Annotated in this window: 409 protein-coding genes, 3 tRNA genes and 2 pseudogenes (1 of these 414 only partly in view); 232 read left to right on the top strand and 182 right to left on the bottom strand. The window is 67.1% G+C overall.

Annotation, left to right across the window (positions count from 1 at the left end):
* A protein-coding gene (locus BLS81_RS08470; RefSeq protein WP_093223080.1) for a putative bifunctional diguanylate cyclase/phosphodiesterase crosses the window boundary here: on the top strand, nt 1-1821 show its 3' portion. The gene continues 162 nt to the left of window position 1, outside the view; 1821 of the gene's 1983 nt are visible here — the last part of the coding sequence; the start codon falls outside the window, past its left edge; its stop codon occupies nt 1819-1821.
* A 62-nt stretch (nt 1822-1883) separates the two neighbouring features.
* On the opposite strand, the gene mgrA is transcribed toward BLS81_RS08470, so the two are convergent.
* Both mgrA and BLS81_RS08480 read right to left on the bottom strand, forming a co-directional pair.
* Complete coding sequence (mgrA, locus tag BLS81_RS08475; RefSeq protein ID WP_093223081.1) at nt 1884-2960, bottom strand: L-glyceraldehyde 3-phosphate reductase; 1077 nt, start codon at nt 2958-2960, stop codon at nt 1884-1886.
* 124 nt (nt 2961-3084) lie between these two features.
* On the bottom strand, nt 3085-3942 hold the full coding sequence (locus BLS81_RS08480; protein WP_093223083.1) for an oxygenase MpaB family protein: 858 nt from the start codon (nt 3940-3942) through the stop codon (nt 3085-3087).
* Nucleotides 3943-4221: 279 nt separating this feature from the next.
* Here BLS81_RS08480 and BLS81_RS08485 point away from each other — a divergent pair, with 279 nt between their 5' ends.
* The 3 genes from BLS81_RS08485 (at nt 4222) to BLS81_RS08495 (ending at nt 12070) form a co-directional block, all read left to right on the top strand.
* Nucleotides 4222-6558 (top strand): TonB-dependent receptor, encoded by a 2337-nt coding sequence (locus BLS81_RS08485; RefSeq protein ID WP_176787088.1) that lies wholly within the window; start codon nt 4222-4224, stop codon nt 6556-6558.
* Nucleotides 6559-7116: 558 nt separating this feature from the next.
* The gene (locus tag BLS81_RS08490; protein WP_093223084.1) at nt 7117-9417 is read left to right on the top strand and encodes a TonB-dependent receptor; all 2301 of its coding nucleotides are present in this window, start codon (nt 7117-7119) and stop codon (nt 9415-9417) included.
* A gap of 28 nt (nt 9418-9445) precedes the next feature.
* Complete coding sequence (locus tag BLS81_RS08495; RefSeq protein WP_093223086.1) at nt 9446-12070, top strand: M14 family metallopeptidase; 2625 nt, start codon at nt 9446-9448, stop codon at nt 12068-12070.
* Nucleotides 12071-12106: 36 nt separating this feature from the next.
* Here BLS81_RS08495 and hutC read toward each other — a convergent pair whose 3' ends face one another.
* Nucleotides 12107-12817 (bottom strand): histidine utilization repressor, encoded by a 711-nt coding sequence (gene hutC, locus BLS81_RS08500; protein ID WP_093223087.1) that lies wholly within the window; start codon nt 12815-12817, stop codon nt 12107-12109.
* Nucleotides 12814-14199: a formimidoylglutamate deiminase gene (locus tag BLS81_RS08505; RefSeq protein ID WP_093223089.1), complete on the bottom strand. Its 1386-nt coding sequence runs from the start codon at nt 14197-14199 to the stop codon at nt 12814-12816. The genes hutC and BLS81_RS08505 overlap by 4 nt, the downstream gene beginning before the upstream one ends.
* Before the next feature lie 107 nt (nt 14200-14306).
* Between BLS81_RS08505 and hutI the strand changes: the two genes are divergently transcribed.
* From hutI to BLS81_RS08530, 5 genes are read left to right on the top strand one after another with little or no spacing between them, the layout of a single operon-like run.
* Nucleotides 14307-15506 (top strand): imidazolonepropionase, encoded by a 1200-nt coding sequence (gene hutI, locus BLS81_RS08510; protein WP_093223091.1) that lies wholly within the window; start codon nt 14307-14309, stop codon nt 15504-15506.
* Nucleotides 15503-17032, top strand: a complete 1530-nt coding sequence (gene hutH, locus BLS81_RS08515; protein WP_218123105.1) for a histidine ammonia-lyase — start codon at nt 15503-15505, stop codon at nt 17030-17032. The genes hutI and hutH overlap by 4 nt, the downstream gene beginning before the upstream one ends.
* On the top strand, nt 17029-17835 hold the full coding sequence (gene hutG, locus BLS81_RS08520) for an N-formylglutamate deformylase (RefSeq protein ID WP_093223093.1): 807 nt from the start codon (nt 17029-17031) through the stop codon (nt 17833-17835). The genes hutH and hutG overlap by 4 nt, the downstream gene beginning before the upstream one ends.
* A 15-nt stretch (nt 17836-17850) precedes the next feature.
* Nucleotides 17851-19518 carry a urocanate hydratase gene (gene hutU, locus BLS81_RS08525; RefSeq protein WP_093223095.1) on the top strand — a complete coding sequence of 556 codons (1668 nt, stop codon included), beginning with the start codon at nt 17851-17853 and terminating at the stop codon, nt 19516-19518.
* Entirely contained in the window at nt 19515-20087 is a 573-nt protein-coding gene (locus tag BLS81_RS08530; protein ID WP_218123106.1) for a HutD/Ves family protein, read from the top strand. Before hutU ends, BLS81_RS08530 begins: the two co-directional genes overlap by 4 nt.
* A gap of 15 nt (nt 20088-20102) precedes the next feature.
* On the opposite strand, the gene BLS81_RS08535 is transcribed toward BLS81_RS08530, so the two are convergent.
* The 4 genes from BLS81_RS08535 to BLS81_RS08550 all read right to left on the bottom strand — a co-directional run bounded on the left by BLS81_RS08535 (nt 20103) and on the right by BLS81_RS08550 (nt 24459).
* Nucleotides 20103-21017 carry a LysR family transcriptional regulator gene (locus BLS81_RS08535; RefSeq protein WP_093223097.1) on the bottom strand — a complete coding sequence of 305 codons (915 nt, stop codon included), beginning with the start codon at nt 21015-21017 and terminating at the stop codon, nt 20103-20105.
* Nucleotides 21014-22357 carry an FAD/NAD(P)-binding protein gene (locus BLS81_RS08540; RefSeq protein ID WP_093223099.1) on the bottom strand — a complete coding sequence of 448 codons (1344 nt, stop codon included), beginning with the start codon at nt 22355-22357 and terminating at the stop codon, nt 21014-21016. Before BLS81_RS08540 ends, BLS81_RS08535 begins: the two co-directional genes overlap by 4 nt.
* A 119-nt stretch (nt 22358-22476) precedes the next feature.
* Nucleotides 22477-23649, bottom strand: a complete 1173-nt coding sequence (gene pip, locus BLS81_RS08545) for a prolyl aminopeptidase (RefSeq protein WP_256326140.1) — start codon at nt 23647-23649, stop codon at nt 22477-22479.
* Nucleotides 23650-23709: 60 nt separating this feature from the next.
* Nucleotides 23710-24459: an SDR family oxidoreductase gene (locus BLS81_RS08550; protein WP_093223100.1), complete on the bottom strand. Its 750-nt coding sequence runs from the start codon at nt 24457-24459 to the stop codon at nt 23710-23712.
* 99 nt (nt 24460-24558) lie between these two features.
* Here BLS81_RS08550 and BLS81_RS08555 point away from each other — a divergent pair, with 99 nt between their 5' ends.
* The gene (locus tag BLS81_RS08555; RefSeq protein WP_093223102.1) at nt 24559-25461 is read left to right on the top strand and encodes an AraC family transcriptional regulator; all 903 of its coding nucleotides are present in this window, start codon (nt 24559-24561) and stop codon (nt 25459-25461) included.
* A gap of 87 nt (nt 25462-25548) precedes the next feature.
* On the top strand, nt 25549-27369 hold the full coding sequence (locus BLS81_RS08560; RefSeq protein WP_256326141.1) for a DUF885 domain-containing protein: 1821 nt from the start codon (nt 25549-25551) through the stop codon (nt 27367-27369).
* A gap of 1 nt (nt 27370) precedes the next feature.
* Here the strand turns inward: BLS81_RS08560 and BLS81_RS08565 are convergent, their stop codons facing one another.
* Together BLS81_RS08565 and BLS81_RS08570 are read right to left on the bottom strand one after the other, a co-directional pair.
* Nucleotides 27371-28546: an MFS transporter gene (locus tag BLS81_RS08565; protein WP_093223698.1), complete on the bottom strand. Its 1176-nt coding sequence runs from the start codon at nt 28544-28546 to the stop codon at nt 27371-27373.
* Between the two features lie 10 nt (nt 28547-28556).
* Nucleotides 28557-29591: pseudogene (locus tag BLS81_RS08570) on the bottom strand (aldo/keto reductase).
* Nucleotides 29592-29720: 129 nt separating this feature from the next.
* Here BLS81_RS08570 and BLS81_RS08575 point away from each other — a divergent pair.
* Nucleotides 29721-30584, top strand: coding sequence for a LysR substrate-binding domain-containing protein (locus BLS81_RS08575; RefSeq protein ID WP_371128274.1), 864 nt, complete (start codon nt 29721-29723; stop codon nt 30582-30584).
* 34 nt (nt 30585-30618) lie between these two features.
* On the opposite strand, the gene BLS81_RS08580 is transcribed toward BLS81_RS08575, so the two are convergent.
* The 4 genes from BLS81_RS08580 to BLS81_RS08595 all read right to left on the bottom strand — a co-directional run bounded on the left by BLS81_RS08580 (nt 30619) and on the right by BLS81_RS08595 (nt 39108).
* On the bottom strand, nt 30619-33255 hold the full coding sequence (locus tag BLS81_RS08580; protein WP_093223700.1) for a glycosyl hydrolase 115 family protein: 2637 nt from the start codon (nt 33253-33255) through the stop codon (nt 30619-30621).
* An 86-nt stretch (nt 33256-33341) separates the two neighbouring features.
* Complete coding sequence (locus BLS81_RS08585; RefSeq protein ID WP_176787089.1) at nt 33342-36485, bottom strand: TonB-dependent receptor; 3144 nt, start codon at nt 36483-36485, stop codon at nt 33342-33344.
* Between the two features lie 368 nt (nt 36486-36853).
* Complete coding sequence (locus BLS81_RS08590) at nt 36854-37993, bottom strand: hypothetical protein (protein ID WP_093223109.1); 1140 nt, start codon at nt 37991-37993, stop codon at nt 36854-36856.
* On the bottom strand, nt 37990-39108 hold the full coding sequence (locus BLS81_RS08595; protein WP_093223111.1) for a hypothetical protein: 1119 nt from the start codon (nt 39106-39108) through the stop codon (nt 37990-37992). Before BLS81_RS08595 ends, BLS81_RS08590 begins: the two co-directional genes overlap by 4 nt.
* Nucleotides 39109-39162: 54 nt before the next feature.
* Here BLS81_RS08595 and BLS81_RS08600 point away from each other — a divergent pair, with 54 nt between their 5' ends.
* On the top strand, nt 39163-40500 hold the full coding sequence (locus BLS81_RS08600) for a lipopolysaccharide biosynthesis protein (protein WP_093223113.1): 1338 nt from the start codon (nt 39163-39165) through the stop codon (nt 40498-40500).
* On the opposite strand, the gene BLS81_RS08605 is transcribed toward BLS81_RS08600, so the two are convergent.
* Nucleotides 40475-41386, bottom strand: a complete 912-nt coding sequence (locus tag BLS81_RS08605; RefSeq protein WP_093223115.1) for a glucosamine inositolphosphorylceramide transferase family protein — start codon at nt 41384-41386, stop codon at nt 40475-40477. The two genes, BLS81_RS08600 and BLS81_RS08605, sit on opposite strands and share 26 nt — an antisense overlap.
* A 116-nt stretch (nt 41387-41502) precedes the next feature.
* On the opposite strand from BLS81_RS08605, the gene BLS81_RS08610 reads away from it, so the two are divergent.
* The gene (locus tag BLS81_RS08610) at nt 41503-42027 is read left to right on the top strand and encodes a DUF2141 domain-containing protein (protein WP_093223117.1); all 525 of its coding nucleotides are present in this window, start codon (nt 41503-41505) and stop codon (nt 42025-42027) included.
* Nucleotides 42028-42063: 36 nt separating this feature from the next.
* Here BLS81_RS08610 and BLS81_RS08615 read toward each other — a convergent pair whose 3' ends face one another.
* The 6 genes from BLS81_RS08615 to adh form a co-directional block, all read right to left on the bottom strand.
* Entirely contained in the window at nt 42064-42738 is a 675-nt protein-coding gene (locus BLS81_RS08615) for an HAD family hydrolase (RefSeq protein ID WP_093223119.1), read from the bottom strand.
* Entirely contained in the window at nt 42735-43478 is a 744-nt protein-coding gene (locus BLS81_RS08620) for an NTP transferase domain-containing protein (protein WP_093223121.1), read from the bottom strand. Before BLS81_RS08620 ends, BLS81_RS08615 begins: the two co-directional genes overlap by 4 nt.
* Nucleotides 43475-44389 carry a hypothetical protein gene (locus tag BLS81_RS08625; RefSeq protein ID WP_093223123.1) on the bottom strand — a complete coding sequence of 305 codons (915 nt, stop codon included), beginning with the start codon at nt 44387-44389 and terminating at the stop codon, nt 43475-43477. Before BLS81_RS08625 ends, BLS81_RS08620 begins: the two co-directional genes overlap by 4 nt.
* Nucleotides 44386-45318 carry a diacylglycerol/lipid kinase family protein gene (locus BLS81_RS08630; protein WP_176787090.1) on the bottom strand — a complete coding sequence of 311 codons (933 nt, stop codon included), beginning with the start codon at nt 45316-45318 and terminating at the stop codon, nt 44386-44388. Before BLS81_RS08630 ends, BLS81_RS08625 begins: the two co-directional genes overlap by 4 nt.
* 298 nt (nt 45319-45616) lie before the next feature.
* Nucleotides 45617-46648, bottom strand: coding sequence for an alcohol dehydrogenase AdhP (gene adhP, locus BLS81_RS08635; RefSeq protein WP_093223127.1), 1032 nt, complete (start codon nt 46646-46648; stop codon nt 45617-45619).
* A gap of 77 nt (nt 46649-46725) precedes the next feature.
* The gene (gene adh, locus BLS81_RS08640) at nt 46726-48237 is read right to left on the bottom strand and encodes an aldehyde dehydrogenase (protein WP_093223128.1); all 1512 of its coding nucleotides are present in this window, start codon (nt 48235-48237) and stop codon (nt 46726-46728) included.
* A 292-nt stretch (nt 48238-48529) separates the two neighbouring features.
* On the opposite strand from adh, the gene BLS81_RS08645 reads away from it, so the two are divergent.
* On the top strand, nt 48530-49618 hold the full coding sequence (locus BLS81_RS08645; protein ID WP_256326143.1) for a sigma-54-dependent Fis family transcriptional regulator: 1089 nt from the start codon (nt 48530-48532) through the stop codon (nt 49616-49618).
* Nucleotides 49619-49693: 75 nt separating this feature from the next.
* Here BLS81_RS08645 and BLS81_RS08650 read toward each other — a convergent pair whose 3' ends face one another.
* A complete protein-coding gene (locus tag BLS81_RS08650) occupies nt 49694-50167 on the bottom strand; it encodes an SRPBCC family protein (RefSeq protein ID WP_093223132.1) in 474 nt (157 codons plus the stop codon).
* A 36-nt stretch (nt 50168-50203) separates the two neighbouring features.
* On the bottom strand, nt 50204-51067 hold the full coding sequence (locus BLS81_RS08655; RefSeq protein WP_093223133.1) for an SDR family oxidoreductase: 864 nt from the start codon (nt 51065-51067) through the stop codon (nt 50204-50206).
* A gap of 120 nt (nt 51068-51187) precedes the next feature.
* Here BLS81_RS08655 and BLS81_RS08660 point away from each other — a divergent pair, with 120 nt between their 5' ends.
* The gene (locus BLS81_RS08660) at nt 51188-52081 is read left to right on the top strand and encodes a LysR family transcriptional regulator (RefSeq protein ID WP_093223135.1); all 894 of its coding nucleotides are present in this window, start codon (nt 51188-51190) and stop codon (nt 52079-52081) included.
* A 51-nt stretch (nt 52082-52132) separates the two neighbouring features.
* Here the strand turns inward: BLS81_RS08660 and BLS81_RS08665 are convergent, their stop codons facing one another.
* On the bottom strand, nt 52133-53545 hold the full coding sequence (locus tag BLS81_RS08665; protein ID WP_371128258.1) for a helix-turn-helix domain-containing protein: 1413 nt from the start codon (nt 53543-53545) through the stop codon (nt 52133-52135).
* A 106-nt stretch (nt 53546-53651) separates the two neighbouring features.
* Here BLS81_RS08665 and BLS81_RS08670 point away from each other — a divergent pair, with 106 nt between their 5' ends.
* The 3 genes from BLS81_RS08670 (at nt 53652) to BLS81_RS08680 (ending at nt 57603) form a co-directional block, all read left to right on the top strand.
* The gene (locus tag BLS81_RS08670; RefSeq protein WP_093223136.1) at nt 53652-55247 is read left to right on the top strand and encodes an isocitrate lyase; all 1596 of its coding nucleotides are present in this window, start codon (nt 53652-53654) and stop codon (nt 55245-55247) included.
* An 89-nt stretch (nt 55248-55336) separates the two neighbouring features.
* The gene (locus BLS81_RS20725; protein ID WP_093223138.1) at nt 55337-55519 is read left to right on the top strand and encodes a hypothetical protein; all 183 of its coding nucleotides are present in this window, start codon (nt 55337-55339) and stop codon (nt 55517-55519) included.
* Nucleotides 55519-57603 carry a malate synthase G gene (locus BLS81_RS08680; protein ID WP_093223140.1) on the top strand — a complete coding sequence of 695 codons (2085 nt, stop codon included), beginning with the start codon at nt 55519-55521 and terminating at the stop codon, nt 57601-57603. Before BLS81_RS20725 ends, BLS81_RS08680 begins: the two co-directional genes overlap by 1 nt.
* Before the next feature lie 249 nt (nt 57604-57852).
* Here the strand turns inward: BLS81_RS08680 and BLS81_RS08685 are convergent, their stop codons facing one another.
* Nucleotides 57853-58323 carry a winged helix-turn-helix transcriptional regulator gene (locus tag BLS81_RS08685; protein ID WP_093223142.1) on the bottom strand — a complete coding sequence of 157 codons (471 nt, stop codon included), beginning with the start codon at nt 58321-58323 and terminating at the stop codon, nt 57853-57855.
* Between the two features lie 34 nt (nt 58324-58357).
* Here BLS81_RS08685 and BLS81_RS08690 point away from each other — a divergent pair, with 34 nt between their 5' ends.
* Entirely contained in the window at nt 58358-59293 is a 936-nt protein-coding gene (locus BLS81_RS08690; RefSeq protein ID WP_093223144.1) for an aromatic alcohol reductase, read from the top strand.
* A 30-nt stretch (nt 59294-59323) separates the two neighbouring features.
* Here the strand turns inward: BLS81_RS08690 and BLS81_RS08695 are convergent, their stop codons facing one another.
* Nucleotides 59324-60061, bottom strand: coding sequence for an SDR family oxidoreductase (locus BLS81_RS08695; RefSeq protein ID WP_093223703.1), 738 nt, complete (start codon nt 60059-60061; stop codon nt 59324-59326).
* A 94-nt stretch (nt 60062-60155) separates the two neighbouring features.
* The gene (locus BLS81_RS08700; RefSeq protein ID WP_218123107.1) at nt 60156-62141 is read right to left on the bottom strand and encodes a glycoside hydrolase family 84 protein; all 1986 of its coding nucleotides are present in this window, start codon (nt 62139-62141) and stop codon (nt 60156-60158) included.
* Between the two features lie 146 nt (nt 62142-62287).
* Here BLS81_RS08700 and BLS81_RS08705 point away from each other — a divergent pair, with 146 nt between their 5' ends.
* The 3 genes from BLS81_RS08705 to BLS81_RS08715 all read left to right on the top strand — a co-directional run bounded on the left by BLS81_RS08705 (nt 62288) and on the right by BLS81_RS08715 (nt 69007).
* Nucleotides 62288-63217, top strand: coding sequence for an ROK family protein (locus BLS81_RS08705; protein WP_093223146.1), 930 nt, complete (start codon nt 62288-62290; stop codon nt 63215-63217).
* A 118-nt stretch (nt 63218-63335) separates the two neighbouring features.
* The gene (locus BLS81_RS08710; RefSeq protein ID WP_218123108.1) at nt 63336-66344 is read left to right on the top strand and encodes a TonB-dependent receptor plug domain-containing protein; all 3009 of its coding nucleotides are present in this window, start codon (nt 63336-63338) and stop codon (nt 66342-66344) included.
* A gap of 86 nt (nt 66345-66430) precedes the next feature.
* The gene (locus tag BLS81_RS08715; RefSeq protein WP_093223708.1) at nt 66431-69007 is read left to right on the top strand and encodes a glycoside hydrolase family 3 C-terminal domain-containing protein; all 2577 of its coding nucleotides are present in this window, start codon (nt 66431-66433) and stop codon (nt 69005-69007) included.
* Nucleotides 69008-69023: 16 nt separating this feature from the next.
* Here BLS81_RS08715 and BLS81_RS08720 read toward each other — a convergent pair whose 3' ends face one another.
* Nucleotides 69024-71501: a glycoside hydrolase family 31 protein gene (locus BLS81_RS08720; protein ID WP_093223148.1), complete on the bottom strand. Its 2478-nt coding sequence runs from the start codon at nt 71499-71501 to the stop codon at nt 69024-69026.
* Between the two features lie 113 nt (nt 71502-71614).
* Between BLS81_RS08720 and BLS81_RS08725 the strand changes: the two genes are divergently transcribed.
* A complete protein-coding gene (locus BLS81_RS08725) occupies nt 71615-75088 on the top strand; it encodes a glycosyl hydrolase 2 galactose-binding domain-containing protein (protein ID WP_176787091.1) in 3474 nt (1157 codons plus the stop codon).
* Nucleotides 75089-75094: 6 nt separating this feature from the next.
* On the opposite strand, the gene BLS81_RS08730 is transcribed toward BLS81_RS08725, so the two are convergent.
* The 3 genes from BLS81_RS08730 to BLS81_RS08740 are packed head-to-tail and all read right to left on the bottom strand — an operon-like array spanning nt 75095 to nt 78288.
* Nucleotides 75095-76432, bottom strand: a complete 1338-nt coding sequence (locus BLS81_RS08730) for a GntT/GntP/DsdX family permease (protein WP_176787092.1) — start codon at nt 76430-76432, stop codon at nt 75095-75097.
* Nucleotides 76433-76825: a RidA family protein gene (locus tag BLS81_RS08735; RefSeq protein WP_093223153.1), complete on the bottom strand. Its 393-nt coding sequence runs from the start codon at nt 76823-76825 to the stop codon at nt 76433-76435.
* 14 nt (nt 76826-76839) lie between these two features.
* Complete coding sequence (locus BLS81_RS08740) at nt 76840-78288, bottom strand: N-acyl-D-amino-acid deacylase family protein (RefSeq protein WP_093223155.1); 1449 nt, start codon at nt 78286-78288, stop codon at nt 76840-76842.
* Between the two features lie 78 nt (nt 78289-78366).
* Here BLS81_RS08740 and BLS81_RS08745 point away from each other — a divergent pair, with 78 nt between their 5' ends.
* Nucleotides 78367-79602 (top strand): amino acid deaminase, encoded by a 1236-nt coding sequence (locus BLS81_RS08745; protein WP_218123109.1) that lies wholly within the window; start codon nt 78367-78369, stop codon nt 79600-79602.
* A gap of 37 nt (nt 79603-79639) precedes the next feature.
* Here BLS81_RS08745 and BLS81_RS08750 read toward each other — a convergent pair whose 3' ends face one another.
* Together BLS81_RS08750 and BLS81_RS08755 are read right to left on the bottom strand one after the other, a co-directional pair.
* Complete coding sequence (locus BLS81_RS08750; protein ID WP_256326144.1) at nt 79640-81955, bottom strand: GH92 family glycosyl hydrolase; 2316 nt, start codon at nt 81953-81955, stop codon at nt 79640-79642.
* 26 nt (nt 81956-81981) lie between these two features.
* Nucleotides 81982-83373, bottom strand: coding sequence for a glycoside hydrolase family 125 protein (locus tag BLS81_RS08755; RefSeq protein ID WP_256326145.1), 1392 nt, complete (start codon nt 83371-83373; stop codon nt 81982-81984).
* Nucleotides 83374-83710: 337 nt separating this feature from the next.
* Between BLS81_RS08755 and BLS81_RS08760 the strand changes: the two genes are divergently transcribed.
* Nucleotides 83711-84940, top strand: coding sequence for an ROK family transcriptional regulator (locus tag BLS81_RS08760; protein WP_093223159.1), 1230 nt, complete (start codon nt 83711-83713; stop codon nt 84938-84940).
* An 89-nt stretch (nt 84941-85029) separates the two neighbouring features.
* Here the strand turns inward: BLS81_RS08760 and BLS81_RS08765 are convergent, their stop codons facing one another.
* Both BLS81_RS08765 and BLS81_RS08770 read right to left on the bottom strand, forming a co-directional pair.
* Nucleotides 85030-85803, bottom strand: a complete 774-nt coding sequence (locus BLS81_RS08765; protein WP_093223160.1) for a hypothetical protein — start codon at nt 85801-85803, stop codon at nt 85030-85032.
* 122 nt (nt 85804-85925) lie between these two features.
* Complete coding sequence (locus tag BLS81_RS08770; RefSeq protein WP_176787093.1) at nt 85926-86669, bottom strand: helix-turn-helix domain-containing protein; 744 nt, start codon at nt 86667-86669, stop codon at nt 85926-85928.
* Nucleotides 86670-86897: 228 nt separating this feature from the next.
* On the opposite strand from BLS81_RS08770, the gene BLS81_RS08775 reads away from it, so the two are divergent.
* Nucleotides 86898-87617, top strand: coding sequence for an outer membrane protein (locus BLS81_RS08775; RefSeq protein ID WP_143023326.1), 720 nt, complete (start codon nt 86898-86900; stop codon nt 87615-87617).
* A 230-nt stretch (nt 87618-87847) separates the two neighbouring features.
* Complete coding sequence (locus BLS81_RS08780) at nt 87848-88369, top strand: cupin domain-containing protein (RefSeq protein WP_093223165.1); 522 nt, start codon at nt 87848-87850, stop codon at nt 88367-88369.
* 120 nt (nt 88370-88489) lie between these two features.
* On the opposite strand, the gene BLS81_RS08785 is transcribed toward BLS81_RS08780, so the two are convergent.
* Together BLS81_RS08785 and BLS81_RS08790 are read right to left on the bottom strand one after the other, a co-directional pair.
* Nucleotides 88490-89272, bottom strand: a complete 783-nt coding sequence (locus BLS81_RS08785; RefSeq protein ID WP_093223167.1) for an anti-sigma factor family protein — start codon at nt 89270-89272, stop codon at nt 88490-88492.
* Nucleotides 89269-89781: an RNA polymerase sigma factor gene (locus tag BLS81_RS08790; protein ID WP_093223713.1), complete on the bottom strand. Its 513-nt coding sequence runs from the start codon at nt 89779-89781 to the stop codon at nt 89269-89271. Before BLS81_RS08790 ends, BLS81_RS08785 begins: the two co-directional genes overlap by 4 nt.
* A 144-nt stretch (nt 89782-89925) precedes the next feature.
* On the opposite strand from BLS81_RS08790, the gene BLS81_RS08795 reads away from it, so the two are divergent.
* From BLS81_RS08795 to BLS81_RS08835, 9 genes are all read left to right on the top strand, one after another.
* Nucleotides 89926-91002 (top strand): catalase family peroxidase, encoded by a 1077-nt coding sequence (locus tag BLS81_RS08795; RefSeq protein ID WP_093223169.1) that lies wholly within the window; start codon nt 89926-89928, stop codon nt 91000-91002.
* Nucleotides 90999-91562, top strand: a complete 564-nt coding sequence (locus BLS81_RS08800) for a cytochrome b (protein WP_093223171.1) — start codon at nt 90999-91001, stop codon at nt 91560-91562. The genes BLS81_RS08795 and BLS81_RS08800 overlap by 4 nt, the downstream gene beginning before the upstream one ends.
* Nucleotides 91563-91894: 332 nt before the next feature.
* Complete coding sequence (locus tag BLS81_RS08805; RefSeq protein WP_256326146.1) at nt 91895-92647, top strand: response regulator; 753 nt, start codon at nt 91895-91897, stop codon at nt 92645-92647.
* A 5-nt stretch (nt 92648-92652) separates the two neighbouring features.
* Complete coding sequence (locus BLS81_RS08810) at nt 92653-93663, top strand: cytochrome-c peroxidase (RefSeq protein WP_218123112.1); 1011 nt, start codon at nt 92653-92655, stop codon at nt 93661-93663.
* A gap of 59 nt (nt 93664-93722) precedes the next feature.
* A complete protein-coding gene (locus tag BLS81_RS08815) occupies nt 93723-96083 on the top strand; it encodes a DAHL domain-containing protein (protein ID WP_176787094.1) in 2361 nt (786 codons plus the stop codon).
* 137 nt (nt 96084-96220) lie between these two features.
* Complete coding sequence (gene tssK / locus BLS81_RS08820; protein ID WP_093223175.1) at nt 96221-97564, top strand: type VI secretion system baseplate subunit TssK; 1344 nt, start codon at nt 96221-96223, stop codon at nt 97562-97564.
* Complete coding sequence (gene icmH, locus BLS81_RS08825) at nt 97561-98901, top strand: type IVB secretion system protein IcmH/DotU (RefSeq protein WP_256326147.1); 1341 nt, start codon at nt 97561-97563, stop codon at nt 98899-98901. Before tssK ends, icmH begins: the two co-directional genes overlap by 4 nt.
* Before the next feature lies 1 nt (nt 98902).
* On the top strand, nt 98903-102286 hold the full coding sequence (gene tssM / locus BLS81_RS08830) for a type VI secretion system membrane subunit TssM (protein ID WP_093223177.1): 3384 nt from the start codon (nt 98903-98905) through the stop codon (nt 102284-102286).
* Between the two features lie 70 nt (nt 102287-102356).
* Nucleotides 102357-103172, top strand: a complete 816-nt coding sequence (locus BLS81_RS08835) for a PP2C family protein-serine/threonine phosphatase (protein ID WP_093223179.1) — start codon at nt 102357-102359, stop codon at nt 103170-103172.
* On the opposite strand, the gene tagH is transcribed toward BLS81_RS08835, so the two are convergent.
* From tagH to BLS81_RS08850, 3 genes are all read right to left on the bottom strand, one after another.
* Complete coding sequence (gene tagH / locus BLS81_RS08840) at nt 103093-104433, bottom strand: type VI secretion system-associated FHA domain protein TagH (RefSeq protein WP_093223181.1); 1341 nt, start codon at nt 104431-104433, stop codon at nt 103093-103095. The two genes, BLS81_RS08835 and tagH, sit on opposite strands and share 80 nt — an antisense overlap.
* The gene (locus BLS81_RS08845) at nt 104430-104930 is read right to left on the bottom strand and encodes a DUF6931 family protein (RefSeq protein WP_093223183.1); all 501 of its coding nucleotides are present in this window, start codon (nt 104928-104930) and stop codon (nt 104430-104432) included. Before BLS81_RS08845 ends, tagH begins: the two co-directional genes overlap by 4 nt.
* 80 nt (nt 104931-105010) lie before the next feature.
* Nucleotides 105011-106948, bottom strand: a complete 1938-nt coding sequence (locus BLS81_RS08850) for a type VI secretion system Vgr family protein (RefSeq protein ID WP_093223184.1) — start codon at nt 106946-106948, stop codon at nt 105011-105013.
* A 125-nt stretch (nt 106949-107073) separates the two neighbouring features.
* Here BLS81_RS08850 and tssA point away from each other — a divergent pair, with 125 nt between their 5' ends.
* From tssA to BLS81_RS08910, 12 genes are all read left to right on the top strand, one after another.
* Complete coding sequence (tssA, locus tag BLS81_RS08855) at nt 107074-108081, top strand: type VI secretion system protein TssA (protein ID WP_093223186.1); 1008 nt, start codon at nt 107074-107076, stop codon at nt 108079-108081.
* Nucleotides 108082-108402: 321 nt separating this feature from the next.
* Nucleotides 108403-108921, top strand: coding sequence for a type VI secretion system contractile sheath small subunit (gene tssB / locus BLS81_RS08860; protein ID WP_093223188.1), 519 nt, complete (start codon nt 108403-108405; stop codon nt 108919-108921).
* Nucleotides 108922-108964: 43 nt separating this feature from the next.
* Entirely contained in the window at nt 108965-110458 is a 1494-nt protein-coding gene (gene tssC, locus BLS81_RS08865; RefSeq protein ID WP_093223189.1) for a type VI secretion system contractile sheath large subunit, read from the top strand.
* 36 nt (nt 110459-110494) lie between these two features.
* Nucleotides 110495-110980, top strand: coding sequence for an Hcp family type VI secretion system effector (locus BLS81_RS08870; RefSeq protein WP_093223190.1), 486 nt, complete (start codon nt 110495-110497; stop codon nt 110978-110980).
* Nucleotides 110981-111029: 49 nt separating this feature from the next.
* Complete coding sequence (locus BLS81_RS08875; RefSeq protein ID WP_143023329.1) at nt 111030-112580, top strand: hypothetical protein; 1551 nt, start codon at nt 111030-111032, stop codon at nt 112578-112580.
* Between the two features lie 49 nt (nt 112581-112629).
* On the top strand, nt 112630-113436 hold the full coding sequence (locus BLS81_RS08880; RefSeq protein ID WP_256326148.1) for a type VI secretion system accessory protein TagJ: 807 nt from the start codon (nt 112630-112632) through the stop codon (nt 113434-113436).
* The gene (gene tssE, locus BLS81_RS08885; RefSeq protein WP_093223193.1) at nt 113433-113966 is read left to right on the top strand and encodes a type VI secretion system baseplate subunit TssE; all 534 of its coding nucleotides are present in this window, start codon (nt 113433-113435) and stop codon (nt 113964-113966) included. The genes BLS81_RS08880 and tssE overlap by 4 nt, the downstream gene beginning before the upstream one ends.
* Nucleotides 113966-115840, top strand: a complete 1875-nt coding sequence (tssF, locus tag BLS81_RS08890; protein WP_093223195.1) for a type VI secretion system baseplate subunit TssF — start codon at nt 113966-113968, stop codon at nt 115838-115840. Before tssE ends, tssF begins: the two co-directional genes overlap by 1 nt.
* Nucleotides 115804-116847 carry a type VI secretion system baseplate subunit TssG gene (gene tssG / locus BLS81_RS08895; RefSeq protein WP_256326149.1) on the top strand — a complete coding sequence of 348 codons (1044 nt, stop codon included), beginning with the start codon at nt 115804-115806 and terminating at the stop codon, nt 116845-116847. Before tssF ends, tssG begins: the two co-directional genes overlap by 37 nt.
* On the top strand, nt 116844-119498 hold the full coding sequence (gene tssH, locus BLS81_RS08900; protein WP_093223199.1) for a type VI secretion system ATPase TssH: 2655 nt from the start codon (nt 116844-116846) through the stop codon (nt 119496-119498). Before tssG ends, tssH begins: the two co-directional genes overlap by 4 nt.
* Nucleotides 119495-121813, top strand: coding sequence for a serine/threonine-protein kinase (locus BLS81_RS08905; protein WP_093223200.1), 2319 nt, complete (start codon nt 119495-119497; stop codon nt 121811-121813). The genes tssH and BLS81_RS08905 overlap by 4 nt, the downstream gene beginning before the upstream one ends.
* Nucleotides 121814-122049: 236 nt before the next feature.
* Entirely contained in the window at nt 122050-122970 is a 921-nt protein-coding gene (locus BLS81_RS08910) for a LysR family transcriptional regulator (RefSeq protein ID WP_093223202.1), read from the top strand.
* A gap of 50 nt (nt 122971-123020) precedes the next feature.
* On the opposite strand, the gene BLS81_RS08915 is transcribed toward BLS81_RS08910, so the two are convergent.
* The 6 genes from BLS81_RS08915 to BLS81_RS08940 all read right to left on the bottom strand — a co-directional run bounded on the left by BLS81_RS08915 (nt 123021) and on the right by BLS81_RS08940 (nt 130342).
* A complete protein-coding gene (locus BLS81_RS08915) occupies nt 123021-123848 on the bottom strand; it encodes an alpha/beta fold hydrolase (RefSeq protein WP_093223204.1) in 828 nt (275 codons plus the stop codon).
* Nucleotides 123849-124011: 163 nt separating this feature from the next.
* Nucleotides 124012-124878, bottom strand: a complete 867-nt coding sequence (locus BLS81_RS08920; RefSeq protein ID WP_256326150.1) for a proline iminopeptidase-family hydrolase — start codon at nt 124876-124878, stop codon at nt 124012-124014.
* 248 nt (nt 124879-125126) lie between these two features.
* On the bottom strand, nt 125127-125888 hold the full coding sequence (locus BLS81_RS08925; protein WP_093223208.1) for a response regulator transcription factor: 762 nt from the start codon (nt 125886-125888) through the stop codon (nt 125127-125129).
* 87 nt (nt 125889-125975) lie between these two features.
* On the bottom strand, nt 125976-127592 hold the full coding sequence (locus BLS81_RS08930; RefSeq protein ID WP_093223719.1) for a GMC family oxidoreductase: 1617 nt from the start codon (nt 127590-127592) through the stop codon (nt 125976-125978).
* 427 nt (nt 127593-128019) lie between these two features.
* Nucleotides 128020-129102, bottom strand: coding sequence for a GAF domain-containing protein (locus BLS81_RS08935; protein ID WP_093223210.1), 1083 nt, complete (start codon nt 129100-129102; stop codon nt 128020-128022).
* Between the two features lie 118 nt (nt 129103-129220).
* Nucleotides 129221-130342 (bottom strand): ROK family transcriptional regulator, encoded by a 1122-nt coding sequence (locus tag BLS81_RS08940; RefSeq protein WP_256326151.1) that lies wholly within the window; start codon nt 130340-130342, stop codon nt 129221-129223.
* Between the two features lie 113 nt (nt 130343-130455).
* Here BLS81_RS08940 and BLS81_RS08945 point away from each other — a divergent pair, with 113 nt between their 5' ends.
* The 3 genes from BLS81_RS08945 to BLS81_RS08955 are packed head-to-tail and all read left to right on the top strand — an operon-like array spanning nt 130456 to nt 136240.
* Nucleotides 130456-132996: a TonB-dependent receptor gene (locus tag BLS81_RS08945; protein ID WP_093223214.1), complete on the top strand. Its 2541-nt coding sequence runs from the start codon at nt 130456-130458 to the stop codon at nt 132994-132996.
* Nucleotides 132993-134207 carry a YdcF family protein gene (locus BLS81_RS08950; RefSeq protein WP_256326152.1) on the top strand — a complete coding sequence of 405 codons (1215 nt, stop codon included), beginning with the start codon at nt 132993-132995 and terminating at the stop codon, nt 134205-134207. Before BLS81_RS08945 ends, BLS81_RS08950 begins: the two co-directional genes overlap by 4 nt.
* Before the next feature lie 35 nt (nt 134208-134242).
* The gene (locus BLS81_RS08955) at nt 134243-136240 is read left to right on the top strand and encodes a glycoside hydrolase domain-containing protein (protein WP_256326153.1); all 1998 of its coding nucleotides are present in this window, start codon (nt 134243-134245) and stop codon (nt 136238-136240) included.
* 47 nt (nt 136241-136287) lie between these two features.
* On the opposite strand, the gene BLS81_RS08960 is transcribed toward BLS81_RS08955, so the two are convergent.
* From BLS81_RS08960 to BLS81_RS08990, 7 genes are all read right to left on the bottom strand, one after another.
* A complete protein-coding gene (locus BLS81_RS08960; RefSeq protein WP_176787095.1) occupies nt 136288-137496 on the bottom strand; it encodes a retropepsin-like aspartic protease family protein in 1209 nt (402 codons plus the stop codon).
* A 326-nt stretch (nt 137497-137822) separates the two neighbouring features.
* Entirely contained in the window at nt 137823-138554 is a 732-nt protein-coding gene (locus BLS81_RS08965; RefSeq protein WP_093223220.1) for an aspartate/glutamate racemase family protein, read from the bottom strand.
* Complete coding sequence (locus tag BLS81_RS08970; RefSeq protein ID WP_371128259.1) at nt 138554-140017, bottom strand: FAD-containing oxidoreductase; 1464 nt, start codon at nt 140015-140017, stop codon at nt 138554-138556. Before BLS81_RS08970 ends, BLS81_RS08965 begins: the two co-directional genes overlap by 1 nt.
* Before the next feature lie 2 nt (nt 140018-140019).
* Nucleotides 140020-140445, bottom strand: coding sequence for an organic hydroperoxide resistance protein (locus tag BLS81_RS08975; protein ID WP_093223224.1), 426 nt, complete (start codon nt 140443-140445; stop codon nt 140020-140022).
* Between the two features lie 61 nt (nt 140446-140506).
* Nucleotides 140507-141088, bottom strand: coding sequence for a DUF308 domain-containing protein (locus tag BLS81_RS08980; protein ID WP_093223225.1), 582 nt, complete (start codon nt 141086-141088; stop codon nt 140507-140509).
* 112 nt (nt 141089-141200) lie between these two features.
* Complete coding sequence (locus tag BLS81_RS08985; RefSeq protein WP_093223227.1) at nt 141201-141842, bottom strand: NrsF family protein; 642 nt, start codon at nt 141840-141842, stop codon at nt 141201-141203.
* On the bottom strand, nt 141832-142335 hold the full coding sequence (locus tag BLS81_RS08990; protein WP_093223228.1) for a sigma-70 family RNA polymerase sigma factor: 504 nt from the start codon (nt 142333-142335) through the stop codon (nt 141832-141834). The genes BLS81_RS08985 and BLS81_RS08990 overlap by 11 nt, the downstream gene beginning before the upstream one ends.
* Nucleotides 142336-142616: 281 nt before the next feature.
* Here BLS81_RS08990 and BLS81_RS08995 point away from each other — a divergent pair, with 281 nt between their 5' ends.
* The gene (locus BLS81_RS08995; protein WP_093223230.1) at nt 142617-143477 is read left to right on the top strand and encodes a LysR family transcriptional regulator; all 861 of its coding nucleotides are present in this window, start codon (nt 142617-142619) and stop codon (nt 143475-143477) included.
* A 5-nt stretch (nt 143478-143482) separates the two neighbouring features.
* On the opposite strand, the gene BLS81_RS09000 is transcribed toward BLS81_RS08995, so the two are convergent.
* From BLS81_RS09000 to BLS81_RS09025, 7 genes are all read right to left on the bottom strand, one after another.
* A complete protein-coding gene (locus BLS81_RS09000; RefSeq protein WP_093223232.1) occupies nt 143483-144475 on the bottom strand; it encodes an alpha/beta hydrolase in 993 nt (330 codons plus the stop codon).
* A 45-nt stretch (nt 144476-144520) separates the two neighbouring features.
* Nucleotides 144521-145051 carry a VOC family protein gene (locus tag BLS81_RS09005; RefSeq protein ID WP_093223233.1) on the bottom strand — a complete coding sequence of 177 codons (531 nt, stop codon included), beginning with the start codon at nt 145049-145051 and terminating at the stop codon, nt 144521-144523.
* A 35-nt stretch (nt 145052-145086) separates the two neighbouring features.
* A complete protein-coding gene (locus BLS81_RS09010; RefSeq protein ID WP_093223722.1) occupies nt 145087-145935 on the bottom strand; it encodes an alpha/beta fold hydrolase in 849 nt (282 codons plus the stop codon).
* A gap of 26 nt (nt 145936-145961) precedes the next feature.
* The gene (locus BLS81_RS21055; protein ID WP_256326154.1) at nt 145962-146213 is read right to left on the bottom strand and encodes a hypothetical protein; all 252 of its coding nucleotides are present in this window, start codon (nt 146211-146213) and stop codon (nt 145962-145964) included.
* Nucleotides 146213-147103 (bottom strand): NAD(P)-dependent oxidoreductase, encoded by an 891-nt coding sequence (locus BLS81_RS09015; RefSeq protein WP_093223235.1) that lies wholly within the window; start codon nt 147101-147103, stop codon nt 146213-146215. Before BLS81_RS09015 ends, BLS81_RS21055 begins: the two co-directional genes overlap by 1 nt.
* Nucleotides 147104-147188: 85 nt before the next feature.
* A complete protein-coding gene (locus BLS81_RS09020) occupies nt 147189-147536 on the bottom strand; it encodes an EthD family reductase (protein WP_218123113.1) in 348 nt (115 codons plus the stop codon).
* Between the two features lie 36 nt (nt 147537-147572).
* On the bottom strand, nt 147573-147872 hold the full coding sequence (locus tag BLS81_RS09025; RefSeq protein WP_143023330.1) for an EthD family reductase: 300 nt from the start codon (nt 147870-147872) through the stop codon (nt 147573-147575).
* A 247-nt stretch (nt 147873-148119) separates the two neighbouring features.
* Between BLS81_RS09025 and BLS81_RS09030 the strand changes: the two genes are divergently transcribed.
* Both BLS81_RS09030 and BLS81_RS09035 read left to right on the top strand, forming a co-directional pair.
* Complete coding sequence (locus BLS81_RS09030) at nt 148120-149568, top strand: NAD(P)/FAD-dependent oxidoreductase (RefSeq protein ID WP_256326155.1); 1449 nt, start codon at nt 148120-148122, stop codon at nt 149566-149568.
* Nucleotides 149565-151043 (top strand): MFS transporter, encoded by a 1479-nt coding sequence (locus BLS81_RS09035; RefSeq protein WP_093223237.1) that lies wholly within the window; start codon nt 149565-149567, stop codon nt 151041-151043. The genes BLS81_RS09030 and BLS81_RS09035 overlap by 4 nt, the downstream gene beginning before the upstream one ends.
* A 277-nt stretch (nt 151044-151320) precedes the next feature.
* Here the strand turns inward: BLS81_RS09035 and BLS81_RS20730 are convergent, their stop codons facing one another.
* On the bottom strand, nt 151321-151782 hold the full coding sequence (locus BLS81_RS20730; protein ID WP_176787096.1) for a hypothetical protein: 462 nt from the start codon (nt 151780-151782) through the stop codon (nt 151321-151323).
* 324 nt (nt 151783-152106) lie between these two features.
* Between BLS81_RS20730 and BLS81_RS09045 the strand changes: the two genes are divergently transcribed.
* From BLS81_RS09045 to BLS81_RS09050, 3 genes are all read left to right on the top strand, one after another.
* Nucleotides 152107-152313 carry a DUF5818 domain-containing protein gene (locus BLS81_RS09045; protein WP_093223240.1) on the top strand — a complete coding sequence of 69 codons (207 nt, stop codon included), beginning with the start codon at nt 152107-152109 and terminating at the stop codon, nt 152311-152313.
* 144 nt (nt 152314-152457) lie between these two features.
* Nucleotides 152458-152652, top strand: a complete 195-nt coding sequence (locus BLS81_RS20385; protein ID WP_143023332.1) for a hypothetical protein — start codon at nt 152458-152460, stop codon at nt 152650-152652.
* Between the two features lie 139 nt (nt 152653-152791).
* A complete protein-coding gene (locus BLS81_RS09050; RefSeq protein ID WP_256326156.1) occupies nt 152792-153616 on the top strand; it encodes a Crp/Fnr family transcriptional regulator in 825 nt (274 codons plus the stop codon).
* Between the two features lie 33 nt (nt 153617-153649).
* Here the strand turns inward: BLS81_RS09050 and BLS81_RS09055 are convergent, their stop codons facing one another.
* The 4 genes from BLS81_RS09055 to BLS81_RS09070 all read right to left on the bottom strand — a co-directional run bounded on the left by BLS81_RS09055 (nt 153650) and on the right by BLS81_RS09070 (nt 155737).
* Nucleotides 153650-153973: a hypothetical protein gene (locus BLS81_RS09055; protein ID WP_093223243.1), complete on the bottom strand. Its 324-nt coding sequence runs from the start codon at nt 153971-153973 to the stop codon at nt 153650-153652.
* A 97-nt stretch (nt 153974-154070) separates the two neighbouring features.
* Nucleotides 154071-154244, bottom strand: a complete 174-nt coding sequence (locus BLS81_RS09060; protein WP_176787097.1) for a hypothetical protein — start codon at nt 154242-154244, stop codon at nt 154071-154073.
* A 456-nt stretch (nt 154245-154700) separates the two neighbouring features.
* Complete coding sequence (locus BLS81_RS09065) at nt 154701-154943, bottom strand: DUF6894 family protein (protein ID WP_093223246.1); 243 nt, start codon at nt 154941-154943, stop codon at nt 154701-154703.
* A gap of 68 nt (nt 154944-155011) precedes the next feature.
* Nucleotides 155012-155737 (bottom strand): Crp/Fnr family transcriptional regulator, encoded by a 726-nt coding sequence (locus BLS81_RS09070; protein ID WP_093223728.1) that lies wholly within the window; start codon nt 155735-155737, stop codon nt 155012-155014.
* Between the two features lie 361 nt (nt 155738-156098).
* Here BLS81_RS09070 and BLS81_RS09075 point away from each other — a divergent pair, with 361 nt between their 5' ends.
* Together BLS81_RS09075 and BLS81_RS09080 are read left to right on the top strand one after the other, a co-directional pair.
* A complete protein-coding gene (locus tag BLS81_RS09075) occupies nt 156099-157148 on the top strand; it encodes a DUF1176 domain-containing protein (RefSeq protein ID WP_093223247.1) in 1050 nt (349 codons plus the stop codon).
* Between the two features lie 173 nt (nt 157149-157321).
* Nucleotides 157322-157507 carry a hypothetical protein gene (locus tag BLS81_RS09080; RefSeq protein WP_093223248.1) on the top strand — a complete coding sequence of 62 codons (186 nt, stop codon included), beginning with the start codon at nt 157322-157324 and terminating at the stop codon, nt 157505-157507.
* Nucleotides 157508-157615: 108 nt separating this feature from the next.
* Here the strand turns inward: BLS81_RS09080 and BLS81_RS09085 are convergent, their stop codons facing one another.
* Genes BLS81_RS09085 through BLS81_RS20390 form a run of 7 tightly spaced genes read right to left on the bottom strand, consistent with a single transcriptional unit; the run spans nt 157616 to nt 163149 of the window.
* A complete protein-coding gene (locus tag BLS81_RS09085; RefSeq protein ID WP_093223250.1) occupies nt 157616-158035 on the bottom strand; it encodes a c-type cytochrome in 420 nt (139 codons plus the stop codon).
* Complete coding sequence (locus tag BLS81_RS09090) at nt 158025-158921, bottom strand: cytochrome c oxidase assembly protein (protein WP_176787098.1); 897 nt, start codon at nt 158919-158921, stop codon at nt 158025-158027. The genes BLS81_RS09085 and BLS81_RS09090 overlap by 11 nt, the downstream gene beginning before the upstream one ends.
* Nucleotides 158918-159259, bottom strand: a complete 342-nt coding sequence (locus BLS81_RS20735; RefSeq protein WP_176787099.1) for a hypothetical protein — start codon at nt 159257-159259, stop codon at nt 158918-158920. The genes BLS81_RS09090 and BLS81_RS20735 overlap by 4 nt, the downstream gene beginning before the upstream one ends.
* The gene (locus tag BLS81_RS09095) at nt 159250-159864 is read right to left on the bottom strand and encodes a cytochrome c oxidase subunit 3 (protein ID WP_093223729.1); all 615 of its coding nucleotides are present in this window, start codon (nt 159862-159864) and stop codon (nt 159250-159252) included. The genes BLS81_RS20735 and BLS81_RS09095 overlap by 10 nt, the downstream gene beginning before the upstream one ends.
* On the bottom strand, nt 159861-161732 hold the full coding sequence (locus tag BLS81_RS09100) for a cbb3-type cytochrome c oxidase subunit I (protein ID WP_093223252.1): 1872 nt from the start codon (nt 161730-161732) through the stop codon (nt 159861-159863). Before BLS81_RS09100 ends, BLS81_RS09095 begins: the two co-directional genes overlap by 4 nt.
* On the bottom strand, nt 161729-162709 hold the full coding sequence (locus tag BLS81_RS09105; RefSeq protein ID WP_176787100.1) for a cytochrome c oxidase subunit II: 981 nt from the start codon (nt 162707-162709) through the stop codon (nt 161729-161731). Before BLS81_RS09105 ends, BLS81_RS09100 begins: the two co-directional genes overlap by 4 nt.
* Nucleotides 162706-163149 carry a c-type cytochrome gene (locus BLS81_RS20390; RefSeq protein WP_143023333.1) on the bottom strand — a complete coding sequence of 148 codons (444 nt, stop codon included), beginning with the start codon at nt 163147-163149 and terminating at the stop codon, nt 162706-162708. Before BLS81_RS20390 ends, BLS81_RS09105 begins: the two co-directional genes overlap by 4 nt.
* A 171-nt stretch (nt 163150-163320) precedes the next feature.
* Between BLS81_RS20390 and BLS81_RS21275 the strand changes: the two genes are divergently transcribed.
* Together BLS81_RS21275 and BLS81_RS09115 are read left to right on the top strand one after the other, a co-directional pair.
* Complete coding sequence (locus BLS81_RS21275) at nt 163321-163542, top strand: hypothetical protein (protein WP_371128260.1); 222 nt, start codon at nt 163321-163323, stop codon at nt 163540-163542.
* Nucleotides 163543-164388: 846 nt separating this feature from the next.
* Nucleotides 164389-165120, top strand: a complete 732-nt coding sequence (locus BLS81_RS09115) for an SIMPL domain-containing protein (protein WP_093223256.1) — start codon at nt 164389-164391, stop codon at nt 165118-165120.
* 25 nt (nt 165121-165145) lie between these two features.
* On the opposite strand, the gene BLS81_RS09120 is transcribed toward BLS81_RS09115, so the two are convergent.
* Nucleotides 165146-166255, bottom strand: coding sequence for a serine hydrolase domain-containing protein (locus tag BLS81_RS09120; protein ID WP_218123114.1), 1110 nt, complete (start codon nt 166253-166255; stop codon nt 165146-165148).
* On the bottom strand, nt 166195-166998 hold the full coding sequence (locus BLS81_RS09125) for a helix-turn-helix domain-containing protein (protein WP_176787101.1): 804 nt from the start codon (nt 166996-166998) through the stop codon (nt 166195-166197). Before BLS81_RS09125 ends, BLS81_RS09120 begins: the two co-directional genes overlap by 61 nt.
* Before the next feature lie 219 nt (nt 166999-167217).
* On the opposite strand from BLS81_RS09125, the gene BLS81_RS20740 reads away from it, so the two are divergent.
* The 4 genes from BLS81_RS20740 (at nt 167218) to BLS81_RS09145 (ending at nt 170440) form a co-directional block, all read left to right on the top strand.
* On the top strand, nt 167218-167835 hold the full coding sequence (locus tag BLS81_RS20740) for a porin family protein (protein WP_176787102.1): 618 nt from the start codon (nt 167218-167220) through the stop codon (nt 167833-167835).
* 99 nt (nt 167836-167934) lie between these two features.
* The gene (locus BLS81_RS09135; protein WP_218123115.1) at nt 167935-168600 is read left to right on the top strand and encodes a response regulator transcription factor; all 666 of its coding nucleotides are present in this window, start codon (nt 167935-167937) and stop codon (nt 168598-168600) included.
* The gene (locus BLS81_RS09140) at nt 168597-169922 is read left to right on the top strand and encodes a sensor histidine kinase (RefSeq protein WP_218123116.1); all 1326 of its coding nucleotides are present in this window, start codon (nt 168597-168599) and stop codon (nt 169920-169922) included. Before BLS81_RS09135 ends, BLS81_RS09140 begins: the two co-directional genes overlap by 4 nt.
* Before the next feature lie 44 nt (nt 169923-169966).
* Nucleotides 169967-170440, top strand: a complete 474-nt coding sequence (locus BLS81_RS09145; RefSeq protein ID WP_143023335.1) for a Crp/Fnr family transcriptional regulator — start codon at nt 169967-169969, stop codon at nt 170438-170440.
* 54 nt (nt 170441-170494) lie between these two features.
* On the opposite strand, the gene BLS81_RS09150 is transcribed toward BLS81_RS09145, so the two are convergent.
* Nucleotides 170495-171007 (bottom strand): hypothetical protein, encoded by a 513-nt coding sequence (locus BLS81_RS09150; RefSeq protein ID WP_093223262.1) that lies wholly within the window; start codon nt 171005-171007, stop codon nt 170495-170497.
* An 82-nt stretch (nt 171008-171089) separates the two neighbouring features.
* Nucleotides 171090-171719 carry a lipase family protein gene (locus BLS81_RS20745; protein ID WP_176787103.1) on the bottom strand — a complete coding sequence of 210 codons (630 nt, stop codon included), beginning with the start codon at nt 171717-171719 and terminating at the stop codon, nt 171090-171092.
* 327 nt (nt 171720-172046) lie between these two features.
* Between BLS81_RS20745 and BLS81_RS20750 the strand changes: the two genes are divergently transcribed.
* The 6 genes from BLS81_RS20750 (at nt 172047) to BLS81_RS09180 (ending at nt 179898) form a co-directional block, all read left to right on the top strand.
* Nucleotides 172047-172400 carry a hypothetical protein gene (locus BLS81_RS20750; protein WP_176787104.1) on the top strand — a complete coding sequence of 118 codons (354 nt, stop codon included), beginning with the start codon at nt 172047-172049 and terminating at the stop codon, nt 172398-172400.
* On the top strand, nt 172388-172888 hold the full coding sequence (locus BLS81_RS09160; RefSeq protein WP_256326157.1) for a lytic transglycosylase domain-containing protein: 501 nt from the start codon (nt 172388-172390) through the stop codon (nt 172886-172888). Before BLS81_RS20750 ends, BLS81_RS09160 begins: the two co-directional genes overlap by 13 nt.
* A 531-nt stretch (nt 172889-173419) precedes the next feature.
* Nucleotides 173420-174136: an RNA polymerase sigma factor gene (locus BLS81_RS09165; protein ID WP_256326158.1), complete on the top strand. Its 717-nt coding sequence runs from the start codon at nt 173420-173422 to the stop codon at nt 174134-174136.
* On the top strand, nt 174133-175119 hold the full coding sequence (locus BLS81_RS09170) for a FecR family protein (RefSeq protein ID WP_176787105.1): 987 nt from the start codon (nt 174133-174135) through the stop codon (nt 175117-175119). Before BLS81_RS09165 ends, BLS81_RS09170 begins: the two co-directional genes overlap by 4 nt.
* Nucleotides 175120-175374: 255 nt before the next feature.
* Entirely contained in the window at nt 175375-177777 is a 2403-nt protein-coding gene (locus BLS81_RS09175; protein WP_176787106.1) for a TonB-dependent receptor plug domain-containing protein, read from the top strand.
* Nucleotides 177778-177780: 3 nt separating this feature from the next.
* The gene (locus BLS81_RS09180) at nt 177781-179898 is read left to right on the top strand and encodes an Atxe2 family lasso peptide isopeptidase (protein ID WP_093223270.1); all 2118 of its coding nucleotides are present in this window, start codon (nt 177781-177783) and stop codon (nt 179896-179898) included.
* Here BLS81_RS09180 and BLS81_RS09185 read toward each other — a convergent pair.
* The 8 genes from BLS81_RS09185 to BLS81_RS09210 form a co-directional block, all read right to left on the bottom strand.
* Entirely contained in the window at nt 179886-181628 is a 1743-nt protein-coding gene (locus BLS81_RS09185) for an asparagine synthase-related protein (protein ID WP_093223271.1), read from the bottom strand. The two genes, BLS81_RS09180 and BLS81_RS09185, sit on opposite strands and share 13 nt — an antisense overlap.
* Nucleotides 181628-182329 carry a lasso peptide biosynthesis B2 protein gene (locus tag BLS81_RS09190; RefSeq protein WP_093223272.1) on the bottom strand — a complete coding sequence of 234 codons (702 nt, stop codon included), beginning with the start codon at nt 182327-182329 and terminating at the stop codon, nt 181628-181630. The genes BLS81_RS09185 and BLS81_RS09190 overlap by 1 nt, the downstream gene beginning before the upstream one ends.
* A gap of 4 nt (nt 182330-182333) precedes the next feature.
* On the bottom strand, nt 182334-182465 hold the full coding sequence (locus BLS81_RS20405) for a benenodin family lasso peptide (RefSeq protein WP_176787107.1): 132 nt from the start codon (nt 182463-182465) through the stop codon (nt 182334-182336).
* A gap of 238 nt (nt 182466-182703) precedes the next feature.
* Nucleotides 182704-182835: a benenodin family lasso peptide gene (locus tag BLS81_RS20410; protein ID WP_143023338.1), complete on the bottom strand. Its 132-nt coding sequence runs from the start codon at nt 182833-182835 to the stop codon at nt 182704-182706.
* Nucleotides 182836-182944: 109 nt separating this feature from the next.
* A complete protein-coding gene (locus BLS81_RS09195; RefSeq protein WP_176787108.1) occupies nt 182945-183547 on the bottom strand; it encodes a GntR family transcriptional regulator in 603 nt (200 codons plus the stop codon).
* Nucleotides 183544-184422, bottom strand: a complete 879-nt coding sequence (locus BLS81_RS09200) for a phytanoyl-CoA dioxygenase family protein (RefSeq protein ID WP_093223738.1) — start codon at nt 184420-184422, stop codon at nt 183544-183546. Before BLS81_RS09200 ends, BLS81_RS09195 begins: the two co-directional genes overlap by 4 nt.
* A gap of 12 nt (nt 184423-184434) precedes the next feature.
* Entirely contained in the window at nt 184435-185079 is a 645-nt protein-coding gene (locus BLS81_RS09205; RefSeq protein ID WP_371128261.1) for an acyl-homoserine-lactone synthase, read from the bottom strand.
* Nucleotides 185080-185105: 26 nt separating this feature from the next.
* Entirely contained in the window at nt 185106-185873 is a 768-nt protein-coding gene (locus BLS81_RS09210; protein ID WP_256326159.1) for a LuxR family transcriptional regulator, read from the bottom strand.
* 259 nt (nt 185874-186132) lie between these two features.
* On the opposite strand from BLS81_RS09210, the gene BLS81_RS21280 reads away from it, so the two are divergent.
* A complete protein-coding gene (locus tag BLS81_RS21280) occupies nt 186133-186549 on the top strand; it encodes a transcriptional regulator domain-containing protein (protein ID WP_371128262.1) in 417 nt (138 codons plus the stop codon).
* Nucleotides 186449-186919 carry a DNA -binding domain-containing protein gene (locus BLS81_RS09215; protein ID WP_176787109.1) on the top strand — a complete coding sequence of 157 codons (471 nt, stop codon included), beginning with the start codon at nt 186449-186451 and terminating at the stop codon, nt 186917-186919. Before BLS81_RS21280 ends, BLS81_RS09215 begins: the two co-directional genes overlap by 101 nt.
* Before the next feature lie 480 nt (nt 186920-187399).
* On the opposite strand, the gene BLS81_RS09220 is transcribed toward BLS81_RS09215, so the two are convergent.
* Nucleotides 187400-187768 (bottom strand): DUF1413 domain-containing protein, encoded by a 369-nt coding sequence (locus tag BLS81_RS09220; RefSeq protein WP_093223280.1) that lies wholly within the window; start codon nt 187766-187768, stop codon nt 187400-187402.
* Between the two features lie 853 nt (nt 187769-188621).
* On the opposite strand from BLS81_RS09220, the gene BLS81_RS09225 reads away from it, so the two are divergent.
* The 9 genes from BLS81_RS09225 (at nt 188622) to BLS81_RS09265 (ending at nt 195965) form a co-directional block, all read left to right on the top strand.
* Entirely contained in the window at nt 188622-189701 is a 1080-nt protein-coding gene (locus BLS81_RS09225; protein WP_093223281.1) for an ArdC family protein, read from the top strand.
* Complete coding sequence (locus BLS81_RS09230) at nt 189698-190114, top strand: DUF2958 domain-containing protein (protein ID WP_093223283.1); 417 nt, start codon at nt 189698-189700, stop codon at nt 190112-190114. Before BLS81_RS09225 ends, BLS81_RS09230 begins: the two co-directional genes overlap by 4 nt.
* Before the next feature lie 83 nt (nt 190115-190197).
* Nucleotides 190198-192060: a ParB/RepB/Spo0J family partition protein gene (locus BLS81_RS09235; RefSeq protein WP_093223284.1), complete on the top strand. Its 1863-nt coding sequence runs from the start codon at nt 190198-190200 to the stop codon at nt 192058-192060.
* Nucleotides 192061-192224: 164 nt separating this feature from the next.
* The gene (locus BLS81_RS09240) at nt 192225-192545 is read left to right on the top strand and encodes a hypothetical protein (RefSeq protein ID WP_093223286.1); all 321 of its coding nucleotides are present in this window, start codon (nt 192225-192227) and stop codon (nt 192543-192545) included.
* 611 nt (nt 192546-193156) lie between these two features.
* On the top strand, nt 193157-193477 hold the full coding sequence (locus BLS81_RS09245) for a DUF736 domain-containing protein (protein WP_093223287.1): 321 nt from the start codon (nt 193157-193159) through the stop codon (nt 193475-193477).
* A 333-nt stretch (nt 193478-193810) separates the two neighbouring features.
* Nucleotides 193811-194104, top strand: coding sequence for a helix-turn-helix transcriptional regulator (locus BLS81_RS09250; RefSeq protein ID WP_371128263.1), 294 nt, complete (start codon nt 193811-193813; stop codon nt 194102-194104).
* Nucleotides 194097-194669: a S26 family signal peptidase gene (locus tag BLS81_RS21060; protein WP_256326160.1), complete on the top strand. Its 573-nt coding sequence runs from the start codon at nt 194097-194099 to the stop codon at nt 194667-194669. Before BLS81_RS09250 ends, BLS81_RS21060 begins: the two co-directional genes overlap by 8 nt.
* Entirely contained in the window at nt 194657-195271 is a 615-nt protein-coding gene (locus tag BLS81_RS09260) for a lytic transglycosylase domain-containing protein (RefSeq protein ID WP_371128264.1), read from the top strand. Before BLS81_RS21060 ends, BLS81_RS09260 begins: the two co-directional genes overlap by 13 nt.
* A 376-nt stretch (nt 195272-195647) precedes the next feature.
* A complete protein-coding gene (locus tag BLS81_RS09265; protein WP_256326161.1) occupies nt 195648-195965 on the top strand; it encodes a hypothetical protein in 318 nt (105 codons plus the stop codon).
* 380 nt (nt 195966-196345) lie between these two features.
* On the opposite strand, the gene BLS81_RS09270 is transcribed toward BLS81_RS09265, so the two are convergent.
* Nucleotides 196346-197389, bottom strand: a complete 1044-nt coding sequence (locus tag BLS81_RS09270) for a nucleotidyl transferase AbiEii/AbiGii toxin family protein (protein ID WP_093223290.1) — start codon at nt 197387-197389, stop codon at nt 196346-196348.
* Nucleotides 197389-198033, bottom strand: coding sequence for a DUF6088 family protein (locus tag BLS81_RS09275; protein ID WP_093223292.1), 645 nt, complete (start codon nt 198031-198033; stop codon nt 197389-197391). Before BLS81_RS09275 ends, BLS81_RS09270 begins: the two co-directional genes overlap by 1 nt.
* A gap of 267 nt (nt 198034-198300) precedes the next feature.
* On the opposite strand from BLS81_RS09275, the gene rlxS reads away from it, so the two are divergent.
* Together rlxS and BLS81_RS09285 are read left to right on the top strand one after the other, a co-directional pair.
* Nucleotides 198301-200313 carry a relaxase/mobilization nuclease RlxS gene (gene rlxS, locus BLS81_RS09280; protein ID WP_176787110.1) on the top strand — a complete coding sequence of 671 codons (2013 nt, stop codon included), beginning with the start codon at nt 198301-198303 and terminating at the stop codon, nt 200311-200313.
* Nucleotides 200314-200481: 168 nt separating this feature from the next.
* Nucleotides 200482-202575, top strand: a complete 2094-nt coding sequence (locus BLS81_RS09285) for a hypothetical protein (protein ID WP_093223293.1) — start codon at nt 200482-200484, stop codon at nt 202573-202575.
* Here BLS81_RS09285 and BLS81_RS09290 read toward each other — a convergent pair.
* Nucleotides 202572-203714 (bottom strand): 5-methylcytosine restriction system specificity protein McrC, encoded by a 1143-nt coding sequence (locus tag BLS81_RS09290; protein WP_176787111.1) that lies wholly within the window; start codon nt 203712-203714, stop codon nt 202572-202574. The genes BLS81_RS09285 and BLS81_RS09290 overlap by 4 nt on opposite strands.
* Nucleotides 203711-206224 carry an AAA family ATPase gene (locus BLS81_RS09295; RefSeq protein ID WP_093223296.1) on the bottom strand — a complete coding sequence of 838 codons (2514 nt, stop codon included), beginning with the start codon at nt 206222-206224 and terminating at the stop codon, nt 203711-203713. The genes BLS81_RS09290 and BLS81_RS09295 overlap by 4 nt, the downstream gene beginning before the upstream one ends.
* 201 nt (nt 206225-206425) lie before the next feature.
* On the opposite strand from BLS81_RS09295, the gene BLS81_RS09300 reads away from it, so the two are divergent.
* The 7 genes from BLS81_RS09300 (at nt 206426) to BLS81_RS09330 (ending at nt 215856) form a co-directional block, all read left to right on the top strand.
* Nucleotides 206426-207532 carry a DNA cytosine methyltransferase gene (locus BLS81_RS09300; protein WP_093223297.1) on the top strand — a complete coding sequence of 369 codons (1107 nt, stop codon included), beginning with the start codon at nt 206426-206428 and terminating at the stop codon, nt 207530-207532.
* A gap of 21 nt (nt 207533-207553) precedes the next feature.
* On the top strand, nt 207554-208630 hold the full coding sequence (locus tag BLS81_RS09305; RefSeq protein WP_093223299.1) for a DUF262 domain-containing protein: 1077 nt from the start codon (nt 207554-207556) through the stop codon (nt 208628-208630).
* Complete coding sequence (locus BLS81_RS09310; protein ID WP_093223300.1) at nt 208627-209379, top strand: MAE_28990/MAE_18760 family HEPN-like nuclease; 753 nt, start codon at nt 208627-208629, stop codon at nt 209377-209379. Before BLS81_RS09305 ends, BLS81_RS09310 begins: the two co-directional genes overlap by 4 nt.
* Complete coding sequence (locus BLS81_RS09315; protein WP_256326182.1) at nt 209333-209785, top strand: very short patch repair endonuclease; 453 nt, start codon at nt 209333-209335, stop codon at nt 209783-209785. The genes BLS81_RS09310 and BLS81_RS09315 overlap by 47 nt, the downstream gene beginning before the upstream one ends.
* Before the next feature lie 175 nt (nt 209786-209960).
* The gene (locus BLS81_RS09320) at nt 209961-211100 is read left to right on the top strand and encodes a sigma-70 family RNA polymerase sigma factor (RefSeq protein ID WP_093223303.1); all 1140 of its coding nucleotides are present in this window, start codon (nt 209961-209963) and stop codon (nt 211098-211100) included.
* Nucleotides 211097-214150 carry a helicase C-terminal domain-containing protein gene (locus tag BLS81_RS09325; RefSeq protein WP_093223305.1) on the top strand — a complete coding sequence of 1018 codons (3054 nt, stop codon included), beginning with the start codon at nt 211097-211099 and terminating at the stop codon, nt 214148-214150. Before BLS81_RS09320 ends, BLS81_RS09325 begins: the two co-directional genes overlap by 4 nt.
* The gene (locus BLS81_RS09330; protein WP_093223306.1) at nt 214147-215856 is read left to right on the top strand and encodes a hypothetical protein; all 1710 of its coding nucleotides are present in this window, start codon (nt 214147-214149) and stop codon (nt 215854-215856) included. Before BLS81_RS09325 ends, BLS81_RS09330 begins: the two co-directional genes overlap by 4 nt.
* Here the strand turns inward: BLS81_RS09330 and BLS81_RS09335 are convergent.
* Together BLS81_RS09335 and BLS81_RS09340 are read right to left on the bottom strand one after the other, a co-directional pair.
* On the bottom strand, nt 215853-217442 hold the full coding sequence (locus BLS81_RS09335) for a nuclease-related domain-containing DEAD/DEAH box helicase (RefSeq protein ID WP_143023340.1): 1590 nt from the start codon (nt 217440-217442) through the stop codon (nt 215853-215855). The two genes, BLS81_RS09330 and BLS81_RS09335, sit on opposite strands and share 4 nt — an antisense overlap.
* A 23-nt stretch (nt 217443-217465) precedes the next feature.
* The gene (locus BLS81_RS09340; protein WP_093223309.1) at nt 217466-218647 is read right to left on the bottom strand and encodes a Fic family protein; all 1182 of its coding nucleotides are present in this window, start codon (nt 218645-218647) and stop codon (nt 217466-217468) included.
* 221 nt (nt 218648-218868) lie between these two features.
* On the opposite strand from BLS81_RS09340, the gene BLS81_RS09345 reads away from it, so the two are divergent.
* The 14 genes from BLS81_RS09345 (at nt 218869) to BLS81_RS09410 (ending at nt 231981) form a co-directional block, all read left to right on the top strand.
* Nucleotides 218869-219789: a HEPN domain-containing protein gene (locus tag BLS81_RS09345; RefSeq protein ID WP_093223311.1), complete on the top strand. Its 921-nt coding sequence runs from the start codon at nt 218869-218871 to the stop codon at nt 219787-219789.
* 171 nt (nt 219790-219960) lie between these two features.
* Nucleotides 219961-221985: a conjugal transfer protein TraG gene (locus BLS81_RS09350; protein ID WP_093223312.1), complete on the top strand. Its 2025-nt coding sequence runs from the start codon at nt 219961-219963 to the stop codon at nt 221983-221985.
* 7 nt (nt 221986-221992) lie between these two features.
* Nucleotides 221993-222397: a CopG family transcriptional regulator gene (locus tag BLS81_RS09355; RefSeq protein ID WP_093223314.1), complete on the top strand. Its 405-nt coding sequence runs from the start codon at nt 221993-221995 to the stop codon at nt 222395-222397.
* On the top strand, nt 222394-223398 hold the full coding sequence (gene trbB / locus BLS81_RS09360) for a P-type conjugative transfer ATPase TrbB (RefSeq protein WP_093223315.1): 1005 nt from the start codon (nt 222394-222396) through the stop codon (nt 223396-223398). The genes BLS81_RS09355 and trbB overlap by 4 nt, the downstream gene beginning before the upstream one ends.
* Nucleotides 223399-223415: 17 nt before the next feature.
* Complete coding sequence (locus tag BLS81_RS09365) at nt 223416-223751, top strand: TrbC/VirB2 family type IV secretion system protein (RefSeq protein ID WP_093223317.1); 336 nt, start codon at nt 223416-223418, stop codon at nt 223749-223751.
* The gene (locus tag BLS81_RS09370) at nt 223748-224023 is read left to right on the top strand and encodes a VirB3 family type IV secretion system protein (protein WP_093223318.1); all 276 of its coding nucleotides are present in this window, start codon (nt 223748-223750) and stop codon (nt 224021-224023) included. Before BLS81_RS09365 ends, BLS81_RS09370 begins: the two co-directional genes overlap by 4 nt.
* Complete coding sequence (trbE, locus tag BLS81_RS09375; RefSeq protein WP_093223320.1) at nt 224017-226455, top strand: conjugal transfer protein TrbE; 2439 nt, start codon at nt 224017-224019, stop codon at nt 226453-226455. Before BLS81_RS09370 ends, trbE begins: the two co-directional genes overlap by 7 nt.
* A gap of 32 nt (nt 226456-226487) precedes the next feature.
* On the top strand, nt 226488-227207 hold the full coding sequence (trbJ, locus tag BLS81_RS09380; protein ID WP_256326162.1) for a P-type conjugative transfer protein TrbJ: 720 nt from the start codon (nt 226488-226490) through the stop codon (nt 227205-227207).
* A gap of 131 nt (nt 227208-227338) precedes the next feature.
* Nucleotides 227339-228643, top strand: a complete 1305-nt coding sequence (gene trbL / locus BLS81_RS09385; protein WP_093223323.1) for a P-type conjugative transfer protein TrbL — start codon at nt 227339-227341, stop codon at nt 228641-228643.
* Nucleotides 228644-228662: 19 nt separating this feature from the next.
* On the top strand, nt 228663-229463 hold the full coding sequence (gene trbF, locus BLS81_RS09390; protein WP_093223324.1) for a conjugal transfer protein TrbF: 801 nt from the start codon (nt 228663-228665) through the stop codon (nt 229461-229463).
* Nucleotides 229460-230320, top strand: a complete 861-nt coding sequence (gene trbG / locus BLS81_RS09395; RefSeq protein ID WP_093223326.1) for a P-type conjugative transfer protein TrbG — start codon at nt 229460-229462, stop codon at nt 230318-230320. Before trbF ends, trbG begins: the two co-directional genes overlap by 4 nt.
* The gene (locus BLS81_RS09400; protein WP_093223327.1) at nt 230317-231546 is read left to right on the top strand and encodes a TraB/TrbI/VirB10 family type IV secretion system protein; all 1230 of its coding nucleotides are present in this window, start codon (nt 230317-230319) and stop codon (nt 231544-231546) included. Before trbG ends, BLS81_RS09400 begins: the two co-directional genes overlap by 4 nt.
* A gap of 1 nt (nt 231547) precedes the next feature.
* Nucleotides 231548-231778 carry a DUF2274 domain-containing protein gene (locus tag BLS81_RS09405; RefSeq protein WP_093223329.1) on the top strand — a complete coding sequence of 77 codons (231 nt, stop codon included), beginning with the start codon at nt 231548-231550 and terminating at the stop codon, nt 231776-231778.
* A complete protein-coding gene (locus BLS81_RS09410) occupies nt 231775-231981 on the top strand; it encodes a MerR family transcriptional regulator (RefSeq protein WP_093223330.1) in 207 nt (68 codons plus the stop codon). The genes BLS81_RS09405 and BLS81_RS09410 overlap by 4 nt, the downstream gene beginning before the upstream one ends.
* Before the next feature lie 67 nt (nt 231982-232048).
* Here BLS81_RS09410 and BLS81_RS09415 read toward each other — a convergent pair whose 3' ends face one another.
* On the bottom strand, nt 232049-233323 hold the full coding sequence (locus BLS81_RS09415; RefSeq protein WP_093223332.1) for a tyrosine-type recombinase/integrase: 1275 nt from the start codon (nt 233321-233323) through the stop codon (nt 232049-232051).
* A 176-nt stretch (nt 233324-233499) separates the two neighbouring features.
* A tRNA-Leu gene (locus tag BLS81_RS09420) sits at nt 233500-233586 on the bottom strand.
* 103 nt (nt 233587-233689) lie between these two features.
* On the opposite strand from BLS81_RS09420, the gene BLS81_RS09425 reads away from it, so the two are divergent.
* The 8 genes from BLS81_RS09425 (at nt 233690) to BLS81_RS09460 (ending at nt 243751) form a co-directional block, all read left to right on the top strand.
* Nucleotides 233690-234625 carry a complex I NDUFA9 subunit family protein gene (locus BLS81_RS09425; RefSeq protein ID WP_093223743.1) on the top strand — a complete coding sequence of 312 codons (936 nt, stop codon included), beginning with the start codon at nt 233690-233692 and terminating at the stop codon, nt 234623-234625.
* Between the two features lie 65 nt (nt 234626-234690).
* Complete coding sequence (locus BLS81_RS09430) at nt 234691-235500, top strand: undecaprenyl-diphosphate phosphatase (protein WP_093223333.1); 810 nt, start codon at nt 234691-234693, stop codon at nt 235498-235500.
* A 161-nt stretch (nt 235501-235661) separates the two neighbouring features.
* Nucleotides 235662-237104, top strand: a complete 1443-nt coding sequence (locus BLS81_RS09435) for an NAD(P)-dependent oxidoreductase (protein WP_093223335.1) — start codon at nt 235662-235664, stop codon at nt 237102-237104.
* Between the two features lie 227 nt (nt 237105-237331).
* A complete protein-coding gene (gene gltB, locus BLS81_RS09440; RefSeq protein ID WP_093223336.1) occupies nt 237332-241846 on the top strand; it encodes a glutamate synthase large subunit in 4515 nt (1504 codons plus the stop codon).
* 63 nt (nt 241847-241909) lie between these two features.
* Nucleotides 241910-242203 (top strand): hypothetical protein, encoded by a 294-nt coding sequence (locus BLS81_RS09445; RefSeq protein WP_093223338.1) that lies wholly within the window; start codon nt 241910-241912, stop codon nt 242201-242203.
* Nucleotides 242200-242652, top strand: a complete 453-nt coding sequence (locus tag BLS81_RS09450; RefSeq protein ID WP_143023341.1) for a hypothetical protein — start codon at nt 242200-242202, stop codon at nt 242650-242652. Before BLS81_RS09445 ends, BLS81_RS09450 begins: the two co-directional genes overlap by 4 nt.
* Before the next feature lie 40 nt (nt 242653-242692).
* On the top strand, nt 242693-243364 hold the full coding sequence (locus BLS81_RS09455) for a glutathione S-transferase family protein (protein WP_093223341.1): 672 nt from the start codon (nt 242693-242695) through the stop codon (nt 243362-243364).
* Nucleotides 243365-243379: 15 nt separating this feature from the next.
* A complete protein-coding gene (locus BLS81_RS09460; protein WP_093223342.1) occupies nt 243380-243751 on the top strand; it encodes a tRNA-binding protein in 372 nt (123 codons plus the stop codon).
* Nucleotides 243752-243915: 164 nt separating this feature from the next.
* On the opposite strand, the gene pepN is transcribed toward BLS81_RS09460, so the two are convergent.
* Nucleotides 243916-246513 (bottom strand): aminopeptidase N, encoded by a 2598-nt coding sequence (gene pepN, locus BLS81_RS09465; protein ID WP_093223344.1) that lies wholly within the window; start codon nt 246511-246513, stop codon nt 243916-243918.
* An 87-nt stretch (nt 246514-246600) separates the two neighbouring features.
* Here pepN and BLS81_RS09470 point away from each other — a divergent pair, with 87 nt between their 5' ends.
* Both BLS81_RS09470 and BLS81_RS09475 read left to right on the top strand, forming a co-directional pair.
* Entirely contained in the window at nt 246601-248238 is a 1638-nt protein-coding gene (locus BLS81_RS09470) for a M28 family metallopeptidase (RefSeq protein ID WP_093223346.1), read from the top strand.
* A gap of 3 nt (nt 248239-248241) precedes the next feature.
* The gene (locus BLS81_RS09475) at nt 248242-249069 is read left to right on the top strand and encodes a Rossmann-fold NAD(P)-binding domain-containing protein (RefSeq protein ID WP_093223347.1); all 828 of its coding nucleotides are present in this window, start codon (nt 248242-248244) and stop codon (nt 249067-249069) included.
* On the opposite strand, the gene BLS81_RS09480 is transcribed toward BLS81_RS09475, so the two are convergent.
* The 4 genes from BLS81_RS09480 to BLS81_RS09495 form a co-directional block, all read right to left on the bottom strand.
* The gene (locus BLS81_RS09480; protein WP_093223349.1) at nt 248979-249890 is read right to left on the bottom strand and encodes a DMT family transporter; all 912 of its coding nucleotides are present in this window, start codon (nt 249888-249890) and stop codon (nt 248979-248981) included. The genes BLS81_RS09475 and BLS81_RS09480 overlap by 91 nt on opposite strands.
* A gap of 66 nt (nt 249891-249956) precedes the next feature.
* Nucleotides 249957-250961, bottom strand: a complete 1005-nt coding sequence (locus BLS81_RS09485) for a threonine aldolase family protein (protein ID WP_093223351.1) — start codon at nt 250959-250961, stop codon at nt 249957-249959.
* 42 nt (nt 250962-251003) lie between these two features.
* Nucleotides 251004-253109 (bottom strand): transglycosylase domain-containing protein, encoded by a 2106-nt coding sequence (locus tag BLS81_RS09490; protein WP_093223352.1) that lies wholly within the window; start codon nt 253107-253109, stop codon nt 251004-251006.
* Between the two features lie 127 nt (nt 253110-253236).
* Nucleotides 253237-254106, bottom strand: coding sequence for a 3-hydroxyacyl-CoA dehydrogenase NAD-binding domain-containing protein (locus tag BLS81_RS09495; protein WP_093223354.1), 870 nt, complete (start codon nt 254104-254106; stop codon nt 253237-253239).
* An 87-nt stretch (nt 254107-254193) separates the two neighbouring features.
* Here BLS81_RS09495 and BLS81_RS09500 point away from each other — a divergent pair, with 87 nt between their 5' ends.
* Complete coding sequence (locus BLS81_RS09500; protein WP_093223355.1) at nt 254194-255195, top strand: DUF1176 domain-containing protein; 1002 nt, start codon at nt 254194-254196, stop codon at nt 255193-255195.
* A gap of 3 nt (nt 255196-255198) precedes the next feature.
* Here BLS81_RS09500 and egtD read toward each other — a convergent pair whose 3' ends face one another.
* The 5 genes from egtD to gluQRS all read right to left on the bottom strand — a co-directional run bounded on the left by egtD (nt 255199) and on the right by gluQRS (nt 259520).
* Complete coding sequence (gene egtD, locus BLS81_RS09505; RefSeq protein ID WP_093223357.1) at nt 255199-256176, bottom strand: L-histidine N(alpha)-methyltransferase; 978 nt, start codon at nt 256174-256176, stop codon at nt 255199-255201.
* Nucleotides 256176-257435: an ergothioneine biosynthesis protein EgtB gene (gene egtB, locus BLS81_RS09510; protein WP_093223744.1), complete on the bottom strand. Its 1260-nt coding sequence runs from the start codon at nt 257433-257435 to the stop codon at nt 256176-256178. Before egtB ends, egtD begins: the two co-directional genes overlap by 1 nt.
* A 59-nt stretch (nt 257436-257494) precedes the next feature.
* The gene (locus BLS81_RS09515; protein ID WP_093223358.1) at nt 257495-258067 is read right to left on the bottom strand and encodes a cob(I)yrinic acid a,c-diamide adenosyltransferase; all 573 of its coding nucleotides are present in this window, start codon (nt 258065-258067) and stop codon (nt 257495-257497) included.
* Nucleotides 258068-258080: 13 nt separating this feature from the next.
* Nucleotides 258081-258314 carry a twin transmembrane helix small protein gene (locus tag BLS81_RS09520; RefSeq protein ID WP_371128265.1) on the bottom strand — a complete coding sequence of 78 codons (234 nt, stop codon included), beginning with the start codon at nt 258312-258314 and terminating at the stop codon, nt 258081-258083.
* 342 nt (nt 258315-258656) lie between these two features.
* Nucleotides 258657-259520, bottom strand: a complete 864-nt coding sequence (gluQRS, locus tag BLS81_RS09525) for a tRNA glutamyl-Q(34) synthetase GluQRS (RefSeq protein WP_093223361.1) — start codon at nt 259518-259520, stop codon at nt 258657-258659.
* A gap of 93 nt (nt 259521-259613) precedes the next feature.
* Between gluQRS and BLS81_RS09530 the strand changes: the two genes are divergently transcribed.
* Nucleotides 259614-260180, top strand: coding sequence for an HNH endonuclease (locus tag BLS81_RS09530; RefSeq protein WP_093223363.1), 567 nt, complete (start codon nt 259614-259616; stop codon nt 260178-260180).
* Nucleotides 260181-260314: 134 nt separating this feature from the next.
* Here the strand turns inward: BLS81_RS09530 and BLS81_RS09535 are convergent, their stop codons facing one another.
* Entirely contained in the window at nt 260315-260650 is a 336-nt protein-coding gene (locus BLS81_RS09535; protein WP_093223364.1) for a hypothetical protein, read from the bottom strand.
* Nucleotides 260651-260732: 82 nt separating this feature from the next.
* Between BLS81_RS09535 and ppc the strand changes: the two genes are divergently transcribed.
* Nucleotides 260733-263405 carry a phosphoenolpyruvate carboxylase gene (gene ppc, locus BLS81_RS09540; protein WP_093223365.1) on the top strand — a complete coding sequence of 891 codons (2673 nt, stop codon included), beginning with the start codon at nt 260733-260735 and terminating at the stop codon, nt 263403-263405.
* A 644-nt stretch (nt 263406-264049) separates the two neighbouring features.
* Here the strand turns inward: ppc and BLS81_RS09545 are convergent.
* Together BLS81_RS09545 and BLS81_RS09550 are read right to left on the bottom strand one after the other, a co-directional pair.
* Nucleotides 264050-264586, bottom strand: a complete 537-nt coding sequence (locus BLS81_RS09545; protein WP_093223367.1) for a superoxide dismutase family protein — start codon at nt 264584-264586, stop codon at nt 264050-264052.
* 69 nt (nt 264587-264655) lie between these two features.
* The gene (locus BLS81_RS09550; protein WP_093223368.1) at nt 264656-267271 is read right to left on the bottom strand and encodes a TonB-dependent receptor; all 2616 of its coding nucleotides are present in this window, start codon (nt 267269-267271) and stop codon (nt 264656-264658) included.
* Nucleotides 267272-267409: 138 nt separating this feature from the next.
* On the opposite strand from BLS81_RS09550, the gene BLS81_RS09555 reads away from it, so the two are divergent.
* From BLS81_RS09555 to BLS81_RS09600, 10 genes are all read left to right on the top strand, one after another.
* A complete protein-coding gene (locus BLS81_RS09555; protein ID WP_093223370.1) occupies nt 267410-268270 on the top strand; it encodes a non-homologous end joining protein Ku in 861 nt (286 codons plus the stop codon).
* A 129-nt stretch (nt 268271-268399) separates the two neighbouring features.
* The gene (gene ligD, locus BLS81_RS09560) at nt 268400-270922 is read left to right on the top strand and encodes a DNA ligase D (RefSeq protein ID WP_093223371.1); all 2523 of its coding nucleotides are present in this window, start codon (nt 268400-268402) and stop codon (nt 270920-270922) included.
* 96 nt (nt 270923-271018) lie between these two features.
* Nucleotides 271019-273499 carry a circularly permuted type 2 ATP-grasp protein gene (locus tag BLS81_RS09565; RefSeq protein WP_176787112.1) on the top strand — a complete coding sequence of 827 codons (2481 nt, stop codon included), beginning with the start codon at nt 271019-271021 and terminating at the stop codon, nt 273497-273499.
* 22 nt (nt 273500-273521) lie between these two features.
* Complete coding sequence (locus BLS81_RS09570) at nt 273522-274415, top strand: transglutaminase family protein (protein WP_093223373.1); 894 nt, start codon at nt 273522-273524, stop codon at nt 274413-274415.
* A 160-nt stretch (nt 274416-274575) separates the two neighbouring features.
* A complete protein-coding gene (locus BLS81_RS09575) occupies nt 274576-275499 on the top strand; it encodes a DnaJ C-terminal domain-containing protein (RefSeq protein WP_093223374.1) in 924 nt (307 codons plus the stop codon).
* A 6-nt stretch (nt 275500-275505) separates the two neighbouring features.
* Nucleotides 275506-276453 (top strand): YihY/virulence factor BrkB family protein, encoded by a 948-nt coding sequence (locus BLS81_RS09580; RefSeq protein ID WP_093223376.1) that lies wholly within the window; start codon nt 275506-275508, stop codon nt 276451-276453.
* A 19-nt stretch (nt 276454-276472) separates the two neighbouring features.
* The gene (gene fabI, locus BLS81_RS09585) at nt 276473-277276 is read left to right on the top strand and encodes an enoyl-ACP reductase FabI (RefSeq protein ID WP_093223377.1); all 804 of its coding nucleotides are present in this window, start codon (nt 276473-276475) and stop codon (nt 277274-277276) included.
* Nucleotides 277277-277339: 63 nt separating this feature from the next.
* Entirely contained in the window at nt 277340-277753 is a 414-nt protein-coding gene (locus BLS81_RS09590) for an endonuclease domain-containing protein (RefSeq protein ID WP_093223379.1), read from the top strand.
* Nucleotides 277750-278829: a chorismate synthase gene (aroC, locus tag BLS81_RS09595; protein ID WP_093223380.1), complete on the top strand. Its 1080-nt coding sequence runs from the start codon at nt 277750-277752 to the stop codon at nt 278827-278829. Before BLS81_RS09590 ends, aroC begins: the two co-directional genes overlap by 4 nt.
* A 94-nt stretch (nt 278830-278923) precedes the next feature.
* Nucleotides 278924-279229 (top strand): hypothetical protein, encoded by a 306-nt coding sequence (locus tag BLS81_RS09600; RefSeq protein ID WP_093223382.1) that lies wholly within the window; start codon nt 278924-278926, stop codon nt 279227-279229.
* A gap of 127 nt (nt 279230-279356) precedes the next feature.
* Here the strand turns inward: BLS81_RS09600 and BLS81_RS09605 are convergent, their stop codons facing one another.
* From BLS81_RS09605 to BLS81_RS09615, 3 genes are all read right to left on the bottom strand, one after another.
* A complete protein-coding gene (locus BLS81_RS09605) occupies nt 279357-280646 on the bottom strand; it encodes an adenylosuccinate synthase (RefSeq protein ID WP_093223384.1) in 1290 nt (429 codons plus the stop codon).
* 82 nt (nt 280647-280728) lie between these two features.
* Nucleotides 280729-281187: a DoxX family protein gene (locus tag BLS81_RS09610; RefSeq protein WP_256326163.1), complete on the bottom strand. Its 459-nt coding sequence runs from the start codon at nt 281185-281187 to the stop codon at nt 280729-280731.
* On the bottom strand, nt 281172-282011 hold the full coding sequence (locus tag BLS81_RS09615) for a DUF1134 domain-containing protein (RefSeq protein WP_093223385.1): 840 nt from the start codon (nt 282009-282011) through the stop codon (nt 281172-281174). The genes BLS81_RS09610 and BLS81_RS09615 overlap by 16 nt, the downstream gene beginning before the upstream one ends.
* Before the next feature lie 159 nt (nt 282012-282170).
* Here BLS81_RS09615 and BLS81_RS09620 point away from each other — a divergent pair.
* Nucleotides 282171-282260, top strand: a tRNA-Ser gene (locus BLS81_RS09620).
* Nucleotides 282261-282308: 48 nt separating this feature from the next.
* On the opposite strand, the gene BLS81_RS09625 is transcribed toward BLS81_RS09620, so the two are convergent.
* Nucleotides 282309-282968 carry a TetR/AcrR family transcriptional regulator gene (locus BLS81_RS09625; RefSeq protein ID WP_256326164.1) on the bottom strand — a complete coding sequence of 220 codons (660 nt, stop codon included), beginning with the start codon at nt 282966-282968 and terminating at the stop codon, nt 282309-282311.
* A 101-nt stretch (nt 282969-283069) separates the two neighbouring features.
* On the opposite strand from BLS81_RS09625, the gene BLS81_RS09630 reads away from it, so the two are divergent.
* The 8 genes from BLS81_RS09630 (at nt 283070) to BLS81_RS09665 (ending at nt 292724) form a co-directional block, all read left to right on the top strand.
* Nucleotides 283070-284254, top strand: a complete 1185-nt coding sequence (locus BLS81_RS09630; protein ID WP_093223388.1) for an efflux RND transporter periplasmic adaptor subunit — start codon at nt 283070-283072, stop codon at nt 284252-284254.
* A gap of 6 nt (nt 284255-284260) precedes the next feature.
* Nucleotides 284261-287461, top strand: a complete 3201-nt coding sequence (locus tag BLS81_RS09635; RefSeq protein WP_093223390.1) for an efflux RND transporter permease subunit — start codon at nt 284261-284263, stop codon at nt 287459-287461.
* A 6-nt stretch (nt 287462-287467) separates the two neighbouring features.
* Nucleotides 287468-289015 (top strand): efflux transporter outer membrane subunit, encoded by a 1548-nt coding sequence (locus BLS81_RS09640; RefSeq protein WP_176787124.1) that lies wholly within the window; start codon nt 287468-287470, stop codon nt 289013-289015.
* 109 nt (nt 289016-289124) lie between these two features.
* Entirely contained in the window at nt 289125-289430 is a 306-nt protein-coding gene (locus BLS81_RS09645; protein WP_093223393.1) for a hypothetical protein, read from the top strand.
* 133 nt (nt 289431-289563) lie between these two features.
* Entirely contained in the window at nt 289564-290595 is a 1032-nt protein-coding gene (locus BLS81_RS09650) for an aldo/keto reductase (protein ID WP_093223749.1), read from the top strand.
* The gene (locus BLS81_RS09655) at nt 290592-291572 is read left to right on the top strand and encodes a 2-hydroxyacid dehydrogenase (protein WP_093223394.1); all 981 of its coding nucleotides are present in this window, start codon (nt 290592-290594) and stop codon (nt 291570-291572) included. The genes BLS81_RS09650 and BLS81_RS09655 overlap by 4 nt, the downstream gene beginning before the upstream one ends.
* Nucleotides 291562-292383, top strand: coding sequence for an AAA family ATPase (locus BLS81_RS09660; RefSeq protein ID WP_093223396.1), 822 nt, complete (start codon nt 291562-291564; stop codon nt 292381-292383). Before BLS81_RS09655 ends, BLS81_RS09660 begins: the two co-directional genes overlap by 11 nt.
* Nucleotides 292380-292724 carry an L-rhamnose mutarotase gene (locus BLS81_RS09665; RefSeq protein WP_093223398.1) on the top strand — a complete coding sequence of 115 codons (345 nt, stop codon included), beginning with the start codon at nt 292380-292382 and terminating at the stop codon, nt 292722-292724. The genes BLS81_RS09660 and BLS81_RS09665 overlap by 4 nt, the downstream gene beginning before the upstream one ends.
* Before the next feature lie 13 nt (nt 292725-292737).
* Here BLS81_RS09665 and BLS81_RS09670 read toward each other — a convergent pair whose 3' ends face one another.
* Nucleotides 292738-293457 carry a GntR family transcriptional regulator gene (locus BLS81_RS09670; protein ID WP_093223399.1) on the bottom strand — a complete coding sequence of 240 codons (720 nt, stop codon included), beginning with the start codon at nt 293455-293457 and terminating at the stop codon, nt 292738-292740.
* A 282-nt stretch (nt 293458-293739) separates the two neighbouring features.
* Between BLS81_RS09670 and BLS81_RS09675 the strand changes: the two genes are divergently transcribed.
* The 12 genes from BLS81_RS09675 (at nt 293740) to BLS81_RS09730 (ending at nt 308790) form a co-directional block, all read left to right on the top strand.
* Nucleotides 293740-296595 (top strand): TonB-dependent receptor, encoded by a 2856-nt coding sequence (locus tag BLS81_RS09675; protein ID WP_093223401.1) that lies wholly within the window; start codon nt 293740-293742, stop codon nt 296593-296595.
* Nucleotides 296596-296677: 82 nt separating this feature from the next.
* On the top strand, nt 296678-297787 hold the full coding sequence (locus BLS81_RS09680) for an enolase C-terminal domain-like protein (RefSeq protein ID WP_093223402.1): 1110 nt from the start codon (nt 296678-296680) through the stop codon (nt 297785-297787).
* Nucleotides 297784-299067 carry an MFS transporter gene (locus BLS81_RS09685; protein ID WP_093223404.1) on the top strand — a complete coding sequence of 428 codons (1284 nt, stop codon included), beginning with the start codon at nt 297784-297786 and terminating at the stop codon, nt 299065-299067. The genes BLS81_RS09680 and BLS81_RS09685 overlap by 4 nt, the downstream gene beginning before the upstream one ends.
* Nucleotides 299064-299906: an amidohydrolase family protein gene (locus BLS81_RS09690; RefSeq protein ID WP_256326165.1), complete on the top strand. Its 843-nt coding sequence runs from the start codon at nt 299064-299066 to the stop codon at nt 299904-299906. The genes BLS81_RS09685 and BLS81_RS09690 overlap by 4 nt, the downstream gene beginning before the upstream one ends.
* Complete coding sequence (locus BLS81_RS09695) at nt 299896-301983, top strand: right-handed parallel beta-helix repeat-containing protein (protein WP_093223407.1); 2088 nt, start codon at nt 299896-299898, stop codon at nt 301981-301983. Before BLS81_RS09690 ends, BLS81_RS09695 begins: the two co-directional genes overlap by 11 nt.
* Nucleotides 301984-302019: 36 nt before the next feature.
* Complete coding sequence (locus BLS81_RS09700; protein ID WP_093223408.1) at nt 302020-302751, top strand: SDR family oxidoreductase; 732 nt, start codon at nt 302020-302022, stop codon at nt 302749-302751.
* 10 nt (nt 302752-302761) lie between these two features.
* The gene (gene lldD / locus BLS81_RS09705) at nt 302762-303934 is read left to right on the top strand and encodes an FMN-dependent L-lactate dehydrogenase LldD (RefSeq protein ID WP_093223410.1); all 1173 of its coding nucleotides are present in this window, start codon (nt 302762-302764) and stop codon (nt 303932-303934) included.
* Complete coding sequence (locus BLS81_RS09710) at nt 303931-304788, top strand: fumarylacetoacetate hydrolase family protein (protein WP_093223411.1); 858 nt, start codon at nt 303931-303933, stop codon at nt 304786-304788. Before lldD ends, BLS81_RS09710 begins: the two co-directional genes overlap by 4 nt.
* A 240-nt stretch (nt 304789-305028) precedes the next feature.
* A complete protein-coding gene (locus tag BLS81_RS09715) occupies nt 305029-305304 on the top strand; it encodes a hypothetical protein (protein ID WP_093223413.1) in 276 nt (91 codons plus the stop codon).
* 92 nt (nt 305305-305396) lie between these two features.
* A complete protein-coding gene (locus BLS81_RS09720) occupies nt 305397-306182 on the top strand; it encodes a hypothetical protein (RefSeq protein ID WP_256326166.1) in 786 nt (261 codons plus the stop codon).
* A gap of 70 nt (nt 306183-306252) precedes the next feature.
* Nucleotides 306253-307641, top strand: a complete 1389-nt coding sequence (locus tag BLS81_RS09725; RefSeq protein ID WP_093223414.1) for a glycosyltransferase — start codon at nt 306253-306255, stop codon at nt 307639-307641.
* A gap of 9 nt (nt 307642-307650) precedes the next feature.
* The gene (locus BLS81_RS09730; protein WP_093223416.1) at nt 307651-308790 is read left to right on the top strand and encodes a GNAT family N-acetyltransferase; all 1140 of its coding nucleotides are present in this window, start codon (nt 307651-307653) and stop codon (nt 308788-308790) included.
* A 326-nt stretch (nt 308791-309116) separates the two neighbouring features.
* On the opposite strand, the gene BLS81_RS09735 is transcribed toward BLS81_RS09730, so the two are convergent.
* Complete coding sequence (locus BLS81_RS09735; RefSeq protein ID WP_093223417.1) at nt 309117-311180, bottom strand: S9 family peptidase; 2064 nt, start codon at nt 311178-311180, stop codon at nt 309117-309119.
* Between the two features lie 128 nt (nt 311181-311308).
* On the opposite strand from BLS81_RS09735, the gene BLS81_RS09740 reads away from it, so the two are divergent.
* Complete coding sequence (locus tag BLS81_RS09740) at nt 311309-313105, top strand: aminopeptidase P family protein (protein WP_093223419.1); 1797 nt, start codon at nt 311309-311311, stop codon at nt 313103-313105.
* Here BLS81_RS09740 and BLS81_RS21065 read toward each other — a convergent pair.
* Nucleotides 313095-313229: a hypothetical protein gene (locus BLS81_RS21065; RefSeq protein WP_256326167.1), complete on the bottom strand. Its 135-nt coding sequence runs from the start codon at nt 313227-313229 to the stop codon at nt 313095-313097. The two genes, BLS81_RS09740 and BLS81_RS21065, sit on opposite strands and share 11 nt — an antisense overlap.
* A 63-nt stretch (nt 313230-313292) precedes the next feature.
* Here BLS81_RS21065 and BLS81_RS09745 point away from each other — a divergent pair.
* Nucleotides 313293-313367: transfer RNA gene (locus BLS81_RS09745), tRNA-Thr, on the top strand.
* 23 nt (nt 313368-313390) lie between these two features.
* Here BLS81_RS09745 and BLS81_RS09750 read toward each other — a convergent pair.
* Both BLS81_RS09750 and BLS81_RS09755 read right to left on the bottom strand, forming a co-directional pair.
* The gene (locus BLS81_RS09750) at nt 313391-314470 is read right to left on the bottom strand and encodes a DUF2252 family protein (protein WP_093223420.1); all 1080 of its coding nucleotides are present in this window, start codon (nt 314468-314470) and stop codon (nt 313391-313393) included.
* A 28-nt stretch (nt 314471-314498) separates the two neighbouring features.
* A complete protein-coding gene (locus tag BLS81_RS09755; RefSeq protein WP_093223422.1) occupies nt 314499-316133 on the bottom strand; it encodes an alkaline phosphatase D family protein in 1635 nt (544 codons plus the stop codon).
* Between the two features lie 79 nt (nt 316134-316212).
* On the opposite strand from BLS81_RS09755, the gene BLS81_RS09760 reads away from it, so the two are divergent.
* Complete coding sequence (locus BLS81_RS09760; RefSeq protein ID WP_093223423.1) at nt 316213-317655, top strand: DUF2029 domain-containing protein; 1443 nt, start codon at nt 316213-316215, stop codon at nt 317653-317655.
* On the opposite strand, the gene BLS81_RS09765 is transcribed toward BLS81_RS09760, so the two are convergent.
* Genes BLS81_RS09765 through BLS81_RS09775 form a run of 3 tightly spaced genes read right to left on the bottom strand, consistent with a single transcriptional unit; the run spans nt 317642 to nt 320314 of the window.
* Entirely contained in the window at nt 317642-318832 is a 1191-nt protein-coding gene (locus BLS81_RS09765) for a glycosyltransferase (protein ID WP_093223425.1), read from the bottom strand. The two genes, BLS81_RS09760 and BLS81_RS09765, sit on opposite strands and share 14 nt — an antisense overlap.
* Before the next feature lie 5 nt (nt 318833-318837).
* Nucleotides 318838-319374 (bottom strand): DUF2141 domain-containing protein, encoded by a 537-nt coding sequence (locus BLS81_RS09770; RefSeq protein ID WP_093223426.1) that lies wholly within the window; start codon nt 319372-319374, stop codon nt 318838-318840.
* Nucleotides 319361-320314 (bottom strand): hypothetical protein, encoded by a 954-nt coding sequence (locus BLS81_RS09775; RefSeq protein WP_338061561.1) that lies wholly within the window; start codon nt 320312-320314, stop codon nt 319361-319363. Before BLS81_RS09775 ends, BLS81_RS09770 begins: the two co-directional genes overlap by 14 nt.
* A 199-nt stretch (nt 320315-320513) precedes the next feature.
* On the opposite strand from BLS81_RS09775, the gene BLS81_RS09780 reads away from it, so the two are divergent.
* Nucleotides 320514-321695, top strand: a complete 1182-nt coding sequence (locus BLS81_RS09780; RefSeq protein ID WP_093223428.1) for a glycosyltransferase — start codon at nt 320514-320516, stop codon at nt 321693-321695.
* A gap of 40 nt (nt 321696-321735) precedes the next feature.
* On the opposite strand, the gene BLS81_RS09785 is transcribed toward BLS81_RS09780, so the two are convergent.
* The 5 genes from BLS81_RS09785 to pyrE all read right to left on the bottom strand — a co-directional run bounded on the left by BLS81_RS09785 (nt 321736) and on the right by pyrE (nt 325631).
* Nucleotides 321736-322821 carry an AI-2E family transporter gene (locus BLS81_RS09785; protein ID WP_093223429.1) on the bottom strand — a complete coding sequence of 362 codons (1086 nt, stop codon included), beginning with the start codon at nt 322819-322821 and terminating at the stop codon, nt 321736-321738.
* Complete coding sequence (gene lepB, locus BLS81_RS09790; RefSeq protein WP_093223431.1) at nt 322818-323699, bottom strand: signal peptidase I; 882 nt, start codon at nt 323697-323699, stop codon at nt 322818-322820. The genes BLS81_RS09785 and lepB overlap by 4 nt, the downstream gene beginning before the upstream one ends.
* Nucleotides 323700-323703: 4 nt before the next feature.
* Nucleotides 323704-324114 (bottom strand): holo-ACP synthase, encoded by a 411-nt coding sequence (acpS, locus tag BLS81_RS09795; protein ID WP_093223432.1) that lies wholly within the window; start codon nt 324112-324114, stop codon nt 323704-323706.
* A gap of 106 nt (nt 324115-324220) precedes the next feature.
* A complete protein-coding gene (locus BLS81_RS09800; RefSeq protein WP_093223434.1) occupies nt 324221-324949 on the bottom strand; it encodes a pyridoxine 5'-phosphate synthase in 729 nt (242 codons plus the stop codon).
* 97 nt (nt 324950-325046) lie between these two features.
* Entirely contained in the window at nt 325047-325631 is a 585-nt protein-coding gene (gene pyrE, locus BLS81_RS09805; protein ID WP_093223436.1) for an orotate phosphoribosyltransferase, read from the bottom strand.
* Nucleotides 325632-325845: 214 nt separating this feature from the next.
* Here pyrE and coxB point away from each other — a divergent pair, with 214 nt between their 5' ends.
* The 10 genes from coxB (at nt 325846) to BLS81_RS09850 (ending at nt 334800) form a co-directional block, all read left to right on the top strand.
* Nucleotides 325846-326943 carry a cytochrome c oxidase subunit II gene (gene coxB / locus BLS81_RS09810; RefSeq protein ID WP_093223437.1) on the top strand — a complete coding sequence of 366 codons (1098 nt, stop codon included), beginning with the start codon at nt 325846-325848 and terminating at the stop codon, nt 326941-326943.
* Nucleotides 326944-326946: 3 nt separating this feature from the next.
* Complete coding sequence (gene ctaD / locus BLS81_RS09815; RefSeq protein WP_093223438.1) at nt 326947-328638, top strand: cytochrome c oxidase subunit I; 1692 nt, start codon at nt 326947-326949, stop codon at nt 328636-328638.
* An 84-nt stretch (nt 328639-328722) separates the two neighbouring features.
* Entirely contained in the window at nt 328723-329628 is a 906-nt protein-coding gene (locus BLS81_RS09820; protein WP_093223440.1) for a heme o synthase, read from the top strand.
* Nucleotides 329628-329762, top strand: a complete 135-nt coding sequence (locus tag BLS81_RS21070) for a hypothetical protein (RefSeq protein WP_256326168.1) — start codon at nt 329628-329630, stop codon at nt 329760-329762. The genes BLS81_RS09820 and BLS81_RS21070 overlap by 1 nt, the downstream gene beginning before the upstream one ends.
* A complete protein-coding gene (locus BLS81_RS09825; RefSeq protein ID WP_093223441.1) occupies nt 329759-330292 on the top strand; it encodes a cytochrome c oxidase assembly protein in 534 nt (177 codons plus the stop codon). Before BLS81_RS21070 ends, BLS81_RS09825 begins: the two co-directional genes overlap by 4 nt.
* A 34-nt stretch (nt 330293-330326) precedes the next feature.
* Complete coding sequence (locus tag BLS81_RS09830) at nt 330327-331241, top strand: cytochrome c oxidase subunit 3 (protein ID WP_093223443.1); 915 nt, start codon at nt 330327-330329, stop codon at nt 331239-331241.
* A 10-nt stretch (nt 331242-331251) separates the two neighbouring features.
* Nucleotides 331252-331635: a DUF983 domain-containing protein gene (locus BLS81_RS09835; RefSeq protein ID WP_093223444.1), complete on the top strand. Its 384-nt coding sequence runs from the start codon at nt 331252-331254 to the stop codon at nt 331633-331635.
* Complete coding sequence (locus tag BLS81_RS09840) at nt 331632-332249, top strand: SURF1 family cytochrome oxidase biogenesis protein (RefSeq protein ID WP_256326169.1); 618 nt, start codon at nt 331632-331634, stop codon at nt 332247-332249. The genes BLS81_RS09835 and BLS81_RS09840 overlap by 4 nt, the downstream gene beginning before the upstream one ends.
* 159 nt (nt 332250-332408) lie before the next feature.
* A complete protein-coding gene (gene thrC / locus BLS81_RS09845; RefSeq protein ID WP_093223446.1) occupies nt 332409-333809 on the top strand; it encodes a threonine synthase in 1401 nt (466 codons plus the stop codon).
* A gap of 127 nt (nt 333810-333936) precedes the next feature.
* Nucleotides 333937-334800, top strand: a complete 864-nt coding sequence (locus tag BLS81_RS09850; protein WP_093223447.1) for an RsmD family RNA methyltransferase — start codon at nt 333937-333939, stop codon at nt 334798-334800.
* Nucleotides 334801-334833: 33 nt separating this feature from the next.
* Here the strand turns inward: BLS81_RS09850 and BLS81_RS09855 are convergent, their stop codons facing one another.
* On the bottom strand, nt 334834-335478 hold the full coding sequence (locus BLS81_RS09855) for a heme exporter protein CcmB (protein ID WP_371128267.1): 645 nt from the start codon (nt 335476-335478) through the stop codon (nt 334834-334836).
* Nucleotides 335475-336065 (bottom strand): heme ABC exporter ATP-binding protein CcmA, encoded by a 591-nt coding sequence (gene ccmA, locus BLS81_RS09860; RefSeq protein WP_093223449.1) that lies wholly within the window; start codon nt 336063-336065, stop codon nt 335475-335477. Before ccmA ends, BLS81_RS09855 begins: the two co-directional genes overlap by 4 nt.
* Before the next feature lie 46 nt (nt 336066-336111).
* Here ccmA and BLS81_RS09865 point away from each other — a divergent pair, with 46 nt between their 5' ends.
* Both BLS81_RS09865 and hisN read left to right on the top strand, forming a co-directional pair.
* Nucleotides 336112-336411 (top strand): 4a-hydroxytetrahydrobiopterin dehydratase, encoded by a 300-nt coding sequence (locus tag BLS81_RS09865; RefSeq protein ID WP_256326170.1) that lies wholly within the window; start codon nt 336112-336114, stop codon nt 336409-336411.
* A 538-nt stretch (nt 336412-336949) separates the two neighbouring features.
* Nucleotides 336950-337732, top strand: a complete 783-nt coding sequence (hisN, locus tag BLS81_RS09870; RefSeq protein WP_093223452.1) for a histidinol-phosphatase — start codon at nt 336950-336952, stop codon at nt 337730-337732.
* 183 nt (nt 337733-337915) lie between these two features.
* Here the strand turns inward: hisN and BLS81_RS09875 are convergent, their stop codons facing one another.
* Nucleotides 337916-340057, bottom strand: coding sequence for an AsmA family protein (locus BLS81_RS09875; protein ID WP_093223453.1), 2142 nt, complete (start codon nt 340055-340057; stop codon nt 337916-337918).
* A gap of 157 nt (nt 340058-340214) precedes the next feature.
* Here BLS81_RS09875 and rpmI point away from each other — a divergent pair, with 157 nt between their 5' ends.
* From rpmI to BLS81_RS20420, 8 genes are all read left to right on the top strand, one after another.
* Nucleotides 340215-340418 carry a 50S ribosomal protein L35 gene (gene rpmI, locus BLS81_RS09880; RefSeq protein ID WP_093223455.1) on the top strand — a complete coding sequence of 68 codons (204 nt, stop codon included), beginning with the start codon at nt 340215-340217 and terminating at the stop codon, nt 340416-340418.
* 18 nt (nt 340419-340436) lie between these two features.
* On the top strand, nt 340437-340802 hold the full coding sequence (rplT, locus tag BLS81_RS09885; protein ID WP_093223456.1) for a 50S ribosomal protein L20: 366 nt from the start codon (nt 340437-340439) through the stop codon (nt 340800-340802).
* 196 nt (nt 340803-340998) lie between these two features.
* Nucleotides 340999-341619 (top strand): LysE family translocator, encoded by a 621-nt coding sequence (locus tag BLS81_RS09890; RefSeq protein WP_093223458.1) that lies wholly within the window; start codon nt 340999-341001, stop codon nt 341617-341619.
* Between the two features lie 56 nt (nt 341620-341675).
* Nucleotides 341676-342758 (top strand): phenylalanine--tRNA ligase subunit alpha, encoded by a 1083-nt coding sequence (gene pheS / locus BLS81_RS09895; protein ID WP_093223459.1) that lies wholly within the window; start codon nt 341676-341678, stop codon nt 342756-342758.
* 106 nt (nt 342759-342864) lie between these two features.
* A complete protein-coding gene (pheT, locus tag BLS81_RS09900) occupies nt 342865-345240 on the top strand; it encodes a phenylalanine--tRNA ligase subunit beta (RefSeq protein ID WP_093223461.1) in 2376 nt (791 codons plus the stop codon).
* Between the two features lie 11 nt (nt 345241-345251).
* Nucleotides 345252-346121: an aldose 1-epimerase family protein gene (locus BLS81_RS09905; RefSeq protein WP_093223462.1), complete on the top strand. Its 870-nt coding sequence runs from the start codon at nt 345252-345254 to the stop codon at nt 346119-346121.
* Nucleotides 346122-346207: 86 nt separating this feature from the next.
* The gene (locus BLS81_RS09910) at nt 346208-347122 is read left to right on the top strand and encodes a KPN_02809 family neutral zinc metallopeptidase (RefSeq protein ID WP_093223464.1); all 915 of its coding nucleotides are present in this window, start codon (nt 346208-346210) and stop codon (nt 347120-347122) included.
* 94 nt (nt 347123-347216) lie between these two features.
* Nucleotides 347217-347363: a lmo0937 family membrane protein gene (locus tag BLS81_RS20420; RefSeq protein ID WP_130155495.1), complete on the top strand. Its 147-nt coding sequence runs from the start codon at nt 347217-347219 to the stop codon at nt 347361-347363.
* A gap of 130 nt (nt 347364-347493) precedes the next feature.
* Here BLS81_RS20420 and BLS81_RS09915 read toward each other — a convergent pair whose 3' ends face one another.
* The 3 genes from BLS81_RS09915 to BLS81_RS09925 all read right to left on the bottom strand — a co-directional run bounded on the left by BLS81_RS09915 (nt 347494) and on the right by BLS81_RS09925 (nt 351458).
* Entirely contained in the window at nt 347494-348825 is a 1332-nt protein-coding gene (locus BLS81_RS09915; protein WP_093223465.1) for a dihydrolipoamide acetyltransferase family protein, read from the bottom strand.
* A gap of 94 nt (nt 348826-348919) precedes the next feature.
* On the bottom strand, nt 348920-349924 hold the full coding sequence (locus tag BLS81_RS09920) for an alpha-ketoacid dehydrogenase subunit beta (protein ID WP_093223467.1): 1005 nt from the start codon (nt 349922-349924) through the stop codon (nt 348920-348922).
* Nucleotides 349925-350171: 247 nt separating this feature from the next.
* Nucleotides 350172-351458: a 3-methyl-2-oxobutanoate dehydrogenase (2-methylpropanoyl-transferring) subunit alpha gene (locus tag BLS81_RS09925; protein ID WP_093223469.1), complete on the bottom strand. Its 1287-nt coding sequence runs from the start codon at nt 351456-351458 to the stop codon at nt 350172-350174.
* A 212-nt stretch (nt 351459-351670) separates the two neighbouring features.
* Between BLS81_RS09925 and BLS81_RS09930 the strand changes: the two genes are divergently transcribed.
* The 4 genes from BLS81_RS09930 (at nt 351671) to BLS81_RS20425 (ending at nt 358557) form a co-directional block, all read left to right on the top strand.
* Nucleotides 351671-352381 carry an ImuA family protein gene (locus BLS81_RS09930; protein ID WP_093223756.1) on the top strand — a complete coding sequence of 237 codons (711 nt, stop codon included), beginning with the start codon at nt 351671-351673 and terminating at the stop codon, nt 352379-352381.
* Entirely contained in the window at nt 352287-354479 is a 2193-nt protein-coding gene (locus BLS81_RS09935) for a DUF6504 family protein (protein WP_256326171.1), read from the top strand. The genes BLS81_RS09930 and BLS81_RS09935 overlap by 95 nt, the downstream gene beginning before the upstream one ends.
* A gap of 10 nt (nt 354480-354489) precedes the next feature.
* Nucleotides 354490-357768, top strand: coding sequence for an error-prone DNA polymerase (locus BLS81_RS09940; protein ID WP_093223470.1), 3279 nt, complete (start codon nt 354490-354492; stop codon nt 357766-357768).
* 171 nt (nt 357769-357939) lie between these two features.
* Nucleotides 357940-358557 carry a hypothetical protein gene (locus tag BLS81_RS20425; RefSeq protein ID WP_176787114.1) on the top strand — a complete coding sequence of 206 codons (618 nt, stop codon included), beginning with the start codon at nt 357940-357942 and terminating at the stop codon, nt 358555-358557.
* Nucleotides 358558-358824: 267 nt separating this feature from the next.
* Here the strand turns inward: BLS81_RS20425 and BLS81_RS09945 are convergent, their stop codons facing one another.
* The 7 genes from BLS81_RS09945 to BLS81_RS21240 all read right to left on the bottom strand — a co-directional run bounded on the left by BLS81_RS09945 (nt 358825) and on the right by BLS81_RS21240 (nt 366689).
* Nucleotides 358825-359139: a DMT family transporter gene (locus BLS81_RS09945; RefSeq protein WP_093223472.1), complete on the bottom strand. Its 315-nt coding sequence runs from the start codon at nt 359137-359139 to the stop codon at nt 358825-358827.
* Between the two features lie 105 nt (nt 359140-359244).
* Nucleotides 359245-360930, bottom strand: a complete 1686-nt coding sequence (gene treF, locus BLS81_RS09950; protein ID WP_093223473.1) for an alpha,alpha-trehalase TreF — start codon at nt 360928-360930, stop codon at nt 359245-359247.
* Nucleotides 360931-360967: 37 nt separating this feature from the next.
* Nucleotides 360968-361972, bottom strand: coding sequence for a fumarylacetoacetate hydrolase family protein (locus tag BLS81_RS09955; RefSeq protein WP_093223475.1), 1005 nt, complete (start codon nt 361970-361972; stop codon nt 360968-360970).
* Nucleotides 361973-362068: 96 nt separating this feature from the next.
* The gene (locus BLS81_RS09960; protein WP_093223476.1) at nt 362069-364186 is read right to left on the bottom strand and encodes a sodium-translocating pyrophosphatase; all 2118 of its coding nucleotides are present in this window, start codon (nt 364184-364186) and stop codon (nt 362069-362071) included.
* Between the two features lie 105 nt (nt 364187-364291).
* Nucleotides 364292-365224 carry a thiamine-phosphate kinase gene (gene thiL / locus BLS81_RS09965; protein WP_093223477.1) on the bottom strand — a complete coding sequence of 311 codons (933 nt, stop codon included), beginning with the start codon at nt 365222-365224 and terminating at the stop codon, nt 364292-364294.
* Between the two features lie 55 nt (nt 365225-365279).
* Nucleotides 365280-365786, bottom strand: a complete 507-nt coding sequence (locus BLS81_RS09970) for a thioredoxin family protein (protein ID WP_093223479.1) — start codon at nt 365784-365786, stop codon at nt 365280-365282.
* A 114-nt stretch (nt 365787-365900) separates the two neighbouring features.
* Nucleotides 365901-366689, bottom strand: a complete 789-nt coding sequence (locus BLS81_RS21240; protein WP_093223480.1) for a cold-shock protein — start codon at nt 366687-366689, stop codon at nt 365901-365903.
* Between the two features lie 348 nt (nt 366690-367037).
* On the opposite strand from BLS81_RS21240, the gene BLS81_RS09980 reads away from it, so the two are divergent.
* The 5 genes from BLS81_RS09980 to rpoN all read left to right on the top strand — a co-directional run bounded on the left by BLS81_RS09980 (nt 367038) and on the right by rpoN (nt 371319).
* Nucleotides 367038-367658, top strand: a complete 621-nt coding sequence (locus BLS81_RS09980; protein ID WP_093223482.1) for a ribonuclease D — start codon at nt 367038-367040, stop codon at nt 367656-367658.
* Between the two features lie 7 nt (nt 367659-367665).
* Nucleotides 367666-368304, top strand: coding sequence for an LPS export ABC transporter periplasmic protein LptC (lptC, locus tag BLS81_RS09985; protein ID WP_093223483.1), 639 nt, complete (start codon nt 367666-367668; stop codon nt 368302-368304).
* 5 nt (nt 368305-368309) lie between these two features.
* A complete protein-coding gene (locus tag BLS81_RS09990) occupies nt 368310-368792 on the top strand; it encodes an LptA/OstA family protein (RefSeq protein ID WP_093223485.1) in 483 nt (160 codons plus the stop codon).
* Nucleotides 368793-368927: 135 nt separating this feature from the next.
* Nucleotides 368928-369704 (top strand): LPS export ABC transporter ATP-binding protein, encoded by a 777-nt coding sequence (gene lptB, locus BLS81_RS09995; RefSeq protein ID WP_176787115.1) that lies wholly within the window; start codon nt 368928-368930, stop codon nt 369702-369704.
* A 115-nt stretch (nt 369705-369819) separates the two neighbouring features.
* Nucleotides 369820-371319 (top strand): RNA polymerase factor sigma-54, encoded by a 1500-nt coding sequence (gene rpoN / locus BLS81_RS10000; RefSeq protein WP_093223486.1) that lies wholly within the window; start codon nt 369820-369822, stop codon nt 371317-371319.
* Nucleotide 371320: 1 nt separating this feature from the next.
* On the opposite strand, the gene BLS81_RS10005 is transcribed toward rpoN, so the two are convergent.
* Entirely contained in the window at nt 371321-371809 is a 489-nt protein-coding gene (locus BLS81_RS10005) for a hypothetical protein (RefSeq protein WP_093223488.1), read from the bottom strand.
* A gap of 112 nt (nt 371810-371921) precedes the next feature.
* A complete protein-coding gene (locus tag BLS81_RS10010; RefSeq protein WP_093223489.1) occupies nt 371922-372920 on the bottom strand; it encodes a ligase-associated DNA damage response exonuclease in 999 nt (332 codons plus the stop codon).
* A 140-nt stretch (nt 372921-373060) separates the two neighbouring features.
* Here BLS81_RS10010 and BLS81_RS10015 point away from each other — a divergent pair, with 140 nt between their 5' ends.
* Both BLS81_RS10015 and BLS81_RS10020 read left to right on the top strand, forming a co-directional pair.
* A complete protein-coding gene (locus tag BLS81_RS10015; RefSeq protein WP_371128268.1) occupies nt 373061-375466 on the top strand; it encodes a ligase-associated DNA damage response DEXH box helicase in 2406 nt (801 codons plus the stop codon).
* 248 nt (nt 375467-375714) lie between these two features.
* A complete protein-coding gene (locus BLS81_RS10020; RefSeq protein ID WP_093223492.1) occupies nt 375715-376665 on the top strand; it encodes an aspartyl protease family protein in 951 nt (316 codons plus the stop codon).
* A gap of 2 nt (nt 376666-376667) precedes the next feature.
* Here BLS81_RS10020 and BLS81_RS10025 read toward each other — a convergent pair whose 3' ends face one another.
* From BLS81_RS10025 to BLS81_RS10035, 3 genes are read right to left on the bottom strand one after another with little or no spacing between them, the layout of a single operon-like run.
* Nucleotides 376668-377891, bottom strand: a complete 1224-nt coding sequence (locus BLS81_RS10025) for an SAM-dependent methyltransferase (protein ID WP_093223494.1) — start codon at nt 377889-377891, stop codon at nt 376668-376670.
* Nucleotides 377892-377909: 18 nt separating this feature from the next.
* Complete coding sequence (locus BLS81_RS10030; RefSeq protein WP_093223495.1) at nt 377910-378668, bottom strand: molybdopterin-dependent oxidoreductase; 759 nt, start codon at nt 378666-378668, stop codon at nt 377910-377912.
* On the bottom strand, nt 378665-379408 hold the full coding sequence (locus BLS81_RS10035; protein ID WP_093223759.1) for a cytochrome b/b6 domain-containing protein: 744 nt from the start codon (nt 379406-379408) through the stop codon (nt 378665-378667). The genes BLS81_RS10030 and BLS81_RS10035 overlap by 4 nt, the downstream gene beginning before the upstream one ends.
* A gap of 91 nt (nt 379409-379499) precedes the next feature.
* Here BLS81_RS10035 and BLS81_RS10040 point away from each other — a divergent pair, with 91 nt between their 5' ends.
* On the top strand, nt 379500-380117 hold the full coding sequence (locus BLS81_RS10040; RefSeq protein ID WP_093223497.1) for a flavin reductase family protein: 618 nt from the start codon (nt 379500-379502) through the stop codon (nt 380115-380117).
* Here BLS81_RS10040 and BLS81_RS10045 read toward each other — a convergent pair.
* The 4 genes from BLS81_RS10045 to BLS81_RS10060 all read right to left on the bottom strand — a co-directional run bounded on the left by BLS81_RS10045 (nt 380114) and on the right by BLS81_RS10060 (nt 383456).
* Nucleotides 380114-380869 carry a sulfite exporter TauE/SafE family protein gene (locus BLS81_RS10045; protein ID WP_093223498.1) on the bottom strand — a complete coding sequence of 252 codons (756 nt, stop codon included), beginning with the start codon at nt 380867-380869 and terminating at the stop codon, nt 380114-380116. The genes BLS81_RS10040 and BLS81_RS10045 overlap by 4 nt on opposite strands.
* A 75-nt stretch (nt 380870-380944) precedes the next feature.
* Entirely contained in the window at nt 380945-382129 is a 1185-nt protein-coding gene (rlmN, locus tag BLS81_RS10050; protein WP_093223500.1) for a dual-specificity RNA methyltransferase RlmN, read from the bottom strand.
* A gap of 8 nt (nt 382130-382137) precedes the next feature.
* Nucleotides 382138-382848 carry an NYN domain-containing protein gene (locus BLS81_RS10055; protein ID WP_093223501.1) on the bottom strand — a complete coding sequence of 237 codons (711 nt, stop codon included), beginning with the start codon at nt 382846-382848 and terminating at the stop codon, nt 382138-382140.
* Between the two features lie 128 nt (nt 382849-382976).
* Nucleotides 382977-383456: a hypothetical protein gene (locus BLS81_RS10060; protein WP_093223761.1), complete on the bottom strand. Its 480-nt coding sequence runs from the start codon at nt 383454-383456 to the stop codon at nt 382977-382979.
* Between the two features lie 177 nt (nt 383457-383633).
* Here BLS81_RS10060 and BLS81_RS10065 point away from each other — a divergent pair, with 177 nt between their 5' ends.
* From BLS81_RS10065 to BLS81_RS10075, 3 genes are all read left to right on the top strand, one after another.
* The gene (locus BLS81_RS10065; RefSeq protein ID WP_093223503.1) at nt 383634-384308 is read left to right on the top strand and encodes an outer membrane protein; all 675 of its coding nucleotides are present in this window, start codon (nt 383634-383636) and stop codon (nt 384306-384308) included.
* A gap of 155 nt (nt 384309-384463) precedes the next feature.
* Nucleotides 384464-385576: a DNA polymerase III subunit beta gene (gene dnaN, locus BLS81_RS10070; RefSeq protein ID WP_093223504.1), complete on the top strand. Its 1113-nt coding sequence runs from the start codon at nt 384464-384466 to the stop codon at nt 385574-385576.
* Between the two features lie 67 nt (nt 385577-385643).
* On the top strand, nt 385644-386255 hold the full coding sequence (locus BLS81_RS10075) for a response regulator (protein WP_256326172.1): 612 nt from the start codon (nt 385644-385646) through the stop codon (nt 386253-386255).
* A gap of 19 nt (nt 386256-386274) precedes the next feature.
* Here the strand turns inward: BLS81_RS10075 and BLS81_RS10080 are convergent, their stop codons facing one another.
* Genes BLS81_RS10080 through argH form a run of 4 tightly spaced genes read right to left on the bottom strand, consistent with a single transcriptional unit; the run spans nt 386275 to nt 389919 of the window.
* The gene (locus BLS81_RS10080; protein WP_371128269.1) at nt 386275-387060 is read right to left on the bottom strand and encodes a precorrin-2 dehydrogenase/sirohydrochlorin ferrochelatase family protein; all 786 of its coding nucleotides are present in this window, start codon (nt 387058-387060) and stop codon (nt 386275-386277) included.
* Nucleotides 387045-388307, bottom strand: coding sequence for a diaminopimelate decarboxylase (gene lysA / locus BLS81_RS10085; RefSeq protein ID WP_093223506.1), 1263 nt, complete (start codon nt 388305-388307; stop codon nt 387045-387047). The genes BLS81_RS10080 and lysA overlap by 16 nt, the downstream gene beginning before the upstream one ends.
* An 11-nt stretch (nt 388308-388318) precedes the next feature.
* Nucleotides 388319-388555, bottom strand: coding sequence for a hypothetical protein (locus tag BLS81_RS10090; RefSeq protein WP_093223507.1), 237 nt, complete (start codon nt 388553-388555; stop codon nt 388319-388321).
* Entirely contained in the window at nt 388552-389919 is a 1368-nt protein-coding gene (gene argH / locus BLS81_RS10095; protein ID WP_176787126.1) for an argininosuccinate lyase, read from the bottom strand. The genes BLS81_RS10090 and argH overlap by 4 nt, the downstream gene beginning before the upstream one ends.
* Nucleotides 389920-390037: 118 nt before the next feature.
* Between argH and BLS81_RS10100 the strand changes: the two genes are divergently transcribed.
* Nucleotides 390038-390568: a TlpA family protein disulfide reductase gene (locus tag BLS81_RS10100; RefSeq protein WP_371128271.1), complete on the top strand. Its 531-nt coding sequence runs from the start codon at nt 390038-390040 to the stop codon at nt 390566-390568.
* A 200-nt stretch (nt 390569-390768) separates the two neighbouring features.
* Here BLS81_RS10100 and BLS81_RS10105 read toward each other — a convergent pair whose 3' ends face one another.
* From BLS81_RS10105 to BLS81_RS10115, 3 genes are read right to left on the bottom strand one after another with little or no spacing between them, the layout of a single operon-like run.
* Complete coding sequence (locus tag BLS81_RS10105) at nt 390769-391233, bottom strand: RidA family protein (protein WP_093223512.1); 465 nt, start codon at nt 391231-391233, stop codon at nt 390769-390771.
* Nucleotides 391230-391826: a hypothetical protein gene (locus BLS81_RS10110; RefSeq protein WP_093223765.1), complete on the bottom strand. Its 597-nt coding sequence runs from the start codon at nt 391824-391826 to the stop codon at nt 391230-391232. Before BLS81_RS10110 ends, BLS81_RS10105 begins: the two co-directional genes overlap by 4 nt.
* A 44-nt stretch (nt 391827-391870) precedes the next feature.
* A complete protein-coding gene (locus BLS81_RS10115) occupies nt 391871-392155 on the bottom strand; it encodes a DUF3572 domain-containing protein (protein WP_093223513.1) in 285 nt (94 codons plus the stop codon).
* A gap of 44 nt (nt 392156-392199) precedes the next feature.
* Here BLS81_RS10115 and BLS81_RS10120 point away from each other — a divergent pair, with 44 nt between their 5' ends.
* A complete protein-coding gene (locus tag BLS81_RS10120) occupies nt 392200-392568 on the top strand; it encodes a response regulator (RefSeq protein WP_093223767.1) in 369 nt (122 codons plus the stop codon).
* 104 nt (nt 392569-392672) lie between these two features.
* On the opposite strand, the gene rpmG is transcribed toward BLS81_RS10120, so the two are convergent.
* The gene (gene rpmG, locus BLS81_RS10125; protein WP_069203621.1) at nt 392673-392840 is read right to left on the bottom strand and encodes a 50S ribosomal protein L33; all 168 of its coding nucleotides are present in this window, start codon (nt 392838-392840) and stop codon (nt 392673-392675) included.
* 207 nt (nt 392841-393047) lie between these two features.
* Here rpmG and BLS81_RS10130 point away from each other — a divergent pair, with 207 nt between their 5' ends.
* Together BLS81_RS10130 and BLS81_RS10135 are read left to right on the top strand one after the other, a co-directional pair.
* On the top strand, nt 393048-393602 hold the full coding sequence (locus BLS81_RS10130) for a TMEM165/GDT1 family protein (RefSeq protein WP_256326173.1): 555 nt from the start codon (nt 393048-393050) through the stop codon (nt 393600-393602).
* A gap of 99 nt (nt 393603-393701) precedes the next feature.
* Nucleotides 393702-394193, top strand: coding sequence for a Dps family protein (locus BLS81_RS10135; RefSeq protein WP_093223516.1), 492 nt, complete (start codon nt 393702-393704; stop codon nt 394191-394193).
* A gap of 27 nt (nt 394194-394220) precedes the next feature.
* Here BLS81_RS10135 and BLS81_RS10140 read toward each other — a convergent pair whose 3' ends face one another.
* Entirely contained in the window at nt 394221-395051 is an 831-nt protein-coding gene (locus BLS81_RS10140) for a metallophosphoesterase (RefSeq protein WP_093223517.1), read from the bottom strand.
* A 66-nt stretch (nt 395052-395117) separates the two neighbouring features.
* On the opposite strand from BLS81_RS10140, the gene BLS81_RS10145 reads away from it, so the two are divergent.
* Entirely contained in the window at nt 395118-396710 is a 1593-nt protein-coding gene (locus BLS81_RS10145; RefSeq protein ID WP_093223519.1) for a cisplatin damage response ATP-dependent DNA ligase, read from the top strand.
* A gap of 210 nt (nt 396711-396920) precedes the next feature.
* Here the strand turns inward: BLS81_RS10145 and nusB are convergent, their stop codons facing one another.
* From nusB to hisG, 3 genes are all read right to left on the bottom strand, one after another.
* Nucleotides 396921-397385 carry a transcription antitermination factor NusB gene (gene nusB, locus BLS81_RS10150; RefSeq protein WP_093223520.1) on the bottom strand — a complete coding sequence of 155 codons (465 nt, stop codon included), beginning with the start codon at nt 397383-397385 and terminating at the stop codon, nt 396921-396923.
* Nucleotides 397386-397503: 118 nt separating this feature from the next.
* Nucleotides 397504-398787 (bottom strand): histidinol dehydrogenase, encoded by a 1284-nt coding sequence (gene hisD / locus BLS81_RS10155; RefSeq protein ID WP_093223522.1) that lies wholly within the window; start codon nt 398785-398787, stop codon nt 397504-397506.
* A gap of 117 nt (nt 398788-398904) precedes the next feature.
* Nucleotides 398905-399567 carry an ATP phosphoribosyltransferase gene (hisG, locus tag BLS81_RS10160; protein ID WP_093223523.1) on the bottom strand — a complete coding sequence of 221 codons (663 nt, stop codon included), beginning with the start codon at nt 399565-399567 and terminating at the stop codon, nt 398905-398907.
* Between the two features lie 58 nt (nt 399568-399625).
* Between hisG and BLS81_RS10165 the strand changes: the two genes are divergently transcribed.
* Nucleotides 399626-400669: a DUF2332 domain-containing protein gene (locus tag BLS81_RS10165; RefSeq protein WP_093223768.1), complete on the top strand. Its 1044-nt coding sequence runs from the start codon at nt 399626-399628 to the stop codon at nt 400667-400669.
* 258 nt (nt 400670-400927) lie between these two features.
* Here BLS81_RS10165 and bla read toward each other — a convergent pair whose 3' ends face one another.
* The 3 genes from bla to BLS81_RS10180 all read right to left on the bottom strand — a co-directional run bounded on the left by bla (nt 400928) and on the right by BLS81_RS10180 (nt 404783).
* Nucleotides 400928-402028 (bottom strand): class A beta-lactamase, encoded by a 1101-nt coding sequence (bla, locus tag BLS81_RS10170; protein WP_371128272.1) that lies wholly within the window; start codon nt 402026-402028, stop codon nt 400928-400930.
* A 139-nt stretch (nt 402029-402167) separates the two neighbouring features.
* A complete protein-coding gene (gene nadB, locus BLS81_RS10175; protein WP_093223525.1) occupies nt 402168-403754 on the bottom strand; it encodes an L-aspartate oxidase in 1587 nt (528 codons plus the stop codon).
* A gap of 102 nt (nt 403755-403856) precedes the next feature.
* Entirely contained in the window at nt 403857-404783 is a 927-nt protein-coding gene (locus BLS81_RS10180; protein ID WP_093223771.1) for an ABC transporter ATP-binding protein, read from the bottom strand.
* Between the two features lie 88 nt (nt 404784-404871).
* Between BLS81_RS10180 and BLS81_RS10185 the strand changes: the two genes are divergently transcribed.
* Nucleotides 404872-405105 carry a zinc-finger domain-containing protein gene (locus BLS81_RS10185; RefSeq protein ID WP_093223526.1) on the top strand — a complete coding sequence of 78 codons (234 nt, stop codon included), beginning with the start codon at nt 404872-404874 and terminating at the stop codon, nt 405103-405105.
* 57 nt (nt 405106-405162) lie between these two features.
* Complete coding sequence (tldD, locus tag BLS81_RS10190) at nt 405163-406593, top strand: metalloprotease TldD (RefSeq protein WP_093223528.1); 1431 nt, start codon at nt 405163-405165, stop codon at nt 406591-406593.
* Between the two features lie 21 nt (nt 406594-406614).
* Here the strand turns inward: tldD and BLS81_RS10195 are convergent, their stop codons facing one another.
* Both BLS81_RS10195 and BLS81_RS10200 read right to left on the bottom strand, forming a co-directional pair.
* Complete coding sequence (locus BLS81_RS10195) at nt 406615-407292, bottom strand: hypothetical protein (protein WP_093223529.1); 678 nt, start codon at nt 407290-407292, stop codon at nt 406615-406617.
* Between the two features lie 40 nt (nt 407293-407332).
* Complete coding sequence (locus BLS81_RS10200; RefSeq protein ID WP_093223531.1) at nt 407333-407635, bottom strand: hypothetical protein; 303 nt, start codon at nt 407633-407635, stop codon at nt 407333-407335.
* Nucleotides 407636-407862: 227 nt separating this feature from the next.
* Between BLS81_RS10200 and BLS81_RS10205 the strand changes: the two genes are divergently transcribed.
* From BLS81_RS10205 to BLS81_RS10220, 4 genes are all read left to right on the top strand, one after another.
* Nucleotides 407863-408801 carry a DUF5996 family protein gene (locus tag BLS81_RS10205; protein WP_093223532.1) on the top strand — a complete coding sequence of 313 codons (939 nt, stop codon included), beginning with the start codon at nt 407863-407865 and terminating at the stop codon, nt 408799-408801.
* Nucleotides 408801-409004 carry a putative signal transducing protein gene (locus BLS81_RS10210; RefSeq protein ID WP_093223773.1) on the top strand — a complete coding sequence of 68 codons (204 nt, stop codon included), beginning with the start codon at nt 408801-408803 and terminating at the stop codon, nt 409002-409004. Before BLS81_RS10205 ends, BLS81_RS10210 begins: the two co-directional genes overlap by 1 nt.
* Before the next feature lie 142 nt (nt 409005-409146).
* Complete coding sequence (locus tag BLS81_RS10215; protein ID WP_093223534.1) at nt 409147-409485, top strand: P-II family nitrogen regulator; 339 nt, start codon at nt 409147-409149, stop codon at nt 409483-409485.
* A 26-nt stretch (nt 409486-409511) separates the two neighbouring features.
* The gene (locus tag BLS81_RS10220) at nt 409512-410840 is read left to right on the top strand and encodes an ammonium transporter (RefSeq protein ID WP_093223774.1); all 1329 of its coding nucleotides are present in this window, start codon (nt 409512-409514) and stop codon (nt 410838-410840) included.
* A 171-nt stretch (nt 410841-411011) separates the two neighbouring features.
* Here BLS81_RS10220 and BLS81_RS10225 read toward each other — a convergent pair whose 3' ends face one another.
* Together BLS81_RS10225 and BLS81_RS10230 are read right to left on the bottom strand one after the other, a co-directional pair.
* The gene (locus BLS81_RS10225) at nt 411012-411500 is read right to left on the bottom strand and encodes a GNAT family N-acetyltransferase (RefSeq protein WP_093223535.1); all 489 of its coding nucleotides are present in this window, start codon (nt 411498-411500) and stop codon (nt 411012-411014) included.
* 93 nt (nt 411501-411593) lie between these two features.
* Entirely contained in the window at nt 411594-412856 is a 1263-nt protein-coding gene (locus BLS81_RS10230; protein ID WP_093223537.1) for a NupC/NupG family nucleoside CNT transporter, read from the bottom strand.
* A gap of 204 nt (nt 412857-413060) precedes the next feature.
* Here BLS81_RS10230 and BLS81_RS10235 point away from each other — a divergent pair, with 204 nt between their 5' ends.
* From BLS81_RS10235 to BLS81_RS10255, 5 genes are all read left to right on the top strand, one after another.
* On the top strand, nt 413061-414407 hold the full coding sequence (locus BLS81_RS10235) for a S41 family peptidase (protein WP_093223776.1): 1347 nt from the start codon (nt 413061-413063) through the stop codon (nt 414405-414407).
* Nucleotides 414408-414410: 3 nt separating this feature from the next.
* Nucleotides 414411-414896, top strand: coding sequence for a disulfide bond formation protein B (locus BLS81_RS10240; protein WP_093223538.1), 486 nt, complete (start codon nt 414411-414413; stop codon nt 414894-414896).
* A complete protein-coding gene (locus tag BLS81_RS10245; protein ID WP_093223540.1) occupies nt 414893-415429 on the top strand; it encodes a demethoxyubiquinone hydroxylase family protein in 537 nt (178 codons plus the stop codon). The genes BLS81_RS10240 and BLS81_RS10245 overlap by 4 nt, the downstream gene beginning before the upstream one ends.
* Nucleotides 415430-415457: 28 nt before the next feature.
* Complete coding sequence (locus BLS81_RS10250; RefSeq protein WP_176787116.1) at nt 415458-415871, top strand: hypothetical protein; 414 nt, start codon at nt 415458-415460, stop codon at nt 415869-415871.
* A 78-nt stretch (nt 415872-415949) separates the two neighbouring features.
* Nucleotides 415950-417407, top strand: coding sequence for a hypothetical protein (locus tag BLS81_RS10255; RefSeq protein ID WP_093223541.1), 1458 nt, complete (start codon nt 415950-415952; stop codon nt 417405-417407).
* 84 nt (nt 417408-417491) lie between these two features.
* On the opposite strand, the gene BLS81_RS10260 is transcribed toward BLS81_RS10255, so the two are convergent.
* Nucleotides 417492-418121: a DedA family protein gene (locus BLS81_RS10260; RefSeq protein ID WP_093223543.1), complete on the bottom strand. Its 630-nt coding sequence runs from the start codon at nt 418119-418121 to the stop codon at nt 417492-417494.
* A 123-nt stretch (nt 418122-418244) separates the two neighbouring features.
* Here BLS81_RS10260 and rpiA point away from each other — a divergent pair, with 123 nt between their 5' ends.
* The 5 genes from rpiA to BLS81_RS10285 all read left to right on the top strand — a co-directional run bounded on the left by rpiA (nt 418245) and on the right by BLS81_RS10285 (nt 424163).
* On the top strand, nt 418245-418925 hold the full coding sequence (gene rpiA, locus BLS81_RS10265; protein ID WP_093223778.1) for a ribose-5-phosphate isomerase RpiA: 681 nt from the start codon (nt 418245-418247) through the stop codon (nt 418923-418925).
* A 109-nt stretch (nt 418926-419034) separates the two neighbouring features.
* Nucleotides 419035-421119, top strand: a complete 2085-nt coding sequence (gene tkt, locus BLS81_RS10270; protein ID WP_093223544.1) for a transketolase — start codon at nt 419035-419037, stop codon at nt 421117-421119.
* Nucleotides 421120-422244, top strand: a complete 1125-nt coding sequence (gene tal, locus BLS81_RS10275; protein WP_093223546.1) for a transaldolase — start codon at nt 421120-421122, stop codon at nt 422242-422244. It begins immediately after the preceding gene.
* Nucleotides 422245-422367: 123 nt separating this feature from the next.
* Nucleotides 422368-423351 (top strand): phosphogluconate dehydrogenase (NAD(+)-dependent, decarboxylating), encoded by a 984-nt coding sequence (gnd, locus tag BLS81_RS10280; protein ID WP_093223547.1) that lies wholly within the window; start codon nt 422368-422370, stop codon nt 423349-423351.
* Nucleotides 423348-424163, top strand: a complete 816-nt coding sequence (locus BLS81_RS10285) for a Cof-type HAD-IIB family hydrolase (protein WP_093223549.1) — start codon at nt 423348-423350, stop codon at nt 424161-424163. Before gnd ends, BLS81_RS10285 begins: the two co-directional genes overlap by 4 nt.
* A gap of 143 nt (nt 424164-424306) precedes the next feature.
* Here BLS81_RS10285 and BLS81_RS10290 read toward each other — a convergent pair whose 3' ends face one another.
* Nucleotides 424307-425515, bottom strand: a complete 1209-nt coding sequence (locus tag BLS81_RS10290; protein ID WP_093223550.1) for a PQQ-dependent sugar dehydrogenase — start codon at nt 425513-425515, stop codon at nt 424307-424309.
* Between the two features lie 164 nt (nt 425516-425679).
* Between BLS81_RS10290 and rimP the strand changes: the two genes are divergently transcribed.
* From rimP to pnp, 13 genes are all read left to right on the top strand, one after another.
* Entirely contained in the window at nt 425680-426276 is a 597-nt protein-coding gene (rimP, locus tag BLS81_RS10295) for a ribosome maturation protein RimP (RefSeq protein WP_093223552.1), read from the top strand.
* Nucleotides 426276-427895, top strand: a complete 1620-nt coding sequence (nusA, locus tag BLS81_RS10300) for a transcription termination factor NusA (protein WP_093223553.1) — start codon at nt 426276-426278, stop codon at nt 427893-427895. Before rimP ends, nusA begins: the two co-directional genes overlap by 1 nt.
* A gap of 6 nt (nt 427896-427901) precedes the next feature.
* Nucleotides 427902-428138, top strand: a complete 237-nt coding sequence (locus BLS81_RS10305; RefSeq protein WP_093223555.1) for a tautomerase family protein — start codon at nt 427902-427904, stop codon at nt 428136-428138.
* Complete coding sequence (locus tag BLS81_RS10310; RefSeq protein WP_093223556.1) at nt 428119-428982, top strand: DUF448 domain-containing protein; 864 nt, start codon at nt 428119-428121, stop codon at nt 428980-428982. Before BLS81_RS10305 ends, BLS81_RS10310 begins: the two co-directional genes overlap by 20 nt.
* Nucleotides 428983-431760, top strand: a complete 2778-nt coding sequence (infB, locus tag BLS81_RS10315; RefSeq protein WP_093223557.1) for a translation initiation factor IF-2 — start codon at nt 428983-428985, stop codon at nt 431758-431760. It abuts the gene before it with no gap.
* Between the two features lie 135 nt (nt 431761-431895).
* Entirely contained in the window at nt 431896-432294 is a 399-nt protein-coding gene (gene rbfA, locus BLS81_RS10320) for a 30S ribosome-binding factor RbfA (protein WP_093223558.1), read from the top strand.
* Nucleotides 432295-432325: 31 nt separating this feature from the next.
* Nucleotides 432326-432598 carry an AbrB/MazE/SpoVT family DNA-binding domain-containing protein gene (locus BLS81_RS10325; RefSeq protein ID WP_176787117.1) on the top strand — a complete coding sequence of 91 codons (273 nt, stop codon included), beginning with the start codon at nt 432326-432328 and terminating at the stop codon, nt 432596-432598.
* A complete protein-coding gene (locus BLS81_RS10330; protein WP_093223561.1) occupies nt 432580-432987 on the top strand; it encodes a type II toxin-antitoxin system VapC family toxin in 408 nt (135 codons plus the stop codon). Before BLS81_RS10325 ends, BLS81_RS10330 begins: the two co-directional genes overlap by 19 nt.
* Nucleotides 432988-433566 (top strand): thymidine kinase, encoded by a 579-nt coding sequence (locus BLS81_RS10335; protein ID WP_093223562.1) that lies wholly within the window; start codon nt 432988-432990, stop codon nt 433564-433566.
* 28 nt (nt 433567-433594) lie between these two features.
* Entirely contained in the window at nt 433595-434017 is a 423-nt protein-coding gene (locus BLS81_RS10340) for a DUF6491 family protein (RefSeq protein ID WP_143023345.1), read from the top strand.
* A 47-nt stretch (nt 434018-434064) separates the two neighbouring features.
* Nucleotides 434065-435018 carry a tRNA pseudouridine(55) synthase TruB gene (gene truB, locus BLS81_RS10345; RefSeq protein WP_093223565.1) on the top strand — a complete coding sequence of 318 codons (954 nt, stop codon included), beginning with the start codon at nt 434065-434067 and terminating at the stop codon, nt 435016-435018.
* Between the two features lie 20 nt (nt 435019-435038).
* Entirely contained in the window at nt 435039-435308 is a 270-nt protein-coding gene (rpsO, locus tag BLS81_RS10350; protein ID WP_093223567.1) for a 30S ribosomal protein S15, read from the top strand.
* A gap of 234 nt (nt 435309-435542) precedes the next feature.
* A complete protein-coding gene (pnp, locus tag BLS81_RS10355; protein WP_093223568.1) occupies nt 435543-437888 on the top strand; it encodes a polyribonucleotide nucleotidyltransferase in 2346 nt (781 codons plus the stop codon).
* Nucleotides 437889-437965: 77 nt separating this feature from the next.
* Here pnp and BLS81_RS10360 read toward each other — a convergent pair whose 3' ends face one another.
* Nucleotides 437966-438322, bottom strand: coding sequence for a response regulator (locus BLS81_RS10360; RefSeq protein ID WP_256326175.1), 357 nt, complete (start codon nt 438320-438322; stop codon nt 437966-437968).
* A 266-nt stretch (nt 438323-438588) separates the two neighbouring features.
* Here BLS81_RS10360 and BLS81_RS10365 point away from each other — a divergent pair, with 266 nt between their 5' ends.
* The 4 genes from BLS81_RS10365 to BLS81_RS10380 are packed head-to-tail and all read left to right on the top strand — an operon-like array spanning nt 438589 to nt 441292.
* Nucleotides 438589-439986 carry a DEAD/DEAH box helicase gene (locus BLS81_RS10365; RefSeq protein ID WP_093223570.1) on the top strand — a complete coding sequence of 466 codons (1398 nt, stop codon included), beginning with the start codon at nt 438589-438591 and terminating at the stop codon, nt 439984-439986.
* 54 nt (nt 439987-440040) lie between these two features.
* Complete coding sequence (locus tag BLS81_RS10370) at nt 440041-440472, top strand: PaaI family thioesterase (protein WP_093223571.1); 432 nt, start codon at nt 440041-440043, stop codon at nt 440470-440472.
* A complete protein-coding gene (locus BLS81_RS10375) occupies nt 440472-440849 on the top strand; it encodes a PaaI family thioesterase (protein WP_093223573.1) in 378 nt (125 codons plus the stop codon). Before BLS81_RS10370 ends, BLS81_RS10375 begins: the two co-directional genes overlap by 1 nt.
* The gene (locus BLS81_RS10380) at nt 440846-441292 is read left to right on the top strand and encodes a hypothetical protein (protein WP_093223574.1); all 447 of its coding nucleotides are present in this window, start codon (nt 440846-440848) and stop codon (nt 441290-441292) included. The genes BLS81_RS10375 and BLS81_RS10380 overlap by 4 nt, the downstream gene beginning before the upstream one ends.
* A 109-nt stretch (nt 441293-441401) precedes the next feature.
* Here the strand turns inward: BLS81_RS10380 and BLS81_RS10385 are convergent, their stop codons facing one another.
* Both BLS81_RS10385 and BLS81_RS10390 read right to left on the bottom strand, forming a co-directional pair.
* Nucleotides 441402-441650, bottom strand: a complete 249-nt coding sequence (locus BLS81_RS10385) for a hypothetical protein (protein WP_093223576.1) — start codon at nt 441648-441650, stop codon at nt 441402-441404.
* A 9-nt stretch (nt 441651-441659) separates the two neighbouring features.
* A complete protein-coding gene (locus tag BLS81_RS10390; RefSeq protein WP_371128275.1) occupies nt 441660-442772 on the bottom strand; it encodes a glycerophosphodiester phosphodiesterase in 1113 nt (370 codons plus the stop codon).
* Between the two features lie 110 nt (nt 442773-442882).
* On the opposite strand from BLS81_RS10390, the gene BLS81_RS10395 reads away from it, so the two are divergent.
* From BLS81_RS10395 to BLS81_RS10405, 3 genes are read left to right on the top strand one after another with little or no spacing between them, the layout of a single operon-like run.
* Nucleotides 442883-443803: an XdhC family protein gene (locus tag BLS81_RS10395; protein WP_093223578.1), complete on the top strand. Its 921-nt coding sequence runs from the start codon at nt 442883-442885 to the stop codon at nt 443801-443803.
* Nucleotides 443790-444416: a nucleotidyltransferase family protein gene (locus tag BLS81_RS10400; RefSeq protein ID WP_093223579.1), complete on the top strand. Its 627-nt coding sequence runs from the start codon at nt 443790-443792 to the stop codon at nt 444414-444416. The genes BLS81_RS10395 and BLS81_RS10400 overlap by 14 nt, the downstream gene beginning before the upstream one ends.
* On the top strand, nt 444416-445387 hold the full coding sequence (locus tag BLS81_RS10405; RefSeq protein WP_176787118.1) for a quinone oxidoreductase family protein: 972 nt from the start codon (nt 444416-444418) through the stop codon (nt 445385-445387). The genes BLS81_RS10400 and BLS81_RS10405 overlap by 1 nt, the downstream gene beginning before the upstream one ends.
* Nucleotides 445388-445551: 164 nt before the next feature.
* On the opposite strand, the gene BLS81_RS10410 is transcribed toward BLS81_RS10405, so the two are convergent.
* The 4 genes from BLS81_RS10410 to BLS81_RS10425 form a co-directional block, all read right to left on the bottom strand.
* The gene (locus BLS81_RS10410) at nt 445552-445740 is read right to left on the bottom strand and encodes a hypothetical protein (RefSeq protein WP_093223582.1); all 189 of its coding nucleotides are present in this window, start codon (nt 445738-445740) and stop codon (nt 445552-445554) included.
* 321 nt (nt 445741-446061) lie between these two features.
* Complete coding sequence (locus BLS81_RS10415) at nt 446062-447846, bottom strand: AMP-dependent synthetase/ligase (RefSeq protein WP_093223584.1); 1785 nt, start codon at nt 447844-447846, stop codon at nt 446062-446064.
* 75 nt (nt 447847-447921) lie between these two features.
* Nucleotides 447922-449661 carry a gamma-glutamyltransferase gene (gene ggt, locus BLS81_RS10420; protein ID WP_093223585.1) on the bottom strand — a complete coding sequence of 580 codons (1740 nt, stop codon included), beginning with the start codon at nt 449659-449661 and terminating at the stop codon, nt 447922-447924.
* A 43-nt stretch (nt 449662-449704) separates the two neighbouring features.
* On the bottom strand, nt 449705-450754 hold the full coding sequence (locus BLS81_RS10425; protein ID WP_093223587.1) for a quinone-dependent dihydroorotate dehydrogenase: 1050 nt from the start codon (nt 450752-450754) through the stop codon (nt 449705-449707).
* Nucleotides 450755-451034: 280 nt separating this feature from the next.
* Between BLS81_RS10425 and BLS81_RS10430 the strand changes: the two genes are divergently transcribed.
* Nucleotides 451035-451892 carry a helix-turn-helix domain-containing protein gene (locus BLS81_RS10430; protein ID WP_093223588.1) on the top strand — a complete coding sequence of 286 codons (858 nt, stop codon included), beginning with the start codon at nt 451035-451037 and terminating at the stop codon, nt 451890-451892.
* Between the two features lie 142 nt (nt 451893-452034).
* Here the strand turns inward: BLS81_RS10430 and BLS81_RS10435 are convergent, their stop codons facing one another.
* From BLS81_RS10435 to BLS81_RS10475, 9 genes and pseudogenes are all read right to left on the bottom strand, one after another.
* Entirely contained in the window at nt 452035-452388 is a 354-nt protein-coding gene (locus BLS81_RS10435; RefSeq protein WP_093223590.1) for a HesB/IscA family protein, read from the bottom strand.
* Nucleotides 452388-452849 carry an SUF system Fe-S cluster assembly protein gene (locus BLS81_RS10440; RefSeq protein WP_093223591.1) on the bottom strand — a complete coding sequence of 154 codons (462 nt, stop codon included), beginning with the start codon at nt 452847-452849 and terminating at the stop codon, nt 452388-452390. Before BLS81_RS10440 ends, BLS81_RS10435 begins: the two co-directional genes overlap by 1 nt.
* Nucleotides 452846-454111, bottom strand: a complete 1266-nt coding sequence (locus tag BLS81_RS10445; RefSeq protein ID WP_093223593.1) for a cysteine desulfurase — start codon at nt 454109-454111, stop codon at nt 452846-452848. The genes BLS81_RS10440 and BLS81_RS10445 overlap by 4 nt, the downstream gene beginning before the upstream one ends.
* Complete coding sequence (locus tag BLS81_RS10450; protein WP_176787119.1) at nt 454108-454932, bottom strand: SufD family Fe-S cluster assembly protein; 825 nt, start codon at nt 454930-454932, stop codon at nt 454108-454110. Before BLS81_RS10450 ends, BLS81_RS10445 begins: the two co-directional genes overlap by 4 nt.
* A gap of 145 nt (nt 454933-455077) precedes the next feature.
* Nucleotides 455078-455917 (bottom strand): Fe-S cluster assembly ATPase SufC, encoded by an 840-nt coding sequence (gene sufC / locus BLS81_RS10455; RefSeq protein WP_093223594.1) that lies wholly within the window; start codon nt 455915-455917, stop codon nt 455078-455080.
* A complete protein-coding gene (locus tag BLS81_RS10460; protein WP_093223596.1) occupies nt 455904-456215 on the bottom strand; it encodes a hypothetical protein in 312 nt (103 codons plus the stop codon). Before BLS81_RS10460 ends, sufC begins: the two co-directional genes overlap by 14 nt.
* Nucleotides 456212-457684 carry a Fe-S cluster assembly protein SufB gene (gene sufB, locus BLS81_RS10465; RefSeq protein WP_093223598.1) on the bottom strand — a complete coding sequence of 491 codons (1473 nt, stop codon included), beginning with the start codon at nt 457682-457684 and terminating at the stop codon, nt 456212-456214. Before sufB ends, BLS81_RS10460 begins: the two co-directional genes overlap by 4 nt.
* A 188-nt stretch (nt 457685-457872) precedes the next feature.
* Nucleotides 457873-458271: pseudogene (locus BLS81_RS10470) on the bottom strand (SUF system Fe-S cluster assembly regulator); the annotation flags it as partial.
* Between the two features lie 95 nt (nt 458272-458366).
* Nucleotides 458367-461255, bottom strand: a complete 2889-nt coding sequence (locus tag BLS81_RS10475; RefSeq protein WP_256326176.1) for a M16 family metallopeptidase — start codon at nt 461253-461255, stop codon at nt 458367-458369.
* Between the last annotated feature and the right edge of the window lie 118 nt (nt 461256-461373).

Consider the following 461373-nt stretch of genomic DNA (forward strand, 5'->3'; position numbering starts at 1 on the left):
TTGACGTTGGGTGTCGCCGGGCTGCTCATCACGGTGTCTTGCTGGCGACTGTTGATCTGGGCGTTCGCGCCGCCCGTCGTCGCGATCGATGCGACCGTTGCCCGCCGCACGTTGCGCAGGACGACGATTCTCGCCGCGCCGCTCTGCGTCGCGTTCGTGAGCTGGTCTCTCGCGTTGTACCAATATGGCGGCCCGTTGGAGCAAGCGCATGTCGCCCTGTTCATCGCGGTCACGGTGATCGGTTGTATTTTTTGCCTTATCAGCGTTCCCCAAGCGGCGCTTCTCGTCACCGTGACGGTGATGAGCCCCTATCTCGTTTACAATTTTTTCCACGGCAACGCGGTCTTCACCGCCATGGCGCTCAACATCGCCCTGGTGACGGGTGTGATGATCCGCGTGCTGCTGAACAGCTTCGCGGGCTTCGCGACGCTCATTCGCTCGCAGGTGAGTCTCGCCGCGGAGCAGGCGGAGGCCGAGCGGTTGAGCAGCGAGAATGCGCGTCTGGCGCTGACCGATGTGTTGACCGGGCTGCCCAACCGGCGACACTTCTTCGCGCAACTCGACAGCGTGTTGAGGTCGCGCAAGATGACGGGGGAACGGTTCGCGGTCGGGGTTCTCGATCTCGACCGTTTCAAGCCGGTGAACGATACCTATGGACACGTCTTCGGTGACCGGCTCCTCGCCGCCGTGGGGGCGAGGCTCGCGAGCCGCGCCACTGACGCGTGCGAAGTGGCCCGGCTGGGCGGCGACGAGTTCGGCATTCTCATCCTGGACGATATCGATCGCGCCCGCGAGATCGGCCAGCGGATCTGCGACCTGCTGACCGAGCCGTTCGATATCGAAGGGCAACGGATCGTACTCGGCTGCTCCGGCGGGGTCGCGACTTTCCCGGATGCTGGCTCCTCCGTCCATCAACTGTTCGACCGGTCGGACTATGCGCTGTATCACGTCAAATCGCTCGGCCCCGGCGTGTGCGCGCTCTTTTCGGCGGAACACGAGACGCTTATCCGGTCCGAACGCGCGATCGAGGCGGCGATGCACACCGCCGATTTCGACACGGAACTGCATGTCCAGTTCCAACCCATATTCTGCACCGAGACCATGGCCGTGCTCGGCGTCGAAGCGCTGGGGCGCTGGACCAGCCCGACGCTCGGCGCGATAAAGCCCGACCAGTTCATCATGGCCGCCGAACGGCTCGGTTTCATGCACGCGATCACCGCGAGCCTGTTCCGCAATGCGCTGGCGTGCTTCGCCCGAATGCCCGAGCATATCGGGCTTTCGTTCAACCTGTCGGCGCGCGACATCGTTTCCACCGACACGATCGACCTGCTGATCGAGATCATCGAGCGTGGCGATATCGATCCTAAGCGGATCACGTTCGAACTGACCGAGACCGCGCTGATGCGCGATTTCGAGGCGGCGGTCGCCAGCATCAAACGTTTGCGCGCGCTCGGGATACGGATCGCGCTGGACGATTTCGGTTCGGGATATTCGAGCCTGAGCTACCTGCATCGGCTTCCGCTGGACAAGGTCAAGGTCGATCGCAGCTTCATCGCGGACATGGATGAAGCGTCCGGCCGCAACATCATTTCCGCGATCCTCGGGCTTTGCCAGACGCTCGGACTCGACTGCATCATCGAGGGAGTCGAGACGGACGGGCAGCTCCAGCAGTTGCGCGACATCGGCTACAGAATGGCGCAAGGCTATCTCTTCGCGCGACCGATGGGGCTGGAAGCCTTCCTGAAATCGTTCGACCGTGGCTGGGCCGCTGATTTTCGACCAATGTCGCCCGGCAAGCCGAAACTACAAATCGTGGCGTGACCGGGCGCTGAAAAAGACCGAAGGCGCGGCGCGAGACCGCGATCGCGCCTTCGGCCCGCGTATCAGGCGGGTACGCCTTGCGCCGGCGGCAGTGTCGAGATTTCGGAAGAGCCCGACCAGATGTTGATCCCGCCATCCTCGGCGGCGGCATCGATCGCCGCAAGTTCGTCGGCGGTGAAGTCGGCGGCTTTTACGGCATCGAGCGAGTCGTCGAGCTGCTCGACGGTGCGCGCGCCGATCAGCGCCGAGGTGATGCGCGGATCGCGCAGAACCCAGGCGATCGCCATCTGCGCGAGCGTCTGGCCACGGTGCCTGGCAATCGTGTCGAGCGCGCGGATCGCGGACAGGTTCCGCTCGGTCAGCAGCGTCTGGGACAGCGACCCTTTCCGGCTGGCACGCGCGTCGTCCGGCACGCCACCGAGATATTTGGCGGTCAGCATGCCTTGGGCGAGCGGCGAGAAAGCGATGCAGCCGGTGCCGAGATCGTCCAGCGTGGCGAGCAACGCACGCTCGATCCAGCGGTTGAGGATCGAATAGCTCGGCTGATGGATGAAGAGGGGAACCTTCTCCTCGGCCAGGATCGCGGCGGCCCGCCGGGTCAGGCCGGGTTCGTATGACGATATCCCGACATAGAGCGCCTTGCCCTGCCGATGGAGCTGAACGAGCGCGCCCATCGTCTCCTCGAGCGGCGTAGCCGGATCGACCCGGTGCGAATAGAAGATATCGACATAGTCGAGCCCCATCCGCTTGAGGCTCTGGTCGCAGCTCGCGATCAGATATTTCCTGGAGGAGCCGATGTCGCCATATGGCCCGGGCCACATGTCCCAGCCCGCCTTGGTCGAGACGATCAGCTCGTCGCGGTGGGCCGCGAAGTCCGACGCGAACACGCGCCCGAAATTTTCCTCCGCCGAGCCGTAGGGCGGGCCGTAATTGTTGGCGAGATCGAAATGGGTGACGCCGCGATCGAACGCCCGGCGCAGGATCGCCCGGCCCGTCTCGAAGACGTCCGCACCCCCGAAATTCTGCCACAGCCCGAGGCTGATCGCCGGCAGTCTCAGCCCGCTCCGGCCGGTGCGACGATAGGGCATGCGTCCGTCATAGCGAGCGGGATCAGGCACATAGGGAGCGGGATACGGCATGAGTGACCTCCTCGGCGAAGGCGCCGTGTCTAGCCGCGTTTGCGATCCCGACCAACCCGCATGACATCGGATCGCCGCGGCGGAGCTCGGAATATCGGCCCCACTTCGATCACTCTGTTCCGCTTCAGAGATCGCCGAACGCCCAACGCAGCGTCGTCGCAAGGCCGAGCGCCCCCGTGCTGATCAGCGGCCTCGCAAGCGACGGGGAGGCCGGCAGGCCGTGCATGCGCCGCGCCCATGCCGGCAGCAGGTCCACCGCCGCCTGCATCGTCACGCGCTGCAGCGGAATGGCGAGCGGGTTGTCCGGCATGTGGCCGAGAACCAGCCGGGCCACCTCGCGGGCGCGATCGTCCGCGATGAGCTGCGGTCGTCTGGCCTGGAGCGCGCGGTCGGTGCCGGCCGTGTCGGTCGGGAGCGGGGTTGCCCCGAGCGCGCGGCCAATCACCGCGAAATCCGCACAGTATAGATCGGCCTCGGTGCGCGACAGCCGGCGGCCGCCATAGCGTTGCCACGCGGCGAGGAAACTCCACGCCTCCGTGACATGCACCCAGCCTAGCAGATCGGGATCGTCCGCCCGGTAGCGCGTGCCGTCGGACAACACTCCCGTCACGCGGGCGTGAATCGCGCGGACATGCGCGATCGCGGCGGCCGCCTCCGCCCTGTCTCCGTAGGTGGTGATAGCGACGAAGCGCGCCGTGCGCCGGAGTCGCCCCAGCATGTCGGCGCGGAAGTCCGAATGATCCCAGACGCCCGCGAGCACCGCAGGATGGAGCATCTGGAGCAGCAGCGCCGATACCCCGCCGATCAGCATCGTCGTGACGTCGCCGTGGACGCGCCAGATGGGTGAGGCCGAATCGAACAGCGCGGCGTCGCTGCGGGCGACGGGGCGCTCGCCATGTGCCTGATCGTTGAACAACGCCTCCACGCGACGCACGATGCCCTGCCGGGCGCGACGGTGAAGATACGAAGCCGGGCCGATCATTCACACGTGAACGCATCGACGCCGATTTGGTCGCGGTTGTATCGCGGCCTGCACGCCACTTCGTTGGAACTGCCATCGCTGTCACGCGGCCGTCACGCATCTTCATCATAGCGCACGGGGAGGCGGCTGGGAAATCGCAAAGCGATTCGATGCCGGAACGATGCGCGACGAGGCGGCGGTGCGGAGCGTGTGACGCTCCGGGCGGCAGCCGCTCAGGAGCGGCTCTTCGACATAATGCGACATGGACTCCGGCAACCGGGGCCGAAAAGGGATACTGACATGCGTATTTCCAAGACCGTTCTGCTCGCCGGTTCGATGCTGAGCGCGCTGCTGGCGCCGCAAGTGGCCCTCGCCGAAACGACCCCCGCGCCCGAGAACGCGCCCGCCGCGCCCGAGGCGCCCGCGAATAGCGACGCCAGCACCGACAGCCCCGACATCGTCGTGCTCGGCTTCGGCCGCAGCCGTCAGGTGCAGACCGTCGATGCGCTCGACATCTCGCGCATCGTGCCCGGTGCCAGCCCGCTCAAGGCGATCGAGAAGCTCCCCGGCGTCAACTTCCAGTCGGCCGACGCCTTCGGCAATTACGAATGGGCGGTCCGCATCAGCTTGCGCGGCTTCAACCAGAACCAGCTCGGCTTCACGCTCGACGGCATCCCGCTCGGCGACATGAGCTACGGCACCGCCAACGGCCTCCACATCAGCCGCGCGATCATCTCCGAGAATATCGGCAGCACCGACGTCGCGCAGGGCGCCGGCGCGCTCGGCACCGCCTCGACCAGCAATCTCGGCGGCACGATCCAGTTTCATAGCGACGATCCCAAGGACACGGCGAACGTGACCGGCTCGGGCACCTACGGCTCCGCCAACACCTGGCGCGGCGTCGCGCGGCTCGATTCCGGGCTGATCGGCGATACCGTGAAGGGCTATGTCAGCTACGCTTACTACAAGACCGATAAGTGGAAGGGCTACGGCCAGCAGCGGCAGCATCAGGTCAACGCCAAGGTCGTCGCCGATCTCGGCCCGCTCGGGGACATCTCCGCCTATTTCGCCTTCTCCGACCGGCGCGAGAACGATTATCAGGATCTCAGCCTCGACATGATCAAGCGCCGTGGTCTGCGGCTCGACAACATCAGCGACAATTATCCGCTCGCGATCGCGATCGCGACCGCGGCGCAGACCGGCCAGCCGCTCCCCGGCGGCGGCACGCTCGACGACAGCTATTACGACGCGGGCGGTCTGCGCCGCGACTATCTGGGTGGCCTCACCTTGAACGCCAATCTCGCGCCCGGCGTCACCGTCAAGACCACCGGCTATTATCACGAGAACAAGGGCCAGGGTTCCTGGATCACGCCGTACAACCCGACCCCCGTCGGCGCGCCCAACGCCGACGGCACGCCGATCACCAACCCCGCGCCGCTGTCGTTCCGCACCACCGAATATGGCCTCAAGCGCGGCGGCATCATCAGCGCGCTGCGTTACGAAGCGGGTGCGAACACCTTCGGCTTCGGCGGCTGGTACGAGACGAGCACGCTCAACATCGCCCGTCGCCTCTACGGCATGGCGCTGGGAACGACGCCCAACCGCGCCACGCTCGCCTATCAGAGCAATCCCTACTCGACCGCCTGGGACGGCAATTACGACACCGAGACGTTGCAATATCACGTCGAGGACACGCTCAAGCTGGCCGGCGACACGGTTGAAATCTCGGGCGGCTGGAAAGGCGTGCAGGTCATCAACACCGGCAAGCTGCGGGTCGGCACGCTCGCGCAAGGCCGGATCAAGGCGCGCGACTGGTTCCAGCCGCAAGCCAGCGTGCTGTTCCGCGCGACGCAGAACGTCGAACTGTTCGCCGACTATACCGAGAATATGCGCGCCTTCATCGGCTCGGCCGCGGGCGGCCCGTTCGCGACCAGCCAGGCGCTGTACGACGCGGTGAAGAACACGCTCAAGCCGGAGCGATCGAAGACCGTCGAGGGCGGCGTTCGCCTGCGCAGCGGCGGGTTCCAGGCGTCGGCGGTCGGCTATTACGTCGATTTCAGCAACCGGCTGCTGTCGGTGGCGAACGGCGTCGGCATCCTCGGCAACTCGCCCACGCTCAACAACGTGGGCAGCGTCCACACCTATGGCGGCGAGTTCTCGATCAACTACCGGATCGTCCAGCCGCTCTCGATCTTCGCGAGCTATTCGTACAACCATTCGCAATATCAGGACAACGTCAAGACCGCGGTTACGCCCGACTACCCGGATGGCCTCATCCATACTGCGGGCAAGACCGTGGTCGACAGCCCCGAGCATATGCTGAAGGGCGAGATCGTGTACGATCAGTACGGCATCACCGCGCGCGTGGGCGCCGACTATATGAGCAAGCGCTACTTCACCTACCTCAACGATCAGTCGGTGCCCGGTCGTGTCACGCTGGATGCCAGTCTCGGCTACCGCTTCGACGGCGACGGCCCGCTGCACGGCTTCGCGATCGTCGGCAACGTCACCAACCTGACCGACAAGAAGTATATCGGTACGATCGGCTCGAACGGCTTCATCAACAGCGGCGACAACCAGACGCTGCTGGCCGCCGCGCCGCGCCAGTTCTTCGTGACCGTGAAGAAGGGCTTCTAACGCGCGGGCGATCGGCGGCGCGCCGCCGTCGATCGCCTGCTCGGGCGGTGGCTTTCGAGCCCGGCGAGGGGCTCTGGCGCGGTCCCACCGCCTCCGCCACAGACAGACCGAGAGTGCCGGGCGAGGCCCGACCCGCAGCGGACGCGCGGACGGCTTCGTCCGCCTGCCACAATCGCACATGACCTCGCCGAGCCTCTTTTGCGGGTCGCGTCCCGCGTCAGGCACGCGGCGGCGCGACGCGCCCGGCGTCGCGCACGCACCGACCGGATCGCGACGACCGCGATCGACAGGTGACCCCCTCCTCCACATCTGCGGTGTGACGCATTCGAGCGTCCGGCCGAGCCTGTCGGTGGCCAATGCCCGCGACACGGCCACGCAAGTATAATGCGAAGCGCATGTTCTGCTTAAAATATGAGCAACGTTCTGCCGCGCTGCTCATATCATAGGCAATAATATTTCTTGTCTATACATTATTTTTCTCGCATCATTGGAGTCGAGAAGCGCCCCGAGAGGCGAAACCCGCAGGAGAGCGGTAGCAACGAAAATAAGGGGACTCCTATGCGTATGATCTCGGCAAAATTGCGCGTGCTGGGTTGCACGGCGACACTGGCTCTTTCGATCGGCTTTGCCGCCAGCGCCCGCGCGCAAACCAACGACACGCCGGCGGCCGCTTCCGCCGTCAACGAATCGGGAGAGCCCGATGGCGATATCGTCGTCACCGCGACCCGGCGCGACACCTCGCTGCAACGGACGCCGATGGCGATCACGGCGTTGACCGGCCAGACATTGACCAACGCCGGCGTCACCAACATCGCGGATTACGCCAAGTTCGTGCCGAGCCTGCGCATTCAGGACAATGGACCCGGCCAGCGCCGCGTCAGCCTGCGCGGCGTGCAGACCTCCGGCGAGGCCACGGTGGGCGTCTATTATGACGACACGCCGGTGACCGGTTCGGTGGGCGTATCGAGCGACGCGGCCGGACGTACCGCCGATTTCACGTTGTTCGACGTCAATCGGATCGAGGTGCTGCGCGGCCCACAGGGCACTTTGTACGGCGCAAGCTCGATGGGCGGCGCGATCCGGGTCATCCTCAACAAGCCGACGCAGGACTATGAGGGCAAGATCGAGTCGCAGATCGCCGGAACCAAGGGCGGCGGCTTCGGCTATTTCGTCCAGGGCATGGTCAACGTGCCCCTCGTCACGGATTTGGTGGCGGTGCGCGCGGTGCTGTATCGGCGCGACGCCGACGGCTATATCGACAACAGCTTCCTCAAGCGCAAGAACGTCAACGATTATACCGCGACGGGCGGCCGGCTGATGGTGCGCGTGACGCCCTCGTCGAACCTGACGATCGACGGGTCGGCGATGATCGAGAATACCGATGCGTATTCGGCGAGCTGGAACCCCGCCGTCGGCGACTATAAAGCCGCCACGCAGGTGATGCTGCCCTACACCGACCGATCGCAGATCTACAATCTCACCGGCAAACTCGATCTTGGTGCCGCGTCGATCACGTCGATCACGTCCTATCAGCATCGCCGCTCCGCATATGCGGCGGACGACAGCTATTATATCGGCAGCTACCGCACCGCCGCGCGGTGCGCGGCCTATGTCAATGCGGGCGGCGCCTGCTCGGCCGATCAGCTTACCAGCTATTACGGCTATATCGACAGCCTGAGCCCGGCGGCGATCTACTATCCGGGAACGACCAAGGACTTCACGCAGGAGGTGCGGATCAGCTCGAACGGAACGCATCTTTTCGACTGGACGATCGGCGGCTTCTACCAGAACCGCAAGAATGACGTGACATCGGAGGACGTGCGCGCCGACAAGGCGACCGGCGACATCATCACGCCCAATCAAATCTTCTATCGCCGCGAGATCTTCGACAAGCTCGAACAATATGCCGCGTTCGGCGAGGGCACGTTCCATCCCACGCCGACGATCGGCCTGACCGCGGGTATCCGATACTTCAGCTACAACAAGACGGTGCAAGGCTTCACCGACGTGGCCTGGACGCTGATCGGCGCGCCGGCGCGGCCGCTGTCGTCGGTCGATTCTTCGGAAAGCGGCACGTTGCTCAAGTTCAACGCGTCCTGGCAGGCGAACGCCGACATGATGTTTTACGCCACCGCGTCGCAGGGCTTCCGCCCGGGGGGTGCCAACCAGGTGATCGGCCTGTCGGCGGACCTGACCCCGTACAAATCGGACAGCCTGTGGAATTACGAGATCGGCGCCAAGCTCGGCCTGCTCGACCGCAAGCTGACGCTGAACCTCGCCGCGTATCAGATCGACTGGACCAACATCCAGGTCAGCGGCCGCACGACCAACGGCGCGTTCAGCTTCCTGTCCAATGCCGGTGCCGCCCGTATCCGGGGTGTCGAAGCCGAAGCGTTCCTCCGCCCGATGCGCGGACTGCAACTCACCGTGTCGGGCAATTACATCGACCCGCGCTTGACGCAGGACCAAGTGAACGACTCGGTCGTCGCCGCCGGCCGGGTGGGTGACCGCATTCCTTATATACCGAATTGGGCCGGCTCGGCCGGCGCGGAATATACCAGGCCGCTCAGCAGCGGGCTCGACTTCTTCGCCCGCGCGGACGTGAATTATGTCGGATCGTCGTTCTCGGAATTCCGCCCCACCAACGTCTATCGCGTGAAGATGGCGGCATATTCGCTGACGAACCTGCGTGTCGGTGTCGATCTCAAGCAGAGTGATGCGGGCGTCTATCTGTTCGTCAACAACCTGTTCGATGCGGTCGCGATCAACCGCGCGTCGCAATCGTCAACCGCGAACTCCTATTCCGCCACCTCCGCCGCGCCGCGTACGATCGGCATCAACGTGCGCAAGAGCTTCTGAACGCCCTTCCAGACAAAGGTACATCCCCATGACCAGATCGCTGTCGCGCGCGATACGCGTGTTGTTCCTGACCTCGGCGCTCGGACTGTGCGCGCCCGCCTTGGCGCAAACCGTGCCGAGCCCGAAAGCGGTGCTGGGGCATGACCCCGGCGACGATTATTACCTCGCCAATTACGAGGACTCGATCCGGTATTTCCGCGCGCTCGCGGCGGCGTCGGACCGGATCAAAATGTTCGACGCCGGCAAGACGACGCAGGGGCGCACGATGACCTATGCGGTGATCTCCTCGGCCGCCAATCTCGCGGATTTCGAGAAGTACAAGGCGATCTCGAAACGGCTCGGCGATCCGCGCGGACTCACCGACGCGCAGGCGCGCGAGCTCGCCAAGAGCGGCAAGATCATCGTTCACATCGATGGCGGCATGCACTCGAGCGAAGTCTCCGACCATCAATTGCCGCTCGCGCTCGCCTACAAACTGCTGTCGGCGAAAAACGACGCCGAGATCGATGCGATCTTGGACAAGGTCATCCTGGTGCTGTGGCCGACGCTCAACCCGGACGGGCAGGACATGGTGGTCGACTGGTACCGGAAACAGCGCGGTACCAAATGGGAAACGAGCCGAACGCCCTGGCTGTACCAGGAATATGTCGGCCACGATAACAACCGCGACGGCTACATGCTCAACATGAAGGAAAGCCAGGTCGTCGTCGCGGCCGAGCAGACCTATTCGCCGGTGATCTGGTATTCGCAGCACCAGACCGCACCGTTCCCGGCGCGAATCTGGGTGCCGCCCTTCGCCGACCCGGTATCGTCGAACATCAGCCCGTACATGCGAATCTGGACTAACGCGCTCGGCACCAACATCATGACACGCATGCAGGCCGAGCAGAAGCCCGGCGCGATCGCGCAGGCGCGTTTCGACAATTGGTACGCGGGCTTCCTCGATTACATTCATGTGTTCCGCAACACGATCTCCTTCTTCACCGAGACGGCGCATGACAGCGCCACGCCGATGACCACCAAGGTCTCGGACTTTCCGGCGAACATGCGCGATCTCAAGGCGCAGATCATGTATCCGGACCCGTGGCGCGGCGGCGAATGGCACCTCAAGAACTCGGTCGATTATATGGTGACCGCGTCGATGGCGGTGCTCGACACCGCGCAGAAATATGGCGAGACACTGCTGTACAATCGCTATCAGGCCGGGCGTGACATGGTCGCGGCGTCGGCCAAGGACGGCCCGGCCGCCTATGTCATCCCGGCCGGCCAGACCGACATGCCCGAAGCGGCGTCGCTCGCGCAGTTGATGCTGAGCCACGGGCTCGATGTGCTCCAGATCGACAAGCCGGCGCTGATCGACGGCCATACGTATGACGCGGGCAGTTGGATCGTGCCGACGGATCAGCCCTTCGCCGGGCTGGCGCGCGAATTGTTCGAGAAGCAGACCTATCCCGACGCAATCCTCGACGGCACCGGCAAACCCGTGGATCTGCCCTATGACGTGACGGGGTGGACGCTGCCGATGCAGATGGGCGTGCGGGTCGATCGCGTCGTCCAGCCGCTCGCACCCGAACTGCGCGCCGGCATGCGCAAGATCAGCACGGCCACCCCGCCGGCCGGCGCGATATCGGGGACGGGGACGACGTTCCTGGTGAGCCGCCGCGTCAATAACAGTTACCGCGTACTCAACAGCGCGCTCGCGGCGGGCGGCAAGGCGGTGTGGACAAGCGCAGCGCTGAAACCCGGCGCGGCCCCCGAGGATGCGATCGCGATCACCGGCATGGCCGCGCCGGCGATGTCCAAGATCGCGGCGGATTTCAGCGCGGCGGTGACGGCTTCGCCGGACAAGGTGAGCGGCCCGGCCGTTCGCAAGGGGCGTGTGGCACTGTATCGCCCGTGGGGATCGAACATCGACGAAGGCTGGACGCGCTGGCTGCTCGAACACTATGATTTCCAGCCGAAGAGCGTTCACAACGCCGACGTGAAGGCCGGGCTGGCGGGCAAGTACGACACGATCATCATCCCGGACATGAGCGCGCCCAGCAAGGGGCGCCCCGGCGATACGGCGCCGGCTCCGGACGTGATCTCCGCGTACAAGGGGCCGCTCGGCACTCTGATGGACGGCTTTGCCCCCAGCCAGATGCCGGCGCCTTATGCCGGCGGGATCGGCAAGGACGGCGCCGCGAAACTGATGGCGTTCGTCCGCGAAGGGGGTACGCTGGTGGCGCTCAACAATGCCTCGGACGCGATCATCGATCTGTTCGATCTGCCGGTCACCAATATCCTGAAGGACGTGAAGAGCGAGCAGTTCTTCTGCTCCGGCGCGTTGCTGGCGGTCGAGCTCAAGCAGGGGGCGTCGGCGACGGCGGGCATGCCGGCGAACCCGATCGTCATGTTCGAGCGCGGGCCGGCGTTCGCGCCCAAGGCCGGGTTCCAGGGCGAGATCCTCGCGTCCTATCCCGCAACGGGCAATCCGCTGCGCAGCGGCGTGCTGCTCCACCCCGAAATGATCCAGGGCAAGGCGGCGGCAGTGTCCGTCTCGTACGGCAAGGGCAAAATCTACCTCTTTGGCTTCAAGCCGCAATGGCGTGCGCAGTCGCACGGCACTTACAAGCTCCTGTTCAACACGCTTTATCCCAGCACCGCCCAGTGACGTGCGGCGCTCCGGTCCCGCTCGGGACCGGAGCGCTCACCGCGTCGCGCCGAAACGGGCGACGAGATCGTAGCTGTTTCCGACGAACAATTGCCGCACATAGGTGATGCGGTCGCTGCTGCGCCACGTCCGGCGTTCGACGCACAGGCAAGCCGAGCGCTGCGGAATGCGTAACAGCCGGGCTTCCTCCGCCGTCGCTTCGAGCGCGGAGATACGCGTTTCCGCCTCCGTCCAGGGAACGTGCTTCAACAGCCAACTGCCCGGCGAGATCGCCTCGATATCCGTCGCGTCGCTGATGTCCGGCACCGCCTGCACGCTGATGAGCCGATATTCCAGCGCCAGCGGAATGCCGTCGGCAAGGTGCAGCCCTTCGAGCTCGAACAGATCGCCGCCACCGGCAAGCTGCATCTCGTCGTCGAGGCTGGGGACGGGTGGCCGCAGCCTGTGGCCGATGGGTTCATAGGCATAGGCTTGCCCACGTTCGCGGATCTGCGATGGCAGATCGGGAACATCGAGCACCATCGAATGCATGCGCGGCCGCGCGACGAAGGTGCCCGCGCGCTTGCGCCGGTCGATCAGTCCAGCCGACAGCAACGCGGACAGCGCCTTGTTCACCGTCATGCGCGCGCAGCCATAATGCTGCATCAACTCCTGCTCGATCGGCAGGCGGTCGCCGGGGGCGAGCTCGCCCGACAGGATGCGGGCCTCGAAGTCGGACCGGATCCGTTCGTGCAAGGGCTGTCTCATGCCGAAAGCGTCTCCAGCACACGGCGATAGCGCGCGATGATCGCCGCGCGCGCGCGATGCCTGCCACCGCTAACCAGCTTTGTGCCATGTCGCCAGATGCAATCGATCCCGCCCCGTCCGGCGGCGAAAACCAGCCCGTCGATCAGTCCATCGGCGGTACGCGCGGCCAGTGACGGGTGGGCGAGATCGAGGCTGACGAGATCGGCGGACACGCCGACCGCGAGCCCGGAGGTGACGCCCAACGCCGATGCGCCTCCGGCCAGGGCGGCGGTGTAGATATCGCGGCCGGTCGATCGCCCGGTGTCGTTCGCGAGCATGTTGCGGCCGCGATGCGCCAGTCGCTGCCCATATTCGAGCAGGCGCATTTCCTCGGTCGCGTCGATCAGCACGTTCGAATCGCTGCCGATACCATAGCGCCCGCCGGCGGCGAGGAACGGGGCAGCGGGGAAGATGCCGTCGCCAAGATTGGCTTCGGTGATCGGACACAATCCGGCGACCGCGCCCGATCGCGCCATCGCTTCCGCTTCGGCGTCGGTCATGTGCGTGGCGTGGACGAGGCACCATCGGGGGTCGACCTCGGCGTGGGCGAGGAGCCATTCGACCGGCCGCTGCCCGCTCCAGGCGAGGCACGCCTCGACCTCGCCGGTTTGCTCGGCGATGTGGATGTGAATCGGGCTGCGCTCCGCCATGGCGATCAGCGACGCGAGCTGTTCGGGCGACACGGCGCGCAGGCTGTGCGGGGCGACGCCGACGACGGCGTCGGGCAACGCCCCCGCCGCGACCTCGGCGGCGGTTGCGAACAGGCGAGCATAGCCATCGAGATCGTGGACGAAGCGTGCCTGATTGACGCGAGGCGGCTGCGCGCCGAAGCCGGCATGGGCATAGAACACCGGCAGCAAGGTGAGGCCGATCCCGCTTTCCGCGGCGGCGGCGATGATGGCGCCGCTCATCTCGGCGGGGTTGGCGAAGCGCTGCCCGTCGCGATCGTGATGCAGATACTGGAACTCGCCGACGCGCGTGAAGCCGCTCTCGAGCATCTCGACATAGGCGAGCGCGGCGATCGCCTGCACGTCGTCCGGCGTCATGCGGGCGACGAAGCGATACATGACGTCGCGCCACGTCCAGAAACTGTCCTGCGCTGGCCCGCGCGTCTCGGCGCGGCCGGCCATGCCGCGCTGGAAGGCGTGGCTGTGGAGGTTGGGAAGGCCGGGCAGGGCGCATCCGTGCCGTTCGTCGTCCGGCGCGGGAGCGCTGCCGGGTGCGAGCGCGGCGATCCGCCCGTCGGCGACGGTGATCCGCACGTCGCGCGCCCAGCCTTCGGGCAACAACGCGTGCTGGAAAAAGAGCGAAGCGCGTCCAGCGGACGGGCGGCGTGTTGGCATGGGAGCATCCCTGTCCTGTCGGTGTGATTTTTGTCTATACATTAAGCGAGAAGGGTGCAATCACCCTCGCCGCGAACGCGGATGCGCAACCACGAGGTGACGGTCAGGTGCGATGTGACACGCTATGGACGCATGCGCGGCTGGTGACGTGCGCCGGGGCCGGGCTGGGGCTGGTCGAGCGCGGGTGCGTCGCCGCGCGGGGCGGCATGATCGTCTTCGCGGGGCCTGCCGCCGACGCACCGATGATCGAGGCGACGCGGACGATCGACTGCGCGGGGCGCTGGATCACCCCCGGGCTGATCGACTGCCACACGCATCTCGTCCATGGCGGTGGCCGGTCGCACGAATTCGAATTGCGGCTGGCGGGTGCGTCCTATGAGGCGATCGCGCGCGCCGGAGGGGGCATCGTCTCGACGATGCGGGCGACGCGCGCCGCCAGCGAGGACGCGCTGGTCGCGAGCGCGCTGCCACGCCTCGACGCGCTGATCGCCGAGGGCGCGACGACGGTGGAGATCAAATCGGGCTACGGCCTCGACGCGGCGAGCGAGCTGCGCATGCTCCGGGCAGCGCGGCGGCTGGGGCAAGAGCGGCCGGTTCGGATCGCCACGACCTTCCTTGGCGCGCACGCGCTGCCGCCCGAATTCGCCGATGATGCCGATGGCTATATCGCGATGCTGTGCGACGAGCTGCTGCCGCAGGTCGCGGCGGCGGGACTCGCCGACGCGGTCGACGCCTTTTGCGAGGGCATCGGCTTTTCGCCCGCGCAGACCGAACGCATGTTCCAGGCCGCCGCTGCGCATCGCCTGCCGGTCAAACTCCACGCCGAGCAATTGTCCAACCTGCACGGCGCCGCGCTCGCCGCGCGCCACGGCGCGCTTTCGGCCGACCATCTCGAATATCTCGACGACGCCGGGGTGGCGGCGATGGCGCGCGCGGGCACGGTGGCGACGCTGCTGCCGGGCGCCTATTACTTCGTCCGCGAAACCCGGCTGCCGCCGGTCGCCGCGCTACGCGCGGCGGGCGTGCCGATCGCGCTGGCGACCGACTGCAATCCGGGCACGGCGCCGCTGACATCGCTGCTGCTGACGATGAACATGGGCGCGACGCTCTTCGGGCTGACCGTCGACGAATGCCTCGCCGGCGTCACCCGCAACGCCGCGCGCGCGCTCGGCCTCGCCGGCACGATCGGCACGCTGGAGGCCGGCAAGGCCTGCGATCTGGCGATCTGGGACATCGAGCGCCCCGCCGAACTGGTTTACCGCATGGGGTTCAACCCGCTCCATGCCCGCATCTGGAGTGGCCAATGAACATCATCCTGCTCAGCCCCGGCGACGTGACACTGGCCCAGTGGCGCGCCGTGTATCACGGCGCGCCGGCCCGGCTCGACCCGGCATGCGCGCCGCGCATCGCGGAGAGCGCCGCCGCGGTCGAGCGCATCCTGGCCAAGGGCGCGCCGGTCTATGGCATCAACACCGGCTTCGGAAAGCTGGCGAGCGTGCGGATCGACGACCACGACCTCGCGACGCTTCAGCGCAACATCGTGCTGAGCCATGCCGCCGGGACGGGCGCGCCCTCGCCCGTGCCGATCATCCGGCTGATGATGGCGCTGAAGCTCGCGAGCCTCGGGCAGGGCGCCTCGGGCGTGCGGCCCGCGACGGTCGCCCTGCTCGAAGCGATGCTCGATACCGGGCTGACCCCGGTCGTGCCGTGTCAGGGATCGGTCGGGGCGAGCGGCGATCTCGCGCCCTTGTCGCACATGGCGGCGGCGATGATCGGGGTGGGCGAAATCTGGGTCGGCGGGGCGCGCCTGCCCGCCGCCGAGGCGCTCGCGCAGGCGGGCCTCGCCCCGATCGAGCTTGGCCCCAAGGAAGGGCTGGCGCTGCTCAACGGCACGCAATTCTCGACTGCCAACGCGCTGGCCGGGCTGTTCGAGGCGGAAACGCTGTTCAAGTCTGCGCTGGTGACCGGCGCACTCTCGACCGAGGCGGTCAAGGGTTCGGACACGCCGTTCGACCCGCGCATCCACGCGCTGCGGCGCCATGCCGGCCAGATCGAGACGGCGGCGGCGCTGCGCCGGCTGATGGCCGGTTCGGCGATCCGCGCGAGCCATCTCGAAGACGACGCGCGCGTGCAAGACCCCTATTGCCTGCGCTGCCAGCCGCAGGTGATGGGCGCCGCGCTCGATATCCTGCGCCAGGCGGCGACGACGCTGGAAATCGAGGCGAATGGCGTCTCGGACAATCCGCTGATCTTCCCCGAAAGCGACGAGGCGCTGTCCGGCGGCAATTTCCACGCCGAGCCGGTCGCCTTCGCCGCCGACATGATCGCGCTCGCGATCTGCGAGATCGGCTCGATCGCCGAGCGGCGGATCGCGATGCTGGTCGATCCGGCGCTGTCGGGGCTGCCGGCGTTCCTCTCGCCCAAGCCCGGCCTCAATTCCGGCTTCATGATCCCGCAGGTCACCGCCGCCGCGCTCGTTTCCGAGAACAAGCAACGCGCCTATCCCGCCAGCGTCGATTCGATCCCGACCTCGGCGAACCAGGAGGATCACGTCTCGATGGCGGCGCACGGCGCGCGGCGCCTGCTGGAGATGGCCGAGAACGCCAGCGCGGTGATCGGCATCGAATATCTCGCCGCCGTACAGGCGATCGATTTCCACGCGCCGCTGGCGAGCAGCACCGTGTTGCAGGCCGCGCACGCGCGCCTGCGCGCGGACGTGCCGCATCTCTCGGACGACCGGCATTTCCACCCCGACATGGAGGCGGCCAATCGGCTCGTCCGCTCGGGCGCGCTGGTCGCGGTGGCGGGTGACGTGCTGCCGGGGGTCGCATGACCGACTGGTTGCAGGTCCATCGCGGCGATGCGCCGCTGATTCTCGCCTTTCCGCATACCGGGCTCGACCTCGCCGATGTCGAAGCCGGTTTCGTGTCCCCGTGGCGCGCGCGCCGCGACGCCGATTGGTGGATCGACCGCCTCTATGCGTTCGCGGCGGATCTGGGCGCGACGACGGTTCGCACCACGATCTCGCGCAGCGTGATCGACGTCAATCGTGATCCATCGGGCGCCTCGCTATATCCCGGCATGGCGACGACCGACATCGCGCCGACGACGACGTTCGATGGCGAGCCGCTCTACACCGGCGCGCCGCCCGATGCCGCCGAGATCGCGCGGCGCCGCGCGCGCTGGTTCGACCCGTACCATGCCGCGCTCTCGGCCGAGATCGCGCGGCTGCGCGCCGCGCACGACACGATCGTGCTCTACGACGCGCATTCGATCCGCAGCCACATCCCCCGGCTGTTCGACGGCGAGTTGCCGCAGTTCAACGTCGGCACCAATGGCGGCGCGACCTGCGCGCCCGCGCTGGGCGGCGCGGTGGAGGCGATCTGCGCCGCGAGCGGGCTCGGCCATGTCCGCGACGGGCGGTTCCGGGGGGGCTGGACCACGCGCCATTACGGCCGCCCCGAGACGGGCGTGCATGCGATCCAGATGGAACTCGCGATTCGCGGGTACATGGACGAGCCCGACGTGCCCGCCCCCGGCACCTGGCCGCCCGCTTACGACCCCGTCCGCGCGGCGCCGCTCGCCGCGATACTCCTCGATATCGTGAAGGCGTGCCTCGCCTTCACCCATGCCTGAACGCGAAGGAACGCCATGACCCGTCTCGACAACAGCCGCGCCATCCATGCCGCGACCGGCACCGATCTGACCGCGAAGAGCTGGCTGACCGAAGCGCCGCTGCGCATGCTGATGAACAACCTGCACCCCGATGTCGCCGAACGGCCCGAGGAGCTTGTCGTCTATGGCGGCATCGGCCGCGCCGCGCGTGACTGGGAAAGTTACGACAGGATCGTCGAGACGCTGCGCCGGCTGGAGGGCGACGAGACGCTGCTGGTCCAGTCGGGCAAGCCGGTGGGTGTGTTCCGCACGCATGCCGACGCGCCGCGCGTGCTGATCGCCAATTCCAACCTCGTGCCGCATTGGGCGACATGGGAGCATTTCAACGAACTCGATCGGCGCGGTTTGGCCATGTACGGCCAGATGACGGCGGGATCGTGGATCTACATCGGCACGCAGGGCATCGTGCAAGGCACCTACGAGACCTTCGCCGAGATGGGGCGCCAGCATTATGGGGGCGACCTGTCGGGCCGCTGGCTGCTGACGGCGGGGCTGGGCGGAATGGGCGGCGCGCAACCGCTCGCGGCGGTGATGGCGGGGGCGTCGTGCCTCGCGATCGAATGCCAGCAGAGCCGGATCGATATGCGCCTCCGGACCGGCTATCTCGATGTCGCGGCGGCGACGATCGAGGAGGCGATGGCGATCATCGAGCGGAGCTGCGCCGACAAGACGCCGGTCTCGGTCGGCCTGATCGGCAACGCCGCCGAGATCCTGCCCGAACTCTACCGCCGCGGCATCCGCCCGGACCTGCTCACCGACCAGACCAGCGCGCACGATCCCGTCAACGGCTATCTGCCGATCGGCTGGAGCGTCGCGGAGTGGGCCGAGCGCCGCGAGCGCGATCCGCAGGGCGTGGCGGCCGCCGCCAAGCAGGCGATGGCGGTGCATGTCCGCGCGATGCTCGACTTCCACGCCGCCGGCGTGCCGACCACCGATTACGGCAACAACATCCGCCAGGTCGCGCTCGACGCGGGCGTGGCCAATGCGTTCGATTTTCCCGGTTTCGTGCCCGCCTATATCCGGCCGCTGTTCTGCCGCGGGGTCGGCCCGTTCCGCTGGGTCGCGCTGTCGGGCGATCCCGAGGACATCTACAAGACCGACGCCAAGGTGAAGGAACTGCTGCCCGACGACACACACCTGCACCATTGGCTCGACATGGCGCGTGAGAAGATCCGCTTCCAGGGATTGCCGGCGCGGATCTGCTGGGTCGGGCTGGGCGACCGCCACCGGCTCGGCCTCGCCTTCAACGAGATGGTCGCCAATGGCGAGCTGAAGGCGCCGGTGGTGATCGGGCGCGACCATCTCGATTCGGGTTCGGTCGCCTCGCCCAATCGCGAGACCGAGGCGATGCGCGATGGCAGCGACGCGGTGAGCGACTGGCCGCTGCTCAACGCGCTGCTCAACACCGCGAGCGGCGCCACCTGGGTGTCGCTGCATCATGGCGGCGGCGTCGGCATGGGCTTCTCGCAGCATTCGGGCATGGTGATCGTGGCCGACGGCACGCCGGAGGCGGCGGCGCGGCTCGGGCGGGTGCTGTGGAACGATCCCGCGACCGGGGTGATGCGCCACGCCGACGCCGGTTACGAGATCGCGCGGGATTGCGCGCGCGAGAAGCACCTCGACCTGCCGGGCATCCTGGGGTGAGCGACGGCGCCCTGATCCGCGCGGCCGACAGCCCGCAGGTGGCGTGGAAGAACGGCGGCGGGGTGACGCGCGAGATCGCGCGCTTTCCGGCGGGCGCCGGCCTCGACGATTTCGCGTGGCGGCTGAGCGCGGCGCGGGTCGATGTGCCGGGGGCGTTTTCGCATTTCGCGCGCGTCGACCGCACGATCGCGATCCTGTCGGGCCGGCTGCGGCTGGAGGTGGCGGGGCGCGCGCCCGTCACGCTCGCGCCCGCGTGCGCGGCCTATCACTTTGCGGGCGACGTCGCCGCGTTCGGCTCGCCCGAAGGCGGCCCCGTGCTCGACCTGAATTTGATGGTACGGCGCGATGCCGGCGTGGGCGTGATCCGCGCGTTCGACGCCGGTGTGATCGACGAGGTCGATGCGGGGGCGATCCTGGTCGCGCGCCGCGATCTGGTGCTTCGCATCGGCGCGCGGACCGTCGCCATACGCGCGCACGACGCCTTCCGGTTCGACGCGCGGGGCGAGGGTGTCACGGTGAGCGCGCCGGTGAAGATCGCCTCGGTGCGTCCTCCGGCCGGATCGTCCTGACCGGCGGGCGCGGGATCAGCGCTTCCCTTTGGCGGCGCCATCGGGCTGGGGGCCGCCCGCGCGCAGCATCGCGACGAACGCCGCCTCGGTCGGCGACAGGCTGCGCTTGGGATGGCGGATCATGCGGAACTGGCGTTCGGGCAGCGCGAGCGGCACCTGCCGCAGCAGCCCCGCCTCGATCCGCCCGGCCACAACGCTTGCGGACAGGACCGTGGCCGCGCGCCCGGTCTCGACCGCGCTGGCCATCGCCTCGTTGGAGGCCACCTCCATCATGACCTTCAGCTTGGCGGGATCGACGCCGAGCCGCTTGAGGTCGTTCTCGAACTCGAGCCGCGTGCCCGAGCCCTGCTCGCGCAGCACCCAGGCGCTGCGATACAGATCCTCTGGGCGGGGCGGCGTGTCCGCCCAGGGGTGATCGGGCGCGACGACCAACACGAGCTGATCGCGCGCCACCACCTCGCTCGTCAGGTCGGGCGCGGGCAGATCGCCCTCGACCAGCCCGAGCGACGCCTCGCCCGAGCGCAGCTTGCGGCTGACCTCCGCGGTGTTGGCGATCGTGATGCTGAGCTGAATGTCCGGGTGGAGCGCGTGGAAGCCGTTCAGCCGGGCGGGGAGCCAGTAGCTCGCGATCGTGTGGCTGGCGTGGACGTGGAGGACGCCCTGGCGCAGCCCGCCGAGATCGAGCAGGCGCGCGCGCGCGGCGTCCGCCCGGCCGAGCGTGGCGCGCGCTTCATCCAGGAACGCGCGGCCGGTGTCGGTCAGTTCGATCCGGCGGCCGATCCGGTCGAAGAAGCGGAGCCCGAACTCCCGCTCGAGCTGGACCACCGCGTGGCTGACGGCGGACTGCGACAGGTGGACGTGCTCCGCCGCGCGGCGGATATGCTCGCGCTCGGCGACGGCGACGAAGATCCGCAACTGTTCGAGCGTCATGGCGCGGTCCGCGCGTGCGCCAGCAGGGCCGCGAGGTCTCGCGCCTGCTGGCGGATTTCGGGGATGGCGATCGATTCGAACAGCACGCCGAGCCGCGCCGGGCCGATCGCGTGCAGATCATGGGCGGGAACGCCGTTCCGGTCGAAGAGCGCGCCGGCTGGGGTGCAGCGCAGCCCGGCGCCGCCGAAGCCCGGCACGATCGTCCCCGCCTCCAGCATGGTCCGCAACAGCGGCGAGGCGGCCTTTGCATAATCGAGGCTGGGGCCGGTGCAGTTGATGACATGCGCGGCCTCGACATCCAGACGGTCGCCACCCGTGCGCGCGGCGACCCGCAGCCGATCGCCGGCGGCGACGATCGCGTCGATCCGGCCGTCCAGCACGCGGAGCGTGCCAACGCGACGTTCGGCGTCGATGATGTCGGCGATGGTGGGCGCCATGCGATGGCGACGGATCTCCCAGCGCCGTTGCAGGTGCCGCCGGAACCGGCGCTTCTCGACATCCGGCAGGGCCAGCCACAAGGGGTTCACCACGGGCCGCATGCTGTCCACCGCCGCGCGCCACTCGGTGCCGCCGCGCAGCGCGGTGTGGAAGGCGTGCAGATAGGCACGCGCCGTCGCCGGCGTGGCGCCGGGCGCGAACACCGGCGCGGCGAGCGTCGCGTGTGGCGCGTGCCGTTCGGGGAAGAGGCCGCGCCGCGAGACGGTGGTGATCCGCCCGCGATGCCCATTCTCCCGCAGCCGCATGATGACGTCGACCGCGGTCAGGCCGGTGCCGATCAGCACGACCTCCTCGTCCGCACCGATCCCGGCGAACACGCCGTCTGCCCACGCATCATGGTGGTAGCGGCCGGTCGCGTCGATCTCCGGCGGGACGCCCGGCAGCCGTGCGGGATCGAAATGGCCGCACGCGAGCACGACCTGCCGCGCTGTGACGGTCCCCCCGCCGGCGAGGGTGATCGTGTACAGGCCGTCCGACTTGGCGCAGGCGATCGCAGTGTCGCGGATATGCTCGGGCGCGGCGGCGCAATAGAGCTGGCGCAGATACAGGCCGAAGATCGGACGGGGGACGAACGTGCCGGGATCGGTCTCGGCGGACACGTTCTCGCGCATCCAGGCGACGAAGTGACCGGGATCATCGGGGTCCGCGCTCATACCGCTCGCGGCGACGTTCAGCAGGTTCTTGAGCGAGGGCGTGGCATAGGCGAGGCCGAAGGCGGGCCGGTCGGTCGGAGCGATGATCGTGCAGCTCCGCTGGTGGAGCCGCTTCAGATTCCACGCGATCAGCGCGGCACTGGCGCCGCCCCCGATGATGACGATGTCGCGAATGGTTCGTACCGGCACGAGGATGTCCTTTCCCTTGGTCGGGCCGGGATATGTGAGCGCGCGGTTGTTCGATCCATGTCAAACATATGGCCATTCCGTTCGATTCCATCGAACGATCAACCCTCCTCCCGCCCGGTTCAGTGGATCGGCGCCAGTCCATCCATGATCGCGGTCAGCGCGAGCGCGGTCTGGAGTTCCATCGCGCTGTGGCCGGCGTTGGTTCGGACATAGGTCACCGGCGTCGCGCCGGCGCGGGCCAGCGCATCGACCAGCCGTGACGCCTGGGTGAGCGGGCAGACCTGATCGAAGCGGCCATGCACGATATGGATCGGCAGGTGCGCGATCCTGTCGATGTTGCCGAGGATGTAATCGGGTTCGAGGAACAGGTGGTTCGCGAAGAAATGCGCCTCGATCTGCGCGAAGGACAGCGCGAATTCGGCATCGCCGAACTTGCCGGGGTCGTCGTCCTGCGGGATCATGTTCGAAATCGTGCCTTCCCACACCGACCAGGCCAGCGCCGCGCAGAGCTGGTGGGCGCGGGCGTCATCGTTGGCGGGCACGGCGTCGAAGAGCGCCTTGTACGCCCCCATCATGTCGTGCCGATCGCGCTGCGGGATGATCTCGACGAACGCCTTCCACTCGTCGGGATAGGCGATGTAGCTGCCGGGTGCGGTCAGCGCGAACGGCGCGTCGGCGAACGTGGCGGCATTGCCCTGGTACATATATTCGAGGTCTTGCCGCGCGCCGATGAAGATGCCGCGCAGCACCAGCGACGCGACATGGTGCGGGTGCCGGATCGCATAGACAAGCGCCAGCGTGCTGCCCCAGCTCCCGCCGAACACGTGCATCGGCCCGGTGATGCCGAGCGCGTCGCGCAAGGCGTTGATGTCCGCGACGAGATGGTCGGTCGTGTTGCGGACCAGCGCCACGGCGGGCCCGGCCTGCGCGACGGTGGGCGTGCTCTTCCCGCAGCCGCGCTGGTCGAACAGGATCACGCGGTAGCGGGCGGGATCGAAGAAGCGCGACATCACCGGCGCGCAGGCGCCGCCCGGCCCGCCATGCAGGAACATCACCGGCTCACCGGCGGGATCGCCATATTCTTCCCAGTAGAGCGTGTGATCGGGCTCGTGATCGACCTGGAGGAACCCGCTGCGGTTCGCCGCGCGCTGGGGATATTTCCAGGCGTCGCCGATGGTGCTCGCGGTCTGGAGTTCCGATAGATCGATCATGCCCGCACCATCCCGTCGCCACCCCACCGAAGCCTCGCGCTTCGTCATCATGCCGCTTTGCCCGAGGTCGATGCGCGGCATCAAGAGCGGCGCACACACGCGGCGATGCGTGTGTGCGCCGCCCGGCGCGCGGACGTTCGATCAACCCGCCTCGGCCATCCACTGCACCGCGTCTTCGCCCGCCGCGATCCTGAGCGGCGCGCCGGCCTCCGTGGCCGCGTGCCAGACCGCCTCGGCGACATCGCGCGGGTGCGTGACCGGCCCCGTATCTTGCTGGAAATTGGCGATCATGGTTTCGATGAGCGGCTTGTAGTCGGGGTTATCGAGCCCGCGCAGATGCGGCATCGCATTGGTGCCGAAGCGGGTTTCCGGCGCGCGCCCGGGAAGGACGATGTGGACGCGCACGCCGAACGGCTCCATTTCCGCCGCGAGCGATTCGGTCAGCGCGTTCACCGCCGCCTTGCTCGCGCGGTAGGTGCTGATCAGCGGCAGCGGCTTGAGCGTCGCCGACGACGTGACGTTGATGATGGTTCCGCCACGGCGCTCGCGGAATGCGGGCAGCACCGCCTGCATCATCGCCAACGTCCCCAGCGTGTTGGTTTCGAACAATCGGCGCGCGGTGTCGGGGTCGATCAGTTCGAGGGGCACGGCGGCACCGAAGCCCGCGTTGTTGACGAGGACGTCGATGGCGCCCGCCTGCCGCAGCGCGCCGGCGATGCTGGCGGGGTCGGTGACGTCGAGCGGGAGGACGGTGAGCGCGTCGGACGGCGGCAGGAGGTCCGCCTTCGGGTCGCGCATCGTGGCGATGACCTTCCAGCCGCGTTCGAGGAACAGCTTCGCGGTTTCGAGGCCGAAGCCGGACGAGCAGCCGGTAATCAGGACAGTGGGCATGAAAAACTCCGTGAAGGATTGCGGGTGCCACGAAGGTGGCCATCGCGACCAAGACCGTCTATGGTCGGCAATCCCGAATGCGTTGGTGATAGTCCTGATATGATCGTCGATCCGCTTGCCGAGATCGTGACCCTGCTTCAGCCGTCCGCGAGCTTCTCGAAGCTGGTCGAATATGCCGGGCGCTGGCGCATCCGCCGCGATGTCGAGGGCAAGCCGGTCTTTTTCGCCGTGCTGGAGGGCGCGTGCCGGCTGGTCGGCGCGGGGCGATCGTCGATCATCGTGCGCGCGGGCGATTTCGTGCTCTCACCATCGATCGACAAGCAGGTAATCGAGAGCATCGACGCACCGGCGCACGGCATCGACATGGTGCCCGCCGAAATCGGCGAAGGTCGGTACCGGGTGGGGCCGGCGGACGCGCCGGTCAATCTCAGGATGCAGGTCGGCTTGTGCAGCTTCGCGTCGCCCGACGCGGCTCTGCTCGTCTCGCTGCTCCCCGCGATCGTCGTCGCGCGCGGCGAGCCACGGCTCGCGCAGTTGCTGCATCTGGTCGGCGACGAGACCCGCCAGTCCCGGCCGGGGCGTGAGCTGGTGCTCGAGCGCCTTCTCGAAGTGCTGCTGATCGAGGCGCTGCGGTGCGGGTCCGACACGGTGCCCGTGCCGAGCCTGGCGCGCGGCCTTGCCGACGATCGCCTTGCCGCCGCGCTGCGTGCGATCCATGCGCGGCCGGAGCATGGCTGGACGGTCGCCGCGCTCGCCGCCGAGGCCGCGATGTCGCGATCAGCCTTCTTCGCGCGCTTCAGCCGCGTCGTCGGGCTGCCGCCGATGGGATATCTGGTCGCCTGGCGCATGGCGCTCGCCAAGCGCCTGCTGAGCACGCGCGACCTGGCGATCGAGGGCGTCGCCGCGCGGGTCGGCTACGGCTCCGCGAGCACGTTCAGCACCGCCTTCACACGCCACGTCGGAACGCCGCCGATGCGCTACGCGCGGACGGCGGCGCGCTGACCGCGCGGGCTTTCCGGCGGGTCCGGGAGGCCGCCATTGCAGGAACGCGTCGCGACGATTAGCGCTGGCTTCCCAACCGATAGGAAGATGCTCGGCATGCTCACCAAGCGCAGATTTCTGGGAATGCTGATGGCGGGGGTGGCGCTGCCGCTGATCGACCCCGTGATCGCCCACGCCGCCACCGGTACCGCCGACGAGGACGCCCGGCTGCTGCGCTTTCTCGACGCCGCGTTCGATGCCAGCGTCGCGCTCAGCCCCCAGACGCAGACCAGCCTCGGCCTCAAGACCAATTACGACCGGCTCGACGACTATACCGACGCCGCCGCGCAGCGCGCGCAGGCGCTGGAGGAGGCGCAACTCGCCGATCTGCGGCGCAGCTTCGCGGTCGATCGGCTCGGCCCCGGCGCTCGGTTGAGCTACCGTCTGTTCGAGGCGCAGGTCGCCACCGACCGGCGGCAGTTCGCGTTCCGCGATTATGCCTTCCCGGTCTCCACCAACGGCAGCCCGGCCGGCGACATTCCGGTGTTCCTCATCAACCAGCACCGCATCGACACGGTGGCGGACGCGCACGCCTATGTCGCCCGGCTGCGCGATTCGTTGCGGGTGATGCGCGAGGTTGCCGCGACCATGCGCAAGCAGGCGGCCAAGGGGATCGTGCCGCCCAAGATGGTGTTCGCCCCCGCGCGGGGCGACGCGCGCCAGGTCATCACCGGCGCGCCGTTCGATGGCGGCGCGGACAGCAGCCTGCTCGCCGACTTCCGGGCGAAAGTGGGCAAGCTCGCTGCGCCCCAGGCGGTCAAGACGGCGCTGATCGCCGACGCGGTCGCGGCGCTGAAGGGGCCGTTCCGCGAGGGGTTCGACGTCCTGTTCGCCGCGCTCGACGAGATCGAGCCGCGCGCCAAGGGCAATGACGGCGCGTGGAGCCTGCCGGGCGGCGACGCTTATTATCAGGCGCGGCTCGCCTATTACACCACCACCGACATGACCGCCGAAGAGATCCACCAGCTCGGGCTCGATCAGGTGCGCTCGATCCATGCCGAGATGACCGCGGTGATGGCGCGGGCCGGCTTCGCCGGATCGTTGCAGGATCTGTTCGCGGCGCTGCGCACCGACCCCAGGTTCAAATATCCCAACACCGATGCCGGCCGGCAACTCTACCTCGCCGATGCGCGCGCCGCGATCGCGCAGACGATGGCGGCGGCGCCGCGCTTCTTCCGCCGTCTGCCCAAGGCGCCGCTGGAGGTGCGCGCGGTCGAGACGTGGCGGCAGGAGACCGCCGCGGTGGCCTTCTACGACCAGCCCGCGCCTGATGGTTCGCGGCCGGGCATCTTCTACGTCAACCTCGCCGACATGACGCAGGTGCAGAAGACGCAGGTGGAGGGCATCGCGCATCATGAGGGCGCGCCCGGCCACCACTTCCAGATCGCGCGGGCGCAGGAATTGACCGGCGTGCCCAAGTTCCGCCGGTTCGGCTATTACGGCGCCTATACCGAGGGCTGGGGCCTGTATTCGGAACGGCTGGCGAAAGAGATGGGCGCCTATGCCGATCCCTATTCGGAACTGGGGATGCTCGCGCTCCAGGTATGGCGCGCCTGCCGGCTGGTGCTCGACACGGGGATGCACGCCAAGCGCTGGAGCCGTGACCAGGCGATCGCCTATTTCACTGAGAACGCGCCGCTGTCCGCGCGCGACGTGGTCAAGGAGGTCGATCGCTACATCAACAATCCCGGCCAGGCGACGAGCTACATGGTCGGGCAGCAGCGGATCGCGGCGTTGCGGCGCAAGGCGGAAGCCGCGCTGGGGACGCGGTTCGACCTGCGCGATTTCCATGAGGTGGTGCTGGCGCAGGGCGCGCTGCCGCTCGGCGTGCTGGCCGAACAGGTCGATGCGTGGATCGCCGCCACTTGACTCAGGCGCCGCTGAGCCGTCGCCGCGATGGGCGGCGGACACGGCGCGCGGCGAACAGCACGCCGGCAAGCCCCGCGAGCGAGGTCGCCGCGCCGGCGAGCGCGACCACCGGATAGCCGAGCCCGGCGGCGATCACCCCGCCGCCCAGCGCCGCGCCGAACGCGTTGCCGAGATTGAACGCGCCGATGTTGACCGATGCGGCGAGGTTCGGCGCATCCGCCGCCGCCGTCATCACCCGTACCTGGAGCGGGGGGACGAGCGCGAAGCTGGCCACGCCCCACAGGAAGATCAGGATCGCCGCAGCGCCGGCGTGCGGCATGAGCATCGCGAAGGCGGCGAGGATCAGCGAGAGCGACGCCATCGTGACGATCAGCGTGCGATCGACCGAATGATCGGCGAACTTGCCGCCCAGCCAGTTTCCGGCGGTGAGGCCGAGGCCGTAGAGCACGAGCATCGCCGTCACGAAGCCGAGCGAGGCATGCGTGGCCTCGCGCAAGATCGGGGCGATGTAGGTGAAGACGGTGAACATCGCGCTCGACCCGACCACGGTGAGCGCGAGCGCGCCGAGCACCTTGCCGCGCGCGAGCACGCGGAGTTCGGCCATCGCGTCGCCCCCCGCCGGCGCGGGCAGGCTGGGCAACGTCAGCCGCAGCGACACCATCGTCACCACGCCCAATGCGGCGATGCCCCAGAAGGCGGCGCGCCAGCCGAGATGTTCGCCCGCCCATGTCGCCAGCGGAACGCCCGCGACATTGGCGATCGTCAGCCCCATGAACATCGCCGCGACCGCGCTCGCCCGACGGTGGGGCGGGACGAGGCCGGCGGCGACGATCGAGCCGATTCCGAAAAAGGCGCCGTGGTTGAACGACGTGACGACGCGCGCCGCCAGCAGCATGCCATAGCCGGTCGACAGCGCCGCCAGCAGGTTGCCCAGGGTGAAGACGCCGGCGAGCCCGATCAGGAGCGCGCGGCGCGGCACGCGGCCGGTGGTGAGCGTCATCAGCGGCGCGCCGATCATCACGCCCAAGGCATAGGCGCTGATCAGCAGCCCGGCGGCGGGGATCGAGACGCCGAGATCGCGCGCGATCACGGGGAGCAGCCCCATCGGCGCGAACTCCGTCACGCCGATGCCGAATGCGCCGACCGACAAAGCGATCAGCCCGGGGTTGAGCTTCATCGCCATCGCCTCAGACCAGCGCCGGGGCGAGGCGGGCGAAGCCCTCCTGCTGGCGATATGGGGTGATCGGATAGGCGGGCAACACCGCGCTCGCGGTGTCCAGCGCGGCGATCTGCGCAGGCGTGAGCGATCAGCCGACCGCGCCGAGATTCTGCCGTAGCTGTTGTTCGTCGCGCGCGCCGAGGATCACCGAGGAGACGGTCGGGCGCCGGAGCAGCCAGTTGATCGCGATCTGTGGCACGGTCTTGCCGGTCTCCGCCGCGATCGCCTCCAGTGCGTCGATGACGCGGTAGAGGTGCTCCGGCGCGACCGGGGGCGCGAACCTTTCGGTCTCGTGCAGGCGGCTGCCCGGCGGGATCGGGCGGTCGCGTCCGATCTTGCCGGTCAGACGGCCCCAGCCGAGCGGGCTCCACACCAGGGCGCCGATGCCCTGGTCGGCGCCGAGCGGCATCAACTCGGCCTCATAGGCCCGGCCGATCAGCGAGTAATAGACCTGATGCGCGACCAGCCGTGGCCAGCCGTGGCGATCGGCCAGGCCTTGCGCCTTCATCACCTGCCAGCCGGGATAGTTGGAGACCCCGGCGTAGCGGACCTTGCCGGATGCGATCAGCCGGTCGAGCGTGCCCATCACCTCCTCGGCGGGCGTCGATGCGTCGAAGGCGTGAAGCTGGAGGAGGTCGATGTGCCCGGTGCCGAGCCGACGCAGCGCATCCTCGACCGCGCGGATCAGGCGCGCGCGCGACGCGCCCCAGTCCTGCGGTCCGTCGCCCATCGGCAGTCCGGTCTTGGTCGAGATCAACACCGCGTCGCGCCGGCCGCGAACCGCTTCGCCGAGAATCTCCTCGGACGCGCCGTTCGAATAGACGTCGGCGGTGTCGAACAGCGTCACACCCGCGTCGAGGCAGATGTCGATCAGCCGCCGCGCGTCGGCGGCGTCGCTTTGTCCCCAGGCGCTGAACAGCGGGCCCTTGCCGCCGAACGTGCCCGCGCCGAAGCTCAGCGCGGGTACGCGCAGGCCCGAAGATCCGAGTTGCCGATATTCCACGATGCCGTCTTCCGTTGCTATCTTCGCGCACAGATGGACGCTGACGGGCGGCGAGAGTAGCGGTAGCGCACGCGAAGGATTTTTGCAGTGGACGCAAAGCTGGTGGCCGGTACCGATCGCGCGCGCGAGATGGCGACGTTCGTCGCCGTCGTCGAGCAGGGCAGCTTCTCGGCCGCCGGGCGCGTGCTGCGGCTGAGCCCGTCGGCGGTGAGCCGCGCGATGGACCGGATCGAGGCGCGGCTCGGCGTCCGCCTGGTGCTGCGCTCCACGCGCGCGCTCTCGCTCACGGCGGAGGGGCAGGCCTATCTACAGGCGGCGCGCCGTATCCTCGCCGATCTCGACGACGCCGAGCAGCAGATCGCCGACCAGGGGAGCCCGCGCGGGCGGCTGCGCGTGAGCGCCGCGCTGTCGCATGGCCGGCTGTGCGTGGTGCCGCTGCTGGGGCGGTTCGCGGCGCTCTATCCGCACATCCTGATCGACATCGCGCTGACCGACGCGCTGGTGGATGTCGCGGCGGGGCAGGCCGATGTCGCGGTGCGGTTCGGCCCGCTCGCCGACAGCACGCTGACCGCGCGCAAGATCGGCGAGACCCGCCGTGTCGTCGTCGCGTCGCCGGACTATCTCGCCCGGCATGGCGTGCCGCGCGAGCCGGAGGATCTGCACGGCCACAATTGCCTCAACTTCAACTTCCGCCGCGCCGAGCCGGTCTGGCCGTTCCGCCGGGCGGGGCGGGATTTCGCGCTGTCGGTGCGCGGGAGCATCGAGGCCAACAACGGCGAGACGCTGGGGCAGCTCGCCGCCGCCGGGATCGGCGTGGCGCGGGTCGGCGCGTTCAGCGTCGCGCCCGAGATCGCCGACAATCGGCTCGTCGCGATCCTGGAGGAATATAATCCCGGCGACGTCGAACTGATTCACGCGGTGTTCGTCGGCGGCCCCAACACGCCGGCGCGGGTGCGGGTGTTCGTCGATTTCCTCGCGGCCAACCTGCGCTGAGCGCCGGCCCGAACCCCTGGCGCGGAGACCGCGATCAGATCGTCGGCGCGGGCGCGCCGAGATACGATGCCGGCTCGGCCACCGTGCTCAGCACCAGCTTCTGGAGCACGACATTGTCGTCCAGCCGCCAGATCTTGATCGTGTGCCGCCCCACGGCGAGCGCGTTCAGATCCGCCGCGAGCCGCACGATGTTGTCGCTCACCGTCTCGGCCCAGCGCCGCTTGGCGGACGTATCCTGATCGCCCCCGGTCGCCTCGAGCGAGGTGCGCAGGATCTGAACCGGCTGATCGTCGATCGAGACGCCGATCCGCGAACCGCCCCGGCCCGACGTGTCGAGCGTCGGCGCGAGGTATAGCGTCAGCGTGGCGCGGCCGGCCTTGCGCACGACCACGTCATATTCGAGGCGGACGGCATCTTCCGCGCGCGTCGCGGGCTGGCCCTGGGGCAAAGCGAGCATCGCGCCGGCGGTGCGGCCGAGGTGCGCGATCGGCGTCCAGCGCAGCCCGCCTCCGTCGCGGGCGCGGGTGAATGCCGTCGCATCCAGCGCGATGATGCCGGCGGGCGCCGAGGGGCGCGCGACGAACGTCGGCTGCGGCCGGCGCTGTTCGCTGGGCGTGTCGGCGCCGACCCGGACGATGCTCGGCATCGTCTGCTGGGTGGGATCGTTCCAGATGACGTAGTTCATGTGGACCTGCGCCATCATGCCGTTCCACTTGCCGCCGTTGAGGGTGTGGTAGCGCCGCACCAGCTCGCCGTCGCAGCGGAACGCGGTTTCGACCTGGTCCGCGAAAAAGTTGGCGCGGGCATCGTTGCTCGACGCGAGCAGCCGGTTCCAGGCGGTGCCGTAATACAGCCGGTACAGGTTCGCCATCGCGGCGATCGGATATTCGATCAGTTGATAATATGCGTCGGCTTGATCGGGCCGCAGCCGCGCGCGCACCGCGAGCATCCGCGCCTCCAGCGCGTCCCATTCGGCGACCATCGCGCCGAATTCGCCGCCGTCGAGCCCGGCGGGCGTCACCCCGCCGAGGGGGAAGCTGGTCTCGTTGACGAGCTCGGGCTTCCGCCGCGCGGTATATTGGCTGTAGGCGGTGATCATGTCGCCGATCGCGGCGGCCTGTTCGGGGCCGAAGGTCGCCGACGCCCATTTGCGCGGATAGTCGGCGACCGCGTCCGGCGTCATCGCCTCGGGGTTCCACGCGTGCGCCAGGAAGAAGCCGAGCGGATATTCCATCGGCTTGATGTCACCGACATTGCCGATCCAGATCGTCCGCGCGCCGTGCCGGTAGGCCAGGTCCATCTGCTGCCAGACCTTCTCGATCTGGCTGGTGTTGATCCACTTGTAGTTGCGCGGGCCGCCGACATAATCGAAATGATAATAGATGCCGTAGCCACCCGCGCGCGGCGGCGCGGCGGGATCGGGCAGGCGGCGGATCTGGCCCCAATTATCGTCCGAGAACAACAGCGTGACGTCATCCGGCACCTTCATGCCGTGGTCGTAATAGTCTTGCACTTCCTTGTAGAGCGCCCAGACCTGCGGCGTGTCGCTGGCCGGCCTGCCGGTCACGTCGGCGATGATCCGGCGTTGATCGGTGACGACACGTTCGAGCAGGCCGGTCGCGGTGCCCTCCGCCATCGCCTGATCGCCGTCGCCGCGCATCCCGACCGTGACGAGAGATTCATAGCCGTGGCCATCGCCCTTCGACATCATGCGCTCGATGCCGCCGCGCCAGAACGCGCGGAGGTTGTCGCCGTTCGTGTCGTAATCCCACGCGCCGCCGGTGATGCCGCCGTCCTGATGGCGGTGCCATTCGGCTTGCGCGCGCAGCATCGGCTCGTGGTGCGAATTGCCCATCACGACGCCCATCGCATCGGCCAGGACCATGCTGTCGCGGTCGTCGTCGGCGAAGGCCTTGCCCCACATCGCCGGCCACAGATAATTGCCCTTCATGCGCAGCAGCACTTCGAAGACATGCGCGTACATCGCCGCGTTGACGCCGCCGAACGCCTTGGCGGCCCAGCCCGAAAGGCACGGGTCTTCGTCGTTGATGAAGAAGCCGCGATATTTGACCCTGGGTTGGTCGCGCCGCGCGCCGGCGGGGACGAGGATGTCGCGCTGGCGTTGGACCGGCACGTCGGCGAACCAGTGCCAAGGCGAGACGCCGATCCGCTCGGACAGGTCATAGGTGCCGAACACCGCGCCGCGCCGATCGGCGCCGACGATCACCAGCGCGCGGGGTACGCCGGGGAGCGGGTTGTCGATGACGATCTGGCAAAACGCCTCCCACGCGCCGCGCAGATCGGCGGCGTCGATCCGGCCCGTGCGGACGAGCTGGTCGATCAGCGCGCTGTGGCCGAGGACGCCGATGATCACCGCCGGCCCACGCAGATCCGCGGTCCGTTCGACCAGCGCCGGGCGGACGCCGCTCACGCGTTCGAGATCGCCGGTGAAGCTGGCGGCGACCCGGCGGACGGCGCTGTCAGCCGTGGCATCGACGAACACGGTGGCGGGTTTTCCATCCGCGATCAGCCGGAAGGCCGTGGCGGGATCGGCCCCCACGCCCGCGGGTGCGGCCAGCGCGGACGCCGGCAGGGCACCCAGCGCGGCGCCCAATCCCGCGCTCGCCAGCAGGGTGCGGCGCGACATGGCCGGAACGGTGGGTCGGGTCATCTCGCTCTCCAAAGTCTCGCCGAGGCGCGCCGACCGGCACGGCATCGAGGCGGGGCACCGCGCGCGGTGCCCCGCCGATAACGCGCCTAGAACGTTCCGCGGAGTCCGACGAGCAATTGTCGGCCGGGCTTGTACTGGGTGAATGTGTTGTTTTCGAACTGGAAATACGATCTGAGCGTGGCGTCGGTGAAGTTGGAGAGATTGATCGTCAACTGCGGCGCATGCGGGATGTTGAAGATCTTGTCGAGGTCGAACGCCGAGGAGAAATCGTAGCTCGTATAATCGAAATTATACAGGCCGGCGGCGGGAATGCCGTTCTGCGCGAGGCCGCTGCTCTGCGAGCCGCGGCGTGAGGTTGTCGACACGCGCAGCATGATGCCGTGCTTCTCGTAATAGCCGGTGATGTTGTAGGTGAAAGGCGCGACCCCGAAGGCGACGGCGGCGCCCTTGCTGGTCTGATCGACGATCGTGGCGTTGGCGTTGAAGCCGAAGCCGGTGACGCCGATGTGCCTGGTCAGGAAGTCGAGCGGCTGGACCCACTGGAATTCGAGGCCGTTGATCGTCAGCTTGTCGGGCACGTTGATCTGCGAGGTGATCTGGACCTGCGCCGCGGTCGGCCCCCCGCGCGAGTTGATCGCGATCTGCTGGGTCGGGTTCAGCGTGTCGTAGGTGATGCCATATTGCGCGAGATCGGTGAACGGCACCGTCGTGATGTTGGTGGTGGTGAAGCCGTTGATCGACTTGCGGAAGGCGTTGAAGCTGACGACGCCCTCGCGCCCGGTATAATATTCGAAGCCGAGATCGAGGTTGGTCGACAGATAGGGCTTCAGCGCCGGGTTGCCGATGCCGGCCTGATCCGCCGAGGGCGCGCCGAAACTGACGCCGGGCAACTGCGCCGAAGGATCGGGGCGGGTCATCGTGCGCGAGCCGGCGAGACGCACCAGCGCATGTTCGCCGATATCATATGCGAAAGTCGCCGCCGGCAACCAGTTGCTGTAGTGATTGCGCGTCGTCACATAGTTGGTGATATTGGGGTAACGGCTCCCGTCGGGGAGTGACGCGCCGCCGGCGAGCGTGTTGCGCGGATCGGGGAGCGATACGCGCCCGGTGATCGTCTGGATCGTATCGACGTAGCGAACCCCGACGTTGAAGCGCAACGTGTTGCCGCCGAGTTCCTGCGCGCCGGTCAGCGTCGCGAAGGCGGATTTGACGACTTCGCGGATGTAGCCGCCGCTCGCGCCGGTGTTCGAACCGCCGGTATCCGGCGCATTGTCATGGAAATATTTGTAGTTGGTGGCCTTGGCGAAGGCCGGGAAATCGACCGTCACGAAGCCGGCCGGGCCGGGCATGAGATAGCTCGGCACCGCGCTGTTCGGCGCGAGCGAGCCGCCGTAGGTGACCGGGCCGCTCTGCCCGGCGGTGGAGCCGGTGCCATAGCCCGGGTAGGTCGGATAGCCGGCTGGCGCGGCGCCCGGCGCGTTCAACCCTTCGCACGGCGGCTGCGAATTGGGCGACGACACGAAGATGTTCGGGTTGTTGCCGCATGCCGCGTTCTGCCAGGCCTGGCTGTTGTCGAAGCCGCGGATGAGACGCGAGACGTCGTCATACGCGCCGCCGACCGTGAGGCTCAGCGCCTTGCCGCCCCAGGTGAGATCACCGCGCGCGCCCTTGGTCTTGTTGAGCCGCCGCTCGTCCTGGATGTTGAGGCGCGAGCCGGTGTACCATCCGAAGTTCTTCGGATCGTTGAGATCGAGCGCGCTCTGGATGGTGGGAATGCCGGACCCGTCGTTCGTGTAGGTGACGGTGTTGCCGACGCCGAGCGGGGTGGTGAAGCCGACCGTGGGGCTTTCGCGGTGGAAGGTCGACCGCGAGTAATTGCCTTGCAGGTTGAGTTTCAGTGTGTCGGTGATCTCCCACGCGCCGCCGGGGTTGACGCTGAACAGCTCGGTGGTTTCGATATAGGGGCGGAATTCGTCGAAGAATTGCGCGTTGGCGAACGTGCCGCCGGTCACCGTGCAGCCCGCGCTGCAATCGGATTTGTCGAAGGTCATGTTGGTCGGGATGATCGCGCCGTTGCGCACGATCCACGCCATGTCCTCACGGATCAGATCGTTGTGCTTGTAGCCGTACAGGCCATCGACATAGAAGCGCAGCGTATCGGTCGGCCGCCATTCGGCGCTGACGATCGCGTTGATGCGGTCGCGCGAGCCGCGCTCGTCGGAGATGCGGCCGAGACGCGGAAGCAGCGCGTTGTCGATCTGCTGGATCGTGGCGCCGGGATTGTGGGCGAGCAGGAAAGCCTTGTCGATCGGCGTGCCGGCGACCAGCCCCGCTCCGGCGCCGACCGGCACGACCGCCGGGATCGTCCAGTTGCCGCCGCCTGTCGTGTTGCAGCCGCTGCTCGCGCCACATTGTGCGGCGGTCAGCGCGGGATTGGTATATCCAATCGTCTCGAAGCCGCGCGTGTCGGTGAACAGGCGTTGCCCCGACACGCCGGCCAGAATGCCGATCGTATCGTTGTGCCAGCTCCCGATCATCGAGCCGCGCACGCCGATGCGGTTGTCGGGGCTCTGGTTGGAACCCTGGATATTGTAGGTGAGGAACGGCTTGGCGGTGTCGAACGGGCGCGCCGAGCGCAGATCGACGTTGCCTGCCGCGCCGCCTTCGAGAAGATCGGCGGTGTAGCTCTTGTTGACGGTCAGTTTGGTGAACAGATCGGTCGGGAAGAAGCTGAGATCGACCGAGCGATCGGTGCCCTGCGCGTCGGTCGCGCCCGACGAGGCGACCGCGATCGGCGCGCCGTTCAGCGTCACGTTGGTGAAGTTCGATCCCAGACCCCGGATCGCGACGTTCACGCCTTCGCCGGTGATGTCACGCGTGATGGTGATGCCCGGAATGCGATTGAACGATTCCGCGATGTTCGTGTCGGGGAACTTGCCGATATCCTCGGCGAAGATCGAATCGGTAAAGCCAGTCGCTTCGCGTTTCGCATTGGTCGATTTGGCGAGACTGGAGCGATAGCCGGTCACGACGATGTCCTGAGCGGCCGCATCGGCCGCCTGGTCCGCCGGTGGTTGGGCGATCGACGCGCCGCCCTGCTCTGCTCCGGCGGGCGGCGACGGTGGCGGTGCGGTCTGCGCGACCGCGGCGAAACTCGCCATGCTCGCCCAGGCGGTGGCGCACAACAATGCCGAACGGGCGGTATAAAGACGTGTTTTAGGCAATTTCATTTTCAGGTCCCCTCTTGATTGTCGGCATTTTTGCCGATCAACTTCATTTTACTGAACAAAATACGGTGAAAATGCAGGTTAGCCGGTAACGAAGCGGCCTTATCGAACCTTTGCGACGCAGATCAGATCAAGCCGGTGATGCGAAAATCGGTTTGCGGTAACGACGTATGGAACAGTGCCAACACGGCAGGCGGCGCTAGCGGCCTTCCTTTGATCGAACACGCCAGCGCATGTATCCCACCCGCCACACAAGGCACGAAACAGACCGAGTGTGGTAGCGCTATCTAATGGTGGAAATTTGGCAGTGTCAACCCGATTGGTCTGATCGCCTGAAAAAACTGGCTTGCCCCACACGCGGCAATCGGTTTTCAAACCCGCAGATGATCGAGGATCGCGTCGGCGGCGCGCTCCCCGGCGGGGCGGTCCGAGCGGGAGAAGGTCGCCGCGTCGGCGATCCGTTGGCGCTCGCGATAGGCATCGGGGTCGGCCAGCGCGCGGGCGATCGCGGCGGGCATCTCGCCGACGCTCTCGATCACCTCGCCGAGCGACCAATGGCCATAATCCTCGGACGCGTGCCGGTCCGGCTTGTGGGTGTCGAAGAAGATCGCCGGGCGCGGGCGCTGGATCCATTCGTAGATCTGGCTCGACACGTCGCCCAGATAGATGTCGGCGGCGCGGACGTAGCTCATGTCGATCGAACGCCGGCTGCCCGTGTCGATCCGGATTCCCGGAGAATCGCGAAAGCGCGCGGGCACATCGGGCCGGAGGCGCGCCTTGCGGTGGATCAGCGAGGTGTGCAGCCGCCGTTTGAACAGCATGACGTGCGGCGCGAAGATGAGGTTGAGCGCGTCCTGCGACGCGAACCAGTCGAGCACCTGCTCCCCGTGCGAATACCAGGACGAGAGGAGCGGGTTGAAATGCGGGTTGTACAGGACGGTCGGCTTGTCGTTGTCGAAGAAGCGCGGTGTGGCGGCGAGATCGACCGTGTCGAACTTGGGATATCCGACGATCGCATGCCCCCGTTCGGAGATCAGGCCGAGCGACAGCATCCGGTCGCGGACCTTCTCGCCCGACAGCAGCACCAGATCGAAATGCCTGGTGACGGGCTGGAAGCCCGCCGCGCCATCCCCCGCGCCGTGGGGCAGGTAGATCAGCTTGAGCGTATCGAGCCCGAAGCGGGTCTTGAGCAATGTCGACGTCGTCTCGGGCACCACCAGCGCGTCGAGCGCCGCGAACGCCGGCAGATTCTCGCGGAGGATCGCGATCCGGCGGAACGGCGCGACGTGACGGAGCAGCCGGTCGGCGAGCCGGCTGATCCAGCCGACCTCCAGCGCCCGATGGCGGACGTTGGCGGTCGCCGGCAGGAGCGCGCTCGCCACGCCGCGCTGCTCGGCGCTCGAGGTCAGGATCTCGACATCGACGCCGCGCGCGGCGAGCGCCGCCGCGATCGGGATCGTATGCGAGATCTGATGCGTGGCATCGTGGTTGAAGAGGAAGCCGATCCTCATCGCCGCAGAAACGCGACGGTGGCCTCGGCGGCACGCGCGGCGGCGCCGGGTCTGCGATCCCCGAGCGACGCGGCGGCACGCGCCTCCTGCCGATCACGATAGAGGTGGTGGCGGGCCGGCGCGGCTTCGATCGCCGGCATCAGATCCTGCGGGCGCGAGATCACGTCGCCGAGGTGCCAGTGCGCGAAAGCGGGATCGGCCTTCCAATCGATATCGTACGCGTTGAGAAACACGCAGGGGCGCGGGTGTGCCAGGAACTCATAGACCTGGCTGCTGATGTCGCCGACATAGATATCGGCCGCGCGCGTGTAACTCATATCCACCGACCGATCCGAACCGACATCGATGAGGATATTGGCGGTCGACCGCGAACGCCAATAGGCTTTGGTCCTCGCGCCGCGCCTGCGAAACAGCTTCACGTGCGGCGCCACGATCAGATTATACGCGTCACGCGCGGCGAAATCGGCGAGCATCGGTTCGATGAACCGGCTCCAGGATTGAAGCCCGCGCGTCTTGTGCGCGTTGTAGAGGACGGTCGGACGCGCGGTTTCGAACAGCGGCCCGGACGCGCGCGCCAGCCGCTCCGCAGTTTCCAGCTTCACCAGCCCGACCTCGCGGTGATTGTCCGGCCGAATGTGCTTCAGGGCGAGCATGCGTTCGGCCGACTTCGGCCCCGGCAGCAGCACGTAATCGAAGCTGCGAAGCCGCGGCGAGAAGCCGACCGTGCCGTCGCCCGCGCCGTGCGGCAGATAGATTTTTCGCGGGCGCAGGGTCTCGGCACGGTTTTCGAACAGGCGGAAGGCGGTATCCTCGACGGTGAAGATCGCGTCGTATTTCAGCAATTCCGGCTCGCTCGACCGATAGACCGACTGTTTCGCGAACCCGAAGATCCCGATGCGCTCCACCAGTTTCGCGAAGAGGTTCCGCTTCATGCGGATATACTCGAACGGGGCTTCGCCATAGGCATGGCGAATGCGCTCGAAATGGTGGAGCGATTCCGGATCGTTGTAATGGATCGCGACCCGGACACCGGGTATGCGGCGCAGTTCGAAGGCGACCGCAAGCCCGTGGTAGCATTGATATGGTTCGGCAATAAAAAGAAACGCGATGTCCATTTTCGAACGCCGTAGGGCGGCCATCGCGACGCCGTCAACGGATATGACGCGGTGATGCCGCCGGCCCTGATCCGGCTTCGCGATCGCCTGAACGGCCAGACGCCGCTGCTCCGCACCTTTCGAAACACGGGCTGGCTGCTGATGGCGAAGCTGCTCGGCGCGGTGCTGAGCCTGGCGTATCTGGCGATGGCCGCGCGCGGGCTGCATGCGGCCGGATTCGGCGAGTTCGCGCTGATCCTCGGGCTGGCGCAGGGCATGGCCGCGCTGGTCGGCTTCCAGAGCTGGCGGATCGTGCTGCATTGGGGGACCGCGCCGATGCTCGCCGGCAGGACCGCGCAAGTCTCCGCGCTGCTTTGGTTTTGCGGCGTCCTCGATCTGGTCGCGGGGATCGCGGGATGCGCGATCACCGTCGTGCTCGTCCGCTATCTCGCGCCGCATTTCGGCTGGTCGCGCGCCACCGCCGATCATGCGATCCTCTTCGCGTTCGTGCTGCTGCTCACCGTGCGATCGACCGCGGTCGGCGCGCTGCGGCTTTACGACCGGTTCCGCGACGGCGCGCTGGCGGATACCGCGACGCCGGTGTTCCGCATGATCGGCGCGCTCGTCGCGGTGTCGGCGGGCGCCAGCGTCGACGGGTTCCTGTGGGCGTGGGGCGTGGCGGAGATCGCCACCGCCGCCGCTTATTGGGGACTCGTCTGGTATCGGGTCCGACCGGTCACGACGGGGCTGGCCCTCGCGGATATTGTGTCGGTGCCGCGCGCTTATGGCGGCTTCTGGCGCTTCGGGCTGTTCAGCAACCTCAACTCCACGCTGTCGTCGGCGAGCCAACAGGTCGCGCTGCTCGCGGTCGGCTATGCGGTGGGCGCGGTGTCGGCCGGCTATTTCCGTCTGGCGCACCAGCTCGGGCAGGCGTTGCTCATCCTCGCCGAGATGCTGAGCCGGTCGCTCTATGCCGAGCTGGCGCGGGTCAGCGCGAGCCGGAGCCGGGCCGCGATGACGACATTGCTCGACCGGACCAACAAGGCGGCGCTGTTCGGTGGCGTCGCCGTCTTCGCGGTCGTCGCGATCCTGGGCAAGCCGGCGCTCTATCTGATTGGCGGCGCGGCCTATCTTCCGGCCTTCCCCGCGCTCGTCATCCTCGGCGCTGCCGCGGCGGTCCAACTGATCGGCGTGAGCTTCGAGCCGGCGCTGATGGCGCTCGGGCGGACCGGCAGCTTGCTGGTGATCCGGGCGACGGCGCTGCTATGCCTCGCGGGGCTGCTCGCGCTGCTGTTGCCGCGCATCGGCGTCCTTGGCGCCGCCTTGGCGATGCTGGCGGACGCGCTCGTCGCCGTGGCGCTGCTGCGACGCGCGACGCGGCGGGTGGCTAGGGCCGCACCCCCGTCTCCCTGAGCGTCCGGCGAACGATGCCGCGGACGCGGACCGCGTTGGCATAGGGCGAGTTGGTCGTGCGCTTGACATCGATCAGCGTCACCGGCCCCGCCGCGGCGAGCGTATGGAAGCCTTGGGTGAATGGTGCCATCCAGCCCGGCGCGCGCAGCGCGGGTGAGTCGCTCGCGGCGAAGCGCGTTTCGCTGAGCTCGGTGATCGACAGCAGCCGGATCGCGCCGCCATAAGTCTCGCGGCAATCCTGGACCGGCAGCAGGATCACGCCGTCGCGCACGATCGGCACGCCGCCGGGGCGGGTGCTCGCCAGGTCGACGCGAACCGGGTTGCGCGGGTGGAGCCGCCACGGCCCGGTGAGCCTGTCCGCCCATGCGACATGAAGATGGCTGCGACGCGCCGCCTTTTCGGCGGACGGCGCATAGAACAGCCACCATTTGCCGGCGTGATACAGCGGTGTCGCGTCGATCGCGGCGCCGTCGAGCGGGATGTCGCAGGCTGGTTCCCACACGTTCGGGAAATGCCTGGCGCGGTAGAGCGTGAGCGTGCCGGACCGATAGGCTTCCGGCAGCATCCAGGTTTCGCCATCGGCCTCGAACACGAACGGATAGGAGAGATGCCACGGCGTCTTGAGAACGGTGCGGCAATCGAGCAGCGTCAGCCGCTCGTCATACGTCAGCACGTCGATATGACCGATCCGTGTCCGATAGTCGAAGGCTTCCGCGAACACATGGAGCCTGCCGTCGCGCCATAGCCCGAACGGATCGGCCCGGAACGCGAGCGGCGGCATGTCGGGCAACCAGACGACGGCCGCCGGATCAATCCCGCCGTCGAGGATCGCCTTCACGCTTTGCCGTACGATCGCACAGCGCCATATATCCATCGGGCGCAGCATTCGGTCTCCTCTGATGCCGCTCTCTAAGCTGCGGAGAGCGGTTATCCAAGCGTCCGTCATGCCGCCGCCGCCCTCGCATGTTGAAACGCCATGCCGGCGGCCATATTTCGTCCCGGATGAAAATGTTGTCATCGCGGGCCTTGCTCGCCTGTCTCGCCATCGCGGCCGGCACCCTCGCCGCTCCGGCCGTCGCGGAGGTGGTGGGCGCCGATGCGGCGGCGTGCGGCGACCCGAGCGCCGCGTCGGTGCGCGTCCACATCACGGGGTTCAAGAACGGCGACGGCACCGTGCGGGTCCAGGCCTATGGCTCCAACCCGGCCGATTTCCTCGCCACCGGAAAGTGGGTGCGCCGCGTCGAGGTGCCGCTTCAGGGGCGCCGCGCGCTCGACGTGTGCCTGCGGCTTCCGGGCTTTGGCGCCTATGCGGTGGCGGTGCGGCATGATGCCAATGCCAATGGCAAGTCCGACTGGAACGATGGCGGCGGCTTTTCGCGCAACCCCAAGCTGTCGCTCTTCCACCTGAAGCCGGCATTCGCCGACGTGGTGGTTTCGGTGAACCGCGATGCGCCGACGATCCCGATCGTGATGCGCTATCGGCAGGGATTTTCGATCGCCCCCGTGCCCGAGGCGGCGGCGCGCTGAGCGTCGCCGGGCGAAATCCCGTCAGGCGGTCGCGCGTCAGCCGCCCCAATCGACGATTGGCCAGCCGCGCGCGCGCGCCAATGCGCGCAGCCGGGCGTGCGGGTTCACCGCGATCGGCTCGTCCGCCCATGCGAAGCTCGGCGCATCCGAAACATGGTCGGACTGGAAGCGGATGTGCGCGTCCTCGCGCGCTATGCCGGCATCGGCCAGCCACCTCTCCAGCATCGCCCGCTTCGCCGCGCCGTAGCAGTTCGGGCCGTCGAGCATCGGGGTGATATCGCCCGCCGCGTCGCGCTTCGCACGGGTGGCGACCAGATCGGCGACGCCCAGCCGGTCGGCGATCGCACGGGCGTAGAAGGCGTGGGCGGCGGTCGCGATCACGATCCGGCGCCCCTCCGCGCGGTCCGCCGCGATCTGCGCGCGCGCGCCCGGCCGGATGTGATCGCGCGTCAGGCGCGTGGCGAAATCCTCCGCCAGCCGCGTGGCGGCCGCCGTGCCGAGGGTCGGTCCGAGGATCAGCCGGTGCATCAGTTCCTTGCGCCGGTCGCGGTCGGTACGGCTCAGCGCGACGAGGCCGACGACCGGCAGCGCCGCCAGCCGCCACGGCGCCACCGCCCGCGCCGCGTGGAGCAGGAACGGCGTCCAGGTCGGCAGGCTGGTGATCGTCCGATCGAGATCATAGACGGAAATCCGGACGCGGGGCGCGATCATCGTATCAGGCCACGCACCAGATCGAGATCGGCCGGCTTGTCGACATCGACCGCCGCCAGCCCGAACGGCGATTCGGCCATGCGCGCCCGCACGCCGACGCGGCCGCCGATATCCGCCAGCGCGCGCGCCAGCGTCAGCCTGCCGGTCGCGTACCGGACGAGCGGCATGACGCCCAGCCGCCGCACGATCCGCCAGGGCCGTTTGCGATCCCGCTCGACCTGCTGCCACAGATCGAGCGCGAGGTTCGCCGCCGGGGTGGCGAGCCAGAACAGGTTGCAGCCCGACCAGTCGCCGTCGGCGAAGCGCAGATAGGTCCGCCGCGTCGCCGGGGCGTCGCGCTCGATCGTTTCACGCCGGGCGAGCAGCGCGGCGATGTCGGCGTCGTCCGGTACCGCGTCGAGAAACGTCGTGATCCATTCCGCGCGGAGCAGCGCGTGGTCCGCCGTGGTCAGCAGCAGCGGTGCTCCCGCCAGGGCGAGGCCGCGCTTGGCGCTCGCGCTCGGCCCCGCCTCGGCGGCGGTCGGCTCGGCGCCGAGCGTGAGCGCCTCGCGCCGGACCGCCTCGTCGGCCGTGCTGACCAGGATGCGCGCCGCGCCCGCCGCGCGCACCGCATCGACGACCCGGGCGAGCATGGTCCGGCCGCCGATGTCGATCAGCGCCTTGTGGGCGACGCCGGCATAGGCCGCGACCGGATCGATCCCGCCGCGCGAACCCGCGAGAATCAACGCGTTGAAGCTCATCCGCCGCCAACGTGAAAGACGCGCCAGAGCACGCCCGGCGCGGCGAGCAGCGGGTGACGTTCGCGCCACGGCGTCAGCGCGACGCGGACGCCGGTGTGGCGCTCGATCTTCCAGAGCCCGTAGCGCGCGGCGCCGTCGAACGTGAAGGCGGCCTTGACCAGCCGCGCGACGTTCAGCGGCTTGCCCGCCGCCGCGCGCGTCAGCCACGCCTGGACCAGCCGCCGGCATTCGCCGAACCCCAGCGACGGCACCAGGCTGGCGCCCCGTATATCGAAGGCGATCCCGCTTTCCTGCCATGCCAGCGGCAGCAAGCGATCGTAGCGCTCCGGCGCATGGCCGAGAATCTGCGTCTCGCGGCCAGGGGGCTCGACGCGAAACTCGACGCGGTAGGTCTCGCGCAGCAAGGCTTTCCAGAAATCCTCGGCCCGGCCGTGGCGCGGCCCCAGCACCGCCGCGAACCGCCCCGCGGTCTTGACCGCTTCGGCGACCGCGCTCAGCGTGCGGTGCTGGTCGGCGGGGCTGTGGCTCCACACCAAGGCGCTTGGTTGCGCGAAGCGAATCCAGATCGTCGTATCGAGCAGCACGCCCGTCGCAGCCCGCTCGAACGTGGACAGCGGCATCGTCGCGACCTTGGCGCGGATCGTGCGCTCACCGACGCGTATCTCGTGATAGCTGACATCGGGCCAGAGGCTGCCGAGCACAGCGCGCCGCAGCAAAGAGCCGCGCGCGCGCGGCGTGAGCACGTAGAAATCGAGGATGTCGCCAAGCGCCCCGGTTCGCAGCACCGAGCCGTAGAACAACACCGCGACGCCGCCCAGGCGCTCCGCCAGCACCCGCGCCACCGAACGGATCTCCTGCGGCACCGCCACCGACAATTCCTGTGCCACCAGACTTTGCAGTGCGCTCGTCATGGCACCACGAAATCGATCGGACCCCCGCGCGTGAGGACCACGTCGCCACCGGGATAGGTCTCGCCGTCGAGCACGAAATCCGCGTCGAACCGAAGGCGTATGCTGCTCGTCGTGCAGCGATGATAGCCGAACCTTTGAAGCCACTGCGCTTCCGATCCCGCGAGCAGCGCCGGGAGTGTCGCCAGCAGGTGGCGCGGCGGAGCATCGACGCCGAGCACCTTGAGGCCGGCCCGCTCATGCCCGAACGGACGCAGCCCGAGCGGCAGGCGCTTCAGCGTCGATCCGAGGATCAGGTAGAAGGGTCGCTCGACCCGCACGCCGTCTTCCAGCGTGACGCCGACGTTCAGCCCGCGCCGCCAGCGGTTGTCGGCCTTGCCGAACACGGTCTGCGCGATCGCGGCGGCGAGCGAGAGACCCACCGCGACGCCGCGAAATCCGCCGAGACCGTGGACGTCCTGCGCGATCTCGGTCGCTTGGACGAAGGCGCCGGCACCGAACAGGAACCCGCGCAGATGCGGGGTCGCGGCGGCGGCATGGCGAACCTCGAGCGGGCTGCGCTGCTTGACATGCCCGAGCGGAATGGCGCCGAGCGCGTCGGCGAGCGACCAGGTGATCGGGATGCCGAGATCCAGCGCGAGCGCGTTCGTCTTGCCCGATGGGACGATCGCGACCCTGGGAAGCCGGTCCCGAAAATAGGCCGGCGCAATGCTGAGCACATCGCGGATCGTCCCGTCCCCGCCGTCCACCGCGAGGACGTCGATCCCGCGATCGGCGAAGCGCGCGAGCGCCTCGCGCAAATCCTGTTCGGTGTGGGGAAACGCCCAGTCGAGCGCCCGCGCCACCTCGGGCGAGGCTTGCGCATGCCTGAGATTGCGGTGCGCCTTGCGATTGAAGATGATCCCGACGCTGGTCGCGGATGGTCTCGCCACGTCCGGGTAGATCGCGGGGCGCGATACCGCCGGTCTCGCGGCGGTGACTCGCATGCGGGCGATGCCCCGTGCCAGCAGGCCCTCCGTGCCGGCGGCGCGCGGAACCGAAGGTGCCAAAGGCCCGGTGCCCCCTTGCAATGTCACGCGCTTCATACGTCATGCAACTGTCATAAACTTGTCCGGTTTGAAACCGAAATATGAGTAGTCTCCTCCGTTTCCGCGCGCGGCGGTGGCGCACCTTCATGCACGGTGGCGGCCGGCCGGGGTCGCGCTGGCCGCGCGGACCCGGCGGGCGCGATCACGCCGTCAGGTCGAGCACGACGCGGCCTTCGATCTGCCCCTTGTGCATACGGGCGAACACGTCGTTGACGTCCTCCAGCCGCGCGGTCGAGATCGTCGCCTTGACCTTGCCGGCGGCGGCGAAATTGATCGATTCCTGAAGGTCGAGCCGCGTGCCGACGATCGAGCCGCGCACGGTGATGCCGTTCAGCACCAGCCCGAAGATGTTGAGCGGGAAATCGCCCGGCGGCAGGCCGTTGAGCGCGACCGTGCCGCCGCGCGCCATCATGCCGATCGCCTGTTCGAACGCGCGCTCGCTGACTGCCGTCACCAGCGCGCCCTGCGCGCCGCCGCCCGTCTCGCGCTTGATCGCGGCGGCGGGATCACCGTTGCGGGCGTTGACCGTCACCGTCGCGCCGAGCCGGCGGGCGAGATCGAGCTTGGCATCGTCGACATCGACGGCGGCGACGTTCAGGCCCATCGCGACCGCATATTGCACGGCCATATGGCCGAGGCCGCCGATGCCCGAGATCACCACCCAGTTGCCCGCTTTGGTGTCGGTCATCTTCAGGCCCTTGTACACCGTGACGCCCGCGCACAGGATCGGCGCGATCTCGTTGAAGCCGATGTTGGCGGGCAGGTGGCCGACATAATCGGGATCGGCGAGGACATATTCGGCGAACCCGCCGTTGACCGAATAGCCGGTGTTGCGCTGGCTCTCGCACAACGTCTCCCATCCGCCCATGCAATGCACGCAGTGACCGCAGGCGCTGTAGAGCCACGGCACGCCGACGCGGTCGCCCTCCTTGACGTATTTGACGCCCTTGCCCACCGCCGAGACGAAGCCGACGCCCTCGTGCCCTGGAATGAACGGCGGGTTCGGCTTGACCGGCCAGTCGCCCTCGGCGGCGTGGAGATCGGTATGGCATACGCCGGATGCCTGGATCGCGACCTGGATCATGCCGTCGCTCACCTCGGGCACGGGGACTTCGTCTATGGTCAGCGGCTTGCCGAATTCGCGCACGACGGCGGCCTTCATGGTCTTTGCCATGGCATCACTCTCCTTGGGGTTTTGCGGGGGTTGGGAACCGGGCCGGGCGGCGGGAGGCCCCGGCCACCCGGCGGCGGTCAGAAGAAGCCGAGCTTCTTGGGGCTGTAGCTGACCAGCAGGTTCTTGGTCTGCTGGTAATGGTCCAGCATCATCTTGTGGTTCTCGCGGCCGATGCCGGATTGTTTGTAGCCGCCGAACGCCGCATGCGCCGGATAAGCGTGGTAGCAGTTGGTCCACACCCGTCCGGCGTGGATCGCGCGGCCCATGCGGTAGGCGCGGGTGCCGTCGCGCGTCCACACGCCCGCGCCGAGGCCGTACAGCGTGTCGTTGGCGATCGCGAGCGCCTCGGCATCGTCCTTGAAGGTGGTGACCGATACGACGGGGCCGAAAATCTCCTCCTGGAAAACGCGCATCCGGTTGTCGCCCTTGAGCACGGTCGGCTTGACGTAATAGCCGTCGAGCCCCTCAATCACGTTGCGCGTGCCGCCGGTCAGCAACTCGGCGCCTTCGCTCCGTCCGATGTCGAAATAGGACAGGATCTTCTCGAGCTGTTCCGAGGACGCCTGGGCGCCGACCATCGTCGCGGGATCGAGCGGATCGCCCTGCACCATCGCCTCGACGCGGCGGATCGCGCGCTCCATGAAACGGTCATAGACGCGCTCGTGGATCAGCGCGCGGCTCGGGCAGGTGCAGACCTCGCCCTGGTTGAGCGCGAACATCGCGAAGCCCTCGATCGCCTTGTCGAAAAAGTCGTCGTCCTCGTCCGCCACGTCGGCGAAGAAGATGTTCGGGCTCTTGCCGCCCAGTTCGAGCGTGACCGGAATGAGATTGTCCGACGCATATTGCATGATGAGCCGGCCGGTGGTCGTCTCGCCGGTGAAGGCGATCTTGGCGATGCGCGGCGATTGCGCGAGCGGCTTGCCGGCCTCGACGCCGAAGCCGTTGACGATGTTGAGCACGCCCGGCGGAAGCAGATCGCCGACCAGTTCGGCCCAGACGAGGATCGAGGCCGGGGTCTGCTCGGCGGGCTTGATGACGACGCAATTGCCCGCCGCGAGCGCCGGCGCGAGCTTCCAGCACGCCATCAGCAGCGGGAAATTCCAGGGTATGATCTGCCCGACGACCCCGAGCGGCTCATGGAAATGATAGCCGACCGTGTCGTGGTCGATCTCGGAAATGCCGCCTTCCTGCGCGCGGATGCAGCCGGCGAAATAGCGGAAATGGTCGATCGCGAGCGGCACGTCGGCGGCGGTGGTCTCGCGGATCGGCTTGCCGTTGTCCCAGGTTTCGGCGGTGGCGAGTTCGGCGAGATGCTCCTCCATGCGGTCGGCGATCCGGTGGAGGATGAGCGCGCGCTCGGCGGGGCTGGTGCGGCCCCAGGCCTCCTTCGCGCCGTGCGCGGCGTCGAGCGCGCGCTCGATATCGGCGGCCGTGCCGCGCGCGACCTCGCAGATCACCTGTCCGTCGATCGGTGAGCGGTTCTCGAAATAACGGCCCTCGCTGGGTTCGACCCAGGTGCCGCCGATGAAATTGCCGTAGCGCGCCTTGAACGGCGCCGTGCGCGCCGAGACGGTCTGGTGGACGGTCATATGCCTCTCCTTGGTGTCGATTTATCGGACCAAAAGGCGCCCGCCGGCGCCCGCTGGCAAGCGGCGCGGGAGGCGGGCGGGCGCCGGACGACGGAATTTCGGCGCGCGATCGCTCGGGTCCGGCGCAGCGTGCGACAGTCGGACGCGCACCTGTCGCAGAGTGCGACAGTTGGGCCGGCTTCGCGGGGGCGATGGGCGGCGCGGCGTCAGGCCGGTGAGTCGGGCGGTTGGCGTTCGCGCGGATCGGAGTAAGATCATCGGCGAGGCGCGGCGCACGACCGCGCGCGATAGGATGGAGACTGGATCCGCGATGGAAAGCGTCGGCATCGACTCGGCGCGGGAGGCGTTCTTCGGCGAGGGCCGCCTGCCGGTCGCCGCGGTGCGCCCGCCCGTGCTGCAATCGTGGATACGCTGCGTCGATCTCGGCCTCGCGCAACGCACGTTGCCGCGCTTGGCGCCGATCGCCGACGGCGATCTGCACGTCCTCCAGCAACGCCACGAAGCCTTGCGACGCTTGTGCCGCCCCGAACTCGAGGTGCTGGCGGGGGAAGCGCGCGAAACCGGCAGCGTCGTCATCCTCGCCGACGGTGATGGGATGATCCTCGATGCGATCGGCGACCTCGCCTTCGCGTCGCGCGCCGCGCAGGTCGCGCTGCGCCCCGGCGTGTCCTGGAAGGAGGCGAGCACGGGCACCAACGCGATCGGCACCGCGATCGCCGAGCGGAAGCCCGTCGCGGTGCATGGGCCGGAGCATTTCTTCGCCGGGCATGGCGTGCTGAGCTGCGCCTGCACGCCGATCATGGACCCGCGCGGCGCGATCATCGGCGCGCTCGATATTTCGGGTCCGTCGGCGGTCGGTCACGGCCACGCGCTCGGCATGATCCGCATGGCGGTCGACCAGATCGAGCATCGGCTGTTCCGCCAGCGCTTCGACGATTGCCGCGTGCTGCGCTTCCACGGCGACCCGGCGATGCTGGGCACGAGCCGGGAAGGCATATTGGTGTTCCGCGAGGATCGGCTGGTGGCCGGCAACCGCCGCGGCCTCGCGCTGGTCGATCGCCATTGGGACGCGCTCGATGAGAGCCTGATCGGGCAACTCTTCGAAGAGCGCGCGCGGCACGGCGCGGATCTGGCGTTGCGGCTCAGCACCGGCGCGCAGGCGGTGGGCCGGTGGGATACGCCCGCGCGCGGGTCGGCCGGGGCCGCGACGCAATTCGAAGTGCGCCCCGCCCCGAGTGGCGGGGCGCTCGCCGAGCGCGAGGCCGAACTCATCGCGTCGGCATTGGCGGAGGCGCAGGGCAATGTCAGCAAGGCGGCGCGGAGCCTGGGGATCCATCGCAGCACCATCCATCGCTATCTCAGCCGGCAACGGGGCGCGTGAGCGACGCGTATCGCAGGTGGGCGGCGACCCGGTCTCCTCCGGATCGCCGCGCCCTCGTCCCCGTCGCGCGCCCGATCAGAGCGTGCCCTCGGCGAGCATTTCGCGGGTGCGCTTCAGCGTGGAGAGCAGGGCGGCCTTATAGCCCTGATCGCTGTCGAACTGGGCCTGTTCGGCCTGTTCCTCAGGGCCGTTCGGCATCTTGTCGCGCAGCCCGAGGTAGCAATAGAAGGTGAGGTGAAGCGCGCCCGCCGCGTCCTCGGTCAGGGCGTTGATGATCGCGCCTTCGCGCGGGCCGCTCGCCTGGAAGAAGGTGACCTTGCGCCCCGGTTCGAGCGTGATGATCTCGCGCAGATCCGCGCCTGCGATGGTGGCTTCGCGGACGAAGTGGGTCCGGCTTTCCTCGGTCACGTCGCAGCGGGTGCACAGGCCCGGCGGCAGGAAGAGCCGGGCGTCGCGCGCCTTGCGTTCGAGGCCTTTCCAGATCTGATCGCGGGTCAGCCTGGGCTCGCCGTGCGGGTTCACGGGGACGGTCGCGGTCGAATAGATCATGTCGATGGTCCTTTTCGTTCGGGGGATGATGGCGGCTCAGCCGGCGATCTGCCGGACATAGTCGCGGTACGAGCGCAGCGGTCGGCCGAGCATCGCGGTGAGCCGGTCGGCATCGCCCGGCTCGGGGAGCATGCCGTCGCTCAGGAAGCGCTCGGCCATCAGGCGCATGTCGAACGCCATCCAGCCCGGCATGAACTGGCGCAGGTTCTGCTCGAACGCGGCGGTGTCGTCGCCCGGATAGGCGATCGTGCGGCCGAGAACCTCGCTCCAGACGGCGGCGGCGCCCGCGCCGGTCAGCGTGTCCGGCCCGACCAGGTTGATGCGATCGAGCGGCAGCGGCGTGGCCGACCGTTCGCGGCGGATCAGCGCGAGCGCGGCGATCTCACCGACGTCGCGCGCGTCGATCATCGCGAGGCCGCGCGCCCCGATCGGCATCGGATAGATGCCGTAGCCGGTGACCACGTCCTTGATCGTGAGCTCATTGTCCATGAAATAGGCCGGGCGCAGGATGGTGGCGCCCATGCCCATCCGCTCGATCATCCGCTCGACGCCGAACTTGCCCGCGAAATGGGGCACGTTGACGTAGAGGTCGCTGTGGATCACCGAGAGATAGACGATCCGCTCGATCCCCGCCTCGCGCGCGACGTTGAGCGCGACCAGCGCCTGGGTGTATTCGTCGGCGACGACACCGTTCAGCAGGAACAGCGTGGACACGCCGGCCATGGCGGCGCGCACGGAGTCCACGTCGAGCAGATCCCCCTGGACGACATCGACACCGGCGGTGAAGCCGGCCTTGGCGGGATCACGGACGAGCGCGCGCACATCAGCGCCGCGGCTGACGAGCTGTTCGACGACGTTGCGCCCGACAGTGCCGGTCGCGCCGGTTACGAGAATGGTCATGAAGGTCACTCCTTGAGAGGGTCGTTCAGGTTTGGGCCGGTTGGCTTGCCCCCAAATTAGAGATCCACAATCGTGCCGGTAGCCGGTAGATTTGGACGTACCGTCTCACAGGTGGAACATATGGACCTTCTCGCCCTCGCCGATTTCAACCTCGTCGCCCGTCATGGCGGGTTCGGAAAAGCCTCCCGGGCGGCCGGGCGCCCCAAGGCGACGCTGTCCCGCCGTGTCGCGGACCTGGAGGCCGGCCTCGACCTCCGCCTGTTCGAGCGCGGCGCGCGCGCGCTCAAGCTGACCGAGGAAGGGCGCGCGCTGTTCGAGCGGACGGCCCAGTTGCTGAGCGAACTCGACGAGACGGCGGCGGCGATCGCCTCGGGCGGACACAGTCCGCGCGGGCGCCTGCGGATCAGCGCGCCGCTGCTCTTCTCGCAGACCGCGATGGGGAAGCTGGCAGCGGGCTTCGCGCTGAAATATCCCGAGGTTCGGCTCGAGGTCACGACCGAGGACCGCCCGGTCGACATGATCGAGGAGGCGTATGACCTCGTGATCCGGGTGAACCCGGAACCCGATGACGGTCTGGTAGGGCGAATCTTCCTGCGCGACCGGCTCGTCGTGGTGGCAGGCCCGGGGCTCGTGCCGCAGGCGGACGGTGCGCCCGTCCCGGCGGTGGTGCGCGGGGCCGCCGAACCGGTCGGCGCCTGGGACATCACGACCGCGACGGGCCGCGCGAAGATCGCCGTCCGCCCGGTTCTGAGCCTGTCGTCGCTCGTGATGGTGCGCGATGCGGTGCGGACGGGATTGGGCGTCGGCCGCCTCCCGATATCGCTCGTCAGCCATGATCTCGCGGAGGGCAGGCTGGTGCATCTCGGCGACGCCGATGCGCCGGAGATCGCGCTGTGGGCGCTCTATCCGACACGCCGCCTGCTGAGCGCGCGCGTGTCGGCGTTCCTCGACTATCTGAAGGACGCGTTCCCGCATGGGACGCCCGACGAGCTCGCCGCCTATCTTCGGCAGTAGCGGCCGTTTTTCACGGCCTGCCCCGCATCAGCGCGCGGGCCGCGCCGGCTGTCAGATCGCCCTGAAGGGATAGGGCACGCGCGCCTTGCGGATCGGGTTGAGATCGAGCGAGCGCGTGATCGGGGGCAGCGAGCGATCGGTGCAATCGGTGCGCTCGCAGAGGTGACAGGCCGGCCCGATCCGGGTCACGCCCGCCGAAGCGTCGCCGTAGCCGATGCGCGCGGCGTGCTTCGCCTCGCAGCCCAGCACGATCACAGCCGGCTCGCGACCCTCGCCGCGCATCACCGCGCGCGCCCAGGTCAGATAGGAGGCGCCGTCCGGCATCTCGACCCGGTCGGTGACGGTCTCGCCCAACCGGCGGAAGGCGCGATGGACACGCCAGCGCGGACACCCGCCACCGAAGCGCGCGAGCGGCATCGTCTCGCCGGAGAACCGCTTGGCGACGTTGCCCGCCGTGTCGAGCTTGAGCAGGAACAACGGCACGCCGCGCGCGCCCGGCCGGTCGAGCGTCGTCAGCCGATGCGCGGCCTGCTCGTACGAGACGCCGAACCGCGCAGTCAGCAGGTCCATATCGTAACGGCTCGCCTCGGCGGCGGCATGGAAGCGGCCATAGGGCATCACGATCGCCGCGGCGGCGTAGCTGGTCAGCGTCTGTTGCGCCAAACCGCGCGTCTCGCCGTCGGGCGCGTCGGCGGCGGCGGTCGCGGCGGCGAGCTGCCCGGAAAGATCCTCGAGCGCGAGCCGGCTCGCGATCTCGAACAGCCGGTCCGAAGCCGACAGCGTCTCGGCGAGCATCAGGCGGCGGCGGTGATAGTCGTAATGCCGGATCGCATCGCCCAGCACCTCGCGCCCGACGATCCGCACCGCGACGCCATGATCGTCGCGCAACCGCCGCGCCATCGCCTCTCGCACGGCATCGGGATCGTCCCCCAGCGCGGCCGAGATCGTCTCGGCCGCCGCATCGAGGTCCGCGAAGTGATTGCGCCGCGCGTCGAGCCAGTCGCGCAGCCGGGCGAGCGGTGACGCGACGCGCGTGCCGGCCAGCCCCGCCGATTCGACGCGTTCGGGCATCTGCCGCAAGTCGGCGAGCGCGCGGTAGAGCCGCGTCACCGCCTCAGCGACGCCCGGATAATTTTCGGCGACCTCGAGCACCTCCTGCCGGGGCACGCCGATGTCGCGGACCAGCGCGTCGGCGAAAATCTCGTGCAGGTCGCTCGACGACGCCTCGTTCGCCGCCGCGACGAAGCCGCGCATGTCGATGTCATAGGTGTCGGCGAGGCGGAGCAGCATCTGTGCGGTGAACGGCCGCTGGTTGCGTTCGAGATGGTTGAGATAGCTCGGAGAGACGCCGAGTTCCTCGGCCATCTGCGTCTGGTTGAGGCCGAGGTCGCGGCGCAGCAGCCGCAAACGCGGGCCGAGATAGAGCTTGCGGTCGCCTGCCGGTGCCATGAGCATTTCTGTCATGGTGTGACAAACAATTCAAGTCACGCTTTGTCTGGTCGTCACTCTGCGTCCTTCATCGCGCCCGCCGAGCGGGGCATGACATGGTCAACAACCCGCGAGGACGCTCATGACCTACCAAAGCCTTATCACCGACACCCGCCGCATCATCGCCGCCAACGGACCGGGCTGGGACGGCATTTCGGGCGAGGCGGTCGCGCGGATGCGGCTCCAGAACCGCTTCCAGACCGGGTTGGATATCGCGCGCCATACCGCGCGGATCATGCGCGACGACATGGCCGCGTATGACGCGGACCCGGCGCGCTACACCCAGTCGCTCGGATGCTGGCACGGCTTCATCGGCCAGCAGAAGCTGATCGCGATCAAGAAGCATTTCGGCTCGACGCGCGGCAAGTATCTGTACCTGTCGGGATGGATGGTCGCGGCGCTGCGGTCCGACTTCGGCCCCTTGCCGGACCAGTCGATGCACGAGAAGACCAGCGTTCCCGCGCTGATCGAGGAACTCTACACCTTCCTCAAGCAAGCCGACGCGCGCGAACTGGGGCTGCTGTTCCGCGATCTCGACGCCGCGCGCGATGCCGGCGACGCGGCGAAGGCGGCCGAGATCACCGCGAAGATCGACGGTTTCGAGACGCATGTCGTGCCGATCATCGCCGATATCGACGCAGGCTTCGGCAATGCCGAGGCGACGTATCTGCTCGCGCGCAAGATGATCGAGGCGGGCGCCTGCGCGCTCCAGATCGAGAATCAGGTCTCCGACGAGAAGCAATGCGGGCATCAGGACGGCAAGGTCACGGTGCCGCACGAGGACTTCCTCGCCAAGATCCGCGCCTGCCGGTACGCCTTCCTCGAACTCGGCGTCGAGGACGGCATCATCGTCGCGCGCACCGATTCGCTCGGCGCGGGGCTCACCAAGCAGATCGCCTTCTCGAACGAAGCGGGCGATATCGGCGATCAGTATAACGCGTTCCTCGATTGCGAGGAGGTGACCGATGTCACCACCTTACGCGGCGACGTGGTGATCGAACGCGACGGCAAGCTGATGCGGCCGAAGCGCCTGCCCTCGAACCTGTTCCAGTTCAAGGCCGGGACCGGCGCCGACCGCTGCGTGCTCGATTGCATCACCAGCCTCCAGAACGGCGCCGACCTGCTGTGGATCGAGACCGAGAAGCCGCATATCGAGCAGATCGCCTCGATGGTCGATCGCATCCGCGCGGTCGTGCCCGACGCCAAGCTGGTCTATAACAATTCGCCCTCGTTCAACTGGACGCTCAACTTCCGCCAGCAGGTGTATGATGCCTGGGCCGAGGAGGGCCGCGACGTCTCCGCCTATGAGCGCGCGGCGTTGATGAGCGTGATCTACGACGGCACCGATCTCGCGCACGAAGCCGACGAGCGCATCCGCACCTTCCAGAAGGATGCGAGCGCGCGGGCGGGCATCTTCCACCATCTCATCACGCTGCCGACCTATCACACCGCGGCCTTGTCCACCGACAATCTCGCCAGGGACTATTTCGGCGAAGCGGGGATGCTCGGCTACGTCGCGGGCGTGCAGCGCAAGGAGATCCGCGAGGGGATCGCGTGCGTCAAGCACCAGAACATGTCCGGTTCGGACATCGGCGACGATCACAAGGAATATTTCGCGGGCGAGGCGGCGCTGAAGGCCGGCGGCGCGCACAATACGATGAACCAGTTCGCGGCGTGATCGCGACGCGATCACGCCCGGCCGGCGACGGCGAAGCCGCCGGCCGACGACGCGGCTTCGCCGCGTCGCGCCCCAAAAGGAGAAGAGACGTGACCACCGATACCACCGAAATCATCACCCCCGCACCGGCCCGCGCCCGCGCGATCTTCTCGACCGAGGATTTCCAGTTGCTCAAGGCGGCGGTGATGACGCACCTGCAACGGCCAGAGGTTCAGGACAGCCCGGAGTCGGTCAAATACAGCAATCTCTACCACCGGCTCGGGCGCCTCTGATGTTGGCGCAAATGTGGGATCGCGCCGGCCTGTCGGTCGATCCGCGCCTCGCGCGCTTCATCGAGGAGCGGGTTCTTCCCGGCACGGCGATCGCGGCCGAAGCGTTCTGGCAAGGCGCGGCGGAGATCTTCGCGCGCTTCACGCCCGAAAACCGCGCCTTGCTGGCCGAGCGGGACGCGCTTCAGGCGGCGATCGATGCGCGCTACGAGTCCGGCGCGCCGGCGGACGCGGTGTTCCTGCGGTCGATCGGCTATCTCCGCCCGGAGCCCGCCCCCTTCGCGATCGCGCCCGGCCCGGTCGATGCCGAAGTGACGATGGCCGGGCCGCAACTGGTCGTGCCGGTCCTCAACGCGCGCTTCCTGCTCAACGCCGCCAATGCGCGCTGGGGGAGCCTGTATGATGCGCTCTACGGCACCGATGCGATCGGTGCCGTTCCGACAGCGGGCGCATATGACACGACGCGCGGTGCGGCGGTGATCGCCTGGGCCAAGGCGTTCCTCGACGATGCCGTGCCGCTGGCCGACGGCCCATGGGGCGCGTGGCGCGGCGGTGCGCCGGTCCTCGCCGACCCGGGTCAGTTGGTCGCGCGCCGCGGCGAAACCCTGCTGCTGCGCCACAACGGCCTGCATATCGAGGTGGTGATCGACCGTAGCCATCCGATCGGCGCGAGCGACCCGGCGGGGATCGCCGACGTCATTCTCGAATCCGCGCTCACCACGATCTGCGATTTCGAGGATTCGATCGCGGCGGTCGATGCCGAGGACAAGGTCGCCGCTTATGCCAATTGGCTCGGCCTGATGCGTGGAGATCTCGAGGCGCGCTTCGCCAAAGGCGAGCGGACGCTCACGCGCCGCCTCGCCGACGATCGCCATTACACCACGCCCGACGGCGGCACGCTGGTCCTGCCGGGCCGCAGCCTGTTGTTCGTCCGCAATGTCGGCCATCTGATGACCACGCCGGCGCTGCGCCTGCGTGACGGTGGCGAGGCGCCCGAAGGCATTCTCGACGCGATCGTGACCAGCCTGATCGCGCTGCACGACCTGAAGCGCCCCGCCGCGCGGCGGAACAGCCGCGCCGGATCGATCTACATCGTCAAGCCGAAGATGCACGGCCCCGACGAAGCCGCCTTCACCAACCGGCTGTTCGACGCGGTCGAGGATCTGCTCGGCCTGCCGCGCCACACCATCAAGGTCGGCGTGATGGACGAGGAGCGCCGCACCAGCGCCAATCTCGCCGCGTGCATCCATGCGGTGAAGGACCGGATCGTGTTCATCAACACCGGCTTCCTCGATCGCACCGGCGACGAGATCCACACCGCGATGCGGGCCGGGCCGATGGTGCGCAAGGGCGAGATGAAGGCGACCGACTGGATCAACGCCTATGAGGATCGCAACGTCCAGATCGGCCTCGCCTGCGGTTTCGCCGGGCGCGCGCAGATCGGCAAGGGCATGTGGGCCGCGCCCGACCGCATGGCCGACATGCTGCGCGACAAGATCGCGCATCCGCTGAGCGGCGCGAACACCGCCTGGGTGCCGAGCCCGACCGCCGCGACGCTCCACGCCACGCAATATCACCGCATCGATGTCGCCGCACGCCAGGCGCAGCGCACCGGTGAACCCGTCGCCGCGCTGTCGGCGCTGCTCACCCCGCCGCTCGCGGTCGGCCGCACCTGGCGCCCGGACGAAATCCGCGAGGAACTCGACAACAACGCCCAGGGAATCCTCGGATATGTCGTGCGCTGGGTCGATCAGGGGGTCGGCTGCTCCAAGGTGCCCGACATCCACGACGTCGGCCTGATGGAAGATCGTGCGACGCTGCGGATCTCGGCGCAGCATATGGCGAACTGGCTGCTCCACGGCGTCGCCACGCTTGAGGATGTCGAGGGTGCGCTCGTCCGCATGGCGGCCAAGGTCGATGTGCAGAATGCCGGCGACCCGCTCTACACACCGTTGACGCGCGCGGGCGAACCGTCCGCCGCGTTTCTGGCGGCGCGAAGCCTCATTCTGGAGGGAGCGGCGCAGCCGAACGGCTATACGGAGCCGCTGCTGCACGTCTGGCGAGCCCGCGTCAAAGCGACGGCGTAGCGGCCTTGCGGTGCCGGGGGGCGCATCGGCGCGCGGCATGTGCGCTTGCGGCGTCCGTCGGCATCGGTATCGCCCGCGCTGATCGCGCATGCGCGACGATGTCGCCCGGCTGGGCCATAAGGCGCCGCCATGTTTCGGATCCTGCGCGAACCACGCGTCGAGCCGGGGATGAACGGCAGATCGACCTGTTCCTGGCACTTGGTGGCGGATGGGAAGGATGATCCCATCGGGATGCGCGGCACCGCCCCTTCACTCGAGCACCGCCGTCGCGGACGTGCCATGGTCGAACCGGTCGCGCGCGGCCCTGAACGCCGGGGCGTTGTCGATGATCCACGTCCAAAGCGGTATCATCCCGACGAGCAAGCCCCGCCCCAGAAGCGTCAGCGTGTAATCCACCCGAGGCGGAACCTCACCATGGTCGCGGCGGACGATCAGGCCGTCGCGTTCCAGGTGACGCAGGGACCGGGTCAACATGCGCTGCGTGACACCTTCCAGCCGCCTCGCCAACTCCGCGTGGCGCAACGTGCCCGAGACGCCGAGAGCGTGGACGATGCCCAGCGACCAACGGTTGCCGGCATGGGCCAGCACGTTCCGCTTCAGCCCGTCATCGTGGTAGCTCAGCGCGTCGCAGGCCGCCTGCGAGCGGGCGATCACCTCGTCGAAATCGAAATCATCGAGCAGTATCACGCGTGTACCTTCTTCTGCATCCGGGCCGTGCATCGCATCTTGCCATCAGGATCATAAGGAGCGCCAGATGCCGGAAACCAAGACCTTTGCCGCCACCACGCTCGTCATCGGCGCGGGAGAATTGGGGCTCGCCGTCATCGCCGGCTTGCTGGAGCGGAACCCGGAAAGCGCCCGATCGACCAGCGTCCTGCTCCGTCCACCCGCCGCGGAAGGCAAGGTAGGCCGCCAGTTGCGCGACAAGGGACTTCAGATCGTTCACGGCGACCTCGCGACGGAAACGGTGGACGGTCTCGCCGCGATCTTTGCGGGGTTCGACACGGTCATCTGCTGCACCGGGTTCGTCGGCGGGCCCGGCACACAGCGCAAGATCACCACGGCAGTCTTGCAAGCCGGGGTGGAACGCTATGTGCCGTGGCAGTTCGGCGTCGATTACGATGTGGTCGGGCGCGGCAGCGGCCAGGACGTCTTCGACGAGCAATCGGACGTCCGCGACATGCTGCGCGGGCAATCCGCCACGCAATGGGTTGTCGTCTCGACGGGCATGTTCACCAGTTTCCTGTTCGAGCCAGCCTTCGGCCTGGTCGATCTGGAACGCGCCCAGGTTCATGCGCTCGGCAGTTGGGACAATCGCCTGACCGTGACCACCGCCGAGGACATCGGGAGGCTCACCGCCATCATCCTCGCGCATCAACCGCGCATCCGGAACGAGGTGGTGTACGTCGCCGGGGATACATTCTCCTATGCCCGGCTTGCCGACATGGTGGCAGACCACCTCGGCCGCGACGTGGAGCGAGTGCTTCGGGACATGGATCGCCTGCGGTCCGAAGCCGCCGCGCACCCCGACGACGGAATGCGGAAGTATCGTCTTGCCTTCGCGCGCGGCACGGGCGTCGCGTGGGACAAGGCGGGTACGTTCAACGCCGCGCGGGGCATCGACGTGACCGACGTGCCGACATGGCTCCGGCGGAACCATGTGGCTAGGGGAAATGGACACCTCTTATAGTGTCGCGAGGCGACAGGACGGCGGGCCGCGTCAAAAATGGGCGAGATAGCCGCCATCGACGGCGAGCACCTGCCCGGTGACGTACGACGAAGCCGGCGAGGCGAAAAAGAGCACGGCGCCGACGATTTCCTCGGGGCGACCCCAGCGCCCGAGCGCGGTACGACGCGCGAGATGCTCGGCCACGGCGGGGTTCGCGACCATTGCCGCGTTCGCGTGCGTCGCGAAAAAGCCGGGCGCGACGGCGTTGACGGTGATCTGGCGCGACCCGAGTTCGGCGGCGAGCGCTCTGGTGAGCGCATCGAGGCCGCCTTTGGTCATGGTGTAAGCGGCGTCGCCCGCGCGGGCGATCTGGCCGGCGATCGACGTCACGTTGATGATGCGCGCGCCCGCCGGCATGCTGGCGGCAAGACCGCGCGCGAGATCGAACGGCGCGACCAGGTTGATGTCGACGAGCTTACGCACCGCGTCGCGGTCGAGCTCGGCGAGTGGCCTTCGATCGCGATCTCCCGCGGCGTTGACCAATATGTCGACGGACTCGCACGCCGCCAGCAGGCTCGCCGCCGCGTCCGCCTCGCGAAGATCGGCGATGACGATCCGGGCCGAACCGCCGGCGGTCGCGATCTCCCGCTCCAGCCCGGCGAGCCGATCGGCATTCCGGCCGTGGAGGAGGACGTGGGCACCTGCCGCCGCGAGCGCCTTCGCGATTTCCCGGCCGAGGCCACCGCTCGCACCGGTGACGAGGGCGGTCTTACCGTCGAGCTGAATCATCGCGCCTCCGCTTTGGCTCATCGAGCCGATTGAGGACGAGGTGCATGGCCGCGCCGGGAGAAGGCCGCAACACGTCCATACCGGTTTGACTGAACTATCGGTTGGAAGCGGTGACCGCCGCGCCGCCGCAGTCCGTCGAACCTCCAGCCGGCGCTTGTGCGCGCGACAGTGGCGCGATCAAGGTCGGCGCGGCGCGGATGAAACGATCGAGCACGCCGTCTCCCACACGGATCGTGCCCTGCGGACGGGTGGCGCCTTCGATCGTCCGCAACGCTTCCGCCCGGCTGGCGTAGCTGGCCGCCTCGGCGAAGCGCGTGCAGGCCGCCGGCATGGCGGCATTGGCCGCGATCAGCCCCTCCGCCGTCGCCTGGAGCGCTTCGCCCCATAGGCCGAGCGCATCGAGCCACGGCGCGCTCTGCGCGAGGAAGCCGGCGTCGTGGACGCCGGCTCGGATCGTCGCCGGCGCGGCGATCATGCGCGCCGCCGTCGCGCCGAGGGCGGCGAGCATGGCGGTGCGGTCGGCTGGGCTGCCGTCCGCCAAAGCGTCCGTCACGCCGTCCAGCAGTCGTTTGAGCGCGGGCGCCTGCGATTGCCACGGCTGGCTGTGAAAGGTCGGCGCGAGATGTTCGAGATCGAACAGCAGCAGCAGCGCCTCGGTCGTCGGCCCGTCCCGCGACGCGAGTTCGGCGGCGGCCGCGCGCCACGCGCGATCGGCATCATAGTCGCGATCGTTCCAGGCGAACGCGGCGCTGCCGGTGATCGCGACGCGGCTGGGTGCTTCCTGGTTCATCGGATTGGCGAGGATGCCGTTCAATTGCCCGGCCAATTGCGGTTCGCGGCCTATGTAGGGGGCGAGCAGCAACCGCCCGGCCGCTTCCGCGTAATCGTTGACCGGGTAATTGTCCCAAAGGACGGTCTTGCGGCCGAACGCGGTCGCCGCGGCTTTCGCGTCGCGGATCGAGACCGATGGCGGCACGACGTCGGTACCGGTCCACTGTACCAGCACGCGCGGGTCGATCGCGCGGAGCGCGGCCTTGTACGGCGTTTCCTTCGTGTCGGAATATTCGGTCGGCACGATCATCAGCCGCGCGGCATTCCCGTCCCGCGCGGCCAGCCAGCTCAGGATGGTGTTGATGAAGGCGGCCTGCGCGCGCCCCGCCGCCGCCGCGCCCGGTTCGCCGAGCGTCGTGCGGTCACGCTCGCAATTCCACTTGGTGTAATCGATGTCATCGAACGCGATGTAGAAGGATCGCACGCCGACCGCCCGGAACGCCGCGAACTTGCGTTCGAGCGCCGCGATGTCGGCTGGATCGGAGTAACAGACCGACGGCCCCGGCGAGATCGCATAGGTGAAGCGCACATGGTACCGCCTCGCCTGATCGGCGAGCGCCCTCAGCGCTTCGAAGGTCGCGCGCGGATACGGATCGCGCCAGCGATCGCGGGCGAACGGATCGTCCTTCGGGCTATAGACGTAGGTGTTCGCCTTCACGCCGCCGAGGAACGCGAGGTGCGCCATGCGGTCGGCCATCGACCAGGGCGCACCATAGAAGCCCTCGATCGTGCCACGCACCGCCATGCGCGGGCGATCGGACAGCGTCAGCCCCGGCAGCGTTCCGCGCGCGGCGATCTGCCCAAGCGATTGTGCCGCGTAATATAGGCCATCCGCGTCTTGGCCGGCGAGAACGATCAGCGGCCCGCCGCCCACCGTGGTGCTGACGAGCGCATAGCCTTCGGGTGACTCGGGAGCGGCGCCACCGGCTTGCGCCAACGCGCGCGCGACGAGGGGATCGGAACCGAGCCCCAACACCACGCGCGTCGTGCCAGCGCGCCCTGGGCGTTTCGTGACCGCGACGCGGCGCACGCCGACCTTGTCGAGCGCGGCGCGCACCAGATGAAGCGTCTCCGCGTCGATGCCGTCCGGCGCGGCGATGGTGGCAGTGTCGCCGAGGTCGAGCGCCGCTCCCGTCAGCCGCATCGTCTCCGGCTGCGGTACGACGATCGGCATGGTGGTGACCGGCCGCGCGCCGACCGTCACGGAAAGCGCGGCGGCGAGCGCCGTCTGGATCAGCGGGAGAGGCAAGGACCATCCTTTCGAGACACTGGCGGTTCGATCGTCATACCTAACCGACCGTCCGCCAAATTAAATAAAAATGATTGTTTAATCTGCCCGCCCGCGTACGAAGCCGCGCGTGACGTAAATCGCAAACGACGGAACAAGGAAGACGGATGAAGCGGATCGCGGGTGTCGAATTGGGCGGCACCAAATGCATCGTCGTGCTCGCGAACGGGGACGACCGGATCGCGGAACAGCATGTGATCCCGACGCTCGATCCCGCGACGACGCTCGCCGCCATAATCGAAACGCTCGATCGCTGGTGGGGTGACGGTCGGTTCGACGCGCTCGGCATCGCGTCATTCGGTCCGCTGGACCTCGACATCAGCTCGCCCGCTTATGGCACCATCACCTCGACGGCCAAGCCCGGGTGGCGTGACACGCCGATCGTCGCGCCGCTGGCGGCGCGCTATGCGGTGCCCGTCGCGTTCGACACCGACGTCAACGGCGCGGCCTTTGCCGAACGGCGCTGGGGCGCCGGGCAGGGGCTCGATGATCTTGCCTATGTCACGGTCGGCACCGGCGTCGGCGTGGGCCTGATCGTCAACGGTCAGGCGACGCGGGGCCTCGGGCATTGCGAGGCGGGGCACATGCGGGTCGCCCGGCTGGCCGGCGATCATTGGCGAGGCGCATGCCCCTATCATGGCGACTGCGTGGAGGGGCTTGCCGCCGGGCCGGCGATCGCGGCGCGTCTCGGGCGTGACGGTGCCTCGGTGCCGGACGACGATCCGGTCTGGGACACGGTCGTCGAGGCGGTGGCGCAGATGCTCCAGGCGCTGGTGTCGATCGCCGGGCCACGACGCATCTTGATCGGCGGCGGCGTCATGGCGTCGCGACCGCTCCTCATCGAACGCATCGAGGCGCGCGTACGGGCCTTGGTCGGGCGCTATCTCGCGCTGCCCGCCGAGCGGTTCGTGCGTTCGCCCGGCCTCGGCGCGGAGGCTGGGCCGCTCGGGCCGATCGCACTCGCGCTGGCAATGGCGGAGCGGGACCGAACCAGCGCGATCGACACGCACGCGTCACCACTCCCCAACTTTAATTAAAAGAAATTGTAAAACTTATCTTGTGAAGGGATTCCGTTTCGGCATAAGAGCGTCGCACGCGGTGATCGAACGCTCACGGAGCCTGAACACGCCGCACGAAAAAACGGGGAGAGTTCTCATGCGGCAGGTGACGACGACGATTTTCCGGGCTGCGCTGGCGGCATCGACGATGCTTGCGACGCCCGCTTTCGCCCAGGTGAGCAGCGCGCCCGGCCCGGTTCAGGGCGGCGAGGCACCGGTCTCCCAGCCCGCACCGGCGACCTTGAGCCCCAGCGCGCCCACGGGAGCGCCGGCACCGCAGGGCGACGTGGTCGTCACCGGCTCGCGCATCACGTCGAGCGGCTTCACCGCGCCCACCCCGACCCAGGTGCTGAACCGCGACGCGATCATCAAGAACGCGCAGCCCAACATCTTCACCACCGTCGCGCAATTGCCCTCGCTTCAGGGCAGCACCGGAACGACCGTCGGCGCGAACGGCACCTCGACCGGCGTGCAGGGGCTGAGCACGCTCAGCCTGCGCGGATTGCAGCCGATCCGCACGCTGACCCTGCTCGATGGCCAGCGCATCGTCGGCGCGAACGTGACCGGTGTCGCCGACGTCAGCCTGTTCCCGCAACTGCTGATCGACCGGGTCGACGTGGTGACAGGCGGCGCTTCCGCGTCGTACGGCTCGGACGCGGTCGGCGGTGTGGTCAACTTCGTGACCAACACGCGCTTTCAGGGGTTCCGCGCCAACGTGCAGGGCGGCATCACCACTTATGGCGACGACGGCAATTACACGTTCCAGGCCGCCGCTGGTAAAGCGCTGCTCAATGATCGCCTGCACCTGATCGGCAGCGCGGAATACAGCCATGAGGACGGGATCGGCAGCGCCGGGTTCGGCGTGGGGTCCGATCCGAACGGTAGCGGCCCGAACGGGCGCAAATGGCTGGTCGCGCGCAACCTCATCAACCGCGGCATCACCAACGACGGGCGGCCGCAATATCTCGACCGCAATTTCACCCAGTCCTACCAGGCCTCGCTCTACGGTCTGATCACGTCGGGGCCGTTGCAGGGCACTGCCTTCGATGCGGCCGGCAATCCCTATCAGTTTCAATACGGCTCGAACGGCGTCCCGCTGAAGAACGCGGCCGGCACGGTGCAGGGCTGTTACAACGGCCTGTGCGAAGGCGGCGATCGCTCCGGCAACGTCACCAACGGCAACAGCCTGCAATCGGCGCTGACCCGCATCAACGGCTATGGCCGGGTCGGTTTCGATATCGATTCCGACAACGAAGTCTATGCGACCGTCAACATCGCCCAGGTGGGGACGAGCAACATCCCGAACCCCGGCTCGGCGCAGTTCGGCAATCTGACGATGCAATGCTCGAACCCGTTCGTGCCCGCGTCGATCCAGGCGGCATGTACGGCGAACGGGATCACCAGCTTCGGCTACGGCGTCGACAACGCGATCTTCCCGGAATTCGTGACGGTGCACACCAACCGCAACCAATACCGCTTCGTCGGCGGCGCGAAGGGGCGTTTCCAGGCGTTCGGCACGAGCTGGCGCTATGACGCCTACGGCGAGCACGGCACCGAAATCACCGACATCCACGTCTACAACATCCCGCTGATGCCGCGTTACAATGCGGCGATCCAGGCGGTGCGCGGCGCCAACGGCGTGATCACCTGCGCCAATCCGGTCGCCGTCGCCAGCGGCTGCGTACCGATCAACATCTTCGGCGGCCAGACGCCGAGCGCCGCCGCGCTCGAATATGTCGAACCCTCCGCCGGCCCGTCGCAGCACACCCGCCAAACGCAGGACGTGGCGAGCTTCTCCGTCAACGGTGATCCGTTGCGGCTGCCGGCCGGCCCGCTGTCGGTGGCGTTCGGCGGCGAATATCGCCACGAATTCTACGAGGTGAAAGGCGACCCCTACGGCAATGGCGTAACCGCGACCAACCAGAACACCAGCGCCTATCCGGCAGACCCGCTGCTCAACCCGCTCGGCAACAATTGGTATGCCGGCAATTATCATGACGGACGCGGCGCCTATACCGTTTACGAAGGCTTCCTGGAACTCAACGCGCCGCTGTTCGACAGCGCGGCGATCGGCAAGGCCAACCTCGACATCGCGGGGCGCGGCACGCACTACAGCACGTCGGGCACGGTCTACACGTGGAAGATCGGCGGCACGTGGACGACGCCGCTCGACGGCATCCGTCTGCGCGCGGTCACATCACGCGACATCCGCGCGCCCAACCTCAGCGAACTCTATGCCGCGCCGGTCACCAGCAACCGCACGGGCACGGTCGATCCGTTCAACAACCGCACCATCACCGTGTTGCAGACGACGGCGGGCAACCCGAACCTGAAGCCGGAAATCGCGCGCAACACCGAAGTCGGCATCGTGCTGTCGCGACCGTCCTGGGCACGCAACCTCAACCTCTCGTTCGATTATTATCGGATCAGCCTGAAGGGCGCGATCGCGGCGCTCGACGCGCAGACGCAGATCAACCTGTGCTATGCGGGCGTCAGCTTCACCTGCGGCACGTTCAACCTGAGCGACCCGAACAACGCCTCGGTCACGGTGCAGTCGTTCAACCTCGCGTCGATCTTCACGGACGGGTTCGACATCGAGGGCAGCTATCAGTTCCCGCTCGATGGCGTGGGCCTGCCGGGCAAGATCTCGTTGCGCGGCCTCGCGACGCACGTGAAGAACTTCGTCACCAATCGCGGCCTGCCGGGTACGATCCCGATCCAAGGCGCCGGCGTCAATCTCGGCGCGGGCGCCACCCCGCGCTGGAAGGTGCTCGCCAGCGAGGATTGGAGCACCGACGATGTGAGCTTCACGCTTCAGCAGCGCTGGTTCAGCGCGGGCGTGCTGGCCAACGAATATGTCGTCTGCTCGACCGATTGCCCGGTCTCGACCGTCAACAACCCGACGATCGACCGCAATCGCCTCGCGGGCGCGCTCTACGTCGATATCAGCGCGTCCTACAAGTTCGCCAAGGGTCTGCAGGCCTATGTCAAGGTCGACAACCTGTTCAACAAGGATGCCGCGACCGTGCCGAGCGACATCACCAACCCCGGCCTGTACGACGTGATCGGCCGCATGTACCGGTTCGGCGTTCGCGCCAACTTCTGATCGGGCCCCCCCCGAACTGGCCCGGCGCGACCTTCCCGGTCGCGCCGGGCTGTCTTTTGTTCAGCGACGTCGATGAGGAAAAGCCGATGTTCCCGATCCTGCTGATCGCCGCCGATGCGCCGTCCGCCGCCACCCCCGCGATCGAACACACGATCCGCACGATGACGATGGAGGAGAAGGCCAAGCAGCTCGGCAGCAGCGCACCCGCTCTGCCCAAGGCTGGCTTGCCGGGCTATGATTATTGGAGCGAGGGGCTGCACGGCCTTGCGCGCAATGGCATCGCCACGGTGTTTCCGCAGGCGATCGGGCTTGCCGCGAGCTGGGACGCGGCGCTGGTGCACCAGATCGGCGACGTCATCTCGACCGAGGCGCGCGCCAAGTACAACGCCTTGCCGCGCGGTGCCGACCGCCGGCGTTTCGCGGGGCTGCATCTGTGGTCGCCGAACGTGAACATCTTCCGCGATCCGCGCTGGGGGCGCGGACAAGAGACGTATGGCGAAGATCCGTACCTGACCGGAACGCTCGGCGTGGCGTTCGTCACCGGCGTCCAGGGTCCGGACGTCGCGCATCCCAAGGCCATCGCTACTCCGAAGCATTTCGCCGCGCATTCGGGGCCGGAGGCGGGGCGCAACAGCTTCGATGTCGATGTGTCGCCGCGCGACATGGCCGAAACCTACACGCCTGCCTTCCGCATGGCGCTGACGCAAGGGCGCGCGCTGTCGACGATGTGCGCCTACAATGCGTTGCACGGCACGCCCGCCTGCGCCTCGACCGCGCTGCTGACCGATCGCGCGCGTGGCGACTGGAAGTTCCGCGGGCTGATCGTGTCCGATTGCGACGCGGTCGGGTACATCACGACTTTCCACAATTATCGTCTCGATATGCCATCGGCGGCGGCGGCGGCGCTGAGCGCCGGGACCGATCTCGATTGCGGCCCGAGCTACGATGCGCTGCCCGTCGCAGTGCGGGATGGGCTGATCCCGGAGACGTCGCTCGATACGTCGCTGCGGCGCGTGTTCGCCTCGCGCGCCGCGCTCGGCATCGCGTTCGGGCAGCGGAGCCCGTGGGATCGCATCGCGCCGAGTGAAAACGATTCGGCCGCCCACCGCGCGCTCGCGCTCAGGGCGGCGGAGGAATCGCTGGTGTTGCTCACCAACCAGGATCGGCTGCCGCTGAAGCCCGGCACGCGGATCGCGGTGATCGGGCCGAACGCGGATTCGCTCGACGTGCTGGAGGCCAATTATCACGGCACCGCCGCGGCGCCGGTGACGCCGCTCGAGGGCATCCGCGCGCGCTTCGGCGCGGAGCGGGTGCGCTATGCGCAAGGTGGCGTGCTGGCGGAGGGCGTTCCCGTGCCGGTGCCCGAGACCGCCCTGTCCGCGAATGGCGCGCCGGGCTTGCGCGGCGAATATTTTCGCGGCACCGACATGGCCGGCGCACCCGTGCTGCGCCGGCAGGATCGCAAGATCGACTTCGACTGGGATCGCGCGCCGCCGGCCGCGGGGCTCGCCGAGGACACGTATGCGGTGCGCTGGACCGGCCAACTGACGCCGCCCGCGCCGGGTCGATATCGCCTGCGGCTCGACGTGCCGCGCTGCTTCGATTGCGATGGGCACGATCCCGCGCGCGTGTGGATCGACGGCAAGCCGCTGATCACCGACGACGGCAGCGATGAGCATGTCGAAGCCGACATCGATTTCATGGACGCGCGCGCCCGCGACATCCGCATCGACTATATCCATCAAAGCGAGGACGGCGGCATCGGCTTACGCTGGGTCGCACCCGGCGCGGCGCAGCAGGCCGAGGCACTCGCCGCGACGCGCGATGCCGACGTGATCGTCGCCTTCGTCGGCCTGTCGCCGACGCTGGAGGGCGAGGCGTTGCGGCTGGACGTGCCCGGCTTCGTGGGTGGGGACCGCACCGCGATCGAACTGCCCGAGCCGCAACGCCGCATGCTGGCGGCGCTTTCGACCACCGGCAAGCCGCTGGTCGTGGTGTATATGACCGGCTCCGCCATCGCCGACCCGTGGAGCAAGCAGAACGCCGACGCGGTGGTGAACGCATGGTATCCCGGCCAGTCGGGCGGGACGGCGATCGCGCGCATGCTCGCGGGCGACGTCAATCCGGGCGGCCGGCTGCCGGTGACATTCTATGCCGCGACCCGCGATATGCCGGCCTATATCGATTACAGCATGAAGAACCGGACGTACCGTTTCTTCACCGGCGCGCCGCTCTATCCGTTCGGTCACGGGTTGAGCTACACCCGCTTCGCCTACGCGCCGGTCTCCCCCGCGGCGGTGAGCATCGCCGCCGGCGAGCCGCTCGTCACCAGCGTGCGGGTGGAGAATGCCGGCAATATGTCGGGCGACGAGGTCGTCCAGGCGTATCTCGTACCGACGGCGGCCCCCGAGAAGGGGCGGACAACCCCTGAATTGCAGCGTCAGCTCGTCGGCTTCGCGCGCGTCTCGCTGAAGCCGGGCGAGCGGCGTACGGTGCGCCTGACGATCGATCCGCGCAGCCTCAGCCTGGTCGAACACGACGGCACGCGCGCGATCGTCCCGGGCGGATATCGCCTGTTCGTGGCGGGCGGCCAGCCCGGCGACGCCGCCGGTGTGTGGAGCGACATCACGATCACGGGCGCGCGCACCGTTCTGCCGAACTGAGCGCGCGCCACCCCGCTCATGCGCCGGGGGCGATGGTGAAATCGGCCGCGCCGCGCGGGTCGGCGATCTCGAAGCGGACGGTCTCGGTTGCCGGATCGGCGGTCGCGATGATCCGCTTGCCCGCGCCGGTTACCCGCGCGCCGCCATGCCAACCGTGAACGACGACCGCGACCCGCCGCCACCACGGCCGATACGCACCGTCACGCGCATCGAAGCTCAGGCGTAGTCCCGCCGGCCCCTGCGCGCAGCGCAGGTGCTGGCGCAGGAAGCCGCGGCGTGTGAACGCCATCGAGTGGCCATCGTCGGCGTACAGCTCGCCGGTGCAGTCGGCGCCGGGATAGACATGCAGTTCGAGCGGGCCGGCGGGCGTTTCCGACAAGCTTTGCACGAGCGGCTGGCGCGGCAGGATGGTGCCCGCGCGCACGAACACCGGCAAGGAGTCGAGCCGGGGCGTTTGCATCAGCAGCGTCGCATCGCCGTCCCGCGTATCGGTGGAGGGCCAGCCGGTGACACGCCGCCCGCTCCACAGATCGAACCAGCCGCCGGCGGGGAGGCACACGTCATAGGCTTGCGGCGACTCCATCTTGGCGGGGGGCGCCACCAGCAGCGATCGGCCGACGGTGAACGTCATCGCCTGGTCGCAGCTTCGCGCGGTCAGCAGCCCCGGATAATCGTAAAATACCGGCCGCATGATCGGGTCGCCGGTGCGGGCGTTCGCATCCGCCAGCGCGTAGAAATACGGCATCAGCCGGTAGCGTTCCTCGACGAAGCGGCGCCGGATCGCGAGATGTTCGGGGCCATCGACCCACGGTTCGGTGCGCGGCTTGCCCTTGTCGCTATGGTCGCGGAAGATCGGCGTGAACGCGCCGATCTCGAACCAGCGGGTCAGCAGATCGGCGCTCGGCCCGCCGGTGAAGCCGCCGACATCGGCGCCCGCATATGCGAACCCCGACAGGCCGAGGTTGATGAGCTGATGGACCGACAGCCGCAGATGATCCCAGGTCGAGCTGTTGTCGCCGGTCCACGTCACCGCGTAGCGCTGGCCGCCGGCATAGCTCGCCCGCGTCATCACGAACGGGCGTTCGTCGGGACGGAGCGCGCGCAGGCCCTCGAAGGTCGCGCGGGTGTTCTGCATGCCGAATATGTTGTGAATCTCGGCATGCGTCGCGTCGCGCGGCGCGAAATCGTCGCTGGCCACGCGGTGCAGCGTATCGAGCGGCATCGTCTTGGTCGGCGTGTCGAACACCGCCGGTTCGTTCATGTCGTTCCAGAAGCCGGCGATGCCGTCGGCCGCGAACGGCCGGTACAGCCCGCCCCACCAGTCGCGTGCGCGCTTGTCGGTGAAATCGGGGAAGACGGCCGGGCCGGGCCATACCGGGCCGACGAAGGTCGTCCCGTCGGGATTGCGGACGAAGTGCTTGCCGGCGACGCCGCTGTCATATGGCGCATATCCCTCGCCCGGCGCGGCGGCGATATGAAGATCGGTGATCGCCACCAGCTTGATGCCTTCGCCGCCGAGATCGCGCGTGAGGCCGGCGAGATCGGGGAAGGTCTGGCGATTGACCGTGAAGGGACGGTTGCGGTCCTGGAAATCGATGTCGAGCCACATCGCGTCGGTCGGCACATGCTCCGATCGCAGCCGTGCGGCGACCTGCCGGACCTCGTCGGCGGTCATGTAGCCGAAGCGCGATTGCTGATAGCCGAACGACCAGCGCGGCGGCAGCGGCGCGCGGCCGGTAAGATCGGTGTAGCGGCGCACCACCTCGGCGGTGGAAGGGCCGGCGATCAGGTAATAGTCGATCGGGCCGTCGGGTGCGCCCATCGTGATACGGTCGGGATCGACATGGCCGAAATCGAAGAAGGCGCGGTAGCTGTTGTCGAGCAGCATGCCATAGCTTCCGCCGGGGCCGCCCGCGCCGATGAAGAACGGAATCGACTTGTAGATCGGATCGCGCGTGCTGGAGAAGGCGACATCGGTATTCCAGTCGACATAGGTCTGGCCGCGCCGGTCGAGATCGGCACCGGTCTTGTCGCCGAGCGCGAAGATATGCTCGCTTTGCGGCAGCTCCTTGCGCAGCGTGAAGGCTGTGCCCGCGATCGAGACCGGATCGATTGCGTCGGCGGAGATGATCCCGCCGGCGAGGTCGGCGACGATCAGCCGCCCGCCCGCGACACGCACGCTGAGCTGTCGGGTGGTGAAGCCGTCCGCGCGCGGCGTGACCGCGACGCTGTGGCGGCGAACGTCGGATGGGACCGCCCAGCTCGCATCTTCCGGCAGGGTGCCGGTAGGGGCGATGCGGACGCGCAAGATCTGGTCCGTCAGCGCGGTTACCCGCCACAGCACCGCCCCATCGCGCACGACGATGCCGTCGCGGGCGGCGGCGATCACAGGCGCGGCGGCGATGCCCGCGTGCCGCTGGGGCGCCGCGACCGCGACGTTCGCGGACAAGACGGCGAGGGACGCTATCCCGAACACCGTGCGATATCGAAGCATTGGGCCTCTCCTGCTCGATTAAATAAATTCATCTAATCAAGTCTTGCGGGGGCATGTCAACCTGGGGCACACATCGCGAGGCGGCGGACACCGTCCGACAGAAGGGGAGGCTCATGAGCACGTCCAGGATCAAAGCCTATGCGGCGTGCCTGATCGCGAGCGGGGTGAGCGCGCAACTCGCCGCGCAGCAGATCGAATGGCCGTCCTCGCGCATCGCTCACCCCAAGCAGGCGACGATCGGCCCGTACAACGCGGTGTTCCTTGCAGGCTCCGATGAGGTGCGGCATCTCGCGCAAGGCTACGTGGCTGGCGAGGCGCTGCCCGCGACCTCGCAATGGACGCTGCGCATGTGGATCAAGCCGACGCGGGACGCCGACGGGCGTATCGTGCTGGCGGCGATCGGCGCGCCGGACAGCGCGGCCGGCCGGCAGTTCGCGCTCGACGACGGCCGCCCGGCGTTCGAACTGGGCGGTGTGCGGATCAGCGCCACGGCCAGGATCGCGGCGGGTCGCTGGCATCTGCTCGTCGCGAGCGCGGACGGCGCGGCGGTGCGCTTCTTCGTCGATGGCCGGCTTGTTGGCACACGCGGCATCCAACCACCGCCCGCAGAGGCCGTGGTGGTGATGGGACCGCGTCTCCCCGGCCGGCCCGGCTTCGCGGGCCATATCGCGGGGCTTACGCTGGAGCCGGTCTCACGCACCGGCGCCGAGATCGCGGCGCTGGGCAAAATCGCTCCCGACGACGCCTTGACGCGGTTCGAAGATGCCAGCCCGTCGTGGCCGCTTCAGGTAAAGACGCAATATGGCCTCGCCGCGCCGCAACCCGCGTGGGAACTGCCGGTCGCGAAGGCGCCGCCCGCGCGCGGGGTGGCGAAGCCCGCGTCGAGCGCGCCGGCGCTCGAAGCTCTGGGTGACGGGCGCTATACCGTCAACGGCTGGCGCCTGATCGACGCGCCGCACGCGGTGGGCGACGGCGCCGCGATCTCACGGCCGGGCTTCGACGCGCGCCAATGGTATGTGGCGACGGTGCCCGGCACCGTGCTCACGACGTTGGTCGATCGCGGCGTCTATCCCGACCCGACGATCGGCCTCAACAACATGGCGATCCCGGAAAGCCTGTCGCGGCAGGCATATTGGTATCGCACCGAATTCACGCTGCCGCCGGGGCCCGCGAAGCGGCTGACGCTGACCTTCAACGGCGTCAACTACGCGGCGCAGGTCTGGGTCAACGGCGTGCCCGTCGGCGACGTCACGGGCGCGTTCATCCGGGGTCGGTTCGACGTGACCGACCGGCTACGGCCCGGCGAGCGCAACAGCATCGCGGTGCGCGTGTCGCCGCCGCCGCACCCCGGCATCGCGCACGAACAGTCGCTCGCCGGCGGACGCGGCGACAATGGCGGCGCGATGATGAGCGATGGCCCGACCTTCGGCGCGAGCGAGGGATGGGACTGGATACCGGGCGTGCGCGACCGCAACACCGGATTGTGGCAGGGCGTCGAACTCGCCGCGACCGGAGTGGTGACACTCGGAGACCTGGCGATCGCCACCCGACTGCCGCGCGCCGACAATGCGGTCGCGGAGGTTTCGATCACCGTGCCGGTCACCAACCACGGGTCGGCGCCGACGCAGGCGACGGTACGTGCGGCCTTCGACGACGTGGCGGTCGAGCGTACGCTCACCGTCGCCGCCGGGGCGACCGAGACGGTGCGGTTCGTACCCGGCGAGTTCCCGCAACTGAGCGTCGCGCACCCCCGGCTGTGGTGGCCCAACGGCTATGGCGACCCGGCCCTGCACCGCCTGCACCTGAGCGCCACGGCGGACCACGCCCCGTCCGACCGCCGCAGCCTCGACTTCGGCATGCGCAGCGTGACCTACGAACTCGCATCGCTCGACAAGGACGGGGCACTGCGGCGGGTGCTGGTCGATTCGGCGCGTGCGCGCGACCTCGGCACGCCGGTGATCGACGAGCGGCACGCGGCGTTGCGCAAGGTGCGCGGCGGCTGGGCGGATTCGCTGATGCCGGGCGCGGAGACCTCGCCCGCGATCCAGACGCTGCCCGACGATCCGCTCGGCACGCAATTGGTGCTGCGCGTGAACGGCGTGCGGATTGCCGCGCGCGGCGGCAATTGGGGCATGGACGACATGCTCAAGCGCGTCGCGCCGGACCGGCTCGATCCATATTTCCGCCTCCACCGCGAGGCCGGCATGAACATCATCCGCAACTGGATGGGGCAGAGCACCGAGGAGGCGTTCTACGCGCTCGCCGATCGCTACGGGTTGATGGTGCTCAACGATTTTTGGGAATCGACCCAGGACGGCGACGCCGAGGCGCAGGACGTGCCCTTGTTCGTCGCCAACGCGCGCGACGTGGTGCGGCGCTACCGCACGCATCCGTCGATCGTTCTGTGGTTCGGCCGCAACGAAGGCGTGCCGCAACCGGCGCTGCAAACGGCGTTGCAGGACATGGTGTGGCAGGAGGATGGAACGCGCCTCTACAAGGGCAATTCGCGGATCATCAACCTCGCCGGATCGGGCCCTTACGAATGGCATCCGCCCGAGGACTATTTCACCAAATATCCGCGCGGCTTCGCGGTCGAGGTCGGCACCGCGAGCTTCCCGACGCTCGAATCGTGGCGGCGCACCGTCCCCGCCGCCGATCGCTGGCCGATCAGCGACACCTGGGTCTATCACGACTGGCATCAGGAGCGGGGCGTCTCGATGGCGAGCTTCATGCGCGCGCTGGAGACCGAATTCGGAGCGCCGCGCGATCTCGCCGATTTCGAGCGTAAGGCGCAGATGCTCAACTACGAATCGTACCGCGCGATCTTCGAGGGATTCGCCGCCGGTTTGTGGACGACCAACAGCGCGCGGATGCTGTGGATGACGCATCCGGCGTGGCCGTCGGCCGACTTCCAGATATATTCTTCCGATTACGATACCCATGCCGCTTTCTACGGCACCAAGAAGGGCGCCGAGCCGGTCCACGTCCAGATGAACCAGCCCGATCGGCGGGTGACGATGGTCAATACCACGCGTGACGGGCTGAGCGGCGTGAAGGTCGTCGCGCGGGTGACCGATCTCGCCGGCGCGGCGGTTCTGTCGCGCGACGCGACCGTCGATCTGCCGGCGAACCGGACGGTGCCAGCGTTCGCGCTGCCGATCGAAGCCGCGCTGACGAAGGGGCCGGTGCTGATCCGGCTCGAAGCGTTCACACGCGACGGCACGACGCTGTCGTCGAATTTCTATTGGCAGTCCGCGCGGCCGGCGGATCTGAAGGCGCTCGCGTCGATGCCGCAGGCGACGCTGCGGGCGTCGGTTCATGACGAGACCGGTGCGGAGGGCGAACGCGCGGTGCGCGTCGATCTCGTCAACGCCGGGCCGACGCCCGCGTTGCAGGCCAAGCTCACGCTGTTCGACGCGAAGGGCGAGCAAATCCTGCCCGCCTATTTCAGCGACAATTATGTCTCGTTGCTGCCTGGCGAGAGCCAGCGCGTCACCGTGCGGTATCCGCGGCTGCGCGGCCCCGCGACGGTGCGGCTGCGCGGCTGGAACCTCGCCGATACGATGGTGGCGGGCGCCGGCACCTGAGCGCTGCTACACCAGCGCCGATACGGCGAGCGTGAGCGCCAGCGCGATCACCGAGATCAGCGTCTCGCAAACCGTCCAACTGCGGATCGTGTCGGCGACGCTCAGCCCGAAATATTCCTTCACCAGCCAGAAGCCGCCGTCGTTGACATGGCTGAGGATGACCGATCCGGCGCCGGTCGCCACCACGAGCAATTCGGGGCGGATGCCGGGACTGGCGGCGGCGAGCGGCGCGACGATTCCGGCCGAGGTCGCCATCGCGACCGTGGCGGAGCCGGTCGCGACGCGCATCAGCGCGGCGATCAACCAGGCCAGCGCGACGATCGGCAGATGCGCGGCGGATGCCGCCTGAATGATCGCCGCCGATACGCCGCTGTCCGTCAGGATCCGGCCGAAGCCCGCGCCCACGCCGACGACCAGGGTAATCATCGCGGTGGGCGCGAGGCATTCGTTGGTGAATTTCTGGATGGTGTCGATGGTCATGCCGCGCGCGAGCCCGAGCGTCCAATAGCTGACCAGCACCGCGATGAGCAGCGCGGCCACCGGCGTGCCGACGAAACGAAGCGCGCCGTCGAGCGCGGAGCCCGGCGTCGCGACCGCCGCGGCAAGGCTCCCGGCCAGCATCAGTGCCACCGGCAGCAACAGGGTGAGGAGCGTGGTCGCGAAGCCCGGCAACGCGCGCGCCGCGCCCGCGTCGATCGGGTCCGCCACGGCGGCGGTGGACGGCGCGAGCCGTCCGACCACCAGCCGCGCGTATAGCGGGCCGGCGATCGCGGCGGTCGGTATGCCGATCACCAGCGCGAACAGCACGGTGAGGCCGACATCGGCGTGATAAGCTTGTGTCGCGAGCATCGCGGCGGGGTGTGGCGGCATCATCGCATGCACCACGGACAAGCCCGCCGCCATCGGCAGCCCGACCCGCATCGGATGCTGGCCGAGCCGCCGCGCGACGGTGAAGACGATCGGCACGAGCAGCACGAAGCCGACCTCGAAGAAGACCGGCAGGCCGATGATGAGCGCGACGGTCATCATCGCCCAATCGGCGCGGCGCGCGCCGAAAAAGCCGATCACCGTATCGGCGATCCGTTCCGCGCCGCCCGATTCGACCATCATCTTGCCGAGGATGGTACCGAGCCCGACGACGAGCGCGATATGGCCGAGCGCGCCGCCCACGCCCGCTTCGAAGGTCTTGACGATGGCACCGGCCGGAATGCCGGCGGCCAGCGCTAGCCCGAGCGAGACGAGGATCAGCGCGATGAACGGGCTGAGCCGCACCCGCACGATCAGCGCGACCAATATCGCGACCGCGCCGATCGCCTCGAGCAGCAGCGGGCCGCCGGTCGTCACTTAGGGCTTCTTCCAGGCGACGCAGTCGACCTCGACCTTGCAATCCACCACCATCTGCGAAACCACGCAGGCGCGCGCCGGCGGGTTGGCGCCGAAATATTCGCGGAACACGCGGTTGAACGACTGGAAATCGCGTGCGTCGTCGAGCCAGACGCCGCAGCGCACGACATGCTCGGGCCCGTAGCCGGCTTCGGCGAGGATCGCGATGACGTTGCGGATCGCCTGATGCGATTGCGCGACGATTCCGCCCTCGATCACCTCGCCATCGACCATCGCCACCTGACCCGAAACGTAGAGCCAGCCATCCGCCGCCACCGCACGCGCGAATGGGAGATGTTGTCCGCCGGTGCCGGTGCCGCCTTCGACGCCGTAGCGCTTTATGCCGTCAGTCATATTCTTGTCCTTCGTTATGAATGAGATGCCGCGTCTCGCCGCAGCAAGCGTCCGCCGCGCGCGCCGGTCGGCCCCTGCGCCGACAGGGTGTGAACACCGTTGACCCACACTTCATGGATTCCAGCGGACGGTTGTTCCGGCGCGTCATAGGTTGCGCGGTCCGCAATGCGGGCGGGATCGAACAACACGAGATCCGCCGCATACCCTTCGCGGACATAGCCGCGCGCCGCCAGGCCGAACCGGTCGGCGGGCAGGCCGGTCATCTTGCGGACCGCCTCGGCGACCGAGAAGAGGCGGCGCTCGCGCGCGTAATGGCCGATCACGCGCGGGAAACTGCCCCACAGCCGGGGGTGCGGACGCGGATCGCACGGCAACCCGTCCGAGCCGACCATCGTGAGCGGGTGCGCGAGGATGCGATCGACATCCTCCTCCGCCATGCAATGATAGACCGCGCCGGCCGGCTGCAAGCGCCGCGCGGCGGTGCGCAGATCGGTGCCCCAGTCGGCGGCGATATCCGCGAGCATCCGACCGGCCTGGCCCGGTTCCGGGTGCGACCAGGTGATCTTGATCGGCGTCTCGGGCACGACTTGCTTGAGGTCGAGCGTCGAGGAACTGGCGGTATAGGGATAGCAATCGCAGCCGACCGGATGATCGGCGGCAGCCGTTTCGAGCCGCGTCAGCATCTCGCGGCTGCGGCCGTACTGGCGGACGCCCGCGCATTTCAGGTGCGACACGACGACCGGCGCGGCGGCGTGCCGGCCGATCGCGAACGCTTCATCGAGCGCGGCGACGATTTCCTCCCCCTCGCTGCGCAAGTGCGTGCAATATACGGCGTCGCGGCCCCGCAACGCCTCCGCCAGTTCCATCACCTCGGCGGTGGGCGCGGCATTGGCATTGGCGTAGGCGAGGCCGCTGGACAATCCGAAGGCACCGGCATCGAGTGCCGCGTCGAGATCGCGGCGCATCGCGGCGATCTCGCCGACCGTCGCGGCACGGTCGAGCCGGTCCATATGCCGCGCGCGCAGCGCGGTGTGGCCGACCAGCGCCACGACATTGGTGGCGGGCCGCGCCTGATCGACGGCCTCCGCATAAGCGGTGAAATCGGCGTAGCGGAACTGCGCCGCGGGGCCGAGCAGGACGAGCGGATCGGCCAAGTCGCGCGCGGTGTCGAACGGCGTGCTGGCGCTGATGCCGCAATTGCCGACGACGACGGTGGTGACGCCCTGTGTCGTCTTCGCGGTCATCTCGGGCGCGGCGATGACGACGAGGTCGTCATGGGTATGCGCGTCGATGAAGCCGGGCGCGAGCGCCAGGCCGCGCGCATCGAGCGCACCGTGGGGGAGGATCGCCGCGCAGGGGCGGATCCCGGCGATGACGCCGCCTTCAAGGGCAACGTCGGCGCGGAACGGCGGCTGGCCGCTGCCGTCGAAGATGTCGGCGCCGGCGATGATGGTACGTGTCATTCCGGCCCCCAGGATCAGATCCGCATTGTCACGCCGTCGCCAGATAATGTAAACAAATTTCTTTAAGGGAGACCCGCCGTGGACGATCACCGCTTCGAACTGGACAAGGGCGTCGGGCGTGGGACGATGGTCTGGGATTTGCTGGCCGGCGACGTGCCGTTCCCCGCCGCCGTGCTCAACGAGCGGCGGATGCGGCACAACCTCGGCTGGATGCGTGCTTTCATCGATGCGTACGGGCTGTCGCTCGCGCCGCACGGCAAGACGACGATGGCGCCCAAGCTGTTCCAGCGGCAGCTCGATGCGGGGGCGTGGGGGATCACCGTCGCGACCAGCCAACAGGCGGAGGTGGCCGCCGCGCATGGGGTGCGCAGGATTTTGATCGCCAATCAGATCGTCGGCGCGGCCAACCTCGCCGCCGTCGCCGATCTCGCCGCGCTGCCGGGGATGGCGCTGTTCTGCATCGCGGATTCGGCGGCGGGGGTCGCGCTGCTCGGCGCGGCATGCCGCCGGCGCGGGGTGGTGTTGGACGTTCTGATCGAACTCGCTCCCGAACCGGACCAGCCTGGTTTTCGCACCGGCGTGCGCGATGCGGCGGGGCTGGACGCGGTGCTTGCGGAACTGGAGCGGTGGCGCGGGCATCTGCGGTTGTCGGGCGTGGAGTTTTACGAGGGCGTTCTACCCGACGAGGGCGAGGTACGGCGCTTCGTGCGGCGTGCGGCCGCGACGACGACGCGTTTGCTGGCGGAGCAGCGGTTCGACCGTATGCCCGCGATCCTCTCCGGCGCGGGGTCGGCGTGGTATGACGTGGTCGCGGACGAGACCGCGCCGCTCGCGCGGAGCGGCGCGGTCGAGATCGTGTTGCGGCCCGGCTGCTACATCAGCCACGACGACGGCCTGTATCGCATCGCGCAGGAGCAGATCCTCAAGCGCAACGCCGTCGCGCCGCGCTTCGGCGAGGCGCTGTTGCCGGCGCTGCGCATCTGGGCGGTCGTGCAGTCGCTGCCCGATCCCGCGCGCGCGATCATCGCGATGGGCAAGCGTGACGTCGCGTTCGACGCGGGGATGCCGCGCCCGGCGACCCTGTTCCGCCCCGGCCGCGACGATCGGCCCGGCGATGCGCCGCCGCATTGGGCGGTGACCGGCCTGATGGACCAGCACGCCTATCTGACGATCGCGCCGGAGGACGACATCGCGGTGGGCGACGTGATCGCGTTCGACATCTCGCATCCATGCCTCACCTTCGACAAATGGCGTCGGTTGCTGGTGGTGGATGACGATTATCGCTGCACCGAGGTGATCGAGACGTTCTTCTGAGCGCCCGCGGGCGGCGCGCGCCGCCGCCCGCGCGTGGTCACGCCTTGGTGGCGGACGGCGGGCGGTCCGCCTTCGCGGTGCCGAAGCGCGATGGCGCCGCGCCCATCACGAATTCGAGCGTGCCGCCGGCGATGAGGTCGCTGTGGGCGATCCAGTTGCGCGTCCACGACCGGCCGTTCCAGCGCACCGACTGGACGTAGGGCCGATCGGGCGCATTGCCGATGGCTTTTACGCGCAGCAGCTTGCCGGCCCCGACACGAACCTCGGCCGTATCGAACAACGGCGCGCCGAACACATAGACGCCGGTCGTCGGATCCACGGGGTAGAAGCCCAGCGCCGAGAGGATGAACCAGGCACTCATCTGCCCGCAATCGTCGTTGCCGATCACGCCGTCGGGATCGTCCTTGTACATCTCGACGCACAGCCGGCGCACCATCGCCTGCGTCTTCCACGGCGTGCCGACGAAGGCGTAGAGATAGGGCGCATGTTGGTCGGGTTCGTTGCCATGTGCATATTGTCCGACCAGTCCGGCGATGTCGGGCGGCGCGTTCGCGGGCAGCGTCGAGGGTGCGTTGAAGAGTGCGTCGAGCTTGGCCTCATAAGCCGCATCGCCGCCGAAATGCGCGATCATGCCGTAGATGTCGTGCTGGTTGAGGAACGTCGCCTGCCAGCCGTTCGCCTCGGTATAGTCGCGCCAGCGCGGCTCGGGCATATGGCCGAGCTGAACCGGGTCATAGGGTGCCCACCAGCTTCCGTCGGCGAAGCGGGGCCGCGCGAAGCCGATCTTCGCGTCGATGACGTTGCGCCAGTTGCCGCTGCGCTGGCGCAAAGCGGCCGCATCGGCCTTCGCGCCGGCCGCGTCCGCGAGGATCGCCATCGCGTGATCGTCATAGGCATATTCCTGCGTGCGGCTGACCGATTCCTTCACCTTGTCGGCGGGGACGTAGCCGAGCCGGAAATAGGGTTCCCGGCCGAGCGTGGCGCGGCTGTCCTTGAACGCCGGATCGAAGGCATGTTTGCGGATGTTGGGCCAGGCGGCGGCATAATCGGCCGGGATGCCCTTGCGATATGCCTCGGCGAGCACGACCACCGAATGCGTGCCGTTCATGCAACCGGTCTCGAACCCCTGGAGCGGCCATGTCGGCGGGCCATAGGGGCTTTGCTGCGTCTGGCGAATGAGGTCGTGAACGAAGCGCTGGGCCATGTCGGGGCGCACCAGCGTCATCAGCGGGTGCAGCGCGCGATACGTGTCCCACAACGAATAGGCGCTGTAGGCGCGTTCGCCGGCGGGCAAGGTACGGACCTGCTGATCGAGCCCGACATAACGGCCGTCGCGATCGCTGAACAAGGTCGGCCCCATGAAGGCGTGGTAGAGCGCGCTCGCCATGATCGTGCGCTGTGCCTGGGTACCGCCGGAGACGCGGACGCGGTCGAGCGTCTCCGCCCAGGTCCGGCGCGCGGCGGTGCAGGCGGCATCGAACGCCCAGCCGGGCGCCTCCGCCAGCGCATCGCGCGCGCCCGCCACGTCGACCGCCGAAATGCCGGTCTTGACGAGGATCGGAGCGCTTCCGGCATCGTCGAAGAACAGCGCGACCTTCAGCCGGTGGCCCGATACGCCGCGCGCGCCTGCCGGGGCGGCGGTGTCGCCGTCGCCGAAGAACTGCACGCGGTCCGGCTTGCGCGAAAGGTGCATCGCGAAGTGGATGTGGCGGCCCTCCGCCCAGCGGAATACCTGGCGGCTACCGCTCAGCACGCCGTCCTCGCCAAGGGCGAGCGACGCATTCTCGATGCGGATCGGCTCGTCGGCGCTCTCCTGCTTGCAATGCGCGAAGTCGATCAGGATATGCCCGGCGCCGGCGGGGAAGGTGTAGCGGTGCAGCCCGGTGCGTTCGGTGACGGTCAACTCCGCGAGCACGCCCGATTCGAGTTTGACGCGGTAATAGCCGGGCTCGGCATGTTCGCCGGAATAGCGCTGGCGATAGCCGGCGGACGGGTTTTCCGGCGTGCCGGCTTGCAGCTTGAGCGGTCCGCGCGTCGGCACGACCAGCACGTCGAGCATGTCGCCGATACCGGTCCCCGACAGATGCGTGTGCGAAAAGCCCATGATCGAGCGATCCGACTGGTGGTAGCCGGAACATGCGTCCCAACCCGCATTGTTGGTGTCGGGCGAGAGCTGGACCATGCCGAACGGCATCGTCGCGCCGGGGAAGGTGTGGCCGTGGCCGCCCGTGCCGACGAACAGATCCGGCTCGGTCGCGGCCGGTGACTGGGCGCGGCCGACGCCGGGGATGGCGGCGGCAAAGGCGGCGAGCGCGGAACCCCCAAGAAGCTCGCGACGGTTGGCACGGATCAAGCGAATGTCTCCTTGGAGATTTGCGGTCAGAAGGTTTGCGCGAGCAACGCGGGGCGGCGGCGCTCGAGATCGAGGATCAACTCGCCGAACAGGCCGTTCGCCCAGGCGAACCATGGCCGCGAATAGCGCGTCGGGTCATCGCGGTCGAAAGACTCGTGCATGAAGCCGGTGCCGGCGTGGGTGGTCTTCAGCCACGTCAGGCACTGCCGGATCTCGCGGTCGTCGTCGCTCGTCATCGCGCGCGCGATGATCGACATCGGCCAGATCATGCCGAGGCCCTTGTGCGGGCCGCCGATGCCGTCGGCCGCCGCGCCCGTGAAGAAATAGGGATTGCGCGCGCTCCACGCCAGCGCACGGGTGCGGCGGTACAGCGGGTCGTCGCGCCGCGCAGCCCCGAGCAACGGCAGCGCCGACAGGCTCGGTATGTTCGCGTCGTCCATGAAAAGCGCGTTGCCGAAGCCGTCCACTTCATAGGCCCAGACCGTCCCGCCCGCGCCATCCGACATGCGGCCATGCGACCGCAGCGCCGCGTCGACCGCATCCGCCAGCGCGCGGCAGTCGGCGGCGGCGGCCGTATCGTGCCGGGCCTCGGCATGAACCTGCGCCAGCATCCGCAGCGCCGCCACCGCGAACAGGTTCGAGGGGATCAGGAAGGGGAGCGTGCAGGCATCGTCCGACGGGCGGAACATCGAATGGATCAGCCCGACCTTGCGGGTCGGCGCGCCGACGCCCTTCAGCATCAGCGTCTCGGTGGCGTGGCGGTTGACCCGCTCGAACCGGTACGGGCCGTCGCCATGCAACCGCTGCTGCGCGCGCATCGTCGCCACGGCGCGCGCCATCGCCTGCGACCAGAGCGCGTCGAAGGGCGTCGTGTCGCGGGTCGCCGTCCAATAGGCATGCGCGAGCCGCATCGGATAGCACAGCGAGTCGAGCTCCCATTTGCGTTCCGCGACGCCGGGTTTCATCTCCGTCAGATCGTCGATCGCGCCGAGGTTCGATTGCGCGTTCGGATCGGCCATGAAGGCGTTGGCATAGGGGTCGATCAGCACGCAGCGCGCCTGCCGTTGGATGACCCCCTGGAACAGCCGGCGCAGATCGGCGTCGCGCGGCGTGAGGTGGACGTAGCTCTGTAGCTGGGCGGAGCTGTCGCGCAGCCACATCGCCTCGATGTCGCCGGTGATGACGAACGTATCCGGCTTACCATCGACCGTACCGGGGCGGACAGTGGTGTCGAGCGTGTTGGGGTAGCAATTCTCGAACAGCCACCCGATCTCGGAATCGGCGATGCGGGCGCGCACCCGCGCGATCTCCTGCTCGACGGCTCGGCTGATGAAGCGCCGCTCGCCCGGCGGCGGACGGCGCGTCGGGCGGATCGTATCCGCCGCCTGTGCCGAGGCGATCGGTGCCAAGGGCGCCAACGCGCCGATGGCGAGGAGATCGCGACGGCTGATCCAAGCTGACGGTCCGCTCGGTGCTGGCGCCACGATATTCCCTCTCTTGCCTTGCGCGGTGGCGGATGCGCGACCGCGGCCGCCCCGGCGCGATCCGCCGAAGAGACCGGCAACCCTTGGATGGGCTGCTTCGGTGCCGAGGCTAGGACCAGCCCGCCGCCGGATCAAGCATATTTAATAAAATAATTTTTGTTTAGGCGGCGCGTTGCGTCTTAGGCTTAGGGTCGACAACGTGGAAAGGTGGATAGATACGCGCGTCGGCCCGGCAGAGGGTGCTGGTACGGGGCGTCGAAGGGGCAGTGCGATGACGATGGACATGCAACGGGATGCTCCGCGCGATACGCGTGGCGCGCGGCTGGCCGTATCGCTTTCGGGAACCAACCTCGCGCGCGCCAGCGACTATAACCAGCGTGTCGTGCTTCAGGCGATCCGATCGAGCAGCGAGACCACGCGCGTCGAGTTGAGCCGCATGACCGGGCTGACCGCGCCGACCATCGCCAACATCACGCGCCGCCTGATGGATGCCGGGCTGGTCAAGGAGATCGGACGGTTGCAGGGGCCGCGCGGTCAACCGGCGATCCGCCTCACGATCGATGCGCTCGGCTGCGTCGCGATCGGGCTCAACATCGATCGGGATCACCTCACGCTGGTGGCGCTCGATCTCGCCGGGCAGGTCCGTGGCCGGATTTCGCGCGACATCGCGTTCGCGCTCCCCGAGGACGTCGTCGCGTTCGTGGCCGACGGACTCGACCCGTTGCTGGCCGAGGCGGGCGTGGGCCGCGACCGCGTGCTCGGCGTCGGCGTGACGCTGCCGGACGATCTCGGCAGCATCGCCTTGCCCGGCCGCCCCGAAACGTATGAGCGCTGGGCCGAGCTTTCGGTCGCGGACCTGCTCGCGCCGATGTTGCCGTGGCCGGTGCTGGTCGACAACGACGCCGCCGCCGCCGCGATCGGCGAGGCGCAATCGGGCGCGGGGCTGGGGCTGGCGAGTTTCTTCTACATCTTCATCAGTTCGGGGCTCGGCGGCGGGTTGATGATCGATCGGCATTACGTCGAGGGGGCAAACCGCCGCAGCGCCGAACTCGGCCTGCTCCCCGATGTGACGAGTTCACGGCCGGGCGCGCTGGTGCAGGATGTCGTCTCGCTTTCGGCATTGATGCAATATCTCGCGCGGGCGGGGTGCGATATCGACAGCCCATCGCGCATCGATCCTGCCGATCCCGCCGTCAAGCGCGTCATCGACCGGTGGGTCGAGGACGCCACGCGCGCGCTGATCGCGCCGATCGTCAACATCAACTGTTTGATCGATCCGCACGCGATCATCATCGGCGGCCGGCTGCCGGACTTTCTCGTCGATGATCTGATCGAACGCCTCACGGCGCGCTTGGCCGAGATGCGCCTGCCGGCCGTCGCGCCGATTTCCCGCGCCGCGATGGCGGGCGACGCGTCCGCGATCGGCGCCGCCATCCTCCCGTTCCTTGATCAACTGCTGCCGTCCGACGCGATCCTCATGCAGGCGGGCCGCGCGGCCTGACGCAGCGGAGCGATGGTGGCGGAACGACCGCTATGTAAGCGGGCGTTTTTTCACGCTGGACGGGATTGGCCGAAGCTGCTGTGCCCCCGTTATGGGACGCCGAGTTCCTCGATGGGCACGCGCACCTCGATAAGGCGCCATACGACCGCGCCCGGACGGGGTTCGGCTACGCCCTCCGAAAACGTTGCCTCTCCGATCAGCAGCTTGTTGAACTCCTCTCCGCAAAGAGCGCCCGCCAAGGTTCCCTGGGGCCCCAGTCCGAAGGTGCCGCCGCCTTCTCCCTTGACGGTGGCGATCTTGTTCCCGAGTTTCAGGGCCGACAGATTTTCGTAAATCAGTCCGTCCGGGTCGATGAACTCGACCAGCCAATTCTGGGTCTTTTTCTCGCCCATGTACTTCCGCGCGTAGCTCGCATTGGGCGCGATACCGAGATAGCCATTATCCTGCGGCATATCGACGGTGACGTTCAAAGCCTTTTTCAGCGGGTTGGCGCCCTTTTTGCCCTTCTTCTCCTTCGCCTGTTTAACGGCCTCTTCGGCGGATATCTGCGTGGCGGAAGGACGCAGGTCGGAAGGAGTGAGATGCAGCTTCCCGTTCTGCACGAGGTGACGGAACTCATATTTGTCCATCGCCCGATACCAGTGTCTCGCCTGGTCCGCTTTCACGCCGTCCTCGGGGCCATTGTTGTACTGGCGCTCCTCGATGACGGCCATTGGCATCTTGCCACCCGTGACGCGCTTCGTGCTCAGCGCACCGGCGGCGACGTATTGCCTTACCTTATTGTCTATCTCGTCGGTGCTAGCAGCGAACGTCGCGCCGATGATGTGGTTCTGGACGCCTGTGGCGGTTACGCTGTTCGGCATTGTGGGGCGGCTCCGACGGTTTTGCGGCGGTCTTAGCCCCGTCTGCCGACCGTTTGATTGCGGAGTTCCGCTTTGTTGTTACCGTTGAAGTGAAGGTGGCGGCATGCGCTTGCCGTATCACCTCAGACGTGCCGCCGACGCTTGCGGTGCTGTCCCGGAGACGCGCCCATGACTTTGCGAAACGCCGCGATGAACGCTTGTGCGCTTTCATAACCGACGGTGAGCGCGACGTCCTGGACCGACGCGTCCTCGGCGAGCAGGGCGAGCGAACGGTAGATGCGGACGTGTTGGCGATACTGCCGGAAGTTAAGACCCGTCTGCGTGACGAACAGTCGGAGCAGAGTTCGTCGAGCCGTGCCCGATTCTTCCGCGAAGTTCGCGAGTGACCGTGGATCGGCCGGATCGTCTATGATCGCTTGCGCAATCCAACGCGCGCGTGGATCGGCTGGCAGTCGCACCTCGGGATTCGCGAGGTCTGAGCGGCACATCTCCGAAAGAAAGAGCGCGTGCATGTCCCGAACGGTCGCGGGAACCGCATCGTGCTGAGCGATCGCGTATAGCAGCGGACTCAATCGTAGCGCATGGATCTCTCCGCCGAAACGCCGGTCCGTTTCGAGAATACGCACGTCACACGCGCCGCGGGCCGTCACGGACAGGTCCGTACCCGGTGGCACCACGAGCACATGACCCATGGGCGTGATGCGAACCGATCCTTCGTGCTCACGCGTAATCGCGCCCGCCAGTATCGCGATCGCGATCGTAAAAGGCCGAGCATCAACGCGCAGGACTTGACCCGGCGAAAGCGCCAACGGCCTGATGTGCTCCGAAGGTTTCTCCGACAGGTCTGGCTTATCATGCAAGAGCATGCAGTTTAGACGCATGTTCGAAATGCTTGCTCAATCATCCTTATGTTACAGACGACACGCGCGGAAACATATTCCGCCCTATCGGCTTGCAGCGGTAAGATCTTCGCCGTTTTTGGCTCAATCGCACAATTGTGTGGCGCTTCACAGAACCGCGATGTCTGCGGAGCCAGTCTAAGAGCGCGCCATCGGCACGCGAATCGCTGCCGATCAGGTCAAGAGGAAGATATGTTGAAATCTACGGTCATCGCGCTCGGGTTGGCGAGCGTCTTCGCGGTTGCTCCGGCGTTTGCCCAGGACGGGCCGGACGCGCCGCAACCGGAAAAGCGGTTCTATGTCGGCGGGTTCCTGGGGGATCGCTTCGGCAGCGGCCAGACCTTCAGCGGCGCCAACATCACCGGGCAGCCGCGCGTGATCGAAACGCCGACCAAAGCAGACATCACCGGCGGCGTGATGATCGGCGCGGTCGCCGCACAGGGCGACTGGGGTCGCGTGCGCGTCGAGGGCGAACTGAGCGCGAGCCAAAACTCGATCAAGCGACTGGTGTTGAACAACGTGCGGCGCGAGTTGCTGGAGGGGCGCAAATCGATCACGAGCGAGATGGTCAACGTCATGTACGACACGCCGAAGATCGCCAACCTCGTTCGGCTCTCGGCGGGCGGCGGCGTCGGTAACGCCTCGATCGACTATGACATCCGCTACAACGTCTCGGCATCCGGCCCGGCGATCAATATCCCCACCAGCGTCTCCGGGCACCTCGCCTGGCAAGCGATCGGCGGCGCTTCGGTCGCGCTTGGCCGCCGTGTCGAGTTGACCACGGACGTCCGCTACCTGCGCGTCAGCGAACATCAGGTCGAACGTTTCAACGCGACCGCAGGCACGCTCGATTCGGTTCTGGGCACGCGCTACCATAGCTTGGCGGCGACCGCGGGCTTCCGTTTCTATCTTTGAGCGCGAACCGGCCCGTCAAGGGAACCGAGTCGGCCATCGCGGCTGGGCGACGATCCTGCTACCGTTTGCAGCAGCATCGTCGCCTGCGCTTCGAGGTGGTTAGGCGGTCACCGCCGGCGGGCCGGGCGTCGCCGTGACGCCTACCATTGCAACCGTTCGGTCCTTGCGACCAAATCGGCGCACCGATATCCGTGCGACCTATAACCGAAAACGATCCCGCCGTGGGCCGCATGATCGGGACCATCCGAAAGAACCAGCACAACATGAGCGACGATCGTGGCGTTGATCTGATCCGAGTGGCGAAGGGCGAGGGCAGTCGTTTCGCCGTCGCCGGAGCCGATCTGACGTGGAAGATCCGCGGGCAGCAAACGGACGGCAAGTTTTGCATGTTCGAACAGGTGCTCGAGCCCGGAACGGGTGTGCCGCTCCACACGCACAGCTATTCCGAAGCCTTCTATGTGTTGAGCGGGACGATCGAGTTCGCTTCGGAGGGCGGCGTCTGGCAATGTGCGGCGGGCGATGTCGTTATCGCGCCGGCGCAGGCGAAACACACGTTTCATAACCGGGGCGATGAGACGGCTCGTTTGCTGAGCATCTCCGTTGTGGGCCATGAACGGTTTTTCGATGCGGTCGAGCAGGCGGATCGGGCGGAGCCATTCTCCGCGCTAGCTCCGGAAGCGGCGATGGCACGGGTCGTGGCGATCGGCTCTGAAACCGACACCAACTTCGTGCTCGGTGAGAAGGCGCGCTGACGCGGTCGACGCGCCCTACGTCAAACTCGGTGCCTGCTGCGCGAGCGTCAACTGAGGTCATGCATCAAGGCAGACGCGTGCGGATGCGCAAGCTGAGTCGGCCCCTCTCTTTAAGGCGTCTCAGGTCCGTTCGAATTGCGTGCGGATCATGTCGGCCACGTTGTGGAGCGTGTCGCCGCCATCGCCATTGCCACTGAAGATGCCGAACCCCATCCCGTTATCGGCCCAAGTCCAGCCGCGCACGCCGCCTTCCTTGCGGGGAACCATCTTGTCGGTGCGATCGACCTGCATCGGACGGACATAGACCGCGACCCGCCCGCCATCGGCATAGCGATAGAGATAAAGCCCGGCGGGCCCGTGTTCGGACGCGACGAGCCGGCCACCGATCAACTCCAGCCCGGCACCGCGCAGATCGGGGGCCTTGATCGGCCGTGAAAGCCGCGCGGAGATCCAACCGTCGAGCGCGCCACGCTGGCTGGCGGCGATCTCCACCGGGTGAAGGGTGTCGCTGGCATAGACCGAGTAGCTCGCCGCCGCCTCGCGCGCGAGCGCCGCGGTCCCGACCGTGGGCGGCGCGCTCCATCCGCGCAGCATCCATCCGCCCGCGCCGCCGAGCAGCAGCAGCGCGGCCACGTTCGCCGCGAAGGCAGGGCGCGCGCGCGCGAACCAGCGGGCGCGTGGCGCCTCGCGCAATCGCAGGTCGAGTGCCGGGGGCAGCGGTTCATCGACGATCGGATCGAGCGCCCGGCGTAGCGCGTCCCGCTGTGAACGATAGGCAAGCAGCCGGGCCGCTTCCTCCGGGCGTGCCGCCAGCCACGCGGCGACGGCGACCTCCCGATCCGGCGCAAGCCGGCCATCGACATGCGCCTGAAGTTCGGCCTCGGTGACGGAAATGTCGCTCATGATACGATCCGCAGCGCCGGGCGTGCGCCGACGCTCTCCCCCGCCAGCATCCGCCGCAAGCGTTCGCGCGCGCGCGACAGACGCGACATCACCGTTCCCATCGGCACGTCGAGTATCAGGGCCGCTTCGGCGTAGCTCAGCTCTTCGACCCCGACCAGCAGCATCACGGTGCGTTGTTCCTCCGGTAGTGCCGCGACAAGCGCGAGAATGTCGTCCCGCGCGATCGCCGCGTCCTGACGCGCGGGTGTCGCCAGCCGCCCCTCGGGCAGTGTGTCGATCGGCTCGGCGGTGCCGCGCCGCTTGCCCTGCCGCAAGCGATCCAACGCCAGATTGTGGAGGATGGTGAACAGCCAGGCCCGCACGCTCGCCGCTTCGCGCCGCTGCGCCCAACGCGCGATGGCGCGCTCCAGCACGTCCTGCACCAGATCGTCGGCATCCTCCCGATCGCGCAGCAGCGCGCGGGCATAGCGGCGGAGCGCCGGGATCAGCGGCTGGACGAGGGAAATCATCTCGGCGCTCGGTTGCATCGGTCGGTACATAGTCGATGAGACGCCGGGTGGCGCCTTTTATTCCCGCGATCTTTTGTTCGATTGCAGATGGAATAAAAACGGCGCGGCATCGTCTCACTCTCGAAGATCGCGAAAGGACCAGGTATGCCAGCCCATCAACGTTCCATTGCCGGGCAGGCCGCGCTGATCGGCGCGGTCGTGTTGCTGCTCGTCGCGGGCTTCGCCTGGGCGGCGGGGTGGATCGGCCCCAGGCGGATCAGCGGCGGCGACATCACCGCCGCGCTCGACGCCAATGGCGGCAAGCATCCGGGCTACCGGCGCGCGCACGCCAAGGGGCTGTGCCTGAGCGGCCACTTCGATGCGAACGGGGCTGGCAGCGAACTCTCCTCGGCGCGCGTGTTCGCGCGGGGCGGCTATCCGGTGATCGGGCGCTTCTCGCTCGGCGGTGGCAATCCGCTCGCGACCGACGGCCGCAACGTGTTCCACGCCATGGCGCTCCAGGTGAAGGCACCGGATGGGCAGGAGTGGCGGCTGGCGATGGACCACACGCCGATCTTCCCGGTCGCCGACGTCCCCTCGTTCATCGCGCTGCAAAAGGCGACTACGCCCGACCCGACGACCGGCAAGCCCGATCCGGCGGTGATGAAGCCGTTCCTGCAAGCGCATCCCGAGGTGAAGGCGTTCCAGGATTATATGGCCAAAGCCGTGCTGCCCGACAGTTTCGCCAATGCGACCTATTACAGCATCAACGCCTTCCGCTTCACGGACGGGCGCGGGCAGACCCGCTTCGTGCGCTGGCAGTTCGTTCCCGAGGCGCCGCTCGCCGGGCTCGACAAGAAAGCGCTCGGCACGCTGCCGCGCGATTATCTCATCCGGGAGATGATCGCGCGCACCGCGCGTGGCCCGTCACGCTGGCATCTGCAGCTTGTCGCCGCCAACCCGGGCGATAAGACCGATGACGCGACGGTGGCGTGGACCGGCCCGCACCGCACCGTCGATGCGGGCACGCTGGTGCTGACCGGCGTGCAGCCCGAGGAGAATGGCGCGTGCCGCGATCTGAACTTCGACCCCACCATCCTGCCGCCTGGCATCGCCATCTCCGACGATCCGCTGCTCGCGGCGCGCTCGAAGGCCTATTCCTCCTCCTTCACCCGGCGCGCGGGTGAGACGCCGGGGCCGAGCGCCATTGGCCAGGATCTCGCCAAGGAGCATGTACGATGAACCGCCGCTCGCCCGATTTTCACCCGGCGCTGCGTACGCTGCACTGGCTGATGGCCGCGATGGTGCTCACCATGTTGTTCATCGGCGTCGGCATGGTCTCCACGTCGGGGCCGGCTTATGTGACGTTGCTCGCGCTGCACCGCCCGGTCGGCATCGTCATCCTCATTCTCGTGCTGATCCGGCTGCCGCTGCGACTGTTCACCGGCGCGCCAGCCTTGCCCGACGATCTGCCACCGCAGCAGAAGTTCGTCGCCAAGGCGTCGCACGTCCTGCTCTACGCCAGCATGGTCGCGATGCCGCTGATCGGGTGGGCGATGCTGTCGGCCGGTGGCTACCCCGTGCATGTGACGAAGGCGATCATCCTCCCGCCGATTCTGCCGCACGACCTGCCGGTCTATGCCTTTCTGCGCGAGGCGCACACGATCATAGCCTTGCTGTTCTTCGCGTTGATCGTCGCGCATCTCTCCGCCGCGCTGATGCATGGGCTGATCCGCCGCGATGGAGTGTTGAGGAGCATGACGAGTGGTCATCACGCAGATGCAAGCGCGGAACGCAGGTAACACGGTCTCGCGGTCATCCGGTTCGCTCTCGCCGCCTTGCCCGACGAAAGCGGAGGATCGCAGGCTGAGCGCGGCTCACGTCGGGCTGAGCTCGAACCACCTCGCGATTCGTCGCGTCAGCGCCTAGCGGAGCAGCCGGATGCAATATTTCGTAATGTTCGGCCGGGGCGCGATCGGTTCGCCGCGTGCTCCATCATCCCGGAACCAAGAACGGTGCTGAACGGCGCCACAGGAGGCTCGCGTCGGCGAAAGGAGGCGCGTCCGATCCTCGCCCCTTCGCCCGAGCTCGACGCGGCCGCCGCTTCATCTCAAATGATCACGGAGCCAACCCCATGGGCATGATCGACGTCAGCAGCGACATTCTGGCGAAAAAAGCGCCACGCGTTCTCATCGTCGATGACGATCCCGCCATGCAGCGGTTGATCGCCGAATGCATCAACGGCCATAACATGCGTGCCGTGGTCGCCAGCGACGGGCAGGCGATGTTCCGGGCGATAGCGGCGCGCGAACCCGATCTCATCATCCTAGATCTGCACCTCGGCACCGACGATGGGCTCGATCTGTTGCGGAACCTGCGCACGCGCAGCGTCGTGCCGGTGATCCTCATCACCGGCCACCGGCGTGAGGAGATCGACCGCATCATCGGCCTGGAACTGGGCGCTGACGATTACATCACCAAGCCGTTCAGCCTGCGCGAACTGCTCGCCCGCTCGCGCGCGTTGCTGCGCCGCCGCACCATGGACACGCTGCATCCGGTGCGGCGAGAGGAACAGCGTTACACTTTCCTGGGCTGGCAGTTCGACCAGCGTGCGCGGCAACTGACCACCCCGGCCGGCGAGACCGTGACGATCACCAAGGGCGAGTTCGCGCTGCTGAGCGCGTTCGTCGCCGCGCCGCGCCGGCCGCTGTCGCGCGAACATCTGCTTCAGGCGACGCGCGTGCATGAAGACGTCTATGATCGCAGCATCGACGTGCAGATCCTGCGGCTGCGGCGCAAGCTCGAGATCGACGCGAGCAATCCGCAGTTGATCCGCACCGAACGCGGGGTGGGCTACATCTTCGATGCCGATGTGCAACTCGTCTAGCGGCGATGTTCCGCTTTCCGCCCTTCCTCATCTTGTGCGCGGCATCGGCGGCGTTCGTCGTCGCTGCGGTGACGACGGAGCATGCGGGCGCCCGCGCCGAGATGACGCAAGCCCAGACGCAAGCCCAGATGCAAGGCGAGGATGCGGACGATTTCGGCCGTGACGAGCCGATCAGCCCGTTGCCGCGCACGGTGCCGGCCGAGACGGCCCGCATCCGATTGGGGGCGGAGCTGTTCGGCGATCCGCGACTGTCCGAACATGGCCGGGTGAGCTGCGCGTCCTGCCATGATCTCGAGACCAACGGCGCGACGGGCGACAGGGTGGATCGCGGCGACGACGGCACGGCGTCGTCGTACAACACGCCGACCGTGTTCAACGCGGGGTTGAACTTTCGGCGCAACTGGGAGGGCCGGCCGCGGACCACGGCTCAACTGCTGAACCGCATCTTTCGCCTCGGGCGGTTGATGGGCCGATCTCCCGAACCGGGCCTGCGCCGGCTTCGCGCCGATCGTGCGATGAGCGCGCGGTTCCGCGCGGTTTACAAGCGCGATCCAGATGAAGCCGCGGTGTCCGACGCGCTGATCGCGTTCATGGCGACGCTGACCACGCCCGACGCCCGCTTCGATCGATGGCTGCGCGGCGATGCCGGCGCGCTTTCCGCACAGGAGAAGCGCGGTTATGCGCGCTTCAAGGCGGTCGGCTGCGCCTCATGCCATCAGGGCCGCAACGTCGGCGGCAACCTCCTCGAACGCCACGGCATCTTCCACCAAAGCACGATCAACAAGCCGCAACTGCTGCGTGTGCCGAGCCTGCGCAACGTCGCCGTGACCGCTCCCTATTTCCACGATGGCCAGGCGAAGGAACTGCCGATCGCAGTGCGGACGATGGGGCGCGCGCAGCTCGACGTCCTGCTCAGCACCCGCGACGCCTCTGACATCGCGGCCTTCCTGCGGACTTTGACCGGGCAGTATCGTGGCCGTGATCTGCGGCAGGCCGCCGCGAGGCCGGATTCTTGAAGTGGCTGGCACCGCTTCGCGTCGCGATGATCTGCACGGCCATCGCAACGGCGATCCTCATGGTCGCTCAGTTCTTGACCTATAATGCCGATCGACCCTGGCCCGACCGCGCGATGCAGGCGCTCGACCGGCTGGCGCTGGCGGATCGTTCGGTCGAACGGGACGTGCTGAGCGCCCGCGCCGGGCTGTTCAGAAACTATGATTCGGTGACGAACAACGCGCTGCTCGCCAGCACGGCGGTCGATGAACTGCGCGCGCTGACCCGCGAGCAGGGCGATCTTGCCCGCAAGACGCAAGCGCTCGGCGACCGCATTCACGCGCGCGAGGAGGTGGTGGAGCAGTTCAAGACCGATAATGCCTTGGTCCAGAACGCGCTGGCCCGCTTCGCCGAGACGAGCGAAAGCTTGCGATCGGGCGACAGCCGGGTGGAGCGGCTGGCGATCGAGTTGATGCGGCTGACGCTGCATACCGGCGACGGTGTTCCCGAGGCGACCCGCCAACGCCTGCGTCTTCTCGTCTCCGGGCCGGGCGAGATGTCTCGACCGGAGAAAAGCGAGTTCGCCGATCAGGCGCGCCTGCTGGTGGACTTGCTGCCGGAGGTCGATCGTCTCCTCGTGCAATTGAAGTCGCTGAACAGCGACGGGCTGATCGAATCGGTCCGTCGCGGGATTGCCGTACAGCAAGATCTCGACGCGGCACGGCGTCTGTATCAGTTGATCGCGTTGGCGGTAACGTCGGCCCTGACGCTGTTGATCGCGACGGCGTTCATCCTGTTGATGCGGGTGCGCGCGCGCAGCGCCATCCATCAGGCCGAGAACGAGCGGCTCAGCGCCACGGTCGCGCGCATCCTGCTCGATCCGATGACGCTGTCGCTGCAAGAGCGGATCATACGCTCCTTGCAGGAGCTGGCCTCCCATGCCGGCGCCAACCGGGGATTTCTGGTGATCGGCGATCCGATCGAGCGGACCTATGAATGGCCGGGCGGGGGCAACGCCCGCCCTGGCTGGTCGATTCTGCTGGAAACACTCGACCGGGATCTGTGGCGCGACGACTTGATCGAGCGGATCGACGCGATTCCCAATATCGGCGGCAATCATGTCGATGACCCCCGGGCGTGTGCGATGTTGCTGCGCACGACCGAGCCGACCCCTGCTATCCTCGGTTTCCGGCGCAACGACGGCCCGTTCGAACTGCGTCCCTATGTGGTCGCGGGCTTGCGCGTGGCGTTGGCGGCGATCCTCCAGGCGGTGGAGCGCGAACGGCTGGAGGGTGACCGCATTCGTCTCGAGCGGACGCTCGCGCGGGCGCGGCGCATGGAAACGGTCGGCGCGATGGCAAGCGGCATCGCGCACAATTTCAATAACATCATGGGTGCGATCGCCGGCTTCAGCGAATTGGCGCTGACGCGCACCCGGCCGGGATCGGCGGTGCGCCGCAATCTCGAGGAAATCGAATCCGCAGTGAATCGCGCGCAGCAACTCGCCGAGCAGATCCTGGGCTTCGGCCGCCGCGCGCACGAACAGGACGTCATCGCCATCGCCGATCTTGTCGGGGAGGCGGTCCGGCTGTTGCGCGCGACGCTGCCGGAGGGTTTCACCGTAAACGTGCGAGAGCCGATCCCCGAAGCGTTGATCGAAGGGAGCGAGGCGCAGCTTCAACAGGTGTTGCTGAACATCGGCACCAATGCCGCCCATGCCATGCCGACCGGTGGCAGGATCGACGTCTGCGTCGAGCTTCACGCCTTCGATCATGCGCTGCCGATGAGCCACGGATCGCTCGAGCCCGGGCATTACGTGCTCATCTCCATCGCCGACCAGGGCATCGGGATGAGCGCCGATCAGGTCGAGCAGATCTTCCAGCCGTTCTACACCACGCGGCCGAGCGGCACCGGTCTCGGCCTATCGACCGCATGGGAGGTGGTGCAGGATCGGCAAGGCACGATCGATGTGGAGAGCGAACCCGGTGTCGGCAGCCGCTTCATGGTCTGGCTGCCGGTACTGCGGCTCGACCGTATCGAACTGACGCCGGCGATCTTCGCGTCGCTCCAGGGGCGGGGCGAACGGGTCGCGCTGGTCGCCGCGGATGCGAGCCGACCGCTGCTGGAGGAACAACTCGCCATCCTCGGCTACGAACCGCTCGGCGCGGCGAACGCGGTCGACGCCGCGACCATCATCGACGCCTGCCTGCGCGCTTCGGCCGATGCCCTGTTGCTGGTGCAGCCGGAACCGTCGCTCGTCGCCGCGCTGGCCCATGCCTCCGCCGCCCAGGCGCTCGCGATACCCGTCCTTATTTCGGGCGCAGCCGACGCTTCGGCGGACGACTTTCGCCAGATCACGTGGCCGCTGCGCGAAGGCGAACTCGCGGCGGCGCTGAAGCTCGCGCTGCACGGATCGGCCGAACCGGCGAGCCATCCCGCCTGAACCGCGGCGAACGTTACCGCTGTAGCGATCGAGCCAGGCGTTGACACGGACGCGAAACCGGACCCGCCTAGCCTGGTCCCTGCGCCTCGTTGAGCGAGGCGGACGGATAGCCGGACAGGATAATGGATGCTTGACGCATGACGGCGGAAGCACGCGTGGCGTGGCGCGAGGGACTGTTCCTCCGCCAGCAACATCTTCAGCAGCAGGACCGGCACACCGATCGGCTGATCGGGGCGCGTGTCGAGGCGGGGCAGTCGTTCGCCTGGGGGCTGACCGAGCTGAAGATCAACGCCGGCCTCGCCGCGCTCGGTACGTTCGCGGTCGAGCGGCTGGTCGGCGTGATGCCGGACGGCACGCCATTCGCCATACCCGACACGCTGCCACCACCGCCGCCGATCGAAGTGCCAGCCGACGCGCGCGATGCGGTGATCCATCTGACGCTGCCCGCCTATCAACCGGGCGCGGTGGAATTTCGCACGACGAGCGAGCCGGGCGCCGACGCCGCCCGCTTCCTTGTCGACGAAGTGGAGGTCGCCGATGCATTCGCGGAGGAGCGGACTCGCGAGGTCATCGAAATCGCCCGGCCGAACCTCCGCTTCGGGGTGACGCGCGAACAGACTTACGGCCGCGTGACGCTCGGCCTCGCCCGCGTGCGGGAGGTGACGACCGCCGGCGTCGCGTTCGATGATCGCTACATTCCGCCCGCGCTCGCGATCCGCTCGAGCGGACGGCTGACCGGCTGGCTGGCCGACATCATCGGGCGGATGGGCCAGCGCATTGACGAACTCGCGGTCCGGGCCGTGCAGAACACCGACGGCGGATCGGAGAGCTTCGCGACCTTCCTGCTCCTGCAGGCACTCAACCGCTACCAGCAGCAATTGCAGCATTTGCGCGCGTTGCCGGCCGTTCATCCCGAGCGCTTGTACGAGATGTTGCTCGGCGTGGCCGGCGACCTCGCCACGTTGACGCGTGAGGACCGGCGTCCCCCGGCCTTGCCAAGCTACGATCATGCCACGTTGCAGGCGGTATTCGAGCCGGTGGTGGAGGCGATCCAGGCGGCGCTGTCGGCGGTGTATGATCGTGCCGCGATCCAATTGCCGCTCCAGCGGGCGGGGCCGGGCGCCTATACGTCGCGCATCACCGATCCGGCCTTGTACCAGACGGGCTATTTCTACCTGGCGGTGAGCGCGCGCATGCCGCTCGACGATTTGCGCGCGCGGTTCCCCTCCGTCGCGAAGATCGGGACGGTGCAGAACATGCGGCAGATCGTCGATTCGGCGCTGAGCGGCGTTCCGCTACAGCACAGCCCGACCCCGCCGCCGCAGATCCGTGCGCTGCCGGGCTTCGTCTATTTCGAACTGGATCGCTCGGTCGCGGAGTGGGCGGACTTCGCCAAATCGCCCGCGCTGGGCCTCCACATCGCCGGCGACTGGCCCGAGCTTCGTCTCGAATTGTGGTGCGTCAAGAAGGTCGGGCGATGAGTGATCGACCGGAGCCGCCCGTCGGCGAACAGACCGTGTTTATTCCCGATCCCGGCAAGACGGAGCGGCGGGAGCCGAGCCGCCCGCTGGCGCGCCATGCGATGGTGATGGGCTATGACCGCGATTCCGACGATGTCCCCCGCCCGCCGGCCGGCGCGGCGGTGGGCAGTGTGATGATGATCGGGGCGACGCCGCTGCTCTCATTGATCGCGGGGGTACGCTCGGGCCGCGTCACCATCGACCTGCCCCGGCTGCATCAGCGCGCCACCGCCGCGGCGACGCGCTTCGACGAATGCCTCTCCGCCGGCAAGTATGATGCGGAGACGCGCCGCCGCGCCCGCTACGCTGTGTATGCCACAATCGACGATATCGCACAGAACCTGCCCGCCAGCGGCGGCCGCAGCGGCACCGAATGGGCGCGGCGCAGCATGGTGGTGCGCGCGTTCGGAGAGAATATCGGCGGGGACCGGTTCTGGGCGTTGCTCGACGACATGCTTTCGCGGCCGGCGCAGCATGCCGAATTGCTTGAACTGTACCATGCTTGTCTAGCGGTCGGGTTCGAGGGGCGGCACCGTGTCAGCCCCGATGGTCGCAACAAGCTGCGCGCGATTCTCAACAGCAGTTTCGCCGCCCTGCCGCAGTCGCGCGGGCAGTCGGACGTGGATCTCGTGCCGCATTGGCGGGGCAGCCCGAAGGCGCCACCCGGCTATGGCGCGTGGACGCCGCTGACGCTGGCCGCGTCGATCGCACTCGGGCTGGTGCTGCTGATGCTGCTCGCCTACCGCATCCTGCTGATCGAGACCGGACAGCCGGCGACGAACGCGGTGTTGGCGATCAATCCGGAGCGACCGCTGCGGCTGTCGCGCGCCGCGCCGCCGCCGCCCACCACCGCCGACGCGCAGCAGCAGCGCGTCGCGGGGTTCCTGCATGACGAGATTGCCCAGCGTCTCGTCACCGTGGAAGAGGATGCGAACAGTCTGCGCGTGCGCACCACGGTGGGCGCGTTGTTCCGCTCCGGGTCCGACGCGCTCGAACCCGGCCGCGCCGCCATCTTCGAGCGGATCGCGCATGCGCTGCAAAGCGAGCCCGGCCCGGTGCGGGTCGAGGGCCATGCCGACAGCGACCAGGTTCATAGCCTGACCTTCCCTGACAATATGGCGCTTTCGACGGCGCGCGCGGAGACGGTGGCGACGATCCTGCGCGCGGGGTTGCGCCAGCCCGACCGGGTCAGCGCGCAAGGGTTCGGTTCCAGCCGACCGCTAACCTCCAACGATACGGCCGCCGGCAAGGCGACGAACCGCCGCGTCGAAATCGTCATCCCCCGAAACGAGCAGTGACATGGACCGTCTGACCCGCAATTGGTGGGCCGTCGCCGGCACCGCCGCGTCGATCCTCGTGCTGATCTTCGCCGTCGGCCTGCCGACGCTCTTCCCGGTCTTGCGGGCGCCCTGGGTGCGCGCGCTGCTGGTGGGGATGGTCCTGATCGGCTTCGCCGGCGCGGCAGGCTGGCGGCTGTGGCGCGCACGTCGCGCGTCGCAGGCGATCGCGGGCGAGCTTACTCGCGACGACGGCACCCTCGATCCAAGCGAAAGCGAGGCGCGCGCGCTGACGGCCCGTATGCGTGACGCGATGACGCGGTTGAAGACTGCCGCCGCCGGGCAACGGGACTATCTCTACAGCCGCCCGTGGTACGCGATCATCGGCCCCTCCGGCACCGGCAAGACGACCGCGCTGCGCAACTCCGGCCTGCGCTTCCCCTGGTCGGAGGCCGCGCTGGGCGGCGCAGGCGTCACCCGCGATCTCGACTTCTGGTTCGCCGACGCGGCGGTCCTGATCGACACGGCCGGCCGCTACACCACGCAGAATGCCGGCGACGCCGCCGACGTCGCGGGCTGGGAGCAGTTCCTCAAGCTGCTGCGCCGCCACCGGCCGCGCCAGCCGATCAACGGCATCATCGTCGCGCTGTCGATCGAGACGCTGATGACCAGCGATCTCGCGAAGATCGACGCGCACGCCGCCGCGATCCGTCGCCGGCTTGCCGAGCTTCGGCGGATGCTGGGCATTTCGGTGCCGATCTACTTCCTGCTCACCAAAGCCGATCTGCTGTCCGGCTTCACCGAGTTCTTCGCCGATCTCGACGCGCAGGGCCGCCGCGCGGTGCTGGGGGATACGCTCGATCTCGACGCGCCGGTCGATCAGGCGGCGATCCTCGCGGCGTTCGACCGGGTGACGGCGGCGATGTGGGCGCGGTTGCCGCGCCGCTTGCACGACGAGGCGGACGTGCGCCGCCGCAGCCTTCTGCTGGGCTTCCCCGCGCAGCTTGCCGAGTTGCGCGGCCGCGTCGCCCGGCTGGCCGAGGGCGCGTTCATCGCCGAGCCGGTGCGGCCGCATATCCTGCGCGGTGTCTATCTGGCGAGCGGGGTGCAGCAAGGCGTTGCGCTGGATCGCGTGCTGAGCGCGATGGCGGAGGTGTATGACGAACCGCAGGCGCCGCCATCGGACCGTAGCGCGCGCGCCTTCTTCCTCAACCGCCTGCTGACCGACGTGATCTTCCCGGAGGCCGGGCTGGTGCGTTCGGACCCGGCCGCGCGGCGACGCGCGCGCCGCGCGTCCGCCGCGGGCTATTCCGGCGTCGGCATCGTCGGGCTGGTGGCGGTCGCTGCGCTGACCGGCTCCTTCGCGGCAAATCACGATTTCCAGGGCCGGCTGCTGACCAGCGCGCAGCAAGCGAGCGCGCAGGCGCAGAGCAGCGGGATCGATCTTCAGGAGGTGCGCGCAAGCGACCCCGATCTTGAGCAGGCACTGCCGCTGCTCGACCGGCTGCGCGCGCTGCCTCGCGGGTTCGACGCAGGCACCGGCGCGCCGCCATTGCGGATGCGGTTCGGCCTCTATCAGGCGGGTCTGGCCGATTCCGCGCGTGAGTCATATCAGCAGGCGTTGCAGCGCGTGATGCTGCCGCGCATCCTCCTGCGGCTCGAACAGGTGCTGCGATCGAACGTACAGAACCCGCAGCAATTGTACGAACCGCTCAAGACGTATCTGATGCTTGGCGGCTATGGTCCGCTCGATCGGCAGGGCGTCCGGGCCTGGGTCGTGCAGGACTGGCGCGACGTGTCGCTGGCCGGGCCGGACCGCGAAGACGTGCGGGCACGACTGGGACGGCATCTCGACGCGCTGCTCGCCGATCCCGACATCGGCCAGGTCTGGGCGGGAGGGCGCGCTCCGCTCGACGGCGCGCTGATCGCGTCGGCCCGTGCGGCGGTGCAGACGCTGTCGCTGTCGGATCGTGCCTACGCCGTGCTGCGCGAACGCGCGGCGGCGTCCAGTCGTCCCGACTGGCGCGCCGGCGATCTGCTCGCCACTGGCGATGCGCAGGCGTTCGAGGGAGGCGATGCGTTGCTTGGCGCGACGATCCCGTGGTTCTTCACGCGGGAGGGGTATTTGCGGGGCTATCAGCAGGGCATGGCGCGTGTTCAGGCCGAGCTCGACAGCGATCTGTGGGTATTGGGCCCTGATGCCGCCAAACAGTCGATCCGCGCGCAGGTGCCGGAGGTCCGCGCCGCGGTCGCTGAGGATTATGCGCGCGATTACATCGCCGCCTGGGACGGCATGCTGGCGATGGTGCGGCCGGCCGACTATTTCACCAATCGTGCGGCGCTGGGCGCATTCACCCGCGATCCGTCGCCGCTGAAGGTTCTGCTGCAGGAGGTCCGCCGCAACACCGCGCTCGCGGGCGGTGGCGCCGCCAACGTCGGGGATGCCGGCGGGATGATCCGCGACCATTTCCGCCAGCTTGGCGACTTTGCCGGCGCGGGCGGCACGTCAGCGCCGGTCGACGAACTGGTCAAAGCCGTGCGTCAGGCCGCCGCCGCCAGCGCCGCCGCGGGCACCGCAGGCGCCGCGCTGACCGGCGGCGCGGTGCAGGGGCAGCTTGCCACAGCGTTGGGCGAGCTTTCCACCGCCGGCGTCGTCGCGCCGCCGCAGTTGCAGACATTTGTCGGGGGTGCCGCGCGGACGGGACGGGGCGCCGCCGTCCACACCGCGCGCCTCACCGTCGATGCGCAATATGCCGGTGTCCTGGCGGATTGCCTGAAGACGACACGCGGCCATTATCCGTTCGACCGAAGCGCCGCGGCCGATCTCGCCGCCGCCGATCTGCAACGCCTGTTCGGCGCCGGCGGCGAGATCGACGTGATGGTGCGCGATCATCTCCAGCCGCTGCTCGATACCGGCCATTCGCCGTGGCGCTGGCGTAGCGGCGATCCGTTGGCCGGCGGCCTCAGCCCCGACAGCGCGGCCCAGTTCGAGCGGGCGGGCGTGATCCGCGACCTTGCGAGCGGTGGCGTCTCGCTTGGCGTCGCGTCCGCGGGCATGACGGGCGGCATAACCGCGGTGGAATTCTCGACGGGCGGCGCCACGCACCGTTTCGAGATCGGCGCGCACGAGCAGGCACCCGCGATCTGGACACCGACCAGCCTTCCCGCCGCACACGTCGCGCTGTTCGCCGGAAACCGCGAAGTGAAGCGGATCGAGATGCTCGGCCCTTGGGCGCTGTTCCGCCTGCTCGACGCCGCGCGCGTGCGCAATGCCGGTCCGTCGCGCCTGCGCGCCACCTTCGGAGAGGGCGCGCAGACCGCGTCGCTAGACATCAATCTGCCGTCCACGACCGATCCGTTCGGGCGCGGCGGCCCGTTCTCGTTCCGCTGTCCTGCCCGCTTGTGACGCCTGAGGGACCGATGACGTACGACCGTGCGGCGCTGCGCCGGGGCGGTGCTTCGAGCAAGAGGGTGCCATGCTGAGATACGAGCAGGGCGTCGCCAGCCACACCGGGTGTGTCCGCAAGGTCAATCAGGATGCCTGGCTGGCGCGGCCGGAACAGGGTTTGTGGCTGGTTGCCGACGGGATGGGCGGTCATGCACGCGGCGAATGGGCGTCGGCACAGATCGTGGCATCGGTCGCCGATGGCGTTGGCGCCGAGGATCTGCGCGAAGCCAGCGCCGAGCTGACCGCCGCGATCGAGCATGCCAACCAGCGGTTGCTGGCGGCCGCTCGGGCCGATGGCGCATCGATCGGCTCCACGGTCGGGGCGCTACTGGTCCGTGGCGGGCGCGGTGTCGTGCTCTGGGCGGGAGACAGTCGGGTCTATCGCTACCGCGCGGGATCGTTGACCCCGCTGACGCGCGACCATTCGCAGGTGGAGCAGCTTGTGGCGGCGGGCCTGATCTCGCAGGCGGAGGCGGCCGGGCATCCGATGGGCCACGTGCTGACCCGCGCGGTCGGCGTGCGCGACACGGTGATGCTCGATCGGGTCGAGATCGACGTGCTGCCGGACGACATCTTCCTGCTGTGCAGCGACGGGCTGACACGGCCTGTCGCCGATGTCGAGATCGCGCGCTGGCTCGGGCGCGAAACGCCCGAGCGCGCCGCGACCGCGTTGCTCGACCTGGTGTTGAGCCGCGGCGCACCGGATAACGTGACCCTGATCGTGCTTGGGTGCGACGCCGCCACGCAGGTGAAGGCGAAGCGGCTCAGCCGCGCGGCCGGTTCTTCAGGTCCGTCACATGCTGTTCGTAGGCGGTGCGGAACTCCTTGGCGAACACGTCCATGAACGCTTCGTCCGCGCCGCGGATCACCCCTTCGAACTCCTGCTCATAGGCGCGCCATAAGGCGGCGTCCCGCGCGCCGGAGGTCCAGCGCTGCCATAGCGTGCGCGTCTGCTGGCGGTCCCGGATCGCGGCCGGAGAGAAACGCGACAGTGTATCGCCGAGGGCGCCGCGCATCGCGGCGAGCGTCGCCATCTGGTGTGCCTGCAAATCCTGGAAAGCATCCTCGATCGCGCGGCCGGCGGGCATGAAGCCCGGTTGCGGCGGTTCGAGCAACTGCAGGAGCGCCCGCTCGGGCGAGCGGATGAACTTGAGCGGGTTGTTCCCGTCGAGTTCGAGGCTGGTGCCTTCCACGCCGAGTTGCGCCTTGGCGCGCGCGCGCGCCTCAACCATCAGCACCAGACCCGTCACCATCTGCCGCAAGATCGCGCCCGCCGTCGCCAGCAGCGCAGGCGGCGCGGAGCGCAGCGTTTCGGGCGATAACCCCGCCGCGTGTGCAAACGTCGTCCAGAGCTCGGATGTGGTCGCCGGCGCGGGAGGCGCCGCCTCGGCTCGCGGCTGTGGCGTCTCGGTCGGTTCGCTCGCCTCCGCCGCCGGATTCGCGATCGCCGGAGGACTCCAGGCGCCCATCACCGCCTCGACCGGACCAAACCCCCCGCGCGACCACGCAATGTCGTTATCGCGCGCAAGCTGGCCCCAGACATCCACGGCCGATGGGGGTGCCGCTTCGCGCGGCGCGCTCGCCCAGGGCGAAACGCCGAGCGCCGGTGCTGGCTCGATCCACGCATAATCCTGAAGAGGCGCGCCGCCGGGCTTTTTGGGCGCCGCTATTTCGGCCGTGCCCCATGCCGCGTCGGCGTCGGCGTCTTCGCTATGATCGGCATGTTCCCAATCGTCCCACCCGAGATCCGGTGCGGTGTCGGGCGCGGGCTGGGCCGCCTCGAGGTGCTCGCCCGGCAGGCTGGCAAGCAGCTCATAGCCGCCGATGGTGATGCGATCCCCGTCGCGGATCGGGTGCAAGGCTCCCAACCGTTCGCGCGAGCCGTTGAGGAACGTGCCGTTGGTGCTGCGGTCGGCGAGCAGATATGTGCCGTCGCGATAACTGATCTCGCAATGCCGCGAGGAGACATGGTTTTTGGGGTCGGGCAGCGACCAATCGGCATGGGCGGAACGCCCGATCACCGCGCCCCGACGGTCGAGATGCAGTTCCGCAGGTTCGCCGTTATCGAGCTTGCGCCGCCCCGGCACCGAGAGAATGAGCGTCATTGCGAGAGGTCCGTAGCTTGGGCCGCGATCGCGGCGCCCAGGTTGAGTGCGGCGTCGAGATGGCCGGCCGGTTCGTCGGTTTGGTAAACGGCAGTCAGTATGGCGCCCGCGACAAGCTTGCCGGTCGTTTGACGCGGCGTGGGGACGGGGCGCTCACCGACCGGGTAAACGGATCCGCCCGACATGAACGCCGCTGCGGCGCAAAGCCGGGCCGGCGTGACGTTTCTGATTTCGGTGCTGACCTCGGCCGCCAAACGTCGCAGCGCGTCGGAAGGTTCGCGTAGCCAATCCTCGACCGCCCGCATGGTGCGCGCTTCCGCCGAGCTGGTCAGCGGATAGCTCGTCACGACCCTGGCCGCCCATGCGACAGCTTCGTAGCGCGGCAACGCGAGCCCGAGGAATTGCGCGGCCTCGATATCGTGCCCGGCTGCGCGGAGCCCGGCGAAAAACCGGGGCGGCGAGACACCGTCCCCCGGCGCGCGCGGCCAGTCCAGCAACGCGGTAATCTGCCACGCCGCTGACCAAACAGTGTTCGGCCAATCCCCGTGCGGGGATGTCAGGGCCACCGACCGGTCCATCAGAGCGGTGGCCCGATGAGGGTGCCGGTGAACACGCCGTTGCTGCCGACGATCACGCCGCCCTGCGCGTCTATCACGATCGCTTCGCCGGTGAGCATCGTCATGATCTCGCCCCGGCTTCTGATCATCATCGCTTCCGCCGAGATGTTGATCGGCGTCAGATCGACTGCGCTCTTCCCGGATTTCAGGTGTATGCCGCTGTTGTCGATCACCAGCATGTTCATGCCGACCTGCAGCGTAATGCTCTGTTTTGCCTCGATTCGGGCTTGCCCCATCTCGACGTTCAGCCGGTAATCGCCGGTCTCGACGGTGGTGGCCTCGTCGCCGCGCACGGCGGTGGAGCGATTTCGGCCGATGCGGGTCTTACGGTCGCGACTGATGCGCGCTTCGTCATCAAGCAGCACTTCTGCGAGCCGGTTGCGTTGCGCGCGCAGGTAAATTTCCTCGGAGCCGCCCTTGTCCTCGAACCGCATTTCATTGAAGCCCGGTCCGCTCGGCGCGGATTCCGCGCCGGGATAGCTGCCGATCGCGCCGATGCTGTGCGAGCGATACAGTGAGCGGGTACGGTTCTGCGGCAACGGGTAAGCGTGTCGATGCTCCGAATTGTACACGCGGCCCGTGACGATCGGGCGATCGGGGTTGCCACCGAGAAAGTCGACAATCACCTCCTCATTGTTGCGGGGCAGCGTCACATGGCCGAACCCCGCACCGGCGGAGGGATGCGAGACGCGCAGCCAGCAGGATCGCGCCTTGTCCGGCGGCCCGCCGTCGCCCCAAAGAAACCGCACCCGGACACGCCCCATCGGGTCGGCGTGGCTGTCGTCGGCTCCGCCTACCATCACGATGGCGGTCTCGGGGCCCGCGAACGGCAGCGGCGTCACGATGGGCGCGCGAAACGCCGTGTCGGCGGTCACGGCCTCGATCTCCACGCGACGCGGCTCCTCCGAATTGCCGGTGCGATACGGTTCGGCCCACATGTCATAGGCGAGCGCTGTGATGACGAACGTCTGCCCGCGATCGAAGGCGTCATCCGAATCGAGCGTGAAGCGACCGCCGCAGGCAAGCCCGATCGCGTCGCCTTCGCCCGTATAGTAACGCTGGCGCGCCTGCGCCGCCTGCAGTTTCACCAGCGCCCAGTGGCTGCCCAGCGCCTCGTCGACGAAATCGCCGGTAAATTCGTGGATTTGTTGCCGATCGGCCTGCGTGCGTACGTCGCCTGCCATGCGGCCCGTTCGGGTGCGGGTGGTCTGGTAGTCGAAGCTTTGCAGCACCACTGCGGCCTCGCCACCGGTGGTCGCATGCTCTCGCCAGGCCCACAAGGCTTCGGCGAGTCCGCCGCGCCCGGAATAATCCGCTCGCAACTTCACCGTATCGCGGCCGGACGACGGCTGATGCGCGGCCGGGCTGTCGCACAATACCAGGATGTGTGCGCCCGCTTCATGGCGGAAGAAGAAATAGATGCCCTCGCGCTGAAGCAGCCGAAGCACGAAATTAAGGTCGCTCTCCCGGTATTGCGTGCAATACGGTATCGGGAGGTACCGGCCGCTCAGGCGGCTGTAATCGACGTATCGGCTATAATCCTCCAGCACCTCGCGCACGATATCGACGGCGGTGCGGTCCTCGAAGATGCGATAGGCGCGATTATGCCCGAGCAGGTGAAGCCATGGACGCAACGCGAGTTGATAATGGTACCCCTGATCCTCGCCGCCGATATAATGCGCTTCGACCAATACGCCGTGGAAGAATCGGACCGACGCCTCCAGTTCGAATACCTCGATCTTGACGGTTTTGCCGAGGCTGGGGAGCATGTCGACGCGCTCCTCGGTGACGATCTCCGCCTTGATCGTAAACAACTCGCCCATGCGCTCGTGAGCGGTGAAGCGGATCAGCTTTGTCGGCGCGCCCAGCTCCGCGGTGATCTCGGCCTGACGCTTCATGCGACGATCCCCGCCATGTTACAGATGTGACCATTCTGCCGATTGTCACGCATGTGGCCCGCGCATAGGCGAGCCGCGAACGCCGGGTCCGCCGTCGGGCCGCGCGCTGGCAAGGACGGTTCATCATGACGATCGACATCGAAGCGCTGCTCGTTCCGCTCGAGGACGAAGCCGGGACGGGGCCGGACCTCGCCTATGATCCGCAACGCCATGCCATTGAAGCGGCGTTCGACGCGCCGGTTTCCATCGACGCCTCGGGCATGGTCGAGGAGGCTGCCGCCGCCGATTGGCGCCCGATCGTCGCGGCCATTCAAGAGCAGGGCACGCGTACCAAGGACGTTTGGCTGGCGGTGTATCTCGCACGCGCCGGCGCGCGCGCGGGGCGCTTCGACTGGATGGAGGCGGGGCTCGACTATCTCGCCGGCCTGGTGGAACGATACTGGCCCAATGTGCATCCGCAACTCGAGGAATATGGGTTTCAGGGCCGCAAGGGCGCCTGCGACACGCTGGTCAATTTCCGTGCGTTCGTCGGCCCGCTGCAGGCCGCTCCGCTGTTCGCTCATCCCCGGCACGGCAGCTTCAGCGGCAACGACCTCCAGCGCTTCCACCGTGGCGGCGACGCCGAGGATGGCTATGGCGCGTTCCGTGCCGCGCTTGCCGACGGAGGCGAGGCCGAACTCCGCCTCGTCATGCCGCGCCTTGACGCGATGGAGGCGGCGGTTCGCCGCACCGATGCCGTGTTGGTCGCCGAAGCCGGAAATGAAAGCGGCACAAACTTCGCCGCGCTGTACGAAGCGCTTGGCGCCATCCGCACGGCTATCCACACTTTCGCGCCGCAAGCGCCCGTCGCCACGGACGACGGTGCGGTGGAGGGTGTTGCAGAGGCGGGCGGCGGAGGTGAGGGCACCGCCGGCGCCGCGATCACGGGCGTTCGCAACCGTGATGAGGTCCGGCGCGCGCTTGCGCTCATCACCGATTATTACCGGATTCACGAGCCATGCAGCCCGGTGCCGTTGCTGCTGACGCGCGCGCAGGCGTGGGTGGACTACAGCTTCCTCGATGTGCTCGGCGATATCGCGCCCGGCGCGGTTCCGGACGTGCGGATGCTGCTGGAACTTCGGGAGCGGTCGTGAGGCATGAGGCCGGCGCTGCGAGCGCGCGGCGCCGGACGCCTTGATGATGCGGGCGGGCAAACCCGTTCTCCTGTCGAACATGATGGCGACTTGAATACGTCGCGCGTGTATGGCTGCCCATTCGATTAGTGTTTCAACCGAAATGTTATGGTCACACCATGTAATATTCGCCTCGACACGGGTGCCGCTCCGGTATGTTGCAGCGGTAACCTGATCCCGTGTTGATGTAATCCTGCTGAAGCCAAGAGGATAGACTTTAGACGTCATCGGCTGGACGGCGCTTCTGTTCGTCGCTGGCGCTTCAAGTGGGACGAGGTCGTAATGGTATCGGCAAAAGGCGGGCAGCGCTTCATCAAGGAAAATCGGGCACCCCGGGTCCATATCGAATATGAGGTGGAAACCTACGGTTCGCGCCAGAAGATCGAGATTCCATTCGTCATGGGCGTGATGTCCGATCTTTCGGGCAAGTCGCTGATCGAGAAGAAGCCGCACGCCGATCGCGACTTCGTCGAGTTCGACATGGATAATTTCGAGGAGCGGATGGAGCGGATCGCCCCGCGCGTCGCCTTCGCGGTCGAGAACACGCTGACCGGCGACGGGCGTCTTGGCATCGACCTGACCTTTTCGTCGATGGAGGATTTCAACCCAGGCCAGATCGCCCGCAACGTGCCCGCGCTCGCCAAGCTGCTCGAGGCGCGTGAGCAGCTCAACGATCTCATGCTCTACATGGACGGCAAGGCTGGCGCACAGGATCTGCTCGACAGCGTCCTGCGCGATCCTGAGCTGATGCGTTCGCTCGCTGCCTCGCCCGCGCCGCAGCCGGCCCCCGAGGCCGAGTGAGCCGGCGCGGCGCCGCACCCGAATCTCCCAGAAGGACAGACTGATGGCCCAGGAAGCTTTCCAGCAGGACGCGGCGGCGACATTCGCCGCGCCTATCGAAACGAGCGATTTCGCGATGCTCCTCAACAAGGAGTTCAAGCCCAACACCGACGCCAAGCAGGCGCGTATCGAGCAGGCGGTGAAAACCCTGGCGCAGCAGGCGCTGGAAGACGCCAGCGTGATCGGCGAGGACGTGTATCTGACGGTCGATGCGCTCAAGTCGGCGATTGACCGCAAGCTCACCGAGCAGGTGAATGCGATCATCCACCACCCCGAGTTCCAGACGCTCGAGTCCGCGTGGCGGGGTGTCGCCTATCTCGTCAACAACACCTCTACCGGCAAGGATCTCAAGATCCGGGTGCTCAACATCTCCAAGGAGGAGACGCGGCGGCAGTTGCGGCAGCATCGCGACGCCGGATGGGACCAGAGCCCGCTGTTTAAGAAGCTTTACGAGGCGGAGTTCGGGCAGCTCGGCGGCCAGCCGTACGGCGCGATCGTCTGCGACTATTATTTCGATCACAGCGGCCCTGATCTCGAGATCATGAAGGGCCTCGCCAAGATCGGCGCGGCCGCCCACGCGCCGTTCATCGCCGCGGCCGATCCGCATCTGATCGGCATGGATAGCTGGCGGCAGCTCTCCAACCCGCGTGATATCGCCAAGCAGTTCGACGCGACCGACTATATGGCATGGCGTGCGTTCCGCGCCTCGAACGACAGTCGCTACATGGCGCTGACGCTGCCGCGCTTCCTCGGCCGTCCGCTGTACGGCGCGGAGACCGATCCCGTGCCCGACTTCGCTTTCGAGGAGGAGGTGAACGGCGAACACGACAAATACCTGTGGCTCAATGCGTCTTATGCGCTGGCCGTGCGGATCACGGACGCGTTCAAGACCTATGGCTGGTGCACCCGCATTCGCGGCGTGGAATCGGGCGGCACGGTGGAGGATCTGCCCACCGCATTGTTCCCGACCGACGAGGGTGGCCTCGACGCCAAGTGCCCGACGGAGATCGCCATTTCGGACCGGCGCGAGGCGGAGCTCTCCAAGGCCGGACTGATGGCGCTGGTTCACCGCAAGAACACCGATCAGGCGACCTTCATCGGCGCGCAGACGCTGCATGAACCCAAAGCCTATGAGGATGCCGACGCGACCGCGAGCGCCAACCTGTCGGCGCGCCTCCCCTACATCTTCGCGAGCTGCCGCTTCGCGCATTATCTCAAGTGCATGGTGCGCGACTGGGTCGGCGGTACGCGTGAGGCGCCGCAACTCAGCCGTGACCTCCAGAGCTGGATCATGCAATATGTCGATCTTCAGCCAGAGCATTCGGATGAAAAAACCAAGGCGAGGAAGCCGCTGAAGCAAGCTTCCGTCGAAGTCATCCCGGATCCCGAAAACCCCGGATACTATCGTGGCTTGTTCCGCATGGTGCCGCACTACCAGCTCGAGGGCATGGACGTCAGCCTCAGCATGGTTTCGCGCCTACCTAAAGGCAACAAATAACACCTTAACCTACACCTTTTCACACGGAGCAAGATTATGGCCGTAGAAATCTTTCTGAAGCTTGATGGTTGCAATGGCGAGGCGATCGCGTCCGGACACGAGAACGAAATCGACGTCATCGGATGGCACTGGGGCGTCAACAACCAGGGCTCGGCGCATATGGGCGGCGGCGCCGGCACCGGCAAAGCCAGCTTTCACGACCTCACCGTAACCAAATATGTCGATCTGGCGACGACAACGATTCTGTCGAACTGTTCGAAGGGCAAGCATTTCAGCACCGCCACCCTGACCGCGCGCAAGGTCGGCGGGGACAAGCCTCTGGAATATCTCACCATCACCATGACGGAAGTGTTCATCAGCGGCGTTCAGCACGGCGGCAGCCTCGGCGACGAACGGACCACGGAAAACGTCACGCTCAACTTCGAGAAGGTGAAGGTCGAGTACAAGCCGCAGACGGCGACCGGCGGCGGTGGCGGCGACACGCCGTTCAACTGGGACATCCGCAAGAACGAAGCGGCCTGACCCGTTTTGCGCCGCGTCGGCTCCGGCCGGCGCCGCGCCACCTCAAGCTGTGAGACCGGCCGTGCCCCTTCTTTCGTCATCGACAGCCAAGCGACAGACGTTGGTCGTCTTTCATGGCACATTGGCGTCGCTCCTCCGGTCCGCTGGAGAGCAGGCTCAAACGCCCGGCGAGTTCCGGCTGGCGGTCACATTGGACGCCAACACGTACATGACGGTATTGAAGAACCCGCTGCTCGAAAGCGCGATCATCGAATCCGTCGGCAAGAAGATAGTGACCGATGTCGCCCCCAAACTGGCGCAATATTACCGCGCCAACGGCAGGGTGTCGGAGATCGCGACGCCGTTGCAGGAGGCGATCAGCCTCGCGCCGAAATGGGTCGAGGAGGTCTATAACCAGTACGCCCCCGCAATCGCGCTGTGGCGGAAGAGCCGGCGCGAACAGAGTCTTGCCGTCCTCAAGAACCTGTTGTCGGTCGGTACCGCGACGGCGGGCATCGTTTCGGCTGCACCCACTTTCGGCGCGACGTCGATTCCGGCGGTGTATGCCCTGTGGTCGGCGACTTCGGAACTCGTCGGGACGCTTCAGGTCGCGTGGCGCAGCGTGACGGAGGCGGAGGCCGCGGTGTTGGCCGAGGCGCGGGCCATCGACCAATATTTCAAATCGCAAAATTCCGCGCTCGATCACCTTGAGCCGACTCCCGGGATCAAGCGCGCCAGCCCGATCAACCCGGCGAGTTTTCCATCGCAAGCAGCCAATCCCGCAAGCCCGAGCCTCGCGCCGGTCGGCTGGGCCAAGGCCGCCGCTTTCGGCAAAAACGCCGCCGGTACCGTTGCGACCGCGCTGGGCGCCGGGCCGGCGATGTCGGCCGTCGGCATTTCCGCAGGTCCGTCGGTGGCGCGCTTCAAGTCGGCGATGCAGCAATATGAGGTGAAGCTGGCCCATCTCGTCAGCGAAGCCAACAGCCTCACCAAGCTACTGATGGAGATTCTCGTTCAGAACGAGCAACTCTCCCATAGTCTGGCGCCTGGCGACATGAACAAGCTCAAGGCGGGCGAGGCGCGCGTCCAGCAGATCATCGGAACCGAAACGGGCGGGGGCATCAGCCGCGCACGGCACGGCTTCCGAGGCAAGATCTCGATCCTGTGGCTCGTCGCCTATGCGGAACGCGGCAAAGAGCTTGCCGTCAGCCTGCGCACCGACATGGCCAGCCGGCTCGAAACATCCGGGTTGAACCAGTTGCGAGGTTCCGAGGCGGCGATCACCTTCGCGATCACCCTTGCCAAATGGTGCGTCGATAATCGCGAAGCGCTCGGAAGCACTTCTCTGGTCGAGTTCGGCCAGGCCATGAAGATCCTGAGTGATGACGGCGCCGTCCAGTTCAAGGGCATCGCCGACGCGAAGATGACCCTCATGGAGTGGAAGGCCGGCTGCCAGGACGTCATCGACGCTTTCAAGAAAGATGGTGCCGATCTTCAGGGGAGTGATCTGATCGAGGAGATCAAGATCGACTACAAGGAAGACTTCAACGGGTACAAGGAAATCTACGCCGGCGCCAAGGAGCTCAAGGAAAGCATCAAGGAGGCGATGTCACCCGCATGATGCCCGATCTGCTTCGACACGCGGTTTCTCCAGATCAAAGGGTGTGGCCATGAATCAGCAACATCACGCGGCCATGCCGATCAAGACCGGAGCCGATGTCACCGCCACGCTTGCTACCTTGGTCGCTGCCATCCGAGGAAAGCCTTCCGATCTGCAATCGCGCATGTACCTGTTCCAGTTGTTTTGCGTGGAAGGGCAATGGGAAAAGGCGGGTGCGCAACTGCGAGCGCTGGCCCAGCTCTCGCCCGAGGCGCAGATGCTGGCGGCCGCTTATGGCCAGGCGATCGCCGGCGAGACGATGCGCGCTGCGTGTTTCGCCGGTCGTGCCAAGGCATCCCTGCTGGTCGATCCGACCGGTTGGGCATCCGATCTGGTCACGGCGATCGAGGCTGAAGCGCAAGGCGACGTCGCACGGGGCGTGCAATTGCGCTCCGACGCGTTCGATCGTTGTCCGCAGACGGGCGGGAGCGTCGATGGCCGGCCGTTCGAGGCGCTGTTCGATGGCGACATGCGGTTCGGGCCGACGTTGGAAGCGATCGTCGCCGGCCGCTGGGGTTTGATCCCCTTCTCTGCCATCGAGGAGATCATCACGGCCGGCCCGATCGACATGCGCGATCTGGTGTGGCTGCCGGCCGAGATCCGGTTTCGCGAAGGGCCCGCGCTCGCGGCGCTCCTCCCGGTTCGCTATCCGGGCGTGGAGCGCGAGGCGGATGCCGAACTGCGGCTGGCGCGGCGCACCGAATGGCGTGAGACGTCCTATGCGGTACACGGCGCCGGTCAACGCATGTGGACCACCGACACGGGCGAGGACGTCGGCATCCTGTCGTTCCGCCGCATCGCGTTCGTGCGGCCATGACGCCGACGCGCGCGAACCCGACCTTGTTCGACAAGCTCGTCGCGGATCTCGAGCTCGATGGGCTGCGCTCGGACGCGGAAGAGGTCGGCGCGATCGACCGGGCATCGCTGCGCTACTATACCGTGCCGCGCATCGAGCGCTTCAACGAAGCCGCCCTGCGCGCCACCGTGTTGCGTGAGCTGAACTGGCTGCTCAACACGACCAACCTTGCCGCCGTGCAGGATCTCTCGAGCGTGCCCGAAGTGGCGGCGTCGACGCTCAACTACGGGTTGGGCGACCTGACCGGTCGGTTGCTGACGCGCCCCGGCGTGCAGGCGCGGGCACGGGAGATGCGGCAGTGCATCGCCGCGTTCGAGCCGCGCGTCGCGCGAGCCAGTCTCGACGTGCAGCCCGATACGGATCGGGGCCGTCCGCACCGGATCGGCTTCGTCATCCGGGGCGATCTGACCGCGGCCGCGCGCGCGCTGCCAGTGGTGTTCCGCAGCGATTTCGAGATCGACACGGGCGCCGTGGAGCTCTGGAGCGAGTGATGGATCCCCGGCTGCTCCAGGCTTATAACGACGAACTGATCTATCTGCGGCAGACGTCGCAGGAGTTCGCGTCAGAGCATCCCTCCGTGGCGGGTCGGCTCGGTTTGGGCGCGGTCGGCGACGTCGATCCCCATGTCGAACGGCTGCTGGAAGGGGTCGCCTTCCTCGGCGCCCGCGTGCAGCTCAAGTTGCAGGATCAGTTCGGGGACTTCACGCAGCACCTGCTGAACGCGATCCAGCCGCATTACCTCGCCCCCACGCCCTCGATGTGCGTCGTGGCGTTCGAGCCGCGCGAAGGCGACGCGGCATTGGCGCACGGCATCGACGTGCCGCGCCACACGGCGATGCGCGGCACGGCCGCCGATCGCGACCAGACGCCCGTCACATTCCGAACCGGCCAGGCCGTGACGTTGTGGCCGTTGCAGTTGATCGAGGCGGAGTATCTGCCCGGCCGCTCCGAAGTCGCGCCGTTCATCGCCGGTCATCGCGGCGTGCCGGTCGAGGCCGGGCTGCGGCTGCGCTTCGCCGCCACCGGCGGGGCGAAGCTGGAGACGCTCCACCCCGGCCGCGTGCCGCTCTATCTCGACGGCGCCGGCCCGACGCCGGGCGAATTGTACCGGCAGATGATCGGCGATGCGGTCGCCGTGGTGGCGCGGCCGGCGGGATCGGCCGACGACATCAGCATCGGCAAACGCCTCCCGGTGCCGGTGCCGCATGGCTTCGCGGAGGATCAGGGGCTGCTGCCGGGCGACAAGCGCTCACACCGTGGCTACCGCCTGCTTGGCGAGTATTTCGCCTGCCCGGAACGCTTCCTTTTCGTCGGGCTGGACGGCCTTGCCGATGCCTTCGCCGCCTGTGCCGGGCACGATGCCTGCGACGTGGTCATCTTGTTCGGCCAGTCCGCCGACGCACTGGCGCGCGCGGTGTCGCCCGGCAACTTCCGGCTGTTTGCCACGCCGGCCATCAACCTGTTCGAAAAGCAGCTCGACCGGATGGCGATGGATGCGTTCACCCACGAACGCCAGGTCATCCCGGACCGGACACGCCCGCTCGATTACGAGGTGTATCGCATCCTCGACGTGTGCGCCCACGGGCATGAGGCGACCGAGGTCCACCCGGTCGCGCCGCTCTACGATTTTGCCGGCTTGCTGCACGATTGGGATGATGCCTTGTTCTACGTGAGCAGGCTGCGTCCGCGCCGGCTGTCGACACGCGAGCAGCGCGCGCGCGCGCGCGGCGACTATGTCGGCGTCGAGCATTGGATCAGCATGAGCGCGCCTGGCCGCCCGGATCGGCTGGAGGAGATCCGTGAACTGTCGATCCGCGCGCTGGTGACCAACCGGGAACTGCCGATGCGGATGCGCACCGGTGAGGATGCGCTGCGGCTGGAGGAAGGATTTCCGGTCCGCACGACGACGATGTTGCGCGCGCCGACCCGCCCGCGGCCGCCGCTCGCGCTCGGCGATGCGGCGTGGCAGGTCATCGGCCACCTCACCCCGAATTTCACCGCGTTCGCCGGCGCGCGGGACGGCGATGCCGCGCTGCTGCGCCGCCATCTGGCGCTCTACGGCCAGGTCGATGATCCCGGTGTGCGCCGTCAGGTCGAGGGTGTGCGCGCGATCCGCTCGAGCCCCGTCTCGCGGCGTGCGCCCGGTCAGGGATCGGGCGCGATCCTGCGCGGGCAACGGCTGCATATCACCCTGGACGAAAGCGGCTTCGAAAACGGCCGGGCGTTTCTGTTCAGCGCGGTGCTCGACCGGTTCCTTGCCGAGTTCGCCGCCGTCAACAGCTTCATCGAAACGGCATTCGACAGCCTTCAGCGGGGAGGATTTGCGCAATGGCCCGCACGTCTCGGCCACCGTCCGACCATTTGAGCTTGCTGGCGCGCGCCGCGCCGCATGTCGATCGGCTCGCGCCGCTCGCGCTGCTGCGCGCGGTGGAAGCGCGTGCGCCCGGACTGCCGCGCATCGGCCATTCCAAAATGCCGTCCGACGATGTGGCGACACTCGCGCAGACGCCGATGATGGCGTTCCCGGCGGCATCGTTGAGCGCGATAACCGTGGACGGTGCGCGGCCGCGCATCGAAGGATACTGGCTCGGCCTGACCGGCCCGATGGGGCCGCTGCCGCTGCACCTCACGGAGTTCGCCTCCTACGAACGCCGGTACGCCAGGAGCCAGCCGTTCGGGAACTTCGTCGATCTGGCGGCGGCGCGGATGCTGCAATTCTTCTATCGTGCCTGGAGCGCGGCCAGCCCGGCCGCCAGCGTCGATCGGCCCGATGACGATCATTTCGGTGATCGTCTCGCCGCGTTGACGGGCGCGGAGGAGGGTGCGGCAGCCGACTCTCCGTTTCCGGCCCGCGCACGCCTGCGGTACGCCGCCTTGTACGTCTCGCCCCGCAGCGCCGCCGCGATCGCCGACGCGGTCAGTGATCTGCTGCGCGTGCCGGCGCGGATCGTGGAGAACGTCGTGCGCTGGCGTGACGTCGAACCGGAGGACCGGACGGTCTTGGGCGATCGTTTTGCCGGGCTGGGGCAGGATATCGTCGCCGGGGGGCGCGTGCAGACCGCGCAGGATGCGTTCCGCGTGGTGCTCACGCTGCCGGATGCGCGCACCTACGCCGAATTCCTGCCCGGCGGGCAGCGCTTCGCGATGGCAACCGCCGCGCTCAATTCCTTCGCACCGCCGCATCTAGAATGGGAGGTGGAGCTGGAACTGCCCGCGTCGGCGATCGCCCCGGTGCGCCTGGGTGGTGGCATGCGGATCGGCTGGTCCGCCTGGACAGGCAAGCCCCGCGGCGAGGAGGCGCGCGCGGACGCGCGGCTGGGGCCGAGCGCGCGCCGGATCGCCGATCACCATAACAAGGAGCATATATCGTGACGGAGATCAGCCGGTCCGCCCTGTTCGGGCGCCTTCATCCTTCCGCGCGCAAGGCGATCGAGACCGCGACGGGGCTGTGTCGCCAGCGCGGCAACCCTTATGTCGAGCTGGCGCACTGGCTGCACATCATGGCGCGCGACGGAGGCAACGATGTGGCGGGCATCCGCGCCGCCTTCGGGCTCGACGATGCACGGCTTTCGGCCGATCTCGTCGCGGCGCTCGATCAATTGCCGCGCGGAGCGACCGCCGTGTCCGACTTCGCGCCGCAGATCGAGGAACTGATCGAGCGGGGGTGGCTCTATGCCTCGCTGCTGTTCGGCGACCGGCAGATCCGCACCGGCCACCTGATCTTCGCGATGCTGAAGACGAGCGGGCTGCGGCGGCTGGCACACGGCATTTCGGCCGAGTGGCGCAAGATCGACGCGGATCGGCTGGCGGCCGACTTCGCCACGATCACGGACACGTCGGTTGAAGCCGCCAGCGCGATCGATGCGCCGGGCGGGGGCGAACCCGTCGCGCCGATCCCCTCCGCCGGCGAGAGCGCGCTGGCGCTGTACGCGGTCGACCTCACGGCCCGGGCGCGCAGCGGCGCGATCGACCGCATCATCGGCCGCGATGCCGAGATCCGGCAGATGGTCGATATCCTGCTGCGCCGCCGTCAGAACAACCCGATCCTGACTGGCGAGGCGGGCGTCGGCAAGACGGCGGTGGTGGAGGGGCTGGCGCGTCGAATCGCCGACGGCGACGTGCCGCCGCCGCTCGCCGACGTGGCGATCCATGCGCTCGATCTCGGCCTGCTACAGGCCGGCGCGGGCGTGAAAGGTGAGTTCGAGAAGCGGTTGCGCCAGATCATCGACGAAGTCGAGCGTTCCACCCGCCCGATCATATTGTTCATCGACGAGGCGCACACGCTGATCGGCGCGGGCGGGTCGGCCGGTACCGGCGATGCCGCCAACCTGTTGAAGCCGGCGCTGGCACGCGGATTGCTGCGCACGATCGCGGCGACGACATGGGCGGAATATCGGCAATATTTCGAGAGCGACCCCGCGCTGACGCGCCGTTTCCAGCCGGTCGCCATCGGCGAGCCGGATACCGATCGCGCGATCGCCATGCTGCGGTCGCTGACCGGAGTGATGGAGGCGCACCACCAGGTGGTCGTGCTGGACGAGGCGATCGAGGCGGCGGTACGCCTCTCGCAACGCTATGTGCCTGCGCGGCAATTGCCCGACAAGGCGGTGAGCCTGCTCGATACCGCCGCCGCGCGCGTCGCCGTGTCGCGTCACGCCATGCCGGCGGTGGTGGAGGATGCGCGCCGACGCGTCGAACTGCTCGAAACCGAACGTGCCGTCGCGGAGCGCGAGGCGCAGGGCCGCTACGACCGCTCCGATCGTGTGGCGACCGTGGACGCGGCGCTGGCGAGCGGGCGCGAAGATCTGGCGGAACTGGAAGTGCGCTGGAACGCCGAACGCGATGCACTCGCTGCGGTCGCCGCCGCGCGAGCGGCGCTGATCGCGCATGACAGCGCGGAAGCGGAGGCCGCGCTCGATGCGGCGGTGGATGCGGCGCGGGCGCTGCAGGGCGACGATCCGATGATTTTCGGGGAGGTCGATGCCGATACCATAGCCGCCGTCGTCGGCGACTGGACGGGAATACCGGTCGGCCGCATGGTTCGTGATGAACTCGCCGGCACGCTGACGATCGAAGCACGGTTGAAGTCGCGGGTGATTGGCCAGGATCATGCGATGGATGCGATCGCACGTCGTATCCGCACCAGCCGGGCCAAGCTCGACGATCCCGGCAAGCCGGTGGGCGTGTTCATGCTGTGCGGGCCATCGGGCGTCGGCAAGACCGAAACCGCGCACGTCCTCGCCGAGCTGCTCTATTCGGGTGGCGACAGCCTGATCACCATCAACATGAGCGAGTTCCAGGAGGCGCATTCAGTCTCCACCCTGAAGGGCGCGCCCGCCGGTTACGTCGGCTACGGTCGCGGCGGCGTGTTGACCGAGGCGGTACGCCGCCGGCCATATTCGGTGGTGCTGCTCGACGAGATCGAGAAGGCGCACCCCGACGTGCATGAGATGTTCTTCCAGGTGTTCGACAAGGGCTATATGGAGGATGCGGAGGGCCGGTTCATCGACTTCCGCAACACGATGATCCTGCTGACGTCGAACGTCGGCACCGATCTGATCGCCTCCTTGTGTGAGGACGCGGACCTCGCGCCCGAGCCGGAGGCGTTGGCGGGCGTGCTCCAGGCCGAGCTGCTCAAGGTGTTCCCGCCCGCTTTGCTCGGTCGTCTCGTCGCGCTTCCGTATCTGCCGCTTTCGGCGGCGATGCTGCGCAGCATTATCGGGCTGCAACTCGATCGCGTGGTGACGCGCGTGGCGGAGAATCATGCGATCCGCCTGTCGTATGATGCCGAGGCGGTGGACCTGATCGCGTCGCGGTGTCTCGAAGTCTCCTCGGGCGGCCGGATGGTGGATGCGATCCTCACCAACACGCTGTTGCCCGAGCTGTCGACCGCGCTGCTGGAGCGGCAATTGCGTGGCGAGACCATCCCGTCGATTATCGTCGGCGTGGAGGATGCACGCTTCGCATATCGCTTCGGTGACGCCGGGCCGGCCATGACCGCGCTGGCAGAGGCGGCGGAATGAGCGACCCGAACGAAACGCCGCCGCCTGATCGCGCGGACGGTACGCCGGCGGATGCGGCGGACCCGATGACGATCATCACCGCCGATGACGTATCGCCGCCACCCGCGACGGGGAGCGTGCGCCGGTCCGACGGTGGGATAGAACCCGGCGATCTGCTCAACGGCATCTACCGGGTCGATCGGTTCCTCGCGCGCGGTGGCATGGGGGACGTGTACGAAGGCGTGAACGTCGAGACCGACGACCGCGTCGCGATCAAGGCGATCCGCCGGCATCTCGCCAGCGACCCCAAGATCGCCGCGTTGTTCCGCAAGGAGGCGCGCGTGCTGACGCAATTGTCGCACCCCGCGATCGTTCACTACCGCGTGCTCGCGCGCGAGCCGCAGCTCGACCTGCTGTATATCGTCACCGATTTCGTCGATGGCGAGGCGCTGTCCGAGCATCTCGACGGCACGCGCCCGAGCCTGTCGCGCGTGCTGCGGCTCGCGCGCCGGCTGGCGGGGGGCTTGGATGCCGCGCACCAGCTCGGTGTGGTCCACCGCGACGTCTCGCCCGACAACATCCTGCTGCCGGGCGGCTCGCTCGGCAAGGCCCGGATCATCGACTTCGGCATCGCCAAAAGCCTCGAAGTCGGCGCGGAGACGGTGATCGGCACCGGCTTCGCCGGCAAGCTCGGCTATGTCGCGCCCGAACAGTTCGGCGAACACGGCCGCGAGATCGGCCCGTGGACGGATGTGTACAGCACCGCCTTGGTGCTGCGCGCGTTCGCGAGCGGACGCCCCTCCGACATGGGCACGACCTTGGCGGAAGCGGTGGAACGTCGTCGCGCCGTGCCCGCGCTCGACGAGGTGCCGCCCGAACTTGCTCCGGTGCTGGCGCGGATGCTGGTGCCGGACCCGGCCGGACGGCTGCCCTCGATGGCGGCGGTGCTCGAAGCGCTGAACGGCATGGACGCGGTGGGCGCGCCGGTGGCGACGGCATCGGCCGCGTCGTTCACGCCGGCACCGACCACCTTCATCGCGGCGCCGCAGGGCCCGGTGGACAGCAAGCCGACCGTCACCAACCCGGCCACCGGCACACCCAAGCGCAAGCGCCGCCCGGCTGGCGCGCGCGTGATCGGCGGCGTTGGCGCCGCGCTGGCCCTGGCGGGCGGCGTGGCGGTGCTGCGCCCGATGCATGGAACCCCGGCCACCCCGGCGCCGGTTGCCACACGCCATGCCGCTGCCAAACCGGCGGCCTTGCCACCGATGCAGGCTGTGCTTGCCGCCTTGCCGTGCAGTTGGGTGTCGGCGCCCAACTTCCGCGCGGGCGATGTGGCGGTGCTGACGGGTGCCTCGGCCGATCCCGCCGCGCTGGCCAGCCAGGCACAAGCCGCATTTGTCGCAAACGGGCTGAAGCCCGCCCGCACGGATAGCTCGGCCGTGTTGCCGATGCCGCCCGCCGGGTGCGAGATGACCGCCGTCGCGCGCCCGCGCGCTGCCGGGCTGCATGACCTTCCCGAGACGTTGGTGGCGGCGAAACCGGTGCTCGCCTTGGCGCCGCAGACGCCGGGCTGCCCCGCCGATCCACGCGCGCGGCCGGAGATAAGCTGGTCGCAGGGCGGCAGGCGAGAGTTCGCGCTGCTGGCGCTGCTGCCCTCAGGCGCGATCGTGCAGATCGCCGGCAGCCGGGGTGAGTTCGAGCAGCAGGCACGGCTCCACCCCGATTTCTTCCAGGATCATGGCGACGACGGTTACCGCGTCGGCATCTGCCTGTCGCGCCCGGGGCCGGTGGGGTTTCTGCTCGTCCAGTCCGACACGCCGCTTGATCTGGGCATGACGTCCGGGCGACCGATCGAACCCGCCGGGTATTTCTACAAGGCGTTCCAATGGCAGGCGGCACGTCATGGCTGGGTGACGCAGGCAGCGTGGATCCGGGTTGATCCAGCGGTGGCGGCACCGCGTACCGCTTCCTTGCCGGACGCGCGTCCGAACCCGCGTGCGACGCCAGCCGCTCAAAAGTCGCCAGCGGTCCCAAGTCGAAACGCCACGAACGAGACGGAGATGAGCAAGATCGCGCTGTGCCGCCGGTTCGCCGATCAGCGGTGGCAGGATCTTGGACAGACATCGTTCGGCGCTTGCGTCGCGCGGGTCTACGCCAACGATTGCGACGTGACCTATGGCTATTACGGCACGCTTCCGATCCGGCGCTATCGCGGCCAGATCGAGGGCGAGGTCGGCGGGCGGTGGTCGGCATTGCTGCACGCGCCCGGATGCCACCGTGGCGCAGGCGGCTTATTCGGGTTGCTCGGGGGGCGGGCACAACATCGTCACGACTGAAAAGCGGGTTCGAAGCGTACCGAAGCGAATGTTCGGAAACGAAAGTTCGCTGTGCCGGCTGGGCGCGCCTATCTCTCGTGGAACTGACAGCACTTGCAAGCCGGCGAAACCAGACCCGCCGCGTGTGCTGTCGCTCGTCGGCACTGCCCGGCGCTGGAGCATGGCGCTCGAATACAGATGCATGAGTCCAGGATGGTGGCGCGCCGTGCCGGCCGCGCATTAGGTGAGATAACACGTTGAACGAATTCGAACTGAGACTTCTGCGGGTGCTTCATGCCCTCTTGGAGACGGGCAGCGTCAAGCACGCCGCCAGCCGTCTCGCCGTCAGTCCATCGGCGGTCAGCCACTCGCTAAGAGCGCTTCGGGCACGCTTTTCCGACCCGCTCTTCGTACGCGTCGGTGGCAGTCTGCAGCCGACTCCGCTCGCGCAAGCGTTACGGCCCGCACTTCAATCGGGGCTCAACGCGCTGGCGGGCGTCCTCAATCAGACCGTCGAATTCGACCCGGAGGACTCCCGCCGCACGTTCTCGCTCGTCTGTGCGGACTTGCCGCTGATTACCGCCATGCCCCGGTTGATCGGTACCGCCCGGCGGCTTTGGCCACATCTCGACTTCAGGATCAGCGGCGTTCGCTCCGGACTTCAGGCGGATTTGGCGAGCGGGCGGCTGGATCTGGTGCTGGCCGGCGCCGAGATGGAAGGCCGACTGGCGCTCGACGACGAATTGATGCGGAGCCGGATCATTTCCGAACCGCTCGTCAGCGTCGTGGCCGCGCATCACCCGCTCGGTGAGAAGAGCCTATGGACGCTGGAGGATTTCCTCGCCTTTCCCCACGTACTGGTCAGCACCGCCGGGCTGGGGGAGGGGCTCGTCGATTCAGCGCTCCGGGCGGTTGGGCGAACCCGTCGCGTCGTTGTCACGGTTCCGAATTTTTCGGCCGCGGGAATGTTCGTCGCGAACTCGGACATGATCGCGACGGTGCCGGTCTCGATGGCGCGGCGGGGCGTAGAGCGTTTGGGTCTGAAGGTCGTCGATGTGCCGCTCGAGTTCGAAAGAGCGGAAGCCTATATGTGGTGGCACCCCAGGTTTCATCATGATCCGGCGCATGCCTGGTGGCGCAACCAGTTGATGGACGCATTCGCCAATTACCGTCAGTAGCTGCCGGCATGTCCGGACCGACCCGCAGCGGTCGATCCGGACATCCGCCATCAGACGAGCGCTTCGGCGAGGAAATCGAGCAGCAGTCGCTCCACGTAGTCGGGTGCTTCCAAGTTGGCGATGTGTCCCGCGTCGGGGATCAGGCTGAAGCGGCAGCCGATCTGCTCCGCCATGGCGCGCCCTTCGGCTGCTGGACGGGCCTTGTCCTCGGCGCCCGTGGCGACGAGCGTCGGCATCGTCAGGGTGCTCAAGGCCGCAAGCGCCTCGCGCCGGCCGAAGGTCATCCGTCCGAGTGGGACGACGCTGTCGAGCAGCCTCGCGGAATTCCAGGTGCGCAGGCGCGTGGCGACATCCTCGCGGCAACCGGGGGAGTGTGTGTCGATGGCTGGTGAGAAGAACATATCCAATGCGGTCGCGACGACCGGCGGCGGGATCACGCCCGCCTGTTCGACCGCGGCGAGCATGCCGAAGTAGGCGTCACGCGAGGGTGCCGGTTCGGCGGCGAGCGAGGTATCCATCATGACGAGCGCGCTGACCCGCTCCGGCGCCATCAACGCCAGTTCCGCCGCCCACATGCCACCCAGCGACAGCCCGATCACCGCGCATCGATCGATCGCGAGATAGTCCATCAGCGACAGGTGCTGACGAGCGAGATCAGCGATATCGCGCGTGTCGGCCGGCATCTTGCCCGAACGACCATGACCCCACATGTCAGGAGCAACCACGCGATAGCGCGCGCTGAGCGCTTCGAGCTGGGGCGACCACATCCTCGAATCGAACAGGTAACTGTGGCCGAGCAGGACGGTGGGGCCGGTGCCGGCGACAAGGACATTCATGGTCGAGCCTTCCAGCTCGATCTCTTGCTCAGCGAATTTCATGGTCGGGTCTCACAGGCAGATAGATATAGGGGGCGGAGCGGGGCGATCCGGCGCCAAAGCATCCGCCGAGTATCCTTGGATCCTCCCATCGGCTCTATGCGCACTCAGCAAACGGAGACACAGGAACATGGCGACGCCTGTAACATTCGCTGATGGCTGACCGTCAGGCAGGCAATGTCCGCAAAAAGCCGAGCAGCGCCGCGAAATACGCCTTTTGATCGTCCCACATGGCGAGGTGGCTGCCGGTCTCGCTGATGAAGAGCGATGAATGCGGGATGAGCTGCGCCTCGCGTCGAATGCTCTGCGGGTCCATTTCATCGTAGCGCGCGCCCATCACGAGCGTTGGCGTCCGGATGCGGGGCAGATCCGCCCATCGATCCCAATCGCGCAGATTGCCGGTCAACGTGAACTCGTCCGGCCCCTGCATCTGGTTGTAGATGACCGGATTGATCCCGCCGAGGCTGCGGAGCACCGGCTCGGGCCAGGGGTCGAGCCGGCAGATATAGCGCGCGTAAAGCTCGCGCTGGATGATGCCGCTATATTCGTCGCCGCCCTGCTGGCCGGCCTTCTCCAGGGTCTCCAAGCGCGCCTTGACCGGGGCGGGAAGCTGATCGCGCAGTTGACGCGTACGGCGTCCGTAGTCGCTGAAGCTGGCCGCCATGTCCGACAGGACGAAGCCGCGCAGCCGCTCGGGATGCCGGAGCGCATATTCGATGCCGAGGATGCCGCCCCAGCTATGCCCTGCGAGGATCATATGATCGAGGCCGAGCCCGGCGCGGACCTGCTCCACCTCATCGAGATAGCGGGGCAGCGTCCATAGACGGGTATCGTCCGGCTTGTCCGAACGCCCGCAACCGAGCTGATCGTAAAAATACAATTCATACCCGGCCTTCGGCAGATAATCCGCGAAGCACTGCATGTAATCGTGCGACAGACCCGGGCCGCCATGCAGCAGCAGAATCTTCTTCGGTCCGCGTCCGAGCCGCTGCGTCCAGACCCGATGACCATTGGACAACCGGATCCACTGCACCCCGCCGGTATCGGCAGGCGTGGTTGCCGCCCGCAGCGGAACCGAACACGTCGCGGCGCCCAATCCGGCCAAGGCCCCGTACGTCAGAAACTCACGCCTCGTTGTCACTGCCGCCCCCCGTCGCAATCGTGCCCACCACGCTGTATTTCCACGTCGCGGCGCATACGGGGCGATGATGGCGCGGGCAAACGTCGACGCGTTACTCCGGTAACTTTGTACACGCATGGCGCGGCCTGACGCGGGCGTCGTCAGAACAGCGCCTCCACCTCCGCCTCAAGTCGATAGCCGAAGCCACGCTCGGTCTTGATGAGGCCCTCGCCGCCCGGCACCCGCGCCAGCTTCTTGCGCAGGCGCAGCACCTGCACGTCGACGCTCCGATCGAAGATATCGTCATGCGCACGGGTGGCGCGCATCAGATGGACGCGTGACAGCGACCGCCCGGGGGCTTCGAGCAGCGCGGCGAGCAGACTGTACTCGCTTTTGGTGAGATCGACGGCGGTGCCATCGGGCGCGACCAGCGCGCGCTCGGCGTGGCGCATCTCCCAGCCCGAGAAGCGATAGCCGCCGCGCAAGGGCGCGCCGATGACGCGGCCCAGTTCCTGCCGCCGCAGCACCGCGCGGGTGCGCGCCATCAGTTCCGCGAGGTTCAGGGCGCCCGAAAGGACGTCGTCGGCGCCGAGTTCCAGCCCCACGATCGTGCTCACGCTATCGGCGGCACCGTCGTCGTACAGGATCACGGGCACGTTCGAGCGGCTTCGGATCTCGCGCAGCACGTCGAGCGCGTTGCGGCTGCGCAGCCGCGCGCTCAGCGCGACGAGGCTCAGTTGCCGGCTGTGCAATTGATGCGCGACATCGCGCGGGCCGGAACCGATCGACGTCCAGCGACGATCGCGCAGATAGGATAGAATGCGGTCCCGGCCGCGTTCGTCCTCGTCGACGACGAGGATCCGGCCGACGCTGGTCGCGCGACAGGCCGGTTCCGGGAAAGCATGCATCGGGAAGCGGTACATTGGAGGACTCCGCAAAGGCTCGCGCCGGGGTGGGGAGCGAGGCGGTGTGCCCGCCCGGCGGCGGGCACACCGATCTTGGCCGGACGGCTAGATCCGATGCGTCGCGCGCAGGCTGGCCGCGGCCTGCTCGCCGATGATCGCGCACGGGGCCTGGGTGTTGCCCGTCGTCACGCGCGGCATGATCGAGCCGTCGGCGATGCGCAGCCCGTCGATGCCGTAGACGCGCAGCTCGCCATCGACCACCGACATGCTGTCGCGGCCCATCTTCGCCGTGCAGGTCTGGTGCCAATAGGTCACCGCCGATTCGCGCACATAGTCCTTCAGCGCCTCGCCCCGCAGGGTGCCGGGCATCGCCTCGCCGCGCACCAGCGGTCGGAACGCCTCGGCATTGCCGAGCGCGCGGCAGAGTTCAATGCACGCCAGCGCCGCGGTCATGTCGGCGGGATCCGACATCATGTTGGCGTCGATCCGCAACGCGGCGGCCGGATCGTCGCTGCGCAGCCGCAGCCGCCCGCGGCTGTGCGGCTGGGCGAGTCCGGCGAACATCGTCCAGCCATGCTCGGGCACCCCGCGCGCGGCGCTCCGCTCGCTCGGCACCGGGAACTCGACCTGGCAGAACAACAGGTCGGGCGCAGTCAGCTCGGGGCGGCTCTTCCAGTAAAGCGTCGCCTCGCTGCCGTTGTTGCGCGGGGCGATCGGCTCGGCATATTCCCAGGTGCAGCCGAACGAGACATGGTCCTGCAGGTTGGCGCCCACGCCCGGCAGGTGCTGGCGGACGGGAATGCCCACCCGGCGCAGCTCGGCCTCGTCGCCGATGCCGGAATGCATCAGCACCTTGGGCGTCTGCATCGCGCCCATTGCGAGCACCACTTCGTGCCCGGCCCCGATCCGCCGACGTTCGCCGCCGCGCACGATGTCGATGCCGACGGCGCGGTGTCCTTCGAACGCGACCCGCTCGACCGTGGCGCCGGTCAGCACGGTGAGGTTGGGGCGGTCGAGATAGGGCCGCACATAGGCGCGGAAGAGAGACTCGCGGCGGCCGTCGCGCACGATCATGTCGGTGATCGCCGCACCGCCCTCGCTCTCCATCATGCGCCCATTGGGGCTTTCATAGGTGGGGATGCCGAGTTCGCGCGCCGCGTCGAGCAGCGCGTGCGCGACCGGGCTCGGATCGGCGGCGGGCTGCACCCAGACCGGACCGCCCGTGCCGCGATGGCTGGGGTCGGGCGCGCCCTGCCAGTTCTCGATGCGGCGATAGATGTCGAGCACGTTCTGGTAGTTCCAGCGCGCATCGCCCGCCTCCGCGGCGAAATGCTCCCAGTCGTTGCGGTGGCCACGCGCCCAGACCATCACGTTGACGCTGGAGCCGCCGCCCAGCCCCTTGCCCATCGACATCGACAGCGCGCGGCCGCCTAGATGCGGGTTGGGCTCGGCGGTGAAGCCCCAGTCGCGTTCGGTGCCGAGGTTGGTCGGCCACAGCGCGGGGTCGAGCACGGCTTCGGCCTCGTCGCTGCCGCCGGCTTCGGCCAGCAGAACCTGAACGGCCGCGTTCTCGGCGAGGCGCCGCGCGACGACCGAGCCGGAGGAACCGGCGCCGCAGACGATGAAGTCATAGGCCGGCTTGATGTCGGCGGTGAGGCGGCTTTGGTTTTCAGCAGCGCGGCGGAGAAACGCGGCCTGCTCGGCGGGATTGGCTTGGGTCATCATCAACTCCTTCGAATGGCAGATGCGCGATCAGGAAGGAGGCACGCGTGTCCGCGAGCGCGGTGAGGGCGTGGGACACGCCGCCGGCCGCACCAAGGGAAGGTGGCTCTCACTCGATCGCGCCGCCGACCGAAGGGGTTGTCGCCCCGCTCGCCCGGCGTTCCGAAGGGGTTTCGATTCGGGATTTCGCCTCCGGTGCGATCGCAATATCAATTCTATCAAATATGGCAATACTAGCGGATTGTGAATTTGGTTACAGACGTGTTACAGTAGCGTGTCCGGCTATGGCTGTGCTCGTGGAGCAGCCGGTCGCGAGGGGTGGCGCCGCGACGGCGCGGCCCTGCGGCGCCCCGGCGGCCATCGGTGCGGGGGATGGCCGTTCTCGACGACGGCCGGCGTGCGACCGTCGAGCCGCGCGGTGAGAAAGTTAGCGCTTGGCGTGCGTCGCGGAACGCAATCTCCGGTCGAGCGCGCGGAGCCGCACTTCGTCCGAAGCGATGGCGGCCAGCGCCTGGATCGTCTTCATCTCGCGTTCGCCGATCACGCGCGGCTTGCGGTCGATCACGCACAGCGAGCCGACGATGAAGCCGTCATCATCCACCACCGGCGCGCCGGCATAGAAACGGAAGCGAGGCTCCCCCGCCACCGCCGGATTGTCGGCGAAGCGCGGATCGGCGGAGAGATCCGGCACGGTGAACACCTCGCGCTGCAGGATCGTGTGGTTGCAAAAAGCCCAGCTCCGTGGCGTGTCTGCCATGTCGAGGCCGACCTTCGATTTGAACCATTGTTTGGTGGGGGTGAGCAGCGTGAGCAGCGCGATCGGGGTGTCGAGAGTCTGCGCGGCGAGCCAGGTCAGCCGGTCGAAACCCTCTTCATTCTCGGAGTTGAGCAGGCCCGAGCGCTCGACCGCCATCAGCCGCCGCCGCTCGTCCCGCGAGACCGGGAAGGCGACGCCCCAGTCAGCGAGCCCGGCGTCGTCAGCGGCGAATGCCGATCCCCGTAGCGTCGCCAGCGCCTGCGCGGGCGTCGCGGCGTGGCTGACGCGGGCGGCGAGATCTGCGGGCACGTCCGCTTCGCCGCCGACGGCGATGATGCGGGTCGCCGAGATCGTCTTGTCCGCCGCCAGGCTCCGCAACAGCGGCTCGCTGTTCAGCCCCGATACGCAGTCGACCAGCACGCCAAACGGCCGCGCCGAGCCGATCGTCACCAGCGCGGCGAGCGCGTCATCGAAATAGTCGATCGAGAAGTCGGCGGCGTTCTCGGCGGCGGCGCGATAGGTCGGCAGCCGGTCGTTCGCGGCGACGACGACGAGGATCGCGGAGGTTTCGGTTTCCGCCGGCGACTGCTTGCTGTCGATCAGCGCCAGCACATCCGCGTGATAGACCCGCCGGTGGCCGCCCGGCGTCTTCCAGGAGGGGATCGCCCCACCCTCGATCAGCACCTGCGCGGTGCGTACCGAAACGCCCAGCAATTTGGCGACGTCGGCCGTGGTCAAAATGTCCTTCGTCACGCTTGCGACTCCCTGACCCGCCGGACCCGTCGCAACCCTCGTGCGGCTCTCCAATCTGCTCGAGCGGTATGGGCGTCGATATACTGATAGAATCGGCAACTTAAAGGGCGCGCCCTGCTTACCCAATCGTCGTTGCGTGGATCGGTAGCAGCGCCGCGCCGAGCGTCGCCGCGCTACCCTCCAGCGTCGAGACCGAGATGCGCGGCGCCGTGCCGACATGGTCGCCGATCCGCATTGTGCCGTAATCGATGCGGTCGACCAGTGCGGTCAGGATGCGGTTAGGCAGAGGGCTGGAGATGACGAACTCGCCGGGGTCGATCCAGGCCAGGCCCCAGTTGATGATCGGTGCGATCTGATGTGCGGCCCGCTCGACCCACCGGGCAACGACCGCCTCATAGCCGCGTGTGACGACATCGAAATCCAGTAGCGAATGGATCGGACACCCTTCGCTGCGCAGCGTGGAAAGAAGATCGAGCGTGGACGGCCGCGGTTGGTCGACCGGATACAGGCTGCCGACCTCGCCCGCACTCGCGGTCGCACCGCGCAGGATGCGGCCATCGACGATGATGCCCGCGCCGATCCCGTGGCCGAGCAGGATCACCACGGCGGTGGAACAGCGCCTCATCAGCCCGCCGACATAATATTCCGCCAGCGCGGCCGCGTTGGCATCGTTCTCGATCCAGACATCGTGACCGATCTGTTCCTCGAACAGCGCCTTCAGATCGACGCCGCGCCATGCTGCCAGGCTATCGACGGTCCAGCGCCGGGCGCCGTCCGGTGACAGCGCGGCGCCCGGCACGCCGACGCCCACGCCGAGCAATCGCCAGCCAAGCAGCCTGTGCGCGATCGCCAACTCGTGCATCGTCGCCATCACCCGGAGCGCGAACGCTTTCGGATCGGGATCCTCGAACGGATGCGAGCAATGCGCGATCACACCGCCCGCATAATCGACCAGCGCGACTTCTATCAGCCCGCGATGCACCACCGCGCCGACCGCATAGCCGGCGGCGGGTGAGATGCACAACGGCACCGCCGGCCGGCCCGGCGTCATCGGCTCCGCACCTGGACTTTCCGCAATCAGGCCATGCGCGAGCAAGGTGCCCGACAGGCGCGTGAGCTTCGATGCACTCATGTCGAGCTTGGTCGCGAGATCCTTGCGCGAACGTGGGCCATGGGACCGCAGAACATTCACGATCCGCCGTTCGTCCTCGTCGAGCCGCAATCCCGAGAATGCCACCACCGCCACGCTCCTTCGCGATTCCGCGTAGCGCATTAATATATTTCGTGAAATTAATTAAAATTGTCACATTGGGCGTCCAGCCGCTGTCGCATAAGAGAACAGGGTGGACGATCATGACGAAATACGGCTTGCGCACGGGGTGCGCCTTCGCGGCGCTGAGCATCGCGGCTTATTCTCCGGCGTCAGCGCAGACCGGGCCGGTGGCGCCCGGCGACGCGGTCGCCAGCGGGACCGCAGACGGCGCGCAGGCGTCCGGTGCGACTGCCACCCCGGAGACGAGCGCGGACATCATCGTCACCGGATCGGCCCGCCAGCAGCGTCGCTTCGACGTTTCTTACGCGGTCAATTCGCTCAGCAACGCGGACATCCAGAAGCTTGCGCCGGTCAACTTCGCCGACCTGCTCGGCAAGCTACCGGGCTTTGCGGTGGAGAACACCGGGGGCGAGGTTCAGAACATCTTCCGCCTGCGCGGCTTGCCGAGCGACGGTGGCCTCGTCACCTTCCAGCAGGATGGGTTGCCGCTGTTCCACGAAAACGACGGCAATTTCTTCCGCGGCGACGATCTCAACCGCTTTGATCTCATGACGCAGCGGGTCGAGGTCGTGCGCGGCGGCCCAGCGCCGGTGTATGCGAGCTACGCTGCGGCGATCGTCAACAACATCACCGTGTCGGGCACCTCCACCCCGCGCGGCAAGGCGCAGGTCACGCTCGGCGACACCGGCCTCTACCGGCTCGATGGCTATCAGTCCGGACCGATCGACGATTCCACTTATTATGCGATCGGCGGATTCATCCGCCAGCACGACGGCTATCGTGACAACGGCTTCCCCAACGATCGCGGCGGCCAGATCCGGGCGAACATCAAGCACGATTTCGCGACCGGCTCGCTGCGCGTTTCGATCAATTATCTCAACGACCACAACGTCTTCTATCTGCCGATCCCGACCGCCGATCCGCGCGATCCGAGCAAATCGCTCAACCAATATATCGACTATTTCAGCGGTACGATGAACTCGCCGGCGCTCCGCGACGCGACGATCCGCTATCGCCAGGCCGATGGCACCACGCGTACGGTCGGCGCCGATCTCGGCAACGGTCGCCATACCGAATTCGGCAATCTCGGCGTGCAGTACGACACCGATATCGACGGCTGGAAGATTGCCGCCAAGGGCGGAGTCAGCGTCGGCAAGCTGCATTTCGACGCGCTATATTCGACCTCGAATCCATCCGACGCCAACGCATTTGCCGGCAGCTATCTGAGCGCCGCGCGCACCGCGTTCGGTGCCGGTGTCAGCCGGCTCGGCTATGCGATCGCGGGTACCAACGGCAGCGAGGTCTATGATCCCAACGCGGCCTCGGGGTTGGTCGTGCCCGGCCAGTTCCGGGATGTCGTATCCAAATTCTATTCGACGCAAGGCGATGTGAGCGTCACGCGGTCGATCACGACCGGGTTCGGTACACACGACCTGCGCGTCGGCGTGTATGGCAGCCTATATGGTGAAACCAACGAGGTCGCCTATCAGGACTATCTGCTCGAGGTCCGCGGCAAGCCGCGCACGCTCGACCTGATCGCCTACAACGCTGCCGGCCAGGCGCTCGGCTCGGTGACCGACAAGGGCGTGCTGCGCTATACGACCACGCTCAACCGAGGCAACACCGACGCCTCGATGTACGCGCTGTATGCGAACGACACCTGGGAGGTGCTGAAGGGGCTGACGATCGACGGCGGCATCCGCCACGAACGATACAGCTTCAGCGGCTATGCCTTCGCGACCGCCTCGGCGGACCTCGGCGACCGTACGACGCTGGCCGATAACAGCGTGCGCGCGTTCACCGGGCAGGTCATCTCGTCGAAGCTCAAGCCCGACATCACCAACTGGACCGCCGGTATCAACTATGATGTCACCCCGCATCTGGGTGCCTATGCGCGCGCCTCGCACCTCGAGACGCCACCGTCGACCCAGGTCACCTATCAGATCAACCCGACGATCCTCACCTCCAAGGCAAACCAATATGAGGTCGGACTGAAAGCCGCGTTCGGGCGCTCCTATCTGTACCTGATCGGTTTCTATACCCGTTACGATCCGCTCAACGCTTCGTTCGTCGCGCTCGATCCGGTGACGGGCCGCAACGATCAGTCGGTTCCGTTCGTCGGCAAGGCGGACATCAAGGGCGTCGAAATCGACGGCAATCTCGCGCTGCCTTATGGCTTCGCCGTGACCGGCGCGCTGACCATCAGCGACCCGAAGTACAAGAGCCTGACCAATGCCAACGGCGCGAGCCCCGGCGACGTGGAGGGCAACCAGATCGTTCGCGAGCCGAAGGTTTATGGCAACGTGCGTCCGTCGGTCGATTTCGATCTCGCGGGCACCGACGTCCAGATTTACGGACGCTACGAATATGTCGGCAAACGCTATGTCGATTTCTTCAACAACACGGCGCTGCCGGCTTATCAGACCTTCGGCGCGGGCGTTACGCTGACGCGCGGCACCTGGCAGATGCAGGTGGTCGGCGACAACATCTTCAACGCGCACGGCCTGACCGAAGGCAATACGCGGACCGATCAGTTGAACGGACAGGGTACCGCCGACGCGATCTATGGCCGTCCGATCTTCGGCCGCAACGTTCGGTTCGTGCTCAGCAAGTCCTGGTGACGGTTCCGCGCACGTTGCTCGCCGCGGTGGCGGGGATGTCACTGGCCGGCGCCGCCGCCCCGCCGGCGGATGTGCAGCCGCCGGCAACGGCAGCGGTGGCCGACACGGTCGTCGATGCCTTGTCGGCGCGGCTGTTCCCGGTGCTCGGCGCGGTGACGCGTTCGCAGGCACGGACGCGTGCGCTCGACGGCGATGCTGGTGTCGCCGCGTTACGTGCGGCGCGCGCGGCGCGGATCGCCGCCTGTGCCGCCGCGCCAGCATGTCTCGTCGAGGCGATGCTCTGGACCGATCAGGAGCGCGAGACGTTCGGACGCGCGCTCGATCGGCTGACGCGTAGCGGGGCCTTGCCGCCACTCGTGCCGGACTCGGACCCCGATCTCCCTGCCGCGCTCGACCGGGAACTGGCCGGTCTGAACGGCATTCTGCGGGTGTACGGCCTTGGTGCGGCGGGCCGGTATCCGAAGATCGACGCGCCGGTCTTCGCCGCCGGAACGCCGTTCTTCACCGACAGCGTCAAGGTCGCGATCGACACCGCACGCGCGGGATCGGTCGCGCCGCCGGAGACCCTCGCGGCGGGGATGCGGCTGGCGCTCGCGCTGCTCGACGCGAACGATGCGACGGCGGCGATCCGCTTCGAGCCGCTCGATCGGCGCGAAAACGCCGGTGTGCGCGCCGCCGCCGCGCGTACCCACTGGTCGGCATACCGCTATCCGTTGCTGATCGTTCCGGGCGTCGGCCCAGAGGATGAGGCGACGATGCTCAGTCCGCGCGGCAAGCTCCACCTCCTGCTCGCCGCCCAGCGCTATCGCGAGGGTCTCGCGCCTTTCATCCTCGTTTCGGGCAGCGCGGTCCATCCGCGTGGGACGCGCTTCGTCGAAGCGGTCGAGATGCGCCGCGCGCTGATCGTACGCTACGGGATACCCGCCGAGCGCATCATCCTCGAACCCTATGCCCGACACACGACGACCAACCTGCGCAACGCGACGCGGCGCATGGTCGCGCTTGGTATTCCGATCGACCGGCCGGCGCTGATCGTGACCGACGCCGAGCAGAGCGCGTATATCGAAAGTGCGCTCTTCGCCGACCGCAACCGTACCGAGCTCGGGTATCTGCCCGGAACGGTCGGGCGCCGCCTGTCGCTCTATGATCTGGAATTCCGTCCGTCGCGCCTGTCGCTGCGGCAAGACCCGCGAGACCCGCTCGACCCATGACCGCGAAATACCTCCTGAGCTGTGGGTTGCTCGCGATGGCGAACCCAGCCGCTGGATGCGAGACGCCGGCGGAGCTTGTCGATCCCTTCGTCGGTACGCTCGCCGATTTCGGCCAGCTTTCGCCCGCCGCGGTCGCGCCGTTCGGCATGGTCCAGCTCGGGCCCGATACCAGCCCGGCCAATCACGCGGGCTACGATTATGCGGCGACGACGCTGCTCGGCTTCTCGCACACGCGCGGGGTGGGGGTCGGCTGTGGCGGCGCTGGCGGCGACCTGATGATTTCGCTACGCTATGCCGACCAGCCAGGCGCGAGCACGCTCGACAAGGCCAGCGAGGCTGCACGGCCCGGCACCTACCGCGTCCGCTACGACGGCGGCATCCTCGCTGAAATGGCGGCGACGCGCGGCGCGGGCGTGCTGCGCTTCACGCTGCCGCGCGCGGGAACCGTCGATCTGCGGGTTGACCCCCGACACAGCTATTCGAAGCGGCTGGCCGCGCGATGGGAAAGCCTGACCAGCGACGACCTTCGTGCCGATCTGGTCGCGGGAACGGTCTGCGACGCCGGCGCGTATCATCTGCACAGCGCCAGCCAAGTCCGTGTCAACGGCCGCCTGATCCACCAGCGGCTGTCGGCGGGCCCGGCGGACCTCGCGACGCTGAAACTCGTCGCCAGAGCCGGCGACAGGGTCGAGGTGCGCACCGGCCTGTCGAGCGTCGATGGCGCCGGTGCCGCCATGACCCGCGACCGCGAAATCGGTGGGCGGTCGCTCGCCGCCGTGGCGGCGGACACGCGCGCGAGGTGGAACCGCATCCTTCGGCGGATCGTACCGTCCGGGCCGCGCGAACGACACGCGCTGTTCTACACTTCGCTGTACCGCGTCATGGAAACGCCTGTCGCGATCACCGATCCGGACGGCCGCTACCGCGACAGCAATGGCCAGGTGATGACATCGCCCGCCGGGGAGACTCATTTCACCAACTGGTCGCTTTGGGACAATTACCGCACGCAACTGCCGCTGCTCGCGCTCGTCCAGCCCGAGCGCAGCGCCGACATCGCGCGATCCCTGGTCGCGCTTTACGCGGCCGGCAAGCCGCAATGGTCGACCCGGAACGAACCGTTCCTGACGGTCAGAACCGAACATGCCGGCATCGCGCTGCTCGACCTATACCGCAAGGGTATCGCTGTCGATGCGAACGCCGCGCTTGCCGGCATGGTGGCCGATAGCGACCGGCTCAAGCGCGGAACACCCGACGAGCAGATCGAGGCCGCCTACGACGATTGGGCGACCGCCGAACTCGCGCGCGATCTCGGTCGCGCCGATGTCGCGACGACGTTCACCGCCAAAGCGCGTTCCTATCGTGCGATGTGGCGATCCGTGTTCGAGGTGCCCGGCGCGGACGGCGACATCGTCAAGGCGCGGGGCCTGTATCAGGGGACGCTGTGGCAATATCGCTGGGCGCCGGTCTTCGACTTGCCGTGGATGACGGAGACTGTCGGCCGCGACCGCCTCCTGAAGCAATTGCACCATTTCTTCGATGCCGGCCTGTTCAACATGACCAACGAGCCCGACATTCAGGTGCCGTGGATGTTCGCCGCGCTGGGTGAGCCGCAGGCCACAGCGGACTTGGTCCGAACGATCCTGACCAAACCGATCGCGCACCCGTACACCAACAGCGGCAAGCTGCCGGTGCCGTTCGTCGGGCGCAGCTTCGCGTTATCGCCGCAGGGGTTCGCCGACGGGATGGACGATGATGCCGGCGGCATGACGGCATGGTACGTGTTCGCGACGCTCGGCCTGTATCCGCTGGTGCCCGGCGAGCCTTGGTATATGCTGACGGTTCCGGCGTTCGAGCGCATCCGGCTCGACCTCGGCAACGGCCGGCGGTTGACGATCCGGCGTGTCGGGCCAGAAGACGGCGCCATCGTGCAGGCCCGGTTCAATGGGCACGACCTTCCGCAGTTCCGGCTCACGCACGGTGATCTTCTGCGCGGCGGGGAGTTGACGATCACGACCAGCCTGCGCGCCGCGTGAAATGCCCAAGACCTCGGCGCCAGGGCGACTTTCGGCCGAGCAACGTGTCAATCCGCAACCTCTCGTCCTAGCAGCAGCCGCATCGAACGGAAATCGAAGGTATAGCTGCCGTTCGCGGTCAATGCCGCCTGTCCAAGATTGCCGAGAACGGGGGCCGCCTTGTCCCCCTCCAGAGTGACGGCCACATCGTGCTCTGTGACTGTTGCCGTACCTGCCCCTATCGTCAGGTGCGGCTCGACCGTCACAGTTCCTTCGCCGCCGCCGCCCAGGCCGAGCGAGGTTTCCCGCTTCGTTGACCAAAGGCGGGCGCGATCCCCGAACCGGGCAGCATAGCTCGCGTGGAGCGTGGTTCGGTTCGCGCCTGTGTCGACGCTCACCAGACTCGTACGGCCCGCGATCTCCACCTCGGCCACCGGCGTCAGCTCGTTCATGTACAGCCTCGCTCCCGAGCGGAGCAGAGGCGCGTTCCGATCAATCGTGAAGCTGCCATCGGCGTCGATCCGGAACCGACCGAGCTGTGCCAGCGCAGGGCAGCCGAGTATCGCCTCGATTTGATAGTCGGCGCGCGGCGCCCGGATGTGCAGTGCTGCATCCGGTATGACGATCGCCACCACGTTCCGAAGGATGACGCCGCCGACCGGAAATCTGTCGATGACGGCGATGCGGGTCGAAACCGAATGGCCCGTCACGCCGACCACATGGTAGCGGGTATCGCGAACCGCGAGTCGCATCCGGCGGGCAGCGCTCTCGGACACGGCCGAGAAGTTGGCGCCTGTATCGATCATCCACGGCAGCGTGACGCCGCCGACCGTCAGATCGACATTCTGCGTGCCCAACACGTTGCGGTAACTGTGCAACCTTGCCGTCCTGCTGCCCGTCGCCCTGGGCCTGGGCACGTCGCGCAACAGCGCCGCCGTTCCGAGTTGGTTGCGCAGATCGTCGAGCGTGTCGGGATCCGTGCGGTCGCCGTGCGCGTCGAGCCATCGCACGATCAACCCATATTCCTTTTTGTACGCACCGCGTCGGAGATATGTGTCGAGCAGCGTCTCGAAGGTTGTGTACGCGCGAGGAGATCGGGTTCGCTCGAGCAGCGCCAGGCACGGCGGGAGCAATCTCGCTGCTTCATCGAGACGATTGTCGCGGCTGGCGATCGCGCCCTCCGCCGCGCAGCGCTCGGCTCCCTTGGGCATCGCTTCCGCAAGAGCGCGCGCCTCGGCCATGTCCCACCGCGCGAGGGCGGCATCGACGGGCAGCACGGTCGCGGCTGGTGCGGATGCGGCCTGGGTCGTCACGGAGCGGCCCGCCCCGAAACTGGCGACATCGCGCGCCGCGACGGAAACGCGACGTGTCGGCGCCAGGCCGACTGCGCTGCTCGTCGCGCTCTCGCGCGTCGCCGGCGCGGCGAACACCGGCGGCCGGACGCTGGCGTCCTCCGCGAGAGCGGGCGGAAGCGTGACGGCGAAGCACGCTTCAGGCGCCGCAGCACCGACGAGGAGCAAGGCTGATGCTGACATCAGGACGAGGCGCGTCGCCTTCGGCAACGCCCCGAGTTGGCCGTCCATCGCGACCATCTTCTGGCTGTTCACGTAATCGTCCGTTGCGCGGCATCAATGCGAGCGTCGGTCGCCAGCGCGTGGTCGAGCGCCGCGTCCGCATGGATCGCGGTGGTGTCGAAGATCGGCACGGCGCTGTCCTCCTGGCGCACGAGCAGCATGATCTCGGTGCAGCCAAGGATCACCGCCTCGGCGCCCACATCGACGAGACGCGCGATCACCGCCCGGTATGCCTCGCGCGACGCGGGTTCGATGCGTCCTGCGACCAGTTCGTCATAGATGATGCGATGCACGGTTGCCCGGTCGTCCGCGTCGGGAACGATCACCTCCAGACCGTAAAGTTCGGTCAGCCGCCCCTTGTAGAAGTCGTGCTCCATCGTGAACGCCGTGCCGAGCAGCCCGACCTTGCGGAAGCCGGCGGCCACGATCCGCTCGGCCGTCGGATCGGCGATGTGGATCAGCGGGATGGCGACGGCGCTTTGCACGTCGCTTGCCATCCGGTGCATGGTGTTGGTGCAGATCAGCAGCAGGTCCGTTCCGGCCGCCTCCAACCGCCGGGCGGCGTCCACCATCCGCTCGGTGAGGCGGCTCCAGTCGCCGGCATGTTGCAACGCCTCGATTTCCGCGAAATCGAACGACCAGAGCAGACACCGCGCCGAGGCCGTCGCACCGAGGCGCGCGCGAGCGCCTTCGTTGAGGAGGCGGTAGTATTCCGCCGAGCTTTCCCAGCTCATACCCCCGATCAAGCCAATCATGCGCATCAGGCGTTTCCTTTCCACGGCTGAAGATCGAGCAACACCGTCGGGATCAGCTCCGACACGGTGGGATGGATCGGCACCGCCCAGCGAAGCTGCTCCACCGGCTGGTCGGCGTTCATCATGTCGAGAATGCCATGGATCGCCTCATCGCCGCCGGTGCCGAGGATCGCCGCGCCCAGAATGCGGCGCGTTTCCGCATCGGCCACAACCTTCATGAACCCCTGCGTCTCGCCCTTCTCGACCGCTCGACCGACCCGGCTCATCGGCCGGGTCGCGCGCAGAAGCGGCCGGCCCGTCGCGAGCGCCTGTGCATCGGTCATGCCGGCGCGGGCGAGCGGCGGATCGGTATAGAGCGCATAGCCCGGCAGCCGCTGGCTGACGCCTCGCTCCTCCCGGTCCAGCAGGTTGGCAGCAACGATCTCGAAATCATTGTAGGCCGTGTGGGTAAAGGCACCACGACCGTTGCAGTCGCCGAGTGCCCAGACACCCGGAACGTTGGTCCGCAGTTGGTCGTCCACGGTGATGTAGCCGCGCGCGTCGAGAGCGATGCCGGTCGCGTCCAGCCCGAGGTCATCGGTGTTCGGCCGTCGTCCCACGGCCATGAGCACGTGACTGGCAAGAACCGGCTGCGCATCATAGGCACAGTCCACGCGCACCTCGATATCATCACCCTTGGCCGCGAAACCGATACAGTCCGCGTCCGTTCGCACCGAAATGCCCTCGGCCTCGAGGATCTCGCGCATGGCGTGGGACACGTCCTCGTCCTCACGCGCGATCAGCCGGCCCATCCGCTCGACCACCGTGACCGCCGCGCCGAAGCGGCGATACATTTGCGCGAATTCCAGCCCGATGTAGCTGCCGCCGATCACCACGAGGTGCCGGGGAAGCGTGTCGAGCGCCACGATGTCGGTATTGGTGAGAATCGGAACGTCGCCAATGCCCGGCATGTCCGGTACCACCGCGCGACCGCCGACATTGATGAAGATACGCGGCGCGGTCAGCCGTTCACCTGCGACCGCCACGATGTTGGAAGCCTCGAAGCGCGCATGACCGCGAACCAGTTCGACATTGGCCATGCCGAACAGCCAATTTTCGTTTCCGGCGCGGCCCTCGCGGATGATCTTGTCGGCGCGGGCGGCCACCGCCTTCATATCGGCAGCGATCGGCCCCGCGACGGTGAACCCGTACTCCGCTCCCCGTCGGGCGGTATGCATGGCGTAGGCGCTCGCCACGAGCGTCTTGGTCGGCCGGCAGCCGGTGTTGACGCAGGTGCCGCCGACATGATGGCGTTCGACGATGGCGACCGATTGGCCCGCCTCGCTCAGACGACCGGCGAGCGCGGGCCCCGCCTGACCGGCACCGATGATGATCGCGTCGAAGCTGCGCATGGGAGGATACCTCTCGATATTGGCCATGGCGCGACGCGCCGGGGAAGACAACGGGCCTGCAGCCGGCAGGCCCGTCAAGATCAGATGATGCTCAGGCGCACGTCGATATTGCCGCGCGTCGCGTTGGAATAGGGGCAGATCTGGTGCGCCGCCTCGACCAGTCGCTGGGCATCGGCGCGTTCCAACCCCGGCAGCGCCGCGGCGAGCTCGACATCCAGACCGAAGCCGCCGTCGCTGCGCATGCCGATCCCGACGGTCGCGGTGACCGCCGCGCCGGCCGGGACGGGGAGCGCCAGTTGGTGCGCGGCGAACTTGAGCGCGCTCAGGAAACACGCGGAGTATCCCGACGCGAACAACTGCTCCGGGTTGGTCCCTTCGCCGCCGGGGCCGCCGAGTTCCTTCGGCGTGGACAACTGGAGGTCGAGCGTCCCGTCCTCGGTGCGGGTACGGCCGTCACGCCCGCCATTCGCGGTGGCGGAGGTGCGATATTTTACGTCGATGGACATGATTCATTCCTTTCATGGGGGGCGCAGGCCGTTCCTGCGCCGGAGGTGATGGAGAAGCGCGTCAGGCCGCGACGGCTTTTGGGCGCCGGCGCGCGTCGCTGATGGTCAGCGAGACGGCCGAGACGAGGAAGTAGAAGGCGCCGAACCCCGCATAAGGCGCGATGTCGGCAATACCGACGGGCGCGGGGCCGGCCGCCTTGCTGAGCATGAATGCCCCGGCGAGACCGGACTGGGCGCCGCTCAGGATCATCGCCCACTGGGCTCCATAGGACTTCCAACGCCGCACGCCGGTGATGAGCTGGAAGAGGCCGGAGAGGACGGCCCACACGCCGAAGATCTGAAGAACCGCGTGCATGCCGTGCGGCAGCGTCACGGCGACCGCGACCGCGGTCACGACGCTGACGACGAAGTTGAGCATCTGGCTCTTGTTGCTGCCCAAGCCGCCACTCCGGCTGGCATCGAGATAGTTCGCCAGCGCGTCCCACGCCGGATAGGCGACGAGCATCACCGCCGCCAGCGGCGGCATGGCCTTGGCGACGGTGAAGGCGAGCGCGACCCAGATCGCGGCAACCGCGAAGCGCAGGTAATAATAGCTCTTGAGCCAGTCTCGGTCCGGGGCCTTCGTGTCGGTGATGGTTTTCATGGCATGATTCCTTTCTGTGATGCAGGCGCACGTCTCCCGTCCCGGAAGCCGGGTGGGTCGGTGAAGGTGATTGAGGCGGCGCGCGGGGCGTTAGGTGCCGCGCCCGATCAGGTTAGAGGCGGAAGCGTCGTGGCAGGCGCCATCGTGCCGCGGCCGCGACGGCGGCGCACCCGAGGGAATACCAGACCACCACGTAGAGCGGATCGTTGAAGGGGCAGCAGAACGCGAACACGAAGGCTCCGCAGGCGCCTGCGGCAATCCCCGAGGCAAGCGCGCTGAGCCGGGGCTGGGTCGGCGCGGCCCTGCGCATCAGGGCACCGAGCAAGGCGACGATCGGCAGCGAGAGCACGAAGATCGACGTGGCGCACAGCATGCCGCCGGCCGGGTTGATGCGCTCCATCAGCGCGCGGTGGTTCACGCCTTCCGGCGCGACGAACGCGCCTGCGGCGATCGCCATCACCGCGAGAGCGCAGGCGATCATCAGCCCCTGCCGGGGCCGCGCGGTTGGCGAGAAGGAGCGGATGGCCATCACGCATGCCGCCACGGCCAGCAGCCCCAGGCTTCCCACGCGCCACATCAGATAGGGCGACCCGGCCATGTGGTGCATGTCCGGCCGCATCACACCCAAGGCGAGAAAAAGCGCGAGTTCCACCCCGCCGAGTGCGAAGACGAGCGCGCCTTCACGCAGCATGCTGCGGCGCTGGATCGGCGTGAGGTCGGACGACAGGTCGAGGATCAAGGCTTCATTCGACATCGGGGGTCTTCTCGATGATTGCGGTAAGGCGCGCGAGGCCGCGGTGGATGTTCATCTTCACAGCCGAGGGGGAGAGGCCGATCTCGCCGGACGCGTCCTCGATGCTGTAGCCCTGCACTTTGACCAGCAGGATCGCCTGCGCCTGAGCGGGGCGAAGTTGGTCAAGCAGGCTGGCGAGAACCGAGCTGCTGACCACCGACGCCTCGTGGTCGCCGACAGCGATCTCGTCGGGCAGTTCGTCTGCCGGCCGGCGCGCCAGGCTGCGCAACTGGTCGACCCACTTGTTCTTGGCGATCGCCGCCAGCCAGGGTCCAAACGGATATTGCGGATCGTAGGTATGGCGCCGCCGATGAATGGCGAGCAACGTTTCCTGGACGGCATCGTCCACGTCGCCCGGCGGCAGTCGCCGCTCGAAGTAGCGCTTGAGCCATTCCGATGTCTCCCCGAGCAGCCGCCGATAGGCGCCGCCATGTCCATTCTGGGCAGCTTCCATCAGGCTGCTCCAACCGTCGGGTGCGGTCCGGGACGGCCCCTCACGACCGAGCCGCGCCGCGCCCGGCGACGACCCTGAGATGATTCTCGATAGAAAGTCCGGGCGCATGATCTCTTATTCGCGCGCCGCGCGATGCCGGTCACGCCTTGTCGAACTTTTTGTGTCACGCCGGCTTGCGTGGCTGCCGTTCCGGCCTGACGTGTCACACAAGGATGGGGCGGAAAGATCGACCGCCGGGCGTTCGGGCTCTGCCCCGCCAGTGCGATGCGTGAGGACATGCGATGGAGTGGAGTGACGTCCGTATCTTCCTGGCCGTGGCGCGGGCCGGCACGCTGGGCGGCGCCGCGCGCGCGCTGCGGCTCAGCCATCCCACCATCGGCCGGCGCCTCCGCTCGCTTGAAGAAGCGACCGGCCAAACGCTGTTCCAGAGAACCGCCGATGGGTTCGTCCTGACGGAGGAAGGGAGCGCCATCATTACTCTCGCGGAGCAGATGGAGGAGGGCGCGCTCGCCATGGAGCGGCGGCTCGCCGGCCAGGAGCAGAACCTTCGCGGCTGCCTGCGTATCTCCTCGGCCGACTGGTTCGGCGCCTACGTCCTGCCCCCTATCATAGCGGAATATACGAACGCCTATCCTGGCGTCGATGTCGAGATCCTCACTGGGACGCGCCTCTTCAGCCTCGCCCAGCGCGAATCGGACATAGCCTTCCGGATCGTGCCGTTCGACACCTCTGACATCGTGCAACGGCGGCTCACCCGGTTGAACTACGGCGTGTACGTCGCCGCCAGCGCACCCGATCCGGTGTTCGGCGACGGAACCGGCTTCCGTCTGGTTACCCACGACACATCGACGGGGCAGTTCCCCGATATCGCCTGGCTGACGGAAAATTTCCCCAACGCGAGGCCGGTCATGCGCTCGAACAACCGCAACGTGCAGGCGCGCATGTGCAGAGAGGGTGTCGGCATCGCCGTCCTGCCCCGCGCCGTTGGCTCCCAGATCCCAGGACTGCGCCTGCTCGGTCTCCCGTCAGAGCCGCCCAGCCGCGACATCTGGATGGGCTACCACCGCGATCTGAGGCACCTGCAACGCCTGCGCGCTTTCATCACGGTTGTGGACAATCACCTGCGCGAGGTGCTCCCCTGAGCGCTTCAGCCGCCGCTCAACCGTGTTCGCACGAAGCGGGCAAGTTCGTTGCTGAGCTCGAGATCCTCCGGGGTGCCGCCCAGGAAGCCGCCATGCGGCATCGCCTCGAAGACGTGAAGCTCGGCATTGACGCCCGCGCTCCGCAGGGCGCGGTGCATGCGCACGGTATTGGAGAGGAAGAGATCGCGGGTGCCCGACTGCAGCAGCGTCGGCGGCAGACCCGTCAGGTCGCCGAACAGCGGGGAAAGATAGGGATGGGAGAGATCCGCTCCGTTCGCATACAGCAAGTTCGCCGACATCAGCGGCAACGGCAGCATCACGTCCACCAAGCGGTTCACTTCGAAGCTGTCACCGGATTCGGTCAGGTCCACCTCTGGCGACAGGAGGACCAGGCCAGCCGGCATGGGCAGCCCTTCGTCCCGCGCCCGCAGGAGCATGGCGACCGCGAGATTGCCTCCTGCCGACCTGCCGCCGACGATCACGTTCGAAGGCGCATGATGGTTCAGCACATGCGCATAGGCCGCGAGCGTGTCGTCCAGTGCCGCAGGATAGGGGTGCTCGGGCGGTGTTCGATAGTCGACTCCGTAGCAGCGCAGGCCGTGAAGATCCGCCTGCATCTGCGCGCCGACGCGGCACGCATCTCCACCTCCAACCACCAGCGCGCCACCGTGCAGATCGAGGTAGGCGCCGTGCGTCGCGGTCACCGTCTCGGGCGTGGCGATGTGGACGGCGGCATCGCCGACCTGGATGGTCTCGACGCTGGCGTGCAACGTTCCGGCCAGACCCTTCAGGCTGGCGGCATATTGGGCATCGACCGCCGTCTTCATTCGGATCCAGCCGTCATAGTCCTCGGGTTCCGGCATCCGGTGCTTCGCGTTCAGCGGCGTACCGTCGGCGTCGACAAGACGGTCGAGCGCGGCGCGCGCCTCCGAACTGATGGAGGTGGGAGACGGAAGCGTGCGGGCGGGCAGCCGCACGCCCGGCGATGTGTCGTCCATTGGATGTGACCTCGATCCCTATCTCGGCGCCGGTTCGCGCTTCGCTCAATCCTCGTCCTGCCACCTACGCAGTTCCGTCTGGTCATGGTAGGGCATGCGGTCCGGCGTGGTGATGAATTCCATCGTCGTGCCCCACGGCATGCGGCAGTAGCAGACCTTGTTCCCCGGCCCTTTCTCGGTCGCATAGGGAATAGCGCGCGGCGCGGTGAGCGGGGTGCCTCCGGCCTTCTCGAAGCGCTCGACCGAAGCGTCGATGTCGTCGGTGTACAGGGCGAAGTGCGTGATGCCAAAGTCGCTCGCTCGGATCGGCTGGGCTTGTTCGGGGCCGTGCATTACGAAGAGCTCGATATCGGGCCCGGTTCCGATCTTGACCATCGCCTGCCCGCGCACGACCGTTCCGGGGAAAGCGCCGACGGCCCGCTCGAATTCGGGCCCCTGCCGCGGTGGGTCCTGCGGTCCGAACGACTGGTAGATCACCTGGCCGCCGAAAGCGTCCACCAGGAACGATTTTGCGGCTTCGATGTCGGGCACCGTGATGCCGATATGATTGACGCCGCGAATGACAGGTGCGGTCATGACAGTCTTCCTTTCGTTCAAGCGACTGCGAAGTTTCATTTGGCGTTGAGGAAATCGATCAGAGCGGCCGCGACGTCTTCCGGTCGTTCATCGGCGACATAGTGGCTGCACCGCGCGATCGCGCCGCCCGTCACATTGCCGGCGAATTCCATGAGCATCGGCACCATCTGCGGGCCGAAGCGCTGATCTCCACCCAGGCCAAGTACGGGTATCTCGAGCGGGTGCTTCTTGTACTCGAGCGCGGCAGCATGGTCGGCGTCGAGCGTGCGATACCATTCCATGCCGCCACGGGTGCGGCCAGGAAGCGCCATCGCCTTCGCGTAGATCTCGATGTCCGCCGGATCGAAGGTGCCGTGATCGTAGAACCGCTCGGCCATGAACGTTGAAATATAGTCATATTCACGGCCGTGGATCAGCCGCTCGGGGAGATCCCGGTTCATATGAAAGCTGAAGTGCCACAGCCTCGCGGTCGTCGCCTCCCATCCGCTCCAGCCGGGAAGCGGAACGTCGAGGATGGCGAGATGCGTGACAGCCTCGCGATGGAGTGCCGCCTGCGGCAACGCCACCATGCCGCCGATGTCGTGTCCGCACACGGCGTAGCGTTCATGGCCGAGCGCGACCATGACGTCGTGCGCGTCGCGCGCCATCGTCGCCTTGTCATAGCCGCCCTGCGGACAGTCGGAGAAGCCGGCGCCGCGCAGATCGATCGCGACCACGCTGAAATGCTCGGCCAGCAGCGGCATCACATGGTGCCATTCCCACCATGTCTCCGGCCAGCCGTGCAGTAGCAGGATCGGCGGACCCGAGCCGCCCGTGACGGCGTTGATCTTGATGCCGTTCGCCGGCACCATTTGCTGGGTAAATCCCTTCAAAGTCGCGGTCATGATCGCTTTCCAGTCGATGTTGACGTTCAAACGGAGCTTGGGGCCGGCGCGCAGGGCCGGTCGAAATCGGTGGCGATCGTGACGTCGCGCCAGGCGTCGATATCGCTACGGAACGCCGCCAGCTTTCGTTCGGCGATCGCGTGCCCGACCGGGCGAGCGGTAGATGGAGCGGGGCACCGCCGGGCGGTCGCGATCACCCGGTCGCCGCGCTGGGCCGCCGCGAGCGCGAGCCGCTGGCCGAAGCCGCTCGAGCAGCCTGTGATGAGCCAGGTTTCCATCACGGCTTCTCGGCGATGTGTTCTGACGACGTGACGCTGTCGCCGCCGCGAACGGTCATATCGCCGATGATCGACCAGTCCTTCTCCCCGAGCCCCGCCGAGACGGCTTTGCCGAGTCCCTCGCGGACAGCTTCGAGCATCGGGAGCGTGCGTCCGATCTCGTGACTGGCCTCGCTCGCCAGGCGCATGTCCTTGAGTGCGAGCCTGGCTTTGAAACCGGGCTCGAAGGACCGTTCCGTGATCTGCGCGCTGTAGCTCTCATAGGCGCGGCCCGAGAACAGGGTGCCGAGGATGAGCTCGAAGAAATCCACACGGTCGAGTCCGAGGCTCTCGGTCAGCACGACACCTTCGGCCATCGCCTCGATAGCCATGGCGATCATCATATTGCAGGCGAGCTTCGCGGCCCGAGCGGGGCTCTCCCCCAACTTCCAGACCTTCTTGCTGAGCGGCGCGAGCAGCGGCTCGATCGTGGCAACCGTATCGGCCTTTCCCGCCGCCAGAATGTTGAGCTGGCCATTCGCCGCCACGTTCGGCCGGCCGAGAACGGGTGCGGACACATAGCCGAGCCCCGCCTCTTCGTGCAGCAGCTCCAATTCTCGTGCGAAAGCGACCGAGATCGTCGAGGTGACGACGTGGGTAAGCCCCGGTGGCGCGCTCGCGAGCAGACCAGCATCGAGAATCACGTCGCGAATGGCCGCGTCATCGGACAGCATCGTGAAGACGGCGTCGGCCTCGAACGCATCGGCCGCGCGTTCGACAAGCGCCACTCCGGGGACATTATCCTTGGCGAGCTTGCTCCGGTTCCAGGCGCGAACATCGTGGCCCGCCTTCACCAGGTTCAGGGCCATTGCCGAGCCCATGACGCCGAGGCCGATACATCCGATCCGCATGGTCTATCTCCTGGTGCTCGGATGGGTGATGTGCATGGGGCGCAGGCGGCGCGGCGTGCCACGCTCATCGTCTCGCCGGCGCCGATCACAGAGCAATTCCGAGAACCCGGCGCGGTGTGACGTCGGTGAAGCGCTCCAGGTCCGCCATGACGGGACCGGCCTCCGGTGACGCGAACGCGGCTGCGATCGCTGCCTCGTCGCGGAAGCGGCACTCGCAGATCGCTATGGTCCCGTTCTGCATAGCGCCGGGAAAGAAGGCGGCGACGCCTTCGAGCCCGTAACGCGCCCAGGATCGCATCACCAGCGGCAGATGACGCTCGACGTAATAGTTCTTGTCGAACCGGGTTCCGACAGTGCCTCGATAGGTGACATAGACGATGACCGCGTCGGGCTGATCCGCCATGTCCGCGAGCTGGCGATCGGAGAATTCCATCGTGCTTTTCCTTCAAGTGGAGGAAGGCCGTTGCGCTCAGAGGGGCGTGCCCACGCTCCGAGACACGGTCGCGTCCGTGAAGCGGGGAACGTCGGCCATCACCGCCGCCGTCTCGGCCGATGCGAGCGCGGCGTGCAGCGCGTCTTCGTCGCGGAACCGGTAGAGGCCCACGGACACCTCCGGGGCGTCGGCGTTCCGCGGAAAGAAGGCGGAAGCGCTCTCCAGCCCGTGGTGCTGCCAGCAGGCGAGCGCCAAGGGGAGGTGGACATCGACATAATGGTCGCGATCGAAGTAGGTGCCGCCGCTGCACGTTACGATCAGGGTTGCATGTGCCATGGACGAGCATGTGGACCGATCAACAATGATCGTAAACTGACAGGATTGAACTCTGTACGTTCAATATTGTGGGTGGTTCGCTGGCTTTCGGCACTGTCGTCGTGGACAGCGGACGGACCCGTCACGACCGTGCTCTGGTCCAGAAGGCGCTGCTGGCCTAGGGTGGAGCGTCTCACCGCGAGGCGGCGCTTCATTCTTTGAAATGTCGTCTGGCTGAGCGCCAGTCATGGTTTCGAGGAGCGACATGATGAGCGATCGAGAACCGCCCGAGCCTGCCGGTTCTTCCGGCGCCGAGGGCAAACCCGATGGGGTTGGCGACACCGACACGCACGGGTTTGCGAAGGCGCCGATGCGCGTGCTGATCGTCGGCGGGGGCTTCGGTGGCATCGAGGCCGCCAAGACACTGGCGCGCTCGCCCGTCGAGATCGTCCTGATCGACCGCCAGAACCATCATTGCTTTCAGCCGCTGCTGTATCAGGTCGCGACGGCGACGCTCAGCCCCGCAGACATTGCGTGGCCGATTCGCTCCATCCTCTCGGGCCAGCGCAACCTCACCGTCTTGATGGCGGAGGTGAACGGCGTCGATATTCGCCGCCGCCTCGTCCGCACGAGCGGCGGCGACTTCAGCTACGACCAACTGGTGATCGCGACCGGCGCGACGCATGCCTATTTCGGCCATGAGAATTGGGCGCCGCATGCGCCAGGGCTGAAGCGCATCGAAGATGCGACGGAGATCCGGCGCCGCATTCTCCTTGCGTTCGAGCGGGCCGAGCTCGCTCCCGATCCGGCCACACGCCAGGCGCTTTGCACCTTTGTCGTCATCGGCGGCGGTCCGACGGGGGTCGAAATGGCCGGCGCGATCGCCGACATGGCGCGCGAGGCATTGCCTCGTGACTTCCGTAACATCGACCCCGCACGCTCGCGCGTCCTCCTCGTCGAGGCAGGTCCGCGCGTGCTCGCCGCCTTCCCCGAGGATCTGAGCGCCTATGCACAACGTGCGCTCGAGCGCCGCGGCGTCGAAGTCGAGACGGGCACGCCCGTCACGGACATCGGCCCCGACTATGTCGTCGTGGGTGACCGCCGCATCGCGGTCGGCGCCGCGATTTGGGCCGCGGGCGTGGCCGCTTCGGCCGCCGCCGACTGGCTCGGGGCGGAGAAGGACCGCGCCGGCCGCGTGAAGGCCGAGCCGGACCTCACCGTTCCCGGCCGTGCTGAAATCTTCGTCATCGGCGACACGGCCGCGGTGTCCTCCCCGTCGGGCAAGCCTGTCCCTGGCATCGCACCGGCCGCCAAGCAGATGGGCCAGTATGTCGGAAAGGCGATTGCCGCGCGTGCCGCAGGGGCGCCCGCCCTGGGAGCATTCGAATACCGGCACCAGGGCGACCTCGCGACCATCGGTCGAAAGGCCGCGGTCGTGAAGCTCTCCCGACTCACTCTGAAGGGGTTTCTAGGCTGGGCCTTCTGGGGCGTCGCGCACGTTTACTTTTTGATCGGGCTGCGTAACCGGATCGCCGTTGGATTCAGTTGGCTTTGGGATTATCTCACCTTCGGGAGACGTGCTCGCTTGATCACGGAGTCCGCCGAGGACGCTGCTCTGGAGCGCGGCACCCCGGCACCATCAGCCGGGCCGGAGAGCATTCCGGCGGCGCAGGCGCCCGGGTTGGGCACTTTCGGAACAGACCGCACCTGGCGTTGACGCGCGGCACCCGCCTCGCTGCGGCGGGCAAGCGTCCTGGGCTTGGCTGTGCCGCCGCGATCCAGCACCTGGATCGGTATCTCGACGAGGAGCTGCGCGGCGAAATGTCCTGCAACTGCAAGACATCGGCGCTAAGGCGCCGACCGATGGAGCCCCGCGCCCCCGATCAAAATGTCTGTTCCCGGCCCGGCCCGGTCCGTCCGGCGCGGATGCTGGGCTATGCCAGCGGCAATTTTGGCAAGAATGCCCTCGCTTCGACGATGGACTTCTTCCTGCTGTTCATCCTCACCGAACGTTGGGGCGTTTCGCCCGCGATCGCGGGCCTCGTCGTGATGATCGGGCTGGTCTGGGACGGCATCTGCGACCCCCTGCTGGGAATGCTGCTCGACCGTCCGGCGGATCGCAACGCGGTGTATCGGCGCATATTGTTCGTCGGCGCGCCGGTCGTCGGAATGGTCTTCGCGATCTTCTTCATCGATCCCAAATGGCGCGGGAACTCCATTGTGATCTGGGCGGTCGCGGCCGTGACGCTGTTCCGAACCGCGTATTCCGCGTGCGACGTCGCGCATAATGCCCTCATGATGCGCCTGACCACGACGCCGGAGAGCGCCACGACCGTGTCCGGTCTGCGTTACATGTTCAGTTGCCTCGGCGCGTTGGCCGTCGCGCACTTCGCGGGCGCATTTGTCGCCACGCCGCGCGAGAGCGGCTATGATCTGGTCGCGGTAACCGGGCTTGCTGCCATGTCTTATGTCGGCACGCTGTGGATCTCGGCGTCCTCCGCCCCGCAACGGATGCCGGCGCGCGCGGCCGTTGCGCCGCGTACGTCACCGGGTTGGATCATCGCGAATCGGCCGTTGCTGCTTCTGCTGGCGCTCGGTTTCGCGCAGGCGCTCACGCTTCCCGTCTTCGCCCGGTGCTTCGCATATATCGGAAAAGGCGTGCTCCAGGATGCGTCCTGGACCGGAACCGCATTGACGATGCTGGCCGCGGCCCAGTTGGTCGCGCTTCCGATTTGGATGACGATCGCCCGGCGCCTGGAACGGCGCGCCGCCTTGGGCTTGGCGTTGGTCGCGGTTGCCGCGGGGCTCGCCGTGTTCGCGATCGAGCCGACCCTCGCGATGGCGGGGATCGCGCTGTTCGGCGTCGGCAACGCGGGTTTGCAGATGATGATCTGGGTGCTGCTCGCCGACGCCGTCGATCACGGCGAGCGGCGAACCGGGATCAGGTGCGAAGGGTTGCCTGTCGCGTTATTGTTGCTGGCCCTGAAGATCGGCGGCGGGCTGAGTGGGGCATTGCTTGGCCACGGCCTCACCATGATCGGTTGGAGCGCGGGAGCGCCGATCGGGCCGCGTGCGCAGCGCGATCTTCTGGCGATGGCGTGGATACCCCCTTTGATCGGTGCGCTTGCGTGTTTGACGGTCTTGGCATGCCTGGACGCCTCGCGTCGATCTGGGGCAGGCGAACAGCGGTGAACGTCCGGCGCGAGGAGAAACCGTCCTGCGATACGCTTCGCCGAGGGCGATCGGGCTCTCAGGCTGGGCGCCCGGTCAATCCGTCGCAGTCTGTCCGCAGCAAACGCCCTCCGGGGACCGTCTCTCCGACGATCCCCGTGCATTTTCAATGCTTTGAGAGAAACTGGTGCCCAGAAGAGAAAATCTCATGGGCACCTAAGCGGTTGATTTCGAAGCGTGAATTTCATCTCTTTCTCGCCAAGAGACACTTTATCACACAGGAATCGGTGCGCAACTCTTAGGATTCCAAGCGAGACAGCGAAAAACCTTCGGTTTTGTCTGCAGGGACCATGTTCCTACCCGCGAGGCATGATTTGCCGCCGCCGTTCAACGCAAAGGTGGAAAGCGGCAGCTTCAGCCGACAGCGGTTATTCCGAACGGCCAAGCCGCGTCGATGTACGCGCAAAACTGGTGGAGAGCGGACATTGCGCATTGCCGCTGTTCCGCGCACGCTCGGGCAATGAAAAGCTCGATTGCAATCCTTGCCCTCGTTCTGGCGGTCCCAGCGTGCGGAACGGGCGAGCGCCCCTTCCGAATGGTGCAATTCTGCTTGGGCGACATAGGCCAGATCGCGACCATGAAAGCCGTGCTCAAGGGAGTCGCGGCAGCCAACACGCTCCCGTTTTACGACAACAGCAGCGAAACCGAAGCTGACCTTAATTCTGCTGCCAAAATTCAGCACAATCTGCCGGTTGCGCATCCTACCGTGAACGTCGGAACGGTTGGACCTGATGCAATTGGGTTCAGCGCTGGAAACTTCGCCGAGGCACCTTCACAGATCGTCGTCGGGTTTTCGAAAGGTAGCGACATCGCTAGGGCACGCAAGCTCTCGGACGACGCGGTGCAGGCGCTTGCGAGACGGTGGCCCATCCGCGAAGTGTCCAATGTGGAAACGAGTGGTGCATTCCCGTTGAAGGACTGTAAGCGCTGACAGCCCGACGTCCGCCATTGGGCGACTGCCGTTGAACTGCTTAGCCACCGTGATGCCTTGAAGTTCGCCGCGATCAGCCGGTATCGCGCTCCTATGGATCACATCGGAACCCGCATCGACGAAACTGGCACGCTGATCCGCGACGGTGCCGGCTTCTATCTTCGCCGTGACCTTGGCGGGCGCTATGCGCTGGAGCTGCGCCGTGTGCCGGTCGATTTCATCCAAAAGCGCGTGCGGGTGATCGGCACGCTGCTAGCGGACGGCCTTGTCTCGGCGGATGGCATAGGTCCGGGGTGGTGACCGACAAAACGAGGCTCGCGGCTCTGTCCGCAAGGTAGTCGGGAAGCAGCGACAGCATTAAAACGTTCGCGACCGTAACGGATGGCACGAACGGCACTGCAATTGGTTGTGTCCGAGACGGGACCAATTATGAATGACATTCGAATGACCGCAGTAGGGCGCTTGGCCCGGAGCGATCTCGATCGGCTCGGATCGACCTTCACCCGCGCGATTCCGGTCGAGGACGACGGCATGTTCGACGGTCTGCTGGCCAAGCTGGACGAAATCCACATCGACCCGCTCGGCAAAGGCGCGGTGATGCGAGCGTGCCCGCATGAGCGGAACGACGATCTGCCGTGACGGTCCACGCCGCGCCGCGCGACGATCAGGATTGGCGACGCACGGTCCGGTCGCCGCGCAAAACACACCGCACGAAGGAGGTTATGGTCGATGTTAGTCCCCATGTTATAGCGGCGCATCGCTGGATGGAGCACCTGGCATGCTGGCGATCGAGAGATATGTGTGTGCTCCCGCCATTGGAGACAGCATGTCGTCAACCCCACTCGAAGTCTTCAGCCGCCGGCTTTCGCAACGTGCGGCGTTGAGCGAAGACGATGTCGCCGCTGTCGCATCGCTGCCCCATACCGTGCGGTATGTGCATCCCACGACCTATATCGTGCGGGAGGGCGAAGCGCCCAAGCCCTATTGCGGCCTCATCATCTCCGGCATGGCGTTCCGCCATAAATTGACGGTTACGGGTGCGCGCCAGATCGTCTCGCTTCATCTCAGGGGCGATATGCTCGATCTTCAGCACCTCTTTCTCAACGTCGCAGATCACAGCGTACAAGCGCTGACGGAACTCCAGATCGCCGACATCGACCGCGAAGCGCTTCAACACATCGCCTTGACTCGGCCGGCGGTCGGGCGGGCGCTATGGGTCGAAGGTCTGGTCGATGCCTCGATCTATCGGGAGTGGGTTCTCAATGTCGGACGCCGCGACGCACGCGCGCGCATTGCGCATATCCTGTGTGAAATCGCGGTCCGCATGCAGGCCGCCGGAATCATCGACGCCGAGCGGTTTCAATTGCCGATGACCCAGGAGCAGTTGGGCGATGCGACCGGCCTGACCAGCGTTCATGTCAACCGCACGATCAAGGCACTGGTCGCGGACGGACTGATCGAGCACGGTGGCCGATGGATTTCCATCCGCGACTGGAACGGGATCAGGAGAGAAGGCGACTTCAACCCGCTATACCTTCATCTCGATCAGGTCGCGCCGTATTTCGACGGGCCGCTAAGTGCAGTTTTTTCAGGTCGCGACTGAAGCCGGGGCGGCGCTCCACCAGTCCAGCAGTCTCTATTGCTCATCCTGCGGAGCGCCCTGATCCGCCGGGTCGTAGCGGCCGGAATGCGCTTCGATGCTATTCCTCATATTCACGAGTAAACTGAGCGACTTTCTCAAAACACGATCCGGCTCCTTTTCCTCGGCGGCGCTCTCCTCCTTTACCTGCAACGCGCTCTCGATCGCTTCGAGCGCCTGAGGCTTGGTCAGCGCACCATTGTCGAGCAAGCTATGGATGAGGCTCTCGATGAGCAGCAAGGCGGCCTGGCCCTGTGCGTCGGGTTGCGGATTGTGATCCTCGCTGAAGGAGGAATCCGCGTGCGAAGTTTCGTTCGTCATCTTGCTGACCGGGTAGCCGTTCTGTGCTTGGGTTCATGACAAGCCGCAGTACGAGACCGCAACCGGGGCCATCATTTCGACGACCCGAGCGGCGGACTTATTCCGGCTCTGCCGCTGTCTCGGACGCCTCGACGCGCTTTCTATATTCCTCGGCCAGCGTGAGGTGCGCCAATGCCGCCGCATTGTTCTCGGAGGTGGCGGCCATTTCAAGCTCCTGCCGCGCACGTTGCCTGAAGTAGCTTCGATTATCCGCCTTCGCTTGAGAAGCCATCGCATTCATCTCCTGTGGCGTGCCCTCACGCTCGACAGAACCAGCCTGGAGTAGACCGATAGCCTTCGGCAATAAACTCGATCAGGCGCAGGATCGTTTCAGCTCTTAAATCTGCTCGCCGCCCGCATCCTGTGCATCTCAGCCGCGCGGATCACCGATTTTGCCGACGATGCGCAATGCGTCGGGCTTGGTTGCGCGAGCGTAGGCACCTCAGTTGGGAAGGTGTGGCGATGAAGATCGCGTCGACGCGCCCTTCTTCCGAAGAACTTGGCAAGCTACCCAGGTCGCGCTCCAAATTAGCGCAAAGGTGCAACTGTTCGGACAAGCGTCGACCGGCTGCTTGAGCGCTTCTAGCATTCCATACTCGACGCGTGAAAGCGGCGTTGATAGCTCTGGGGCGATGGTGCGTTGCGGCGACTTGCCCCTCTTTTTCTCGATGGGCAACTAGAAAGGGCACTAAAGGCCAGTCACGTGAACTGCATCGATGAAACGGACCGTCAGCAACACGTGTCCTTTGGCGTCGGCAATGTCGATGTGACAGCCAAGGCATAGAGCGCCATTCAGAAGTTCCCCGCACATTACGTCGCGTGCAGCCGTGATGGCTGTCTCGCGCCCGGCGCTGAGGTCGGGAAGGTCAAGCCCTTCCAGGTCGGCAGTTACGGACCCGCACTGGTTGAGATGGAAGAAGTAGCGCGCCATGCTGACAACTCGTTCAGGGTCACTATTGGTTCAGTACCACGATGGCACTTTGCATGACCAAGTCAGCCTTATGCCATCTGATGAAGGTACGCCGGATTGAAATCCGCGATGGCTTGGAGCTTTCGCCAGTCGGCGATGCAATAATGACGCCCCGTGCGGGCAAAGGCGCCTTCTTCGGTCAATTCACGAAGCATCCGGTTGACGTGGACGGACGTGAGGCCCGTCGCGTCCCCGATCTGCTCCTGGCTGAACGGCAATTCCACTGCTTCGACGGACGCTATCCCGAGCGCCTCCCGACGCTGCACGAATTCGCATAGCATGTGCGCTATCCTCGTCTTGGCGTCCCGCGCGCCGACGTTCAGCACCCACTCGCGGAAGATGGCGGCATCAATGAGCGCATCCCTTGCGAACGCCGCCGCCACACGGGGAAACCTTGATGCAACCTGCGCCAGCTCGGTTATCGGAATCCATGCGACTACCGCGCGCGTCATCGTCTGGAGATTGTGATCGGCCCGGGAAAGCAGCGTGTGCTGCAGGTCCAGCATGTCCCCGGACATGTGGAACGAGACGATTTGACGACGACCGTTCCGGCTCATTTTGTGCCGAGCAACGTAACCGTCAACGAGCAGGCAGCAGCGCGTGACCTGGGTGCCTTCTTTGACCAGATAGCGGTTCGCTTCGGTCTCTTCCCTCCTGAACGACAGTGCGGTCAAAGCTGCAAGCTCTTCGCCGTCCAAATCCATCAAACGGGTGAGTTTGCGAAACCAAGCTTCGATGATATCGTCCGCGGCCATCCCATATTCCAGTAAGTATCTGAAAACGGTCCCGTAACGTATGAACCCGCACCTCGTTCCGTCGCCAGGGGCGCCGTACAAGCGTTCGAGACGTTTCCCGAGGCGACGGCGAAGTCCGAAGCGCGCGGTGCCGCTTTGATAAATTGAGCCGGAGCCAGAGATCTCCGTGCCCATGTCTGCGAAGCTACACCACGAGTAGGACACGATCTCGCAACTCTGCCCCGTGTTGGCGCGTGGAAGTCAAGTACGGAAAGCGGTCGGCCAGCTTCTTGGATCACTGCGGGCAGCCTCGGTCGCTTCAGTCGTTCGCCAGATTCCTCCAAATAATCGCAAGTTACTGTTCGCGAAGCCCGTTCCAGGCATGGACATGTTGTCCAGGCATGGGCCAAGCTGGCGTTCTACCTGTCCGAGCGAGATCGGTTTTGAGATCATGTTTTTTGCGTTGCTCCTTGCCTCGACTGCGGTTCCAGAGGCGACGACTCGTCGCTTCGGCGATTGGTTTGTCGCCTGCGACAATGGGCGGGCGTGCGTCGCCGGCTCGTTGCGCTCCGATGACGACGATGCCACTGCCGTCTTCACGCTTCATCAGGCCGCCGCAGCGACTGCCACGCCCGAGGTCGCGATCCAGCTTCCGCAGGGAACAGCAATGCCCGTGCAATTCGTGGCGGATGGCAGGCCACTGATCCTTCATCCTCGCAGGGCCGAGGATCGGCTGATCTTTTCCTCCGATGATGCGAAACGGCTGGTCGCCATCATGCACAAGGGCGACAGGCTTACGCTTGCCGATCGCACTGGCAAACCGCTGGCCACCGCTTCGCTGGTGGGAGCAGCAGCGGTGCTGCTCGCGATCGACGACGCGCAACATCGGGTCGGCACCGTCGCAGCGCTTATCCGGCGAGGCCCGTGGCCGACTACGAAAATCCCATTGGCGCCTCCTCTGCCGCGCATTGCCGCGATCAGAGCGTCGAGACGCGAAGGGCCAGCCTTGTCGCATGCGCGCATTGCTTCCCTGCGTGCGGAGGCCGGTTGCGATCGCGTGGACGCCGACGCGCAGACCTATCCCCTCGATAGACAACAGCGGCTTTTGCTGATCGCCTGCGACGGCGGGGCCTATAACTTCGACAGCCTGGCTGTTACGGTCGATCGTGCGGGGCGAGCCACCGATGCTCCGCTCGACCAGCAGGATGCGGACGACAACGATGACGGTAAGCTCGTCAACGTCGCATATAATGGCGGCATCCTGTCGACATTCGTGAAGGGACGCGGATTCGGGGATTGCGGACACTCCCGCAGCTACGTGTGGGACGGGAGACGCTTCGTGACCATCGAGGTCACACGCCAGGACGAGTGCGGCGGCAATCCCGACTGGCCGGTTCTCTACCGCGCTGTTCCAATCTGGCGGCATGATTGAGCGGACGCCCCCTGCGAGTGCGATGCGGCTTTCCTGCCGGCGCGACCGAAAGCGACGGGGGGCGACTTCGATCCCCGGGGATATGTTGAGCCTGTACTTGTACAGCTTCCTCAATCGTAGCGACCAGCGCATGGATCATCGCGGCGCCGACATGGGAGACGATCGCGGACGGCATGACGATCGAGGCGATATGCGTGATCGCCGCGATGACCGGTCCAGCTATGGCCGTGGCGATCGGCGCGAGTGGAATAACGGCCGTCGCGACTGTGGGCGTGATGATCGCCGCGGTTGGCGGCATAGCCGACAGCATTGCCGCACCCCAGTGGTGTCATCAGCGCCGCGTGCGTATCTGCCGCTAACGTATTGGTCAGGGGGCGTTTAGGTGTTGATCCCGCGGTTTGATGGCGTGATCCTTCGTTGGATTGAAGGAAGCCGTATGGGAGAGGTTTGCCAAGCGGCGGACCACCTCAGTAGGTCGTCTTCCGCAGCGTATACAGGTAGGCAGCGATGTCGCCCGCGTTGCGCTCGCTCAGCCGCTGGTCGGGCATCGCGTTGCCCGGCGCGACCTGCTGCGGATGCCTCAGCCAAAGCACCATCTGATCGGGCTGGTTGGCGAGCCGCCCCGCGATCGTCGCGCGACTGGCGATGCCGGCGAGCGATGGCCCGGCCTGCCCCTGCGCATCGGGGACGCCGGTGATGACATGGCACGCGCCGCAACCGTAGTGGGACAAAGCGAGCTTGCCGCGATCGACACTACCTCCGGTCATCTGCTCAGCCTGAGTGCGGGCGTGCGCGACGTCCTGCGCGTGCAGTACCGCTATCGAGGCGATCGCAGCGATCGTGGCCGCCACCAGCAATGCGGCGATCAGGCGCAGGCTAGTCGGCATAAGCGAGTGTTTCTGGCGAACGGTCCTGCAACAATGCGCGCATCAGCAACAAGGCGGCGGCGGCGTGAACAAGGCCACCTGGCACCCACATGAGTAGCCCGGCGACCTGCTGGTCCTCCGCGGGGGTTAGGCCGAACGGTGCCATGCCGAGTTCCGAGTAGCCTGTGTACCAAGGGCTTGCGGACAGCGCCATCAGCGCACCGAGTGCTCCGGAGATCATCGACGTCGCGAACAGACACAGAATCGCAGTGCCGCGCCGCGAGTTATCACGTCCGCGCAGCATCGCGGTCCAGAACAGCAAGGCGCTCACCAAGAAGGACAGATGCTGCGCCGCGTGCCAGCCCGCGTCCGCGAGCGCGATGTCGAACAGCACCGGCATGTGCCAAAGCCACAGCGCCGCTGCTTGCAGCGCGGTCGCCGGCACCGGCGCGGTCAGCCCCCGCCACATCGCGGTTACGGGAGCGCTTGCTCCCGCCCTGCCCAACACGCGGCGCAGCGGTAGCGGAAACGCCCAGAGCATCACGGCAAGCGGGCGCGACACCACTAGCAGCGGCGCGGCGACCAGCATCAGCAGTTCATGCTCGGCCATGTGCATCGAGAACGATCGTTCGCCCGCCTCGTGCAGCGGCGACACCAGCGCACCCGTCAGCACCAGCCAGCCGGCAAGAAAGCACCACCCGCGCCGCCTCAGGCCCGCCGCACCCAGCGTCGAGCGCGCCAATACACGCGACCAGCCGATCGCCGCGATCAAGCCACCCAGCACAAGCGGCACCGTAATCCACGGATCCCAAGTCCACCCGATCGACGCGCCCGCTTCGAGGTTATGCGCCGACGCCGCGCCCGGAATCCCCAGCGCGAGCAACACGAGGAAACGAGCCGCTCTCACCGCGCACACCCCGGCACGATCATCGTCGCGACCGTCTGAAACATGATCGCGAGCGCGAACATGCCCGCGCCGAACGTTGCGATCCGCGCCAACCACGAACTGGTCGGCGGATTGCGCGCCGCCACCGCCGCCGAGCGTGCGATCCATGCGGCCGCGCCGCACACCGCAAGGCTGGCCACACCCCACAGTAGCCCCGCCCAGCCGCCAATCGCCGCGCACGCACCGCGCAGGGACACGCCCGCGCCGTATTCGAAACAGATCCACGCCAGCGGGGGAAGCACCAGGCCGATCCAGGCGCGCCGCCCGTCGCGCTGCCGCCGGGATGCGTTCACATCCATCGCGGCACCCAATAGACCAATATGTAGATCGGCAGCCACGCCATCACCACGAAGCTCCAGTAATTGGCATTGTCCTCGACGTCGGCGAACTGATCGTCGCCGACTTCGTGGGTGAACAGCCATACCGACAACACCGCCGTATCGCCGAGATCGGTGACGACATGCGTGGTGTGCAGCACCATCAGCAGCCACAACGCCGAGCCATAGGCGTCATGGTCCCAGCGCACCCCGAGATGCTGAAGCTCGAACCACCGCACCGCCGCCAGTGCGATTCCGAGGATCGTCATCAGCGCGGTGCCGTAGCGCAACGCCCACACGTCCTTCGCGCGAGATCGTCCGAGCAACCAAAGGTTCGGGATCTCGCTCGCCAACAGGCCTATCGTGAAGATGCCACTCCACATCAAAGCGGGCAGGGCATCGCCGTCGGGCGGCCAGTGTGGCGTCTGGCTCGCCAGATAGAGGTACACGCCGGCCGCCAGCAGAAAGCCGGTGCCCTCGATCAGCATGAAGCCGATATTGCCCCACCAGACGAGGTGGCGCGGTCCCGACGCGCTCTCGGGCAGGCCAGAGAGATCACCGACGCGGCGCCGCGCGCGCGCGCTCATTGGCCGCGCGCCCGCAGCGGCCCGCTGGTGGCGCGGCCGCGCACCGGCCAGAACCACAGGATCAGCCCGACCGCGATCGGCACCATACCCCATAGGATCGCCCAGGCGGTGAAGATGCTGCCGACGAACATCGCCGACACCGCCAGCGCACAAAGCAGCGGCCAGATCGACGGTGCCGGGCTATGCTGGCGGTAGAGTGGAATCGCATCCAAGACCGAAGTCACTAGCACCTCGCGCGCATCGTCCTTGAGTCCCGTCATCACCGGCAGATCGTCGTGCTCCCATAGCGGGGCGACGCCGGTGACGACGGGAGTGTGCTCGAAATTGTACGGCGGCGGCGGCGACGGCGCGGCCCATTCAAGCGTCGGCCCGCCCCACGGGTCGGCACCCGCCGGTGCGCCGCGCCAATAGCTGAGCAGTGCATTCGCGACCAAGACCAGCCCGCCTAGCACCGAAACGGTCGAGCCGATCGTCGCGAGCAGGTTCAGCCCGTCCCAGCCCATCTCCGGCCCATACGTGTAGACCCGGCGCGGCATGCCCTCGAGGCCGAGGATATGCATCGGGAAGAAACCGAGATTGAACCCGCCGACGATCAGTACGAATGCGATGATACCCCACCGCTCCGACATCATCCGGCCGGTCGCCTTCGGATACCAATAGCAGAACGCGCCGAACAACGGGAACATCGCCCCGCCGACCAGTACATAGTGGAAGTGCGCGACGACGAAATACGTATCGGTCAATTGTAGGTCGAGCGGTGCCGAGGCGACCATCACGCCCGACAAACCGCCGATTACGAAGGTCGCGATGAAACCGACCACCCACAGCATCGGCGTCGCGAAGCGCGGCCGCCCGCTTCCGATCGTCGCGATCCAGCAGAAGATCTGAATGCCCGCCGGAAGTGCGATCACCATGCTCGCGGCGGTGTAGAAATCGTTGCCGAGCCGGGGCAGTCCGACCGCGAACATGTGATGCACCCACAGTCCGAAGGCGAGCACGGAAATCGAGAGCAGCGACAAAACCATCGCGATATGCCCAAACAGCGGACGCCGCGAAAACGCCTCGACGATTGCGGAGACGAACCCGACCGCCGGCACGAAGATGATATAGACCTCCGGATGGCCGAAGAACCAGAACAGATGCTGGAACAGCAGCACGTCGCCGCCGCCCGCCGGCGTGAAGAACTGAGTCGAGACGAGCCGGTCGGCGATCAGCATGCTCGTCACCAGCATCACCGCCGGCAGCGCGAAGATCGTCATCAGCGAGGCGATGAGCATCGCCCACAGGAAGAACGGCATACGCGCCAGCGTCATGCCGGGTGGCCGCATCTTGAGGATCGTCGCGGCGATGTTCACCGAGGCGGACAGCGCGGCGACCTCGGTGAAGGTGATCATCTGCGCCCAGATGTCGGCACGGTGCCCTGGCGCATAGCCTGGCCCCGATAGCGGCGGATATTCGAACCAGCCGAGGTCGGGTGTGATGCCGAGCGCATGTGGCACCCACAGCATCAGGACGCCGCCGAGATACAGCCAGTAGCTGAACGCGGTCAGCCGGGGGAAAGCGAGGTTGCGCGCACCGAGCATCAGCGGCACCAGCCAGATGCCCATCGCCTCCATCACCGGCACCGAGACGAGGAACAGCATGGTCGAACCGTGCAGCGAGAAGCTCTCATCGTAGAGTTGCGGCCCCATCCGCGTCCCGTTCGCGGCGCTGAGTTGCAGCCGCATGTCGAGCGCGAGCATGCCGGCGAGGAACAGCATCGCCACCACGGTCACGATGTAACGCGCGGCGATGCGCTTGTGGTCGACCGTGGTCAGAAACCCCCACCAACCCGGTCGGTCTGCCCAGGTCTCGTCCAGCCGGCTCATTTGCGCGATTCCAGATAGGCAGCCACCGCATCGATCTGCGCGCCCGTCAATGCGACCGCCGGCATCAGCGTGCCGGGTTTGAGCGCCTGCGGTTGCGCGATCCAGCCTTGCAGCGCGCCACGGCTCATCGGCAGCGTCCCCGCCGCCACCGAACGCCGGCCACCGACATGCGTGAGGTCCGGCCCGGCGCGTCCGCGCGCCGCGGTGCCGCGGATCGTGTGGCAAGACGCGCACGGCCCGTTCGTCACTACCACCGCAGCGCCCGAAGGCGCCGGCGCGGGCCTGGCCTGTGCGGCAAGCCACGCGGCGAACTCGGCGGGCGTGTCGACCTTCACATCGAAAGCCATGTGAGCGTGCTGCGCGCCGCAGAACTCCGCGCACTGGCCGCGGAACCAGCCGACCCGGTGCGGCGTGACGTCGATCGCGTTGGCGCGGCCGGGGATGACGTCCATCTTGCCCGCGACGTTCGGCACCCAGAAGCTATGGATCACGTCTACCGAACCCAGTTCAATTCGCGCTGTGCGCCCAGCTGGCAAGTGGAGTTCGTTGGCGGTTTCGATCCAGCCTGTGCCCGCCGGATCGCGATACTGGATGCGCCACCACCATTGCTGTCCAGTGACACGCACCACCAACGCCTCGCGCCTGCGTTCACCTGCAAGTTCTCGCTCGACCACGAAGCTGCCGAGGATGAGGATGGTCAGCCCTGCCACGATCATCCCCGCCCACAGCCCGAGTCCCCTGCTCAGCCGGCGGTCGTCGGGCGAAGTCTCCGGCGCAGCGGCGAGGCGGTGCCGTCCGCGCCAGATGCTCACGCCGAGCAGCGCCATCACCAGCGCGTAAACGATGCCGCACACCCAGAACATCAGCATCAGCAGCCAATGCTGCCACTCCGCCTGGAGCCCGGCCGGCGCGAGCGGACTCTGCCGCCCGGCACACGCGGCAAGCGGTATGAAGAAAGCGGGCGACAGAAGCCTCATCGCAGCGCGCCCGTCCATGTGGGGCCTTGCGGCTCGCCCCGAAGATCCCGGTCCTGCCGCTTCCGACGCGCCGGGTCGATCCGCGGCAGACTGCGGATGTACCCGGCGAGCTGCCAGATCTGCTCGGGCGGAATACGTGCGCCGGAGGTGTGCCCGTGCGCGATCGAGGCATAGAGATGCGGGAGGTCGCGCCGCGCACCGGCACTGGCCAGATCGCCTCGACTGCCTGAGGCGTGGCAGCGTCCGCACCCGTACCAACTGAAATAGCGGCCACCCTGCGACACTTGATAAGCGTTGTTCTCATAGGCGGCCGCGCGGGGATCCTGCGGGCCGCGGGGTGACGTCTGAGGCTGATCGGCAGCGATAACGCGCGCCTCTTTCTCGCAAGCAGTTAAGGCCAACAGCAACGCGGCAGGCGAAAAATACAAAAGCCGCCTCACGATTGAGCCAATTCCTGCAGTGCGGCGACCTTTCGAGATGTTGAAACCGCTTCCGTAAGCCAACCCTATCTACGCACCAATACCGGCTGTGGGAGCAGGCGACATTGATGTAGGATAACCTAGTCTAGAGCAAGCAAACGGCGATATCCGGTCGCGTGCTGCCGGAAGCTCGTGGGGACTTACCTGCCTTTCGCAAGGTCTGCGGCGGCCGGCCGCTTCCGGCGCAAGCAGAACTTCGCTGATTGCCACAATGGCGGCGATCGACCGCTGACGTCGAGTCAAGCGTTGTGGCAGCCCTTCTCGCCGAGCAACGTCTTTCCGCAGGCCATTCCTGATGATGAACATGACGCCGCTGACGATACGAAGATCATCGACCCGCGGCACACCGTGTGACAGGGGAAAATGGGAGCTCGATCCGGCGCATGTGCGCCTCGAAAGCCAGATCAAATTACTCATCGCAATCTGCCCCAGTTACACCCAGTACGATACGACCCCATTCCATGCAGCCGCTACCACAAATGCAATCATCAAGCGCAAAAGCGATCGGCCCGGACAAGGCTCCTGTCAGCAGCACGACGGCGGAGATAACGAGCCCGAATGTTGGGTAGGCCCATATGCCCAGGCCGTGTCGCCATCGAGCCACGGCCCCCGCCCGGGAGGTCCTAGCTCCCGGCCGATGCGACACGCGTAGATGATCGAACCCGTAATATGTGGAACGGCCCGCGTAGCAAGAGCTGTCGGCAGTCGACTGATCGCATGGGAACGGTGCGGTCATATGTCCGGCTTATCAGCGCGGCACGTGACCGCTGGCCTCGATGAAGTTCGCGGCGCAAGTGGCTTAATCATGGGTGTGCGCTCAAAGCGCGTTACGGGTTTCAGCCTATCTTGCGTCGGAGTTTCGTCCCAAGGAATCATCGTGCGGGGGGCAGCTTGGATTCGTCACCGCAGTACCCCTTGGTCCCATCGCCCGAAATATGTGGGGTTCTCGTTTCGCATCCGAACTCGGAGAACTGCATGCTTTCGATCGGCCACGACGCCGCAATGTTGCGGCAATCGAAAGGGGACAAAGAGGTCGCGCGGCCCGCGCCAAAGCCAATCAAACGGCTAACGATGCTCTTTTCTTGTCGCAGACCTGCAGGTGCTGGCTCCTGCTGTTGCGTCTGCACAGGTGCGTGACGTCCCCTTGGCACAGTGACGCCACGCCCGATTCCAATACTGCTATATAATAAGGAACCCAGAATGCGCTTGCCCATCTCTTCGCTCGCCGCGCTGGCTACGGCCACACTCGCGTCGGTCGCCGCTTCCGCCCAAATCTCATCCGCACCCGTGCTGATCGATGGCACCGTTCTGGAGGTGGTCGCCGAGGGCAGGACCACGCGTGCGCCGGATCTGGTAACGATCAACACCGGCGTCGTGACCCAGGCGCCAACCGCGACCGCCGCGCTGACCGACAATGCCGGCCGTGTTCAGCGCGTCGTCGCCGCGCTCAAGGCGGCAGGTGTGGCCGACCGCGACATCCGTTCGGCCAACATCTCGCTCCAGCCGCAATATCGATATGCTGACAGCACACCCCCGGTGATCACCGGCTATCAGGCGTCGAACACGATCTCGGTCCGGTTTCGCGATATCGGTCGCGCGGGCACGCTCCTGGATGCGCTCGTACGCGAGGGTGCAAATCAGATCGACGGCCCGAATTTCCTGATCGAAAAGCCCGAGACGGCGCTCGACGAGGCACGCGCCTATGCGGTGGCGAAGGCCAATGTCCGCGCCGCGCTCTACGCTCGCATCGCTGGGCTGCGGGTCGACCGCATGCTGTCGATCTCGGAAAATCCGGCGGCGAACGCCCCGATCACGATCACTGCGATGCGCGAGAACATTGCCGGCGCGGCCTCGGCGTCCGACACGAAGGTGATCCCCGGCGAGCAGGACGTGACCATACGTCTGTCGGTCCGCTTTCTGCTCAAAAAATAACCGCACTGAGGAGAGGTCGGCGCAGCTATGAGCGGTTCGCCCACAGGATGGCCCTCAGGATCGCCTCAGACCGCTTCTGGCCATAGCCGTGACCATAAGCGCTTGAGGTGATGGCAACCACCAGGCGACGGGCCGGGATGACGTATATCTTGTTCCCGCCATTTCCTGAGGCGAAGGATACTGCGACCGGCTTGCCGCCGATCTGCAGGGCCTTCGAATACCAGAAATATCCATAGCCATCGGCATAGGGGTCGTTGACGATGCCGACCTTTGGTGCGAGCGAGTCCCGAATCCAGCGGGCGCTGACGATCCGGCGCCCTCGATACAGGCCCTCCCCACGTACCATCTCGCCGATCGCGGCGAAGCTGCGCGCGGTGAGAGACAGATTGCCCTGGCCTTTGGTGTAGCCTGCCGAATCCGCGTCCCAGCGCCAGCGACGGATGTCGAGTGGTGCGAACAGCGCGGTCCGGGCAAAATCCGCCATCGTTCGGCCAGTCGCCTTCGCGACCACGACACCGGCGGTGTAGGCCGTGAGCGAATTGTACCGATAGCGTGATCCCGGTGGATCGGCACGGGGAACGGTGAGCAGGAACGCCAGCGGATCGGGCGCCGCATCGAGCTTGTCCTCATTGCCCGGCGATGCAGCATCCTCGTCGAACGCGGCCAGCCCGGACCGCATCGTCAGAACATCCTTGATGGCAACATCACCGATCGCGCTGCCCCTGGATTCGGGCCAATAGGCGGAAATCGTATCGTCCACCCCGTGTATCTTGCCCCGGTCGATCGCTATTCCGGCCAGGAGTGACGTCACGCTCTTTCCAGCAGACCGGACGTCATGAAGCGTGTCTGCCGTCTCGCCATTGTAATAGCGTTCCCCGACCATGCGACCGTCGCGAAGCACCACCACCCCGAGCAGATCGGGGTGCGGGTCGTGGTCGAAGGTCGCCAGGACAGTGTCGAGTGCGGGATCGGTGCGGGACGGCGCCGACGCCGCGCATAAGGCGATGGCGCCGAGCGCGATGGCGATGGCTTTACGGTGAATCACGAGCGAGGTTCCTGTTTGGATGCAGGGCCTTACTGGCGTGTCTCCGCGTCCGCGTCTTGTATCCGCGCAACATCGCGCGATCTGCGCCACTGCGCGGGGGTGGTGCCGAGACGGGAGCGAAAGGCGTGGGTCAAATGGGCCTGATCGACGAAACCTGCCGATTGCGCGACCGCGGCGAGCGAGGCGACACCCTCCCCGAGCAGCGCCGCTGCGCGTTCCAGCCGATGTCCGCGCAGATACTCGCCAGGCGAACACCCGAGAAAGCGTCGAAATACGCGGGCAAGATGAACCGGATGCACCCCGGCGTCCGATGCCACCGCGGCGACGGACAGATCGGGATCATCGCTCGTGAAGATCATCTCGACGGCCCGGTTGAGCCAGCTCGGCGGCACTTGGGCCGACCGGGCCTCGTCGGATGAGAGGGGCGATATGGCGGCGTGAAGCTGCAGGGCATTCGCTTCCAGCCTGAACGGCGTCGCTGCGTCGATGTCGCGTGCGATGCCGTGAGCCAATCGGTGGGCATAAGGATCGCGCAGGCAGAGTGCGGCGGCTTCGGGGCCTGTGCCGCCAGAGATGGCGACGAAGCGGCCCTTGCCGCCATGAAACCGATCCTGATGCGTCGTCCCCGGCGGATTGTAGATCAGGACGGGCGTATCGGACACCAGCGGAGCGCCGACCGCCGACGACATATAGCCGCCGGCGAGCACGAGGACGAAATGCGCCTCTTCGTGGCTATGCCGCTGAACTTCCTCCTCGGGGGCGTTCGCGTTCAGCAGGTGGAAGCTGAAGCCCCCGGCCTCTCGGCCTTCGGGGCCGCTGCCCCAAAAATCCATCCTTGTCCGCCTGAGAACCATTCGCGGCCCTTGCCACGCGCTCGACCACTTCGCCACTTATACGGGCCGATGAAATGCGCCGGATATGGTTTCTTGGCGTCTCGATCGCCCGGAGAACGGGACGCTCTCAATTATCCGCAACGCCACAATGTTCCGGCAATCGACAAGAGGGAAAGGCAGTCGTGCGGCCTAACCGAGGCCAAATCGAAAGGTATCTTGATGAAGCTCTTCTCTCTCGTTGCAGGTCTGCTGGTGCTGGCTCCCGCCATCGCTTGTGCGCAGGCGCGTGACGTACACGACGCGCCGACATTCGGCGGGGTCAAGGTCGGCGCCGACATCGACTACCGCTGGACGGAGGCCGAATATTCTCTCCCGCGCATTGCATCGGACATCGACCGGAAGAAGGGTGGTATCGGATACCGGGCCCATGTTGGATATGATGCCCAGATCGGCACTATGATGGTGATCGGCGCGGAGGGCGGCATTGGCCGGGGCGGAAAGACGCTCTCGGTCGCCAGCGTCACGGGCGACTATTCGATCAAGCCAAGCTGGACCTGGGACATCTCAGGCCGTGTTGGCGTGCTCGCCGCGCCCACCGTCCTGCTGTACGGCCGTGTCGGATATAGCTGGCTGCGGGTCCGGGAAAAGACCGACTTCCGTGCGATCGCGTCGAAAGACCTCAACACCAGCGCAACCGAGAAGGGGTTTCTCTACGGCGGAGGAATCGAGACGGCCGTCTCGCCGGGGCTGTTTGTCCGTGCCGAATACAACCGGATAAACTACCATGATGGCCTGAAGACATCGCGGGCCTCGTTGGGGGTTTCGGCCGGATTCTGAGACTCTCCCTTCATAATGCGCTAACTGGCCGGGGGCGCACGCGCGCCCGGCCGGGATCGGCGTACCGATTGCCAGGCTTGGGGCTGAAAAATGCGCATATTGCTGATCGAGGACGAAGCCGGGATGGCGACCGCGCTTCGCACGGTCCTCGAGCGCGAAGGCATTGTCGTCGACCACGTCGCGAACGCGGCGGATGCGAGGGAAGCGGCACGATCGGGAACCGCCGATCTGATCCTGCTGGACCGGACGCTGCCCGACGGAGACGGGCTGGCACTGATCCCGGACATTCGCCGGGATAATCGGGGCGTTCCCATCATCGTGATTAGTGCCCGTGGAGACGTCACGGATCGGGTATCCGGTCTCGATACTGGCGCCGACGATTATCTGCCGAAGCCGTTCGCGATGGAGGAAATGCTCGCGCGGGTTCGCGCGGTCAGGCGTCGCCCCGCCAGCGTGTCGGTCCAACGTGTCCAACTCGGCAATCTTGCCTACGATCTCAACAATGACGAGGCCACGGTCGACGGCCAGCGCCTGAACCTTCCCCGGCGCGAGTTGCTCGTGCTCGCGGCGCTGATGCGGCGACGTGGCCGCACGGTTCCGCGCAGTGCCCTTGAGGACGCGGTTTACGGGTTCGACGACGAGATCCAGTCCAACACGCTCGATTCGCATGTGTCGCGACTGCGCAAACGCCTGTCCGAAGCGGGAGGTGCGGTCGAGATTCATGCGATCCGGGGCGTCGGCTATCTGCTTCGTCAAACGTCATGATCGCCACCAGGCCGAAATCGCTCAAGCGGCGACTGATCGTCCGGCTTCTCGCATTCCAGCTGGGGATTCCGTTCGTCCTCGCCATCGTTTTCGCCATTTGGCTGAGCCGCGCCGATGACGGCGGCATCCTGATGACGCCGAAATTTGCGAGCGTCGCGGCGACCGCGATCCATCGCTCCCCCGACGGCAGATTGCGCATCGAGGAAACGCGGGAACTGTCGGAAATGCGTCGAGCCGCCCCGGATTTCTGGTTCATGGCGCGCAGCGGCCGGGGTGAAATTGTCGGTACTGGCAGCGTTCCCGCTGCATATCGCGAATTTGGCCGCTATTTCGAGGCGGGAAAACCGGTTTTCTCCGACGGGGCGACGCCAAGCCGTATCCCGCTTGTGGTGCTTTGGAACATCTCGGGTCCGGCTGGCGAGTTCACGGTTTTGGGCAAAGGGGACACGTTCAGTGCCACATTCATGGTCCTGCTGTTGTCGAACCTCCTGCTGCTTCCGATCCTGGGCTTGATAACGATCGTGACGATCGCGGTTACGCCCTTCATCGTGCGCCGCGCGCTGGCCGGCCTGAGCGTGATCGCCGAGGAGGCGCAAGGCATCGACATCGACCGCCGTGGATCGCGGCTGCCGGTCTCGGACATCCCGTCAGAGGTCGTGCCGCTGGTTCTCGCTGTGAACGGCGCACTTGAGCGCCTCGATCAGGGATACGAGAGGCACCAGCGCTTCATCGCGGATGCCGCGCACGAACTGCGCACCCCGATCGCGATTCTTCAGGCCAAGATCGAGGCGGCCGACGCACCGGTCGTCGCGCACGCCTTGAGCCGCGAAGTGGCTCGGCTGGCGACGCTGACCGAACAGCTCCTGGACATCCAGCGCGCTGATCGGGGCGCGCCTATGGCGCCTGTCGATCTTGCATCGCTCGCGCGACGGGTCATCGGCGACCTCGCGCCACTGGTCATCGCCAGCGGGGGTGAACTGGCCGTGGTCGTGGTGCGGAACGGTTCCGTGCTCGGCGATGCGCCCGCCATGGAGCGCGTTCTCGCGAATCTGGTCCAGAACGCGATCGAGCACGGCGGACGCATGGTCACAATCCATGTCGATGGTTCGGTGATGGAGGTGGAGGACGACGGCCCTGGCATTCCCGAGGAGGAACGGGAGCGGGTTTTTGAGCCGTTTCATCGGCTCCGCGCGCGTCAGACCGGGGCTGGCTTGGGCCTCAGTCTGGTCCGACAGATCATGGATCGTCATCGTGGCCGCGTCGAGGCGCACGATGCGCCGAATGGCGGGACGATCATGCGGCTGGAATTCGTCAAACGATAAGCTCGGCGCTGTCTACCTCACGCATCCCTGCACATCCGGCCGAGTTGCCGATCTTCGCCGGTCTTTCCGCCGAGCATCGTGCGATGCTGGCAGGCAGCCTTCAGCGGCGCATGCTGCGTGAAGGGGACCTCGTGTTCGCCAAAGGATCTGATGCCGACGAACTCGTCGTGGTAGCGGCGGGGGTCATCGATATCTGCGAAGATGCAGGGGACGCAGCATCGGAGATACTTCGGCGCGCCGGGCCGGGCGAAGCGATCGGCGACATTGGACTGATCGCTGGCGAGGCCCGCCCCTATACCGCCCGCGCCGCGACCGCAGGGCTCCTCTTTATATTGGCCCGAGGAGACCTTCTGGCGCTGATCGATCAAGATAAACATCTTGCCGAAGAGCTCGAACGCTCAGCCTCTGAGCACCTCGCCTATCTTCGGCGCCCGGAGGAGCATGACAGCCAAACTGTCGAACGCACGCCCAACTTCATGGAGGTACTGCATCGTCATCTGCGAGATGTTGTTGGCTAGCACTATTTCGGCAGATTGAAGGAGGCAGCTTGAATCGTCTTCGATTCGTGTTTGTCAATGTAGGCTGACGGACTTACGACGATGGCGGTGGACGAGAGCCGGGACCGAGCGGTCGCCCGCGAAGTATTTCAGACGTTCGGTAAAATCCATCGCGGCTCGATCCAGGTCAGTCATTTTGAAAGCTGTCACCACTGCGGGTGAACGGCATGCGAGCCGCGCTTGGTCAAGCCACGTCGTCATATCGGACCGCAACCGCTTCTGAACCTCGCGTTGCGATAGGCGCAGCCACCGAGCGACCTCGACAGAGTAGACCGCCTCGAAATCGTTCTCACCCGAGCATTTCTCGATGTTGATCGAGACGACGACAGGACCACCATCGGTCCAGCGTGCTTGCAGCGTGTTCGGCTCTTCACCCTGGGTCAGAACAACGGAAGCATCATTGCCTTCTGTCCCCGACAAACTGGAAATGCTGACCACATGCCACGGCCCGAAGGTTTTACCCGTGGGCTGGGAGGCGCTTGCTGACACGCTCGCCAGCGCAAGACCAAGACAGGTGATCGCCCACATTGCGTGCGATCCTGAGCCAGAACCCGTCCGGTCGCAATCTACCCGATCACGCGGCTTCCTTCTCATGCTGGCCTCGCGATACCTATTCCGCTGATTCGCCGTACTCGAAAGGCAAACCATTCGCGCTTAGCGAAGCACGAGCGTCTGCATTCGTCACGGCTGCGTATTGTGTCAAACATTCAGCGAGCTGCCTGATAGAATGATCGTCAACCGGACGGAAAGCACGACGACAGTTTATGGATGTATAAATTTGATTGCTTTTTTTCGTCGGCATACGCAAAATTTTTAGGATTTCGCCACGCTCGACTATGGAGAACCTACGATCGTCGTTGCCGTCCTCGAAATTACGGCATTTCCGATACAACGTTGATGTATCGAAAACATAGGTTGTTACATCTACGCGGCAGTGCGAAACTGAAAGCGCAATAGCCCCTCCGAGAGAGTGGCCGGTAACGACGAATTCTGCGTTCGGATAACGCGAGCGCAAATCGTCGTACACGTCTAAGCCGCGGTCAATCTGACGCGGAGATAAGCTGCCGGTGCGGATGTCGCGTTGAGAGTCAGTGCCGCGATATGCAATGATAATCCTTGAAGGCTTCTCGCCATCAAAGTAGGCGTTGTACGCGAAACTGATATCATCGTTGCCATGTGGCTCGACGCGATAGCGCGGCGAAATCATGAATTCGTCCTTCCCGTAAGCATTGTTCGCCATTTGAGCGAACAGGTACGAATCATTCGAAGTCGCAAGCGTGCATGTATCTGCAATTACCCCCGGATCACATTTGGCCTTTGTGATATGAACACAAGAGGTTAGCGACAGAAATACTAATACAATGGCTACCCGACCAATTCCCATAACACTCCCCGCCCGCAATTCTGCGAATATTGTCGTCGAGACCGATGGTTCATACAAGGTCCTGGCGACGCGCTGCACGGGTTGCTTCGCGGCAGTGGAGTTGCTCGCGGTCACGCCCTTTGATATTCGACGTCCTGCGAAATCCAGACCGGCTCCCAATCGCAACGCGATCGGAGACGGAAAATGAAACTGATGACGGCCGCGATTCTGATGCTGTCCTGTGTGGCGAGCGTCGCACATGCGCGTGAGACGCAAGTTCTGTCGTTTGCCGCGCCGAGAAGTGCTTCGCCGGGCGAGGCCGAAGCGACGGCAGGTGACGCATCGCCGACGTCAACCGAATCGGAGGCGACGCCGGCAACGGTCGATGTGCCAGGTGCTAATCCGATAAACGGGGTCACGAGCTATCCGACGGATCGCCTTTCGGTCCCGGCCTGGATGCGGCGCGGGGGATCGTCGCAGGTTTTCGCAGCAATTCCGGCAGTGCGCCGGTTTCGACGACATGCGGGCCGATTATCTATCGGCCGTTGCCGGGGTTGAGCAGCGCGGTCGAGGCGCGGCGGTCAGCATATTTCTCTTCGATGGCGGCAGCGGCGTGCGAAGCCGGTGTGCCGCTCGAGCTGTATGACGCGCTGATCCTCCAGGAGAGCCAATATCGACCGTTTGTGGTGAGTCCGAAGGGTGCGGCAGGGATGTCGCAACTGATGCCGCAAACGGCGCGCGATCTGCACGTGTCGAACGTGTGGGACGCGGCTGAGAATTTGCGCGCGGGCGCGCGCTATCTCAGGGCGCAGATCGATGCGTTCGCGCGCTACGATTCGGCGCTTGGTGCGTATAATGCCGGGCCGCAGCGCATCCGCGAATATCGCGGGCTACCGCCTTTTCGAGAGACGCAGGCGTATGTTGCGCGGATCTTGAGCAGGCCGCGTCTTCACCTCGCGTTGCGCAATGGGTCCGGGTTCGGCACGGTTAGCAAGGTCACGATCGCATCGGCTCCACGCCTGATCTCGGCGGTGAGCAGCTTTTGATCTGTGAGGAGGTGGCCTTACGCGTCCGAGATAAATCATGTGTCTATCGGGCTAGCTGGTGTTTCCCTATTGATGTCAACGGCACTGTAATTTTGCTCGAAACGGGGTTCTTCCGCAATCTCGGTGCAGGCATCAGGCCATGACGCGGGCGCGGAAAAGGTCGAGCCCTGCTCGGCCGTACATTTGACGCTTGATGAGTTTGAGCTTGTTGATCCCACCCTCGATCGCTGAGCGATAACCCGCGCATCAGCCTGCCAGTAGTGGCAGCCTGATCATCCTCGGCCCCTGCTGAGGATTGGTGTTCCTTCACCAGCCACGGGCACTACCCAGGTCGGGTACCTGGGGCCGCTATCGGATGCTTACTCTGAGTCCCGACTTGCATTGCATGCTGACCGTATTACTCTGCTCATTGCGCCACGAGGGTGGCGCCGAGGCTTGAGACCCTCGCTTGATGCCAGTCACCGCTGCGCTTCGCTCGGCCGGGTGGCCCACGCACATGTCCAGGCCGCTTGCGGCTAAAAGCGTGGGCACATGTTCAAGCATGGTCTCAACTCCCGGCTCAACCGGGAACGCCTCGCAGCGTTGCGGAGCGTCTATGCTGATGCGGCTTGGTGCATCTTGGTCGGATCACGCCGACCGCAAATCGGCCGTTCATCGATGCCGGTGAGCTTCGACATGCTCGTTGATGAGGCGCTGAACCGGGTGGCGGAAGGCGATCCTCTGCCGCCGCTCGATGATCGGCGGCCCGCGTCCGGGCTTGCGTTGGAGAAGCTGTATCGCGCCCAGCGATCCGGGCTCTTGCGCTTCTTCGCGAGCCGGGCGGACCGGCAGGACGCCAATGATCTGCTGCACGACGCCTTCGTCCGGCTGGCGAGCGCGGATCAACGCCGCGTCGAACCCATCGATCGACCCGAGGCCTTCCTCTCGCAAGTTGCGACGAACCTCCTGCGCGACCGCGCACGGGCAGCGTTCGATCGATCGGTGATATCGTCGACGCAGGTCAACGATCAGGTTCCGCCGGTCACCGACATGGTCGCCGCGCTCGAAGCCCGGGACATGTTAAATCGGCTACAAACCGCTATGCTGCGCCTGAAACCAAAGACACGTGAGATCTTCATGGCGCACCGACTCGACGGAGCAACCTACGCGGATATCGCGGAGCGAATGGGCTTGAGCGTCAAGACGGTCGAATGGCATATGTCCAACGCCATTTCGCACCTGCATCGCGCCCGAAAGGGGCCGCGGTGATCCGGTCCAGGCAGGCGGCACCACTCGAACGCACCGAGCGAGAGGCGCTGGAGTGGTTCAAACGCATCCATTCGGACGCAACCGACAAGTACCGCGCCGCTTTCGAAGATTGGTACGCGGCGGATTCGCGTCATGCCGACGCCTATGACGATGTTCTGAGAACCTGGGACGAAACCGCCCGGATCGCGCAGACCCCCGTCGGGCAGGGGCGGCGGCCATTCTTCGCGTCCGTGTCCAGAACGGATCGCTGGCGATATGCGCGCTTGGCGCTGGTTGGCGCGCTCCTCCTCGCGATGATCGGGGTTGGTGCGCACCAGTTTGGCGGTTCCGGGCTGCCGCTTATTCCTGCGGCTTATGCAAGCAGCGTCGGTCAGATCCAGACGCTGCGGCTGCCCGATGGAACCCGGCTTACGCTCGACACCGACAGCGCGATTCGTCTCGCCTTCAGCGAGAGCGAGCGGCGCGTGTTTCTCGAGCGCGGACGCGCCCGCTTTGAGGTCGAACCGGGCGGGCACCGCGCTTTCGTCGTAGCGGCCGGACCGACGATCGTCACCGCGACCGGCACGACCTTCGATGTCGATCTTTCCCGCGGCGACGTGGTCGTTTCTCCGCTTCGTGGTGTGCTTCAGGTCGGGAGCAGCACGGCCGCTGCGCCGTTGCAGCCGGTGCTGCTCATGGCGGGGCAAATGGCCTCGGTATCAAACAATGTCCTTCGCCGCGGTCGGATTGCGGCGTCTGATACGCAATGGCCCTCCGGCATGTTGACCTTTGAGAATGCGCCGCTCGCCGATGTTCTGGCGCGGGCCAATCGCTACGCCGCCGCCAGGATTGTGCTTGCCGACGATGAGGGGCTTGGCACGCTTCGCTTTACCGGGACCTTCCAGGCAACCGACACCGCTACCTTGGCCAAGCTGCTGGCGACGACGTTCAAACTTGTCCTGACGAAGAACGCTGAGAACAGGTGGCGCCTTTCCCGCGCGTGACTGGTGACATTTCCCTGAAATAAATTCCCAGGGTTTTGCGCGCCTCGGGCGTCAACCCCCGCGAACGGTGGCGTTTTTGCGCATCGTCAAGGGGACGTCGAGATGGGGAAGTTTCGGGTTACGGCGATTCTAGCGGCAGCGTCGGTCGGGTTCTACGCTGCGACGGGCACGTCACCAGCGTTTGCACGAAGCGCCGATCACCAAGTCTATCGTCTTCCGGCCCAGCCGCTCGCGGAAACCTTACGGGCCATCTCGGTGGCGTCCGGACGCGCAATCGTCGCGCCTGCGGAGCTGCTGTCCGATACGTCGGGTGCGGCGGTCGAGGGCGCGTTCAAGACGCGGGATGCCATCGCCGCCGCGCTCGCGGGATCGGGGTTGCGCAGCCGAGCGGTCGCAGGCGGCTTCGTCATCGAATCCGACGCGCAAACCGAAGACCAGGATGTCGTGGTGACGGGTAGCCGAATTCGGGGTGGTACGGTTGCCTCTCCCGTCATCACCCGCACGGCTACTGATTTTCGCGATCAGGGCAAATACGATCTCGGCGACGCCGTTCGCAGCATTCCGCAGAATTTTGGTGGCGGCCAAAATCCAGGCGTGGGCATCAACGTGCCCGCCAATAGCGGGTTCGATGTCGGCGGCGGGTCGTCGATCAATCTGCGGGGTCTCGGCAGCGACGCGACGCTGACGCTGCTTGACGGTCATCGCTTGGCGTTCTCGGCTTCATCGCAAAGCATCGATGTGTCGGCGATCCCGCTCGGTGCGGTCGAGCGGCTCGACATCGTGCCCGACGGCGCCTCCGCGCTCTACGGCTCCGATGCCGTCGCGGGCGTCGCCAACATCATCCTGCGCAAGCGTTTAGACGGGGCTTTGATCGGCACCCGAATTGCAGGTGCGACCGACGGCGGTGACTTCCAGCAACAATATTGGGCGACCGCCGGCACGCACTGGACCGGCGGCTCGATCACCGGCTCGTACGAATATGGCAGCAACAGCGAAATCCGCTCCGATCAACGCTCTTATGCGGCGAGCAAGCGTCCGGGCCTAACCCTGTTTCCGGCACTTCGGCATCACAGTGCGATCCTCGTCGGTGAGCAGGCGCTGAGCGATACGCTGACCTTCGACATCGATGCGCTCTATCACATCCATTGGAGCGACACGATCTTTCCGACCGTCGCCAACGGCGACCTCAAGCTCGGTCGGGCCGCGACGGCATTGAAGGATCAGTCCTACGCGATCGCGCCCTCCTTCAAGCTGGCATTGCCCGGCAACTGGCGGATCAGCCTCTCCGGTGTGATCGGTCAGGAGCGAGTCGATTATGCTCAGACCTCCTGTGCGCTCGCCGCTTGCTCGGTTACCGGCAGGGGTTTCTACCGCAACACCGAGCGCGCCGCCGAACTCGGCGGTGACGGGTCGCTGTTCACGCTTCCAGGCGGAGATGCGCGCATCGCAATTGGAGCCGGCTACCGCACGATCGGTTTCGAGCGGTTCGCCCTCAACGGCGCGACGGTCAATGCGAAGCACGTCCAGGACAGCTATTATGCCTATGGCGAGCTCGACGTGCCGATCATCGGGCCGGCGCAAGGCTTGCCGATGGTCGATCGGATTACCGCTACCGGTGCGGTTCGTTATGAACGCTACCCTGGTATCGGTGCGGTCGCCACGCCGAAGTTCGGGGTGGTCTACGCGCCAACCCCCGATTTCGACATCAAGGGCAGCTGGGGCCAATCGTTCCGCGCACCGACGCTGTACCAGCAATATCAACCCCGCAACGTCGTCGTCTTTCCGCCGACCTATGCTGGCGGAACCGGGTATCCGGCTGGGTCGGCTATTCTGCTCGTGATCGGCGGCAACCCGGCGCTCAAGCCAGAGCGGGCGACGACCTGGTCGGCAACGCTGGCTTTCCATCCGCGCGCACTTGCGGGAAGCCGGCTCGAGTTCAGCTATTTCAATGTCGATTACAGCAACCGGATCGTCGCGCCGATCTCGTTCCTGTCGCAAGGGTTGGTCAACCCGATCTATGCGGATCAGATCACGCGCGCGCCGAGCGCGGCGGTGCAAGCTGCGATCATCGCCGGTGCGGGCACGTTCCTCAATGCCAGCGGCGTACCGTACAATCCTGCGAATATCATCGCGATCGTCGACAACGGTAACGTCAATGCCGGGCACCAGACCGCACGAGGGCTGGATATCCTCGCTGAATACCGCAGCAAAGTGGCGCAAGATCAGAGCCTCAAGGTGTCGCTCGACGTCAGCTATCTCGACAGTGCGCGACAGATCAGCACCACTCAACCGGTCATTCCGCTTGCCGGACGAATCTTCAGTCCGCCGCATTGGCGCGGGCAGGGGAGCATTGCCTGGACGGCAGGCGATATGACGCTCGCATCGACGATCAACTACGCTGGCGGTGTCCTTGATGCGCGCACCGTCACACCGGTCGCGGTCGAGGGTCTCACCAGCGTCGATGTCTCCGCGACCTACCACATCGCGACCGGCCCCGCGGTGCTGCGCGGCATCGATGTCAGCGTATCGGTCGCCAATCTGTTCAACGCCCAACCCAGCGTGATCGCAACCAGTTCGCAGACCGACACTCCCTACGACTCGACCAACTACTCGCCGGTCGGGCGCCTGATCAGTCTTTCGATCAGCAAGAGGATCTGAGCGATGCGGCATTTTCTGAAAGCCATATTGATGGCGGTGACGATGGCTGGCTTGCCAAACCAAGCCAAGGCCGCGTGTGACACCCTGTTGACGCAGCCTCCGGCGAAGAGTGCCGCCAAGCGCGCCGTGACGGTGCGCGACCTTATCGAGCTTCGCGACATTGGCGACGGGGAAGCGTCGAATTTCGGACAGCATCCGCGTCTGGCGCTTTCTCCCGATCGCCGCAGGATCGCCTTCTCGCTCGTCCGGGCCGACCTCGCGACCAACGGTCACTGTCTTGGCATGTTCGTCATGGATTTGGTCCCCGGCGCACGACCACATGCGCTCGATCAGGGCGGCGAGTTGATTCCGGCGCTCACCGTCCTGCGCGGCTATTCCGTGCCGACCGGCGAGCACAAGGCGATCATCCCGGTTTGGTCACCGGACGGACGCGCGCTTGCCTATCTTCGCCGCGACGGCGGAGTAACTCAGCTCTGGGTCGCGCCGGTCGATCACGGCACCGCCCGGGCCGTCACCCATTCGACGTCGGATATCTCGGCCTTTCAGTGGAGCGCGGACGGCCAGCACCTGTTCTATGCGACGCAGCCCGGCATTCCTGCCGCACAAGCAGCGGTCGCCATCGAGGGCAAATCGGGCTGGCATTACGATGCACGGGTCCAGCCGCAGATTGGCGCTCGGCCGTTGATCGCGGGCGACCTGCCGCGCGCGATCTTCACCGTTACGCTTGCGGATGGCAGTGTTCATCCCGCCAGCGCATCGCAAGCGGCTACGTTTCCGGCCGCTGCCGACAATGGGCTCGCAATTGCCGCACCGGCGATCGGCAAGGACGGCTGGCGCGCGATCGCCGAGCGCCAGGGGACCTCCTTGCTGGCACCGCTTGCGCTGACGGTGATCGATCCGGCCGGCAGAAAACAGCCCTGTCATGCCGACTGGTGCTCGGGCGGCATCACCGGGATGTGGTGGAGCAGCGATAGCGCAGCGCTATACGTTCTGCGTCGTGAAGGGCCGAACAAGGCCTTCATGGTGCTCTATCGCGTCGTGCCCGGACACGCGCCGACCAAGATCTTCACATCGGCAGACGACATCCAGGATTGCGCGATTGCGCAGATCGGTCTTGTCTGCACGCGCGAGAACGCGACGACGCCGCGCCGGGTCGCGGTCTTCGATCTCGTGCACGGCCACGCTCGCGACCTGTTCGATCCCAATCCCGACTTTGCCAACATTGCATTGGGAAAGGTGCGGCGCCTGTTCGCCCGCAACACGCTCGGGCTCGACAGCTGGGCCGATCTCGTCCTGCCGCCGCACTACACTCCGGGAACCCGGCTCCCGCTCGTGATCGTGCAATATCATAGCGATGGTTTCCTGCGCGGCGGCACTGGCGATGAGTATCCGATCCATCTGTTCGCGGCGCGCGGGTTTGCAGTCCTGAGTTTCGAAATCCCGCCCCGCGTCGCGACCGCTTATCCCAACGCCAAATCGGCGTTCGAGCTCAACGCCATCACGTTCAAGGACTGGGGCGAGCGCCGCAGCCTGCTCTCCTCGCTCCTTGCCGAAATCGATGCGGCGATCGCCACCGGCACAGTGGATCCAACGCGTATCGGCATTTCCGGACTGAGTGACGGTGCATCGACCGTGGAGTTCGCCATGATCAACAGTCACCGCTTCGCCGCGGCAGCGGTCAGCAGTTGCTGCTACGAACCTCGGTCGATGCTCGTGAATTCGGGTCCGGCGTTTTCGGAGTATCTGCGCAAGATGGGTTTTCCCGGCATCACCCGTGACGATCCTGATTTCTGGCGACCGAACTCGTTCGTCGTCAGCGGCGCCACGACCGACACGCCGTTGCTGATGCAGTTGGCGGACAGCGAATATATCGGCGCGCTCGAGACCTACCAGGCGCTGACCGAATACAAGAAGCCGGTCGACGTCTTTGTCTTCCCGGACGAATTCCACGTCAAACGCCAGCCCGAACACCGCGCTGCGATCTACGCGCGCAACCTCGACTGGTTCGCTTTCTGGCTGCAAGACACGGTCGATCCCGATCCGTCCAAGGCAGCGCAATATGCGCGCTGGCAAGCGATGCGACAGGCACGTGGAGTGGCCGGGGCGAGTCAAGACCAGTGACGCGTCCAAGCTTCGACATCGCCGAGCCGGAGTAGTCTCGTGAAATCGTAGCTGCGCGCCGGAGCGTGATCGTCGAGGGAGACTCGCACCGCCTCGACATCGATCAGACCGCTTTGGGCAAGGTAGCCATCCAGCAGCATCGCCCGAAACTGCGCTCGGTAGCGTTCGATAAGGGTCGTCGCGAAATGGTTGGGCAGCGCCTTGGAACGGCGGTTGATCGTCTCGGCGGGCAGATCGGCCGCGAAGGCGGCGCGCGCCGCTGCCCGGTTGAGGCCCGGCGCAAACCACAGCGCGCTCGGGATGCGCAGGCACGCTTCCGCAACCGGTTGCGACATTAGCGGTGAGACCCGCAGCGGTCCCTCAGGCGGATAGGAGGATTCAACCAGCGCCTGCGCCACTGCCAGCAACCAGATATGCACGGCTTTTCCAGGCAGAGCGTCACTGGGGGTTGTCAGCCAGGGATGATCGAGCTGAGCGCGGGCCATGCTCGCGGCGTCCGCACTCAGCAGCGATGTGTCGATCGGCGGGCTGACCCCGCGCGGACGAAACCAGGCTCGGCGGATCGCATGTGCAAGCACCTTTGGCACACTGGTCTCGGCAAGGTCCGCCAGCGATACTGCCGTCGACCAGAGCTTTTTCCCGAAATCGGCAGTGAGCAGGCTGTCTGCGACGGCGGCGACCGAGCGATGCGAACAGAAGAGATTATCGCCGCCGCCGCCATCGACGATGACGCGCGCACCGTGCGATGCCGCCGCAGCGGCGATGCCGTGTTCGACTGCCTGGAAAAAGCTCCGGCTCGCTGGACGCGGTAGCGATGCGGCGGAAGACGCCGTGATATCGACCGACCCGGCGTCGAGGGTGCGTTCCTCAAGCGCGACACCGCAGTGCCGCGCGACGAGTCGGGCGTAATCGCGCTCGTCGCCGGCGGCATCCCCCGGAAACAAGGTGATGCTCTGCGCCGTGACGGGGAGGGCCGCAACGGCTGCCGTCACGATCGACGAGTCGAGACCGCCGGAAAGCATGACGAGCACGGGATCGTGCCCGGAGACGGCAGCGCTGACCGCGCAACGTATCGCCTCGCGGAGCGCGCGGTGTGCGGTCGCTGGATCATAGACTGGGTGGCGGGCAAACGGCCAAGGCGACCACAGCGCGCTCAAGACCCATGTTCCGGTGCGCGCGAGATCGTGGCGCGTGCCGCCACGGACCTCGTCAACACCGACAAGGCAGGTCTCTGCCGTCATCAGATCGCCGCGCCCAAGGCTGCGCGCGACCGCGCCGCGATCGATCGTGATGTTCCGGCGGCTGACGTGTCGCAGCAACGCCGCGTCGGAGGCGATCAGCCAGAGGTCGCCGTCGAATAGGTGCAGGCAGCCAAGATCGCCGAACGGCGCACGCACGATCGCGAGGTGATCAGGGTCCGGCGCGAGCAGCGCGACATAGTCTCCCCAAAAGTTTCGTGCGAGCTCGAGGCCCGCGCTGACGGCAATCGCGTGCTGCTCCTCAGCGCTGAGCGGGATTCGTGGCGTGGCTGAACCGCGATCATGGAACGTGCCAAGGATCACGCCGGTGGTGTGGGCGTGAATCGGCAGCGCTGGGTCTGCCACGATCAGCAGGGCTGCATCATCATAGCAGCATCGCAGCGCGTGATCGGCGAGCAGGGCGTCCAGACGCGGCCGGTCGTGATCGAGGAGGCCGCCCGGTCGGTAGAGCGCGAGATAGCGCTTGCGCATCAGACCACCAGGATCGGCGTATAGCTGCGGACGCGATCGACTCGGTCGTTGATCAGCAGCGATCCGCTCTGAACCCAGCAATGCGCGGCAAACGGGCCGGTCATGACGCCGATCACGAGCTGCGCCCAAAGACCCCGCGCCGATATCATGCGCATCACCGCCAGTGACTGCGCGAGACAGCGATCATGCGTCGAGACCAGATGGCCGGCCCGCGCGAAAGCCGCTGCGATGTGCGACAGCGCTGCCTCGTCCGTGCTCGCCGCACCCGTGCGGTCAGCAACCGCAGCTGCGAGGTTCACGCGCAGCGGGCGGCGTTTCAGGCGTCGGACGCTGGCAACCGCCGACGCTATCGCCAGCAGTGTCATCGTTCGGCTCGCGTTCTGACCGTGCCGGTCGAGAAAACTTGAGACCGGAACCGGCGGCGGCGCGCAGGGCGCGACGGTGTGGTCCGAAGCGCTCATTACCTCAAGGAGGCCGCGCCGCGCGAGGGCTTCGACACGCGCAAGCGCGTCGGCGTCCAGTTGTTTTTGAGCGATCAATCGTCGCAAGGCACGCTCGCTCTCATTTTCGAGTGCGAAATACCGGTCGGTCACGACGTCGAGGAAGAGCAGGCGACCGGCAACCTCGCAAAACGAAACGCCCGCGCGCAATCCATAAGGCACCGCCATGTGAAACGGCGCGCGGCTCGCGCCGCGCGCCATCCCTTCAGTCGTCGGAGAGGCCAGCGACGACTTCGCCGCTGATGAAGTCGATCAGGACCCCCTGGCCGCCGAGCGTCACGCTGCTGGCTGAGCCCAGATCGATCACGTCGGACTGGATTTCGGTGTCGCGTTCCATGTCACGTCTCCTCATGTCGCTGCCGGGTTTGGCAGCACCGAGAAGGCTAAGAGCGGTGCCAGGCTATCCAAAGTTTATACCGTGAATATATCGGGAATGTTGTCCCATCTGGTCGGCGCTGACTTGGATGCTCGCCCGCAGCGGCGACGGGGCGTGGCAGGATCACGGGCCATCGGTGTGTGGTACACGACAATTTGCGCAGCAAAGCGGCGCGCGGCTTCCACCGCGCGCCACCCCGTCATTCGTCGGTGAGACCGGCGGTCTTGTCGCCGCTGATCATGTCGAGCAGCACGCCCTGACCGCCGAGCGTCACGGCGCTCGCCATGCCGAGATCGATCACGTCCGACGTCGCTTCGGTTTCGCGTTCCATATCACGTCTCCTCTTCTCGCTGCCAAAGGCGACAGCATGGTGAGGCTAGAAACGGCGCTCGAATATCCGAATTTTATATGGTAATTATATCGCGAATGTTCCCGCGTGCTCACGTCCGATAGAGTGCTCGGACGATCCGAGGCGTAGCGATCAGCCGGCGGCGATGATAGGCGTCGACGCCTTTCAAGACCGCAGTAGTCCCCGCGTGGTCGAACAGGACCGCGAGACCGCGAAGTTCTTCTTCCAGGCCGTCCAGAACCCGCGCTTCCGCCACGCGTGCGGCGGCCAGCCGATCACTCGCGTGGTCGACCTGTTCGCGATGTTCGGCATTGCTCGAGCGCGCCGCGAACAACTCGAAAAAGGCGCGCGTCGCGCGGTGCAGATCGATCGGGAGCGCATCGGCGCTACGCGTCGCTGGGCCGTCGGACCACGCCCGCGCTATCAGCCGTATCAACTGCGCGTTCCAGACATAAAGATCCCGTAAGCCCGGCTCGGTGACGATCGGCAGATGGAACCCTTCATTGGCTCGGGTATAGACCAGCCGCTCGCCCTCGAGCCGATGTAACGCATCCCGCACCGGCGTCACGCTGCTACTGAGCTGATCGGCGATCGCGGCGGGTTCGAGCCGCTCGCCCGGCAGGATCTCTCCCGACAGGATGCACAATTTGAGCGCGTCGTAGACGCGCCCGGCGGTAGCGCCGGCGGCGTTCACGACGCCTGGCGCTGGGCCTCGAGATAGACCGCCATCAGATCCTCTTGATCGGGGCGAAGCGCGTCGATCGCCGCTAAATGGTCGGGCACATCGTCCCGGAGGAGGACCGATGGACACTGACCTTCGAAATTGCCGAGATTTGGACGATGCTGGCGATAGCCGACCAGCGCGGCCAGCTCCGGCGCAAAATGGCGCGCGACGTCGGGCGGATAGGCGAGCCATTGGTTCTCATACGGTTTGAGCCAGCCGAGCGCATAGCCGACGACCAGACCGCGCCGCACCACGCCCGTCCGATTGGCGCCGGCACCATGCAGCGTTGAACCGAGGAAAACGAGCGCCGCGCCCGGCGCCATTTCGGCGGCGAGCGGTGATTCGCCCGGCTCCGCTTCCAGTGCGCGCGCACCATGGCTTCGCGGCCACACGATTGTCGCGCCGTTGTCGCTCGTGAAAGGCGTCAGCGGCCACATAACGTTGACGAGATATTCGATCTTTCCGACCGGTCCGCGCCACATGTCCTGATCGCGGTGGGGGAGCTGCGCCGGTGCGCCGGAATGTACGGCGATCGCCTGGGTGGTGTTGAGCTGGATCCGATCGCACCAGGGGGAAAGCACCGCCTCGACGATACCGAGGATCAAACGGTGCTGAACCACCGCCGCCGCGTGCGGCGACCGGATGAGAAGGCGGCCGAACCGCTTCGTCATCGTGCCATAGAAGCCGCCCTGGCCGAACGGCGTGCGAGCGAAATCCCCGGCGAGGTCGGCATCGAGAGCGGCAACGATCGCAGGCGGTAGTGCGTCCGGAAGGATGCAATAGCCCTGAGCGATGAGATCGGCGGCGTGGCGGGTGATCTCGCGGGAGAGGTCGATCATTGTCATGACCATCCTCCCTCAAGCGGCCGCAAGATGGTCGGTGCGCAAAGCGGAAGCGACACTGCGGCCGTTCGCAAGGAGGCCCGGTGTCTCCGGCGTGATCTCGATGCGCAGTGCTCCCAGCATCGTGCCGTTGATCATCCGCGGCAGCCCGAGCGGCGTGCAACGCCAGCCGAATGCCAGGATCTGCTGGAACCAGCCCATCTCGGCGATCGCGCTATAGGTGGTGATGCCAGACGCCAGCGCGTGCTCGACCAACGCCGACACCAACGTGTCGCGCACCGTGCGCCGCTCGCGCGCGTGCAGCCGGCGATCGAGACAGAAGCGGGTGATCTCGAACGTATCGGCACCACGCGGCGGGCCACTGTCGCACAGCCCCGAAAAGACGCTGTCGAGAATGTGCGGTCGGGTCGTCGGCAGCAGTCGCGCTGATCCGAGATGCGTTCCGTCCGGCGCGGCCAGGATCAGATATGTCGCGTGGACATCGTCGAACTGGTCGATCTCATAGCAACCATCGAGGACCGGGACGTCCCACTTGAGCAGGTCGACAAAGACGGATTTGCGCGCCGCAAACATCGAACGCAGGACAGCGTCCGAAACCGGGCGCGCGGCGGATTGAACAACATGCAGCATGTGACGGGCTCCTTCACCGTGATCGGCCAAGGGTCGCCCTGCTGCGGGTCAGCCCGCTATTCCGGAAAAGGGTTATATCGGCGGCGAAAGATATCGGAGAAGGTCAGCGTTCCGTCGAAGAGCGCCAGGATCACCAGATATGTCCGCTTGTTCACGCCGTATCGTTCGCAGGCTTGCTTGATATGGCGCGCGACAGTCTCTTCGCCGACGCCCAGGATCAAGCTGATCTCCCAGTCGCTCTTGCCCCGCGCGACCCAGAGCACGCAGTCGCGCTGGCGGTCGGTCAGCATCGGGCGCGGCGGCATTCGGAGGCCACTGCGCATCGCCCAAAGTCGTCGCGCGCCTTCGAACGCGAACATCCCCGCGAGTTGCGCCAGCGGCAGCATGTTGTGCGGGATCGGGCGACCGGCCTCGTTGGCGAACGAGCAGGAGCCCCGCGCCTCGCCCGGGACATGCGCCGGCACCGTGAAACCGTCGCCTATGCCCTGGTCGCGGCCAAGCGCCAGTACGCGGAGATCGTCACGCGTCAGCGGGATCATTTCGGGCATCCGCGACCAGGGGAAACCCACGCTGGTCATGTGGCTTGCGCGGTGAACCGGATCCGACACCCCGAGCGCGTTGCGATCATAATAGTCAGCCCAGCGCCCCGGATAATTGTGCAGCCGTATCGCACTGCCGCGCTCCGCGATGACATCGACATGATGCGTCAGCGCGAAATACTGGAAGCCGAGTTCAACGGTTATCGCCGTCATCGCGAGTCCAAGATCGTGAACGTTGCCGGCCGCCTCGACGACGCGCGTGAACTGCGCCGCCATCCTGTCCATGCCCATAGGGCACCAACGCGGTCCGGAGCGGTGTCTCAAGCCACCGGACGCCCCTGGGCCGCCCTTTCCTCATCTCTGAGGCCGGAAAACGGTGTCTCAAGCCGTCGTCCGGCAAGTTGCGTCAGGCGAACATCGTATCACGCTCGCAGCTGCAAAGAACCTGCTTGTCGGCGAATCGCATCAGTGGCGCGCCAGATCGTTACGGATGCGATGTGAATAGCCGGAAGATCGCCGCGACTCGGCGTGAGCGCAAGAACGCGTGACGCGATATGGGCCTCCGCGCCCGGGGTTCGACTGGCGCGATCCGCGGCCCTACTCCAGCTTGCGTGGCATCGATCGGGCCGGGCTGATGTGGGAATGGCTGCGCCGCGATCCCTGCTATGTCGGCTGGTACACGCGCGCCAGCACCGCAACGCGCGGCGCCGACGACGCCATGCCCTGGGGGCTGCACTTTCGCGGAACATCCCGACCTCCCGGCCCCGGAGGCGCGGCTCATCTGGCATGCCGATCTCGATCCCGGGACAATCGGCGTCACCGCCATCCCCGCCGATCCGTCGAACCCCGACAGCATCCGCGTGGGCCGGATCGAACCGTGGCTTGCGATCGCGATCGACACAGCCGGGCGCGAGCACGCCGTCCTGTCCGACGGCTGGCGCCATATCCGGCTCGACATTGAGGAGGGGCAGTTGGCAGGCCAGGAGGCGGTCCTGCTACACTATCGGATGTACGGCCTGACCTCGGCCGAAACCCGGTTGCTGCCGCTGCGGCGATTTTTCGATCTGTGCCGCCATCGCCGGTTCACGCGGTCTTTGTTCCCCCGCGATCCCTGGATTGATCGCGGGATCGACATACTGCGGGTGCATGATGCCCTGGAGGACGGCGCAAGCCAGCGCGAGATCGGCATGGCGCTGTTCGGCGACGAGCGGATCGAGCGCGATTGGGCTGAAACTTCTGATTCGCTCCGTTCACGGGTGCGCCGACTGGTCCGTGAGGCCAGGACGATGGCGCACGGCGGTTATCGCCAGTTGATGCGGCGCAGGCGCTGATTTGCCGGTTCACCGCGTGACAGCGGCGACGCCTATACCCGTCAAAGTCCAGTTGAGTTCGGCGTGCCGCCAATTTGAAGACACGACATCAGCCCAGCAGCAGATCGAGACCCATGTCGGGCAAGATCCACCACTCGACGATCCAGTCAGGCCTGATGTCAAAACCTTGGCTGCGGAGCGCATCGGCATCCCTTGCGTGCAGTCGCCCTTTGCAGCCGTGGCTTCCCGTTCCATAAAGTTCACTACGACCACTTCTTCCTTTCGCCCGAGCACGTGAACATAGGGTGGATCACGACCCCGCAGGTGCGTTGTCTGATCGATGCGGATGTCTTTCTCAAAACGTCTGTCAATAAATTACCCTCGTCAGCCACAGGATCTGGCAAAGATCCTCAGTGATCTTGACATCTTCCACGAGAGGAATCTCATTTCCGGCGTCTTCAACGATGTCGATGAGCTTTCGGATAAGATCCGAACTCCTGCTCATGCGCTGTCCCCGTGGCGCACATAGTATTGGTGGTTCGATGATGACTTGTGGATCGCCCTGATTCCATCCACAGCGGCGTCAACTTCAGCTTTGAACATCTTTCCGGCACGCAGACGGGCGCCCTTGCTGAAGGCATCCCATCGCGCCGGCGGGAACAACTCCTGCAACCTGAACGGAACCCCCGCCGGCTTCTTGAGAGCAAGGCGCAACGCCCGCCGCTTGATTTCGCCAGCCTCCCGCTCATCGTCGAGCACACCGCACTTTTTGAGGAAGAGCGCCGAGATGCTCGGTAAGCCTTCAGCCTTCCGTTTGCTAGCGAGCGATGCATAGGTTTGCTCGTCGACTATCGTCTTGATCATCTTCATTTCACTGGTACCTTAATTATCATAGTGCCCTAATATATGTCTGGACAGTCCACAAGGCCGTTTCGTTGGCAGCACACACTGAAATTGCCGCTGTGCCTGTTGCAGCGGCGATGGGATCGGGGGCGGTTAAGCTGCTTCGTCAGACCTGTCGCACAGCCGGCATCGCCGTGATCCGAAACAGATACCGTGTGATTATGGGGCTGGCGCCTCGCGCCGGTGAAGCGGCGCGACCGCGCTCTACGGCTCGAAGCCAGCTTCTCGCCGCCGAGCCCCGTTGCCGGGTCTCGGCCTGGCGGTAACGATCGGCTGGCGCGGATCAGCGTCCGCTGACCTGATGGAGCGGGGCTGAGGACGCACACTGCCGGACTGCTGCGGGGGGCACCCCACAAAGTAGTACTTTGTGGGGTGCCCCCCGCAGCCGGACAGGGTGCGGCGCCTGATGGCGGCCCCGCAGGCACTCCGGCCTCTCGGTCGGGCGGTGCGCCCGGTTTCGCGGCCGGTCGACGGTTGCCGCCCTGGCTTTGCGAAGCCCGACCCTGCACCGCTCATCCGCCCGCGCCGGCCGGGGGGCCAGCTATTGTTGGCGGCGGCTACGCCGCCGGGAAGTGCTGCGGTCGCCGCTGGCGCGGCGGCGCTGTTGGTGGCCTCTCCCGGTGCCGCGGGAGTGGGCGGCGCTCCCTGCTAGGCCCGCTCGCGTCCCCGGCAAGCCGGGCTGCGCCCGGCTCCTTCACTTACGTTGCGGCCCTTCGGGTGCCGGGTCCGCTCAAGCGGTCCTCTCCGGTTCGCATCTTGCCGCCCACCCCCGCTTCCGGGGGAGGCCATGGTGGTTTTGAGGCGGTGCAGGAGGTAAACAATGCGTGCTCCCACGACCGTCCGCGCGCGCGGCAAGGGCCGGAAATCCTCGGCATCCAGTGCCGGAACACCAACCCCGGCCAAGACGGGGACAGAGCCCGAAACGACCCGCCTGAACCTTTACGACGAGGTGACGGCGCGGATCATCGCCGAGCTTGAGGCAGGCCGCTTCCCTTGGGCGCAGCCTTGGGGCCGTCCGGGCGGGACAGCGCCCGGACTGCCCCACAATGCACTGACCGCACGCCATTACTCCGGCGTCAATGTGCTGATCCTGTGGGGCGCAGTCATCGAGCATGGCTTTCCCTCGCAGGGCTGGCTTACGTTCAAGCAGGCGCTTGAGGCGGGCGGCTGCGTTCGCAGGGGCGAGCGCGGCACCACCGTCGTCTATGCCGACCGCTTCACCCCCGAAGCCGAAAAGGCGCGCGCCGTCGAAACCGGCGGCGACGCAAAGACCATTCCGTTCCTGAAACGCTTTACTGTGTTCAACGTCGCGCAGTGCGAGGGATTGCGCCCCGGCCTCGCACCCGATCCGGTCCCCTTGCCCGCGCGCCAGATCGTGCCGGTCGCCGAGGAAGTGATCGCGGCGAGCGGCATCGAGTTCCGCGTCGGCGGCGACCGCGCCTTTTACGTGCCCGCGCAGGATTATGTGCAAGTGCCGCCGCAACCGGCCTTTTTCGAGCAGATCAACTATTACCGGACCTGCCTGCACGAACTTTGTCACGGCAGCGGCCACACGTCGCGGCTGAACCGGAACCTCGCGGGCAGCTTCGGATCGAAGGAGTATGCCCGCGAGGAATTGATTGCCGAAATGGGTTCGGCCTTTCTCTGCGCGGCCCTCGGCATCGTCCCGACCGTCCGCCACGCCGATTATCTCGGCAGTTGGCTGGACGTGCTGCGCGAGGATAACCGCGCGATCTTCCGCGCCGCCAGCGCCGCGAGCAAGGCCGCCGACTGGCTGCTGGCGCGGCACGCCGCAGCCCGAGCCGAGGCTACCCGAGACGAAACCGGCGAACGGAGGGCGACGACGCCCAAGGTTCCGGCGATGCGCAGCATCGTTGGAATGGCGGAGGAGGGGGCATGATCCTGCTCACCCCCGAGCTTCACGCCGGGCTGCGCGTGAATGCCAACCGCTCCGCCGAGAGCGATCATGATCCCGCCCCGGCCGTCAAATTCTTCAACCCGCTGGGCGCGGCGACATGGCTTGCGACCGAGCTTTATGACGATGACGACACCCTGTTTGGGCTGGCCGATCTTGGTTTCGGTTGCCCCGAACTTGGCTGTTTCAGCCTGTCCGAACTGGCGGGCATCCGGCTGTCGTTCGGCCTCGGCATCGAGCGCGATATCGGCTTTGCGACGACCGTCAGCCTGTCGGTCTGGGCTGATACCGCGCGCCGCGCCGGATCGATCAGCCAAGCCCAATCCATCATCTGGCGCATCGAGTCCGCGCCGATCCCCGAGCTTCCGACCGATCCCAAGCAGGTGAAAGGCGGATGACGCGCGGCGCGTAACGCCGCTTTGCAAGCCGGTCCGCCAACCCCGGAAAGAGCGACGGACCGGCACTCACAAGGAGTGCTGACATGAAACTCGATTTTATCCCGCTCGACAAGCTGGTCGTGAGTAAGGCCAACATGCGCTATGGCAAAAAGGCCCCGGACGTGTCCGACATCCTGCCGACCGTGCGCAGCCGTGGCGTCATCCAGCCGGTTATCGTCCGCCCCAATAGCGCGCGCGCCGATGACCGGGAGGGGGGCTTCGAAATCGTCGCCGGAAGCCGCCGCTTCCACGCCGCGAAGATCGTCGCCGAGGAACGGCGCTTGGCCGGTGACACCACAACAGAGCCGATGCCCTGTGCGATCCTCGACGACGGCGACGACGCCGCCGCCATCGAGGCGTCGATGATCGAGAATATGGCGCGGCTTGACCCCGACGAGGTGACGCAATGGGAGAATTTTACCCGCCTCGTCCGCGAGGGCCGCAAGGTGGAAGACATCGCCGCGACGTTCGGACTGCCCGACCTCACCGTCAAACGGGTGTTGGCGCTCGGCAACCTGCTTCCGGCCATTCGCGACCTCTACCGCAAGGAGCGGATCGACGCGGTGACCGTGCGCCATCTGACGATGGCGTCCAAGAGCCAGCAAAAGGAATGGCTGGCGCTCGCCGACGACGAGAATGCCTATCTGCCGACCGGCCACCAGTTGAAATCATGGCTGTTCGGCGGGCAGTCGATCCCGGTGAAACATGCGCTGTTCGACGTGGAGGCAAGCGGGCTTGCGACCATCGCCGACCTGTTCGGCGAGGACCGCTATGTTGCCAATGCCGATGCCTTCTGGACGGCGCAGAATGCCGAAATCGAGGCGCGCCGCGCCGCCTATGTCGAACAGGGCTGGGCCGACGCGATCATCGTGCCGCCGTCCGATCATTTCTCGACATGGGAATATGAGAAAGCGGGCAAGCGCAAGGGCGGGCGCGTCTATATCGACGTGCGCGCCACCGGCGAGGTGATCGTCCATGAAGGCTATGTTTCCGGCAAAGAAGCCCGTCGGATCGCCAAGGCCGAGGGATCGGAGAACGGGACCGGGGCCGGCCAGAAAGTGGCGCGGCCCGAGGTGACATCGACCATGCAGACCTATGTCGACCTGCATCGGCACGCCACCGTCCGCGCCGCGCTGACCGGCCATCCGGCCATCGCACTGCGCTTGATGGTGGCCCATGCCATCGGCGGATCGCACCTGTGGCGCGTCACGCCCGAGCCGCAATCGACGCGCAACGAGGAAGTCCGCGACAGCCTCGACAACAGCAAGGCCGAGGCGGATTTCGACGAGCGCCGCCGTGCCGTGCTGGCGGTTCTCGGCTTCTCCGCCGAGGAACCGACCGTGACCGGGGGCAATGGCGACGACTATGGCGTCGTCGGCATCTTCCAGCGGTTGCTCGACCTTCCCGATGCGGTGGTGCTGGAGGTGATCGCCATCGTCATGGGCGAAACTCTCGCGACAGGCAGCGCCGCCGTCGAGGCGGTGGGTATGGAGATCGGCGTCGATATCGCCCGCTACTGGCAGGCCGACGATGCCTTTTTCGAGCTGATCCGCGATCGGGAAGTGCTGACCCGGATCGTCGCCGAGGTGGCGGGCGAAACCGTCGCCAGCGCCAATGCGGGCGAGAAGACCAAGATCCTGAAACGCATCGTCCGCGATCATCTCGACGGCACCAACGGGCGCGACCGGCGCGAGAATTGGGTGCCGCGCTGGATGGCGTTCCCGCCCGCCGCTTATACGGCGCGCGGCGGCGTCGGCACCGTCGCGGCCCATGCCAAGGCGCAGGCGGCGCGCCAGATCGAGCGAGAACGGCCCGGCGATGACGAGCCAGACCCGAGTGCACCCGGCGCGGTGGTCGCGTCGGTGGAACCGGGGGACGAAGCCGATCCGGTGCGGTTGGCGGCGTGATTATCGGTGGGAGCGGCGAAAGCCGCTCCCCTCTTTTCCGACCCTCAAAATCCGGCCGCGCGCCCTCGCCCTGACGGGCTCGGGCGCGCGGCTCTTTGACCAAAGCCAGTTGGTGTCCGAGCAATGGTATGGCTAGGAAAGGCGGAGACGGGGCGGGGACTATCATGGTTGAGGATGACAATGAGACGTGGCTGATCGACAGCGGTCACGCAATCATCGAGAAGAAGGCTGCCGTCGGCGTCGCCGCGCTCACCCCGCGCGAGCGCCTGATCCACTGTTTTTGGATCACCGATTACAGCATGCGCAACGCCGGCGACCTAGCAGCCGCGCGCGATCTCGACCCCCGCTATCAGACCGATGCAGTTGCCGCGGCTACAGCGCTTGGACTGTCGCGTACCGCCGCCGTATTTTCGCTCAGCGAGGGCGAGTTGGAGCGCCGATTCTTCGACCTGTTTGACGATTTGTGTGCCGAGCTGCGGGGCTGATCCAAGGTTCGAAGTCGCCTGCGCCTGCGGCCTGGCTGCCTTACGGCAGGCAAATGACGCCGCAGCATAAATAGACTGCGCTCAACATTCGCACGAGGCGCAGCGGCGATCATCAGAAGTGCGGCGAAGCTCGGCGGCAGGCGGATGACGATCATCGACATCGTGCGGGCCTCTATCTCCTTTCGCGGCAGACCCGAAACCCTGTCCTGTCGTCCTCGGCCACGCCGACGGCGATGTCGGCGGCGTCCGCCGTGCGTGCATTTTGGACGGTCGATCCGATAGCGTGGTGGTGCGTCCGCGCTGTGCTCGCCTGATCCCTCGCGCGGGATGCACCGGCGGCATGGTCGTCATCGTTGCTGCCGTGCCTGAACCGTTTCCGGCTCCTCGGGCGCATGACCTGGGACGGCCGCAGTCCCGCGAAACCATCGCCGTGCGGATTATTTCCCCGCCCGCCAGGGCGGGCTCCTCGCGGTCGCTGCGCTTCAAATAAGCCTTCGGCTCCGGTCCTCCGCTGCCGCTCCGGCCTGACGGTTCGCGGGCCTGCTTCGACCGTCCCTCCGGTCCGCCCATCGCCCGGAAACGGTTCGGGGCGACTTTTCAGGAGACGAACAATGCCAGCCATCGGTTATGTCACCCGCGACGGAAATGGCTTCAAGGGCCAGCTCAAGACGCTCTCGATCCGCACCGACATCGAGATCATTCCCAACGCTCGCAAGTCCGGCGACACCCAGCCCGACTATCGCGTGTCGGCGGCAGGCGTCGAGGTCGGGGCCGGATGGGTCCGGCGCGGCGAAATGAGCGGCAAGGACTATGTGTCGCTGTCGCTCGCCGCGCCCGAATTCGGCCCGCGCCGGCTCTACGCCAATCTCGGCCGCGCCGCCGGGCAGGACGATGATGACGCCTTCGCGATCATCTGGAATCCCGCCGACTGAGCGAACCGCCCCGCGCTCCACGAGGGCGCGGGGCATTAAGCGGTGCGCCGGATTTGCCATCGCTCGCGAGGGACTCTGCAGGCGGGGGCGTCTGCACCGTCCGCTTTCCGTTGCACGGACGAAAGCCCGTGCCACCCGGTTCAACCCACACCGCTTTATACGAATCGAGCCTCGGGACGCCCCGTTTCAGGGCGCTACGAGGCACCTTCCCGATCATCTGGACCCCCGCCGACGGAGCGGACCGCCCCGTGTCCGCCGAGGGCGCGCAGCACAGCCGCCGGTCCGAAACGAGGGGGTCGGAATCGCATGGGTCGATTTGCGACCCTGCCGAAGATGGCCGGATCGATCCAATCCGCGCTCATCAGCCGGCGCACGATGCGCCGGCCCAGATGGACCGTTATCATGGACGATACTGCCGAACGTGCGCAGGCTGTGCGCGAAACCTGCCCCTTCCTCACCGCCAAGCAGGCGGCCTTTCATCTCGGCCTCGCCTACTCGACGTTGAAGCGCCTGCGCCAGACGGGAACGGGTCCGAAATGCCGCCTGCATGGCCGCACCTGGCGCTATCATATCGATGATATCGAGGCGTGGTCGGCGGCCCGTGCGCGCGGAGGCGATCGTGGTTGAGCGCCGCGACCTGCCGCTTTTCGCGTGGGGCCACGCGCTGCGCGCCGCCCGCGCACGGCGCATGACGCTGCGCTGCCGCGCCGCAGTGCTCGGCGTCGGCATCACCTGCCTCGGCCTCACCATCGCGCTACCGCCGCTGCCCCGGCTGGTCTGGAATGCGACTGCCAGCGCACCCATCGGCCTCTATGCCGTGTCGCCTGGCGCGACGCTTGAACGCGGCGATATGGTGATCGCCTGGCCACCGGTCGAAGTGCGGCACTTGGCTGCGAGCCGCCGCTATCTGCCTGCCAATGTGCCGCTGGTGAAGCGCGTCGTCGGCATTGCCGGAGACACGATCTGTGGCGTGGATCGCGTGGTGACGGTCAACGGTCGGCCGGTCGCCAAACGCCGCACTGCCGATGCAGCGGGGCGTCCACTACCAGCATGGCAAGGATGCATCCGGCTGGCCCCAAGCATGGTCTTCCTGCTCATGACCAAGACCCCGGACTCGTTCGACGGGCGCTATTTCGGTCCAACCTTGGCGCAGGATGTCGTCGGCAAGGCGACTCCGCTGTGGCTACGCTAAGGACGCTGGTGATCGCCATTCCGCTGGTGATCGCGACCCCTGCCGCCGCCGATCCATTCGATCGCTGGCAGGCCGAGATCGTCGAGGCGTCGGCACGGTTCGGCGTGCCCGTGGTGTGGATCGAGCGGGTGATGCGCGCCGAAAGCGGCGGCCAGACCATGCTTGGCGGGCGGCCTATCACATCCCACGCGGGCGCGCAGGGGTTGATGCAGTTGATGCCGGCGACCTGGGCGACGATGCGCGCGGCGCACGGCCTCGGGCGCAACCCGCATGATCCGCACGACAATATTCTCGCCGGCACGGCCTATCTGCGCGTGATGTATGACCGCTTCGGCTATCCCGGACTCTTCGCCGCCTATAATGCCGGTCCCGGCCGGTATGCAGCCCATCTCGCAACGGGCCGGGCGCTGCCGACCGAGACGCGCGTTTATCTCGCGCAAGTGTCGGGCACGCCTTTGGTGTCGTTGCGATCCCTTCCGCGGCGGCCGCCACCAGCATTGTTCATTGCGCTCCGGACTAACAACACATCGGCCGATCCATCGCCATCGCGCGCGCCGGATGAGCCGCCTGATATCCTGTTCGCGGTTCGCGCACCCCGCTGATCCAGCATATCCGGCAGCGTCACATAGCGCCGGTTGAGAGGGCATTGCGACCAGCGGATGTTGGAGGGGCTCGTCTCGGCAAGGCCCAGCATGACGGGCGGCGAAGCGGCTGTGCAAGGCCGGCGGCCCCTCCAATTTTGCCGCGAGCCGGAGCCTGCTGCGCAGGCGAGTCTGTTTGTTTTCAGCGCAACAAAATCGGTTCCTCCGCCGCCGCTTACGCGGCGCTTCCGGCTTCGCCTCCAGCGGCCCTGACAGCCGCTCCGCCACCCGTCTTCGGATGTCTGTCCTCAATGAGGAGGATTTCAAGCGAAGGAGGCGATCATGACCATGTTTCAATCCATCGGGGCGGCGTCGGCCAAAGACACGAAATCGCGTGGTGGCGACGCTGGTTGCCGGGCTCGAATTCGAGTTTGGGCGCGGTGCTGGCGAGGCGCTGGCGCGGCGGTTTCTGGAGGCCGAGGAGAGCGATTTCCTGTGGGATGCGAGGGTGTCGGAGCGCTGGCTCGGGGCTTACGAGAGCATCGACGAGGAGGATTTCGAACTCGATCGGGTGGCGATCATGGGGCGGTTGGATGGCCGCTGGTTCGTGGCGGTGAGCATCGTCGATGGCGATGGCAACACGCATGGAGTGATGGGGCGGCGCAGCTTCAGAAGCGAACGCCAGGCCCGCGAAGCGTTGGCAATCACGCGCTGATCGGGGCATCGAAAACGCCGGGACAGGGTGCCGGACAGGCATCGTGTCCCGGCGTCTTTTTGCCTCGGCTCAGTCGACATGGGTAGGTAGCAGGACGGCGAAAATGAGCGAGAGGAGCGGGTCTGACGGGAGGGCGGCGTAAGGCAAGATAAAGCTATGGCACTGGCGCGCCATAAGCCTTTGTCTGCACATCATTTTTCTCTCGAGGCGACGGCACTGGGGTAGCTGCGCCGGGGTCATCGCCGAGGATTGTCATGTTCTTTCAGAGGCTTGTGCGGCACTGCCCGGCATCGCCAGCGTCTCCACGGGATTTGAGCGCAATGGCGCCCCGCGTCGGCTGCTCATCCGAACGCAGCCCTGACGGTTTCAGGCGGTGGCGGCTAGACCCGGTTCACGATTGCCTCGAGCGCGGTGACGCTTTCGATGACGGCATCGAAGCGTGGCGGGGGGCCGAAGATCATCGCCGACATGGCAACATAATCGCGGCGCAGCACGTCATACATGTCGCCTTCGGGTACCAGCGTGAAGGTTGGGGGCTGGGCGATGGCGAGATTGTAGGGTTTGCGATCGAAGAACATGCGCGCGTGCGCGACGCAATCGGCGCCGAGCGCCGGATCGGCCATGGCACGCTTGCCCTCCTCTGACGTCATCAGCGTGTGGACGTCGTAATAGTGCCGCGAAACCCGGTTCCCGCCGCCCTGAAGGTCGCCGCGATTGATGAACCATTGGCTTTGGCCATGGAGGATGACGACCTTGTCCCAGAAGGTGCGTTCGGCATCGACAACGGTGACGTTGGCGACGGCGAGATCGAGCCCGGGCGCATCCGCCTCGACATATGGCCGGACGATGCGAGTGGAGTGGGGGGCGAGCGCCGACTTTGCCCCGGACTCGATCTTGACCTGCTGGTCGACATAGCCATCCGACGGGGTTGCCGTCGGATAGTGCACCAGCAAGGTCTGGTCGTCCTTGGGATGGGGCAGGATTTTCAGCGCGCCCGCCGGCAGTCCGTTGCGGTCGCTCGCCCGCGCGGCGATGTCGCTGAGTTCGGCGAGAAGTGGTCCGGTGATGTAGGCGGCGCAAGCGGTCTTGATCGCGTCGAGCGCGGCCTCGCGCTTCTTGCCGCTGAGCTTGGCCAGTTCGTCGACCGAATATGCCTGACCGAGATCGTCCCTGAAGACCGTGACATCGATATCCTCGGAGAAGCGGCTGATCAATCCGAACCCCTTCGACAGCGACGTGCCGCCCTTGAAGAGCAATCTGGGGCCATCGACGCGACCGTTGAACAAGGCGTCGAGCACCCAGCAGACCCAGAAATCCTTCTCGGCATTTTGCGGCGTCGTGCCCAGACGCTGCGCGGTGGTCGTGAACAAGCCGGCCCGGGTCTCGTCGTCTGCCGCCAGGATCCGGTCATAAGCTGGGTTCATCATGCGCTGCTCTGGACGATGGGTTTGAGGAAGTCCTGCATCCATGCCGGCAGCGTGGTGAGACCGTCGCGCAGGTCGGCGCGGATCGTGCCGGTCTTGTCGTTGTCGAGAACGGTGTGGAGCTGCCAGCGAATGCCAACGGCCTGCTCGTCGTCCATCCCGGTGTCGCGCAACCAGTGCAGGGCCTGCACGACGCGCATTGCCGGACGGCCCGCCCAATATAGTTTGCTGGCCGCGGTGGGCTTGAAGGTGATCTCCAGATTTCCGAGTCGGACGGGCTTCAGCCGGGCATCGGTGTGAACGACGATCTTTGCCGGGACCGCGGTGGTCAGTCCCAGGTCGTTTGCGGCGGTCATGCCGTCGACAAGGATGCGGATCTGGTCGCGTCGGGCGATCGCATCGATCACGCCGCGCGGATCGGGCGGATTGCTGGTCTGGGTAAGCCGGTTCCAGCTCGGCCGGTCGTAGAGTCCGCGGTCGATGCGGCGGAGCTGCCCAGCGTTGGCGAGGCGCTGCACTGCCTTGTCGACCGCGTCGCGCGAGCCGAGGTCGAGGAAATCGGCAACGGTCCAGACCTTGCCTTGGGCGCCATCATCGACGCGGTGCTGGATCGCTCCCTTGATGTCACTCTTAAGGTCGGGCATGTCCGAAATCCGTACACATTCTTCGGACATATCACAACCAATATTGTCCGAAGAATGTGAGCATATTTCGGACAAACGCGGCGAGAAAACCTCGAGAGCGCTGATCCGAATCACCTGTCAAACCGACATTGACCAACTCTGCGGTTACCCGGCCAGTGCCGTCATTACGCGAAAACCGCTGATTTACGGCTTCGGCGGCGGCACCGATTTTCACCGTTCAGAGACTGCGACATGCTTGGGATCGATCCAGGCCCGAGATATCTTCCAATGATCGACGACGACGCATTCGAACCCCATCTCGGTCTGCAGAAAGCGCGTGGTGCGAAGCACGCGCGCAAATATCTTAGCCGCGTGATCGCTGCCACCAATCTTGCGTACGGCGGCGCTGCCGCGCCCGGTCCCGCGCGCGGGGCCTTCTCGGGCACCCGGATCGGACGCGGCGCGGGTGTCGGGCGGCTGCTCGCCAGCCGTGGCGGCCATGCGGCTTCGAACGGGCGCCGTGTCATCGTCAAGGCAAGCATCGTCAAGCTCGCCGGCAAGGGCGCATCGGCCGCCGCCGCGCACCTGCGCTATCTCCAGCGCGACGGCACCACACGCGAGGGTGAGCGTGGCACGCTCTACGGGCGCGACGCCGATGCCGTCGATGGCAAGGCGTTTGGCGAACGCGGGACAAGCGATCGCCACCAATTCCGCTTCATCGTCAGCTGCGAAGACGGCGATCAATATGATGACCTGAAACCGCTGACGCGACGGCTGATGGACCGGATGGAACAGGACTTGGGGACCAAGCTCGACTGGGTCGCGGTCGACCATTTCAACACCGGTCATCCGCACACCCATATCGTCGTGCGTGGCAAGGATGATCGTGGCGCCGATCTCGTCATCGCCCGCGATTATATGACGACGGGTATCCGCGAGCGCGCCGCCGAACTGGTCGACTTAGACCTGGGGCCTCGCACCCACCGCGAGATCGCGCAGACACTGCGTGTTGAAGTCGAGCAGGAACGGCTGACCTCGATCGACCGGGCCTTGCTCAAGGGGGCGGACGCCGAGCGGGTGGTAGCGACCAACGGTCGCGACGCCTTCGACCAGACGCTGCGCGCTGGCCGGTTGGCGAAGCTGTCGCGCCTGGGGCTGGCCGAGCCGTTCGGCGCCGGTCGCTTCCGGCTCGCGCCCAACCTCGCCGATACACTCCGCGCATTGGGCGAACGCGGCGACATCATCCGCACGATGCAGCGCGAATTTTCCCGCGCCGCGATCGCCCGGGCACCGGCCGACCAGACGATCTATGATCCGGGAGCACCCGACGCCCGTCCGCTGGTCGGCCGTGTGCTGGCGCGCGGGCTCGCCGACGAGCATGCCGATCGCCAGTATCTGATCATCGACGGCGTGGATGGGCGCAGCCATTACGTGGCGATCGGCAAGCCTGCCCTGAGCTTCGTCGAAGGGGGCACGGAAACCGACGTCAGCTTGTCGCGTGGTGCGATTGTGCGGATCGATCCGGTCAGCCCGACAGTGCGGGAGGTGGATCGGACCATCGCCGCGGTCGCCGCCGCCAATGGCGGACGCTACGATGTGGATGCGCATCTGCGCCACGATCCGACCGCCACCCAGGCCTTCGCCGAGACGCATGTCCGGCGGCTGGAGGCGATGCGACGGATATCGGGCATCGTGGAGCGCGAGCCGTCCGGGCGCTGGATCATTGCATCGGACCACCTCGACCGCGTGGCGGCCCATGAGGCGGCGAGGATGCAGGATCGTCCGGTTGCGATCTCGTTGCTTTCAGCGCAACCGCTCGATCGGCTGGTCAACACCGACGCCGCGACCTGGATCGACCGCGAGCTTGTTTCGGCCGCGCCCGTGCCCATCCGGGATGCCGGGTTCGGTCACGAACTACGGGATGCCCAGGCGCGTCGCCGGCAGTGGCTGGTGGCGCAAGGTTTTGCCGAGGAGGCGGGCGGCGGCACGACGTTTTCGAACGGCATGATCGCCGCGCTGCAGCGACGCGAACTACTGCGGGTTGCAGGCCAGCTCGCCGACGAGGTGAAAATGCCATTCCGGGAAGCTGCCGAGGGCGCCCGGATCGAGGGCGTCTATCGCCGTTCGGTCGATCTCGCCAGCGGGCGCTTCGCGCTGATCGAACGCGCCCGGGAATTCACGCTCGTACCGTGGCGTCCGGTGCTGGAGCGGCAGGTTGGCAAATCGGTCTCGGGATTGATGCGCGGCGACGGCATCAGCTGGTCGATCGGGCGCGGTCGGAGCGGGCCGAGCATTTCGTGAATTGGCTGCTTCGTGACCGCTCCTCGACTGCACCTCACACTATTGCGGGCACTGCCGACCGAAGCCGGAAGCTGATAGTGACGAGATATGCCGATGTTACGACAGAAGAGGCCCGGTCTGAACGATATCTCCCTCTATGGAGGGCTCCCAAGGCAACTGGGCTACGGGATGGATCACACTCCGACCTATCCCGCGGAAGAGGCTGCAAATCTCTATGCCGAGGCAACCGCTGCGCTGATTGACCGCTTCGACATTATCGACGGCTTGAAGATTATGACGATGCTGGGCGCAGTCGAAAGTATCACCGCGCTCAATGAGCCCCCGCATAAGGTCGGCATCGCCGCAATCGAAGCCGCGCAAGCCCTGGTTCTGCGGAACCCCAATGTGGGCGGTCCGCTGTCGGTTGGGGATGCGAACGCGATCGTGGAAGCGCTGCAAATCCATCTAGACCTCTTTCTCGGTCAGACCGCGAAACCTCGACGCGGTGCCAAGGAGGGCGTGTTGGCGCGCCGCGTCGCACAGACGCTTAGGGTGCGCCACACGAGTTACCCGCATCATGCCCGCCGCATTCATAACGCGATTTGGTTCCAACTCGAACGTGTCGGTCACACCACGCTCGGAATGAGCCTCGGGCAAGCAGGAAAGCTGGCGCAGGCGGCGGCATATGGCGTTGCCGTGCGACTGGCGGACAGCCCAGTGCTCGGCGATATCGGGAAATGGATGGCGACGGGGTCGGGTCTGTTCGAGGAAGCGTGGACCGGGCTCTTCGAGATCGACATGCAGGTCCTGGCGGCCGTCGTGCGCGATGTGCCCCGCCCAGCACTCGACGCATTGTTCGATCGCCTGTCGGTTTCACCGGGCGACCTCGCGCAGGCGAACCCCGATCACCTGCACCTCGATAACCCCATCTGGCGCAGACCCTTCGTCAAGTTCGACGGTCGCTTATTCTGTTTCACACCGCAGACGCTCTTCTGGGCTCAGGACGAGGTGTTGGCGGAACTCGCGACGTCGATCTGGCAGCAACCGGCTCAGAATCTTGGCGAAGCACGCGGCGCCGCACTCGAGAGGCTGTTAGGCGAGACACTGACGAAGATGTTGCCGCACGCGGGGGTCCTGACGTCTAGCAAATGGACCGACCCTCGCGACGGCAGAGGCTACGAGACCGACGCGATCGTCCTGATCGACGGGATTGTCCTGATCTTGGAGGCCAAGGGTGTCGCCCTGTCGGCCGTCGCACGGCGGGGCAGCAACGAGTGGTTCAAGACGTTCGATGACATCGTCGTCCAAGCCTGCGTCCAGGCGACTCGGCTCGAGGAGCTCCTGCGCGATGGATCGACATCGGAACTGAAATTGGAAACGGATCAAGGCCCTGTACTCCTCGACAAGGCGTCCATACGGCATATCGTCCGCATAGGCGTCTCTCTCGAGCGCGTGACGATGGCGAGCTTCGGTCTCGAGAATCTATTGCGCGAACGCATCGAGCGCGCATCCGCGCTCCCGATGCCGATCGTCACAATCGGCGACCTCTGGCTGGTGGATGAGCTCGTGGGAAGTGAGGGACGCTGCCTCCACTATCTGCTTCGCCGGGCCGAGATCGAAGAAGACTCGATGTTCGTCGGCGACGAACTCGACTTGATCGCGTGGTATCTGCGGTCGGGCTTCGTCGGGGTCGACCATCCTACGGATGCGTCAGAGAGCATGTCGCTCTACGGGCTGTCGGACTTGCTGCGGTTCCATATCAAGAGCACGCCGCACTACGATCCCCGGCATGTGTTGCCACGCCGGACGATTCCATTCTGGGACCGCATCATCGCCGACAAGGAAGATCGCCGGCCCGGTCTCTGGGCCGATATCATCTACGACATGCTGAACGTCCCGCTGCTCTCGCAGAAGGGGTTCCTCGACGATATCGTGCGGATGCGCCGCAAGATTCGTCGTCTCAAGAAGGGGGCCGCGGACGGTGTCCTCATGCAACGTCGCGATCAGCGTCATCCCACGATCTTTGCGTGCCTCGTCACCCGCGGGTTAAGCGATGCTGAGAAGATCGCAGTCGGACGATCCACGTTCTCTCGGCTCTGTGATGAACATCTCGAGGAGCGTGTCATGGTCTTCCATCTCGACGCGACCATCGAACAGGTCAGGCCCACCCTGGTCTACTATCGCGGTATCGCCTGGGACCAGGATGCGCGCGCCGAGCCGATCGAAGGGGTCGAGATCGGCTCCGATCTCTATTTTCACAGGTCTGGCGAGATGGAGCCCTAGGGTGCCGCGTGATGAGGATCGGACGCTTGGAAGGAGTGATTTCCTGCGTCGGGCATCTGTAGAGAAGCCAACGGAGGTCCGTCGCCCGATCCATCCATCCCAGCCAGAGGAAGACCGAGCAGCCGTTCTCTGATGGACGCCCATGGCGCTGTGAGGTCCACCGTCGCTACCACGACGGGATGACCAGCGATGCGATACCGCAAGGTCAGGTTGCGTTGGACCGTCGGGTAGATCAGCAGTCCCTCGACCGGAACTTCTTCCTTGGGTTCCATGTTCTTGATGTAGCTGAAGAGCTGATAGAGATGCCCCGAACGGACGGTCTCCTTGCCGAATCTGCTCTGCAGCGTCTGTCGATAGAATTTGGCGTCCGCGATGATGGTGCGCGTCGATGATCTGAGCACAATATCAGTCTTCATGATCGGCATGAGCGATGCGGAAAGTTCGTCCCTCGGCTCGACCTGCCACCCGACGACCTCGGCGGACGCGCGAAAGGCGCGCTGTTCGGAACGATAGAAGTTGAGCAGAAACCTCTCGAACAGTCCGGCCATTCGCGCTTCGTCGCGCATCACGGCCGCGAACGGCCCTTCGACCCCGGTCTCGTCCGGAAACCTGCTTTCCATCAGGAGCTCCGCGACGTGGAGCAGGAATCGGTACCGCCTGTTCCCCCTGTGAATCTGGATCTGACAAAACGCACTTCGCGTAGGTCGGACATCTCCGACGCCCGCGATCTCCAGAGTCCGATGCAGCGCTCTCACCTTGCGACGGAGGGCGATAGGGACCGACTGGTCGAGAGCGCAGCGCCGGAGGGTCGCCTTGAGCAGCCGATTTGCTGGGCTGTCGTACTCCAGCTCCTCGTACCGTGAGACCGTACGACCCCTCTGGAGAAGCGAACCCGTCAGGGTCCGGGCGAGATCGATGCGTCCGCGCGCACCGGCCAACTCCTCCTCGTGCGATACATAGATGCGATCGAGCCCGCGACGCAGTTGCCGCAGCATGCCGAACACGAGCACTCGTGTCAGCAGGGCGGTTCCGTCCGGCCCGGCATCCTCTCCAGAGTCAGCCTCCGCCGCGATCGGAAACTGGTTCCAGGCATAGGCGAACAGATAGTAAAGATTGCGGACAGGTACCCGCTCGGTCACTCGACCAGCAGCCTGAACTTCGACGCCCAGAGCGCAGCAGCATCGGGATCGTCGATCCAATATTCTTCGAACAGGGGTATCAGCTCGGTCTCCGCGATGTCCGCGAGCCATCGGCGCGGAGACTCTTCCTCATCCCGCGGTCGACAAAAATAGCTGTGGCCGATGGCATAGCCGGCGCCCAGATTCGTGACGTCCTTGCCGATCGCATGATTCAACTGGCCTAGTAGATCGACGAGGCCGACAGCTAGATCGTCCGGTATGCCGTTCCGCGAAAGCATGGCAGCGAACGCTTCGGAATGGACCTGGGGCTTTGCCATCCAGAATGAGAAGCGACGGCGGAGAGCGTGATCCACGAACGCGAGCGAGCGATCCGCAGTGTTCATCAGGCCGAGGATATGAACGTTGTCAGGAACGTAGAATCTGCGTTCGCCGTCGGCGGCGTAGGCGAGAGGGATGGCCCAACTGCTGTCGCGCTTGTCCGCCTCGATGAGCATGAGGAGTTCGCCAAGAATCTTGCTCAAATTGCCACGGTTTATCTCGTCGATGACAAAGACGTAGTCGTTCCCCTTGTCCCTCGCCGCCCTGTCGCAGAAGCTGACGAACAGCCCGTCCTTGAGCACCAGCCCCCCGGCAGCAGGCCGGAAGCCCTGAACGAAATCCTCGTACGAATAGCTCTGATGGAACTGGACCATGGCGAGCCGGGACGGGTCGCGATATCCCATCAGCGCGTAGGCGAGGCGCTTCGCGAGGAACGTCTTCCCGACTCCCGGCGGACCCTGGATGATCAGGTTGCGGCGACCGCGCCAGATGCGCAGCATCGTCCGGAACTCTTCCTCGGGAACGAATAGATCCTCGAGCGCTTCGACGATCGTGAACGGCTCCCGTTCACGGCCCGGCGCGGCTTCTGCGACTTCTTCGACTTCCGGATCTTCTGCCGCCGCGGGAAGCGCGACGAGCCTCTTCAAGAAGGTCACCAAATCGCGATTGTCCGTTATGTCGGTCAGCGCCTTCATGGCGAGTTCGCGATCGCTCGCCCAGACACCACGCCCGTCCCAACGGGTCTTGCGGATGTTCGTATAGGACGATCGCTCCGGATCATGCCTGTACTCTCCCGTCACAGTCCCGAAGCCGACGATCTCTCGCCGACCTCGTTTCGCGAAGACGAGATCGCCGGGTTGCATCGCATTGGCGAACTCGTGGCAGGCACGCGCCTTGTTGGTGGGGTTCGCGTCGCCGTAGTGCTCCTTCAGTCTTTCGAGGATCGTCGCCGTCGCCATGCCGGTGAGATCTCCCAGTTCGTCCCAGCCTATCGCGACCAGGCCCTTCTCGTAGAACTCGTCCCAACGCTCGGCTCCACGGCCCGGTGCATAGAGCCACACGCGCCTTTCCGTCGGAGCCGGTGACAAGACCAGCTCATCGTCGGACGCCATGTCCTCGGCTTCCTGCTGAGAGACGGCGCTGGGCAGATCCATGATCGTGTCGGCCTCAATGAGGGGTAGGCCTTCGTTCGAGAATCGCCGCGTCGCCTTGTCGAGCAGGACCACGAGTTCGAACGGAACGGGCGTGAGATAGAAACCTTCAAGCAGCGTGAGATTCTTGCTGAAGAACAGGTTGGAATGGCGCTCCCGTATCGACCGGAGATCGGCTTCGAACTCGGCGGTCCGGAGAAAGGCATCCCTATGGAGTGGGACCGCTAGTTTGCGATGGTCGGCGAGAGGTATGGAATAGGCCTTGCTGCCCGCCCAAGCCGTATCGGCTATTCCTTCGAAGTCGAGCGAAGCCCGCGCCTGAGCCCGCGAAGCTCCGACTATGGCCTCACCATCGATGAGATGCAGGACATAATCTCCCGGTTGGACGTCACGCATCACCGAATAGGTGTCGCGGTCACGCTTGCCCCTGATCGGAGACCATAGAGCCTGCCCGAGCGCATGCGTGCCGGCAAGGCGGTCGGGCCGTCCGGTCACCTGGGTCTTCTCCAACCATACGACCGGACGACCACGGACGGGCAGGACCCAGCGTCCGTGCGGATCCGTTCGTAGCCGATCGGACCGCTCCAACAGAGCCCTGCCCCAATCAACCAGCCCATCCCAGACCCTCCCTTCCCCGGGTCGTCCCGTCTGCTGGAGCAGATCGTCGGTCAGGCGGAACCTCTGCGCCAATGTCGATACGGCCTCCCTCGGCACGACGCTCGCAGGCGAACGCTCGAGCATCAAGTCGTGAAGCGACGATGCCACCTTGCCGTTTGCCGGCATGTGCAGAGCCTCGACCTCGAAGCCCGCCGCTTCGACGATCCCGCATGCCTGAAATCCTGCCGGTCCGGCGCCGGCTTCGAGCCGCATGCTCCGCGCAAGGACGTGCTCCAATGGGTAGATCCTACCGCCGCTGCGGATGACGAAAAGCACGGACTTCTTGTCTTCCCAGCCCTTCCAGGCGGGCTCCCGCCGCGATTCCCGGTCGAATTCCGACATCGCAGATTGCAGTTCCGACACGCCGGGCATTTCGGTCGACATGAAAAATGTCCTTTCTCGCGTGTCGCTTGATTAGCACGCTTTTTGTCACCGAATGTGCGTCGCGTCAGAGGAAGGCAATGATCCCATGGATATCCGGCGCGGCATGATGAGGGATTCGACAGCACTGGAGGGAAGGCTTATGCTGTGGCGAGGCCATTTACGGCTAGGCAAATCACCCGAATTTCGTCTATCCAGAACCGGATGGACGGGAAAGAAATTCTGCAAATCGAGGCGGGTGGCCGAACGACGGCGGTCATAGACCTGTTCTGTGGCGCCGGCGGCTTGGCCTACGGGCTGAAATCCGCGGGCCTGACGGTGAAAGCCGGCGTCGATCTCGACCCCAGCTGCAAACATCCCCTCGAACAGAATACCGGCGCCGATTTCGCATGTCGGGATGTCGCGGACCTGAAACCTGCAGACTTGAAGGCATGGTTCGGTGACGCCGATGTGCGCGTGCTTGCCGGCTGTGCGCCTTGCCAGCCCTTTTCCACCTACTCGCAAAGTCGGAAATCGGTCGATGAGCGGTGGACGCTGCTGAAGCATTTCCAACGTCTGGCGATCGCGACGAAACCCGAAATCGTCACGATGGAAAATGTCCCGGGACTGGCGACACAGGACGTATGGAAGCGGTTCATCGCGGCGCTGCGCAGGGCCAAGTATAACGTCACCTGGAGCGAAGTCGCTTGCGACGAGTATCAGGTCCCGCAGAGCCGCCGCCGTCTCGTGCTCCTGGCCTCGTTGCTCGGCCCGATCGAGCTCCGCAAATCCGACAGCACGCTCAAGATGACGGTCAAGGAAGCCATCGGTGACCTGCCGCGCCTCGCAGCCGGCGAGACCTCGGCCGAAGATCCGCTGCATGCCAGCGCGAGCCTCAAGGACGTGAATCTCGAACGCATACGTGCGTCCACACCCGGCGGTACCTGGCGGGACTGGCCCGAGGAATTGCGTGCGCCTTGTCATCGCAAGAGCACCGGTAAGACCTATCCTTCCGTCTATGGACGCATGGAATGGGACAAGCCCGCACCGACGATGACGACGCAATGCTACGGCTTCGGCAACGGACGTTTCGGTCATCCCGAACAGGATCGGGCGATCAGTCTCCGCGAGGCTGCGATCATCCAATCCTTTCCCAAGGACTATAGCTTTCTCGCTGAAGGCGAGGTCGTCACGTTCGACCGGCTCGGTACCCTGATCGGCAATGCGGTCCCCCCCAAGCTCGGCGAAGCGATCGGCCGATCCATCCTCAGTCATATAGAGGCGGTGCGCACCGGGGCTCCGCCCTACGAGGGGCAACTCAACCTGCGCTGAAACGATTTTCTAGGATCACGAATGGCGCGGCAACCACGACTTCATCTCATTCCCACCGAACAGCTCACTGCGGCCGAGGCAGAGATCGTCGATCGGTCGCGGCGCATCGATTTCTACATGACGGAATATTCGGTCGAGCTCCTCGCGGAGAAGATGGCGCGCGAGGAGTTCGTCATTCCCGCCTATCAGCGCGAATTCACTTGGGAACCCAAGCGCAAATCCCGTTTCATCGAATCGCTCATCATGGGGCTTCCGATCCCGTTCCTGTTCTTCTGGGAGATGGACAACGGCAAGCTAGAGATCGTCGACGGGTCGCAGCGGCTGCGGACGCTGCACGAATATGTCCTCGGCGACCTCGAACTCGGTCAACTGGATGAATTGCCATCGCTCGAGGGGACGAGGTTCGGGGATCTCTCGTCGTCGCGTCAGCGCAAGATCAAGAATCGATCGATCCGCGGGATCGTGCTCAATGAACACGCCGACGACCAAGCGCGCTTCGACATGTTCGAGCGGATCAACACCGGGAGCAAGGTCGCCAACACCGCCGAAGTCCGGCGTGGCGCGTTGCGAGGTCCATTCCTCGATCTCGTGCTCGAGCTGTCGAGTTCGCCGCTCTTCGCTCAGCTCGCGCCGGTCTCCGGCAAGGCTGAGCGCGAGCGCATCCGCGAGGAGCTCGTCACACGGTTCTTCGCCTATGGCGACGGTCTCGACGGCTATCGCGAGCGACCTTCGCAATTCATGTTCGACTACACCAAAGAAACGAACGAGCGCATGGAGGCCGATCCAGACCTCGTCGCTGCGTATCGCGCACGGTTCGAGCGGATGCTCGATTTCGTCCAGCGCTCGTTTCCCCAAGGCTTCCGCAAACCCTCCAATCCGAACAGCACGCCGCGAGCACGATATGAAGCCATCGCCATCGGCAGCTATCGCGCGCTGGAAGAGAATCCTGCCCTGTTCGAGAACGTGCCTGATACCGCCGAGTGGCTCGCCAGCGATGCTTTCGCGGAGGTGACGACCTCGGATGCGGCGAACACCCGCGCGAAACTCCAAGGGCGCATCGAATTCGTGCGTGCCGCCTTGCTGAGTCAGGAAGAGTGAGCGATCTCTCGGATCGGTTCGACGAGCGGTTCGGGGAGATCACCGCATATCTCGAGCTGATCGACGGCATCGAGAAGCTGGTCCAATCGGGCGTACCACGGCTCGGCGAAAACGGTCCACCGGTCACGGCGCCGCAACAGCGCATCCTGAATTCGAGCGTCTATCTCCAGCTCTACAACCTCGTTGAAGCCACGATCACCAACTGCCTCGACGCGGTCAGCAAGGTCGCTATGCGTAGGGCCGAATGGGCGCCAGGTGATCTGACGGCGGAACTCCGCCGCGAGTGGGTCAGATACATTGCGAGGACCAATCTCCCGGCCGGCCCCGACAAGCGATTGGAAGATGCGATCGGCCTGTGCGATCATCTCGTAGCCGCCCTGCCCATCGCGGAATTCGACATCGAGAAGGGTGGCGGCGGCAACTGGGACGACAACGCGATCAAGAAGATCGCCTCTCGGATCGGCTTCGACCTGCGCGTCAGTCGCGCCGTGGAACGGGAAGTCAAACGCAAGGTCCGCAACGATCTCGGATCATTGGCGCTGATCGTCGATCTGCGGAACGCTCTCGCGCATGGGCGGCTCTCGTTCGTGGATTGCGGTCAAGACGACAGTGCGGCCGAACTGCGGAAACTGGCGGGCCGCGTCGCCGCCTATCTGAGAGAGGTCATTGCCGCGTTCGATCTGTTCATCAAGGAGCATCGCTATATCGTACCCGCCCGCCGACCGGCTCCAGTCGAGGTCGTCGCCTGACAAACCGGTCACTCCAGCCCGATCGGCGCTCATGGCGCGGATCGGTCCGCGCGACACCAAACCCGAGATGGTGGTTAGGCGCCTGCTGCACGCGCTCGGTCGTCGGTTTCGTCTCCACCGTCGCGATCTTCCAGGCACGCCGGACATCGTGCTTCCGGGCTCGCGAAAAGCGATCTTCGTTCATGGATGTTTCTGGCATCGTCACGAGGGCTGCCCGAAGGCGACGACGCCCAAGACGAGATCCGAGTTCTGGCAGGACAAATTCGATCGCAATGTAGAACGGGACGAACGCAAGGAAGCGGACCTGCGCGCCGCCGGTTGGGATGTGACCACCGTCTGGGAATGCGAGACACGCGACCTCGGGGCTCTGGAAATCAGACTTCGCGATTGGCTCGAGACGACATAAGCTCTTCGAAAGACTGATCGTGGGAAACACGACTCGGTCGGAGGGGGCTCGGTTGGATCATCGAAAACAAAGCGAGGTACATGATCCTGTGATCGTCCGCGTACCGGCTCCCATCAAGGTGGCGGACGCGATTCTTTCGCAGATCCACAAACCATGATCGCGGGGAACGAACGCAATGGCGGATGACGCAACGCTGGACGTCGTTCGCCGGCGTCTACTCGGCGAATACGAGAGGACACGATCTGCTCTGAAGCGCGATTGGGTCGACGAAATATACATCAAATACGGTGTTGCACCCGATCAAGCAGCCGCTCTCGAACACGATCTCTCCACGGCCGGCGTTTCCGTCAACGAAGAGGACGAAGCGAGCGAGGCCGACGCAGCCGAAGCAGACCTCCCGGCCGATCGGACGCGCACCTTCGCCGATGCGCTGAGCCTGCTGATGTACCATGCCAAGCGTTTGCCTCGGCTCGACCGTAAGGAAGAAGCCGCTCTGGGCGAGGCGATCCAGCTCGGATTGAGGATCGCCGCCACCGACGACGCGGCGCCCACTCTACATGGCGAGCGTATCCTCGCCAAAGCCGCCAAGGCGCGGGAAAGGTTGATCTCGAGCAACCTGCGCCTCGTCGTGAAGTTCGTCATGGTCCGCCGCTACCACTCAAGGATGGATGCCGACGATCTGGTTCAGCATGGCATGCTGGGATTGATCCGCGCCGCTGAGAAATATGACCCCGACTGGGGGACGCGGTTCTCGACCTACGCGACTTGGTGGATACGCCAAGCGGTATCGCGCGGGTTCCACAATGAGGGCCAGACGATCCGGATGCCGGTCCACGTCGTCATGCAGGTGCAGCGGCTTCGGCGGTCGCGGCGGACCTTGGGTCTCAACGGAGGCGGCAGGGGCGACGTCGAGCGGCTAGCGGAGAGCTTGGCCTGGACTCTCGAATACACGGCCAGGATCGCGCAGCTCGCCGACATGAATGTCGTCTCTCTCGATGCTCCTCTCGCCAACGGCGACACAGAAGGCCTCAGTGTGGGCGACTTGGTCGCCGACGCCACCGCCCGTCCCGACGAAGCGGCGGAGCTCCAGCGAAGCAGGAACATGGTCCGGGACCTGGTCGACACGATCGAAGACGATCGGGCGCGGGACATCATCAGACGCCGATACGGGTTCGATGGCCCCGGCGAGACGCTTCAGGAGCTCGGCGACGGCTACAGCGTCACGCGAGAACGGATAAGGCAGATCCAGGACAAGACGCTGCGCAAGCTCGTCAAGAGAGCCATTGCCAAGGGTCTGAGGGGTGATACGTTTTGAACACGGCGGAAAGAGAAGAGCGCTATGGCGCAGCGGAGAAGTTCGTCGACTGGCTTGCGCGGTATGTCGCGGATGATGCGCGTGGTACGGCCAACCCGCAGTCGTCCGTAGACCCGCGAGGCGCCTATTGGCTGGGCCGCCTGGCACCGCTCGTCGAGATCGCCGCGTCGCCCCTCGGCGATCGCGCCGAACGGCTGGAGCCGTGCGCGGTCGGGTTTCGCAGCCTGCCGAAGGACGGGCCGATCGCCTTCAAGGCTACTGTAACATTCGTCGTCTGGGCCCGGAGCGCCCAGAGCTGGACCAAATCCCTGCCCGTACGAGTCGAAGTGCCGGTCGAGTTGCCGGACGAAGTCGGCGAGCGTGAATGGGGTCGTGCTGAGCTGGCTGCAGCGCTCGCGGCGGTCGCCCCCAATTCCGGGCTGGCCGCGTTCATCCAGACCGAATTGTCGCGCACGTCGGACGGCAAGCGGGAATTGACGATCGAACTGGTCAACGACTCCGATCCAGATCACGCGAACGCAGCTTCCCATGCGAAGGGAAGGCTGTTCGAATGTGGCCTTGCCGTCGTTGACCTGGCCACCGAGGACTATCTGCTCGAGGATCTCCCGGACAGCTTCCGGTACGACCGTCGGGTCGCTGCCTGGGGGCTCAACTGCGGGGTCGAGCGAATCCAGGGCGGCTTCGAGACGAACGACCTTCCGACATTCGAGAAGCACCGTCCCGTCTACTGGACGGTCGACGACGATCGGCCGGATCTGACATTCGATACGTTGGCGCGCGATCCTGTCCCCCAACTCTCTGCTCTCCATGCCAGTCTCGTCGCTTGGGGAAAGCGGGCGTGGTCGGTCGAGGCGATCCGAGCGAGCACTCCGAGCTGGTCGGACGATCTCGAAAGAGAGGTGCTTGCGGAGGCGGAGGCGTTCCGTGCGGAATGCGCGCGCATTAGAGCAGGCATTGATCTGCTGAACGACGACGAGACGCTCGCCCGCGCGTTCAAGGCGATGAACGCCGCCATGAAGATATCGGCGGACGGCAAATACGACCAATGGCGACCCTTCCAGGTCGGTTTCATGTTGGCCAATCTCGTCTCGTGCATCGGTGGCGATCAGGACATCACCGATATCGTCTGGTTCTCGACCGGTGGCGGCAAGACGGAGACCTATCTCGGCATCATCCTGACCGCCGCCTTCTATGATCGCCTGACCGGCAAGACGACGGGCATCACGGCCTGGTCGCGCTTCCCGCTTCGACTTCTCTCGCTCCAACAAACTCAGCGTTTCGCCAATGCTCTTGCGGGCGCGGAGCGCGTCCGCATCGACATGCGTATCCGGGGCGACGCCTTCTCGCTCGGATTTCTCGTCGGCAGCGGTGCGACCCCGAATGACGTGAAGACGAAGAGTCCATGGGATCCGGACGACATCGGCATGCCTGACCGGATCAGGATGCTGAAGGTGTGTCCGTTCTGTCGCCAGGATTCGATCAAGATGAGCTTCGATTTTGGACTCTGGAGGGTCGATCACCGTTGCACGAACGAGGTCTGCCCTTGGGATAGGGCCAAGCCGCTGCCGATCCATGTCGTCGACACCGAAGTCTGGCGAGTCCTTCCGACGGTGGTCGTGGGTACGCTCGACAAGGCGGCGGGCATCGCCTTGCAGGCGAACATGCGCGGCATGATCGCCGAGCCATCGGGTTTCTGCCCGCGCGCAGGTCACGGCCACACCTACGCCACCAGAGCGAACCGACCTCAGGGATGCCTTGTCCCGGACTGCACCGAGCCACGCGGTCCCCTCCCGATGGCCGAGGATCGCTACGCCGTCGGCTTCCGCCTGCAGGACGAACTCCACCTGCTGCGGGACAGCCTCGGCGCCGTGGATGCACATTACGAGGCGTTGTACGACGACCTTCAACAAACGTTGTCGGGGCGCCGACCCAAGATCCTTGCGTCTTCGGCGACGCTGAGCGGCTATCGACGGCAGAGTGACGTCCTCTATGGCCGAGAGGCGAGAGTATTTCCGCATCCCGAGCCGAAGGCGGGGCAAGGTTTCTGGTCCGGGACGTCGCCCGAAGCGATGCGCAAGTATCTGGCGGTCGCGCCGAGGGGCCAGACCATCGAATACGCTCTCGATCGCATGATCGTGTCGCTTCAGACGGCCATCCGCAGACTGATCGCCGACCCGACGGCACTCGCCGCCGAAATCGGCATCGATGCGCATCACATCGATTTCCTGGTTCGCTATTATGGCACCGACGTCATCTACGGGAACACGCTGCGTGATCTGGATGCGGTGGTCCGCTCGGGCGAGACGCAGTGGGAGGATGTTCCCTCGCCGCGTCCACGGGTCGCCTCGTTGACGGGACGGACGATGTTTACCGACGTGATCGAGACGCTGGAGGAGCTCGAATCCCCGAAGGACGATTTCGCCGACCGGACGCACGTCGTCGTTGGATCGTCGATGATGTCGCACGGCGTCGACATCGACCGGCTCAACGTCATGGTCATGCTGGGCCTTCCGCTCACGACCGCGGAATTCATCCAGGCCACGGCTCGTGTCGGACGTACATGGCCATCGCTCGTCTTCGTCGTCCACAAGATCGCTCGCGAGCGGGATGCGAGCGTCTACAGGTCCTTCCGTCAGTTCGTCGATCAGGGCGACAGGTTCGTCGAACCAATCCCGATCACCGGTAACAGCCGGCGCGTTCTCGAGCGGACGATCGCGGGCCTCGCCTTCGCACGCATGCTCATGCTGCACGAGCCGCGGGCAGGCGGGAGCCTCGCGCTCACCCGCAAGGTCCGCGACTATCTGGCGAAGGCGCCGGGGTTCGAGGCCGCCGAGATAGACGCTGTCTGCGAGACGCTGCGCTTCGACGACGAGAGCAACCCGACTCTCCGGGGGGAGGTGGAGAAATGGTACCATCACCTCGTCGCGGAGGTGCAGGATCCGGCCAATGCCGGCGAGTTCGCAAATTCCTTGGGGTTGTACGGGGGACCGATGATGTCGTTGCGGGATGTAGAGGAACAGGTCGAAGTCTGGGGGCGTGATCCGTCGTGAAGGACAGCAGGAGCGCATCGCAGATCTTGTTCGGTTTCCTTCCCGAGCAGACCGTCGACGTCAAAGGTGGCATCTGGAAGGTGGCGAAGTGGCATGCCAACCAGATCGTCGATATCGATGCCGAGGCGCTCCGCCGCGCGTTGATCTCGGCTGCATCGCCGTGGGAGGCTGCCGGGCTGGACGGCAATTTCGTGAAGGCGCTGCGCTCCGGCGTCGATGTCAGGGTCCATTCTCTCGATCGTGATCGCGGCGTCACGGTCGAGGCCTTTCCGAAAAAATGGCGCTGCAAGTCCGAGAATTGCGGGCGGCTGCACGATTCGCCCACGGCGCCGTGCGCCTGCAAGACGCGGTCCCGCCACGGGCAGCTTCCGTTCGTGCTCTTCCACGACGCGTGTGGCGAAATACGGGAGCCCTATTATCCAGCGTGTCCGCAGCACGGCCAAGTACGGATGCGGCTGCCAGGCACCGCAAACCCGACAGAGATCAAATTGTCCTGCCCGGTCTGCGATCGGCCCCTGACCTCGGCGTTCCTGTTCACCAAGTGCAAGTGCGGTCTGAGCGGTTCGCGCGCCAAAGGCGAGCTCATGGAGTTCAACGTCCATCGCGCCGCGGCGGTCTACACGCCTAGAGATGTCGTCCTGATCAATCCCGCGTCGAAGGCCCAGGCGCGACGCCTCGCCGATGCTGGCGGCGATCGGGCTGCGCTGACTTGGATCGCAGAAGGAATGGCCGCCGAATGGGTGGATCGGATGGAAGGTGGAGAGGCTCTCGCGATCCGTCGCGAATTCGAAAGATTGGGACTGCCGGCCGATCGGATCGCAGCCGCGATGACAGCGGCCGGTGTACAGGAGAAGCAGGTAAGGGAGGTCGATTGTCCGCCTCTGGTCGCGGAGAGGGCGCGCACCGAAGCCGGCCAGGTTGCGCTGGCGACGTCGGAGGCCCGTCTCACCATCGGAGACCTGGAAGCCAGGGCGCCGGCGTCCCTGTCCGCGCGCTACGGAACCAAATATCCCGCGGCATTGGCCACCGCGAAACTCGAACGCGTCGACATGATCGACCGCTTTCCGATCCTCACTGGCCATTATGGATGGACGCGCGGCGGCCAGGAGCCGGGTCAGGCCAGACTTCGGGTCTTCAAGGACAAATCCGCTTTCGTCGTCTACGGTGATCTCGGCGCGACCGAAGCGCTTCTCTTCCGCCTCGCGCCGACTGCCGTGCGCGATTGGCTCGCGGCACGCGGACACCGGATCGCGGATGCCGATGGATCGCGGCCCGCCTACGAAGCCATCCTCGACGCCATGGGCCCCGATCCGCTCCTATCTCCCGTGGCACAGGACGTGACGATGCTCGTGCACAGCATCTCGCATCGCGTGGTCCGGCATGCCGCCTTCTTCGCTGGCATCGACCGGAATGCACTGTCCGAACTCATCTTTCCGACGACACTCTGCTTCGTCATGTACGCGGTTCCCAGAGGGGGGTTCGTCCTGGGTGGCCTTCAGGCCATGTTCGAGAACGACCTTCATGATCTGCTCGAGCGGGTGGTCCATGACGAATCGCGATGCGCGCTCGATCCCGGCTGCGCCGCCAATCCCAAAGGCGCAGCCTGCGCGGTCTGCCTGCATCTCGGTGAGCCGTCCTGCCGGATGTACAATACGGCGTTGGATCGCCGGGCGATGTTCGGTCAGAGTGGCTATTTCCGAATCTAGGTCCAGCGGAGAGCGCGTTTTCGTCCGGGCGGGGCGACGACCTTCAGGATGGTCTTCGCACGGCTCAGGCCGACATAAGCCGACTTGTCCGGTTCACCATCGGGTTCGGCGCGGAGGCAAAGCACGATACATTGCGCTTCCAGCCCTTTGAAGCGGCCGATCGTCTCGACGACGATCCCGATCTCTCCGAATGCGGCGAAACAGGAAGTGCCGACGGTCGCCGAGCGAAGCTCGCGGACGAGAGACGGATCTTCGACGAGCACCACGATCTCGCCATCTTCGAAGCCCTCGTCGAGCAGCTTCGCGACCTGAGAGATGATCTGCGGCACCATGCGCCGTGCATCCTTCGCGTCGACCCACACGGGCTCCGGTCCCGCAACCAGGCGTTCGGAGCTGCTGCGGTTCACGACGTTCCCGACGCGGCTGGCGATCTGGAAGGTGTTCCGACAGTTCGTGTCCAAGACCATTTCGGGAAGATCGGCGAGACGATCCGCCAGCCTGCCCCACAGATCCTGCTCGACGTCGGCGAACACGTAGAAGAAACCATCATCGGCCTCGGATAGGGTGTCCAACACCTCCAGCCATTCATCGGGGAAGTCCTGTCCCTCATCGATCAGGATCGCGTCGAACTTCGTCGAAAGCGCTTTCGCCGCATCGAGCAACAACAGCGGAGCCTCGTCTGACCAGAAGGACGGCCCCGGCGACGACGGCACCGCGAGACCGGCAAGTCGCGCCTGGGACAGGCAGAAGGAATGGAAGGTGGTGCCGAGAAAGCCGCCGTCCTTGCCTTCCTTGCACAGCTTCGAGCCGAGCAGTTTATTGTAGCAGAGGAGGATGGTGCGGTCACCGCGCTCGGCGCACTCGCGCGCCTTTTCGACCGCCAAGATCGTCTTGCCGGTACCCGGGCCGCCGGTGAACAACAGGCGACGGAATTTTCGCGTGCTCCGAAACCCGCGGATTTGATCATCGGTCAGTTTCACGAGCTTGGCGCTGGCCTCGAAAGCCCGATCCGACAGTCTCCGTTTCACCGACACCGTGGGAGCGAGCAACGCGACGATCGACTTCACGTCGCTAGCCGACAGCGTCGCTCGCACCTTCCAGTGCGCGACGACGCGTTGCATCGTGGCAGGGAAATTCTGAAGGTCTTCCGCCGTCATCACGATGTCGCGGGGCGCCGCGGGTCCGAGTTCCGGCAGACGACGCAGGAACGGGAATACCACGGCATGACAGGTCGGAACGGCCAGTCCCAATCGCGCCTTCAGAAACTTGTGCAGGGCCACCTTCGACGACATCGCCTGCTCAAATGGGTCGATCTCGGTGGTCTTGCCAAAGGTGTCGGTCGTGGACCACCGACCCGCTTCCAACTTCACGTCGCCGCCCTTCGCCTCCAGAACGATGATCCCGTGCGCCGGGTGAATGAGTACGAAGTCTGCCTCGCCGTCACCCTCACGCTCGCGCCGCCGACCTTGCCAGGCGACCGAGTGGATCACGGTCCAAGCATCCGAGAGAGTATCCACAGCTTCGGCCGTCCGGACCTCCGATGTCGGATCGTACGATGCCGAAGGTCTTGAAATCACGTTTGCCACGCCGTCGTTCCCCTCAGCTCGCGTCACGTCACCAATGGCAGGGGATCAGTGCCCTCACTCAGGATCCCAAGGTAGCGGCGATAGCCGAACACCCGGCCTCGTTTTCTGCCTGTGAACTCCTCGACCACGCCGAGGCGTTCGAGGTCGGCCAGTACTGCGTTGACCGTTGGCGCGGAGAGCCCGGTTCGTTCAACGAGCTGGTTAGCTGTGAGAAACGGATTCTGCTGGAAAAGGTCATGAACCCGCAGGGCCGAGCCTGCGCGATCACTCTCTGCCGTTATACGTTCGCGATCGTCCTTGAAAAGATCGACTATGCGGGTGGCCGCATTGAAAGCCTGGTTGGCCGTGTCGGCGACGCCGGCAAGGAAGAAGTCCAACCAAGCCTCCCATGCGCCATGCTCGCGCACCTCTTGAAGCAGCCGATAATAGTCGGCCCGGTGGGTTTTAAGATATAGACTGAGGTAGAGCAGCGGCTTGCGCAGAACGCCGTTGACGCAAAGGTACAGCGTCACGAGCAGACGGCCGATGCGGCCGTTGCCATCAAGGAACGGGTGGATCGTTTCGAACTGGACGTGGAGGAGACCGGCCTTGATCAGCGCGGGTAGCCGGGACTCGCTCTCATGCATGAAGCGTTCGAGAGCATCCAGGCAGCCATCGAGTTCCGTAATCGGTGGTGGCACGAACAGTGCGTTGCCAGGGCGCGTGCCGCCGATCCAATTTTGTGATCGCCTGAATTCGCCGGGGCTTTTGGTGCCGCCCCGGCCGCTTTGCAGCAAGCGTTCGTGCATTTCTCGGATGAGACGGAGCGACAGCGGCAATTCTTCCAGCCGATCGAGCCCGTACATCATGGCGTCGACGTAGTTCGAGACCTCGCGAATATCGTCGATCGGCTGGCCAGCCTGCGCCTCGGTCTCGAAGCGGAGCAGATCCGACAAGGTCGATTGCGTACCCTCGATCTGAGAGGAGAGCACCGCTTCCTTTCGCACGTACATGTAGAGGAAGAGTTCCTGGCGTGGCAGGAGCATGGTGATGCCGTCGAGGCGACCCAATGCGCGTTCGGCCAGGCTGAGGCGATCGAGCAGGCCCAGCACATCGATAGGCGGGGCTGGTGGAAGCGGCGGCGGTACGAAGGCCCGCACAACCCCGCCCGCAACGGGGGTCTCGACGAAGCGGCCCAGCCGCAGATTCGGTTCAGGATCGACCATGCGCACCCAATATGCGGAGAATCTCTTATTTAAGCAACTGGCTCTTGGCTTAATTAGCAAACAGGCTAAGGTAAGCGGGCTTAAATAAGGGAGCCGACCGGGTTGCGCAGGCGTGTTTTGTATCTACGAGGCTGCGCCCGTGCCTGAGGCAGGACCATCGGTGTGCCCATGCGCGCGGTCAAGGCTTGCCAAGCGCCTGGTCTCTCGCGAGAATCGCCCCCGTGCGCTCTGATGTCGATCATCTGCCTTCGATTCAGCAAGGCGAACTGGGTCGAGTGAAGCAATTGCTGATGGGCGAGTTCGCCGAGGCGACGGCGCGCGCGAACCAGCCCTGGAAGAAGAACGGACGCATCCTCAAGGTCATCTTGTTCGGCAGCTATGCCCGGGACGATTGGGTCGATGAACCCGAGAATGGCTACCAGTCCGACTACGACCTGCTGATCATCGTCAGCCATCCCGATCTTACCGACATTGCCGACTACTGGTACGTCGCCGAGGACAAAATCCTGCGCGATACCACGATCGCGCGGCCCGTGAACATCATCGTCCATACGCTGGAGGAAGTGAATCAAGCGCTGAGCCGGGGCGAATATTTCTGGGTCGATATCGTCCGTGACGGCATTGTGCTCTACGAACTGCCCGGCAGTGCGCTCGCCACGCCGCAGCCGCTGACGGCGGCTGACGCGTTTGAAATGGCATCAAAATACTTCGAGGAGAAGCTGGGCGATATTGACGTGTGGCTTGAAACGGCATCGGCGCAACAGGCCCGCACCGATGATCCAATCCGATATCGACGACATGCGGCTTTCAACCTCCACCAAGCGACGGAAACCGCTTACGCCTGCTTCCTACTGGTCCGCACCCTGTATTTTCCGCGCTCGCACAACATTAAATTCCTACGCTCGCTCGCCGAGGGCAGCGAGCCACGGCTGATCGAGGCGTGGCCTCGGGCGACTAGAATAGACCGCCGCCGTTTCGAGCTACTGAAGCGCGCGTATGTCGAGGCGCGCTATTCGGCGAGCTACGAGATCAGCAAAGACGACCTCGATGCTCTGGCACAGTCCATTCGAACCCTCCGCGACATGGTCGAGGCCGTTTCGCTCGAACGCATCGAAGCGCTCCGGACCGACGCCGGCCTCTGATCGACGGCAACGGCTGGCCGACGCCTGCCGCATAGCTTCCGGTTCCGGCATCTGACCGGAACGGACCGAGGCGAGCCCATCTGCGCCCATCAGCGCCGTTTCGTTTTTCCTCCCATAAGCCGAGTTTGAAACCGCCCGAGCCGGTCCCGTCCGGCGGGCGGGAGCCTCGACGTGACACCCACCAAATTGCTCATCGGCCAGATCCTTGTCGTTTTCGCGATTGTCATCGCGGGGGTGTGGGCCGCGACCCAGTGGGCGGCGGCGATGCTGGCCTATCAGCCCGAACTGGGGCTGCCGTGGTTCCGGCTCGGCGCTGTGCCGATCTACCATCCCTGGGCGCTGTTCGGCTGGTGGTATCACTATGATGCCTATGCCCCGGTCGTCTTCGACAAAGCGGGCATGCTCGCCGGCGCCAGCGGTTTCGCCGGCTGCGCGGCGGCGATCTTCGGTTCGCTGTGGCGCGCCCGCCAATCGAGCAACGTCACCACCTATGGTTCCGCCCGCTGGGCAAGCCCCCGCGAGATCGAACGCGCTGGCCTGCATCGGCACGCGGGCGTCATGCTTGGCGCGCTTGCTGGCCGATATCTCCGCCATGCCGGCCCTGAGCACATCATGGCGTTCGCGCCGACCCGCTCGGGCAAGGGCGTCGGACTCGTCGTGCCCACCTTGCTGTCCTGGACCGGCTCGACGGTCGTACACGATATCAAGGGTGAGAACTGGACGGTGACCGCCGGTTGGCGTGCACGGTTCTCGCACTGCCTGCTGTTCAACCCGACCGACGCCGCATCGGCGCATTACAATCCGCTGCTCGAAGTCCGGCGCGGCATCGACGAAGTGCGCGACGTCCAGAACATCGCCGATATCCTGGTCGATCCGGAAGGCGCGCTGACCGTACGCAATCACTGGGAGAAGACCAGCCATTCGCTGCTGGTCGGCGCGATCCTCCACATTCTCTATGCCGAGGAAGATAAGACGCTCGCGCGGGTCGCGACCTTCCTGTCCGATCCACAGCGCAGCTTCGTCGCCACGCTCCACCGGATGATGACCACCAATCATCTTGGCGATGATAAGAAGCCCAAGGTCCATCCCGTCGTTGCGTCGGCCGCGCGCGAACTGCTCAACAAGAGCGAGAACGAGCGCTCCGGCGTGCTGTCGACCGCGATGTCCTTCCTCGGCCTCTATCGCGATCCGACCGTAGCTGAGGTTACCTCACGCTGCGATTGGCGGATCGCCGACCTGATCGAGGCCGAGCGGCCCTTGTCGCTCTACCTCGTCATCCCGCCGTCTGACATCAGCCGCACCAAGCCGCTGATCCGCCTCGTGCTCAACCAGATCGGTCGCCGCCTGACCGAGCGGCTCGACCAGCCCGGAACCTCTGCCCGCCGGCATCAGCTCTTGATGATGCTCGACGAGTTCCCGGCGCTGGGCCGCCTCGATTTCTTCGAGACCAGCCTCGCCTTCATGGCCGGCTACGGCATTCGCGCCTTCCTGATCGCGCAGAGCCTGAACCAGATCGAGAAGGCGTACGGCGAGCACAACGCCATTCTCGACAATTGCCATGTCCGCGTTGCCTTCGCGACCAATGACGAGCGCACCGCCAAGCGCATTTCGGACGCGCTCGGCACCGCGACCGAACAACGCGCTATGCGCAACTATGCCGGCCACCGGCTCGCGCCCTGGCTCGCGCACGTCATGGTCAGCCGCCAGGAGACCGCCCGCCAGCTTCTGACCCCGGGCGAGGTCATGCAGCTTTCGCCCGACGACGAGCTTGTCCTTATCTCCGGGCTCGCACCGATCCGGGCGCGCAAGCTGCGCTACTTCCAGGACCGCAACTTCACCGCCCGGGTGGCACCCACGCCAGCGCTGGTGTCTGGTCAATATGCCGACTGTCCGAAGTCGCGCGGCGACGACTGGTCCAACCAGGTGCGCGGCACCGACGATCGCCTGAAACAGGCGAAGGACGCCGCAGGTGGCGAGGACGACGGCGGCATGCAGCAGCAGCGTCATCCCGCCCTTCCTGAACAGGTTTCCAAACCAGCCGACGCCGCGCAAACGCGCGATCCCCAGGTCGTGCCGGACGACGACGATGTCGCCGCCGACAAGCGCGCCATGGATCAGGCGCAAGCGCCGAACGCCGTCGTCCGTAGCCATGCCATCAACGAGGGCGCGAAGCGCGACCTCGTACCGGACTTCTGAGGCCGTGATGAAAATTCGACAGAACCTCTATATCGACCGCGAACTCAGCGATGCGCTCGAGGCGCTCGCCGCTGGTCCGCGCGGCAACAAGAGCCACATCGTCAACGATGCGCTGCGTGACTGGCTGGCGCGCCGGGGAACCAAGGAGGTCGATGACCTGCTCAAGGGTCGGCTCGACCGCCTGACACGCGAACTCGCCGGCGCGCGGCGAGACATCGACGTGCTGCTGGAGAGCCTGGCGCTGTTCGTCCGCTACCAGCTGATGGTGACGGCGCCGTTGCCCGAAGCCGATGCTGCTGCCCGCGCCATCGGTCGCGATCGGTTCGAGGCCTTCGTCGCGCAGCTCGGCCGCCAGCTCGCCAGTGGCAAGCGTACGCTGACGCCCATCGACCCCGATGGAGGCGCGTCATGACCTTCGCCCCAACCGGCAGCGTTTCCGCCGAACGCCGTCGCGCTATGTTGCGCACTGCGATGGGGCCGGCGATCGCCGCCGCGCTCACCGACCCGCGCGTCATCGAGATCATGGTCAATCCGGACGGGGCGCTGCGCGTCGATATCCTCGGCGAAGGCCGTGTCGATACCGACGTGAAGCTCGATGCGCCCCAGGTCGAGCGGATCATCCGGCTGGTGGCGTCGCACGTCCGCTCAGAAGTCCATGGCGACAAGCCGATCGTGTCGGCCGAACTGCCGCCGCTCGGGTCTGGCGCCGGCGAGCGATTCGAAGGCATCCTGCCGCCCGTTTCGACGGCGCCGTGCTTTTCGATCCGCAAACCCGCTGCCCGCATCTACACGCTGATGGACTATGTGGCCGACGGCATCATGTCGGCCGAGGCGGCGCGCATGCTGGGCCGAGCCGTCGTCGATCGCCGCAACATCCTCGTCGCGGGCGGAACCAGTTCGGGCAAGACCACGCTCGCCAACGCACTGCTCGCCGAGATGGCGCATCTCGACGAACGCGTGATCCTGATCGAGGACACCCGCGAACTGCAATCGCCGGCGCGCGACACGGTCGCGCTCCGGACCCGGCCAAGCACATCCGACAAGAACACCGCCGTCACCATGGGTGATCTCGTGCGCTCGACGCTGCGCCTTCGGCCTGACCGCATCATCGTCGGCGAGGTCCGCGGCGGCGAGGCGCTCGACATGCTCAAGGCATGGAACACCGGCCATCCCGGCGGAATCGCGACCGTCCATGCCAACAGCGCGGCGTCCGCGCTCTACCGTATCGAGCAACTCATCCAGGAGGCCGTGGTCACCGTGCCGCGCCGCCTGATCGCAGACGCAGTCGACATGGTCGTCTTCATCGCCGGTCGCGGCACCGCGCGGCGCATCGAGACGATCGCCCGCGTCGCCGGACTCGATCCAGACGGTGGCTACGCCGTCGTCGATCTCACCCCCACCCCTGACCCCTGACTTGCAAGGAGACTGACATGACCACTGTTCGTATCCCCAGCCGCGACCGCGTCTTCGCCACCGCCGTGATGCTCGGCCTGTCGATCACCATGACTAGCGGCGCCTATGCCAGCGGTGCTGGCATGCCATGGGAGCAACCGCTCCAGCAGGTGCTGGAATCGGTTCAGGGCCCGGTCGCCAAGATCGTCGCGGTGCTGATCATCATTTCCACCGGGCTGGCGCTTGCATTCGGTGAGACTGCCGGCGGCTTTCGCAAGCTCATCCAGATCGTCTTCGGCCTGTCGATCGCATTCGCGGCATCGAGCTTCTTCCTGTCCTTCTTCAGCTTCGGCGGCGGAGCGCTCGTCGCATGAGCAACATCGACACCGGTCATGTTGCTGGCTTCGAAGCGCCGATCCACGCCAGCCTCGGCCAAGCGATCCTGCTCGGCGGCGCACCGCGCGGCGTTGCGATCGTCAACGGTACGATCGCCGCCGCGATCGGCCTGGGCCTCCAGCAATGGCTGGTCGGGATCGCGGTCTGGGCGATCGGGCACAGCATCGCGGTCTTCGCCGCCCGCCGCGACCCGGACTTCGTGCCCGTGCTGCTGCGCCACCTGCGCCAGAAGGGATATCTGGCATGCTGAACCTCGCCGAATACCGGTCGCACGCCGACCGGCTCGCCGACCATCTGCCCTGGGCCGCGCTGGTCGCGCCCGGCGTCATCCTCAACAAGGATGGCAGCTTTCAACGCAGCTTCGCCTTTCGCGGTCCCGACCTCGACAGCGCCACCGAGGCGGAACTGGTGTCGGCGTGCGCGCGGGCCAACAATGTCCTGAAGCGGCTCGGCTCGGGCTGGGCGCTATTCTTCGAGGCCGAGCGGCGCGAGGCGCTCGGCTATCCCGAAAGCGCTTTCCCGGACGCGGCGTCGTGGTTGGTCGAGCAGGAGCGACGCGGCGGCTTCGAGGCCGAGGGCCAGCATTTCGAGAGCGTTTATCATGGCACTTTGGTCTGGTTGCCGCCTGCCGACAGCAGCGATGCGGCGGGACGGACACTGGTCGAGCGGCCCGACGGCGCAAAAGGGCGGGACTGGCACGCCAGCCTCGCTGGCTTCATCGCCGAGACCGATCGCGTGCTCGACCTTTTGTCGGGCTTCATGCCCGAGGTCCGCCCCTTAAGTGACGCGGAGACGCTGACCTATCTCCACGGTACCGTCTCCAGCCGATGTCACCCCGTCGCCGTGCCGGAGACACCGATCTATCTCGATGCGCTGCTCGCCGATACGCCGCTGGTCGGCGGGCTGGAGCCGATGCTCGGCGGGAGCCATCTCCGCACGCTGACGGTGCTGGGATTTCCAAACCTGAGCCGGCCCGGCATCCTCGACGCGCTCAATCATCAGGATTTCGGCTACCGCTGGGTCACGCGCTTCATCGCGCTCGACAAGACCGACGCTACAAGCGCGCTGACCAAGATCCGTCGGCATTGGTTCAACAAGCGCAAGTCGATCACCGCACTGCTGCGCGAGGTGATGTACAACCAGCCGGTCCAGCTTCTCGACAGTGACGCCGACAACAAGGTGGTCGATGCCGATCTCGCGCTGCAGGCGCTCGGCGGCGATCATGTCGCCTTCGGCTATCTGACGACGACGATCACGGTGTCGGACACCGACCGAAATCGCGCTGAGGATAAGGTCCGCGCGGTCGAGCGGATCGTCAACGGCCTCGGCTTCACCGCCAAGCGCGAAGGCGTCAACGCGGTCGAAGCGTGGCTGTCGTCGCTGCCCGGCCAGGTCTACGCCAATGTGCGCCAGCCGCTGGTCCACACTCTTAACCTCGCCCATCTCATGCCGCTGTCGTCGGTCTGGGCGGGGCCAACCGAAAACCGGCATCTCGGCGGACCGCCGCTGCTGTACGCCCAGACCAGCGGATCGACGCCGTTTCGCCTCTCCACCCATGTTGGCGATGTCGGGCACATGCTCGTCGTTGGCCCGACCGGCGCGGGCAAGTCGGTGCTGCTGGCGCTGATCGCGCTGCAGTTCCGGCGCTATGCCGGTTCCCAAGTCTATATCTTCGACAAGGGCTATTCGGCGCGCGCGGCGGTGCTGGCGATGGGCGGTGCGCATCATGCGCTCGGCCTCGGCGCGGATAGCGGCGAGGCCCTGGCATTCCAGCCGCTCCGCCGCATCGACGATGCCGCCGAGCGGAGCTGGGCGGCGGAATGGATCGCGGCACTGCTGGCGCATGAGAAGGTCATGGTCACCCCCGAGGTGAAGGACGCCGTCTGGTCGGCGCTGGGCAGTCTCGCCTCGGCACCCCCGGAGGAGCGAACGCTGACCGGGCTTTCCATGCTGCTCCAATCGAATGCGCTGCGCACCGCGCTCACGGCCTATACGCTCGACGGCCCCTATGGCCGGCTCCTCGATGCGGCCGAGCAGCATCTCGCACTCGCCGCGGTCCAGTGCTTCGAGACCGAGTCGCTGATGGGACAGGCGGGCGTGGTCGCCCCGGTACTGACCTATCTCTTCCACCGCCTTGAGGAGCGGTTCGATGGTCGCCCGACGCTGCTGGTGCTCGACGAGGCCTGGATCTTCCTCGACCATCCGCTCTTCGCCGCGCGCATCCGCGAATGGCTGAAGGTGCTGCGCAAGAAGAATGTCGCGGTGCTGTTCGCGACCCAGAGCCTCGCCGACATCGCCGACAGCAGCATCGCACCAGCCATCATCGAAAGCTGCCCGCAACGCATATTGCTGCCCAACGATCGCGCGATCGAGCCGCAGGCGCGCGCCGCCTATGAGCGATTCGGCCTCAACGCCGCCCAAATCGAACTGGTCAGCCGCGCCACGCCCAAGCGGCATTATTACCTGCAATCCGCACGCGGCAATCGCCTCTTCGAACTCAGCCTCGGTCCGATCGCGCTGGCGCTGTGCGGCGCCTCCGATTCCGCGACCCAGGCGCGGATCGACGCGCTTCTCGCAGAATTCGGGCCGGCTGATTTTGCCGCCCGCTTCCTGTCCGACGCCGGCCTCGACTGGGCCGTGCCGCTCATCGCCGGATTCACCAGCCTCGGCATCAAGGAGTAACCACCATGCCCGTATCCGCACCACGAAAATACATGACCGTCAGCGCGCTCTGCATCGTCGCCGCTGGTGCCGGCCTGACCGGCATCGTGCTGCCGAGCGCGCCGGCGCACGCGATCATCGTGTTCGATCCCAGCAACTACAGCCAGAATATCCTGACCGCCGCCCGGACGCTTCAGCAGATCAACAACCAGATCCGCAGCTTGCAGAACCAGGCACAGAGCCTGATCAACCAGGCGAAAAATCTCACCACCATCAGCTTTCCTGAAATCCAGGCGATCACTCAGACGCTTCAGCAGATCGACCAGTTGATGGGCCAAGCGCAGGGCATCCAGTTTCGGGTCGGCGGTCTCGACCAGCAGTTCCGCCAGCTTTTTCCCCAGAGCTTCAGCCAGGCACTGACCATGAACGGCCAGGTTCTCGCCGCGCGGACGCGGCTCGACACCGAGATGTCGGCCTACAAACAGACGATGGGCGTGCAGGCGCAGGTGGTCGAAAATGTCCAGGCTGACGCGCAGACCCTCAGTGGTATCGTATCGCGGAGTCAGGGCGCCGAAGGCGCGCTGCAGGTCAGCCAAGCCACCAACCAGTTGCTCGCGCTGACCGCCAAGCAGCAGTTCCAGATTCAGAACCTGATGGCGGCACAATACCGGGCACAGACGATCGAGCAGGCGCGGCGCGCGCAGGCCGAGATCGATGCGCGCGCCGCCACCACCAAGTTCCTCGGTTCCGGCTCGGCTTACGCTCCCCAGTAAGCCGGGGCCGGCGCAGGCGGCGGCGAATCGCCTCCTCGTCGCTGCCGCCGCGCAGGTTCGGTCATGAGGCCGCGCCCCAAGCGCCCTCATCCCAGATCGGACCTGCGCGGCTTCATTCCCAGGATTTCCCTATGAACGACCTGAACGTCATCGATCGGTTCCTGCAGACCTTCATCCGCTACATCGACAGCGGGTTCGGGCTGCTGGGTGGCGATGTCGCCTTCCTGGCAACGACCCTGATCGGCATCGACATCACGCTCGCTGGCCTGTTCTGGGCGATGGGCGGCGAACAGGATGTGGTCGGCCGCTTCATCAAGAAGATTCTCTATGTCGGCGCGTTCGCCTTCATCCTGAACCGCTTCTCGACCCTTGCGGACATCATCTTCCGTTCCTTCGCGGCGGCGGGGCTGACGGCGGGTGGGGGGACCCTTACCGCAGATGATCTCCTCAAACCGGGCCGTCTCGCCGGCACCGGTTTCTCGGCCGCCTGGCCGTTGCTCGACCAGGTCTCGAAGCTGATGGGGTTCACCAGCTTCTTCGACAATTTCCTGACCATCATCGTGCTGCTGTTCGCGTGGGCGATCGTGATCATCGCCTTCTTCATCCTCGCCGTGCAAATGTTCGTGTGCATCGTCGAGTTCAAGCTGACGACGCTCGCCGGTTTCGTGCTGGTGCCGTTCGCGCTCTGGAATCGGACCAGCTTCCTCGCCGAGCGCGTGCTCGGCAATGTCGTCAGCTCCGGCATCAAGGTGATGGTGCTCGCCGTCATCGTCGGCATCGGTTCGAATTTCTTCAACGAGTTCACCACCGCCCTTCAGGGCCAGGAACCCGACATCGGCCAGGCCATGAGCCTCGTGCTGGCGTCGCTCACGCTGTTCGGGCTCGGTATCTTCGGTCCCGGCATCGCCTCGGGTCTCGTCGCCGGCGCACCGCAACTGGGCGCTGGCGCGGCGGTCGGCACGACCATTGGCGCGGCAAGTGTCGTCGCGCTGGGCGGCGGCGCCGCGATGGGCGCGGCCGGTGCGGTTGGCGGGGCTGCGCTCGGTGCGATCCGCGCCGGCACGACCATGGGTTCGGCGGCATCGGCTTCCTATCAGCTCGGCCAGACCGCGACCGGATCCTCAAGCGTCGGCGCCGGCATCGGCGGCATGGCGCAGGCGGCCGGCAACGCAATCCGCCAAAAGGCATCGGCAGCGCTGGGCTTGTCGGAGGCCGCTGAGCGCGGCCGCGACGCGGCCTGGTCGGCTCTGAATGGCGCCGCCGGTTCTACTGGACCGACTCCCCACGCATCCGCCGATGGCGCTCCGTCCTGGGCACGATCGCTGCGCCGCCAGCAGGATGCCCGTCACCACCGCCACGTCGCGCTTCAAACCCTCAAGGAAGGCGATCGTGGCGGCGCATCCGCCACCCCCGACATCAAGGAAAGGGAAGACTGAGTCATGATCTTCAAACCCCATGATCTTTAAGCGCGCGATCCAGCGCTACGCGCAGACGCCCGAGCCCGAGACGCCCTATCAACGCGCCGGCCAGGTCTGGGACGACCGCATCGGCTCGGCTCGCGTTCAGGCCCACAACTGGCGGTTGATGGCGTCCGGCACGCTGTCGCTATCGACCGTCATGTCGGGGGCGCTCATCTGGCAGTCGCTGCAGAGCCGGGTCACGCCCTATGTCGTCGAGGTCGATCGCCTGGGTGAGGCCCGGGCGGTGACCGAGGCGGAAGCAGGCTATCACCCGACCGATCCGCAGATCGCCTGGCATCTGGCGAAGTTCATCGAGAACGTCCGCGGGGTCTCGCTCGACCCGGTGTTGATGCGTCGCGACTGGCTGTCCGCCTATGACTTCACCACGACACGGGGGAGCCAGTTTCTCGGCGACTATGCGCGGGCCGCGGACCCGTTCGCTAGGATCGGCGAGCGCACCGTGTCGGTCCAGGTGACCAGCGTCGTCCGGGCATCGGATCGCTCGTTCCAGGTCAAATGGACCGAGACGGCCTATGAGCGCGGCAGCGAGGCAGGCTCGTCCCACTGGACCGGCATCCTGACGATCCTGACCAGGCCGCCGGTATCAGCCGACACGCTCCGCAAGAACCCGCTCGGCATCTACATCGATGCGATCGACTGGAGCCGCGAACTCGAGCCTGCGGCGTCGACCGCTCCCGCGCGCACCACGTCGCCGACGAGCAAACTGCCGCTCGGCTCGCCGCTCGACCCGAACCTTGCCGCTCAACCGACCGTCAATCCGGAGACGCAGCCATGACCAGAGCTTTTGCGGCCGCCGCGCTGCTCGCGCCTTGCCTGATCCTTGCCGTCGGCAGCGCGAGCGCGGCAGCGGCGATCGGCAACAGCTCGCGCGAAGCCATGCCGGTCTCAGCCGCCAACCGCGCGGCGACGATCGAACCCGTCGCGCAGGGCTTCATAAACGCCGTACAGGTCTATCCGTTCGCCGACGGTGCCATCTATCACGTCATCACCGCGCCCGAGCGGGTGACCGACATCGCACTTCAACCGGGCGAGACGCTGGTGGCGGTGGCAAGCGGCGACACGGTGCGCTGGGTGATAGGCGACACCACCAGCGGATCAGGCGCGGAGAAGCGGACGCATGTGCTGATCAAGCCGTTCAGCGCCGGCCTGTCCACCAATCTCGTCATCACCACCGATCGACGCAGCTATCACATCGCGCTTACAGCCATGACGAAGACGGCGATGGCCGCGCTCTCCTGGACCTATCCCCAGGATGCGCTGATCGCCTTGAAGCGCGCCGCCGTGGCGACCGAGGCGGCGGCTCCGGTGGCAGACGGGATCGCGGTCGAGCAGCTTCACTTCAACTATGCCGTATCGGGCGATCGACCGGCCTGGCGGCCTCTTCGCGCCTTCGACGACGGGCGGCAGACCTTTATCGAATTTCCCGCGACGCTGACTGTGGGCGAGGCGCCACCGATCTTTCTGGTGGACGGGAAGGGCGAGGCTCAACTTGTCAACTATCGCGTTAAGGGCCGCTTCTACGTCGTCGATCGCATTTTCGACGTGGCCGAACTCCGTCTTGGGACGAAGCACCAGCAGATTGTCCGCATCCGCCGGGTGGCGGACGGCGCGCCCACGCGGAGGGGATCATGACCGTCGAAGCGCCAGCCCCGCCGGCACCCGAGCCCCCCGCCACACCCGCCAAGGTGGACCCGGAGACGCTCGCGCTTCGCGCCCAGCCCGCGCGGGCGATCCGCTTCAAACGGGGCGCTGTGGTGGCGATCGCAGCGCTCGGCTCCGTCAGCCTGATCGCGACGGCCTGGTTTGCGCTGCGGCCGTCCGCGCTGCACCTTGCTGAACAAGCCGACGGTCAGACGGTCGCCGTGAAGGCGCCCGCTGATACCCTGAGCAAGCTCCCGGGCAGCTATGGCGACGTACCCAAGCTCGGACCGCCGCTGCCGGGGGATCTCGGCCGGCCGATCCTCGATCATCAGCGTGCGATGGGCACCGCGCCGGTGAGCAGCGAAGCAAGTCGGGTCGAACAGGCTGCCGCCATCGAACGCGATCGACGGGCTGCGGAACTGAAGGCGGCGCGTGAATCGGGTTTGTTGGTACAAACCGGCAGTCGCACCGATCCGACTCGCGCCGCAGATTCGACGCCATCCGCGCCGCCGGTTGCAGCCATCGATGCGTCACGGCTCGCCATCGATCCCGATCGCGACGCCAATGCCCAGCAGCACAAGGCCGACTTTGTCGCGGCGCGCGATACCGGCGGCGATGTCAACGAGCATCGGCTAAGCCCGCCGACGTCGCCGAACATGCTCTCCGCCGGTAGTGTCATCGCGGCTAGCCTGATCACTGGGCTCAGGTCGGACTTGCCTGGGCTCGTTATCGCTCAGGTAACCGAGCGCGTCTTCGACAGCGCGACGGGCAGCATTCTTCTCATTCCGCAAGGTGCGCGGCTGATCGGCAGTTACGACAGCGTGGTCGCCTTCGGGCAGAAGCGCGCACTTGTCGTATGGCAGCGGATCATCTTGCCGGACGGCAGTTCGATCCGCCTCGACAACGTGCCCGCAACCGACCCGTCAGGCTATGCCGGGCTTGCCGATAACGTCGATTTCCACACCTGGGCGCTGCTCAAGGGTGTCGCGATTTCGACGTTGCTGGGCGTGGGCGCGAACGTGACTTTTTCCGGGGAGAGCGATCTTGTCCAGGCGATCCGCGAATCCACCCAACAGAATGTCTCGCGCGCTGGCGACCAGATCACATCCCGCAATTTGCAAGTACAGCCGACGATTACGATCCGGCAGGGCGCGCCGGTTCGCCTGATCGTTCACCGTGATCTCGTTCTCGCGCCTTGGCGCCGCACCGGAGTCTAGCATGGCAGATCTGAAATTAGGGAAGCTCCCCGATCGAACCCCGGTCAAGCTATCGGTCACGATAACGCCCGATCTGCTTGCCGCTTTACAGACATATGCCGCTATTTACGCCGAGGCATATGGGGTTGAGGAACCGGTTGCCGAACTGGTACCCGCGATGCTCGCATCATTTCTCGAGAGCGACAGAAACTTCGTGCGCGCGCACGATGCACGGCGGCGAGGTCAGAAATGATCGAGCGGGCGTGGGAGCAGAAGATCGAGCCGCTGACGGTGCGAATCTCGACCGCTGTGCGGATAACCGGCCTTAGCCGGTCCCGCATCTACGAGCTGATCCAGTCGGGCGACCTCGATGTCGTGAAGGTTGGGCGCGCCACGCTCATTCAATACGGAAGCCTGAAAGCGCTCACTGCGGTTACCGCGTCAGCGCAACGCTGACTCGTCGGAATGTTCGTCATGTACCCTGCGAGGCATCCCCGGATGATGCCCCGCAGGGTATGATGGTCTACCGAGTCGGGCGACCGCGCGGGCGTCCTGCCTTTGACTTGCTGGCCTTGGGCTTTCGAGAAATCACTTTTGCAGTTCTGGGCGCTTCGGCTGCGTCGCGCAGACCGTCCAGATAGTCGGACCAGTGCTGCATCATGGCGACGCGCTCGTCCCAATATTCGCCGCGGGCATAAGCACGGCGGACGGACGATGCTTCCTGATGGGCAAGCTGCCGTTCGATCGCATCCGGGTTCCACTTGCCCATCTCGTTGAGCAAAGTCGCCGCCATCGCCCGGAAGCCATGCGCAGTCATCTCGCAGGTCTCGTAGCCCAGCCTCCGCAATGCTTGGTTGACCCCACTCTCGGACATCGGTCGCCTCGGGTTTCCCATGCAGGGAAAGAGATACTGGCGGTGACCGGTGATCTCGCGCAACTCCTCGATCATCGCCAGCGCTTGCCGCGAGAGCGGCACGCGGTGTGGTCGCCGCATCTTCATCTTCTCGATGGGGATTGACCAGATCGCCTTGTCGACGTCGATTTCGGCCCATTCGGCCTGGCGCAGTTCTCCCGGTCGTACGAACAGATGTGGGGACAGGCGCATCGCCATGCGCGTGACCGCTTGGCCAGTGTAGCCATCGATCGTCTTTAGGAGGATACCGACCTCGGGTGGATCGACGATCGCGGCATGGTGCGTGGTCTTCGGCGTGATCAGCGCGCCACGTAGGTCAGCCGCGACATCTCTATCACAGCGCGCGGTCGCAATCCCATAGCGAAAGACTCGGCTGAGGACGCTCCGCATTCGCCGTGCGCTCTCATAATTGCCCTTCGCTTCGATCTTCCGCAGCACGGCTAGGGCTTCGATCGGAGTGATGGCGTTGATCGGGTGCGATCCGATCAGCGGGTAGGCCATTCCAAGCAGCCAGCGAATCTTGCCGAGCGTAATCTCGGCAAGGCCTTCGCGCTCACATTTGGCGAGCCATTCAATCGCGACCTCCTTGAAGCTCGTCGCCACGGAAAACTGGGCTACGATCTTCGCTCGCTTCTTTTCGAGGACGGGATCGATTCCGGTGGCGATCTCCCTTCGAGCGTCACGGCATTTGTCGCGAGCGTCGGCGAGGGAGAGAGACGGCCATTGTCCGATATGCAGAGTCTTGGCGTGACCGCCATATCGATAGCGGAAACGCCACAGTTTAGCGCCCGAAGGCTGCACGGAGAGAGCAAGCCCTTGTCCGTCAGAGAGGGTGTAGGGCTTCGCCTTGGGCTTGGCGGCGGTAATCTGGAGTTGAGTGAGCATCGTCGTGATCCCGGTTTTCCGGGCCAACCCTGCGGACACACCAAGATACACGTTTTGCGTATCTTTAGCTGGAATCCACTGGATCAACCCGGACGGTTGCCAGCGATCTTCGATGAAATTATGCTTTGAAACCAGCCGCTTGCCGGACGCCTCTGGACGAATCCAGAGGCAGGAAATGGTGCCCAGAAGAGGACTCGAACCTCCACGACCTTGCGATCGCCAGCACCTGAAGCTGGTGCGTCTACCAATTCCGCCATCTGGGCACGGGGTAGGGGCGCGCCTTTAGGGGAGGCGGTGCGGCCTTGTCAACACGCCTGTTGCTGGGGCAGAGGCGAAATCACGCGATCGGCATGAGGAATGGACGGCATGAACAACACGCTAGTGACGGTGATCGGCGGCGGCGGCTTTCTCGGCCGCTATGTGGCGCAGGCGCTGATGGCGCGCGGCGCGCGGGTTCGGATCGCGCAGCGTGATCCGCGCGCGGCCTGGTTCCTGAAGTCGCTCGGCAGCTTGGGGCAAACGCAGTTCGTCGGCGCCGACGTCACCAAGCCCGAGACGGTGGCGCATGCGGTCGCGGGCAGCGACGCGGTGGTCAATCTGGTCGGCATCCTTTCGGGCGATTTCGCGCGCGTGCATGTCGCCGGCGCCCGCGTGGTCGCCGAGGCGGCGCGCGCGGCGGGTGTCGAGACCCTCGTCCATGTCTCGGCGATCGGCGCCGATCCCGCGAGCCCGTCGGCCTATGGCCGCACCAAGGGCGAGGGCGAGGCGGCGGTGCGCGCGGCCTTCCCGCAAGCGACGATCCTGAGGCCCTCGATCGTGTTCGGGCGTGAGGACCAGTTCCTCAACCGCTTCGCGGGCATGATCGCGAGCGCGCCGCTGGTGCCGGTGCTACGCGCGCAGACGCGGTTCCAGCCGGTGTTCGTCGGTGACGTGGCGGACGCGGTTGCCGCCGCGATCGCCGATCCCGAGCTGGCCGCGGGTAAGACCTTCGAACTCGGTGGTCCGGACGTGCTGACGATGGCCGCGCTGCTGCGCTGGATCGCGCAGACGATCGGCCGCAAGCCGATGTTCCTGGAATTGCCCGATGCGATCGGCGGGCTGATCGCGGCGGGCGGCGCGCTGCCCGGCGCCCCGATCACGCAGGATCAATGGAAGATGCTCCAGCACGACAACGTCGTGGGGAGCGCGGCGGTCGGCTTCGCCGATCTTAAAATCGCCCCGACCCCCCTCGCCGCTGTCGCCCCGACGTGGCTGGTCCGCTATCGTCGCAACGGGAGATTCGGCGCCCGCGCGGCCGCCTAAACGGCGGAGCACGGTGGCGTGGACGCGCGGCGGCGCAGGAGCGCCGCGCGCTATGGGGGACTTTTGTGACCGATCTATTGACCATCATCCTGCTCGGCATCGTCGAAGGCGTGACCGAGTTTCTGCCCGTGTCCTCGACCGGGCACCTCATCCTCGCCTCGGCGCTGCTCGGCTATGATTCGGCCTATTGGGAAGTGTTCAACATCGTCATCCAGCTCGGCGCGATCCTGGCGATCGTCGTGCTGTATTGGCGCACGTTCTGGGCGGTGATCTCGGGGTTGTTGCGCCTTGATCCCGTATCGGTGCGATTCGTCCGCAACCTGCTCGTCGCTTTCATGCCGGCGGCGGTGATCGGCCTGGCACTCCACAAATATATCGAGGCGCTGCTCGGATCGCCGGTAACGGTCTGCGTCGCGCTGATCGTCGGCGGTGTCGCGATCCTGTTCATCGAGCGTACGGTCAAGGAAGGCGATATCGCGGGTGTCGCGGATATCCCGCTGCCCAAGGTGGTGGGCATCGGCTTCATCCAGTGCCTGGCGATGGTTCCGGGCGTCAGCCGCTCGGGCGCGACGATCCTCGGCGCTCTCACGCTCGGGGTCGAACGGCGCACCGCGGCGGAGTTCAGCTTCTTCCTCGCCATCCCGACGATGCTGGGCGCTACCGCTTTGGAGTTGTTCAAGAATCGGCATGAACTCGCCGCGGGCGGCGGGGTTGGCTTCGGTGGGATCGCGATCGGTTTTGTGGTTGCCTTCATCGTCGCGTTGCTGGTGGTCCGCTGGTTTGTCGGCATCGTCACCAAGCGCGGCTTCTCGCCGTTCGCGTGGTACCGGATCGTCGCCGGCGCTGCCGCTCTGATTTGGCTCCTATCGAAATAGGTCCGATACGTAACTAATAGGTTGATCTATATCTCTAGAACCGACCGTCGATTTCTTGTGAGTACGCTAATAGGTAAGATATACTTACCTATTAGCGTAAAAGTTCGTGACACGCGTCATATTCGCCTGTAAAGACCGCACCGCAACTACGGCGGGCGAAGATGGCGAACGATCAACTCCTGAAATTTGTCGAGCGGGCGCAGAGCTACCCGGCGAAGCGCGACGCAGCGGATCGCGCGGAGGATTTCCGCGAGATCGCGAACCGGTATTCCGCGCCGGCCGCCGAAGATCAGGCGGGGCGCTGCTCGCAATGCGGTGTTCCCTATTGTTCGGTGCATTGCCCGCTCCACAATCACATCCCGGACTGGCTGCGTCTCACCGCCGAAGGGCGGCTGCGCGAGGCGTACGAGCTATCGAACAGCACCTCGACGATGCCGGAGATCTGCGGCCGCATCTGCCCGCAGGACCGGCTGTGCGAAGGCAATTGCGTGATCGAATTCTCCGGCCACGGCGCGGTCACGATCGGCTCGGTCGAAAAGTTCATCACCGACACCGCTTGGGAGGAAGGCTGGGTCGAGCCGCTCGTGCCGGGGCAGGCGCGCGGCCAATCGGTCGCGGTGATCGGCGCCGGTCCGGCGGGTCTGAGCGCGGCCGAATATCTGCGTGGGTTCGGCTATGACGTGCATGTCTATGATCGCTACGATCGCTCGGGCGGCTTGCTGACCTACGGCATTCCCGGCTTCAAGCTGGAGAAGTACGTCGTCACGCGGCGGGTCGAGCGGCTGGCGGCGGGCGGCATCGTCTTCCACAATGATTTCGAAGTCGGCCGCGACGCCAGTCTCGACGATCTGCGCGAGCGCCACGATGCGGTGCTGATCGCCACCGGCGTCTACAAGCCGCGTGCGATCAAGGCGCCCGGCGTCGCCAGCGACGGGATCGTCGACGCCCTCGACTATCTGACGGCCTCCAACCGCAAGAGCTTCGGCGATGCGGTGCCGGCGTTCGACGACGGCAGCCTCGATGCCGAGGGCAAGCATGTCGTCGTGATCGGGGGCGGCGATACCGCGATGGACTGCGTCCGCACCGCGATCCGCCAAGGCGCGGCGAGCGTGAAGTGTCTCTACCGGCGCGACCGCGCCAACATGCCCGGTTCGCAGCGCGAGGTGGCGAACGCCGAGGAGGAGGGCGTCGAGTTCGTCTGGCTGTCCGCCCCCGAAGCCTTCCGGGCCGGCGAGCGTGTGACCGGCGTGACGGCGAGCCGCATGCGCCTTGGCCAACCCGACGCGAGCGGCCGGCGCGCGCCCGAGATCGATCCCGCCGGGGGCTTCGATGTGCCCGCCGATCTCGTAATCAAGGCGTTGGGGTTCGATCCCGAGGATTTGCCGGGCCTGTTCGGCTCGCCCGAACTCGGCGTGACGCGCTGGGGCACCGTGCTGGTCGACAACAAGACGCTGATGACCTCGCTCGACGGCGTGTTCGCGGCGGGCGACATCGTGCGCGGCGCCAGCCTCGTGGTGTGGGCGATCCGCGACGGCCGCGATGTCGCGGCGACGATGCACGCGTACCTCAAGGCGAAGGCGGGCGCGGGAAGGCAAGCGGCGTGACGCGGAAGCAGCGCGCCGCCGACGCGATCGGACGCGGTCGTGCGCTGTGATGTTGCGAACCGGACGGCGATCGCCCTCGGCGATCCGCGCGACCGGATCGCGAGTGAGTACCCGATCGAAGAAAACGAACACGTGACCCGGGCAGGTCAGAGCTGGAGCGGCATGTCGCGGCTCCACGCGATTCTGAAGGCGGCCGAGGGACATCTTACGGCTCAAGGACTTTTGCCATGATCCAGGACCAGCGCACCTATCTCGCCGAACACGGCATGTACCGTCCCGAGTTCGAGGGCGACGCCTGCGGCGTCGGTCTCGTCGCGGCGACCGACGGCAAGCCGTCGCGTCGGGTCGTCCAGTCCGCGATCGATGCCCTCAAGGCGGTGTGGCATCGCGGTGCGGTCGATGCCGATGGCAAGACCGGCGACGGTGCCGGGCTGCACGTCGATCTGCCCGCCAAGTTCTTCGACGATGCCGTGACGGCTTCGGGGCACCGGATGCGCCCCAACCGGCTCGGCGTCGGCATGATCTTCCTGCCGCGCACCGATCTCGGCGCGCAGGAGGCGTGCCGCACGATCGTCGAGAGCGCGATCATCGAGCAGGGCTATACGATCTACGGCTGGCGGCAGGTGCCGGTCGACGTGTCGGTGATCGGCGTCAAGGCGCAGGCGACCCGCCCCGAGATCGAGCAGATCATGATCGCCGGGCCGATGCCCGACGCGCAAAGCGCCGCCGAGTTCGAGAAGGATCTCTATCTCGTCCGTCGGCGGATCGAGAAGCGCGTGATCGAAGCGCAGATCAACGGCTTCTACATCTGCTCGCTGTCGTGCCGCTCGATCATCTACAAGGGGCTGTTCCTCGCCGAGAGCCTTTCGGTGTTCTACCCCGATCTGACCGACCAGCGTTTCGAGAGCCGCGTCGCGATCTTCCACCAGCGCTATTCGACCAACACCTTCCCGCAATGGTGGCTGGCGCAGCCGTTCCGGTGTCTCGCGCATAACGGCGAGATCAACACGATCCGCGGCAACAAGAACTGGATGAAGAGCCACGAGATCAAGATGGCCGCCAACGCGTTCGGCGAGCATTCGGAGGACATCAAGCCGGTGATCCCGGCCGGCGCCTCGGACACCGCCGCGCTCGACGCGACCTTCGAGGCGATCGTGCGCTCGGGCCGCGACGCGCCGACCGCCAAGCTGATGCTCGTCCCCGAGGCGTGGGGGCCGAAGGGCGAGATGCCGCGCGCGCACCTCGACATGTACAAATATTTCGCGAGCGTGATGGAGCCGTGGGACGGTCCCGCCGCGCTGGCGATGACCGATGGCCGCTGGGCGGTGGCGGGCGTCGATCGCAACGCGCTGCGCCCCTTGCGCTACACGCGCACCTCGGACGGCCTGCTGATCGTCGGTTCGGAAAGCGGCATGGTGGTCGTGCCCGAATCGACCGTGGTCGAGAAGGGCCGGATGGGGCCGGGCCAGATGATCGCGGTCGATCTCGATGAAGGCAAGGTGTTCACCGATCACGCGATCAAGGACCAGATCGCAAGCGAGGCCGATTATGGCGCGATGATCGGCAATTTCATTGCGGTCGCCGATCTGCCGCCCGCCCCGCCCGAGGCGACGACGCGGTTCGATCGCGCCGACCTCACCCGCCGGCAAGTAGCCGCCGGGCAGACGCTCGAGGATATGGAACTGATCCTGTCGCCGATGGTCGAGGGCGGCAAGGAAGCGATCGGCTCGATGGGCGACGATACGCCGCTTGCGGTCATTTCGGACAAGCCACGTCTCATCAGCCAGTTCTTCCGGCAGAATTTCAGCCAGGTCACCAACCCGCCGATCGATCCGTTGCGCGAGCGCCACGTCATGTCGCTCAAGACGCGGTTCGGCAATCTCGCCAACATCCTCGACACCGAGGATCGTCGGGACGGCGTGCTCGTGCTCGAATCGCCGGTGCTGACCGGGGAGGACTGGGCGCGGCTGAAGGCGCATTTCGGCGCGCAGGCGGCCGAAATCGACTGCACCTTCGCGACCGGCGGCGGCCCCGAGACGCTGCGCGCGGCGATCACCCGCATTCGTGCCGAGGCCGAACAGGCGGTGCGCGAGGGCAAGAGCGAACTGTTCCTCAGCGACCGCAACATCGGACCCGATCGCGTCGGCATCGCGGGCGTGCTGGCGGCGGCGGCGGTGCATACGCATCTGGTCCGGCGCGGTCTGCGCTCCTATGCGAGCATCAACATCCAGACCGCCGAATGCCTCGACACGCATTATTACGCGGTGCTGATCGGCGTCGGCGCGACCACGGTGCATGCTTATCTCGCCGAAGCGGCGATCGTCGACCGGTTCGAACGCGGGCTGTTCGGCGATCTCACGCTCGCCGACTGCCTCGCCAACCACGTCCATGCGATCAACGAGGGGCTGCTCAAGATCATGTCGAAGATGGGGATCGCGGTGATCTCCAGCTATCGCGGCGGCTATAATTTCGAGGCGGTTGGACTGTCGCGCAGCCTCGTCAACGATTTCTTCCCCGGCATGCCTGCGAAGATCTCGGGCGAAGGCTATGCGTCGCTCCATCTCAATGCGAAGCTGCGGCATGAGGCCGCGTTCGATAGCGCGGTCGTCACGCTGCCGATCGGCGGCTTCTACCGCCAGCGCCACACCGGCGAGACGCACGCCTATTCGGCGCAGTTGATGCACCTGCTGCAATCGGCGGTCGGGTCAGACAGCTATTCGACCTATCTGCAATTCTCGCGTGGGGTCGAGGCGCTGCCGCCGGTCTATCTGCGCGATCTGCTCCAGTTCAACTACCCGGACGAGGGCGTTCCGGTCGATCAGGTCGAGGCGATCACCGAGATCCGCAAGCGCTTCGTCACGCCGGGCATGTCGCTCGGCGCGCTCAGCCCCGAGGCGCACGAGACGCTGGCGATCGCGATGAACCGGATTGGCGCCAAGGCGGTGTCGGGCGAGGGCGGCGAGGACAAGTCGCGCTACACGCCCTATGCGAACGGCGACAACGCCAATTCCGGCGTCAAGCAGATCGCCTCGGGCCGGTTCGGCGTGACCGCCGAATATCTCAACGCCTGCGACGAGATCGAGATCAAGGTCGCGCAAGGTGCGAAACCCGGTGAGGGCGGGCAGTTGCCCGGCTTCAAGGTGACCGAGTTCATCGCCAAGCTGCGCCATGCGACGCCGGGCGTGATGCTGATCTCGCCGCCGCCGCACCATGACATCTATTCGATCGAGGATCTCGCGCAGCTCATCTACGATCTAAAGCAGATCAACCCGATCGCGCGGGTGTGCGTGAAGCTCGTCTCCTCGGCGGGCATCGGCACCGTAGCGGCGGGCGTCGCCAAGGCGCATGCCGACGTCATCCTCGTTTCGGGGCATGTCGGCGGCACCGGCGCCTCCCCGCAGACCAGCATCAAATATGCCGGTACGCCGTGGGAGATGGGGCTCAGCGAGGTCAACCAGACGCTCACGCTCAACGGCTTGCGCGGCCGCATCAAGCTGCGCGCCGACGGCGGGCTCAAGACCGGGCGCGACATCGTCATCGCCGCGATCCTCGGCGCGGAGGAGTTCGGCATCGGCACGCTGTCGCTGGTGGCGATGGGCTGCATCATGGTGCGGCAATGCCATTCGAACACCTGCCCGGTCGGCGTCTGCGTTCAGGACGAGCGGCTGCGCGCCAAGTTCACCGGCACGCCCGAGAAGGTCATCAACCTGATGACCTTCATCGCCGAGGAGGTGCGCGACATCCTCGCCCGGCTCGGCGTCAAGAGCCTCGACGAGGTGATCGGCCGCACCGAGCTGCTCCGCCAGGTCAGCCGTGGTGCCGAACATCTCGACGACCTCGATCTCAACCCGATTCTCGCCAAGGTCGATGCGTCGGACTATGAGCGGCGTTTCAGCCTCAACACCTTCCGCAACGAGGTGCCCGACAGCCTCGACGCGCAGATCATCAAGGATGCCGGCGCGGTCTTCTCGCGCCGCGAGAAGATGCAACTCACCTATTCGGTGCGCAACACGCACCGCGCGGTCGGCACGAGGCTGTCGAGCGAGATCACCCGCGCCTATGGCATGGACGCGCTCGCGGACGGGCACGTTCATATCCGGCTGCGCGGATCGGCGGGGCAGAGCCTTGGTGCCTTCTTGTGCAAGGGCATCACGCTCGAAGTGTTCGGCGACGCCAATGATTATGTCGGCAAGGGGTTGTCGGGCGGGATCATCGCGCTGCGCCCGGTCGTGTCCTCGCCGCTCAAATCGAACGAGAACACGATCATCGGCAACACCGTTCTGTACGGCGCGACCTCCGGCAAGCTCTACGCGGCGGGTCAGGCGGGCGAGCGCTTCGCGGTGCGCAATTCGGGCGCCACCGTGGTGGTGGAAGGCTGCGGCGCGAACGGCTGCGAATATATGACCGGCGGCATGGCGGTCGTGCTCGGGCCGGTGGGTGCCAATTTCGGTGCCGGCATGACCGGCGGCATGGCGTTCGTCTATGATCCCGATGCGAGCTTCGCGCGCCGCGCCAACCCGGAAAACATCACCTGGAACCGCCTGTCCTCCTCGCATTGGGAATCGGTTTTGCTGAGCCACGTGCGGGCGCACCACGCCGCGACCGACAGCAAATGGTCGGGCGCTTTGCTCGACGATTGGGGGCGGGTGATCGAGCACTTCTGGCAGGTCGTGCCCAAGGAGATGCTCTCGCGCCTCAGCCATCCGCTCGATGACCGGGAGGCCCTGGAAGCAGCCGAATAAAAGTCATTGACCGGCAGATCGCATGAGATCATCCTCCCTTCATCATCTCTGGGGGATGATTTCATGCGCTGGCTCTTCGTGTTGCTTGCCATGTCTCTGGCTCTATTGTTTGCCGGCAACGGCGTTGCGGCGCAATCGGCGCCGGCTTATCCCCAGAGCGACTCGCAAGCCTCGGCGTCTGCGGCCGGCGCCGCGCCGGTCGAAGCGGATCCGCCCGTTCCCGTCACGGCGGGCGATGCGGAGCGGGACGCCCTTCAGCGCACGATCGCGCGGCAAGGCGTGTTGATCGACAACCAGAAGGCGCTGATCGCCGCGCTGAAATCCAAGCTGGCCGCCGCGAAGCGGAAATGCCGGTGAACGCCGGGGCTGACCCTGCCGATCCGGACATAGTAGCGCTGCAGGCGAGCGTCGATAACGCCACCAATGCGCTCGAGGCGGCGGCCGTGACGGCGACGTCCGGCCACACTCAGGCCCCGCCCAAGGTCTGGTGGAACACCCAGAACGCGATGACGATCAGCAGCGCGGTGCTGCTGTTCGGCGTCGTGGTGATCGCTTTGGCGGCGTTCACGGCCCCTAAGGAAACCTCGGTCGAAGGGCGGCTGCGCTTCTTCGGCACGATCATGATCATCACGATGGCGACCTTCCTCGTCGTCGCCGGCTATGACGACAAGCAGATCGCCGCGCCGCTGGGGCTGCTCGGCACGATCGTCGGATATCTGCTTGGCCGCGAGACCTCCACGCGCCCGCCCGATCCCGAACCGGCGACTCTGCCGGACGAGGATCCGCCGCAACGCGCCGGGGAATAACCGGTCTTGCGCCCGGCGAGCGCGCGGCTACACCGGCGCCATGTGGCAACTCTACCAATTTCCGCTCTGTCCGTTCTCGCGCAAGGTCCGTCTGTTGCTGGGCGAGAAGGGCGTCGGTTACGAACTGGTGCGCGAAGCGCCATGGGCCCGGCGTGACGAATTCATCGACATGAACCCCGCCGGCCAGGTGCCGGTGATGACCGACCAGACGCGAAATCTGCTGCTGATCGATTCGATGGCGATCTGCGAATATTTCGAGGAGACGATCGACAAGAGCGCGATGATCTCCGGCTCGGCCGCGTATCGCGCCGAGATTCGCCGGCAGGTCGCGTGGTTCGATGCGCAATTCTTCGCCGACGTGACGGCGCCGCTGCTGCATGAGCGGATGGAGAAGCGGCTCGTCACGCGCGCCGCGCCCGATTCGAAGGTATTGCGCGAGGCGATGCGCGCGGCGGTGCGGCATCTCGACTATACCGATTACCTGCTCGACCATAACAACTGGATGGCGGGATCGACGATGACGCTCGCCGATCTCGCGGCGGCGGCGCATATCTCGGTGGTCGATTATCTCGGCGGGATCGACTGGAAGAACCATGAGCAGACCGCGCGCTGGTATCGCGGATTGAAGAGCCGCCCGAGCTTCCGCCCGCTTCTGTCCGAGCGGATGGACGGCATCCAGCCGACCTCGCATTACGACGATCCGGATTTCTAGAAGGGCGAGCGCGCCATGCACGTAACCCATGATCTCGCCGCCGGGGCATCACCGGTCATCGGCTTCGACGATTTCCTCAAGGTCGATATCCGCGTCGGCACCATCGTCGAGGCGCTGCCCTTCCCCGAGGCGCGCAAGCCGGCCTTCAAACTGGTGATCGATTTCGGGCCAGTGATCGGCCTTAAAAAATCTTCCGCGCAGATCACCGAACATTACACGCTGGCCGATCTCCCCGGCCAGCAGGTCGCCGCGGTCGTCAACTTCCCGCCGCGTCAGATCGGCAAGGTCATGTCCGAAGTGCTGACGCTGGGCTTTCCCGATGCGGAGGGGAAAGTGGTGCTGGTCACGCCGAGCGCGGGCGTGCCCAACGGCGGACGGCTGTTTTAATTCGCGCAGAGGCGCCGCTACGGTCCTCTCGTGACGTTCGTGACGCGGCCTTCCTATACGCCCTCGTCGCGCCTCCGCGCCTCCGCGTGAAATCTTCTTGTGTTCACGCGGAGGCGCGGAGGCGCAGAGTTTGATCGGGCGCTTCGCGCGAAGTGCCTGCGCCCCTATTGCGCGAGGCTCTTCGATGCCTGCTCAAACATGTCCTTCGACAAGCCCGGCGTGGCGAGAATACGCTCCAGCTCCGCCCGCATCAGCGCCGCGCGGCCGGCATCGTAGCGCCGCCACCGGCCGAGCGGCGGCAGCAGCTTGGCGGCGGTCTGCGGGTTCAGTTTGTCGAGCGCGATCAATTGATCGGCGACGAAGCGGTAGCCGTCGCCCGACGCGGCGTTGAACGCGCGCTGGTTGACGCTGAACGCCCCCACCAGCGACCGCGCGCGATTGGGGTTGGCGAGCGTGAAGTCGCGGTGTCCGGCCAACGCTTCGACCGCCGCGAGCGTGTCGTCGCGCTGCGCCAGTGCCTGCGTCTGGAACCATTTGTCGAGCACCAGCGGATTGTCGCTGTAGCGGTTGTAGAAAATGTCGAGCGCCGCGACCCGCTCGGGCGCATCGCTGCTGACGAGCGTGGTGAGCGCGCCCTGTCGGTCGGTCATATTGTCGGCCGCCTCGAACTGCGCGAAGGCGAGCGCCCCCGCGTCCGTCGCGCCGCTCGCGGCGATATAGCCGAGCGCGACCGTCTTGATCCGCCGCAGCCCCTTCGCCGCCGGCGAATAGACATAGCCGCCCTCCGCCGTGGCTTCCGCATAGGCAGCGCGCCATTTCGGCTCCAGCGCGCGGCCGATCTCGCGGCGCAGCGCCTCGCGCGCGCCGAAGATCGCCTCGGGGTCGACCACCGCCATCTGATCGCCGATGAAGCTTTCCGACGGCAGCAACACCGCCTCGGCGACGAAGGCGGGGTCGAGCGCGGCATTGTCGAGCGTGGTCTCGATCGCGGCGATCACCGCCGCCTGATCGCCGCGCATACCGCCCGCGGCCGCGACGAGCGTGTCGAGCATGAGCTGTTGCATCGCCTCGTAGCGCGCGAACGGGTCGTCATCGTGCGCCGACAGGAAGGCGAGGTCGGCCGCGCTGCGATCGGTCTCGATGATGACGGGGGCGGAGAAGCCGCGGTTGATCGACAGCACCGGCCGCTCGGTGACGGTCTCGAACACGATCTCGGCGGTGTCGTCCTCCAGCAGCAGCAATCGCTCGTCGCTGAGCGCGCGCGCGGTGTCGGCCCCGAACAGCTTCAGCCGGAGCGGCAACACCATCGGCGCCTTGGTCGGCTGGCCGGGCGTGGGCGGCACCGTCTGGCTCAGCGTCAGTGTCGCGCGGCCGCCGCCGACATCATGCGCCAGCGCCGCCTTCACGCGCGGGGTGCCGGCCTGCGCATACCAGCGGCGGAAGCGGGTCAGGTCGATCCCGCTCGCCTCCTCAAGCGAGGCGACGAAGTCCTCGCAGGTCGCCGCCGTTCCGTCGAACCGCTCGAAATACAGGTCGGTGCCCGCGCGGAACGCCCGTTCCCCGAGGATCGTCGCGAGCATGCGGATGACTTCCGCGCCCTTGTTGTAGATCGTCGCGGTGTAGAAGTTGGAGATTTCCTGATATTCGTCGGGCCGGATCGGGTGCGCGAGCGGGCCGGCGTCCTCGGGGAATTGCGCGGCGCGAAGCCCCCGCACATCCTCGATCCGCTTGACCGCAGCCGAGCCTTGATCCGCCGAAAAGCCCTGGTCGCGATAAACGGTGAAGCCTTCCTTCAGGCTGAGCTGGAACCAGTCGCGGCAGGTCACCCGATTGCCCGACCAATTGTGGAAATATTCGTGCGCGACCACGGCGGCGATCGCGTCGAAATCGTAATCGGTCGCGGTGTCGGGGTCGGCGAGGATGTAGCGGCTGTTGAAGACGTTGAGCCCCTTGTTCTCCATCGCGCCGAAGTTGAAATCATCGACCGCGACGATGTTGAACACGTCGAGGTCGTACTCGCGGCCATAGACGCGCTCGTCCCACGCCATCGAGGTCTTGAGCGCCTCCAGCGCATGGTGCGTCTTGGGGAGATCGGCGGCGCGCACCCAGATGCCGAGCTGGACGGTGCGGCCCGATTGCGTGACGAAGGTGCCCGAATTGCAGGCGAGATCGCCGGCCACCAGCGCGAACAAATAGCAAGGCTTGGGGAACGGATCGTTCCACTCGGCCCAGTGCCGCCCGCCTTCGAGATCGCCCTGTGCGACCGGATCGCCATTGGCGAGCAGCACCGGGTACCGCGCCTTGTCCGCCGTCATCCGCACGCTGTAGCGGCTCAGCACGTCGGGCCGGTCGGGGAAATAGGTGATGCGGCGAAAGCCCTCCGCCTCGCATTGCGTGCACAGGATGCCGCCCGAGGCGTACAGCCCCATCAATTGCGTGTTGCGGTCGGGCGCGATCTCGACTTCGGTTTCGACCACATGCGCGTCTCCGGTGAGCGGGAGGACGAGAGTGTCGTTTTCCAGCGTCCAGTCGTTGACCGCGACCCCATCCACCCTCACCGACAGCAAGGCTTGGCCGGCGCCGTCGAGCCGCAGCGGACCCGATCCGGCATCGCGCTCGACCGAGAGCGTCGCGCGCACGCGCGTCGCCTCGGGCGCAAGGTCGAAATCGAGCGCGATGTCCGGCACGCGCCACTCGGGCGGCGTGTAGTCGGCGCGGCGGGTGACATGCGGCTGGGCGGTGGCGGTCTGAATATCGAGCATGCCAAGCGATGTAAGGGGGCGTATCGCGCCGTGCCACACAAATCGCCGCCCTTTGCGCGGGTCTGCGGGCGTGATACCGCGCGTGACATGGGTATCGGCGTGGCGGGCAGATGGATGGCGGGGGTGGCGCTGGCGCTCGTCGCGGCGGGCGTGGCGCGGGCTGACAACGCCCCGCAGGCCGTCGCGCCGTCCCCGGTCCAGCTTCCCGACGATCAGGCGGCGATGAAGGCGCATGTTATGTTTCTCGCCTCCGACGCGCTGCGCGGGCGCGAGGCGGGCACCCCCGAGTATCGGATCGCCGCCGAATATGTCGCCGCGCGCTTCTTCGCCGCCGGGCTGCGGCCAGCGGGGGACAAGGGGGGGTATCTCCAGAGCGTGCCGCTGCTGCGGTACCAACCTGCCGATCACGGCGATCTGGTGGTGACGGCGAAGGGCGGCGCGCCGGTGCCGTTGCTGTTCGGCAAGGACTTCGTGCCCGGCGCGGTGCCCGGCAAGCCGGTGTTCGCGCTCGACGCCCCGGTCGTGTTCGTCGGCCAGGGCATCGTCGCACCCAAATACAAGCGCAACGATTATGCCGGCGTCGATGTGCGCGGCAAGATCGTCGCCTTCCTCGCGGAGACGCCGGCGAACTTCCAGAGCGAGGAGCGCGCGCATTTCGCCAGCCCGGCGAGCCGCACCGCGATCGCCGCCGATCGCGGTGCGGTCGGGGCGATCATGATCGAACCCGGCAGCGTCAGCGAGGCGCGGTGGGACCGCGCGCGCATGACCTGGGCCTATCCGGACGGCACCGGGCAGATCGCCGGCGTGCCGCTCATCGCGACCGTCAGCGGCGCCGGCGCGGCCAAGCTGTTCGCGCACGCGCGCACGCCGTGGGACAAGATCGCGCCGCGTGCCGACGATCCGACCGCGACGTTCAAGGCCGAGCAACTCCCCGTGATCCTGACGGCGGCGCTCAAGACGCTGTCCGAGCCGCTCGAAAGCTACAATGTCGGCGGGCTGCTGCCGGGCACCGACCCGTCGCTGTCGCGCGAGGTGGTGGTGCTGTCGGCGCATCTCGATCATCTCGGCGTGGGCCTGCCGGTCAACGGTGATGCGATCTACAACGGCGCGCAGGACAATGCGGTCGGCATCGCCGCGCTGATCGAGGCGGCGAAGCGCTTCCGCACCAGCGACATGCCGACGCGGCGTTCGATCCTGTTCCTCGCGACAACGGCCGAAGAGGAAGGGCTGGTCGGTTCCGACTTCTTCGCGCGCCACCCGCCGGTGCCCGCGTCGCGGATCGTCGCCGACGTGAATTTCGACATGCCGATCCTCTCCTATCCGTTTCAAGACATGACGGTGTTCGGCGCGGATCGCTCGACGCTCGGGCCGATCGTCGCGCAGGCGGTGGCGGCGCTCGGCGTCACCATGTCGACCGATCCCGATCCGGGGGAGGGCTTCTTCGTGCGGTCCGACCATTACCGGTTCGTCCAGCAGGGCATCCCATCGGTATTCCTGTGGCCGGGCCAGGCGGGGCCGGGCAAGGCGGCGTTCGAGGATTTCATGAAACACCGGTATCACCAGCCCTCCGACGACCTCTCGCAACCGATCGACTGGGCGCAGGGGTTGCGTTTCGTCGCGGCCAATACGGCGATCACCCGCGCGATCGCCGACGCGCCCGAGCGGCCACGCTGGACCAAGGGCGATTTCTTCGGGCTGCTCTACGACGGCCCGGGCGCGAAATAGCGCGTGCGGCTGTTCGTCTTCGGGCTCGGCTATACGGCGCAGGCACTCGCACGCCGTCTGCGTGGTGCAGGGTGGCAGGTGACCGGAACCGGGCGCGGCGGTGCGGTCGATTTCGACGATGCCGATGCGGTGCATCGCGCGCTGGCGACCGCGACGCACATCCTCTCCTCGGTGCCGCCGGCGGATGAGCTTGATCCGGTGCTGCAACGACACGGCGATGCGCTGGCTAAAAGTGGCGCGTGGCTGGGCTACCTTTCGTCGACCGGTGTGTACGGCGACGCCGCCGGCGCATGGGTCGATGAGACCGCCCCCATCGGGAGAGGCCGTCGCGTCGCCCGCAGCGAGGCGGACGCGGCGTGGCTGGCGCGCGGGGCGCGGGTATTCCGCTTGCCGGGGATCTACGGCCCCGGCCGTTCGGCGCTGGAGCGCGTCGCCGCCGGCACCGCGCACCGCACCGGCCTCGCCGACCAGGTGTTCAGCCGCGTGCATGTCGATGATATCGTCACCGGCGTGATCGCGGGCTTCGATGCGCCGCCGGGGGCGTACAACCTCGCCGACGATCGTCCGGCGAGCCACGACGACGTCGTTGGCTTCGCCGCGCGCTTGCTCGGACTGCCGCTACCACCGCTGGCCCCGCTCGAGCGCCTCTCGCCGATGGCGCGCGGCTTCTATGCGGAGAACCGGCGGATCGCGACGACCAAGGGCAAGCGGCTGCTCGGCTGGCGCCCGCGCTACCCCGATTACCGCGCCGGCTTGCGCTCGGTCAGCGCGATCAGCAGTCCGGCGATCACCAGCGCGCCGCCCACCATCGACAGCGTCGACCAGCGATAGCCTTCGAACAGCGTCGATAGCGCCATCGCGATCACCGGCACCAGCACGCTCGAATAGGCCGCCTTGGCCGGGCCGATCGCCCGGATCACGCCGTAATAGAGCGGGAAGGCGAGCGCGGACGCGACCATCCCAAGATAGAGCGTCGCCGCCAGATAGGCCGGGGTCGGCGTGATCACCGGCGGCCCGTAGGTCGCCCAGGCGAGCGCACCGTTGATGACCGCGCCGAGCAGCATCGACGCGGCGACCATCGGCAGCATCGGATAGCGCTTGGCCGATCGCGTGCCCTGCATCACGTTGCCGACCGACGCGGCGAGCGTGCCGCCCAGCGTCAGCGCGATCCCCGTCAGCGCCTGCAGCGGCCCGTGCGGATCGACCTGCGCTTCGTGGAGGAACAGCAAGGCGATCCCGCCGATCGCCACCGCCGAGCCCAGCAGCAACTGGCGCCCCAGCCTCTGGCCGAGCAGGAGCCGCCCGAACAGCGCGTTGGGCAGCAGCAGCAGCGCGAACACCACCGCGACCAGCCCCGAGGTGACGTGTTGCTCGGCATGGTAGATGAAGTTGAAGTTGAGGCAGAACTGGAACAGCCCCAGCACCGCGGCGAACCCCCAGCCGCGCGCATCGAGCCGGATCGGCTCCCCGCGCGCGAGCGTATAGGCCAGCATCGTCAGCCCCGCGATCGTGAAGCGGTAGCAGACCGACCAGCCCGGCGGAACCACACCCAATTGGCCGCGAATGACCAGCCAGGTCGATCCCCAGATCAGCGTGACGATCGCGAACGGGATCAGCACGGACACGCGGGCGGCTGGCGGGGCGGATGTCATAAGCCGGCAGTATCGCGGATGCCGGTGCCGGCAAGCCCGATCTGCTTATCGTGTCACAAGGCGTCTTTATGGAAGCGCGGCGATCGCCTCCGCGAGTGGGCTGACCTGTTCCGCGCCGTGGTTCCACGAAGTCACCAGCCGGATCTCGCCGGGCGCCCAATCGTAGAAATCGAAGCCGAGCGCGCGCAGGCTCGCCGCTTCCTCGGTCGTTACCCGCAGGAACACCTCGTTCGCCTCGGCCGGATAGACCAGCCGCGCGCGCCCTGCGTCGGCGAGCAGCCGCGCGGCGGCATTGGCGGCGGCGCCGTTGGCGATCCATAGATCGTCCTCGAGCAGGGCGACGATCTGCGCGGCCAGATAGCGCCCCTTCGACAGCAGCAGCCCGGCGCGCTTGCGGCGGCGCAGCGTGTCGGCGGCGAGGCCGGGCTTGAAGAAGATCAGCGCCTCGGCGGTCATCCCGCCGTTCTTGATGAAGCCGAAGCTCAGCGCGTCCACCCCCGCGCGCCACGTGAGATCCGCAGGCGAACAGCCGAGATGCGCGACCGCATTGGCGAAGCGCGCCCCGTCCATGTGCAGCCCGAGCCCGCGTTCGCGCGCGAGTTCGCCGATCGCGGCGACTTCGGCCGGCGTATAGACCATGCCATATTCGGTCGCGTTGGTGATCGAGATCGCGTGCGGCTGGACGCGGTGAACGTCGTTGGCGATGATGTCGATCACCGCGCGGATGCTGTCGGGGGTCAGCTTGGCGCCGGCGCCCTCGCCGATCATCAGCTTGGCGCCATGCGTGTAGAATTCGGGCGCGCCGCATTCGTCGTTCTGGATATGCGAGTCGCGGTGGCAGACGACGCCGCCGAACGGCGGGCACATCGCCGCCAGCGCGAGGCAATTGGCCGCCGTGCCCGATGGCACCCACAGCGCGCGCACCTCGGTCTCGAACAGATCGGAAAAGCGCGCGTCGAGGCCGCGGCTGAGCGCATCGCCATCATAAGCAGTGTCGAGCGTGTCGTGCGCCGCCATCGCGGCGAACACGGCGGGATGGACCGGGGCGGCATTGTCGGAGAAGAAGCGCATGGCCCGCCCTTGCGGTCTAACGCCGGCGAGCGTCAACCCGGCTCACTCCTCGTCGCCGCGGTCGCGCTCGTCGAAATGGGGCGGTTCGGGCGGCGGCCGCCGGCGATCGTCGCGGTTCGCGGCGCCGAGCGAAATGCTGCCATCCTGGCCGACATGGAGGTGCAGCCCCAGCCCTTCGATGTCACCCCCCACCGGCAGCACCGTATTGTTGCCGTCATCGAGCGCGTCGGGGTCGACCGATGCCGGGATCGCCTCGGGCGGAACCGCCGCGCCGACGCCGAGCGCTTGGGTCATGAACTCTCGCCAGACGCGCGCCGGCACGCCGCCGCCCGACAGGCCGGGGTTGGGGGTGTTGTCGTCATTGCCGACCCACACGCCGACGACGAGATCGTCGGCGAAGCCCATGAACAGCGCGTCGCGATTGTCCTGCGTGGTGCCAGTCTTGCCATAGGTCTTGATCGACAGCGCCGCGCGCCGCCCGGTGCCGGTTTCGGCGGAGGCGGAGAGCAGGTCGAGCATCCCGTCGCGCTCGGCGCGGGTGAGCGCATGCGTGCCGCCGGTCAGCGCGTCATACCAGTGGCGCTCCTCTGGCACCGCCTCCAGACCATGTGGGCGTACCGGATAGCTTTCCGCGGCGATGCCGGCATAGGCTGCGGTCAGTTCGAGCAGCGACACGGTCGACGTGCCGAGCGCGATCGTCGCCTCGTTGGGGATCGGCGTCGAGATGCCGAGGTCGCGCGCCGCCTTGATGACGTTGGCGACGCCGACCTTCTGGATCAGCCGCGCGGCCGCGACGTTGCTCGATTTGGCGAAGGCGCGGCGCAGCGTGATCTGCCCCTCGTAACGGCCGTCGCTGTTCTTCGGACTCCAGTCGCCGATCGTGACGGGTTCGTCGTCGATCATCGTGTCCGGCGTCATGCCGGCGCGCATCGCCGCCAGATATACGAACAGCTTGAACGCCGATCCCGGCTGCCGCCGCGCCTGGGTCGCGCGGTTGAACGGGCTGGCGGCGTAATTCTTGCCACCGACCATCGCGACGACGCGCCCGTCGGGCCGCATCGCCACCAGCGCGACCTGCGCGGTCCTGAGGCCGGCATGCGCGACCGCACGTTCGGCCATGCGTTGCAGCCGGCGATCCAATGTGGTGCGTACCGTCGTCTCGGTGACGATCTCTCCCGCGCGGTCCCGCGCGTCGGGCAGCACCCAATCGGCGAAGTAGGTGCCGTCGGGGAGCGGCTTGATCCGGCTGGCGGAGAGGCGCGCCGGGCCGACATCGGCGGCGGTCGCCTTGTCGATGAAGCCGGCATCGGCCATCGCGCGGACGACGAGCTTCTGCCGGTCCCGCGCGCCTTTTAGGTTGCCGGTGGGCGCCAGCCGCGATGGCGCCTTGACCAGCCCGGCCAGCATCGCCGCCTGGCCGATCGACAGTCTTTCCGGGTCGCGGTTGAAATAATGCCGGGCGGCGGCGCGCAGCCCATAGACGTTGTCGCCGAAATACACGTTGGAGAGATAGCGCGAAAGGATCTGGTCCTTGCTGAGCCACGTCTCGAGCCAGAAGGCGATCATCACCTCGCGAATCTTGCGCGCGGCGGTGCGGTCCGAATCGAGGAAGGCGTTCTTGGCGAGTTGCTGCGTGATCGTGCTGCCGCCTTCGCGCACGCCGCCGCGACCGATATTGTGGAACATCGCGCGCAGGATGCCGCGCGGGTCGATCCCCCAATGCGTGCGGAAACGCCGGTCCTCGATCGCGATGAAGGCGTTGGTGACGTTTTTCGGCAGCTTGGCCGCATCGACCGGCGCGCCGATGATCGCGCCGCGCCGCGCGATCGGCGTGCCATCCTCGGCGAGCAGCGTGACGCTCGGCGGCAGCGGTGGCTGGAGCGATTTGGAGAGCGGCGCGGTGATGGCGAGCCAGCCAACCAGAAGCACGAACACGATGACCAGCGCGCCGAGACCGCGCATGATCCACCGACCCCACGCGACGCGGCGACGCGGCGGCGCGTCGTCGTCATCCAAATCGTCGTCCTGATCCGGCTCCGGCGCGCGGTGGCCGTACGGATCGCGCAGGTCGCGCGGCGGCGGCATGCCGCCGGTCAGTTCGAACGGCGGCTCGCCGTCATTCGCCGCCCCGAAGGGAAAATGCCGCATGCTCACTCCGCGCGGCCCGTGATAAGGCCGGCGTGTGTATTATATAAATATAACACGTCTGGCAAGGTTGCGGCGGCCCGGTGCATCGTCCGTCCCTATCACCGCGCGCCGCGCGGCGCGAGCGCGCTCAGCGCGTCGGCACCGGTTCTGGGCCGGTATAGTCGTAGAAGCCGCGCTTGGTCTTGCGCCCGAACCAGCCGGCCTCGACATATTTCACCAGCAGCGGCGCCGGGCGGAACTTGGGGTCGCCGGTGCTCGTGAAGAGCACGCGGCAGATCTCCAGGCAGGTGTCGAGCCCGATGAAATCGGCGAGCGTCAGCGGCCCCATTGGATGGTTGAGCCCGAGCTGGCAGCCGAGATCGATGTCGCGCACGCTCGCCACGCCCTCGCCGAGCGCGAAGCACGCTTCGTTGAGCATCGGCATCAGCACGCGGTTGACGATGAAGCCCGGCGCGTCATTGGCGCGCACGACCTGCTTGCCGAGCGATTGCGCATAGGCTTCCACCGTGGCCACGGTCGCGTCCGAGGTGGCGAGGCCGCGGATCAGCTCGATCAGCCCCATCACCGGCACCGGATTGAAGAAATGCACCCCGACGAACCGCGCCGGATCTGGCGACGCCTGCGCGAGCCGCGTGATCGGGATCGACGAGGTGTTCGAGGCGAGGATCGCGTCGGCGCCCAGCACCGTGCCGATCTCTGCGAAGATCGCGCGCTTGATCTCCTCGCGCTCGGTCGCCGCCTCGATCACCAGCGCGCACGCGCCCATCGCGGCGACGCTCTCGACCGGTTCGATCAGCGCAAGCGCCGCGTCGCGCGCTTCGCTCGTGAGCTTTTCCTTGGTAACGAGCCGGTCCAGCGCCTTGGCGATGCCCGCCTTGCCGGCCTCGGCGCGCTCGCGCGAGACGTCGCTCAGCAGCACGCGGTAGCCGGCCTGTGCGGACACCTGCGCGATTCCCGCGCCCATCTGGCCTGCGCCGATCACACCCACTGCTTGCATCGTCCGGCCCTTCGCCTAAGAAATCCTCGCGCAAGCTTTAGCGGCATTTCGCCGACCTGCCAGCCGCTATGAAGGGGCCGTGTACCGATGTCTGCTCTCGCGCTCCTGCTGACGGTGGCGCTTCCCGTGACCGCGGCGCCGGTCAAGCCCGGTCCGTTCGCGACCTTCGGCGATTGGGCGGTGGCGTGCGACAACGCCAACCGCTGCACGCTCAGCACGCTCGATCCCGAGGAAGGCGCGCCGCCGAGCGAGGTGTTCACGGTGATGCGCGAGGCGGGGTCGCCGGGCCGCTGGAAACTGTGGCTGACCGCGCGCACCGACGAGGATCCGTTCGCGATCGAGATCGGCGGCGAGCAGGTCGGCGGGCCGTTCCGCGCCACGCCCGACGGCGCGACCATCGAAGGCGCGACCGCGCGCGAGATCGCCGCCGCGCTGCCGGGCGCGCGGCGCATCGCCGTGGTCGACGGGACGGGGCGCGAGCTGGCGCGGATCTCGCCGGACGGACTCGATGCGGCGCTGCGCTACATGGACGGCGTGCAAGGTCGCGCGGGCACGGTGACGGCGACGATCGCGCGCGGCCGCAAGCCGGAGCGCTCGGTTCCGCCGGCGCCCGCCCTGCCGATCGTCCCGGTGGCGCGGCCGGTCGGCCATCCGCCGGTGCTGACGCAGGCCCGGATCAAGGCGTTGCGGCGGCGCGCCAAATGCCCCGTCATGCGCGGCACCGCGAAGGCGCAGGTGTATTCGCTCGATCATGTGCGCAACGTCGTGCTGGTGCCGTGCCGCACGACCGGCGACAACCCAACCGAGGCGGTGTTCCTGCTCGACAAGGGCGTCGCCCGTCCCGCCCGGCTCGATGCGACGCCGGGGCTCGATGGATGGACGCGTGTGCCGCGCGTCACCAACGGGAGCTATTCGAACGGTTCGCTCTATAGTTACGCCCGCAAGGCGCGGGATGGCGATTGCGGCGTGTCGCAGCACTTCCTTTGGGACGGGCATCTGTTCCGGCTGATCGAGCAGGCGCAGATGGATGTGTGCCGGGGCAACACGACGTTTCTCAACACCTGGCGGGTGCGGCTGCAGACGAAATAGCGGTCACGGCGCGAGCCGGTTCGGCTGGGCTTCGGCGAGGATCACGGCGAAGAGATCGTCGGGATCGGTCCATTCGGCGATCGGTGTCCAGCCGCCGGCGTGGAGCAGGACGCGCGCGTCGCGCGGGCCGTATTTGTGGCTGTTCTCGGTGTGGATCGTCTCGCCGGCGGCCATCGTGAACGCGTGGCCGTCGATCGTGAAGGCGATATCGGCCTGCGCCTCCAGGTGCATTTCGATGCGCGCGCGATCGTCGTTCCAGCGCGCAACGTGGCGAAAGTCGTCCACAGGAAGCGTGGCGGCGAGTTCGTGGTTGATGCGATCCAACAGGTTGCGGTTGAAGGCGGCGGTGACGCCGGCGGCGTCGTCATAGGCGGCGGTGAGCACGCCCGCGTCCTTGATCCGGTCCATGCCGATCAGCAGCATCGCACCCTCTCCTAGCGACTGCTTCATCGCGCGCAGGAGATCGACCGACGAGGCGGGCACCATGTTGCCGATCGTCGAGCCGGGGAAGAAGCCGAGCTTGGGCGCGTCGGCGATCTGCGCGGGCAAGTTGATCGGGCGGAGGAAATCACCTTCGACCGGCAGCACGGTCAGCCCAGGGAAGGCGCCGGCGATGACCGCCGAGGATTCGCGGAGGAAATCGCCCGAAATGTCGATCGGCACATAGGCGGACGGATCGAGCGCGCGCAGCACGATCGGCGTCTTCATCGACGATCCCGAGCCGAATTCGACCAGCGCGCGGCCCGGCCCGGCGAGCGCGGCGACCTCGGGCGCGATGCGGCGCAGGATCGCGGTTTCGGTGCGGGTGGGGTAATATTCGGGCAGATCGGTGATCGCTTCGAACAGTTCCGAGCCACGCCGATCGTAGAACCAGCGCGCCGGAATCGCGCGCGGGCGCATCTTGAACCCGCGCAGCACGTCGGCGCGGAATGCCGGGTCCGCCAGGCTCGCCTGGCCGTCTTCGATTTCCTGCTTCAGCATCAGAGATCCTTGGCCAGACGCACGCCGGTGAACTGCCAGCGCTGGTGGGGATAGAAGAAGTTGCGGTAGCTCGCGCGCGCATGGCCGCGCGGCGTGGCGCAGGAACCGCCGCGCAGCACGAACTGGCCGCTCATGAACTTGCCGTTGTATTCGCCGACCGCGCCCTCGACGGGGCGGAAGCCGGGATAGGGGCGGAAGGCGCTGCCGGTCCATTCCCACACGTCGCCGAAGAATGCCGGGCCGCCCGGCGACGGGCGCGGCTCGACCGGCCCGGCGGCGTCGAGCTGGTTGCCGCCATCGGCATCGTGCGACGCGGCGGCGGCTTCCCATTCGAACTCGGTCGGCAGGCGCGCGCCCGCCCAGGTCGCATATGCGTCGGCTTCGTAGAGGCTGACATGGGTGACGGGCGCGGCGGGGTCGATCGGGCGGCGCCCGTCGAGACCGAAGCGCGTCCACACGCCATCCCGCTGTTCCCAATAGAGCGGCGCGGCGATGCCCTCCGCCTTGACCCATGCCCAGCCGTCCGACAGCCAGTGGCGCGGCTCGGCATAGCCGCCATCGGCGATGAACGCGGCCCATTCGCCGTTGGTGACGGTGCGATCGGCGATCGCGTGTGGGGTCAGCAGCGACTTGTGGCGCGGCCCTTCGCTGTCGAAGGCGAAATGCGGATCGTCATGCCCGATCTCGACCACACCGCCGCCGTTTTCGATCCAGCCGACCGGTCCGGGCATCTCGACCGGCACCTTGCGCGCGCCCGCCCAGATCGCGGGTTCGAGCGGGTTTTCCGACATCAGATGCAGGATGTCGGTGAGCAGCAATTCCTGATGCTGCTCCTCATGGTGGCAGCCCAGCCGCACCAGCTCGCGCGCGTCGTGCGGCAGGTGCGTCAGCGCGGCGACCAGCTCGGCATCGACATGCGCGCGGTAGGCGAGCACTTCATCGAGCGTCGGGCGCGTGACCATGCCGCGCCGCGCCCGGCTGTGGCGCTTGCCCTCCGCCTCGTAATAGCTGTTGAACAGGAACGGAAAGCGCTCGTCGAAACGGTGATAGCCGGCGACGAAATCGCGCAGCACGAAGGTCTCGAAGAACCAGGTGGTGTGCGCGAGGTGCCATTTGGCGGGGGAGGCATCCTCCATCGACTGGACGGTCGCATCGGCATCCGACAACGGCGCGACGAGCGCGACGGTGAGATCCCGCACGGCCGCGAACCGCGCCGAAAGCGCCTCGGGAGACGGAGACAGGCCAAGCCGCGTTCTCATGATGTTCTCCATATCGGCGCGTCGTCCGGGGTGTCAACCGGCCGCGCGCGGCCGCGTGGCTATTGGCGCGAGCCGCCCGGAACCCACAAAACGTCGCCACCAGCCGTTTGGTTCACGTACCGGCTGGCGACGAACAGATAATCCGACAGGCGGTTGAGATAGGCGAGCGCCGCCGGGTTGAGCGGCACCTGCGCCGCCGCCGCGATCGCGGTGCGTTCGGCACGGCGGACGATCGCGCGCGCGAGGTGCAGCGCCGCGCCGGGCGCGCTCCCGCCGGGCAGGATGAAGCTGGTGAGGGGGGCGAGCGTGTCGTTCATCGCGTCGATCTCGGCTTCGAGCCGCGCGACCTGTGCGGGCACGATCCGCAACGTCATCTCGGAGGGCGCGAAATCCTCGCCCGGCGTGGCGAGATCCGCACCGAGATCGAACAGATCGTTCTGGATGCGGGCGAGCGCGCCCGCCGCATCGGCACCGCCCAGCGCGACCACGGCGAGCCCGATCGCGCTGTTCGCCTCATCGACATCACCGATCGCGGCCATGCGCGGATCGGCCTTGGACACGCGCGAGCCGTCGACCAGCCCGGTGGTGCCGTCGTCGCCGGTGCGCGTGTAGATCTTGTTGAGCTTTACCAAGGGGGTGGCGCGATCAGCTTCGCGTGCCGCCGAGGACCAGGATCAGCACGATGATGAAGATCGCGATCGCCTGAAAGAAGATGCGGTACTGCATCATCCGGTTCGATTTGAGCGCGGATTCGCTGGGGCCGGTCTCGCCGCTGCGGGCGTCGGCGCTCGCGTTGAGCAGGAAGGTGGCGAGGCCCCGGATCAGCACGACCACCACCGCGATCATCGCCGCGATCAGCAAGATGGTGAGGAAAGTCATCATGCGCGCCTAGACTCGAGTTCCGGATGCGAGCGTTCCCGATCGTTCGTGTCGGGCGAGATCGGGATGCCCTCGCGCGAGCGCGTGTGGCATGTCCCTCGACTTCGCCCGGGACGAACGGGAGGGCGCACCCGTTGCGTGCGGGCTTATGTAGGCGCTCGCGGCGGCGATGCCAATGGGGCGCCGGGCGCGGGCTTGGTCGGCGGGTGTGATGCGGCTGGGTGCAACCGCTCCCCACCGTTCGTGTCGAGCGCAGTCGAGACACTTGGTGGAGTGTGTGGGGCACGTCCCTCGACTTCGCTCGGGACGAACGGGGGAGGGGGGCGTTGCGTGGCGTTGTGTTCAGGCGCTCGCGGCGGCGGTGCCGTCGGGGAGGCGGCCCGCGCGCAAGGCGGCGGCGAGCGCGATGCCGTCGGTGCCGCGGTCGCGCAGGGCCGCCAGCGTCGGGGCGCCGTCGCGCTTGGCGAGGCGTTTGCCGGCGGCGTCGGTCAGCAGCGGGTGGTGGTGGTAGCGCGGCGTCGGCAGGCCGAGCAGCGCCTGGAGCAGCCGGTGGACGTCGGTCGCGGCGAACAGATCGGCCCCGCGCACCACATCGGTCACGCCCTGCCACGCATCATCGACCGTCACCGCGAGGTGATAGCTCGCCGGAGCATCCTTGCGCGCGAGCACGACATCGCCGTGCGCCAGCGGATTGGCGGTGATGTCGCCGGCCTGCGCGTCGTCCCAGCCGAGCGGGCCGGTGCGCGCGACCGCCGCCGCCATGTCGATCCGCCAGCAATGCGGCGCGGCGGCGCGCGCGGCGGCATCCGCCGCCGACAGCCGGCGGCAGGTGCCGGGGTAGAGCGGACCATCGGGGCCGCCGTGCGGGGCGGAGAGGCTCGCGGCGATCTCGGCGCGGGTGCAGAAGCAGCGATAGAGCAGCCCCATGCCGCGCAGCCGGTCGAGCGCCGTCGTATAGGCGTCGAGCCGCGCCGACTGGCGCAGCGCCGGGCCATCCCATGTCAAGCCGAGCCAGCGCAGATCCTCCTCGATCCCGGCGATGAACTCTGGCCGGCTGCGCGTGCCGTCGATATCCTCGATCCGCAGCAGGACGCGTCCGCCGCGCGTGCGCGCGTGGTCGTGCGCGCGGATCGCGGAGGCGGCGTGGCCGATGTGGAGCCGCCCGGTCGGGCTGGGGGCGAACCGCGTGACGATCACGAAGTTCACACCGGCCCTTGACCGCGAGTCGCGCGCTGTGCTGTCATCACCACGTCATCCTAGTGGGCGAATGCCGCGCAAGGAAGCGAGGGGAACGCGTAAGTGTATCATCCCGACTTGATCCGCCACCCGGATAGCTGCCCGGCGCTGGTGCTGAACGCGGACTATACGCCGCTCAGCTATTATCCCTTGAGCATCTGGCCGTGGCAGACCGCGATCAAGGCGGTGTTCCTCGACCGGGTCGATATCGTCGCCGAATATGAGCGCGAGGTGCGCAGCCCGACCGCGAAGATCAAATTGCCCTCGGTGATCGCGCTCAAGCAATATGTGAAACCGAGCGCGTTCCCGGCGTTCACGCGCTTCAACCTGTTCCTGCGCGACAAGTTCGAATGCCAATATTGCGGCTGCGGGCGTGACCTGACCTTCGACCATATCATCCCGCGCGCGCAGGGTGGCCGCACGACCTGGGAGAATGTCGCCACCGCCTGCGCGCCGTGCAACCTCAAGAAGGGCGGTCGCACGCCCAAGCAGGCGGGCATGCCGCTCCACATCGAGGCGATCCGCCCGACGAGCTGGCAGTTGCAGGAGCACGGTCGGCGTTTCCCGCCCAACTTCCTGCACGCGACGTGGCGGGACTGGCTGTATTGGGACGTCGAGCTGGAGGCTTGATCCGTCGCCCCGGCGGAGGGCATCCCATCAAAGTCCTACTTTGATGGGGCCCGGAGGCCGGGGCCGTTGCGTTTGGTTCGAGCCGCTCGCCAAATCATTCGGCGGCCCCGGCCTGCGCCGGGGCGACGATCTGGTCAGAATGGGATTTTGAGCGTCACCTTGGCTTGCGGGTCGCCCAAGCGACCTTGATCGGCATGCGGCGAGACCGTGCTGCCGCCGGGTAGCTTCAGGCGGAACTGGCGATCCTCGACATAGCGCTCGGGGAGCGGGCGCAGGCGGAAGCTCTCGTCGCGATCCTGCCGGCCGCAGACGACGATATCGCCGTTCGTATCGGTCGGGCAGGGGGCGGGTTGGCCGGCCGCCGGTGGCGGCGGGTCGGTCGAGTTGGGCGCGGCTTGCAGGAACATCGCCATCAGTCCAAGCATCGCTTGCCCTCGCATGGTGCGGTCCGCAGCATCGTCCCCGAACATGGCGGCAAGATGGTGATCCTCTCTTTGCTGGAGAGGATGGGTTGTCCTTGACCAACCCCCCACCGCGATGCAGCATCGCCGCATGGCAGAGCTTCCCTCGATCGCGAACAATCCCGACGTGCGTTTCCTGGGCAAGCTGCTCGGCGACGTCATCCGCGCCTATGGCGGCGAGATGCTGTTCAAGCGCACCGAGTATATCCGCGCCGCCTCGGTCGATCGGCATCGCGGCGTCGCGGGGGGCGAGGTCGATCTCGGGCTCGGCAGCCTCAGCCTCGACGAGACGCTCGATTTCGTGCGCGGCTTCATGCTGTTCTCGATGCTCGCCAACCTCGCCGAGGATCGCCACGGCGTCGCCGCCGAGAAGGGCGCCGATGTCGCCTCGGCGCTCGCGCGGCTGGACGAGGCGGGGATCGACAAGGTCGCGGTGATGGCGCTGCTCGACCACGCGCTGATCGTGCCGGTGCTGACCGCGCACCCGACCGAGGTGCGGCGCAAGTCGATGATCGACCACCGCAACCGCATCGCCGAGCTGATGGCGCTGAAGGACAAGGGCCTCACCGAAACCCCGGACGGCGACGATGTCGACGAGGCGATCTACCGCCAGATCGCGCTGCTGTGGCAAACCCGCGTGCTGCGGCGCGAGCGATTGTACGTCACCGACGAGGTCGAGACCGCGCTCAGCTATCTGCGCGACGTGTTCCTGCCGACGCTGCCCGCCCTGTACCAGCGCTGGGACCGGGCGCTGGGCGCGCGCGCGCCGAGCTTCCTGCGGCCGGGAAGCTGGATCGGCGGCGACCGCGACGGCAATCCGTTCGTCACCGCCGACTCGCTCCGCACCGCGCTGGGGCGCTCGTGCGAGGCGGTGATCGGTTTCTATCTCGAGGCGCTGAGCGAACTCGGCGCCGAACTGTCGATCTCGAGCGGGCTGGCGAGCGTCGATGAATCGGTGCTGGCGCTGGCCGAGGCGAGCGGCGACACCGGGCCGAGCCGCAGCGACGAACCCTATCGGCGCGCGCTGACCGGCATCTACGCGCGGCTGGCGGCGACGCACCTCAAGCTGACCGGCAAGCCGGCGGCGCGGCCCGCGTCGGTGAAGGGCGAGCCCTATCCCGATCCGCAGGCGCTGCGCGGCGATCTCGTCGCGATCGCGCGCGGGCTGCGCGACCACGGCGGGGGGGCGCTGTCGAGCGGCGGCGCGCTCGGGCGGCTGATCCGCGCGGTCGAGACGTTCGGCTTCCACCTCGCCACGCTCGACATGCGCCAGAACAGCGCGGTGCACGAGCGCGTGGTCGCCGAGTTGCTCAAGGTGGCGGGGGTCGAGGACGATTACCTGGCCTTGAGCGAATCGCAGCGCGTGTCGCTGCTGCGCCACGAACTGTCCAACGCGCGGCCGCTGACCAGCCCGTTCGCCGACTATTCGGACGAGACGCAAAGCGAACTGGCGATCGTGCGCGCGGCGGCCGAGGCGCACGCCAAATACGGGCCGGGCTGCATCACCAACTATATCGTCTCGATGGCGCAGTCGGTGTCCGATCTGCTCGAGATCAACGTGCTGCTCAAGGAGGTCGGGCTGTACCGGCCGGGCGAGAGCCCGAGCGCGGCGATCATGGCGGTGCCGCTGTTCGAGACGATCGGCGATCTCGAGGCGGCGCCCGCGATCATGACCGAATGGTTCGCGCTGCCCGAAGCCGGGGCGATCGCGCGCGCGCGCGGCTTCCAGGAAGTGATGATCGGCTATTCCGATTCGAACAAGGACGGCGGCTATCTCACCTCGACCTGGTCGCTCTCCAAGGCCTCGACCGCGCTGAAGGCGGTGTTCGAGAAGGCCGGGGTCGGCATGCAGCTCTTCCACGGGCGCGGCGGCGCGGTCGGGCGTGGCGGCGGCTCGTCGTTCGCGGCGATCCGCGCGCAGCCCGACGGCACTGTGCAGGGCCGCATCCGCATCACCGAACAGGGCGAGGTGATCGCGGGCAAATACGGCACGCGCGAGAGCGCGATGGTCAATCTCGAGGCGATGACGGCGGCGACGCTGCTCGCCACGCTCGAGCCGGTTTCCGTCTCGGCGGCGGACCAGGCGCGCTTCTCAGGCGCGATGGAGCGGATCTCGCAGGATGCGTTCACCGCATACCGCGACCTCGTTTATGGCACGGAGGGGTTCCGCACCTTCTTCCGCCAGATGACGCCGCTGACCGAGATCGCGGGGCTAAAGATCGGATCGCGCCCGGCGAGCCGCACCAAATCGGACAAGATCGAGGATCTGCGCGCGATTCCCTGGGTGTTCAGTTGGGCGCAGGCGCGGGTGATGCTGCCGGGCTGGTACGGGGTCGGGCAGGCGCTCAACCGTTTCGAGGACAAGGGGCTGATCGCCGAGATGGCGCAAAGCTGGCCGTTCTTCGCGGCGATGCTCGGCAACATGGAGCAGGTGATCGCCAAGTCCGACATGGGCATCGCCGAACGTTATGCCGCTTTGGTCGAGGACCGCGCGCTCGCGCAGGCGATCTTCCCGCGCATTCGCGACGGCTGGCAGGTGACCTATGATGCTTTGTTGGCGGCGACCGGGCAGTCGCATCTGCTGGAAAAGCATCCGGCGCTGGATGCGTCGATCCGGTTGCGGCTGCCGTATATCGAGCCGCTCAACATGTTGCAGATCGAACTGATCAAGCGGCGGCGCGCGGGCGAGGAGGACGAGCGGGTCGGGGTGGGGATTCTGCTGTCGATCAACGCGATCGCGACGGCGTTGAGGAATTCTGGCTAGGCGCGCAAGCGATCAGCGAAGCTGATCACGCGCCCGGCGCAGCCGGAGCCTAGCCCGGCCGGCGGCGCTACAGCGCCGACCGACGACGCGGCTTTGCCGCGGCGGGTTTATGCTCCCGGACATTGTGCGTCGGGCGTGTCCCTCGACTTCGCTCGGGACGAACGGCTGGGGGTGGCCCACTCCGGCGTTCCGGGCGGGGCCCGCCCTTCGATACGCTACCTCGCTACGCCTGCGGGCTACTCGGCAGCTACTCAGGGCGAACGGTGTGTTGGGCGAACCGGACCTTGCCTTACCGTTCGTGCTGAGCTTGTCGAAGCACGGGCGTCGGGCGACGCGCTCGGGGCACGTCCCTCGACTTCGCTCGGGACGAACGGGTGGGGAGTGGCTCACTTCGGTGTATCGCCTGGGGCCTGCCCTTCGATACGCTACCTCGCTACGCCCTGCGGGCTACTCGGCAGCTACTCAGGGCGAACGATGTGGGGAACGAACCGGATCCGCCTTACCGTTCGTGCCGAGCTTGTCGAAGCACGGGCGTCGGGCGACGCGCTCGGGGCACGTCCTTCGACTTCGCTCAGGACGAACGGGGTGGAGAGGCGGCGCGCTCCGCTCACCCACTCACGCTCTCGCCTATGCACGGCGCCCGTTCAGCTCGCCGCGAACACCCCGCACGCGATGCGGCCGCCGCTGTTGCCCGAGGGATCGGTCATCAGATCATCGGGCTTGGCGTGCACCACCAGCGCCGAGCCGTCGGCGTCGAGCAGGCCGGCCATCGTCGCGCCGGGTACGGTCACGCCGATCGTGCCGCGGCCGTCGGCGCCGATCACGAGGTTGGGGAGGTCGCCTTCGTGGGGGCCTTGCGGGTTCATCGAACCGTGCTTCATGGCCGTGGGGTTCCAGTGGCCGCCGGCGCTCGCGAAATCGGGGGTGTCGCATTTGCCGGTCGTGTGGACGTGCGCGCCGTGGGTGCCGGGCGGCAGCGCGTTGGCGTCGATGGTGATGCGCAGACCCCCCGAGACCTCGCTCGCGGTGGCGCGGCCGACGTCGGCGCCGTCGGCGGTGCGCAGCATCGCGACCGCGCGCGCGCCCTGCGGCGTCGGTGCGCCGAGCGCGGCCTTGTCGTCATGGCACGCCGCCAAGGCGAGCGTGGCGGCGAGGCCGCCGGCGATGATCGCGATCCGCATGTCCGTCTCTCCTGTTCGCGCTGACCCGTCAGGCTTAACGCCAACCGTCTCGCATGCAATCCGTTCCGATCACCTGCGATCGGTCTTGAAGCTGATCGCGAGGCCGTAGAAGCGCGGCTCGCCGCCGATGAAGGTCGGCAGGCCGAGCGAATCGCCGGTGTTGCCGGCATCCTTGATGTATTTCTTGTCGAACAGGTTGGTGACGAACGCCTCGAGCCGCCACACGCCGCCCTTGGGTTCGATGCCGAGCCGCGCGTCGACGAGCGCATAGCCCTTCTGATATTCGTCCTGGATCAGATCGGGGATCAGGTTCCTGGCCTGGAGCGCGGGCTTGTCGTTGTCGTCGTCGAAGAAGATGCTCGACTGATAGGTGACGCTCGGCGTGAAATCGACCGTGACCGGGCCGGCGGGCAGCTTGGCGATGAAGCCCGCCGACAGCGCGTTGTCGGGCGAGAGGCGGAAGCGGTTGCCCTTGCGCGCGCCTTCCTTGAAGCGGCCGTGGCTGTACGAATAGGTGCCGAACAGCGTCAGCGCCTTCATCGGCACGTAGCGGATCTGGCCTTCGAAGCCGTAGCTTTCGGCCTTGCCGGCATTGGTGGTGATGAATTGCGTGCCGACCTGCTCGGTGGTCTGGAAGTTGTTGTATTTGTAATAGAATACCGATCCGTCGGCGAACAGGGTGCGGCCGAGCAGCGCGGATTTGGCGCCGACTTCGAAGCTGTCGACCGTCTCGGCGGGGAGCAGCCTGAAGTTGGGCGCGCCGTACGGCGTGCTCGGCGCGGAGACGCTCAGCACCTCGGGGCGGCGGCCGCGCGCATAGGTCGCGTAGAGGTTGAGATCGTGGGTCGCGGCGTAACGCGCGGTCGCGCGCCAGGTCAAGCCGTCGTCCTTCGAGCCTTGCGTGACGCGCGATCCGTTGCCGGCGGTCGGTTGCGCGCCGAGGCCGAACAGCGGGAAGGCGGCGGAGACCGGCGCGTTGGCCGCGCCCGGCGTCGCCAGCCCGGTCAGCAAGGCGTTGAGCGCGAGCAATTGCGGGGTCGGGTTGCCGCCGGCGGCGGCGGTCGCCTGCGCGGCGGCCTGGAGCGACTGGGCGGCGATGACGCCGCCGAGGATCGAGCGGTTGTTGAGCGCCACGCTGATGCCGGTGCGCTTGTCATCATGCGAATAGCGGATGCCGCCGCCGAGATCGAGCTTGTCGGTGACGTGCAGCGTCACGTCCCCGAACACGTCGATGCTGTTGGTGCGCGCGGTGTTGGTGTTGGTTTCGAGATGCGCGGTCTGCAGGTTGTTGGCGATGCCGGCGGCGACGGGCGCGGGCAGCCCGAAGCCGCGCTGCAGGATGTTCGCCGCGAACGCGGCGCTGTCGATGATCGCGATCGGCGCGGGGGCGTTGGCGGCACGGCCCGGGATCAGCCCGCCGCCGGCGAGCACGCCCGGCGTGCTCGCATCGGCGAGCCGCGCCAGCACCGCGCGTTCGTCGAACTGGGCGGGCGCGCGCTGCGAGCCGTCCTCGTGGAAATAGGTGCCGCCGACGAACGCGTCGAGCGTATCGCCCTTATAGGCGAGGCGCAGCGTCGCCATCGTCTGGTTGCCGCGCGCATCCTCGGCGGCGGTGAGCAGCGGCAGCGAGATGCCGTCCGCGTCGAACACTTCCTCGCCCGCGAAACGCCGGTACGATCCCGTCGCGTTGAGCGACCAATGGTCGTCGAAATCGTAATTGGCGATGCCGGTCGCGCTCCAGACATGGCGTTCGAGGCCGAGCGGCTTGCCGCCTTCGAACCCGCTCGGCGTGGCGAGCGCCGCGCCCGAATTGCGGCCGGTGTCGCCCAGGATCGCGCCGGTCGTGGGGTTGGTGGGCAGGAAGGCGATCGACTTGAACGACGTGCCGGTCGCCGAATCCTGCTCGTAATTGCCGATCAGGTCCACGGTGAGCCGGCCCGGCGCCCAGTGGAGCGAGCCGCGGATGGCGTCGCCCTGGTTGGAATTGAAATTGTCGCTTTCGCCGCCACCGAGCAGGTTCTCGACATAGCCGTTGCGCTTCTTGCTGCGCGCCGCGACGCGCACCGCGAGCGTGTCGGTGAGCGGCACGTTGACGGTCGCGTCGAGCCGGTAGGCGGCGTAATTGCCGTAGGAGCCGTAGAAATAGCCGTAGGGCGCGGCCGGATCGGCCTTGGCGGTGACGATGTTGACCGCGCCGATCAGCGCGCCGCGCCCGTACAGCGTCGATTGCGGCCCCTTGGCGATCTCGATGCGCTCGAGATCGAACAGTTCGACATAGGAGCCCCGCGACTTGGAGATCGAGACGCCGTCCTGGAATACCGACACGCGTGGCTCGACATAGGAGCTGCCGTCGTCCGAGGTGATGCCGCGCATCACGAAGCCGGGGTTGTTGGGCGACTGGTTCTGCACGACGAAGCCCGGCACGTAGCGCGAGAGCTTGTCGAGCTCGGTGATGCCGAGTTCGTCGAGGAATTCGCCCTTGTACGCGGTGAGCGCGAAGGGGACCGTCATCGCGGTCTGGGGCGCGAGCTGCGCGGTGACGATGATGTCGTTGCCGGTGTCGGCATCCTGCGCGGGCGTTGTCTCGGGGGCGGGCGCGGGGGCGGCGGGCGCGGCGTGGGCGGCGGCCGTCGCGGCGGCGATCGCGGACAGGCTGGCGAGCGCGTGGAACGTCTTGCGGATCATCGTTAAGGCCCCCGATTATTATCCTTTCGCCCTAGGCGCGATCCGTGACGCTTTCGTTGCGGTCGGGCCGCGTCGCGCGCGCGGAACGACTCCGCGTGCCACACATTGAATCGGTCTCGCAACTAAGGGAACCATCGGATGCCGGCACGCGCATATTGGCAGGGGCAGATCCGGCTCGCGCTGGTCTCGATCCCGGTCGAGATCTACAGCGCGACCAAATCGGGTGCGGCGATCAGCTTCAAGCAGATCCACGAGCCGACCGGCAAGCCGATCCATTACGAGAAGGTCGTCACCGGGATCGGCCCGGTCGATACCGACGAGATCATGAAGGGTTTTGAGTTCGAGAAGGGCAATTTCGTGCTGCTCGAACAGGACGAGATCGACGCGGTGAAGCTCGAATCGAAGAAGACACTCGAGCTGACCCAGTTCGTCGATGCCGAAGAGATCGACGTGCTCTATTATGAGAAGCCCTATTTCGTCGTCCCCGCCGACGATCTCGCCGAGGAGGCGTTCATCGTGCTGCGCGAGGCGTTGCGGCGCACCAGGAAGGTCGGGCTGGGGCAGCTCGCGATGCGCGGGCGCGAATATGTCGTCAGCCTGAAGCCGTGCGGGCGCGGCATGGTGCTGGAGACGCTGCGCTATGCCGACGAGGTCAACAAGGCGCAGGGCTATTTCCGCGACATTCCGGACAGCAAGCCCGACGAGGATCTGCTCGATCTCGCCGAGACGTTGATCGCGAAGAAATCCGGGCCGTTCCACCCGCAGGAATTCCACGACCGCTATGTCGATGCGCTGCGCGATCTGGTCGAGCGCAAGCGCAAGGCCAAGGGCGGCAAGATCATCGAGGATGCCGAGGGCGACGCGCCGAGGAAGGGCGGATCGAACGTGGTCGATCTGATGGCGGCGCTCAAGAAATCGGTCGAGAAGGGCGGCGGCGCGGCGGCTGCGCCGGCCAAGAAGGCGCCGGCGCGCAAAGCTCCGGCGAAGAAGCGTGCTTGAGGGCGGCGGCGCGCGCCAACCTGCTCCCCTCCCTGAAAGGGAGGGGCTGGGGGTGGGTCGGCCCGTGGCGGGTGTCGCGCTCCACCGAGAGCAACCCACCCCCGCCCCCTCCCTTCCAGGGAGGGGAGAGTGAGCACCGATCCGCTCGCCCGCTACAACGCCAAGCGCGATTTCGCGAAGACCGCCGAGCCGGCCGGGACGCTCGAACCCGGCCACGGCAACCGCTTCATCGTCCAGAAGCATGACGCGACGCGGCTGCACTGGGATTTCCGGCTCGAAATCGACGGCGTGCTCAAAAGCTGGGCGGTGACGCGCGGGCCGAGCCTCGACCCCAACGAGAAACGGCTGGCGGTGCGGACCGAGGACCATCCGCTCTCCTATGCCGATTTCGAGGGGACGATTCCGGCGGGCGAATATGGCGGCGGCACCGTGATGCTGTGGGACAGCGGCACCTGGGCGCCGATCGCGGGCAAATCCGCGAAGGATCTGGAAAAGGGGCATCTCCACTTCATCCTCGATGGCACGCGGATGAAGGGCGAATGGCTGCTGATCCGGCTGAAGCCGCGCGGCAGGGAGAAGGGCGAGAACTGGCTGCTGCGCAAGATCGACGACGCCGATGCCGGCGCGACCGATGCGCTGGTGGAAGGCGCGCTGACCAGCGTGACGACCGGGCGAACGATGGCGGAGATTGCCGAGGGGGTGAAGCCAAAAGCGTCGCCCCGGCGCAAGGGCACCCCGCAAAGTATTACTTTGCGGGGACCCCGGAGGCCGAGGCCGGCCAAGGGGGACACGCAACCGAAGTCCCGCGCCAAACCCAGCGGCCCCGGCCTGCGCCGCGGCGACGTGGGGTTCCAGCCGCTTCAACTCGCCACGCTCGTCGATTCGGTCCCTGCCGGTTCGGGCTGGCTGCATGAGGTGAAGTATGACGGGTATCGCGCGCTCCTCGCCATCGCGGGGGGCAAGGCCAAGGTGTTCACCCGTTCGGGGCTCGACTGGACCGATAAGTTCGCCGGCATCGCCGAAGCCGCCGCCGCGCTCGACGTGGACGATGCGCTGATCGACGGCGAGATCGTCGCGTTCAAGGACGGGCGCCCCGATTTCTCGACGCTCAAGGATGCGATCTCGTCCGGCGGCGACATGACCTTCTTCGCGTTCGATCTGCTCGCGCTCAACGGCGAGGATCTCACCAAGCTGCCCAATCTCGATCGCAAGGAGCGGCTGCGCCCGCTCATCAGCGGCGACGACGCGCGGATCCAGTTCGCCGAACATATCACCGGCAGCGGCGAGCAATTGTTCGAGACGATGTGCCACGAGGGGTTCGAGGGCGTCGTCTCGAAGCGCGCCGATGCGCCCTATCGCGGGCGGCGCACGGCCGACTGGCTCAAGACCAAATGCATCCGCCGGCAGGAGTTCGTCATCGTCGGCTGGCTGCCCTCGGACAAGGGGCGCGGGTTTCGTTCGTTGCTGCTCGGGGTGAACGGCGCGGATGGGCTGGTCTATGCGGGCAAGGTCGGCACCGGCTTCGATGCGGCGTTGATCGACGCGCTTTCGGCCAAGCTCGCGCGCATCGAGCGCAAGACGGCGACCGTCACCGCACCGCGCGCGGCGGTGCGCGGCGCGCATTGGGTCAGCCCCAAATTGGTCGCCGAGGTCGCCTTCGCCGAGACGACGCCCGACGGCGTGCTGCGGCATTCGAGCTTCATCGGGCTTCGCGAGGACAAGGCGGCGAAGGATGTGGTGGCCGAGGTGCCGGTCGCGGTGCCCGCCTCCAATGCGGCGGCGACCCCTGAGATCCATGTCACGGTGAGCAGCCGCGACCGGCTGATCTTCCCGGATTCGGATGTGACCAAGGGCGACCTCGCCGACTATTACGCGCAGGTCTCGCCGATCATGCTGCCGTGGGCCGCGAACCGCCCGGTCAGCCTGGTGCGCTGCCCGCAGGGGCGCGGCAAGGCGTGTTTCTTTCAGAAGCATGACGCGGGCAGTTTCGGCGACCATGTCCATCAGGTGCCGATCCGCGAGAAGGACGGATCGACCGAGAATTACCTTTATGTCGATGACGTCGACGGCCTCGTCGCCTGCGTGCAGATGGGCACGATCGAATTCCACGGCTGGGGATCGTCGGTCGCTACGCTCGAACAGCCCGACCGGATGGTGTTCGATCTCGACCCCGACGAGGGGCTCGGTTTCGACGTGGTGCGCAAGGCGGCGGAAGACCTCAAGGATCATCTCGCCGACATCGGCCTCACCAGCTTCGCGATGCTGTCGGGAGGCAAAGGCGTGCATGTCATCGTGCCGCTGACGCCGCAGGCCGAGTGGCCGGCGGTGAAGGATTTCGCCGACCGCTTCTCGCGCGCGCTCAGCGCGGCCGAGCCCGAACGGTTCGTCGCGACCATGTCCAAGGCGAAGCGCAAGGACCGCATCTTCATCGACTGGCTGCGCAACCAGCGCGGCGCGACCGCCGTGCTCCCCTATGTCGCGCGGGCGCGCGCCGGCGCGCCGGTGGCGGCGCCCGTGAGCTGGGCCGAATTGCGCGACATCGACCGCGCCAATCGCTGGGGCGTGCGCGACGCGGCCGAACTGGTGACGCGCGCGCGGTCACGCGCGCTCGCCGGCTGGGGCTTCGCCGATCAGGTGCTGCCCGATCTGTGAACGCGGTTGCGCGCGCGGCGGCTTTGTGGGACGCCGCGCTGCGATGCCAAGGGCGATGACGAGGGGCGTGACAGTGCCGACGCGAAAGCCTGAGTCGTGGCGCCGCTGAGCGCGACGAGCCTGTTCGATCCGTCGATCCACGCCAGGCGCTGGATCGACGACTATTGCGCGCGGCGTCGCGCCGGCGACGTGCTGTGCGACACGCGCGAAAGCGCGGCGTGGGCGGCAATGTTCGAGGAAGTCGCCACCGTCGCCGGCGACGATCTCGGCCAGGCGCGCGAACGCGTCCAGCATCATGCCGAGGATATCGGCACCGGTTTCAGCATCCCCGGCGACACCGAGGAGCGGCCCTGGCCGCTCTCGCCGGTGCCGCTGCTGATCGGGAGCGCGGAATGGGCGCACATCTCCGCCGGGGTGGTCCAGCGCGCCGAGCTGCTCGAACACGTCGTCGCCGATCTCTACGGCGGGGCCAAGCTGGTCGAAAAGGGGCTGATCCCCGCGACGCTCACCGCCGGCAGCCCGTTCTACCTGCGGCCGATGGCGGGGCTGCGCCCACCCGGCGACCACCATCTCTATTTCGTCGCCTTCGATCTCGGCCGCGGGCCGACCGGCGAGTGGCGCGTGCTCGCCGATCATCTGCGCGCGCCCGCCGGCGCGGGCTATGCGCTGGAAAACCGGCTCGCCATCAGCCGCGCGTTCGGCGGGCTTCAGGCCAAGCTCAACATCGAGCGGCACGCGCCCTTCTTCGCCGCGTTCCGCGATGGCCTCGCCGCCGCGTGCCGGCGCAGCGAGCCGCGCATCGGGCTGCTGACGCCGGGGCGCTACAGCATCTCCTATGCCGAACAGGCGCATCTCGCGCGCTATCTCGGCTTCCTGTTCGTCGAGGGCGCCGATCTCGCGGCGCTCGAGGATAAATTGTATGTCCGCACGATCGGCGGGCTCAAGCGCATCGACGCGATTTGGCACCGGATCGACCCGCGCTTCCTCGATCCGCTCGCGCTCGATTCGCATTCGCAGATCGGCGTGCCCGGACTGGTCGATGCGATGGCGGCGGGCAACGCCGTCGTCGCCAACGCGCCGGGCGCGGGCGTGCCCGAATCGGCGGCGTTCGCGGCGTTCCTGCCGCGCATCTGCGCGCGCGAGACCGGACGCGACCTGATCCTCCCCAACATCGCGACCTGGTGGTGCGGGCAGGACCGCGCGCGCGCCACCGTGATCGAGGATATCGACAATCTGCTGATCGGCCCCGCGTTCGGCGTGCGGCCGCTCGGGCTCGACGGCCTCGCTCCGGTGCCCGGCGCGGAGATCACCGGCGCGGCGCGCGATCGGCTGTTCGCCGACATGGCGCTGCGCCCGCAGGATTATGTCGGGCAGGAGATCGTGCGGCTCTCGACCATGCCGGTCGTCACCGAGGCGGGGCTGGTGCCGCGCCCGTTCACGCTGCGCGTGTTCGCGGCGCGCGGGGCCGATGGGCACTGGACGGTGATGCCGGGCGGTTTCGCGCGGATCGGCGCCGCGCCCGACGTGCGCGCCTCGGTGATGGGGGAGGGCACCTGGTCCGCCGATGTCGCGATCCACGGGCCGGAGCCGGTCGACGCGGTCTCGCTGCTGCCGCCCGCCGACACCGTCCATATCCGCCGCAACCCCGGCACGCTGCCGAGCCGCGTCGCGGACAATTTCTTCTGGCTGGGCCGCTATCTCGAACGCGGCGAGGCGTTGCTCAACATCATCCGCGTGATGCTCGGCAATTCGATCGACGCCGATGCCGGTGGTGCGCTCGGACCCGAGACGATCGGACGGCTGGTCGCGCTGGTCGTCAACGGTGGCGGCGCGACCGCGCCCGCCAGCCTCAAGCGCGGCGACCTGATGCAGTTCGTCCGCACCGCGCTGGAGAGCGAGGAGACGCATAGCGTCCGCGCGATCAACCGGCTCGCGCGCGGGATCGGCAAGGGGTCACGCGACCGGCTCGCGGCGGATTTCGTGCGGCTGCTCGACGCGCCTTACCCGACGCGCGGCGGCATGCTCGATCGCACCGGATCGCTCCAGCGCCGCTATGCCGCGCTCGCCGGGCTGTCGGCCGAACATATGGGGCGCACCGCCGCCTGGCGCTTCCACGATCTCGGCCGCCGCATCGAGCGCGCGCTGACGATGGCGCGCGCGGTGCCGGCGTTCGGCATGGCGGGCACCGGCAGCGACGATCTTTCGACGCTGCTCGACCTCGCCGACAGCCAGATCAGCTATCGCCAGCGCTATCTGACCGGAATCGCGCGCGTGCCGGTGGTCGATCTCGTCGCGCTCGATCCGGGCAACCCGCGCAGCCTCGCCTATCAGATCGAGCGGATCGTCGAACATCTGCGCGCGCTGCCGGTTCTCGGCGACGACGGGATGGAGGAGGACCAGCAGGCGCAGGCCAACACGCTGCTCGCCGGCGTGCTCACCGCCAACGCCGCGCGGCTGAGCGAGCCGGTGCTCAAACAGGTCGAACGGCGGCTGTACGGCCTGTCCGACGCGATCGCCCGTCGCTATTTCCTGCAGGGTGCCGAGCCGCTGCGCGCGGCGGGGATGACGCTGGCGTGAGCGGGCGCGAGAGGTGGCGCGGATGATCTACGACATCCGCCACATCACCCGGTTCGATTATCAGGGATCGGTGCGGTTCGCGCGCTGCAACCTGCGGCTGAAGCCGATCGGCTGGCCGGGGCAGACGCTGCTCGACTATACGCTGGCGATCTCGCCCTCCGGCCGCACCTTCCCGGCGCGCGCGGAGGCGGGGCTCGCGCTCGTCATGCGGCTGGTGGTCGAAGACCCGGTCAAGTTCCTGTCGATCGAGAGCATCTCGCGCATCGCGGTCGATCGGCCTGTGCCGGTGCCGTCGCCCGACGACCCCACGCTCGCCGAGGTCGCCGCCGCCGCGCGCGCCAGCCGCGATCCTTCGGCGGCGGGGCCGGCGGCCTATCTGTTCCCGTCCCCCCGGATCGCGCTCGACCGCGAGATCGGCGATTGGTGCGCGGTCGATCTCGATCCCGATCGCGGGGTGCTCGAAGCCGGCATGGCGCTCGCGCGGCGAATCCGCCGCGAGTTCCGGTTCGATCCCGAGGCGACGCTGATCGACACCAGCCCGCACGAAGCCTTCGTCAAGCGCGCGGGCGTGTGCCAGGATCTCGCGCAGATCATGATAACCGGACTGCGCACCGCCGGGCTGCCCGCCGCTTACGCCTCCGGCTATATCCGCACGATCCCGCCGCCGGGCAAGGCGCGGCTGGTCGGCGCCGACGCGACCCATGCGTGGGTGCTCTTGTGGTGCGGCGCGCGGATCGGCTGGGTCGGGCTCGATCCCACCAACGGCATCTGGATGGCGAACGACCATATCGTCATGGCGATCGGCCGCGATTACGGCGACATCGCGCCGATCGACGGCATCGTGCTCGGCGCGGGCGCGCAGAAGCTCGACGTGAGCGTGGATGTCGCGCCGCGGATGGAGGAAGCGGCGGCGTAACGCTCTCTGCCCCGTTCGCCCTGAACTCGTCGAAGGGCGTGTTCCGGGCACGTGCTTCGACAGGCTAGGCACGAACGGTTTGAAAGTCAGCGCGCTGCACGCAATTGCGTTTGGCGCTCCAAGACACCAAATGAACCTGTAGTATCAACCGGGGAAGACCGTGGCCGATCCATATACGACGCTCGGCGTGGCGCGAGACGCCGGCGAGGCCGACATCAAGAAAGCCTATCGCAAGCTCGCGAAGGAACTGCATCCCGACCGCAACACGGACAATCCGAAGGCGGCGGAGCGGTTCAGCCAGGTGACGCAGGCCTATGACCTGCTCAACGACAAGGACAAGCGCGCGCGGTTCGATCGCGGCGAGATCGACGCCGATGGCAATCCGACCGCGCCGTTCGGCTTCGGCGGCGGCGCGCCCGGCGGCTTTCGCCACGGCGAGCAGTCGTTCGATTTCGGCGCGGGCGGTGACCCCAGCGACCTGTTCGAAGGGCTGTTCGGCGGACGCGGCGGGTTCGCGGGCGGGTTCGGCGGCTTCGGGCGGCGCCAGCAGCAGCCCAAGGGCAGCAACGTCCTCTACACCCTCGCCGTCCCCTTCGAGGATGCCGCGACGCTCGTGCCGCAGCGGCTGCGGCTCGCCGATGGCAAGACGATCGACCTCAAATTGCCCGCCAATCTGGAGAACGGCACGCAGATGCGGCTCGCCGGGCGCGGGCAGCCGGGGCCGGGCGGCGCCGGTGACGGCATCGTCAAGATCGAGATCCAGCCGCACCGCTTCTTCACGCGCGACGGCGACAATGTCCGGCTCGATCTGCCGGTGAGCCTGTCCGAAGCGGTGCTCGGCGCGTCGGTGCGCGTGCCGACCGTGGAGGGCGCGGTGATGCTGACCGTCCCCAAGAACTCGACGTCGGGCAAGACGCTGCGGCTGCGCGGGCGCGGTTTCCACAAGGCGGACGGCAGCGGGCGCGGCGACCAGCTCGTCACGCTGATGGTCGATCTGCCGGTCGGCGACGACGCGCTGGTGGAGTTCGTGCAGGGCTGGAAAGACCAGGACAAGAGGAACCCGCGCGGCAATCTGGGCGTCTAGGGACGCATGTCGCACATTTCCCCCTACTCGCCCGAGGAACGCGGACGGCACGGCGAGGGGGGGGACGGCCTCAAAGCGCGGAGCGGCGGGCTCAAGCCGCTCGCTTACGCGTGGCTGGTGTTGAAGCGCGTGCTGATGGGCGTGTTCTCGGACGGGTTCATCCACGCCGGCAATCTCGCCTATCTGGCGCTGCTGACGGTGTTTCCGTTCTTCATCCTGGCGGCGGTGATCGCGTCCGCGCTCGGGCAGAGCGCCGAGACGCAGCGGGCGGTCGCCTCGTTCCTGCACGTGCTGCCGCCCTCGGTCGCCGATCTGCTGCGCGATCCGATCCAGCATGTGCTGGCGGCGCGACGGGGCAGTTCGCTCGCCTGGCTCGGCGCGCTGGTCGCGCTGTGGAGCGTCGCCAGCTTCGTCGAGACGATTCGCGACATCTTCCGCCGCGCCTATGGCGTCAAATCGACCAAGCCGTTCTGGCATTACCGGCTGAGTTCGATGGCGGTCATCATCGCCTCGGTGGTCCTCGCGGTGTTCTCGTTCATCGTGCAGGGCGTGCTCGTCGCCGCCGAGCAGTTCATCTACACCGTGCTGCCCTTCTCGCGGGATGTCGCCGGCTGGGTGGGACTGTCGCGCGCGATTCCGGGCGTGGTGATGTTCATCGCGCTCTACATGCTGTTCCTGTCGGTGACGCCGTCGAAATACCGCTTCCACAGCCGGGCGCCGGAATGGCCGGGCGCGCTGTTCACCGCCGGCTGGTGGCTGTCGATCACCGCGCTGCTGCCGATCGTGCTGTCGCGGCTCGCCGATTACGATCTCACCTACGGCAGCCTCGCCGGGGTCATCATCACCTTGTTGTTCTTCTTTTTGGTCGGCCTCGGCATCGTGTTCGGCGCGCACCTCAACGCGGCACTGGCGGAACCGCCCCCGACGGGAGTAGAGACACCGCAAGAGGCGTGACAACGGGGACTGCACAAGCGTGAACGAATTGATGAAGGGCAAACGCGGGCTCATCATGGGGCTGGCCAATGATCGCTCGCTTGCCTGGGGGATCGCGAAGAAGTTGAGCGAGGCCGGCGCGGAACTGGCGTTCAGCTATCAGGGCGAGGCGATGGAGAAGCGGGTGCGCCCGCTCGCCGAACAGCTCGGCGTGGCGCGGCTGTTCGATTGCGACGTGAGCGACATGGCCGCGCTCGACGCGACGTTCGCGGCGCTTGCCGTCGAATGGCCGACGATCGACTTCGTCGTCCACGCGATCGGCTTTTCGGACAAGAACGAGCTGCGCGGCCGCTTCATGGACACCAGCCTCGACAATTTCCTGCTGACCATGAACGTCTCGGTCTATTCTTTCGTCGCGGTCGCGCAAAGGGCCGCGGCGATGATGCCGAACGGCGGCGCGCTGCTGACGCTCAGCTATTACGGCGCCGAGAAGGTGATCCCGCATTACAACGTGATGGGCGTCGCCAAGGCCGCGCTCGAGACCAGCGTGCAATATCTCGCGGTCGATCTCGGCCGCGACAACATCCGCGTCAACGCGATCTCGGCCGGGCCGATCAAGACGCTGGCGGCGAGCGGGATCGGCGACTTCCGGCTGATCCTCAAGTGGAACGAGCTCAACTCGCCCTTGAAGCGCAACGTGACGATCGAGGATGTCGGCGGCGCCGGGCTGTACCTGCTCAGCGACCTCGCGAGCGGCGTGACCGGCGAGACGCACCATGTCGATGCCGGCTACAATGTGATCGGGATGAAGGCCGAGGACGCGCCGGATATCGCGCTGGTGTGATGGCCCTCTCCCTGAAGGGGAGAGGGAGGGGCCCGCCGCCGCAGGCGGTGGGAGGGTGAGGGGATGAAGCGTCCGCCTGGCGAGGAACCACTGAAATTCCAGCGTGCGGCGCGGCGCGACATGACCGAATCCGAAAAGCGGCTGTGGAGCGCGATCCGCAACCGCAAACTCGCCAATGCCAAGTTTCGCAAGCAGACTTGGCTTGGTGAATTCCTCGTCGATTTTTACTGCGCAGAGGCGAAGCTCGCGGTTGAGGTTGACGGCGACAGCCACGCTCATCAGCAGGTTTACGACGAGCGGCGGACAAGCTGGCTTGAGGCGGAAGGTTTCAGGGTGATCCGGTTTTCAAATAGCGAGGTCATGACCAATCTCGAAGGTGTGGCGGATGCGATCCGCGCAGCGCTCGCGCCCTCACCCTCCCACTCGGCTTCGCCGAGCGGGCCCCTCCCTCTCCCCCGAGGGGGAGAGGGGATTTGAGCTTCAACACCTTCGGACGCGTTTTCCGGTTCACCACCTGGGGTGAATCGCATGGCCCGGCGATCGGCGCGGTGGTGGACGGCTGCCCGCCGGGCATCCCGCTCAGCGAAGCCGACATCCAGCCGTTCCTCGATCGCCGCCGTCCCGGCACCTCGCGCTTCACCACGCAGCGGCAGGAGCCGGATCAGGTCCGTATCCTTTCCGGCGTGTTCGAGGGGCGTACCACCGGCACGCCGATCGCGCTGCACATCGACAACGTCGATCAGCGCTCGAAGGATTATTCGGAGGTCGCGCTCGCCTATCGCCCCGGCCACGCCGATTACGCCTATGACGCCAAATACGGCTTTCGCGATTATCGCGGTGGCGGGCGTTCGTCGGCGCGCGAGACCGCGTCGCGCGTCGCCGCCGGTGCGGTGGCCCGCGCGGTGATACCCGAGGTGACGATCCTCGCTTGGGTCGAGGCGATTGGCGGCGACGCGATCGACTACGCCGCGTTCGATGCCGCCGAGATCGCCAACAACCCGTTCTTCTGTCCCGATCCGGCCGCCGCGGCTCGCTGGGAAACGTTGGTCGATGATGCCCGCAAGGCTGGCTCGTCGCTCGGTGCGGTGGTCGCGTGCGAGGCGATCGGCGTGCCGGCCGGCTGGGGCGCGCCGCTGTACGCCAAGCTCGATTCGGAACTCGCCGCCGCGTGCATGAGCATCAACGCGGTCAAAGGCGTCGAGATCGGCGACGGGTTCGCCGCCGCCGCGCTCACCGGCGAGCAGAACGCCGATCCGATGCGCCCGGGCAACGACGGCCCGATCTTCACCGCCAACCATGCCGGCGGGATCGCCGGCGGCATCGCGACCGGCCAGCCGGTGCGCCTGCGCGTCGCGTTCAAGCCGACCAGCTCGATCCTGACGCCGATGCCGACGATCACGCGCGATGGCGAGGCGACTGAGCTTCGCACCAAGGGGCGGCACGATCCGTGTGTCGGCATTCGCGGCGTGCCGGTGGTCGAGGCGATGGTGGCGCTGGTGCTCGCCGACCAGAAATTGCTCCACCGCGCGCAATGCGGCGGGCGGGACGGCTGAATCGCCCGAATCGCGCGGCCGGGCGAGCCCCGAAAGCGGCGGCGAAACGTTGAACCTTCATACCCGGCGAGACCGGGCTAATATGGAGAGAGCGATGCGAAAGAGCATGATTTTCGCGGCGGCGGCGTTCGGCCTGTCGACCGCGGCGCTGGCGCAGACCGGCACCGGCCAGACGTCGCCCAACGGCTATCCCGCGCCGGGGACGACCACGACGGCGCCGACCGTGCCGGCCAGCCCGCCGACGCCTTCGGGCACGATGCCGACCACGCCGGCGCCAACCGATACGACGAGCGCGACACCAGCCGATCCGACAGGCTCGACCACGACCGCGACGCCGAGCACGCCCTCACCGGTCGACAGCGCGCCCGACGGTACCCCGGTCAAGAAAAAGCGGCGTTAAGCCAAATACCGTTCCAACCCCGTTCGTCCTGAGCGTGTCGAAGGACGTGTCGCGAGCGCCACGCTCGGGGCACGCACTTCGACTTCGCTCAGTGCGAACGGTGGTGGGGCGGGCCGTGCCGCTCAGATCAATCCGCGAACGGATCGCGCACGAGGATCGTGTCCTCGCGTTCTGGGCTGGTGGAGACCAGCGCGACCGGGCAGCGGATCAGTTCCTCGATGCGGCGGATGTATTTGATCGCCTGCGCGGGCAGTTCCGCCCAACTGCGGGCGCCCGCCGTCGATTCGCTCCAGCCGGGCATGGTCTCGTAGATCGGTTCGACGCGTGCCTGATCGGCGGCATGCGCGGGGAAATAGTCTAGCGTCTGGTCGCCGAGCCGGTATCCGGTGCAGATCTTCACCTCGTCGAAGCCGTCGAGCACGTCGATCTTGGTCAGCGCGATGCCGGTGATCCCGCCCACCGCGGCCGATTGGCGCAGCAGCACCGCATCGAACCAGCCGCAGCGCCGCTTGCGCCCGGTGACGGTGCCGAACTCATGGCCGCGCTGGCCGATCAGCTCGCCGGTCTCGTCGTCCAGCTCGGTCGGGAAGGGACCGGAGCCGACGCGCGTCGTATAAGCCTTGGCGATGCCGAGCACGAAGCCGACCGCGCCCGGCCCCAGCCCCGATCCGCCCGCTGCCGTGCCCGCGATCGTGTTCGACGAGGTGACGAACGGATAGGTGCCGTGATCGACATCGAGCAGCACGCCCTGCGCGCCTTCGAACAGGATGCGCCGGCCACGCTCGCGCGCGGTGTTGAGATCGCGCCAGGCGGGCCGCGCGAACGGCAGCACGAAGCCGGCGATCTCGCGGAGCTCGGCGAGCAACGCATCGCGGTCGATCGGCGGCTCGCCGAAGCCGGCGCGCAGCGCGTCGTGGTGCGCGGTCAGCCGATCGAGTTGCGGGCCGAGATCGTCGAGATGGGCGAGATCGCACACGCGGATCGCGCGGCGGCCGACCTTGTCCTCATAGGCCGGGCCGATGCCGCGCCGGGTGGTGCCGATCTTGCCCGCGCCGCTCGCATCCTCGCGCAGCCCATCGAGATCGCGATGCAGCGGCAGGATCAGCGCGCAGGTGTCCGCCACCATCAGCGTCTCGGGCGAGATCGCCACGCCCTGGCCGCGCAGCTTCTCGACCTCGGCCTTGAGCGCCCACGGATCGAGCACCACGCCGTTGCCGATCACCGAGGGCGTGCCGCGCACGATGCCCGAGGGCAGCAGCGACAATTTGTACACCGCCTCGCCGACGACGAGCGTGTGGCCGGCGTTATGGCCGCCCTGGAAGCGCACGACGACGTCGGCGCGCTCCGCCAGCCAGTCGACGATCTTGCCCTTGCCCTCATCACCCCATTGGGCGCCGATTACCGCTACGTTCGCCAAGGTCCGTCCCACATTTCCGCAACAAAGCGCGCATCCCTACTGTGCGGGGGCGCGCCGGTCCACGTCTAATCGGGCGGTGCGCTCAGCGCAGCGAGGCGCGCGGATAGCTGTGGCGGCGCAGCGGCCAGTCGATCACGCCGCCCGCGAACAGCGCCCACCACACGATCACCGGCTGCATCAGCAGACGCGGCACGTGATACCATAGCGTCAGCGCGCCGCGCCCGAGCGTGATGTAATCGAGCGCGTGCTTCACATTGGCGGGGAAGACGCACACCGCATAGAGCGCGAGCATGATCGCGGCGGCGCGGCGGAACCGCGGCACCGACAGCCCGACCGCGCCGGCGATCTCGCACGCGCCGGTCGCGGCGATCACGGCGCGCGGATCGGGCACCCAAGCGGGGGTGATCGCCAGGAATGGCGCGGGGAAGCGCAGGTGCAGCACCCCCGCCACCATAAAGACGCCGGCCAACACCCAGCGCAGCCCGGCGCGCCAGCGCTCCGCCCGCCGCGAGAGCGGGGTGCGGCTTATAGCGGGAACCAATTCTGTTTATGGCTGAACTTCATATAGCCAAGGTTGACGCCCTGCCGCCAGCCGACGCCGAGCCGGATCGGGATCAGCACCACCTTGCCCCAGCGCAGATAGGTCGCGGCGAACCCGCCGACGAAATAGACGCGCCCCTCGGCGGCGGGGAAGCGATGGTACAGCTCCTCGCTGTCATAGAGGTTGTAGACCAGCACGAACACCTTGGCAGCATCGCCGCCGAGATCGAACCCGACCGACGGCCCGGTCCAGAACACCGGCTGCTGCCCCTCGACCTTGTGGAACATCGTGCCCTTGCCATAGCGCAGCCCGAGGACGAACGCGCCCGATCCTTCGCTGCCGGCGATATAGGCGTTGGGTTCGCCCTGTTCCTTGAGCGTGCGTTCGAGGATGCCCGAGAGGCCGGCGGCGCCCTTGCCGAACGTGCCCTCCGCGGCGCCGAGCAATTCCTTGGACGTGAAGGTGTCGCTGCCCCGGCTGGCGGTCGCCTCGGCCTGCTCGCGCGTGTCGAAGCCGCCTTGCGCGGGGGCGGGGGCCGGCGAACCCTGCTGGGCCTGCTCGGGCGCGTCGTAGCGCGCACCCGAGACCTGCGGATCGGCCTCGGCCGGCACTGGCGTGTCCGGGTAGCGCGGGGCGCTGCTCGCGGCAGGCGGCGGGGCGCTCGGCCGCGCCATCGTCGGCGTCGCCGGCGCGCGCAGGTCGCTATCGATCGTCTCGTTGGGATCGACCGTGCGCACCTGCGCGAGCCCCGGCGCGACCAGCGGCGTGGCGAGCAACGCCAGCGCCGCCGCGACCATCGAACATTGCACAATCCGTCCGCGCATCGCGCACTCCCCCGACTTCGATCGCGGAACGTAGCGCCCGATATGCTTTACCCGCAATGAACCAAGCGGCGAGCCGAGTCGAAATCAAGCCGAGCGGGCGTGACACATGCGGTTGATCCGCCGCGAAACCGTCGCTATAGCCCCGCTCTGCCGTGCGCCGGAGACGTGGGTGAGTGGCTGAAACCAACGCTTTGCTAAAGCGTCATACGGGAAACCGTATCGAGGGTTCGAATCCCTCCGTCTCCGCCAAGTTCGCCCCAGTGGGCGACGGTGATCTCCGGGTCGACCCGGTTCCTTTTATGAAATCGCCGCTTCGGGCTTCAGTGCGCCTTCGCGCGGTGTGGCTGCCGGCGACTGATCGGGGCCGCCGTGGATTCCGTCCAACAGGCACGAGATCAGCTTCGCGCCGGCGGAGCGGGTGTCCGCCGTATGGACGGCGCGGGTGGCAGCCGCGCCGACCGACACGATCATGAACGCCTCGGCGAGCAGCCGGTGCTCCTCTCCCACCCTGTCGCTTCCCGCCAAACCCGCGAACGCCCTGCTGATGTTGTCCAGCATCGTGCGCCTGACATCGGAAAAAATCGTGTGGATGCGCGCGTTGCGCGATGCCTCGGCGGCGATTTCGAGAAACAGGCGATCGGTCTCGTCATCCTTCTGGCAGGTGGCGGACTCGAGCCATTGCCGCAGCGCGTCGCGGTCATCCGTGGCGAGCGCGCAATCCAGCGTGGCGAGATTCGCGAATCTGTCGCAATCTTCTGCGACGATAGCCGCGATGATGTCCTCCTTCGAAGGGAAATCCCGGTACAATTGTTGGACGGCGACGCCCGAAAGCTTCGCGATCAATGCGATACCTGTCGCGTGAAACCCGTGTTCGATGAACAGCCGTCGCGCCACCTGTTTGATCTTTTCCCGACGCGCCTGGGCGCGCGAGGGGAACGGGCATGCGGCAACCGACACTTTAAGACCTTCCTTCAGCTTGTTGACGCGTGCGAGCGACGCGGCTAACGGGCGAATTTGTGAGTGATCGCTCTCTTTCTTTTTTTCAAGCGGGAAAATCTATGGTCTCCAAGCGGCTGATGAGCTGTGTGTTGGCATCCAGCGCCCTGCTCGCCCTGACGGCGTGTGGCGGTGGGCAGCAGCAGCAGGCTCCGCAGGCCCCGCCGGTGAGCTATGTCGTCGCGCGCGAACAGCCGGTGACGCTGACCACGGAGCTGCCCGGCCGCACGGCCGCGTTCGAAACCTCGGAGGTTCGCCCGCAGGTCAACGGCCTGGTGCTCGCGCGCCTGTTCGTCGAGGGCGACGTCGTCCACAAGGGGCAGCCGCTGTACCGGATCGATCCCGCGCCGTACGAGGCGCAGGTCGCCAGCGCGCGCGCCGCGCTGACGCGGGCGCGCTCCAGCATCGCCTCGAGCGCGGCGCTCGCACGCCGCTACGGCGAACTGGTGAAGATCAACGCGATCGCCCGCCAGGAATATGAGAATGCGCAGACCTCCGCCGCGCAGGCGCAGGCGGATGTGGCAGCGCAGGAGGCCGCGCTGCGCTCGGCGCAGATCGATCTCGCGCGCACCACGATCCGCGCGCCGATCACGGGTCGGATCGGCCGATCGCTGTTCACCACCGGCGCGCTCGTCTCCGCGTCGCAGGCCGGCGCGCTGGCGACGATCCAGCGGATCGACCCGGTCTATGTCGACATCCAGGAATCCAGTGCAGACCTGCTGAAACTGCGCCAGCAGATCCTCAGCGGACAATTGACCCGCGACGGAAACGCGCGCGTCAAGCTGAAGCTGGAGGACGGCAGCGAATATGGCGCGCAGGGCACGCTGCGCTTCGCCGACGTCACGGTCGATCCCACCACCGGCTCGCAGATCATCCGCGCGTTGTTCCCCAACCCGAACGGGCTGCTGCTGCCCGGCATGTTCGTCCGCGCCTCGCTCGTGGAGGGCACGCAGGCCAAGGCGATGCTGGTGCCGCAGCGCGCGGTCAGCCGCGACGAGAAGGGCCAGCCGACCGTGCTGGTGATCGGCGCGGGCAACAAGATCGAACCCCGCACGCTCGTGTCGAACCGGACCTCCGGCGACAATTGGATCGTGACGGGCGGGCTGAAACCGGGTGACAAGATCATCGTGGAAGGCGCGATGATGCTGCGTCCCGGCATGCCGGTGCAAGGCACGCCGTGGAACCCCAATGCCAAGCCCGCAGGCGCGCAGCCGCAACCGGGCCAGGCGCAGACGCAGGCGAAGTAAACGGCCATGTCACGCTATTTCATCGATCGCCCGATCTTCGCCTATGTGCTGGCGGTCATGGTCGTCATCGCCGGTCTGCTGGCGGTGCGCACGCTGCCGATCTCGCAGTTTCCGGCGATCGCGCCGCCGGCTGTGTCGATCACCGCGACCTACCCCGGCGCGGACGCGCAGACGCTCGAAAACACGACCACGCAGATCATCGAGCAGCAGTTGAAGGGGATCGATCACCTTCGCTACTTCTCGTCCTCATCCTCGTCGGCCGGCACCGTCACGATCACGATCACGTTCGAGCAGGGCACCGACCCAGACATCGCGCAGGTCCAGGTCCAGAACAAGCTCCAGGCGGCGACCCCGTTGCTGCCGCAGGAGGTTCAGCGCCAGGGGATCATCGTCGCCAAGGCGACGCAGAACATCCTGCTGTACGTCGGCGTCTATTCCGAAAACGGCAAGCATGACGCGGACGACCTGGCCGACATCGTCGCCTCCCGCATCCAGGATCCGCTGTCGCGCGTCTCGGGCGTCGGCGACACGCAGATCTTCGGCTCGCAATATGCGATGCGCATCTGGGTCGATCCGCTCAAGCTCAACAATTTCGCGCTGACGATCCCCGACGTGATCGCGGCGGTAACCGCGCAGAACGCGCAGGTTTCCGCCGGGCAGCTCGGCGCGCAGCCCGCGCCCAAGGAGCAGATGCTCAACGCGACCGTGTCCGTGTCGTCGCGGCTGACCTCGCCCGAGGAATTCGCGAAGATCCGGCTGAAGACCAACACCGACGGATCGATCGTGCGGCTGGGCGATGTCGCGCGGGTCGCGATCGGCGCGGAGAATTACGGCTTCTCCGCCGAGTGGAACGGCAAGCCCGCATCGGGCATCGCGGTCAAGCTGGCGCCGGGGGCGAACGCGCTGGACACCGTCGAGGCGGTCAAGGCGCGGGTGACCGAACTCGCCAAGCAGTTCCCGTCCGACGTCAAGGTCATCTTCCCTTACGACACGTCGCCGTTCGTGCGCCTGTCGATCGAGCAGGTGATCGAGACGCTGGTCGAGGCGGTCGTGCTCGTCTTCCTCGTGATGTTCCTGTTCCTCCAGAACTTCCGCGCGACGCTGATCCCGACGATCGCGGTGCCGGTGGTGCTGACGGGTACGTTCGCGGTGCTGGCGGCGTTCGGCTATTCGATCAACACGTTGACCCTGTTCGGCATGGTGCTGGCGATCGGTCTGCTCGTCGACGACGCGATCGTCGTCGTCGAGAACGTCGAGCGGCTGATCACCACCGAACATCTGACGCCGAAGGAAGCGGCGCGCAAATCGATGGACGAGATCACCGGCGCGCTGATCGGCATCGCGCTGGTGCTGTCGGCGGTGTTCCTGCCGATGGCGTTCTTCGGCGGCTCGACCGGCGTCATCTACCGTCAGTTCTCGATCACGATCGTGTCGGCGATGGTGCTGTCGATCGCGGTCGCGCTGATTTTGACGCCGGCGCTGTGCGCGACGATCCTCAAACCCCACAATCCGAACAAGAACGAGGGCAACGGCCCGCTCGCGCGCTTCTTCCGCTGGTTCAACGACAAGTTCGATCGCGGGCGCGCACGCTACGAGAGCGGCGTGCGATCGACCACGCGCCGGTTCGGCCGCTCGTTGATCGCTTACGCGCTGATCGTCGCGGGGATGGTGTTCCTGTTCACCCGATTGCCGACCGGCTTCCTTCCCGATGAGGACCAGGGCGTCATGATCGCGCTGGTGCAGGGGCCGGCGGGCTCCACCACCGCGCGGACCCAAAAGGGCCTCGATCTGGTGCGCGACCATTTCCTGCGCGATGCCGGCGACGCGATCCGCGGGGTCTATACGATCAACGGCTTCAGCTTCGCGGGCACCGGGCAGAACAGCGGCATCGCCTTCATGCCGATGAAGGAGTGGAAGGACCGGCCGGGCGCCAAGAACAGGGCGCAGGCCATCGTCGCCCGCGCGATGGGCGTGTTCGCGAGCTACAAGGACGGGTTGATCTTCGCGATCATCCCGCCGGCGGTGCAGGAACTCGGCAACGCGACGGGCTTCGACCTCCAGTTGGTCGACGAGGCCGGGCTCGGCCATGACAAGCTGCTCGCCGCGCGCAACATGCTGCTCGGCATGGCGTCGCAGAACAAGGCGCTGGTCGGCGTCCGCCCGAATGCGCTGGACGACGCGCCGCAGCTCAAGGTGCAGGTCGATCAGGACAAGGCCGGCGCGCTCGGGCTCGATCTCGCGACGGTGAACAGCACCATCGCGACGGCCTGGGGCGGATCCTATGTCAACGACTTCATCGACCGGGGCCGCGTCAAGCGCGTCTATATCCAGGCCGATGCGCCGTATCGCATCGCGCCCGAGAATATCGGAGATCTCTACGTGCGCGGCGCGAGCGGCAACATGGCGCCGTTCACCGCCTTCTCCGACGTCTCCTGGCACCAGGGGCCGATGCAGTTGACGCGCTACAACGGCTTGCCCTCGATGGAGATCCTGGGGCAGCCAGCGCCCGGCGTCTCGTCCGGCGCGGCGCTGAAAGCGATGCAGGACATGCAGGCCAAGCTGCCGCCGGGGACGCGGCTCGACTGGACCGGGCTCAGCTATGAGGAGCAGCTTTCGGGCGGGCAGGCGCCGGCGCTTTACGGCCTGTCGCTGCTGATCGTGTTCCTCTGCCTCGCAGCGCTGTACGAAAGCTGGTCGGTGCCGCTGTCGGTGATGCTGGTCGTGCCGCTCGGCGTGGTGGGCGCGCTGCTCGCGGCGAGCCTGACCGGCCTCAACAACGACATCTATCTCCAGGTGGGTCTCATCACCACGATCGGCGTGTCGGCGAAGAACGCGATCCTGATCGTAGAATTCGCCGAGGAGAAGATGCGCGAGGGGCTGTCGGCGTACGACGCCGCGATCGAGGCGGCCAAGCTGCGGCTACGGCCGATTCTGATGACCAGCCTCGCCTTCATCTTCGGCGTGTTCCCGCTGGCGATCGCCAACGGCGCCGGCGCGGGCGGGCAGAACGCGATCGGCCGTGCGGTGGTCGGCGGCATGTTCTCGGCGACGGTGCTCGCGATCTTCTTCGTGCCGATGTTCTTCGTGGTCGTGCTGCGGCTCTTCAGCCGGGGCAATGCGGCGCATGACGGGGGCGAGCGCCCGCATGATGATGGACGGCCTGATGACGGCGCGCGCGGGGACACCCCCGCGCCGCAGGGAGCCTGAGTGGTGATGACTAGCAAAAGCGTTCTTGTCCTGCTCGCGGCCACCGCGCTCGCCGGTTGCGACCTCGCGCCCAAATATGTGCGCCCGGTCGGCGCGGTGCCGGCGGCGCTGCCCGCCCAGGGTGTCTATCCGGCGGCGGCGACCGACGCGCCCGACATCACGAAGATCGGCTGGCGCGCGTTCTTCACCGACGATCGGCTGCGCGGCATCATCGCGCTGGGGCTGGAGAACAATCGCGATCTCCGCGTCGCCGCCGCGAACGTGCTTCAGGCGCGCGCGCAATATCGCGTCCAGCGCGCCGATCTGTTGCCCACCGTGCGGCTGTCCGGATCGGCCACCTATACCAACAACATCCAGGGCGCGGCCGGCGCGGTCGGCGGCGGCACCGGTGTCGGCACGGGCACGGGTACTGGCACCGGGACGGGCACCGGCGGCGGCACCGGGACCGGCGTGGGCGCGGGTGTCGGCGCGGGCGCGGGCACGGGCTCGTCGGATCTGGAATTCTATTCGCTCAACGCCGGCGTCTCGGCCTATGAGGTCGATCTGTTCGGGCGCGTCCGCAACCTGACCCGTGCGGCGCAGGAACAATATTTCGCCACCGAGGAAGCGCAGCGCGCGACGCGCATCAGCCTGATCGCCGAGATCGCGACGGCATGGATGACGCTCGCGTCCGACCAGGACCAGTTGCGCATCTCGCAGGAGTCGCTCAAGTCGTTCGAGCAGTCGCTCGAACTCACCCGGGCGCAGTTCCGCATCGGCGTCGCCTCGGAACTCGAGGCGCGTCAGGCGGAGAGCGTCTATCAGGGCGCGCGCAACGACATCGCGGTGCTGAGGACGCGGCTGGCGCAGGACAAGAACGCGCTCGACCTGCTCGTCGGTGCGCCGGTGGCGCCCGCCATGCTGCCCGATGGCCTCGGCACCGGTGACGTCGCGTTGCAGGCGCTGCCGGCCGGCCTCTCCTCGGACGTGTTGCTGCGCCGGCCGGACGTGCTCCAGGCCGAGCACCAGCTGATCGCGCAAAACGCCAATATCGGCGCGGCGCGCGCCGCTTTGTTCCCCAACATCTCGCTCACGGCGACGGTCGGCACGATCAGCACGGCGCTGAGCGGACTCTTCTCGGGCGGCAGCTTCACCTACACCGCGGCGCCGTCGATCGGGTTGCCGATCTTCGATGGCGGTCGGCTGCGCGGCAATCTGCGCGCCGCCGAAGCGCAGCAGCAGGCGGCCGTCTCGACCTATGAGAAAGCGGTGCAGACCGCCTTCCGTGAGGTCGCCGACGCGTTGGCGCAGCGCGGCACGATCGACGAGCAGGTCTCCGCGCAGACGGCGCGTGTCGATGCCGCGGCGGCGGCGCTGCGGATTTCGGACGCGCGCTACCGTGCGGGCGTGGAATCGTTCCTGACCACGCTCGATTCGCAACGTACCGCTTACTCCGCGCAGCAGCAGTTGGTAACGACCCGGTTGAGCAAGGCGAACAATCTGGTCGAGCTGTACCGCTCGCTGGGCGGCGGGCTCGCGGGTGACGATCCTGCCGGGGGCGCCGCGCGCCGGTGAGCGGCGCCGGCGCCGGCGCTGGCGGGCGCGGCCCCGGCCGTGGCCGCGTCTAAAGGCTGGCGCGCATCTGATTCGACCGATACGATCGCGGTTGGAGAGGAAAGGCGAAATGACCAAGCCATATGACCAGCAAAAGCGGCTCCATTGGGAGCTGACCAACGTGGAATTGCGCGCCCAGGCGACGGCGGTGGGTCTGGTGCAGCTCTGCATCGAACTGCGCCGCGCCAACGTGCTGGGCGAGGCCGCGCTCGAGCGGATCAAGGACGCGATCGCGGACGAAGTCGCGGTGGCGGCGCCGCGCGTGACCGCCTCGCGGACCTACCGCAACGATGTGCGGAACCGGCTGGACCGGCTGTTCGCGGGCGATCAGGATGTCGGTTCGGCAGAGGCGTTGGCGTTCGGCGCGCAGCCCTAGGCCGCGGGAGCGGGCGCGCACGGCGACCGCGCTGAGCGACAAAGTCGGGCGCTGCGCATACGCGACTTGCGCACGGCTGGCTTTGTAATCATAGATCACAGATCGGCCTATCTGGTATTTCAGAGACGTGATCATGATAAAAAAGCGCGCGGTTGGGGATTGCGGGGTTTCGGTCACCGAACTCGGCTTCGGGTGTGGAACGTTCGGCAACCTCTACCGCGCGATCACCGACGAAACCGCGCGGGCGACCGTCGATCTCGCGGCCGAGGCGGGGATCGGCTTCTACGATACCGCGCCCTTCTATGGCTTCGGCCTGAGCGAGCGGCGGCTCGGCGATGCGCTGCGGGGGCGCGACGGGATGGTCGTGTCGAGCAAGGTCGGTCGCCTGCTCGTCGCCGACGGCGCGCTCGACACCGGCGCGATGCGCGACGGCTTCGCCTCGCCGATGCCGTTCCGCGCCGTTTACGATTACAGCCACGACGGCATCCTGCGCTCACATGAGGCGAGCCTGCACCGGCTCGGGCTGGCGCGGATCGATCTGCTGCTCGTCCATGATATTGGCCGCGCCAATCATGGCGACGCCAATGCGCGCTATTGGGAGCAGCTTACGCGGGGCGGTGGTTTCCGCGCGCTCGAGCGGCTTCGCGACGAGGGGACGATCGCCGGCTTCGGTCTCGGCGTGAACGAGACGGCGGTGTGCCTCGATGCGTTGCGCGAAACGCGCCTCGACGTCGTGCTGCTCGCCGGGCGCTACACCTTGCTCGAACAGGACGCGCTCGACGCGTTCCTGCCGGCGTGCGTGGCGCAGCGCGTGTCGGTGCTGGTCGGCGGCCCGTACAACAGCGGCATCCTCGCGACCGGCACCAGGAGCGGTGGGGCGTTGCACTATAATTACGATCTCGCGCCGCCGGCGATCGTCGAGCGGGTGCGGCGGATCGAGGCGGTGGCCGAGGCGCATGATGTCCCGCTCGCGGCGGCGGCGTTGCAGTTTCCGCTGGCGCATCCGGCGGTGGCGTGTGTGCTGCCGGGCCTCGCCGGCGCGGAGCAGGTCGCGCGCACGCTGGACCTCTACCGCGCCGACATCCCGGCAGGGTTCTGGCGCGATCTCCGCGCGGCGGGGCTGCTGCGCGCCGATGCGCCCGCGCCGGACGCGGCGGCGGCATGACCGGCGCGCCCGCCCGCCCGCGCGTGCGCGTGACGCGCCGGCTGCCCGAAGCGGTCGAGGCGCGCCTCGCCGCCACGTATGACGTCGTCTTCAACGGCGAGGATCGCGCGCTCGGCGCCGACGAGCTGCGGGCGGCGCTGACCGATTTCGACGCGGTCGTCCCGACGATCACCGATCGCCTCGACGCGGCGGTGATCGCGGCCGGCGGGCGGCGTGCGCGGCTGCTCGCCAATTACGGCGCGGGTGTCGATCATATCGATCTCGCCGCCGCGCGCGCGGCGGGGATCGCCGTCAGCAACACCCCCGGCGCGCTCACCGAGGCGACCGCCGAGCTCGCGATCCTGCTGATGTTGATGGCGGCGCGGCGGGCGGGGGAGGGGGAGCGCGAGGTGCGTGCCGGGACCTGGACCGGCTGGCGGCCGACGCACCTCGTCGGCCAATCGCTGGCCGGGCGCACGCTCGGGCTGATCGGCTTCGGGCGGATCGCGCAACGCACCGCCGCGCGCGCGCGTGGGCTCGGCATGGAGATCCGCTATTTCTCGCGCAGCGCCGCCGCGCCCGAGATCGAGGCGAGTCTCGCGGCGACGCGCGTCGCTTCGGCCGAGGCGCTGTTCGAGACGGCGGACGTCATCTCGCTGCACATTCCAGGCGGCGCCGACACGCGCCATTTCGTCGATGCGGCACTGCTCGCCAGGGCGAAGCCGACCGCGATCCTCGTCAACACCGCGCGCGGATCGGTGATCGACGAGGCCGCGCTGGTCGCGGCGCTCGCCGACGGGCGGATCGCGGCGGTGGGGCTCGACGTCTATGAGCGTGAACCCGCGATCAGCGCGGGGCTGCTCGACAGCCCGCGCACGGTGCTGTTGCCGCATCTCGGCAGCGCGACGATCGAGGCGCGCACGGCGATGGGGATGCAGGCGATCGACAATCTCGACGCCTTCTTCGGCGGCGGCCAAATGCCCGACCGTGTCGCCTGAATCGATCCTCGGCGACGCGATCGGCCGCAGGCTGGCGGGTGCGCGCGCGCGCCCGCTGGTGGTCGGCGTGTGCGGCGCGCAGGGCAGCGGCAAATCGACCGTCGCGGCCGCGCTCGCGGCGCGGTTCGCGAATACGGTCGTCCTGTCGCTCGACGATCTTTACAAGACGCGGGCGGAGCGGGCGCGGCTGGCGCGGGATGTCCACCCGCTGTTCGCGACGCGCGGCGTGCCGGGCACGCACGATGTGGAGCTGGGCCTCGCGACCTTCGCCGCACTCGACGCCGGGGCAGCCACGCCGTTGCCGCGCTTCGACAAGGCGCGCGACGACCGTGTCGATCCGGCGGCGTGGCCGATCGCGCCGGCGCGCCCGGCGCTGGTGATCTTCGAGGGCTGGTGCGTCGGCGCGCGGCCGCAGGACGCGGCGGCGCTGGCCGCACCGGTCAACGCGCTGGAACGCGAGCGCGACCCCGACGGGCTATGGCGGCGGCACGCCAATGCGGCGCTGGGGGGCGCGTACCAGTGGCTGTTCGCGCGGATCGACTGGCTGGCGATGCTGCGCGCGCCGAGCTGGGAACGGGTGCTGGGCTGGCGGATCGAACAGGAGCATGCGCTGCGGGCGACGGGCGCACACGGGGCGGGCGTGATGTCCGATGCCGAGGTGACGACGTTCGTCAGCCATTACGAGCGGCTGACGCGGCATATCCTCGTCGATATGCCCGCCTATGCCGATCTGGTTCTGCAACTCGACGAAACCCGCGCCTGTATCGACGTGCGCGGCGCCGATGCGATGACGGATGGAGGAACGCGGTGAGGCACGTACTGGTCCTGGACCTTCAGGATGATCCCGAGGCGATCGCCGCCTACCGGCACTGGCATCGCCCCGGCGGGCCGCCGGCGGCGGTGACGCGGGCGATCCGCGCGAGCGGGGTGGCGGCGCTCGACATCTGGCAGGTCGGCGACCGGCTCGTCATGCTGATGGAAACCACGCCCGATTTCGACCCCGTCGCCAACGCCGCGCGCGATGCCGCCGACCCGGAGGTTCAGGCGTGGGAAGTGTTGATGGACCGCTTCCAGCGCCGGCTGCCGTTCGCGCGCGGGGGTGAGAAATGGGTCGCCGCCGAGCAGATCTACAGCCTCGACGACCAGCCGTGACGGTTCGGGGCGCTCACTCCATCCCGATGAGGCGTTGCAGCGCGAGCTGAAAATGCGCGACCAGCGCGGCCTCGGCGGCGTCGGCGTCGCGCGCCACGCAGGCGTTGAGGATTTCGAGATGCTCGCGCAGCGTGCGGATCGCGAGCGGCCGGGTGGTGAGCCAGTCGAGCCGCACCAGCGTGACGTAATTCTTGAGCCGCCGCGCGGTGTTCTCGATCAGCTCGTTGCGCAGCGCGGAGATGAGCGCGCCGTGCAGCCGATCCTCAAGCGCGTCGAGCGCCGCCTTTTCGTCCGGGCTCCAGGCCGGACTCTCCAGCCGCGCGAGCAGTGCGTGATGGTCGTCGACCAGCGCCTGGATCTCGTCGGCGTCGCCGCGCTCCGCCAGGATGCGGGCGCCGCCACGCTCGATGAGTGTACGGAACTGATAGGTCGAGCGTGACAATTCGAGATCGGCGCGCACGAACCGGATGCAGGAGCGCGCGTGGATCGTCACCAATCCTTCGGTCTCGAGCCGGCGCAGCGCGTCGCGCAACGGCTGCGCCGTCATGCCGAGCAGCCTGATGAGATCGGCCTGCGACAGTTCCGCGCCGGACGGGATCGAGCGGTCGAACAGACCCCGCAGGATCGCGCCATAAGCCTTGTCGGCGAGGCTCGTGTCGTCGTCCCCGCCCGCCGGATCGGGCAGGCTTGCCCCCGGTGGTTCTCGCGTTGCCTTCCGCGTTGCTGCGCGCATTCGATAAATCCCGTGCGATACGCGCCGGCCGGTGGGCGAACAGCGCGTTGCTATATGGGTGGAACCTAGACCCGACAGGCAAGAAACACCAGCCAAAGCGGCGCGGGTGCGTCGCGCGGCCGCTTCCAGCACCGCGATTCTCGCGCGCGAATGCCCGGATCAACGATTTCACGGCACTCAGATCGACCTCCAGAGTGGCTAGAAACAATCGCGCAACACGCGTTGACATATTTCAGAGTGCATATATTGATATATGCAATTAAAAATATTGGGAGGTAGAGGATGCGAACTGATCCACGGTTTTGCGCCGGCGTCGCGGTGACGGCGTTGGCTTTCGTCCTGGCGTCCACCGCACAGGCGCAATCGCCGGCGGGGGGTGGCGCAGGCGCGGCGCCGAGCGCCGACGCGCAAGGGGCGCCCGACCCGGCCGCCGATGCCGCGGCGGACATCATCGTCTCGGGCATCCGCGCCAGCCAGCGGCAATCGATCGACATCAAGCGCAACGCGGTCAACTCGGTCGATGCGATCGCGAGCGAGGATCTCGGCAAGATGCCCGATCAGAACGTCGCCGAATCCCTCCAGCGCGTGCCCGGCATCACGATCGATCGCAATCGCGGCGTCGGCAACGGCGTCACGGTGCGCGGGCTGGGGCCGCAGTTCAACACGGTCACGGTCAACGGCCGCGTCATCGCTACCGACACCGCCGGGCGCGAGTTCAACTTCGACATCCTGCCGTCCGAACTGATCGCGGGCGCCAACGTGTTCAAGAGCCCGCAGGCCAACCTCAACGGCGCGAGCATCGGCGCGACGGTCGACATCCACACGCTGCGTCCGCTCGAGCAGCGCACCGGCTTTTACGGTGGCGGATCATTGCGCGCCAACATCGACGAGCTCGGCAACAAGACGACCCCGTCGGGCGCGGCCTATGTGACGTGGAAGAACGCGTCCGGCACCTTGGGCGTCTCGCTCGTCGGCTCGTATGACGAACGCAACGAGCGCACCGACAATTTCTCGGTCGGCGCGAGTTCGTACCCGCGCAGTTTCGACGACGGCTATTATGGTTCGGTCGGCACCAGCGGCGGCGGCCTGTGCGTCGGCGCCGTCACCGCCGGCGGGTGCGCGCCGCGCATCGACACCAGCAAGGTGACGTTGTTCCGCAACGTCGACATGTACCACAACTTCATCAACCAGGTGGAATTCTCGCATCGCAAGCGGATCGGCGTCGACGGGACCGTCCAGTTCAAGCCGACCAGCAACCTGGTCCTCACCCTCGACGGCCTCTATTCACATGATGACGAGCATTATCACGGCTCGGGCATCGCCCCGGATTTCAGCGGCGGCACGCTCGTCAATCAGGTCGTGTCGGGTGGCACGAACACGACCGAGATCGTCGGCGGGCAGAGCCGGACCGTCCATGTCGGCGGAACCGCCACGTCCGAGAGCTTCCGCGACGGCACGGTCGATGTCGTCGTCGAGGACCGGCCGGCCAAATCCACCACCTATCTGTTCGGCTTCAACGCGAAATGGAACAGCGGGCCGTTCACGCTCGCGCTCGATCTCGATACCACCAAGGCGAAGTACGACAATGCGGCGGCGCTGTTCACCACCTCGCGGCTCAAGCACATCGATTACACCTATGACCGCAACACCGGGTCGCCGCTGGCGAGCTTCACGGTCAGCAACCCGAGCTATGCCAACGCCGCGACCGACGTGAACCACCGGCTCGCGCATTACATGGCCTCGGAAGGGCAGAACCTCGAAGATACGATCAACGAGGGGCATCTCGACGGCTCTTATGACGGCGGCGCGATCACCATCTATGGCGGGGTCGGCTATTCGTCGCGCACCAAGAACACGACCGGGTTCACCGAGCCGAACGCCTGCGCCTATTGCGGCAGCGACGTGTCCGTGCCGTCGAGCGTGTTCACGCCGACGACATACAATTTCTTCGATGGCGCGGCGGGCGGCAACACTTCCAACTGGGTCGATTACAACGCGGCCAATCTGTTCCAGACGATGATCGGGCTGAACAGCACCGCCGATCCGGCGCTGCACAGCGGCAATCTGCTGCCGATCGTTCGCGATCCCGCCGCCAGTTCCTCGGTGAAGGAGAAGGTCGCGCTCGGCTATCTGATGGCCGAGTTCAAGGGCGATCTCGGCAGCCTCCCGTTCGCGATCAACACGGGCGTGCGGATCGAGGATACCAATTTCAGTTCCTCGGGCGCGGGGCAGACGGTGCTGAGCGCCAAGCCCAACGGCACCGGCCAGAACGTGATCGTGCTGTCGGGGCTGACCCCGCTCAGCTTCAAGGGCCATTATACCGACATCCTGCCCTCGGTGAACGCGCGGCTCAACATCACGCCGACGCTGATCTTCCGCACCGCCGCGTCACGCGTGATCTCGCGGCCGACGCTCACCGATCTCTCGCCGGCGCAGACGATCACGAGCAATCCGGGCAACGAGCGCATCTCGCGCGGCAACCCCAATCTTCAGCCGTTCCGCGCGTCGCAGGCCGAAGCCGGGCTCGAATGGTATTACAATCCCGATTCGCTGCTGTCGGCGACGTTCTTCTACAAGTCGATCGATTCGTTCATCACGCGCGGAGTCAGCACCCAGCCGGTCGACCAAGTCACGTTCATCATCGACCAACCGGTGAACGGCAAGGGCGCGACCGTGAAGGGCGTCGAACTCAGCTATCGCACCTTGTTCAAGTTCCTGCCCGGCATCCTCAGCGGGTTCGGCACGCAATTGAGCTATACCTACACCGACAGCAACGCGAGTTATACGAACGCGGCGAAAGCCTCGACGTCCTATTCGCTCGCCGGACTTTCGAAGAACTCCTTCACCGCCGTCGCCTTCTACGAGAAGGGGCCGATACAGCTCAGGGCCTCTTATACCCGGCGCGACGGCTATCTCGTCACCCCGCAGACGCAGACCGGCGTTCCCGAATTCAGCGACAGCTACGATCAGCTCGATGCCGGGCTGCAGATCTCGCTGACCAAGAACGTCATCCTGACCGGCAATGCCACCAACCTCACCGATTCGAAGGAGTTCCACTACGCCAACGTGATCGAGAACACCCAGGAATACCGCCGGGTCGGGCGGCGGTACAACGCTGGCGTACGCGTGAAATTCTGACGCGCGGGAAATCCGCCGGCGCGGCTTGCCTCCGCGCCCGCGTTGCGGCACAGACACTGATATATCAAAGAGGAAGTAAGAAATGTCTTCAACGCCGATCGTCGCGTATCGTCTCACGCGTCTCGCTTTCGAGCGCGACCGGACGATCGGTGACTCGCAGGTCCGCGCCACCACCGCGCAGCTCGTCGCGGTCGAGTTGATCGACGCGAAGGGGAATGTCGGCCTCGGCTTCGCGCAGTCGCTGTTCACGTCGCTGCCCGATGCGGGGGAGATCGACCGCATCTTCGCGGCGGAAGCCTGGCCCGCGCTCGAAGGGCGGCATCCCGCGGCGCTCGCGCTGGCGGTCACCCGCGTGCGCGGCGGCAACGCGCGGCGGATGGGGCTGCCGTTCGAGGAATCGCTCCAGCACGCGATCTGGGATCTGTTCGCCAAACAGTCCGGGCTGCCGCTGTGGCGGATGCTCGGCGCGCAGCGCGGCGCGGTGGGCGTCTATGCGAGCGGGCTAGATTACCATCTGTCGGACCATGATTTCACCGAATTGTTCGGCAACGCCCGCGAGCGCGGTTTCCTCGGCTATAAAATCAAGGTCGGTCATCCCGATCTCGAACGCGATCTCCACCGGCTCGATCTGCTGCGCAAGGCGGTCGGCACCGATCGCCCGGTGATGATCGACGCGAACGAGGCGTGGACGGCGCAGGAGACGATCCAGGCGGTTCGGCTGTTCGAACGCGCCGGGCACAGCATCTATTGGCTGGAAGACCCGATTCCGCGCGACGATATCGACGGGCTCAAGATGCTGCGGCATCTCGGCATCAGCCGGATCAACGCGGGCGAATATCTCGACCTCACCGGCAAGCGCAAACTGATCGAGGCGCGCGCCTGCGACATGCTCAACGTCCACGGGCAAGTGTCGGACGTGATGCGCGCCGGCTGGCTCGCCAACGAGGCGAACGTCGAGGTGACGCTCGGCAACACCTTCCTCGAACTGGGGGTCAACATGGCGCTGGCGCTGCCGGGGGTGCGGTGGCTCGAATACAGCTTCCAGAATTTCGACCATCTCGTCGACGAACCCTATGCGATGGCCGACGGCCTGATCCACGGCCGCGAGGCGCCGGGGCATGGCCTCGTGCTGTCCGATGCGGCGCGCGCGAACGGCGGCGCGCTCCCGCATGTGACGAGCGCGGCGGCGTGACCGCACAGGCCGGGATCGAGGCGGAACCGCTCGCGGTTCCCGTCGGCGGGGGCGGCAAGTGGCGGCTGATCGTCAGCCTGGGCGTGGTCTTCTTCGTGCTGCTCACGCTCTACGCGTCGATTCTCGGCGTGCTGCTGCCCAACCAGATCGAGAATCTCGATCCCGCCGGCAAGATGGCGACGCTCGGCGTGGTCTATGCGATCACGTCGGTGTTCAGCACCATCACCACGCCGGTATCGGGCGCGCTGTCCGACCGGACGCGGTCACGCTTCGGCAGGCGCACGCCGTGGATCGTGCTCGGCGGCGTGATCGGGGGCGTGGCGACGATCCTGATCCCGTTCGGCGGCGGCATCGTCGGCGTCACCGCCTTGTGGCTGGTGGCGACGGTGAGCCTCAATTCGATGCAGCCGTCGATCACGACGATCGTCGCCGATCGCTTCCGCCCGACCGAGCGCGGCATGGTATCGGGCGTGGTCGGCGCGAGCATGACGGCGGGCGTTTCGGCGGGCACGATCTTCGGCGGGCTGCTCGCCGCGCACCTGTTCGTCGCCTATGCGATCGTCGGCGGAGCGATCATCGTCGCGTGCCTCGCCTTTGTCGCGCTCAATCCCGAGCCGCCGCTGCCCGCGACGCTCAGCGCGCCAGCGCCGTTCCGGATCGCGACGTTCCTGCGCGGGTTCTGGATCGATCCGCGCGCCAATCCCGATTTCGCCTGGGCGCTGCTCGGGCGTTTCTCGATCTACATGGGCTATCAGGCGATCCTCACCTATCTGCTCTACATCCTCGAAGGGCATATCGGCCTGACCCAGAGCGCCGCCAATCTGACGATCGCGCGCATGTCCTCGGTGACGTTCGTCGCGCTGGTCGTGTCGGGGTTGCTGTCGGGCTGGCTGTCGGACCGATTGGGGCGGCTCAAGCCGCTGGTGTTCATCGCCGGGCTCGTGATGGCGCTGGCGGAGATCGCGCCGCTGCTCTCGCCCGATCTGCGCGGGATGTTCCTCTATGCCGGGCTGATCGGGATTGGCTACGGTGCCTTCATGTCGGTCGATCTCGCCTTGATGACGCACGTGCTGCCGCCCGCCAGCCCCGGCGAGGATTCGACCGGCAAGGATCTCGGCATCCTGACGACGGCGATCAACGTGCCGCAGATCCTCAGCCCGGTGATGGCGGCGGCTTTGCTGCACGCGACCGGCAACAATTACCCGCTGCTGTTCGTCGTCTCGGCCCTGTTCGTGGTGGTCGGCGCCTGTCTCGTCCTGCCGATCCGGTCGGTGCGATGATGCGGCTGATCGACGCCCACCAGCATTTCTGGTCGCTCGCGACCGTTGGCCACGAATGGCCGACCGCCGCCGAGGCCGACATCCACCGTGACTTCGGCCCCGACGATCTGGTGACGGCGGCGGCCGGCCTGCCGCTCACCGGCAGCGTGCTCGTCCAGTCGCAGCCGACCGACACGGATACCGACTGGATGCTGGCGCTGGCGGAGCGCACACCGCTCGTCCAGGCGGTGGTCGGCTGGGTCGATCTGGCGCACGCGCAAGCGCCCGAGCGCATCCTCGCGCTGGCCGAGCGGCCCAAGCTGCGCGGGCTGCGGCCGATGCTGCAATCGATCGCCGACACCGACTGGCTGTTACAGGACGCGCTCGTCCCCGCGCTGGAGGCGATGCGGACGGCGGGGCTGCGGCTCGACGCGCTGGTGCAGCCGCGCCACTTGCCGATGCTCGCACGTTTCGCGGAGCGTTGGCCCGACCTTCCGATCGTGATCGACCATGCCGCCAAGCCCTATGCCGCCACCGCGACGCTCGATCCGTGGCGAGACGACATCGCGGCGCTGGCGAGCCTCGGCTTGCACTGCAAAATGTCCGGGTTGCGGACCGAGCAGGCGCCTGGCCAGCCGGCCGAAGACCTCATGCCCTATGTCGAGCATCTCGTGCGCGCGTTCGGCGCGCGGCTGATGTGGGGCAGCGACTGGCCGGTGCTGCTGCTCTCGGGCGACGCCTATCGGCACTGGCACGACGATGCGCTGCGTCTCGCGGCGCAGGCCGGGGCCGATCTTGAGCGGCTGTTCGAGGGCGCCGCGATCGATTTCTATGCTTTGGAGACTGCGGATGCGGCATAATCGGTTTCTGGTCGTCGCTTCGCTGACGATCGCCGCCGCGCCCGTCGCGGCGCAGGTCCAGCCTTCGCCCGATATTCCGACCTATGTGCCGCCCGTGGCCAGCAAGGAGCATACGGCGGGCGCCATCCACATCTCGCGCCGTCCCGATCCGGTGCCGGTCGTCGTGTCGGTGTCGCCGCAGGGGTCGGACGAGGGCGACGGCAGCGCGGCGCACCCCTTCGCCACCTTCGCGCGCGCGCAGGCGGCGGTGCGCCGCTTCAACGCCGACCATGACGTGACGGTGCGGGTGGCGGACGGTGTCTATCGCCTCACCGCGCCGTTGCGCTTCACCGCCGCCGATGGCGGGCAGGGGGGCTATACGGTGCGCTGGGAGGCGGCGCCGGGTGCGCATCCGATCCTCTCGGGCGGTACCCCCGTCACCGGTTGGACACTCGCGGACGCCAGGCGCGGCATCTGGGTGGCGGACATCCCGCGCGGGATCGATCCGCGCCAATTGTGGGTGGGCGGGCACATGGCCCCGCGTGCGGCGGTGCGCGCGCCGCGCAGCGCATTCCGCTTCGACAAGACCGGCATCGAGATCACCGACCCGAAGTGGCGTTCGCTGGCGAAGCTGCCCGACCAGAGCCGGATCGAGGTCGAGGCGACCGGCTGGTTCACCGATCGTCACGCGATGGTCGAGCGGATCGAGGGCGACCGCATCGTGATGCAGCAGCCGGGCTGGCGCAACAATCTGGTCGGCTATGATACGTTCGCGCGGTCGGTCCGGGGCGACAATGCCGGGCTGTTCTTCGTCAATTCGCTGAGCTTCCTGCGCGAGTCCGGGCAATATTATGCCGATCCGACCGCCGGAAAACTCTACTACAAGCCGGCGGCGGGTGAGGACATGAGGCGGCTGGAGGTGGTACTGCCGCGCCTCGAACTGCTGCTGTCGATCGCCGGCAGCTATGACGAGACGATCAAGGATCTCCAGTTTCGGGGTTTGAGCTTCCGCCACACCAGTTGGCTGCTGCCGTCGGGGCCGGAAGGCTATGCCAGCCAGCAGAGCGGTTCGTTCCTCGCCGGCGACTGGGCCGGCTATCCGGGCGATCCGATCCGCGACTGTTCGTGGGGATGCTGGCCGTTCGAGGCGATGCGCAACCGCTGGCGCCAGCAGCCGGCGGCGGTGCAGGTCGCGGCGGCGACGCGGATCGTGTTCGATCACGACGAGTTCACGCAGCTCGGCCAGATCGCGCTCGGCATCGGCAACAACCCGGATGCCAACGACAGCGGCATCGGCCTGGGCACCAGCGCGATCGACGTGCGCCGCTCGCGCTTCACCGATCTCGCCGGCGGGGCGATCATGGTGGGCGGGGTGCGGCCCGACGCGCATCATCCCTCGCGCCCCGAGATGAGCGTGCGCGACATCCTCATCAGCAACAATCTGGTGCGCACCGTCTCGCAGCATTACCGCGAGCAGGCGGCGATCCTCGTCACCTATGCGAGCGGGGCGGTCGTGTGGCACAACGACGTCTCGGGCGCGCCCTACGACGGGATCGACATCGGCTGGGGCTGGGGCGCGAACGATCCCGGCGGGAGTGCGGCCTATCTCACCGCCAATCGCGGCTATTACAACCAGCCCGGCAATCTGATGTACGACACGCCGACGACGCTGCGCGACAGCGTCGTGGTCGGCAACCGCGTGCATGACGTGAAGCAATGGTTCCCCGACGGCGGCGCGATCTACCATCTCTCTGCCGATCCCGGCGCGCTGATCGCGGAGAATTACATCTATGATGTGAAGGACGGCATCGCGATGTATCTGGACGAGGGCTCGCGCTACGTCACGCTGCGCAACAACGTGATCGGCAATGTCGGCGTGTGGCTCAACATGAACTCGCAGCTCGATATCGCGCCGCGCCGCACCGCGATGGACAACACCGCGATCGGCAACTGGCATGATTCCGGGCGGCGCACCGGCGCGTGGACCCCCTATGTCAACAACCGCGACATCGACAATCTTGCAGTCGCGCCGGGCGCCTGGCCGGACGCGGCCAAGGACGTGATCGCGCGCGCGGGCATCGAACCCGAAAAACCCTGAGCGCATCGCCCAGCATTGCTGAAGGAAGGTCAATCCATGCCACGTCTCGCCGGAAAGCGCATACTCGTCACCGGAGCCGCGCAGGGGATCGGCCGCGCCATCGCGGAGCTGTTCGTGGGCGAGGGCGCGTCGGTGATCGCGCTCGACCTCAAGGCCGAGGCGCTGGCGACGCTGGCCGGCTGCGACACGCGCGTCGCCGATCTGCTCGATCCGGCCGCGGTCGCGCAGGCGGGGGAGGCGGCGGGTACGCTCGATGCGCTGGTCAATTGCGCGGGCTATGTCGATGCCGGCGATCTGCTCAGCGTCACCGAACGCGGCCTCGATCTGTCGTTCGATCTCAACGTCCGCGCGACGATCCGCATGACGCAGGCGGTGCTGCCGGCGATGCTGGCGGCGGGGCGCGGCGCGATCGTCAACATCGCCTCGGTCGCCGGCGCGATGATCGGCGTGCCCAACCGGCTCGCCTATTGCGCTTCGAAGGGCGCGGTGGTCGGGCTGACCCGCTCGATCGCGCTCGACTATGTCGGCCAGGGCATCCGCTGCAACGCGATCTGCCCGGGCACGGTGCAGTCGCCCTCGCTCGACGAGCGGCTCGCCGCGACGGGGGACGCCGAAGCGGCGCGTGCCGCCTTCATCGCGCGCCAGCCGATGGGACGGATCGGCACCGCTGAGGAGATCGCGCAGCTCGCGCTGTATCTCGCCAGCGACGAGAGCGGGTATATCACCGGCAGCGCGATCGCGATCGACGGCGGCTGGACGATGGCGTGAGTGCGCTCGCATGACCATCATCGCGGCGATAGACGATTTCCGCGAAGCCGCGCGGCGGCGGTTGCCGCGCTTCCTGTTCGACTATGCCGATGGCGGCGCGGGTGCCGAGCATACGATGCGCCGCAACGTCGCCGATCTCGCCGGCATCGCGCTGCGCCAGCGCGTGTTGCAGGATGTGGCGAACGTCGATCTGTCGGCCGAATGGTTCGGCCGCCGCATGCCGCTGCCGGTCGCGCTCGGGCCGATCGGGATCGGCGGCATGTTCCGCCGGCGCGGCGAGGTGCAGGCGGCGCGGGCGGCGGCGCGGCACGGCATACCTTTTACGCTTTCCACCGTCGCGATCTGCCCGCTCGCCGAACTGCGCGCGGGCGCGCCCGACGTGAACCTGTGGTTCCAGCTCTATGTCGTGCGCGATCGCGGCTTCATGCGCGATCTGATCGCGGTCGCCAAGGCGCAGGGCGCGACCACGCTCGTCTTCACGGTCGACATGCCGACGCCGGGCATCCGCCACCGCGATCTCCATTCGGGCATGTCGGGCGCGAACGGGCCGATGCGACGGGTCGCGCAGACCTTCGGCAAGCCCGGCTGGGCGTGGGACGTCGGCCTGCGCGGGCGGCCGCACCAGCTCGGCAATCTCGTGCCGGTGCTGGGCGAGGACAGCGGCATGAACGATTACATCGGCTGGCTGGCCGCCAATTTCGATCCCGGCATCCGCTGGAAGGATCTCGACTGGCTGCGCGATGCTTGGGACGGCCCGCTCGTCATCAAGGGCATCCTCGATCCCGACGATGCGCGCGACGCGGCGGCGTACGGCGCGCAGGGGCTGGTCGTGTCCAACCACGGCGGGCGGCAGCTCGACGGCGTGCTGTCGACCGCGCGCGCGCTGCCGGCGATCGCCGACGCGGTGGGCGACCGGATGACGATCCTCGCCGATGGCGGTATCCGCTCGGGGCTCGACGTGGTTCGCATGCTCGCGCTCGGCGCGCGCGGCGTGTTGCTCGGCCGCGCCTGGCTATGGGCGCTCGCCGCCCAGGGCGAAGCGGGGGTCGACCGCATGCTGTCGATGCTTGAAAAGGAAATGCGCGTGGTCATGACGCTGGCCGGCTGCAACCGCGCCGACGCGCTCGACCGCACGATCCTCGCCGATTACCCCTCCGATCCGATCAGAAGGACTATGATATGAAACTTTGCCGATTTGGCCCGGCCGGCGCCGAGCAGCCGGGTATCGTCGATGCCGACGGCCGCATCCGCGACCTTTCAGGCGTGGTCGCCGACATCGACGCCACGGTCCTGTCCGCCGAGGGCCTCGCGCGGCTGCGCGCGGTGGAGATCGAGACGCTGCCGCTCGCCGCCGAGGGCGCGCGCTACGGGGTGCCGGTCACCGGCACGCGCAAGTTCATCGCGATCGGGCTGAATTATGCCGATCACGCCGCCGAATCGAACCTGCCGATCCCGTCCGAGCCGGTGGTGTTCAACAAATGGGTGAACTGCCTCCAGGGGCCGAACGACCCCATCACGATCCCGCGCGATTCGACCAAGACCGATTGGGAGGTCGAACTCGGCGTCGTCATCGGCACCGCCGCGCATGATATCGACGAGGCCGAGGCGCTCGCGCATGTCGCCGGCTATTGCGTCGTCAACGACGTGTCGGAGCGGGAATGGCAGACCGAGCGCGGCCCGACCTGGGACAAGGGCAAGGGCTTCCCGACCTTCGGCCCGGTCGGCCCGTGGCTGGTGACGGCCGACGAGGTGGGCGATCCGCAGGCGCTCGGGCTCTGGCTCGAGGTGAATGGCGAGCGTCTCCAGAACGGCACCACGGCGACGATGATCTTCACGGTCGCGCAGATCGTCGCCTATTGCTCGCGCTTCATGACGCTGGAGCCGGGCGACATCATCACCACCGGCACCCCGCCGGGCGTGGGGCTGGGGCAGAAGCCGGAGCCCTGGTATCTGAAGGCGGGTGACACGATCCGCCTCGGGATCGACGGCCTGGGCGAGCAGCGCCAGACCTGCGTCGCGGCGGCACCACGGCGCTGACGGCGGCGTGCGGGTGCCCGTCCGACGGGTGCCCGCGCGATTCCCGGTCTTAGCGTTCGCCGATTCGGTACTTCTCCAGACAACATTCTTGATGCCGATCAAGCCTTCCACCGCGTTCGGCGCACGTCTCACCCATTACAAATTGCCAAGCCCGGAGGTCTGAGCTTCGTTCTCGCACCCCAACCTTCGCGTAGAGGTGCGTATATGCTTTCAATGCCTTCGAAGACTTCAGCCGCCGCCATGATCCTGCTCGGGTCGGTCGGCCTCGGCGGTTGCGCCACCAAGGGTTATGTGAACAGCCAGATCGCCACCGTCAATTCGCGGATCGACGGCATCGACGGGCGGCTTCATACCGTCGAAGGCACCGCTGGCCAGGCACTCACGCAGGCGCAGGCGGCCGCTGGGCAGGCACAGCAGAACGGCCAGCGGATCGACCAGCTTCAGGGCCGCGTCGACGGGCTCGACCAGCAGATCCAGCAACAGCAGCAGCGGCGCCAGCGCAGGCCGCGCGGCTGATCGCGGTAAGCCATTAATTACAGTTGCATTCGCGAACGGCTCTGTTGAACAAGGCTATCATGTTCACAGGGTCGTTTCGTATCGTTCGCCGCATGGGCTTGCTTCCTGCGGTGCTGCTCGGAATGTCGGTGTCGCCGGTCCTGGCGGCACCGACCACTCCACACAAACCCGCGCCCGCGGTGAAAAAGGCTCCCGCCAAGGGCAAGGCCCCGGCAAAGGGCGCTGTCGCCAAGGGCAAGGCCAAGCCTTCGGCCGCGGCGAAGCGCAAGGCCACCGCCAAGGCCGGCGAATCGCGCCCGGCGCCGACGATCACCCCTTCCGATTCGGTCGGCCGCGTGCTCGGCTGGATCGCGGCGGAACATGACAATGGTTCGCTCCCCTATATCGTGATCGACAAGCAGGCGGCGATGCTGTTCCTGTTCCGGGCGAACGGCGAGGTGATCGGGCAGACGCCGGTGCTGCTCGGCATGGGCGTGGGCGACGATTCCTCCCCCGGCGTCGGTGCCAAGAACCTGTCCCAGATCGGCCCGGCCGAACGGACCACGCCGGCGGGCCGCTTCGTCGCCAAGTTCGGCAAGGCGTTCGGCCATACGCAGGTGCTGTGGGTCGATTATGCCAATTCGGTCGCGCTCCACGCGGTCATCACCACCAACAAGAAGGAGCACCGCGTCGCGCGGCTGCTCTCGCCCACGCCCGACGACAACCGCATCAGCTTCGGCTGCATCAACGTCGGCACGAGCTTCTACACCAAGCACGTACGCCCGCTGTTCCAGAAGGCCGGCGGCGTCGTCTATATCCTGCCCGACACAAAGCCGCTCGACGATGTCTTCCCCCGCGTCCGGCTGCTGCCCTATCTGAGTGGCGAGCGGACCGAATAGGCCGCGACGTGGCCGCGCAACCGCCTTCGGGAACTGACAGCCCGGCCATGCCCGATCGGCGTATCGGCGCGTGAGCATCCCGCGATCACCGCTGCGCGTCGTGACGGCGACGGTGCTGGCGGCGCTGTTCGTCTATGCGCTGGTGTCGCTGCCGGGGTTCGGAGCGCGTTGGGGCTGGTCCGCGGGCGGGGTGTTGCTGTTCGGGGCTTGGGCCGGCGCGGCGGCGGCGGGGGTGCGCGCGCTCACGCGGCGGCCGGGACCGGCGAGCCTGATCGGCATGGCGCTCGTCATCGCCGCCCTGCGGTTCGGGTCCGCGACCCTCGCCGATGGGCGCATCTCGCCGGGCGATCCGCACGCCTATGTCGAGCTGGCGCGCAACCTCGTGCTGCACGGCGATTTCGGCGTCTATGAAAGCTATCTGAATCTCTATTGCCGCGCTTTCTACCCGCCGCTCTATCCGTTGCTGCTGGCCGGATGGGGCGCGGTGCTGGGCTTCTCGACCGGCTCGCTGCTGGCGTTCGGCACGCTGATCGACGGCGCGGCGGCGATGCTGATCGCGCTGCTCGGCGCGCGGCTCGGCAGCGGCGCGGCCGGGTGCCGCGCGGCGTGGCTGTATCTGATCTGGCCCTCCGTCGTCCTCTCCGCGCCGCTCGCCGCCAAGGAAGGCTTTTGCGCGCTGCTGGTGCTCGCGATTGCGCTGGCGTGGCTGGGGGAGGGGAAAGGCTGGCGCGCGGCGATCGTGCTCGGCGGCCTCGCGGGGTTGCTCGCGCTGACGCAGCCGGGGCAGGCGCCGCTCGCCGCGCTGATCGGACTGATGCTCGCGCGGCGGATCGGCATCAGGAGCGTGATCCGGCGAGGGCTGATGGCGCTGCCGGTGGCGGTGCTGGTGATGTTGCCGTGGTGGGCGCGCAACTGGCTGGTGTTCGGGATGTTCGTGCCGCTGACCAGCGCGGGGGGCTTGAGCCTGTGGGTCGGCAACAATGCGCAGGCGACCGGCAACTGGATCGAATATCCGCCCGGCTTGCGCGACCTGCCCGAGATCATCGTCGGCAAGCGCGCCGCCGCGCTGGCGGTCGACTGGATCAGGAGCGATCCGGCGGGCTTCGTGCGCCTCACGCTCACCAAGTTCGTGCGCGCCTGCGGGGTGAGCATCTTCGGCGTGGTACGGCTGGAGGCGATGAGCCCGACGATCGGGCGCACGCTCGCGGCGGTGCTCTGGCCGGTCTCGCATCTCAGCCATGCCGCGCTGCTCGCGCTCGCCGCGTGGCGCGCCGGATCGCGCGCGGTGCCGGGTGCGCTGCTGCTGTTGATCGCGGCATGCGCGCTCCAGCTCGCGCTGTTCGGCGTGTGGTTCGAATTCGGCGAGCGCCACCGCGATTTCGTGACGCCGTTCCTGCTTCTGCTGTTGTGCTGGCCGATCGGGCAGACGGCGGTTGGAAAAGCCGCGCCCACGCCCTAGCTTGGGCCGGTGAGCAGAGCCGACGTCACCGCCAGACTCGCCGACGGTGTCGCGTCGGTGCCCGCCGCCGATTGGGATGCGTGCGCGGGCGAGGACAATCCCTTTCTCAGCCACGCCTTCCTGTCGATCCTCGAGGACTCGGGCAGCGCGACCGCGCGCACCGGCTGGCAGCCGGTGCCGGTGCTGGTCGAAGGCGGTGACGGCACGCCGGTCGCGATCGCACCCGCTTACGCGAAGAGCCACAGCCAGGGCGAATATGTCTTCGATCACGCCTGGGCCGATGCCTATGGCCGCGCCGGCGGCGACTATTACCCCAAGCTCCAGATCGCGGTGCCCTTCACCCCCGCGCCGGGGCCACGGCTGTTGCTGCGCGATCCGGCGCACGCGCCCGCGCTGATCGCCGCGCTCGAAGCCGTCACCGATCAGCACGGCCTCTCCTCCGCGCACGCGACCTTCGTCGCCCCCGACCAGGTGCCGCTGTTCGAGGCGGCGGGCTGGCTGATCCGCGAGGGCACGCAGTTCCACTGGCGCAACGAGGGCTATGCGAGCTTCGACGATTTCCTCGGCGCGCTTTCCAGCCGCAAGCGCAAGGCGATCCGCAAGGAGCGCGCCGGCGCGCTCGAAGGCGGCATCACCGTCCGCCATCTGACCGGGGGCGACCTCACCGAAGCGGCGTGGGATGCGTTCTGGACCTTCTATCAGGACACCGGCTCGCGCAAATGGGGGCGGCCCTATCTCACCCGCCGCTTCTTCTCGCTGCTGGGGGAGCGGATGGGGAACAAGGTGCTGCTGATGCTCGCGGAGCGCGGCGGCCGGCCGATCGCGGGCGCGCTCAACCTGATCGGCGCGGACACGCTGTACGGGCGCTATTGGGGCTGTACCGAGGAGGTGCCGTTCCTTCACTTCGAACTCTGCTATTATCAGGCGATCGACGCGGCCATCGCGCTCGGCAAGACCGTGGTCGAGGCGGGCGCGCAGGGCGAGCACAAGCTCGCGCGCGGCTATGCGCCGGTGCCGACCTGGTCGGCGCATTACATCCCCGACCCCAATTTCCGTCGCGCCGTCGCCGATTTCCTGGTGCGCGAACGGGCGGCGGTGGAGAGCGATCAGGAGTCTCTGGCGGAGCTTACGCCGTTTCGGAAGGCGTGACGCTCCGCCCCGCCACCTCCGATCCGTTCGTGCCGAGCGAAGTCCAGGCACGCGCCGGGAGCGCGGTGCCCGTGGCACGCACTTCGACAAGCTCAGTGCGAACGGTGTATCGTGGCGCCGTCAAGACCGCTCGTGCGGAGCGTGGAGGCCGAAAGGGCTGGTCGGGTGATGTCGGCCCAGCGCATCGCCCCCCGTTCGTGCCGGGTGTGAGGCCGAAAGGGCTGGCCGGGTGATGTCAGCTTAGCGCACTCCCCCGTTCGTGCCGAGCGAAGTCGAGGCACTTGCTCTCTCGTCCGTCCCTCGACTTCGCTCGGGACGAACGGTGTCTACGCCTCGATTCCCATTTGCCACAGCACGAAGGCATGTTCCTCCGCTGCCTCGCGCAAGCTCTCGAACCGGCCCGATTTGCCGCCGTGTCCGGCGCCCATGTTGGTCTTGAGGAACAGGATATTGTCGTCGGTCTTAGTGGCGCGCAGCTTGGCGGCCCATTTGGCCGGTTCCCAATAGGTCACGCGCGGATCGTTGAGGCCGCCCGAGATGAACAACGGCGGATAGGCGTGCGCGCCGACTTGGTCGTAGGGCGAATAGCTGCGGATCAGCTCGAACGCGGCCTTGTCCTCGATCGGGTTGCCCCATTCGGGCCATTCTCCGGGCGTCAGTGGCAGGTCGGCGTCGAGCATCGTGTTGAGCACATCGACGAACGGCACGTCGGCGATCACCGCGCCCCACAATTCGGGATCGGAATTGACCACCGCGCCCATCAGCTCGCCGCCCGCCGAGCGGCCGGCGATCGCGATCTTGCCAGCGCTGGTCCAGCCTTGCGCGATCAAGCCCTTCGCGACATCGACGAAATCGTTGAACGTGTTGGTGCGCTTTTCGAGCTTGCCGTCGTGATACCATTGCTGGCCGAGATCGTCGCCGCCGCGAATGTGGGCGATCGCATACGCGAAGCCGCGATCGAGCAGCGACAGCCGCCCGGTCGAGAATCCGGGCGGGATCGCGTGGCCATAGGCGCCATAGGCATACAGGTAGAGCGGCGCCGAGCCGTCCTTCACGAAGTCCTTGGGATAGACGATCGACACCGGCACCTCGGTGCCGTCGCGCGCGGTGATCTTGAGCCGTTCGGTGCGGTATTTGCCCGCGTCATAGCCCGAGGGGATTTCCTGCACCTTGAGCACGGTCATCTCGCCGGTCGCGACGTCGTAATCATAGACGGTGCCCGGCGTGACCATCGATTCATAGCCGAGCCGCAGCACGTCCATCGCATATTCGGGATTGTCGCCGAGGCCGGCGTCATAGCTCGCCTCGGGGAAGACGATGCGCTGCGGCGCGATGGTCGGATCGTAGCGGTGGATTTCGACCTGATCGAGCCCGTCCTCGCGGCCATCGACGATGAAGAAATCGCGGAAGCACGACACGCCGGTCATATAGAAATGCGCGGAGGGGGCGATCCGCTCCCGCCATTCGCCGGGCGCGTCGATCGAGGCGGTGCAGAGCCGCCACATTGGATCGGCATCGTTGGTGTGGATGAACAGCGTGCCGTCATGCTCGTCGACATCATATTCGCGCCCCGGCTGGCGCGCCGAGACGAGCAGCGGCTTAGCCAGCGGATCATGCGCGGGGAGCAGATAGACTTCGCTCGTCACATGATCGCCGGTCGCGATGATGATCCAGTTGCGCGCGCTCGTCTCCGAAATGCCGACGCGGTAGCCTTCGTCGGCCTCGCGGAACAGTTCGATATCGTCGGCAGGATCGGTGCCGAGCCAATGCAGCCGGGCGTTGTCGGTGCGCCATTGCTCGTTGGCGAGGCCGTAGAGGAAGCCTTTGTCGTCGGCGGTCCAGACGATCTCGGACAGCGTGCCCGGGATAACGTCGGGCAGATGCTCGCCGGTTTCGAGGTTCTTGACGCGCAGCTCGAACCGCTCCGAACCGGTGTCGTCGATCGCGTAGGCGAGCAGCTTGCCGTCGTTGCTCACCGACAGCGTGCCGAGCCGGAAATATTCCTTGCCCTGCGCCAGCGCCGGCTCGTCGAGGATGAGCTGGTCGTCGCCGCCCGCGACGGGCTTGCGCCACCATTTGCGATATTCGCCGCCGGTCTCGAACGCGGTCCAGTACAGCCAGTCGCCGTCCTTCTGCGGCACCGAGGATTCGTCCTCCTTGATGCGCGCCTTCATCTCTTCGTAGAGCCGGTCGACCAGCGGGCGGTGCGGCGCCATCATGCTCTCGAAATAGGCGTTTTCCGCCTCAAGATAGGCGAGCACGTCGGGGTCGGTCACCTCGGGATAGCCCGCGTCCTTGAGCCACGCATAGGGGTCTTCGATGGTGATGCCGTGCGTCGTGAAGCTGTGCGGGCGGCGCGCCGCGATCGGCGGCTTGGGTGTCTCGGTCATGTGCGCAGACCTAGGGTGCGGGCGGGCCGGCGGCAATGGCCCCCACGGGAAGCGGGCGAAAGCCCTCGCGTCGCCGTGCGCCCGCGCATACACTATGCGTTTCCGCACGCCATCCGCAGGACCGCTTCATGTCGACCTATTCCGCCCGCCTCGCCGCCCTTCGCGACCAGCTTGCCCGCGACCGGCTCGACGGCTTCGTCGTGCCGCTCACCGACGAGCACATGAGCGAATATGTCGGTGACTATGCGCAGCGGCTCGCCTGGCTGACCGGTTTCCAGGGCTCGGCGGGGACGGCGGTGGTGCTGCCGCAGGAGGCGGCAATCTTCACCGACGGGCGCTACACGCTGCAGGTGCGCGAACAGGTCTCTGCGGAGGACTGGCAGTTCGTGGGCGTGCCGGCGACCAGCGTCGCCGAATGGCTTGGCACGCATGCCGCCGAGGGCGGGCGGATCGGCTATGACCCGTGGCTGCACACCAGCGCCTGGGTCGCCGAGGCGGGCCGCGCGCTCGCCGAGCGTGGCGCCACGCTGGTGCCGGTCGATACCAATCCGGTCGATGCGGTCTGGCCCGATCGCCCCGCGCCCTCCGACGCGCGGCTGGTCGTGCAGGACGACGCGGTCGCCGGGGCATCCTCGGCGGAGAAGCGCGCGGCGATCGCCGACTGGCTCGCCGAGCGCAAGGCCGACGCGGTGGTGCTGAGCGCGCTCGATTCGATCGCCTGGGCGCTCAACGTGCGCGGCCGCGATGTCGAGCACACCCCGGTCGCGCTCGCGTATGCGATCGTCGATGCCGATGGCACCGCCGAGCTGTTCGTCGCCCCCGAGAAGATCGACGATGCGGTGCGCCAGCATCTCGGCAACGCGGTGCGGCTGCGCGACCGCGCCGATTTCGCGGGGACGCTGGCGGGCTTCGCGGGCAAGCGCGTCGCCGCCGATCCCGAGCGGGCGGTGGCGGCGATCTTCGATTCGCTCGCGGCGGGCGGGGCGACCGTGTTGCCGCTGCGCGATCCGGCCGTGCTGGCGAAGGCGATCAAGAACCCGACCGAGATCGCCGGCCACCGCGCGGCATCGGCACGCGACGGGGCGGCGCTGGCGCGGTTCCTGCGCTGGGCTGAGACGGCATTGCCGGCGGGCGGCGAGACCGAGCTTTCGGCGGCGGCGAAGCTACAGGCGTTCCGCGAGGCCACCGGCGTGTGGCTCGACAGTTCGTTCGACACGATCTCGGCGACCGGCGCGCACGGCGCCAGCCCGCATTACAAGGTGACCGAGCAGTCGAACGCGCCGATCACGCCGGGGCAGCTCTACCTCGTCGATTCAGGCGGGCAATATCGCGACGGCACCACCGACGTGACTCGGGTGATCCCGGTCGGCACGCCCACCGAGGAGATGCGCGACCGCTTCACCCGCGTACTGAAAGGCCATATCGCGCTCGCCACCGCGATCTTCCCGCCGGGCACCACCGGCGGCCAGCTCGACGGCTTCGCGCGCCGCCCGCTGTGGGAGGCAGGGCTCGACTACGCGCATGGCACCGGCCACGGCGTCGGCGCCTATCTGTCGGTGCATGAGGGGCCGCAACGGATCGCGCAGCCTTTCTATCCCGGCGGCGGCCCGTCCGAGCCGCTGCGCGCGGGCATGATCCTCTCCAATGAGCCAGGCTATTACAAGGCGGGCGAATACGGCATCCGCATCGAGAACCTGATCCTGGTCGAGCCGCGTGAGATCGCCGGGTGCGAGCAGGCGATGCTCGGCTTCGAGACGCTCACCTTCGTGCCCATCGAGCGCGCGCTGATCGTCGCCGAGATGCTCAGCCCGGCCGAGCGGGCGTGGCTCGATGCCTATCACGCGCGGGTGCTCGCGGTGCTCGCGCCGCAGATGGACGAGGCGGAGCGGGCGTGGCTGGCCGCGAAATGCGCGCCTATCGGCTAGGCACGTCTTCGCGCGGCGCGGGCGCGGCCGATTCGCCGCCCCGCGCGCGCGCCTTGCGGCGGCGCAGATTCTCGCGCAGCGCCGCCGCGAGCCGCTCTTCGCGCGTTTCCTTGCTCTCACTCATCGCATCAGCCTTGACAACGTCGTCCGCCTCGTCTCTTACGCCCGCTCCGCGATAACCGGAAATGCTGCCGTAGCTCAGTGGTAGAGCGCATCCTTGGTAAGGCTGAGGTCGTGAGTTCAATCCTCACCGGCAGCACCATTTCTTGATCCGGTCGTCGCGGATCACGCGAACGCCTTGAAGTCCCGCTTCACCGCCTTCGCGGCGGCGCGCGCGTGATCGCGCAGCCAGTCGGCGTCGCGGCGTGCGGCGTCGGCGCGCACCGCGGCGAGCCGCGCGAGGTCGCCCGCATGGCAGGTCGCGATCTCGCGACCCATCAGCCGCAGCATCTCCGCCGACATCAGCACCGCGCCCGCATCGCTCGCCTCGATCTTGCGGCTGTTGGGGGACAGCCGCCGCACCACCAGCCCAGCATCGACACGGTAATGCGGATCGACCGCGCGCGTTTCGGCATGGGCGATCGTACCGGCGCGGATCGTCGCGTCGGTGCCGGGGCCGAACGCCGCCCACGCCGGGGGCAGGATCGCCTTCACCTCACGCACCACCGGGCCGCCCAGCCAGGTGATCTGCGCGGCGTAGCGCGGCTTGCCGAGGCTGCCGGTGCCGGCGGTACGGGCGAAGATCGGCAAAGCCTCACCGGCATCCGGTGTCACTTGCGCGAACGCCGCCGCCAGCGCCGCATGGAAGCGCGCGGGCGCCGCCGCGCCGGCCGCGCGCGCCTTGGCGCCCGGCGCGAGCTTGCGCCACCATTCGGTGCGCTCGGTCTCGGGCAGCATGATCTCGCGGCGCAGCCAGCGATGTTCGCGCTCGAGGATCAGCGGCCGCGGCTTGGCGAGCCCGGCGCGATAGCCATCCCACACCGCGTCGCAGATATCCTCCGCCGATTCCCCGCCCGCCAGCAGCGCCGACGCGGCGAGGCGGACGATGTCGAGCGGCCACGGCATCACCGCCGCGTCGTCGAAATCGTTCGCGCCCCACACCAGCCGGCCCTCGCCATCGCGCCACGTCCCGAAATTCTCGAGATGCGTGTCGCCGATCGCGAGCACCGGCGCCGCGTCGGCGAGGTCGGGGCGGATCGACAGGATCGTCTCGGCCCAGCGCCAGTAGGTTGCGCGCAGGAAAACGAAGGCGGTCTTCGCCATCTTCGCGCGCTTGCGCACAAGATCCTTCTCGACGACCTCGTAGCCGAGCTGTTCGCGCAGCCAGCCTTCGTAGCCCCGGACCGAATCGTGGATGTCGCTCATCCGCCGATCCTAGGCCCGGCGCGGCGGTTCACGCCATCACGTTGCGCCCACGCGAGACCTTGGCGGTGTGGCCGATGCTCGAGGCGGTCGCATGCGCCTTGATCGTATCGACCATGATCCATTCGTTGGTCGCGCTGTCGGGCGTGAGCGTCAGCGCCATATAGCCGCGCCGGCTGGTATCGCACCATTTGAGTTCGCGGTTGCTCGCAACGAGCGCCGCGGCGACCGTCTTGGGGTCGATGCTCATCTGCGATTCGTAGCCGGGCGAGGTGACGCTGTGCCCGGCGAATTCGACGCCGGCGGCCGTGCCGTCCTGCGCGAGATCATAGGCCCAGGCATTGTGGCTGTCGCCCGAGAGGACGAGCAGATTGGCGCCCATCGTCTGCGCCGAGCGCAGGAATCGCGCCCGCGCCGCCGGATAGCCGCCCCAATTGTCATAGTTGAACGGCAGGCCGAGCTTCGCCGCCGCGATGCCCGCGGTCACATAGGCGCGGGCCCGCGCCGGGCCGGTCGGCGAGACCCAGCTCGCCGCGATCTCGGGCATCACCGTCTGGCCGAGGATCGTGCCGAAGCCGACCACCTGCCAGCGCTGCCCTTGCTTGACCGAACCGCGCATCGCATGCGCCAGCCAGCTTTCCTGCTGCGAGCCCATCATCGTCTTGGCCGGGTCCATCCACGCGCCGTCCCGGAACGCCTTGAGCGCCGCGATCGGATCGGCCTGCGCGAACAGCGGCGCGATATCGGGCTGGCGGGTGCGCGCGAGCAGCCGCGTCTCGGTGCGGAACAGCGTGGCGAGAGCGCCGATGTCATAGGCCTTCCACGGCTCGTCCGAGACCGGCATCCACTCGCGATACGCCTGGATCGACGCGATCTTGCGCAGCGTCCAATCGCCTTCGTTCGCCTGATGGTTCTCGGCGCCGCCCTCCCAGCTATCGTTCGACGATTCGTGATCGTCCCACTGCACGATCATCGGCTGGAGCTGGTGGAGCCGCTGGAGATCGGGGTCGCTGCGATAGCTGGCATAGCGCAGCCGATAGTCGGTGAGGTGGATCAGCTCGCTCGCCGGCTCGGGCACGCGCCCGCCGACCGCCTCGGCCGGGGTCGGATAATGGTTGCGGTCATATTCGTAGAGATAGTCGCCGAGATGGACGACGAGATCGAGATCGTCGCGCGCGGCGGCATGGCCATAAGCGTTGAAATAGCCATAGGGCATGTTCGAGCAGGAGAAGATCGCGGCGCGGAAGCTGCGCACCGGCCCTTCCGGCAGCGTCCGCGTCCGGCCGACGGGTGAGAAGCTGCCGTCGGGCGCGATGAAGCGATAGTGATAGGTCGTGCCGGGCTTCAGCCCGTCGAGCGTGATCTTTGCGGTATGGTCGCGCCACGGCCCGGTGATCTGCGCGCCGCTCGCGATCACGCGCGCGAAGTCGGGCGTCTCGGCGATCTCGGCGCGCAATTCGACCGCGTCGCCGCTCGCGGGCACATAGCGCGTCCAGAGCAGCATCGAATCGGAGGCCGGCTCGCCGCTCGCCACCGCGTGGGTGAAGCCGCGCCCGTTGGTCACGTTCGGCGTCTCCGCGAAGCCCGGCACCGCGAACGCCCCCAGCCCGAGCGAGCCGGTCAGCAGGAAGGAACGACGGTCGAGACGGGGGGTGTGAACGGTCATGGCGGCAAGATCCTTGTGGCGGTGCGCCTGCTGTGCCGCCGGGTTGTTTCGCGGTCGTGACACGCTAGAGCCTCGCGCGATGAAGCTTCCGGTTCGCGGCGTGTCCGCCTGGTCCGCACTGGCCGTCCTCCTCGCGCTGCTCGCGCTGTCGCGGCCGCTCGACCATGACGAAAGCCAATATGTCGCGGCGGCGTGGCTGAGCGCGCGGGGACGGCTGCCGTATCTCGACTATCTCTATCTTCAGGCGCCGCTCCAGCCGCTGCTGTTCGCGCCGCTGGCGGGGATCGCGGGCGCCTGGGCCTGGCCGGCGCTGCGGATCGTCAACGCGCTGCTTGGGGTGATAGCGCTTGCCGGCGTGTACCGGGCGGGCCGGCTCGCGGGGGTGGGCTCGCGCGCCGCGATCACCGCGACGGCGCTGTTCGGCTGCTGCGACATCCTGCTGTTCAGCATCGGCACCGCGCGCAACGACGCTCTGCCGCTCGCGCTGTTCGCCGCCGCGCTGCCCGCGCTGGTGCGTGCGAGCCTGGGCCGCGCGACGCCCGGATCGGCGCTGCTCGCCGGGCTGCTGCTCGCGGGCGCGGCGGCGGCGAAAGTGTCCTATGCGGTGCCTGCGCTCGCTTATGGTGTGCTGGCGCTCGCCGACCGGCGGCACCGGCCGTTCCTGGTCGCGCTCGGGGCGGCGCCGGCGGCGCTGCTGGTCGGCTGGTTCTACCGCGACGATCCGGCTGCGTTCGGCTTCGGTGTGCTCGGCTTCCCGACCCGCGCGCCGGCGGAATATTATGTCGCGGACGGGCGCGCGTGGAAGCTCGGCCCGCTCGCCAAGCTCGTCGACACGCTCAAGTTCCTCGCGCTCGGCCCCGCGCTGGTGGCGATCGTCGCGGTCGCGCGCGAGCGCAGGCGCGACCCGACTCGCTTGCTGCTCGACGCGCTGCTGCTCGCCGCGTTCGTCGCGGCGCTGATGCCCGCGCCGACCTGGCGGCAATATCTCGCGCCGGTGCTGCCGCCGCTGTTCGTGCGCTTCGCGCTGGCGATCGAAGCGCGCCCGCCTGGGCGGATCGCGCGGCGGCTGACCGGTGTGTTCGTGATCGCGGGCGTGGCGCCGAGCCTCATCGCGCTCGCCGGCGCCCGGTCAGGCGTGCCGATGATCGCGGCGATGCGCCAGTCGGCGGCGATCGGCGCGGCGCTCGACCGCGCGGGCGTTGCCGGCCCGGTCGTCACGCTCTCGCCGCAGTTCCTGCCCGGCGCCGGGTATGCGGTCGATCCGCGCTTCGCCGCCGGGCCGTTCTATTTCCGCAGCCATGCGCTGCTCACGCCTGCACAGGAGCCTGCGCTGCACGCGGTGTCGGGCGACCGGCTCGCCGCGCTCGGCAGGCCGGGCGCGATCCTGCTCGGCGGAGAGGGCGCGTGGACCAGCGGCGACGCCGGGCTCGAGCGTCCGCTGGAGACGTGGGCGCGGGCGCACGGCTACCGCGCGCAAGCCGTGCCGGGCGGCCGCTTCCGGCTTTATATCACGCCGCGTTGAGTCGCTTGCCCTCGCGCTTGGCGCGGACCAGGCCCTCGTAATAGGCCATCAGGTCGATCGTATGCTCGCGGTCGCTGCGGACCTTGCCGGCGGCGACATGCGCGGCGCGGCGCAGCAGCTTCTGGTCGCGCGCGAACAGCCGGGCGATCGCCAGCGCCGCCGAGCCGGCGTCGCGCGCGGTGTAGAGTTCGGACGAGCGCGGATCGGCGACTTCGGCGCAGCCGCCGGTATCGGGCACGATCAGCGGCAGGCCCGCCGCCATCGCCTCGGATGCGACCAGCCCGAACGGCTCGGCCTCGGAGCCGTGGATTAGCGCGTCGCAGCTCGCCAGGATCCGCGCCAGCCGCTCGCGGTCATAGACCGGGCGGAACAGGCGGATATGCGGGCTGCCCGCGACGCGCTTCTCGATCTTCTGCGTCTCGACACCCGCGCCGAGCAGGATCAGCCCGACCGGCAGGTCCGCGCCCGCGCGCTCGACCGCGTCGATCACCAGCCGCCAGCGCTTCTCGGGATGGTGCCGCCCGAGCCCGAGCAGCAGATGCCCGTGCGGCGGCAGTCCGCACTGGGCGAGCAAAGCGGCGCGCAGCCGCTCGTCGCGCAGATCGGGCGAGAAATGGCCGATCTCGATGCCGAGCGGCATCGACGCGTCGATCCGCACGCCGCGCGCCTTCAGCCGCTTCTCGAGCGCGGGGCCGTTGGTGACGACCGCGTCGAAATGGTCGAGGAAGCCGGTCATGTACCGGCTGTACCACAGGAACGCGCGCTCGATCCGCTCGACCGGCGCGAGATGCTCGAACCAGCGCAGCGCATAAGCGGCGACATTGTCGTTGTGCATGAAGAAGGTCTTCACCGCATCGCCCTGCCACTTGCCGACCACCCAGGGCGGACGCCACGGCGACGAGGTTTCGACCAGATCGGGCTGGAGCTGGTCGAGCGCATGGGTGATCGGCGCGGGATCCCAGAACAGGCCGTAATTGCGATCGAACGGCAGCCGCCCGGCCTTGATGTAGACCACGCGCCCCCCGCCGGGCCGCTCCTCGATCTCGTTCTTCTGCCCCGGCGCGATCACGATCAGCTCGTGACCGAGATCCGCCATGATCCCCATCTTGCGGTCGATATAGGTGCGAACGCCGCCGCCGGTGGGCGAGTAGAACTCATTGACGTCGACGATCCGCATGCGCGTCAGCTCCCCTTGCTGATCGGGCCGAAGCCGCCCAGTCCGCGGAGATACTGTGCATGGATGTCGGTCGTCACGACACCCTCGGGCACGCTGATCGTCGCCATGTCGAGCTTCGGACGCGCCCGGCCGAGCCGTTCGTTGCTCGGGAAGCCGGCGCCGTCCGACCAGAAGTTGAACTTGTTCTTGCCGTCGCGATTGTGCGTGAACAGCAACGCGTATTTGCCGGGCGTCGGCGCCTTGATGCACATCGAGATCGGGCCGGTCGCCGGGGTGGGCACGCGGACGCGCCGGAAGAACTTGCCTTCCTTGATGAGATCGCGATCGTCCTTGAGGAAATCGGCGTCGTTGGCGGGATAGAGTTCGAGCTTCAGCTCGCCGATCCGGTCCTTCAGGCCGTCGACATTGACGCGAATCGCCGGACCGCCGCCGCCCAGGCATGCGGCGCTGTCGCTGCCGAGCACGCCGGCCTGCGCGGCCGCGGGGGTGCCGCCGATGGCGACGAGGGCGGCGGCGAGCGCCGCCAGGCTACGAACCTGCATGTCTCTTCCTCAGCAGCCCGGACAGGCTGAACAACGCGACCAGCACCACATGGACGACGAGCGTGAGGCCCGCCGTCAATGCGATGAGATTTCTCACCTCGTCACTCTGACCGATCAGTGGAGTGGATAAGGCGAAAAAAAGGTCTTTGTTTGGCACCAGCGGCAGCCGCGACACGATCATGCGAAGCGACGCGAGCAGCAGCCACATGCCGATCGATTCGCTCGGCATGCCGAAATGCCAGGTCAGCGCGATCAGCACCGATCCGGCGATCAGCCGCAGGAAATGCACGCCGAAGATCCACCACAGCGTCCGCCGCGCGAGCGAGAAGACGCGCTTCGAGAAGACCAGGAAGGGCACCGACATGAAGAACACGATCACCGTCGACCAGATCGCGATGCGCTGCTGGTGCGGCGTGAGCAGCCCGAGATAGAGCGACAGCGCGACCACCGTCAGCCCGAAGGTGAAGGCGTTGCCCGCGATCGCGGAGAGGATGCTGACGTCCTTCACCGCGCCGAACGGCGCCGCCACCAGCGTGGTACGCTGCCGCGCCCAGGCGTAGAAATACGCCTCGCCCGAATAATTGAGCATGTCGTTGGCGATTCGCTTCTTCGCCAGCGCGACGAAGCCCTCCGGCGGGATTCGCCATAATTTGCGGAAGATGATGTAATCGCCCGTCACCGACGAGAAATAGAGCATCAGGAAGAATACGTAGAACCACGGGCTGTCGGGCAGCGTCTGCTCCAGCCCGGCGAACCCGGTCGACAGCAATTGCCGCCCGAGCAGCAGCACCATCACCACCGTCACCGCCGCGCCGAGATAGGAAGGCCAGCGGCGCTTGATGGTCTGCATCGGCTCGAGGCCGGCGAGATCGGGGGGAAGGGGAACCGGAGAGTCGGCGGCACGCGCCTGTGCCGCCGCCCCGAAGGGAAATTTGTCCACCTGGGATAGTCCGTAACCGCCCGATCGCGTCGAGCACAGGCGGCGCTTAGCCGGATATCCAGCGATCGGCAAACCTGATCGGATTCCGACGGGATTCAACAATGCTCAAGCCTTTTTCTAGTTCCGCCCTTTTCGCATCGCAACATTTTCCGTATCGGGTGCGAAACTTTTGCGACAATCGGGGGTTAGGAACGTCCTGATGCTCAGCCCGCGCGCCCCGTCCGCCCATGTTCTGACGTATGCGCAGACGTTGAAAGGCGGCGGGGTGGAAGATGCCCTGCTTCGCCTGACAGCGGGCTGGATCGCGCTCGGCAGGCGTGTGACGCTGGTGATCGGCGAAGCCGCCGGTCCGCTCGCCGCCAAGGTGCCGCTCGGCGTCGACGTGATCGAGCTGGGCGATGCTTCGTATCTCGGCATGGCCCGCGTCGCGGAGATCGCGGCGTGGCTCGCGCCGGACCTGATCTTCTGCCCCGGCAACCATTATACCGCCGTCGCCGCGTGGATACGGTTGCGGCTGGGCAGCGCGTGCCCGCCGATCGTCGCCAAGGTCTCGAACGCGCTCGACCGCCGCGATCAGGGCTGGCCGCTCACGCCGGCCTATCGCGTGTGGCTCGGCTGGCACCGCCATTTCGTCGATCATCTCGTCGCGATGACGCCGGCGATGAAGTCCGAAGCGATCCGCACGACCGGGCTGCCTGCGACGAAGCTTAGTGTCATCCCCAATCCGCCGGTGCGGCGCGTCGCGGACGCCCCGCGCTCGCCCGTGCCCGACGGACGGTTTCTGCTCGGTGTCGGGCGGCTCGCCCCGCAGAAGCGCTGGGACCGGCTGATCGCGTCGTTCGCGCGGCTCGCCGATCGCGACATCAGCCTGATGATCCTGGGAGAAGGCGAGGCGCGCGGCGCGCTGGAGGCACAGGTCGCCGCGCTCGGCCTGCGCGAGCGGGTCACGTTGCCCGGCCATGTCGCCGATCCCAGCTTCGCGATCGAACATGCGGAGGCGCTGGCGCTGGTCTCCGATTTCGAGGGCGTGCCCGGCGTGCTGCGCGAGGCGCTCGCGGCGGGCACGCCGGTCGTCGCGACCGATTCGAGCGTGGCGGTGCGCGAAATCATCGCGTCGCCGGCACTCGGCACGGTGGTCGATGCGAACGATCCGGCGGCGCTGGTCGCCGCGCTCGACCATTGGCTCGCCCCCGGCCAGCCGCGCCCCGCGCCGGTGCCGCAACCGGGCGCCGATTCGGCGGCGGCCTATCTCGAGCTGTTCGACGATCTGGTGCTGGCGCGCCGCGCCGGCGTGCCGGCGGCGAACGTCGCCGTACCGGCCTTGCCGGCACTGCCGATCTGCGCGTCGTTCCTGCGCGGTCCGGTTCGCGAGCGCGTCTGAGCGCCGCGTTTCCGTCGCGACGTCCGGTTACGATCAGAGTCTAGGCATCGGCCTCGCCGGCGGCGTCGGCATCCTTGCGCGCGGTGCGCTCCGAATTGCGCTCGAGCGCGACCTTGATCATCGCGGTCATCGGATCGGCGAGTGCGAGCCCGAGCACGCCGAACAGCGTGCCGGTCAGGATCTGCGCCGACAGCGTCAGCGCCGGCGGGAGATCGACCGTCTTGCGCGCGACCATCGGGATGACGACGTAGCCGTCGAACGTCTGGATCACGAAATAGATGATGATCGCGAGCACGCCGGTATGCACGCCGGCGCTGAAGCCGACCGCGACCATCATCAGCCCGCTCACGATCGCGCCGATATTGGGGATGAAGGCGAGCACGCCGGTGATGATGCCCAGCACCAGCGCCATCGGCACGCCCGCGAAGGCGAGCGCGATGCCGGTCATCACGCCTTCCAGCGCCATGCCGAGCAGCCGCCCGGCGAGCAGGCTGCGCATCGTCTTGGCCATCCGTTCGACCGTGATGGCGAATTCGCGGCGCGTGTCGGTCGGCAGCATCCATTGCAGCCCGGCTTCGTAGAGGCGCGGCTCCATCGCGATGAACAGGCCGATCACCATCACCATCACCAGGCTGGTGATCGCGCCGATCGCGGTGCCGACCCACGAGGTGAGCTTCCCGAACGAGCCGAGCGCCTGCTGGATCATGCTGTTGATATCGGCCTTGCCCGGCATCAGCCCGATGCTCGACAGCCACGCCATCAGCCGCATCGCCTGCGCCATCAGCGTGGCGCGCAATTGTTCGAACTGCGCGGCGACCTGCATCCCGGTCAGATAGCCGGTGCCGACGATGAAGATCACGGTCAGCACCACGACGATCACCAGCCGCCACGCGCGCGGGATCGGCAGCACCTTGCCGAGCAGGCGGACGCCGCCATCGAGCATGGCGGCGAAGACCAGTCCGCCGAAGATGATGAGCAAGGGCTGGATCAGCAGCACGACCAGCGCGAGCGTGCCGCCCACGCCGAACCAGACCGCCGCGCGCTTCATCTCCTTGCGGACGAAGGGGTCGCGAAGCTCGTTCGGCCCCGGTTCGGCGGAGATGACCAGCGGTGGGTGGTCGCTCATTGCGGGTTTCGCGCCGGGTGGAGCGAGGTGCCGGCGCGGCCGGCGCGGAACGACTGGCCCCAGGTCAGCGGGTTCCACGTCCCGTCACCGCTCTTCGAGAAGGTGATGAATTCGGCGCGACCGCCGAGATATTCCCACGGCACCGGCCCGCCCAGGCCGAGATCGGGCGCGGCGAGCGGAAAGCGGCTGTCCGAGCTGCGATCGCGATTGTCGCCCATCAGGAAGACGTGATTGGCCGGGATCTTGACGGGGCCGTAATCGTCGCCGCGGCTGTAGCCGAGTTCGACCGTATCGTAATGGCGCCCGTTGGGCAGCGTCTCGGTGACGAGCGGCAGCCGGCAATAGGCCTTGCCGTCCGCGCCGGTCTCGAGCGCGCCCGGATAGACGTCGTCACTGCACTTGGTGTTGGTATCGACCGGAATGCGCGCATAATGGATCGGGCCGCGTTGCAGCGCCACGCCGTTGATGAACACCACGCCACCGCGCACTTGCAAGGTTTCGCCCGGCAGGCCGATCACGCGCTTGATATAATCGGTCTCGGTGCCAGGCGGCGTGACGATGACGACATCGCCGCGCTCCGGCAGGCGGCCGAACAGCCGTCCGTGGATGAAGGGCAGCAGGTGGAAGGTCGGCGAGATGAACGACCAGCCGTAGGGGAATTTGCTCACCACGAGCTGATCGCCGATCTCCAGCCCCGGCAGCATCGATTCCGAGGGGATGTAGAAGGGCTTGGCGATGAAGGTGTGGAAGCCGAGCACCGCGAGGACCAGCCAGACGATGCCGCGTATCTCCGCCCACCAGTCGGTCCGGCGCGCCGGCGCGGGGCGGGCGGTCTCGGCCGGTTCGTGTGCGGGGTCCAACGCTACGTCCTCACTCATGCAGTCAACTTCCTGTACGCGGTACGGCTTCGATGATGACGAACGCCTGCGCCCAGGGGTGATCGTCCGTCAGGGTCAGATGCACCAAGGCGACGTGGCCTTCGGGGGTGATCGCGTCAAGCCTCGCGCGTGCGCCCCCGGTCAGCGCCAGCGTCGGCGCGCCCGAGGGGGCGTTGACGACGCCGATGTCCTTCATGAACACGCCGGCGCGGAAACCCGTTCCCACCGCCTTCGAAAAGGCTTCCTTGGCGGCGAAGCGCTTGGCGAGCGTGCCCGCCTTGGTGAACGGCCGCCGCGCCGCCTTGCGCCGTTCGACCTCGGTGAACACGCGCTGTTCGAAACGCTCGCCGAAACGGTCGAGCGAGTTCTGGATGCGCTCGATATTGCACAGGTCCGAGCCGAGCCCGATGATCATAAAGCCTCGTCGCCCCGGCGCAGGCCGGGGCCGCTGGGCTGTTTGGCGCGCCGGTCGCCCGAAACGCGGCGGCCCCGGCCTGCGCCGGGGCGACGAAACCTGCCGCTCACCGCGCCGCGTCCATCGCGTCGCGCATCCGCCGCACGCTCTCGGCCAGCCCGAGGAAGATCGCCTCGCCGATCAGGAAATGGCCGATGTTGAGCTCGCGCACCTGCGGGATCGCCGCGATCGGCGCGACATTGTCATAGGTCAGCCCGTGCCCGGCATGGACCTCGATCCCATTCTTCGCCGCCAGCGCCGCCGCATCGGCGATCCGCCGCAGTTCCGCGCTCCGGTCCGCGCCCGAAAGCTCGCAATAGCGGCCGGTATGCAGCTCGACGACCGGCGCGCCGAGCCGCACCGCCGCTTCGATCTGCGCCGCCGAAGGTTCGATGAACAAGGACACGCGGATGCCCGCCGCCGACAGGTCGGCGACCAGCGGCGCGAGCTGCGCGAACTGGCCCGCCGCATCCAGCCCGCCCTCGGTGGTGCGCTCCTCGCGCTTTTCCGGGACGATGCACGCGGCATGCGGGCGATGGTTCAGCGCGATGGCGCGCATCTCGTCGGTTGCCGCCATCTCGAAATTGAGCGGGATCGTCAGCCCCGCCGACAGCCGCGCGATGTCGTCGTCGGTGATGTGGCGGCGGTCTTCGCGCAGATGCGCGGTGATGCCGTCCGCACCCGCCTCCGCCGCCAGCAGCGCCGCGCGTACCGGATCGGGATACGCGCCGCCGCGCGCGTTGCGCACCGTCGCGACATGATCGATGTTGACGCCGAGGCGGAGGGCGTTGGTCACTTCCGTCCCCCGTCCGTCCCGAGCGCAGTCGAGGGACAGGCCCGGAGCGCAGGTGCCTCGACTTCGCTCGGCACGAACGGCATGGGGGCGAACCGCATCACGCCGCCGCCCGGCTGCCGGGCTTGATCGCGGGAATCGCCGCCAGCTCGGGCGGCAGCGCGTCGGCGGCGTAGGTCGGCACGTCGATGCGGACCAGCGGGAAGAACGGCACGCCCAGATCGGCGGTCCCGTTCGAGCGGTCGACCAGCGCCGCCGCCGCCACGGTCTCGCCGCCCGCACGGGCGATCGCGGCGATCGCCTCGCGCGAGGAGAGGCCGGTCGTCACCACGTCCTCCATCATCAGCACCTTCGTGCCGGGCGCGAGGCGGAACCCGCGGCGCAGCTCGAACACGCCTTCGGGTCGTTCGAGGAACATCGCCTCGACGCCGAGCGCGCGGCCCATTTCGTGTCCCGCGATCACCCCGCCCATCGCCGGCGAGACCACCGCCTCGATGCTTTCGCGTATGTCCGCTGGCAGGCTGGCGACGAGCGCCTCGGCGAGCCGCGCGCCACGCCTGGGGTCCATCAGCACGCGCGCGCATTGCAGGTAGCGCGGGCTGCGCAGGCCGGACGAGAGGATGAAATGGCCTTCGAGCAGCGCGTCGGCGGCGCGGAATTCGGCCAGGACTTGGTCTTCGGTCATCGCGCTCGCTCGGTCGATTTGGGCTGACGGGGTGCGCCTGATTAGGGGGGCGGCCGGCGCCGCGCAACGCCCGCGACCCGGCGCGCCGCCAAATAAACGCGGCTTCGCGCTTGAGGGCGGCGGATCGCTTGCGTATAGGTCGGAAAAATTTGGGCGTAATCTCGCCCGGCGTCGCAGCAGGACTCGGCGTATTCTACAGGGGCGAGGATACGGGATGCGGATTTTGGGCTTCAAGGGCATCGTACTCGCCGCGGGCCTCGCGCTTGCCGGCCTCGGGCAAGCCGCCGCTGCCCCCGCCGCGCCGGCGGCCGCGCCCGCCGCCGCCACGGCCCCCGCCAAGACCGATCCGATGCTTGCGATGGACGGCGCGCCCGCGATGCTGCCGGTCGCCGGGGTCGGCATGCCGGTCGACGGCCACGTGACGCTCCAGCCGCAGGTGACGCCCAATGGCCGTCGCGCCTTGTGGTTCCACGACGCGATCCTGTTCCCGCTCATCACCATCATCTGCGTGTTCGTGCTGATCCTGCTCGCCTGGGTGGTGGTGCGCTATCGCCGCGCCGCGCAGCCGGTCGCGACCAAGACCTCGCACAACACCGTGCTCGAAGTGCTGTGGACGGGCTTGCCGGTGCTGATCCTGCTCGGCATCGCGCTGCCCTCGATCGGGTTGCTCAACGCGCAGTTCAAGCCCGCGCCCGACAATGCGGTGACGCTCAAGGCGATCGGCAACCAATGGTATTGGTCGTATCAATATCCCGACAATGGCGGGTTCGAGATCACGGCCAACATGCTCAAGGAAAGGAACGAGGTCGGCAAGGGCGAGCGCGCGCGCACCGACGCCGACGGGCCGCGCCTGCTCGCCACCGACAATCGCGTCGTGCTGCCCTACGGCGTGCCGATCCGCCTCATCACCACCTCGAACGACGTGATCCATAGCTGGGGCGTGCCCGCCTTCTGGATCAAGCTCGATGCGGTGCCGGGCCGGCTCAACGAGACGAGCTTCACGATCGAGAAGCCGGGCGTCTATTTCGGCGTCTGCTCCGAACTGTGCGGCGCGCGCCACGGCTATATGCCGATCACCGTCGAGGCGGTGTCGCCGGCGGTGTTCGCGCAGTGGGTGAAGGCGAAGGGCGGCACGATGCCGAGCGCCAAGCCTGCCGCCGCCGTCGCCGCCGCGCAGCCGCTCCCCGAGACCGGCGCCGCGTTCGAAGCGGGCAATTCCACCGCGCCCGCCGACAATGCGACGGCGGAGGCTCCGACAGTCACTCAAGGCGCCACGGCCAACCCTGCCGGCGCCGGCAATGCGGGACAATAAGGCATGACCGACACCGCGCTCCATCCGTCCGCCTTCGAGGCGCATGGCGATCACGGCCACGGCCATGCCGACCATGACGCGCACCATGCGCCCGGCTTCTTCGCGCGTTGGTTCATGTCGACCAACCACAAGGACATCGGCACGTTATATCTGATCTTCGCGATCTGCGCGGGGATCATCGGCGGCGGTATCTCCGGGCTGATGCGCGCCGAACTCGCGCATCCCGGCATCCAGTATCTCACCACCTGGGCGGCGTATCTGCCCGGTGGCGAGCAGGGCCTCGACCATTCGCTGCATCTGTGGAACGTGCTCATCACCGCGCACGGCCTCATCATGGTGTTCTTCATGGTGATGCCGGCGATGATCGGCGGGTTCGGCAACTGGTTCGTGCCGATCATGATCGGCGCGCCCGACATGGCCTTCCCGCGCATGAACAACATCAGCTTCTGGTTGCTGATTCCCTCGTTCGCGCTGCTGCTCGCCTCGCCGTTCTTCGGCGGCGCCGGCACCGGCTGGACGCTCTACGCGCCGCTTTCGACCTATGGCGAGCCGGGGCCGAGCGTCGATATGGCGATCCTGTCGCTGCATCTCGCCGGCGCGTCGTCGATCCTCGGCGCGATCAACTTCATCACCACCATCTTCAACATGCGCGCGCCGGGCATGACGCTCCACAAGATGCCGCTGTTCGTCTGGTCGGTGCTGGTGACCGCCTTCCTGCTGCTGCTCTCGCTGCCGGTGCTCGCCGCGGCGATCACCATGCTGCTGACCGACCGCAATTTCGGCACCACCTTCTTCGATCCGGCCGGCGGCGGTGACCCGATCCTGTACCAGCATCTGTTCTGGTTCTTCGGCCATCCCGAAGTGTACATCATGATCCTGCCGGGGTTCGGCATCGTCAGCCACGTCATCTCGACCTTCTCGAAGAAGCCGATCTTCGGCTATCTCGGCATGGCCTATGCGATGGTGGCGATCGGCGTGGTCGGCTTCGTGGTGTGGGCGCACCATATGTTCACGACTGGCCTCAGCGTGAACACCAAGATGTACTTCACCGCCGCGACGATGGTGATCGCGGTGCCGACCGGCATCAAGATCTTCTCGTGGATCGCGACGATGTGGGGCGGCAGCATGACGTTCAAGACGCCGATGCTGTGGGCGATCGGCTTCATCTTCATGTTCACCGTCGGCGGCGTGACCGGCGTGGTGCTCGCCAACGGCGGCATCGACGATTACATGCAGGACAGCTATTACGTCGTCGCGCACTTCCATTACGTGCTGTCGCTCGGCGCGGTGTTCTCGCTGTTCGCGGGCTTCTATTACTGGTTCCCCAAGATGTCGGGGCGGATGTACAACGAAGCGCTCGGCGTGATCCACTTCGCGATCTTCTTCGTCGGCGTGAACATGCTGTTCTTCCCGATGCACTTTCTGGGCCTCCAGAACATGCAGCGCCGCGTGCCCGATTACACCGATGGCCTCGAATATTGGAACCACTTCGCCACGATCGGCTATATGGTCATGGCGTTCTCGATGATCTTCTTCTTCGTCAACATCATCTGGTCGCTGGTCGCGGGGCGTGCGGCGGGCGACAGCCCGTGGGGCGATGGCGCGACGACGCTCGAATGGACGCTCTCGAGCCCGCCGCCCTACCATCAGTTCGAGACGCTGCCGGTGATCGACGGCGGCGATGGCCACCATTGACCGTGCGTTGACGGAAACGGCCGCGATCGTTTCGGATCGCGGCCTTTCCGCGCCGCGCGCGCGGCTGTATGGCGCGGTCGCATCATGACCGTCACCACCGCGCCTTCACCCGACCTCCCCGCGCACGCGCGCGATTTTCTAGCGCTCACCAAGCCGCGCGTCATGACGCTCGTCGTCTTCACCGGCCTGTGCGGAATGCTCGCCGCGCCGGTGGCGGTCGATCCGGTGATCGGCTTCACCGCGATCCTGTGCATCGCGCTCGGCGCGGGCGCGGCGGGGGCGCTCAACCAATGGTATGAGGCCGATCTCGACGCCAAGATGCGCCGCACCGAGCGCCGCCCGCTTCCGGCCGGGCGGATGGACCGCGAGACCGCGCTCCAGTTCGGCGTCGGGCTCGCGGCCTTCTCGGTGATCCTGATGGGGCTGGCGGTGAACCTCGTCGCCGCCGCGATCCTGACCGTCTCGATCCTGTTCTACGTGCTGATCTATACCGTCTGGCTCAAGCGTCGCACCCCGCAGAACATCGTGATCGGCGGCGCCGCCGGCGCGTTCCCGCCGCTGATCGGCTGGGCGGCGGCGACTGGCGGGGTCGCGCCGCTGCCGCTGCTACTGTTCGCGCTCGTCTTCCTGTGGACGCCGCCGCATTTCTGGGCACTCGCGCTGTTCATGCGTAGCGATTACGGCGCGGCGGGCATCCCGATGCTGCCGGTCGTGGCGGGCGAGCTCGCCACCCGACGGCAGATCGGCCTCTACACGATCCCGATGGCGCTGACCGCGCTCGCGCCCTGGGCGCTGGGGTTGAGCGGTCTGGTCTATGGCGTGGTCGCGCTCGTCACGACCGCAGTGTTCGCCGGCCTCGTCCTCCGCGTCGCGACGCGCACCACCGGGCCGGACGACAAGATGGTGCCCGAAAAGCGCCTGTTCGCCTGGTCGATCCTGTATCTGTTCATCGTGTTCGGCGCGGTCGTCGCCGATGCGTGGCTGCGCTGATGGGCAAGCGCGACGATGAAATCCGTGCGCGGCAGAGGTCGCGCGCGCTCGTGCTGGGGCTGATCCTCGGGGCGTTCGTGGTGCTGGTGTTCGCGATCACCATCGCCAAGATCAAGGCGGGGATGGCGCATTGACCCGCAACACCCGCACGGCCTTGCTCGCCCTGCTGGGTGTATGCTTCATGACCGGCCTCGGCTGGGCGAGCGTGCCGCTGTACCGGATGTTCTGCCAGGCGACCGGGCTCAATGGCACGACGCAGCGCGCCAAGGTCGCGCCCGGCGCGGTCGACCACAAGATCCGCGTCGATTTCGACGCCAATGTCGCGCCGCACATGGGCTGGAAGTTCATGCCGGAATCGCCGAGCGACACGGTCGACGTCGGCGCGCGCGACATGGCGTTCTTCACCGCCACCAACACGACCGACCACACCATCACCGGCAGCGCGACGTTCAATGTCACGCCCTATCAGGTCGGCAAATATTTCACCAAGATCCAGTGCTTCTGTTTCACCCAGCAGACCTTGAAGCCGGGCGAGACCGCGCGCATGCCGGTGATCTTCTTCGTCGATCCCAAAATCCTCGCCGATCCCGACGCGAACGACGTCCAGACGATCACGCTCAGTTACACATTTTACCCGGTGGATTCCGCGAAGACCAAGAGCTAGGGTGATACCAAACCGATAAACGGGGACGAGAGAGATGGCCGGCGCGAAGAACCACGCATATCATATCCTGCCGCCCGACATCGCGCCGATCATGGGCGCCTTCGCGGGCGGGGTGATGGCGGTCGGCGGCATCATGTGGATGCATTCGGCGGCTTACGGCGGCGCGGTGTTCTTCCTCGGCGTCGCGCTTGTGATCGCCACGATGTTCCTGTGGTGGAGCAAGGTCATCACCGAGGCGCATGCCGGTGACCATACCCCGGTCGTCCAGCTCCACCTGCGCTACGGCATGGTGCTGTTCATCGCCTCCGAAGTGATGTTCTTCGTCGGCTGGTTCTGGGCGTTCTTCGATTTCTCGCTGTTCCCGCGCCCGTTGATCTACGACGCGGCGAGCCACACCGTCAGCCTCGCCACCGATGCCGCCGCCGCGCAGGCGGTGTGGCCGCCCAAGGGGATGGAGGTGATCGACGCCTTCCGCTTCCCGCTGCTCAACACGCTGATCCTGCTGCTGTCGGGCACGACGCTCACTTGGTCGCACCATGCGCTGATCCACAACCAGCGCGGCGGCGCGCTCAAAGGGCTGTGGGGCCTGATCGGCGTCGGCGAGAATGACAGCGTCAAGAAGGGGCTATGGCTGACGATCGTGCTCGGTATCCTCTTCAGCTCGATCCAGGCGTATGAATATTCGGAGGCGCCGTTCCCGTTCAAGGGGATCAACTACACCTCGTCCTTTTTCATGGCGACCGGGTTCCACGGCTTCCATGTCATCATCGGCACGATCTTCCTGATCGTGAACCTGGTGCGCGTCTATCGTGGTGACTTCACCCCCCGCCAGCATTTCGGCTTCGAGGCGGCGGCATGGTACTGGCATTTCGTCGACGTGGTGTGGCTCTTCCTGTTCGCCGCCATCTATGTGTGGGGCGGTTGGGGCGCGCCGGTCCACGCGGGATGAGCGCGGGCCGGTGACGGCTCCCGATCCGGTGACGCCGTCCGCGCCGCCGCTCGTCGCGGCGTCGCTCAAGGGGTTGTGCCCGCGCTGTGGTTCTCCGACCCTGTTCCGCGGCTGGATCGCCTTCGCCGACCGGTGCCGGGTGTGCGGGCTCGATATCGCCGCCTTCAACGTCGGTGACGGGCCGGCCGCGTTCCTGATCCTGATCCTCGGCGCGCTCGTCGTCGGGCTGGCGATCGCGCTGCAACTCGCGCTCGCGCCGCCGTTCTGGGTACAGGCGCTGGTGTGGATTCCGGTCACGCTCGCCGGGACGGTCTGGTCGCTGCGGATCAGCAAAGCGGCGTTGCTCGTCAGCGAATATCGCAACGCCGCGCGCGAGGAGCGGACCGAGCCGTGAGGCGGCGCGTGCCCGTGCTCGCCACCACGCTCGTCGCGCTCGCGATCGCGGCGATGATCGCGCTCGGCGTGTGGCAGCTCCAGCGTAGGGCGGAGAAGGCGGCGCTGCTCGCGCGGCTTGCGGCGAACCGCGACCTGCCGCCGATCGCCTTCCCGCGCGTGCCGATCGGCGACGATCTGCTCTTCAGGCGCGCGGAGGCGTTCTGCCTGCGCCCGGTCGGCTGGCGCGCCGAGGGCGGGCATGACGCGCTGGGCAAGCCCGGCTGGCGCCAGATCGCGCAATGCCGTACCGGCGCCGAAGGGCCGGGCTTCGCGGTGCAGATCGGCGTCGCCGGCGCCCCCAACGCCAAGCCGGCATGGGGCGGCGGCGCGGTGCGCGGCTATCTCGCTCACGCCCCCGATCACCAGCCGCTGATCGCCGGGCTGTTCGGCCACGCGCCCAAGCCGCTGATGCTGGTCGCCGATCCGCCACTCGCCGGGCTGGCGGCGAACCCGCCGGCCGATCTGTCGTCGGTGCCGAACAACCACCTCGCCTATGCGGTGCAGTGGTTCGTGTTCGCGGGCGTGGCGGCGGTGATCTATGGGCTGGCGTTGCGTAAGCGCGGCAGGTCGTGACTCTCCGTCCGTTCGTCCTGAGCGAAGTCGAGGGACCGTCTCACGCGCATGTGCCTCGACTGCGCTCGGCACGAACGGAGGGATAGGCCGGCTTTCGGACGCGCGCGTCGCCAACGGCAGGTTGCGATCACCCGCGCGCACCGCTAACCCGGCCGGCCTATGCGCTACATCAGCACGCGCGGGGATGCGCCCGCCCTCGATTTCGAACAGGTCACGCTCGCCGGGCTCGCCAGCGACGGCGGCCTGTATCTGCCGGACGCCTGGCCGAGCCTTTCGGCCGAGGAGATCGGCGCGCTGCGCGGCGCATCCTATGTCGATACCGCCGTCGCGGTGATGGCGCCGTTCGTCGAGGGCACGCTCTCGCGCGAAGATCTGCGGACGCTGTGCGAGCAAGCCTATGGCCGCTTCGCCCACGCCGCCGTCACCCCGCTCGTTCAGCTCGATCACCAGCATTGGCTGCTCGAACTGTTCCACGGCCCGACGCTCGCGTTCAAGGATGTCGCGCTGCAATTGCTCGGGCTGCTGTTCGAGCGATTCCTCAGCGGTTCGCAACACCACGTCACCGTGGTCGGCGCGACTTCGGGCGATACCGGCTCGGCGGCGATCGACGCGCTCGCCGGCCGCGCCGGCGTCGACATCTTCATGCTCCACCCCAAGGGCCGCGTGTCCGAGGTGCAGCGCCGCCAGATGACGACGGTGCTCGCCCCCAACGTCCACAATCTCGCGCTGGAGAATGCCAGTTTCGACGATTGTCAGGCGCTGGTGAAGGCGATGTTCAACGATCCCGGCTTCTCGGGGAAGTTCGCGCTGTCGGCGGTCAATTCGATCAACTGGGCGCGGCTGATGGCGCAGGTGGTCTATTATTTCTACGCCGCCGTCCGGCTCGGCGCGCCCGAGCGCGCGGTCGCCTTCTCGGTGCCGACCGGGAATTTCGGCGACGTGTTCGCGGGCTATGTCGCTGCCAAGATGGGGCTGCCGGTCGCCAGGCTGATCGTCGCGACCAACGTCAACGACATCCTCCACCGCGCGCTCAGCGCCGGCGATTACTCGCAAGGCACCGTCGTGCCGACGCCGAGCCCGTCGATGGACATTCAGGTGTCGAGCAATTTCGAGCGGCTGCTGTTCGATCTCGGCGGCCGCGACGGCCCCGCGCTCGCCGCGCAGATGCGCGGCTTCGAAGCGACCAAGGCGATGCGGCTCACCAATGCGCAGGCCGAGGGCGCTTCGGCGCTGTTCGCCAGCGACCGGGTCGATCTCGACGACATGGCGCTGGCGATGCGCTGGGCGAACGAGGATGCTGGCCAGGTGATCGACCCGCACACCGCGATCGGCCTCGCCGCCGCGCGCCGCGCCGCGCTGCCGGCGGACGTGCCGGTGGTGACGCTCGCGACCGCGCATCCCGCCAAGTTCGGTGACGCGGTCGAACGCGCCACCGGCATCCGCCCGAGCCTGCCCGCGCGCGTCGGCGATCTGTTCGACCGCGAGGAACGCTATGCGACGCTGCCCGGTACGTTCGCGGCGGTGACGGCGTATATCGCCGAACGCGCGGTGGCGCGGTGAAGGCTGCGGCCTTCTTTCTCCCCTCCCTTGAACAAGGGAGGGGTCGGGGGTGGGTTGGCCTGAGGCTGTCGATGCGTTTCCCCGAAACCTACCCACCCCTAACCCCTCCCTTCCAGGGAGGGGAATAGTGCAACTCCAAACCCTCATCGCCGAGCCGTGGGCCGATTATGGCCTCGTCGACTCGGGCCACGGCCGCAAGCTCGAACGTTACGGCCGCTTCCGCTTCATCCGCCCCGAAGCGCAGGCGATGTGGGCGCCCGCATCCGAGTCCTGGGAAGCCGATGGCGATTTCATCGGCGCATCGGACGAGGAGGGCGGCGGGCGCTGGCATCTGTCGCGCGACGTGCCGCGCGGCGGGTGGCACGTGCGCTGGGAAGAGCTGCTGTTCACCGCGCAGAACACGCCGTTCCGCCATCTCGCGTTCTTCCCGGACATGGCGCCGCAATGGACGTGGATGCGCGGCGCGGTCGCCGAGGGCGATTCCGTGCTCAACCTGTTCGGCTATACCGGCGTCGGCACGCTCGCGCTGGCGGCGAAAGGTGCGGCGATGACGCATGTCGATGCCTCGAAGAAATCGGTCGAGGCGGGCAAGGCCAACGCGTTCCTGTCGGATCTCGCCGATCGCCCGATCCGCTGGATGGTCGATGATGCCGCCAAGTTCGCCGCGCGCGAGGTTCGGCGCGGCAAGCGCTACGACGGCATCTTCCTCGATCCGCCCAAGTTCGGGCGCGGCCCCGATGGCGAGGTGTGGCGGCTCGAAGAGGGGCTGCCCGGCCTGATCGCCGACTGCCGCCGGCTGCTCGATGCCGACAGCAAGTTCCTGGTGCTGACCGTCTATGCGGTGCGGATGTCGGCGCTCGCGATTGGCGAGGTGTTGAAACAGGCGCTTGGCGATCTCGGCGGCACGGTCGAAGTCGGCGAGATGGCGGTCCGCGAGGAAGCGCGCGGCTTGCTGCTGCCGACCGCGATCTTCGCACGCTGGCGGCGGTGATCGTCGCCCCGGCCCGCGCCGGGGCGACGTCGATTACTCCATCGCCACCCGCATCGCCGCGCCCGCGACGAACGGCGCGCCCGCGACCAGCACGAGGCTGACCGCACCGAGCAGTTTCAGCGCGCCCGCGCCGCCCTCGAGCGCGCCCGCGCCGAAGATCAGCAGCGGCACCGCGAGCGGCAGCATCAGCAGCCCGGCGAGCGCGCCCGCGCCGCGCATCCCCGCGATCAGCGCCGACGTGGCGAGCGCCAGCGCGGCGAGGCCGGGGGTGCCGATCAGCAGCCCGAGTTCGACCCGGCCGAGCGTCGCCGCCGGCAGCCCGAGCAGCCCGGCCGCGACCACCGCCGCCAGCATCAGCGGCGGCGCGAAGCTCAGCCAATGCGCGAGCATCTTGGCCGCCGCGACACCCGCCATCGAAAAGCCGCGCACGCCGAGCTGATCGAACACCCCGCTCTCGGCATCGGGGCCGATCAGCCGCTCGACCGGCAGCAGCGCCGCGAGCAACGCCGCCGCCCAGATCACGCCGCCACCAATCCGCGCGAGCAGGACGATATCGGGGCCGACCGCGAACGGAAACAGGATCGCGACGAGCAGGAAGAACGCGACCGGGTTGACGATGCCGCCCCCGGCCCAGGCAAGCCGCAGGTCGCGCGCGATGAGGCGGCCGATGCCGTTCACAGCGCGATCCGGTGCGCGCCCGGTAGCGTCACGTCGGTATGCGTCGCCACGACCGCGATGCCGCCGCGCGCGCGGTGATCGGCGACCAGCGCTTCGAGCGTGCTGACGCTCGCGGTGTCGAGGCCGTTGGCGGGCTCGTCGAGCAGCCAGAGCGGCGCGCGGCTCGCCACCACGCGCGCGAGCGCGGCGCGGCGGCGCTGGCCGGTCGAGAGCAGCCGCACCGGGACGGACGCCAGCGCGGCCAGCCCGGTCGCGGCGAGCGCGGCGGCGACCCGGTCTTTCGGGGCGGGCACAGGGTCGAGCGCCGCCCAGAAGCGCAGCGCGGCCGCGAGCGTTTGCCCGGGATCGAGCGCGGCGGCTTCCGCCATCACCGCACAGCGCGGCGCCTCGACAAGCCCTTCGGCCGGGGCGAGCAGCCCGGCCGCGATCCGCAACAGGCTCGATTTGCCCACGCCGTTCGGCCCGGTCACCAGCGCGGCGTCGCCGGGCGCGAGGATGAAGCTCAGTCGTTCGAACAGCGTGCGGCCGCCGCGCGCGCCGGTGACGCCATGAAAGGCGAGGCGGGGCGGTTGATCGGGGTCGGCCATCGGCTATGCCTTAGGCGAGAAGGCGCGCTCTGCGCCAGCCAAGAGGATGCACGCGATGGTGGAGCAACTGAACGATATCGAGCGCGCCGATGCGCTCGATGAACTCGACGAATGGGATTATGACGAGGCGCGCGACGCGATCACGCGCACCTTCACCTTCGCGGATTTCTCGGCGGCGTTCGGCTTCATGGCGCGCGTCGCGTTGCTCGCCGAGAAGGCCGATCACCATCCCGAATGGAGCAACGTCTGGAACCGGGTCGATATCCTGCTGACCACGCATGATGCGGGCGGGCTGTCGCACCGCGACATCGATCTCGCCCGGTCGATCGAGGCGTTGTTGGTGTAGATCCGCGGCGGCGTCAGGACGTTCGCACTGAGCGTGTCGCCGGGCGTCAGAGCAGCCCGGCGATCCGGAAATGGCCAAGCAGCAACAGGCTGGTCAGCACGAACGAGACGACGGCGAAGGTGATCGGCCGGGCCATCGCGGCCTCCCTGGCGTCCCCGATCATGCGATCGGGGCGACCGAGACGGCGGTGCTGACGAGCACGACGGTGAGAAGCAGCGCGCCGACGAGCGAGGTGGCGACTTGCTGAAGCGATTCGAAACGAGCGTTCATGGTGATAGTCCCTTTTCAGCGGTGCGCCGGACCATCCGGCGACCGATGCCAGGGACTTTGCAGAGAGCGTGCCAGAGTTGAAAAACCTCGCTCCTACAAAGAGATGGGCGATTTCTCCTGGTGAGGCTCGCATATGGCGCCGGCACGAAGCACCAAATTCTGGCGGAAAATCCTAACCCGCCGCGCGCGGCCAAGGTGCCCGCGCAAAAAACGGACCGCGTGGGCCGAGGCTCTGGCGGATCGTGCCCGGCGGGGCTAGGCCGAACCCATGCGTGTCTCCGCCGCCGATCTCGATCTCGCCACAGCCCTCGCCGAAGCGGCGGGTGCGGCGATCCGCCCCTATTATCGCCAGTCCGCCGGGCTGGAGGCGAAGGACGACGCCTCGCCCGTCACGCTCGCCGACCGCGCGGCGGAAGCGGCGATGCGCGCGCTGATCGAGCAGCGCTTCCCCGACGATGCGATCATCGGCGAGGAATATGGCGTCCGTGAGGGGACCAGCGGGCGCGCCTGGGTGCTCGATCCGATCGACGGCACGCGCGCGTTCATCTCGGGACGGCCGATCTTCGGCACGCTGATCGCGCTGGTCGCAGAGGGCTGGCCGGTGCTCGGCGTGCTCGACCAACCGATCCTCAAGGAGCGCTGGGTCGGCACGATCGGCCGCCCCACGCTGTTCAACGGCCAGCCGGCGACGACGCGGCGCTGCCCCGATCTGGCGGCGGCGCTGCTCGGCACCACCTCGCCCGCGCTGTTCGACGACCGCCAGTTGCACGCGTTCGAGCATCTCGACGGCGCGGTGATGAGCACGGTGCTGGGCGGCGATTGCTACAATTACGGGTGCGTGGCGAGCGGCTGGCTCGACATCGTCGTCGAGGCGGGGCTCAAGCTGCACGATTTCGCCGCGCTCGTGCCGATCGTCGAGGGCGCGGGCGGGCGGATGTGCGACTGGCAGGGCGATCCGCTCACCGCCGACAGCATCGGCGAGGTGATCGCGGCGGGCGACCCCGCGCGGATCGAGGAAATCCTCGAAACGATGGCCTGCCGGGGGCATTGAGAAGCGTTTACCCAAACCGTTCGTGCTGAGCGCAGTCGAAGCACGTGTCTCAAAAGCCGCGGCTGTGGCACGTCCTTCGACTGCGCTCAGGACGAACGGGCGGGATACAGGGTAAACCATCCCCGTTCGGGCTGAGCGAAGTCGAAGCCCGGGGCCTGGGGCATGCGCCTCTATTCCCGAGCGTCAGAAGATCCCCAGGAACTTCTTACGCTGCGCGCGCTTCTCGCCCGGTGCCGCCTTGCCGCTCTCGGACTTCGCCGTTGTGCCATTGCCGACATCGTCGCGCGGCTTGCCGCTGGCGGTGCGCTGTGCCGCGGCCGGCGCGCCCGCCAGCACCGGCCCGCACTTCGCGCCCTTGGCGTCGCCCACATCGACGAACGCCAGCACCGCCGCGAGCGGCGTGCCGACCACGCCCAGCCCGATCCCCGCACCGGCGCGCGCGATCAGATCGCCGCTGATCGGGTTGATCGCCGGCTTGGCGAAGCTACCCTGGATGCCGACCGGCGACTGGCCTGAGAACAGGCTGAACTTCTTGCCGTCGGCGCGGAACGCCATGTCGATGGCCTCGTTGCGGAAGCTGAAGCCGCCGCGGCCGAGCATGACGTTCTTGGTCGTGTCGATCAGGATCGGGTCCGCCGCCGCGACGCCGTTCCGAACCGTGAAGCCGATCAGCCCGCAGTTGATATGGACCGGCTCCTTGAGTTTGCCCTGGAACATCTTCTGCGCGAACGTGCCGATGTCGAGTTCGGCGATCTGCACGTTGCGCGTCCAGAACGTGCCCTCGGGCATGATGAAGGCGATGCGCCCGCGCGCGTTCGACAGCGAATCGTGCAGGGTATCGCCGACCCCGGCGAGCTGGATGCGGCCCTTGACCACGCCGGTCGTCCCCGCCTCGGCCACGCCATAGCCGGCGAGCAGCTTGCCCATCGGCGTCGGCGCGAGGCGGATGTCGTAATCGGTGTGCATCGGCGCGCGGCGCTCGTCCATCACGATGTCGGCGGCGACATTGCCGCGCGCCATCGAGAAGGTGAGCGGCGACAGCTTGAGCAGCCGATCGACCAGCGAGACGGTGAGGTCGATGTGCGAGATCGGCACGTTGCGCGATCGCACCACGCCGACGGTCCAATGCGCGTCGGCATCGAAATTCCGAATCGCATCGACGCGCAGATTGGCGTCGGGCAGCACGCGCGCCGGCGCCGCGCCGGTCTCGGCGGCGGCGGCGACCGCGCCCTTGGCGGCGACGGTATCGGGGTTGTAGCCGATGAACGGCGCGGCATCGACGATGTCGAGCGAGCGTGTCGTCAGCGCTGCGTCGATCTTGAGCCGCGGCTTGATGTTGCGGATCGTGAAGCGGCCCGACAGGTCGCTCGCGCCGAACCGACCGACCATGTGCGTGAAGGCATATTCCTCGCCGGTCTTCACCAGTTGCGCGCGCGCGGTGTAGGTGCGCGTGCGCGGGATGACGACGCCGATGATGCCGAGCAGTTCGGCGGCGTTGCGCCCGCGCGCCTTCACGTCGAGCGGTACGCCCTCGATATCGGTCAGGCCCGGCAGCGTGCCCGAGACGTCGATCACGTTATGCGCCGCGTTGGCGGTCAATCGCAGTTCGTTCTTGCCGCGTCGGACGGTGTCGTTGGGCGAGAGCAGCGCGCCTGACAGCGTGAAGGGCGTGTCGCGCACCACGCCGGTGCCGGTGAAGCGGATCGATTGCGTGATGCTGGTGCCGCGCGACCGGATCGGCTCGAACGACAGATCGGCGGTCAGCCGCATGCGCGGATCGCGGTAGCGCAAGCGGGTCTGCGCGACGAGCGCGCGCTGGACGATCGGCAGCACGAGCGGCTTGGCGTCGGTCTTCTTCTCGCCGAACGTCCAGCTGTTGCGGGTATGCGACGCATCCCATTCGAGATCGATCGCGCCCTGGGTGAGATCGAGGAAGTGCAGCCGCTTGCGTCCCCAGATCAGCGACAGCGGCGCGATGCGCGTGTCGATCCGGCCCGCCTCGAACAGATCGGGGCGTGTCGCCCATTTAGGGTTGGAGATGCGCATCCCCTCGGCGAGGAACTTGATCGTGAAGGGGTCGAAATAGAGCTGGAAGTCGCCGCGCACCGTCACGTCGCGCTCGATCAGCCCGGCGGTGATCCGCTCGAATGGATGTTTGAGGAAGCGGCCCTTGGTGATGTACAACACCAGCCAGACGAGGAAGATCGCGGCCAGGACGCCGATCACGATGTTGCGTGCGATCCGCCAGCCGCGCCCGAGCCGCCGCCGGGGCGGGCGGGGGGCGGAATCGTCGAGGGCAGACGGCGTGCGGACGGCGCTTTCCATGGTGTGACAAACCCGCGGTCGCATAAAGCGGTTCCGGCGGTTGCATTTGGCCCCGCGAATCGCTAAGCGCCCCGCTTCCCGCGAGTAAGAGGAACTGCCCGGCCGGTATGGGCTGCCGTGGCCGTTCATAGATCGTCGCGAACATGAAAGGACGAAAATGCCCAAACTCAAGACCAAGAGCGGCGTGAAGAAGCGCTTCAAGCTCACCGCCACCGGCCTGTTGAAGCACGGCGTCGCCGGCAAGCGCCACCGCCTGTTGCACCACAACGGCAAGTACATCCGCCAGAACCGCGGCACCAAGGTTCTCGCCAAGGCAGACACCGCCGCGGTGAAGGCCTGGGCGCCTTACGGCCTGCGTTGAGCGGAAGGATATAGATAGATGGCACGCGTAAAACGGGGTGTAACCACCCGCGCCAAGCACAATCGGATTCTCGATCAGGCGAAGGGCTATTACGGCCGTCGCAAGAACACGATCCGCATCGCCCGTCAGGCGGTCGAAAAGGCCGGCCAGTATGCGTATCGCGACCGCAAGGTTAAGAAGCGCAACTTCCGCGCGCTATGGATTCAGCGCATCAACGCCGCCGTGCGCGTCGAGGGGCTGACCTATGCCACCTTCATGCACGGCCTGAAGCTCGCCGGCGTCGAACTGGACCGGAAGGTTCTGGCCGACATCGCGATGCACGAAGGTGCTGCGTTTAGCGCGATCATCGCGCAGGCGAAGGCGGCTCTGCCCCAGGCCGCCTGAGGCGACCTGTCGCGAGACGAGACACGGGGCGTCGGTGGCAACACCGGCGCCCTTTTCGTATCTGGAGTCCGCCCTCTCACTCCGTTCGTGCTGAGCGAAGTCGAAGCACGTGCCCCACACGCTTCGGCCCGGACACGCCCTTCGACTTCGCTCAGGGCGAACGGGTTGGGGGATCGCAACCTTCTAGGAACCCGTCATGGCGCTGAACACCTGGTGGCTCTACGTCACCGTCGTCTTCCTGATCGCCGGCACGCCCGGCCCCAACATGCTGCACGTGATGGTGCAGAGCATCCAGCACGGCCCGCGCCGCACGATGGCGTCGATGGCGGGGCTGATGAGCGCAGTGCTGCTGTGCCTGCTCGCTTCGGCGGCGGGGCTGGGGGCGCTGCTCAAGGCGTCGCCGGTGCTCTATACGGCGATCCGCTATGTCGGCGTGGCGTATCTCGTGTGGCTCGGCATCAAGGCGTGGCGCGCGCCCGTCGGCAGCGCGCAAGACGGCGAGGCGACGCCGCAGCGTTCGCTCCGCGCGCTGTACCTGACCGGGCTCGGCACCGGCCTCTCCAACCCCAAGCTGATCGTGTTCGCTGCCGCGCTGTTCCCGCAGTTTCTCGATCTGCATCGCCCGTTTCTGCCGCAGCTCGGCATTCTCGTCGCCAGCTTCGTGGCGATCGAGGGCGGTTGGTATTGCGTCTATGCGCTGGGCGGGCGGTCGCTCGCGGCGTGGCTGGCGCCCGCCAACCGGCGGCGGCTGTTCAACCGCGCCTCCGGGCTGATCTTCATCGGTTTCGGCGCGGCGCTGCTCGGCAGCCGCGTCTGACCGCTTGACCTGAGCCGCGCGCTCGGCTTCGTGCGCCCGCGTACAAGGAATCCAACATGGCTGATCTCGACCACCTCCAGACCGACCTGACCGCGCGGATCGCCGCCGCCGACAGTCTCGACGCGCTCGACGCCGTCCGCGTCGCCGCGCTCGGCAAGCAGGGCGCGGTGACGGCGCTGCTCAAGACGCTCGGTGGCATGTCGCCCGACGAGCGCCAGCAGCAAGGTCCGCGCATTCAGGCGCTGCGCGAAACCGTCACGACCGCGATCGCCGACCGCAAGGCCGCGCTCGACCGCGCCGAACTCGACGCGAAGCTCGCGCGCGAGACGCTCGACATGACGCTCCCCGCCGAGGCCGCGCCGGTCGGCAGCATCCATCCGGTCAGCCAGGTGATGGACGAACTCGCCGAAATCTTCGCCGATCTCGGCTTCGCGGTCGCGACCGGCCCCGAGATCGAGACGCAATGGTATAATTTCACCGCGCTCAACATGCCCGAGACGCATCCGGCGCGCGCGATGCACGATACCTTCTACCTCAACGCGAAGGATGGCGAGGAAGCGCGCGTGCTGCGCACGCATACCTCGCCGGTGCAAATCCGCGCGATGCAGGCGGCGGGCGGCACTAAGCCGGTCCGCATCATCGCGCCGGGCCGCACCTATCGCAGCGACAGCGACGCCACGCACACGCCGATGTTCCATCAGGTCGAGGGGCTGGTGATCGACAAGGGCATCACGCTCGGCCATCTCAAATGGACGCTGGAGACGTTCCTCAAGGCGTTCTTCGAGCGCGACGACATCGTGCTGCGGCTGCGCCCGAGCTACTTCCCCTTCACCGAGCCTTCGGCGGAAGTCGATGTCGGCTTCTCGGTGGTGAACGGCAAGCGCGTGATCGGTGGCAGCGACGGCTGGATGGAAGTCCTTGGTAGCGGGATGGTCCACCGTTCGGTCATCGCGGCGGGCGGCTATGATCCCGACGCATGGCAGGGTTTTGCGTTCGGCTGCGGGATCGACCGGCTGGCGATGCTCAAGTACGGTATGGACGATCTGCGCGCCTTCTTCGACGGCGACGCGCGCTGGCTCAAACATTACGGCTTTTCCGCGCTCGACGTGCCGACCCTGAGCGGCGGGGTGGGGGCGTGACCCTCGTTGATCGTCACCCCAGCGCAAGCTGGGGTCTCCCCGTGGCGGACCTCACCGCCACCCTACAGAAAGACCCCAGCGTGCGCTGGGGTGACGGACGGATCGCATGAAATTCACCCTCTCCTGGCTCCACGACCATCTCGACACCAGCGCGTCGCTGGACGAGATCACCGACACGCTCACCCGCATCGGCCTCGAGGTCGAGAGCGTCGAGAACCCCGGCGCCAAGCTCGCCCCGTTCCGCGTGGCGAAGGTGCTCACCGCCGAGCGCCACCCGCAGGCGGACAAGCTGCAAGTCCTGTCGGTCGATGCCGGCGAGGGCCCGATGCAGGTCGTCTGCGGCGCGCCCAACGCGCGCGCCGGCCTGGTCGGCGTGTTCGGCATGCCCGGCGCGACCGTCCCCGCCAACGGTATGGTGCTCAAGGTCGCGGAGATTCGCGGCGTCGTCTCGAATGGCATGATGTGCTCGACGCGCGAACTCGAACTCGGCGACGATCACGACGGCATCATCGAACTGCCCGCCGACGCGCCGGTCGGCACCGCTTATCCCGACTATACCGGCCTCAACGATCCGGTGATCGACGTCGCGATCACGCCCAACAAGCAGGACTGCATGGGCGTGCGCGGCATCGCCCGCGATCTCGCCGCCGCCGGGTTGGGGCGGTTGAAGCCGCTGGTCGTGCCGGGCAGCACGGTCACCCCGGCGCCGGTCGCGGGCGAGGGCGCGGGACCGGATATCCGCATCGAGGATACGGTCGGCTGCCCCGCCTTCTACGGCCAGACCGTCGCTGGCGTCAGCAACGGCGCCGCGCCCGAATGGATGGCGCGCCGCCTCAAGGCGATCGGGCAGAAGCCGATCTCGGCTTTGGTCGATATCACCAACTATGTGTCGTTCGATCTTGGCCGGCCCTTGCACGTCTATGATTGTGCGAAGCTGTCGGGCGGGCTCGTCGCGCGCAAGGCCACGCCCGGCGAGCAGGTGCTTGCGCTCAACGGCAAGACCTATACGCTCGACGAGAGCATGACCGTCATCGCCGACGACGCGCAGGCGCTCGGCATCGCCGGCATCATCGGCGGCGAATCGTCGGGGTGCAGCGATGCGACCACCGATGTGCTGATCGAATGCGCCTATTTCGATCCCGAGACCATCGCCCGCACTGGGCAGAAGCTCAGCGTCACCAGCGATGCGCGCCAGCGGTTCGAACGCGGCGTCGATCCCGCCTTCGTCGAGGACGGCCTCGCCATCGCGACCGCGCTGGTGCTGGACCTGTGCGGCGGCACGCCCGGCGGCATCACCCGCGCCGGCGAGCCGCCGGTGCCCGCGACCGTGATCGCCTATGATCCGGCGCGCGCGGAGACGCTCGGCGGCCTCGCGGTCGCGCCCGAGCGTCAGCAGGCGATCCTCGAAAGCCTTGGCTTCACCGTGTCGGCGGACTGGCACGTCGGCGTGCCAAGCTGGCGCCGCGACGTGGAGGGCGTGCCCGATCTCGTCGAAGAGGTGATTCGCATCGAGGGGATCGATCACGTGCCGCCGGTGCCGCTGCCGCGCTTGCCCGGCGTCGCCACGCCGACCGCCACCCCCGAACAGAAGACCGAGCGCCGCGTCCGCCGCGCCGCCGCCGCGCGTGGCCTCAACGAAGCGGTGACGTGGAGCTTCCTCTCCGACGCCGAAGCCGCACCGTTCGGCGGCGGCGCGTGGAGCCTCGCCAACCCGATCAGCGAAGACTTGAAGGTGATGCGCCCGTCGCTGCTGCCGGGCCTGCTCTCCGCAGCCGCGCGCAACCTCAAGCGCGGTGCGGATGGTGTGCGGCTGTTCGAGATCGGCCGCCGCTATCTCGCCGATGCCGAGCGGCCGACCTTGGGCGTCGTCCTCGCCGGCGAGAAGCGCGCGCGCGGCTGGCAGGCTGGCAAGGCGCAGGGCTTCGACGCGTTCGACGCCAAGGCGGAGGCGATCACCTTGCTCGCGGCGGCAGGTGCGCCGGTCGAGAATCTGCAGATCTTCGGCGAAGCCGGCGCGCATTGGCATCCCGGCCAATCGGGCACGCTGCGGCTCGGCCCCAAGACCGTGCTTGCCGCCTTCGGCATCGTTCATCCGCTCACCGCCCGCGCGTTCGATCTCGACGGCACGGTCGCCGCGGTCGAACTGTATCTCGACGCGATTCCCGCCAAGCGCGGCGCAACAGGCTTCATGCGCCCCGCCTATGCCCCGCCCGCGCTCCAGCCGGTGCGGCGCGACTTCGCCTTCACCGTCCCCGCCGGCCTTGCCGCCGACGCGCTGGTGCGCGCGGTGAAGGGCGCGGACAAGGCGACGATCACGGCGGCGCGGCTGTTCGACCTGTTTGAGCGCGACGGTGTCCGGTCGATCGCGATCGAGGTGACGCTGCAACCGACCGACAAGAGCTTCACCGAGGACGCCCTGAAAGCGGTCGCCGACAAGATCGTCGCTGCGGCGGCGAAGCAGGGTGCGGTGCTGCGCGGTTAAGGGAGACGAACATGGCTGACCTGATCGAGATTGCGGGTACGGGGCTGTCGGCGGCGATCAACCCGTTCGGCGCGGAACTGACGCACCTGCGCGACCCGCACGGTCGCGAACTGATGACCGATGCCGATCCCGCGTTCTGGACCGGCCATGCGCCGCTCCTGTTCCCGTTCGTCGGGCGGCTGAACGGCGATGTGCTGCGGCTCGACGGCGCGGAATATCCGATGAAGCAGCACGGCTTCGCGCGGCGCCGCGACTTCACACTGGTCGAACAGGGCGGATCGCATGCGCGCTTCCGGCTGGAGGACGATGCCGAGACGCGCGCGGTCTATCCGTTCGCCTTCGCGCTCGACGCGGCATATGCAATCGAAGGCGCGACGCTGACCAATGCGATCACCATCGCCAATCGTGGCGACGCGCCGATGCCGGCGAGTTTCGGCTTCCATCCCGCTTTCGCCTGGCCGCTCCCTTATGGCGCGCCGCGCGCCGGGCACCGTATCGCGTTCGACGCCGACGAGACCGGCGGATTGGTCGCGCTGAAGGACGGCCTCGCGGCACCGGGCGAACGCGCGTCGCCGCTCGAGGGGCGTGTGCTGCACCTGTCGGACGCGCTGTTCGCGGACGATGCGCTGATCTGGAACGGCCTCGCCTCGCGCCGCGTCAGCTACGGCGTGGAAGGCGGGCCGCAGCTCGAGATCGCCTTCCCCGATACCGACAAGCTCGGCATCTGGACCAAGCCTGGTTCGGCGTTCATCTGCATCGAGCCGTGGCACGGCATCGCCGATCCGCAGGGCTTCACCGGCGATTTCCGCGACAAGCCCGGCGTGTTCGAGATCGCTCCAGGCGGAAGCTGGACGTGCCGGATGGAGATCACGCTGCGCTGAGCGCGAAAATCGGCACGCCCTTGCAACGACCGTCGCGCTTGCGCATTCAGGATGCCAGCGACACCGAATTGTGAAGGGCCAGCGCGATGCGTCTCGACGATTTCGATCCGAACATCAATGTCGAGGATCAGCGCGGCCAGGGTGGCGGCGGCTTCGGGTTCGGTGGTGGCGGCGGCGGCGGGCTGTTGTTCGGGCTGCTGCCGATGGTGTTCAGCCGCTTCGGCTGCGGCGGCGTGGTGATCCTGTTGATCGCGCTCGCGGTGTTCGGCGGGCTGGGCAGCCTCGGCGGCGGTGGCAGCGGCGTGCGGACGAGCGCGCCGAGCGAGCAGAGCGCGCGCCACGGCACCGATACCAAATCGAGCTGCACGATCGATGCCGCCAGCAAAGTCGCGTGCAACGCGTTCAGTTCGGCCGACAAGACCTGGGCGGCGATCTTCCAGCAATCGGGAGAGCGGTTCGTCGCGCCCAAGCTGGTGTTCTATTCGGGCAGCGGCCAGTCCGGCTGCGGCGCCGCGCAGAGCGCGATGGGCCCGTTCTACTGCCCGCAGGACCAGGGCGTGTATCTCGACACCAGCTTCTTCGACGAACTCGGCAATCGCTTCGGCGCCAAGGGCGATTTCGCGCAGGATTATGTGATCGCGCATGAATTCGGGCATCATATCCAGAATCTGCTCGGCACCTCGGCCAAGGTCGCGCAGGCCGAGCGTAGCGGCAGCGAGGCCGAGGGCAACCGCATGTCGGTGCGGCTCGAACTGCAGGCCGATTGCTATGCCGGCGTCTGGGCCGCGCAGAACCGCGACCGGCTCGATCCGGGCGATATCCAGGAGGGCATGACCGCCGCGTACGCGATCGGCGACGACACGCTCCAGAAGCAGGCGCAGGGCCGGGTGGTGCCCGACAGCTTCACCCACGGCACCTCGGCGCAGCGCCAGCACTGGCTCCAGACCGGTCTCGACAGCGGCGATCCCGCGCGATGCGACACGTTTTCGGGAGCGATCTGAAAAATCACGGCGTTAATCAGCAACGTTTTGTCACGCAGGCGGAACGCCTTCGCCCCGCGCGACGTTAAGTGTTCAAGTAGGAGGAGCCTGAACCATGCTGTATACTATCGCCGTCATCCTCGTCGTTCTGTGGCTGCTCGGCTTCGCCGTGCATATCGGCGGTGGTTTGATCCACCTGCTGCTGGTGATCGCCGTCATCGTCGTGGTTATTCAGCTCATCACCGGCCGCCGCGCGCTATAACGACCTAACGAAGACACTCCGTTCGTGCTGAGCTTGTCGAAGCACGTGCCCCAAGCGTAATGCCGGTGGCACGTCCTTCGACTTCGCTCAGGACGAACGGGTTGAATTCCCGCACGCCCCGCGCGGACGCTCAGCCCGCGAACAACAGCACCGGCGTTTCCAGATAGCGCTTGAGCGCCTGCACGAAGCTCGCCGCATCCCAGCCATCGACCACGCGGTGGTCGCAACTGATCGACAGGTTCATCAGCTTGGCGCGGACGATGTCGTCGCCCCGGAATACCGGGCGCTCGACGATCTTGTTCGGGCCGATGATCGCCACTTCGGGCCGGTTGATGACCGGCGTGGTCGCAATCCCGCCGAGCGGGCCGAGCGACGTCACCGTCAGCGTCGATCCCGACAGTTCCGCGCTGCTCGCCTTGCCGGTGCGCGCCGCCTCGGCCAGTCGCGCGATCTCGGCCGCCAATTGCCACACATTCCGGTCCTGCGCATCGCGGATCACCGGCACCATCAGCCCGGCGTCGGTCTGCGTCGCCATGCCGAGATGCACCGCGCCAGCCCTCGTCACCACGCCCGCTTCGTCGTCATAGCGCGCGTTGAGCATCGGGAAGGCGGGAATCGTCTTGCAGATCGCCGCGATCAGCAGCGGCAGCATCGTGAGCTTGGGGCGATCACCACGATTGGCGTTGAGATCGGCGCGCATGTCCTCGATCGCGGTGACGTCGATCTCGTCGACATAGGTGAAATGCGGGATCGCGCGCTTGGAGGCCGCCATGTTCTCGGCGATACGGCGGCGCATGCCGATGACCTTGATCGTCTCGTCGGGCCGCGCGCGGGCGGCGTTCGGCGCGTGATAGCCCTGCGCAAACCCGTAGCGCAGATAGGCGTCGAGATCGGCGTGGCGGATGCGCTCGCCCTCGGCGGGCTTCACCTGCGCGAGATCGATGCCGAGATCCTTGGCGCGCTCGCGGACGGCGGGTGAGGCGAGGATCTTCGCATCTTCTCCCCTCCCTTGAACAAGGGAGGGGGCGGGGGTGGGTTGGGTCGTGACGGGCGCACGATCGGCCTCGGGCCGACCCACCCCTAGCCCCTCCCTTTCAGGGAGCGGAACAGGTTGGGTGACCTCCTCAACCCCCGGATTCTCCGCCTCGAACGCCTGCTCCGCCGGTGCGGGCAAGTCGATCGGGCGCAACGCCGGCGCTTCCTCCGCGTCCATGTCGATCACGTCGGTCTCGATCACCACCAGCGCCGCGCCGATCGAGACCTGCTCGCCGACCTCGCCCGCCAGTTCGATCACCGTGCCAGACACAGGCGATTCCATCTCGACGGTCGCCTTGTCGGTCATCATGTCGGCGACGCGCTGGTCCTCCTCGACCCGGTCGCCGACCGCGACGTGCCAGGCGACGATCTCGGCCTCGGAAATACCCTCGCCGATATCGGGGAGTTTGAAGGTGAAGCGCGCCATTACCGTAATCCGTTCGTTTCGAGCGAAGTCGAGAAACAGGGGGCCGCGCAGGTGCCTCGACTTCGCTCGACACCAACGGGGATGGGATGGCCCATCAGTCCTTCATCACTTTCTTCAGCGCCTCGCCGATCCGCACCGGGCCGGGGAAATACGCCCATTCGAGGCTGTGCGGGTAGGGTGTGTCAAAGCCGGTCACACGCTCGATCGGCGCTTCGAGATGGTAGAAGCAGCGCTCCTGCACCAGCGCCGACAGTTCCGCGCCGAACCCGCCGGTGCGAGTCGCCTCGTGGATGATCATGCAGCGCCCGGTCTTCTTCACCGACGCCTCGATCGTCTCGATGTCGAGCGGCACCAACGTGCGCAGATCGATGATCTCGGCGTCTACACCGGCCTCCGCCACCACCGCGCTCGCGACGTGGACCATCGTGCCATAGACGAGGATCGTCAGCGCCTCGCCTTCGCGCACCACGTTCGCACGCCCAAGCGGGATCTTGTAATAGCCCTCGGGCACCGCGCCGGCCGGGTGCTGCGACCAGTTCTGCGTCGGGCGGTCCCAATGGCCGTCGAACGGGCCGTTGTAGATGCGCTTGGGCTCGAAGAAGAGTGTCGGGTCATTGTCCTCGATCGCGGCGATCAGCAGCCCCTTGGCGTCATAGGGAGTCGAGGGGATCACCGTCTTGATGCCGGAGACATGGGTGAAGATGCCCTCGGGGCTTTGCGAATGCGTCTGCCCGCCGAAGATGCCGCCGCCGAATGGCGAGCGCACCGTGATCGGCGCGATGAACTCTCCCGCCGAGCGATAGCGCAGCCGTGCCGCCTCGCTCACCAACTGGTCGAGCGCGGGATAGATATAGTCGGCGAACTGGATTTCGGGCACCGGCCGCAGCCCATAGGCGCCCATGCCGACCGCGACGCCGATGATGCCGCACTCGGTGATCGGCGTATCGAACACGCGGGTCTTGCCGTATTTCGCCTGCAGCCCGGCGGTCGCGCGGAACACGCCGCCGAAATAGCCGACATCCTCGCCCATCACGATCACGGCGGGATCGCGATCCATCATCACGTCCATCGCCGAGTTGATCGCCTGGATCATGTTCATGCGGGTGGTTGGGGTGTTGGTCACAGTTCCACCTGCGTCACCCCAGCAAAAGCTGGGGTCTTTTGGTTGTCGGGGGCGCGTGAGCCGCTGGAGACCCCAGCTTGGGCTGGGGTGACGATTGGGGTTCGGGAAGACGTCACCGAACCCGTCGCCCCGGCGCAGGCCGGGGCCGCTGTGTAATTTGGCGAACTGGCTGCCCAAAACGCAGCGGCCCCGGCCTGCGCCGGGGCGACGATGATGCCGTCCATCACTTGCGCGCCCACGGGCGGCCGCTCGCCGTCTCTTCGGCGAGCATCTGCGCCTGTTGCTCGCGCAAATGCCACGGCATCTCCTCGAACACGCCGTCGAACAACGTATCGAGCGGCTGGTGCAGCCCGTGCCCGAGGATGCCGTTGGCCTCCGCCTCGCGCTGCGCGGCGCGCACCGTTTCGGCGACCTCCTTGTCCTGCGCGGCATGGGCGTCCTCGTCCCATTCGCCGATCGCGATGAGATGATCCTTGAGCCGCGTGATCGGATCGCCGAGCGGCCACGCGCTCGCCTCGCCGGCGGAGCGATACTGGCCGGGATCGTCCGAGGTCGAATGGCCTTCGACGCGGTAGGTGAAATGCTCGATCAGCGTCGGCCCCTGGTTGGTGCGGGCGCGCTCGGCGGCCCAGGCGGTGGCGGCATAGACCGCGAGCGCGTCGTTACCGTCCACCCGTAGCCCGGCGATGCCATAGCCGATCGCGCGCGCCGCGAAGGTGGTCGATTCGGCGCCGGCGAACCCGGAGAAGCTCGAAATCGCCCATTGGTTGTTGACGACGTTGAAGATCACCGGCGCGCGGTACACGCTCGCGAAGGTGCAGGCCGAGTGGAAATCGCCCTCGGCGGTCGATCCCTCGCCGCACCAGGCGGCGGCGATGCGCGTATCGCCCTTGGCCGCGCTCGCCATCGCCCAGCCCACCGCCTGCGGATATTGCGTGGTGAGGTTGCCCGAGATCGAGAAGAAGCTGGCGTCGCGCACCGAATACATGATCGGGAGCTGCTTGCCCTGCAGCCGATCGCCCTTGTTCGAATAGATCTGGTTCATCATGTCGATCAGGCTCCAGCCGCGCGCGACCAACAGGCCTTGCTGGCGGTATGACGGGAAGCACATGTCGTCGCGATCGAGCGCGAAGGCGGCCGACACCGCGACTGCCTCCTCGCCGGTGCATTTCATGTAGAAGCTGGTCTTGCCCTGTCGTTGCGCGCGGAACATGCGCTCGTCGAACGCGCGCACCGTCACCATGCTGCGCAGCATGGCGCGCAGCGTATCGGGCGATAGCCGCGGGTTCCACGCACCGACCGCCTGCCCGTCCGCATCGAGCACGCGGATGAGATCATAGGCGAGGTCGGTGAACGTGGCAGCGGGTTCGGCGGTGTCGGGCCGACGCGCCTGGCCGGCGGGCGGCAGCGCGACCTGGGTGAAATCCACCGTGTCGCCCGGCCGAAAGCGCGGCTCTGGTACGTACAACGACAGCGGTGGCAGATTGGCGCCGGGATGGTCGCTTGGCATCACTTCTCCGCGATTCGCATCGGCACGTCCGTAAAAACGCCCGAAATCATCTTATGCGCCGTTGTTATTATATTTCAACGGTCTTGGCTAGGCCCTGTGGCGGCAAGGCCATTGACTCACCCGCATCAAAGAGAACAAAATAGGAACGATCAGCAGTGAGTCGAATCGTGTCGTCAGCCACCATAGCAGAATTGCGCGAAAGCTTGCGGGCGATCCAGGGCGACGGCTTCAAGCGTCGTCCGGTGCTGCCGTTCGGCGTGGCCGCGCTCGACGAACGGATCGCGAGCGGCGGGCTGCGGCTCGATTCGCTCCACGAGATCGCCGCCGCCAGCCCCGATCCCAGCGACGATGCCGCCGCCACTTTGTTCATGGCGGGCGCCGCCGCGCGCGCCTGGGGTCCGGTGTTGTGGGTGGTGCGCCGACGCGATCTGTTCGCGCCGGGGCTGTACCAAGCCGGGCTCGATCCCGAACGCGTGCTCTATGCCGAGGCGGCCGACGATGCCGAGGTGCTCGCGCTGATGGAGGAGGGCTTGCGCCACCGTGGCCTCGGCGCGGTGATCGGCGAGGTCAAGCGCGCCGCCATGCCCAACACCCGCCGCCTGCAACTCGCCGCCGAGGGCGGCAAGACGATCGCGCTGTTGCTCAAGCGGCATGCGCGCGAAGGCGGGAACCCGCTCCACGTGCCCTCCGCCGCGATCACGCGCTGGCGGATCGGCAGCGCGCCGTCGGAGCCGCTCCCGGTCGAGGGAGTGGGGCGCGCGTGCTGGCACGTTGCGCTGGTGCGACAGCGCGGCGGCGAACCTTTCGAAACCATCATGGAGGCATGCGATGAAACGGGTCGCCTCGCTCTACCTGCCCGACTGGCCGATCGAGCGGCTGCGGCGGATGGAGCGGACCGCTATTCCTACGTCGATGCTGCCTGAAGGCGCACGTCGTAATGGCGAAGCTATTTCGCGGCACGCCGAAAGCGGCCGGCGGCGCGAAGCGCCGTCCGACGACTCGGGCTTCGCCCGAGGCGCGGCCCCACTCGTTGAAGCCGCAGCCGCCGAGCAAGCCGTCGCCTGCTCGGTGCCGCGCGGTAGCGGCTGGCGCCCCGGCGCGAAATGGGCGCGTGCGGACGACCGCGCGCCCGTTACCGAGCATCTCGAGACCGCGCGCCAGCGCAAGGCCAAGGTCGCCGCCGAGATCGCGGCTCTGCCCGCGCACCAGCGCCCCGCGTTGCGCGATCTCGGCCGCCGCAGCGAGGCCGCGGCGATGCCGTTCCGCGCGATGCCGCCCGACGAGGCGACCGGCGGCCAGCCGTTCCGCCCGGCGGGTTCGCTGCCGAAATCGCTTGGGCCGAGTGCTAACGGTCTCCCGCGCAGGCGGGAGTCCAGAGCCACAGGCGATAGCGTCCGCGACTCTGGGCCTCCGCCTGCGCGGGAAACCGGGGAAGCGCTCCCCCTCGTCACCAGCCTCAAGCACGGCAGCCGCCTCGTCATCGCCGCCGCCTGCCCGGCGGCGCGCGCGCTCGGCCTCGCGCCGGGCATGGCGATCACGCAGGCGCGCGCGTTGGTGCCCGGCCTCGACATCCGCGATGCCGATCCGGCGGGCGATGCTGCGGATTTGCTGCGCCTCGCCACGGCCGCGGCGCGGCGCTGGACGCCGATCGCGGCGGTATCGGACGCGGACGGGCTGTTGCTCGACATCACCGGCACCGCGCATCTGTTCGGCGGCGAGGCGGCGATGGCGCGGCGGATCGTGCGGCTGCTCGCCCGGTTGGGGTTTACCGCGCACGTCGCGATCGCCGATACGCCGGGGGCGGCCTGGGCGATATCACGCTTTGGTACCCAAGGCCGTCGCCCCGGCGCAGGCCGGGGCCGCTGTGCACCTGGGCGGGACGGTCGCCCCAAACACAGCGGCCCCGGCCTGCGCCGGGGCGACGGAGTCGTGATCGTCCCGCCCGGCGAACACGCCGCCGCCATCGCGCCGCTGCCGCTCGCGGCGCTTCGCCTTGATCCCGCCGCCATCGACGCGCTGGTCCATCTCGGCGTCGAGACGGTCGGGCAGCTCACCGCGCTGCCGCGCGCGCCGCTCGCGCGCCGTTTCGGCGACGCGCTCCTCACCCGGCTCGATCAGGCGCATGGCCGCGTCGCCGAGCCGCTCGACCCCGTCGTCCCGCCCGAGCCGATCGCGGTCGTGCAGCGCTTCGCCGAGCCGATCGCCACCGCCGAGGCGATCGAGCATTGGCTGGACACGCTGGTGCCACGCCTCGTCACCGCGCTGGCGCAAGCCGGCAAGGGCGCGCGGATGCTCGAACTGGTCGCCGACCGGATCGATGGCGTCCCCCAGCGGCTCCGCATCGGGCTGGCCCGGCCGAGCCGCGATGCCGCGCACATGCTGCGCCTCATCACCCGCCGCATCGCGGAGATCGCCCCCGGCTACGGCATCGATTCGCTCGCGCTCCACGTCCGCCGCGCCGATCCGCTCGGCGCGCAGCCGTTCGAGGAACGGCTTGAGGAACGCGCCGCCGATATCGCGCCGCTGGTCGACATGCTCGCCAACCGGATCGGCGACGCGCGGCTGTGGCGGATGCGGCCGGTGGAGAGCGATGTGCCCGAACGCTCGCTCGAACCCGCCGCGCCGCTCGCCGATGCGGCGCGCGCGATCGACCGGCTGAAGCCCGACGATGTCCGCCGGCTCGATCGCGGTGTCGATCTCCACCCCTGGCATCCTCGCTGGCCGCGCCCGGCGCGGTTGCTGCGCCGGCCCGAGCCGCTCGACCATGTCATCGCCGAACTGCCCGATCAGCCGCCGCGCCGTTTCACCTGGCGCGGCCAGACGCATCGCGTCGTCCGCGCCGACGGGCCGGAGCGTATCCTCGGCGAATGGTGGCGGCGCGCGATCGAGGCGGATTCGGTGCGCGATTACTTCCGCGTAGAGGACGAAGCCGGCCACCGCTTCTGGCTGTTCCGCCGTGGCGACGGCGAACGCCCGGAAACCGGCGACCTCGCCTGGTTCATCCACGGCGCGTTCGGATGATCGCCCGGTCATGACCTACTCCGAACTCCAGGTGACGACGCATTATTCGTTCCTGCGCGGGGCGTCCTCGCCCGAGGAGCTGTTCAAAGCCGCCGCCGCGCTCGGCATTCCCGCGCTCGGCATCGTCGATCGCAATTCGGTCGCCGGCATCGTGCGTGGGCTGGTCGCCGCCGAGGAACTCACCGCGCACGGGGTGCCGATCCGCCTCGTGGCCGGCTGCCGGCTCGATCTGGTCGATGGCGCATCGCTGCTGGTCTGGCCCGAAGATCGCGCGGCATGGAGCCGGCTCACCCGCCTGCTGACGCTCGGCAAGGGGCGCGCCGTCGCGCATAAAGGCGAGAAGGGCCGGTGCTTCCTGCATTGGGAAGACGTGGCGGCGCATGCGGAGGGGCTGGTCGCCGCGCTTGTCCCCGGCCTCGCCGATACCGGCGATCCGCACCACCTGCGCTGGATGGCGGACATCTTCGGTCGCAGCGTCGGCCATCTATGCCTGACGCAACACCGCCGCCCCGGCGAGGCACGGCGCTTGCACGCGCTTGCCGACAGCGCGCGCCGCTTCGGCCTGTCGCCGGTCGTCACCGGCGATGTGCTATACGACATTCCCGAACGCCGCATGTTGCAGGATGTCGTCACCGCGATCCGCGAGAAATGCACGATCGACGAACTCGGCTTCCGCCGCGAACGCAGCGCCGACCGGCACCTGAAACTCCCGCGGGAGATGGCGCGCCGCTTTCGCCACCATCCGCAGGCGCTCGCCGCCGCCGAAGCGATCGTCGAGCGCTGCACCTTCTCTCCGCGCGATCTCGATTACCAATATCCCGATGAGATCGTGCTCAGCGGGCGCACGCCCCAGACCGCACTCGAACATCTCGCGCGCACGGCGTTGGCGCGCCAGTTCGAAGGAAATCCGCCTCCGGCGTATGCCGCGATGCTCGAACACGAACTCGGGCTGGTCGGCGAGATGGGCTACGCGCCCTATTTCCTCACGGTCAATTCGATCATGGCGTATGCGCGCAGTCAGAATATCCTGTGCCAAGGGCGCGGCTCGGCGGCGAATTCGGTGATCTGCTACGTGCTCGGCATCACCTCGATCGACCCGATCGAACGCAAATTGCTGTTCGAGCGTTTCATCAACAAGGACCGCCACGAACCACCCGATATCGACGTCGATTTCGAGCATGAACGGCGTGAGGAGGTGATCCAATGGATATACGGTACCTACGGCCATGACCATGCCGCGCTGACCGCGGTCGTCAGCCGTTTCCGTTCACGCGGCAGCATCCGGGAGGTCGGCAAGGCGCTCGCTCTGCCCGAGGACATGACCGCCGGGCTCGCGAGCCAGATCTGGGGTTGGTCGAGCGAGGGCGTGCCCGACGCGCATGTCGAGGCGCTCAACCTCGATAAAAGCGAGCCACGGCTCGCGCTGGCGATCAGCCTCGCCGCGCAATTGATCGGCACGCCGCGCCATTTGTCACAGCATCCCGGCGGCTTCGTCCTGACGCGCGACCGGCTCGACGACCTCGTGCCGATCGAGCCCGCCGCGATGGCCAAGCGGCGCGTGATCGAGTGGGAGAAAGGGGATATCGAGGAACTTGGCTTCATGAAGGTCGATATTCTCGGCCTCGGCATGCTCGGGTGCATGCGGCGGTGCTTCGATCTGCTCCGCGAGCACAAGGGCCTCGATCTCGGCATGGCGTCGGACGCGCTGCAGACCGACGATCCCGGCACCTATGTGATGATCCAGCGTGCCGATACGCTCGGCGTGTTCCAGATCGAGAGCCGCGCGCAAATGTCGATGCTGCCGCGGATGAAGCCGACGGAATTCTACGATCTCGTCATCGAAGTCGCGATCGTGCGGCCGGGGCCGATCCAGGGCGATATGGTGCACCCGTATCTGAAGCGCCGCGAAGGCAAGGAGGCGGTCACCTATCCCAACGCGGCATTGAAGGCGGTGCTGGAAAAGACGCTCGGCGTGCCGCTGTTCCAGGAACAGGCGATGCAGGTCGCGATCGTTGGTGCCGGCTTCACCCCTGCCGAGGCCGATCAGCTCCGCCGCGCGATGGCGACGTTCAAGATGACCGGCGGGGTCGGCAAGTTCAACGAGAAGCTCGTCGGCGGCATGCGCGCCAACGGCATCGCGCAGGATTTCGCCGAGCGGCTGGTCAAACAGATCGAGGGGTTCGGCAGCTATGGCTTCCCCGAAAGCCACGCGGCGAGCTTCGCCAAGATCGCCTATGCGTCGTGCTGGATGAAGCATCATCACCCGGATGTGTTCTGCGCCGCGCTGCTCAACGCGCAGCCGATGGGGTTCTACGCGCCCGCGCAGATCGTCCGCGACGCGCGCGAACACGGCGTCACGGTGCTCCCGCCGTGCGTCAACGCGAGTGATTGGGATACGGTGCTGGGCCCGCCGCGCGCGGGTGCGAGGTCCGCCCTGGCGCCGCTTCGCCTCGGGCTGCGCATCGTTTCCGGCCTGTCCGGCGCGGATGTCGGCAAGATCCTGATGGCGCGCGCCGCTGCGCCGTTCGCCTCGGTCGAGGATCTGTGGCGCCGCACCGGCATCTCGACGCTGGCGCTGGAGAAACTCGCGCGCGCGGATGCGTTCCACGCGCTCGGGCTGGACCGGCGCCAGGCGCTGTGGGCGGTGCGCGGGCTGGGCGCCAAGCCGCTGCCACTGTTCGCCGCCGCCGATGCGCGTGTGTCCGGCGCCGAGCCGCCGGTCGCATTGGTCCCGCTCACCGCCGGACGCGAGGTGGTCGAGGATTACCGCGCGACGCAACTCTCGCTGCGCGCGCATCCGCTCACCTTCCTGCGCGGCGAGCTCACCCGGCGCGGCATCCGCGCCTGCGGCGATCTCCAGCACATCAAGGATGGCGCGCGCGTCGAGGTGGCGGGGATCATCCTCGTGCGGCAGCGGCCGGGCAGCGCCAAGGGCGTGCTGTTCATCACTGTCGAGGATGAGACCGGCATCGCCAATGGCATCTTGTGGCCCGACCGGTTCGAGGCGCAGCGGCGCACGGTGATGACCGCGACGATGGTGTCGATCGTCGGCCGCGTCCAGAAGGAAGGGCTGGTGATCCACGTCGTCGCAGACCGCATCGTCGATCTGACCGCGCTGCTCGGCCAAGTCGGCGAGATCGACCTGCCGCGCCTCACCATGCCCGGCGACGGCGCCACCCACGGCGGCACGATCGATCCGCGCGATCCGCAGTGGCGCCCCGGACGGATCGACTGGCACTATCGCGAGACGGCGGCGGTGATCCCGGTGAAAAGCCATGACTTTCATTGAAGGGAGGCGGTGCATGCCGGGAAGGCGATGTCGGTTATCGCCCCACTTGCGGACGTTCAAGGCAAATGCCAACCTCTTAATATGAGAGACACTGGCCCCGGTGAGCACAAGGCACCACGCTGGTTAGTTTGGCTTCGCCGAGTCGGCTACGTCACGACCGTCTTGATCGCCGTGCAGTTAACGCTCTTGGCTTTCTTCGCAGTCAAGCAGTGGCTTGATCGGCGGGACATGTATGCTCAAGCGAAAGAGGAGAGCCGCACACACGAGACCGCTCTGCTTGCAAGCGACGATCAATTTGTTCGGCAAAGTGCTCTCCGTTCGCTGGCCGCGTTGCCGCCACTGAGCGGACTTAACGGCGATGGGCTGCGGTTCGTAGCACTGCCATCCTTCGGCATGAACAATTATGCACTGGCCGTCTTTCTGCCGAGGAACGCCCAACAAGCGGTCGGCGTCCTCATTGTTACGAGTATTGGGGTGAAGGGTGCTGCGACGCACCGGCGTGAATTTCGGATGCCTGCTTCGGCCTACCGAACGCTTGTTGCAGATGTAGATCGTCGGACCGATGGATGGCCCGGTGACGCTGATATGTGCTTGGACGGCATTCCGGCCGGATTTGAGCGGGTGAGAGGTAGTCGCGTCACCTCGGGTATTGGTAACTGTAGCCCGCACTATAAAGCGTTGAAAGCTGTAATCTTACGCGCCATGCGCCGCTTTGCACCTGTTGAGGATCTTCCGGCAGGTGACGATTGGATGCGCATGGAGCCTACGCACAAGGCCGCAGGCGGTTGACTGCGCTCACGTTGTCATAGGTCGTCGTATCCAACGCGAGTAGCAGAGGGGAGCGTCCGCTTCCCCACCACCTTTTGCCCTTCGGCAAACACAACCTGTCCTACACTCGCCGTTTCCGGCATCCTGCCCGTCACGCTCTTTGACAGTGTCAGCCCAACCGAATCGGTCCGCCTTCGCATCGCGCGCGCGGCCGTCCGTAGGGCACAAACAAAAGTCACACCCCCCGCACCGTGCCTCGGGTGGCTCACGTTAGCGAGGTTTCGCCGCTCAGGACGCCATCTTCAGGATCAGCAATCCCGCCAGCAGCAGCGCCGCGCCGATCAGCCGCCCCGGCGTCGCCGCCTCCCCGAGCAGCGCGATGCCGAGCACGAACGAGCCAAGCGCGCCGATGCCGGTCCAGATCATATAGGCGCTGCCCAGCGGCAGGCTGCGCATCGCATAGCCGAGCAGGCTGAAGCTCGCGATCATCGCGACCACGGTTATGATCGCCGGCCCCGGCCGGGTGAATCCGGCCGATTGCTTCATGAAATAGGCCCAGACGATTTCGAGCAGTCCGGCGATGGTGAGTGCGATCCAGGGCATCGGCCCTCCTATGTCGAAGGCCGGGCCGTCCCGGACTGATCCCCCGTGCGGGTCGAGGGCGTGGCCCCGTCCCCGGCTCTTAGGCGGCGCGCTTCCGGGAAGCAATCATTGCGCTTTGCCGTAGCGGGCGATCAGCGCGCGCACCACGCCGTTGGTCCAGCCGAACCCGTCCTGGAGCGGATATTCGCCGCCGCCGCCGGGGCGCGCCTGCTCGACATCGTATTTCTCGAGCATCCGCCCGCTCGCGCGATATTCGTGGAGCACGGTGGCGAGGAAGCGTTGCGCGAGTTCGCGCGCGGCGGCCTCGTGCCCGGTGCGGTTCAGCCCCTCGATCGCGATCCACTGCAGCGGCGGCCAGCCGTTGGGCGTATCCCATTGCTCGCCCGTGCGCGCGAGCGTGGTGCGAAGCCCGCCCGGCGCGACCAGCGAATCGGCGATCGTCGCCGCCACCAGGTCGGCCCGGTCGGAAGCGGCAAGCCCGGTGAACAGCGGATAGGCGGTCGCGGCGGTCAGGCCGCGCCGCAGCGCTTTCCTGGCGATGTCCCAGTCGCCGTAGCGGCCGCCCTTGTCGTCCCACAGCCAGGTCTCGACCGCCTTCTTGCGCGCAGCCGCGAGCGCGTCATAGCGGGTCGCGCACGCCGCGTCGGCGGCGGCGCGGCATTGCTCGGCGATCGCGTTTTCCATGCCGTAGAGCAGGCTGTTGAGATCGACCGGCACGACATTGGTAGTGTCGATGGTCGCGAGCGTCTTGCCGTCGGCGAACCAGCGCGAGCTGAAATCCCAGCCGCTTTCCGCCGCCGCGCGCAGGTCGCGGTAGAGCGGTCCGGCGTCGCGCTTGGTCCGGGCCTGGAGCGCGACGTCCTCGCGCCACGATTCCTCGCGCGGGCGGTCGGCATGGCTGTAATAGCGGTTGAGCGTGCTGCCGTCGGGCATGGTCACGACGCGCTCGGGCTGCATCCAGAAATCATGCTCGCGCCTGAGCGCCGCCAGCCGCCGCGCCTCCAGCGCGGGATCATTCGCGTCCGACAGGCCGATCATCAGATACAGCATCGGCGGCTGCGAGCGCTCGACATAATAGGTGCGCGTGCCGTTGGGGACATGCCCGTAGCGCTCGACCAGCGACACGAAGTCGGCGAGCATCGACTCGACCAGATCGCCGCGCCCGTCGGCCTTGAGCCCGAGCATGGTGAAATAGCTGTCCCAATAATACATTTCGCGGAACCGCCCGCCGGGAACGACATAAGGCTCAGGCAGCGCGAGTGCCGATCCGCCCGGCGTCGCCACCACGGGCGGGCGCGTGAGATGCGGCCACAGCGCGGCGATATGATCCTGCACCGGCGGGCGCGCCGCGTTCGCGGCGGGGGCCGGCGCGACCATCGGCACCGAGAAGTTGCGCTGGACGAAGGCGTGGAGTTGATCGGGCGTCTCGGGGTGGGTCGCGCACCAATCGGCGACGATCGCGGGGTGGGCGCGCAGCGGGGTCGCGTCGGCGAAACTCTTGCTGTCGGGAAATAGCCGCGCCTGCTGCACGCTGGTGAAGATCGGGCCGTAGAGATCGAGAGGGGTGGGCACCGCGCCCGCGACAGGTGTCGCAGGGGGGATGCACGATGCGACTTCGGGCGCCGCTTCGGCCGGTGGCGCGACATGGTGGCGCGGGCGGCGCGCCCTGCGATGCTTTTTCGCAACCTTCGACTTAACCGTCTTGTGCGTGGCCGCCCGTTGCGGCGCGGCGGCATCCGCGACCGAGCCGCCCACCAGCGCCAGCAACGCCGCCGCCCAGATCGCCTTCATCACCTGCAACGATTTCCCCTTCCGAAGTTTGGCCGCCTCAGCCGCCGACGGTCTGCTCTATCACGCCGAAGATCGGGTGGTGACGGTCATCTTCGGCCCAGATGCGGACCGTGTCGCCGCGCTTGAGGAACGGCGTGGTCGCCGCGCCGCTCAAGATCGTCTCGACGCTGCGCTGCTCGGCGATGCAGGCATAGCCGACACCGCCCTCGGCGACCGGTGCGCCCGGTCCACCCCCGGCATCGCGGTTCGAGACCGTGCCCGAGCCGATGATCGTCCCCGCCCCGAGCGCGCGCGTCCTGGCGGCATGCGCGATCAGCGTGCCGAAATCGAAGGTCATGTCCTCGCCGGCTTCGACCCGGCCGAGCGGCGCGCCGTTCAGATCGACGTTGAGCTTGCGGTGCAATTTGCCCTCCCGCCACCAGTCGCCGAGCGAGTCCGGGGTGACGAACACCGGCGACAGTGCGCTCGCCGGCTTGGACTGAAAGAAGCCGAAGCCCTTGGCGAGTTCACCGGGAATCAGCGCCCGCAGCGACACATCGTTGGCGAGGCCGACCAGCCGGATGCTCGCCAGCGCCTCCTCGCGGCTCGCGCCCGCGGCTACGTCGCCCGTCACCACCACCACTTCGGCTTCGAGATCGCAATCCCAGCTTTCGTCGGCGAGCGGGATCGGGTCACGCGGCGCGAGGAAGCCGTCCGAGCCGCCCTGATACAGCAACGGATCGTGCCAAAAGCTCTCGGGCAGCTCGGCGCCGCGCGCGCGCCGCACCAGCGCGACATGGTTCACATAGGCCGAACCATCGGCCCACTGATAGGCGCGGGGCAGGGGGGCGGCGGCGGCATGTTCGTGGAAGCGCCGCATCGGGATCATCTCATGGTCGAGATCGGTGGCGAGGTTCTGCAGGTCGGGCAGAAACCGCTCCCAATCGTCGAGCGCCGCTTGCAGCGTCGGCACGATATGGCCGGCATCGGCGCACCAGGCGAGATCGCTCGAGACGACGACGAGGCGGCCGTCGCGGCCCCCTTTGAGGCTGGCCAATTTCATGCGCGCTCTCCTGTCTGTTTTCGGGCGATGAGCATAGCCCGCCCGGCGTGGGTGTCGAGCCGGCTTGAGTCATGCCGTACTTCCGAACGGCTGGTGTTACGCGACACCCCCCGCCAGCGCGGCGAGCAGCAGCAGCGCGACGATGTTGGTGATCTTGATCATCGGGTTGACCGCGGGGCCGGCGGTGTCCTTGTACGGATCGCCGACCGTGTCGCCGGTCACCGCCGCCTTGTGCGCCTCGCTGCCCTTGCCGCCGTGGTTGCCGTCCTCGATGAACTTCTTGGCGTTGTCCCACGCGCCGCCGCCGCTCGTCATCGAGATCGCGACGAACAGCCCCGAGACGATCACCCCGAGCAGCATGGCGCCGAGCGCGGCGAAGCCGGACGCTTGCCCGGCGACCAGCGTGACGAGGAAATAGACCGCGATCGGGCTGAGCACCGGCAGCAGCGAAGGCACGATCATCTCGCGGATCGCGGCGCGGGTGACGAGATCGACGGTGCGCGCGTAATTGGGGCGGCTCGTCCCGGCCATGATGCCCGCGTTGGTGCGGAACTGTTCGCGCACCTCCTCGACCACCGCGCCCGCCGCGCGGCCGACTGCGGTCATCCCCATCGCGCCGAAAAGATACGGCAGCAGCGCACCGAGCAGCAGTCCGACGATCACATACGGGTTGGACAAGGTGAAATCGACGGTAAGCCCGGTGAAATACTCGCGCAGATCATTCGTATAGGCGCCGAACAGCACGAGCGCGGCGAGCGCGGCCGAGCCGATCGCATAGCCCTTGGTCACCGCCTTGGTGGTGTTGCCGACCGCATCGAGCGCATCGGTGCGCTGACGCACGTCGTCGGGCAGCCCCGCCATTTCGGCAATGCCGCCGGCATTGTCGGTGACCGGGCCATAAGCGTCGAGCGCCACCACCATCCCGGCCTGCGCGAGCATTGCGGTCGCCGCGAAGGCGATGCCGATCACCCCGGCGAGCTGATAGGCGGCGATCACCGCGACGACGATCACGATCGTCGGCATCGCGGTCGATTCGAGGCTGACGGCGAGCCCCTGGATGACGTTGGTGCCGTGGCCGGTTTCGGACGCCTTGGCGATGCTGCGCACCGGGCGATACTGCGTGCCGGTGTAATATTCGGTGATCCACACCAGCAGCCCGGTGACGGCGAGGCCGATCATCATCGACCAGAACAGGCTCATGCCGGTCACCCCGCCGGTCGCATCGGGATCGAGGAAGCCGTTCGCGCCGATCGGTGCGGCGAGATCGCCGAGCGTCCAGCGTGTCGCGAGATAGATCGCGGGTACCGACAGCAGCGCCGAGGTCCAGAACCCCTTGTAGAGCGCGCCCATGATCGTGCCCTTGCCGAGCCGAACCGCGAACGTGCCGAGAATCGACGTGACGATGCACACTCCGCCGACGATCAGCGGCAAGGTCATCAGTTCGAGCAGCCGGTCGGCGCTGCGGAAGGCGAGCGCGATCGAGATCATCGTCACGCCCAGCGTCACGACATAGGTTTCGAACAGATCGGCGGCCATGCCGGCGCAATCGCCGACATTGTCGCCGACGTTATCGGCGATCACCGCCGGGTTGCGCGGATCGTCCTCGGGGATGCCCGCCTCGACCTTGCCGACCAGATCGGCGCCGACGTCGGCGGCCTTGGTGAAGATGCCGCCGCCCAGCCGCGCGAAGATCGAGATCAGCGACGCGCCGAACGCCAGCGCGGTCAGCGCCTCGACGATGATGCGGTCGGCGGGCGCGTGATGCGCGACCGCGACGAGATACCAGAAGAAGCCCGAGATCGCGAGCAGTCCGAGCCCGGCCACCAGCATACCGGTGACCGCGCCCGAGCGGAAGGCGAGGGTAAGGCCACCTTGCAGCGAGGTGCGCGCCGCCTCCGCCGTGCGGACGTTCGCGCGCACCGAGATGTTCATACCGACATAGCCCGCCACACCCGACAGCACCGCGCCGATCAGAAAACCGATCGTCGAGACGATGCCGAGCGAGACCGCGAGGATGATCGCGACGACCAGGCCAACGACGGCGATGGTGCGATATTGCCGCCCCAGATAGGCTTTCGCGCCCTCCTGAATGGCGGCGGCGATATCCTGCATCTTGTCGTTGCCGGGCGGTGCGCGCAGCACCTGCGCGCTGGTGAGGACGCCGTAAGCGACGGCGATCAGGCCACAGATGATGGCAGCATAGACGATCGTCATGCGTATCCTTCCCCTAATGTCGGGGGCGGATGGTCGGCTGCGTGGCCGCCTCCGTCCTCTAAGCCGTCAAGGTATAGGGGCGTATGGGGCGTTGGCAACCGGGGACTATCGCCCGTGCAGATACCCCAGTCGCGCCGGCAAGGGCACCGTCGCGCCGCCATCGACCAGCGTCAGGCCCGCGCCTGCGGCGAACCGCCCGACGGCGGTCGCCGCCACCGGTGGTGGCGGGCCGGGCGGCAGCGCGAACAGCAGTTCGTAATCGTCGCCCGCGATCGCGGCGGCGAGTCGCGCGCCGCGATCGTCCCCGCGCGCGCGCAGCGCGTCGGACAACGGAACGGCGGCGAGATCGATCTCCACCGCCAGCCCGCTCGCCGCCGCGAGTCGCTCGGCGTCGATCAGCAGGCCGTCGGACACGTCCATCATCGCATGCACGAGCGACGCCAGCGCGCGGCCTTCGGCAAGGCGCGGTTGCGGGCGGCGATAGGCGGCGAGCAACGCCGCCGCGCCAGGCTCGCCGCGCGCGATGGCGAGTCCGGCGCCGGCATCGCCGATCGTGCCGGTCACATAGAGCATGTCGCCAGCTTGCGCGCCACCGCGTCCGGGCACCACCAAGCCGCCGGCGCCGAGCGCGGTCAGGCCGAGCACGCGCGCGTCCCCGGGCGGCTGCGCGACGGTATCGCCGCCGAGCAGGGGGACGGCGAATGCCGCCAATGCCGCGCCGAGCCCCGCGACGAACGCCGCGTCCCATGCCGCGTCCCCCGTCAGCCCGTATCCCATCAACACGCCGACCGGGCTTGCGCCCTTGGCGGCGAGATCGGACAGGTTCACGGCGAGCAGCTTCCACGCCACATCCGCAGGCGGATCGGTGGGCAGAAAATGAACACCCTCGACCAGCATGTCGTGGGTCAGCACCAGCGACTCGGCCGAGGGCATCGGCAGCACGGCGGCATCGTCGGTGAGCCGGCGTGCCGCCGGATCGCGGGCAATCGCCCGCAACGCATCGATGAAACCGCGTTCGCCAGCGGGATCGCTCGTCATCTCGCCCGGCCCCGTGCGCGCACGACCGCGTGAAGCACCGTTCTACGCTGCGGGATTATCGCGCCCATCCGGCGAGCCAGTCGGCCAGCCCTTGCGGGGTCATCGAGCGCGCATCGGCGAGCGCGGCGGTGCGGCCGGTGTTCAGCAACGCATCCGTCCTGGGATCGACGATCAGCACGCTCGGCACACCCTTGAGGCGTTCGGTGATCCCATAATGCGCGGGGATGTCGAGGTTCTTGTCGAATCGACCGACATCGACCTCGACGATCTCATATCGGCGGGCGAGCCATGTCTTGAGTGTCGGCACGTCCATCGTCCCGGCGAGAATGCGGCAATCGAGGCACCAATTGCCGCCGAGGTCGATCAGCAGCAGCTTGTGGCTGGCCTTGGCGCGCGCTTTGGCAGCGGCGACGACGGCCTTGGCGTCGGCCTGCTCATCGTACGGGAGCGGCAGCGGCTTGGCGAGCTGTTCGAAGCTCGTGATCGGCATATGCGGTGCCGGCGCGGCGAATGCCGGGCCGGCGAGCAGAAGGGCTGAGGCGATGAGCGTGCGAAAGGCCATGGCAATTCCTTGAAATCCCATGCAGCATATCGGAATTAAGGCCCGCGCCAAGCCACAAAAAACCCGGCGCGCCGCGAGGCGCGCCGGGTCTTTGTCATCGCGAAACCGAAAAGGTCAGGCGATCGAGGTGAGGTTCACCGCCGCATACTTGCCGCGACGATCGACTTCGAGTTCGAACTCAAGCCGGTCGCCCTCGTTGAGCGTCGACATGCCGCCGCGCTCCACCGCCGAGATGTGGACAAAGGCGTCGGGCTGGCCGTCATCGCGCTGAATGAAGCCGAAGCCCTTCATCGCGTTGAAGAACTTGACCGTTCCAGTCGACTTCTCACCGGTCAACTGACGCTGCGGGCCACCGGCGCCGCGCGCGCCGCCCGGCGCCGCGTCCCGATCACGCGGCGGGCCGCGGTCGGTGACGGGGAGGGGCTCGCCTTCGATCTTGAGATCGGTCGCCGAGATACGGCCGCCACGATCGACGAGGGTGAAACCGAGCGGCTGGCCTTCCGCCAGGCCGGTCAGACCCGCCTGCTCGACCGCCGAGATGTGAACGAACACATCCTCGCCACCGTCGTCGCGCACGACGAAGCCGAAGCCCTTCTGGCCGTTGAAAAACTTTACGACGCCCGTGCCTTCGCCGACGACCTGCGGGGGCATGCCGCGGCCACCGCCACCACCGCCGCCGAAGCCGCCACCACCGCCGCCGAAGCCGCCACCGCCGCTGCGGAAGCCGCCACCGCCGCCACCGCCGAAGCGATCACCGCCGCCGCCGAACCGATCGCCGCCGCCGCCGAAGCGGTCGCCGCCGCCAAAGCTGCTGCCGCCGCCGAAATCATCGCCGCCGAAACCATCGCGCTTATCGCGTCCGCGCCCGCCACGATCTCCGCGGCGTCCTTTATCGAAACTCATGCCCTGTTCGTCTTCCCGGCTCGTCCGAAATCACCATCTGAAAAACCGTGCGTCGGACGAGAACGCAGGTCTTCGGGCACCAACCAAGTGCGCCACCGACACTACCTACCCTAAAAAAAACCGCGCTGCGAACAAATTCGTCCAAATTGCGGCATGATGTGTTCGAGAAGGCTGAAACACTGTGGCGCGGACGGCACAGCGAGGGGCTTTTTGTCTTTTCGGCGATCGCACGGCTCAAGGCGATCGGTTCGGTCGAACGGGATATGTCGGGCGTGGCGTCGGCGGTGCGACTCCGCCTGGCGTGCGGCGGGCATTGAGGCGCGAGCATATCCCCGCTAGGGCCGGGCGATGACCGTTCATCTCCACGAAGAAGACCTGCCCGAAGGCGTGTTCGCGCCCGGTGCCGACATCGCCGTCGATACCGAGACAATGGGCCTCATCACGCCGCGCGACCGGCTTTGCGTGGTCCAGCTTTCCGATGGTGGCCCGGACGAGCATCTCGTCCGATTCTCGCCTGGCAGCGACTATGCGGCGCCCAATCTGCGCGCGTTGCTCGCCGATCCGGCCCGCGTGAAGCTCTACCATTTCGGACGTTTCGATCTCGCCGCGATCCGCCATTATCTCGGCGTGACGGCGGCGCCGGTCTATTGCACCAAGATCGCCTCGCGGCTGGTGCGCACTTATACCGACCGTCATGGCCTCAAGGAGTTGGTGCGCGAACTGCTCGGCCAGGACATTTCCAAGGCGCAGCAATCGTCGGACTGGGGTGGACCGGTCCTGAGCGACGCGCAGAAGGATTACGCCGCCTCCGACGTGCGCTTCCTGCACGCGCTGCGTGAGGAACTCGACCGCCGGCTCGCCCGTGAGGGCCGTACCGCGCTGGCGCAGGCGTGTTTCGATTTCCTCCCGTCCCGCGCCGAACTCGATCTCGCCGGCTGGCCCGAGATCGACATCTTCGCGCATATCTGAGGCGTCGATGGCCGTTTCCGCTCTCCCCCCGCGAACCGCGCGCCAGGCCTGGGCAGCGCCGGGCGGCAGCCACGATCGTCTCATCACGATCCTGCGCTTCGTGCTGCCGATCGCGGTCGGGGTGCTGGCGGCATTCCTCGTGATGATGCCGCTGGCGACGGGTGGCGAGGTCAGCTTCCTGCTCGACAAGAACAAGGTCGAGGTCGCCAAGGAGCGGCTGCGGCTGCAAAGCGCGCTGTATCGCGGCACCGACGGCAAGGGCCAGCCGTTCACGCTCACCGCGGGCTCCGCCGTGCAGAAGAGTTCGGCCGAACCGATCGTGCGAATCGACCAGCTCGCCGCGCGGCTGCAACTGAGCGACGGGCCGGCGCGAATCGTCGCGCCGCAGGGCCGCTACGATATGGACAATCAGCGCGTGACCTTGGTCGGCCCGGTCAACGTCGTCGCCGCCGATGGATACCGGCTCGATACGACCAATTCGACGATCGACCTCAAGACCCGCCAGATGCGGAGCGGCGGCGCGGTCACCGGCACCGTGCCGCAGGGCGCGTTCAGCGCCAAGCAGCTCAGCGCCGATCTCGAAAACCATATCGTGCGGCTCGATGGCAATGCCCGCTTGCGGATCGTTCCGCGAAAGACGAAGTAGCGCGCATGCGCCTGCTCCTGTCTTCACTCCTTGCCCTCACGCTCGCCACGCCCGCGCTGGCGCAGCAACGGCACAATTCGGACGCGCCGATCGATTTCGGCGCGGACCATATCGAATTGCAGGACAAGGCCAACCGCGCGATCCTGACCGGAAACGTCTCGGTCAAGCAGGCCGAGATGACGCTCACCGCCGCGCGCATGACCGTCGCCTACACCGGGCAGGTGGTCGATGGCTCGCCGCAGGTGTCGCGGCTCGATGCCGCCGGCAACGTCGTCGTCACGCGTCCCGACCAGACCGCGCGCAGCCAATATGCGATCTACGATCTCAACCAGCGCACGATCCTGATGATGGGCAACGTGACGCTGACCCAGGGCGGCAACGTGACGCACAGCCAGCGGCTCACGCTCAACCTCGCCGAGGCCCAGCCGCATGCGACGCTTGGTGGCGGGCGCGTGACCGGCACCTTCTCGGTGCCGAAGCGCAACTGAGTCGCCGGTTTCTCGCCGATATCGGCCCTGCCGCTTTCCTCACGGGCGCGAATGCGGCATGAATATGCACGAAGCCTGCCAAGCGCCGCACCGTTCCCGATGCGGTACCGCCATGATGCGAGCACTGGACCAGAGATGAGCGATACCACCACTCTCGAAGCCGCCCGGCCGATCACCGAACAGCCGGTGATGCGCGGCCTCTCGGTGGTCTCGATCGCAAAATCCTATGATAAACGGCCGGTGCTGACCGACGTGTCGGTCACGGTCGGGCGCGGCGAGGCGATCGGGTTGCTCGGCCCGAACGGTGCCGGCAAGACGACCTGCTTCTATTCGGTGATGGGGCTGGTGAAGCCCGATTCGGGCCGGATCATGCTGGATGGCGAGGATATCACCGGGCTGCCGATGTATCGCCGCGCCATCCTCGGCCTCGGCTATCTGCCCCAGGAAACCTCGATCTTTCGCGGTCTGTCGGTCGAGAAGAACATCATGACCGTGCTCGAGCTGAGCGTGGCCGATCCCGCCGAGCGTCGGCAGCGGCTCGACACTTTGCTCGACGAGTTCGGGCTGACGCGGCTGCGCGAGTCGCCGGCGATGGCGCTGTCGGGCGGCGAGCGGCGCCGCGCCGAGATCGCGCGCGCGCTCGCGGCGAACCCGTCGATCATGCTCCTCGACGAGCCGTTCGCGGGCATCGATCCGCTGTCGATCGCCGATATCCGTGATCTTATCCGCGAATTGAAGCAACGCGGCATCGGCGTGCTCATCACCGACCACAATGTCCGCGAGACGCTCGAAATCGTCGATCGCGCGTACATCATCTATGATGGCCGCGTGCTGTTCACCGGATCGCCCGCCGAACTCGTCGCCGACGCCAACGTGCGCCGGCTGTATCTCGGCGAGGGCTTCTCGCTGTAACCATGCCGATCGCCTCCTTCCTCGTCGCCCCGGCGCAGGCCGGGGCCGCCGGGTTTGGGGCAACCGGCTGGCAAGATCACGCAGGGGCCCCAGCCTGCACCGGGGCGACGAAGCCGTGAGTCTCGCCCCCCGCCTCGATCTGCGCCAGTCGCAATCGCTGGTGATGACGCCGCAGCTCCAGCAGGCGATTCGCCTGCTCGCGCTGTCCAACCTCGAAGTCGAAGGGTTCATCGCCGAGGAGATCGAGAAGAATCCGCTGCTCGAATCGGGCGCGCCCGACGAGGACGGCCCGGCGCAGGAGCGCGACGCCGAGGCGCCGCAGCGCGACGAACCGGCCAGCGCCGATGAGCTACTGCTCGCCGGCGGCGGCGAGGCCGAGTCGCTCGATGTCGATTTCGCGACCGAAAGCTTCCATCACGACAGCGCCGCCGATCTGGCCGGGGGCGGGATGGACGGTGCGCTCGGCCTCAACGGGGCGGGCACGGGTGCGGGCGGCGAAGACCTGCCCGATCTCGACGGTTTCGCCAGTGCCGCCATCAGCCTGGCCGATCATCTGCTCGCGCAAGCGGGCGCGACCATCGACGGCGCCGACCTGTTCATCGCCGCGCATCTGATCGACCAGATCGACGAATGCGGCTATCTCACGGTGTCGCTGCTCGAAATCGCCAACCGGCTCGGGGTGCCGCTCGCGCGGGTCGAGGCGGTGCTGGCGACGATCCAGACGTTCGATCCGACCGGTGTCGGCGCGCGTGACCTCGCCGAATGCCTCGTCTTGCAGGCGAAGGAAGCCGACCGCTACGATCCCTGCATGGCGCGGCTGATCGATCATCTCGATCTCGTCGCGCGCGGCGATCTCGCCCGGCTGAAGCGGTTGTGCCAGGTCGATGACGAAGATCTCGCCGACATGATCCGCGAACTGCGCGGCTACGATCCCAAGCCCGGCTGCCGTTATGGCGGAGAGCCGAGCCAGGCGGTGGTGCCGGACCTGTATGTCGCACGGCGCAAGCAGGGCTGGGCGATCGAGATCAACGCGGCGACCCTGCCGCGCGTGCTCGTCAACCGCAGCTATTATGTCGAGCTAAGCGCCGCGCGGGGCGATCGCGCGTCGAAGGCGTGGCTGTCGGACATGCTCGCCAGCGCCAACTGGCTGGTCAAGGCGCTCGACCAGCGCCAACGCACGATCATCAAGGTCGCGAGCGAGATCGTGAAGCAGCAGGAGGCGTTCTTCCTCAAAGGCGTCGCGCATCTCAAGCCGATGACGTTGCGCCAGATCGCCGACGCGATCGAGATGCACGAATCGACCGTCAGCCGCGTGACCAGCAACAAATATCTGAGCTGCGCGCGCGGGCTGTTCGAACTCAAATATTTCTTCACCTCGGCGATCCAGTCGGCCGACGGCGGCGAGGCGGTGTCCGCGCAGGCGGTGAAGGCCGCGATCAAGGCGCTGATCGCGGGTGAGGGCGACAAGATCCTGTCCGACGACACGTTGGTCGAACTGCTTAATGCCAAGGGTTTCGACATCGCGCGCCGCACCGTGGCGAAATACCGCGAGGCGCTCGGGATCGGATCGTCCGTCCAGCGCCGCCGCGCGCGGGCGCTGGAAGGGACGAGCTAAGTCACTTGCCGGTTTTGCTGGGCTGATCCGTGACCTTGATCCCGCTACTTTGCATCAAATCGGCCAGCTTTTCCTTGTCAATGTATTGGGTGAAACGGCCCATTGAATCACTGACGGTCGCGTCGCTAACGAGCGACTGCATGGCGACCTGCCCCAGCAATTTAAAGCCTTCTTGCACCGCGTTGATGCCGTCGTATTTTAAAGCATCGGCACTTTGCTGGCGACAATCAACGAGTATTAGCCGATCGAACACGGCAGCCATCGCGCGGTCGTGGGCGTCATGCTGGGCTGTCGTTACCTTCGCCATGTCTTGAATCGCCGGGCTTGCCGACAACGCGGCAAAAATCCACTGGATTAGCCCTGCCTTATCTTGATCTGAAGTTTTGGCGACGAGGCACTTGCCAAGGTCGTCCGAATAGACGCTCGCGCTAGCGCTTGACGCGAGCAGGAAGCTGGCCCCGAGTGTTGCAGCCGCATACAAAATCTTCATGTCCACGTCCCCCCTGATGTGAGGAACTATGCCAAGGTCAGCCGACAGCCGCTAGGCCACGCGAAAATTTTGGCGAGGATAATTTGGAGGGTGATTGTCTTGAGCGATCCTCTCAATCGTCCTCGTCCTCATAGCCGTGGAGCGCGAGCGCCTTGGCGCGGATCTGGTGAGTCGCGCACCAATGGACCAGCGCTTCCTCGCGACCGTGCGTGACCCACACTTCCTGCGGCGCGATCTCCAGCAGCGTCGAGGTCAGCTCGTCCCAGTCGGCATGGTCGGACAGGATCAGCGGCAGTTCGACCCCGCGCTGCACCGCGCGCTGGCGTACCCGCATCCAGCCGCTCGCCATCGCGGTGATCGGATCGGGCAGCCGCCGCGACCAGCGATCCCCCAGAGCGGAGGGCGGCGCCATCACGATCCGCCCGGCGAGATCGGCTTTGCTCGCTTCGGTGGCGGGGCGAAGCTCGCCGAGCTGGACGCCGTGCGCGACGTAGAGATCGCACAATTTCTGAAGCGCGCCGTGCAGGTAGATCGGATCGTCGAAACCGCGCGCGCGCAGTTCGGCGATCACGCGCTGCGCCTTGCCGAGCGCGTAGGCGCCGACCAATACGCAGCGCGTCGGGTTGGCGCGTAGCGCGGCGGTGAGCTTGTCGATCTGGTCGCCGGTCTCGGGATGGCGGAACACCGGCAGGCCGAAGGTCGCCTCGGTGATGAACACGTCGCACTTGGTGGGCTCGAACGGCGCGCAGGTCGGGTCGGCGCGGCGCTTGTAATCGCCCGAGACGATGATGCGCTCGCCGCGATGCTCCAGCACGATCTGCGCCGAGCCGAGCACATGCCCCGCCGGCACGAACCGCACGGCGACGTCGCCGAACGCGATCGCTTCACCATAGCCGACCGGATGCGCGGTCTGCGCGCCGTAGCGCGCGTCCATGATCGCGAGCGTCTCGGGTGTCGCCCACACCACGCCGTGCCCGCCGCGCGCATGGTCGGCATGGCCATGCGTGACCAGCGCGCGCTCGACCGGCTGCGACGGATCGACCCACACGCCAGCGGGCTTCACGAAGATGCCGTGCGGTTGCGGATCGATCCAGTCGCCGAGCTTTGCCATCGTGCCTATATGGGTGGGATGCGGCTTTGTTCCCACTCACCCTCACCCTTCCCACGTGCCTTTGGCACGTGGGCCCCTTCCCTCTCCCATTCGGAGAGGGAAGGAGGAGCGAAGCGACGGAAGGGTGAGGGCGACTGGCGTTGAACCTTCCCCAACCCCTCACCACCTGGTTCGCCGAGCGCGGCTGGGCGCCGCGCCGGCACCAGACCGATATGCTCGACGTCGCCCGCGATGGTCGCCACGGGTTGCTCGTCGCCACCACCGGCGCGGGCAAGACGCTCGCCGGGTTCCTGCCGACGCTGGTCGATCTGATCGAGCGCTCGAGCGAGGGCCTCCACACGCTCTACGTCTCGCCGCTCAAGGCGCTCGCGACCGACGTCCAGCGCAACCTGCTGAACCCCATCGAAGAGATGGGCCTCGACATCCGCGTCGAGACTCGCACCGGCGACACGCCCTCCGATCGCAAGGCGCGCCAGCGCATCCGCCCGCCGCAGATCCTGCTCACCACCCCCGAATCGCTGAGCCTGCTGCTGTCCTATCCCGACAGCTTCACGATGTTCGAGACCCTGCGCACCATCGTCGTCGATGAGGTCCATGCCTTCGCCACCGGCAAGCGCGGCGATCTGTTGTCGCTGTGCATGGCGCGGCTACAGGCGATTGCGCCGGCGCTGCGCCGCGTCGCGCTGTCCGCGACGGTGGCGGATGCCGAAGGCTATCGCGCCTGGCTCGCGCCCGATGGCGACATCGATCAGGTCGCGCTGGTACACGGCGAACCCGGCGCGCCGCCCGACATCGCGATCGTGCTGCCGCAGGGCAAGGTGCCCTGGGCCGGCCATTCCGGCCGCTACGCCGCCGAACAGGTGATGGCGGAAATCGCCGCGCATCGCACCACGATCGTGTTTTGCAACACGCGCAGCCTCGCCGAGTTGATCTTCCAGGATCTGTGGAAGGTCAATGCCGAGAGCCTGCCGATCGGCGTCCACCACGGCTCGCTCAGCCTCGAAGCGCGCCGCAAGGTGGAAGGCGCGATGGCCGACGGCAAGCTGCGCGCGCTGGTCGCGACCTCGAGCCTCGATCTCGGCGTCGATTGGGGTGATGTCGATTGTGTGATCCAGATGGGCGCGCCCAAGGGCTCGTCGCGGTTGCTCCAGCGGATCGGGCGCTCGAATCACCGGCTCGACGAACCGTCGCAGGCGCTGATCGTCCCCGGCAACCGCTTCGAATATCTCGAAGGCCGCGCCGCGCTCGACGCGGTCGAGGCGGGCGAACTCGATCCCGACATCTTCCGCCCCGGCGCGCTCGACGTGCTCGCGCAGCACGTCATGGCCTGCGCGTGTGCCGCGCCGTTTTCGCAGGCCGCGATGCTCGACGAGCTGCGTTCGGCCTTGCCCTATTCGGCCCTGACCAAAGCGACGTTCGATCAGGTGCTCGGTTTCATCCGCGACGGCGGCTATGCGCTCAAAGCCTATGACAAGTTCAAACGGCTGACGCAGGGACCGGACGGGCTGTGGCGGGTCAGCCACCCGCAGTTCGTGACGCAGCACCGGCTCAACGCCGGCATCATCGTCGAAGCGACGATGCTGACCGTGCGCTTCAAGAACGGCCGCTCGCTTGGCAAGGTCGAGGAGGGGTTCGCCGCGACGCTCTCGCCCGGCGACACCTTCTTCTTCGCTGGCCTAAGCCTCGAAATGATCGCCACCAGCACCGAGGATCTGCTGGTCCGCGCCACCGCCAAGCCGGCGCGAATCCCGACCTATGGCGGCGCGCGCATGCCGATCTCGACCAACCTCGCCGACCGGGTGCGCGGCTTCCTCGCCGATTCAACCGCCTGGCACCGCTTCCCCGACGACGTGCGCGAATGGCTCGAGATGCAGGAACGCCGCTCGATCCTGCCAAGCCCCGGGCAATTGCTGGTCGAGACCTTCCCGCGCGAGGGGCGCAATTACATGGTCGCCTACAGTTTCGAGGGCTGGAACGCGCACCAGTCGCTCGGCATGCTCATCACGCGGCGGATGGAAACGCTGGGGCTGAAGCCAATGGGCTTCGTTGCCAGCGACTATGCCTTTGCCTGCCATTCGCTCGAACCCGTTACCGATCCGCGCGCCTTGTTCTCGGCCGACATCCTTGAGGACGAGTTCGTCGAATGGGTCGAAGGCTCGTCGCTGCTCAAGCGCGCGTTCCGCGAGGTGGCGGTGATCGGCGGGCTGGTCGAGCGCCAGCATCCCGGCAAGCGCAAGACCGGCAAGCAGGTGACCTTCTCGACCGACCTGATCTACGACGTGCTGCGCAAATACGAACCCGGCCATCTGCTGCTGCGCGCCGCCTGGGACGATGCGCGCGCGCGGATGACCGATGTCGGGCGACTCGGGCATTTGCTCGACCGCGCCGCCGCGACGATGGTGCATGTCGATCTGGATCGGGTCTCGCCGCTGGCGGTGCCGGTGCTGACGCTGATCGGCCGCGAACGCGTCGCGCAGGGCCATGCCGACGACGCGCTGCTGATCGAGGCGGAAGCGCTGGCGGGCGAGGCGATGCGTTTGGACTAACGCACCTTCCCGTTCGTGCTGAGCGCAGTCGAAGCACGTGCCCAACCGGGAAGGCCGGTGTGTCTGGCACGTGCTTCGACTGCGCTCAGCACGAGCGGATTGGAAATAGCAGCGTCCCCGACTCCCGTTGGCCCAAATACCGGCGCTTGGGAAATGTGCTTCGGCAGACTCAGTACGAACGGAACGCGCGCGACAGGCATGCCGCCGACTCGCTTGCAGAAGGTCCGAAACGGGCGTACCATCCTGCGATGAAACCGGCCCTGTTCTGTGCCGCCCCGCTCCTCGCGCTCTCCGCCCAGACCGCCGCGCCGCTGGCCGCTGACTCGAATCCACCGCCCGCCGACAGCATCGCCATCGCCGATGCCGACCAGCGCATGACCGTGCCCGTCCAGATCGCCGACGCCGGGCCGTTTCACTTCGTCGTCGATACCGGCGCGGAGCGCACCGTCATCTCGCGCGAGCTCGCGACGACGCTCGGCCTCGCCGCCGGGCGCGGCGTGCGGGTGACGGCGATGGCGAACGTCGAGCAGGTCGCGACGGTCGTGATCCCGCGCATTCGCGTCGGGCCACCCGCCAGCACCTTGAGCGGCAGCCTGATCGAGGCGCCGGCGTTCGCGGCGAGCAACATCGGCGGCGCGGGGATGCTCGGCATCGATACGCTGCAGGGCCATGCCGTCACCATCGACTTCGATCGGAACGTGATGACGGTGACGCCTTCCGCCAAGCGCAGGCACACGCCCGACGCCGCGCCCGGCGAGGTGGTGGTGCGCGCGCGCGACATGTTCGGGCAATTGGTCGTGACCGACGCCTATTTCGGCGAACGTCGCGTGCGCGTGGTGATCGACACCGGATCCGACGTCACGATGGGCAACCCCGCACTGCGACGGCTGATCGGACGCAGGACGACGCTCCGCCCGATTTCGGCGCGGGCGGTGACGGGCGTGGCGCTGCTCGCCGACTACGGGCAGATCGGGGCGGTACGGATCGGCAGCACGACAATCGACAATTTGCCGGTCGCCTTCGCCGACGCGCCGCCGTTCGCGCGCTTCGGCCTGGGCAACAAACCCGCGCTGATGCTCGGCATGGACGCGCTTCGGCTGTTCCGTCGCGTGACGATCGACTTCCCCAACCGCGAACTGCGCCTGCTGCTGCCGCGCGACGTCAAGACCGTGCCGTTGGGCGGCCTCGCACGCGCCTGACGTCAGCGCAGCGCGCGTTCGCCCTCGATCATGTAATCGCGTGTGATCGGCAGCGTGTGGCGGTTGCGCGCGAACTGGAGCTGGTAGTTGACGAGGCCGCCGTACCGGAAAGCCGCGCCCGCTCCGGCGAGATAGAATTGCCACATTCGGTAGAAGGGCTCGTCGTACAAGGCGACGATCGCGTCGCGCGCCGCCACGGTGCGATCATACCAGGCGTCGAGCGTGAAGCCATAATGCAGCCGCAGCACCTCGACGTCCGTCAGCATGAAGCGTGATCCTTCATTGGCGGCGACGATCTCGGACAAAGCGGGGTTGTAACCGCCGGGGAAGATATATTTGGTCGTCCACTTATCGGTGACGCCGGGCTTGCCGGCGCGGCCGATCGTGTGGAGCAGCATTACGCCGTCCTCGGTCAGCAGGTCGCGGCACTGGCGGAAGAAGGTGCGGTAATGCGCCGGGCCGACATGTTCGAACATGCCGACCGAGACGATCCGGTCGAACGTGCCCGTGACGTGGCGATAGTCGATCAGCTCGAAACGCACCTTGTCGGCGACGCCGGCCTCTTCGGCGCGGCGGCGCGCGACCTTGAGTTGCTCCTCCGACAAGGTAACGCCGAGCACTTCGGCGCCGGTCTTGGCGTGCAGATACAGCGCCATGCCGCCCCAGCCGCACCCGATGTCGAGCACTTTCATGCCGGGCTGGAGCGCGAGCTTGGCGGCGATATGCGCCTTCTTGTCGGCCTGCGCCTGTTCGAGCGTATTGGCGGGATCGGTGTAATAGGCGCAGCTATATTGCCGGTCGGCATCGAGGAACAGATCGTAGAGCCGGTCGGACAGGTCGTAATGGTGCGCGACGTTGCGCTTGGCGCGCTTGGCCATGTTGATCCGGCCGATGCGATGCGTCACCGCCTGAACCGCGCGGCGTTGCGGCGAGGCGGCGAGCGCGTTCGTGCCCGTCTCCCACGGATCGTTGGAGGTCAGCAGATTGACGAGATCGCGCACGTCACCCCGTTCGACGACGAGCCGGCCGTGCATATAGGCTTCGCCGGCGCCGAGCGCGGGATCGCGCAGGATCGCGGCGGCGGCCCCTTTATCGGTGAAGCGGATGGTCACCTCGGGGAAGCCGGGGGTCGGCGTGCCGAAGGTCTTGGTCTGGCCGTCGGCGTGGTGGACGACGAGCTGGCCGCGCTTGACCCGCGCGGCGAGGAAGAGATCGATCAAAGCCATGAACAGCCCCGTAACGACTTAAATCCCGGCATACCAATCGTAATCGACGTGATCTTCCCAATAGCCGCCCTTGCCGAGCCCGATGCCGGCGAGGCTCGCGACCGCGTCGATCCGCATCACATATTTGGCGTGCTTGTAGCCGAGCTGCCGCTCGACCCGCAGCCGCACCGGCGCGCCGTGGCCGACATCGAGGACATGGTCGTTGAGTGCCCAGGCGAGGATCGTCTGCGGGTGGAAGGCATCGACCAGATCGATCGATTCGTAATAGGGCGCGCCGCCGTACAGATCGGCACAGGTGAACACGATGTAGCGCGCCGCGTCGCGAATGCCCGCGGCGTTGAGCAAGGTGGCCAGTCGTGGTCCGTGCCATTTGCCGATCGCGCTCCAGCCCTCGACACAATCGTGGCGGGTGATCTGGGTGCGCGCCGGCAGACCGCGAAGTTGCGCCAGCGAAAGGCTGAGCGGCTTCGCCACCAGCCCGCCGACCTGCAAGCGCCAGTGCGCGAAATTCTCCGCGACCATCGCGGTATATTCGGCCGTGTTCGGATTGTGCGTGCCGTTGACGCGGAAGCGCGGCGACATCTCCGCTGCGCTGAACTCGGGCGCGAGCGCGTCCCGGTTGGTCAGCGCGCGCTGCAGGCCACGGTTCATGATCTCGCCCGAGAACAGGATTTTCCGAAGCGCCGGCACCTGCGCGACTTGATCGCAGCCTGATAGCAGCAGCCCGGCGCCGGCGGCGCCCCCGGCGATGAGCGTGCGGCGGGTGATGAGGCTCATGCCGCCTCCTCCGGCACGCGCCAGCGCCCGGTCAGCATCGATCCCACCTCGTTGATCGGCCCGGCGAGGATCACCAGGACGAGATGGATGACGATGAAGCCGGTCAGCCCCGAGGCGGCGATGAAATGGATCGACCGTGCCGATTGTCGTCCGCCGAACAGATCGAGCAGCCACGGCCAGGCCGCGTCCATCGCCGGCGACATGGCGAGGCCGGTCAGGATCATCACCGGGATCAGGATGAAGATGACGAGCACGTAGGAGAGTTTCTGGAAGATATTGTACGCGCGCGGATCGGCGGGATCGTGGAAGCGAAAGGCGAGATGCTCGCGCAGGTCATGCCACAGATTTGCCGCCGATAGGTCGCGCAGCCGCACGCGAAGATCGCGCGCGAAGTGGCGGTTGGCGACGCTCACGATCATATAGGCGAGCAGGCTGAACGCCAGCACCAGCGCGAACAGCAGATGCCAGCGCCGCGCGATCGCGAGGTTGTAATGCGCCGGGATCGTCACATAGCTCGGCCAGTGGATCGTGTTGAGCCACGGGTGGTCGAAGTTGGCGCCGTACGCGCCCCAGTAGAGATGCGGATGCGCGTTGAGGATCGTCAGCCCGCTACCGATCATGATGAAGATCGTGACCGCGTTGAGCCAGTGCCACAGCCGCGTCGCCACGCGGTGGCGGTAGATCGTGCGCGGCGCGGGCGGCGCATCGGCGGGAGCGGGGGAGGGCGTGGCTATGGTCATCGTCATACCCTTATTCGCCGGTGATACCGAAACGGTTACATGCGTCGCGCGATTTTGTAGAGGCACGAGGGTCACAGGGAAACAGCGCGCGATGGCCGACCAGCATTTCTACGAACCCGCAAACGGCCACGGCCTCGCGCACGATCCGCTGAACGCGATCATCGCGCCGCGCCCGATCGGCTGGGTCAGCACGGTGAGCGCGAGCGGCGTGCGCAACCTCGCGCCGTACAGCTTCTTCACATTGTTCAACTATCGTCCGCCGATCATCGGCTTCTCGTCGATCGGCTGGAAGGACAATGCCGCCAACATCGCCGCGACCGGCGAGTTCGTCTGGAACCTCGCGACCCGGCCGCTCGCCGAGGTGATGAACGCCAGTTCCGCGATGGTCGGCCCGGAGGTCGATGAGTTCGAGCTGGCGGGGATCGCGGCGCTGCCGTCGCGGCTGGTCAGGCCCGACCGCGTCGCCGGCAGCCCGGTGCAGTTCGAATGCCGCGCGACGCAGACGCTGCGGCTCGAATCGAAGGAACGCCAGGCGCTTGATACCTGGGTGATGTTCGGCGAGGTGATCGGCGTGCATATCGACCATGATCTGCTCGAAGACGGCGTGTACCAGACCGGCCGCGCCCGCGCGATCCTGCGCGGCGGCGGCCCGGCCGACTATTTCGAGGTCGGCGAGGACAATCTCTTCAAGATGTTCCGCCCCGGTTAGCCGTAAGCGCGTACGAAGAACACGATCGTCGTCACCGCCGTCACCGCGAGCGTCCAGCCGCGCACCATGCCCGGCGTGAGCCGCTTGCCGAGCTTTGCGCCGAGCCAGCCGCCGAACACCGCGCCGATTAGCATCGGCAGGCCCGCGTCCCAGCGCACCAGCCCGGTCGCGACGAACACGATCGATGCCGCCGTGTTGGCGACCGCGAGCATCAGCGTGCGCGGCGCGAACAGCGCGCGGGGCGTGATATGCGCGAGCAGCCCGTAGGTCGCGGTGAGCATCATGCCGACGCCGCCGCCGAAATAGCCGCCATAGATGCCGAGCAGCGCTTGCCCGACGATCAGCGTGCGCGGGCCGATCGTGACGACGCGGTGCAGTGCCACCGCCGCGCGTGGCCCGAACGCGATGACGAGGCCAGCGGTGAGCAGCAGCCACGGGATCATCAGATCGAACACATGCGTCGGGGTGGAGACGAGCAGCAGGCTCCCGCCGAGGCTGCCGACGAAGGCGATCACCGCCAGCAGCCGCACATCGACTCCGCCGAGCGGACGAAGCTCATCGCGGAACGCCCAGGCGCTCGTCGCCGCACCTGGCAGCAGCGACACGTTCGAGGTCGCGTTGGCGGCGTTGGCGGGCAATCCGAGCGCGATCAGCGCGGGCAGCGTCGCGAACGTGCCGCCGCCGGCCAGCGCGTTCATCGCCCCGCCGAAGACGCCGGCGCCGGCGGCGAGGGCGATGGTCTGGACGGTCACATCATCTCCAACGCGGGCCGAACCTCAGCATTCTCGCCCATATCGCAGGAAATGCGGACATTCGGCGGGGTGACGTCAGCCGAGCGCGGCCTGTTTCTCTTCGGCCAGGCGGTCGAGCTCGGCGCGGCTCTTCTTCTCGCTCGCGGTCTTGAGCTGGCCGCACGCGGCATCGATATCGCGGCCGCGCGGGGTGCGGACCGGCGCGGAGATGCCCGCTTCGAACACGATGTCGGAGAAGCGCCGCACGCGCTCGGGCGTCGAGGTCTCATAGGCCGCGCCGGGCCAGGGGTTGAACGGGATCAGATTGACCTTGGCGGGCAGGTCATAGTGTTTGAGCAGCCGGACCAGCTCGTGCGCATCGGCGTCGCTGTCGTTCTTGTCCTTGAGCATCACGTACTCGAAGGTGATGCGCCGCGCGTTGTTCGCGCCGGGATAATCGGCGCACGCCTGGAGCAGTTGCTCGATGCCGTATTTGCGGTTCAAGGGCACGATCTCGTCGCGGATTTCCTTGGTGACGCCGTGGAGCGACACCGCGAGATTGACGCCGATCTCCGCGCCCGCGCGCGCCATCATCGGCACCACGCCCGAGGTGGAGAGCGTGATCCGCCGCTTCGACAGCGCGAGCCCGTCGCCGTCCATGACGATGCCGAGCGCATCCTTGACCGCGTCGAAATTATAGAGCGGCTCGCCCATGCCCATCATCACGATGTTGGTGAGCATCCGCCCCTCGGGCGTGCTTGGCCATTCGCCGAGCGCGTCGCGCGCGAGCATCACCTGGCCGACGATCTCGGCGGCGGTGAGGTTGCGCACCAGCCGCATCGTGCCGGTGTGGCAGAAGCGGCAGTTGAGCGTGCAGCCGACCTGGCTCGACACGCAGAGCGTACCGCGATCGGCATCCGGGATGAAAACCGCCTCATACTCCTCGCCATCGGGCGCGCGCAGCAGCCATTTGCGCGTGCCGTCGGTCGAGACCTGCGCCTCGACCACCTCGGGCCGGCTGATCGCGAACCGCGCGGCGAGCCACGGCTGCATCGTCTTGGAGATGTCGGTCATCAGCGAAAAATCGGTGACGCCGCGATTGTAGATCCAGTGCCAGAGCTGCTTGGCGCGCAATTTGGCCTGCTTGGGTTCGAGCTGCGCGGTCTCCAGCGCCATGCGCAGTTCGAGCTTGGACAGCCCAAGCAGGTCGATACGGCCGTCCGGGCGCGGCGTCGCGGCGCGGGGGACGGGCACGGGATCGATGTGCCCGGGGATGGGCATGGAGAGGGTCACGCTGTCGGTTCCTTCATCATCCGGCACGTCCGAACACCATCGACATGCTGTAACAGATCCTTGGCTGGAGTGCCTCCCATCGGATCGAGCACCACATCAATGCCTTCACGGCGCGCGAGCTTTGTCGCTGGTACGAAATCGGCGTCGCCCGCCACGAGCACGATTTGATTGACTTGCCGTTTGAAGGCCATTGCCGCTACGTCGAGACCGAGTTTCATATCGACGCCCTTCTGCTTGGTATCGATCTCGAAATCCTCGTCGGTCAGGACGGCGCCCTCCGACGTCAGAAGCCTTTTAGTACTTGCTGGGCGTATGCGCCATTCGGAGTCGTCGTTGAGCCGGCCGAGCCGCAGCGCCACCTTGCGGACGCGTTGCAATTCGTCATGCACCGCAAAGCGAAACCTGGCTTCGGGTGTCTTTGAAAGATCGATCGCCGTGCGTGAGACCGGACGGTGAAGCTTCTTAATCAGCGGCGGGCAATCATAGAAAAAGATACGATAGAGTTCGCTGTCCTCCGCCGGACTGAACTGACCGTGAGCGACCGCACGCTCCATCAGCTTGGGGCGCATCCGATGATGGAGGTGCCAGAATGCCATCCAGCCAACCGCGAACGCTATCTTTGCAGGATCGCTTGGATCGAGTTCCGGAAATGACCATTTGAATCGGCGCAGAAAATATGCGCCATCAATGACAATCGCTGTCGGCATTCGAGCAGCCTGAAAACAAAAAGTCCCCGGGCTCGGCCTTGAGATGATGTCTGCTCTCGCGAGCGCCTCAAGACGTACTGCCGGGGACCGGATGCCGCATATTTAGCATATCCGCCCGAAAAATCAACTCACCGCCCCACACACGCCACCGCCGCCGCATCGATCGCGGTCGCCGCGCCGGCGAGCGCATAGACATCGGCGAACGGGCCACCGCTGTTCGCCAGCGTCTCGACGCTCATGCTGCGGCCGGAGCGGATCGCGGCGACGATCGCGGCGTCGGCGCGCGCATCGGGCGCCCAGGCGTCGGCGTCGGCCGCGACCAGCTCGAAGCGGCGTTCGCCGACCGACAGCGTCACACGCGCGCGGGGGTCGCGCGCGCGGCTGAGGCGGAGGTGGAGTTGGTTGCGCGCGCCGCGCGCCGGCCAGTCCGCCACGCTCGCGAATGGCCGCCAGCGGGCGCTGCCGCCGCTCCGCACCGGTTGCGCGATCGCATAGCAATGGCGCGGCGCGAGGTCGGTGAACGCGCCCCAGCTTTCGAACACGCCGATCGTCTCGCGGCCCCATGTCGGGCCGGGGGCGAGCAGCGCGAAGATCACGCCGGCGAACATCGCGCGTCGCTTTGCCTTGGAAGTCATGCCCGCGCTTTCAATCCCCTGTTGCGCAAATGCAACGGATTTTCGCGTTTATCTGAGGTTCATGCAAAGCCCGTTTCTCGCACCTATTTGGAGCATCCCCGCCCCGGACGCTGCCCGGCAATCGCGGGAATGTGTAATGGAGTGAGTATCATGCAGAAGTTTCTTGTCACCGCCGCCACCGCCGCGCTCGGCCTTGGTCTCGCTGCCCCCGCATTCGCGCAGGATGGTCCGCCGCCCGCACCGGCTGGTGCCTTCGATGGCCCGCGCATCGGCGTGCTGCTCGGGTATGACAAACTTCAGCCCGGCCGCGGGCCGGACTCGGACATCAGTAGCGATCGCAAGGCGGACGGCCTGCTCTATGGTGGCGACATCGGCTACGACAAGGATCTCGGCCAGGTCGTGATCGGCGTCGAGGGTGAAGTGACCGGCTCGACCGGCAAGGTCACCAACGCGCCGACCAGCGCAGCCGCGCTCGGCTACGGCCGGGTCAAGCAGGGCCGCGATCTCTATGCCGGCGTGCGCGTCGGCTTCAAGGCGTCGCCGACCACGCTCGTCTATGCCAAGGGCGGCTACACCAATGGCCGGCTCGACCTGACGGCGAGCGACGGCGTCACCCAGAGCGGCGCGCACTTCAATCTCGACGGTTACCGCGTCGGCGCCGGTGTCGAGGAAGCGATCGGCCGCAACACCTATGCCAAGATCGAATATCGCTATTCGAACTATGGCCGCGCCCGGTTCGAATATCCGAACGGCTCCAACACCAACAACTTCGATGTCGACACCGATCGGCACCAGATCGCGGTGGGCGTGGGCTATCGGTTCTGACCGGCGCTTCCAGGCCAAACGCCTGATTTCGGCACGGATGAGGGGTCGGGGCGCTTGCTCCGGCCCCTTTTTGCGGTAAGGAAGGAGACGGCGAATTGCCCCCGGCTTCTGACGCCTGGCGGGATGAAATGAGGGCGGCGGCCCGGGGGATTGAGATGAAGGCGACGATCGAACGCGCGACCCTTTTGAAGGGCCTCAGCCATGTCCAGTCGGTGGTGGAACGGCGCAACACCATCCCGATCCTGTCGAACGTGCTGATCGAAGCCACGCCCGAGGGCGGGCTCAAGCTGATGGCGACCGATCTCGATCTCCAGATCAACGAGACGATCGCGGCGGCGGTCGACCAGCCCGGCGCGACCACCGTGTCCGCGCACACGTTGTTCGACATCGCGCGCAAGCTGCCCGAGGGATCGCAGGTCAGCCTGTCCGCCGCCGACGGCAAGCTGACGATCGTGGCGGGCCGCGCGCGCTTCCAGCTCGGCACGCTGCCGCGCGACGATTTTCCGGTGATCGCCGAAGGCGAACTGCCGGTCAGCTTCGAACTGCCCGCCGAGACGCTCAAGCAGATCATCGACAAAACCCGTTTCGCGATCTCGACCGAGGAGACGCGCTATTATCTCAACGGCATCTTCCTCCACGTCTCGGCCGATCCGCAGCCGGTGCTCAAGGCCGCCGCGACCGACGGCCATCGCCTCGCCCGCGTGACGATGCCGCGCCCGGAAGGCGCCGAGGCGATGCCCGACGTGATCGTGCCGCGCAAATGCATCGCCGAGCTGCGCAAGCTGCTCGACGAGGTCGATGCTTTGGTCGGCGTGTCGTTGTCCTCGACCAAGATCCGCTTCGATCTCGGCCATGCGCTGCTCACCTCGAAGCTGATCGACGGCACCTTCCCCGATTACAGCCGCGTCATCCCGACCGGCAACGACAAGATCCTCAAGATCGATCCGCGCAGCTTCGAGGAGGGCGTCGACCGCGTCTCGACGATCGCGACCGAGAAGACGCGCGCGGTGAAGATGGCGCTGGACCGCGACAAGATCATCCTCTCGGTGACCAGCCCCGATAATGGCACCGCTGCCGAGGAAGTGCCCGGCGAATATACGTCGCTGCCGTTCGAGATCGGCTTCAACAGCCGCTACCTGCTCGACATCCTCGGCCAGCTCCACGGCGACACGATCGAGGTGCATCTGGCGGACGCGGCCGCGCCGACGCTGATCCGCGAGAACGACAAGGCTGCGGCGCTGTACGTGCTGATGCCGATGCGGGTGTGACCGGCGCAGCGCGCGCGGACAGGGTTGCGGCGGCGTTAATCGAAAACTGATGTCCGCGCGCTAGATCTTGCTCGATCCACTGACCGAGCACGTCCCGATGCCCCATGACACGGTTTCCGCACCGCTATATCCCGGCACGACCCGCAGCATCCTCGTCGTCGATGACAACCACACCGCGCTGGCGGTGATCGGCCGGCGGCTCGGACGGCTCGGCTACCTGCCGGTGCTGTGCGACAAGGCCGCCGACGCGCTCGATCAGGTGGCGGCGCGGCGCTTCGACCTCGTGCTCGCCGACATGGTGATGCCGGGCATGTCGGGGATGCAATTGCTGCGCGCCTTGCGGTCCAGCCCGGAAGCGCGCGACGTGCCGGTGATCCTGCTGACCAGCCGTTCCGATCCCGCCGCCGCGATCGACGCGCTCGCCGCCGGTGCCGACGACCATGTCGCCAAGCCGTTCGACTTCGACGTGCTGGTCGCGCGGATCGAGCATGTGATCGGCCAGGCGCGGCGTCTCGCCGACCTCAAGACTTCCAACGCCGCGCTCGACGCGCGCATCGCCGAGCGTGCGATCGAGCTCGGCGAGGCCCAGGCCGAACTCGCCGCCACCCGCGCCGACCGCCAGCGGCTCATCGCCTCGCTTCAGGCGCTCAACGACCGGGTCGAACTGGCGGGCTGCTGATTCGTCCGATCAGCGGCGTTCATGATGGCCGGGCCGGCGCGTGGATCGCCACGGTCAGCCCGGCAAGCGGCTGTTCGGGCAAGGTCGCGATCCGCGTCGCGTCGGCGCGGGCGCGCGCGAGAACCCCGTCGGGTACGTCGCCCGCGATGAACAGCCGCTCGGCCTGCGCGAGCCAGCGCGCCTCGCGCAAGGTGAGGTCGTCGGGATCGCCCGAGCGCAAGCGGATATGAACGAGACCGGCTGGGACGTCTCCGGCATGGTCCAGCCAGCGTTCCACCGCCCCCGGCCCGGCCGTGAACGGGTCGAGCGCGCCGCCTTCGCCGAACGCGGCGCCGAGTGCCATCCGGCGCGCGCCCGCATCGGCGAAGCGCGCGCGAACCGCGCCGCGCGCGGCGAACAGCGCTTCGGCGAGCCGCCCGAGCGTCGGCGGCAGCAGCGCTTCGAGCCGCTGGCGCAGGGCCGCGGCCAACCCCGCCGACACACCGCCGGTGCCGATCGCGACGATGACGGGTGAGCGATCGACGATCGCGGGGAGGGTGAAGTCGCACAAGGCCGGGCGATCGACCGCGTTGACGAGCACGCCGCGCGCCTTGAGGCGCGCGACGACGGCCTGCGCCTCGGTCTCGTCCTCGATCGCGACGATCGCGAGCGCGGCGGTGCCGTCCTCGTCGACCACCACCGCGCCGGCGCGTTCCAGAAGCCGTCGCTTCGCCGCCGCCGCGTCGCCATCGCCCACCAGTATCACCGCCCGGCCCCGCGCCGCGACGAAGATCGGCAGGCTGGCGAGGCTCACGCGGTCAGCCACTCCGGCAGGCGTTCGGCGGCGAGGATCGTCTCGGGCTGGATGCGATCGGCGACGACGGCGTAGCGGTCGCCGCTCACCAGCACCTCGGGCACCAAAGCACGACTGTTGTAGGTGCTCGCCATTGTCGCGCCATAGGCGCCGGCGGTGCGGAAGATCGCGAGATCGCCCGATTCGACCGAGTCGATGTCGCGGCCCATCGCGAAGGTGTCGCCGCTTTCGCAGACCGGGCCGGCGATGTTGGCGGTCATCCGCGCGCCGGTCGGGCGCACCGCCGCGAAATCATGCCAGGCGTCGTACATCGCGGGCCGGGCGAGATCGTTCATCGCGGCATCGACGATGACATAGGGGTTGGTCACGCCGGGCTTGACCCAGATCACGCGCGTCAGCAGCACGCCGGCATTGCCCGCGATCACCCGGCCGGGTTCGAACATCAGCGTCGCGTTCCAGCCATCGGTGACGCGGGCGACCATCGCGCCATAGGCGGCGGGGCTGGGGAACACGTCGCCGGCCTTGTAGGGCACGCCGAGTCCGCCACCGAGATCGACATGGCTGATCGCATGGCCGGCGGCGCGCAGTTCCTGCACGAGCTGGCCGATTCGGCGATAGGCCGCCTCGAGCGGGGCAAGCTCCGAAAGCTGGCTGCCGATATGGATCGCGACGCCGCGCAGGTTGAGTCCGGGCAGCCCCGCCAGCCGATCGAAGATCGCGCGCGCCTCGCTGATCGGCACGCCGAACTTGTTCTCGGCCTTGCCGGTCGAGATCTTGGCGTGGGTGCCGGCATCGACATCGGGGTTCACGCGCAGCACGGCATCGGCGGTTTGACCGCGCGCCGCCGCGAGGGCCGCCAGCACGGCGCCTTCTTCCTCGAGCTCGAGGTTGAACTGGCCGAGTCCGACGTCGAGCGCCTTGGTCAGTTCACCGACCGTCTTGCCCACGCCCGAGAACACGATGTCCGATGCCGGTATCCCCGCCGCGATCGCGCGCGCCAGTTCGCCGCCCGAGACGACGTCGGCGCCGTACCCCGCATTGGCGAGCAGCCGCAGCACGGCGAGATTGGGATTGGCCTTGATCGCATAGGCGATGTGCTTGCGCTTCACCCCGGCGAGGCCCTCGCGGAACACCTCGGCGTGGCGCGTGAAGGTCGCCGCCGAATAGACGTAGACGGGGGAGCCGACGTCCGCCGCGATCCGCTCGAGCGACACGCCCTCGCAGTGCATGACGCCGTCGACCAGCGCGAAATGATCCATCGGAATGCCGTTCAGTTATGGGGTGGAAGATCGAACTCGTCGCCGCGGCGCGTTTCCGATTTCTTGAGCAATTCGTCGCTGCGCTCGGGCCTAGCCTGGGTGGGCGGGGTGAGCAATTGCGTCGCGGTCGGCGTCGCGCGGGCGCCGTACGGCGCGATCGGCAGATGCTGATTGCTGGCGGGCTTGAGGTCCGACGCCGAACCGCAACCGCCGAGCGCGAGCACGCCCGCGAGGACCAGACGCTTCATGCCAGTTGCTCCCGTGCCGCCGCGATGGCGGCACGAACGCGCGCTGGCGCGGTGCCGCCGAAGCTGGTGCGGCTCGCCACCGACGCATCGACCGAGAGCACGCCGTACACGCGATCGTCGATCCGCGCGTCGATCGCGACGAGGTCGTCGAGCGGGAGCTTGTCGAGCGCGACGCCGAGTTCCTCTGCGCGCTTCACCGCGCGGCCGGTGATGTGGTGCGCCTCGCGGAACGGGATGCCGCCCTCGCGCACCAGCCAGTCGGCGAGATCGGTCGCGGTCGAGAAGCCCGCCTCGGCGGCGGCGCGCATACGCTCGGTTCGGAAAGTGGCGCTTTCGACCATGCCGGTCATCGCCGCGATCGACAGGCCGAGCAGGTCGTGCGCCTCGAACACCGGTGGCTTGTCGTCCTGCATGTCCTTCGAATAGGCGAGCGGCAGCCCCTTCATCGTCACCATCAAGGCGGTGAGGCAGCCGATGATGCGGCCGCTATGCCCGCGCACCAGCTCGGCGGCATCGGGGTTGCGCTTCTGCGGCATGATCGACGAGCCGGTCGACCATTGATCCGACAGCGAGACGAAGCCGAACGGCTGCGACGCCCACAGGATGAACTCCTCGGCGAGACGCGACAGGTGCAGCGCGGTCTGCGCGGCGGCGGTGAGATAGTCGATCGCGAAGTCCCGGTCCGAAACCGCATCGAGAGAGTTGCACGTCGGGCCGTCGAAGCCGAGCGCGGCGGCGGTCATCGCGCGGTCGATCGGGAAGCCGGTGCCGGCCAGCGCGGCCGAGCCGAGCGGGCTGCGGTTGCCGCGCGCGCGCGCATCGGCGAAGCGGCTGCGGTCGCGCGCGGTCATCTCGAAATAGGCCATTAGATGATGGCCGAGCGTGACCGGCTGCGCGCTTTGCAAGTGGGTGAAGCCCGGCATCACGCTGTCGGCATGGTCCTCGGCGCGGGCGAGAAGCGCCAACTGGAAGCCCTTGAGCGCGGCATCGACCTGATCGATCGCATCGCGCACCCACAAACGGAAATCGGTCGCGACCTGATCGTTGCGCGAGCGCGCGGTGTGCAGCCGTCCCGCGACCGGGCCGATCGCCTCGGCGAGCCGCGCCTCGCTCTGCATGTGGATGTCCTCGAGCGCCATGTCCTCGGCGACGCCGTTCGCTTCATAGTGCGCGGCGACCGTGTCGAGCCCGGCCGAGATCACAGCGGCATCCTCGGCCGCGACGATGCCGGTCGCGCCGAGCATCGCGACATGCGCCTTCGAGCCCGCGACGTCCTGCCGCCAGAGGCGCTTGTCGAACGGGATCGAGGCATTTATCTCGCGCATCACCGCCGCCGGGCCTTCCGCGAAACGGCCGCCCCACATCGCATTGGATGCGTCCTTCATGTCCTTACGCTCGACGATCGTGCCGCTCCCTGCCTTGGTGCTGCTCACTCTGATGACTGGCTGTGGCGATAAGCAAGACTCCACCAAGGAGCAAGCGGTGCCGCGCGCTGCGCCGACCGCTTCGGCGAGCCCCTCGCCCACGCCTGCCGCCACCTCGACGGCGGACGCCCCCAAGGAAGGCGAGAAGGTGCCGGTCGATCCGATCGGAACGATCGACCGCAGCCACAAGGGCGAGGCCGCCCCCGATGTCAGCTTCGACGACGCGCACGACAAGCCCACCACGATCGCCGCGTTCAAGGGCAAGCCGGTGCTGGTCAATCTGTGGGCGACCTGGTGCGGGCCGTGCGTCGCTGAAATGCCGACGCTGGAGAAGGCCGCCGCGACCTTCCATGTCGCCGCGATCAGCCAGGACAAGGATCGCGGTACCGTCTCCGCCCATTTCGCGAAGAAGGGCTTCACGCGGCTTCAGCCGTATCTCGATTCGAAGGTGGGCCTGAGCATTGCGTTCAACGCCAGCCTGCCGACCAGTATCCTCTACGATTCGACGGGCCATGAAGTGTGGCGGATGGTCGGCGGAATGGACTGGACCACCCCGACCGCGCAGGCGCTGCTCGCCGAGGCGAAGTAAGAAGGTTTTGCACGCGGAGGCGCGAAGCAGCATATCGTCGCCCCGGCGAAGGCCGGGGCCGCTGCGTTGCTTTGCGAACCTGTTGCCCCAAACATAGCGGCCCCGGCCTTCGCCGGGGCGACGCAAATTGGCGCGCAGAACAAGAGGAGAGCCGCAAGGCGGCAGAGAATCCCTCCGGCCTTTGCGCCTCGGCGCGACAATCAGTCGGCGATCTTCACGATCGCATCGACCTCGACGACCGCGCCGAGCGGGAGCACCGGCACGCCGACCGCGCTGCGGGCGTGCTTGCCGGCGTCGCCGAACAGTTCGACCATCAGGTCCGACGCGCCGTTGGCGACCTTGGGCTGGTCGGTGAAATCGGCCGCCGAATTGATGAACACGCCGAGCTTCACGATCCGCTCGACTCGGTGCAGGCCGCCGAGCGCCGCCTTCATCTGCGCGACCAGCATCAGCGCGCAGCGTTGCGCGGCGTGCGTGCCATAGGCGACGTCGCGGTCCTCGCCGAGCCGCCCGGTCATCAGCGCGCCGTCGTCGAACGGCAACTGGCCGGAGATGTGGAGCAGCCCCGACGCTTCGACAGCCGCCACATAGGAGGCGACCGGCGCGGCGGCGACGGGCAGGGTGAGGCCGAGTTCGGCGAGCTTGCGGTCGATACGGTCGGTCATGATGCGTCTCTCTCAGGGAAGGAAGCGGGCAGGCCGGCGGCGAAGCGATCGGCGATCCACGCCTGCGCGTCCTGCCAGTCATCGATCCGCGCGTGTGCGTAAGGCGCTGCCGGCACGTTGGGCGCGAGATCAGGTTCGGAGATCATGTGCAGCCGGTGGACGTGCGGCGCGTGTTTCGCGACCGATTCGTGATGCACGGCGAGATCATCGACGAACACCGCGACGCTCGCGTCATATTCGGCAACGAGCCGTGCGACCGGATCGCCCTTGCCGCCCTGGTTGGTCTCGACCCGGTGGCGGATGTCGAAGCGCGCGAGCTGCTCGATCCGCGCATCGCGGACATGATCCTGCAAATTCGTCAGCACGACGATGTCGGCCACGTCGCTCAGCGCCGCCAGCGCCTCGCGCGCATGCGGCACCAAGGTCTGGCGCTCCATTTCGCCGGGGAAGAAGCCGCCGAGATAGCCCCACATCTCCTCGGTGCTCGGCCGTTCGCCATTGGCGCGGCGCATGCTGGTGAACATTTCCGGGCCGGCGACGTCGAAGTCGATATCATGCGATTCGCGCAGCCACACGCCGAAGTGCCGCACCATGTGCAGCAGCACCTCGTCGCAATCGGTGATGAGCAGGGGCCGGCTCACAGGTCGAACCTCCCGCCGTCGAGCGCGTGGTGCGCGGTGACGATCGATTCGGGCCGCACGCCGAGGGCGTCGGCGCAGGCGACCAGATCGGGCTCGTAATTTTCGAGGAAGCCGAGCACCGCCGCCAGCACCGCAGGCTCGCCGGCGCGGGCGCGCAGATCGTCGGGCATCAGCCCGGTGGTGTCGAGCAGGCGCTGCGCGCGATCGGGTTCGGCGAGGGTCCACACCAGCGCGCGCAGCGCCAGCTCGGTCGCGTCGGCATTTGTATCGGGCGCGCGCATTGCGTAACCAGCGCTTTCAAGTCGAGGTTCGGATCGGGGTGGACGTGGCAAAAAGGGTGCTCGTTGTCGAGGACAACGAACTCAACCTCAAACTTTTCTGCGATCTGCTGCGCGCCCATGCGTTCGTGACCGAGGGCCTGCGCGACGGACGCGAGGCGGTGGCGCGCGCGCGCGATTTCGCGCCGGATCTGATCATCACCGACATCCAGCTCCCGCATGTCACCGGCTTCGAGCTCATCACGCAGTTGAAGGGCGATCCGGCGCTGCGCGAGATCCCGATCATGGCGGTGACGGCCTATGCCGGGCGCGAAGACGAGGAGCGGATTCGCGGCGCGGGGGCCGACGCCTATGTCTCCAAGCCGATTTCGCTGATGCGATTCGTCGAGACGGTCAACGCGCTGATGGCGCCGTGACGTACCAAAACTGACATGCCAAAAAGCCGCCGAGGTCGCCCCCGCGGCTCTTGATCTCCGCTTGCGCGGGAATGATCCAAAGGCGGCTTACGCCGCCCTTTAGATCACTTGATCTTGGCTTCCTTGAACTCGACATGCTTGCGCACGACCGGATCGTACTTCTTGAAGCTCAGCTTCTCGGTCTTGGTGCGCGGGTTCTTCTTGGTCACGTAGAAGAAGCCAGTGTCAGCCGAGCTGATGAGCTTGATCTTGACGGTGGTTGGCTTGGCCATGAGCCCTGTTTCCTGCAAATCGTAAAAAAGCAAAGGCGGCCGCGATGGGCCGCCCCGTAGGCGAAGCGCGTTGGCGCACGCGGCCGGAATTGTCAAGCCTCGCGCCCGCGTTAACGCGACCGATACCCTCGCGCGCTTAGCGCGGTCGCATGGCGATGTCGCTTCCAATACCCCGCCGGGCGGGCTGAGCGCGCGATGGATGCGCTGATGGCGGCGTTCGTCGCCGCGCTCGTGATCGAGGTTGGCGATCGGGCGCCGTGGCTGGCGGCGATCCTCGGCGACCGATTCGCGCGGCGCGGCACGGTGATCGCCGCGACCGTGCTCGCGCTCGCGCTCGGCAACGGCATCGCGGGGGCGGGCGGGGGGCTGGTCGCCGCGCATCTCACGCCCAATGCGCGCGCGCTGCTGGTGTCGGTGGCCCTGCTCTCGGCGGGCCTGGGGGCGTTCGGCCGGCTGAAAGCGCCCGAACGACTCGTGACATGGCGAACCGGGGCGTTCGCGACGAGCTTCCTCGGCGTCGCCATCCTCGCCTTCGGGGACCGCACCCAGTTCGCGACGATGGCGTTCGCGGCGCGCGGCGACGCGCCCGTGCTCGCCGCGATCGGCGCGACGCTGGGGGCCGGGCTGGTCAACGCCGCCGCCGTGCTGACCGGAGAGCGTATGCGCAAGCGGTTGCCGATTCGCGCGATCCGTATCGGCACCGGGCTGCTGCTGTGCGCGGTCGGCGCGATCTCGGGCGTGTCGGCGTTGCGCCTGATCTAGCCACTCGATCAGTCCGATCGCAAAAACGTGGGCGGACAGGCGGGAGCCATTGCGCTATCGAATCGTTCACGCAACGAACTTATCCACAGGAGCTGTTCCGTGACCGACGACGCGCTGAAAACCCCGACCGACATCAAGTCCAACGCCGCGAAGACGGTCGCCGAGGCGCTCAACGCGATCCTCGCCGATTCGTTCGCGCTCTACCTCAAGACCAAGAACTTCCATTGGCACGTTTCGGGCCCGCATTTCCGCGATTATCATCTGATGCTCGACGATCAGGCGACGCAGATCCTCGGCACCACCGACGCGATCGCCGAGCGTGTGCGCAAGACCGGCAACACCACGCTGCGCTCGATCGGCGACATCGCGCGCCACCAGTCGATCGAGGACAATGACGAGGAATTCGTACCCGCCGCGCAGATGCTGATCGAGCTGCGCGAGGACAATCTCAAGCTGGTCGAGAAGCTGCGCGAGGCCAAGGACATCGTCGACGAGGCCAAGGACAATGCCACCAGCGGCATCCTCGACGAGTGGACCGACCTCGCCGAGGAGCGCGCCTGGTTCCTGTTCGAAGCGAGCCGCAACGCCTGAGCCACGCGGTTGTGGCCGGCCCGGCGCTCAGGCGCCGGGCTTCGGCCGCAGCGTCAGCAGCCAGAGATCGGGCGGCGCGCCGAGCCGGAACGGCACCCCGGTCGCGCCGAGCCCGGCGGTGACGACGACCTTTCCGGTGCCGTCGCCGATCATGCCGCAGCGATATTGCGCCGGCGTCACCTCGACGATCGGCCCAATCAGCGGCAACACCACCTGACCGCAATGCGTGTGTCCGGCGAGCAGCAGCGGCATGTCGGGCGCCATATCCTTGGCGATCTGAGGCGAATGCGTGAACACGACCGGCGCGCCGGGCAGAATCCGCATCTGCGCCATCGTGTAGATCGGGTGGGCATGGCCACTCGCCGCGTCATCGACTCCGCCCAGCACGAGCGGGCCGACCACCATCGCCTTGTCGCGCAGCAGCGTGATGCCGACAGCGGCAAGATCGCGCGCCACCACCGGCAGACCGGTCGCGTGATCGTGGTTGCCAGGCACCGCGAAAACGCCGAGCCGCGCGTGTAGGCCCTTCAGCGGCGCGATCATCGCCGGGCCGTGCAGCGCCGCGCCATCCTTGCGCTCGCCGAAGATGAAATCGCCCGCGATCAGTACCAGATCGGGATTGAGCGCATTGATCTGCGCGACGATCCGGTTCAGCCGCGTGGCGTCGCTCGCCAGCGAGCCGATGTGGATGTCGCTTACCAGCACGACGCGCACCACCGGTTGCCCGGCGGGCCAGCGCGGCAGTGCGATATCGGCGCGGCGCACCACCGGATCGCGCCGCGCTTCGGCGAAGGCATAAAGCGCGACCGCCACCCCGATCACGAGCAGCAGGCCGAAAGCGAGAAGAAGGCGGCGCATTGCTGCACCTGCTAACAGATGGCGCGGGCTGGCGGAACCACCGGCGTGGCCCCATGTTGAACCCTGATGCAAGCCTTCGCGCAGCTCCTCGATTCGCTCATCTACACGCGCTCGCGCAACGCGAAGCTCAAACTGATCGTCGATTATCTCCATGCCACGCCCGATCCCGATCGCGGCTGGGCGATGGCGGTGCTGACCGGCGACCTCGATCTGCCCGCGATCAAGCCGGCGCTGATCCGCGCGCTGATCGAGGCGCGAGTCGATCCGGTGCTGTTCGCGATGAGCCGCGAATATGTCGGCGACACCGCCGAGACGGTGAGCCTGCTGTGGCCGGACCCGATCGTGCCGCCGCGCGAGAGCGGGCCGCTGTCGCTCTCAGCCGTGATCGAGCGGCTCGGCAGCCTCTCGCGCGCCGATGCGCCGGGCGCGCTGGCGGCGATGCTCGACCGGCTCAACGCCAACGAGCGCTTCGCTCTGCTCAAGATGGCGATGGGCGCTTTGCGGATCGGCGTGTCGGCGCGGCTCGCAAAGACCGCGCTGGCACAGGCGTTCGCGATCGAGATCGAGGCGGTCGAGGAGCTGTGGCACGGCATCGACCCGCCCTATTCGGCGCTGTTCGCCTGGGCGCAGGGCGAAGGGGCGTTGCCGACCGCCGCCGACACGCCGGTGTTCCGCCCGTTCATGCTCGCGCACCCGCTCGAGGACGGCCGAGTCGATCTCGCCGACTATGCCGCCGAGTGGAAATGGGATGGTATCCGCGTCCAGCTCGTCCATGTCGCGGGCGAAACGCGGTTGTACAGCCGCGCGGGCGACGACATCACGCGCGCCTTCCCCGAAGTCGCGCGCGAATTCACCGTGCCGGGGGTGCTCGACGGCGAGCTGATGGTGAAGGGGGACGCGCAGGGACACAGCACCGAGGAGGGGGGTGCTGCAAGCTTCAACGCGCTTCAGCAGCGGCTCGGGCGCAAGGTGGTTTCGGCGAAGATGCTGGCTGAGGCGCCGGCGTTCGTGCGGCTTTACGACATCCTGTTCGACGGCGCCGAGGATTTGCGCGCGTTGGGGTGGACCGAGCGGCGCGCGCGGCTAGAGGATTTCGCGGCGCGGCTGCCGGCCGAGCGGTTCGACATCAGCGCGCTGATCGCCGCGCCCGATTTCACCACCCTCGAAGGCATTCGCGCCGGCGCGCGCGACGGGGCGATCGAGGGGGTGATGCTCAAGCGGCGTGACTCGGCGTATGTCGCCGGGCGGCGAGTCGGGCTGTGGTACAAATGGAAGCGCGATCCGCTCACCGCCGATTGCGTGATGATGTACGCGCAGCGCGGCAACGGGCGGCGCTCGTCCTTCTATTCGGATTACACCTTCGGCTGCTGGACCGAGGACGGCGAGCTGCTGCCGGTCGGCAAGGCCTATTCGGGCATCACCGACGAGGAGATGAAGATGCTCGACCGCTTCGTGCGCGCGCATACCACCGCGCGGTTCGGGCCGGTGCGCGAAGTCGAGAAGAGCCTGGTGCTGGAGATCGCGTTCGATTCGATCCACGAGTCGAAGCGGCACAAATCGGGCGTGGCGATGCGCTTCCCCCGCATCGCCCGCATCCGCACCGACAAGCCGGCGAACGAGGCGGATACGGTGGCGGGGCTCAGGCGGCTGGTGACGTAGCCCGCGAGGGCATCAGCCCTTTCCCCGAAACCGTTCGTCCTGAGTAACCACCGAGTAGCCCGCAGGGCGTATCGAGGTGGTGTATCGAAGGACAGGTAATCGCGCGGGGCGGTGCTTCGATACGCTACCTCGGTACGGCGCTGCGCGCCTACTCGGCAGCTACTCAGCACGAACGGAGGTACTTGTCGTAGTCGCGCTTCATGCCGGGCCTCAGCCCGTGCGGCGCACGTCCTTGGCGATGCCGTCGAGCAGCCCGTTGACGAACCCGGCCTCGCGCTTGTCGAAGAAGGCGTGCGCGACATCGACATATTCGCTGATGACGGTGGCGACCGGCACATCGACTCGCGCGAGCAATTCGTAGGTGCCGGCGCGCAGGATCGCGCGCATCGACTTGTCGAGCCGTTCGAGCGTCCAGCCGCTCGCGAGCTTCTGGCGGATCGCCGCGTCGATCTCGGCGCCGCGCGCGGTCGCGCCGGTCACGACATCGTCGAAGAAGGCGACGTCGGCCTCGGCATATTCGGCATCCTCGATGGTCGCGCCGAGCCGGTGGTTGTGAAATTCGTGGAGCAGGCGCGGCACCGGCGTCCCCTCCATCTCATGCTGGTAGAGGGCCTGGGTGGCGGCGAGACGCGCGGCGGCGCGGGCCTTGGATCGGGCAGCGGTACGGGAAGACATTCGGGGCCTTTAGCGAAGGCGGGCGAAAAATCACACCCCGTTCGTGCCGAGCGAAGTCGAGGCACCTGCGCTCGGGGCTGCCCCTCGACTTCGCTCGGGGCGAACGGCTGTTGGTGTTTTACAGCCGTAGTGCGACCGACTTGGCGTGCGCGGGCAGTCCTTCGGTTTCCGCGAGCGCCACCGCCGCCGGGCCGATCGCGGCGAGGCTGGCGGGATCGAGTTGGAGGAAGCTGGTGCGCTTCATGAAATCGAGCACCGACAGCCCGCTCGCGAAGCGCGCGCGGCGGCCGGTTGGCAGCACGTGGTTCGGGCCGGCGACATAATCGCCGATCGCCTCGGGCGTGTGGCGGCCGAGGAACACCGATCCGGCGTGGCGCACGCGATCGAACAGGCTTTGCGGATCGTCGCACGCCAGTTCGAGATGCTCGGGCGCGAGCCGGTCGACCAGCGGGATCGCTTCTTCGAGGCTGGCGGTGACGATGATCGCGCCGTTCGCGTCCCAGCTTCGCCGCGCGGTATCGGCGGTGGCGAGCTGGCCGATCTGGAGATCGACCGCGTCGGCGACGGCGTCCGCAAACGCGGCATCGTCGGTGAACAGGATCGACTGGCTGGTCGGATCATGCTCGGCTTGGCTGAGCAAGTCGGCGGCGATCCATTGGGGGTCGTTCCTGCCGTCCGCCACCACGACGATCTCGCTCGGCCCCGCCACCATGTCGATGCCGACGAGGCCGTAAAGCTGGCGCTTGGCCTCGGCGACCCAGGCGTTGCCCGGCCCGGTGATGACGTCGACCGCCGCGATCCGCTGCGTACCGTAAGCCAGGGCGGCGATCGCCTGCGCGCCGCCGACGCGCCACACCTCATCCACCCCCGCGAGGTGCGCGGCGGCGAGCACCAGCGGGTTGACCTCGCCCTTCGGCGTGGGCGTGACCATCACCAGCCGCTCGACCCCGGCGACCCGCGCGGGGATCGCGTTCATCAGCACCGAGGACGGATAGGCGGCGCGGCCGCCGGGGATGTAGATGCCGGCCGCTTCGATCGCGTTCCAGCGCGCGCCGAGCCGGACGCCCGCCGAGTCGGTGGTGTCGCTATCGGCCGGCTTCTGCTTCTCGTGATAGGCGGTGATGCGCGCGGCGGCGAGATCGAGCGCGGCGCGCAGATCCGGCGCGAGCGCTTCGTAGGCGGCGATCCACTCGGATTTTTCGATCCGCCAGCCGGTCGCATGGAGATCGTGCCCGTCGAACTTCTGCGTGAACGCGGCGAGCGCGGCATCGCCCTCGTCGCGCACGCTGGTGACGATCGTGCGGACATCGCGCGCGACATCGGCATCGACCTCGCGGCGTGCGTTGACGAGCGCGGTGAAGTCGACGGCGAAGGCGGGATCGGATGTGGCGAGGCGGATCACATTCCCCTCCCGCTTGCGGGAGGGGCTAGGGGAGGGCATGTCCCCAGACGTGCGGCGGGTGAGGAGGACAGGCCCTCCCCCAGCCCCTCCCACAAGTGGGAGGGGAGTGAAGTCGCGTCACGCGGCATCGCGCATCTCCACCGCCTGCCGGAAGCGTTCGACCAGCGGCACCACCTCACCGCGCGTCTTGAACGCGGCGCGGTTGACGATCAGCCGCGAGGAGACCTCGGCGATCACCTCGACCTCGACCAGCCCGTTCTCCTTGAGCGTGCGCCCCGAGGAGACCAGATCGACGATGCGCGGCGCGAGGCCGAGCAGCGGCGCCAGTTCCATCGCGCCGTTGAGCTTGACGCACTCGGCCTGCACGCCGCGCGCTTCGAAATGCTGCGCGGTGACGTGCGGATATTTGGTGGCGATGCGGATGTGGCTCCAGCCGCGCGGGTCGTCGCCTGCCGCCATCTGCGCGGGTTCGGCGACCGACAGCCGGCAATGGCCGATGCCGAGATCGACTGGCGCGTATAGTTCGGAATAGTCGAACTCCGCCAGCACGTCCGAGCCGACGATGCCGAGTTGCGCGGCCCCGTGCGCGACGAAGGTGGCGACATCGAACGCGCGCACGCGGATCAGGTCGATGCCGGGCGTCTGCGTGTGGAAGCGCAAAGCGCGGCTGCCCTCGTCGCTGAACGCTGCCTCGGGGACGATGCCGGCGCGTTCGAGCAGCGGCACCGCTTCTTCGAGGATGCGACCCTTGGGGACGGCGATGATGATCGGATCGGTCATGAAGGCGCGGCTTTACTTGCGCGGCGGCACCGGCGCAACAGAGCGCAGGAGGCGAATCATGGTGGATGAAGCGGCGAACCGGCAGGCGTTCGGGGTCCAGCAGCATTTCTGCGAGACGATGGGCGCGCCGATCACCGCGCGGATCTGCGCCGCGCTCGCGGTGAGCCTCGACCGTACGACGCGAACGGGCGCGCGCATTCTCGACTGGCCGGGCGAGCCGACCGCCGACGCGCTGCCGCTGCGCACGGTCGGCGGGCTGCATGCGCTCGACCTCGCCGGGGTCGCGCCGGAGTTGAGCCGTGTGTTCGCGGGTGAGGTGGTGGCACCTGGGCCGGTGCAAACGGTGTTGCGGGCCACTTTCGCCGTGCATGACGATGCGCTGCTAGCCTGGCTCGATGGCCCGCCGCAGACCAACGAGGCTGGCCGCTCGGCGGTCTTGATGACCGGGCTGACCGAGGTGGCGCGGCGGTACGGCCTGCCGCTGGACCTGATCGAGATCGGATCGAGCGCGGGTCTCAACCTGCTGATCGATCGCTTCCGCTTCGATCTCGGGGGTATGGGGGTGGGGCCGGCGGACTCGCCCGTCGTGATCCGCCCCGACTGGCGCGGCGCGCCGCCGCCGGCGGTGGCGGTCGCGATCCAGTCGGTGCGCGGGGTCGAAATCGCGCCCGTCGATGTGCGCGATCCCGCTGCCGCCGAGCGGCTGCGCGCCTATGTGTGGGCGGACAATCCGGACCGGATGGAGCGCCTGACGCGGGCAATCGCGATGATCCGCGCGAAGCCGGTCGCGCTTGAACAGGGCGACGCCGCCGACTGGGTGGAAGCGCGCCTCGCCGAGCCGCAGCCCGACGGCGTCGTGCGCGTGTTGATGCATTCGGTGGTGTGGCAGTATCTGGGTGCCGAACGGCAGGCGCGGATCGCGGCGGCGATGGCGCAGGCGGCGGCGCATGCCACGCCCGAACGCCCGCTCGCGTGGGTGCGGATGGAGCCGGATCGCGCGATCGCCGAGCAGCAATTGTGGGTGCAGAGCTGGCCCGGCCACGACGAACCGGTCAAGCTCGCCCGCGCGCAGGCGCATGGCGCGTGGATCGAGCCCATCTGACGTCGCCCCGGCTAGGCCGGGGCCGCTATGTGTGGGGCATCCGATTCGCCAAACTACGCAACGGCCCCGGCCTGCGCCGGGGCGACGGTTCTACCGTTGGTTCGCGACCACCACCTGCGCCGTCCCCCCCGCTCCGTTCGTGCTGAGCGAAGTCGAAGCACGTGCCGCAGACGTCAGCGCTTGAGGCACGCCCTTCGACTTCGCTCAGGGCGAACGGAGTGGGGGTGGGTGCCCGTGCTCTTTCCCAATTTCACGCTTCTACTGCCCGTTCGCCACCACCGCCTGCACCACCGACTGCATCAGTTCCTGTCGCTGCGGGATCGTGCGTGGGGTGTCGCCGATCATCACCGCGATCGCATAAGCGCGGCCATCGGGCGCCATTAGCAGGCCGACGTCGTTATAGCCGGCAGTGCGCCCCGCGAGATCCTGGCCGGTGCCGGTCTTGTGGCCGAAGCTCCAGCCCGGCGGCACCGCGCCGCGCATGCGCTGCTTGCCGGTCTTGGACGATTCCATCGTGCTGATGAGGTAGGCGGTCGAGGTGGGCGAGAGCAGCTCGCCCTTCTTGAGCCGTGCCAGCGCATCGGCGATCGCGCGCGGGGCGGCGCCGTCGGGCGGATCGGCGACGTAGCGTTCGAACGCGGCGATGCGGGCCGATTGCGGCAGCCGCGCGCGCGCGAGCGAGAAGGCGTTGCCGAACGCATATTCGGGCCGCCAGGTCAGCCCGGCGGTCGCACTCTGGAGCAGGCGCTCGCCGGGGCCGAAGCGGATGTTGCCGAGGCCCTTGCGCGCGATGAAGGCGCGCACCGCGCTCGGGCCGCCGACATAGCGCAGCAGCCGATCGTTGCAGGTGTTGTCGCTCATCGTCAGCGCGCGGCGCAGCAATTCGCCGACCGTGGTCTGATATTCACCGTTCTTGAGCAGCGAGGCGACCGGCTGGTGGAACAGCGTCAGGTCGTTGCGGGTGAGGGTGATCGGATCGTCGAGCGTGAGCCGGCCGGAATCGCGGAAATCGAGCACGGTCATCGCCACCCACAGCTTGCTCACGCTTTGCTGCGGCAGGCGGACATCGCCGTTGCTTTCGACCGTCCAGCCCTTGTCGATGCTGCGCACCGCGACGCCGACGCGGCCGTCGAAGCTGCGCGCCACCGCGTTGATCGAGCGCGCCAGCGCCTCGGGCGCGGCGACCGGGCGGGGCGTGGACGGCGGCACCGCCATCACGACCTGCGCGGGGTAGCGTGGGGGAAGCGCGCCGGGCGCCCGCGCCACCGTCCGCGTGTCTTGGACGCAGGCGCACAGCGCCACGGCGAGCAGGATACCGGTGAGCGGCCGGGACGATTCGAATGCCAAGGTGTCGGTCACTTCATGGTTGCCCTGCCAACCCCCATCTGCAGGAAGAGCCGAAGGTGCGGATTCTTTCGCAACTTGGCAATATCATAACATCCCGCCCGAGTCGGCCATCGCGACGAGCCGACGCAAATCAGCGGCAAATGCTGCTCGCTCAGGGAACCAGCACCGTGTCGATCGCCTCCGGGAGCATCTCGGGATAATCGAGCGTGTAGTGCAAGCCCCTGGATTCCTTGCGGTGCAACGCCGATCGCACGATCAGTTCGGCGGTCTGGAGCAGGTTGCGCAGCTCGATCAGGTCGGGCGTCACGCGGAAGTGGCCGTAATAATCGTTGATCTCGTCGGTGAGCATGCGGATGCGGTGCTGCGCGCGCTCGAGCCGCTTGGTGGTGCGCACGATGCCGACGTAATTCCACATGAAGCGCCGGATCTCGGTCCAGTTCTGCTTGATGACCACCTCTTCGTCCGAATCGGTGACGCGGCTTTCGTCCCAGGGGCGGATGCGGGGCGGCGGCGGCAGATCCTCCCAATGGTCGGTGATGTGGCGCGCGCACGCCTCGCCGAACACGAAACATTCGAGCAGCGAGTTGGAAGCGAGCCGGTTGGCGCCGTGCAGCCCGCTTTCCGAACATTCCCCCGCCGCATAGAGCGCGGGCAGATCGGTGCGCCCGTCGATATCGATGACGATGCCGCCGCAGGTGTAATGTTGCGCGGGCACGACCGGAATCGGCTCTTTGGTCATGTCGATGCCGAGACCGAGCAGCTTCTCCTTGATGTTGGGGAAATGCTCGTTGATGAAATCGGCGCCGCGGTGGCTGATGTCGAGATGGACGTAATCGAGCCCGAGCCGCTTGATCTCGTGGTCGATCGCGCGCGCGACGATATCGCGCGGCGCGAGCTCGGCGCGGGGATCGAAATCGGGCATGAAGCGGTAGCCTGAATCCGGCAGCAGCAGATGCCCGCCTTCGCCGCGCACCGCTTCGGTGATGAGGAAGTTCTTGACGTCGAGGTTGTACAGGCAGGTGGGGTGGAACTGCATCATCTCCATGTTGGAGACGCGCGCGCCCGCGCGCCACGCCATCGCGATGCCGTCGCCGGTCGCGCCGCGCGGCGCGGTCGAGAACAGATAGGTGCGGCCCGCGCCGCCGGTGGCGAGGATCGTCGCGCGCGCGGTGAACAGCTCGACGCGGCCGGTCGCGCGGTTGACCGCATAGACGCCCCAGACATGCCCCGCGCCCGAATAGCGCTCCTCATGCTTGCTGGTGGCGAGATCGACGCAGACCATGTCGGGGATCAGCCGGATGTTGGGATGCGCTTCCGCCGCCGTCTGGAGCGCGACCTGCACGGCATGGCCGGTCGCGTCATCGACATGGACGATGCGGCGATGCGAATGCCCGCCCTCGCGCGTGAGATGCGGCGCGTTACCCTCCATGTTGAAGGGCACGCCGAGTTCGGTCAGCCGCGCGATCGCCTTGGGCGCGTTCTCGACGACGAACTCGACCGTCGCCAGATCGTTGAGGCCGGCGCCCGCAATCATCGTATCGTTAATGTGGCTCTCGAACGTGTCGCCCGGTTCGAGCACCGCGGCGATTCCGCCCTGCGCCCAGGCGGTCGATCCTTCATCGAGCCTGCCCTTGGCGAGCACCGTTACCTTGAAATGATCGGCGAGGTTGAGCGCGGCGGTCAGCCCCGCCGCGCCCGAGCCGATGATGAGGATGTCGCTCGTATGGGCGTCTGGCATGCGATGCTTATTCCGTTCGTGTCGAGCGTAGTCGAGACACCCGCCCCCGCCCAGGTGTCTCGACTACGCTCGACACGAACGGGGGAAGGGTTTCTGATCGGTTCAGGCCGCGTTCGCCGCGCGGGTGAGGTTGAGGAACACGTCTTCCAGATCGGCCTCGCGCGTGCTGACATCGACGATGCCGAACCCGTCCGACTGGATCGCGGCGAGCACCTGGCCCGCGTTGACCCGGTCCTTGCGATAGGTCACTTCCAGCACGCGGTCGCCCTTGAGCGCGATCTTCTCGAAACTGTCATGCACCGGCGCCGCCGCCACGTCGCGATCGACCGTCACCGCGACGATCTTCTCCTGCGCCATGCCGACCAAGGCGCGGGTCGGTTCGTTGGCGATCAGCCGACCGTGGTTGATGATGGCGATCCGGTCGCAGAGCTCCTCGGCCTCTTCGAGATAGTGCGTGGTCAGCACCACCGTCACGCCCTGATCGTTGAGCGTCTTCACATAGGCCCAGAGCTGCTGGCGAAGCTCGATATCGACACCGGCGGTCGGCTCGTCGAGCACCAGCACCGGCGGCGAGTGAACCATCGCCTTGGCCACCATCAGGCGGCGCTTCATCCCCCCCGACAGCGTACGCGCATAGGCATTGGCCTTGTCCTCGAGATGCACCGCGCGGAGCAATTCCATCGAGCGGCGGTGGCCCTTGGGCACCCCGTACAGGCCGGCGGCGATCTCGAGCGTCTCGAACGGGGAGAAGAACGGATCGAACAGGATCTCCTGATTGACGATGCCGATCGACACCTTGGCGTTGCGCGGATGCTGATCGATGTCGAACCCCCAGATCGTCGCCGATCCGCTGGTCTTGTTGACCAGCCCCGCGAGGATGTTGATGAGCGTCGACTTGCCCGCGCCGTTCGGCCCGAGCAGCCCGAAGATTTGGCCGCGCGGCACGTCGAACGTCACGCCATCGAGCGCGCGCTTGCCGCCCTGATAGGTCTTGCACAGATCGGTGATCGCGATGGCGGCTTCGGTCATGGGCGGACCTTTAGGCCGCGCGGCCAAGCGCGCCAACCCCGCAGAGAGCAATTGAAGCCGCGCGCCGGCGCTGCTATCGCTCGCCGCCATGATCGCACCGCCCGAAATCACCCGCGTCCACCAGCCCCGCGTCGCCTGTGACGGCGCCAGCGAGATTCCCGGCGGGGCCGCGCTCGGCCATCCGCGCGTGTTTCTCGAAATCGACGAGACCGGCTATGTCGATTGCGGCTATTGCGACCGCCGCTTCGTGCTGATCGGCGGCCCGGCCGACGGCGTCGACCAGTCGACCCTGCCCGATCATCCGGCCGGCGCGAGCATCTGAACGACGGATCGGCGCGGGGGTCATTTACCCGGCGTCGAGCGGCCCTATATTGGCGGGATGAACAGCCCCACCGATCCGCGCGCCTTCCTCTATCGTGACGGCCAGCTTTCTCCCGACGAGGCGCAGGCGCTCGCCGCGAGCGCGCTGTCGCGCGCCGAGGATGGCGAACTCTATCTGCAATATCGCAAGTCCGAGGCGTTCGGCTTCGACGACGGTCGGTTGAAGACCGCGAGCTACGACACGCATTCGGGCTTCGGCCTGCGCGCCGTCTCGGGCGAGACGACCGCGTTCGCGCACGCCAACGAGCTTAGCGCCGACGCGATCCGCCGCGCGACCGAGACGATGGCGCTGATCGATCCCGCCACCGGCCCCAAGGCCGCGCCGCCGCGCGCGACCAACCGGCACCTCTATACCGCCGCCGATCCGCTCGATCTGGTGCCGTTCGCCGACAAGGTGAATCTGTGCCAGACGATCGACGCCGCCGCACGCGCGCGCGATCCGCGCGTCAGCCAGGTGTCTGTATCGCTGATGGGAAGCTGGCAGGTCGTCGAGATCGTGCGGCCCGACGGTTTCATCGCGACCGACGTGCGCCCGCTGGTGCGACTGAACGTCTCGATCGTGGTCGAGCAGAACGGCCGCCGCGAAACCGGCACGCATGGTCTGGGCGGGCGCTATCTCTATGCCGATCTGTTCGAGCCCGAGACATGGAACCGCGCGATCGACATGGCACTGGCGCAGGCGGTGGTGAATCTCGACTCGGTCGCGGCGCCCGCCGGCGAGATGACGGTGCTGCTCGGGCCGGGCTGGCCGGGCATCCTGCTCCACGAAGCGATCGGCCACGGCCTTGAAGGCGACTTCAACCGCAAGGGGACCTCGGCCTTTTCCGGCCGGATCGGCGAGCGCGTCGCCGCGCCGGGCGTGACGGTGGTGGATGACGGTTCGATCATGGACCGGCGCGGCTCGCTGTCGATCGACGACGAGGGCACACCGACCCAGGAGAACGTGCTGATCGAGGACGGTATCCTCAAAGGCTATATCCACGACCGCCTCAACGCGCGGCTGATGGGGGTCGCGCCGACCGGCAACGGCCGCCGCGAATCGTTCGCGCACGCGCCGATGCCGCGCATGACCAACACCTTCATGCGCGGTGGCAGCGACGATCCCGCCGAACTGCTCAGCCGCGTCAAGACCGGCATTTTCGCCAAGTCGTTCGGCGGCGGGCAGGTCGATATCGTCTCGGGCAAGTTCGTCTTCTCCTGCACCGAGGCGTACCGGATCGAAAACGGCAAGCTCGGCGCGCCGATCAAGGGCGCGACGCTGATCGGCGATGGCCCTACCTGCCTCACCAAGGTCAAGGGCATCGGCAACGACTTCGCGCTCGACGAGGGCGTCGGCATGTGCGGCAAGGGCGGCCAGAGCGTGCCGGCGGGCGTCGGGCAGCCGACGCTGCTGGTCGAGGGGCTGACGGTCGGCGGGACGGCGGTCTAGCGCGGCGCCGCCGCGCCGGCGTCAGGGCGCTGGCGCGGCCGGGTCGAGAAGAATCTCGCCGCCGAGCGCGGTGACCGCCGATCGCAGGACCGTCCTCCCGACCAGATTGACCAGCAGCAGCCCCAGCAGATTCGCCTTGAGCGCGTTGGAGAGCGTGCTGCGGGCGATGATGCCGGTCTGCTCGCGCGCGGCGGTCTGCTCGTCGGCGTCGATGTTCTGCATCACGCCGAAGCAGAACGCGGGCAACGCATCCACCGCCTTGGCGAAATCGACGTTGCGCATGATCTCGGGAACTTCGCTCGCGCGCGGCAACGCGCGGCTGCGGTCGACCGACCGATCGGTCACCGCGAGCAGCACCTGCAGGATCGCGCTCGGCCCGATTTCGAGCGTCGCGTCGCCCTGTCGCACCGTGAACAGGGTGGTGCGGAAGAAGGCGACCGCCGCGAGCCCCGCCGCGAGCACTTGCACCGTGACCAGCCGGACGGGGTCCGCCGCCTTGATCCCGAATTTGACATCGAACACCAGCACGAGGTGATAGGCGAGGAGCGAACTGAGCGCGTTGAAGCCGATATACAGCATGCCCGCCGGCTGGCGGAGCGTCGCGACCGGATCGTCGCGATAGCGCCGCAACAGCTCCACCGATCCGGCGATGCCGCCGATCAGTCCCGCGAAGACATAGTTAGCGAGCATCGCCACCATGATTTACCCCGTTTTCCGCGCGCCCCCGCGCCGCGTGCGTCTACTCCATCGGCGCCAGATCATTGCCCAGGCTGGTCAGCGCGTATCGCCCGCCGCTGTCGCCGTCGGTCTTCCGGACCAGTTTGAATTGCTGCATGTCCTCGAGCACCTTCAGCGTCTGCGTCGGGCTGCCGCTGGTCTGGGCGACCAAATCGCGCAGGCTGATCGGCTCGGGCGCCTTGGCGAGCAGCGACAGCAGTTCGTTCTCGATCTCGGGATGCGGGGCCGCGCCGGCCGGCGACGCCTCCGGCGCCCGGCTACCCGACAGGAAAGACCCGAAGATATCGACTTTCTTTGCGTCCATGTGAACACTGACCTTTCCGGTACCGCGCCGATACTAAACTATTCGCGCGCCGGAGTCAGCAGCCGAGGCATGGGTGTCCGGCACCGCGCGGGAGGCGCCCACGGCTTCGAGCCTCCGCCGCGACCGCTTCGTCGAGCGCCCCGTTGACCCGACGGTGTTTCCCGCGCGATGCTTCGGCGGCCATGCCGATATGCGACGCGTGGCGACCGGGACGATTGGAGACGGCGATGCGTGACGACTGGCCCACTCTCGACTGGCCCGCGTGGCGCGAGACCGCGATCGCGCTCCAGCTTCGCACGCAGATCGTGGGCAAGGTGCGGCTCGCGCTGACGCCGTGGCTCAACCATAGCTGGCACGTGCCGCTATATGTTTCGGCGCGCGGGCTCACCACCTCGGCGATTCCGTTCGGCGACCGGCTTCTCGAAATCGATTTCGATTTCGTCCACGATCGGCTGGTCTTCATCACCAGCGACGGGCGCAGCCGGGGCATCGGCCTTCATGCCGGCAGCATCGCCGAATTCCACAAGACGGTGATCGCCTGTCTGGACGAGCTCGGCGTGCCGAGCGCCTTCGATGGCGCGCCCAGCGAAATGCCCGATGCGACGCCCTTCGCCGAGGACCATGCGCATCGCCCCTATGACGCGGAGGCGGTGCGCGCGTTCTGGCACGCGTTGATTCGCATCGCGCGCGCGTTCCGCACGTTCCGCACCGGGTTTCTGGGCAAGGCCAGCCCGGTGCATTTCTTCTGGGGCAGTTTCGATCTCGCGGCGACGCGTTTCTCAGGGCGCGCCGCGCCGCGCCACCCGGGCGGCGTGCCCGGTCTGCCCGACGCCGTGACGTGCGAAGCCTATAGCCACGAGGAAGCGAGCGTCGGCTTCTGGCCCGGCAGCGACGCCTATCCGACCGCCGCCTTCTACGCTTATGCCTATCCCTCGCCGCCCGGCTATGCCGCCGCCGCCGTCGCGCCCGAGGCCGCTGCGTGGGACGCGACGCTCGGCGAGTTCATCCTGCCCTATGAGGCGGTGCGCACCGCGCCCGATCCGCAGGCGGCGATCCTCGCCTTCTGCCACAGCACCTATGATGCGGCGGCGGATCTCGCGCATTGGGGCCGCGACGCGCTCGAATGCCCGCTCGGCCGGCCGCGCGTGCCGCGCGTGGTGGTCTGATGGCGCTTGTCGAGGTCGGCCGGTTCAATCGCAACGAAGCGCATATCGTGATCGGGCGGCTCGAGGCGGACGGGATTCCGGCGCTCGCGCTCGATGCCAATGCGAGCATCGCCGACGGCAGCTATCTGTTCATCCCGGTGCGCGTGATGGTGGACGAAGACGATGCGGAGGCTGCCCGCCGCATCATCGCGGATGCTGCCTGAAATTCGGGCAGTTTCGCACCACTGCACAAAATTTACCCGCAAGTAACGTTTTGGTTCCGCCGAACGTCGCGTAATCGCGTCGTTTCGACTTGGCACGGCGTTTGCTCAGCACCTCTCGGGACTATTCAAGAGGGGGCGTCGAGTGAAACTCGTTATTGCCATCATCAAACCGTTCAAGCTCGACGATGTGCGCGAAGCGCTCACCGAGATCGGTGTCGCGGGCATGACCGTCACCGAGGTGAAGGGGTTCGGCCGCCAGAAGGGGCAGACCGAAATCTATCGCGGCGCCGAATACAGCACCAACATGGTGCCGAAGATCAAGATCGAGATCGTCTGCGCGTCGGACCTCGCCGCCAAGGTGGTCGAATCGATCCAGGCTTCGGCCAACACCGGCGCGATCGGCGACGGCAAGATCTTCGTTCTCGATGTCGGCCAGACGGTGCGCATCCGCACCGGCGAAACCGACGAGACGGCACTGTGAACTCCGGGCTCATGAAGGGGGCAATGATGAACAAGACGTTGAAATATGTCGGCGTTGCCGGCCTGGGGGCGGCGCTGTTCGCATCCCTGCCGGCCTGGGCGCAGGCCGCCGCGCCCGCGCCGACCGTCAACAAGGGCGACACCGCCTGGATGATGACCTCCACGCTGCTGGTGCTGATGATGATCGTGCCCGGCCTGGCGCTGTTCTACGGCGGCCTCACGCGCGCCAAGAACATGCTGTCGACGATGACGCAGATCGGCGCGGTCGCCTGCCTCGCGATGCTGCTGTGGGTGATGTACGGCTACACGATGGCCTTCGGTGACGGCGGCAACGATTTCATCTCCGGCTTCGGCAAGGCGTTCCTGAAGGGCATCACGCCTGATTCGACCGCGGCGACCTTCACCGCCGGCGTCGCCATCCCCGAATATGTCTTCATCTGCTTCCAGATGACCTTCGCCGCGATCACCGTCGCGCTGGTGCTCGGCTCGGTGGTCGAACGCATGAAGTTCTCGGCGGTGATGGTGTTCGGCGCGGTGTGGCTGACGATCGTCTATTTCCCGATCGCGCACATGGTCTGGGCGTCGGGCGGCCTGTTCTTCAAGGCGGGCGCGCTGGATTTCGCCGGCGGCACCGTCGTCCACATCAACGCCGGCGTCTCCGCGCTGGTCTCCGCGCTGATCCTCGGTAAGCGCATCGGCTATCCGACCGAGCGCATGGCGCCGCACTCGCTGACGATGACCGGCATCGGCACCGGCCTGCTGTGGGTGGGCTGGTTCGGCTTCAACGCCGGCTCCGCGCTCGAAGCCAATGGTTCGGCCGCGCTCGCCATGATCAACACTTTCGTCGCGACCGCGTCCGCCGGCCTGTTCTGGATGCTGGTTGAGCGCGCCAACGGCCACAAGGGGTCGGCGCTCGGCTTCTGCTCGGGCATCGTCGCCGGCCTCGTCGCCGTCACGCCGGCGGCGGGTAATTCCGGCCCGTTCGGCGCGATCATCCTCGGCGGCGTCGCCTCGGTGGTCTGCTATTACGCGGTGTCGTTCCTCAAGCCCAAGCTCGGCTATGACGACGCGCTCGACGCGTTCGGTGTCCACGGCATCGGCGGGATGATCGGCGCGGTCGGCACCGGCATCGTCTATGCGCCGTGGCTCGGCGGCCCCGGCAAGCCCGATTTCGACATGGGCCATCAGGTTATCGTGCAGATCGAGGCGGTCGCCACGACGATCATCTGGGCCTCGGTCGGCACCGCCATCGCGATCTTCGCGGCAAAGCTGCTGACCGGGCTGCGCGTCACGCCGGAAGTCGAGCTCGAGGGCCTCGACATCGGCGAGCACGGCGAGCGCGCCTACAACGCCTGATCCAAATCGGGGCGGGTGAGCCCGCCCCCCAATACGTTCCTCCTGCGGACGACCTAAGGCCGGTGCGGCGACGCACCGGCCCTTTTTTATTGCGGCGGAGGACGTTGCCCGTTGATCCATCGTGATCTTTCCGCTCGCCCTGAGCGCCATCGAACGTCAGACGGGGCGGGATCAGAGCGTGCGAAACATCACCAGCGCATCGACATCCCCCAGCACCGGATGCGCGAACGCGCCGGGGAGCGTGCCCACCACCGCGAAACCGCACGCCTTCCATAAGGCGACCGCGCGCGTGTTGCTCACCACCACGAAGTTGAACTGCATCGCGCGAAAACCCGCCGCGCGCGCCTGATCGAGCGAATGCGCGCACATGGCGTGCGCGATGCCGCGTCCGGTCGCGTGCCCCGCGGTCATGTAGCCGCAGTTGGCGACATGCGCGCCGCCGCCGCTCTGGTTGGCGCGCAACAGATAGGTGCCGAGGAGCGCGCCGTTCTCCTCCGCGACGAACACGCGGTTGCCGGGCGCGAACCAATAGGCGAGCGCGGCATCCTTGCGCATCGTCCGCTCGAGCGCATAGGTCTCGCCCGCGCGGATCACGGGTTCGAGGATCGCCCAGATCGCGGCGCGGTCTGCCCAGGTGGCGGAACGGATCGATAGCATCATAGCCCGCTCGCCCTGCCCGGTACCGGTTGGGGCACGTGCTTCGGCAGGGTCAGCACGAACGGGGCTGGAGGTCGAAGCCCGTGCATGCTGGACCTAGGCGATCAGCAGCCCCGCCAGCGCCGCCGACATCAGGTTGGCGAGGCTGCCCGCCGCGAGCGCGCGCAGGCCGAGCTTGGCGATCATCGGTCGCTGGTTGGGGGCGAGGCTGCCGGTCGAGGCCATCTGGATCGCGATCGAGCTGAAATTGGCGAACCCGCACAGCGCGAACGTGACGATCGCGACCGTCCGCGGGCTGAGCCCCCGCATCTGCCCCATGTCGGCGAAAGCGACGAATTCGTTGAGCACCACCTTGGTGCCGAGCAGTCCACCCGCCGCCGCCGTCTCGCTCCACGGCACGCCGAGCAGGTACATCACCGGCGCGAGCACGGTGCCGAGCAGCGACTGGAAGCTGAGACCCTTCAGCCCGAACCAGCTCCCCACCTCGGCGAGCAGCCCGTTGGCGCACGCCACCAGCGCGACGAACGCCAGCACCATCGCGCCGACCGCGACGGCGATCCGCACGCCGGTCTGCGCGCCCATCGCGGCGGCCATGATGATGTTGGCGGCGCGCTCCTCCTCGGCGGCGACTTCGGCGACACGCACGGCCTGCTCCTCGCGGTCGTCGCCGAGCGGCAGTTCGCCGTCCTCGAACGGCGCATCGGGCATGATGATCTTCGCCATCAACAATCCGCCCGGCGCGGCCATGAACGACGCCGCGAGCAGGAACGGCAGCGATCCCGGCCCGAGCAGGGCGGCATAAGCGGCGAGGATCGTCCCCGCCACGCCGGCCATGCCGACCGACATCACCGCGAAGAGCTGCGAGGGGGTGAGCGTGGCGAGATACGGGCGGATCACCAGCGGCGCCTCGCTCTGCCCGACGAAGATGTTCGCGGCCGCGCACAAAGATTCGACCTTGGAGACGCCGGTCACCCGCTCGATCGCGCCGCCGATCCAGCGCACCACGAGCTGCATGATGCCGACATGATAGAGCACCGCGACCAGCGCCGCGAAGAAGATGATCACCGGCAGCGACGAGATCGCGAAGGCATGGCCGAACTTGGGGTCGGTGGCGAGATCGCCGAAGATCACGCGCGTGCCTTCGCCGGCATAGCCGAGCAGCGCGGAGACGGCGGCGGACATGCCGTAGATCGCCGCCTTGCCGGCCGGAACGTAGAGCACCAGCACCGCGATTGCGACCTGCAGCGCGAACGCCGCCCCGACCACGCGCGGGCGGATCGCACGGCGGTTGGTGGAAAGCGCGAGCGCGATCAGGAGGATAACGGTAATACCGGCAAGGCCGATCAGGAATTTGGTCATGCGTGTCTTCGCGCCCATCGTGCGGCGGCCGCCCCCCGGGCGCCTGCTGTTCGCGGCGCACCATACAGGGCGAAGGCGCGCACGCCAGAGCCTAACGAAATGCGCCCGCTCAGCCCCGGTTCAGCCGCGAGCGCGCTTTGATCCGCGGCGGAATGCCGCTACGGTGCGACACACTGCCCTTCGATGGATGGAAATATCCGCTTGATGCCCCGCGTTCCCGGTTCCCGTGCCTTTCTGCAAGCCACTGCGATCGCCGCCGTCCTCGCGATCGTTCCGCTCGGCACCGGCGCGATGGCGGCGGTGGACACCAGCGCCTATCGCGAGATCTCCGTGTTTATGGAGGTGTTCAACCGCGTGAAGGCGGAATATGTCGACAAGGTCGACGACAAGACGCTGGTGAAGGGCGCGATCGACGGGATGCTCGCCGCGCTCGATCCGCACAGCAGCTTCGAGACCGGGCTCGATTACGACAATTTGCGCATCCAGACCACCGGCAGCTACGGCGGGCTTGGGCTCACCGTCACGATGGAGGACGGCGCGGTCAAGGTGATCGCCCCGCAGGAGGATACGCCGGGCTGGCGCGCGGGCGTCAAATCGGGCGACTATATCACGCATATCGACGGCAAGTTGATCTTCGGCGACACGCTCGACGAGGCGATCGCCAAGATGCGCGGCAAGCCCGGCACCAAGATCACGCTGACCTTGCAGCGCCCCGGCGCGTCCGATCCGATCATCGTGACGATGGTGCGCGAACAGATCGTCCAGAAGCCGGTCAAATGGTCGGTGAAGGGCGATATCGGCATCATCAACATCAACACCTTCTCCGAACATACCGGCGACGCCGTCCATGCCGCGATCCTCGGCATCGACAAGCAACTCGGCCACCAGCCGACCGGTTATGTCGTCGACCTGCGCGACAATGGCGGCGGGCTTCGCGACGAGGCGGTCGCGGTCGCCGACAATTTCCTGTCGTCGGGCGTGATCGTGTCGCAGCGCGGGCGCGACCGCAGCGATGTCGAGACCTTCTATGCCGAGAGCTATTTCAAGGGCGATCCCTCGCACGGGCTGCCGGTGATCGTGCTCACCAACGCGGGCACCGCCTCCGCGTCCGAGATCGTGGCGGGCGCGTTGCAGGATCATCACCGCGCTTTGGTGATGGGCGAGCGTTCGTTCGGCAAGGGATCGGTCCAGACCGTCATCGACATGGGCAACAACACCGCGCTTCGGCTCACCACCTCGCGCTATTACACGCCGTCGGACCGGTCGGTGCAGGAAGGCGGGATCGAACCCGACGTGCAGGTGCCGCAGATTTCCGACCCCGATTACAAGAAACGCCCGACATTCCGCGAGGATGATTTGCGCCGCCACCTCATCAACGAAATCAAGAACGACGATTCGGTGCTGGAGCAGGACAGCAAGCCCGACCCGCGTTTCGCCGCGACCCCGGCCGAGCTGAAGGCCAAGGGCATCGACGATTTCCAGCTCGATTATGCGATCAAGACGCTCGCGCGGCTCGGCCCCGCGCCGCAGGTCGTCGCGGCGAGGCGCTGAGCGATGGGCCCGGATCGCTTCGCCCACGCCCGCGCGCTCGCGCTGATCGTCCCCGCCGCGCTGCTCGCCGGCGCTTATGGCTTCCAATATCTCGGGCATCTGTACCCATGCGAAATGTGCTGGTGGCAGCGCTATCCGCATTTCGCGGCGGTCGTGCTCGCGCTTGCCGCCTTCGTCGTGCCGACGCGGGCTGGCCGCCTGCTGGTGGCGTGCGCCGCGCTCGCGATCTTCGTGAGCGGCGCGATCGGCGTGTACCATGCGGGCGTGGAATATCATTGGTGGGAGGGCATCACCGCTTGCTCATCGACGATGGCGGGGCATGGCGGCTCGGTCGATGACATGCTCGCGCGGATCATGAAGGCGCCGGTGGTGCGCTGCGACGTGCCGCAATGGACGCTGTTCGGCATCTCGCTCGCCGGGTTCAACGCACTGATCTCGATCCCGGCCGCGCTGGTGATCTTCGCATTGCTTCCGAAAGGCCAGAGATGAGCGGCTGGAAACCCGGTGACCCCCGCCGCGACGCGCGCTCGATGGTGCGTGTCGATCAGGCCGGCGAATATGGCGCGACGCGGATCTACGCCGGTCAGCTCGCCGTGATGGGGGACCGTACGCCCGCCGCGCGTGCGATCGCCGGAATGGCCAACCAGGAAGAGCGGCACCGCGCGTTCTTCGACGCGATGATCGTCGCGCGCGGTGTACGCCCGACGTTGCTGCAACCGTTCTGGGATGTGGCGGGTTTCACCCTCGGGGCGGTGACGGCGGCGCTCGGCCCGGAAGCGGCGATGGCCTGCACCGCCGCGGTCGAGACCGAGATCGACAAACATTATGCCGATCAACTCGACGTGCTGGGGGATTCGGACCCCGAACTGTCGGCGGCGGTGCTGGAGTTCCAGGCGGAGGAAGTCGAGCACCGCGAGACCGCGCTCGCCTCGGGGGCCGAGGCCGCGCCGGCCTATCTGCTGCTGAGCGGGGCGATCCGGCTCGGCTGCCGCGTCGTGATCGCGGCGGCGAAACGCATTTGACGGGCGGTGCCCGTACAGGAGTGATGCGATGAAGAAGATGGTTTCGTGGGCGATGGCCGCGCTGGCGACGGCCCTGGCATCCGCGCCGACCCATGTGGCGGCGCAGGGCAAGCAGGTTCCCTCGCTCGTCATCTATGGCGATCAGAAATGTCCGACCGACAATGACGGCAACGAGGTCGTCGTCTGTGTCCGCCGCCCGGCGAGCGAGCAGTTCCGCATCCCGAAGGAACTGCGCGACTTCAAGGTGACGCCCGAGAACGAGAGCTGGGCGGCGAAGGTCGCCGCCAACGATCACGTCGCCGATAGCGGCATCGGCAGTTGCAGCAACGTCGGCCCGGGCGGCGCGAGCGGCTGCTTCCTGCAGAATTCGCAGATCAACCGCGCGACCAACAAGGAACGCGCGCGCGACCAGCGCGTGCTCGAATCGACCATCGGCAAGTAACGTCGCGGCCGGGGGCGGTATGACGCACACGGCGGCCGTGGGGGCGCATGTTCGGCACCTGGGTGTTCGGTTGGGGGCATGATGTACGCAAGACCGATGGAGCGCGGGCCGCATGGCGTCGCGCTCGTGCTGTTCGCGTTGGTGTGGTTCTCCTGCGCGTGGTTCGGCTCATGGGAGCTCAACCCCAACAACGCGACCCGGCTGTTCGCGGCGTTTTCGATCGTCGAGCGCAGCGATGCGACGATCGACCGCTTTCAGTCGCTGACGATCGACAAGGCGCGCTTCGGCGACCATTATTACATGGACAAGGCGCCGGGCATGACGCTGATGGCGGTGCCGCTCGTATGGGCTGTCGAGAAGACCACCGGCGGGGAGACCGACACGCAGGTGATCGACGCCGCCAACCCGCGGCTGATGCGCTTCATGGCGCTGCGGCTGCGCGTGGTGGTCGCGCTTGGTGCGGCGCTGCTCACCGCCTTCGCGACGGTGCTGCTGCTCGATCTCGCCACCGGCATCACCGGTAGCCCGGCGGCGGGGCTGTATGCCGCGCTATCCTATGCGCTCGGGTCGATCGTGTGGGGCTGGTCGACGACGATGCTCGGCCATGCGCCGGTCGCGGCGCTGCTGCTGATCGCGACCTGGGCGATCTGGCGGGGCACGAGCGGCGCGGCGGAGCTGGCGCGCTGGCGCTATCCGCTGCTGGCGGGCCTCGCGCTCGGCTGGGCGGTGGTGGTCGAATTCCAGGCCGCGCTCGGCGGCGTCGCGATCGCCGGCTGGGCGCTGTGGCGGACGCGGGACGTGGCGTGGCCGGTGCGCGGGCGCGTGCTGGCGATGGCGGTGGGGACGGGCATCGTCGCGATGCTGCCGCTGTTCGCCTATAATCTGTTCACGTTCGGCACGCTGTTCCGGCTCGGCTATCAGGGGGTGGTCGGGTTCGACGGCATGCAGCAGGGGCTGTTCGGGCTGACCTATCCCAAGCCGGAGGCGCTGTTCGGCATCCTGTTCGGGGTGCGGCGCGGGCTGCTCTGGGTGTCGCCGGTCATCATTCTGGGCACGGTCGGGATCGCCGGGATGATCCGCACGCGCGAGACGCGCGATCTAGGCGTGCTCGCGGCGGTGGTGATCGCGATCGTGCTGATGGTCAACGCCTCCTACGTCTATTGGGACGGCGGCGCGTCGATCGGCCCGCGTCATTCGGTGCCGGCGATCCCGTTCCTCGCGATCGGGCTGGCGGTGCTGTGGGCGCGCTGGCGCGGGGCGGGGCGGCGTGCCGCGCTGGTCGCGCTGCTGGTGGTTTCGGTGGCGATCAATCTGATGATCGCCTCGACCGACATCTTCGGTTCGGAAGCCTATGCCGATCCGCTGTGGAGCCGCACGATCGTCGCGATGTTCCTGCCCGGCAATCTCAGCACGATCCCGAGCGACTTCTTCGGCTGGAGCGCGTGGCGCGGCTTCTTCCTGTATCTCGACGTCGCCGTGCCGCTGCTGGTGCTGCTGATCGTGTGGACGCGCGCAGCGGAGCGCCAGACGAGATAGGTTCGCCGTTCGTGCCGAGCAAAGTCGAGGCACCTCCGCTCCGGGCGCGTCCCTGGACTTCGCTCGGGACGAACGGAGCGGGTTTCAGCCTCGTTTCATTCCCCGTATCCGGTGCCAGACGAAGAACGCCACCGCCGCCAGCAGCACGCCCGCGATCGCCACGTCGGCGCTGTGGAACGCCGCCTTCACGCGCGGGTCGCTGTCCCATTTCTCGCCGAGCGTCGCGCCGAGCCAGGCCAGCGCGAAGCACCACGGCCATGAGCCGATGAAGGTGTAGAGGTGGAATGGCACCAGCGGCATCCGTGCGACGCCCGCCGGAAAGGCGATGAACGAACGGATCAGCGGCAGCAACCGCGCGATCAGCACCGCCGGGCCGCCAAAGCGCGCGAAGAACCGGTCGGCGGTGTCGAGTTCGCCCGGCCCGACGAGCACGTACCGGCCCCAGCGCTCGGCGAGCGGGCGGCCGCCGTGCCTGCCGATCTCATAGCCGACGATCGAACCGAGGTTGCAGCCGATCGCCCCCGCCGTCGCGACGAGCAGCAGGTTCAGTTCGCCCTTCCAGACCAGATAGCCCGCGAACGGCATGATGATCTCCGAGGGCAACGGGATGCACGCCGATTCGATCGCCATCAGCAGCGCGATGCCGAGATAGCCGCCGCTCGAGATGATGGCGATGATGATGGTGGCTAGAAAGCCGAGTATCTTTTCGATCATGCCATCGCTCTGCCCCGAACATGGCGCATCTCGCCAGTGTAAAAACGTTGCTGGCGCTGGCGGCGGATGGAAATTCACGGTCGCCTGCCCTACGTCTGCGCCGCGAACGTGCGAAAGGCCGGTATGAACGCGGACGAAGACAAGCGCGGGGCGGCCAACGCGGCGGTCGGCGAGATCGCTGACGGCATGCTCGTCGGGCTCGGCACCGGATCGACCGCGGCGTTCGCGATCGCGCGGCTCGGCGAGCGCGTGCGAGCGGGGCTGCGGGTGCGCGCGGTCGCCACCTCGCTGCGCAGTCTGGAACAGGCCCGCGCGGCCGGTATCGACACGCTCGACTTCGCCGACGTCGCCGCCACCGATCTCGCGATCGACGGCGCCGACGAGATCGACGCGCGGCTCCACGCGATCAAGGGCGCGGGTGGGGCGATGCTGCGCGAGAAGATCGTCGCAGAATCCGCCGCGCGGATGATTGTCATCGCCGATGGATCGAAGCGCGTCGCCGCGATCGGCGCCGCCAAGCTGCCGGTCGAGGTGCTGCCATTCGCGCGCAGCTTCGTCACGCGCCGGGTGGCCGATCTCGGCGCGGCGGTGACGGTGCGCGGCGGCGCGGCGGCGCCGTTCCGTACCGATCAGGGCAATCTCGTGCTCGACTGCCGCTTCGCCGCGCTGGGCGATCCTTTCGCACTCGCCGAGGCGCTGGCGGCGATCCCCGGGGTGCTCGGCCACGGCCTCTTTCTTCGTGAAATTGATAGCGCTATCATCTGCGAACAAGGGCAGGTGACACGGATCGACCGGCCCGTGTAGGGAAGATCATGACGCAGCCGGATCGTTCGAGCGCGAAAATTCGAGCGACCGTCACGCAACCACATCAGCGCGATGGCGTTAGCCGTTGACGACAAGAAAGGTCTTTTGAATGTCCGATGCCCAGACGGTGAGCACCACGCCGGATCTGCACGAAGACGGATCGCCCGAGCGCCTCGCGATCGACACGATTCGCACGCTGTCGATGGATGCGGTGCAGGCCGCCAATTCGGGGCATCCGGGCACGCCGATGGCGCTCGCGCCGGTCGGGCATACGCTTTGGACCAAGTTCCTGCGTTATGATCCGGCAACGCCCGACTGGCCCAACCGCGACCGCTTCGTGCTCTCGGTCGGCCATGCCTCGATGCTGCTGTATTCGTTGATCCACCTCGCCGGGATCGAGGAGATCGACAAGGACGGCAAGAAGAGCGGCAAGCCCGCGCTCAGCCTCGACGATCTCAAGCAGTTCCGTCAGCTCAACTCGAAGACGCCGGGCCACCCGGAATATCGCCACACCACCGGCGTCGAAACCACCACCGGTCCGCTGGGCGCGGGCGTGAGCAACTCGGTCGGCATGGCGATCGCCGAGCGCTGGCTCGCCGCGCGCTACAATAAGCCGGGCTACACGCTGTTCGACCATGACGTCTATGCGCTTGCCGGCGACGGTTGCATGATGGAGGGCGTCTCGGCCGAAGCGGCGTCGCTCGCCGGACACCTCAAGCTCTCCAACCTGTGCTGGATCTACGACAGCAACCACATCTCGATCGAAGGCGACACCGCGCTCGCGTTCGATGAAGATGTCGGCAAGCGGTTCGAGGCTTATGGCTGGAACGTCATCCATGTGAACGACGCCAACGACATCGCCGCGCTGACCGCCGCGTTCGACGCGTTCCGCGCGACCACCGACAAGCCGACCTTCATCGTCGTCCATTCGATCATCGGCTGGGGTTCCCCGCGCGCCGGCAGCGAGAAGGCGCATGGCGAGCCGCTCGGCGAGGAGAATATCCGCCTCACCAAACAGGCCTATGGCTGGCCCGAGGATGCCAAGTTCCTCGTGCCCGACGGTGTCGCCGAAGCCTTCAAGGGCGCGATGACCGAACGCGGCGTGCCGCTGCGCGAGGCATGGCAGGCGAATTTCGCCAAATATCATGACGCGCATCCCGAGCTCGCCGCCGAACTCGACGATCTGTTCGCGAGCAAGCTGCCGAAGGGCTGGGACTCGGCGCTGCCGACGTTCGACGCGGACCCCAAGGGCATCGCCAGCCGCGATTCGAGCGGCAAGGTGCTCAACGCGCTCGTCAAGCCGGTGCCGTGGCTGGTCGGCGGCGCGGCCGATCTCGCGCCGTCCACCAAGACCGACATCAAGGGCGCGCCCTCGTTCGAGGCGAACAATTACGCCGGCACCAACTTCCACTTCGGCGTGCGCGAACATGGCATGGGCGGCGTGGTCAACGGCATGGCGCTGTCGTATCTGCGCGCCTACGGTTCGACCTTCTTCGTGTTTACCGATTACATGCGCGCGCCGATCCGCCTCTCGGCGATCATGGAGCTGGGCGTAGTGTGGGTGTTCACCCATGATTCGATCGGCGTCGGCGAGGACGGCCCGACCCACCAGCCGATCGAGCATCTCGCGATGCTGCGCGCGACGCCGGGGCTCGACACGATCCGCCCGGGCGACGCCAACGAGGTGTCGGTCGCGTGGAAGGCGGCGCTCGAAGCCGGCAACAACCCGACCGCGCTGGTGCTGTCGCGTCAGGCGCTGCCGACGATCGACCGGAGCAAATACGCATCGGCCGAAGGGCTGATGAAGGGCGGCTATGTCATCGCCGACAGCGAGACCCCGGAGCTGATCCTGATCGCGACCGGCAGCGAACTGTCGCTTGCGCTGAGCGCCTACGAAAAGCTGGTCGAGCAGGGCGTCGCCGCGCGCGTCGTGTCGCTGCCGAGCTGGCATCGCTACGAGATGCAGGATGCCGCGTACAAGGAAAGCGTCCTGCCGAAAGCGGTCCGCGCGCGCCTCGCGATCGAACAGGCCGGCGAGATCGGCTGGGATCGCTATGTCGGGCTCGACGGCGCGACGATCACCATGTCGACCTTCGGGGCGTCGGCGCCGCTCGCCAAGCTGCAGGACAAATATGGCTTCACCGTCGAGAACGTCGTCAAGGTCTCGCGCGAACTGCTCGGAAAGGACGCATAAATGAGTCTCCTCAAGGATCTCGCAAGCCACGGCCAGGCGGTGTGGCTCGATTTCGTCGATCGCAAGTTCCTCGAGGCGGGTGGCCTCAAGAAGCTCGTCGAGGAAGATGGCCTGACCGGGGTCACCTCTAATCCGTCGATCTTCGAAAAGGCGATGGGCTATGGCGACGCCTATGACGCCACGCTCGCCGAATATGACAGGCAGCATCCCGGCGCGGCGACGATGGACCGCTACGAAGCGCTCGCGATCCTGGACATCCAGGCCGCCGCCGAGACGCTCGCGCCGGTCTATGAGGCGACGCAGGCCAAGGACGGCTATGTCAGCCTGGAAGTGTCGCCCTATCTCGCCAACGATACCGACGCGACGATCGCCGAGGCGCAGAAACTGTGGGCGGCGGTCGATCGCCCCAATCTCATGATCAAGATCCCCGGCACCCCGGCGGGCGTGCCCGCGATCGCCGCGACGATCGCCGCGGGCATCAACGTCAACGTGACGCTGCTGTTCTCGAACTCGGCCTATCAGGCGGTCGCGCTCGCCTATGTCGAAGGTCTCGAACAGCGCGTCGAGCAGGGTTTGCCGATCGACCGGATCGCCAGCGTCGCGAGCTTCTTCGTCAGCCGCATCGACAGCAAGATCGACGACAAGATCGACGCGCGCATAAAGGCCGGCGATCCCGAGAGCGAGGCGCTCAAGGCGATTCGCGGCAAGGTCGCGATCGCCAACGCGAAGCTCGCCTATGACTGGTTCCTCGAGTTCAACAAGAGCGCGCGCTGGCAGGCGCTCGCCGCCAAGGGCGCGCAGGTCCAGCGGCTGCTGTGGGCCTCGACCGGGACGAAGAACCCGGATTATCCCGACACGCTGTATCTCGACGAGCTGATCGGGCCGGACACGGTCAACACCGTGCCGCCCAAGACGATGGACGCGTTCCGCGACCACGGCACGCCCGCCAACACGCTCGGCACCGACATCGCCGGCGCGCGGCACGTTCTGTCCGAGGCCGAGCGGCTCGGGCTAGATCTCGACGGCGTCACCGAAACGCTGGTCGAGGAGGGCGTCGCGTCCTTCTCCAAGGCGTTCGACGATCTGCTCGGCGCGATCGCGAAGAAGCAGCCGGCGGACGCATAACCGGCTGCCGCATGACCCTATTCCCCCGCGAAAGCGGGGGACCAGAGCTGGCCGCGCGGCGTTTGTTGCTGTGGACCCCCGCCTTCGCGGGGGAACGGTGTTCAGAATCGTAGGAGTATCCTCATGAAGATCGGTATCATCGGCCTCGGCCGGATGGGCGGCAACATCGCGCGGCGGCTGATGCGCGCCGGCCATGAGGCCGTCGTGTTCGACCGGGACGAGAAGGCGGTCGCGGCGCTGGTCGCCGACGGGGCGGTCGGCGCCTCCTCGCTCGCCGACATGCAAGGCAAGCTCGCCGATCCGGCGATCTACTGGGTGATGCTCCCGGCGGGCGGCCCGACCGAACAGACCGTGGCGGCGCTCGCCGAGCAATGCGGTCCCGGCGGCATCATCATCGACGGCGGCAACAGCTTCTACAAGGACGACATCCGCCGCGCCAAGGCGCTTGCGGAAAAGCAGGTCCATTACGTTGACGTCGGCACCTCGGGCGGCGTCTGGGGGCTGGAGCGCGGCTATTGCATGATGGTCGGCGGCGACCCGGAGACGATCAAGACGCTCGATCCGATCTTCGAAGCGCTGGCGCCGGGCATCGGCACGATCCCGCGCACGCCGGGCCGCGACAACGACAAGGAAGATCCGCGCGCCGAACTGGGCTATATCCATGCAGGGCCGGCGGGTGCGGGCCATTTCGTCAAGATGGTCCACAACGGCATCGAATACGGGCTGATGCAGGCATATGCCGAGGGCTTCGACATCCTCAAGGGCAAGTCCTCCGAGCATCTGCCCGAGGACGAACGCTTCGATCTCAACCTCACCGACATCGCCGAAGTCTGGCGGCGCGGCAGCGTGATCTCGTCGTGGCTGCTCGATCTCACCGCGATCGGTCTCGCCAAGGATCAGATGCTCGATCATTTCTCGGGCAATGTCGCCGATTCGGGCGAAGGCCAGTGGACGATCGACGCGGCGATGGAAGAGAAGGTGCCGGCGAACGTGCTGAGTGCGGCGCTGTACGCACGCTATCGCAGCCGCGTCGAGCATACGTTCGGCGACAAATTGCTGTCGGCGATGCGCTTCGGCTTCGGTGGCCACGTCGAAATGCCGCAATGAGCGGGGTGACGAAGGACGGCATCCGACTGTTCATCTCCGATCTCGACGGCACTCTGGTCGATCGGAAGAAGGAACTGACGGCGGGTACGATCGCATCGGTCGCGCGACTCAAGGCGGCGGGGATCGGCTTCACCGTCATCAGCGCGCGGCCGCGCTCGGGGGTGCGGCCGATCGTCGATGCGCTCGAACTCGACGTGCCGATCGGCGCGTTCAACGGCGGCACCTTGTTCAAGCGCGACGGCACGGTGCTGGCCGAGCACCGCATCGCGCCGCATGTCGCGGCGGGCGTGTTCGAGCTGGCGCAGGGGCTCGATGTCGCGCCTTGGCTGTTCGCCGATGACCGTTGGTATGCGCTCGCCGAACAGGGCATGCATTTCGACAGCGAACGCGTATCGGCGAACCAGTCCCCGGTGGTCGTCTCGGATTTCTCTCCATATTACGATCGCGCCGACAAGATCACCTTCGTCAGCGACGATCCGCCGCTACTCGCGGGGCTGCTCGACCGCGCGCGGGCGGCCTATGGCGAGGCGGCGACGATCGCCCAGTCGCAGACCTATTATCTCGATGTGACCGCGACCGCCGCCAACAAGGGCGACGGCGTGGCGGCGCTGGCGGAGAGCTTCGGCGTGCCGCTGTCGCAGACCGCGGTGATCGGCGATCAGTTCAACGATCTGCCGATGTTCGCACGCGCCGGCCTGTCAATCGCGATGGGGCAGGCGCCGGAGGGCGTGAAGGCGCTCGCGCAGCACGTTACGGGTGCGAACGACGCCGATGGCGTGGCGCAGGCGATCGACGAGATCATTCTGGCGTAAAACGTGCCGCCGTCATGCCGGACGTGTTCCGGCATCCACCGTTCAACAAGCCCTCACGCCGTTAATTTTGCGGAACGGTGGACCCCGGAATAAATCCGGGGTGACGCGGCGGCTTGGGGATTTGCCAACTCTACGGCGTTCCTTCAGCGCGGCGGGGTCAGCTTCACCAGCGCGCCATCGTCCTGGAGCAGCCAGATCGCGCCGTCCGGCCCCTGCGCCACGTCGCGGATGCGCGTCTCCATCGGCCATTGATCGGCCTTGGTCGCGGTCTCCCCGTCGAGCTTGACGCGGATCAGCGCCTCGCCGGAGAGCGCCGCGATGAACATCGATCCCTTCCACTGCGGGAACAGATCGCCCGAATAGATCATCATGCCGCCGGGCGAGATCGACGGGTTCCAGAACACCTTGGGCGCCTCGAAGCCGTCGCCGGGCTTATGATCGGGAATATCGGTGCCGTCGTAATTGCTGCCGTTCGACGCCTTGGGCCAGCCGTAATTCTTGCCGGGCAGGATCAGGTTGACCTCGTCGCCGCCCTTCGGCCCCATCTCGATCTCCCACAGGCGGCCGGCCGAATCGAACGCGAGGCCATAGGGATTGCGGTGGCCCATGCTCCAGATTTCGGCTGGCGCGGTGTTCACGCCGCCTTCGACCGGCTGCTGCGTGCCCTTTTCCTTGAAGGCCGCGCCGGTGTTCTCGGGCGGGTCGAACACCGTGACGGTGGGCGTGCCGGTCTTGCCCGCGAAGGGATTGCCGGGCGCGGGTTTGCCGTCGAGCGTGAGGTGCAGGATCTTGCCGAGCTTCTGGTTGATGTCCTGCGCGGGCGTGAAGCGCTGGCGTTCGCCCGAAGAGAGGAACAGCGATTTGCCATCGGGTGCGAAGGCGATGTTGGCGCCGAACTGGCCGCCTTCGCCGTCAGATCCCTGCCGCCACAGCACCTGCGTGCCCTGCAACTGCGTGCCGAGCAAGGTCGCGCGCGCCAGCGCGAGCGCGGCGCCATGCGGGCGCGGTTCGGAATAGGTGAGGTAGATCGCGTGGCTGGACGCGAAATCCGGCGCCACCGCCACGTCGAGCAAGCCGCCCTGGCCGATCTCCTGGACCTTGGGCACGCCCGCGACATCGCGGATATGACCGCTCGCGTCGCGCAGCTTGAGTTTCCCGGCTTTCTCGGTGACGAGCAGGCTGCCGTCGGGCAGGAACGCCATCGCGAACGGCGTGTCGAATTGCGCCTGCTTGGCGCTGACGAACGGCGGCCCCGACGTGGCCGCCGTGGCGGAGGCGTTGCCGCCGACATTGGCGGAGGGGGAGCAGGCCGAGGTGGCGAGCAGGAGCAGCGCGAGCGGGCGGAGGTTCATGGCCGCATGGTAGCGGCATCATCGCGCGTTCCCAAGCGGAAACGCGGAGGCGCTTGCCAGCCCTTCATGCTTCGCCTATATCACCGGCATATTCTCTACATCGTTATGGTGAAGAGGTCGGAGCCACCCGGTTCCGGCGACAATCCTGCTTGTTTGGAGCATCGATGGCGGACCCCGACCTGATCCGGGCCAAGCTGAACGCATTGATCGAGCCTGAGGCGAAAGCGCTCGGCTTCGATCTCGTGCGCGTCAAGCTGTTCGGCGGCGCGGGCGACCTCACCTTGCAGGTGATGGCCGAGCGCCCCGACACGCGCCAGCTCACGATCGACGATTGCGCCGAGCTGTCGCGCCGCATCTCGGACCGGCTTGATGCGCTCGAGGAGCAGGGTACCGACCTGATCGACGAGGAATATCGCCTCGAAGTCTCGTCGCCCGGCATAGACCGGCCGCTGACGCGGCTGGCGGACTTCGCCGACTGGGCCGGGCATGACGCGCGCATCAATCTCGCGCAGCCGGTCGATGGGCGCAAGCAGCTCACCGGCGTCCTCAAGGGCGTCGAAGGCGATCGGATCACGATCGACGTGCGCAAGCATGGCGACATCACGATCGGTTTCGCCGATGTCGGCGATGCCAAGCTGCTGCTGACCGACCGGCTGATCGCCGCCACCCGGCCGCTTTCGATGGATGGCGCCGACGAAGAAGAATTCGAACACGACGACAGCGACGCGCTGGAGAGCGCCGAAGATGAAGGACTGAAGTGATGGCCACCGCCGTTTCCGCCAACAAGGCCGAGCTGATCGCAATCGCGAACGCGGTCGCCAGCGAAAAGATGATCGACAAGGGCATCGTCATCGAGGCGATGGAAGACGCGATCCAGCGCGCGGCGCGGGCGCGCTACGGCGCGGAAAATGACATCCGTGCCAAGCTCGATCCCAACAGCGGCGATCTGCGGCTGTGGCGTGTCGTCGAAGTGGTCGAGGCGGTCGACGATTTCTTCAAGCAGGTGAACCTCAAGGAAGCGCAGAAGCTCCAGAAGGACGCCGAGATCGGCGATTACATCGTCGATCCGCTGCCGCCGATCGAGTTCGGCCGCATCGCCGCGCAGGCCGCCAAGCAGGTGATCTTCCAGAAGGTCCGCGATGCCGAGCGCGACCGTCAGTTCGAAGAGTTCAAGGATCGTCAGGGCGAGATCATCACCGGCGTCGTCAAGCGCGTCGAGTTCGGCCATGTCGTCGTCGATCTCGGCCGCGCCGAAGGCGTGATCCGCCGCGACCAGCAGATCCCGCGCGAAGTGGTGCGCGTCAACGATCGCATCCGCTCGCTGATCCTCAACGTGCGCCGCGAGAACCGTGGCCCGCAGATCTTCCTCAGCCGCGCGCATCCCGATTTCATGAAGAAGCTGTTCGCGCAGGAAGTGCCCGAAATCTACGACGGCATCATCGAGATCAAGGCCGCCGCGCGCGACCCCGGCAGCCGCGCCAAGATCGGCGTCATTAGCCACGATTCGTCGATCGATCCGGTCGGAGCGTGCGTCGGCATGAAAGGCAGTCGCGTTCAGGCGGTGGTGCAGGAGATGCAGGGCGAGAAGATCGACATCATCCCCTGGTCGCCCGACACCGCGACCTTCGTCGTCAACGCGCTCCAGCCCGCGAGCGTCAGCCGCGTCGTGATCGACGAGGAAGAGGACCGGATCGAGGTGGTCGTTCCCGACGACCAGCTCAGCCTCGCGATCGGCCGGCGTGGCCAGAACGTGCGGCTCGCCTCGCAGCTCACCGCCAAGGCGATCGACATCCTCACCGAGCAGGATGCGAGCGAGAAGCGCCAGAAGGAATTCGTCGAGCGCACCGAGATGTTCCAGAACGAGCTCGACGTCGACGAGACGCTCGCGCAGTTGCTGGTTGCGGAGGGCTTCACCAACCTCGAGGAAGTCGCCTATGTCGAGGCCGATGAAATCGCCGGCATCGAAGGCTTCGACGAGGATCTCGCCGCCGAGTTGCAGAGCCGCGCGACCGAGGCGCTCGAACGCCGCGAGGAAGCCAATCGCGCGTTGCGCCGCGAACTCGGCGTCGAGGACGATCTCGCGACGATGCCGTATCTGACCGAGGCGATGCTCGTCACGCTCGGCAAGGCCGGCATCAAGACGCTCGACGATCTCGCCGATCTCGCCACCGACGAACTCGTCCAGAAGAAGCGCCAGGAACAGCGCCGCCGCAACGAAGAGGCGGCCAAGCGCTTCGAAGGCCGCGCCGAGGATCGCGGCGGCGTGCTCGGGGAATATGGGCTGAGCGAAGAGCAGGGCAACGAGATCATCATGGCCGCGCGCGCGCATTGGTTCGACGACGAGCCGGCTGCGCCAGCCGCCACGAGCGAGGAGGCGTAAGCCGCGATGCCGTTCGTCAGCATCCGATTGGCGGGGACCGCCACGCGCGAGCAGAAGGCGGGCGTCGTCGCCGACGTCACCGCTGCCCTCGTCGCGCGGCTGGGCAAGCCAGCGGCGGCTGTGCAGGTGGTGATCGAGGAAATCTCGCCCGAAAATTACGGCGCGGCCGGCCAGTTGATCGCCGATCGCGACGCCCCCAAACCCATCGTGCAGGAGGACGCACATGCGGAATCCCCACGATGAGGCGCTAGGCGACGCCAAAACTCCCCTCCCGCATGCGGGAGGGGCTGGGGGAGGGCCTGTTGCGGGCGCGTCTCCCAAGAACACGCCCTCCGCTAACCCTTCCCGCGCGCGGGAAGGGAAAGAAGACCCTGTTCGCAAGTGCATCCTCACCGGCGACCGTGCGCCGCGCGAGGCGCTGGTGCGGCTCGCGCTGTCGCCCGAGGGCGCGGTGCTGCCCGATGTGCGCGCCAAGGCGCCGGGGCGGGGGGCTTGGATCGGCGTGACGCGCGCGGAGCTTGCAACCGCGATCGCCAAGGGCAAGCTGAAGGGGGCGCTCGCACGCGCCTTCAAGACCGGCCCGATCGCGATTCCCGAAGACCTGCCCGAACGGCTCGCCGCCGCGCTCGAACGCGCCGCGCTCGACCGGCTCGGGCTCGAATCGCGTTCGGGCACGCTGCTGACGGGATCGGAAAAGATCGAGACCGCCGCGCGTTCGGGCCAGCTCCACCTGCTGCTCCACGCCTGCGACGCCGGCGCCGACGGCAACCGCAAGCTCGACCAAGCGTGGCGAGTCGGGCGCGACGCGGAAGGAAGTGATCTCAGGGGCTTGGTTTTGCCGGTGCCACGCACCACATTGGCCGTGGCGCTCGGACGGCAGAATGTGGTACATATCGGTCTGACGGAGCGTGATGCCGCCGCGCGCGTGGAAGAAGCGCTCCACCGCTGGCTGCATTTTCTCGGACCCGACCCCATCCTCTCGCCTTGCGAAACGGCCTCGCAGGGCGCATCGGCGTTTCCACACGACGCCGGGGCAGAGACTTCAGGGCCGGAGCCCGATGCCGATACGACGTTACGAGGAATTTGAGTGAGCGATACCGATAACGAGAAGCCGAAACTTGGCATGCGCCAGCCGCTCGGGCTGAAGCGCACCGTCGAGACCGGCGTGGTCAAACAGAGTTTCAGCCACGGGCGTTCGAACAACGTCGTGGTTGAGGTCAAGCGCAGCCGCACGCTGCGCCGCCCGGGCGAGGCCGAGCCCGCCCCGGCACCCGCAGCACCGCCCGCCCCCGCCGCCGCCTCACAGGCGCCGGCCGCGCAGGCGCGCGCGCCCGAGCCGCGCCCGGCGCCCACGTCACCGGCCAACTCGCTGCTGTCGCGTCAGGAACTTCAGGCCAAGCTGCTGCGCGAGGCCGAAGAGGCGCGCATGAACGCGCTCGAGGAGACCCGCCGCCGCGAGGAGCGCAACCGCCAGGAAGCGCTCGAGGAAGAGCGTCGTCGCGCCGAGGAGCGCGCGCGCGCCGCCGCGGCCCCGCCGCCGGCACCCGTGCCAGCGCCCGCGCCGGAACCCGAGGCCAAGCCCGCGCCGGTCGCGGAGCAGCCCGCTCCGGCACCTGCGCCCAAGCCCGAACCGGCACCCGCGCCGGTCGCGGCAGCACCCGCGCCTGCGCCCGCTCCGGTCGCGGCCAAGCCGGCACCGGCTCCCGCCGCGCCGCCCGCACCGCCGCGTCCGCCCGAGCCGCTGACGATCACGCTCGATTCGAGCCTGCCCGCGCCGCGTCTGTTCACGCCCGTCGCCCGCCCCGAGCGGCCGCGCCCGGCGCCGGCTCCGGCACCCGCGCCCGCGCCGACCGCGAGCACGCCGGCCAGCACCACCGCGTCCGCCACGCCGTCGGGCGCCGGCGCGCTCAAACGCCCCGGCGCCGAGCCGCCCCGTCCGGTCCAGCGCGACCGCAAGGGCGATGACCGCCGCACCGCCGGCAAGCTCACCGTCAACCGCGCGCTCGGCGACAGCGACGGCGCGCGTGCGCGCAGCCTCGCCGCGCTCAAGCGTGCGCGTGAGAAGGAGCATCGCCGCATGGGCGGCCCGCGCGAGGTGCAGGCCAAGCAGGTCCGCGACGTGCAGGTTCCCGAGACGATCACCGTGCAGGAACTCGCCAACCGTATGGCCGAGAAGGGCGCGGACCTCGTCAAGACGCTGTTCAAGATGGGCATGCCCGTCACGATGACGCAGACGATCGATCAGGACACCGCCGAGCTGCTCGTCACCGAGTTCGGCCACAACATCGTGCGCGTCAGCGATTCGGACATCGATCTCGCGATCGAAACCGATACCGACGATGCCACGACGCTCAAGCCGCGTCCGCCGGTGGTCACAATCATGGGCCATGTCGATCACGGCAAGACCAGCCTGCTCGACGCGCTGCGCGGCACCGACGTGGTGCGCGGCGAGGCGGGCGGCATCACCCAGCACATCGGCGCCTATCAGGTGACGCTCAAGGACAAGTCGAAGATCACCTTCCTCGACACGCCGGGCCACGAGGCGTTCACCGAAATGCGCGCACGCGGCGCCAACGTGACCGACATCGTCGTGCTCGTGGTCGCGGCGGACGACAGCATCAAGCCGCAGACGGTGGAGGCGATCAACCACACCAAGGCGGCCGGCGTGCCGATGATCGTGGCGATCAACAAGGTCGACAAGCATGACGCCAACCCGCAGAAGGTCCGCGAGGCGCTGCTCCAGTACGACGTCGTTGTCGAGGAAATGTCGGGTGACGTGCAGGACGTCGAAGTCTCGGCGCTCAAGAAGACCGGTCTCGACGAGCTGATCGAGAAGATCCAGCTTCAGGCCGAACTGCTCGAACTGCGCGCCAACCCGGACCGCATGGCCGAAGGCGCGGTGATCGAGGCCAAGCTCGACAAGGGCCGCGGCCCGGTCGCGACGATCCTCGTCAGCCGCGGCACGCTCAAGGTTGGCGACGTGTTCGTCGTCGGCGCCGAGAGCGGCAAGGTCCGCGCGATGACCAACGACAAGGGCCAGCAGATCAAGGAAGCCGGTCCGGCGATGCCGGTCGAGGTGCTGGGTCTCTCGGGCGTGCCGCGCGCGGGCGATCTGCTCTCGGTGGTGGAGAACGAGGCGCGCGCCCGCGAGGTCGCTGAATATCGTCAGAGCGTCATCACCAACAAGCGCACCACCTCCGTCCCGGCGAGCCTGGAGAGCATGTTCTCCGCATTGAAGGACAAGCAGGCGATCGAATATCCGCTCGTCGTCAAGGCCGATACGCAAGGCTCGGTCGAGGCGATCGTGTCGTCGATCAACAAGATCTCGACCGACGACATCAAGGCGCGCGTGCTGCATTCGGGCGTGGGTGGCATCACCGAGAGCGACGTGACGCTGGCGGGTGCCAGTGGCGCGCCGATCATCGGCTTCAACGTCCGCCCGAACGCCAAGGCGCGCGAGATCGCCGAGCGGCAGAAGGTCGCGTTCAAATATTACGACGTGATCTACGATCTGATCGACGAGATTCGCGCCGGCATGGCGGGCGAACTCGGGCCGGAAGCGTTCGAAACCGTGGTCGGCCGCGCCGAAATCCGCGAGGTGTTCTCGGCGGGCAAGCACGGCAAGGCGGCGGGTCTGCTCGTCACCGAAGGCGTCATCCGCAAGGCGCTCAAGGCGCGCATCACCCGGGCGGATGTCATCATCTACCAGGGCGAGATCGCCTCGCTGCGCCGCTTCAAGGACGATGTCCCGGAAGTCCGCGCCGGTCTGGAGTGCGGCGTGACGTTCACGCAGAACTTCGTCGACATCAAGCCGGGCGATTTCCTCGAAACCTTCGAGGTCGAATTGCGCGAACGGACGCTCTAAACCCTCTCCCGGCGGGAGAGGGTCGAGCCGCGAAGCGGCGAGGGGTGAGGGCGCCGACCGCCATCACCCTCACCCTCCCAAGCCTGACGGCTTGGGCCCCTCCCTCTCCCGGTGGGAGAGGTGTAAGAGAGACAAATGCGCCCAACCGAAACCCCCGAAACCCGCTCTGTTCGCCTGCTCCGTGTCGGCGAGCAGGTGCGCCATGCGCTGAGCGATATCCTGATGCGCGGCGACGTGCATGACGAGACGCTCGCCAGCCATGCGGTGACGATCACCGAAGTCCGCATGTCGCCCGATCTGCGCCACGCGACCTGTTTCGTGAAGGCGCTGCTCGGCAAGGATGAGGATGCGGTGCTCAAGGCGCTGCGCACCAACACCGCTTACCTCCAGCGCGAGGTCGCCCAGCGCGTCCAGACGCGCTACGCCGCCAAGCTCAAGTTCGTCGCCGACGAGAGTTTCGACGAGGGCAGCCACATCGATTCGCTGCTGCGCGCGCCGCATGTCGCGCGGGATCTGGCGGGCGACGACGATTGACTCAGTTGCCGGTAAGACACATCTTACCGGCATGAGTGTCGAGATCACCATTTCCTCGAAGGGGCAGGTCGTCATCCCGAAGGATGTGCGTGATGCGCTGGGGTTGCGGGCGGGCGAAAAACTCCGACTCTCGCATCGGGGCCGCCGGATCACGATGGAGCCTGTCGGCGAACCCGTGCGCGAGCGTATCAGCTACGAAGAGTTCAGGCGGCGCGTCCCCGCTTACGAGGGGCCGCCTGTCGCGGCCGAGGAGATGAGCGCGCGTATCGGCGAACTGTTCGAGGATTGGCCATCGCGCCCGTGATCGCCGTCGATACGAACATTGTTGTCCGCCTGATTACGAACGACGACCCGATCCAGGTGCAGCGTGTGCTGGCGTTGCTCCAGCGGGAGGATTTGTTCGTCAGTCACACCGTTCTGATCAAGGCCGAGTGGGTGTTGCGTTCTGCCTATCGCTATGATCGGTTGCGCATTGCGAACGCGCTTTTCGAACTGAGCGATTTGGCGAACCTCCATTTTCAAGCCGAGGACGATGTCCGCTGGGCGCTGGGTCGCTATAGATTGGCCGGCGAGTTCGCGGATTACGTTCATATTGCCGCTGCGCGCCCGATTGGCCGCTTTGCCTCATTCGAGCGCAAACTTGCCGTCCGCGCTGGCCCGGATTCGCCCGCGGCGATTGAAGTGCTCACCTGAATGGCCAAGCTCTATTTCTACTATGCCTCGATGAACGCGGGCAAATCGACCAACCTGCTGCAAGCCGATTTCAACTATCGTGAGCGCGGCATGCGGACGTTGCTGTTCACCGCCGCGATCGACGACCGGTTCGCGGCGGGGACGATCACCTCGCGGATCGGCTTGACGGCGCCGGCGCTGGCGTTCGACCCCGCGACTGATCTCGCGGCGATGACGCTCGGCCAGGACCAGCCGCCGGCCTGCGTGCTGGTCGACGAGGCGCAGTTCCTCACCGCCGCGCAGGTCGATCAGCTCGCGCGGCTGGCCGACCGGCATGACATTCCGGTGCTCGCATATGGCTTGCGCACTGATTTCCGGGGCGAATTGTTCGAGGGCTCGGCGCGGCTGCTGGCGCTCGCCGACGCGCTCATCGAGATCAAGTCGGTGTGCGAATGCGGGCGCAAGGCGACGATGAACCTGCGCGTCGACGACACCGGGCGCGCCGTCACCCGTGGCACACAGACCGAGATCGGCGGCAACGATCGTTACGTCGCGCTCTGTCGGCGGCATTTCAGCGAGCGTTCAGCCAACGCCGCGTAAGTCTCCCGCGCGATTTCGGAGACCCTTGATGCAAAAGGCAATGTTGCTCGCCGCCGCATTCGTCCTGTCGCCAAGCGCGGCGCTGGCCGACGCTCCGGCCGATGCCCGGCTGGGCGGGTGGACGCGGGCCGAAATCGGCAAGGAAGCCAGCATCCCTTTCATCCGCGATCAGCGCCTCTACGGCTTCGAGAGCGATGGTGATCGTGGCGTATGGCTGCAGGATCAGCGCCGGCGCTGGTATTATGCCAAGCCGCTCGGGCGGTGCGCCGGCCTCGGCCTGGCGACGATGATCGGCGTCGATTCGCGCTTCAACGGCGATTCGTTCGATCGCACCGGCACCTTGCTCGTCGATGGCCAGCGCTGCCCGCTCAGCAGCCTCACCGCGAGCGAGGGGCCGCCACCCAAGCCCGGCAAGCTCAAGCCGGGATTGAACCGCATCAAGCGGGGCTGACATCAAGTGGGCTGACGGGGCGGCATTCCCGCGTTAGGCGCACCGAGATGCACGGCTGGATCATACTCGACAAACCGCTCGGATTGGGTTCGACGCAAGGCGTCTCGGCGGTGAAGCGCGCGCTGCGGCAGGGCGGCTACGGCAAGTGGAAGGTCGGGCACGGCGGTACGCTCGATCCGCTCGCGACCGGCGTGCTGCCGATCGCGGTGGGGGAGGCGACCAAACTCGCCGGGCGGATGCTCGACAGCGACAAGGTCTATGATTTCACGATCCGCTTCGGCGCGCAGACCGATACGCTCGATGCCGAAGGCACGGTGATCGCCACCAGCGATGTGCGGCCGACCCGCGAAGCACTGGTGGCGGTGCTGCCGCGTTTCACCGGCCCGATCGCGCAGGTGCCCCCGGCCTATTCCGCGCTCAAGGTGGATGGCGCGCGCGCTTATGATCTCGCGCGGGCCGGCGAAACGGTGGTGCTGGCGACGCGTGCGGTGACGATTCACAGCCTCACCGTCGCGCCGGCGGAGGCCGGGGCCGCCGCGCTGCTTGGCGATCCGGCTGCCCCACATGCAGCGGCCCCGGCCGTCGCCGGGGCGACGCTGGAAGAAGCCACCCTCACCGCGCATGTCTCCAAGGGCACCTACATCCGCAGCCTCGCGCGGGACATTGCGCTCGCGCTTGGCACAGTTGGCTCTGTTACCATGCTCCGTCGCACCAAGGCCGGCCCGTTCGATCTTGTCCGAGCGATATCGCTGGACAAACTCGACGAACACGCTATGGCGCGCACCCTTGAACAGATACTCCTGCCCTTGAGGGCGGGGCTGGACGACATCCCGGCTCTATCCCTCACCCCCGACCAGGCAGGGGCGCTCCGACAGGGGCGTGTGCTGGCCGGGATCGCCGCTGAAGATGGCCTCCATTTCGCGCTGCTGGGTGATATGCCCGTCGCGCTGGTCGAGGTTTCGGACCGTAATGCCCGGGTCGAACGCGGCTTCAACCTGTAGAAGATGTCGAAGGAAAATACATGACGATCACCGCAGAGAAGCGCCAGGAACTCATCAAGGATCACGGCCGCGCCGAAGGCGACACCGGCAGCCCCGAGGTCCAGATCGCGATCCTCACCGAGCGCATCCGCAACCTGACCGAGCACTTCAAGGGCCACGCCAAGGACAACCATTCGCGTCGCGGTCTGCTCATGATGGTCAACAAGCGCCGCGCGCTGCTCGACTATCTCCGCCACAAGGATGGTCAGCGCTACCTCGATCTCATCGCGAAGCTCGGCCTTCGCAAGTAAACGAAAGGGCGTCCTTCGGGGCGCCCTTTTTCAAAAGGCTCAAGCCCCGCGCGCCGAAATGGTGTACGCGGGTACGGCAGGCCCCGGCGCGTCGCCGGGGTCGGGACGGGAAACCGGCAATCCGGCCGCAGTCTCCCAATCGGGGAGCCACGACAGGCTCCGAACCGCGCGGACCGGTCAAGTCCGCAGACAGGCCCCGGCGCGCATAGGGCGCGGCGGAGTGAAGGAAATCTCATGTTCGATACCAAGACCACCAGCATCCAGTGGGGCGGCAAGACCCTCACGCTGGAAACGGGCCGCGTTGCCCGCCAGGCCGACGGCGCGATCCTCGCGACGCTCGGCGAAACCGTCGTGCTCTGCGCCGTCACGGCGGCGCGCTCGGTGAAGGAAGGGCAGGACTTCTTCCCGCTCACCGTCCATTATCAGGAAAAGTACAGCGCGGCCGGCCGCATCCCCGGTGGCTTCTTCAAGCGTGAACGCGGCGCGACCGAGAAGGAGACTTTGGTCTCGCGTCTCATCGACCGCCCGATCCGCCCGCTGTTCCCCGAAGGTTTCTACAACGAAATCAACGTCATCGCCCAGGTGCTGAGCTATGATGGCGAGAACGAGCCGGACATTCTCGCGATGGTAGCTGCGTCGGCGGCGCTCACCATTTCGGGCGTGCCGTTCATGGGCCCGATCGGCGCGGCGCGCGTCGGCTATGTCGATGGCGAATATATCCTCAACCCGACCAACGAGCAGATCAAGGCCGGCGATCTCGACCTCGTCGTCGCCGCCACCGGCGATGCCGTGATGATGGTCGAATCGGAAGCCAAGGAGCTTTCGGAAGAGGTCATGCTCGGCGCGGTGCAGTTCGCGCACAAGGCGTGCCGTGAGGTCGTCAATGCGATCATCGATCTGGCCGAGCAGGCCGCCAAGGATCCGTGGGAAATGGCCCCGCAGGCTGACCTGACCGCCGCCAAGGACAAGCTCAAGAAGCTGATCGGCAAGGACATCGCCGCCGCCTACAAGGTGACCGACAAGTCCAAGCGTTCGAGCCTGCTCAACGAGGCGCGCGCCAAGGGCAAGGCCGCGTTCGCCGATGCGACCCCGCAGGACCAGATGGCTGCCGGCAAGCTGATGAAGAAGCTGGAAGCGGAAATCGTCCGCGGCGCCATCCTCAAGGACGGCACCCGCATCGACGGCCGCAACACCAAGCAGATCCGCCCAATCGAGGCGATGGTCCACTTCCTGCCGCGCGCGCATGGCTCGGCGCTGTTCACGCGGGGCGAGACGCAGGCGATCTGCACCACCACGCTCGGCACCAAGGATGCGGAGCAGATGATCGACGGGCTGACCGGCCTGTCCTACGAAAACTTCATGCTCCACTACAACTTCCCGCCCTATTCGGTCGGTGAAGTCGGCCGCTTCGGCGCGCCGGGGCGTCGTGAGGTCGGCCATGGCAAGCTCGCCTGGCGCGCGCTGCATCCGGTGCTGCCGTCCAAGGACGAGTTCCCCTACACGATCCGCGTTCTCTCGGACATCACCGAGTCGAACGGCTCGTCGTCGATGGCGACGGTCTGCGGCGGTTCGCTGTCGATGATGGACGCCGGCGTGCCGCTCAAGCGCCCGGTGTCGGGCATCGCGATGGGCCTGATTCTCGAAGGCAAGGACTTCGCGATCCTGTCCGACATCCTCGGCGACGAGGATCACCTCGGCGACATGGACTTCAAGGTCGCGGGCACCGATGCCGGCATCACCACGATGCAGATGGACATCAAGGTCGCCGGCATCACCGACGAGATCATGAAGGCGGCGCTCGATCAGGCCAAGGAAGGCCGCGCGCACATCCTCGGCGAGATGAACAAGGCCTTGTCCTCGACCCGCACCGAGCTTTCGGCGCACGCACCGCGCATCGAGAGCTTCACGATCGACAAGTCGAAGATCCGCGACGTGATCGGCACGGGCGGCAAGGTGATCCGCGAGATCGTCGCCACCACCGGCGCCAAGGTCGATATCGACGACGAGGGCGTCATCAAGGTGTCGTCGTCCGATCCGGCGCAGATCGAAGCCGCGATCAAGTGGATCAAGGGCCTGGTCGAAGAGGCTGAGGTCGGCAAGATCTACGACGGCAAGGTCGTCAACCTCGTCGATTTCGGCGCGTTCGTGAACTTCATGGGCGGCAAGGACGGTCTCGTTCACGTCTCGGAGATCAAGAACGAGCGCGTCGAGAAGGTCTCGGACGTCCTGAAGGAAGGTCAGGAGGTCAAGGTCAAGGTTCTCGAGATCGATCCGCGCGGCAAGGTTCGCCTGTCGATGCGCGTCGTCGATCAGGAAACCGGCGCCGAACTGGAAGATTCGCGCCCGGCGCGCGAACCGCGTGAAGGCGGCGAGCGTGGCTCGCGTGGGCCCCGCCGTGACGGCGACGGCGGCCGTGGCCCGCGCGGCGAAGGCGGACGTGGTGGTGAAGGTCGGGGCGGCGAAGGCCGTGGCGACCGCGGCCCCCGCCGCGAAGGGCGTGGCCCCAAGCGGGAAAGCGGCAACGAGGACGGCCCCGCGCCCGAATTCGCGCCCGCGTTCCTGACCGGCGATCGCGACTGATCTCTCGCCGAGGCGATCAAGAAAAGGCCCGGGGGTGACCCCGGGCCTTTTTCATGCAACGCGCGGGCGGTGGCGCGTCAGCGGACCGGCGCGATCTCCCGGAACGCGGCGCGCACCATCTCGTCGGCGATCGGCTTGGCGAGAATGCGGGTCGGCGGATCGCACGGCGTGCATTGATCGGGCGAGGCGGTGATGAAGAGCACCGGCACCGGCCCCAGTTCCTCGACGATCACCGCCACCGCGCGCGGGCCGGTGCCCTCGCGCAGCATCACATCGGACGTGATGACATCGGGGCGGCGCGCGCGCGCCTCGGAGACCGCCTCATCCTCGGTCTCCGCAAAGGCGAAGCTGGTCGCGCCAGCCGCCGCGAGCATGTCCTGCAGGTCGAACGCCAGCAGCGGCTCGTCCTCGATGATCAGTACATGACACATCATTGCGCCTCCTTTGCCGTTTCATAACGCAGGTAAAGTCGAAACGGACGCACGGCCGCGCGGATTTCCGCGAGTCGGATTGACTTTCCGCACCGCAGCGTACATATCTGGCGCACCGATGCGTTTTGCAGCGTGATCGAGACCGAAAGGTCCGGGCTCCGTGTCGGTATTGTCGCAAGGCTTCCCTTTTCACGCGGGGCGTCATCTTCCCCCGCCACCCTTGCGCCTATCGGCGCCGGGGCCAGGCCTGATATCTGGACCTTATCCATATGACTTTCGCAAACCTCGGCCTCGCCGAACCGCTCGTCCGCGCGCTCGACGCCAAGGGCTATTCCGCGCCGACGCCTATCCAGCAGCAGTCGATCCCGACCTTGCTCGAAGGGCGCGACCTGCTCGGCATCGCGCAGACCGGCACCGGCAAGACAGCCGCTTTCGTGCTGCCCTCGATCCAGAACCTGATCGCCAGCGGCAAGCGCGTGTTGCCGACGCATTGCCGCATGCTCGTGCTCGCGCCCACGCGCGAGCTCGCCAGCCAGATCGCCGACAGCGCGCGTGACTATGGCAAATTCTCCAAGATGAGCGTCGCCACCGTGTTCGGCGGCGTCAGCATCAACAAGAACCGCCAGGACATGAGCCGCGGTGTCGATATCCTCGTCGCCACGCCGGGCCGGTTGCTCGATCTGATCGAGCAGCGCTTCGTCAGCCTCGCGACGCTCGAAATCCTCGTCCTCGACGAAGCCGATCAGATGCTCGATCTCGGCTTCATCCACGCGCTGAAAAAGATCGTGCGGATGCTGCCCAAGCAGCGCCAGACGTTGTTCTTCTCGGCGACGATGCCCGCTGCGATCCGCGACCTCGCCGATCAGTTCCTGACCGACCCCGCCACCGTCAAGGTCGCGCCGGTGTCCTCGACCGCCGAGCGCGTCGATCAGTTCGTCACCCTGGTCAACCAGTCGGAAAAGCAGGCGCTGCTGACGATCCACCTGCGCAACCCGGAGATCGAGCGCTGCCTCGTCTTCACGCGCACCAAGCATGGCGCCGATCGCGTCGTGAAGCTGCTCGCCGCCAATGGCATCGCGTCTAACGCGATCCACGGCAACAAGAGCCAGCCGCAGCGCGAACGCGCGCTCGGCGAATTCAAGTCGGGCAAGGTCAAGGTGTTGGTCGCGACCGATATCGCCGCGCGCGGCATCGACGTCTCGGGCGTCAGCCACGTCTTCAACTTCGAACTGCCCAACGTCCCCGAGCAGTACGTCCACCGCATCGGCCGCACCGCGCGCGCGGGCGCGTCGGGCGTGGCGATCAGCTTCTGCGCGGATGACGAAAAGCCGTACCTGCGCGACATCGAGCGGCTGACCAAGGTCAAGCCGACTCCGCTGCCGCTGCCGGCCGATTTCACCGCCGAGCAGGCGCGCATCAAGGCGGCGCGCCCGGCCGGATCGGACACGCCCGAGCGGCGCATCGACGATTCGGGCCGTCACCGGCAGGGTCCGCGCGCGACGCATTCGGCGCGCCCGACCGGCGAACGTCCGGCCGGCGGCGCGGGGCGTCCCGGCGGTCAGGGCCGCCCCGGCGGCCAGGGTCGTCCGGCCGGCGGCGGCGGTCGCCCCGGTGGTCCGCGGCGCCAATCGTCGGGTGGCGGTCGCCGGTCGCCCGCCGCGGGCTGATCGCGGCGCCGCGTGGCGGGTTGCGCGCGTGCGATGATACGGTAGGACGGCGGCATGGCGCATCCAGAGTCCGTGTTTGATCCCGTCGCGTTCATGGCGCTGATGCAGGCCGGCCACGGCGGTCTACTCGGCGTTGAGCATCGCGCGCATGGCGCCGACTGGGCGGAACTGGCGCTGCCGTACCGCGAGGCGCTGATCGGCGATCCCGAGCGCGGCGTGCTCGCCTCGGGGCCGATCCTGGCCTTGATGGACACCGCGACCTCGCTCGCGGTGCATCTCAAGCATGGCGTCGAGCGCCCGCACGCGACGCTCGACCTGCGCATCGATTATGTCCGCCCCGCCACGCCGGGAAAGACGGTGATCGGGCGCGGCGAATGTTACCGGATCACGCGCGCGATCGCCTTCGTGCGCGGCATCGCGCACGAAGGTGACACCGCCGATCCGATCGCCAATGTCGCCGGCACCTTCATGTTCACGGATCTGTGATGGACGATCTGCCCTATGCGCACGCGCTCGGCGCCACGCCCGTGGCAGGCGATCCGACGCTGTTGACCTTGCCCTTCGCGAACGCGGTGGTCGGGCGGCCCGGCTTCCTGCATGGCGGCGCAATCGGCGGGTTCCTCGAGGTCGCCTCGATCGTCGCTTTGCGCCACGCGCTCGGCATCGAAAGCGATGCGCGGATCAAGCCGATCAACCTGACGGTCGATTTCATGCGCGGCGGGCGCGACAAGCCGACCTTCGCGCGCGGCGTCGTCACGCGACTGGGCACGCGCGTCGCCAATGTCGATGCGACCGCGTGGCAGGATGATCCCGCGCGGCCGATCGCGGCGGCGCGGATGAACTATCTGATCGTGCGCGCATGAACCCGATTGAGGCCCTGTTGGGGACCGCGCAGGCGGCGCGGCAGGCGGGCGATCTTGCCGCCGCGATCGACCATCAGACGGTCGCGATCGAGATGCTGCGCGGCGGCAGCAACCCGCTCGCTTTGGCGCAGGCCCTGCGCCACCGCGCCGACATGCTGATCGCGAGCGACCGCGCCGGCGATGCCGAGCAGGATTGCGCGCAAGCCTTGTGGTTCTATGCGCAGGTGCCCGACGCGCCGCCGCTCGACATCGCCAACGCGGTGCGCTGCGCGGCGACCCAAGCCGAGGCGGTCGGCGACGTGGCGGGCGCGATCCTGCTGTGGCGCGAGGCGCGGACCCGCTATGCCGCGCTGACGGACTTGTTCGAAGCGATGACCGGCAGCGCCGCCAACCCCGGCGTTGCGGAAGCAACCGCGCGGATCGAGGCGCTGGGCGGGGAGTAGCGCGACTCACGTGCTCCGTTCGTGCTGAGCGAAGTCGAAGCACGTGCCCCAAGCGCTTCGCCTGCGGCACGCCCTTCGACTTCGCTCAGGGCGAACGGTCGATGTGAGATTACCGCTCGCAATTCTCGCCATGCGCGCGGCGGCAGTCCGCCGCCGCCTTGCGCCGCTCACGCCCCTCGCGCGCCTCTTGCTTGCGCATCTTGCGGCCGTAATTGCGGTCGGCCTCGGACTGGCTGGTCGTCGTCCAGTCAACGGCTTTCGAGGTGACGCGCACCGGAGCGGTCACGACATGCGCGACGGTGCGGACACAGCCTCCCGCGAGCAGGGGAAGGGCGGCCAGGATTAACACGGTACGCATGAAACACTCTCATTTTTGGGCGGCCGCCCGCGCCGCCGCCCCGATATCGGGGAAGTCGGTGAAGAAGCCGTCGATGCCAAGCCGCAGATATAGCTGAATTTCGTCAGAAAGACGGCCATGTGCTGCAGGCGCCGCCCCCGCCCTGAAGCTCGGGATCAGAAAGACGTTCTCCGCCCGGAAGGTCCAGGGGTGCAGCCGCAGGCCGGCGGCATGCGCATCCCGCACCAGCACCGATGGCGGCGCGTCGCCGTTCTGGATCATGTCCAGCCCCGGACCGATCCCGTAAGCATAGCGCGCGATCTGCTTGAGGCCCGCGGGCGTGGCCATAGCGGCATAGCTCGGCGCGGCCTTGTCGGCGGGGCCGCCCTCGGCTCCCATCAACTGGATCAACCGGATTCCGGTCAGCGAATGAATGTGCTTGAGGTTGTTGACCTCGAACGACTGGATGAACACCGGGTCGGTCGGCTTGCTCCAGCCCGCCTTTTTCAATTGCGCGACCAACGCTTCGTCCATCGGCAGCCCGATCGACGCGAAATAGCTCGGGTGCTTGGTCTCGGGATAGATGCCGATCGTGCGGTGCGTCTCCTTCGTCCGGCGCTTGGCGAGCGCGATCACCTCGTCGAGCGTCGGAATGGTGAACTGGCCATCATATTTGGCGCTGGCGGGGCGCAGGGACGGCAGCCGTTCCTTGGCGCGCAGCGTCTTCAACTCGGCAAGCGTGAAATCCTCGGTGAACCAGCCGGTGTGGGTCTCGCCGTCGATCACTTTGGTGGTTTTCCGCGCGGCGAACTCGGGGTGGCTGGCGACATCGGTGGTGCCGGTGATATCGTTCTCGTGGCGTGCCACGAACACCTTGTCCTTGGTCAGCACCAGATCGGGCTCGATGAAATCGACGCCCTGGTCGATCGCGAGGTCATAGGAAGCAAGCGTATGCTCGGGGCGATAGCCGCTCGCGCCGCGATGGCCGATCAGCACGATCGGCGCCTTGGGGTCGAGCCGGGGCACGGATATATCCTGTCCGACCGCCGCCGCCGGCGCGAGCAGCAGCGCGGCCGCGACGAGCCGATCGATCGAGGCTCGCGAAAGACCTCGCTTTGCCGTATCGAGCGCGGAAACCATCATCATCACAGGCGTTGTCCCAAGTTCCAAGCGTCACACGCCCGCGCTGATGCAACAGGATCATGACACCTTGACGATAACCGCCTCCGCAACGACCGGTCCGGTGCGCCCGCATGGCCGATAACGATTCTGTCCTCGCCGCCGCCGCGCAGTGGCGCGGCGCGCCGATGGCGCTCGCCACCGTGGTCTCGACCTGGGGATCGGCGCCGCGCCCGCGCGGCAGCCATATGCTCGTCCATGCCGATGGCCGTTTCGAAGGCTCGGTCTCGGGCGGCTGCGTCGAGAGCGATATCCTCGCGACCGCCGCCGCGGTGATCGCGGGCGCGCCGTTCCAGCTCAAGGACTATGGCGTCGCCGATGCTGCCGCCTGGGAAGTCGGTTTGCCCTGCGGTGGGCAGATCGCGGTGCTGGTCCAGCCGGTCGGGGCGGAGGGGTTCGATCCCGAACTGTTCGACCGTATCGCCGAGGCGCGCGACGCGGGCCGGGCGCTCACCGTCACGACCGATCTCGATACCGGCCAGTCGAGTCTGCGCCCGGCGGAGGGCGCCGCTTTCGTCAACCGTTACGATCCGCCGCGCCGGCTGCTGATCGTCGGTGCGGTCCAGATCGCGCAGGCTTTGTGCGGGCTCGCGCGCGAACTGGGCATCGCCACCACGCTGATCGACCCGCGTGCGCGCTTCCTGACGCCCGAGCGCTTCCCCGGCGTCACGCTCGACGATCGCTGGCCCGACGAGGCGATCGCAGCGCTCGCGCCCGGCCCCGGCACGGCGGTGGTCACGCTCAGCCACGATACCAAGATTGACGATCCCGCGCTGATCGCCGCGCTCGCGGCGCCCACGCGCTATGTCGGCGCGCTCGGCTCCCGGCGCAGCCATGCCGCCCGGCGCGAGCGGCTCGCGGCGGCTGGTGTATCGGCAGACGACATCGGCCGGATCGACGCGCCGGTCGGGATCGACATCGGCGCGATCGGTCCCGCCGAGATCGCCTTGTCGATCGCGGCGGCGATGGTGAAGGCGTTCCATGATCGCGCCTGACCGGCTTGCGCCGGCCCGCGCCGCGCTGGTGCTGCTCGCCGCCGGCAAATCCGAACGGTTCGGGCTGTCGGACAAGCTGGGCGCGGCCTTCCTCGGCAAGCCGCTCGGCTATCACGTCGTCACCGCGCTGGCGGCGGTGCCGTTCCAGGCGCGGATCGCGGTGTGCGACGGCGGTGCCCTCGATTACGCCGCGCGCGGCTATCAGGTCGTCGTCACCGATCGCGCCGAGGCGGGCGTGTCCTATTCGGTGCGCCTCGGCGTCAAGGCGGCCCGCGCGGCGGGGTGCGATGCGGTGCTGCTCGCGCTCGCCGACATGCCGCGCGTCACCGCCGCGCACATCTACCGGCTGTTCGACGCCAGCACGGGCGCGGAGACGGTGGTCGCCTCCAGCGACGGAACCCAGCCGCGCCCGCCGGCCTTGTTCGGCCGGGTGCATTTCGACGCGCTCGAAACGCTGCAGGGCGACACCGGCGCGCGCCATCTGATCCTCGCGGGCAAACACGTCGTCACCGATGCCGACGAACTGGTCGACATCGATACCGAGGAGGAACTCGCCTATCTTCAGGCCAAGTTCGGCCCAGGCCGCGCACCCGCTTTCGCAAAGGACGCATGATGACCCGTATCGCGATGATCGACCGCACCGGCGGACCCGAAGTGATCGGCTGGCGCGAGATGACGCTGCCCGAACCGGCGGCGGGCGAGGTGCGGATGCGCAACACGGCGGTTGGCCTCAACTTCATCGACACCTATCACCGAAGCGGGCTATATCCGGTCGATCTGCCCGCCGGCCTCGGTAGCGAAGCGGCGGGGGTGGTCGAGGCGGTCGGCGCGGGCGTGACCGATTTCGCGCCGGGCGACCGCGTCGCCACGTTCGGCCCGACGCGCGGCGCCTATGCCACCGAACGCAACGTGCCCGCGCGCGAACTCTTCAAGCTGCCCGACGCGGTCGATGATCGCACCGCCGCCGCGCTGATGCTCAAAGGCTGCACCACCGAATTCCTGGTCGAACGCTGCGCGAAGGTGCGCGCCGGGCAGACGGTGCTCGTCCATGCCGGCGCGGGTGGTGTCGGCCAGTTACTGTGCGGCTGGCTGAACGCGATCGGCGCGACCGTGATCGCGACCGTCGGCGCGGAGGACAAGGTCGCCACCGCCAAGGCGGCGGGCGCGGCGCACGTCATCCTCTACAAGCAGATCGATACCGCCAAGGCGGTGCGCGAGATCATCGCCGAGGGCGTCGCGGTGACCTTCGACGGGGTCGGCAAGGCGACCTGGAACGCGTCGCTCGCCGCGACCGCGCGGCGGGGGCTGGTGGTCAGCTTCGGCAATGCGAGCGGGGCGGTCGAGGGCGTCAACCTCGGCGTGCTCGCGCGCAGCGGATCGCTGTTCGTCAGCCGGCCCACGCTGTTCGACTATTACGTCACGCCGGAGGAGCGCGCCGCCGGCATCGCGCGCATGTTCGAGATGCTGGCGCGCGGCGCGATCGCCGCCAATATCGGCCAGACCTTCGCGCTAGAGGATGTCGCGGACGCGCATCGCGCGCTCGAAGCGGGGACGACCAAGGGCGCGACGATATTGCTGCCCTGAACAGGGCGGCGCGCGCAGCCATGAAAAAGGGGCCTGGCATGGCGCCAGGCCCCGAGGTTTTGTCCAGGGAGCACCCGGAACGACTCGACCCCCGTCGTAACGGGTATAGATAGTATCGTCGTATCGCGCGCGGCCGGGAAAGCCCGAGCCGCCCGCGATGCCGATTACATCGCGTTCGCGGTCGTCGCGTTCGCGTCCACAACGTTCGCGTCGTCGACGGTGGTCAGGTTCGACTCTTCGACGACCGTGTCATTGCTGACGATCGTGTCGTTGGAGGTCTCGGTCTTGGGCGTGCAAGCGGCGGCGCCCAGAGCAGCAGCGGCGATCAGCGACATCGTGACGAACTTCTTCATGGACGTTTCTCCCATAGTTGGTCAGGCCTTTGCCTGGGCAACCCTAGTGTTACCCCTCCCCGGCCCTGAATGTCCGAGCGCCTTATGAAAGAAAGCCGATGCGATTGGTAGGGAAATCGCACGCCCGTCGCACCGATTCCGTAATGATCTGGCGTCATTTCGTCGCAAAAATGGCCGTTTTAGGTCCATTTGGCTGACGCAAACAGCGTTTCGACGCATTTGTCGTGGGTGCCTCAGGCATGAACGCGGGCGCCGCGGCCTTGCGCCCGAACGCTCGTCCCGGCCGGCCTCGTCCGTCGTCGACCGTAGAAATAGCCGGTTTCAGCTTCGGTACAGCGCGTCGAGCCGCTCGCCATAAACGTCGCGCAGGACGTGACGCCGGACCTTGAGCGAGGGCGTGAGCTGTCCGTTCTCGATGCTGAACGGCTCCTCCGCCAGCACGTATCGGCGCACGCGCTCGATCACCGAGAGGTCGCGATTCACCCGCTCGACCGCCTGGCCGATGATCGTGCGATATTCGCTATTCTCCGCCAGCCGCGCGAAATTGCACGGGTCGCCGTTGGCCGCGCACCATTGCTGGGTCCAGTCGGGATCGGGCACGAGCAGCGCGACCATATAAGGTTTGCGATCGCCATAGACCATTGCCTGCGCGATTTCGGGCTGGAGCGTCAGCATCCCCTCGACCCGCTGCGGCGCGACATTGTCGCCCTTGTCGTTGACGATGATGTCCTTCTTGCGGTCGGTGATCTTGATGCGGCCTCGCGCGTCGATCAGTCCGATATCGCCGGTGTGGAGCCAGCCGTCCTGGAGGACGCGCGCGCTTTCCTCCGGGTTGCGCCAATAGCCGTGCATGACGAGTTCGCCGCGCACCAGGATTTCGCCGTCCGCCGCGATGCGCACCTCGGTATCGGCGAGCGGGGGGCCGACGGTGTCCATCTGGAGACCGACAGAGGGACGGTTGCACGACACCACCGGCGCCGATTCGGTCTGGCCGTAGCCTTGCAGGAAGGTGAGCCCGAGCGAGTCGAAGAACACGCCGACCTCGGGGGTGAGCGGCGCCCCGCCGGAGACCATCGCCTTGATCCGCCCGCCGAACCGCTTGGCGATCTTGGGCCGCAGCGTCGCGCCGATCAGCAGGTCGAGAGCCTTGTCGAACGCGCGCGGTTCGCCGCGATAGCGCCGCATGCCGATCTCGACCGCGCGGTCGAGCAGCCACGGCGCGATGCCGCCCTGTTTCTCGACTTCCTTGGTGATGCGCGCGCGCAGCACTTCGAACAACCGCGGCACCACCACCATGATCGTCGGGCGCACCTCGGAGATATTGGCGGCGAGCTTCTCGATGCCTTCGGCGTAATAGATCTGTCCACCCAGCCCGATCGGCAGATACTGGCCGGCGGTATGCTCATAGGCGTGGCTGAGCGGCAGGAACGATAGAAACACCTCGTCGTCCCAGCCAAAATCCTCGGCGATGATCGCCGATGTGCCGGCGACATTGTGCAGGATCGCGCCGTGGTGCTGCATCACCCCGCGCGGCGCGCCACCGGTGCCGCTGGTGTAGATGATGCACGCGGTATCCTCGCGCCTCGCGGTCGCGGCGATCGTCTCGGGGCCGCAGCGATGCGCCGCGATCAGATCCGCCCAGCGATGGAGGTCGAGCGCGCCCGACTGGCCGAGGCGGATATCCTCCATCCCGATCACGGTGCGGATCGTGCTCGATCGAATCGCGGCGGGCAGCAGCGTGCGCGCGAGCTTCGCGCTCGACACGATCACCGCGCTCGCGCCCGAATTCTCGATGATATGGCCATGATCGCGCTCGGTATTGGTGGTGTAGGCAGGTACGGTGATGCAGCCCGCCGCCATGATCGCGAGATCGCTGATGCACCATTCGGGCCGGTTCTCGGAAACGAGCATCACCCGGTCACCCGGCTTCAGCCCGATCGCCTTCAGCCCCGCCGCGAGGCTCGCGACGCGATCCGCGACGAGCCGCCACGAGATCGGCGTCCAGTCGCCGCCCTCCTTATGCCAGAGGAACGGCGCGTCGCCCTTGTCGGCCGCGCGTGCGAGGAACATCGCGACCAGATTGGGAAAATGTTCGAGCCTGCGCATCCCTGCTCCTGCCGGCTCCTTGATCGGGCCGTCTTATCCTACCCATACCGCCGTCGAGGGTTCCGCCCTACAGGATTATTCGTGCGCGCCGTTGAGCTCGTTGGCGCGCCGCGCGATTCTGGTCACGCTGCCGTCCGTCGCGACCGCGACGCCCTCGCTGCGCGGATCGGCCGCGCCGACCCAGGCGGAACCGATGCGCTCGACCGCATTGGCCTTCAGGCCCAGCGGCCCGACCTTGGCATCCTCGCCGAGCGCCTGGAGCGCCGGCACCATCGTCTCGAGCTCGGTGCCCGCCTCGATCACCGCGCTTTTGCCCGGCGCGTAGACCAGCCCCATCGCGATCGCATCCTGCGCGGACAGCTTCCAGTCGATCACGCCGATGATCGCCTTGGCCACCTGCGCGATGATCGTCGAGCCGCCCGCCGCGCCGATCGCGAGGCGGACCTTGCCATCCGGTCCATAGACGATCGTCGGCGACATCGAGCTGCGCGGCCGCTTGCCGCCCTCGACGCGGTTGGCGACGAGATAGCCGTCCTTCTCGGGCACGATGTCGAAGTCGGTCAACTCGTTGTTGAGCCATACGCCGTCGACCGAAATGCCCGAGCCGAAATAGCCGTCGATCGTCGTCGTCACCTCGATGACGTTGCCGGCGGCGTCAGCGGCGGCGAGATCGCTGGTGCCCGGCACTTCGCTCAGCGGCGCGCGCAGGCGTTTGGGGGCGCCGGCGGGCACGCCGGGCGCGATCGTCGCAAGACTATGTTCGGGCGAGATCAGCGCCGAGCGCGCGGCGATGTATTTGGGATCGAGCAACCCGGCGACCGGCACCTGCACATAGTCGGGATCGCCGATGTACATGTCGCGATCGGCATAGGCGAGCCGCGAGCTTTCGGCGAACAGATGCCACGCCACCGGCGACGCGCGGCCGAGCTTCGCCATGTCGAAGCGTTCAAGCTGCTTGAGGATCATCAGCACCGAGATGCCGCCGGAGGAGGGCGGACCCATCCCGCAGATCTTGTAGCGCCGGTACGTGCCGCAGATCGACGCGCGATCCTTGACGTCATAGCTGGCGAGATCGCCCAGCGTCATCTTCGATCGGTTGCGCTCGGCGCCGTTGACCGCGGCGACGATCTTCTGCGCGGTCGGGCCGGTGTAGAAGCTCTCGGCACCGTGCTGCGCGATACCTTCGAACAGCGCCGCCTGTTCGGGGTTCTTGAACACCGATCCGACCGCCACTGCATGTCCCTCGGGCGTGAACATATGCGCGCGGCCCCACGCCTCGACATGCCGGCCGTAGAGTTCGAGGCCGTTGTGCATGCGCGGGGACACGGTGAACCCGTCGCGCGCGTAGCGGATCGCGGGCGCGAACAAGCTTGCCCACGGCAGCTTGCCGTAGCGCCGATGCGCCAGCGCCATCATCCGCAGGTTCCCCGGCACGCCGACGCTGCGTCCGCCGGGGTAGGCGTCGCGAAAGCTCAGCGGCTTGCCGTCGTCGCCGTAGAACCATTTGGGATCGGCCGCATGCGGCGCCGCCTCGCGCCCGTCGAGCGTGATCGTCTTGCCGCTCTTGGCGTCGTGATAGACCATGAAGCTGCCGCCGCCGATCCCGGAATTCTGCGGTTCGACGACGTTGAGCACGAGCATCGTCGCGATCGCCGCATCGGTGGCGGTGCCGCCTTGCTTTAGGATCTCCGCTCCGGCCGCTGCCGCGCGCGGATCGGCAGCGGAGACGATCCCCGGCGCGGGCGCCGCCGGCGCTTTGGCAGCGAGCGGTACGGGGAGGAGGGCGAAGGCGAGTGCGACCAGGATTTTTTGCATCGCGGCGAAACGTAACGCACTCGCGCGCTGGGGCAACCCGCTTTCAGCCTTTCCCCACGGCATCGGCGACATTGGCATGGCCGTCGCGCGCGAGCAGTGCGGACAGTTCGCGGCACAGCCGGCGCGGCAGCCCCGGTCCCTCATAGACAAGCGCGCTGTAGAGCTGCACGAGGCTCGCCCCGGCGAGGATGCGGCGATATGCCTCCGCGCCAGTGCCGATGCCGCCCGCCGAGATCAACGGCAGCGCGCCGCCGGTCGCCTTGCGGAAATCGGCCAGCCGGGTGCGCGCGAGCGGCGCGAGCGGCGCGCCAGACAACCCGCCCGCTTCGTCCTTCAACGGCGAGGACAGCCCGAACGGCCGCTCGATCGTGGTGTTGTTGACGATCAGCGCGTCGATCCGATGTTCGATCGCGGCGCGCGCGATCGCGTCGATCGCGGGCATGTCAAGATCGGGCGCGACCTTGAGGAACAGCGGCGGCTGTCTGACCGGCCCGCGCCGCGCCTCGTCGGTGGCGGCGAGCAGCTCGGCGAGCGCGCTGCCATGCTGCAGGTCGCGCAGACCGGGCGTGTTGGGCGAGCTGATGTTGATCGTGACATAATCCGCCACCGCCGCCGCGCGCGATACGCCGTGGACATAATCGGCGATGCGATCCGCCGCGTCCTTGTTGGCGCCGACGTTCACACCGAGCACGCCCGCCCGTTTCGCCCGTGCGATCCGGGGCAGCGCGGCGTCGAGCCCGGCGTTGTTGAACCCCATGCGGTTGACGATCGCCTTGTCCTCGACCAGCCGGAACAGCCGCGGACGCGGGTTGCCGGCCTGCGGCAGCGGCGTCAGCGTGCCGATCTCGACACTGCCGAAGCCCAGCCCGAAAAAGCCGTCGATCGCGTGGCCGTCCTTGTCGACCCCCGCCGCCAGCCCGATCGGGTTCGCGAAGTCCACACCGGCGACGCGTGTCGCGAGGCGGGGGTCGCGCACGATACCGCCGAGCGGCGCCCCGAGCGAGCCCCATGCGGCAAGCGCGTCGATCGTCAGCCCGTGTGCGCGCTCACCATCGAACACGAAAAGCAGGGGGCGGACCACGGAAAAGACCATATCGCCTGATGGCACCGCGCCGCGCGATCGTCAAAAGCCAAAGATAGGTCCGGTCCGGTGGTTCACCGGTCCGCAGCGGACGTAAATTTCTCGGCGCGCCCCTACTTGTCGCATTCGTACAAGACGCTCCCGAGCCCTTCTGCGAGAAGGTGCTTGCGACCCAAGGGGCTCTCGACCGGGGGCCCTGCACCTTCATGGCCCGGCCGGTCTCCGGCCGGGCCACTTTTCTTTGCGCGCCGGTACCGCTAACGGCTTCGCACAAAGAAGCGGGGGCGCATCAATGACCGAGATCAAGTTGGACTATTCCGTCCCGGCCGACGACGTCGCCGAGTTCGTGACGCTGTTCTACCATTTCCACGCCGACCTGCCGGTGTTCGAGGACACCGAGCGCGCCGACAATGCGCAGATCCGCTTCCGCCTCAGCGCGCGCCATGCCGAATACCGCATGCCCGATGGCAGCGTGCAGGACGCGGCCGACATCCACGTCATCGGCCCCACCAGCGGCGCGTGGAAGGTGCGTGCCGAAGGACCGGTCGAGGTGTTCGGCATGGGGCTGACGCCCGCCGGCTGGGCCGCGATGATCGGCGACGACGCCTCGACGATGATGAACCGCGCGATCGACGCGACGACATTGTTCGGCGCGGCACGGCTGCGCGATGCGATCGCGGCGCTGCGCACGACCGCCGAGCCGGCGGCGCGCGTGGTGATCGGCGAGACGCTGGTGCGCGACCTGGTCAAAGCGGGTGATGCCGGCGCGCGGCGGTTCGTGCGGCAGGTCGATGGCTGGCTGGCGGCGAGTCCCTCGCCCGAGATGGATGACCTCGTCGAGATCGCCGGGCTGTCGCGCCGTCAGGTCGAGCGCAAGTGCAAGGCGTTGTACGGCGTGCCGCCCAAATTGCTCGCGCGCAAGTACCGGGCGCTGCGCGCCGCGAACGCGATGCTCGCCACCGGCGAGCCGCTCGACGACGTGCTCGAACGCGGCTTTTACGATCAGTCGCACATGATCCGCGAGATCAAGCAATTCACCGGCCTGACCCCGGGGCAGATCAAGGACGAGGCGACGATGCTGTCGCGTATGACGATCACCCAGCGCTCCGCGCTCGGCGGCCGGGTCAGCCCGCTCATCAGCGATACGTGATGAAACCCTCTCCTGATGGGAGAGGGAGGGGCACGCTCGGCGAAGCCGAGTGGGAGGGTGAGGGCGGGTATGAGGACGAGCTTTTCGTCCTCACCCTTCCGCCGCCTCCGGCGGCTCCCTCCCTCTCCCAATGGGAGAGGGATTACACCGTGAAGCTCTCGCCGCAGCCGCACGCGCCCTTGGCATTGGGATTCGCGAACACGAAGCCGGCCGCGAAATCGTCCTCGACCCAGTCCATCCGGCTGCCGATCAGATACAGGATCGAACCGCCATCGACGAACAACGTGCCACCGGGGGTGTCGATCCGCTCGTCGAACGGCTTGGCCTCGGTGACGTAATCGACCGAATAGGCGAGGCCGGAACAGCCACGCCGCGGCGTCGAGAGCTTGACGCCGATCGCGCCCTCGGGCGCCTTCGCCATCAACTCGGCAATCCGGGCCTCCGCCGATGCGGTCAGGTTGAGCGCCGCCGGGCGCGCGCGCGTCGCGGTGGCCATCACAACATCCCCAGTTCGAGCTTGGCGTCGTCGCTCATCTTTTGCGGGTCCCATGCCGGGTCCCACACCAGATTGACCTCGGCCGATCCGATCCCCGGCACCGCGCCGACGCGCAGTTCGACTTCACCCGGCATCGATTCGGCGACCGGGCAGTGCGGCGTCGTCAGTGTCATCGTCACGACGGCATGGCCTTCGCTCGTCACCTCGACGCCGTAGATCAGCCCGAGATCGTAGATGTTGACCGGAATCTCGGGGTCGTAGATTTCCTTGAGCGCCTCGATCACGCCTTCGTACAGCGCGCCGCCTGGCTCACCGGGCGCATCGCCTGCCGGTTTCTGCGACAGGAAGCCTTCGAGATAATCGCGCTGGCGCGGTTCGGCGACCGCATCGTCCACGCGCGCGCGCGGCGGCGTTTCGACCGCATCGACCTGTTCCACCGCGATCCTGCCTTGCTCGTTCATCCGAAGATCCTCGTAACTCTCTCGATGCCCTTCACGAGCGCCTCGATATCCTGCGGGCCGTTATAGACTCCGAAGCTCGCCCGCGCCGTCGCCGGTACGCCGAGCGTTTCCATTAGCGGCTGCGCGCAGTGGTGCCCGGCGCGGATCGCGACCCGGCTCTCGTCCAAGATGGTGCCGATGTCGTGCGGATGCACCCCCTCGATGCTGAACGAGACGATTCCCGCCGCATCCTCGGGTCCGAACAGCGTCGCCGAGTTGATGCCGTGCAGCGCCTCGCGCGTCTGGCGCACCAAAGCGGTCTCGTGCGCGTGGATCGCCTCGAGCCCGATGCTTTCGACATAGTCGATCGCGGCGTGCAGCCCGAGCGCGCCGACGATGTGCGGCGTGCCCGCCTCGAACCGGGTCGGCGGCGGGGCATAGGTGGTACGTTCGAAGCTCACCCGGTCGATCATCGAACCGCCGCCCTGGTATGGCGGCATCGCATCGAGCAGATCGGCGCGGCCCCACAGCACGCCGATCCCGGTTGGACCGTAAAGTTTGTGCCCCGAGAAGACGTAGAAGTCGCAGCCGATCTCGGCGACATCGACGGGCAGGCGCGGCACCGCCTGACAGCCGTCGATCAGGATTTTCGCCCCGACCGAATGCGCGATTCCGGTCGCGCGCTTGGCGGCGAGCACCGAGCCGAGCACGTTCGAGACATGCGCGAGCGCGACGAGCTTGTGTTCGGGACGGATCATCGCCGCCATCGCGTCGAGATCGATGCGGTGATCGCGCGTCAGCGGCACCACGTCGATCGCGGCGCCGACCGCCTCGGCGGCCATCTGCCACGGCACGATATTGCTGTGGTGTTCGAGCATCGACAGCAGGATGCGGTCGCCCGGCTTGAGCTGTTCGCGCGCCCAGCAGGTCGCTACGAGGTTGATCCCCTCGGTCGCGCCGCGCACGAACACGATCTCGTTTTCCGCAGCCCCGATGAACCCGGCGACGCGCCGCCGCGCCGCCTCATAGGCGAGCGTCATGTCGGCGCTGCGCTGGTACACGCCGCGATGCACGGTGGCGTAGGTGGTGTCGTAGCCGCGCGTGATGGCGTCGATCACGGCTTGCGGCTTCTGCGCGGTGGCGGCGGTGTCGAGATACGCCCAGCCTTCAGGGATCGCCGGGAAATCGGCGACGAGATCGAGCGGGCGGGCATTCCCTCTCCCATTGGGAGAGGGAGGGAGCGTCGAAGACGCGGAAGGGTGAGGGTGCAGGTCGGTGGTCATGCGCGTTCGCCCTCACCCTTCCCACCCGGCTGCGCCGGGCGGCCCCCTTCCCTCTCCCGGTGGGACAGGGAGCTATTCAGCATCCGCTCCAGCGCGGCTTGCGCAGCCGCTTCCACCGCCTCGCGCTCAGCGTCGTCGGCGATCCCGTCGAACACCGATCCGATGAAGGCGCGCAGCAGCAGCGCCTTCGCCTCTGCGGGCGGGAGCCCGCGGCTTCCGAGATAGAACAGCCCGGCCTTATCGAGTTCGCCGACCGTGGCGCCGTGCGCGCATTTCACGTCGTCGGCGAAGATTTCGAGCTCGGGCTTGGCATTGGCGGTCGCGGTGCGCGTGAGCAGCATCGCCTTCACCGACTGGCTCGCATCGGTCTTCTGCGCATCACGCGCGACCGCGACCTTGCCCAGATAGCTGCCGGTTGCATGCCCGCCCAGCACCGAGCGCACCGTCTGGTTCGAGGTCGCGTTCGGCGCGACGTGGTTGAGCGTGGTCACGATCTCGAGCGTCTGCTCGCCCGCGCCGAGCATCGCCGCGCCGAGTTCGAAATGTGCGCCCGCGTGGCAAGTCACGTCGATCGCGACCCGGCCGAGTTTGCCGCCGGTGTTGAGCACGTGGAGCGTCGCGGTCGCGCGCGGATGCAGGATCACGCGATAGTCGTGGATCGCGACGGCATCGGTCGGCGCATCCTGCACGATGACTCGCGTGATCGACTCGCCGGCGGCGACTTCGATCACCTTGGGTGCTTCCAGCGGCCACACCGACGCGACAGCCTCCAGATCGCTGTACCGCCAGGTCTCATCGCGTCGCGTGGGGAGGGCGCTCAAATCCCCTCTCCCCCTGTGGGAGAGGGAGGGGCCCGCTCGACGCAGTCGAGTGGGAGGGCGAGGGGGGGCGTGCCACACGCCCCCTCATCCGACCTCGCAGCGCTCGGCCACCTTCTCCCACAAGGGGAGAAGGGAAGAAGGACGTTCATGCCGTCACCTCGGCGTAGCCCGCCGCTTCGAGTTCCAGCGCCAGTTCCGGCCCGCCGGTCTTCACGATCCGCCCGCCGGCGAGCACATGCACGACATCCGGCTTCACGTAATCGAGCAGCCGCTGGTAATGGGTGATGAGCAGCACCGCCTTGTCTGGCCCGCGCATGATGCGGTTGATGCCGTCGCCGACCGCGCGCAGCGCATCGATGTCTAGCCCCGAATCGGTCTCGTCGAGGATCGCGAAGCTCGGGTTGAGGATGCCCATCTGCACCATCTCGTTGCGCTTCTTCTCGCCGCCCGAGAAACCGACGTTGACCGGCCGCTTGAGCATCTCGGCATCCATCCCGATCGCCGCCGCCTGCGCGCGCGCGATCTTGAGGAATTCCGCGCCCGACAGCGGCGGCTCGGAACGCCCCTTGCGCTGCGCGTTCAAGGCTTCGCGCAGGAACTGCACGTTCGACACGCCGGGGATCTCGACCGGATATTGGAAGCCGAGAAACAGCCCGGCGGCAGCGCGCTCGTGCGGCGCGAGGTCTAACAGGTCGATCCACTCGCCCTCCGTTCGCCCTGAGCTTGTCGAAGGGCGCGTATCGGGCGTTGCGGCTTCGCCACGTGCTTCGACAGGCTCAGCACGAACGGGGTTGGGTTGGAACAGGACAGACCCCGCCGTCACCTCATAACCGGGCCGGCCGCCGAGCACATAGCCGAGCGTCGACTTACCCGCGCCGTTCGGCCCCATGATCGCGTGGACCTCTCCGGCATTCACCGTCAGCGACAGGCCCTTGAGGATTTCCTTGCCGTCGATTTCGGCGTGGACGTTTTCAATTTTCAGCATTCTCATTCCCTAGATCGCCGCGCTCGGCGCGGACGAAAGCGATCAGCGCGGCATCGACGCAGTCCGCGAGCGGCGCGCCAGCACGGAGGCCGGTTGCGACGCAATCGCGCGTACTCACACACGCTTGTCGGTCGATTGCCGCGTCGCCGCTCGACACCGCGATCTCGCACCGGCGCACGCGGCCGCGACGATCGACGTTGGCGTTGACCCGCAGGCGACGCAGCCGCTCTCCGGTCACGACGATATCGGATGTCGTGTCGGGCGCCTGCGCGGCGAGGAGCATCGGCAGCAAGATCACCCCACCGACCCCTCGAGCGAAATCCCCAGCAGCTTCTGCGCCTCGACCGCGAATTCCATCGGCAGTTGCTGGAGCACTTCCTTGGCGAAGCCGTTGACGATCAGCGCCACCGCCGCTTCCTGATCGAGTCCGCGCTGCATCGCGTAGAACAATTGGTCGTCGCTGATCTTCGATGTCGTCGCCTCATGCTCGATCTGCGCGGACGGGTTGCGCACCTCGATATAGGGCACCGTGTGCGCGCCGCACTGGTCGCCAAGCAGCAGCGAATCGCACTGGGTGAAGTTGCGCACGCCCTCGGCGCCCGCCGCGACACGCACCAGACCGCGATAGGTGTTGTCCGAACGGCCTGCTGAAATCCCCTTCGACACGATCGTCGAGCGCGATCCCTTGCCGTTGTGGATCATCTTGGTGCCGGTATCGGCCTGCTGGCGGTTGTTGGTAACGGCCACCGAATAGAACTCGCCGACCGAATTCTCGCCGTTGAGCACGCAGCTCGGATATTTCCAGGTGATCGCGCTGCCGGTCTCGACCTGGGTCCAACTCACCTTGCTGCGCGCGCCCTGGCACAGCGCGCGCTTGGTCACGAAATTGTAGATGCCGCCCTTGCCGTTCTCGTCGCCGGGATACCAGTTCTGCACGGTCGAATATTTGATTTCGGCATCGTCGAGAGCGACCAGTTCGACCACGGCGGCGTGCAACTGGTTCTCGTCGCGCATCGGCGCGGTGCAGCCTTCGAGGTACGAGACATAGGCGCCCTTGTCGGCGACGATCAAAGTACGTTCGAACTGGCCGGTATTCTCGGCGTTGATTCGGAAATACGTCGACAGCTCCATCGGGCAGCGCACGCCTTCGGGGATGTACACGAACGTCCCGTCGGAGAAGACCGCGCAGTTGAGGGCCGCGAAATAATTGTCGTGCATCGGCACGACGCGGCCGAGCCACTTGCGCACCAGATCAGGATATTCGCGGATCGCCTCGCTGATCGAGCGGAAGATCACACCCGCCGCCTCGAGCTCCTTGCGGAAGGTGGTGGCGACCGAAACCGAATCGAACACCGCATCGACCGCGATCTTGCGCGGCGGCGCGCCGCCCTCGACGCCCGCGAGCAATTTCTGCTCCTCGATCGGGATGCCGAGCTTCTCGTACACGCGCAGGATCTCGGGATCGACCTCGTCAAGCGAGCCGAGCTTGGGCTTGGCCTTGGGCTCGGCGTAATAATAAGCGTCCTGATAATCGATCGGCGGGATGTCGAGCTTGGCCCAGTCGGGCGCGGGCATGGTCAGCCAGTGGCGATAGGCCTTGAGCCGCCACTCCAGCATCCATTCGGGCTCGTTCTTCTTCGCCGAGATGAAGCGAACGATGTCCTCGCTCAGCCCCTTGGGCGCGAAGTCCTGCTCGATGTCCGAGCTGAAACCCCATTCATAGGTCTTGTTCGCCGCCGCGAAGGCGTCTGCGTTGCGGGTGGCCATTATATGATCCTCACCAAATTCCCCTCCCGCTTGGCGGTGGGGCTAGGGGAGGGCGTGTCCCCATGTGTTTCGACGGTTGGAACAGGCCCTCCCCCAGCCCCTCCCGCAAGCGGGAGGGGAGAAGGGTTTGCCCCTCCCGCAAGCGGGAGGGGAGAAGGGTTTGCCCCTCCCGCAAGCGGGAGGGGAGAGGACAGGCTCGCCAGCGACACGTTGGCGAGCGCGCCGCGCACCGCGCCGTTGACGCCGTTCCAATGCGGCTTGACCCGGCAATCGCCCTCGATCGCGCAGTCGTGCGTGCTCGCCTCGACGCAGGCGGTCAGTGCGATCGGGCCTTCGATCGCCTCGATGATCTCGGTGAGCGTGATCGCCGAGGGCGGCCGCGACAGGCGGAAACCGCCGCCGGTGCCGCGCGTGCTTTCGATCAGTCCGGCGGCGGAGAGCTTGCTGACCAGCTTCTGCACGGTCGGCAGCGGCAGCCCGGTCTCCTCGGCGAGCACCGTCGCGTTGAGCCGCGCCGCGCCGCCGCAGCGCCGGGCGGCGGCCGACAGCATCACCACGGCATAATCGGTCAGGCTGGAAAGGCGCATTTGCGAGCGGTTCTCAAATCGGACAATATCGATCCGATTGGGCATGTGGCCCCGAACACCGCGCGCGTCAACACCTCAAAAGCCGGTTTGCCGCGCTATTTGGCGGCCGCTTTGGGCACCACGTCCATCGTCCAGTCCGCCTCTGGCCGCAGATATTTGCGCGCGGTCGCCTGCAGGTCCGCCGCCGTCATCGTCGAGACATCATGGTACAGCCGTGCGAGCGCGTCGATCCGTCGCGGGTCGTACGACGCGCCGGTCAGTTGCAGCATCCAGAACTGGTTGCCGGTCGACTGGCGCATGATCGACTGGAGCATCGGCCCGATCGTTCGCTTCAGCTCATCATCGCTGATCGGATTGGCGACGAGATCGGCGGCGATGCTGCGCGACAGGCGGAAGAACAAAGGCACGTTCTCGGGCGTGACCTGCCCGATCGCGACCATCCGTCCGCCGCCGGGAAGGCCGACCGGCCAAGTACTCGACACGTTGGGGCTGTAGCTCGCACCAGCCTGCGAGCGGAGCTGGTCGAACAGCCGGTCGCTGAAGATCGAGGCGAGCACGTCGAGCCGCCGCGAGTCGGTCAGCCCTTCGACGCCACTGCCGGTCGGCCAGGCGATCACCGCCGCCGCCTGATTGTCGGGGCCGTCATGCGTCAGCACCACCGGCGTCGTATTATGCGCAGGGAAACGCACCGGCGGCGGGGGCGCGGGCGTGGCGGGGCGCGGCGGCAGCGCGCCGATCGTCTTGCCGACGGTCGCGATCGCGAGCTCGGCGGGCACGTCGCCGAACACCTGCACCTCGACGGGTCCGGATTTCATCAGCGGCTCCCACAGCGCGCGGAACGATTGCGGCGTCAGCGCCTCGATCTGCGCGCGGCTGGGTGAACCCCAGCGCTGGTCTCCATCGCGAAGCAATCGTTCGAGATCGCGCTGCAGCACCCCGCCCGGCGACGCGCTAAGGCCGGCATAGCCGGCGAGCGCGACGCTCTTCGCGCGCAGAACCGGATTGGGATCCCACCCCGGTGCCGCGAGCTGGGCGGCGAGCAGCCGCATCTGATCGGCGAAATCGGCGGGCGAGGTCTGCGCCGACAGTGAGAAAGCGTCGTCCTCGATATCGAAATCGAGCCCGATTCGCCGTCCGGCGGTCATCTGGTCGAGATCGCCCTGGCGCAGCTTGCCGATGCCCCCCTCGACCAGCGCCATCTCGGCGGCCCAGGCCGGCGTCGTCTTGTCCGCCGGCAGCGCGTTGTAGCCGCCGCCGAAGCGCACCCGCACGTAGATGCGATTGTCCTCGGCGTTGGTCGAATAGACCATCAGCTTCGCGCCGTTCGAATAGGCGACGCTGGTAAGGTCCATGTCCGGCCCGAACCGAAGCACCTTCTCGCGCGAAACGATCGTGGCCGGCTTGCCGCCGGGCGCGGGCAGCTTCGCGAACGACACCGCGCCCTGCACCCGGCTTTTGCCGACGGCGGAGACTTTGGCGGTGAGCGCCGTGGTGAGCTTGGCGGTCGCGCCATCGTCGGGCGCTTGCAGGCTCAGCAGCGCGCGCGTCGCGGTGCCCTGGAACACGCGCTTGGTCGATGCGAGTTCGGCGGCGGGGTTGAACATCTTCTTGGCGACGGCGTCGTGATAGACCTTGAGGATCGTATCGGGCGCGGTCGTCGTCTCGCGGATGTCGAGCGCCTGCACCATGTCGTCGGCTTCCTTCGATCCGGCCTCGGCGCGCGCGGTTTCGACGCTGGTGCGGAAGCTGACCTCCAGATCGGCGAGTTCGCGGTCGATCTCGGCCTGGGTCGGTGCATGTTCTTGCGCGGCGGCGATCACCGAGCGCACGTCGCGAAGCGCCGCTTCCCAATCGTTGCCGACCGGAAGGATCGACACGATCGTCACGTTCGCCGAGCGCGAGGGATCGTCGAGCGCGGCCTGCGCGGCGATATAGCTGCCGCCGGCGCGCGCGCGCGCCTCGAGCCGTCGGTTGATGACCGCGAGCGCGACCTGATCGACCAGCCGCGCCTGATTGAACAGGATCGTGTCGTTGTTGAAATGCCACGGCCGCACCACCGCGAGCGTGATGCGGGTCGGCAGGCTCGGTTCGACGATGGTGGCGGCGGTCGGCTGCTTCGGATCGGGCGTACCGAAATCGGGGTCCGAGGGGGCGGGGCCGATGCCCTGCCAGCCACCGAAATATTTGGCGATGATCGGCTCGATCGTCGCCGGATCGGCATCGCCCGCGATCGAGACCAGCACGCGGCTCGGCCGGTACCAGCGATCGTGGAAGGCGCGCACCGAATCGGCAGTGGCCGCCTCCAGCGTCTTGATGTTGCCGATCGGCGAACGGTCGGCGAGCGGCTGGCCCGCGAACAGCGTGGCGTTGAGCGCATTGAGGAAACGCACCTGCGCGCCCGGCTGCTCGCGCTGTTCGGCGAGCACGGCGGGGCGCTCGGCGTTGAGCGCTTCGGGCGTGATGTTGGGCGCGGAGACCATGCCCGACATGATCTTGAGGCTCTCGTCGATCCCGGCCGGCGTCGCCGAGGGGAGGTCGAGCTTGAACACGGTCTGCGTCGTCGTGGTCTGCGCGTTGGTGTCCGATCCGAACGTCGTGCCCATTCGCTGCCAGATGCGCTTGGCCTCGCCGTCGGGCACGTATTTCGAGCCGCGGAACGACAGATGCTCGATCAGATGCGCGAAGCCGCGCTCGCTGTCCTGTTCGTAAAGTGAACCCGCGTCGATGCGGACGCGCACCGAAATCTGGCCGGGCGGCACGCCGTTCTTGCGCACCGCGTAGCGCAGGCCGTTCTTGAGCGTGCCGAAATGCCACGCCGGATCGGGCGTGATGTCGCTGCCCTTGTAGAGCCATGCGTCGCGACTGGCGATCGCGCTTTCCGGCGCGTCGGCGGGTGCGGACGCCGGCGCGGTCTGCCCCGCGAGCGTTGGCGCGACGCCGGTGAGGAGGCTGGCAATGAGGCCATAGACGATGAGGGGGCGCATCGTGCGCGAGAGCGACAACATGGCGAGACCCTAGCGTCCTTGGCCGGACACCGCCAGCGGCCCCGTTTCCAACACAAAGCGCCGTGAAAACCGGAATGCTCGCCATGTTTCCGACCCA

Source organism: Sphingomonas sp. NFR15 (assembly GCF_900103265.1).
Classification (GTDB): domain Bacteria; phylum Pseudomonadota; class Alphaproteobacteria; order Sphingomonadales; family Sphingomonadaceae; genus Sphingomonas; species Sphingomonas pollutisoli.

Excerpts from the sequence above, each read along its gene's own strand:
- hutG (WP_093223093.1), top strand. The coding sequence starts at position 17,029 with ATGACCGACTGGTTGCAGGTCCATCGCGGCGATGCGCCGCTGATTCTC.
- BLS81_RS10230 (WP_093223537.1), bottom strand. The coding sequence starts at position 412,856 with ATGACCAAATTCCTGATCGGCCTTGCCGGTATTACCGTTATCCTCCTG.
- hutU (WP_093223095.1), top strand. The coding sequence starts at position 17,851 with ATGACCCGTCTCGACAACAGCCGCGCCATCCATGCCGCGACCGGCACC.
- tldD (WP_093223528.1), top strand. The coding sequence starts at position 405,163 with ATGAACAGCCCCACCGATCCGCGCGCCTTCCTCTATCGTGACGGCCAG.
- BLS81_RS10010 (WP_093223489.1), bottom strand. The coding sequence starts at position 372,920 with ATGGCAAAGCTCGGCGACTGGATCGATCCGCAACCGCACGGCATCTTC.
- BLS81_RS08835 (WP_093223179.1), top strand. The coding sequence starts at position 102,357 with ATGCTGAGATACGAGCAGGGCGTCGCCAGCCACACCGGGTGTGTCCGC.
- nusA (WP_093223553.1), top strand. The coding sequence starts at position 426,276 with ATGGCCACCGCCGTTTCCGCCAACAAGGCCGAGCTGATCGCAATCGCG.
- rbfA (WP_093223558.1), top strand. The coding sequence starts at position 431,896 with ATGCGCCCAACCGAAACCCCCGAAACCCGCTCTGTTCGCCTGCTCCGT.
- argH (WP_176787126.1), bottom strand. The coding sequence starts at position 389,919 with ATGTGGGGCGGCCGTTTCGCGGAAGGCCCGGCGGCGGTGATGCGCGAG.
- BLS81_RS10290 (WP_093223550.1), bottom strand. The coding sequence starts at position 425,515 with ATGAACCTCCGCCCGCTCGCGCTGCTCCTGCTCGCCACCTCGGCCTGC.
- BLS81_RS09095 (WP_093223729.1), bottom strand. The coding sequence starts at position 159,864 with ATGAGCGCGCGCGCGCGGCGCCGCGTCGGTGATCTCTCTGGCCTGCCC.
- BLS81_RS09055 (WP_093223243.1), bottom strand. The coding sequence starts at position 153,973 with ATGACGAACGAAACTTCGCACGCGGATTCCTCCTTCAGCGAGGATCAC.
- BLS81_RS09655 (WP_093223394.1), top strand. The coding sequence starts at position 290,592 with ATGACCGGCGCGCCCGCCCGCCCGCGCGTGCGCGTGACGCGCCGGCTG.
- BLS81_RS09220 (WP_093223280.1), bottom strand. The coding sequence starts at position 187,768 with ATGAAGATGATCAAGACGATAGTCGACGAGCAAACCTATGCATCGCTC.
- BLS81_RS09740 (WP_093223419.1), top strand. The coding sequence starts at position 311,309 with ATGTCGACCTATTCCGCCCGCCTCGCCGCCCTTCGCGACCAGCTTGCC.
- BLS81_RS09980 (WP_093223482.1), top strand. The coding sequence starts at position 367,038 with ATGACCGTTCATCTCCACGAAGAAGACCTGCCCGAAGGCGTGTTCGCG.
- icmH (WP_256326147.1), top strand. The coding sequence starts at position 97,561 with ATGAGTGATCGACCGGAGCCGCCCGTCGGCGAACAGACCGTGTTTATT.
- BLS81_RS09640 (WP_176787124.1), top strand. The coding sequence starts at position 287,468 with ATGACTAGCAAAAGCGTTCTTGTCCTGCTCGCGGCCACCGCGCTCGCC.
- BLS81_RS09785 (WP_093223429.1), bottom strand. The coding sequence starts at position 322,821 with ATGAGCGACCACCCACCGCTGGTCATCTCCGCCGAACCGGGGCCGAAC.
- BLS81_RS08670 (WP_093223136.1), top strand. The coding sequence starts at position 53,652 with ATGACCTACCAAAGCCTTATCACCGACACCCGCCGCATCATCGCCGCC.
- pepN (WP_093223344.1), bottom strand. The coding sequence starts at position 246,513 with ATGCTCGATATTCAGACCGCCACCGCCCAGCCGCATGTCACCCGCCGC.
- BLS81_RS09755 (WP_093223422.1), bottom strand. The coding sequence starts at position 316,133 with ATGACCGTTCACACCCCCCGTCTCGACCGTCGTTCCTTCCTGCTGACC.
- BLS81_RS10430 (WP_093223588.1), top strand. The coding sequence starts at position 451,035 with ATGACCGAGATCAAGTTGGACTATTCCGTCCCGGCCGACGACGTCGCC.
- BLS81_RS10065 (WP_093223503.1), top strand. The coding sequence starts at position 383,634 with ATGCAGAAGTTTCTTGTCACCGCCGCCACCGCCGCGCTCGGCCTTGGT.
- BLS81_RS08665 (WP_371128258.1), bottom strand. The coding sequence starts at position 53,545 with ATGACAGAAATGCTCATGGCACCGGCAGGCGACCGCAAGCTCTATCTC.
- BLS81_RS08985 (WP_093223227.1), bottom strand. The coding sequence starts at position 141,842 with ATGTCGAATGAAGCCTTGATCCTCGACCTGTCGTCCGACCTCACGCCG.
- BLS81_RS09250 (WP_371128263.1), top strand. The coding sequence starts at position 193,811 with ATGGCCGGATCGATCCAATCCGCGCTCATCAGCCGGCGCACGATGCGC.
- BLS81_RS09670 (WP_093223399.1), bottom strand. The coding sequence starts at position 293,457 with ATGCGCGCAGCAACGCGGAAGGCAACGCGAGAACCACCGGGGGCAAGC.
- BLS81_RS09865 (WP_256326170.1), top strand. The coding sequence starts at position 336,112 with ATGCACGCGATGGTGGAGCAACTGAACGATATCGAGCGCGCCGATGCG.
- BLS81_RS09050 (WP_256326156.1), top strand. The coding sequence starts at position 152,792 with ATGCTGGCGATCGAGAGATATGTGTGTGCTCCCGCCATTGGAGACAGC.
- BLS81_RS09225 (WP_093223281.1), top strand. The coding sequence starts at position 188,622 with ATGCGTGCTCCCACGACCGTCCGCGCGCGCGGCAAGGGCCGGAAATCC.
- lptC (WP_093223483.1), top strand. The coding sequence starts at position 367,666 with ATGGCCGTTTCCGCTCTCCCCCCGCGAACCGCGCGCCAGGCCTGGGCA.
- gltB (WP_093223336.1), top strand. The coding sequence starts at position 237,332 with ATGATCCAGGACCAGCGCACCTATCTCGCCGAACACGGCATGTACCGT.
- BLS81_RS09915 (WP_093223465.1), bottom strand. The coding sequence starts at position 348,825 with ATGGCGCGCTTCACCTTCAAACTCCCCGATATCGGCGAGGGTATTTCC.
- BLS81_RS08880 (WP_256326148.1), top strand. The coding sequence starts at position 112,630 with ATGAATCAGCAACATCACGCGGCCATGCCGATCAAGACCGGAGCCGAT.
- BLS81_RS10385 (WP_093223576.1), bottom strand. The coding sequence starts at position 441,650 with ATGCGTACCGTGTTAATCCTGGCCGCCCTTCCCCTGCTCGCGGGAGGC.
- BLS81_RS08800 (WP_093223171.1), top strand. The coding sequence starts at position 90,999 with ATGAACCGCCGCTCGCCCGATTTTCACCCGGCGCTGCGTACGCTGCAC.
- BLS81_RS10445 (WP_093223593.1), bottom strand. The coding sequence starts at position 454,111 with ATGACCACCGACCTGCACCCTCACCCTTCCGCGTCTTCGACGCTCCCT.
- BLS81_RS10325 (WP_176787117.1), top strand. The coding sequence starts at position 432,326 with ATGAGTGTCGAGATCACCATTTCCTCGAAGGGGCAGGTCGTCATCCCG.
- BLS81_RS10115 (WP_093223513.1), bottom strand. The coding sequence starts at position 392,155 with ATGCGCGCGCCCGATACAAATGCCGACGCGACCGAGCTGGCGCTGCGC.
- BLS81_RS09410 (WP_093223330.1), top strand. The coding sequence starts at position 231,775 with ATGATCGAGCGGGCGTGGGAGCAGAAGATCGAGCCGCTGACGGTGCGA.
- BLS81_RS09125 (WP_176787101.1), bottom strand. The coding sequence starts at position 166,998 with ATGGATTTTTGGGGCAGCGGCCCCGAAGGCCGAGAGGCCGGGGGCTTC.
- BLS81_RS08780 (WP_093223165.1), top strand. The coding sequence starts at position 87,848 with ATGATCGGGACCATCCGAAAGAACCAGCACAACATGAGCGACGATCGT.
- BLS81_RS09720 (WP_256326166.1), top strand. The coding sequence starts at position 305,397 with ATGGGCTTGCTTCCTGCGGTGCTGCTCGGAATGTCGGTGTCGCCGGTC.
- mgrA (WP_093223081.1), bottom strand. The coding sequence starts at position 2,960 with ATGCCGTATCCCGCTCCCTATGTGCCTGATCCCGCTCGCTATGACGGA.
- BLS81_RS09570 (WP_093223373.1), top strand. The coding sequence starts at position 273,522 with ATGATCTACGACATCCGCCACATCACCCGGTTCGATTATCAGGGATCG.
- BLS81_RS08490 (WP_093223084.1), top strand. The coding sequence starts at position 7,117 with ATGCGTATGATCTCGGCAAAATTGCGCGTGCTGGGTTGCACGGCGACA.
- BLS81_RS09890 (WP_093223458.1), top strand. The coding sequence starts at position 340,999 with ATGGCGCTGAACACCTGGTGGCTCTACGTCACCGTCGTCTTCCTGATC.
- BLS81_RS10380 (WP_093223574.1), top strand. The coding sequence starts at position 440,846 with ATGAACCCGATTGAGGCCCTGTTGGGGACCGCGCAGGCGGCGCGGCAG.
- BLS81_RS09580 (WP_093223376.1), top strand. The coding sequence starts at position 275,506 with ATGTCGCACATTTCCCCCTACTCGCCCGAGGAACGCGGACGGCACGGC.
- BLS81_RS09635 (WP_093223390.1), top strand. The coding sequence starts at position 284,261 with ATGTCACGCTATTTCATCGATCGCCCGATCTTCGCCTATGTGCTGGCG.
- BLS81_RS08580 (WP_093223700.1), bottom strand. The coding sequence starts at position 33,255 with ATGACCCGACCCACCGTTCCGGCCATGTCGCGCCGCACCCTGCTGGCG.
- hutC (WP_093223087.1), bottom strand. The coding sequence starts at position 12,817 with ATGAGACAGCCCTTGCACGAACGGATCCGGTCCGACTTCGAGGCCCGC.
- BLS81_RS10310 (WP_093223556.1), top strand. The coding sequence starts at position 428,119 with ATGCGGAATCCCCACGATGAGGCGCTAGGCGACGCCAAAACTCCCCTC.
- BLS81_RS09710 (WP_093223411.1), top strand. The coding sequence starts at position 303,931 with ATGAAACTTTGCCGATTTGGCCCGGCCGGCGCCGAGCAGCCGGGTATC.
- BLS81_RS09750 (WP_093223420.1), bottom strand. The coding sequence starts at position 314,470 with ATGAGCGACATCCACGATTCGGTCCGGGGCTACGAAGGCTGGCTGCGC.
- BLS81_RS08990 (WP_093223228.1), bottom strand. The coding sequence starts at position 142,335 with ATGGAAGCTGCCCAGAATGGACATGGCGGCGCCTATCGGCGGCTGCTC.
- tssM (WP_093223177.1), top strand. The coding sequence starts at position 98,903 with ATGGACCGTCTGACCCGCAATTGGTGGGCCGTCGCCGGCACCGCCGCG.
- hutH (WP_218123105.1), top strand. The coding sequence starts at position 15,503 with ATGAACATCATCCTGCTCAGCCCCGGCGACGTGACACTGGCCCAGTGG.
- truB (WP_093223565.1), top strand. The coding sequence starts at position 434,065 with ATGCACGGCTGGATCATACTCGACAAACCGCTCGGATTGGGTTCGACG.
- BLS81_RS09020 (WP_218123113.1), bottom strand. The coding sequence starts at position 147,536 with ATGGAATTCTCCGATCGCCAGCTCGCGGACATGGCGGATCAGCCCGAC.
- BLS81_RS09105 (WP_176787100.1), bottom strand. The coding sequence starts at position 162,709 with ATGAGGCTTCTGTCGCCCGCTTTCTTCATACCGCTTGCCGCGTGTGCC.
- egtD (WP_093223357.1), bottom strand. The coding sequence starts at position 256,176 with ATGCTGAAGCAGGAAATCGAAGACGGCCAGGCGAGCCTGGCGGACCCG.
- BLS81_RS09435 (WP_093223335.1), top strand. The coding sequence starts at position 235,662 with ATGGCGAACGATCAACTCCTGAAATTTGTCGAGCGGGCGCAGAGCTAC.
- BLS81_RS08705 (WP_093223146.1), top strand. The coding sequence starts at position 62,288 with ATGAAGCGGATCGCGGGTGTCGAATTGGGCGGCACCAAATGCATCGTC.
- sufC (WP_093223594.1), bottom strand. The coding sequence starts at position 455,917 with ATGCTGAAAATTGAAAACGTCCACGCCGAAATCGACGGCAAGGAAATC.
- BLS81_RS09925 (WP_093223469.1), bottom strand. The coding sequence starts at position 351,458 with ATGCCAAGCGACCATCCCGGCGCCAATCTGCCACCGCTGTCGTTGTAC.
- BLS81_RS08625 (WP_093223123.1), bottom strand. The coding sequence starts at position 44,389 with ATGACGAGCGCACTGCAAAGTCTGGTGGCACAGGAATTGTCGGTGGCG.
- BLS81_RS09675 (WP_093223401.1), top strand. The coding sequence starts at position 293,740 with ATGCGAACTGATCCACGGTTTTGCGCCGGCGTCGCGGTGACGGCGTTG.
- ppc (WP_093223365.1), top strand. The coding sequence starts at position 260,733 with ATGGCAGAGCTTCCCTCGATCGCGAACAATCCCGACGTGCGTTTCCTG.
- BLS81_RS08765 (WP_093223160.1), bottom strand. The coding sequence starts at position 85,803 with ATGCCGAACAGCGTAACCGCCACAGGCGTCCAGAACCACATCATCGGC.
- BLS81_RS09480 (WP_093223349.1), bottom strand. The coding sequence starts at position 249,890 with ATGACATCCGCCCCGCCAGCCGCCCGCGTGTCCGTGCTGATCCCGTTC.
- BLS81_RS10440 (WP_093223591.1), bottom strand. The coding sequence starts at position 452,849 with ATGAACGAGCAAGGCAGGATCGCGGTGGAACAGGTCGATGCGGTCGAA.
- BLS81_RS09940 (WP_093223470.1), top strand. The coding sequence starts at position 354,490 with ATGACCTACTCCGAACTCCAGGTGACGACGCATTATTCGTTCCTGCGC.
- BLS81_RS09690 (WP_256326165.1), top strand. The coding sequence starts at position 299,064 with ATGATGCGGCTGATCGACGCCCACCAGCATTTCTGGTCGCTCGCGACC.
- lepB (WP_093223431.1), bottom strand. The coding sequence starts at position 323,699 with ATGAGTGAGGACGTAGCGTTGGACCCCGCACACGAACCGGCCGAGACC.
- BLS81_RS08915 (WP_093223204.1), bottom strand. The coding sequence starts at position 123,848 with ATGAAATTCGCTGAGCAAGAGATCGAGCTGGAAGGCTCGACCATGAAT.
- BLS81_RS09245 (WP_093223287.1), top strand. The coding sequence starts at position 193,157 with ATGCCAGCCATCGGTTATGTCACCCGCGACGGAAATGGCTTCAAGGGC.
- tssG (WP_256326149.1), top strand. The coding sequence starts at position 115,804 with ATGGCCCGCACGTCTCGGCCACCGTCCGACCATTTGAGCTTGCTGGCG.
- BLS81_RS10375 (WP_093223573.1), top strand. The coding sequence starts at position 440,472 with ATGGACGATCTGCCCTATGCGCACGCGCTCGGCGCCACGCCCGTGGCA.
- BLS81_RS09100 (WP_093223252.1), bottom strand. The coding sequence starts at position 161,732 with ATGAGCCGGCTGGACGAGACCTGGGCAGACCGACCGGGTTGGTGGGGG.
- nusB (WP_093223520.1), bottom strand. The coding sequence starts at position 397,385 with ATGTCTTCCCGTACCGCTGCCCGATCCAAGGCCCGCGCCGCCGCGCGT.
- BLS81_RS08610 (WP_093223117.1), top strand. The coding sequence starts at position 41,503 with ATGAAAATGTTGTCATCGCGGGCCTTGCTCGCCTGTCTCGCCATCGCG.
- BLS81_RS08735 (WP_093223153.1), bottom strand. The coding sequence starts at position 76,825 with ATGACTGACGGCATAAAGCGCTACGGCGTCGAAGGCGGCACCGGCACC.
- BLS81_RS09185 (WP_093223271.1), bottom strand. The coding sequence starts at position 181,628 with ATGCGCAAGCGCTATCTCGCGCTCTACCGACCGGGCGGCCTCCTCGAT.
- egtB (WP_093223744.1), bottom strand. The coding sequence starts at position 257,435 with ATGAGAACGCGGCTTGGCCTGTCTCCGTCTCCCGAGGCGCTTTCGGCG.
- pyrE (WP_093223436.1), bottom strand. The coding sequence starts at position 325,631 with ATGACCGAAGACCAAGTCCTGGCCGAATTCCGCGCCGCCGACGCGCTG.
- BLS81_RS10415 (WP_093223584.1), bottom strand. The coding sequence starts at position 447,846 with ATGCGCAGGCTCGAACATTTTCCCAATCTGGTCGCGATGTTCCTCGCA.
- BLS81_RS09715 (WP_093223413.1), top strand. The coding sequence starts at position 305,029 with ATGATCCTGCTCGGGTCGGTCGGCCTCGGCGGTTGCGCCACCAAGGGT.
- BLS81_RS10250 (WP_176787116.1), top strand. The coding sequence starts at position 415,458 with ATGAAGAAGATGGTTTCGTGGGCGATGGCCGCGCTGGCGACGGCCCTG.
- rlxS (WP_176787110.1), top strand. The coding sequence starts at position 198,301 with ATGATCGACGACGACGCATTCGAACCCCATCTCGGTCTGCAGAAAGCG.
- BLS81_RS09490 (WP_093223352.1), bottom strand. The coding sequence starts at position 253,109 with ATGCGGCATTTTCCCTTCGGGGCGGCGAATGACGGCGAGCCGCCGTTC.
- BLS81_RS10240 (WP_093223538.1), top strand. The coding sequence starts at position 414,411 with ATGGGCCCGGATCGCTTCGCCCACGCCCGCGCGCTCGCGCTGATCGTC.
- BLS81_RS09300 (WP_093223297.1), top strand. The coding sequence starts at position 206,426 with ATGGACGGGAAAGAAATTCTGCAAATCGAGGCGGGTGGCCGAACGACG.
- sufB (WP_093223598.1), bottom strand. The coding sequence starts at position 457,684 with ATGGCCACCCGCAACGCAGACGCCTTCGCGGCGGCGAACAAGACCTAT.
- BLS81_RS08805 (WP_256326146.1), top strand. The coding sequence starts at position 91,895 with ATGGGCATGATCGACGTCAGCAGCGACATTCTGGCGAAAAAAGCGCCA.
- BLS81_RS10305 (WP_093223555.1), top strand. The coding sequence starts at position 427,902 with ATGCCGTTCGTCAGCATCCGATTGGCGGGGACCGCCACGCGCGAGCAG.
- trbJ (WP_256326162.1), top strand. The coding sequence starts at position 226,488 with ATGACCGTCAGCGCGCTCTGCATCGTCGCCGCTGGTGCCGGCCTGACC.
- BLS81_RS10340 (WP_143023345.1), top strand. The coding sequence starts at position 433,595 with ATGCAAAAGGCAATGTTGCTCGCCGCCGCATTCGTCCTGTCGCCAAGC.
- BLS81_RS09080 (WP_093223248.1), top strand. The coding sequence starts at position 157,322 with ATGACGATCGAGGCGATATGCGTGATCGCCGCGATGACCGGTCCAGCT.
- pheS (WP_093223459.1), top strand. The coding sequence starts at position 341,676 with ATGGCTGATCTCGACCACCTCCAGACCGACCTGACCGCGCGGATCGCC.
- BLS81_RS10410 (WP_093223582.1), bottom strand. The coding sequence starts at position 445,740 with ATGAAGAAGTTCGTCACGATGTCGCTGATCGCCGCTGCTGCTCTGGGC.
- BLS81_RS09150 (WP_093223262.1), bottom strand. The coding sequence starts at position 171,007 with ATGTGGGCGATCACCTGTCTTGGTCTTGCGCTGGCGAGCGTGTCAGCA.
- BLS81_RS10285 (WP_093223549.1), top strand. The coding sequence starts at position 423,348 with ATGAGCGGGGTGACGAAGGACGGCATCCGACTGTTCATCTCCGATCTC.
- thiL (WP_093223477.1), bottom strand. The coding sequence starts at position 365,224 with ATGACGAGCGATCCCGCTGGCGAACGCGGTTTCATCGATGCGTTGCGG.
- BLS81_RS10400 (WP_093223579.1), top strand. The coding sequence starts at position 443,790 with ATGATCGCGCCTGACCGGCTTGCGCCGGCCCGCGCCGCGCTGGTGCTG.
- BLS81_RS10245 (WP_093223540.1), top strand. The coding sequence starts at position 414,893 with ATGAGCGGCTGGAAACCCGGTGACCCCCGCCGCGACGCGCGCTCGATG.
- BLS81_RS08785 (WP_093223167.1), bottom strand. The coding sequence starts at position 89,272 with ATGAGCGACATTTCCGTCACCGAGGCCGAACTTCAGGCGCATGTCGAT.
- BLS81_RS09230 (WP_093223283.1), top strand. The coding sequence starts at position 189,698 with ATGATCCTGCTCACCCCCGAGCTTCACGCCGGGCTGCGCGTGAATGCC.
- tssE (WP_093223193.1), top strand. The coding sequence starts at position 113,433 with ATGACGCCGACGCGCGCGAACCCGACCTTGTTCGACAAGCTCGTCGCG.
- BLS81_RS10210 (WP_093223773.1), top strand. The coding sequence starts at position 408,801 with ATGGCGCTTGTCGAGGTCGGCCGGTTCAATCGCAACGAAGCGCATATC.
- BLS81_RS08585 (WP_176787089.1), bottom strand. The coding sequence starts at position 36,485 with ATGAAATTGCCTAAAACACGTCTTTATACCGCCCGTTCGGCATTGTTG.
- BLS81_RS08790 (WP_093223713.1), bottom strand. The coding sequence starts at position 89,781 with ATGATTTCCCTCGTCCAGCCGCTGATCCCGGCGCTCCGCCGCTATGCC.
- trbE (WP_093223320.1), top strand. The coding sequence starts at position 224,017 with ATGCTGAACCTCGCCGAATACCGGTCGCACGCCGACCGGCTCGCCGAC.
- BLS81_RS10090 (WP_093223507.1), bottom strand. The coding sequence starts at position 388,555 with ATGAAGCGTCTGGTCCTCGCGGGCGTGCTCGCGCTCGGCGGTTGCGGT.
- BLS81_RS09470 (WP_093223346.1), top strand. The coding sequence starts at position 246,601 with ATGGGTATCGGCGTGGCGGGCAGATGGATGGCGGGGGTGGCGCTGGCG.
- BLS81_RS10005 (WP_093223488.1), bottom strand. The coding sequence starts at position 371,809 with ATGAAGATTTTGTATGCGGCTGCAACACTCGGGGCCAGCTTCCTGCTC.
- BLS81_RS08815 (WP_176787094.1), top strand. The coding sequence starts at position 93,723 with ATGGTCGCTCAGTTCTTGACCTATAATGCCGATCGACCCTGGCCCGAC.
- BLS81_RS08725 (WP_176787091.1), top strand. The coding sequence starts at position 71,615 with ATGAGCACGTCCAGGATCAAAGCCTATGCGGCGTGCCTGATCGCGAGC.
- BLS81_RS09760 (WP_093223423.1), top strand. The coding sequence starts at position 316,213 with ATGAAGCTTCCGGTTCGCGGCGTGTCCGCCTGGTCCGCACTGGCCGTC.
- BLS81_RS08810 (WP_218123112.1), top strand. The coding sequence starts at position 92,653 with ATGTTCCGCTTTCCGCCCTTCCTCATCTTGTGCGCGGCATCGGCGGCG.
- thrC (WP_093223446.1), top strand. The coding sequence starts at position 332,409 with ATGCGCTACATCAGCACGCGCGGGGATGCGCCCGCCCTCGATTTCGAA.
- BLS81_RS10130 (WP_256326173.1), top strand. The coding sequence starts at position 393,048 with ATGGCGGCGTTCGTCGCCGCGCTCGTGATCGAGGTTGGCGATCGGGCG.
- BLS81_RS08560 (WP_256326141.1), top strand. The coding sequence starts at position 25,549 with ATGCTCGGCATGCTCACCAAGCGCAGATTTCTGGGAATGCTGATGGCG.
- tal (WP_093223546.1), top strand. The coding sequence starts at position 421,120 with ATGAGTCTCCTCAAGGATCTCGCAAGCCACGGCCAGGCGGTGTGGCTC.
- BLS81_RS08690 (WP_093223144.1), top strand. The coding sequence starts at position 58,358 with ATGCCGGAAACCAAGACCTTTGCCGCCACCACGCTCGTCATCGGCGCG.
- BLS81_RS09455 (WP_093223341.1), top strand. The coding sequence starts at position 242,693 with ATGTGGCAACTCTACCAATTTCCGCTCTGTCCGTTCTCGCGCAAGGTC.
- BLS81_RS08680 (WP_093223140.1), top strand. The coding sequence starts at position 55,519 with ATGTTGGCGCAAATGTGGGATCGCGCCGGCCTGTCGGTCGATCCGCGC.
- coxB (WP_093223437.1), top strand. The coding sequence starts at position 325,846 with ATGCGGATTTTGGGCTTCAAGGGCATCGTACTCGCCGCGGGCCTCGCG.
- BLS81_RS10055 (WP_093223501.1), bottom strand. The coding sequence starts at position 382,848 with ATGCCGACAGCGATTGTCATTGATGGCGCATATTTTCTGCGCCGATTC.
- BLS81_RS09405 (WP_093223329.1), top strand. The coding sequence starts at position 231,548 with ATGGCAGATCTGAAATTAGGGAAGCTCCCCGATCGAACCCCGGTCAAG.
- BLS81_RS09000 (WP_093223232.1), bottom strand. The coding sequence starts at position 144,475 with ATGGACGACACATCGCCGGGCGTGCGGCTGCCCGCCCGCACGCTTCCG.
- BLS81_RS09355 (WP_093223314.1), top strand. The coding sequence starts at position 221,993 with ATGAAAATTCGACAGAACCTCTATATCGACCGCGAACTCAGCGATGCG.
- tssK (WP_093223175.1), top strand. The coding sequence starts at position 96,221 with ATGACGGCGGAAGCACGCGTGGCGTGGCGCGAGGGACTGTTCCTCCGC.
- rpsO (WP_093223567.1), top strand. The coding sequence starts at position 435,039 with ATGACGATCACCGCAGAGAAGCGCCAGGAACTCATCAAGGATCACGGC.
- BLS81_RS10180 (WP_093223771.1), bottom strand. The coding sequence starts at position 404,783 with ATGACCGAAGCCGCCATCGCGATCACCGATCTGTGCAAGACCTATCAG.
- BLS81_RS09165 (WP_256326158.1), top strand. The coding sequence starts at position 173,420 with ATGTTCAAGCATGGTCTCAACTCCCGGCTCAACCGGGAACGCCTCGCA.
- BLS81_RS09400 (WP_093223327.1), top strand. The coding sequence starts at position 230,317 with ATGACCGTCGAAGCGCCAGCCCCGCCGGCACCCGAGCCCCCCGCCACA.
- BLS81_RS08550 (WP_093223100.1), bottom strand. The coding sequence starts at position 24,459 with ATGCCCACTGTCCTGATTACCGGCTGCTCGTCCGGCTTCGGCCTCGAA.
- BLS81_RS10110 (WP_093223765.1), bottom strand. The coding sequence starts at position 391,826 with ATGGTGCGGCACTTCGGCGTGTGGCTGCGCGAATCGCATGATATCGAC.
- BLS81_RS09285 (WP_093223293.1), top strand. The coding sequence starts at position 200,482 with ATGGATCACACTCCGACCTATCCCGCGGAAGAGGCTGCAAATCTCTAT.
- BLS81_RS09555 (WP_093223370.1), top strand. The coding sequence starts at position 267,410 with ATGCCGGCACGCGCATATTGGCAGGGGCAGATCCGGCTCGCGCTGGTC.
- BLS81_RS09735 (WP_093223417.1), bottom strand. The coding sequence starts at position 311,180 with ATGACCGAGACACCCAAGCCGCCGATCGCGGCGCGCCGCCCGCACAGC.
- hisG (WP_093223523.1), bottom strand. The coding sequence starts at position 399,567 with ATGACCGATCCGATCATCATCGCCGTCCCCAAGGGTCGCATCCTCGAA.
- BLS81_RS09180 (WP_093223270.1), top strand. The coding sequence starts at position 177,781 with ATGCGGCATTTTCTGAAAGCCATATTGATGGCGGTGACGATGGCTGGC.
- BLS81_RS09700 (WP_093223408.1), top strand. The coding sequence starts at position 302,020 with ATGCCACGTCTCGCCGGAAAGCGCATACTCGTCACCGGAGCCGCGCAG.
- BLS81_RS21065 (WP_256326167.1), bottom strand. The coding sequence starts at position 313,229 with ATGAGTGAGAGCAAGGAAACGCGCGAAGAGCGGCTCGCGGCGGCGCTG.
- BLS81_RS08620 (WP_093223121.1), bottom strand. The coding sequence starts at position 43,478 with ATGAGCTTCAACGCGTTGATTCTCGCGGGTTCGCGCGGCGGGATCGAT.
- BLS81_RS09320 (WP_093223303.1), top strand. The coding sequence starts at position 209,961 with ATGGCGGATGACGCAACGCTGGACGTCGTTCGCCGGCGTCTACTCGGC.
- BLS81_RS09910 (WP_093223464.1), top strand. The coding sequence starts at position 346,208 with ATGCGTCTCGACGATTTCGATCCGAACATCAATGTCGAGGATCAGCGC.
- BLS81_RS09030 (WP_256326155.1), top strand. The coding sequence starts at position 148,120 with ATGAGCGATCGAGAACCGCCCGAGCCTGCCGGTTCTTCCGGCGCCGAG.
- BLS81_RS09370 (WP_093223318.1), top strand. The coding sequence starts at position 223,748 with ATGAGCAACATCGACACCGGTCATGTTGCTGGCTTCGAAGCGCCGATC.
- BLS81_RS09025 (WP_143023330.1), bottom strand. The coding sequence starts at position 147,872 with ATGGCACATGCAACCCTGATCGTAACGTGCAGCGGCGGCACCTACTTC.
- BLS81_RS08905 (WP_093223200.1), top strand. The coding sequence starts at position 119,495 with ATGAGCGACCCGAACGAAACGCCGCCGCCTGATCGCGCGGACGGTACG.
- ccmA (WP_093223449.1), bottom strand. The coding sequence starts at position 336,065 with ATGGCCGACCCCGATCAACCGCCCCGCCTCGCCTTTCATGGCGTCACC.
- tssF (WP_093223195.1), top strand. The coding sequence starts at position 113,966 with ATGGATCCCCGGCTGCTCCAGGCTTATAACGACGAACTGATCTATCTG.
- BLS81_RS08770 (WP_176787093.1), bottom strand. The coding sequence starts at position 86,669 with ATGCTCTTGCATGATAAGCCAGACCTGTCGGAGAAACCTTCGGAGCAC.
- BLS81_RS09190 (WP_093223272.1), bottom strand. The coding sequence starts at position 182,329 with ATGGCGCGCGGCGCGAGCCGCGCGCCGTTTCACATGGCGGTGCCTTAT.
- rplT (WP_093223456.1), top strand. The coding sequence starts at position 340,437 with ATGGCACGCGTAAAACGGGGTGTAACCACCCGCGCCAAGCACAATCGG.
- acpS (WP_093223432.1), bottom strand. The coding sequence starts at position 324,114 with ATGATCATCGGGCTCGGCTCGGACCTGTGCAATATCGAGCGCATCCAG.
- BLS81_RS09550 (WP_093223368.1), bottom strand. The coding sequence starts at position 267,271 with ATGATCCGCAAGACGTTCCACGCGCTCGCCAGCCTGTCCGCGATCGCC.
- BLS81_RS10225 (WP_093223535.1), bottom strand. The coding sequence starts at position 411,500 with ATGATGCTATCGATCCGTTCCGCCACCTGGGCAGACCGCGCCGCGATC.
- BLS81_RS10020 (WP_093223492.1), top strand. The coding sequence starts at position 375,715 with ATGAAACCGGCCCTGTTCTGTGCCGCCCCGCTCCTCGCGCTCTCCGCC.
- ggt (WP_093223585.1), bottom strand. The coding sequence starts at position 449,661 with ATGCAAAAAATCCTGGTCGCACTCGCCTTCGCCCTCCTCCCCGTACCG.
- BLS81_RS08715 (WP_093223708.1), top strand. The coding sequence starts at position 66,431 with ATGTTCCCGATCCTGCTGATCGCCGCCGATGCGCCGTCCGCCGCCACC.
- BLS81_RS10370 (WP_093223571.1), top strand. The coding sequence starts at position 440,041 with ATGGCGCATCCAGAGTCCGTGTTTGATCCCGTCGCGTTCATGGCGCTG.
- lldD (WP_093223410.1), top strand. The coding sequence starts at position 302,762 with ATGACCATCATCGCGGCGATAGACGATTTCCGCGAAGCCGCGCGGCGG.
- BLS81_RS09520 (WP_371128265.1), bottom strand. The coding sequence starts at position 258,314 with ATGACTTTCCTCACCATCTTGCTGATCGCGGCGATGATCGCGGTGGTG.
- BLS81_RS09425 (WP_093223743.1), top strand. The coding sequence starts at position 233,690 with ATGAACAACACGCTAGTGACGGTGATCGGCGGCGGCGGCTTTCTCGGC.
- BLS81_RS10365 (WP_093223570.1), top strand. The coding sequence starts at position 438,589 with ATGACTTTCGCAAACCTCGGCCTCGCCGAACCGCTCGTCCGCGCGCTC.
- BLS81_RS10435 (WP_093223590.1), bottom strand. The coding sequence starts at position 452,388 with ATGGCCACCGCGACGCGCGCGCGCCCGGCGGCGCTCAACCTGACCGCA.
- BLS81_RS08555 (WP_093223102.1), top strand. The coding sequence starts at position 24,559 with ATGATCGTCGATCCGCTTGCCGAGATCGTGACCCTGCTTCAGCCGTCC.
- BLS81_RS10105 (WP_093223512.1), bottom strand. The coding sequence starts at position 391,233 with ATGACCGACCGTATCGACCGCAAGCTCGCCGAACTCGGCCTCACCCTG.
- hisN (WP_093223452.1), top strand. The coding sequence starts at position 336,950 with ATGCGTGTCTCCGCCGCCGATCTCGATCTCGCCACAGCCCTCGCCGAA.
- BLS81_RS09495 (WP_093223354.1), bottom strand. The coding sequence starts at position 254,106 with ATGCAAGCAGTGGGTGTGATCGGCGCAGGCCAGATGGGCGCGGGAATC.
- BLS81_RS08650 (WP_093223132.1), bottom strand. The coding sequence starts at position 50,167 with ATGATCTATTCGACCGCGACCGTCCCCGTGAACCCGCACGGCGAGCCC.
- tssA (WP_093223186.1), top strand. The coding sequence starts at position 107,074 with ATGACGATCGACATCGAAGCGCTGCTCGTTCCGCTCGAGGACGAAGCC.
- rpmI (WP_093223455.1), top strand. The coding sequence starts at position 340,215 with ATGCCCAAACTCAAGACCAAGAGCGGCGTGAAGAAGCGCTTCAAGCTC.
- BLS81_RS21055 (WP_256326154.1), bottom strand. The coding sequence starts at position 146,213 with ATGGAAACCTGGCTCATCACAGGCTGCTCGAGCGGCTTCGGCCAGCGG.
- BLS81_RS10205 (WP_093223532.1), top strand. The coding sequence starts at position 407,863 with ATGCGTGACGACTGGCCCACTCTCGACTGGCCCGCGTGGCGCGAGACC.
- pip (WP_256326140.1), bottom strand. The coding sequence starts at position 23,649 with ATGCCGCGCATCGACCTCGGGCAAAGCGGCATGATGACGAAGCGCGAG.
- BLS81_RS09960 (WP_093223476.1), bottom strand. The coding sequence starts at position 364,186 with ATGACGATCGTCTATGCTGCCATCATCTGTGGCCTGATCGCCGTCGCT.
- BLS81_RS08655 (WP_093223133.1), bottom strand. The coding sequence starts at position 51,067 with ATGACCATTCTCGTAACCGGCGCGACCGGCACTGTCGGGCGCAACGTC.
- BLS81_RS20745 (WP_176787103.1), bottom strand. The coding sequence starts at position 171,719 with ATGGCGAACAATGCTTACGGGAAGGACGAATTCATGATTTCGCCGCGC.
- BLS81_RS10185 (WP_093223526.1), top strand. The coding sequence starts at position 404,872 with ATGATCGCACCGCCCGAAATCACCCGCGTCCACCAGCCCCGCGTCGCC.
- BLS81_RS08615 (WP_093223119.1), bottom strand. The coding sequence starts at position 42,738 with ATGATCGCGCCCCGCGTCCGGATTTCCGTCTATGATCTCGATCGGACG.
- BLS81_RS10395 (WP_093223578.1), top strand. The coding sequence starts at position 442,883 with ATGGCCGATAACGATTCTGTCCTCGCCGCCGCCGCGCAGTGGCGCGGC.
- BLS81_RS09650 (WP_093223749.1), top strand. The coding sequence starts at position 289,564 with ATGATAAAAAAGCGCGCGGTTGGGGATTGCGGGGTTTCGGTCACCGAA.
- BLS81_RS08575 (WP_371128274.1), top strand. The coding sequence starts at position 29,721 with ATGGCGACGTTCGTCGCCGTCGTCGAGCAGGGCAGCTTCTCGGCCGCC.
- BLS81_RS10260 (WP_093223543.1), bottom strand. The coding sequence starts at position 418,121 with ATGATCGAAAAGATACTCGGCTTTCTAGCCACCATCATCATCGCCATC.
- trbF (WP_093223324.1), top strand. The coding sequence starts at position 228,663 with ATGATCTTTAAGCGCGCGATCCAGCGCTACGCGCAGACGCCCGAGCCC.
- BLS81_RS08980 (WP_093223225.1), bottom strand. The coding sequence starts at position 141,088 with ATGAAAACCATCACCGACACGAAGGCCCCGGACCGAGACTGGCTCAAG.
- BLS81_RS09615 (WP_093223385.1), bottom strand. The coding sequence starts at position 282,011 with ATGCGCGGACGGATTGTGCAATGTTCGATGGTCGCGGCGGCGCTGGCG.
- BLS81_RS09500 (WP_093223355.1), top strand. The coding sequence starts at position 254,194 with ATGTCTGCTCTCGCGCTCCTGCTGACGGTGGCGCTTCCCGTGACCGCG.
- BLS81_RS09830 (WP_093223443.1), top strand. The coding sequence starts at position 330,327 with ATGGCCGGCGCGAAGAACCACGCATATCATATCCTGCCGCCCGACATC.
- BLS81_RS20735 (WP_176787099.1), bottom strand. The coding sequence starts at position 159,259 with ATGGATGTGAACGCATCCCGGCGGCAGCGCGACGGGCGGCGCGCCTGG.
- rpmG (WP_069203621.1), bottom strand. The coding sequence starts at position 392,840 with ATGGCCAAGCCAACCACCGTCAAGATCAAGCTCATCAGCTCGGCTGAC.
- BLS81_RS09875 (WP_093223453.1), bottom strand. The coding sequence starts at position 340,057 with ATGGAAAGCGCCGTCCGCACGCCGTCTGCCCTCGACGATTCCGCCCCC.
- BLS81_RS09085 (WP_093223250.1), bottom strand. The coding sequence starts at position 158,035 with ATGCCGACTAGCCTGCGCCTGATCGCCGCATTGCTGGTGGCGGCCACG.
- trbL (WP_093223323.1), top strand. The coding sequence starts at position 227,339 with ATGAACGACCTGAACGTCATCGATCGGTTCCTGCAGACCTTCATCCGC.
- trbG (WP_093223326.1), top strand. The coding sequence starts at position 229,460 with ATGACCAGAGCTTTTGCGGCCGCCGCGCTGCTCGCGCCTTGCCTGATC.
- BLS81_RS09485 (WP_093223351.1), bottom strand. The coding sequence starts at position 250,961 with ATGCGCTTCTTCTCCGACAATGCCGCCCCGGTCCATCCCGCCGTGTTC.
- tssB (WP_093223188.1), top strand. The coding sequence starts at position 108,403 with ATGGTATCGGCAAAAGGCGGGCAGCGCTTCATCAAGGAAAATCGGGCA.
- BLS81_RS20385 (WP_143023332.1), top strand. The coding sequence starts at position 152,458 with ATGACCGCAGTAGGGCGCTTGGCCCGGAGCGATCTCGATCGGCTCGGA.
- BLS81_RS21240 (WP_093223480.1), bottom strand. The coding sequence starts at position 366,689 with ATGAGTTTCGATAAAGGACGCCGCGGAGATCGTGGCGGGCGCGGACGC.
- BLS81_RS08685 (WP_093223142.1), bottom strand. The coding sequence starts at position 58,323 with ATGCACGGCCCGGATGCAGAAGAAGGTACACGCGTGATACTGCTCGAT.
- BLS81_RS10220 (WP_093223774.1), top strand. The coding sequence starts at position 409,512 with ATGAACAAGACGTTGAAATATGTCGGCGTTGCCGGCCTGGGGGCGGCG.
- BLS81_RS09590 (WP_093223379.1), top strand. The coding sequence starts at position 277,340 with ATGAAGCGTCCGCCTGGCGAGGAACCACTGAAATTCCAGCGTGCGGCG.
- BLS81_RS08495 (WP_093223086.1), top strand. The coding sequence starts at position 9,446 with ATGACCAGATCGCTGTCGCGCGCGATACGCGTGTTGTTCCTGACCTCG.
- dnaN (WP_093223504.1), top strand. The coding sequence starts at position 384,464 with ATGAAGGCGACGATCGAACGCGCGACCCTTTTGAAGGGCCTCAGCCAT.
- BLS81_RS10405 (WP_176787118.1), top strand. The coding sequence starts at position 444,416 with ATGACCCGTATCGCGATGATCGACCGCACCGGCGGACCCGAAGTGATC.
- BLS81_RS10335 (WP_093223562.1), top strand. The coding sequence starts at position 432,988 with ATGGCCAAGCTCTATTTCTACTATGCCTCGATGAACGCGGGCAAATCG.
- BLS81_RS09630 (WP_093223388.1), top strand. The coding sequence starts at position 283,070 with ATGGTCTCCAAGCGGCTGATGAGCTGTGTGTTGGCATCCAGCGCCCTG.
- rlmN (WP_093223500.1), bottom strand. The coding sequence starts at position 382,129 with ATGCCCATCCCCGGGCACATCGATCCCGTGCCCGTCCCCCGCGCCGCG.
- BLS81_RS08505 (WP_093223089.1), bottom strand. The coding sequence starts at position 14,199 with ATGCCAACACGCCGCCCGTCCGCTGGACGCGCTTCGCTCTTTTTCCAG.
- BLS81_RS10235 (WP_093223776.1), top strand. The coding sequence starts at position 413,061 with ATGCCCCGCGTTCCCGGTTCCCGTGCCTTTCTGCAAGCCACTGCGATC.
- BLS81_RS08760 (WP_093223159.1), top strand. The coding sequence starts at position 83,711 with ATGACGATGGACATGCAACGGGATGCTCCGCGCGATACGCGTGGCGCG.
- BLS81_RS09235 (WP_093223284.1), top strand. The coding sequence starts at position 190,198 with ATGAAACTCGATTTTATCCCGCTCGACAAGCTGGTCGTGAGTAAGGCC.
- BLS81_RS08485 (WP_176787088.1), top strand. The coding sequence starts at position 4,222 with ATGCGTATTTCCAAGACCGTTCTGCTCGCCGGTTCGATGCTGAGCGCG.
- BLS81_RS09680 (WP_093223402.1), top strand. The coding sequence starts at position 296,678 with ATGTCTTCAACGCCGATCGTCGCGTATCGTCTCACGCGTCTCGCTTTC.
- BLS81_RS08595 (WP_093223111.1), bottom strand. The coding sequence starts at position 39,108 with ATGGACATCGCGTTTCTTTTTATTGCCGAACCATATCAATGCTACCAC.
- BLS81_RS08590 (WP_093223109.1), bottom strand. The coding sequence starts at position 37,993 with ATGAGGATCGGCTTCCTCTTCAACCACGATGCCACGCATCAGATCTCG.
- BLS81_RS08535 (WP_093223097.1), bottom strand. The coding sequence starts at position 21,017 with ATGACGCTCGAACAGTTGCGGATCTTCGTCGCCGTCGCCGAGCGCGAG.
- BLS81_RS09015 (WP_093223235.1), bottom strand. The coding sequence starts at position 147,103 with ATGCGGATCGGATGTATCGGCCTCGGCGTCATGGGCTCGGCAATGGCC.
- BLS81_RS09075 (WP_093223247.1), top strand. The coding sequence starts at position 156,099 with ATGGACATGTTGTCCAGGCATGGGCCAAGCTGGCGTTCTACCTGTCCG.
- BLS81_RS09990 (WP_093223485.1), top strand. The coding sequence starts at position 368,310 with ATGCGCCTGCTCCTGTCTTCACTCCTTGCCCTCACGCTCGCCACGCCC.
- BLS81_RS09600 (WP_093223382.1), top strand. The coding sequence starts at position 278,924 with ATGCGAAAGAGCATGATTTTCGCGGCGGCGGCGTTCGGCCTGTCGACC.
- BLS81_RS08965 (WP_093223220.1), bottom strand. The coding sequence starts at position 138,554 with ATGCGCATGATTGGCTTGATCGGGGGTATGAGCTGGGAAAGCTCGGCG.
- adhP (WP_093223127.1), bottom strand. The coding sequence starts at position 46,648 with ATGGCAAAGACCATGAAGGCCGCCGTCGTGCGCGAATTCGGCAAGCCG.
- BLS81_RS21070 (WP_256326168.1), top strand. The coding sequence starts at position 329,628 with ATGGGCAAGCGCGACGATGAAATCCGTGCGCGGCAGAGGTCGCGCGCG.
- BLS81_RS10140 (WP_093223517.1), bottom strand. The coding sequence starts at position 395,051 with ATGCGCCGCCTTCTTCTCGCTTTCGGCCTGCTGCTCGTGATCGGGGTG.
- BLS81_RS08660 (WP_093223135.1), top strand. The coding sequence starts at position 51,188 with ATGGACCTTCTCGCCCTCGCCGATTTCAACCTCGTCGCCCGTCATGGC.
- BLS81_RS09275 (WP_093223292.1), bottom strand. The coding sequence starts at position 198,033 with ATGCCCGACCTTAAGAGTGACATCAAGGGAGCGATCCAGCACCGCGTC.
- BLS81_RS09140 (WP_218123116.1), top strand. The coding sequence starts at position 168,597 with ATGATCGCCACCAGGCCGAAATCGCTCAAGCGGCGACTGATCGTCCGG.
- BLS81_RS08710 (WP_218123108.1), top strand. The coding sequence starts at position 63,336 with ATGCGGCAGGTGACGACGACGATTTTCCGGGCTGCGCTGGCGGCATCG.
- gnd (WP_093223547.1), top strand. The coding sequence starts at position 422,368 with ATGAAGATCGGTATCATCGGCCTCGGCCGGATGGGCGGCAACATCGCG.
- BLS81_RS08720 (WP_093223148.1), bottom strand. The coding sequence starts at position 71,501 with ATGCTTCGATATCGCACGGTGTTCGGGATAGCGTCCCTCGCCGTCTTG.
- BLS81_RS08645 (WP_256326143.1), top strand. The coding sequence starts at position 48,530 with ATGGAGACTGGATCCGCGATGGAAAGCGTCGGCATCGACTCGGCGCGG.
- BLS81_RS09115 (WP_093223256.1), top strand. The coding sequence starts at position 164,389 with ATGCGCTTGCCCATCTCTTCGCTCGCCGCGCTGGCTACGGCCACACTC.
- BLS81_RS10195 (WP_093223529.1), bottom strand. The coding sequence starts at position 407,292 with ATGGTGGCGATGCTCGCTAACTATGTCTTCGCGGGACTGATCGGCGGC.
- BLS81_RS09295 (WP_093223296.1), bottom strand. The coding sequence starts at position 206,224 with ATGTCGACCGAAATGCCCGGCGTGTCGGAACTGCAATCTGCGATGTCG.
- BLS81_RS08565 (WP_093223698.1), bottom strand. The coding sequence starts at position 28,546 with ATGAAGCTCAACCCCGGGCTGATCGCTTTGTCGGTCGGCGCATTCGGC.
- BLS81_RS09240 (WP_093223286.1), top strand. The coding sequence starts at position 192,225 with ATGGTTGAGGATGACAATGAGACGTGGCTGATCGACAGCGGTCACGCA.
- BLS81_RS09005 (WP_093223233.1), bottom strand. The coding sequence starts at position 145,051 with ATGACCGCACCTGTCATTCGCGGCGTCAATCATATCGGCATCACGGTG.
- BLS81_RS09340 (WP_093223309.1), bottom strand. The coding sequence starts at position 218,647 with ATGGTCGATCCTGAACCGAATCTGCGGCTGGGCCGCTTCGTCGAGACC.
- treF (WP_093223473.1), bottom strand. The coding sequence starts at position 360,930 with ATGAAGGCGATCTGGGCGGCGGCGTTGCTGGCGCTGGTGGGCGGCTCG.
- BLS81_RS10200 (WP_093223531.1), bottom strand. The coding sequence starts at position 407,635 with ATGGACGCAAAGAAAGTCGATATCTTCGGGTCTTTCCTGTCGGGTAGC.
- rimP (WP_093223552.1), top strand. The coding sequence starts at position 425,680 with ATGGCGGACCCCGACCTGATCCGGGCCAAGCTGAACGCATTGATCGAG.
- BLS81_RS10025 (WP_093223494.1), bottom strand. The coding sequence starts at position 377,891 with ATGGCTTTGATCGATCTCTTCCTCGCCGCGCGGGTCAAGCGCGGCCAG.
- BLS81_RS08600 (WP_093223113.1), top strand. The coding sequence starts at position 39,163 with ATGCCGCCGGCCCTGATCCGGCTTCGCGATCGCCTGAACGGCCAGACG.
- rpiA (WP_093223778.1), top strand. The coding sequence starts at position 418,245 with ATGAACGCGGACGAAGACAAGCGCGGGGCGGCCAACGCGGCGGTCGGC.
- BLS81_RS10145 (WP_093223519.1), top strand. The coding sequence starts at position 395,118 with ATGCAAGCCTTCGCGCAGCTCCTCGATTCGCTCATCTACACGCGCTCG.
- BLS81_RS09545 (WP_093223367.1), bottom strand. The coding sequence starts at position 264,586 with ATGCGGATCGCGATCATCGCCGGCGGCCTCGCCGCCACGCTCGCCTTG.
- BLS81_RS08850 (WP_093223184.1), bottom strand. The coding sequence starts at position 106,948 with ATGAAGCGTCAGGCCGAGATCACCGCGGAGCTGGGCGCGCCGACAAAG.
- BLS81_RS09935 (WP_256326171.1), top strand. The coding sequence starts at position 352,287 with ATGAAACGGGTCGCCTCGCTCTACCTGCCCGACTGGCCGATCGAGCGG.
- BLS81_RS08975 (WP_093223224.1), bottom strand. The coding sequence starts at position 140,445 with ATGTCCATCGACGTAAAATATCGCACCTCCGCCACCGCGAATGGCGGG.
- BLS81_RS10165 (WP_093223768.1), top strand. The coding sequence starts at position 399,626 with ATGGTGGATGAAGCGGCGAACCGGCAGGCGTTCGGGGTCCAGCAGCAT.
- BLS81_RS09270 (WP_093223290.1), bottom strand. The coding sequence starts at position 197,389 with ATGAACCCAGCTTATGACCGGATCCTGGCGGCAGACGACGAGACCCGG.
- tssC (WP_093223189.1), top strand. The coding sequence starts at position 108,965 with ATGGCCCAGGAAGCTTTCCAGCAGGACGCGGCGGCGACATTCGCCGCG.
- BLS81_RS08870 (WP_093223190.1), top strand. The coding sequence starts at position 110,495 with ATGGCCGTAGAAATCTTTCTGAAGCTTGATGGTTGCAATGGCGAGGCG.
- BLS81_RS09460 (WP_093223342.1), top strand. The coding sequence starts at position 243,380 with ATGCACGTAACCCATGATCTCGCCGCCGGGGCATCACCGGTCATCGGC.
- BLS81_RS20730 (WP_176787096.1), bottom strand. The coding sequence starts at position 151,782 with ATGCGCAACCGGCAGATTGTGCTGAATTTTGGCAGCAGAATTAAGGTC.
- BLS81_RS09920 (WP_093223467.1), bottom strand. The coding sequence starts at position 349,924 with ATGAACATGATCCAGGCGATCAACTCGGCGATGGACGTGATGATGGAT.
- BLS81_RS08795 (WP_093223169.1), top strand. The coding sequence starts at position 89,926 with ATGCCAGCCCATCAACGTTCCATTGCCGGGCAGGCCGCGCTGATCGGC.
- BLS81_RS09445 (WP_093223338.1), top strand. The coding sequence starts at position 241,910 with ATGCGCTGGCTCTTCGTGTTGCTTGCCATGTCTCTGGCTCTATTGTTT.
- BLS81_RS09060 (WP_176787097.1), bottom strand. The coding sequence starts at position 154,244 with ATGGCTTCTCAAGCGAAGGCGGATAATCGAAGCTACTTCAGGCAACGT.
- BLS81_RS20405 (WP_176787107.1), bottom strand. The coding sequence starts at position 182,465 with ATGGAACGCGACACCGAAATCCAGTCCGACGTGATCGATCTGGGCTCA.
- BLS81_RS09210 (WP_256326159.1), bottom strand. The coding sequence starts at position 185,873 with ATGGACAGGATGGCGGCGCAGTTCACGCGCGTCGTCGAGGCGGCCGGC.
- tkt (WP_093223544.1), top strand. The coding sequence starts at position 419,035 with ATGTCCGATGCCCAGACGGTGAGCACCACGCCGGATCTGCACGAAGAC.
- BLS81_RS10040 (WP_093223497.1), top strand. The coding sequence starts at position 379,500 with ATGGCCGACCAGCATTTCTACGAACCCGCAAACGGCCACGGCCTCGCG.
- BLS81_RS09010 (WP_093223722.1), bottom strand. The coding sequence starts at position 145,935 with ATGACCGCGACTTTGAAGGGATTTACCCAGCAAATGGTGCCGGCGAAC.
- adh (WP_093223128.1), bottom strand. The coding sequence starts at position 48,237 with ATGACCGTCCACCAGACCGTCTCGGCGCGCACGGCGCCGTTCAAGGCG.
- BLS81_RS09905 (WP_093223462.1), top strand. The coding sequence starts at position 345,252 with ATGGCTGACCTGATCGAGATTGCGGGTACGGGGCTGTCGGCGGCGATC.
- BLS81_RS08995 (WP_093223230.1), top strand. The coding sequence starts at position 142,617 with ATGGAGTGGAGTGACGTCCGTATCTTCCTGGCCGTGGCGCGGGCCGGC.
- BLS81_RS08740 (WP_093223155.1), bottom strand. The coding sequence starts at position 78,288 with ATGACACGTACCATCATCGCCGGCGCCGACATCTTCGACGGCAGCGGC.
- pnp (WP_093223568.1), top strand. The coding sequence starts at position 435,543 with ATGTTCGATACCAAGACCACCAGCATCCAGTGGGGCGGCAAGACCCTC.
- BLS81_RS09365 (WP_093223317.1), top strand. The coding sequence starts at position 223,416 with ATGACCACTGTTCGTATCCCCAGCCGCGACCGCGTCTTCGCCACCGCC.
- BLS81_RS10035 (WP_093223759.1), bottom strand. The coding sequence starts at position 379,408 with ATGACCATAGCCACGCCCTCCCCCGCTCCCGCCGATGCGCCGCCCGCG.
- BLS81_RS10475 (WP_256326176.1), bottom strand. The coding sequence starts at position 461,255 with ATGCGCCCCCTCATCGTCTATGGCCTCATTGCCAGCCTCCTCACCGGC.
- trbB (WP_093223315.1), top strand. The coding sequence starts at position 222,394 with ATGACCTTCGCCCCAACCGGCAGCGTTTCCGCCGAACGCCGTCGCGCT.
- BLS81_RS09645 (WP_093223393.1), top strand. The coding sequence starts at position 289,125 with ATGACCAAGCCATATGACCAGCAAAAGCGGCTCCATTGGGAGCTGACC.
- BLS81_RS08605 (WP_093223115.1), bottom strand. The coding sequence starts at position 41,386 with ATGCTGCGCCCGATGGATATATGGCGCTGTGCGATCGTACGGCAAAGC.
- BLS81_RS10060 (WP_093223761.1), bottom strand. The coding sequence starts at position 383,456 with ATGTTCGCCGGCGTGATCTTCGCGCTGCTCGCCCCCGGCCCGACATGG.
- nadB (WP_093223525.1), bottom strand. The coding sequence starts at position 403,754 with ATGCCAGACGCCCATACGAGCGACATCCTCATCATCGGCTCGGGCGCG.
- BLS81_RS10030 (WP_093223495.1), bottom strand. The coding sequence starts at position 378,668 with ATGAGCCTCATCACCCGCCGCACGCTCATCGCCGGGGGCGCCGCCGGC.
- BLS81_RS09970 (WP_093223479.1), bottom strand. The coding sequence starts at position 365,786 with ATGGCCTTTCGCACGCTCATCGCCTCAGCCCTTCTGCTCGCCGGCCCG.
- BLS81_RS10425 (WP_093223587.1), bottom strand. The coding sequence starts at position 450,754 with ATGGTCTTTTCCGTGGTCCGCCCCCTGCTTTTCGTGTTCGATGGTGAG.
- BLS81_RS09955 (WP_093223475.1), bottom strand. The coding sequence starts at position 361,972 with ATGAAATTGGCCAGCCTCAAAGGGGGCCGCGACGGCCGCCTCGTCGTC.
- BLS81_RS08930 (WP_093223719.1), bottom strand. The coding sequence starts at position 127,592 with ATGACCCAAGCCAATCCCGCCGAGCAGGCCGCGTTTCTCCGCCGCGCT.
- ctaD (WP_093223438.1), top strand. The coding sequence starts at position 326,947 with ATGACCGACACCGCGCTCCATCCGTCCGCCTTCGAGGCGCATGGCGAT.
- BLS81_RS08480 (WP_093223083.1), bottom strand. The coding sequence starts at position 3,942 with ATGATCGGCCCGGCTTCGTATCTTCACCGTCGCGCCCGGCAGGGCATC.
- BLS81_RS09065 (WP_093223246.1), bottom strand. The coding sequence starts at position 154,943 with ATGGCGCGCTACTTCTTCCATCTCAACCAGTGCGGGTCCGTAACTGCC.
- BLS81_RS08955 (WP_256326153.1), top strand. The coding sequence starts at position 134,243 with ATGGCGAACCCAGCCGCTGGATGCGAGACGCCGGCGGAGCTTGTCGAT.
- BLS81_RS09200 (WP_093223738.1), bottom strand. The coding sequence starts at position 184,422 with ATGACAATGATCGACCTCTCCCGCGAGATCACCCGCCACGCCGCCGAT.
- BLS81_RS09770 (WP_093223426.1), bottom strand. The coding sequence starts at position 319,374 with ATGCAGGTTCGTAGCCTGGCGGCGCTCGCCGCCGCCCTCGTCGCCATC.
- BLS81_RS09945 (WP_093223472.1), bottom strand. The coding sequence starts at position 359,139 with ATGCCCTGGATCGCACTCACCATCGCCGGACTGCTCGAAATCGTCTGG.
- BLS81_RS09535 (WP_093223364.1), bottom strand. The coding sequence starts at position 260,650 with ATGTTCGGGGACGATGCTGCGGACCGCACCATGCGAGGGCAAGCGATG.
- BLS81_RS08945 (WP_093223214.1), top strand. The coding sequence starts at position 130,456 with ATGACGAAATACGGCTTGCGCACGGGGTGCGCCTTCGCGGCGCTGAGC.
- tagH (WP_093223181.1), bottom strand. The coding sequence starts at position 104,433 with ATGACGCTCATTCTCTCGGTGCCGGGGCGGCGCAAGCTCGATAACGGC.
- BLS81_RS10360 (WP_256326175.1), bottom strand. The coding sequence starts at position 438,322 with ATGATGTGTCATGTACTGATCATCGAGGACGAGCCGCTGCTGGCGTTC.
- BLS81_RS08695 (WP_093223703.1), bottom strand. The coding sequence starts at position 60,061 with ATGATTCAGCTCGACGGTAAGACCGCCCTCGTCACCGGTGCGAGCGGT.
- BLS81_RS09415 (WP_093223332.1), bottom strand. The coding sequence starts at position 233,323 with ATGCTCACTCAACTCCAGATTACCGCCGCCAAGCCCAAGGCGAAGCCC.
- lysA (WP_093223506.1), bottom strand. The coding sequence starts at position 388,307 with ATGGATCATTTCGCGCTGGTCGACGGCGTCATGCACTGCGAGGGCGTG.
- BLS81_RS09780 (WP_093223428.1), top strand. The coding sequence starts at position 320,514 with ATGCTCAGCCCGCGCGCCCCGTCCGCCCATGTTCTGACGTATGCGCAG.
- BLS81_RS09045 (WP_093223240.1), top strand. The coding sequence starts at position 152,107 with ATGGATCACATCGGAACCCGCATCGACGAAACTGGCACGCTGATCCGC.
- BLS81_RS09695 (WP_093223407.1), top strand. The coding sequence starts at position 299,896 with ATGCGGCATAATCGGTTTCTGGTCGTCGCTTCGCTGACGATCGCCGCC.
- BLS81_RS09765 (WP_093223425.1), bottom strand. The coding sequence starts at position 318,832 with ATGCGGATCGTCGACGTCAATGAGTTCTACTCGCCCACCGGCGGCGGC.
- pheT (WP_093223461.1), top strand. The coding sequence starts at position 342,865 with ATGAAATTCACCCTCTCCTGGCTCCACGACCATCTCGACACCAGCGCG.
- lptB (WP_176787115.1), top strand. The coding sequence starts at position 368,928 with ATGAGCGATACCACCACTCTCGAAGCCGCCCGGCCGATCACCGAACAG.
- BLS81_RS10255 (WP_093223541.1), top strand. The coding sequence starts at position 415,950 with ATGATGTACGCAAGACCGATGGAGCGCGGGCCGCATGGCGTCGCGCTC.
- BLS81_RS20750 (WP_176787104.1), top strand. The coding sequence starts at position 172,047 with ATGAAACTGATGACGGCCGCGATTCTGATGCTGTCCTGTGTGGCGAGC.
- BLS81_RS20740 (WP_176787102.1), top strand. The coding sequence starts at position 167,218 with ATGAAGCTCTTCTCTCTCGTTGCAGGTCTGCTGGTGCTGGCTCCCGCC.
- BLS81_RS20410 (WP_143023338.1), bottom strand. The coding sequence starts at position 182,835 with ATGGAACGCGAAACCGAAGCGACGTCGGACGTGATCGATCTCGGCATG.
- BLS81_RS20420 (WP_130155495.1), top strand. The coding sequence starts at position 347,217 with ATGCTGTATACTATCGCCGTCATCCTCGTCGTTCTGTGGCTGCTCGGC.
- BLS81_RS09070 (WP_093223728.1), bottom strand. The coding sequence starts at position 155,737 with ATGGCCGCGGACGATATCATCGAAGCTTGGTTTCGCAAACTCACCCGT.
- BLS81_RS08925 (WP_093223208.1), bottom strand. The coding sequence starts at position 125,888 with ATGTACCGCTTCCCGATGCATGCTTTCCCGGAACCGGCCTGTCGCGCG.
- BLS81_RS09305 (WP_093223299.1), top strand. The coding sequence starts at position 207,554 with ATGGCGCGGCAACCACGACTTCATCTCATTCCCACCGAACAGCTCACT.
- BLS81_RS09820 (WP_093223440.1), top strand. The coding sequence starts at position 328,723 with ATGACCGTCACCACCGCGCCTTCACCCGACCTCCCCGCGCACGCGCGC.
- BLS81_RS10390 (WP_371128275.1), bottom strand. The coding sequence starts at position 442,772 with ATGATGGTTTCCGCGCTCGATACGGCAAAGCGAGGTCTTTCGCGAGCC.